Origin of the sequence: Streptomyces sp. NPDC001599 (genome assembly GCF_042893535.1) — a bacterium.
Lineage (GTDB): Bacteria > Actinomycetota > Actinomycetes > Streptomycetales > Streptomycetaceae > Streptomyces.
Genome location: NZ_JBIAVA010000003.1, coordinates 171,732 through 611,997, shown reverse-complemented (window position 1 = coordinate 611,997; position 440,266 = coordinate 171,732). Strand labels below are relative to the sequence as shown.

Below are 440,266 nucleotides of genomic sequence, written 5' to 3'. Positions count from 1 at the left end.
TGCCCGGTACCGGGCGCTGGCCCTGGTCGACCCGGTCGCGCTGGCGCCCTGGGGGTCGCCGTTCTTCCGGCTGGTCCGCGACCACGCCGAGGTTTTCGAGCAGCTGCCCGAGGCGCTGCACCGGGCACTGGTGCGCGAGTACGTCGGTTCCACCGGCGGTCCGGGGCTGCACCCGGCGGTCCTGGACCGGCTGGTCGAGCCCTGGCTGGGCGAAACGGGGCAGCCGGCCTTCTATCGGCAGATCGCCCAGGCGGACCAGCGGTACACGGACGAGATCCAGGACCGGTACACCGGAATCGATGTCCCGACGCTGATCTGCTGGGGCGAGGACGACGCCTGGATCCCCGTGGCCAAGGGGCGCGAACTGGCCGGTCTCGTCCCCGGTTCCCGATGGGAGCCGATCGCCCGCGCGGGCCACCTGGTCCAGGAGGACGCGCCCGCCGAGCTGACGGCCGCCCTGCTCGACTTCTTCCGCCGCGTCCCCTGACGGTCGTCGTCCCGCGGGACGACGTGCCACAGGGCGGGGCCCCGGGAAACGTGTGTTCCCCGCGGCCCCGCCCTGTTCGGCGATCTCCCGATCAGGCGGGGGTGATGTTCTCCGCCTGCGGGCCCTTCTGGCCCTGGGTGATGTCGAAGGTCACGGCCTGGCCTTCCTGCAGCTCGCGGTAGCCCTGAGCGTTGATGTTGGAGTAGTGCGCGAAGACGTCGGGGCCGCCGCCGTCCTGCGCGATGAAGCCGAAGCCCTTTTCAGAGTTGAACCACTTGACAGTTCCGCTGGCCATGCCTTTTGCCTTTCAGCCGTTATCGGATCCGCACCGCGCGAACCCGGAGGTGGTCGTCCTGGTCCTCCGGCATTGCACAGCAAACCGCCCGCACTCCTGGGCGGGCGGTCTGGGCGAACCACGACATCTGCTGCTGACGCTACACGGCATGTCCGAGCCCCACCAGTGAGTAAGGGGTGTGAGCAGGAACCATGTTGTCGCTCCGAGCCCTCGGCCACCGCTGTGCGGGTCCCCGCTGCGCCATCCGGGGGAGACGGCGAGGCGGCCGCACAACCCGGTTCCGGAAGTGGTCTAGCTATGAAGAGTCCACACACGGAGTCGGAGATCGATATGACCGTCAGGAAAGCGCTGGCCCTGGTGATCGGCGCTGTCATGTGCACCGGCGTGCTGGCCGGCTGCGCCCGGGAGCACGCGGGCGCCTCTTCTCAGGACGCGCACGCACCCGGGAGTTCCGCGGCCCCGCGCCCGGCTCCCCCGCGCTCCTTCCCCCGCCCGCTGCCCGGCGTCGGGCCGGTCATGCGGGACCGCCTCCCGGACGGCACCCGGCAGGCCCTCGTGGTCACCGGCGAGACCGAGAGCTCCTCCCAGGCGCAGGTGGTGCTCTACGAGCAGTACCCGGCCCAGGGCTGGCGCGCGGTCGCCGGTCCCTGGCCCGCGCACAACGGCCTGCGCGGCTGGACCGACGACCACGAGGCGGGCGACCTGCACACGCCCATCGGCGTCTTCGGCCTCAGCGACGCCGGCGGCAGGCTGCCCGACCCTGGCACCCTGCTCCCCTACGACGAGGACCCCGAGTTCTCCGTGTCGGGCACCGGATACCTGGGCGAGCCCCTGGAGGGGTCGTTCGACTACGTGGTCGCCATCGACTACAACCGGGTGCCCGGCACCACCCCGCTGGACAGGACCCGCCCCCTGGGCGAGGACAAGGGGGGCGGGGTCTGGATCCACGTGGACCACGACGGGCCGACCAACGCCTGCGTGTCCCTGAGCGAGGAGCACATGCGCGCCTTGCTGACCGCCCTGGACCCGGACAAGGAGCCGGTCGTCGTCATGGGCCCGGAGGAGGTCCTGGCGCGCTAGCGTGTCCCGGACGGCCGGACGGCGCGCGTGCCGTGCTCAGCCGACCGGCGGCATGTCGGTGGGCGCAGAGTCGAGCCCGGGCCTGCGCTCGCGCCAGGCGCCCCGGGTGAAGTCGGGTATCTCGACCGGGCGGCCGCCCCTGGCCAGCGACGTGACGCTGAGCGGGACGGGCGAGCACCAGGCGGCCGAGTCGTAGACGTCGATGTCCGGTACCAGCCCCGCGCGCATCAGCTGCACGGTGCGCCACTGCAGGACGTAGTCCATGCCGCCGTGGCCGCCGTTGTTCGCGGCGTCGTCGCCGACCTTCCGCCACAGCCAGTGGTCGTACTCCTTGCGGTAGCCCTCGAAGTCGCGCCAGGTGTGGCCGCTGTGGTCCGGCTCGACGTAGATGCGGGCTCCGGTCGGGGCGGGACCGGCGTAGTCCTCGACGATGCCGCGGCTGCCCGCGAGGGTGTTGATCCGGCTGTAGGGCCGGGGCGAACTCACGTCGTGCTCCGCCCGGATCGTCCTGCCCTTCGCCGTCTCGATCATGCAGGTGACCAGGTCACCGTTGATGTAGGTCTCCTTCCAGGACGGGTGGTCCCGAGGGACGAAGCGGGCCCGGTAGTCGGCCAGCCCCTTCGGGGCCGTCGTGGTGGCGCGCAGGGTGGTCATGCGGTCGCCGCGGTTGACGTCCATGGCCGCCGCGATGGGGGCCAGGCCGTGCATGGGGTAGAAGGAGGCGGTACTGCGGGTGTGCCACAGCCGTCGCCAGGAGTCGGTGTAGTAGGTGTCGGAGAAGAGGAGTTCACGCAGGTCGTGCAGGTAGCCGCCGTGGCCGTTGGTGAGGTCCCCGAACAGGCCGTCGTGCGCCGCCTTCAGCATGGCCAGTTCGTTGCGGCCGTAGTTGCAGTTCTCGGACAGGAGCAGGTGTCTGCGGGTGCGCTCGGAGGTGTCGACGAGGTCCCACAGCTGGCGCAGTTCGGTCGCGACGGGCAGTTCCACGACGGCGTGCCTGCCGCTGAGCAGCGCGGCCCGGCCGTGCTCGTAGTGGAACTCCCAGGGCGTGGCGACGTACACGAGGTCGATGTCGTCGCGGCGGAGCATCCGGGCGTAGGAGTCGGCGGAGCCGCCGTACTCGGCGGGGCGCGGGTTGCCCTTGCTCTCCAGGCGGTCGGCGGCGCGCTCGGCCCGGTCGGCGCGGATGTCGCAGACGGCGGTCACGGTGCAGCCGGGTACGGCCGACCAGCCGGTGATCATGCCGCCGCCCCGGTTGCCGAGGCCGATGACCGCGACGCGGACGGTTCTGTGGGCGGCGAAGGGCACGCCGATCATCGACTTCTGGCCGGGCCTGCGGCGGGGCGCCTGCCCGGCCGCCGACGCGGGGGCTGCGGCGGCCCCGATCCCGGTCGCGAGGGCGCCGGTGGCGGCGGCCGAGCCCAGGAGCAGTCGGCGTGAGACAGCGGGCGTTTCGGACATGACGGCAACACTCCTCGTGGCGGTTCGCATCACGGTCGGGGCGCGGTCGGGCAACGTCAAGCAACGTCGGGCTGTCGAACACTTTCGGGGCATGACTCTGGGACGTCAGCCGTGACATGTCAATACATGCTCGATACAAAGCACTTCCGAGCACTTGCGAGCACTTCCGCGCCGTTCCGGGCAGTCCCGCGTAGTCCCGCGCACCTGAGGTGCCGTCACATTCCGTCCTGCACCACCCCGCGCGTCGAGAGCGTGACGGGGTCCTTGGTGGCGAAGTCCCCGGGCGGGATGCCCGGATGGTGGCCCTCGCCCGGGGGTGGTGCCTGGTCGCGGGGGCCCAGGGTGAGCCGGGAGACGATCCGGTAGCGGTCACCCCGGTAGAGGGAGTGCACGTACTCCACGGGCCGGCCCCGGGTGTCGGTGGTCAGGCGCTCGAAGAGCAGCGCCGGGGAGAGTTCGGGCACGTCGAGCAGATCGGCCTCCGCGCGGGTGACCACGGTGGGTTCGATGGACTGCACGGCCTCGCTGACCCGGACGTCGTGCCGCTCGCCCAGGTGCTCGTACAGGTCGCCCTGCTCCAGTTCCTCACTGGTCAGGCCCGAGACGAGGTCGGCCGGTACGTGCAGGTACTCGATGGCCATGGGCGAGCCGTCGACCAGCCGAAGACGTGCCACGTAGTGGATCTGCGCCGCCGGCGACATGCGCAGCTTGCGCCCCACCCGGGCGCCCGCGGGCAGGGTGCGGACCTCCAGGAGCCTGCTGGTCCAGGCTCCGGCGGCCTGCGGGAGGCTGAAGGCCCGGCGGTCGGAGACCAGTTCCTGGGTGATCTTCTCGGCGGCGACGAACATGCCCCGGCCGTGCTCGCGCACCAGGAGACCGGCGACCACCAGTTCGTCGACCGCCGCCCGCAACGTCGGGCGGGACACGCCGAGTTCGGCACACAGGGTGCGCTCCGAGGGAATCGCGTCCCCGGGGTGCCGGTCCTCGATGAGTTCCAGGATGGCATCGCGGACGCGCTCCCGCTTGAGCACCGCACCGGAGGCGGCGGCGTCGATCTCCATGCAGTACTCCCGTGACTGGTCTGCTGGTCAGCCGAGCTTACCTGTCCACCTCGGGCCCGAACCAGCCACTCCCCGAGTTCGATCGGCCGAAAACCCGTACATACGTGAGGGGTTGACGCCCTCATTGGTCCATGCCACCTTCGACCAACGCCAACTGGTAAGCCTTGCGCCCCTTACTGGTCAAGTGCGGATGCGTCGTCCCTTCCAGCTCTCCCAGAGGTGAACCGTGAAATACCGTTCGCTCGCCCTGATCTCCACGCTGGTGCTCAGCGCCGGGCTCGCCGCCTGCTCCTCGTCCGGCGACTCCTCCGACGGCGCCGGGGACGGCAGGACCACCCTCGACGTCTGGCTCATGCGTGACAGTGTCTCGGCCCAGTTCCAGAAGGAGTTCGAGACCGGCTTCGAGAAGGCCCACCCCGAGATCGACGTGGAGATCCAGATCCAGGAGTGGGAGGGCATAGGCGAGAAGGTGACCGCCGCCCTGGCCAGCAACGACGCCCCGGACGTCATCGAGGTCGGCAACACCCAGGTCGCCCAGTACGCCCAGAGCGGCGGCCTCACCGACTTCTCGGACCGTGTCGCGGACCTGGGCGGCGGCGACTGGCTGGAGGGGCTCGCGGAGCCCGGGTCGTACGACGGCAAGCAGTACGGCATCCCCTACTACGCGGCCAACCGGGTCGTCATCCACCGCACCGACCTGTTCGAGAAGGCCGGGATCGATCCCGCGCGGATCAGGACCAGGGACCAGTGGATCGCCGCCACCCGCAAGCTGGACACGGGCGGGACCCAGGGCATCTACCTGCCGGGGCAGAACTGGTACGTGCTGTCCGGCTTCGTCTGGGACGAGGGCGGCGACCTGGCCGTGAAGTCCGGCGGCGGGTGGAAAGGCGGCCTCGACAGCCCCGAGGCGTTGCGCGCCATGGACTTCTACCGGCGTCTCCAGGCCCTCGGCAAGGGCCCCAAGGACTCGGACGAGGCCCAGCCGCCGCAGGCGGAGGTGATGGCGAAGGGGCAGGTCGCCCAGATCATCGCCGTGCCGGGCGGGGCCAAGGTCATCGAGGAGAAGAACCCGGAACTCAAGGGCAAGCTCGGCTTCTTCCCGGTCCCCGGCAAGACGGCCGACGGTCCGGGCGCCGTCTTCACCGGCGGTTCCGACCTGGTCGTCCCGGCCGTCGCCGCCCACCAGGAGGAGGCCTTCACCCTCATCCGCGAACTGACCGGTGACGCCTGGCAGAAGAAACTCGCCGTCGCCATGAGCTACGTCCCGAACAAGACCACCCTGGCGGGCGCGGTCGCCGACGACCCGGGCACCGCGGCCATGGCGGCCGGCGCCGCGAACGGACACGCCACGCCCAACACGCCCCAGTGGGCGGCGGTCGAGGCCAAGAACCCGATCAAGGAGTACATGACGGCCGTACTCACCGGCGAGGACGCGAAGTCCGCGGCGGCGGAGGCCTCCCGGACCATCACCGAGACGCTGGGCAGCGACTCCTGACCGCCGCCGTCACCGACACCACGACGACGACCACGACCACGAGACCAGGAGGCGACGTGTCGACCGTCCGTGAGCGGAGCGTGCCGGCCAGCCGGTGGCCGTACCTGCTGGTCGCGCCCGCGGTGCTGGGCATGCTGTACCTGCTGCTCTATCCGCTGGCCCGCGCCGTGCTCATCTCCTTCCAGGACTTCCGGCTGCGTCAGCTCATCCTGGGCGACGCCGACTTCGTCGGACTGCGCAACTACCGGACACTGCTCGGCGATCCGGAGTTCTGGGAGGTGGTGCGCCGCACCTTCGTGTTCATGGCGGTCAACGTCGTCGCGATCATGGTGCTGTCCACCCTGGTCGCGCTGATGACCGAGCGGCTGGGCCGGGCGGCCAGGACCGTGGTGCTCAGCTCCCTGGTCCTGGTCTGGGCGGTACCGGTGGTCGCGGCCACCACCGTCTTCCAGTGGCTGTTCCACTCCGAGTTCGGCATCGTCAACGAGACCCTCACCGGCCTCGGATTCGCGTCGTACGAGGGCTATCCCTGGTTCGCGCACGGCGGGGCCGCGTTCGGCATCGTGGTGGTGCTGATCGTCTGGCAGTCCGTGCCGTTCGCCGCGATCACGCTCTACTCGGCGCTGGTCACGGTGCCCGCAGAACTGTACGAGTCGGCCCGCATGGACGGCGCGGGGGCCGCCCGCGTCTTCCGTTCCGTCACGTTCCCGCTGATCCGGCCGATCTTCATGCTGGTGCTGTCCCTCGAAGTGATCTGGACGTTCAAGGCGTTCGTGCAGATCTGGGTGATGACCCGCGGCGGACCGGGCGAGGCCACCACCATCCTGCCGGTGTACGCCGTGCAGACCGCGCTGGCGGGCCAGCGCTACGACCTGGGCTCCGCCGCCTCGATGCTCACGGTCCTGCTGATGAGCGGCGTCCTGGTCCTCTACTTCCGCCAACTGTTCCGTCAGGAGGGCGAGCAGCCGTGAGCACCCCGCGTTCCCGTCCCCCGGTGCGCCGCGCCCTGCGGCGCCTCCCGCTGAACGCCGCCGCCGCGCTCACCGTGGTGGTCTGCCTCTTCCCGGTGTACTGGATGGTCACGACCGCGTTCAAACCGTCCACGGACATCCAGAGCTACGATCCCCGGCTGGTGCCGAGCGCCTGGACGTTCGAGCACTTCCGCAAGGCGGTCGGCGCCGACGGCTTCGCGCTGTTCTGGCGCAACAGCCTCCTGGTCACCCTGAGCGCCGTCCTGCTCGCCCTGCTGGTCGCCCTGGGTGCCGCCTACGCCGTGGCCCGCATGCGCTGGCGCGGGCGCCGGCAGTTCATGCTGGCGGTGTTCGTCGCGCAGATGGCGCCTTGGGAGTCACTGATCATCCCGATCTACATCATCTCCCGCGACACCGGGATGCTCGACCGGCTGCCGACGCTGACCCTGATCTACTTCATGATCACGCTGCCGTTCACGGTGGTCGTGCTGCGCGGCTTCATCGCGGGCATCCCGCCGGAGCTGGAGGAGGCGGCGCAGGTCGACGGCTGCACCCGGGCCGGGGCGTTCCGCAGGGTGGCGTTCCCGCTGCTCGCCCCCGGTCTCATGGCCACCTCGCTGTTCGGCTTCATCACCGCCTGGAACGAGTTCACCTACGCCAACTTCCTCATCATCAAGCAGCAGGACAGCCGCACGCTGCCGGTGTGGCTCTCCTCGTTCCAGTCGACCTTCGGCACCGACTGGGGAGCCACCATGGCGGCCGCCACCCTCTTCGCGCTCCCCGCGCTGATCATCTTCCTCGCCCTGCAACGGCACGTGACGGCCGGGCTGGCCTCGGGAGGCGTCAAGGGCTGACCGGGACCGCCCTTCCCGCCCCCTGTCCCCGCCTTTCTCGCCCCCTTGTCCCCTTGTCCCCGCCCCGCCCCCTCACCGTCGCGCACCGCCGACCACCGGAGCAGCCCCGTGGATCTGCCACGCCCCGAACTGTCCCTGGTTCCCCGCCCCCGCCGTCTCTCCACCCGTTCCGGCCGCTTCCGGCTCGACGGCACGACCCGGCTGCGGGTCACTCCGGGGGCCGGTCCCGCCGCGGCCCTGCTGCGCACCCTCCTCGCCCCGGCCACCGGACTGCGCCTGGACTCCGCGGCCGACGGAGCCTTCGTACTCGCCCTCGACCCCGCCCTGACCGGCCTCGGCGACGAGGGATACGGCCTGACCGTGAGCCCGCAGGGCGTCCTGCTGCGGGCCGCCCGCCCGGCCGGGCTGCTGCGCGGGGTGCAGACGGTGCGGCAACTCCTGCCCTACGAGGCCCTGTCCGGGCGGCCGGTGCGCGGGGTGCCGTGGGAGCTGCCGGCCGTGGAGATCACCGACGTACCCCGCCATGCCTGGCGCGGTTCCATGCTCGACGTGGCCCGGCACTTCCAGCCGGTGTCCTATCTGCGGCGCTACGTCGACCTGCTGGCCCTGCACAAGCTGAACGTCTTCCACCTCCATCTCACCGACGACCAGGGCTGGCGGATGCCGGTGGCGGCCCACCCCCGGCTGACCGAGGTCGGCGGCCGGCGCGCGGAGTCGATGCTGGGCCCCGCGGGCAGCGACCGGTTCGACGGCGTGCCGCACGGCGGTTCCTACACCCGCGCGGAACTGCGGGACCTGGTCGCGTACGCGGCGGCGCGCGGCGTGAGCGTACTGCCGGAGACCGGCGTGCCGGGGCACGTCCGCGCCGCCCTGGCCGCCCACCCCGAGCTGGGCACCGACCCCACCCGCCGACTGGACGTGTGGACGCACTGGGGCGTGTGCGAGAACGTCCTGGGCACCGGCGACCACGTCCTGGACTTCTTCCGCACCGTCCTGGACGAGGTGATGGACGTCTTCCCCTCGCCGTACGTGCACATCGGCGGGGACGAGGTCCCCACCACGGAGTGGGAGCTGAGCCCGGCGGCGCGGGCCCGTGCCGCCCGTGAGGGGCTGGCGGGGCCCCGCGCACTGCATTCCTGGTTCATCGCGCGGCTGTCCGAACACCTGGTGCGCGCGGGCCGCAGGCCGGTCGTCTGGGCCGAGAGCGGCGTCGCCCTCCCCCTGGACTGCACGGTGATGAGCTGGCGCGAACCGGCGCACGCCCGGGCGGCGGCACTGCGCGGGCACCAGGTCGTGCACGCCGACCACCGCGCGACCTACTTCGACTACCCGCGCGGCACGGATCCCGGCGAACCGCCCGCCCAGCCCGGGGTGGTCGTCGACCTGCGCGCCGTGCACGACGTGGACCTCGCGCCGCCGACTCCGCAGGCGGCGTCCCGGGTGCTGGGCGCCCAGGGGCAGTTGTGGACGGAGTTCGTGCGCACCCCGGAGCACATCGAGTACCTCACCTTCCCCCGGCTGTGCGCGCTCGCCGAGCGGGTCTGGGACGGCACGTCGGGCTGGCGGGACTTCACGGCCCGGCTGTCCGGACACCGTGCCCGCCTGGACGCCCTGGACGTCCCGCACGCCACCCCGCCGCCCGGTCCCCCCGTGTCGTTCCCCCACACCACGCACCACCCACCGACGCTCCCGCGCAGGCGGGAGTCGTGCCGAAAGGATCCCGCATGAGAAACCAACCCGTCGCGGGCCGCGCCCGCCTGGCGCTCGCCCTGTCCGTCCTCCTGGGCGGCGGTGCCCTGACCGCCCTCCCCGCCCAGGCCGCACCCGCCGCCGACGGTCTCACCGTCCAGTACCGCACCAGCGCGAGCGGGGCCACCGCGGACCAGACGGAACCCTGGTTCAAGGTCCGCAACACCGGCTCGTCCACCGTGCAGCTGAGCCAGGTGAAGGTCCGCTACTACTTCAAGGCGGACTCCCCGAACGCCTCCTACCGCTTCGCGTGCTCCTGGGCGGTGCGCGGCTGCGCCGCGGTCACCGGCACGTTCGGCACCCTCAGCAACCCGACCGCGACGGCCGACCGCTACCTGGAGGTCGGCTTCACGGCGGCGGCCGGGACCCTGGCCCCCGGCGCGGACACCGGTGACCTGCAACTGCGTTTCTACCAGAGCAACTGGCAGCCGCTGCGGCAGAGCGACGACTACTCCTTCGACGGCGCCCGGACCGCGTACGCGAACTGGGACAAGGTCACGGCCCAGCTGGCCGGTGCCACCGTCTGGGGCGCGGCTCCCGAGGGCAACGACCCCACCGACCCGACCGACCCGACGGACCCGACCGATCCGCCCGGCGGCGGTCAGACCCTCTTCGACGACTTCGACTACAGCTCGCACACGGATCCCGCCATCTCGGCGCACGGCTGGAGCGTGCGCTCCAACTCCGGCGGGCCCGGCGTCCCCGGAGCCACGTGGGACCCGTCGAAGGTCACCTTCGTCTCCGCCGGAGGCAACTCGGTGATGAACCTGGAGACCTCCACGGCCGGCACCGGCGCGTCCACCACGCAGACCGAGGTCCTGACCAAGTCGACGAAGTTCAAGAACGGCACGTACGCGGCGCGGGTCAAGTTCGCCGACGCGCCCAAGTCCGGGCCCGACGGGGACCATCTGGTGCAGACCTTCTTCACCATCAACGACCTCAAGGCGCCGATGGCCGACGACTACGCCGAGTACGACTTCGAGTACCTGCCGAACGGAGGGTGGGGCGAACCGTCGAACATCCTCTACACGACCTCCTGGGAGACCTACAACCCCGATCCCTGGCAGGCCGTCAACCAGCACTCCGAGCAGCGCAGCAGCTACGCCGGCTGGCACGACCTGGTGGTGACGATCGACGCCGGCGCCATCACCTACTACGTGGACGGGCAGCCGTTCGGCACGCATGACGCGCAGTACCTGCCGGAGCGGCCGATGTCGATCAACTTCAACCAGTGGTTGATCGACCTGAACGGCCAGACGTCGACGACGCCGCGCTCCTACGACCAACAGGTCGACTACGTCCTGCACGTCAAGGACCAGGTGCTCACCCCGGCCGAGGTCGCGGCCAAGGTCGCCGGGTACCGCGCCGCCGGTACCGGGTTCGTGGACGAGGTGCCCGCCGCGTGATCCCCGGCGGGGACGGTCAGAACAGCCGCTCCTGACCGGGCGTGGGCCGTCCCCGCCGGCTGCGCGGCCGGGTGCCGGGTGCCGGTGCCGTCTCGCCGAACAGGGGGGCGGTGCCGTACTCGTCGGGCTCGGCGGGGACGGTGGCGGGGCCGGTACCCACGTTGAGGACCAGGGGGGCGTCCCGGTCGAAGTCACCCGGCGTCATCGCCACCCAGTCACGGTCCTGCCGCTCTCCCACGCACCGACACCTCTCTCGCGCCGCCCGCCGCGACCACGCGACGCTACCAGCCCCGCGGCGGTGCCGTGATCACGGCTCCCGCCCGGCCCGCATCCATCGTTCCCGGGTACCGGGGAACCGACGCCTGATGATTGTTTCTGCACTCTTGGAGCCCCTTTCGATCATCTTCATGCATCGCCTCTCTCGTTTCGAACCCTTGACAGGGCCTATATCCGGTCGATTTACTCCCGATCAACGCCGATGCCGTGTGATCGGCGGCAGAGGTACGCCCAGCCGGTAGCTGGCTTCGCGCCAGGAGCCCGGACTGAGTCGCCAGGACGGCCACGCGCGTCCGAGGCGGGGACGTGCCCACCATCCTCCGGAGCTCGAACCATGAGCCGTACACAGGTGCACGCCCCCAGGAAGCCGGTACTGGCCGGCATAGGTGCCACCGCCGTCCTCGTCACCGCCGCGGCACTCGTCCCGGGCAGCTCCCCGGCCGAGGCGGCCACCTACACCCCGCCGCCCGCCCACGCGGGCTTCGACTACCAGATCGGCGGCGCCTACACCCCGCCGGCCGGTGTGAAGGTGGTCAGCCGCGACCACACGGCCGCCCCCGCGCCGGGCCTGTACAACATCTGCTACGTCAACGCCTTCCAGGCCCAGCCCGGCGCCGAGGAGGACTGGGACGACGACCTGCTGCTGCGCGACGCGAACGGCGACGTCGTCTACGACACCGACTGGGACGAGGCCTTCCTCGACATCCGCACCGCCGACAAGCGCGAGCGCATCGCGGAGAAGGTCGGCACCTGGATCGACGGCTGCGCGGACAAGGGCTTCCAGGCCGTCGAGCCGGACAACTACGACAGCTACACCCGCGCGGGCGACCTGCTGGACGCCGCCGACGCGCAGGGCCTGATCAAGCTGCTGGCGGACCGTGCGCACGCCGACGGGCTGGCGATCGGGCAGAAGAACACGGTCGAACTGGCCCCGAACCGCGAGGCGAACGGGCTGGACTTCGCGGTCGCCGAGGAGTGCGGCGAGTGGGACGAGTGCGGCGACTACACGGCCGCGTTCGGCGACCGGGTGATCGTCATCGAGTACACCGCCAAGGGCCTGTCGAAGGCGTGCGCGGGCTTCGGCGACGAGCTGAGCATCGTCCGGCGCGACCTGGACGTGTCCCCGAAGGGCAGCAGCGGCTACGTCCGTGAGACCTGCTGACACCGCCCGACGGCCAGTGAAGTCCTTGGAGGTACAGATGGATGCGGTCCGACGTGCCGCGCGCCCCTCGCGCAGAGGTGTGCTGCGGGCCGGCGGGGGTGCCGCGCTCGCCGCGGTCGCGGGCACCGCGGTGACCGGCTGCGGGGCCGGTACGGACGACGGCGTCGCGGCCGACGGCACGGTCACCGTCGAGATGTGGCACGGCCAGGCCGACACGGCGAAGAAGGTCCTGGAAGGCCTCGTCGCCGACTTCGAGCGGGCCCACCCGAAGATCAGGGTGAAGCTGGGCGGCGGTGTGCTGTCCGACGTGATGCTGCAGAAGGTGACGGCCGCCCTCGCCGCCGGTTCCTACCCCGACATCGCCTACATCTTCGGGTCGGACCTGGCCCGGGTCGCCCGCAGCCCGCAGGTCGTGGACCTCACCGACATGGTCGGGGCGGGGCCCGTGCCGTGGAAGAACTACTGGGCTGCCTCCAGGGACGCCGTCACGCTCAACGGCAGGGTCAGGGCCGCGCCCGCGGTGCTCGACTCGCTCGCCGTGGTCTGCAACCGGAAGCTGTTCCGCGAGGCCGGTCTGCCCCTGCCGGAGGCCGGCTGGACCTGGCAGGACTTCGTCTCCTCGGCCCGCACGCTCACCGAGTCGGGCCGGGGCCGGTTCGGCACCGGCTGGCCGGGCACCGGCGACGAGGACACCGTGTGGCGGCTGTGGCCGCTGATCTGGGACCTGGGCGGCGACGTCGTCGACGACGGCGGCAAGGGCATCGGCTTCGCCGACACCGGCGCCCGGGCGCTGGCGGTGGTGGCCGACCTGGCCCGGGACAAGAGCGTGTACGTCGATCCCAAGCCCGGCAGCGAGCAGATGTACCAGGTCTTCCAGTCCGGCCGCATGGGCATGGTGGTCACCGGGCCGTGGCAGCTGCCCGACATCGAGACCGCCGGGATCGACTACCACGTCGCTCCCCTGCCCTCCTTCAGCGGGCGCCCGGTCACCATATCGGGGCCGGACACCTGGACGGTGTTCGACAACGGCGAGGCCCGGTCCAAGGCCGCCCGGACCTTCCTGACCTGGCTGGCCCGGCCCGAGCAGGACGTGCGCTGGGACATCGAGGCCGGCAGCCTCCCGCTCAGCCGCCGCACCGAGGCCCTGCCCGCCTGGCAGGACAAGGTCGCCCGCACCGAGGGCCTGAACGTGTTCACCACGGCGTTGGAGACGGCGCGGGTGCGTCCCGTCCACCCGGCGTACCCGGAGGTCTCGCAGGCGCTGGGGCAGGCGATCGTCGCCGTGCTCCTGGGGCGCAGCAGTCCGAAGAAAGCGCTGCGTGCCTGCGCCGACGAAGCCAACGCCGCCCTGCTCATCCCGCGTTGAGGAGCCACACCGCCATGCCGCGCCTCCCCCGCCCCATCACCGTCGAGGGTCCGCCGCCGGACCCACGGCCACTGCGCCGCAAGCGCCGCCGCGAGACCGGCACCGCCTGGGCGTTCGTCTCACCGGCGGTCCTGATCGTCCTCGGCCTGAGCATCGTCCCGGTCGTCTGGTCGCTGCTGCTGTCCTTCCAGGCCAGCGACCTGGTCACGCCCAGCCGCTGGGTGGGCCTGGACAACTACCGCGCCCTCGCCCAGGACCCGAACTTCAGCCAGGCGGTCCGCAACACCCTGCTCTACACGGTCCTGTACGTGCCGCTGAGTCTGCTGTTCGGCCTGGCCCTCGCCCTGGTCCTGAACCGGCGCATCCGCCTCGTGGGCCTCTACCGCACCCTGATCTTCGTGCCGTTCGTGCTGTCGGCGACCGCGCAGGGCGTGCTGTTCTCGTTCATCCTGGACCCGGAGTTCGGCGCCGCCAACTCGGTGCTGCACCGCCTCGGCGTCTCGTCGCAGGGCTTCCTGTCCGACCCTTCCCAGGCACTGCTCGTGCTGGTCGCGATCACCCTGTGGAGCGGCACCGGATTCTGCGTCGTGGTCTACCTCGCCGCCCTCCAGGACGTGCCGCAGTCCCTGATCGAGGCGGCCCGCCTCGACGGCGCCGGACGCCGCCACCTGCTGCGCCACGTCACGCTGCCCACGCTCACCCCGGTCACCGTCTTCCTGGTGCTGTGGCAGGCCATCCAGTCCCTCCAGGTCTTCGACCTCGTGTACGTCACGACCAAGGGCGGCCCGCTCGGCTCGACCACGGTGATCGTCTACTTCATCTGGGAGCAGGCCTTCAAGAACGCCACCGCCGGATACGGGGCCTCGGCCGCCTACGTCCTGGCCGTCGCCCTGGGTCTGGTCGCCGGGGCCGTCCGCATCGTCCGGCGTCGGGGACGCCACCGTCTCGAAGGGGCCCGATCATGACGGCGACCTCCGCCCGGCCCGGCGCCGCCGCCGGGGCCCAGGACATCGTGAAGGCACCCGCCGGCGAACGACGCCGCCCGCGGCTCCCGTTCAGCCCCTGGCACCTGCTGCTGGCGCCGCTCGCCCTCGTCTTCGCCGTGCCGCTGGTCTGGCTGGTGCTCAGCTCCGTGATGAGCAACGCCGAGATCAACCGGTTCCCGCCGGCCCTGTGGCCGTCCGGCATCGACCTCGGCGGCTACCGGTACGTGCTGGGCAACGCGATGTTCCCCCGCTGGTTCGTCAACTCGCTGATCGTCTCCGCCGTCACCGTCGCCGCGAACCTGGTCTTCGGGTCGCTCGCCGGGTACGCCTTCGCCCGGATGCGGTTCGCGGGCTCCCGGGTGCTGATGGGGCTGATGCTGGCCACCATGGCGGTGCCGTTCCAGCTGACCATGATCCCGACGTTCCTGGTGATGAAGAAGCTCGGCCTCATCGACACCCTGGGCGCGCTGATCGTGCCGTCACTGGTCACGCCGTTCGCGGTGTTCCTGCTGCGGCAGTTCTTCCTCTCGCTCCCCAGGGAGCTGGAGGAGGCCGCCTGGATCGACGGCTGTTCCCGGCTGCGGGTGCTGTGGCGGATCGTGCTGCCGCTGTCCCGTCCGGCGCTGGCCACCGTGGCCGTGCTGACCTTCCTCACCACGTGGAACGACCTCACCTGGCCGCTGATCGCCATCAACCACGACACGCAGTACACGCTGCAACTGGGCCTGACGACGTTCCAGGGCCAGCACCACACCCAGTGGGCGGCCGTGATGGCGGGCAACGTCATCACCGTGCTGCCGGTCCTGCTCGCCTTCCTCGGCGCGCAGAAGACCTTCATCCAGTCGATCACCTCCAGCGGACTCAAGGGCTGACCACCCGCCCAGCGTCCGCCGTCACCCGAGGAGGGCCCCGTACCTCCCGGCCGCGCCCAACCCACCTGGGACGAAGCGTTCTCCCAGGTCACCCGTAAACGGAGAGAACCCCGCATGAGCACCGCCCACCCGACCGCACCCAAGATCACCTTCGTCGGAGCCGGCAGCGTCGTCTTCACCCAGGGCCTGCTCGCCGACCTCTTCGCATTCGACGAGCTGAAGTCCGCGCACATCGCGCTGCACGACATCGACGCGGAGCGCCTGGCCACCGCGCGGGCCGCCGCCGAGTACATCGCCGCCGAGCGCGGTGCCCGGCCGCGCGTCACCGCGCACGCCGACCGCCGCGAGGCCCTGGTCGGGGCCGACTTCGTCATCAACATCGTGCAGGTCGGCATGGGCGAGGCGACCCGGACCGACTTCGAGGTCCCGGCACGCCACGGACTGCGCCAGACCATCGGCGACACCCTCGGCGTCGGCGGGATCTTCCGCGCCCTGCGCACCTTCCCGCTGCTCAAGGCGCTCGGCGAGGACATCGCCGAGGTCTGCCCGGACGCCTGGCTGCTCAACTACACCAACCCGATGGCGATGAACGTCCAGTACCTCTCCGAGGCGACCGGCCTGACGCGCGTGGTGGGACTGTGCCACTCCGTCTACTGGACGATCCAGGGCCTGTGCGAGCTGCTGAAGGTCCCCTACGAGGAGGTCACCTACCAGGCGGCGGGCGTCAACCACCAGGCGTGGGTGCTGCGCCTGGAGCACGGGGGCGAGGATCTCCACCCGCGCCTGGACGCCCTGATCGCCGAGGACCCGCAGCTGCGCCGCCGGGTCCGCATGGACATGTACCGGCGCCTGGGCCACTACCCGACGGAGACCAGCGAGCACTCCTCCGAGTACGTCCCCTGGTACCTGCACCACGACAGCGAGATCGAGCGGCTGCGGCTGCCCGTCGGTGCCTACCTCGGCATCGTCGACGAGAACGTGGCCGAGTACGAGCGGACCCGCGACGCGCTGGCGTGCGGGGCGCCGCTCACGGTCGAGGGCACCATGGAGTACGCGCCGCAGATCATCCACAGCATGGTGACCGGCACGCCCCGCACGGTCTACGGCAACGTGCCGAACCACGGTCTGATCGAGAACCTGCCCTCCCGGGGCACCGTGGAGGTGCCGTGCCTGGTCGACTCCGCGGGCCTGCAGCCCACCCGCATCGGCGCGCTGCCCCCGCAGCTGGCGGCCCTCAACCGGGCCTACCTCAGCACCACCGACCTGGTGGTGCGGGCGGCGACGGAGGACGACCCGCGGCACATCCGGCACGCGGCGATGGCCGACCCGGCGACGGCGGCCACGCTGCCGGTCGAGGAGATCTGGCGGTTGTGCGACGACATGGTCCGGGCCCACGGGGACCGGCTGCAGCCGGGGCTGCGGGGCGTACTCGCCCCCTGAGCAGGCGCCGCCCGGCCGTGCTGGTGCGGCCCCGCGTACGGGGGAGAACGCGGGGCCGCACCAGCAAGCTATCGGAGTAATCGGCCGCCTGCCAGACCCGGCGCGTCCCCCGGCCGGTACGAACCTTCCGCACCCGACCGCCACCACGGGCCTCACCCCGGGCTCGCACCGGGTCGCGTCACCCGACCGGCGGACAGGAGCGTCGCCGGGAGCGGGGAGCGTGACGAGGGCGCGCGCTGCGGGGCGGGCCGTGCGGCAACACACTGTGGTCATGGTGTGCCCCGATCCGCCGGCGGCGGTGTCACGGCGTTTCCCCGACGGGCCGGCAAGCGTGGCGGCGGCCCGCCGGTTCGTGGGTGCCGCGCTGGACGGCGCCGCCCGTGACCTGGTGGACACGGCCCGGCTCCTGGTCAGCGAGCTGGTCACCAATGCGCTGCTGCACGCCCGCACCGAGGTCGAGGTGAGCGTGGCGCGCCTGGACGGCCGGGTGCGCGTACGGGTCCGGGACCGGCGGCCGGGCCGTGGTCTCGTACCGCAGCACTGCTCGCCGTACGCCGGTACGGGGCAAGGTCTCGCACTGGTGGAGCAGTTGGCCTCGCGGTTCGGGGCGGACAGCGGGGACGTGGGCAAGACGGTGTGGTTCGAGCTGTGGCACGGCGGTCCGCCGCCGCCGTCGGCCGGGTGGGAGACCCCCGTGCGGCCGCCGCCCGCCGAACGGACCGTGACGCTGGTCGACATGCCGACCGCCCTGGAGTCCGCGTGCCGGCAGCACCGGCACGCGGTGCTGCGCGAGCTGACCCTCGCGGCGTCCGCGGGAGACCTCCTCGGGGTGCCGCCCGAGGACCTCGTCGCGGCCAACGACGTCAACAGCGTGATCAGCGCCGGTGTGTCGGCCGCGCTGGAGGGACCGGCCCCCGAGTCCGGTCTGCGCACCCTGCCCCTGCCGCTGTCGGCCGATGCCCTGCCGGCGGTGCGGGCACTGCGCCGCGTACTCGACCTGGCCGAGGCGCGGGCCCGGGAGGAACGGCTGCTCACGCCTCCGGCCCTGCCCCGCGGCCGCGCCTTCCAGAACTGGCTCTTCGACGAGATCGCCGGGCAGCTGACCGGGGACCGGCCCACCGCGTGGACCGTGGTCCCCAGCGAACCGGAGGTCAGCTCCGCCGAACTCGTCCCGTGGGACGTCGGCCAGGTGCGGGCGAGCAGGATGCCGACCGTCGCCGCCGACGAGGGCAACCGGATCGTCGCGACCAACGGGGCCGCGGCGGACCTGTTGGGCTGGGACCCGGACGACCTCGTGGGACGCCGTCTCACCACCCTCATCCCCGAACACCTGCGCGAGCGACACACGGCGGCGTTCACCTCGATGCTGCTCACCGGCCGCACCCGCATCGTGGGGCGCTCGGTGCCGCTTCCGGCACTGCACCGTGACGGCCGGCTCGTTCCGGTGCGGCTGTACATCCAGACGCAGGAGACTGCCGACGGCCGCACCGTCTTCGTCGCACAGCTCGTCCCGCGGGCGACCACGTTCCTCGACGGGCCGAGGACCTCGGGCAGGATCCGGGAGGCGGCGGTCGGGGAGCCCGACGGGGGCCGGTCGCCCACCGTGCCGCCGACGAGCACCAGGACGGCCGGCACCCGGGGCGGCATGTCGGCGCTGGACCGGCTCACCCTCCTGGCCGAACTGGGGGCGCAGCTCAACAACACGCTGGATCTGGACGAGGGCCTCCAGCGCGTGGGCCGGCTGCTGACGCGGCGGCTGGCCGACTGGTGCGTGGTGGACCTGTTCACCCCCGACGCCCGGGTGGACCGGGCGTGTGTCGTCCACCGCGATCCCCGGACCCTGCGCCCGGGGGCGTACGAGGGCGTGCTCCCCGGGGTCTCCGAGGAGTCGCGCGGCCCGCTGGCCCGGGTGCTGCGCGGAGCGGGGCCCCTCCTGCTCACCGACGCCCCGCAGCCGGGACAGACCGGGGGCGCGCTGGACCGGGCCTATGCCGATCTGTTCCGGGAGTTGGGGGCGGGCAGCGCCGTCGTCGCCCCGCTGCGGGCCCGCCGCAAGATCTTCGGTGCCCTGACCCTCGCCCGCGCGCCCCGCGGGCGGCCGTTCGCGGAAGAGGACCTGACGCTGGTCGACGACCTGGTGCACAGCCTCGCGCTGGGAGTGGACAACGCCCGGTTGTACCAGGACACCCGCTCCATCGCCGAACGGCTCCAGCGCTCGCTGCTGCCGGTGCTGCCGAAGGTCGAGGGGCTGCGTCTGGCCGCCCGGTACGCCGCCTCCTCGACCACCGCGCAGGTCGGCGGGGACTGGTACGACAGCTTCGTCCTGCCCGGCGGGAACACCGCGCTGGTCATCGGCGACGTCACGGGGCACGACCTCGACGCGGCCATCGCGATGAGCCAGTTGCGCAGCATGCTGCGCGGCATCGCCGTGGACCGCGAGGAGCCGCCCGCGGAGGTGCTGCGCCGGCTGGACCTGGCGAACCACAGTCTCCATCGGGAGGCGACCGGCACCTGCGTCTACGGCCTGATCAAGGGGCCCCCGGAGGGCCCCTGGGAGCTGACGCACTCCTCCGCCGGCCATCCGCCGCCGCTGCTCACCACCCGGGAGGGCCGGACCCGCTACCTCGACGGCGGGGCCGGCCTGCTGCTCGGCATGGACCCCGAGGCGTCCCGCGGCACGGCCCGTGACGCGCTGCCGGCCCACTCGACGCTGCTGCTGTACACGGACGGCCTCGTCGAGCGCCGCGACGAAGCCCTCGACGAGGCCCTCGACCGACTGCGCCGGCACGCCGCCGACCTGGCCCGCGAGCCGCTCGACACGTTCTGCGACGAGCTGTTGATCGGCCTGGGGGCGGACAGCGCGGACGACATCGCGGTCCTCGCCGTCCGCCCCTCGCCGCCCTAGGTGTTGTCACGACGGGGCCCGACGGGGGTGCCCGTTCGGGCATCTCCTTCTGCCTCGGCGGCTCCTGACGCCGCGACGGAGGTGGCGATAGCGTCTCCTCGTGAGCAACACGTCCCGGCGAGCGGCCAGATGAACGACGAGCGGCTGACCGTGGCGCCGACGGCCGACGACACGGACGATCCGTCGCAGGAACCGGAGCGGCCGGAAGGCCCCGAGCGCGGCCCCGGCCGAAAGCGCCGCGGGCCGGGCCCCGTCACCCTGTTGCTGCTGCCGGCTCTCGTGACCGTCACCGGTGTGGCCGCCTTCCTCGCGCTGGGCGGGCTGCCGGACCCGTGGCCCGACGACTCGGACGCCAAGGCGTCGACCGCGGCCGACATCGACCCCTCCTACGTCCCGTGGCTGCGCAAGGCCGCCTCGGCCTGCACCGTCCTGGAGCCGTCGGTGCTCGCCGCGCAGATCGACCAGCTCTCGGGCTGGAGCGACGACTCGGACGATCTCTCGGGCCAGAAGGGCATCGCCGCGTTCACCGACAGCGAGTGGCGGACCTGGGGCAAGGACGACGACGGCAACGGGCACGCCTCGCCCCGCGATCCGGCGGACGCCATCATGGCGCTGGGCCGGCGGGACTGTTCCCTGGCCGAGAAGGTGACCGGACTGCGCACCGAGGGCCGGGTCAACGGCGACCTCGTGGAACTGACCCTCGCCGCGTACGCCGTGGGACCGGACGCCGTGACCGGAGCGGGACGCGTCCCCGCGGCGGCGAAGACGTACCTGGCCGAGGTCCAGGCCCTGGTGCCGCGGTACGAGGCGCTGGACCGGGAGGACTCCGGCGGCACGGGCGGACCCGCCGGCGCCCTGCTGACCGCGCCGGTGAGCCCGCTCACCATCACCTCGCCCTTCGGGTCGCGGGAACACCCGCTGACCGGGGTGACCAAGCTGCACACCGGCGTGGACTTCGCCGCACCGCAGGGCGCGCAGGTCGTGGCCGCACGGCGGGGCCGCGTCGTGTTCGCCGCGCTCACCAGTGCGTACGGCAACCGCATCGTGATCGACCACGGGACCATCCAGGGCAAGCGGGTGGAGACGACCTACAGTCACCTCTCCGCCCTGGAGACGTCGGTGGGGCAGACCGTGGAGGCCGGGGCCCCGGTCGGACGGGTCGGCTCCACCGGCCTGTCGACCGGTCCGCACCTGCATTTCGAGGTCATCCTGGACGGGTACTACACCGATCCGCGCCCCTGGGTGGTCCCCGACGGGGTTTGATTCGGCGGATCGTGTCGAAGACCTCAACATGACCCATTCGAAGCACGAGACGGAGCGGAAGTACGAGCCGCCCTCCGGTGGCCTCGCCGGGCTGCCGGACCTCACCGGCGTCGGACCCGTCGCCTCGGTCACCGCGACCGGGCCCGAGGGGCTCGACGCCGTGTACCACGACACGGTGGATCTGCGGCTCGCCGGGTCCTCGGCCACACTGCGCCGCCGTACGGGCGGCCCCGACGCGGGCTGGCACCTGAAACTGCCGCTCGCCGGGGACACCCGGGAAGAGGTCTGGGCCCCGCTGTCGGACGACGTGCCCGAGGCGCTGCTCGAGCTGGTGCTGTCCCGCACGCGGGGCGCGCCGCTGCGTCCGGTGGTGCGGATCCGGTCCACCCGGGCCGTGCGGCAGCTGCGCGACGCCGAGGGCGGGGTGCTGGCCGAGCTGAGCCTCGACGAGGTGCGGGCGGACGCGACGGCGGCGGGCGGCGGGCGCCCCGAGTGGGGCGAGCTGGAGGTCGAACTCGCCGACGGTGTCCATGCCCGGCTGCTCGACGCCGTCGAGAAGAAGCTCCGCAAGAAGGGGGTCGTCCGGGCCGACAGTCCCTCGAAGCTCGCCCGGGCGCTGCGGGACACCGGCGTGGGCGACGTGGGCGTGCCCCTGCCGCCCGCCGGAGTGGTCGCCGGGTCCTCCGGTTCGTATGTGCTCTCCTACCTGCGCGAGCAGGTCGGCGTCCTGGTGAGCCTGGATCCGGCGGTCCGCCGCGACCTGCCCGACGCGGTGCACCAGATGCGTGTCACGTGCCGCCGGCTGCGCAGTTGCCTGCGCTCGTACCGGTCGGTGCTCGACCGGCGGGTCACCGATCCCGTGGCCGCTGAACTCAGGTGGCTGGCGGGCGAGCTGGGGGCCGCGCGGGACCAGGAGGTGCTGCGGGAACGCATCGGCGCCGCGCTGGACGGGCTCCCCGGCGACCTGGTGCTCGGCCCCGTCGCCGCCCGGCTGCGGGTGTGGGACGTGTCCCGGGAGGAGGACGTGCGGTCCCGGACGCGGCAGGCCCTGGGCACCCCGCGCCAGCTGCGCCTCCTGGACGCTCTGGACACGCTGGTCAGGCGTCCGCCGCTGCGTGCCGGGGCCGGGCGGAAGCCGGCCCGGACGATGGCCCGGGCGGTGCTCAAGGAGTACGGCCGTCTCGCCGGGCGCATGGACCTCGCGCTCGCGCGGCCGTCCGGCGGGTCCCGGGAGACGGAGCTGCACGAGGCGCGCAAGGCGGCCAAGAGGCTGCGCTACGCGGCCGAGGTCGCGCGTCCCGCGCTCGGCAAGCCCGTCGCCCGGCTGGGCAAACACGCCAAGGCGGTGCAGCAGTTGCTCGGCGAGCACCAGGACGCCGTGGTCGCTCAGGACACCCTGCGCCGGCTGGCGGTGGCCGCTCACGGGGCGGGCGAATCGGCGTTCACGTGGGGGCTGCTGCACGGCCGGGAACGGGCGGGTGCCGAGGCCCGGCAGCGGGAGCTGCCCGGGGTGTGGCGGGCCGCTTCGGATCCCGCGCTGCGTGCCCCGCTCGAACACTGAACGACGACAACTCCTGTGCGGAGTCTTGCCGGATCGATGCCTCACCACTTAAATCACACCTTGAACTAAGCCGCTGCGCCCAGCGGTTGGTCGGTCCTGTCCGCATCCGCAGAAAGCTCACGCATGAGACTGAGATCCTTGGGTGTCGCGCTCGTCGCCACGGCGGCGCTCGTCACCCTCCCCGCCCCGATGACGGCCACCGCGGCCGACACTCCCCTCTCCCAGGGCCGGACGGCCACGTCGTCGTCGGCCGAGAACGCCGGAACGCCGTCGCACCACGCCGTCGACGGCGACACGGCCACCCGGTGGTCGTCGGCCGCGAGCGACGACCAGTGGCTCCAGGTCGACCTCGGCGCCACCGCCTCCGTCACCCGGGTCGTGCTCGACTGGGAGGCGGCCTACGGCAAGGACTACAAGATCCAGCTCTCCCAGGACGGGAGCACCTGGACCGACGCGAAGACGGTCACCGGCGGGGACGGCGGCACCGACACCCTCGACGTGTCGGGCCAGGGCCGCTACGTCCGCATGCAGGGCGTCCACCGGGCCACCCCCTGGGGCTACTCCCTGTGGGAGTTCCAGGTCTTCGGCACCACCGGCGGCACCGCCCCGGGCGGCTCCTGCGACACCGCCAACGCCGCGCAGGGCAGGCCCGCCGCCGCCTCCTCCGTCGAGAACGCCGGGACACCGGCCGCGGCGGCCTTCGACGGCGACGCCGCAACCCGCTGGTCCAGCCAGGCCTCCGATCCGCAGTGGGTGCGGGTCGACCTCGGAGCCGTACGGGACCTGTGCAAGATCGACCTGAACTGGGAGGCCGCCCACGCCAAGGACTTCAGGATCGAGGCCTCCTCGGACGGGCAGAACTGGCAGACGCTGAAGAGCGTCACGGGCGCGACGGGCGGCAAGGCCTCCTACGACGTCAGCGGTTCGGGCCGCTACGTCCGCGTCCACGGCACGGCACGCGCCACCGGCTACGGCTACTCGCTGTGGGAGGTCGCCGTGCACACCGGCACCACCGGCACTCCCCCGGTCGAGGGCGGCGGCGACCTCGGGCCGAACGTCATCGTCGTGGACCCCGCCACCCCGAACCTCCAGCAGAAGTTCGACCAGGTCTTCGCCCAGCAGGAGTCGAACCAGTTCGGCAGCGGGCGCTACCAGTTCCTGCTGAAGCCGGGCACCTACAACGGGATCAACGCCCAACTGGGCTTCTACACCTCCGTCTCCGGTCTGGGCCTCAACCCGGACGACACGCAGATCAACGGTGACATCACCGTGGACGCGGGCTGGTTCAACGGCAACGCGACCCAGAACTTCTGGCGTTCGGCCGAGAACCTCGCCATCACGCCGTCCAACGGCACCGACCGCTGGGCCGTCGCCCAGGCCGCCCCGTTCCGGCGCATCCACGTCAAGGGTGGCCTCAACCTCGCGCCCAACGGCTACGGCTGGGCCTCCGGCGGCTACATCGCCGACTCCAAGGTCGACGGCACCGTCGGCCCCTACTCCCAGCAGCAGTGGTACACCCGGGACAGCTCGGTCGGCGGCTGGACCAACGGCGTCTGGAACATGACGTTCACGGGCGTCGAGGGCGCGCCGGCGGGCAACTTCGAGACCGGCCCGTACACCACGCTGGACACGACGCCGGTCTCCCGCGAGAAGCCCTTCCTGTACCTGGACGGCGACGAGTACAAGGTGCGCGTGCCCGCCAAGCGGACCAACGCGCGCGGCGTCTCCTGGCCGGCCAACGCCGGTGGCACCTCGCTGCCGCTGAGCCAGTTCTACGTCGTGAAGCCCGGCGCGACCGCGGCGACCATCAACGCCGCGCTCGACCAGGGCCTCAACCTGCTGTTCACGCCGGGCGTCTACCACATCGACCAGACCATCGAGGTCGACCGGGCGAACACCGTCGTGCTGGGCCTCGGTCTGGCCACGATCATTCCGGACGGCGGCGTCGACGCCATGCACGTGGCGGACGTGGACGGTGTACGGCTCGCGGGCTTCCTCATCGACGCGGGTCCGGTGAACTCCGACACGCTGCTGCGGATCGGAACGCCGGACGGGAACGCCGACCACGCCGCCAACCCCACCACCATGCAGGACGTGTTCATCCGCGTGGGCGGCGCGGGACCCGGCAGGGCCACCGACTCCGTCGTGGTCGAGAGCGACGACGTGATCATCGACCACACCTGGATCTGGCGGGCCGACCACGGGGAAGGCGTCGGCTGGGAGACCAACCGCGCCGACTACGGCCTGCGGGTCAACGGCGACGACGTCCTCGCGACGGGACTGTTCGTCGAGCACTTCAACAAGTACGACGTCTACTGGAGCGGTGAGCGCGGCCGGACCATCTTCTTCCAGAACGAGAAGGCCTACGACGCCCCGAACGAGGCCGCCATCACCCACGACGGCATCGTCGGCTACGCGGCCTACAAGGTCGCCGACTCGGTGAACGTGCACGACGCGGTGGCCCTGGGCAGTTACTGCAACTTCACCGCCGACCCGGGCATCGTCCAGCACCACGGGTTCCAGGTGCCGGTCAAGCCGGGGGTCAGGATGCGCAACCTCCAGGTGATCTCACTGGGCGGCATGGGCCAGTACCGCCATGTCGTCAACGACACCGGCGCGGCCACGTCGGGGACGGACACCGTGCCGTCCAAGGTCGTCCAGTTCCCGTGAGGGACGACGCGCCCCGCGTGGTGCGGGGCGCGTCGCCCACCGGGTGGGAAACCCGGGCGTTCAGGCGAGTTGGACGAGGAGATCGCCGCCCTCGACCTGCTGGATGCGGTTGATGGCGAGCCTGGCCACCGTGCCGGACTTCGGGGCGGTGATGGAGGCCTCCATCTTCATCGCCTCGATGGTGGCCACGGTGGCACCGGCCTCCACCGCGTCGCCCTCGGCGACGGCGAGGGTCACCACACCGGCGAACGGCGCCGCGACATGGCCGGGATCCGCCCGGTCGGCCTTCTCCGTCACCGGGACGTCGGAGGCCGCCGACCGGTCGCGGACCTGGATGGGGCGCAGCTGGCCGTTCAGGGAGGACATCACGGTGCGCATGCCACGCTCGTCCGCGTCACCGATCGCCTGCAGCTCGATGAGCAGCCGGACGCCGGGGTCGAGGTCGACGGTGTACTCCTTGCCCGGGCGCAGCCCGTAGAAGAAGTCCTTGCTGTCGAGGACGCTGGTGTCGCCGAACGAGGCGCGGTGGGTGTCGAACTCGCGGGCCGGTCCCGGGAACAGCAGCCGGTTGAGCGTCGCCCGGCGCTCCTTGTCGAGCCCGGTGCGGTCGTCGGCGTCCAGCTCCGCCACCGGCCTGGCCTCCGCACGGCCCCGCAGCGCCTTGCTGCGGAACGGCTCGGGCCAGCCCCCCGGCGGGGTGCCCAGCTCGCCGCGGAGGAAGCCGACGACGGAGTCCGGGATGTCGAACCGGTCCGGCTCCGCCTCGAAGTCCGCCGGGGAGACACCGGCGCCCACGAGGTGCAGGGCCAGGTCGCCGACCACCTTGGAGGACGGGGTGACCTTCACCAGGCGGCCCAGCATCCGGTCGGCGGCGGCGTACATCGCCTCGATGTCCTCGAAGCGGTCGCCGAGGCCGAGCGCGATGGCCTGGGTGCGCAGGTTGGAGAGCTGGCCGCCGGGGATCTCGTGGTGGTAGACCCGTCCGGTCGGGGCGGCGAGGCCCGCCTCGAAGGGGGCGTAGACCTTGCGGACGCTCTCCCAGTACGGCTCCAGGTCGCCGACGGCTTGGAGGTCGAGGCCGGTGGGCCGCTCGGTGTGGTCGGTGGCGGCCACGATCGCCGACAGCGACGGCTGCGAGGTGGTGCCCGCCATGGACGCCACGGCTCCGTCGACGGCGTCCGCGCCCGCCTTGATCGCGGCCAGGTAGGTGGCGAGCTGGCCGCCGGTGGTGTCGTGGGTGTGCAGGTGCACCGGCAGGTCGAACTCCCGGCGCAGCGCGGACACCAGCGTCGCGGCGGCCGGGGCCCGCAGCAGCCCGGCCATGTCCTTGACCGCGAGCACGTGCGCGCCGGCGTTCACGATCTGCTCGGCGAGCCGCAGGTAGTAGTCGAGGGTGTAGAGCCGCTCGGAGGGGTCGGACAGGTCGGCGGTGTAGCAGAGCGCGACCTCGGCGACGGCGGTGCCGGTCTGCCGTACGGCCTCGATGGCGGGCCGCATCTGCTCGACGTCGTTGAGGGCGTCGAAGATGCGGAAGATGTCGATGCCGGTGGCGGCGGCCTCCTGCACGAAGGCGTCGGTCACCTCGGTCGGGTACGGGGTGTAGCCGACGGTGTTGCGGCCGCGCAGCAGCATCTGGAGGCAGAGGTTGGGCACCGCCTCGCGCAGGGCGGCCAGCCGCTCCCAGGGGTCCTCGGCGAGGAAGCGCAGGGCGACGTCGTAGGTGGCGCCGCCCCAGCACTCCAGGGACAGCAGCTGGGGCAGGGTGCGGGCGACGACGGGCGCCACCGCGAGCATGTCCTTGGTGCGCACCCGGGTGGCGAGCAGCGACTGGTGGGCGTCGCGGAAGGTGGTGTCGGTGACGCCGATGGTGGACGACTCGCGCAGCCGGCGGGCGAACCCCTGCGGCCCCAGTTCGGCCAGCAACTGACGGGATCCGGCCGGGGGTTCACCGGCGGGAACCGTCGGCAGCTTGGTCAGCGGGTCGATCAGCTCGGGGCGCTCGCCGTGCGGCTTGTTCACCGTGACGTCGGCGAGGTAGGTCAGCAGCTTGGTGCCGCGGTCGGCGGAGTGCCGGGCGGTCAGCAGGTGCGGGCGCTGCTCGATGAACGAGGTGGTGACCCGGCCGCCCTGGAAGTCCGGGTCGTCCAGGACCGCCTGGAGGAACGGGATGTTGGTGGCGACGCCGCGGATGCGGAACTCGGCGACCGCACGCCGGGCGCGGTTCACCGCGGTGGTGAAGTCCCGTCCCCGGCAGGAGAGCTTGACCAGCATCGAGTCGAAGTGCGCGCTGATCTCCGTACCCGCGTGGGTGGTTCCGCCGTCGAGGCGGATGCCCGAGCCGCCCGGCGAGCGGTAGGCGCTGATCCGGCCGGTGTCCGGGCGGAAGCCGTTGGCCGGGTCCTCGGTGGTGATGCGGCACTGGAGTGCGGCGCCGCGCAGGGTGATGTTCTCCTGGGCGAGTCCGAGGTCGGCCAGCGTCTCACCGGCGGCGATGCGCAGCTGGGACTGGACCAGGTCGACGTCGGTGACCTCCTCGGTGACCGTGTGCTCGACCTGGATGCGCGGGTTCATCTCGATGAAGACGTGGTTGCCGTCCCGGTCGACGAGGAACTCCACGGTGCCCGCGTTGCGGTAGCCGATCTGCCGCGCGAAGTTCACGGCGTCGGCGCAGATCCGCTCGCGCAGGGCCGGGTCGAGGTTGGGCGCGGGCGCCAGCTCGATGACCTTCTGGTGACGGCGCTGCACCGAGCAGTCCCGCTCGAAGAGGTGGATGACGTCGCCCTCGCCGTCGGCGAGGATCTGCACCTCGATGTGGCGGGGTTCGACGACCGCCTTCTCCAGGAAGACGGTGGAGTCGCCGAAGGCGGAGGCGGCCTCGCGGGAGGCGGCCTCGATGGCCTCGCGCAGCTGGGCGGGTTCCTCGACGCGGCGCATGCCGCGCCCGCCGCCGCCCGCGACCGCCTTGACGAACACGGGGAAGCCGACGTCGTCGGCGGCGCGCACGAGTTCGTCCACGTCGGTGGAGGGCGCGGAGGAGCCGAGCACGGGTACTCCGGCCTCGCGGGCGGCGGCCACGGCCCGCGCCTTGTTGCCGGTCAGTTCCAGGATCTGGGCGCTGGGACCGACGAAGGTGATCCCGGCCTCCTCGCAGGCGCGGGCCAGTTCGGGGTTCTCGGACAGGAAGCCGTAGCCCGGGTAGACGGCGTCGGCCCCCGCACGGCGGGCGGCGCGGACGATCTCCTCCACGGAGAGGTACGCGCGGACCGGATGCCCCTGCTCCCCGATCTCGTAGGCCTCGTCGGCCTTGAGCCGGTGCAGCGAGTTGCGGTCCTCGTGCGGGAAGACGGCGACGGTGCGCGCGCCGAGCTCGTAGCCCGCCCGAAACGCACGGATCGCGATCTCACCGCGGTTGGCGACCAGCACCTTGCGGAACATTCTTGATCCCTTCAGCCTGCCGGGTGACGAGACCATGGTGTCGGCGCCGCCCTCGGTACGCCATGTGAGCCGGGCCACTCCCGGCCTCGTCACCGCAGGGCGGCGGTCAGGCGCAGGCGGATGCGGTCGAGGCCGGCCGGTGTGCGGGAGGGGGCGGCGGTGGTGCAGTCGGGCAGGCCGGCCCTGGCCAGGGTGCTCAACAGTGCCCGGGGGCCGCTGTCGAGGTAGGTGGAGAATCCGGCCAGGCGCAGCGCGCGCAGCGTCCGGTGGAATGCGAGCGGCTCGGAGAGGTGGGCGGCCGCCACCGTGCGCAGCTGGGCCGGGGTGCGGGCGGGCCCCGGCGCGGCGGCCGTGTACACGGGGAACGTGGGCGGGGCGACGGGCTGGGCGCGCAGGAGGCGCCGGAAGGCCCGCTGCACCTCGGCGAGCAGGGGGTGGTGGTAGGCGGTGCGGCTGGTCAGCGGCGTGGCACGGCGGCCGAGCGCCCGGGCCGCACTGCGGACGGCGGCCAACTGGTCGTCGGGTCCCGCCAGGACGGTCTGGCCGGGGGCGTTGCGCGCGGCGATCCGCACCTGCGGCAGGCCCTCGGCACGCAGCAGGTCCGCAGCCAGTTCCGCGGTCAGGTCGGTGGCCAGCAGCCCCGCCGCAGGCAGCGCGGCGTCGCGCAGCAGCCGGTCGCGGACGTGCAGCAGCCGCACGCCCTGTTCGAGCGTGATGACCCCGGCCACGGTGAGCGCCGCGAGGTCGCCCACGCTGTGGCCGAGCACCGCGTGGACGGGCGGCGCCGCGAGATCGAGCAGAACGGCGGCGGAGGCGACCACTGCGGCGTACGTGGCCAGGTCGAAGGCGAGGGGGTCGGTGCGCACGAGCAGGTCGGGTCCGGGCGCCGCGCTGTCGGTGAGGAGGCGGCCGACGGGTGTGCGGGTGGAGCCGAGTGCGGTGCTGCGGGCGTCGACCGTCCGCAGCACCCGCGAGACCGACGGGACCTCGCTCAGGTGACGCAGGGCGCCGGGGAGGTAGGCCCCCTGTCCGGGGCACATCAGCACGGTGCGCGGTGTGCCGCCGGTGGGGGCCGGAGGGTCGCCGTCCGTCATGAGGCGTCGGCGAAGGCGAGCGCGACGTTGTGTCCGCCGAAGCCCATGCTCGTGGTGACGGCCGCGAGGGGCCCGGAGGGCAGTGGCGCCGGGTCGCGGCCGACGACGTTCAGGCCGATCTCGGGGTCGACGCGTTCGAGGCTGCACGCCGGCGGGGCCGTTCTGTCCCGCAGGGCGAGGACGGTGAGGACGGCCTCGATGGCTCCGGCGGCACCGAGGGTGTGCCCGAAGGCGCCCTTGGTGGCGCTGACCGCCACGTCCTCCACTCCCTTGGCGAAGACGCTGTGCAGCGCCTGTGCCTCGCCGAGGTCGCCGAGCGGTGTGGAGGTGGCGTGGGCGTTGACGTGCTGGATCTGCTCCGGCACGAGCCGCGCGTCGCGCAGCGCGGCGTCGACGGCCGCCGCACAGCCCGTACCGCCGGGCGCGGGCTGGGCCACGTGGTGGCTGTCGTTGGTGATGCCCGCGCCGGTCAGCCGGCCGTGGACGCGGGCGCCGCGGGCGGCGGCGTGCGCGGCGCTCTCGACGACGAGCATGCCGGCGCCCTCCCCCATCACGAAGCCGTCCCGGTCGGCGTCGAAGGGCCTGGAGGCCCCCTTGGGGTCGTCGTGGCGCCGGGAGAGGGCCTGCAGTCGCGCGAACCCGGCCAGGGCCAGCGGATGCAGCGCGGCCTCGGTGCCGCCCGCGACCACGAGGTCCGCGCGGCCGTCCCGGATCATGCCGAGGGCCTGGGCGAGGGCCTCGGCACCGGAGGCGCAGGCACTGACGGGGGCGTGCACCCCGGCCTTCGCGCCCACCATCAGCCCCACTTCGGCGGCCGGGTGGTTGGGCAGCATGACCGGGATGGTGCGCGGGCTCACCCGCCCCGCACCCTGCGTCTGCAGGCGGTGGTTCTGCTCCAGGATGCTGGTGAGGCCGCCCAGCCCCACCCCGACGACCACGGCCACCCGCGAACCGTCCCCGGCGAGCGCCGACGGGTCGGGGAACCCCGCGTCGCGAACGGCCTCGCGGGCGGCCACGAGGGCGAACTGGGCCGAGCGGTCGCAGTGCGCCGCCTTGGCGGACGACAGGACCGTCCCGGGGTCGACCGCGGCCGGGGCCGCGAGGTACACCTGTGCGGGCCCGGCCGCCCCGCCGAAGTCGACGCGTTCGACGCCGCACCCGCCGTCCAGCAGGGCCCGCCAGGTGGAGGGGACGTCGCCGCCCAGCGAGGTGGTCAGTCCCAGCCCCGTGACGACGGCGGCCCGCTCCTCGGGAGCCGGGTCGGCCGCGTGTCGTGGGCTCACGCGGTGCCGCCCGCGGGGGCGGCCACGGTCCCGGCGAGGTGGGCGGCGATCTGCCGCACCGTCGTGAGCCGGTCCGCCTGCTCCTGAGGGACCTCGATCTGCCAGCGGTCCTCGATCGCGGCGACCAGTTCCAGCCGGGCCAGCGAGTCGACGCCCAGGTCGTCCTGGAGCGAGGAGTCGGGATCGATCTCCTCCACGGTCAGGTCCTCGACCGTGGCGGCCAGCAGGTCACGCAGTTCGTCAAGCAGCTGTCGTTCGTCGGCGGTGGACGGCATGTCCGGTACCTCCTCGGTCGGTGCACGGCGCGCCCGGAGGCGGTGGGCGGGAGGACCCGGTCCTCGGGCGCGCCGGTGGTGTCCGGCGACCTGCCGGTGCACGCCGACAGGCTGTCCGGCCGTCCGGCACGGCAAGCGCCGGGGACGGGGGGACGCCGGAGCATCGGGAGCACGGGACGGGCTCCTGCGAGCACCCGTGTCCCCCCTTCACCTTGAAGCGCCCCGGGACCGACCGAGGGTGGCGGGCGGCGGGCGCGTAAGGGACCGGACGGGACGAAACGGTGTGCCGGACATCCTCAACGGACTTTGGCGGCTCTTTTAAGGCTTTCTGAAGATGACCTTCGAACGGCTGTTTCCACGCCGGTCGCGTCCTAGGCTCTCGAACACCCCCCACAGTCCCGGTGGGCGCGGTCGCGTCCACCGGGTACGGGGACTCCGCCAGCCGACCGACAAGCCGAGGTGTCCTGCGTATGGGTTCCCGCCGAGCCGCTCGCCCGTCCCGCTCCCACGCCCGCCCGCGCGGCGGGCTCAGGAACCGCGGTACCGCGCTGGCACTCGGTGCCGTCACCTTGACCGCGGGCGTCGGAATCACCCTGGCCGTCAGTGACGGCGACGACGGCGGGGCCTCTGACCGGGTCACCGCGAGCGCCGCGGACCAGGCGTCGAACGCCGAGGAAGCGGCGGGCGGTGCGGCACCGCTCGCCTCCGCGTCGGCGAGCCCGAGCGCCACGGCGAGCGGCTCGCCGCGCCCGAGTGCCGAGCCGAAGAGGACCCCGACGAAGACGGCGAGCCCCACGGCCAGTGCCCCCGAGGCTTCCGCGCCGACTTCCAAGGCTCCCGTCAGGGCCACCACGAAGAGCGGCAGCGACCGGTCCGGCGGCAGCGGTTCGGGGTCCTCCAGCGGCTCTGGTTCGGGTTCCGGCTCTGGTTCGGGTTCCGGCTCGGGTTCCGGTACGACGGGCGGTGCCGAGGCGCAGGTTCTCGCGCTGGTCAACGAGGAGCGGGCCGCGGCGGGCTGCTCCCCGGTCACCGCGAACAGCAGGCTGACCCGGGCCGCCGACGACTACAGCGACGTCATGGCGAGCAGCGGTGTGATGTCCCACACGGGTCCCGACGGCTCCACGATGGCGAGCCGGGTCGAGGCCGCCGGCTACCAATGGTCGGCGCTGGGCGAGAACATAGCCCAGGGCCAGGCGGACGCCGCCGCGGTGATGGAAGCCTGGATGAACAGCCCCGGCCACCGCGAGAACATACTCAACTGCTCCTTCAAGGAGCTGGGCGTCGGCGTCCACTCCGGCGACGGCGGCCCCTGGTGGACGCAGGACTTCGGTACCGGCCGCTGACGCCGGTCACCGCCGCCCAGGCGTCACCGGTCAAGCGCCCCCGGCCGCCCGCGCGTCCGCCAGCGCGAACGACACCGCCACCCGCGCGCCACCCAGCGGCGCGCGCGTGATCGTCAGTTCGCCGTCCGCCGTACGGGCCGCCCGGGCCACGATGTCCAGGCCGAGCCCCGTGGAACCGCCCACGCTGACGCCCCGGGTGAGGGCGGCCTCGGGGTCCGCGACGCCCGGCCCGGCGTCGTCGACCGTGAGGCGCACGTGCCGGTCGCGGCGTTCCACGCGCACGACGAAGCGGGTGCCCTGCGGGGTGTGCCGGAAGACGTTGCCGATCAGGGCGTCGACGACGGCGGCGAGGTCGTCCTCGGGGAAGGCCACGGGGGTCGGACGCGGGGTGAGGGAGCGCTCGAACGGCCGCTCCTGCTGGCCGGCGAGGACCGACCAGAAGTCCAGGCGCATGGCGACCACCTCGGCGACGTCGCACGGTTTCGCCGTGCCCGCCCCGGTCCCGGCGAGCTGTGCCGCCGCCAGGGGGGTGCGCGCCGCCGCGATGATCGAGTCCAGCTCGCGCTCCAGTTGCCCGGCGGCTTCCGTGACCCGCCGGGCGCTCGGTGTCGCGCCCATCCGGTCGGCCTCCAGGTACAGGGCGGTGAGCGGGGTGCGCAGCCGGTGCGAGAGGTCGGCGACCAGCTCGCGCTCGACGGCGAGCAGGTCGACGACCCGGTCGGCCATGGTGTTGAACGCCGCTCCGGCCTCCTGGAGCTCGGGCGGGCCGTCCGGTTCCACCCGGACCCGGAGATCGCCGGAGCCGAGGGCGAGCGAGGCGCGCTTGAGGCCCCGGGAGGAGCGGACCACGCGAGCGCCGAGCCGGTCGGCGACCAGTACCGAGCCGCCCACCAGGCCCAGGGCGAGCAGTGCCATGACACCCCAGGAGGCCGTCACCCCCCGCGTGAGGTCGGCGGCGGGCACGTAGGCCTCGACGACCGCGACCCTCTCGCCCCGCAGGACGACGGGCTGCAGGTAGGCCCAGCCGTCCGCGGTGTCCACCGCGAGCGTCTCCCGGCCCCGTACGGCCCGGTCCAGGGCCTCCTCGGGCGCGTGCGGGGTGCCGACGAAGCCGCCGTCGGGCAGCCGTACGACCAGTTGGTCGGCGGAGCCGAGTTCGGCGACGGCCTGCTGGACGTCGGCGCGGCGGGTGGTGAGGGCGAGGACCGGCGAGAGGGCCGCGGCGCGCTGCTCGGCGGCGGTGGTGACCCGGTCCCGGGCCTGTTCGCGTACGAGGAGGGCGAGCGGGATGAGGAACGACAGCGCCACCATGGAGGTGACGGCCAGGGCGATCCCGGCGAGGGCGCGTCTCATGGCGCGCTGACCAGCTTGATGCCGATCCCCCGCACGGTGTGGAGATAGCGCGGCTTTCGCGCCTTCTCGCCCATTTTGCGGCGAAGTGCGGAGAGATGGACGTCCACCGTCTGGTCCTCGACGTACGGCTGTTGCCACACCTCGGTGAGTATCCGCTGCCGCGACATGACCTGGTCGGCGTGGGCGGCGAGGTAGGCGAGCAGGTCGAACTCCCTTCGGGTGAGGGGCAGTTCCCGGCCGGCGAGGTGGGCGGTGCGCGCGGTGGAGTCGATGCGGAGGTCGGCGACCTGGAGGACGGGGGGACGGGCCGCCCGGAGGTCGGCGGGCGCGGAGCGGCGCAGCACGGCGGCGAGCCGGGCCGCGAGCTGGCCGCCGGAGAAGGGCTTGACCATGTAGTCGTCGGCGCCCGCGTTGAGCAGCCGGATGATCTCGGTGTCGTCGTCGCGGGCGGTGGCGACCAGCACCGGGACGCGGGAGATGCCCCGGATCATCCGCAGCACGTCGAGGCCGTCGAGGTCGGGCAGTCCGAGGTCGAGCACGACGATGTCCGGCGGGCTCTGGGTGATGTCGCGCAGCGCCTCGAAACCCTGGTGTGCGGTCTTGACCGCGTAGCCGTGTCCGGTGAGGACCTCGATCAGCGCGGCCCGGATCACAGGGTCGTCCTCGACGACAAGTACGGAGGCCATGGGCAGGCACGTTAGCCGGTCCGTCACTATGGTGTCGTGTCCCGCCTCCTTCGCTACCTGATCATCTGGCTGTCCTGCACGGCGGCCAGTGTCACGGCCGTCATCATCACGATCCACTTCGTGGTGGGGTCGACCCGGCCGACCGCGCCGGTCGCACAGACGGCGCCGAAGGAGCTCCCGGCCCCGCCCCGGCCGACCGTGTCCAAGACCGTGACGGCCACTCCCAGCCCGTCGCCCACGAGCCGCGCGCCCAGCCCGGCCCCGTCCCGCACCAGCACGGAGCCGCCGGAGCCGACTCCGACCCCCACACCGACGCCGAGCCCCCGCACCACGGCCCCGCGGCCGCCCGGGGGCGAGGGTTCCCCGGGCTGCGAGGAGGGCGGGGCAGGGGTGTACACGGTGCCCTCCGAGGGCGGCAAGGCGACCGTGCGGTTCGGCGGTGGCGGGGTGTGCCTGATCTCGGCGGTGCCGAACCAGGGCTTCACGGTGCGTACGGAGCAGGGCGCGCCGCAGACCCTGACGGTGACCTTCGAGGCGAGCCGCCACCGCTCGGAGATCACCGCCACGACGCAGCCGCAGAGCCGGGCCGACGTCCGCGAGGTGTCGTGGTGACGTTCCTCACCCGCGCCCTGCCCCCGGTCACGGTGTGGCGCAGGAGGCCCCGTTCAGGCTGAACGCGGTCGGGGCGCTGTTGGCGGCGCCCTTCTGGGCGGTGAAGCCGAGGGTGACCGTGCCGCCGGCCGGGATGGTGGCGGTGTAGGAGGCCGGGGCGACGCTCACCGCGCCGGCGTCCTGGGTGGCGGTGCCGCCCCACATGTTCGTGACGGTCTGGCCGTCCGCGAAGGCGAAGGCGAGTGTCCAGGGGCCGACGGCGGCGTCCCCGGTGTTGCGGACGGCGATCTCGCCCTGGAAGCCGCCGGGCCACTCGCCCACGACTCGGTAGCCGACGGAGCAGGCGCCGCCGGGGGTGCCGCCGCCCTCGTCGGTGGTGACCTCCACGGTGGCGGAGCGGGCCGACCGGTTGCCCGCCGCGTCGCGGGCGTGGACGGCGAAGGTGTAGGTGGTGGCGGCGGTGAGTCCGGTCACGGTGGCGGTGGTGGTGGTCGAGGAGGCGACCGTGGTCCCGGTGCCGTCGCCGACCAGGACGACGTCGTATCCGGTGACCGCGGTGTCGTCGGTGGCGGCGGCCCAGCCGAGCGTGACGGAGGTGTCGGTGACCGCGGTGGCGCTCGGGGTGCCGGGTGCCGTCGGGGCCTCGGTGTCGTCCGGGGCGCCGTCGCCGTAGACCGTGGCCTCCTCGGAGGTCTGGGCGATGCCGTTGACGCCGTGGAAGATGCGTTCGCCCCAGTCGCTGAGCCTGCCCGGGTCGAAGTCGAGCGCCAGGTCGAGCACCGGGTCCGTGTTGCCGCTCCACGACCAGGCCAGGTAACCGAGGCGGAGCTGCTCGGCGGCGGCCATCATGGTGTCCTCGCCCGGATCGCCGTACTGGTCGGCGGGTCCGCCGAACTCGCCGATGAGGATGGGCAGTTGGGCGTCGACGAACGCGTTCAGGTAGTCGGTGATCTCCTGGGCGGTGTCGAAGACGCTGTACATGTGGATGGAGAAGATCAGGTTGCCGGTGGGGTCGGCGTCGTAGACGGACCGCGCGTTGGCACGCATGACACCCTGCCAGTCCTGGCCCCAGTTGGGGGCGTCCACCATGATCGTGTGCTGGAGCCCGGCGGCGCGCAGCTTCTCGACGGCCGCGACGGTCGGCTCGGTCCAGCCGGCCGGGTCGGTGTTGCCCCAGGGCTCGTTGCCGATGTTGACGATGACGTAGTCCTCCTGGCCGGCCAGGACGTCCTTGAGACCGATCCAGTAGTCGGCCGCGTGGTCGAGCGTGCCGGCCGCCGCGTCCTCGCCGTAGCCGGTGGTGTCGTGCACCTCCAGTACGCAGATGAGCCGGTTGGCCTTGCACTGCTCGATGACGGCGGCGACGTCCGCGGGGCCGTTCTCGCTCCAGCGGTGCCCGTCGGAGAGGACGACCCGGACGCTGTTGGCGCCCAGCGCCTTGACGTCCGCCAGCGACTGCGTCTCGCCGGGGTACCAGGTGTGGGCGTGGTTGACCCCGCGCATGACGAAGTCGTTGCCGTTGCCCTCCAGCAGCCGGCCGTCACCGATGTGCAGGCCGGCCGCCTGCGCGCCGGCCGACGGGACTGCGGCGGGCCGCGCCGCGGGCGACTGGGCGAGGGCCGCGCCCGGACAGAGGGCGCCGACGACGACCAGCCCGATCAGCGCGGCCAGTCCGGTCAGCAGGCGGGCCGGGAGGGTTCTCGGTGTATCGCGTCTTGCTGGGCGCACGGCGACTCCAGGGCTGAGTAGTGCGGACACGGGGGAACGGCGAACACGTGGGAGCGCTCCCACACCGGCCCATGAAACTCACTACGGCGCGTACACGTCAAGACACCGGACAGAAAACGCTTGCTGTCCGGTGTGGGGAGAGCCGCGCTCAGACTCCCGGCGCCCCCGGCCGGTCGACACGAGCGACGATCCCGAGTCGCGCGCGTGGACCGGAAGAGCCGGAACGTGTGACGGGCTTCGGCCGGCCGCCCCCGGGCGTCAGTCCACCGTCACCACCACCGAGTGCCGTCCACTGGCGCCGTCCGGCACGGTGCGGGTGCGCTTGTCCGTCTGCACCTCGCCGGTGCGGTCGGTGGCCCGCACGGTGAGGGTGTGACCACCCTTGGTGGCCCGCCAGGCGTACGACCACTGTCGCCAGGTGTCGCGCGAGTCCTCGGCGGCCAGGACGGCCTCCTGCCAGGGGCCGTCGTCGACGCGGATCTCCACCTTGTCGATGCCGCGGTGCTGGGCCCAGGCGACTCCGGCGACCATCACGGTCCCCGCCTGCGGCCGGGCGAACGGCTTGGGCGTGTCGATCCTGGACTGGGTCTTGATCGGGGCCTCGCGGGCCCAGTCGCGCTTGACCCAGTAGGCGTCGTAGGCGTCGAACGTGGTCAGTTCGATGTCCTCGATCCACTTGCAGGCGGAGACGTAGCCGTACAGGCCGGGCACGAGCATGCGGACGGGGAAGCCGTGGTCGAAGGGCAGGGGCTCGCCGTTCATGCCGACGGCGAGCATCGCGTCGCGGCCGTCCATGACGTCCTCGACGGGGCTGCCGATGGTCATGCCGTCCACGGAGCGGGCCACGAGCTGATCCGCCGGGCCGCCCGCCGACGGCGGCCGGACACCGCACTCCTCGAGCAGGTCGGCGAGCCGGACGCCGATCCACCGGGCGTTGCCGACGTAGGGGCCGCCGACCTCGTTGGACACGCAGGTGAGGGTGACGTCCCGCTCGATCAGCTCCCGCCGCAGCAGGTCGTCGAAGGTCAGGGTCCGCTCCCGGGCGACGCCCTCGCCGTGGATGCGCAACCGCCAGGCGGTGGCGTCCACCTTGGGGACCACCAGGGCGGTGTCGACCCGGTAGAAGTCGCCGGCGGGGGTCACGAAGGGGCTGACACCCTCCACCCGGACCTGTGCTCGCCGGGGCACCGCCGGGGCGGGCGAACCGGGTGGCGGAAGGGTGACGTTCTCGCGGGAGGCGACCGCGTCCCGTCCGCTCACGCCGCTCAGGGCCCGGCCCAGCACACCGGCCCCGGCCGAGGCCGCGGCGGCGGCGGTCGCCGCGATCACGAAGCGGCGCCGGTCCCAGCCCGCCCCCGGCTCCCCCGGCACATCCCGGTGCGGGGCCGGGAGGAGACCCGTGAGGAGGTACAGGAGCACCGCGCCGGCGACCGCCCCCAGGACCGAGGGGAAGGCGTCCGTGACTCCGGTGGCGTCGGGCCTGCCGAGGGCGGCCGCGGCACCGACGGCTCCGAAGACCAGGACTCCGGCGGCTCCGGTGCGCCGCCGGCGGGCCGCGAACGCGCCCACGGCCAGGGCGAACAGGGTCAGCACGGCGAGGATGCCGAGCTGGAGCACCAGTTTGTCGTCGCTGCCGAAGTTGCGGATCGCCCAGTCCTTCACCGCGGTCGGCGTACGGTCGATGGCGGCCGCCCCGACCGCGACGACGGGGCCGGCCTGCGGACGTACCGCCGCCGCCACCAGTTCGGCGACGGCCAGTGCCGCGCCACCCGCCAGCAGACCGCTCAGGGCGCCCAGTCCGATGCGTGTCAAGGTCCTTGCGGTCTGTTTCCGTGGGGTCGTGCCGTGGTCGCTCACGACGGTAATCCGACACCGGGCGGCGGACGGATTGGTGGCGCGCCGCCCTCGGTCACCGCGGGTCCCTCCCGAAGGCGTGATCCAGCACCGTGCGCAGCGCGTGCCGGACCGCCGTACGTGACTCGTCGGTCAAGTCGATGGTCTCGAAACCGTGGTGGCCGTGCGGCACGTCGACCACCTCCACGTCGGTCCCGCAGTCCTTGGCCGCGGTCAGGAACTCCTCGACGGTGGCGGCGATCTCGGGCATCTCCCGTCCCACCCGGGTGAGGACGACGGGCAGGGCACCGGCGTTCGCCACGGCGCGCGCCGGTCGGAAGCGGGATTCGGACAGTCCCCAGTTCGGCAGCGGCGCCAGGACCGGGTAGGTGGCCGCGAGGCAGCGCAGCCACGCCGGCGGCGCGTCCAGCCAGTCGGCGGAGATCAGGCCGCCGCCGGAGAAGAACCACAGGGCGACCCGGTCCCCGTCCACCCGCGGATCGGCCCGCACCGCCTCGACGGCGGCGGCCACGTCCGCGGCGGCCCGCTCGAAGTCGCCGAGGTCGTGCAGGCGGTGGTCGAGGAGTGCGCCCACGGCTCCGTCCCCCGCCACGCACCGCGCGTACCCCGTCAGCCCGGGCCAGTCCCGCGGGGTGGGCCGGGCGTCGGCGGGGACCGGTCCGCCGTGCACGAGCACCACGGCGGGCCGCGGCTCCTCGGCGTCGGGCAGGTAGAGGTCGACGTTCCCGTGCCGCTCCCTCGGGACGTCGGGCACGTCCATCAGGAAGGGCCGCAGGTGGCCGGGCCCCGCGTCGTCGTCGACCGGCTCCAGCCGGTGCCCCTCGCCCGCCGCGGCCCGCAGCAGCACGTCCGTCAGCTCGGCGGGCAGGGACAGCATCGGCCAGTGCCCGGTGGGCAGTTCGAAGAAGCTCACCCGGGGGTCGGTCAGCGGGCGCAGCGCGGGATCGCCGAGGCGCACCAGCATCTGGACCAGCTCGATGCTCGTGCCGTTGCCGGTGCACAGCACGCCGGTGGTGGGCACCGGGCCGACGGCGCCGGTCAGCCGCAGCGGCTGGAGCAGGGTCCCCAGCGGCTGGGGCGCGGCGAGGGCGGTGAGCCGGTCCAGGGCCGCGTCCGGCACGCCCGCGGTGCTGCCCCAGCGCGGCCACTCCTCGTGCGCCGGGGGCGGCAGCACCCCGTCGGCCTCGTCGGCACCTACGGCCCCGGCGAGGTGCTCGCGCAGGGACTGGTCGGGCACGGCGGCCAGGGCGGGGACGCCGTCCCGCGGCAGACCCGAGTCCAGGTGGACGATCCGGTCGATGCGCTCCGCACGCCGGTCGGCGGCGCCGACCGCCGGGTGGATGCCGTAGTCGTGGCCTACCAGCACGATCCGCCGGTCCCCGGCCGCGCCCACCGAGTCGATCACCGCGAGCACGTCCGCGATGTGGGTCTCCAGGTCCACGCCGGGCGCGGTGGCCGCGCGCGGTCCGTCGAGGCCCGTGAGGGCGACCGTGTGCGCCTCGGCGCCCCGGGCGGTCAGGCGCGCGGCCGTGTCCTGCCAGATGTGCGTGCCGGTGAACATGCCCGACACCAGGATGAACGCGGTCATGGTCCTCTCTCCTCCGTCCAGCGCGGCCCGGCCCGATCACCGGCCCGCTGTCGCCGGTACGGTAGGAACTCCCCCTGAGGGAGGTTCAAGTGTTCACCTCGAACGACGGTCTGTGCGGCATCGGCGAGCTGGCCGAGGGCGCGGGTGTCACCGTCAAGACCGTCCGCTTCTACTCGGACCGGGGTCTGCTGCCGGAGGCGTCGCGCAGCGCCGGCGGGCACCGGCGGTACGGTCCGGAGGCACTCGACCGGCTGCGGCTGATCCGCTCGCTGCGCGCCCTGGGCCTGGCCGTTCCCGAGGTGCGCCGGATCCTCGACGAGCGCAATGCGCACGGCGCGGCGGGCGTCGAGGGCGGGGCGCTGGAGGCCGCGGTGGCGGGCCGGCTGCGTGAGGTCGGCTCGGAGTTGAGGGCGTTGCGCTGGCGGGAGGCCGCGCTGCGGCTGGTGCAGGAGGCCCCGCCCGGCGAGCAGGCCGACCGGTTGCGGTTGATCGGTGCGGTGTCCGTCCCGCCGAGCACGGCCCCGCTGGTGCGGTTCTGGCGCGGCTGGCTTCCGGCGAGGATGCCGGCCAGCTCGGCCGGCGCGTTCCTGGACGTGGCGGTCCCGCAGCCGCCCGACGAACCCGCCCCGGCCCAGGTCCTGGCCTTCGCCCGCCTCAACGCCCTCACCCTCGCCCCGTGCCGCCCGGGAACCGTCCAGCCCCAGCCCGAGGCGCACCGGGCCGCCGGGGCACGGGGGGCCGCCCTGCTGTACACGGGGCTCGCGGAGGCGTACGAGCTGGCCGGGGCGCACCTGCGCCGCGGCCGGGAACCGCACCCGGGTGAGGCCCTGGACGCGTTCGTCGCCTCGTACACGAGCGCGTACGGGGTGCGGGACACCCCCGGCTTCCGCCGCCGGCTGGCCGGGCAGCTCGCGGCCGACCCTCGGCTGGACGGGTACTGGGAGCTGGTGGCCGAGGTGACCACCGCTCCCGGCGCGCGACCGGAACCGACGCCCGGGTCCGCGCACGACTGGCTGCTGGCGGCGCTGACCGCCGGGACGGGGGCGGTGCCGGATCAGGGCACGTCGCCCCGCCAGTCGAAGCGGCGCGTGTCGCCCGGCCTCGGCGCGTAGGCGGAGCGGCCGCCCGGGCCGTAGCGGCCTATCTCCGTCGGCAGCGTCACTGCGCGGGCACGCTCCTGTTCCGTGAGGTCCGTGACGTCCAGCAGCAGTCCGTCCAGGGGCCCGCCCACCAGATGCGCGTAGACGCGTCCGGCGCGCGGCCCGGGGTTGTCGTGGTCGGCCCCGTAGACCCTGCCGCGCATGAACTCCACCTCATCCATGACTCGAAGCCTCGCATCCGCCACTGACAACGGCACCTGAGCGCCGGGGACGAGCCTGCGGTCGAGCCCCGCCTGGAACGGCGGTTCGTCCAGCAGCTCGAGGAGGCAGCGTGCGCCCGCCGCGGCCGTCACGGCACCGGTGGTGCCGGACACTGCGGGGAAGAGCCTGCCGTAGGCGGCGGCGCGGTTGAGGGCGCTGAGCCGCCAGGCGAGGCTCACCGCACGCCGCAGCTGCGCTGCCGTACGGCCCTCGCCCGTCCAGGGTTCGAGGTAGGCGTCGCGCAGGCGCGGCAGTACCTGCGGCCCGTAGCGCTCGGCGGCGCGGCGGGCGGGGACGGCGAGGCTGGCGAAGGGCTGGGCGACGACGGCGTCGCCCCAGTCGAAGAAGGTGAACCTGCCGGGCGCGGGGCGGAACAACTGGCCGTCGTGCAGGTCCGCGTGGTCGAGGGAGTCGGGGACGCCCAGGGCCGTGAGTTCCGCGCACCAGTCCAGCAGGCGGGGGCGAAGTTCCAGCAGCGCGGCCCGGTCCCGGGCGGACAGCGGCGCGTCGTCGAACCGGTCCAGGACGTCGGCCGGCGCGCCGGCGGGCACTGCGGGCACGCCCAGGCGTTCGATCTCACTCGCGCGCGAGGTGAGGGCGTGCTGCATGACGGCGTACTGGCGCAGGAGTTCCTCCCAGTCGCGGGGACCGACCGCTTCCCGTGCGAGGACGTCCCGGAAGAGCGGCCCCCCGTCGGGCAGCAGCGACCAGCCCCGGGCGGCCTCCACCGCCAGCGGCTCCAGTACGTGCCCGGGGACCCAGCGGGCCAGCGCGGCGGTCAGCGCGCCCTCGAAGGCGCTGGCCGGCGGGTTCGCCTTGAACCACACCGCCTCGCTTCCCACGACGCCGACCCGCAGGAGGACGGACCACGGCCGCAGCCGGACCCGCCACCGTCCCGTCGGCCGCAGGCCGTGGGCGGCCAGCCGGGCCTCGATCCAGCCGACGGCCTCGGCACGCCAGGCCGGTTCCTCCCAGGGGGTGACGGTGTCCTGGTACCGCCCCCGGTCCACAGACTCCGGCGTGTCACTGAGCATCACGCCATCCCAGCATCGTGCACCGCGCGCTGCCACCGGATTTCGCCCCGCCCGGGCGTCCCGGGCGGGGCGAGTCGGATCAGGCCAGGTCGAAGCGGTCGAGGTTCATGACCTTGACCCAGGCGGCGACGAAGTCGTGCACGAACTTCTCCCCCGCGTCGTCGCTCGCGTAGACCTCGGCGAGCGCCCGCAGCTCGGCGTTGGAGCCGAAGACCAGGTCGGCGCGGCTGCCGGCCCACTTGACCTCGCCGGTGGCCGCGTCACGGCCCTCGAAGGTGGTCCGGTCCTCGGACGTCGACTTCCACGTGGTGCCCAGGTCGAGCAGGTTGACGAAGAAGTCGTTGGTCAGCGAGCCGGGCGTGCGGGTGAAGACGCCGAGCTGGGACTGCTGGTGGCCCGCGCCCAGCACGCGCAGGCCGCCGACCAGGACGGTCATCTCGGGCGCGCTCAGGGTGAGCAGGTTCGCCCGGTCGAGGAGCAGGAACTCGGCGGGCAGCCGGTTTCCCTTGCCCAGGTAGTTGCGGAACCCGTCGGCGGTCGGTTCGAGGGCCTCGAACGACTCGGCGTCGGTGTGCTCCTCCGTCGCGTCCACGCGGCCCGCGGCGAAGGGGACCTCCACCGGGAAGCCGGCTTCCTTGGCGGCCTTCTCGACCGCGGCCGAGCCGCCGAGGACGATCAGGTCGGCCAGGGAGACCTTCTTGGCGCCGGACCCGGAGTTGAACTCCCGCTGGACGCCCTCCAGGACGCGCAGCACCTGCGCCAGCTCGTCGGGCTCGTTGACCTCCCAGCCGCGCTGCGGCTCGAGGCGGATACGGGCGCCGTTGGCACCGCCGCGCTTGTCGCTGCCGCGGAAGGTGGACGCCGATGCCCACGCGGTGGTCACCAGCTGCGACACCGACAGGCCGGACTCGAGGAGCTTGGTCTTGAGGGTCGCGACGTCCTCGGCGTCGATGACCTCGCCCTCGGGCTCGGGCAGCGGGTCCTGCCAGAGCAGGGTCTCCTCGGGGACCTCCGGGCCGAGGTACAGCGACTTGGGGCCCATGTCGCGGTGGGTCAGCTTGAACCAGGCGCGGGCGAAGGCGTCCGCGAACTCCTCCGGGTTCTCGTAGAACCGGCGGGAGATCGGCCCGTAGATCGGGTCGAGGCGCAGCGACAGGTCGGTGGTGAGCATCCGCGGGCGGTGCTTCTTCGCCGGGTCGTGCGCGTCGGGGATGATCTCGGGGGCGTCCTTGGCCACCCACTGGTTGGCGCCGGCCGGGCTCTGCTCCAGCTCGTACTCGAACTCGAAGAGGTTCTTGAAGAAGCCGTTGCCCCACTGGGTCGGTGTGCTGGTCCAGGTGACCTCCAGACCGGAGGTAATGGCGTCGCCGCCCTTGCCCGTGCCGTGGGTGCTCTTCCAGCCGAGGCCCTGCTGCTCCATGGCGGCGGCCTCGGGGTCGTCGCCGACGGCGTCGGCCGGACCGGCGCCGTGGGTCTTGCCGAAGGTGTGTCCGCCGGCGATGAGCGCGACGGTCTCCTCGTCGTTCATCGCCATGCGGCGGAACGTCTCACGGATGTCGCGGGCGGCGGCGATCGGGTCCGGGTTGCCGTTGGGGCCTTCCGGGTTGACGTAGATCAGGCCCATCTGCACGGCGCCGAGCGGGTTCTCCAGCTCGCGGTCGCCGGTGTAGCGCCGGTCGTCGAGCCAGGTGGTCTCGGGGCCCCAGTAGACGTCCTCCTCGGCCTCCCAGACGTCGGCGCGGCCGCCGGCGAAGCCGAAGGTCTCGAAGCCCATCGTCTCCAGGGCGACGTTGCCGGTGAGGACGAGCAGGTCGGCCCAGGAGAGGTTCTGGCCGTACTTCTTCTTGACCGGCCACAGCAGGCGGCGGGCCTTGTCGAGGTTGCCGTTGTCGGGCCAGCTGTTGAGCGGGGCGAAGCGCTGCTGGCCGGCGCCCGCACCGCCGCGGCCGTCGCTGATGCGGTAGGTGCCCGCGCTGTGCCAGGCCATCCGGATCATCAGCGGGCCGTAGTTGCCGAAGTCGGCGGGCCACCAGTCCTGCGAGGTGGTCAGCACCTCGGCGATGTCCCGTTTCACGGCCGCGAGGTCGAGGGCCTCGAAGGCCTCGGCGTAGTCGAACTCCTCACCCAGCGGGTTGGCGACGACGGGGTTCTTGGCGAGGATCTTCAGGTTGAGCCGCTCCGGCCACCACTGACGGTTTCCGCCGCCCTGCGTGGGGTGCGGGGCGCGTCCGTGGGCGACCGGGCAGCCGCCCGTCTCCTCGGTCTTCGCATCGGTCACGATGGCGTCGTGGTTCTCGGACATGGGAGGGAAATCCTTCCGAACGGGGCGGATCAAGGTGCTGGGGAACTGCCGGGGGTGGAGCAGTCGGGGCACAGGCCCCGGTAGATGACCTCGGCCTCGTCTATCACGAAGCCGCGGTCGTCGGAGGCGGTCAGGCAGGGCGCGTCGCCGAGGGCGCAGTCGACGTCGGCGAGGGCGCCGCAGGACCGGCACAGGACGTGGTGGTGGTTGTCACCGACCCGTCCCTCGAACCGCGCCGGGCCGCCGGGCGGTTCGATACGGCGCACGAGCCGTGCCGCGGTGAGGGCGTGCAGGGCGTCGTACACGGCCTGGAGGGAGACGTGCCCGACGCGCCGGCGCACGCCGGAGGTGAGTGCCTCGGCGTCGAGGTGGTCCCCCGCCCGGACGGTCTCGAGCAGCGCGACACGGGCGGCGGTCACCCGTAGTCCCGCCCCGCGCAGTTCCTCGGCGGTGGCCGGATTCCGGGAGTTCCGGGATGCCGTCATGGCGGCGAACCTACTCCCTGAAACACGAACCACTCAAGGAAACGAACAACTCCAGCGTGGTAGACAACGTGCGTGGTGGGCACTGGCATGGGATGCCGCCCCGTACGACGCGACGACAGGAATGAGTGGCCGGTGCTTTGGAAGACGTTCCGCTGGGCCTTCGCCGTCACGGCCCTCGGCCTGGCGGCGGGCGTGCTCTACGACGGCTGGACCGCCCTCGGCATCGTGGCGATCCTGTCCGTCCTGGAGGTCTCGCTGTCCTTCGACAACGCGGTGATCAACGCCGGGATCCTGAAGAAGATGAACGCCTTCTGGCAGAAGATCTTCCTCACCGTCGGCATCGTGATCGCGGTGTTCGGGATGCGGCTGGTCTTCCCGGTGGTGATCGTGGCGATCAGTGCCCGGCTGAGTCCCTGGAACGCGGTGCACCTGGCGCTCACCGACAAGGACCGCTATCAGGAGCTGGTGACGGACGCCCATCCGTCGATCGCGGCCTTCGGCGGCATGTTCCTGATGATGATCTTTCTCGACTTCGTCCTCGAAGACCGGGAGATCAAGTGGCTGGGGTGGCTGGAGCGTCCACTGGCGAAGCTCGGCAGGGTCGACATGCTGTCGGTCTGCATCGCCCTGATCGTGCTGCTGGTCTCCGCGACCACCTTCGGCGCCCACGCCCACCAGCACGGCGGAACGCACGCCGACAAGGCGGAGACGGTCCTGCTCGCGGGCGTCGCCGGTCTGATCACCTACATGGTCGTGGGCGGTCTCTCCGGCTTCTTCGAGCAACGCCTCGAGGACGAGGAGGAGCGCGAACAGGAGGCGGAGAAGCAGGCGGAGAAGGACGCGGAACGGGCTGGGCGGCCCGGATCCCCCGTCAAGCTGGCGGGCAAGGCGGCGTTCTTCATGTTCCTCTACCTGGAGGTCCTGGACGCGTCCTTCTCCTTCGACGGCGTCATCGGCGCCTTCGCCATCACCAACGACATCGTCCTGATGGCCCTCGGCCTGGGCATCGGCGCCATGTACGTCCGTTCGCTCACGGTCTACCTGGTCCGCCAGGGCACCCTCGACGACTACGTCTACCTGGAGCACGGCGCCCACTACGCCATCGGCGCCCTGTCTCTGATCCTCCTGGTCACCATCCAGTACGAGATCAACGAGATCGTCACCGGCCTCGTCGGCGTCGTCCTCATCGGCGCCTCCTTCTGGTCCTCCGTGCGCCGCAACCGCGCGCTGCGGGCCGGCTCCTGAGCGGCGGCCCCGATCGCCCGACGCGGCCCGGCGCCGTCACCGCAGGCGCCTGATGTCACCGCGCACCCGGTAGAAGCCGCCCGACGCGGCGTGCAGCGCGTCGACCACGTAGCGCGCGCCCGGCTCGCGGATCGCCCTCGGGAACTGGACGTTCCACGAACGGTCGTACCCTTCCGTCACCACATGGATCCGGGTACGGCCGTTCTCCTGGACGCATTCGACCACGACGGAGCCCGCGGGCGCCGCGGTCACGGTCGTCACGGCGGTGGCGGTGGTGGCGGGCGCGTACGTCGGCAGGGTGGCGGCGAGCTTCACGTCCCGGGCGACGGGCACCGAGCCCTGCTGCGCCGCCGTAACCGCCGCCTCGCTCGCGTCCACGCACACCAGGGAGCCGTCGGTGGTGACGAGGAACAGCCGCTCGTCGCGGTACTGCATGGACAGGGCGGAGCCGCCGCCCGTGCCCAGCTTCCACAGCCGGGTGCCGTCCCGGTCGAAGCAGTACACGGAGGACGCGGAGTCGCCGGCGAAGACGAACCGGCCGCCGGGAGAGGTGGCGCACGAGTACACCGGGCTGTCGCAGTGGTAGGTCGCCTCGATGCCACCGGTGGCCTTGGACAGCCGCTGGACCGTGTGCCGCGCCGTTCCCGCGTAGACCGCGTCGTCCTCCTGCCAGCCGAAGAGCACCGCTCCCTGGGTGGGCGTGTGCCACAACTCGGTGCCGCCGTCCGGGGAGTGGGCGGTCACGCCGCGGGTGTGCCCGTGGTAGACGGCCCGGTCGTCGGCGCGCACCATCCAGGCGTGCTCACCGCGTCCGCCGCGCGACCACTGGTGTTCGTCCTCGTGGTCGATCACCGTGAGCCGTCCGGCGCGGTCCGCGACGTTCAGCACGCCCTCGTGGATGTCGAGCCAGAAGATGTCCACGTCGGCCGCGATGTCGTAGGCGGCGAAGGGCAGTTTGGACGAGAGGTCGTAGACCCGGCCGTCGTCGCAGCCTGCGTAGATCCAGAAGTCGTCGGCGACCAGGCACTTGACGCCGTCGGGCAGCTGGTAGCGGGCGAGGACCTCGCCGCCGTGGGCGAGGGTGTAGACGTCGCCCGCCTGATTGCCCACCCAGCAGCGGTCCTCGTCGATGTGGATGCCGAAGGCCGCGGAGCCGGTGCGGAACCGCCACAGGACCGGTGCGACCGCGCGGGCGGTGGACGGCGCGGAGGCCACCTGCCGGCGGGTGACCGCGCGCGGCGCGCGCTGTCCCTGCACGGCGGGCTCGTAGCCCTTGCGCACCTTCTCGCCTATCTTCTTGGCGGCCGCGGCCGCTGCCTTCTGGGCGGTGGGGAAGGTCGACGTCTGGGTCTGTCCTGCCGCGCCGATCCGGCCGTAGCGCACCGTCACGACCTGTCCCTGGACGGTGACTTCGTAGAACTTGTGCGCGCTCCCGTCGTCCTGCGACAGCTCCAGGTACGTCCTCGACATGGCAGACCTCTCCCCGGTCGGTCCCGCGGCGTGTTCCGCGGGTTCCACTGATCACACCGTACGAGGTCCCACTGACAGTCGGCCGTGACGGCGGACCGGGGGGCGGCCGCTCAGGAGACGGCCGGGGGCGGCGGGGTCCAGCGGCGGGTGCGGGCGGCGGCGCCGGAGACGCCGTACTCCTTCCTCAGCTGCTCGGGGATGGCGTAGTGCATGACGCGTCCGCGGGTGAGGGAGGACAGTTCGAGGGCCGTGGTGAGGTGGCCGAGCCGGTCCAGGGCCCACGCGCCCAGCGGTGAGCGGTCCTCGATCGTCTCCAGGACGCCGAGGAGGTGCGGGGCGGCCTTGACCAATGTGTCCCAGGTGCTGCGGGGCACGTCCAGCCAGTCGGCGCACGTGTCGCCGACGAGGTGGCGGATCAGCGCGGAGACGACCGGGTCGAAGAGGGTGCCGGGGACGACTTCCTCGTACAGGTCGATCAGTTGCCTCGTCAGGTGGGCGCCCTCCTCGGAGGGGCCCATGTGACGCAGCATGTACAGGTCGAGGAACTGGCGGGCCTCGTCGAGCGTGGCGGGGACGGCCGTCTGGTCGACGCCGAGCATGGCGCCGACGACGCGCCAGGCGTAGTAGTAGGCGTCCGCGCCTTCGGCGGTCATGTGGATGCCGAGTCGGTGCAGGCTGTCCAGGACGAGCAGGGAGAAGAACATCTGCCCGCCGATCATGTCCTCCTGGCAGATGGGGACGCCGAGGGTGCCGGTGTCCCAGCGGTCCTCCCGCTTCAGGTGGTGGCGGATGGCGGCGTGCAGCAGGCGTACCTTCTGGGCGGCCGGGATGAAGCGTCCGCCGGACTCGAAGGCGTCGGGCTGCATGAGGTAGACGGTGAACTGGCCGGTCTCCGCCATCCGTTTGGAGGGGTAGTTCAGGCCGTGGGTGGCCGACAGCAACCGGGCCACGTGCGGGACCAGGTAGCAGGCGGGCATCGACGCGAACGACAGCGCGGTGGAGATGTGCACGTTGTTGTCGATGAAGAACAGGCGGGCCCTCTCCATCTCGTCCCAGTCCACCCAGTCCGGCGGGGTGCCGGTCACCCGCAGGTACTCCCGGGCCACGCCGGGGAGGCCGTCCGGGAGGTCCTGGCCGGTGGTGGAGACGTAGCGCATCAGTGAGTTGAACGTGCCGACCTCACCGCGCTCGAAGAGGGTGGCGACGACCGCGTCGGCCAGTTCGTCACCGCTGCGGCGCAGGGCGTCCATCGACTTCTCGGTGTGGGGCATCGCGGTCTCCTCGTCAGTGCGTGCGGTCGGTGGCCTGTTGGGCGAGTTCACGCAGGGCCCGGCGCGCGTGCGGTGGTGTCCCGGCGGTGTCCAGGGCGCGGGTGGCCCGCTCCACGCGGTCGGCGATCATCCGCTCGATCCGTTGCGGCGCGTTCAGCTCCCGCATGAGCCGGCGCACGTCGTGCAGGTGGCTCGCGTCCAGGTCGCCCCGGCCCAGCAGGCGGCGCAGCCATTCCCGTTGGGACGCGTCGGCGGCCTTCCAGGTCTCGGCCAGCAGTGCGGTGGGCCGGTGGGCGCGCAGGTCGTCCAGGCTCGCCTTCCCGGTGCTTTCCGGGTCCCCGAACAGGCCGAGCAGGTCGTCGCGCAGTTGGAAGGCCTCGCCGAGAGGCAGCGCGTAGGCCCGGTAGGTGTCCCTCAGCGCGGGGGCGGCGCCGGCCAGCAGGCCGCCGATGAGCAGGGGGTGCTCGACGGTGTACTTGGCGGTCTTGTAGCGGACGACCTTCAGGGAGGTCCCGGTGTCCGGAGGTCCACCGGAGTGCAGGATCTCCAGGCACTCGCCGGCGATGAGTTCACGGGCGAGCGCGGCCCACAGGTCGCGGGCGCGGGCGAGATAGGCGGCCGGCAGACCGCTGGTGGTGAACAGGCGGCCCGCGAGGACCATCAGCTGATCGCCCACCAGCATGGCAAGGGACCGCGCCGCCGTACGGGCGTCGGGACGGCCGTCCCGGGCGAGTACGGCTTCCAGGGCGACGTGGGCGGTGGGCAGGCCGTGGCGCAGGCGGCTGTCGTCGATGAGGTCGTCGTGGACGACCGCGGCGGCGTGCACGAGTTCCATGGAGGCCGCGGCGCGTACGAGCGCGTCGCTCTCGGGCTGCCCGGCCGCCCGCCAGCCCCAGTAGCAGAAGGCCGCCCGCAGCCGTTTGCCGTGCCCGGCCGCCGCCCACAGCTGGTCGGCCACGGGCGCGAGGGCCGCGTCGACGGCCGACAGGTGGCCGGCCTCCTCGTCCAGGAAGCTCCGCAGGACGCGGTCGACGCGGGTCTTGAGGCCCGCCTGGTCCCAGCGGTCAGGCATCGGCGTCGTCGGCTGCCCGGCGGGCCTTCACGTGCCGGGCGAGAACCTCCAGGTGGGCGGGCGGCACCTGAGCGCACCGGTCCAGGACGAGCCTGCCCCGGGCCTGGAGGTCCTGTTCCGCCTCCCGTACCAGGTCGGTGGTGTCCGAGCGGCCGAGGAGCCCGCGCAGCCCGCCCACCGCCGAGCCGATCGTGCTCACCGCCAGGTCGGCAAGTCCGGCGACCAGCAGCACGGCCCGGTCGTCCCCGCCCGGTCCGCGTCGTGTCGATTGCGTCATGCTTCTCCCCCAGGGGATGTCGTGGTCGTGGACGCGCCTGGTCGACGGCGCCTCCGGTCGGACCATGACGAGCATGACCGGCCACCCGGGGCAGAAGATCCCGAATACCCCTTTGAGCGATGTGGGGAACAGGTGTCAGGCGGACCGCTCGACGCTCCACCGCGGCAGCAGCTCGAAGAAGGCGACGGCGTCCTCGCGCCACCGCGGACGCCAGCCCGCCGCGACCAGCCGGGCCCGCTCGGCGTACTGCCGCATGTCGGCACGCATCCGGTCGGCGACGCCGGCGCGCTCGCCGATCGCGCGGATCTCGGCGATGGTCTCCGGCGTGCAGGCCGGATCGCCCAGGGCCCGGTTCACGAAGGCTCGCTCGGTGCCGCTCACGGCGGACAGCAGTCGGACGACGGTGTAGGTGTGCCTGCCCTCGCGGATGTCGCCGCCCGTCGGTTTTCCCGTGGTCTTCTCGTCGCCGAACAGGTCCAGCCAGTCGTCGCGCATCTGCCCGCAGATGCCGACCAGCCGCGCGTACCGGCGCAGCTCGTCCTCGTGGGCGCCCGGTTCGACGCCCGCCGCGAGGAGGCCCAGGCGCATCGGTGCGAGGACCGAGTAGCGGGCGGTCTTGTGGTCGGCGACGTCGTCCAGCACCTCCGCGTCGGGGGCCGTGGCGGTGAAGTCCCGTTCCAGGTCGGCGATCTGGCCCACGATGGTGTCGGCCGCCGCCCGGGTCTGGGCCTCGATCATGGCCTGACGCACCTCGATCGGCAGCTCGGCGTCCAGGAGTACCCGCAGGGAGAGGGCGAGGGCGAGGTCGCCCGCGAGCACGGTGAGACCGAGGGCCGCCCGCGGACGCTCGGGGAACCGCTCCCGGTAGGCGTAGTAGGTGGTGGGGCCGCCCCGGCGGGTGGCGCTGTCGTCGATGAGGTCGTCGTGCACCAGGCCGTGGGTCTGGAGCAGTTCGATGCTCAGTGCGGCGGCGTCCAGCCCGTCCACCGGCCCCGCGGTCACCAGGCGCGCCGCCTCGTGCAGCAGCACGACCCGCATCCGTTTGCCGCCGCGCAGCGACAGGTCGCGCAGCAGCCCGACGCAGTCCGGGGTGAAGCGGCTGAAGGACGGGGCGTCCAGTGTCGTGCCCAGGGTGTCGAAGTACTCGGCGAAGAGCGCGTTGAACCGGTGCTCGGTCCGGGCGGCACGGTCCAGCGGCTGCTCGGTCATGACGAAGTCCTCCTGGGGGCTGGGCGGGTGGCGCGCCCAGCAGTGTGTCAGGAGGCCCGGAGTGTCCGGCGACCTGTCCGGCGGCACAGGTCGGGGGAGCCGCAAAACGGGATCAATGGTCGTTCGAGTTGAAGGAGATGTGGATATACCTCCATCATTCCTCCATGTCTCTCGCCTCTGCCGCCTCCGATCTGTCCGACCTGCGCGACTACGCCTTCGAATGGGCGCTGGTCGACGTGGAGACCTCGGGTCTCGTACCGCGCCGTGACCGGGTGCTGTCCGTGGCCGTGGTGACCCTGGGCGCGGACGGCGAGCAGACCGGGGAGTTCTCGACCCTGCTGAACCCCGGCTGTGATCCGGGGCCGGTGCACGTGCACGGGTTGACGGCCGGGCGGCTGTGTGGCGCGCCGGCCTTCGAGCAGGTGGCCGGGCGGATCGGTGCCCTGCTGGAGGGCCGGGTGCTGGTCGCCCACAACGCCCAGTTCGACTACGACTTCCTCGCCCACGAGTTCGCGCGGGCGGGGCTGCGGCTGCCCGTGGCCAGGCGGCTGTGCACCCTGGCGCTGAACCGCCGCGTCGACCCGCCCACCGACGACCTGAAGCTCGGCACGCTCGCCGCGCACTACGGCGTGCCCCAGCTCAAGGCGCACGACGCGCTGGACGACACGCGGGTGCTGGCGGGGGTGCTGCGCGCCTCGCTGCGGGAAGCGGCCCAACTCGATCTGCCGCTGCCCCTGGTGGCGTGCCCGCCGCGGCAGGACCCGCAGTTCGCGCCCAAGCCGCCGAAGACGCCGTGCGCCTTCCGCAACCCCGGGCGGCTCACCGCGGGCGGTCCGCTGGTGCAGGGCATGAAGGTCGCCGTCACCGGGGAGACCCGGACCGCCCGGGCGGACCTGGTGCAGCGGGGCGTCGCGGCGGGACTCAACATGATGGGCTCGGTCAGCAGGCACACCAGCGCCCTGGTCACCAACGACTCGGCCGCGGACTCGGCCAAGGCGCGCCGGGCGCACGCCGAGGGCGTTCCCGTGATCGACGAGTCGGCCTTCCTGCGCCTGCTCGGCGATGTCCGCCCCGGCACCGCACACGAGGCGACCGCCGCCGCCCCGGTACCGGCTCCCGGACCCGCACCGGCCCCGGAGCCCGCCACCGCCCTGCCGGCCGTGCCGACGCCACGCGCACCGGAGCCGGAGCCGGAACGGGGAGAGGCCGCCGGTGCGCAGCCCGGCAGGAAGCGCTCCGCGAAGCCGCGCGGGCCGCTCTCCGGGCGGCGGGTCCTCGTGCTCGGCGGCACCCACCCCGAGGCGGTCGCCGCCCGCACCCGCGTCGTCGAACTCGGCGGCGCCGCGGCCATCAACCTCTCCGCCGGCGTCACCGACGTGGTCGTCCTCGACGGCGGCCGCACCGACCGCCGGCTGCCCAGGATCACCGCGCTGCTGCTGCCGACCCGCGACGCCGCGTGGCTGGTGGCACCGGTGGTCACGGAGGCGCCCGGCACGGCGGACGGGCGGGCGGCCTCCCACGTGCTGCCGCGCGGTGGCGTCGTCGACCTGCCCCTGCCGAAGGGGCGGGGAGCGGAGCACCGCTGGACGGTCACCGCGTCCTGGGCGCAGCAGACGGCGTGCGAGATCGACGTGGTCGCGTTCGTGCTGGACGAGGACGGCCAGGTCTCCTTCGACGAGGACTTCGTCTTCTACGGCGCGCCGGAGAACCCGGGCGGCACGGTCCGGCTGCTGAGCGACGGCCCGACCGAGCAGACCGTGAGCGTGGACCTCGCCACGCTGCCGCCGTCGGCCCGCAAGGTCGTCGTCGCCGCCGCGATCGACGGCTCCCCCGCCTTCGGGGAGGTGGGCGCCCTGCACATCGTCTCCGGCCCCGGCACCAGCGCGGCCCCCCTCGCCCAGGCCACGCTGGACGCCGCCACCACCGAGCGCACGATGCTCCTGGCGGAGATCTACCGGCGTGGGCAGAGCTGGCGGCTGCGGGCCGTCGGCCAGGGATACGACCACGGCCTGGGCGCCCTCGCCCAAAGTTACGGCGTCGACGTGCACGACTGATCCCGGCCGCGGGCACGCGCGGACGCGCCACGGCCCGGCCCCGTGGATCGCGGGGCCGGGCCGGGAAGCGCGCGTGTGCTCAGCCCTGGCGGGCCTTGAAGCGCGGGTCCTTCTTGTTGATCACGTAGGTCACGCCCCGACGGCGCACCACCTGGGCGCCGGGCCTGGCCTTGAGGGCGCGCAGGGAGTTGCGGACCTTCATGACTGCCTCCTCGTTCTCGGCGCCGTTCAGCGTTCCTCGCGGAACGGCACGTGCTCCCCCGCCACCGGGTCGTACTTGCGCAGGACGAGCCGGTCGGGGTCGTTGAGCCGGTTCTTGCGCGTCACATAGGTGACGCCGGTCCCCGCCGTCGACTTCAGCCTGACGACCGGGCGTGCGGTGCTGCGTGCCATGGTGCTCCTTCCGACCGCGGCGCGGGCCGCCGTTCTGTCCCGCGCATGTCAGTCACGCCGCACAACGCCGGCGGCCGCCGGGGCATTCCCGTCGGCCGCGCGGGTCAGCACTCCTGCCAGAGCCGGGTCATCACCCGCACCCCGAACCGCAGTCCCTCCAGCGGCACCCGCTCGTCCACGCCGTGGAAGAGCCGGCCGTAGTCGAGGTCGTGGGGCAGCTTGAGCCCCTTGAAGCCGAAGCAGCGGATGTCCAGCTTGGTGAAGGCCTTGGCGTCGGTGCCGCCCGGGTTGCAGTACGGCACGGGGTGGCCGTCGGGGTCCTCGGCGCGTACGGCGGCGCACATGGCGTCGACGAGCGGTCCGTCGAAGGAGGTCTCCATCGCGATGTCGTGGTTGACCCACTCGCGGGACACCGAGGGCAGGAGCAGGGCGTCGATCGTGTCGATCAGTTCCTGCTCGTGGCCCGGCAGGAAGCGGCCGTCCACGCGGGCGGTGGCCCGGCCCGGGATGACGTTGGTCTGGTATCCGGCGGTGAACATGGTCGGGTTGGCCGAGTTGCGCAGCACGACCTGCATGAAGTCGGCGACGTGCCCGAGCTTGGCCAGTTCGGCGTCCAGGTCCTCGGCGTCGAGGTCGAGGTCGACCCCCTGGAGGCGGGCGGCCTCGGCGAGCAGCGCGCGCACCGGCTCGATCAGCCGGACGGGGAAGGTGTGGCGCCCGATGCGGGTGAGGGACTCGGCGAGGTCGGTGACGGCGTTCTCGTCGTTGGGGGACGAGCCGTGCCCGGCGCGGCCCGACGCCGTCAGCTCCATCCACGCCATGCCGCGCTGGGCGTTCTCGATCGGGTAGAGGCGCCGGGTGTCGTCGAGGGCGTAGCTGAAGCCGCCGCCCTCACCGATCGCCTCGGTGACCCCGGCGAAGAGGTCTGGCCGGTGCTCGACCAGCCAGTGGGCGCCGAACTTGCCGCCGGCCTCCTCGTCGGCGAGGAAGGCGAGGACGATCTCGCGGGCGGGCCGGGTGCCGGTGCGGGCGAAGTGGCGGGCGGTGGCCAGCATGACGGCCACCGTGTCCTTCATGTCGATGGCGCCGCGGCCCCACAGGTAGCCGTCGCGGATCTCCCCGGAGAACGGCGGCACCCGCCACTCGGCGGCGTCGGCCGGTACGACGTCCAGGTGGCCGTGGACCAGCAGGGCGCCGCGGGAGGTGTCGGCGCCGGGGATGCGGGCGACGACGTTGGCGCGGCCCGGGGCGCTCTCCACCAACTCGGAGGCGATACCCGCCTCGGCGAGTCGGGCCACGACCCAGTCGGCGCAGGCCCGCTCGTCGCTGGTGGGGTTGGAGGTGTCGAAGCGGATCAGCTCCGCGCACAGGTCGACGACCTCCCGCTGCGCCTCCTCGGAGGCCGGGACGATTGCGGGTGCGGTGGTGCTCACGGTGCTCCTACGGTGGCCGTGCCGGTGGCGGCCGGGGTCGGTTCGGTGCTGTCGTCCAGGGCCGTGGTGCCGTACGTCCTGATCCAGCCGGCGAGGCCGAGGACGCAGTACAGGACGAAGGCGGTCAGCAGGGAGTTCAGGGCGGGGATGCCGCCGTCGTAGAACTTGCCGACGCAGAAGGCGACGGCCCAGATGACCAGGGACATCGGCACCCAGGTCGGCGAGGTGGCGGGCAGGGTCTCCGCGTCGCGGGTGGCGTCCAGGGGTGCCCGCATGCGGCGCACCACCCAGTACTCGGCGACGATGATGCCGCCCACCGGCGGGATGGCTACGCCCAGCACGGACAGGAAGTCGGTGAAGTGGGTCATGATGCCGACGGCGGAGAGCAGGGTGCCCGCGATGCCGAGGACGATGGTGACCGCGCCGCGGTGCACGCGCTTGCCGAAGACGACCTGGAAGAAGTTGACGACGCCGAGCGAGGAGCCGTACAGGTTCCAGTCGTTGATCTTCGCGGTGGACATCAGGACCACGAGCACGCCGAAGACGCCGGAGGTGGAGAGCACGATCTGGGAGACCTGGCCGCTGCCGACCATGTGACCGAGCAGGACGCCGGTCAGGCCGACGATGTACTCGGAGAGGATCATCGACGAGGCGCTCTGCAGGAAGACGTGGCTGCCCTTGCGGTTGTAGCGGGTCATCTCCGGGGAGACGATCGCGCCGGTCATGAAGCCGCCCGCGATGGCGGTCGCGGCGACGGCGAGCGGGATGGTCTCGCCGGGTGCCGGGGAGTGGATCAGCTCGGAGAACGAGTGGTCGCTCAGCGCGTCGGTGACCGACCAGGCGACCATGGCGAAGAACAGCGGGGTGACGATCTTCGCGAAGACGGCCATGTACTTGAAGCCGAAGATCACCAGCACGGTGATGGCGACACCGGCGGCCGTGCACCACAGCCAGGAGGGGCCGCCGACGAGGGCGGACACGCTGTCGCCGAAGATCGTGTTCTGCACCCCGAACCAGCCGACGAGGCTGACCGAGATGACCAGGCTGACCAGCGCGGAGCCGTTGCGGCCGAAGCCGGCCCAGCGGGTGAGCAGGGGTGTGGCGAGCCCCTCGCGCATGCCCGCCAGGCCGATCGCGAAGATCACGACCTCGAGGATCACCGCGCCGAGGGTGAACGCGAGGAAGGCGTCGCCGAAGGTCATGCCGACGCCGATGGTGGCGCCGAGGGTGAACTGCGAGATGGAGCCGGACTGGGCGAGCCACTGCAGCAGCATGGTCCAGAAGCCGAGCCGCTTGTCGCGCGGGACACGGGACAGCGCGTAGTCGTCGCTGCCCACGGCTCCCGTGGCCGCTTCTGCGGCGGCCCCCTGGGCGGGGTTCTTGTGCGTGGTCATGATCACGACCCCCCGGGTTCGCGGCCGAGGGTCTGCAGCCGGGTCAGCGAGCCGTAGCGGGACACGAGGGCGTCGAACTCCTGGTCGTCGTGGAAGTCGAGCTGTCCGCCGCCGTAGGCCTTCGCGGTCTCGACGGCGAACCGGGCGGCGGCCGCGATGTCGGTCTCGTGGCTGGCGCCCGTCTGGCAGCCGGGCACCGCCGCCGCGGAGGTGATGGCGAGGCCGACCACCGGTGCGGCCGTCGCCGTGGCGGGCTGCAGGATCGAATTGATGTGGTGTACACCGTTACCGTACGGGGTGATGTCCTGGGTGGTCACGGGGTACGTGACCAAGGGCTCACCGGTCACCACGGCGAGCAGCTCACCGAGCCGCTCGCTCACCTTGAGCACCCAGCCCTCCTTGACGGTGGGAGACAGGGCGAGGCCCTTGTGGTTGATGATCCGGTTGCCCTTGGTGGTGTCGACGGAGAGCACGGCCTCCATCTCGCCGGTGACCTCGTGCCGGTTCATGGTCGCGATGTCGACGGGCGAGTCCATGAACGGCACCGGGTCGTGCGGTGCGGTCGGGGCGTTCGGGCAGATGTGCGTGGCCACGATCACGTCGCCGTCGAGCACGTCGCCCCGGCGCCGCATGTCGAGCAGTTTGGCGGCGGTGGCGAGCGCGGCGACGGCGCCGTCCGCGTCGGAGACCAGGCCGACGGCCTCCGGGCGCGCCCCGACGCCGCCGAGCCGCCCCACCACGCCGAGCGTCCGCGCGGAACCGCCCCGGGTACGGCCCGCCCGGCCCGGTATCCGCACCAGCACGAAGTCCGTCGAGCCGCGCTCGCCGGTGACGGTGGTGACCTCGGCGCCGGAACCCTCGGGCCCCGCCACGGAGTCGAGGTGGGCGGCGACGCGCTTGCCGTCGACGTCGGGATCGTCGAGCAGATCCACGAGGTCCAGGACGTACTTCAACATGGGCAGTTCTCCTGATCCGCACCGGGGGCGGTGCTCACAGCAGGTTCCGGATGGACTAGCGTTGTCCGCAACTGTTTCCCGTTATCTGCAATACGGGTCTGCATGGTGAGATGCGATGCGATGGTGGGATGTGACCGAGAGGAGCCGTCATGGCCGGCCGCCCCGTTGAGCCCGTGGACCGCAGGACGCCGGCCGGGGCGCTGCAGACCGTCGACCGCGCCCTGCTGGTGCTGCTGGCGTTCGAGCGCACCCGCCCGGACTGGGGCGTCACCGAGATCGCCGCCGAGTTCGGCTGGGACACCTCGGTCGCCCAGCGGCTGCTGTCCACCCTCGCGGGCCGCGGCTTCCTGGTCTCCGACCCCGCGACCCGCCGCTACCGGATCGGCCCGGCGGCCCTGCGCCTGGGCCGTCTCTGGGAGCGCTCGGGCTCGCTGGAGCTGCTCGCGGAACCGGTCCTCCAGGAGCTGCGGGCGGCGACCGGTGACACGGTGCTCTTCTGCCTGCCCGACAGCTTCCACATGCGGTGTGTCGCGGCCGTCGAGGGCGAGGAGGGGCCGCTGCGCTACTACCCGCTGGTCGGCGAGCTGTACCCGGCGCACGCGGGCGCCACCAGCAAGTCGTTCTACGCCTTCCTGCCCGACGAGCAGCGCCACCGGCTCTTCCGCGGTCGCCCCATGGCGCGCTTCACCGAGCGCACGGTCACCGACCCCGACCAGCTGGAGCGCGAGTTCCGCACCGTCCGCGCGCAGGGCTACGCGTGGACGGTCGGCGAGTACGACGCCGGTATCGGCACGGTCGCCATGCCGGTGTTCCTCGGCTCGGAGCCCTACGGCAGCCTCAGCCTCGGGGCCGCCAAGGAGCGCTTCCCCGAGGGGCCCGAGGACCGCCTCGAGGTGCTGCGCCGCGCCGCCCGGCTGCTGGAGCAGCGCCTGACCCACCCGCCCCAGCACCACCGGCGCCCGCGCGCCCCCCGTACGTCCTGACGCACCACCGATCCACCCCCGTCGACGAGGAAGACCCCGTGAACCTCCTGCTCCTGTCCAACTCCACCCAGCACGGCCGCGGCTACCTGGAACACGCCCTCGGCACCGTGGCCGGCTTCCTGCCCGCCGGGGCCCGGCTGGCCTTCGTCCCGTACGCGCTGGCCGACCACGACACCTACACCGCACGGGTCCGGGGCGCGCTCACCGACGCCGGGATCGACGTGCGGGGCGTGCACGAGGGCGGCGACCCGCTCGCCCGGCTCGACGAGGCGGACGCCGTGTTCGTGGGCGGCGGCAACTCCTTCCGGCTGCTCTCCGCGCTGTACCGGACGGGGCTGCGGGAGGCGCTGATCAAGGCCGTGCGCGGCGGGCTGCCGTACATGGGGGCCAGCGCCGGGACCAACATGGCGGCGCCCTCGCTGCGCACCACCAACGACATGCCCATCGTCGAGCCGCCGTCCTTCGAGACGCTGGGTCTGGTCCCGTTCCAGATCAACCCGCACTACCTCGACCCGGACCCCGGCTCGACGCACAAGGGCGAGACCCGCGAGGAGCGACTGCGGGAGTTCCTGGAGGAGAACGACGTGCCCGTGCTGGGCCTGCGGGAGGGTTCCTGGCTGCGGGTCGAGGGCGAGCGGGCCGTGCTCGGCGGCGAGCGCGACGCCCGGCTGTTCCGGCGGGGTACGTCCCCGCGGGAGCTGGCGGTGGGCTCGGACCTGTCCGAACTGCTCGGCGTGCGGGGCGAGTTCGACACCCGCTCCTGAGCGCAACCGACGACGCCGGAGGCCCGTGCGGGTCTCCGGCGTCGCCCGTAGGGGTGGGTCAGCGCTTGATCTCCTTGATCTTCAGCATGCGCGTGATGACCTTGTCCAGCTCCTCGTCGGCGAAGACCTTCTTCCAGTCCTCGCGCACGATGGACTCACGGCCGTAGTCCATGGCGATCAGGCAGGCGTCCGAGAAGGGGTTGGAGCCCTTCAGGGTGTTGGCGAGGGCGACCTGGGTGTGGCCCAGCAGCATCGCGCGGGCCGCCTTCTCGGGGACGCCGACGGTGTGGACGGTCTCGTGCAGGGCCTCGGTCAGCAGGGCGCCGACCATGCAGGCGATGGTCTCCACGAGGGTCGGCTCGAGGACGGCGAGCTGCTTGACGGTGACCCAGTGGACGTCGACGACCGGGGCGTACATGACGCGGATGACGGAGTCGGCGAGTTCCTGCTTGGCCGGGTCCCCGCCCTCGTAGGCGGCGACGACCTCCTGCGGGGCGGCGATGCCGCCGAAGGTGTCCTGCCACTCCTCCTTGGTGGTGCGCTCCAGGAACACCGACGGGTGGCAGGGGTGGGCGCAGGCGTAGTGGATGTCCTCGCGGGCGAAGAGCAGACCGGCGTAGGCGGCGGCCGGGTCGAGGGTGAGGACGACGGTGCCCGGCTTCATGAGCGGCACGAGTTCCTCGGAGACCTTGCCGAGGACCACGTCGGGCACGGCGAGGATCACGACGTCGGCCTCGGCCGCGGCGGCGGCGGACTCGGTCAGTTCGCGGCCGAGTTCGCGGATCAGCTCCTGCCCCTTGGGCGACGCCTCGCTGAAGAGGACCCGGAAGTCGCTGTCGACCAGGTTGTTGGAGACACGCTGGCCCATCTTGCCGGCGGCCCCGATGACGGCGACGGTCTTGACGTCGGCGCGGGTCTGGATCTCGGTGGCCATTACTTGCTCCTCAGGAGGGTGTTGATGCTGTGCTGCGTCCACTGGTGTTCGAGCCTGGCGGTGGCGTCGTAGCCCTCGTCCTGCCACGGGAGCCAGTGCTCCACGATCTGGTTGATGCCGCGTTCCCCGGGACGTACGGCGGCGATCATGCCGTCGTAGTCGAGGAGGCCCTCGCCGAGCGGGCAGCCGGCGTAGGTGAAGCCGACCCAGCCGTCGCGGCGGGTGAAGGCGAAGTCCTTGACGTGGATGTTGACCACGTACGGCGCGGTGGCGGCCACCACGTCGGCGGGGCGTTCCAGCCGGGCGACGCTGTTGCCGGGGTCGAGGACGATGCCGAGGTGCGGGTCGTCGACGGCGCGTACGACGCTCACCAGGTCGTCGGTGGCGACCTGCTCGTAGGTCTCCAGGCCGAGGGTGACGCCCGCGTCGGCGTAGCGGGGCACGGCCTCCTTCAGGAGGGCCACGGCCTCGGTGGTGTCCGGGCGGTGGTCGGCCGTGTTGAGCATGGAGCGGACCAGTGTCACGCCCAGTTCGCCCGCCAGGTCGAGGTACCTGAGCAGGTGGTCGGGGCGGATGCCGCGGGTGCCGAGTTCGAGGGTCAGGCCGAGGTCGGCGGCGGTGTCGCGGAGGTCGGCGAGCCGCGCGCGGTCGTAGGACTCGACCGGCGCGTAGTCGCAGATCTGGAACACCTGGCCACCCAGCTCCGCCGTGTCGTGGAGCATCTCCGGCAGGCTCATCGGCTCGGGGGCGCGGGCCGAGATGCGCCAGAAGTAGGCGTAGGTGCTGATGCCGTACGCCATCACGCCACCGCCGCCGGGGCCGGGGAGCGGACCTCGTCGAGGATCGCCTCGACGTTCGCCGGGTCGTGGGCGAACCGGCCGAGGAACAGGCCCTCGGCGGTGCCGGCCAGGCGGGTCAGCAGGCCGGGGCCCGCGCTGCCGCCGTAGATGACGGTGGAACCGGCGTGCCGGGGGCGGGAGTCGAGCCAGCCGCGCAGGGCGGTGCAGACGGTGGCGATGTGGTCGGCGGAGGCGGGCTCGGGGGCGCCGATGGCCCACTGCGGCTCGTAGGCCAGGACGACCGGGCCCTCCAGGCCGCCGAGCAGCCGCTCGGCCTCGGCGACCGTGCGGGAGGCGGCGTCGGCCGGGTCGGCCGCGTCGCGTTCGCCGACGCACAGGACGGGGGTGAGGCCGTTGCGCAGGGCGGCGGCGGTCTTGGCGGCGACGACGGTGTCGCCCTCGCCGTACAGACGGCGCCGCTCGGCGTGGCCGACCTCGGCGTAGCGGCAGCCGATCTCCTTGAGGACGGGGCCGCCGACCTCGCCGGTGTACGGGCCGCTGTCCTCGGTGGCGATGTCCTGTGCGCCGAGGGCCACGCCGTAGGGGGCGAGGATGCCGGTGGCGGGGACCAGGGCCGGGAAGGTGGGCAGGACGAAGAGGCGGGCGGCGCCGGAGGTGACGGCGGGGTGCCGTTCGGCGAGCGCGGCGATCCTGCGGGACCAGTTGAGCGTCTGGTGGTGGCCGAAGTACATCTTGAGGCTCACCCCCAGCAGCACGGGTGACGAGGTGGGCGCGGGCATCAGGCGGCCGCCCCGCCGTCGGCCGCGCTCCCGTTCGCGGCACCGGCGCCGTCGGCGGTCTCGTAGTCGCTCATCAGCTGCACCTTGGCGGCCGACGCCGAGCTCTCGTCGAAGCGGTAGGTGAGCCACTCGGCGGCCAGGCGGCGGGCGAGTTCGAGGCCGACGACGCGCTGGCCGAAGGTGAGGACCTGGGCGTTGTTGGAGAGGATCGCCCGCTCGACGGAGAAGGAGTCGTGGGCGGTGACGGCCCGGATGCCCCTGACCTTGTTGGCGGCGATGGCGACCCCGAGGCCCGTCCCGCACACCAGCAGGGCGCGGTCGGCCTCGCCCCGGGCGACCATCTCGGCGGCGGCGATGGCCACCTTCGGGTAGGCGGTGTGGCCGTCGGCGTCGACGCCCACGTCGGTGACCTCGGCGACCAGGGCGCTGCCGCGCAGGTCCTGCTTGAGGGCTTCCTTGTACTGGTGGCCGGCGTCGTCGGAGCCGACGACGATGCGGAGCTTGTCGGTCATGGCGGCTTTCCTCAGTGGTGGTCGAGCAGTGCGCCGTGGACGGCGCGGGTGATCAGGGCGAGGGAGTGGGCGCCCGCGTCGGGCGTGCCGAGGGACTTCTCGGCGTGCGGGCGGGCCCGGCCCCGGCGGGGCAGCAGGTCGGCGGTCCCGGCGGCGGCCGCGGTGGCGGTGGTGGCGGCGCGGTCCCAGGCGTCGGCGAGGGGCAGGCCCTCGGCCGTGGCGGCGGCCAGCGCGTCGGCGAAGGGGACCAGGACGTCGACCATGGTCTTGTCGCCGACCTCGGCGCCGCCCAGCCTTTGCACGGCGGCGGAGGCCTTTGTGACTCCTTCGGCGACGCGGGCCGCGTCGGGGGCGTCCCGGTCGCCGAGGGCCGTGCCGAGCGAGCGCAGGATCGTGCCCCACAGGGCGCCGGAGGTGCCGCCCGCCTTGTCGGCCCAGGCGTCGGCGGCGCGGGTGAGGACGGTTCCGGCGCCCGCGCCGAGCCCGTGGGCGTCGTGGGCGGCCAGGTGTGCCGCGGTGGAGCCGCGCCGCATGCCGATGCCGTGGTCGCCGTCCCCCGCCACGGCGTCGATGCGGCCGAGTTCGTCGGCATGGGCGTCCACGACTCGGGACACCGCGTCCAGCGCGGTCAGGACGGTGGCGGCGGCCCGGCGGGAGGCGTCCGAGGCGGCGGGCACGACGGGAGCCGCGGGTACGGCGGTGTCCTGGTCGGCGGGGGTCACGGGCACCCGGTCCCGGTCCGGCTCCGCCGCGTCGAGGGCGCCCTTGCGGTAGGCGGGCGTGTCGGCCGGGGCCCGCCACAGCTCCTCCAGCCGGTCGTCCAGCCAGGTCAGGGTCAGCGAGATGCCGGCCATGTCGAAGCTGGTGACCAGTTCGCCGACCTCGGGGTCGACGATCTCCACACCGGCGTCGCCAAGGAGGGCCGCGACCTTGCGGTAGACGACGAACAGCTCCTCGTACTTGACCGAGCCGAGGCCGTTGAGGATGACCGCGGCACGCTGTCCCGCCGGATCGGCGACGTCCCCGGGAAGTTCCTTCAGCAGGGTCTCGACCAGCAGCCGGGCCGCCTCGTCGGCGGTGGGCAGGGCCTCCTCGCCGATGCCGGGCTCGCCGTGGATGCCGAGGCCGACGGCCATCCGGGCCTCGGGGACGGTGAACAGGGGGTGGTCGGCGCCGGGCAGGGTGCAGCCGGAGAAGGCGATGCCGAAGGAACGGGTGCGGGCGCCCGCCCGTTCGGCGACGCGCAGCACCTCCGCGAGGGGCAGTCCCTGCTCGGCCGCGGCGGCCGCCGCCTTGAAGACGGGCAGGTCACCGGCGATGCCGCGGCGCTTGGCCGACTCCTCGGGGCCCGCGCTGGAGATGTCGTCGGCGACGGCGAACGTGCGGGTCTCGATGCCGTCGGCGGCCAGTCGCTCGGCGGCCTGTCCGAAGTGCAGGACGTCACCGGCGTAGTTGCCGTACATCAGCAGGACTCCCCCACCCGCGTACGCCTCCGTGGCCACGGAGTGGATCTGCCGGGCCGAGGGTGAGGCGAAGACGTTCCCGACGGCCGCGCCGTGCGCCAGCCCGCGGCCGACCAGGCCGGAGAACGCGGGGTAGTGGCCCGAACCGCCGCCGATCACCACGGCGACCTGGCCGGCCGGGGTGGTGGTGGCCCGGACGACGCCGCCGGTGACCGGCCGGACCCAGCGCCGGTGCGCGGCGGTGAAGCCCTCCAGCGCCTCGTCGGCGAAGGCGGCCGGGTCGTTGAACAGGCGGGTCATCGCAGGGCCTCCTCGGCCTGGGGGTGGGCGGCGGGGGCCGGTTCGTCGGTGCGGCTGCGGGCGGCGAGCAGGATCATCAGCGCGGCGGACAGCAGCATGAAGAAGCCGACGAGGTAGAGCGGAACGTAGTAGGCGCCGCTCCAGTCCTTGAGCCAGCCGGTGATGTAGCTGGAGGCGAACCCGGCGACGTTGCCGGCGGTGTTGATCAGGGCGATGCCGGCCGCGGCGGCGGCTCCGGTCAGGAAGCGCGAGGGCACCGACCAGAAGACGGGCAGCGCGGCGAAGATGGCGCAGGCGGTCACGGTGATCACGGCGACGGTGGCGGTCGGGGAGCCCATGTAGAGGGCGAGGGGGATGGACACGCCGCCGACGACGGCCGGGCCTGCCACGTGCCAGGTGCGGGTGCCGTGGCGGGTGGCGTGCCGGGTCCAGAAGAAGAGGACGACGGCGGCGGGCAGGTACGGGATGGCGGTGATCCAGGCCTTGTCCATGACGCTGAACGTGGTGCCGTACTGGTCCTGGAAGCCGTTGATGATGGTCGGCAGGAAGAAGGCGAGGGCGTAGAGGCCGTAGACGAAGCCGAAGTAGACGGCGGCCAGGGTCCACACGCGTCCGCTGCTGAAGGCCTTCTTGAGGTCGCCCTTGGCGTGCTGGCCCTCGTGGCCGGTCTTCCGCGCGTTCTCGGCGGCGAGTTCCGAGGTCAGCCAGTCGCGCTCGGCGGGGGTGAGCCACTTGGCGTCGGCGGGCTTGTCGATCAGGTAGAACCAGGCGATGACGCCGAGGACGATCGCGGGCAGCGAGACGAACAGGAACATCACCCGCCAGCCCTCCAGACCGAACAGTCCGTGCCGGCCGATCAGCCAGCCCGCCAGCGGGGCACCGAAGACGGTGGTCAGCGGCTGGGCGAGGTAGAACAGGCCGAGAATCTTGGTGCGGTGGCGGGACGGCACCCACTGGCTCAGGAAGAGGATGGCGCCGGGGAAGAAACCCGCCTCGGCGACACCGAGCAGGAAGCGCAGCGTGTAGAGCTGGCCGCTGCTGCTGACCCAGGTGAACAGCAGGGAGACGATGCCCCAAGTCACCATGATCCTGGCCAGCCAGCGGCGGGCCCCGAAGCGGTGCAGGGCCATGTTGCTGGGGACCTCGAGCACGATGTAGCCGAGGAAGAAGATCCCGGACGCGAAGCCGAACTGGGCGGCGGTCAGGGCGAGGTCCTGGCCCATGCCGTTCGGCTCGGCGAACGAGACGGCCGTGCGGTCCAGGTAGTTCACGAAGAACATCAGCGCCACGAACGGCACGAGGCGGACTGAGACCTTCTTGATGGCAGTTCTCTCGACTGCCGTGGATGGCGCTTGGGCACCCATGGGCGACTCCTCGGCTCGCCCGGACAGCTCCGTCCGGGTCGGGTCACTCCGGGTGGACCGCCACGGGGGCGGCCGACCGGTTCGCTTTCACGCTAAGCCTCCGATCCAAATTGGTCACCAATTTACCAGTGTGGTGAGCGCCACAGATCGTCCAACGGCTCAACTCTTGACAAACCTCAGCCGAGAGAGCGATGAACTGCCTGGTCAGCGAGATGAGCGTGGCATCTGGTTGACTGGTGACCGTGACCAGTCAGCCTGATCAGCACAGCTCCGCCGGCGTGCCCGACCTCGCGCAGCTGCTGCGCCCCGTGGTGCGCGAGTCGTCCGTCAGCGAGGTCGCCAAGCGGCTCCTCGACCACCTCTCGGCCGGCGACATCCGGCCCGGCACCCGGCTGCCCGCCGAGCGGCAGCTGGCCGAGGCCCTGGGCGTCGCCCGGTCCAGCGTGCGCGGCGCCCTGTCGGCGCTGGACGTGCTCGGGATCATCGAGATCCGCCCCGGCTCCGGGTCCTACGTGCGCGAGGGCACCTCGGAGTTCCTGCCCCGGGCGATCAACTGGGGCCTGATGCTGGGCCAGCGGCGCACCCAGGACCTGGTCGAGGTCCGCACCTACATGGAGGGCGTCTCGGCCCGGCTCGCCGCGGAGCGCGCCACCGACGCGGACGTGGCCAGGCTGGAGGAGCATCTCCAGCACATGCGCGACGCGGGCGGGGACGTCACGGCGTTCATCGACGCCGACATCGCCTTCCACCTGGAGACGGCCCGGATCGCCCGCAACACCGTGCTCAGCGACATCCTGCACAGCATCCGGGCGCTGCTCCAGGTCTGGATGGAGCGCGTCAGCGACATCGAGGGCACCGTCAGCGGCACGCTGTGCGAGCACGACGCGGTGCTCCAGGCCGTCCGGGCCCGCGACCCGGAGGCCGCGGACCGGGCGATGGCCGAGCACATGCGGATGGCGAGCGCACGACTGCGCGCCTCGGTGGACGGCTCCGGGGACGGCGAGGGCTGAGGGGGCGTTCACCCCGTCGCGCGGTCTGTCGGAGGCGTCGCGTCGTCAATAGCCTGGTGGGACAAGGCCGTTGTCGACCGAGGAGCCCCATGTCCACCGCGCAGCAGGTCCCCGACATCCTCTCCCCCGAGTTCGCGGCGAACCCGTACCCGGCCTACCGGACGATGCGGGACAGCGCTCCCCTCATCCGGCACGAGGCCACCCAGAGCTGGATCGTCTCGCGCTACGAGGACGTGGAACGCGTCTTCAAGGACCGCGCCGGTCAGTTCACGACGGAGAACTACGACTGGCAGATCGAGCCCGTGCACGGCAGGACGATCCTCCAGCTGAGCGGCCGGGAGCACGCGGTCCGGCGTGCCCTGGTCGCCCCGGCCTTCCGCGGGGCCGACCTCCAGGAGCGGTTCCTGCCGGTGATCGAGCGCAACTCCCGTGAGCTGATAGACGCGTTCCGGCACACCGGCCGCGCCGATCTGGTCGCCGACTACGCGACCCGGTTCCCCGTCAACGTCATCGCGGACATGCTGGGCCTGGACAAGGCCGACCACGACCGGTTCCACGGCTGGTACACGTCGGTCATCGCGTTCCTCGGCAACCTCTCCGGCGACCAGGAGGTCGCGGCGGCCGGTGCGCGCACCCGGACGGAGTTCGCCGAGTACATGTTCCCGATCATCCGGGAGCGCCGCGAGAACCCGGGCGACGACCTGCTGTCCACGCTGTGCGCCGCGGAGGTGGACGGGGTCCGGATGAGCGACGAGGACATCAAGGCGTTCTGCAGCCTGCTGCTCGCGGCCGGCGGCGAGACCACCGACAAGGCGATCGCCGGCATCTTCGCCAACCTGCTGGCCCATCCGGAGCAGTTGGCGGCCGTGCGCGAGGACCGGAGCCTGATCCCGCGTGCCTTCGCGGAGACGCTGCGCTACACCCCGCCGGTCCACATGATCATGCGTCAGACGGCGACGGACGTCACGCTCAGTGGCGGCACGATACCCGCCGGTGCCACCGTCACCTGCCTGATAGGGGCGGCCAACCGGGACGAGAGCCGCTACCGCGACCCGGACCGCTTCGACATCATGCGCGACGACCTGACCACGACGACCGCCTTCTCGGCCGCCGCCGACCACCTCGCCTTCGCGCTCGGCCGGCACTTCTGCGTCGGCGCCCTGCTGGCCAAGGCCGAGGTCGAGACCGGCGTCGGACAGCTCCTGGACGCGCTGCCCGGCCTGCGGACGGAGGACGGCTTCGAGGTGGTGGAGCGGGGCGTGTTCACCCGGGGCCCGCAGTCGCTGCCGGTCCGCTTCACACCCGTGGCCTGAGGTGCACGCGCCGGTTCTCAGGCCACGACGGGGGTGAAGAGTGCGGGCAGGGCGGTCAGGCCGCGCATCCAGATGGACGGACGCCAGGTCAACTCCTCGGGCTCGACCGCGAGTACGAGGTCGGGCAGACGCTCCAGCAGGGTCTCGACCGCGGTGCGGGCGACGACGTCGGCGAGCAGGGGTGCCGGGTACGGGCACCGGTGCTCGCCGTTGCTGAAGGACAGGTGCGCGGAGTTCTCGGCGCCGACGTGGGCCTCGGGCCACAGCTGCGGATCGGTGTTGGCGGCGGCGAAGCCGAGCACGAGGCAGTCGCCGGCCCGGATGTGCCGGCCGCCCAGCTGGGTGTCGTTGACGGCCCAGCGTCCGATGAAGTTCTGCGTGGGAGTGTCCAGCCACAGCACCTCGTTGAGGGCCTCCCCCACGCTGAGGCGGCCGCCGGAGACGTTCAGGGCGAAGCGTTCGTCGGTGAGCAGCAGGCGCAGCGTGTTGCCGATCCAGTTGGCGGTGGGCTGCTGGGCGGCGGCGATGACGGAGATGAGGTCCTGGACGATCTCCTCGTCGGCCAGTCCCGCCGGGTGGGTGAGCATGCGGGAGGTGACGTCGGGGCCCGGCCGCTCGCGCTTGTGGCGGACCAGTTGGTGGATGCGCTCCCCCACGCGCGTGTAGGCGGCGACCGGGTCGTCGCCCTCGGCCGCGTCCAGGGAGATGCGCAGGTCCTCGACGAGTTGCTGGGTGTCGGCGCCGGTGTGCGGCATCCCGCACATGCGGACGGCGGCGCGCATCGGCAGGGGGTGCGCGTAGCCGCTCATCAGCTCGGCCCGGCCGCTTCCGGCGAAGGCGGCGATGAGCCGGTCGGCGAGGTGCCTGCAGTCCCGGGCCAGTTCGAACTGGTCGATGCCCGCCAGTGCCTGGGTGATGACGCCGGCCCGCCGCCGGTGCTCCTCGCCCTCGGTGAACAGGACGGACGGCTGGTGCCCGACGTAGGGCAGCAGGGGCCAGTCGGGCGGGATGCTGCCCCACTGGTTCCAGCGGCGCGAGTCCCGGGCGAACAGCTCGTCGTGACTGGTCACATAGCTGACCTCGGGGTAGCCGAGGACCAGCCAGGCCGGGATGCCGCCGTCCAGGAGCACGGGCGCGACGGCGCCGTGTTCGGCCCGCAGGCCTCGGTACAGCTCCGACGGCGTCTGCTGGTACTCCAGTCCGGCGAGCGGCACGGCGTCCGGGTGCACGGGGCACCCCGGTGCGGCGACGGGGTGGGGCGACGGGTCGATGTCGGTCACGATGCGCTCTCCTGGGCCAGGGCCAGTTGGTAGAGGTGGTCCACGAGGGTGACCAGCACGTGCTTGCCCGAGGTCCGCACCCGCGCGTCGCAGTCGATCAGCGGGACGTGGTCGGGCAGCGCGAGGGCCAGCCGGATCTCGTCCAGGGAGTGCCGGGCGGTGTCGTCGTCGAAGCGGTTGACGGCCACCACGAACGGGGTGCGGTGGTGCTCGAGCCGGTCTATCGCGTACCAGGAGTCGTTCATCCGGCGGGTGTCGACCAGGACGACCGCGCCGAGGGTGCCGGAGAACAGCCGGTCCCACAGGAACCAGAAGCGTTCCTGGCCGGGGGCGCCGAACAGGTACAGCACCATGCGGTCGTTGAGGCTGATCCGGCCGAAGTCGAAGGCCACGGTGGTGGTGGTCTTCGACGTGACCCCGCCGGTCTCGTCGACACCGACTCCGGCCTGGGTCATGACCTCTTCGGTGTTGAGCGGCCGGATCTCGCTGACGGAGCGGACGAGGGTGGTCTTGCCGACTCCGAAGCCGCCCACGACGACGATCTTCAGTCCGGTCTCCGCGGCGTCGGTCAGGGGCTTGCGGCCGGAGGTCGTGGTGGAGCCGGAGGCGGTCGGGTCAGAGGTTGCGGAGCCCATGGAGCACCTCCTGGAGAAGGGCGGTATCGGGGTGGGACGCGGCGGTCTGCCCCAGACGCGGGTGGCGCGCGGTGATGCTTCCGGTGGCGAGCAGGTCGCCGAGCAGGATGCGCACCACCGTGATCGGCAGGGCCAGTTCGGCGGCGAGTTCCACCACGGCCGTGGGGTGCCGGCACAGGTCGAGGATGCGGACGTGCTCCGACTGCATGCCGGCCGACGGCCCGCGCTCGGCGACGACCAGGGTGACGAGGTCGAAGGAGTCGTCGGCACGGCTGCGCCCGCCCGTGACCGTGTAGAGCCGGTCGGGTGCGCCGGTGTCCACGGGCCTGCGCGTCACGACGAGCTGCCCCCGGGGACGGCGTGGCGCGGCTCGGCCCTCAGGTGCTCACCGATCTGCTCGACCAGCTCGGTCATCTGGTGGCCGACCACGCCGGGATCGGCGTCCTCCACCGCGACGACGGCCAGGTGCGCGCCTTCGCCCGCCTCCACGATGAACAGCAGCCCGCCGTGGAACTCGGTCATGGAGTGCCGCACCCCGCCGGTGCCGTTGCCGAACTCGACGGAGGCGCCCTGGGCGAGGGCCTGGATGCCCGAGCAGATCGCGGCGAGCTGGTCGGCCCGGTCCAGGGTGAGGTGTTCGGTCCAGCAGAGCTTGAGGCCGTCGCGGGAGAGGACGAGGGCGTGGCGGGTACCGGGGGTGCGGTCCAGGAGGTTCTGCAGGAGCCAGGTGAGGCTGTTGTCGGTGGTCTGCATGATGGGTGCGGGGACGGTGGTTCGTGGTGTTGCGGTCACCGGCCCGTTCCTCCAATCTCACGAGCGACACGAGCGGTGGGGCGAGGGGCACCGGCGCGCGCCGGGGGCGTGCTGCGGGTGCGATGCGGGTGCGATGCGATGGGGGCGCGGTCCTGCCCGCCTCCTAGCCCGGGGCGGGCGGTTCGGTCTCCGACGCGCCGCCGGCCGCCCCGGACCGGCGCCCCCGGTGGAAGGCGCCGAAGCTGGCCCCGGCGTCGCGGGACGCCGACGCCGCCGGGTCGACGGGCGGCCGGTGGTGGTGGTCGCGGCGTTCCCGCTCGGCCTCCGCCTCGGCCATCGTGCGGCCCGGGGAGCGCATGGGCAGCCCGCCGGGCGTGGCGGGCGCGGGGCCGGGGTGTGCCGCCCGTTCGGGCAGGGCGGTCCGCTCCGCCGGCCGGACGTCCGGGACCCGCCGCGAGTACGCCGGGGCCTCGGCCGCCGGGGCGGGACCGGGGACGGTGGAGGCGCCGCCGCCGAAGGTGCGGCCGGTCGGGGCGGGCCCGGGGTCCCGCTGCTGGGCCAGCAGTTGGGGCGGCACCAGGACGACGACGCCGGTGCCGCCGCGCGACGAGGGCCGGTAGCTCACGCCGACGCCGTACTTGGCGGCCAGTCGTCCCACCACGGCGAGGCCGAGGCGGGTGCCCTGCAGCGAGGCCAGGTCGTTCGTCCGCCCCGACACGGCCTGTTCGGCGTGGCGCATGGCGGCATCGGCCATCTTCAGGCCGCTGTCCTCGATGGTGACGACGATTCCGGCGGTACGTTCCTCCACGTAGACGTGGACCTCGTCGATGGGCGGCGAGAAGTTGGCCGCGTTGTCCATGAGTTCGGCCAGCAGGTGCATGACGCCCTCGGCAGCGTAGCCGGAGATGGCGGCGTCGGTGGAGCAGTGCATCCGCACCCGCTGATAGGCGGCGATCCGGCCGACGGCGCCGCGCAGGATGCTCTCCATCACGATGGGTCTGTTCCAGGCCCGGCTGGAGCGCCCGCCCATCAGGAGGGCCAGCCGGTCGGTGATGAGACCGAGCTGCGAGGTGCTGTGGTCCAGGCGCAGCAGATCGCCGAGTACCTCCTCGCCGTGACGATCCTGCATGTCCCTCAGGTCGGCGAGCATGCTGACGGCCTTGGCCTGGACGCGGCTGAGGGACTTGGCGGAGGCCGCCTGCGCGGCGGCGGTACGCCGTTCGCTGTGGGCCAGTTCCCGGACGAACAGCTCGGCGCAGGCGCGCGCCTGTGCTCCGCGTGGCCAGTCCAGTTCGGCGAGGACGATCTCCGCCGAGGTGCCGTCCCGCAGTTTCGCCACGGCGGCGGGCAGGGTGCTGTTGGTCAGGTGTTCCAGCTCGGCGATGCCCCGGCGTGTCTCCCCCTGTGCCTGCTGCCGCCGGGACTCGGCGTCCGCGGCCTGCCGCACCGCGTCCTCCACCAGGACGGAGAAGCTCCGGACGACCTGCCGCAGGTGCGGCCCGGAGGAGGGAGCGGTGTTGGCGACGGCCTCGTCCGCCCCCGTGCCGTCGCGCACTTGCTGCGCGATACCCGGTAACGCGACGTTGACCAGGTGCACCAGTCCGGCGTTCTCCTGCGCGAGCTGGGCCTTGAGGGCGCTGATCTCCGTCCGCCGGGCCGCCGCGGTCCGGCGTGCCCGTCCGACCAGGTGGGAGCCGAGGACGACGGAGACGGCGACGCACAGCCAGGACGTCACGGCGAGGGTCGCGGTCCAGCTCCGGGCGGTCTCGGGAGCGGCCGCCCAGGCGGCACCGGCGGCAGCGGCGGCGGCTGGCAGCACGAGCAGGGGGACGGCTGGGGTGGAGCGGTGAGGTTTCTGCGTCCGGGGCGGGGTGGGGGGTGCAGACACTGACATTCCGCGGTCCCTCGGGTCCTTGAGAGCGGGGAAAAGGCCCGGTCGACCTGGGTCGACCGCGGGCCGGAGCCGAGCCACCGGTGAGTAGTGATCACTCCGGCGGGCTTGCGGCTCATGCTAGTCACCGGGTTGACCGTGCATGCCGGACCGGCGCCAGACCCCACCGAGGAGCGAACTTTCCCGACATCTCGCCAATCGAACTCACCGATGTGGTACAGGCGTTCTGCCTGGGGCAGGTGTTCCGGGCGGACGCTTGGGGCTGGGCCCCGGGTGAGCGGCGGTCAGTCGCCCAGATGGCGGACGAGCGCCCGGGCGACCTCCTGTGCGGCGGGTGCCGTCCAGCGCCTGCGGTGCCGGGCGAGCCGTACCGGCGCGGCGGGGAAGCCGGGCCCCTCGACCCGCACCAGGCGTCCGCGGCTGAGTTCCTCCGTCACCGTGGTGAGCGGCAGCAGCGTCAGTCCCAGCCCCGCCGCGACGCAGTTGCGCGCGGCGTCGACGCTGCCGAACCTGGTCAGCCGGGGCCTGGCGTCCGGCACCTCGAGCAGCCGGCGGGCCAGCGCGTCGCTGTAGGAGCAGCCCTCCTCCAGCAGGAAGAAGCTCTCCTTGGCGAGTTCCGGCCAGTTCGCCGCCCGCTCCCGGCCGGCCAGGGGGTGTCCGGGAGCGGCGAGGAGGGCGAGCGGCTCGCGGCCGACCCGTTCCGAGGTCACGTCGGGGAACTCCGTCTCCTCCTCCAGCAGCAGGGCGAGGTCGAGGCGTCCGGACCGCAGCCCCTCGACGCACTCCCGGGTCCCGGCCGCGTACAGGTGGACGTCCACCTCGGGGTGGCTCGTGAGCAGCGCGGCGACCAGTCCCGGCAGGCGGCTGGCGCACAGGGACTCCGGGCTGCCGATCACCACCCGCCCCGACACGACGCCGGTCTCCGCGCTCCCGGCCCGCAGCCGCGCCACGGCGTCGAGCACCTCTTCGGCCCGTTCCAGGAGGCGGCGGCCGGCGTCGGTGAGCAGCGCTCCGGTGGGCAGGCGGTCGAAGAGCCGCACGCCGAGGTCCCGTTCCAGGGTGCGGATGTGCACGGTGACGGTGGACTGGGCCAGGTGCAGTTCGGCCGCGGCGGCGGTGAAGCCGCCGGTGCGGGCGAGCGCGGTGAAGGTCGTCAGCAGTCGGGTGTCCACGGGGTCAGGGTATGCGGTTCCCCGATGGACTAGATCGTGAACGATCGTTGGACACGATCGGCCGAGGCTGGCAGCGTGTCCGCCATGACGACGGAGATCCTGCGCTACTCGGCCTTCACCCACGACCCGGCCGGCGGCAACCCCGCCGGTGTGGTCCTCGACGCGTCCCGCCTGGACGACACGGAGATGCTCGCGATCGCCGCAGAGGTGGGCTACTCCGAGACCGCGTTCGTCACCGGCGGCGACGCGGAGCGACGGCGGTTTTGGGTCCGCTACTTCAGTCCGCTGGCCGAGGTGGCGTTCTGCGGGCACGCGACGGTGGCGCTGGCCGTCGCCCTCGCCGAGCGGCTGGGCCCCGGAGAGGTCGTCCTGGACACGCCCGCCGGCGAGATCCCGGTGTCCACCGCGGTCGACGGGACCGGAGCGGTGCGGGCCACCCTCACCAGCGTGCCGACGCGTTCGCGCCCGGCGCTGCCCGCCGAACGCGACGCCGCGCTCGGGGCGCTCGGCTGGACGCCCGCCGACCTTGATCCCGCCCTGCCCGCCCACGTGGCGTTCGGGGGCAACGACCACCTGGTGCTCGCCGCCGCGTCCCGGGCCCGGCTTGCCGACCTCGACTACGACTTCGACGCGCTCGCCGAGGTCATGCGGCGCTACGGCTGGACGACGGTGGACCTGGTGTGGCGCGAGTCGGCCGAGCGCTACCACGCCCGCAACCCGTTCCCCGTCGGCGGCGTCGTGGAGGACCCGGCGACGGGTGCGGCGGCCGCGGCGCTCGGCGGGTACCTGCGCGAACTGGGCCTGGTCACCGGCCCGGCCACGATCGCGGTCCGCCAGGGCGAGGACATGGGCCGGACCAGCGAACTGCTGATCGAGGTGGATCCGCGCGACCCGCGCACACGGGTCACCGGACAGGCCGTGCCCGTCTCCGGGGCGTCGGTCTGAGGCATCGGTCCGAGACCACCGGCAACACCGTCTGGGCGACTGTGGGATGCGGTGGGGCCCGACTGCGGTTCGGATGGGTGCCATGCGCAGACCCATAGCCGTGGCTCGACGCCACTCACGCCTGCTCACCTCAGGCGTCATCCTCGCCGCCCAGTCACTTCTCCTGACCCTGGCCGCCGTCCCGGCCACGGCCTCCGCCGACGACACCAGGACGCCCGCTCGCGGCACCGCCCACATGGGCACCGGCGTTCTCGCCCACGAAGGGGTCCAGGGCCGCCCCGTCGGCACCCGCGTCGCCCAGACGGAGGGGGTGGACGTCTCCAGCCACCAGGGCAACGTCGCCTGGCCGACCCTCTGGAAGAGCGGCGTCAAGTGGGCCTATGTGAAGGCCACCGAGGGGACCTCCTACCGGAACCCGTACTTCGCCCAGCAGTACGGCGGTTCGTACGACGCCGGGATGATCCGCGGCGCGTACCACTTCGCGACCCCGGACACCGCGGGCGGCGCCTCCCAGGCCGACTACTTCGTCGATCACGGCGGCGCCTGGTCCAAGGACGGCAGGACGCTGCCGGGTGTCCTCGACATCGAGTACAACCCGTACGGGGCCACCTGCTACGGACGGACGCACAGTCAGATGGTCAGCTGGATCCGGGCCTTCCTCGACCGGTACAAGCAGCGCACCGGCCGCCATGCCGCCATCTACACCTCCACCAACTGGTGGACGCAGTGCACCGGGAACTACAGCGGTTTCGGTGCGAACAACCCGCTGTGGATCGCCCGGTACGCCTCGACCGCGGGCACGCTCCCGGCGGGCTGGGACTTCCACACGATGTGGCAGTACACCTCGTCCGGGCCGACCGTCGGGGACCACGACAAGTTCAACGGCGCACTGGACCGGGTCAAGGCCCTGGCCAACGGCTGACGCGGGCCAACGGAGCGCCGGCCGCCGGTTCAGCGGTCGGCGAGGGGGCCCAGGATGCCGGCGACCCGCTCACGCACCACGTCCCGGGCCCCGGCGGGCAGCGCGCCGATGTCCGTCCGCTCCAGGGCGTCGAGGGTCTCCTCGGCGTCCGTGCCGCATCCGGTGGTCCCGCTGAGCACGTCGTAGCCGTCGCGCACGGCGACGCGCAGCTCCAGCCCGCGCTCACCGTCGGCGTGCACGGCGGTGGCGACCACCAGGGGCGGCGGGCCGCCGGCTTCGGCGGGCTCCTTGCGGTAGCCGCTGGCCAGCGGCGTGCGCCAGCGCAGACCGAGCAGCAGGTGACGTTTCGCCATCACCTCGGCCAGATCGGTCTCGTAGGGGCGGTCCGGGCCCAGCACGGTGGCGCGGGCGTCCAGCACGAGGGCCGCGGGCAGCAGGCAGCGCAGGCTGCTGCCGACGAGGTTGCCGCCGACGGTCGCCGTCCGGCGTACGGCTCCGGTGCCGACCGAGCCCGCCGCCCGGCGCAGCACCTCGGGCACCCGGTCGTCTATGCGGTGCAGCACCACGGCCGCGCCCAGCGACTCGGGTTCGACGGCGGTCGCCTCCGGCAGCCCGCGCAGCGACATGGCCAGTTCGGGGAAGCCGTCGCGTTGCCAGGTGGCCCACACGAGCGTGGCCCCGCCGACGGGCACCGCGCCCTGCGCCATGCACTCCTGCGCTTCGGTCACGGTCGTGGGCTGACGCAAGAGCATGTCGATCGACCTGCTTCCCGGAAGTCGGCGGCCGGACGACACCGCGTCTTCCGCCGGGTGATCACGGTCACTGGGATTGTCCGTACCGCGAAGGGGGCGCGTACAGGGCTCACTCGATTCTCGTGTGCGCCCTCCGCGCGCTGCCGCGCGGGCCAACGCCCGGCGCCGGTTCCGGGCCGCCGAGCAACGCGTCGGCCAGTTCGGCGCTCAGCCGCTCGCCGTCCTTGCGGACCAGTGCGGGAACCTTCGCGTTCCACGCCACCGCGGCACGCTCCAGGGCCTCGGCACCGGCCCGCCGGGCCCGGCGCCCCAGCAGCGCCGTGGCGAGGGGCAGCAGCGGGCGGGCGAAGGAGCGGCCCCGGACCCGTGCCCGCACGGTCACCCGCCAGCGTCCGTCCGGGGCGGGGCGTGGAACGACGGTCACCGAGACGCGGACGAGCGCGTGCGTCAGGGTCCCGCTCAGGGGGGCGCGGGAGGGGTGCCGGCCGTGGCTCGTCGCCTGCCACCACCGACCCAGGTCGAGACGCAGGCGGCCGGTGCCGCCCAGGTACTTCGCCCGCTTGCCGCCGTCCGAGCGCAGCGTCGCCGACAGCCACGCCTTCCCTGGCCGTTCGACGCTCGTGAGCCCGAGGGCACAGACCAGTCGCGCGCGGTGGGCCGGGTCGTCGGCGAGGGTGTCGAGGGTGACGACCTCCAGCGCCGTCTCCCCGCGGCGGTCCCGGGCGAGGACGGTGAGGCACTGGTCCGCGTCCGGTTCCCCGGCCTCCTCGTTCACGGGCCGGTACCGCGCGCCCGGCCCCAGATGCCGCCCCTCGGTCAGTACCAGGCCGGGCAGCGGACGTCCGTCGGGCAGCGTCAGTCGCCCTCCCTCGACGTCCGTGCCCTCCGCCAGGTCGTGCAGCGTGGCGACGCACGACTCGAACCAGCGGCGGGGCACGGGGGCGAGGGTCACGGTGTGCTGGAAACGGGCCATGCGGTGAGGATGGACGCCCGGAGGGTGCCGCGTCACGGGGGCGGCCGGGCAGTGAACGGGCGGCGTCGGCTGCCGGTTCCGGGAGGCCTCTCGGGTGCGGGCGACGTCAGGCCCCCTCCACCTCCGGACGCCGCGCGACGAAGACGAACTCCCGCCCGGCGCGGTCGGGGGCGCCGCGCACCTCCCGTACCACGTACCCCTGTTCGGCCAGGTCCGCGGCGACCTCGTCCCGCTCCCGGAAGCGCAGCGTCGAGTCGGAGGTCAGCACCGCGCCGTCCGCGCCGAAGACGTAGGTCCACCGGAAGGTGACCAGCGGGCCGCTGACGTCCAGCACTCGGCACCAGCTCTCCACGGTGCCCGTACCGGGGACCTCCGCGACCTGGTGCGTGCGCTCGCGGGTCCACTCCTCCCAGGCGCGCCGGGCCGGGTCCCGGGTCTCGAACACCAGGTGCCCGCCGGGTCGCAGGGCCTCGTACGCACCGCGCAGCGTCCCCTGCCAGGCGGGCCGGCCGGTGATCGCCTGGGCGACGTTCGCCGTCATGGTCGCGAGGTCGACGCGCAGCGCGGGAAGCACGGTGGCGTCGCCCTCGATCCAGCGCACCCGGTCGGCGCCCCTGCGGCCGCGCGCCACCTCGAGACTGGCCCCGGCGGGGTCGACACCGACGACCTCGATGCCGCGGTCGGCGAGCAGCAGGGCGAACACCCCGGTTCCGCAGCCGATGTCCAGCACGCTCCGTGCGCCGAACTCGTCGGCCATGCGCAGATACGGGACGAGGTCGCCGCGGTCGCTGTCGAGCACGTCGTAGAGCGCGGCGAGCCGCGGATGCCGGAAGCACTCGTCAGCCATACGGCCGACGATAGCGTCAGGCCTGCCGGGGAACACGGGTAGGCATGCGCGCACTCGTGATCAACTGCACTCTCAAACCCTCCCCCCAGCCGTCGAACACCGAGGCGCTGGCCTCCACGGTCATCGCGGCGCTCAAGGGCCACGGGGCCGAGGTGGACGTCGTACGGGCCGTCGACCTGAACCTGAAACCGGGGGTCGAGACCGACATGGGCGACGGGGACGACTGGCCGGGTGTGCACGAGAAGCTGCTGGCCTCGCAGATCCTGGTCATCGCGTCGCCGACCTGGCTCGGCCGCCCCTCCTCCGTCGCCCAGCGGGTCCTGGAACGCATGGACGCCATGCTCGGTGAGACCGACGACGAGGGCCGCCCGGTCGCCTACAACCGCGTCGCCGGTGTCCTGGTCACCGGGAACGAGGACGGCGCCCACCACGTCATCAGCGAGATCGGCGGCGGGCTCGCGGACATCGGCTACACCATTCCCGGCCAGGCCTGGACCTACTGGCACCTCGGCCCGGGACCCGGTCCGGACTTCCTCGACGACGAGCGCGGCCACGACTGGTCGGTCTCCACCGGCCGGGCCATGGCGTCCAACCTGGTGCACGCGGCGCGCGCGCTCGACGCGATGCCGTTGCCCGCACCGCCGTCCTGATCCGCAGACCGCCCGCGCATGTCTGCCGGAGCCGATTCGGGGCATTCGTGCACGAGCACTGACGTACGAAACGCATGAGGAGCTGAGGTCCGCCATGACGCACGACCTGACCCCGAAGTACACGGTCCCCGGCATCGAGCGCGAGGCCGCCGGACGGCTCATCGGTGTGCTGCGGCTGCGCCTGCACGCCCTCAACGACCTGCACCTGACCCTCAAGCACGTGCACTGGAACGTGGTGGGTCCGCACTTCATCGCGGTCCACGAGATGATCGACCCCCAGGTCGACCAGGTGCGCGACATGGCCGACGACGTCGCGGAGCGCATCGCCGCGCTCGGCGGGGTGGCCCAGGGCACGCCCGGGGCGCTGGTGGCCGAGCGCAAGTGGGACGACTACTCCATCGGCCGTGCGGACGCCATCGCCCATCTCGGCGCGCTCGACGTCGTGTACACCGGCGTGGTCGAGGGCATGCGCGCGGCGGTCGAGGAGGCCGGCAAGATCGACACGGCCACGGAGGACCTGCTGATCGGCCAGCTCAGGGACCTGGAGCAGTTCCAGTGGTTCGTGCGGGCGCATCTGGAGAGCGCCGGCGGCACCCTTGCGACGGGCAGCGCCACGTCCGAGACGGAGGCGGCGGCACGCGGCGCGGAAGTCGCGTAGCCGGACCGCCCCGGCCCGCGTGGGTGGTGCTCGGGCCGCGCGGCCCGAGTACCGCCCACGGGGTTCAGCGGCGGCCGAGGCGGCGTTCGCCGCGGCTGCCGGGCTCGTGGGGCAGGTGGTAGTGGGCGAAGACCGCGCCCTCGTCCTCGGCGGCCAGCTCGCCGTCCGGGTCGATGCCGGGTGCGTCCTTGACCAGGGACTTGTCGTAGGTGACCTTCAGGTAGGACGGTCCGACGGTGGCCTTGTCCACCGGTACGAAGACGAGCCGCCGCCGGGTCGGCAGACCGATCGTCACCGTGGCGAACGCGGGCCGGTCGGTGAGGGTGTCGAAGTAGATGGACTCCAGGGTCCCGATCTTGCGGCCGTCGTAGTCCACGACGTCGAGGCCACGCCAGTCACGAATGTTCTCGGCTTCAAACATGCCCAGTCTTCCCTTCCGACCATCCGACCTTCCGAGGAGCGCTCCCTGTCGTGTTCCCCAATCCGTCCGACTGTCGCCAGTTTGTCCCCTCACCGGCGTACGGCGCCCGATCGGGATAGGCTGCCTGGCCGGAAGAAGTACCCGGGCCGCCGACGGGGCCCGGTGGAGTTCCGAAGGGGATCGAGTGTGGATGGCACAGGCGCCACGAGCGGCCCGGCCCGCACGGGCGGCGGTGCCCTGCTGGACGTGGGCCCGCTGCCCGGCCGTCCGGGCATCCGGGCCAGCGGTGAGATCAACGTGAGCACCCGGCTCTCCTGGGAGAACGCCCTGACCGAGCTGTCCCGGCGGCACACGGACGTGTCCTACGTGGAACTGTCGGGGGTGCGGTTCGTCGACGTGGCCGGGGTGGCGGCACTGGCCGTCACAGCCATGAACCTGCCCGTCGGCCGCGTCGTGGTGGAGCGGCCGCCCCCGCAACTGCCGCGGGTACTGGACCTGTTCTGGCCGTCCCTGCACCGGATCGAGGTGGCGCCACGATGAGCACGGCGACCGCCGACGGGACATTCACCCATCCGGCGCTGTTCTACCGTTCGGAGGCCGAGTACACCGACCGGACGGCGGCGTTCGTGCGGGAGGGGCTGGCCGCGGGCGAGCCGGTGGCGGTGGCCGTGCCGGGCCCCAACCTGGAGCTGATCCGGGCAGAGCTCGGCACGGACGCGCGGGACGTCACCTTCCTGGACATGACCGAGGCCGGACGCAACCCGGGACGGATCATCCCGGGCGTGCTGCGGGCGTTCGCCGACGCGCACGCGCGAGTACGGGTGCGGATCATCGGCGAGCCGGTCTGGGCCGGGCGCAGCGCCGCCGAGTACCCGGCATGCGCCCAGCACGAGGCACTGATCAACGCGGCCTTCGCGGGCCGCCCCGCGACGATCCTGTGCCCGTACGACGAGAGGGGGCTGGCCCCGGACGTCCTCGCCGACGCCCTGGTCACCCACCCGACGGTCATCGCCGAAGGAAACGAGCGAGTCAGTGAGGGGTACGACTGGCGCGCGGTCGTCGCCCGCTACAACGAGCCGCTCGGACGCGCTCGGGACGCGGACGTCCTGGCCTTCGGGTCCGGGGAGCTGCCCGAGGCACGCCGCTTCGCGGTCGGCATGGCCGCCTCGCTCGGACTGTCCGGGCGACGGCTGCAGGACGCGGAACTGGCCGTGGCCGAGCTGACCACCAACAGCGTGGTCCACGGCGGCGGCAACGGGACGGTGGCGGTCTGGGCCGAGGCGGGTCAGGTGGTGTGCGAGGTCCGCGACGCGGGACGGCTCACGGATCCGCTCGCCGGCCGACGGCCCCCGGAGCACGGGCAGATCGGCGGCCGCGGCCTCCTGCTGGTCCACTACGTCGCCGATCTGGTGCGGGTTCACACGACCGAAGAGGGCACCGCCGTCCGCTTCTACCTGGGCGTCTGAGCCACCGGTCCGACCTGGCGCCGAATGTTGCGGCACTCCGCCATGTGTGCGGGGCCTGACCCGGGGTAGGCGATCGGTCGTCGGCCGACAAGGTGACTACGACGACCGATCCACCGGGAGGGCACATCATGACGACGACGACCGCGCAGGCCACCGACCATGCCACGACGGACATGCCGGAGATCGCGGACCCGTCCAAGGTGGCGCCCAGGGACGCGCGGGAGTTGTCGAAGCTGTTCTTCGAGCAGCTCACCGTGCTGGAGGAGGGCACGCCCGAGCACCAGTACGCACGCAACACGCTGATCGAGATGAACATGTCCCTGGTCCGCTTCGCGGCCGGCCGGTTCCGCAGCCGTGGGCCGGAGGAGATGGAGGACATCGTCCAGGTCGGCATGATCGGCCTCATCAAGGCCATCGACCGGTTCGAACTGACCCGAGAGGTGGAGTTCACCTCCTTCGCCGTGCCGTACATCGTCGGGGAGATCAAGCGGTTCTTCCGGGACACCTCCTGGGCCGTGCACGTCCCCCGGCGCCTCCAGGAGGCACGCGTCCAGCTCGCCCGCGCCACCGAGGAACTGCGCAGCCGGCTCGGCCGCACCCCCACCACCCAAGAGCTGTCGGAACTGATGAGCCTGCCCGAGGACGAGGTCGTCGAGGCCCGTCTCGCGGCCAACGGCTACAACTCCGCCTCCCTGGACGCGGCCATCAACGGCAGCGAGGACGGCGAGTCGGCGCTCGCCGACTTCATCGGCGCCGACGACGCCGCGCTGGCCCTGGTCGACGACTTCCACGCCCTGGCCCCGATGATCGCCGAACTGGACGAACGCGACCGGCAGATCATCCACTGGCGGTTCGTCGAGGAACTCACCCAGAAGGACATCGGCGAACGCCTCGGCGTCTCCCAGATGCATGTGTCCCGGCTGATCTCCCGGCTGCTGGCCCGGCTGCGGGAAGGCATGCTCAGCACCGCCTGAGCGGGGCTCGGGCCTCAGGCCGCGGTCGTCTTCTTCTTCCGGCGGCCGCGGCTGCCGCTGCCGCTCCCCCTGCCGCGGTCACGGTCGCGGTCGGTGAGCGCGTCGACGAGTTCCTCGCGGCTCATCTTGGAGCGGCCGGCGATGTCCCGTTCGGTGGCCCGCTGGTACAGCTCGGCCTTGCTCAGCTCCCGCAGCTCGCCGCGCGGGGGCGGGGTCCGGCGAGAAGGAGCGGTGGCCTTCTTCCGCGACGCGGCGGGCCGCTTGCCGCCCTTGCCCTTGCCCTTGCCCTTGCCCGTGCCCTTGCCCGTACCTTTGCCCTTCGCCTGCTCCAGGCTGCCGCGCAGGACTTCCATCAGGTCGACGACGTTGGTGGCCCCGGGCGCCTCCTCGGCGACGGCGACCTCCTCGCCCTCGGCCTTGGCCCGGACCAGCTCGCGGACCTTCTCCTGGTAGGTGTCGCGATAGCGGGCGGGCTCCCAGTCGCCGCTGAGGGCGTCGACGAGACGCAGCGCCATGTCCAGCTCCTTGCCGCGGCCCACCCGGTCGGACGGCAGTTCCGGCAGCTCCTCGACGGGGTCGCGGACCTCGTCGGCCCAGTGCAGCGTCTGGAGCAGCAGGACCCTGTCCTCGGCGCGCAGCGCGGTCAGGTACTGCCGGTTGCGCATGACGAAGGTGGCGACCCCCGCCTTGCCGGTGTCGGCGAGCGCGGTGCGCAGCAGCTCGTAGACCTTCAGGTACTCCTTGCCGCGCGGGGCGAGGTAGTAGGTGCGGCCGAAGAAGACCGGCTCGATCCGGTCCAGGTCCACGAAGTCGGTGATCTCGAGGGTGCGGGAGCGTCCCGGCGCGATCTCGTCGAGTTCCTCGGGCTCCACGACGACGTATTCGCCCTCGCTCACCTCGTAGCCCTTGACGATGTCGTCGGCGTCGACCTCCTCGCCGGTGCGCTCGTTGACCCGCCGGTTGCGGATCCGGTCCGAGGTGCCGCGCTGCAACTGGTGGAAGTGGACCGTGTGGTCCTCGGTCGCCGTGAACAGACCGACGGGCACCGAGACCAGCCCGAAGGTGATCACACCCGTCCAGATCGCCCGCGCCATGGCCTCCGCTCCGTCCGTTCCGTCCGTCCCGCTCGCACCGCCCGGTCCGGCCACGCTGCCATCCGGTCCGCGGCCCCGCGCGCCGGACGGAGCACACGGGTGGCCGGCCGGGCGACAGCGCGCGGATCGGCGTTGGCCGTTGTTCCCTGTGAGGTGTGCGGGCCGGCGCGAACCCGTCGCACCCGCCGCACTCGTCTCACCCGTCTCACCGTCGAACGAAGCGAGCAGAGGGACGCCCCATGAGCTGTCGTCTGAAGCCGATCACCCGCGAGGAGCATCTGCGCTTCGTCGCGGCCCGGCCTTCCGTGAGCCACCTCCAAGTCCCCTCCTGGGGCGACGTGAAGCCGGACTGGCGGGCGGAGAGCCTGGGGTGGTTCGACGAGGGCGGCGAGCTGGTCGGCGCCGGTCTTGTGCTGCTGCGGCCGCTGCCGCGCCTGAAGCGGTACCTGGCGTATCTGCCCGAGGGGCCGGTCATCGACTGGACGGCGGACGGTCTGGAGCGGTGGCTGGAGCCGATGCTCGCGCACCTGAGGCAACGCGGCGCGTTCACGGTGCGGATGGGGCCGCCGGTGGTGGCCCGGCGCTGGAGCGCCGACGCGGTCAAGGCGGCGATCGCCGACCCCGGAGCCCGGCGGCTGGGCGACGTGGCGGCGACCGAGCACGAACCCGAGGCCGACGACCTCGCGGAGCGGCTGCGGCGGATGGGCTGGCGGCGCACCGAGCCGGGCGGCGCGGACGGCTTCGCCGCGGGCCAGCCGCGCCACGTCTGCCAGGTGCCGCTCGCCGGACGGTCCCTGGAGCAACTGCAGAACGGCTTCAACCAGCAGTGGCGGCGGAACATCAAGAAGGCCGACAAGGCCGGTGTCAAGGTCGTCCGGGGTGACCAGGAGGACCTGCCCACCTTCTACGAGCTGTACGTGGAGACCGCGCGTCGGGACCGGTTCGTGCCGCGTCCCCTCGCCTACTTCCAGCGTATGTGGCAGGCGCTGACGGCCGAGGACCCGGACCGCATGCGCCTGTACCTGGCCCATCACGACGGAGAGGTGCTCGCCGCGGCCACGATGCTGACGGTCGGCGAGCACGTCTGGTACTCCTACGGCGCGTCCACCGGCCGGCGGCGCGAGGTGCAGCCCAACAACGCCCTCCAGTGGAGGATGATGTGCGACGCGCGTGAACTGGGCGCCGCCGTCTACGACTTCCGCGGCATCACCGACACCCTGGACGAGGACAACCACCTGCTGGGACTGCTCCGGTTCAAGATCGGTGCGGGCGGACAGGCCGTCGAGTACCTCGGCGAGTGGGAGTATCCACTGAACAGGGTGCTGCACAAGGCCGTGGCCCTGTACCTGGCGCGCCGCTGAGCCGGCGCGACGCCGGGTCCGGACGAGGTGGGGCGGGGTGGGGAGATGGCACGGCTCTTGGTGGTGCAGAACCATCCGGGCGGTGGGGCGGGCCGGTTCGGTGACTGGCTGACCGCGGACGGAGTGTCCCTGGACGTGGTGCACGCGTACGCCGGTGGGGCACTCCCCCGGCGTCCGGAGCACGACGGCGTCATGGTGCTCGGCGGTGGCTACCTGCCCGACGACGACGTGCGCGCCCCCTGGCTCGCGCCCACCCGGGCCCTGGTCGCGGAGGCGGTGGACCGGGGTGCCCCGGTCTTCGGGATCTGCCTCGGCGGGCAGCTCCTCGCCCGGGTCGCCGGAGGCACGGTGCGTGGTGAGCACGGCCGGCCGGAGTTCGGCAGCACCCCGTTGAGGGTGCGCTCCGAGGCCGGTGCCGATCCGCTCTTCGGCGGGCTGCCGGAGCGGGTGACGGCGATCGAGCACCACGTGGACGCCGTCACCGCCCTGCCGCCCGGCGCGGCGTGGCTCGCGTCGAGCGAGGGGTGCCCGTACCAGGCGTTCAGGGTCGGCGAGCGGGCGTGGGGCGTGCAGTTCCACCCCGAGGCGGGGGCGGACCGGGTCAGGTCGTGGGACGCGGACCGGCTCGAGGCCCGGGGCCTGGACCCGGTGGAACTCAGCCGCCGGGCGGAACTCGACGAGCCCGCCGCCGAGGCGGTCTGGCGCGAAGTGGCCCGGCGTTTCGCCGCGGTCGTCGTCGGGTCGTGAGCCCCGGCGCACGAGGACGGGGCCCCGAGGCTCAGTCGCCGAAGGCGCCTCGGTCGGCGAAGGCCAGCTTGGCGAAGCGTTCGCCGATGAGTCGGTGGGTGGCGGCGTCCGGGTGGATGTCGTCCGGCAGGGGCAGGTCCGCCGCGTCGGCCCGTCCGTAGAGTTCGCGGCCGTCGAGGTAGTACAGGTTCTCGTCGTCGGCGGCCCGCTCCGACACGATCCGGGACAGCTCGTCGCGGACGACGTTCAGGGTCAGTTTCCCGCTCGCGCGCTCCGCCGGGTCGCCCGTGGCGACGAACCGGAGGCGGCCCTCGGCGATGCCCGAGAAGTCGGGGGCGAGCGGACCGGGGGTGTCCTCCTGTACGGGGCACAGGATGGGCGAGACGACCAGCAGCGGGGCGGTGGGGTGGCCCTCCCGGAGGGTGTCCAGGAAGCCGTGCACGGCGGGGCCGAAGGCCCGCAGCCGCATGAGGTCGGCGTTGACCACGTTGATGCCGATCTTCACGCTGATCAGGTCGGCGGGGGTGTCGCGCATCGCCCGTGCGGTGAACGGGTCGAGCAGGGCGCTGCCGCCCAGGCCCAGATTGATCAGTTCGACGCCGCCGAGGGAGGCGGCCAGGGCGGGCCAGGTGGTGGTGGGGCTCGCGGCGTCCGAGCCGTGGCTGATCGAGCTGCCGTGGTGCAGCCAGACCCGGCGGCCGGGGTCGGGGGCGGGCTCGACGGGGGCGTCGGTGCGCAGGGCGACGAGTTCGGTGGTCTCGTTGTGCGGCAGCCAGATCTCGATGTCCTTGGTGCCTTCGGGCAGGTCCGCGAAGCGGAGGGTGCCGACGTCACCGGGCTCGACGGCCGCGGTGCCGGTGGTCATGTCGATGGTCAGGGTGTTGCCGCCCACGACACTGCCCCGGCCCGCCGGACGGCCGTCGACGAGCAGGTCGTACACGCCGTCCGGGCGCGGCGGGACGCCGACGTAGACCCGCTTGGTGGGCAGGGTGTCCAGTTCGAGGACGGTGGCGCGGGTGCGCAGGGCCAGGCGTACGCCGGAGGGCTGGGACTCGGCCATGGCCAGTTGGCCGTCGTTGTTCTGCGCGCGGGCCCTGGCGGGAAGCCGGTGGGGCAGCAGGCCGCGCTCGGTGCGCTCCACGTCGAGGGCGCCCCGCAGCAGGTCCCGGGTGAGGGGCGTGGTGATCCAGTCGTCCGTGGTGTGCATGTCGCCTCCGGCGGTGGTGCGTCTCGCTGCGTCGCGTCTTCCTTCGTTGATTATGCATTAACCTAATTGCATTAGGCAAATTGCTTATCACACTGGCCGGCCGGTTCGGCTGCCCGTGGCAGGAGTGACAGCTTCCGACGGGAAAACGCCACACCCGCCGATCACCGGACCGCGAGGAGGTACTTTCCGGCTCATGCACACCGTCGCCGTTCTCGCGCTGGACCGGGTGATCCCGTTCGACCTGTCCACCCCGATCGAGGTCTTCACCCGTACTCGGCTGCCCGACGGCAGCCCCGGCTACCGGATCCGGGTGTGCGCCGAGCACCCCGAGATCGACGCCGGCGCGTTCACGCTGCGGGCCCCCTGGGGGCTGGACGGACTGCGGGACGCGGACACCGTCATCGTGCCCGGTACGGCCGCCGCCGACCCGCTCTCCCCCGCCGTCCGGGAGGCGCTGCGCACGGCGGCCGGGAACGGCACCCGGATCGCCTCCATCTGCTCCGGCACCTTCCCGCTGGCCGCCACCGGGCTGCTCGACGGGCTGCGGGCCACCACCCACTGGACCGCGGCAAAGGCCCTGGCCCGCGCCCATCCGGAGGTCGACGTCGACCCGGACGTCCTCTACGTCGACAACGGCCGGATCCTCACCTCGGCCGGTGCCGCCGCGGGCCTCGACCTGTGCCTGCACATGATCCGGCGGGACTACGGCTCGGCGGTCGCCGCACACGCGGCCCGGCTGTCGGTGATGCCGCTGGAACGCGAAGGCGGCCAGGCCCAGTTCATCGTCCACGACTACCCGCCCGTGCCGCGCGGCTCCGCCTTCGAACCCCTGCTCACCTGGCTGCGGGAGAACCTCGCCCAGGACCTGTCCCTCGCCGACATCGCCGAGCACGCGGGGATGAGCACGCGGACCCTGATCCGCCGCTTCCGGGAGCAGACCGGCAGCACCCCGCTGCAGTGGCTGCACCGTGCCCGGGTCCGCCAGGCGCAGCACCTGCTGGAGACCACGGAGCACTCCGTCGAACGCATCGCCGCCCAGGTCGGCTTCGGCTCGCCGACCGCCTTCCGCGACCGTTTCAAGCGCACCACCGGAGTCAGCCCGCACGCCTACCGGCGCACCTTCGGCTGACGGGGTCACCGGTCCGGCACCGTACCCGGTTGGGATCCGTCCGGGTCGCGGGGCCGCCCGCGTGACCGTAGACAGAAGGCATGGTCAGGTGCGGCGGTGGACAGCCGCGGACCGAGACCGAACGCCGAATCCGAGGGCCGAGAGCAAGGGACGGAGGGTCGAGGCCATGCCACGCAGGGGCGGGCGTCGCCGGGACACCCGTGGACCGGACGCGGGAGGGGTCGAGCAGGTCCTGGACGAGCTCTACGGCATGCCGCCGTCCGTCTTCGTCCCCCACCGTGAGGAACGCGCCGCGGCCGCCAGAACGGCCGGCCGCAAGGAGGACGCCCGTCGCATCCACGCCGCCCGCCGGCCCACGCTCGCGGCCTGGGCGGCCAATCTCCTGACCCGCTCCCGGCCGGAGGAGACCCGGCGCTTCCTGGAACTGGGGCAGGCACTGCGCGAGGCACACCGCACCCTGGACGCCGCCGGGCTCAAGGAACTCTCGGCGCAGCGCCGGCGCATCGTCGCCGCCCTCTCCCGGCAGGCCGCACAGCTCGCCGGTGAGGCCGGGCACCGGCTGTCCCAGGCGGCGCAGCGGGAGGTCGAGTCGACCCTGCGCGCGGTCCTCGCCGACCCGGACGCGGCCGACCAGTGGGCCGGGGGGCGCCTGGAGGTCTCTCTGACCCCGCCCTCGGACTTCCCCTCGGGCACGGCCGGTGCGGCACCGGCCCGGACCGCGGCTCCCGAGCCGGCACCGCGCCCCAAGTCGCCCCGCGCCGCCTCCGGAACCCGGGCCAAGGACGAACTCGCCGAGCGGCGCCGTAAGAGGCAGGAGGAACTGGAGCGGGCCGAGCGGGAGGCGGAGCGGGCCGCGGGACACCTGCGGGACGCACGCGCCGAGCAGACCGGCGCGCAGGACTCGCTCCGACGGGCCGACGACGAGTTGGGCCGGATCCGCGAGACGGTGGCCGCCGCCGAGGAGAGGCTGCGCGAGACCCGCGAGGACCTCGACCGGGCCGAGCGGGAACGGCGGGTGGCGCAGGAGCGGCACCGAACGGCCGACGACGACGTCGCGGGGGCCGAGCGGGAAGCACGGGCGAGCGCACGCCGACTGGACCGACTGGCCGCCCGTGACAGGTCATACGGCTCGTCCGATTGAGTACCCGTACTCATGAGGTGCTTCCCCCCGGCGGGGGACGCTTGCCGCTCCAGTCACCCACAGGGAGTCAACCGTGCGTACCAGCAATCCGGTTCACCGACCGTCGGCCGCGCCCCCCGTCCGCGCGAGGCGGTCCGTCCCCGGTCTCGTCCTGGCCTGTGTCGCCGCCGCGGCCGTGCTGACCGGCTGTTCCATCGAGGAGGCCACCTGCGGCGGCGGTGAGTACCCGGTGCTGTCCATCGGGGGCACCGGCGGCGCATGTGTGCCCAACGGCGAGGAGCCGCCCGAGGGTTACACCCGCTACCCCGAGGGCAAGGTGCCCGAACACGTCGGTGACAAGTGGGACACCTACTGGCAGACACACACCGTCGACGAGCACGGCAAGGTCGTGGAGGTGCCCGAGGGCGGGTGAACGACGCGCTCCGCGGTCCGAACACACACACGGGGTTGCGGCGGCACATACCACGAGGGCGGCCATACGTGGTATACCGACTCGGCAGCGAACAGGGCAACAACCGGGGGCTGCGCGTCAGCCTTCACGGCCGCGAACCAAGGAGAGTCAACACCATGTCCGAGAGCACGATGCAGTCCGCCACGGAACTGGCCTCGCAGTACAGCGTCCAGGTGACCGACGACCTGGAGCGCAACGTCAAGGAGCAGGAACGTGTCAGCACGGAGATCACGGCTCTCCAGCAGCAACTGGCCGCGCTGCAGCACGACCACGCCCTGCTGGTGAACATGCAGCAGGCCCTCGGCATCACCCCGCCGCCGGCCCAGGCCGCACCCGCGCCCGAGTCGGCCTCCTCGACCGGGGCGGCCACCGTGCCGGCGCCGCGCGGCAGTGCCGCCCCGCAGTCGGAGACGGGCAGGCGGACGCGGGGCAGGAAGTCCACCACCGCACCCAAGCGCGCCGCGGCCCCGAAGCCCGGTGCCAAGCCTGCCTCGAAGCCGAAGGCGAAGAAGACCGCGAGGTCCACGGCCACGGCCACCACGAAGGCGGACACGAAGACGGGCACGAAGGCGAGCGCGAAGACGGCGCCCGAGGCGGCCACCACGGCACCGGCCAAGCCCGCCGCCAAGCCCGCCGCCAAGCCCGCCGCGAAGAAGGCGGCGGCACGGGCCACCGCCCAGCCCACCCTGGTGGAGCTGGTGCGCGAGCACCTCGTCGGACAGCGGGAGCCGCGGTCCGCCACCGAGGTCACCACGGCGCTGAGCGAGGCCCACGCCGGACGTACCGTCAAGACCACGGTCGTGCGCACCACGCTCGAGGGACTCGTCGCCAAGAACCAGGCGCAGCGCACCAAGCAGGGCACCTCGGTCTACTACACCGCCACCGAGGCCCCCGCGTCCGAGCGCAAGCAGCAGCCCGCGACCGAGGCTCAGTCCGCGCGGAGCGAGAGCTGAGCGACAGCTGAGCCGCCCCCGCCGTCCCGTCGTGCCGCGGGCGCGCGGCCGGGGGGATTCGGGGTGAGTATCGGTGGATGGGTGTCGTCCTGCCGGTGCTTTTCGCACTCCTCGCCGCGTTCAGCAACGCGCTGGCCACCGTGCTCCAACGGCGCGCCGCGCTGAGCGTGCCGCAGTCCCAGGGGTTCCGCCCCGGGCTCGTCCTCGACCTGTTGCGGCGACCCGTGTGGCTGGGCGGGATGCTGGCCGTCGTGGTGGCCGGCGTGGGGCAGGCGGTGGCCCTGGCGACGGGGCCGCTGTCACTCGTACAGCCCCTTTTCGTGCTGGAACTTCCGCTGGCCCTGCTGCTGGCCTCGCTGCTGACCGGCAACCGGCTGCCGGAGGTCCTGTGGCTCGCCGTGGGCGGGGTGGTCGTGGGGCTGGGTGTCGCGCTCGCCTCGGCCGCGCCGGCGGGCGGCAAGGCCGAAGTGCCCCTGGACCGCTGGGTGCCGGCCCTGGTGGCCTGCGCCGGGGCGGCCGTGCTGCTGGCCGCCGCGGGCCTCAAACGCCCCGTCGGCAAGGCCCGTGCGGGTTGCCTCGGCGCGGCGACGGCGGTGTGCTACGCGCTGACGGCCGGTCTGATGAAGGACTCCATGCGCGTCCTGGACTCCGACGGGGTGGCCGGCTTCTTCACCGCCTGGCAGACCTACGGATTCGCCGTGGCCGGGGTGTGTGCCGTGCTGCTGCTGGAGCACGCCATGCAGGGCGGCCCGCTCGTCGCCTCCCAGCCCGCCCTCACGCTGGGCGACGCGACGGTGAGCCTGCTGCTCGGCGTGGTCCTCTACCGCGAGGACGTGCGCGGCGACTGGTGGGTCGTGCCGCAACTGCTCGGGGTGGCACTGGTCGTCGCGGGTGTCCTCAGTCTGGCCAGGCGCGGCGCTGATCTGCGCACAGCGCAGTGAGCGCGCCGCGGGCCGGGTGGCGAAGTGCGCCGCACTCCCCACGAACCCGCAGGTCAGTCGTTTCCGCAGGTCAATGAGGGTGGCGTAACTTCGGCGAAACATGACTCGGGTTACCGTGAGCGGCATGGACCACCACGGGGGACGACCGCGCGCCGAGCGGGCCCGGGAACTGGCCGACGCGCTGCGACAGCAGATCACGGACGATGCCTTCGCCGACGGTGTGCTGCCCGACGAGCGGGACCTGGGCCGCCGGTTCGGGGCCTCGCGCAACGCGGTGCGGGACGCCCTGGCCCTGTTGCGCGAGGAGGGCCTGATCACCCGGCGGCGCGGGGTCGGGACGACGGTGCTGCTGCCGAAGTACGGGCACGGTCTCGACCGGCTGACCGGGCTGGCCGAGGAGCTGACCGGCCGCGGCACCGTGACCAACGAGGTGCGGGTCGCGGCGGAGGTGCCGGTGCTGCCCGCCGCGATCGCCGCCCGGCTGGAGGTGCCGGTCGGGACGGGCGGTGTGTACGTGGAGCGGCTGCGGTGGCTGGACGGGCTGCCGCTGTCGTTGGACACCAGCTATCTGACCGTCGAGGTCGGGCGGGCCGTGCTCGCCGGCGACCTGCGGGACCGGGATGTGTTCGGCCTGATCGAGGAGGCCGCGGGCGCCCGGCTCGGGCGCGCCGAGGTGGCCGTGCACGCGGTCAACGCGGACCCCGGCACGGCACGGCTGCTGGGGATCGGGCCCGGGGCGGCGGTGTTCGCCCTGGAACGGCTCACCCGGCTGGCGGACGGCCGGCCGGTGGACGCGGAGTCGATCCGGATCCGCGCGGACCGGATGGCCCTGCGCGCCACGCTGTGCCGTGCTGGGCCGCGGACCCCATGAGAGGAGACCGGTGATGGCCGGTGCGAGTGTGCCCGTGCTGGTGGCCCTGGGGCTGCTGGGGCTGGTCGGCGGGGTGGGCATCACCGCCGTCGGGCCGGGCGGTGTGCTGCCCACCATCGGTCTGTTCGCCCTCACCGGCCTGACACCGGCACAAGTGGCCGGGACGGCCATCGTCACCCATGTCGCCACCGGGATCCTCGCGACCGCCGCCTACACCCGCTCCGGGCAGTTGCGCGAGCCCGCGACCAGGCGCACGGCACTGGTTCTCGCGGTGAGCGCGGTCGCCGGGACCCCGCTCGGCGTCCTGGTCAACTCGTATGTGTCCAAGCGGATGTTCGGGCTGGTGCTGGGCGTGTTCGTGGCGGGCGTGGCGGGCCTGGTGTGGTTCCGCGAGCATCGCCGTCCGGCCGCCTCGCGGGCCCACCCGCCGACGGCGGTGGTGGCGGGGCTGGGCTGCGCGGTGGCCGTCGCGGCCGGAGTGGTCGGCATCGGCGGACCGATGCTCACCGTCCCCCTGCTGGTGGCGCTGGGCGTACCCGTGCTGGAGTCCCTCGCCTCGGCGCAGGCGCAGTCCGTCGTCATCGCCGGTGTGGGCACGGTGGGTTACCTGGCCCAGGGGGCCGTCGACTGGCCGCTGGCGGTGCTGGTCGGGGTGCCCGAGCTGGCGGGGGTGCTGCTGGGCTGGCGGATCGCGCACGCGCTGCCGACCCGCCACCTGAAGTACGCCCTGATCACGACGCTGCTCGCGCTCGCCCCGTATCTCGCCCTGCACGGCTGACGGCGACCAAGATGCCTCAAGCCACCACGTGTTGCACAGTGGTCACAATCGATCGGCCATCCGGAGGGACGGCATGTCGCAGGCCGCTGCTTCCGACGTCGACGGTGCGGCCCCGGTCGGTCTCCTCGCCCTGCCGGCCCGCCGGGCGGATCAGCCGGCGGACGTCCTTCCCGTTCCCCTCCCCCGCTCGTACGCATCCCTCCAGGAGGCCGTGTGACCAGCAACGAGAGCGCCGTGAGTCCCGCGCTCGGCGTCCATTCCGAGGTCGGCAGGCTGCGCAAGGTCCTGGTGTGCTCCCCCGGCCTCGCCCACCGGCGGCTGACCCCCACCAACTCCGACGAGCTGCTCTTCGACGACGTCATGTGGGTGGAGAACGCCCAGCGCGACCATGCCGCCTTCGTCGGTGAACTGCGCCGGCGCGGGGTGGAGGTGGTGGAGCTGCACGACCTGCTGGCGCAGATCATGGCGGTCCCGGAGGCCAAGGCGTGGCTCCTGGACCGGAAGATCACCGCCAACCAGGTCGGCATCGGTCTCATCGACGCGACCCGCGCCTACCTGGAGACCCTCTCGCCGAGGGAACTCGCCGAGTACCTGGTCGGCGGGCTCGCCACCGCCGACCTGCCCGAGGACTTCCGCTCCCCGCACCTCGCCCTGGCCCGCGAGTCCACCGGCGCCCGCGAGTACCTGATGCCGCCGCTGCCGAACACCCTGTACACGCGCGACACCACCTGCTGGCTGTACGGCGGTCTCACGCTCAACCCGCTGTACTGGTCCGCGCGGCACGACGAGACGCTGCTGATGAAGGCGATCTACACCTTCCACCCCGACTTCAGCGGCGCGAAGGTGTGGTGGGGCGACCCGGAGCGGGACTGGGGCCAGGCCACCTTCGAGGGCGGCGACATCATGCCGGTGGGCAACGGGGTCGTCCTCATGGGCATGAGCGAGCGCACCTCCCGGCAGGCCGTCACCCAGGTCGCCGCCGCGCTGTTCCGCAACGGCGCCGCCGAGCACGTCGTCGTCGCCGGTATGCCGAAGCTGCGGTCCGCCATGCACCTGGACACGGTCTTCACCTTCGCCGACCGCGACGTGGTCACCCTCTACCCCCGCATCATGGACGCGGTGCACACCTTCTCGCTGCGCCCCGGCGACCGGGCCCCCGGATTCGACGTGGTCGACGAGGGCACCACCCCCTTCGTCGACGTCGTCGCCAAGGCCCTCGGGCTGCCGAAGCTGCGGGCGGTGGAGACGGGCGGCGACGCCTACGCCTCCGAGCGCCAGCAGTGGGACAGCGGCAACAACGCCGTCGCGGTGGAGCCCGGCGTGGTGTTCACCTACGACCGCAACACCCTCACCAACGCGCTGCTGCGCGAGGCCCGGGTGGAGGTCGTCACCATCGCGGGCGCCGAACTGGGCCGGGGGCGCGGCGGGGGGCACTGCATGACGTGTCCGCTGGTGCGTGACCCCGTCGACTTCTGACGCCCGCGACCTCAGCGGCAGAACCCGTAGGCCTGCTCCAGCCACCGGTGCAGTGCCGTGTGCACGCTGCCGGGGAGCACGCTGAGCTGCTCGATGGCGGCCCGGTCCCCGGCGGAGGGCGCGATGCCGGCGGCGGTCAGCAGGGCGAGCAGGTCGAGGCGGCGCAGGTCGACGGGGTCGACGCGGCAGGGGACGCGCCGGGCGGGGTCGGGCGGCTGGAGCAGGAAGTCGCCCGTGTCGCGGGCGCGCGAGCGCGTCGGGGCGGCGGCGGTCGGAGCAGTCGTCGGGTGCATACCGCGGTCCTCCACGTGAGGGGGCGCCCGGTCGGGTCGCCGTTCTTGACGGCATGAGACACCGGGGGGGCGGACGGCGGTTGCGGGCCGGCGCGAGGACCACACGGGGGATGCAATCGGCGTCTTGTCGCACGAACCGGACGGCCGGGCGGACGCCCAGGTCGGCGGCCTCGCGGCCCCGGCCGCTGCTCCGTACGAGTGGTGCGTTCACGGAGCCGGTCGTACGGTCGGAACGGAGAAAAGGGGCAAGCGGAGACAAGCGACCCCGAGACGGCGGGAGCAGACATGGGCAGGAACCCGATGAGGGCAGCGGTCACACTCTGTGCCGCCGCCGCGCTCGCAGTACCCCTGGGCACGGCCTCCGCCGCGCCGTCGGCACAGCCCGCGGCACGCACCCAGCAGACGCAGGATCCGGTGCTGGTGGACTGCTCCGGGCAGCCCGAGATCGGCCCCGAGGCGTACGTGCTCGCCTGCGGGGACGGCAACAGCCGACTGGTCTCCCTGCGCTGGTTCCGCTGGGACCCGCAGGCCGCGGTGGGCCGGGGCACCAACGCCGTCAACGACTGCGACCCCTACTGCGCCGCGGGTGCCTTCCACTCGTACCCGGTGACCGTGCGGCTCGACATGCCGACGGGCGGGGAGCAGGGCACGGGCCAGCGGCACTTCACCCGCATCACCCTGACCTACACCGACGGCAGGCCGGACGGGTCGCCGCGCACGGTGACCTACCCCCTGCCCGGCTGAGCGGCCGACGGGCGAGCCCGGTCCATCCGGTCCATCCGGTCCATCCGGTCCATCCGGTCGGTCCGGTCGGTCCGGTCAGTCCGGCAGCACCAGCCGGCAGGTGTCCCCCGGCTGGAGACGCACCTCGCGGTCCGGCAGCCGGACGTCGATCGGCAGCGGTCCGGCCGCGGGCACGGCGATCTCCAGCCGGCCGTGCTCCAGCCGGAACCGCACGCCCCAGTGGCCCTGGTAGCGCACGGAGAACCCGTACGACGACAGCTCCGGCAGCGGCACCGGATCCAGCCACAGGGCGCCCGCACGGGTCTCCAGGCCGGTCAGACCACGCTGGACGAGGTCGAGGGTGCCGGCCATGGCGCCGAGGTGGATGCCCTCGCCCGTGGTGCCGCCCTGGAGGTCGGCGACGTCGCCCTTGAGCGCCTCCTGGAAGTAGTCCCAGGCCTCGGCGCGGCGGGCGCGGGCCAAGATCCAGCCGTGGACGAGTCCGCTGAGGGTGGACCCGTGGCTGGTGCGGGCCAGGTAGTGGTCGACGGTGCGCTGCCAGGTCCGCTCGTCGAGCGTGTAGCCCAGGCGCCGGAACAGCGACCGCAGTTCGGCCGGGGAGAACAGGTAGCCGAGCATGAGGACGTCGGCCTGTTTGGAGGCCTGGTAGTTGTTGACGCTGTCGTTCTCGGCCTCCAGGAGGCGGTCGAGGCGCCGGATGTCGCCGTACCGGTCGCGGTAGCCCTCCCAGTCGAGTTCGGCGAGGTCGCCGTACCCTTCGAACTGGCTGACGACGCCCTCGTGGAAGGGGACGTGCAGGGTGCGGGAGACGCTGTCCCACTGTTCCAGCTCCGCGTCGTCCAGCGCGGTGCGCTCGCCGAGTTCACGGCGGCGGGGTTCGGGCAGGTCGTCCAGGACGCGCAGGGTGCGGGAGAGGACCCAGGCGGCGGTGACGTTGGTGTAGGCGTTGTCGTCGAGGCCCGGCCGGTCGGCGCCGGGGTAGGCCTCGTGGTACTCGTCGGGGCCGACCACGCCCCGGATGCGGTGCCGCCCGAGGCGTTCGTCCCAGGTGGCGGAGTCGGCCCAGAAGCGCGCGATCTGCAGCAGCATCTCGGCGCCCTTGGTGTGCAGGAACTCGGCGTCGCCGCTGGCCTCGCAGTACTGCCACACGTTGTACGCGATGGCGGAGCCCACGTGGTGCTGGAGGTGGGAGTGGTCGGGGAGCCAGCGGCCCGAGCGCGGGTTGAGGTGCAGCCGCTGGGTCTCCTCGCGGCCGTCGCTGCCGCTCTGCCAGGGGTAGAGCGCACCGCGCCGGCCCATCGCGCGAGCCGCGGCCCTCGCCTTCTCCAGGCGGCGGTGCCGGTAGTGCAGCAGGGCCCGGGACACCTCGGGGAAGTGCAGGTTCAGATAGGACAGGACGAACAGCTCGTCCCAGAAGACGTGGCCGCGGTAGGCCTCGCCGTGCAGTCCGCGCGCCGGTACGCCCACGTCGAGGTCGGCGGTGTGCGGCGAGAGGGTCTGGAGCACGTGGAAGAGGTGCAGGCGCAGGATGCTGCCCGCCTCGCCGGGCACCTCCAGTTCGGCGCGGCGCCACAGCTGGCTCCAGGCGGCGCGGTGCGCCACCAGCAGGTGGTCGAAACCGGGGGCTTCGGCCACCCGCTCGACGGCGGCCTGGAGCGGGTCGCTGATCGCCGGGTCGCGCGAGGTGTGCAGGGCCACGACCTTGTCGACGGTGGCGGTGCGGCCCGGTTCGGCGCGCAGGGCGGCGCGCTGGGTGACGCACAGGTGCTCGCGGGCCGCCGTGACCGGCGCGCCGGCCGTGGTGCGGGCGGCCATGCCGATCCGGATGTCCGAGGTGCGGGTCCGGCAGCGCAGCCACACCGTGTCGTCGTCGGTGCTGCCGGTGTGCACGTGCGTGAGGTGGTGGCCGTCGAGGTCCCGGTAGCGCGGCACCCCGGAGTTGGTGACGCCGCCGTCGAGGGCCGCCTCCACCTCCAGCTCGACGGGGCCGCCCTCTGCGGTGAACTCGGTGCGCAGGGCGGCGAGGTGGGGGTCGGCCATGTGCACCAGCCGCAGTTGGCGTACGGACAGCACGCGCTCCCCGTCGAGTCCGAAGCGGGTGAGCCGTTCCAGGACGCCCGAGTCCAGGTGCACGGTCTGGCGGTGGTCGAGCACTTCGGCGGTGTCGGGCGTGAGCCAGTCCCCTCCGGCGGGCCTGAAGCGCAGCGGCAGCCAGTTGGGGAGGTTGACCATGTCCTCGTTCTCGACCTCGCGCCCCGCGACGGTGGAGGTGAGCCGGTTGTAGCAGCCGGCCACATAGGTGCCCGGGTAGTGCACGTCGTCCCCGGCGCACTCGGGCAGCGCGCCGCGGGTGGCGAAGTAGCCGTTGCCGAGGGTGCACAGGGACTCGCGCAGCCGCTCCTCGGCGGCGTCGTAGTGGTCGTAGTCCCAGGTCGAGGGGGTCGCGGTCACCGCGGGGCCTCCCAGGTCCAGTCGGCGACCTCGGGCAGGTCCACGCCGTGTTCGCGGATCCACTCGTGGTGCCGCTGCCGGGCGTCCTCCATCCGCTGCCGTACGGCCGCCGCGCGGACGGCGAGGCCGGGCACGCGGTCGATGACGTCCATGACGAGGCGGTAGCGGTCCAGGTCGTTGCCGACCACCATGTCGAACGGCGTGGTGGTGGTCCCGATCTCCTTGTAGCCGCGCACGTGCAGGTGGGCGTGGCCGGTGCGCCGGTAGGCGAGCCGGTGGATCAGCCAGGGGTAGCCGTGGTAGGCGAAGATCACCGGCCGGTCGGCGGTGAACAGGCCGTCGTACTCGAAGTCGCTCATGCCGTGCGGGTGTTCCCCGCTGGGCAGCAGGCGGGCGATGTCGACGACGTTGACCACGCGCACGGCGAGTTCCGGCAGGTGATGGCGGATCAGCTGGGCGGCGGCCAGGATCTCCTGGGTCGGTACGTCGCCCGCGCAGGCGAGGACCACGTCGGGTTCGCGGGTGCCGTCCTCGGTGCCGGCCCAGTCCCAGATGCCGGCGCCGCGCGCGCAGTGCGCCTTGGCCTGGTCCAGGGTCAGCCAGTCGAAGCAGGGCTGTTTGCCGGCCACGATCACGTTGACGTAGTCGCGGCTGCGCAGGGCGTGGTCGGCGACGGAGAGCAGGGTGTTGGCGTCCGGCGGCAGGTAGACCCGTACGGCTTCGGGGCTCTTGTTGAGGATGTGGTCGACGAAGCCGGGGTCCTGGTGGGAGAAGCCGTTGTGGTCCTGGCGCCACACGTGTGAGGTGAGCAGGTAGTTGAGGGAGGCGATGGGCGCGCGCCAGGGCAGGCGGCGGGTGACGCGCAGCCATTTGACGTGCTGGTTGACCATCGAGTCGACGATGTGGACGAACGCCTCGTAGCAGGAGAACAGTCCGTGCCGGCCGGTGAGGAGGTAGCCCTCCAGCCAGCCCTGGCAGGTGTGTTCGGACAGGATCTCCATCACGCGGCCGTGCCGGTCCAGGTCCTGGTCGACGGGCAGGGTCCGCTCCTGCCAGGCCTTGCCGCTGGCGGCGTAGACGGCCTGGAGGCGATTGGAGGCGGTCTCGTCGGGGCCGACGAGGCGGAAGTCGCGCCGGTCGGTGGTGGCGTCCATGACGTCCCGGAGCAGGTCGCCGAGGACCCGGGTGGGTTCGTGCATGCTCGCGCCGGGTTCGTCGACGGGCACGGCGTACTTCTCCAGCGGGGGCACGGGCAGCTCGCGCAGCAGGAGGCCGCCGTTGGCGAAGGGGGTGGCGCCGAGGCGGCGGGGCCCCTCGGGGACGGCGGCGAGGACCGCGGGCCGCGGCGCCCCGGAGTCGTCGAACAGCTCCTCGGGGCGGTAGGAGCGCAGCCACTGCTCCAGCTGCGCGAGGTGCTCGGGGTTGGTGCGTACGGCGGACAGGGGCACCTGGTGGGCGCGCCAGGTGTTCTCCACGGGCAGTCCGTCGACCTCGGCCGGGCCGGTCCAGCCCTTGGGGGTGCGCAGGACGATCATGGGCCAGCGGGGGCGGCCGGTGGCCCCCTCCTCTCGGGCGGCCCGCTGGATCGCGGCGATGCGGTCGAGGACGGTGTCCATGGCGCGGGCGGTGGCACGGTGGACGGCGGCCGGGTCGTCGCCGGTGACGTGGACCGGGTCGTGTCCGTAGCCGCGCAGGAGTTCGTCCAGCTCGCCCTCGGGGAGGCGGGCGAGCACCGTCGGGTTGGCGATCTTGTAGCCGTTGAGGTGCAGGATCGGCAGGACGGCGCCGTCGTGCACCGGGTCGAGGAACTTGTTGGAGTGCCAGGACGTCGCCAGCGGGCCGGTCTCCGCCTCGCCGTCGCCGATCACGCAGGCGACCACCAGGTCCGGGTGGTCGAAGGCGGCGCCGTAGGCGTGCGAGAGCGCGTAGCCCAGCTCGCCGCCCTCGTGGATGGAGCCCGGCGTCTCGGGCGCGACGTGGCTCGGTACGCCGCCGGGGAAGGAGAACTGCTTGAACAGCCGGGCCATGCCGGCCGCGTCCCGGGTGATGTCCGGGTAGGTCTCGGTGTACGAGCCCTCCAGCCACGCGTTGGCCAGCACCGCGGGACCGCCGTGACCGGGGCCCCAGACGCACAGGGCGTCGAGGTCGCGGGCCTTGATCACCCGGTTGAGGTGAGTGTGGACCAGGTTGAGGCCGGGTGAGGTGCCCCAGTGGCCGAGCAGACGCGGCTTGACGTGCTCGGGGCGCAGCGATTCGGTCAGCAGGGGGTTGGCCATCAGGTAGATCTGGCCGACGGAGAGGTAGTTCGCGGCGCGCCAGTGGGCGTCCAGGCCGGCGAGCTCCTCGTCTGTCGGCTCGGGGGGCGCCTGCTGCGTGTCGACGGACATCGGTGGTCCTTCCGTGTCGGGACAGCCGGTCGGGGCGCGCGGGCACGGAGTGCCCGTGCACATCCCAACCCTGCGCCGACCGGGCGGGTACCCGAGAGGGCCGTTCGGCTCACGTGGCGTTCCGAACGGGTCACGGAGCACCGGTGCCGCGGGGCCGCGGGAGGAGGTGCGGCGGGCGGCGGTGCGTGAGGGGAACAGCACGGCCGTCACCGGCGCCGACCCCGGTGTCGACCGTGCCGACACACCGGGTACCCCAACTTCGGCGTCGCACACCGGAGTTGCCCGACCCTTGCGGCACGGGTCCGGAAGGGCGCCGCACTCGGCCCGGGAGGGCGTGGGCACGCGGCGGGCCGCCGCTCCGAAAATACCCCCCTGGGTATGTCTGTTACGGTGGAAGGAGAGATACCCCAGGGGGTAATTCCGGAAGGAGAGCGTGCCGTGTTCTTTGTCGACGTCCTGGAGACCGGGTCACTGGGCAACCGCAGCTACCTGGCGGGCGGTCCGGGCTCGGCCGTGGTCGTGGACCCGCCGCGGGACATCGACCGTGTCATCGCCGCGGCCGCCCGGCGCGGGGTGCGGATCGCCGTGGTCGCCGAGACCCACGTCCACAACGACTACGTCACCGGCGGTCTGGAGCTGGCCCGTCTCACCGGCGCGCGCTATCTGGTGCCGGCCGGGGCCGAGGTGGCGTACGTGCGCGTCGCGGTGGCCGACGGCGACATGGAGCCGGTCGACGCGGGTCTTGAGCTGCGCGCGGTGGCCACCCCGGGCCACACCCCGCACCACACTTCGTACGTCCTTGAGGAGGCGGGGCGGGCCGTGGCCGCCTTCACCGGCGGTTCGCTGCTGATCGGCGCCGTGGGCCGGCCCGACCTCGTGGAGCCCCGGCTGACCGAGGAACTGGCACGCGCGCAGCACGCCTCCGCGCACCGTCTCGCGGACCACCTCGAGGACGCGGTGAGCGTGCTGCCCACGCACGGTTTCGGCAGCTTCTGCTCCTCCACCCCCGCCGCAGGCGAGCACAGCACGATCGGCGCCGAGAGGGCCGCGAATCCGGCGCTCGTCCAGGACGTGGAGACCTTCGTCCGCGAGCTGCTGGCCGGGCTGGACGACGTGCCCGCCTACTACGCCCACATGGCGCCGGTGAACAGTGAAGGGCCCGCTCCCCTGGACCTGACCGAGCCCCGCCACGCGGACGCGGACGAGATAGCCCGGCGTCTGGCCGCCGGCGAGTGGGTCGTGGACCTGCGCTCCCGGGTGGTCTTCGCCGCCGGTCATGTCGCCGGGTCGCTCAACTTCGAGGTCGACGGCCGGCTCGCGACCTACCTGGCCTGGCTGGTCCCTTGGGGCAGGCCGGTGACACTGCTCGCGCACGGCGCCGACGATCTGGCCCGTGCCCAGCGCGAGCTGGCCCGGGTGGGCATCGACCGCCCGGCCGCGGCGGCGGTGGGCTCCCCGGCCGACTGGGTCGCGAAGGGCGAGCGGCCGGCCTCGTTCCGGCGCGCCACCTTCGCCGATCTGGCCGCGGCACGGCGGGATGGCGCGGACGACGTGGTGGTCCTCGACGTACGGCGGGCCGCGGAACGCGCCCACGGGTGGGTCCGGGGCAGCGTGCACCTGCCCGTCCACGAGATCCGCCGGCGCCTGGACGAGGTACCGGCGGGCACGGTGTGGGTGCACTGCGCGGGCGGGATGCGCGCGGCGGTCGCCGCGTCCGTACTGGACGCCGCCGGGCGCGAGGTGGTCGCGATCGACGACGGCTTCGCCGCGGCGGCCGAGGCGGGGCTTTCGCTCGTGACGCCGTCGGACGCCACCGCCGCATGACGCCGCTGATCCTCGCCCTGCTCGCCGGTGCCGCGGCCGGCGTGTCCCTGGGCGCACTGGGGGCGGGCGGCAGCATCCTCACCGTGCCCGCGCTCGTCTACCTGCTCGGTTTCACCCCGGCGGCGGCGACCACCGCGAGCCTCGTCGTCGTGATCGTCACGTCGGTCACCGCACTGGTGGCCCACGCCAGGGCCAAAGCCGTGCGGTGGCGGGCCGGACTGCTGTTCGCGGCCGCGGGTGTGCTGCCCGCCGCCGGGTCCGGTGCCCTGTCCTCGCGGGTCCCTGCGACGGTGCTGACACTGCTCTTCGCGGCGCTGGCCGCGCTGGCGGGCCTGCACATGCTGGGCCGGGGCGCGCCGCGCGAGAACGGCGCCGTGTCGGGGACGCGCGCGGCCGGGGCCGGGGCCGGGCTCGGTGCGGTGACCGGGTTCCTCGGGGTCGGCGGCGGCTTCCTCGCGGTACCGGCGCTGGTGACCGTCCTCGCGGCGCCGATGAGCGCGGCGGTGGGCACGAGTCTGCTGGTGGTCGGGGCGAACGCGCTGGTGGCCCTCGCCGCCCGGGCGTACTCCGCCGTGCACCTGGATCTCGCGCTGCTCCTGCCGTTCCTGGCGGCCGCGGTCCTCGGCGCCTGGGACGGAAGGCGGCTGGCCGCGAAGGTCTCCGCCGGGACGCTGCGGCGCGTCTTCGGTGCCGTGCTGCTCGCCGTGGCCGTGGCGATGGGCGTGACGGCGGTACTGTGACCCGCCGACCCACCGACCCACCGATCGCCCGGCGTGTCTGTCGGCGTCAGGCCAGGGAGAGGAAGAGCTTCTCCAGCCGGGCCCGCATCTGTGCCGAGTCGCGCACCTCGGGGTCGTCACTGGTCATGCACTGCTGCAGTCCCGTGGCGATGATCGAGAACCCGGCCCGGTCCAGTGCTCGGGAGACGGCGGCGAGCTGGGTGACCACGTCCTCGCAGTCCCGGCCCTCCTCGATCATCCGGATGACTCCCGCGAGCTGCCCCTGGGCGCGCCGCAGCCGGTTCAGCGCCGACTTCAGTTCGTCGGCCGACATGTCGAGCTCCACGCTTCTCCCTCTCCTCCACCCGATACCTCACCGAACCCCACATACCCCCACGGGTATCCTACCGCGCGGGGGGACGAACAACGAGAAAGGTTTCGCTCCGTGAACACCCCCGCAGCAACCGCCACCGCCCTGACCGCCGGGCAGGCGGCGGCCCGCCTGGCCGAGTTCACCGTCGTCGACGTCCGCTCCCCCGGCGAGTACTCCGGCGGCCACCTGCCCGGCGCCCACAACGTTCCGCTGGAGCGCCTCGACGAGGCCGCCGGCGCCCTGGCGGCCGCCGCCGCGCGCGGGCCGCTGCTGCTCGTGTGCGCCTCCGGGAACCGGTCCGCAAAGGGCTGCGCACAGCTGGCTGCGCGGGGCGTCGCGGCGGCCACGCTCGAGGGCGGCACGAGCGCCTGGGCGGCGGCCGGTCATCCCGTCGAGCGTCCGGCCGGGGCGCGTACGGCGTGGCCCATGGACCGGCAGGTGCGCCTCGCCGCCGGGTCGCTGGTCGCCGCCGGTTTCGTGGCCGGCCGTTTCTGGCGCCCGGCGCACTGGCTGTCCGGCGCGATAGGCGCGGGACTGGTCTTCTCCGGAGTGACCAACACCTGCGGCATGGCCGCGGCACTGGCGCGGCTGCCCCACAACCGGCCCACCGGGGACGTCGCCTCCTTCGAGGAGACGCTGGCCCGACTGGCCGCCTGAGCCGCACCGACGACGGCGGGCGCCGATCCCTTCCGGGGTCGGCGCCCGCCAATTTTGCATGTCGTGCATCTTTGCATACCATGCAACTTATGTCGGAGAAGGGTGCCGCGGGGGGCGGTCTGCGGGAGCGGAAGAAGCGGGCCACACGTGCCGCCCTGGCCGAGGCCGCGGTACGTCTCGCCGCCGAACACGGGGCGGAGAAGGTCACGGTCGAGGCGATCAGCGCCGCGGCCGGGGTGTCCGTGCGTACCTTCTTCAACTACTTCGACAGCCGCGACGACGCCTTCGTGGTCATCGACGCGGACGCGGGCGCCCGCATGCGCCGCGCCGTCCTGGAAGCACCGGCCGAACTCTCCCCGCTGGCAGCCCTGCGCGAGGCCATGTCGGCGGAGCTGGCCGAGGCGGAACAGCAGCACGAGCTGTGGCGGTTGCAGGCCGAGGTCCTGCACGCCTCACCGCACCTCCTGGCGCGCGGCGTCGGGGCCCACATGGCGGCCGAGGCCGACCTGGCCGACGCCATCGCCCTGCGCCTGCGCGGGGACGGAGCCGCGGGAGGGGCCGGGCCGGGGCTCTACCCACGGCTGCTGGCCGCGGTGGCGAGCGCAGCGATACGCACCAGCATGGACCACTGGTCCGCCCACCAGGAGGAAGCCGCCTTCCTCGACGTCTTCCACGAGGTGTTCACCCTCCTCGCCGCCGGCCTCCCGGCACCCTCCGCGTAGCCTCCGCGCCGGGCTCGCGACCCACCAGGACCCACCACACGAAAGAGAAGCCGTGACCGCTACCCAGGCGCCCGCCGACGCGCCTCCCACCTCGATGACCCACCGGCAGATACTCCAGGCCATGTCGGGCCTGATGGCCGGCATGTTCGTCGCGATCCTGGCCGGCACCGTCGTGGCCAACGCGCTGCCCACGATCATCGCCGACCTGGGCGCCAGCCAGTCGTCCTACACCTGGGTCGTCACCTCCGAACTGCTGGCGATGACCGCGACGGTGCCCCTGTGGGGCAAGCTGTCCGACCTCTTCAACAAGAAGCTGCTGCTCCAGCTGTCGCTGAGCATGTTCGTGGTCGGCTCACTGCTGGCCGGCTTCTCGCACGGCGTCGGGCTGCTGATCTTCAGCCGGGTCGTGCAGGGCATCGGCGCGGGCGGCCTCACCGCGCTCGCGCAGGTCGTGATGGCCTCCGTCATCCCGCCCCGCCAGCTGGGCAAGTACGCCGGCATCTTCGGCGCCGTCTTCGCCGTGGGCACCGTGGCCGGACCGCTGGTCGGCGGTGTCCTGGTGGACACCTCGTGGCTGGGCTGGCGCTGGTGCTTCTTCATCGGCGTGCCGTTCGCGCTGCTCGCCATCGCCCTGCTCCAGCGCACCCTGCGCCTGCCCACGGTCAAGCGCGAGGTGCGCATCGACTGGCTCGGCGCCTTCCTGATCGTCGCCGGTGTCTGTGCCCTGCTCATCTGGGTCTCGCTGGCCGGCAACGAGTTCGACTGGGCGTCCTGGCAGACCGGTGTCCTCACGGGCGGCGGCGTACTGCTGCTGGTCGCGGCGGTGTTCGTCGAGGCCCGTACCGCCGAGCCGGTCATCCCGCTGGGCATCTTCAGGAACCGCACGGTCACCCTGACCACCGTCGCCAGCCTCCTGGTCGGTGTCGCCATGTTCGGCGGGACCGTCTTCCTCTCGCAGTACTTCCAGATCTCCCTGGGCAAGTCGCCGACCGTCGCGGGCCTGATGAGCCTGCCGATGATCCTCGGCCTGCTGGTGTCCTCCACCGTGGCCGGACAGGTGATCAGCCGGACCGGCAAGTGGAAGCGGTACCTGGTGGCGGGCGCGTTGATCATGGCCGTCGGCCTCGCGCTGCTGGCCACGATCGACGCGAAGACCCACTTCGGCCTGCTCAGCCTCTACATGGCCGTCCTCGGCGTCGGCGTCGGCATGCTGATGCAGAACCTGGTGCTGGCGGCGCAGAACGACGTGCCCGCCGCCGACCTGGGCGCCGCGACCTCCGTGCTGTCGTTCTTCCGCAGCATGGGCGGCACCATCGGCGTCAGCGTCCTCGGCGCGATCCTCGCCAACCGGGTCGCCACCGAGACGGCCAAGGGACTCAGCGACGCGGGTGTCACCGTCCCCGGCGGCGGCTCGGGCGAGGGCAGCGTCCCGGACATGTCCACGCTGCCGGGCCCGATGCGGACGATCATCGAGCACGCCTACGCCGTCGCCACGGCCGACCTGTTCCTGATCGCCACACCGTTCGCGGTGCTCGCGCTGGTCGCCGTCGTGTTCATCAAGGAGAAGCCGCTGAAGACCACCAGCGGCATGGAGCGCCTGGCCGAGGAGTCCGGCGAGGGCCCCACGGCGCCGTCCGACAAGGACCCGGCGCCGGTCGCCTGAGGCACCCGGCGAGAAGACAGAAGACAGCGGGGCCGCCCGTCCGATCCGGACGCGCGGCCCCGCTGCCGTGTACGGCGGCGTACCGCGGTCAGCCGCGGGCCATCGCTATCGAACCGGCCAGCCGCTCCCCCGCCTCGTAGATCATGTACGGGACGCCGTGGTCGGTGCCGAAGGACGGGGAGGCCGCACGGCCGTTCTCCGGCGCGGAGCCCCGGGAGTCGTAGAAGACGCCGAGGTGCCTGCGGAGCGAGAAGTCGTTGCCGACCTCGGTGATCATCAGGTCGCCGCCGCTCTCCTTGTCCTTGTTGTAGACGACGTACGTGCTGTTGTTCCGGTGCAGCAGGTGCGGGCCGCCGACGTTGACCGCGCCGACGTCGCCGTGGCGGACCAGGGGCTCCTGGGCGAACGTCCAGGTGCGGCCGTCCGCGGACCAGCCCCAGCCGATGTCGCGGTGGTTGGTGGTGTTGTTGACCATGAAGACCATGACGTAGTGCGCGCCGCGCGCGGGCAGTTCGTGCGGGAAGACCCGCGCGTAGGAGGTCTCGGTGGTGCCGGACGGCAGCATCGAGGTGTTCAGCACGACCTTGTCGTAGGTGAAGTGGATGCCGTCGGCGGAACGGGCGAGCCTGGTCGTGGTGTTCTCGCCGTGGAAGTACAGCCACATCTCCTTCCGCCCGGCGTGCCACATCACGTGCGGCGAGGAGACGTGGCTGACGGAGTAGTGCGGCGACCACTGGTTGGAGACGATCGGGTTGTGCGGGTACTCGGTGAAGGGCCCCTCCAGCGAGTCGCCGTAGGCCAGGCAGATGCCGCCGGGGGCGTCGTGCGGGGCGTAGTAGAGGTAGTAGCGGCCCAGCCGGCCGCTCGCGGGCAGCCGGTCGTAGACGCCGCGGACGGTCGGGAAGATGATCTCGCCGGTGGGGTTGTAGGCCAGTTCGGACGGCGTCAGCAGGGTGCGGACGTAGGTGTAGTCGGGGAAGCCGCCGGGTGCGGCGGAGGCGGTGGGCACGGCGGTGGCGCCCAGGGCGAGGGCGGCGCCGGTGACGGCGGTGCCCTTCAGGAACAGACGGCGGTCGAGGTGCGGCTCGTGCATGTCGACTCCTGGGAGAGGGGGGATGTCACAGGTACAGGGCGGCGGTGACGCACATGCCGCCGAGGGCGACCAGCCACACGTAGGGCAGGGTGCGGACCATGACCTGCTGCGGGCTGACGCCCGCGTACTGCGCGGCCCACACGGTCTGCGTGCTGGTGGGGTCGGCGACGCCGAAGACCTGGTTGTACGAGGTGGCCATGCCGAGGACGGCGACGGCCGGGTAGATGCCGGTGGCGATGAGGACGCCCGCGATGCCCGCGCCGAGCCCGAACACGTTGAGCGGGCCGCGGTACAGGCACAGCGGCACCAGCACGGTGAAGACGACGACGAACAGCACCGGGTTCTGCGGGCTGACCGCCTTCATCAGCGGCTCCAGCGCGTCCACCGCGCCGGGGAGTTTGACGGCCGCGAGCAGGATGCCGATCGCCACGAACAGGGCGAGCGGCGGCGCGGCCACCTCGAAGCCGCCGTACAGGGTGCGCAGCAGGCGCTTGTTCATCTCGCCGGGGCGGGTGGTGGTGACGAGCGCGTAGAGCACGCCGGCCAGCATCGAGGGGATGATGGCCACTTCCAGGCCCAGCGCCAGGACCAGAGGGATCACGGGGGCGAGCAGTGCGTACCAGGGTGCGTCCCCGAGCCGTTCGCGGCGCGAGGGCGGGCGGGCGGAGACCGACTTGAGCGACCAGGCGTGCTCGGTGCCGCGCCGCCGGTTCTCGATGACGACGTAGGCGACGGCGGCGACCAGGGCGAACGGGAACAGCTTCACCATGAAGCCGCGGACGGTGTCGACCGGCAGGTCGAGGGCGGTGGAGAAGAACTGCCAGACCGGCAGCTCGAAGGGGACGCCGACCGCGATGCCCATCAGCACCGTGCCCGCGGCGGTCACCTTGGGCACGCCGACGGCGACCATCGCGGGGATGCCGATGATGCCGGCCAGCATCGCGGCCGGCGCGGAGCCGGTGACGGTGCCGACGAGCGCCGAGACGGCCAGGACGCCGAGGGCGACGACGGTGGGCCGGTCCCCGCCGAACTCGACGATCTTGCGGACGAGGGTGCCGGCGATGCCGGTCTCGTCGAGCAGCTTGCCGAGCCAGGAGCCGAGGATGATGGCGACCATCGTCGCCGCGAGCGCCGGGGCGCCCTCCTGGAGCACCGTGTCCAGGACGCTGTTCTTGCCCGTCAGGGGCGCGCCGGAGAGGAAGGCGATGACCACGGCCAGCAGCACCAGCGCGAAGGCGGTGGGCAGCTTGCGGGTGAGCATCGCGGCGACGCCGGCCGCCATGACGAGGAGGATGACGACACCCATGGGTCAGTTCTCTCTTCTTGCGTCACGTGCGGGTGGTGGGGTGGGCGCGCCCTCGGCTTCGGCTGCCAGGGCGGCGGTCAGCAGCAGGGGGCTGCGGCCGAGTCCGCAGACGGTGCGGGCGTAGGCGTGCGCTGCCACCTCCTCGGCCCCGGCGACGTGGCCGGGTACGCGCAGCCGGCCCAGGCGCAGGGCGCTGTGGCCGAGGGCACGCTTCAGGGCGCCCTTCGCGGGGCCGTGGTGGAGGTGGACGTGCACCGCCTCGTGGGCGAGGGCGGCCGCCCGTACGGACCCGGGCGGGTACCAGTCGCGCCAGCCGCGGGCGTCGACGACCCGCTCGGCGAGTTCGATCGCGTCGGTGTACAGCTCGACGGTGGGCGGTCTGGAGGTGTAGCGGGCGAGCAGCCCGAGTTCCAGTCCGCCGTCGCGCTCGACGATCCGGGCCCGGCACTCCACGGGTGCCAGGGCGGCGCCGAACGCGTCGGCCGCCCGCGCCCACCGGTGCAGCAGCTCCAAGTCCCGGTGCTCGTGGGTGGGGGTGGCGGCCAGCAGCCGCACCGCCCACCCGATGTCGTCGATGGCGGCGAGGTCCGCCCGCGCGGGGGCGTTGTCGACGGTCATTCGCGCACCTCCAGTACGGCGACCACCGGTTCGTCGGCGGCGCGGGAGCGCAACTCGCTGCGGGCGAGGGCGAGCAGCGGCTGCGGGTCCAGGACGCCGGAGAGGTCGGCGATGCGGGAGCCGAGCAGCAGCCGTACGGCGGGGGCGCGGACGCCTCCGTCGCCGTAGGAGGTGTTCTCGGTGACGAGCTTGGCGAGCACCTCGGGGGCGGCGGCGACGGTGGTCGCCTCGACCCGGGCGTCGGGGGCGTGGTGGCGTACGACCCCGTCGGCGTCGACGACCCGCACGGGGTGGCGGACGGGCCGGAAACGGCGGTGCACCTCGGTGCCGTACACGGTGTGGGCGGGGGTGCCCGCGAGGACCTGCACCTTGGACGGGTCGGTCTTGAGGCTGGCGGCGGCCAGCCGCAGGCGCTCGGCGTCGTCGGCGCGGTGGGCCCGGTCCTGGGTGCGCAGTTCGGTGGCGCCGGTGGCGATGGCGCGTACGACGTTGGTCTGCGGGTCGACGGTGACCTCGACCTCGACGCCGTCGGCGGCTGCGCCCTGTTCGACGACGGCGCGTTCGGCCTCGGCGCGGACGGCGAGGATCTGTTCCTGGGTGGCTCCCGGCACGATCCGCTCGACCTGCTCGCGGACCAGGGCGAGGGCGACGCCGATGGGGCTGATCACCTCGTTGTGCTGCGCGATGCGGCCGGTCATGTCGGTGCGGGCGGCCAGGTGCGGGGTGACCGAGGCGGCGCCGCCGCCCCCGCCGACCAGGACGGCGGTGTCGGTGTCGAGGCGGTACTCGCGCACCAGGTCGTCCACGACGGACTTCACCTGGTCGGTGCCGGCGTCCAGGAGCCGGGCGGCCGCGGTGTCCACGTCGGTGCCGAGGGCGGCGGCGAGCGGGGCGAGCGCGGCGCGGGCGGTGTCGGGGTCGGCGTGGGCGAAGTCGCCCTCGGGGACCCGGCCGAGCGCGTTGGCGGCGCAGGTCATGGTGAGGGCGAACCGGCCGCCCGCCGCGTCGAGGACGGCGTAGTCGGCGGGGTCGCCGGGCAGCGGGCTGATGGTGGTCAGCTTCGCGTCCCGCAGGTCGGCCGGATCGGCGTAACAGGCGTACGGCAGCCCGGCGATGTGCGCGCTGCGCGGTCCGGTGCCGGTGACCCGGCCGCCGGAGACCCGCACCATGGAGCCGCCGCCGACGCCGACGGTGCGCACGTCCAGGGCGTTGAGGTAGGAGGTCCGGCCGAGCAGCACGGCGTGCCGTACGGCGACCTTGCCGCGCTTGACGACGCTGATGTCGGTCGAGGTGCCGCCGGTCTCCAGGAACACGCCCTCGCTGACGCGTTCCTGCATCAGCGCGCCGGCGACACCGGCGGCCGGGCCGGACAGCACGGTCAGCAGGGGCCTGCGGCGCATCTCGTCCAGGGACATCACTCCCCCGTCGCAGCGCATCACCATCAGCGGCGCGGTGACGCCCGCCTTGGTGATGGAGGCGTCGACGAGGTCGGCGGTGGCCAGCATGCGCGGCAGGATCGCCGCGTTGACGACGGCGGTGCGGGTGCGCTTGCGCAGCCCGTACAGGGAGGTGATCTCGTGCGCGGCGGTGGTCGGCAGCCCGGTGGACCGGGCGGCCTCGGCGACCGCCTCCTCGCCCTCGGGCCGGTCGACGCCGAAGGGCTCGCTGGCGACCAGGGCCTGGGCGCCCGCGGCGGTGAGCTGTTCGACGGCGGCCCGTACGGCGGGGGCGTCCTCCGGGTCGGGCACGTGGGCGTAGTGCAGCGGCAGCCTTTTGCCGGGGGTGAGTTCGAGCTTGTCGAGGGTGGCGAGTCTGCGGGTGAAGTACGTCCCTGCGCCGGTGCCGATGCCGAGCAGGCCGACGGTGGCGACGTCGCCCTCCAGCAGGGCGTTGGTAGCCTGGGTCGTGCCGTGTGCCAGGAAGGCCACCTCGGCGGGTGCGTGTCCGGTCTGCGTCAGCAGCCGGTCGAGTGCCTCGACGATGCCGTGCGCGACACCGTCCTCGTGATGGTGGCTCGTGGGGACCTTCACCTGGCCCACGAGCCGGAGCGTCGTGGCGTCGACCGCCACGGCGTCGGTGAAGGTTCCGCCCACGTCGATGCCGACGCGGATGCGGTGGGTGGTCATGTCCGGGCACCTCCTTGTGCTGGGTCGGTCCGCACGCGGGCGGTCACCGGGCGGGGCAGGTGGTGCTGCCCCGCCCGACTCCCGTCCCGCGCGGGGTCGTTCAGTAGCCCCTGACGTCGGGCCAGTGACGCTGTACGCCGTCGCGGTCGAGCACCCTGGCGAACACCTCGAACCGCTTGTCCTCGGCCTGCACCTGGTGCGGCTCGACGTCCTCGGCGAGGCAGTGGGCGGCGAGGGCTCCGGCGACCTCGCCGACGTTCCACTCCACCGGGTGCAGGCGGTAGCAGCCGTTGGTGATGTGCGTGGTGCCGAGGTTCTTGCCGGCCGGCAGCAGGTTGCGCACCCGGCGCGGGACGAGCGCGCCGAGCGGTATCTCGAAGGGGACGGAACCGATGTCGACGTAGCCGTCGCCGCCGGTGGAGGGGTGCAGGTCGATGCGGTAGTTGCCGACGCCCACGGAGTCGCGGTGCCGGGTGCGGCCGTAGGGTCCGAGCAGGTCGATGGAGACGTCGTGCTCGGTGACGGTGGTGACGGCCTTGATGCGGCGGGACTCGCGGACGTAGGCGGCCTTGGCGAGGCCGTCGGAGGTGCCGGTCACGTCGGGGCGCGGGCGCAGCCCGGGGAAGCCGGTGCCGCCGTCGGTGCGGGGCGCCTCGGTCTGGAGCCAGTACAGCACCGAAAGGGACAACTGCCGTGCCTCGCGCAGGGCTTCTTCCTCCTGGCCGATGTAGGGCTTGAGCCAGTAGTCGTTGAGCGGCCAGTTGGCGAGGGTGATGTCCGAGTCGAAGGCGCCGTCGGTGTGCAGCTTGCGGGCGAGGATGCGGCGGAAGCCCCACAGTTCCTTGTCGCCCGCGTCGGCGCTCTGGTCGGCGCTGACGGCCAGCGGGTCGAGGTCGGGGTTGGGTTCGAAGGTGCGCGGCACCGGTTCCAGGGTGCGCGGGTCGGGGGCCTCGAAGCCGAGTAGCGGTCCCGGCCAGAAGTCGGGCTTGTAGTCGCGCCAGAAGTCGTAGTCGGCGGGGCGGTCGATGGTGTGGTCCTCGCCCTCGTGGTGGGAGACGGCGAAGCAGACGGTGATGCCCTGCTGGTTGCCGGGCTGGGCCCGGTCGGGGGCGTGCGGTTCGTCGAACTCGGCCCGCGACTCGGCGCCGTTGACGTGCTCGACGCCGGCCAGGTGGAGCAGTTCACCGGTCTCGGTGGCGTCCAGGACGTAGCGGGCGGGGACGGTGCGGCGGGTGCCGTCGCGGAGGTCCTCCAGGGTGACGGCCCGTACGACATCGTTGTCGGTCTCGGCGGCCACCGGACGGTGCTCGGTGAGGACGGTGAGGCGTCCGGCGGCCCGGTGCGGGGCGAGCATGCCCTCCAGCACGGCGAGGGCGACGCGCGGCTCGTGGCAGAGCTTGCTGACCCGGCCCGCGCCGGGGTTGAGGTCGGTGAGGGCGGCGGCCTCGGCGCGCAGCGGGTACCACTGGCGGTAGTACTGCCGGATGCCCTCGCGCAGTCGCCGGTAGGTGGCGGTGGTGCCGAACTGTTCGACCCACGGGTGTTCGTCGGGCGGCACGGCCTGGCTGGTGAGCTGGCCGCCGATCCAGTCCGTCTCCTCGGTCAGGACGACACTGCGGCCGGCCCGGCAGGCTGCGAGGGCCGCGGCGACGCCGCCGAGGCCGCCACCGACGACGAGGATGTCGGGTTCCGGTATCACGCTGCTGCTCCTTGGGTGGTGCGGTCGGTTCTGTGGGCGGGGTGGGTTCAGGGGGCGGCCGGCGGGCCGGCGGTCGCGCCCGGTCTGAAGGCGCAGGCGACGAGGGTGCCCTCGGCGGGACCGCCCGCGATGCGGGCGGCGAGCAGCCGTACGGCCTCGGCGCCGAGCGCGGGGCGCGGGATGTCGAAGCCCATCGGCGCCGGTCCGTCGGCGAGGTCGGCGGGCGGGCTGCCGAGCAGCGCGAGGGACACCTGGCCGGGGCAGTCCAGGCCCGCCGCGTCGACGGCGGCGCGCAGCGCCCGCCAGGCGGCGCCGGTGTCGGTCTCCTCGGCGACGAAGGCGGTGACGCCCTCGGCCACCCAGGCGCGGACCCGGTCGGCGGTGAGGTCACGGCGCGGGTCGCCGGATCGGAACACGGCGTCGGAGCCCGCGGGCAGGCCGCTCGCCACGAGCCCGTCGAGGAAGCCGCGTTCACGGTCGGTGGAGGCGGGGGCGTCGTCGTCCTCGCGGACGAGGAGGACGCGCCGGTGACCGAGCCCGGCGAGCGCGGTGACGACCTCGCGGCTGGCGCTGACGTAGTCGGCGCCCACCCAGGCGAGGCCCTCCGGCTCGTCGCGCCGGCCGACGTGGACGACGGGGAAGTCGTCGGCGACCAGGCGGCGCAGCTCGTCCGCGGGGGCGTGGCGGCCCAGGAAGAGGCAGCCGTCCGCCAGCCGTACGCGGTTGAGCGCGCCCGCGCCTCCGGCGCCCGCTCCCCCGGTGCTCGACCCGGTGAACAGCACCAGGTCGTAGCCCTGCGCCGCGGCTTCCTGCTCCACGCCGACGAGGAACGGGTAGTACGAGTGCCGGACGTCGGTCGGGAAGGTCGCGGTGAAGCTGAAGACGCCGAGCAGGTTGTTGCGGGCGGCGGCGAGCCTGCTGGCGGCCGGGTCGGGGACATAGCCGAGGCTGTGGGCGGCGTCCAGGACCTTGGCGCGGGTCTCCGCCGAGATCGGCCGGCCCGTCGCGAGGTCGCGTCCGGACAGCACCAGGGAGACCGTCGCCTGCGAGACACCGGCGAGCCTGGCCACCTCCGCCTGCCTCGGCCGGGCCCGGCGGCCGGCCGGCGCGGGGGTCCTCCCCGGCCTCGCCCGCCCTGCGGCTTCCTTCGCCACCACTGCCCCTCTCCGTCGCGCAACGCTTGTTAATGCGCATTACCTAATGCGCATTAACAAGCAATGTGAAGGACCGCGGTCGTCGGGTCAAGAGGTTGCGCCGAGAAAAAGGCCGCGTGGCGGCAGGAGAGGCTCCCACCGCCACGCGGAGTGTCGGTTCAGATGCCGAACGGCGCGGCGTAGCGGACGGTCCCGGCGGGCAGCGGGTGGGCGGCGTCCAGGGTGAGGGCCATCAGGGCCTCGTCCGGGACGTCGATGCTCAGCCGGATGCCGTGGGCGGAGGCCCTGCCGAAGCCGAAGCGGGGGTAGTACTCCGGGTGCCCGAGGACGACGACATGGTGCTCGCCGAGGCGCCCGGCGGCCGCGAGCGCGGCCCGGACCGCGGCCGCACCGGCGCCGCTGTTCTGGTGCTCGGGCCGGACCGCGACGGGCGCCAGGCACAGGGCAGGACTGTCCCCGATGTGGCAGCGGGTCAGCAGGGCGTGCCCCACCGGCCGGTCGAAGTCGTCCACCGCGACGAGGGACAGGCCCTCGATCCACGCACCGGAGTCGGCGCGCAGCGCGTCGACGAGGGCGGCTTCCTCCGGCGTGGGGAAGGCGGCCCGGACGATGTCACGGATGACGGGGACGTCGGCGCCGGTCTCGGCGCGGGTGTTCCAGGATGAACGGGAAAACGACATGGCGGAATGAGATCCGTTTCTGGGGTTGCGTTCGTGGGAGGCGGGGTCAGGCCGCCGCTCGGGACGCGAGGGAGGCCGCGAGGGACATCCGGGCATCGCGAAGGACGGCGTCGAGCACGGTCATCAACCTCACCTCCCTGTCTTCCCGCTCCTGCGGAGCACGATCGAACGCGAACGCGGTCACTATACCCGTGTCGCCCGTGGGAGGGTGTGCGTCGGACGAGGTCGCCGGGGCTTCGCGGGGCCGGCGACCAATCCGCGGGCCGCGCGGCCCCGGATTACGCGGGGACATCCCCCGCCCGTCGCGCATTCTTTTGGAGCAACCTCGTGAAGGAAGCCGTACACATCGGCAGAAATCCATCGTCCCAGCCCGATCTTCAGCAGCTGATCCGGGAGGTGGCCCTGGGCGATCAGGACTCCTTCGCCGCCGTGTACGACGCGGTGGCGGGGTCCGTGCTCGGGGTCGTCCGGGCGGTGCTGCGCGACCAGGCGCAGTCGGAGGAGGTCGCGCAGGAGGTGCTGGTGGAGGTGTGGCGCACGGCGCCCCGCTACCGTCCGGAGCGCGGCACGGTGATCAACTGGGTCCTGACCCTGGCCCACCGGCGGGCCGTGGACCGGGTGCGGTCGGTGGAGGCCGCCGCGGCCCGCGACCACAAGGCGGCACTGCTCGACCGGACGCCGGAGTACGACGAGGTGACCGAACAGGTGGAGACCCGCCTGGAGCGGGAGCAGGTGCGGCGCTGCCTGCGCACCCTGACCGACATCCAGCGCCAGTCCGTGAACCTCGCCTACTACCGCGGCCTGACCTACCGGCAGGTGGCCGAGGCCCTCGCGCTGCCGCTCGGCACGGTCAAGACGCGGCTGCGCGACGGTCTCATCCGGCTCCGTGACTGCCTGGGGGTGAGCGCGTGATGCGCACCGAGGACCTGCACAGCCTGACGGGCGCCTACGCCCTGCACGCCCTGCCCGACGACGAGCGGGAGGCCTTCGAGCGCCATCTTGCGGGCTGCGCCACCTGCGAGCAGGAGACCAGGGAGTTCACCGCGGCGACGGCCCGGCTGGGGCTGGCCGCGACGGTCGTCCCCGCTCCCGCGCTCAAGGACCGGGTGCTGCACCGCGTCACCACGGTGCGCCAGGTCCCGCCGGGCGGTGGCACTGCAGCGAAGGCGCGCCGCGTCGTGCCCCGGGGCCGCGGCCTGGCCCGGTGGGCGCTGGCGGCCTGCGTGGCAGCCGCGGCGGGGCTCGGGGGCACGGCGGTGTGGCAGTACGAGCGGGCCCAGGACGCCGGGCAGCGGGCCGCGCAGGCCGAGCGGCGGGCCGAGACCCTCGCCGGGGTGCTGGCCGCACCGGACGCCGAGTCCCGTACGGCGCGACTGGCCGACGGGGCGAGCGGGACACTGGTCGTCTCCGACCGGCAGGACCGGGCCGTCTTCCTGGCCTCGGGCATGTCCGAGCCGCCGCAGGGCAAGGTGTACCAGCTGTGGTTCGACGACCACGGCACGATGCGCTCGGCGGGCCTGATGGACCCCGGGAGCACCAGTCAGGCGGTGCTGATGGAGGGGGCCGTCGACGGTGCGGCGGGCGTGGGCATCACGGTCGAGCCGGCCGGCGGGTCGAAGCAGCCGACCTCGGACCCGATCGCGCTGCTGAGCATGCCGGCCTGACGGGGGTGAGGGCGGCGGCCCTCACCCGTTCGGGCCCGGTGCTACGCGGAGCGGCGCGGCGGACGCGGGAAGAAGCCGCTGGTGCGCGCCGCGTACGCGTCCCATCCCGGCCGGTCCGCCATGTGCCGCTCGAGGAGTCGCTTCCCGCTGCCGCCGATCAGCAGGTACGTCATCACCAGCGGGGAGACCACGGACACCGCGGCGGCGGCGAGGCCGGCGTCGCAGGCGATCAGGAACAGGCCCCACCAGACGCAGAAGTCGCCGAAGTAGTTGGGGTGCCGGGTCCAGCTCCACAGCCCGCGGTCCATGAGGCGGCCCCGGTTGGCCGGATCCGCCTTGAACCGGGCCAACTGCGCGTCCCCCACGGCCTCGAAGGCCAGCCCCACCGCCCACACGACCGCCCCGGCCCAGGCCAGGACCGACGGCGCTCCCGGCCCGTACGAGGCGGCCTGCACCGGCAGCGACACCAGCCACACCAACGCGCCCTGGAGCAGGTAGACCATGCGCAGGGCGTAGAGGTTCCGGTTGCCGCGGGCCTTGGCGAGCATCGCGTCGTAGCGGGGGTCCTCGCCGTGGCCCCGGCCGCGTCGGGCGATGTGCGCGGCCAGCCGCACCCCCCACACGACGGTCACGACCGCTGCCAACGTCCGGCGCGCGGCGTCTCCCTCCCCGGCCGCCGCCGCGACCGCGCAGGTCACGACGGCGACGGCGGCGAAGCCGAGACCCCAGGCCACGTCCACGACCCGGTGGACACCCTTGCGGACGGCGACGGCGAAGGTGGCCGACATGACGACGAACGCGGCCCCCGCCGCCCAGCCGAGGCCCACGGCGAACGCGCCCCACGGGAAGCCGCTCACGGCCGGTCCAGCCGCTCGTACCACTCCCCCGGTGTCGCGGGCATGCCGCTGACGCCCTCGGCGGTGGGCCGGACGCCCAGGATCTGGTCGACGCCCATCCGCCGCTGCTCGAAGGCGAGCGCGCCGCCCACCAGGTAGAGCCGCCACACCCGGGCCGTCTCCTTCCCGACCAGCGCGACGAAGTCGTCCCAGCGGTCCTCCAGGGTGCGCTCCCACGCGGCGACCGTGCGGACGTAGTGCTCGCGCAGCGACTCGACGTGGCGCACTTCGAGACCGGCGTCCTCCAGGAGCTGGACCGTCTCGCCGAGGGGGCGCATGTGCATGTCCGGGGCGATGTACGCCTCGATGAAGGCGCCTCCGCCGGGCGTGCCCGGGCCCCGGGACATCTGCTGCACCAGGACCCGTCCCCCGGGGCGGACCATGCGGTGCAGGGCGGCGGTGAAGGCCGGGTACTCGGCGTCCCCGACGTGCTCGCCCATCTCGACGGCGGAGACGGCGTCGTAGTCCCCGCCCGTGATGTCGCGGTAGTCCTGGCAGACGACCTCGACCCGGTCCTCCAGGCCGCGCTCCCGCACCTGTTCGCGGACGTACGCCGCCTGCTCCTTGGCGAGGGTGACCGCGGTGACCTCGGCCTTGTGCCGTTCCGCCGCGTAGAGGGTGAGCGAACCCCAGCCGCAGCCGATGTCGAGCAGGCGGGAGCCCGCGGTGAGGCCGAGCTTGCGGCAGATCAGCTCCAGCTTGGCGCGCTGGGAGCCGGCGGCGTTCGCGTCGGTGTACTCGTCCGCCCACACGCCGCACGAGTAGGCCATGGTCTCGTCGAGGAGGAGGCGGTAGAAGTCGTTGGAGAGGTCGTAGTGGTGGCTGATGGCGGCGCGGTCGCGGGATTTGGTGTGCAGGCCGCCGCGCAGCCGCGCCTGGGTGGCGGGGGCGGCGGGGCGCGGGCCGACGGCGCCGAGGCGGACGGCGGTGCCCGCGGCGCGGGCCCGGTCGGCGAGGGAGAGGCGGGGCGGGTGCAGCCGGCGCTCCCGGGTCGCCGCCCACATCCGGCGCAGGCCGTCGGCGAGGTCGCCGTCGACGTCCAGTTCGCCGGTGACGTAGGCCTGAGCGAGGCCCAGTTCGCCGGGCTGCCACAGCAGGCGGCGCAGGGCGCGCCGGGAGCGGACCACGACCACGGGACCTTCGGCGGGGCCGGTCTCGGTGCCGTCCCAGGCGCGCAGCCGGACCGGGAGCGGACCGCCGAGCGCGTCCTCGGCGAGCGCGGCGAGCCGGTGGGCGGCGCCGGTCCTGGCGGTGCGGACGGTGCTCATCGGGCGGGGCCCTCCTTGGTGAACAGGTACTGCTGGACGTCGAGGTAGGCGGCGCGGAAGCCGGCCTCGGAGTAGGCGAGGTAGAAGGTCCACAGGCGCCGGAAGGTCTCGTCGAAGCCGAGGGCTCCGACCTCGTCGGCGCGTTCGGTGAACCGCTCGCGCCACAGCCGCAGCGTCTCGGCGTAGTGCGCGCCGTAGGCGTCGCGCCGGGCGACGCGCAGGCCGGTGCGGTCGCGGACCGTCGCCTCGATCGCGTCGGTGGAGGGGATCAGGCCGCCGGGGAAGACGTACTTCTGGATCCAGGTGTGGGTGTGGCGGGCGGCGGTCATGCGGTCGTGCGGCATGGTGATGGCCTGGAGGGCGGCCCGGCCGCCGGGAGCGAGGCGCTCGTCGAGGGTGCGGAAGTAGACCGGCCAGAACTCGGCGCCGACGGCCTCGATCATCTCCACGCTGACGACGGCGTCGTAGGTGCCCTGCTCCTCGCGGTAGTCGCGCAGTTCGACCCGGACCCGGTCGGCGAGACCCGCCTCGCGGGCGCGTTCGAGGGCGTGGGCGCACTGTTCGCGGGAAAGGGTGAGGGAGGTGACGTGGGCGCCGCGGGCGGCGGCGCGCAGGGCGAGTTCGCCCCAGCCGGTGCCGATCTCCAGGAGCCGGGTGCCGTCGCCGACCTCGGCGAGGTCGAGCAGCCGGTCGGTCTTGCGCTGCTGGGCGGCGGCGAGGGACTCGCGGCGCGGCGGGAAGCCGAGGAAGACGGCGGAGGAGTAGCTGAGGGTGTCGTCCAGGAAGAGGGCGAACAGGTCGTTGGACAGGTCGTAGTGGCTGCTGATGTTGTCCCGGGCGCCCTCGGGCGTGTTGCGCTGCGCGGCGGGCTGCCGCTGGTGCCACAGGCCGCGCAGCCGCTGGAGCGGGGCGGGGACCAGGTCGGCCGCGTGGGCGGCGAGCACGGTGAGGGCGCCGACCAGGTCCGGGGCGTCCCACTCGCCGGCCATGTAGGACTCGCCGAAGCCGATGAGGCCCTGGGCGCCGATCCGCCCGTGGAAGGCGTCGGGGTCGTGGACCTCCACCAGCGGACCGCCGAGGCCGACGGTGGCGCCGTCGGCGAACCTGACCCGCAGCGGCAGCCGGTGCAGGGCACGGCGTACGACGGCGGCGGCGGTGGCCCGGCGGAACCGGGAGGTCCGGGGCGGCGCGGCGACGTCGGGCCAGCGGTGCGGGTCGACCGGGGTGCCGCGGACTCCCGGTACCTCGGTCGCGGCGGCGGGGCGTGGGTGGGTTGCGGTCATGTCGCTTTCTCCGTGGTGCGGTGACTCGGGCGCGGCTGGACGGGCAGGCCGCGCAGGTAGAGGCGGATGCCGTGCCCGCGGATGCCGGCCGACACCGCGAGGGTCGACAGGGGGTGCCGCAGCGCCAGCCGCAGGAGGGCGACGGGGGTCGCCTCCCGCCGGGTGCCCCGGACGGTCGCGGTGAACGGGCGGGCGCCGGGCCGGTCCAGGCGTACGGTCAGGTCGAGGCGGTCCGCGGGCAGCGGGAGCCGCATGCGGTAGGCGCCGTCGACGGGGAAGAAGGGCGAGACGTAGAAGTCCTTGTCGACGTGTGCGACGCCCGCCTCGTCGGAGTCCAGCAGGTACGCGTGGCGCTCGCCGTAGGTGTTGTGGACCTCGGCGACCACGCAGCGCGGGGCGCCGTCGGGGCCGTGGCACCAGTACAGGGTCAGCGGGTTGAAGACGTACCCGAGGACGCGGGCGTGCGCGAGCATCAGCACCCGGCCGCCCTCCAGGTCGACGCCGCGGGAGGCGAGGAAGCGCTCCAGGCCCGCGCGCAGTGAGGGGGCGTCGCCGGTGAAGTGGTCCCGGGCGCGGAAGCCGGCCAGCGGGCGCAGTGGGCGCGGCAGTACGGGGAGGTGGTCGAGGTCGACGAGCCACAGGTAGGTGCGGTGGCGCAGGGTGTGGCGGATCGGGTCGAGGCGTATGTGGCCGATCTCGCAGGGGTAGATGCCGGGTCGTGCCCTCGGGGCGGGGGTCACCAGGCCACTCCGAGGGCCGCGGCGGCCGCCACCCCCGAGCGGCAGCCGTCCTCGTGGAACCCCCAGCCGTGGTGGGCGCCGGCGTAGGCGGTGACCGGGGTGCGCAGTTCGGGCAGGCGGCGCTGGGCGGCCACCGACTCGGGGGTGTAGACGGGGTGTTCGTAGGTCATGCGGGCCAGTACCCGGCCGGGGTCGACGCGGTCCTCGCCGCCGAGCGTGACGACGTAGGTGTCGGGGGCGGCGAGGCGTTGCAGCCGGTTCATGTCGTAGCTGACGCGGACCCGGTCGGCGCCCGCGTCGCAGGCCGGCATGAGGTAGTTCCAGGAGGCCCTGGCTCCCCGGGAGCGGGGCAGCAGGGCGGTGTCGGTGTGGAGGAGGGTGGCGTTGCGGGAGTACCGGAAGGCGCCGAGGACTTCCTTCTCGTCGGGCGTGGGGTCGGCCAGCAACTCCAGTGCCTGGTCCGGGTGGACGGCGAGGACGAGGTGGTCGTAGGTGTCGGTGGAGCCGTCGGCGGCGGTGACGTCCACGCCGTCCGCGTACCGGGACACGGAGCGGACGGGGGTGGCGGTGCGTACGTCGGGCAGCCGCTCGGCGATCCGGTCGACATAGGAGCGGGAACCGCCGGTGACCGTGCGCCACACCGGGGAACCGCCGACGGCGAGCATGCCGTGGTGGTGCAGGAAGCGGAACAGGTAGGCGGCCGGGTAGCGCAGGGCGGTGGCGGCGTCGCAGGACCAGACGGCGGAGACCACGGGCGTCATGAAGTGGGCGCGGAAGTAGCGGGAGAAGCCTTCGCGGTCCAGGAACTCGCCTAGCGTCAGGGCCTGGTCGGCTCCCTGGCCGGTGAGCAGTCGGCGGGCTGCGCGGTGGAACCGGGGCACCTGGGCGAGCATGCGCAGATAGGGTCCGTGCAGTGCGTTGCGCGGGCGGGCGAGCAGCCCGGCCGGGCCGCGGGCACCGGCGTACTCGAGGCCGCAGCCCTCGCACCGCACCGACATGCTCATCTCCGACTCCTGGGTGGTGACGCCGAGTTCGCCGAAGAGGCGCAACAGGTTCGGGTAGGTGCGGCGGTTGTGCACGATGAACCCGGAGTCGACCCGGTGGACGCGGCCGTCGGACGCCGTCAGGTCGTGGGTGTGGGCGTGCCCGCCGAGGCGGTCGTCGGCCTCGTAGAGGGTGACGCGGTGCTCGCGGCCCAAGACGTACGCGGCGGTCAGACCCGCCACTCCGCTGCCGACGACGGCGGTGCGACGTGCCGTCTCCCCTGACGCTCGCGGCATTTCGCTGCTCCTCCACCCCACTGTGATCAACGCTTGCGTGGGTAATCCGGAGCCGTGGGGCGGGCGGATTGGAGCAGATCGCGGACCGCCCGGACGACCACCAGTCCGGGAGCGGCGCGGCAACGGATCAGCTGAGACGGGCAGGGGCGGGAAGTGAAGAAGAGACGGAAGGGGAAGAGGGACCGACATGAGCGCTGAGGACGATCCGTCGACGGTCGGGGCACTGCGGGTGCGACGCCGGCCGCCCAGGGCACGCGCGGCCGTGCTGGTGCTGCACGGCGGCCGCGCCGAGAGCCGCAGCGCCGCACGCCCCTGGCAGCTCGCGGCGCTGCGGATGCACCCGTTCCTGCGGGCGTTGGAGGCGGCCACCGGCCCCGACGACGTGCTTCTCGGCCAGGTGCGCTACCGCAGCCGCGGCTGGAACGGCCCCGCCGAGGATCCCCTCCGGGACACCCGGCGGGCCCTCGCCGAGCTGCGCGGCACGGCCGGTGACGTCCCGGTCGTCCTGCTGGGTCACTCCATGGGCGGCCGGGCGGCCCTGGGCGCGGCGGGCGCCCCACAGGTGCGCGGTGTGGTGGCCCTCGCCCCCTGGTGTCCGCCCGGCGAACCGGTCGCCCACCTGCGCGACCGCCAGGTGCTCGTCCTGCACGGCAGCCGCGACCGCGTCACCGACCCCGGGGAGTCGGTCGCGTACGTCTCGCGCGCCCGGGCGGCCGGGGCCCGGGCGGGCATGCTGCTGGTGGCGGGCGGCGACCATGCCATGCTGCGCCACCACAGCCGCTGGCACCGTGCCGCGACCGCGGCAGTCACCGACCTCCTCGGCCCGCGGGCGACGCCGCGCGAGGTGTTCGCCCGGGCCTTCGCGGCGGCCGAGCCGCCGGTGCTCCCGCCGGTCGTCTCCGACACGTCCGGCCTCGCGCCGCGACCGGTACGGGAGCCCGGCTGTTAGGCTGGTGGGGACCTGAATCGTGTATCGAGGAGTCGCGGACATGGTGGGTGACGACGACATCTCCGGATGAGACCGGGGTGTGACGGCCGCCGGCGGGCGCACAGGAGCGCCGCCGCAGTGGCCCATTTCGTCGTTCCCTTTTCCCTGTCTGCCCGGGCAGAGGTCTGTCTCCTGCCCCTCACCTCCACGAGGTCCTCTCCATGTCCGACGCCACCGTCCGCTGCTCCAACCTGTCCTTCGCCTGGCCCGACGACACCCCCGTCTTCGAGGACCTGTCGTTCACCGTGGGCACGGGCCGTACGGGCCTGGTCGCCCCCAACGGGGCCGGCAAGTCCACCCTGCTCAAGCTGATCGCCGGTGAGCTGCGGCCCACCGCGGGCTCCGTGACGGTGACCGGCGCGCTCGGCCACCTGCCGCAGGCCCTCCCGCTGACGGGCGGCCTCAGCGTGGCCGAGGTCCTCGGTGTCGAGGCCGTGATCCGGGCCATCGACGCCGTGGAGTCCGGGGACGTGGCCGAGGAGCACTTCACGACGATCGGCGACGACTGGGACATCGAGGAGCGCACCCGCGCCCAGCTCGACCGGCTGGGCCTCGGCACTCTCGCCCTGGACCGGCGGCTGAGCACGCTCAGCGGTGGTCAGATCGTCTCCCTCGGACTCGCCGCCCAACTGCTGAAGCGGCCCGACGTGCTCCTGCTGGACGAGCCCACCAACAACCTCGACGTGGAGGCCCGCGGCAGGCTCCACGACGTACTGATGGACTACAACGGCTGCCTGCTCCTGGTCAGCCACGACCGGGAGCTGCTCGACCGCATGGAGCGCATCGCCGAACTCGGCAGCGGCGAACTGCGCTTCTACGGCGGCAACTTCACGGAGTACGAGGAAGCCGTCCGAGCCGAGCAGGAAGTCGCCGAGAAGAACGTCCGCAACGCCGAGCAGGAGCTGAAGCGGGAGAAGCGGGAGCTGCAGCAGGCCCGCGAACGCGCCGACCGCCGCGCCAGCAACGCCGCCCGCAACCTCAAGAACGCCGGGCTCCCCCGCATCTTCGCGGGCAACATGAAGCGCGGCGCCCAGGAGTCGGCCGGCCGGGCCGGCCAGACCCATGCGAACCGGGTCGGTGAGGCGAAGGCACGGCTGGACGAGGCGGAGCGGTCGCTGCGCGAGGAGCAGCGCCTGGCGCTGGACCTGCCCGAGACCCGGGTCCCGGCCGGCCGCACCCTCTTCCTCGGTGCGGGGCTGCGGGTCCGGCTCGGTGACAGGGACGTCTTCGCGGGCGAGGGCGTCGACCTGACGGTCCGCGGTCCCGAACGGATCGCGCTGACCGGGGCCAACGGCACGGGCAAGAGCACCCTGCTGCGCCTGGTCCAGGGCGACCTGGCCCCGCAGGGCGGTGAGATCAGGCGCGCCGACGGGCGCATCGCCTACCTCTCCCAGCGGCTGGACCTGCTGGACGACGCGCGCACCGTCGCCGAGAACTTCGCCGCCTACGCCCCGGACCGGCCGGAGGCGGAGCGGATGAACCTGCTCGCCCGCTTCCTCTTCCGCGGCGCCCGTGCCCACCTGCCGGTCGGCGTGCTCTCCGGCGGCGAGCGGCTGCGGGCCACCCTGGCATGCGTCCTGTGCGCGGAGCCGGCCCCGCACCTGCTGCTCCTGGACGAGCCGACGAACAACCTCGACCTGGTGGGCGCGGGACAGTTGGAGAGCGCCCTGAACTCCTATCGGGGTGCCTTCGTGGTGGTCAGTCACGACCGGCGGTTCCTGCGCGAGATCGGCGTCGACCGGTGGCTGCGGCTGGCCGGCGGCGAGCTGACGGAGACGGGGGCGCCCGAGGTGTGAGCCGTCGGCGTGCCGACCCGGCCCGTGTCCGAGGCGCACCGCCCCGCGGGCCGTCCACCGACCACGCTGAACGGATCCCCATGCCTTCCCTGTCCCACCCTGCCCTGCTCGCCCACGATCTCGTGCGCACCCTCGGCGACCGCCGGGTCCTCGACGGTGTCTCGCTCACCGCCTCCCCCGGCCACCGCATCGGCCTGATCGGGGAGAACGGGGTCGGCAAGTCGACCCTGCTGCGCCTGCTGGCCGGCGTCGACGAGCCGGACTCGGGGAGCGTCGTCCGCCCGCCCGACCTCGGTTTCCTGCACCAGGAGATGCCGTACGAGGCCGGGTCCACCCTCGCCGACGTGCTCGACGACGCCCTGCGCGAGGCCCGCGAGGACCTCGTCCGGCTGGCGGAGCTGACCGAGCGGCTCGCCGGGACGCCGCAGGACGACCCCGCGTACCCGGAGCTGCTCGACGCGTACGGCATCCGGCTCGAACGGGCCCGGGAGCGGGAGGCCTGGGACGCCGACCGGCGCGCGGCGCTCGTGCTCGACGGGCTCGGCCTCGGCGGGCTCGGGCACGATCGCCGCCTCGGTTCGCTGTCGGGCGGGCAGCGGGGCCGGCTGGCGCTGGCGGCACTGCTGGTGCGCAGGCCGTCCGCCCTGCTGCTGGACGAACCCACCAACCACCTGGACGACGACGCCGTCGCGTTCGTCGAGGAGCAGGTGCGCGCCCTGCCGGGGGTGGTCGTGGTGGCCGGTCACGACCGGGCCTTCCTCGATGCTGTGTGCACCGACCTGATCGACCTCGACCCGGCGGTGGACGGCCCGGTGCGGTACGGCGGCGGCTACAGCTCCTACCTGGCCGCCCAACGTGCCGAACGCGAACGCTGGGAGCGGCGCTGGGCCGAGGAGCAGGAGGAACTGGCGGCGCTGCGCCGGTCGGCCGGGGTCACCGCGCACCGCGTCGCTCCGGACCGGGGGCCGCGCGACAACGAGAAGATGGGTTACGGCCGTCGCGCGGGCCGGGTGCAGCACCAGATCTCCCGTCAGGTCCGCAACGCCACCCGCAGGCTGGCGGAGTTGGAGCGCGCCCAGGTGGCCGAGCCGCCGCGGCCGCTGCGCTTCGCGGGCACCGCACTCGCCGCACCGGCCGCGCCGGGCGAGGAGCCGCTGGTGTCCCTGCGCGGGGCGCGGGTGCCGGGACGGCTGGCGGCGGCCCGGCTGACGGTGTCGGCGACCGAGCGGCTCCTGGTCACCGGGGGCAACGGCACCGGCAAGTCGACCCTGCTGGCCGTCCTCGCGGGGCACCTCGCCGCCGCGGGCGAGGTACGCCGCCGGCCCGGGCTGACGGTGGGGCTGCTCCCCCAGGACACGGTCTTCGAACGGCCGGACCTGACCGTGCGGGAGACCTACGAGGCGGCGCTCGGCACGGAACGCGCGGAGGCGGTGCCCCTGCGCTCGCTGGGCCTGCTGCACGAGGCGGACCTCGGCCGGCGGGTCGGCCGTCTGTCGGCCGGGCAGCGCCGCCGTCTCGCCCTCGCGCTGCTGATGGCGCGCCCGCCCCAGTTGCTGCTGCTCGACGAGCCCACCAACCATCTCTCCCCGCGGCTCTGCGACGAACTGGAGGACGCGCTCGGCGGCGGACCCGGCGCCGTCGTCGTGGCCAGCCACGACCGGTGGCTGCGCGGACGCTGGGAGGGCCGGGAGCTGAGGCTCGGCGGGTGAGCGGTGCGCGCGGGAGGGGGTCGCCCGGGAGCGGTCGTACCGGGCGCGTTCCTTGCCACGCGCGGGTGCCGGGCGGCAGGGTTCGGGCGTGGCTACTTTGCTGATCGTGCATCACACGCCGTCGCCGAACTGCCGGGCGATGCTGGAGTCCGCCGTGTCCGGGGCGACCGCGCCCGAGATCGAGGGGGTGCGGGTGGTCCGGCGGGCGGCGCTCGCGGCCACGGCGGTCGACGTGCTGGAGGCCGACGGTTACCTGCTGGGCACCCCGGCCAACCTGGGCTACATGTCGGGTGCGCTCAAGCACTTCTTCGACCAGGTCTACTACCCGTGCCTGGACGAGACGCGCGGCCGCCCCTTCGGCTACTACGTGCACGGGGGCAGCGACACCACGGGCGCGGTGCGCGCCGTCGAGTCGGTCACCACCGGCCTCGGCTGGCGGCGGGCGGCGCCCGCGGTGAGCGTGGCCGGTGAACCCGGCAAGGCCGACCTGGAGGCCTGCTGGGAGCTGGGGGCCACGCTCGCCGCCGGTCTGGCGGACGCCTGACGTCAGCTCTTGGGCATCAGGACGGAGTCGATGATGTAGACGTTGGCGTTGGCGGTCTTCACGTTGCCGCAGACGACCTTCGCCGCGTCGTTGACCTGGTAGGACTCGTCCGAGCCCGAGGTGGTCAGCTTCGACTTCTGCAGGGTGTCGAAGGAGCCGTCCTCCAGGTCCTTCGGAGCCAGCTTCTGGCCGACCACGTGGTAGGTCAGGATGTCGGTGAGCATCGCCTTGTCGTTCATGACCTTGTCCAGGTCGGCCTTCGGGATCTTGGCGAAGGCGTCGTTGGTCGGCGCGAACACCGTGATGTTCTCGGCGTTGTTGAGGGTGTCGACCAGTCCTGCCTTCTTCACCGCCGAGACCAGCGTGGACAGCGCCGGGTTGTTGGAGGCGGCCGTGGCGACCGGGTCCTTGGCCATGCCGTCGAACGAACCGGCGCCCTCCTTCGGCACCGTGGAGCAGGCGGGACCGAACGGCTCGTCGGAGTCCGCCGTGCCGCCGGAGGTGTCGGACGACTTGTCGTCGGTGGCCGCGGGGGCCGAGGAGGCGGCCTGGGCGGAATCCGAGGAGCCGCTGTCGCCGTCGTCGGAGCACGCGGCCAGGGACAGGGGCAGGACGGCGGCCGCGGCGACGGCAACGACGGTACGACGAATACGGGCGTTCATGAAAAATCTCCCTCAAAACGGGCAGCACGAAGGCTGCGTCGACGCAGAGTCGAGTGCAGAGTTGGCTGCGAAGTTGCGGTGCAGACTTGACGTGATGGCGATCCGGGGTCAGCCGCCGGTTCGCTGTCGGCGTGGTCTCGGTTCTTCCCTCACACGGGGAATCCGGAGCCGCTCCGGCCCCGGATTGGTTGCTCACCCGATCGAGTGAGGAGCCCTCACAGGGGCGTCGCGGCCCGGAGGATGAGGAACATCGTGACGGCGGCGTTCGCGGACGACATCGCCGAGACGGCGGTGCCCGCGGCCGCGACCCACGCGGCCAGGCCCACCGAGGTGAACACCGGGGGCCAGGTGCGGACCGCGGGCGCCGGGCCGAGCAGGGCCGCCACCCGGCGCGGCACCGGACCGGGCGCCGCGAGACCCGCGAGGGTGGCGACGGGTGTGCCGCGGGAGACCAGGGCCGCCTTGCCGATCGCGGTCGCGACCGTCCGCCGGTCGCCGACCGTCCGTGCGGCCGCCTCGTCGGCCCACCGCTCCGCCGTGTAGGTCACGGCGGTGCGCAGCGGGCACAGGAACGGGTTGGCCAGTGCGGCCAGCCGTACGGCGAGCAGGAAGCGGTGGTGCCGGGCGGCGAGATGGGCGCGCTCGTGGGCGAACAGCGCGCGCCGCTCGCCCGGTTCGAGGCAGTCGAGCAGGGCCGTGCTCACCACCACGCGGTCGCGGCGTCGGCCGGGCAGCGCGTACGCGTAGGGCACGTCGTCCGGCAGCACGGCCACCCCGGTGCCCGGCAGTCCGGCCAGTGCGCGATGGGCGGCACGGCGCACCCTGCGGTGCCGCCACAGGGCCCGCGCCGAGGCCGCGACCACGACGCACAGGGCGGGGATCGCCGCCTTGCCGACGACCTCGTCGTAGGGCACCGCCGCCCGCACCTCCGGGTCCGACCAGCCGTCGGGGAGCGGGTTGCCCGGCAGCTGCGCGGTGCCGACCACCATCACCAGGGCCAGGCACAGTGTGCTGCACAGGGCCATCACGGCGGCGACGGCGGTGAGCAGCCTGGTCGCGGTGCGCGGGTGCAGGTGCTGCTCGGCCAGCCTGGCGATCGGCCACGCCGTCAGCGGCAGGACCAGGGGCAGGAAGACGAAGACTCCCATGCGGTGTCAGCCGTCCTCCGCGGCACGCGCGTGCCCCAGCAGTTCGCGCAGCAGCCGTTCGTCGTCGGGGTCCAGGCCGGTGACGAAGCTGGCCAGCACCGCTTCCCGGTCGCTCTCGGCGTCCAGGACCTTGCGCATCTTCCGGGCGGCCAGTCCCGCCTGGTCCGAGGCGGGCGTCCAGGCGAAGGACCGGCCCGCCCGCTCCCGGCTGACGGCACCCTTCTCCAGGAGCCGGGTCAGGATCGTGATCACCGTGGTGTAGGCGAGGTCGCCGCCGAGGCGCTCCTGCACCCAGCCGGCCGTCGCGGGCCCGTCCGCCCCGCGCAGCGCGGACAGCACCAGCGCCTCCAGCTCACCCTGCCCCCGCCGCCGCGGACGCCGGTCATCCGTCACGGCCCGCCTCCTTCCGCCGCCGATCGTCTTCCGGAGCGACATCGTATAGAAAGCTTTCTTCTACAGTGCTGTAGATTGACGGCAGGCACACATGGAACAACACGACGGACGCGACGAAGGAGAACGCAGTGGGAGTTTCCCTGGCCAAGGGCGGCAACGTCTCGCTCAGCAAGGAGGCGCCCGGCCTGACCGCCGTGCTGGTGGGTCTGGGCTGGGACGTGCGCACCACGACCGGCACCGACTACGACCTGGACGCCTCGGCGCTGCTCCTCGACGCGTCGGGCAAGGTGCTCTCGGACCGGCACTTCGTCTTCTACAACAACCTCACCAGCCCGGACGGCTCGGTCGAGCACACCGGCGACAACCTCACCGGTGAGGGCGAGGGCGACGACGAGGCGGTCAAGGTGAACCTCGTCGCGGTCCCGGCCGAGGTGGGCCGGATCGTCTTCCCCGTCTCGATCCACGACGCGGAGAACCGAGGCCAGAGCTTCGGCCAGGTCCGCAACGCCTTCATCCGGGTCGTCAACCAGGCGAACAACCAGGAACTCGCCCGCTACGACCTCTCCGAGGACGCCTCGACCGAGACGGCGATGGTCTTCGGCGAGCTGTACCGGCACGGCGCCGAGTGGAAGTTCCGCGCGGTCGGTCAGGGGTACGCCTCGGGTCTCGCGGGCATCGCGGCGGACTTCGGTGTCAACGTCTGAGTCGGACCCCAGGGGTCAGTGGTCCGTGGCGCAGCAGCCGGTGCCGCCGTCGGCGGCCGGGGCGGCGCGGGCGGTGTCGAGGCGGCAGAAGCAGGACGCCTCGACCGGCACGTCCGCCAGGGCGGTGGCGAACCGCAGCTGCTGTGCCACGATCCGCGCCTCCCCCGCCCGCCCGAGCCGTACGAGGCACTCGTGGAGGCCGTGCAGGGCCCAGACGTTGTTCGGGTGCTGGAGCGGGCGGGGCAGGGTGTCGTCCAGGCCCAGGTCGGCCCGGTAGACCGCCTCCGCCTCGGCGGTCCGGCCCTGCTCCAGGAGCAGGGCGCCGTAGGCGTGCCGGGAGGGCTGCATCCAGCCCCAGGGTTCGTCGTAGGGCAGGTTGTCGTCCAGCTCGATGGAGCGCTCCAGGGCGGCGAAGGCGGCGGTGTGGTCGCCCCTGCGGTACTCCAGCTCGCCGTCGAGCATGGCGGAGGCGATGGCGAGGATGTCGGCGCAGGTGTTGTTGAACAGCGTGCGGGACTCGGGCACCCGGTCGACCGCCGCCCGGAACAGATCGCGTTCGGTCGCCGCCTTGTCGACCCGGCCGGTGGCCGAGAGGGCGACGCCGCGGGCGTAGTGCAGCATCGCGGTCGTCACGCAGTACAGACGCGGGTCCTCCGGCAGCGGCAGGGCGAGGATGTCCGCCCAGCGGCCGAACCTGATCAGGACGTGCACCCGCATGGCAAGGAAGGCCTCCAGCCAGTCGGCCATCGGCGGGCTCTCGACCCGCAGCAGCTCCTCGGGAACGGACGCCTCCAGGCGGGCCGCGGCGTCGAGGGCGACCTCGTACTGGCCCAGGAACATCGCGCCGTAGATCTTGAAGTGGTGGTTGTGCGCGCGGTAGAGGGTGTAGAAGTTCATCGCCCCCGACCGCGCAAGGCACTTCTCGTCGGCGGCGATCGCGGCCTCGTTGTCCGAGACCACGCGGCGGTAGTCGCCGCACAGCACTTCGAGGTGCGAGGGCATGTGCAGCAGGTGCCCCGCGTCCGGGACCAGGCCCCGCAGCCGGTCGGCGATCACGAGGGCCGCCTCGGGGGTGGGCGACATCTCCATCAGGTGGATGTAGAGGTGCACGACGCCGGGGTGGTCGCGGCCCCCCTCCGCGGCCAGGGCACGCTCCAGCACCTCCTTCGCCGCCAGGGTGCGCGCACCCTCCGCGGGCAGCCCGGTGCGCAGGTCCCACAGCTGCCAGGGGGTCAGGTTCATCAGGGCGTCCGCGTAGAGGGTCGCCACGTCGAGGTCGTCGGGGGCCAGTTCGTACACGGCGCGCATGCCGTCGGCGTACGGCGCGTTCCACACCGAGCAGTCCTCGACGGCGCTCGCCTGCGGGTAGCGGGCGCGCAGGGCGCCGATCAGGGCCCGCTCGACCGGCGTGACCCGACCGGCCAGGTCGTGGGCGCGTTCGACGGCGGCGTGGGTGCGGTCGACGGTCCGGGTCAGCTCCTCGGCGTCGAAGGCCTCCCACGGCTTGTTGTAGTTGGGGCCGAGTGCGTGGGCGATGCCCCAGTGGGCCATGGCGCAGTCCGGGTCCGCCGCGACGGCGGCCTCGAAGCAGGCGACCGCCTCCTCGTGGTGGAAGGCGTACGTCCACACCAGCCCACGGTCGAACCACCGCTGGGCCTCGGGCGACGAGGTCGTCACCGGGCGCCCGTGGCCGCCCAGGTCGTAGTAGTCCATGAGGGGACGTATACCGCACCGGGGGCGGTCGCGGAGCGCTTCGGCGGACGGTCACGACCGTGTCCCCGCCGGACGCGGGCGCGACCGGCGGGGGTGGGGGGACGGGAGTGGCTCGGGTCAGCCGAAGTCGACGTCGCTGCACAGGAAGTACGTCTGGTCCATGTGCGAGGCCTGCCAGATCGTGTAGACGACGTGCCGGCCGCTCAGTCCCGAGGTGCTCACCGGGATCTCGTAGTTCTGACTGGGCCCGTAGCTGCCCGTGCGCGCGACCTGCTGGAGGTCTCCCCAGGTCAGGGTCTGGGTGGCGGGGTCGAAGCCCTGCTTGGTGACATAGACCAGGAAGTAGTCGGCGCCGTGGCTGGCCTGGTCGTAGAGCTTGACGGTGAAGTCGTCGGCGATGTCGGTGGTCTGCCACGGACCCACGGCGTCCAGGGAGTTGTAGCGCCCGCTCTCGGTCCGGCCGCCGCTGCAGAGCTGGCCGTCGGGGACGACCGCCTCGAAGTTGCCTGCCGAGCCGTTGCGGTAGAGGCCGTTCCAGTTCCACATGGCGTTGGGGTTGTCCTGCCACGCCTGCCAGCACATGGGGTCCTCGTCGGCCATGGCCGGGTTCTGGAAGTCGTCGCCCCAGCGCTCCCAGCAGCCGTAGTTGCGGGAGGCGGGGTCGACGACCGAGCCGTGGGCGACGGCGGTACCGCTCCAGGGGATCAGGGTGAGCAGGACCGCGGCCACAGCGCCGAGGGCGAGGGTCGTCGCCCGGCGGGTCCTTCCGGCGAGTTTCATTTTGACGGGAGCATGACACTCCATGAAGCATCCTTCTTCCGCGTGGGGGGGAGCGAGGAACAGAAACTCGCGAGCAGGAGTGGGAGCGCTCCCAAGGTCTGTTCGAAGACCAGGCTGCGCCTGGGTGCGGGAATTGGCAACATCCCGAATGAGCCAAACGGCGGGTGGGCGGGAACAGCCCCGCCCACCCGCGCTCATGCGGCTCCGACAGCCGTTACGGCGCGCGCCGCCTGGAACGGAGCAGCAGCACGCATCCCCCGGCGAAGAGCACGCCGCCGACCGCCGCGGGCCACAGCCCGAGTCCGGAACCCGTCTCGGCGAGCCCGCCCTGCGCCTGCGGTGCGGGTGCGGGCACGGTGCCGCCGGTGCCGCTCACGTCGTTCGGGGCGTCGGCGGGTGTCGTGGCGGCCCTGGGCTCGGCGCTCGCGGACGCGTCGGCGTCCCGGCGCTCGGCCGGGGGCGTGGGCTCGTCCCCGACGGTCCGCCCGTCGTTCTGCTGCTCGCTCCGGCCCTCGTTCGGCTGCTCGTTCCGCTGCTCGTTGTGCTGCTCGTTCTGGCCAGGCGCCTTCCCGGCGTCCTTCCCGCCTGTCTGCCCGTCCTGGCCGTCCTGGCCGGTGTCCGCGGGCGCGGAGGCCGTGGCCGTCTGCTCGGCCGGGGGCTCGGCGGTCTGCCCGTCGTCGTTGCCGCCGGGCTGTCCCTCGCCCTGGCCCGGCTCGGAGCCCGGAGGTGTGTCCGGACCGCACTCACGGCCGGAGTTGATGCACTCGACCATCTCGCGCATCAGGTCCTCGTCGAAGACGTTGATGAAGTCGCTGTGATCGGTGACCGGCTTGTGCAGCTGCTCGGGGAAGGAGTCCACGGCGAACAGCGGAACTGTCCTGCCGCCGTCCTCCAGGCTGGGCGCGGCCACGTCGTAGACGACCCGCTGCACCAGTCGCGGAACGGCCCGGAACCCCTCCGGGCAACTGCCGTCGGCGGCGGCGAAGGCCATGTGGGTACGGTGGTTGGCGCTGTCGATGTTGCGGCCGTCCCAGCAGCTCTGGAAGGTGAAGGTGCGCACCACGTCGCTGCCCGACGGGCAGAGCGGGTACTTGTCCTTCAGCTGCCGGTCCTCGAAGCCGGTGCAGCTCCAGGAGGCGTTCGCGTTGGTGTTGCCGTTGACGAACGCCTTGGCGTCGCCGGTGATGATGCGCAGCAGCCGCGGCATCTCCGTGACCTCGCCGCGCTCGTTGCCCTCGAACGTGAGGGTGACCTCGGCCGGTGTGACGATCTCGCCCGCGTTGCCCTCGATGCCACCGCCCGGTGACTGGGCGTCCTGTTCGGCGGTGCCGTTCTGGAGCCGCAGCACGGGCCAGTAGTACGAGGACTTGTCGCCCTGGTCGGCGCAGCTCGTGTCGCCGGCCGCCAGGTCCTCGTCGCTGGCGAAGGCGTCGTTGGCCTGGTTGCCGACGTAGTCGTGGAAGTGGTGGGCGCCGTTGCCGACGCCGGGGGCGGCTATCAGGTTGTCCGAGTTGAACAGGCCCTCGGCGTTGACGCCGCAGCTGGTGGCGAAGGAGCCGGTCGAGGCCTTCTTCTGCCGGGGCGCCCGCACGACGTTGGGCTGGACGGACTCGATGTCGGCGTAGTCCGCCGCCACGGGGCCGTTGCCGGCCTGTCCGCCGTTGCCGGGCTGCTGCTGCCCGTCACCGGGCTCTTGACCCTTGCCGTCCTGCTGCCCCTGCTCCTGTCCCTGACTCTCTTCCTGCTCCTGCCCCTGTCCCTGCTGGGCCGGGCTGCCGCTCCCCGCGTCCGCCGACGCGATCTCGGTGCGGCGCAGGGCGCACTCCGCCAGGGCGTCCAGGCCCTCGGGACGGTCTCCGGCCTTGTCGATGGCGGCGGCGATGCGCTCGATCGTCGCCGCGCGTTCCTTCTTCAGCGGGTCGAGGATCGCGCCCTCGTCGAGAGTGCCGTCGTCCGCGGTGCGGGCGGCTTCCTGAAGCCCGCGGTAGGCGGCGGCGATCTGCTCGTCGAGCTGGGCGAGTTCGGTGTCCACCGCCGGCCTGGCCTGCTCCGGAACGGCCGTGAGCCGCTCGGTCAGGTCGGGGCAGTCGACCGTGGCCGCGACTCCGGAACTGCCCAGCGCGACGGCGGAGTTGCCGGACTCGGTCGCGGAGGCGAAGACGTTCACGGCCACCAGTCCGCTGCCCCCCACTATCAGCGCGACCGCTCCGAAGGTCGCGCGCCGCGCCCCTGTCGGGCGTCTGCGCCTGTTGTGTCCCAAGGCGTGCTCCTGTGTCGTGACGGACTCGGACATGAAATGCCCCCGGCTCCATACGGAACCGGGGGCCGGAGCGTTCAAACGCCGCTGGAATTCTCAGCTTTCCCTCACCTCACGGGCGCAGCACCAGCCGGATCGGGTCGCCCTCCTTCTTCTCCAGCCGGGCGACCGCCGCGGCGGCCTCGGCGAGCGGCAGCACCCCGCTGACGGACCCGGAGAAGTCCAGCCGTCCGCCCTGGATGAGCCGCAGGAGCTGCGGCAGGGCCACGGGCATGTCGGAGCCGTAGTGGCCGAGGATGCGCTGCTGGAGGTAGCTGAACCGGGTCCCGTCCGTGACGGTGAGCGGCTTGTCGGTCAGACCGGCCAGGACCAGTCGCCCCTTGGGCGCGAGGACGGAGACCGCCTGCTCCCGCACCGGCGGCACGCCCGCGAAGTCGAAGGCGGCGGCGAGCCCCGCGCCGCCCGTCGCCGCACGGACCGTCTGCCGCAGCTCCGGGTCGGCGGAGTCCAGGGCCAGGTCGGCGCCCGCGGCCAGGGCCCGTTCGCGGGCGACGGGGTTGGGGTCGACGGCCACGACCGGGCAGGCACCGATCGCCCGGAGCAGTTGCACGGCGTGGACGCCGAGGCCGCCGACGCCCCACACGCCGACCGCCTCGGCGGGCCGGACCTCCCCGGTCTCGGTGATCGCGCCCCACGGGGTGGACACGGCGTCCGGGATGATCGCGCCCTGCTCGAAGGGGATGGCGTCCGGCAGCGGCGTCATGGCGTCGGCGGCGGAGAGGGCGTACTCGGCCCAGCCGCCGTCGTAGTCGACGCCGCGGGTGTAGGTGACACCGTCCCGCCTCTCGCCGGCGTGCAGCACCACCCGCTGCCCCGGCGACCAGGCGGTGACGCCCGCCCCGGTCTCGGCGACGGTGCCGGAGACCTCGTGGCCGAGGGTGACCGTGTCGCCCCGGAGGAGGAGCGGGGTGAGGGTGCCGTCGATGAGGTGCACGTCGGACAGGCAGACGCCGGCCGCCTCCACCTTGACCAGCACCTCCCCCGGGCCCGGCTGCGGGCGGGGCACCTCCTCGAGCCGCAGCGTGCGGCTCGGGACGTGCAGGCGGGCGGCGAGCATCTGCGCCATGACAGGACCTCCTCGGTGCGGCGGCGACCTCTGGACGGTCCCCAGCGGTCCATCGCAGGTCGACTTGCGTTAACCGTACACCCAACGCAAGCCCACTTGCTTTAAGCTGGTCCGATGAGCTCACCGGAATCCCCCGCCCCGCCCCTGCGCCGCCGTGGGGAGCGCATGCGGCAGGCCGTGCTGGCGGCCACGGTGGAGCTGCTGTCGGGTCGGGGCCTGGCGGGCGCGACGGTCGGCGCCGTGGCCCGCGCGGCCGGGGTGCACGAGACCTCCGTGTACCGGCGGTGGGGCACGCGGGAGAACCTGATCCTGGACGCGCTGACGACGGAGCTGGACGCCGCGCTGCCGGTCCCGGACACCGGGCGGGTCCGGGACGACCTGCTGGTGTTCTTCGCCGCCCTGGCCCGCCTGCTGGGCACCCCGCAGGGCCGGGCGCTGCTGCGGCTGAGCGTCGAGCAGGACGACACCCTGGAGGACCGGCGCGGCCCCTACTGGAGCGAGCGTCTCGACCGCGCCGTGGTGATGGTGCGGCGGGGCGTCGAGCGGGGCGAGCTGGCCGCGGACACGGATGCCGGGCTGCTGATCGAGGCGGTCAGCGGTCCGCTGTTCGTGCGGGTGCTGCTCAGCGGTGCGCCGCTGGACGACGTACTCGTGCGGGGGCTGGTGGACCTGGCCCTTGCCGGGGCCCGTCCGCGGTGAGCGGTACACCCCCGTGATGAACCGTGCGGGTGCGACGGCCCGGATCGGGGCACCCGGTGGTCGTCAGGGGCGCGGGTGCGCCGAGGACGGAGGAACCATGGACGGCAGCAGGCCGCTCGCCCTGGTCACCGGGGCGTCCGGCGGAATCGGGTACGAGCTGGCCGCCTTGTTCGCGGAGCACGGCTACGACCTTGTGGTCAACGCCGAGGACGAACGGCTGGAGCACGCCGCCGGGCGCCTGCGGGAGACGGGCGTCGAGGTGCGGGCCGTACGCGCGGACCTCAGGGACCCCGACGGAGTGGACCACCTGATCGCCGCCCTGACCGGGCTCGCGGTGGACGTGGCGGCCCTCAACGCCGGGGTGGGGCAGGGCGGCGCCTTCGTCGACACCGACCTCGCGGACGACCAGTCCGTCATCGACCTCGACGTGACCTCCACCGTGCGGCTCACCAAGCCCCTGCTGCGGGACATGGTGGCGCGCGGGGTGGGGCGGCTCATGTTCACGTCCTCGGTCGCGGCGACGATGCCGGGCTCCTTCCAGTCGGTCTACAACGCGTCGAAGTCGTTCGTGCAGTCCTTCGCGCAGGCCCTTCAGGAGGAGGTCGCGGACACCGGGGTCACGGTCACCTCCTTCATGCCGGGGCCGACCGAGACCGACTTCTTCCGGCGGGCCGGCATGACGGACACCAAGGTCGGCACCATGCCCAAGGACGACCCGGCGCAGGTCGCCCGGCAGGCGTTCGACGCCGTCATGAAGGGCCGCGGCAAGCTGGTCACCGGCTCGGCGAAGACCAAGGCCCAGGGGATGGCGGACAAGGTGCTGCCGGACCGCGTCAAGGCCGCCGTACACCGCCGGATGGCCGAGCCGGGGACGGCGCGGGACGGGGACGGCTAGCACCTCCCGCGGGAGCGCGTCGCCCGGAGGGCCCCTTGTCGGCGGCTCGCTCCCGGTGGAACGATGCCGGGGGCACCGGTTCACCGCACCGAAGGGACCGACCGTCGTGACCGACGACCAGGAACGCCCGCGGGCGGCCGCCGCGTTCGACGCGCTGGGTGTCGAGTACGAGAAGGCGTTCGGCGCGTCGAAGACGCACCGCCGCTCGCTGGAGTGGCTGCTGGCCCGGCTCGAGCCGGGCAGCCGGGTGCTGGACGTGGGCAGCGGCACGGGGCGGCCCACCGCCGAGACCCTCGCGGGCGCCGGACACGAGGTGCTGGGCGTCGACGTCTCCCCCGTCATGGTGGAGCTGGCCGCACGGCAGGTGCCCGCCGCCACGTTCCGGTGCGCCGACATCCGTGACGTACCGCTGGCGGACGACTCGTTCGACGCCGTCTGCGTGTACTTCTCGCTGCTCCAGCTCGACCGGGCGGAACAGAAGGACCTCGTCCGGCATCTGGTGCGGTTGCTGAGGCCCGGGGGACACCTGGTCCTGGCCACCGTGCCGCTGGACGTGGAGGGTGTCGACGCCACCTTCATGGGTCAGCCGGTGCGCGTGACCAGCTTCCCCGCACAGGACCTGATCGCCCTGGCCGAGGAGGCCGGGCTGGAGGTGCTGGCGCAGGAGGCGTCGATGTTCACCCCGTCCCACCCCGAGGCCCGGCCGGAGCCGCACCTCTTCCTGCACTGCCGGCGCACGGGGCAGCCCCGGATGGGGTAACCGGGCACGCCAGGACCGGGGTCCCACGGTCACAGTGGGCACATGACAGAACCTGGCGAGCGACGGCGCCGCACCACTTCCACCACCACGCGCGAGCGTGGCGTGCGCGACGCCCGGGACGCCGCCCGGCACGCCGCGGACGCCCTGTCCGAGCTGATCCGGCACCACCTGGAAGGGGTCTCCGCGGTGCGCCGGAGCGAGGACGGCGGCTGGATCGTCGGCGTGGACGTGCTGGAGGTGGCGCGCATCCCCGACACCACCAGTCTGCTCGCCACCTACGAGGTCGAGCTGGACCCGGCGGGCGACCTGCTCCAGTACCGCAGGATCGCGCGCTACCGGCGCGGGGCCCAGGACCAGTGAGCGGACCGCGAGGCCCGTACCCGGAAGGACCACCGCATGATCACCTACGACGACGAGGTCGTCTGCGCGCCCCGCGCCGGAACCCTCTACGACGTCCTCGAACTCATCCTCGACCGCGGCATGGTGATCGACGTCTTCGTGCGCGTCTCCCTCGTCGGCATCGAGATCCTCAAGGTGGACGCACGCATCGTGGTCGCGAGCGTCGACACCTATCTCCGGTTCGCCGAGGCCTGCAACCGGCTGGACCTGGAGCACGACGTGCGCTCCAAGACCGTGCCCGAGATGTTCGGCAGCCCGGTGGCCAGGACCGTGGGCCGGGCCGGTGCCAGGCGGACGGCACGCTCCCTGACCGACAAGGTGCGTGACGTCCTCGCGCCCGAGCACGAGCACGACGAGGAGACGGAGGAGACGGAGGACCGTCCCCGCGCGGGCGCCGAGCGCGGCAGGAGCACGCGGCGGCCCCGCAGCAGGCCCGCCGTACGCCCCCGCGACGAGGACGACCGCCCCCGTTCCCGCCCCCGCCGGCGCACCGAGGAGGAGGACCGATGACCGCGCCCGCCACCACCACGGCCCCGGGATCCGCTCCCGAGGCGGCCCCCGTACCGAAGGCCCTGTACGTCTACGGCATCACCCCGGCCGGAGTCCGCACCCCCCGCTCCGCGGGCGTCGACGGCGCCCCGGTACGGCTGCTGACGGAGTCCGGGCTGTGCGCCGCGGTGTCGGCCGCGCCCCCGCGACTGCGGCCCCGGCGCCGTGACCTGCTGGCCCACCAGGCCGTCCTGGACGAACTGGCGGCGCAGGGACCGGTGCTGCCCATGCGGTTCGCGGTCCTCAGCCCGCGGACCGACGCCCTGCTCTCCCAACTGCGCTCCGACGCCGCCCACCTGACGGCGCAGCTCGACGGCGTACGGGGGTGCGTGGAACTCAACGTCAAGGGCACGGTGGTCCCCGGCCACTTCGCCGACCTGGTGCGCCGGGACGACAAGCTGCGGACCCTGGCCCTGCGGACCCGGCGCCGGCCGGACTACGAGGCCAACGTCCGGCTGGGCGAGGCGATCGCCCTGGGTGTGCGCCGCGAGGCGCGGCGCGCGGCCCGGGAGGTCGTCGACCGGCTGGCCCCGCTCGCCGTCCGTACCGTCCAGGGCACGACGGACGACGAGCAGGTGCTCAGCGCGTCGTTCCTGCTGCGCTCGGCCGACGAACCGCGGTTCAGGGAGGCGGTGGCCGCACAGGCCCGGGACTGCGGCGACCGGCTGGCCCTCAGCGTGACCGGTCCCCTGCCCTGCTACAGCTTCGTCGACCCGCGCCCCGCGTCACCGGCCGGCCGGTGACGGCGTGGGCATCGTGAGCGGTCTCCTCCTGCTGCCCCTCGCTCCGGTGCGCGGCACGGCGTGGATCGCCGACCACCTGCTCCAGGAGGCCAGGCGCCAGGCCCACGACCCACGCGTCGTACAGGCGCGGCTGGCCGCACTCAACCGGGCCCTGGACGAGGGCGCCATCGACGAGGCGGCCTTCGAACGGGAGGAGGAGCGCCTCCTCACCCTCCTCGAACGCCCGGCCAGGTCCACCGGCCCTGCGACCACCACGAATCAAGCGCGGAGACGACACCTATGAACGACAGCAGGACGGCCATGGCGGCTGCCGTGGCGGGCGGCTATCTCCTGGGGCGCACCAAGAAGGCCAAACTCGCCTTCGCGGTCGGCTCCTACCTGGTGGGCCGACGTGTCGGCCTCTCCCCCGGCCAGGTGCTCGGCCAGGGGCTGGGCAGTCTGCAACGGGCGCCGCAGTTCCAGGAGTTGACCGACCAGGTCCGGGGCGAGCTGCTGAGCGCCGGACGCGCGGCCGTCACCGCCGCGGCGAACCGCCGACTCACCACCCTCGCGGACACGCTCCGCGACCGTACCGACGCGCTCACCGGCGAGGGCCTGGGGGACGGCGACGACGACACCCGGGACGAGGACGCCTACTTCGACGAGGAGGACCGGGCGGAGGACCGGCGGCCCGCGCCGGCACCGCCCCGGAAGACCGCCAAGAAGGCCGCCCCGCGCAAGGCAGCGCCTCCCGCGAAGAAGGCCGCGAAGAAGACGGCCGTAAAGAAGACGGCGCCGGCGAAGCGGACGGCCGGTCCGGGCGTCCGGCGCGGGAGTGGGCGCGCATGACCCCCGACCGGAAGGGCGACGGCGGGCCGTCCCCCCTGGGCGACCTCAAGGACGCCCTGGGCGGCTACCTGTCCGCCGCGGGGCACGGACTCGTCGGCAGGGCGGGCGACCGGATCGGCTCCCTGACCGACCGCCTGACCGAGTCGGCCGACGGCGGTGGCGCCAAGGGCGGATCCGGTGGTTCCAAGGGCGGATCCGGTGGTTCCAAGGGCGGCGGCAGCGTCAAGGCGACGCACATCATGGAGACCGTCGACATCGGCGTCCCCCTGCGCACCGTCTACGACCAGTGGACGCAGCTACAGGACTTCAGCGACTTCACCAAGGGCGTGCAGAGCGTCAGCCCCCACGACGAGGTGACCTCGGACTGGACCGCCAAGATCGCCTTCTCTACCCGCAGTTGGAAGGCGACCGTCCAGGAGCAGATCCCCGACCAGCGGATCGTCTGGACCTCCGAGGGCGCCAAGGGCAGTACCAACGGAGTCGTCACCTTCCACGAGCTGGCGCCCCGGCTGACCCGGCTCGTCGTGGTCGTCGAGTACTACCCGGCGGGCTTCTTCGAGAAGACCGGCAACCTCTGGCGCGCCCAGGGCCGCCGCCTGCGGCTGGACCTGAAGCACTTCGCGCGGCACGTGACCATGACGGACGACGAGGAGATCGAGGGCTGGCGCGGCGAGATCCGCGACGGCGAGGTCGTCAAGAGCCACGAGGAAGCGCTGGAGGAGGACGAGGACGCGGCGGACGAGTACGCGGACGACGAGGAAGGTGAGTACGACGAAGGTGAGGACGACGAGGAGGAGGAGCCGTATGCGGAGGAGGACGACGACGCATACGACGACGCATACGAGGAGGACGAACGTGCCCGCCCGCGTCGCTGACGACGCCGCCGCGGGGAGTACGCGGTGACGGATCTCGACCACAGGTACCCGGGCCAGGAGACCGAGCCCTACGGGCCGCCCTCCGGCAGCCTCGCCGACCTCCTCGAACGCGTCCTCGACAAGGGCATCGTCATTGCCGGCGACATCAAGATCGACCTGCTCGACATCGAACTGCTGACGATCAGGCTGCGGTTGTTCATCGCCTCCGTGGACACCGCGAAGAAGGCGGGCATCGACTGGTGGGAGACCGACCCCGCGCTGTCGTCCCGGGCCGCGCGGGACGCGCTCGCCGAGGAGAACGCGCGGCTGCGGGAGCGCCTGGACGCCCTGGAAGGGGCCGCCGGGGAGACGACGGGAGCGGTGCGATGAGCGCGTCCGCCGCCGGACCGGCGGCCCCCGGACTGGTGTGCGCGTTCGCCGTCACCCGGACCCCGCCGGACCCCGCCGGGCTGGCGGCGGCGAGGGGTCACGAGGAGGGCGGTGCGCTGCGCGTGCTGCGCGTGGGCGAGCTGTGCCTGGTCGTGCAGGACGTCCCCGCCGCCCTGTTCGGCGAGGAGGCGCTGACCGAGCGTCTCAACCGGCCCGAGGACCTGGAGCGCTGCGCCCGCGCCCATCACCGGGGCGTCGAGGCCGCGGCCGGGCGGGGCCCCGTGGTGCCGCTGCCGATGGCGACCCTGTACCGCGGCGACCGGACCGCGGAGCGGGCGGTGGCCGCCCGGCGGCCGGTGCTGGACACGCTGCTCGACCGTCTCCGGGACCGTACGGAGTGGGCGGTGAAGGTGCACGCCGCCGAGGCCGCCCCCGGGGCCCCCACGGACACCGGCGCCCCCGCGGGGCCGGGCAGCGGTGGCCGTGCCTACCTCAGCCGGGCCAGCGCGCGGCGGCGGGAGCGGCAGGGTGCCCACGGCAGGGCGCTGGCCGAGGCGGAGGCCGTCGACGCGGCGCTGCGGTCCCATGCGGTCGCCGCGACACGGCACCGCCCGCAGAGCGAGCGGCTGACGGGCCGCCGCGCCCCGCAACTGCTCAACGTCGCCTACCTGGTGGAGGACGCGCGGCGCGCCGAGTTCACCGCCGCCCTGGCGCGGTTCACCGCCGACGGGCCGCACCCGGCCGTGCGGGTGGAGGCCTCGGGCCCGTGGATCCCGTACTCCTTCGCCCGCTGGGACGAGGACCCGCGGTCCGGCCCGGACCAGGAGGCCCCTTCATGACCGTCCCGGACGCCCGTACGCCGGGCCCCGCTCCCGTGCCCTGGGGCGGACCGGAGTCCTGCGCACCGGTCGGTGTGCCCCTGGTCGACCTGCTGGACCGGGTGCTGGCGACCGGGGTCGTGGTCAGCGGCGATCTGGTCCTGGCCGTCGCGGACGTGCCGCTGGTGCGGATCTCCCTGCACGCGCTGCTGTCGTCCGTGAACGAGCGGGTGCCCGCTCCCTGGCCGGACAGCGGGCCGCTGTGACCGCGCCCCGGGACCGTGCCGCCCATGCCCTCGACCTGGATCCGGAGCGGGTGACGAACGACCTGGCCGCGCTGGTCCTCACCGTGGTGGAACTGCTGCGCCAGCTCATGGAACGCCAGGCCGTGCGCCGCTTCGACGAGGGGACGCTGAGCGCGGAGCAGGAGGACCGGCTCGGCACGGCGCTCATGCTGCTCGACGAGCGCATGGACGACCTGTGCGCCCAGCACGGCCTGAGCCGCTCCGACCTGAACCTCGACCTGGGCCCGCTCGGCCCCCTCCTCGCCGACCCGGAACCGTAGGGACTCGGGCGCCCGGCGCGAGCGATCGTTATGATGACGCGGAATCGCTCAAACGAACATTCTCGGGTGGGGAGACCTGATGCGGGAGCCGGTCGATCTCAGGCGCCAGCGGATACTGGCGGCGGTCCAGGCGCGCGGCACCGCGCGGGTGCGTGATCTCGCCGACGAGTTGCAGGTCTCGGTGGTCACCGTGCGCCGGGACGTCGAGGAGCTGACGCGCGAGGGCAGACTGAGCCGCGGGCACGGGGTCGTGCGGTCGACGCTGGCGGCCAGGGAGAGCGCCCCCGAGGCGGTCCCGGCGGCCGGGGACCGGGTGGCCGTGGTGGTGCCCGTGCGGCACTCGTACCTCACGGAGACTCTGCACGGGGCCCGGACGGTCCTGGAGCGGGCGGGGGTGCGCATGGCCCTGCACCTCGCGCCGCAGGCGTCCGGTGCCGAACGCCCGCTGGTGGAGCGGGCCCTGGCGGACGGAGCGGACGGGCTGCTGATCGCACCGCGGTGGCGCGGCCGGGCCGACGAGGAGGCCGACCACGAGTGGCTGGCCGGGACCGGGGTGCCCACGGTGCTGATGGAGCGCCGACCGTGGCGCGGCAGCGCGCTGCACGCCCTGGACTCGGTCTGCTCGGACCACTGGTACGGCGCGCACCTGGCGGTGGAGCACCTGGTGGGGCTCGGGCACCGGCGGATCGTGTTCGCCACCCGGCACGACAGCCCCACCGCCCGTTCGCTGCGTGCCGCCTTCACGGAGATCGCCGGGGCGCATCCCCTGGTGGAGCGGTGGGCGTGGACGCTGGTCGCGCCGGAGGCCGGGGCCGACGGGCCGTACTCGGCGGACGAGACGGCCGAGCCGCCGGCGCTGATGCGCAAGGTGGGCGCGACCGCGATGGTGCTGCACGGTGACGTGGACGCGCTGATGGTCGTCCAGCGGCTCGCGGAGGAGGGGGTACGGGTGCCGGAGGACTGCTCGGTGGTCGCGTACGACGACGTCGTGGCCGGTCTTGCCGCGCCCCCGCTGACGGCCGTGTCGCCGCCGAAGTCCGAGGTCGGGCACGCGGCGGCGGAGCTGCTGCTCCAGCGGCTGTCCGAAGGGCCCGGGAGCCGGGTGCCGGGCCGGCGCGTGGAGCTGCTGCCGCGGCTGAAGGTGCGTGGCTCGACGGACCCTTTGCTCGAACCGCTTGATGAATGAGCGTTTGAGCGTTTCATTTTCTTCTGATCGATCTATTGACCGTTTGAGGTAGGGCGTTCAGGATTCCGGTGTCTCGAAGAGTCGTGTCCGCACCCGCGCGGACCCGCAGGAGCCGCGGAGGCGCCATGCCCGGACGACCCAGCCGTCGCTCCGTGCTCGCCGCGATGACCGCCCTACCCCTTGCAGGAGCCGCGAGCGACTGCAGCGGGGGGAGCGGCGCATCGTCGGCCCGCACGGGCACCACCACCCGCATCACCTTCTGGTCCGCCCTGCGCGGCAGCCAGGAGGTGGTCGACGCGTTCAACCGCACCCACCGCACCGTCCAGGTGGAGTTCCAGCAGATCCCCTCCGGCGGGCAGGGCGGCTACGCCAAGCTCAGCAACGCCGCCCGGGCGGGGAACGCGCCCGATGTCGCCACCCTGGAGTATCCGCAGGTCCCGGGGTTCGCCATCGACGGCGTCGCCCGCGACATCACCGATCTGATGAGCGACGGCCTGCGCCGCAAGCTGCTGCCGCAGGCGCTCGGCCTGACCACCTTCGAACGCCGGGTGTTCGCCGTGCCGCTGGACGTCGAACCCATGGTGATGCACTACCGCGCCGACCTGTTCGACCGCTACGGGATCGAAGTCGCCCGCACCTGGGACGAGTTCGCCGAGCAGGCCGCGACGGTGCACCGCAAGGCGCCCGACCGCCGGCTGGTGCTCTTCCCGACCGACGGGATGACGCAGTTCGCGTGCTACGCGTGGCAGGCGGGCGCCCAGTGGTTCGACACCTCGAAGGGCGCCTGGAACGTCTCGCTCGCCGACGCGCCCTCCCGGCGGGTCGCGGAGTACTGGCAGGGGCTGATCGACCGGGACGACGTCTTCATGAACGCCGTCGAGAGCAGGCAGTCCGACGCGCAGATCGGCAACGGGCTGGTTCTCACCCGGCTCACCGGTGCCTGGGACGCCGGGGCCCAGATGAACGCGCGGCCCGGGCAGAAGGGCCAGTGGCGGATCGCGCCGATGCCGCAGTGGGACACCGGCAGCCCCTCGACCGGCACGCACGGCGGGTCGACCTTCGCGATCACCGAGGACAGCAGGCACCCGGAGGCCGCGATGGAGTTCATCGAGTGGCAGGTCTCCCACCCCGACGCGCTGCGCGCCCGGCTCTCCAGCGGCACCAGCAGCCAGTACCCGGCCGCCCCCGGCCTGGTCGCGGTGGGCCGCGAGGCCTTCGACCGCTCGTACTACGGCGGTCAGGACATCTACACCCTCTTCGAGCGGGAGGCCGAGAAGATCGGCGACCAGTGGCTCTGGGGCCCGCGGATGAGCGCCACCCAGAAGGTCATGCAGGACTCCTTCGCCCGCGTCGGCGGCGGCCAGGGCAGCCTCGTCGAGTCGCTGCGCACCGCGCAGGAGGGCACCATGCCCGACCTCAAGGCCCTCGGCCTGTCCACCACCCAGCACAGCACCTGAGCCGACGAAAGGCAGGTGACACACCCATGACCACGACCACCCACTCACGGGTGCCGGCCGGCGCCGCCCGCGCCGCCTCCCCGGCACCCTCCGACTCGGGCCTGCGGGCCCGCAGAGCGGCCAAGCGCCGTCAACTGACCGCCGCCGGCGTCCTCATGACGCCGTTCTTCGCCCTGCTGGTCACCGTCTTCCTGATCCCCGTCGGCACCGCCGTCTACCTCAGCTTCTTCAGCGACGACCAGCCGGGGCTCGGCTTCGGCCCGGAGCGCCAGGTCTTCGTCGGGCTGCGCTCCTACGCGGCCGTGCTCACCGACCCCACCTTCCTCGGCGGGCTCGGCACGGTCGCCCTGTACTGCCTGATCTACATCCCCCTGATGGTCGTCGGCGCGCTCGCCCTCGCCCTGCTCCTCGACTCGGGCGTGGTCCGGCTGCGCGGCTTCGCCCAGCTCGGCCTCTTCCTGCCGCACGCGGTGCCCGGCATCATCGCGGCGCTGATCTGGCTGTACCTGTACACGCCCGGCATCAGCCCCGTGATCGAGCTGTTCGCCAAGGGCGACATCACGATCGACTTCCTGGGCGTGCACACGGTGGTCCCGTCCATCGTGAACATCGCCCTGTGGAGCAACCTCGGCTACAACATGGTGGTCTTCTACGCCGCCCTCCAGGCCGTGCCGCGCGAGGTGATCGAGGCGTCCGTCGTCGACGGCGCCGGGCCGGTGCGCACGGCGCTCCAGGTCAAGACGCCGCTGGTGCGGGCCTCCATCGTGATGGTCTCGATCTTCACCCTGATCTGGGCGCTCCAGTTGTTCACCGAGCCGATGCTGCTCAGCCAGTCCTCCCCGATGATCAACTCGCGCTTCTCGCCCAGCATGTACATCTACGACGCGGCCTTCACCCGCAACAACTACAGCCTCGCCGCGGCCGCCTCGGTGGTCCTGCTGGTGTGCACCATCGCCCTGTCGTACGGCGTCACCCGCTTCACCAGCCGCGCCGACTCCGAGGAGGCCCGATGAGCGCCGCCGACAGCTCCCTGCTCCGCCCCAGGCTGCTGGGCCGGGCGACCGTCAACGTGGTCGTCGCCGTCTCCGTCCTCTACACCCTGCTGCCGGTGCTGTGGCTGGTGCTGGCCTCGGCCAAGAACCGCGATGCGCTGTTCAGCAGCGATCTGCTGTCCCTGAGCGACTTCTCCTTCCTGCAGAACCTCAAGGACGTCTTCGCCATGGACGGCGGGCTGTACGGCCGCTGGTACGTCAACAGCCTGCTGTACGCGGTGATCGGCGCCGCCGTCGGCGCGCTGGTGAGCGTGGCCTGCGGCTACGCCTTCGACAAGTACCGCTTCCGGCACAAGGAGAAGCTGTTCGGCCTGGTGCTGGCCGCGGTGATGGTGCCGCAGACGGTGCTCGCGCTGCCGCTGTACCTGATGGCGTCGGAGGCCGGCCTGGTCAACACCTTCTGGGCGGTGTTCATCCCGGTGCTGTTCAATCCGTTCGGCGTCTACCTCGGCCGGATCTTCGCGCGGGGCTATGTGCCCGACGAGGTCCTGGAAGCCGCGCGCGTGGACGGGGCCGGGGAGCTGACCACGTACGCCCGGGTGGCGTTCAGGATGCTCGGGCCCGGTCTGATCACCGTCTTCCTCTTCCAGCTCACCGCGATCTGGAACAACTTCTTCCTGCCCATGGTGATGCTGTCCGACCAGGACCTTTATCCCGTCAGTCTCGGCCTGTACCAGTGGAACAGTTCGGCGTCCGTGTCGCCCGAGTACTACCCCGTGGTGATCATGGGCTCGCTGCTCGCCGTACTGCCGCTCATCCTCGCCTTCGTGCTGCTCCAGCGTTTCTGGCGCAGCGGCCTGACCGCCGGAGCCGTCAAGTGACCGTGCACGCCCCCGGACCCGGCCACCGGCCCCGTGCCGCCGTGGCCATGTCCCCGGACGCCGCCTCGGCCGTCCTCGACCCCCAGTCCCTCGCCGCCTTCCGCCGGGTCTGCGACCTCGCGCCGCTCCCGGTGCTCGACGACCTGACCACGGCACGGGCGAGATCCGTACTGGCGGACGTGGAACTGCTGCTCACCGGGTGGGGCTGTCCGCCGCTGGACGCGGAGGTGCTGCGGTCGGCGCCCCGGCTGCGGGCCGTGGTGCACACGGCGGGCAGCGTCCGCGGGCACGTCACCGACGCGTGCTGGGAGCGGGGCGTCGAGGTCTCCTCGGCCGCGGCGGCCAACGCGCTGCCGGTGGCCGAGTACACCCTCGGCATGATCCTGCTGAGCGGCAAGCGGGTCCTGGAGCGGGCCCGCGACTACCGGGCCTCCCGGGTGCGCGGGAACTGGCTGCGCACCTCGCGCGGCGTCGGCAACTACCGGCGCACGGTGGGCATCCTGTCCGCCTCGCTGATCGGACGCCGGGTCGTGGAGCTGCTGCGGCCGCACGACGTCGAGGTCCTGCTGCACGACCCGTACATGAGCGACGCGGAGGCCGTCGAGCTGGGCGTCGGGAACGTGGGGCTGCGGGAGCTGTTCGAGCGCTGCGACACCGTCAGCGTGCACACCCCGCTGCTGCCCACGACGCGCGGTCTGGTGAGCCGTTCGCTGATCGACGCGATGCCCGCCGACGCGGTGCTGATCAACACCTCCCGCGGGGCGGTGATCGACCAGGACGCGCTCACCGACGCCGCGCTGGCGGGCCGCATCCGGGCCGTCCTGGACGTCACCGACCCCGAGGCGCTGCCGCCGGACCACCCGCTGTGGGACTGCGAGCACGCCCTGATCACCCCGCACCTCGCCGGTTCCGAGGGCAACGAGTGGCGCCGTCTGGCCGATCTCGCCCTCGCCGAGACGACCCGCTGGGCGTCCGGTTCCGGCTTCCTCCACCCCGTACGACGCGAAAGGCTGGCGTTCCTGGCATGAGCATCCCGTTCGAACTGCCCACCGAGGACCGTGCGTCGAGCCCGTACACCGGTTACACCCGGGCCCACTGGGAGGCCGTCGCGGACGGGCTGCTGTGGGCCGCGTGGCGCTGGAGCACCCCGGGCCGCGCCCTGCTCGACCTGCCGGGGCGGCCCTCGCGCTCGGGTGTGCGCTCCGACGGTCTTGAGGGCTTCGCGCGGACCTTCCTCGCGGCGGGCTTCCGCGTCGCGGGGGCGGACGGCGCGGACCCGCACGGCTGGCTGGACCGCTACGCCGAGGGCCTCGCGTCGGGCACCCGCAGCCCCGGCCGTGACGACACCGAGTCGTGGCCGCTGATCCTCGACCACGACGTGCAGGGCCAGCCCATGGTGGAGTCCGCCTCGGTGGCACTCGGACTGCGGCTGACCGCGCCGTGGCTGTGGAAGCACCTCGACTCCGGCGTCCAGGACCGGGTGGAGGAGTGGCTGCGCGGGGCGCTGCGGCACGTCCCGGCGCCCAACAACTGGTACCTGTTCCCGTACACGGTCGCCGGGTTCCTGGAGTCGGTCGGCCGCGGCGACGCCGAGACGGCCGCGGCCCGGCACCGGGCGCTGGAGCTGATGGAGGGCTGGTACCGGGGCGAGGGCTGGTACGCCGACGGCGACGGACGCGCCTTCGACCACTACAACGGCTGGGCGCTGCACCTCTACCCGGTGCTCGACGCCCACCTCGGCGGCGACACCGACGCCCTCGCCCGGTACGGCGAGCGGTTGCGCGCCCATCTCGACGGCTTCGCCCTCATGTTCGGCTCGGACGGGGCACCCCTGCACTTCGGCCGCTCCCTCACCTACCGTTTCGCCGCCTCGGCGGCCGTGGGCCTGGGCGCGCTGACCGGGCACACCCCGCTGACGCCGGGTGCCTCGCGGCGGCTGGCGAGCGGCAGCCTGCGGTACTTCGTGGACCGCGGGGCGCTCACCGACGAGGGGTTGCTGAGCCTCGGCTGGTACGGCCCGCACGAGGCGACCCTGCAACCGTACTCGGGTCCGGCCTCCCCGTACTGGGCGTCGAAGGCGTTCGTCTCGCTGCTCGCTCCCGCGGACCACCCGCTGTGGACGGCGCCCGAGGAACCTGCGCCGGTGGAGGAGGCCGACCGCGTCCTGGCCCTGTCCGCGCCGGGACTGCTGGTGCAGGCGACCCGCGCCGACGGGATCGTACGGCTGCACAATCACGGCAGCGACCACGTCCGCCCCCACGAGGGCGAGTCGGCGGCCGAGGACGACCCGTACTACGGCCGGCAGGCCTACTCGACCCGGACGGGTCCCACGGCGCGGGAGAACGTCGCGGACAACCACCTGTCGGTCGAGGTGAACGGCGTCTCGAGTGTGCGGCGCCGCGTCCGTCCGCTGGGAGCGGGAGGCGGCGACGGCTGGGGCTGGGCGGCGTCCTGGCACCGGCCCGTCTTCGTGTCCGGGCCGCCGATGGTGCCGGGACTGCGGGTGGAGAGCGTCACGGTGGCCCGGGGGCCGTACGAACTGCGGGTGCACCGGGTGGTCGGGGCGCCGGCCGGGGCCCGGGTCACCCACACCGGGTGGGCCACCGGTCCCGAGGAGCCCCTGACCTCCACGCTGCACGGCCTGCACGGCTGGGAGCCCGAGGCGGAGACCGTGCGCGCCCCGCAGGGCACGGCGTACGTGCCGTGGGCGGAGCTGCCCCGGCTGTCCGGCCCGGCGGGCGGCACCTCCGTGCACGTCGGGCTGGCCGCGCTGACCGGTGGACCGGTGAGCGTCCCGGCCGGTGAGGCCGTCGCCGAGGTGGTGCCAGGTGAGAACGGCGTGGAGGTCGTCTGGGCGGCCGACGGCGCCCGCACCAGGGTGTCGTTCGAGCCGGTGGCGGTGACGCACACGGAGGGTTAGGGCCTGTCGGGTGCTTCGAGGGCTCCGGTCCGCGGTCGCGGCCGGGGCCCTCCGCCGTGCGCGCTCCCCCGTGCGCGCGCCCCCGGTGGCGTGCCGCGGCCGGGCCGGTGACGCTGGGACGGCACCGGTGAGAAGGAGCCGTCCCCATGCGCAGATCGTCGTGCACCGTCGTCGCGGCCCTGGCCCTGTCGGTCCTGGGCGCCACCGGAGCGGAGGCCTCGGTGCCGCGCGCCCCGGGCGTGGCGAGCGACGTGACGGCGACCGAGTGCCTCCAGGGCGGCGGAGGGATCGTCATCACCGCCGACGGGACCGGGACCGGCTCCTTGACGGCGGTCTGCCGGGGCGGCACCCACGACGGACAGACCATCACCTGAGCCAACCCCCTCCGTTTACCGCGCCCATGCCTTGAGTCCCCAAGGCTGGGTACGCGGTCACGGCCCACCACGGCAGTCGGTACTCGAACACGACCGGGCGCGTGCAGCGGCCCGCCCAGAAACGGAGAAAGGCCGATGAGCGAGGCCAATCCCCTCAAGCGAGTAGCCCGCAAGGTGACCGAGGGCCTGCACGGCGAGGCCGGCGGGCCGCCGGACGGGATCCCCGGCAGGCCCGGCCCCGAGTCGCCCGCCGTCGCCGAGCCCACCGAGCCCCGGGAGCCGCTGCCGCCGAAGCCGGACCAGACCGGCCCGGACACCGTGTCCCCGACGGGTCAGCCCACGGGGGCCGACCAGGCCCGGGTGGCGCAGTCCGGCAGCTATCTGACGAACGCCCAGGGGACTCGGCTGTACGACACCGACCACTCGCTGAAGGCGGGGCCGCGCGGCCCCGTACTGCTCCAGGACCACCACCTGCGCGAGAAGGTCATGCACTTCGACCACGAGCGCATCCCGGAGCGCGTGGTGCACGCGCGGGGCGCGGGCGCGCACGGGGTGTTCCAGAGCTACGGCACGGCGGCCTCGGTGACCAAGGCCGGTTTCCTGGCCGCGGACGTGGAGACGCCGGTGTTCACCCGGTTCTCCACGGTGGTCGGCTCGCGCGGTTCGTCGGACACCGTGCGGGACACCCGCGGGTTCGCGACGAAGTTCTACACCAGTGAGGGCGTCTTCGACCTGGTCGGCAACAACATCCCGGTCTTCTTCATCCAGGACGCCATCAAGTTCCCGGACGTCGTGCACGCCGCGAAGCCGCACCCCGACCGGGAGATCCCGCAGGCGCAGAGCGCCCACGACACCTTCTGGGACTTCGTCTCGCTGCACACCGAGGCGACCCACCACACCATCTTCTTCATGGGCGACCGGGGGATCCCGCGTTCCTACCGGATGATGGAGGGCTTCGGCGTCCACACCTTCCGGCTGGTGAACGCCGAGGGCGCCACGACGCTGGTGAAGTTCCACTGGAAGCCCAAGCTGGGCGTGCACTCGCTGGTGTGGGACGAGGCGCAGCTCATCAACGGCGTCGACCCGGACTTCCACCGCCGGGACCTCGCCGACGCCATCGAGGCGGGCGCGTACCCGCAGTGGGAACTGGGGATCCAGACCTTCCCCGACAACCCGGAGCAGACCTTCGAGGGCATCGACCTGCTGGACCCGACCAACCTCGTGCCGGAGGAACTGGCGCCGGTGCAGCCGGTCGGGCTGCTGACCCTGAACCGCAACCCGTCCAACTTCTTCGCCGAGACCGAGCAGGTCGCCTTCCACGTCGGTCACCTGGTGCCCGGTATCGACGTCACCGACGACCCGCTGCTCGCGGGGCGGCTGTTCTCGTACCTGGACACGCAGATCACGCGTCTGGGCGGCCCCAACTTCCCGCAGCTGCCGATCAACCGGCCGCAGGCGCCGGTCAACGACATGCTGCGTGACGGCATGCACCAGAGCGCCGTGCACCGGGGCGTGGCGCCCTACCGGCCCAACTCCCTGGACGGCGGCTGCCCGTTCACCGCGGGCGCGGACACCGGCGCGTTCGTCGAGGCACCGGTGCGGGTGCCGGAGGGGAACAAGGTCCGTGAGGCCCCGGCGTCGTTCGCGGACCACTTCAGCCAGCCGCGCCGCTTCTGGCTGAGCATGAGCCCGGTGGAGCGCGAGCACATCATCGGCGCCTACACCTTCGAGCTGGGCAAGTGCTACGAGCAGGCCATCCGGGAGCGGACGCTCCAGGTCCTGGCCAACATCGACCCCGAGCTGTGCGCGGGCGTCGCCGAGGGACTCGGCCTGCCCGCCCCGGAGCCGACCGTGCCACTGGCCGACGTCGCGCCGAGCCCGGCGCTGTCCCAGGTGGGCGGCGTGTGGCCGCTGGACGGCAGGGTGATCGGCATCGTCACCGGCGGGGCCGACCTGGAGGGCGTGGGCGCGGTACGGGAGGCGGTGCTGAACGCCGGGATGGTGCCGCTGGTGGTGGCACCGACCGGCGGCACCCTCGGCTCCGGCGACGCCGCGCTGACCGTGCAGCGCAGCTATGTCACCGCGCGGTCGGTCGAGTTCGACGCGGTGCTGGTCGCGGGGACGCCCGACATGGGCGGCGACGCGTACACGCCGCGCGACTACAAGGCCGGGCCGGCGCCCGCGGGGCCGGGGACGGTCGACCCGCGGGTGAGCCTGCTGCTGTCGGAGGCGTTCCGGCACGGCAAGGCGATCGGGGTCTGGGCGGGCGGTGAGCCGGCGCTGGAGGCGTCGGGTGTGCCCGCCGACGCTCCGGGTGTGATCGTCGCCGACTCCGGCACCGCGGCCCTGGAACGGATCACCGGGCTGATGGGCTCGCACCGGGTGTGGGAACGCTTCACCACGCCGCGGGGCTGAACCGACGGGCCGTGGGGCCGGGCGCCGTTGCGGGCGTGAGGCCCCGCGGTGTCGTCAGCACAGGACGCGCAGTGCGCCGGGCAGCACCCGGGCGGTGACGGGCACGACGGCCTCGACCTCGCCGTCGGCGCCGTAGGGTATCGCGCGGTCCGCCTCGATGCGGACCTCCCGGCCGCGCAGGACGCGTACTTGGGGCCGGTGGACGTGGGCGCCCGTCGAGAGTTCGTTCATCAGGGCGAAGAACAGCCGCCGCGGGGCGTCGTGGATCATCACCACGTCCAGCAGGCCGTCGTCCACCCGGGCGGACGGGGCGACGAGGCGGTTGAAGCCGTAGTAGCCGGAGTTGGCCGCCACCACCGTGTAGCCGCTGAAGGTGTGCTCCTCGCCGTCGACCGTGACCCGGTAGCCCGCCGCACGCCAGCCCGCCACGGCCCGCACCGCCCCCGCGTAGTAGGAGGCGGCGCCGCGCAGCAGCCGCGCGTGGTTGGCGTGCCGGTTGGCGAGCGCGTCGACTCCGGCGTAGACGCTGCCGAGGACGACGGTGCGGTCGTGGACGGCGGAGGTGACCTCGACGGTGTCGACGGGGCGGGGTTCGGCGTGCAGCAGCGCCTCGGCCAGTGCGGCCGGGGCGGTGGGCAGCTGAAGGGCACGCGCGAAGTCGTTGCCGCGCCCGGCCGGGACCAGCCCGAGCACGGTGCCGGTGCCGCTGAGGGCGCCGCCGATCCCGCCCGCCATGCCGTCGCCGCCGACGGCGAGCACCACCCGGCCCCGCTCCCCCGCCCGCCGGGCGAGTTCGCGGGCGTGGGCGAGGCTGTGGCTGTACTCGGTCTCCAGCCCGGCACCCGCCTCCCGCAGCAGACGGGCCACCCCGAGGAGCGCGGCGGCCGAGGTGGCGCCGCCCGCGGTGGGGTTGACGACGGCGGTGAACTGTCGCATCGAGGTGCCTCCGGGCTGACGGGTGGTGCCGGACTGTTGTCTCACGGGGTGGGAGCGTGCCGTTCGGCGGGGTCAGTCCGCGGGCAGCAGGACGCCCGGGCTGAGCAGTCCGGCGGGGTCCAGGCTCCGCTTGACGGCGCGCAGGGCCTCGACGCCGAGGGGGCCCGCCTCCCGGACGTACCAGTCGCGGTGGTCGGTGCCCACGGCGTGGTGGTGGGTGATGGTGCCGCCCGCGGCGAGGATCGCGTCGTTGGCGGCGTGCTTGGCCCGGGTCCAGTGCGCCACGGCGTCCTCGCCCTGGGCGGAGACGACCGTGAAGTACAGCGAGGCGCCGTTCTCGTAGACGTGCGAGATGTGGCACATGACCAGGGGCGGGGTACCGGACTCGGTGAGGGTGGCGGTGAGTGCCTCGCGGACGGCGGCGTACAGGGCGGGGAGGCGGGACCAGAGGGCCGCCGTCTCCAGGGTCTCGGCGAGCGCACCGGCGTCGAGCAGGGAGTCGCGCAGGTACGGCGCCGAGTAGCGGCCGCGGGCCCAGCGCTCCCCCGGCTCCTGCCCGGCGGGGGTGCCGCCGTTCGCGCGCAGTACGGCGGCGGCGCCCTCGCGGCGGTGCGCGGTGTCCTCCTCGGTGCCCTCGAAGCCCACGACCGCGAGGCAGCCGGCGTCCTGGCTCTCCAGGGAGGCGCCGATGGCGTCGGGCTGGGCGAGGCCGACCAGGGTCTCGGTCTCGTCGGACAGCCGCAGCACCGTGGGGCGCGGCCCGTCCTGGGCGAGCCGGCGCAGGGCGGCGGTGCCCGCGTCGAAGGAGGCGAAGCGCCAGCCCTCGTAGCGACGGACCTCCGGCACGGGCCGCACGCGAACGGTGACGGAGGTGATGACGCCGAACGCGCCCTCCGAGCCCAGGACGAGCTGGCGCAGGTCGGGTCCGGCCGCCGAGCGCGGGGCGCGGCCGGTGTCGAGGGTGCCCTCGGGGGTGGCGAGGGTGAGGCCGAGGACCATCTCGTCGAAGCGGCCGTACCCGGCGGAGGCCTGGCCGCTGGAGCGGGTCGCGGCGAAGCCGCCGATGGTGGCCCACTCGTAGGACTGGGGGAAGTGGCCGAGGGTGTATCCGTGCTCGGCGAGCAGCGCCTCGGCCTCGGGGGCGCGCAGGCCGGGCTGGAGGGTGGCGGTGCGGGAGACCTCGTCGAAGTCGAGCAGGCAGTTCATGCGGCGCAGGTCGAGGGCGACGAACGCGCCCTCGTCTCCGGGGGCGAGGCCGCCGACGACCGAGGTGCCGCCGCCGAAGGGGACGAGGGCCAGGCGGTGCTCCGCGCAGGCGGCCAGCACGGCGAGTACCTCGTCGTGATCGTCCGGGAGGACGACGGCGGCCGGGGTGCCGGTGACGTCGCCGGTGCGCATCCGGAGCAGGTCGGGGGTGGACTTGCCGCGGGTGTGCCGGATGCGGCTCTCCGCGTCGGTGCGCACGTCGTGCGCGCGCTGTCCGACGGCGGCCTCAAGCGCGCGGCGGGCGTCCGGGCCCAGCGGCGAGACGGGTACGTCGATCTCCTCCAGCGGGAGGGGCGCGGCCTCGCGGGGTGCGACGCCGAGCAGCTCGCGCAGCAGCCCGGTCACCGTGTCGGGCAGCGGTGTCGCCCTGGCCGGGTCGCCCCAGCCGTTCCACAGCATGTCCATTGACTGTCGTCCTCACGGTCGCTTCCGAGGGATGCCGTACGCACCGCCCCCTGGGCGTTACACTGTTACACATGACGCCCAATCGTCACAACCACTCGAGCAGGCAGACCCCCTCGGACAACGACACGGTGCTGGACGCCGTGCGCGACTGCGTGCTGGCCGTCGGGGTGCGGCGCACGACGATGACCGACGTCGCCCGCCGCGCCGGCGTCTCCCGGATGACGCTCTACCGGCGCTGGCCGGACGTGCGGTCCCTGGTCGGCGACCTGATGACCCGGGAGTGGATCGCGGTGGCCACCGGCGCCATCCCCGGCCCGGCACCGGACACCGGCACCCGTTCGCGCATCGTCGAGGGCCTGGTGGCGGGGGTGGAGGCGTTCCGCGCCCACCCCCTCTTCCGCAAGATCGTCGACGTCGACCCGGAGCTGCTCCTGCCCTATGTCCTCGACCGGCGCGGGGCCAGCCAGGAGGCACTGCTGGAACTGCTGGCCGAGGCGCTGGAGGAGGGCCACGCCGACGGGTCGGTCCGCCGGTCGCACACCGGGCGGCAGGCACGGTCGGTGCTGCTGGTGGTGCAGTCCTTCGCCCTGTCGCTGCGGACCATGGCCGACGAGGACGACACCGACCTGGCCCCCGCCGCCCTCCTCGCGGAGCTGCGCCACATCCTGGAGAGGACCCTCGCACCATGAGCCCCACCAGCCGCCCCGCCGCCGGGGCCTCCCTGTCCGCCGCACGGCGCTCGCGCGAGGTGGCCGACACCGTCGGCGGACCCGTGGTGGACGTCCTGGTCGTCGGTCTCGGCGCGACCGGTGCCGGTGCCGCGCTGGACGCGGCGGCCCGGGGACTGAGCGTCGTCGCCGTGGACGCCCACGACCTGGCCTTCGGCACCTCCCGCTGGAGCTCCAAGCTCATCCACGGCGGTCTGCGCTACCTCGCCTCCGGCCAGCTCGACGTCGCCCACGAGAGCGCGGTGGAACGCGGGGTACTGATGGAGCGCACGGCGCCCCACCTGGTGCGCGCCCAGCCGTTCGTCCTGCCGCTCACCCCGCTGGTCTCCCGCGGCCAGGGCGCGCTGGCGTGGGCCGGGTTCCGGGCCGGGGACACCCTGCGTCTCGCGGCGCGCACCGCACGGGCCACCCTGCCCGCGCCGCGCCGGCTGTCCGCGGTGGAGACCCGTCACCTCGCCCCGGCGCTGCGCTCCGACCGGCTGCGCGGCGGACTGCTCTCCTGGGACGGCCGCCTCACCGACGACGCCCGGCTGGTGACCGCGCTCGCCCGGACCGCGGCGGCCCGCGGCGCGCGGATCCTGACCCGGGTCAGGGCGCTGGAGCTGACCGGGTCCGGCGCCCGGGTACGCGACGAGACGACCGGAGAGGAGGGGGTGATCCGCGCCCGCGCGGTGGTCAACGCCTCCGGGGTGTGGGCCGGTGACCTCGTGGACGGCATCCGGATCCGCCCCTCCCGCGGCACCCACCTCGTCCTGCGCTCCGACCACCTCGGCCCCCTCCCGGCCGGCCTGCACGTGCCGATCCCCGGCGAGACCAACCGCTTCGTCCTCGTCCTGCCCCAGGGCGACGGCCGCGTCTACGTCGGCCTCACCGACGAGCCGGTGGACGGGGACGTCCCGGACGTGCCGGAGGTGCCGGAGACCGACGTCGGCTTCCTGCTCGACGTGCTCGGTTCGGTGCTCGACGTGCCGGTCCACCGCGAGGACGTGGTGGGCGCCTTCGCGGGCCTGCGCCCCCTGCTCGACACCGTCCCGTCGGACCGGCCCGGCGCCGCGCCCCGTACGGCGGACGTCTCCCGGCGGCACGCGGTGCTGACCTCGTCCGAGGGCGTGATCACCGTGGTCGGCGGCAAGCTCACCACGTACCGGCGGATGGCGGAGGACGCCGTGGACGCCGCCGTCGCCGCCCGGGGCCTCGCCGCAGGCCCGTCCCCCACCGCCGCGCTGCCCCTGGTCGGCGCCGCCGCCCCGCACGCCCTGGGCGGGGTCCGGGCGCCGCGCCGCCTGGTGCGGCACTACGGCACCGAGGCGCCCGCGGTCCGGGCCCTCGCCTCCCGGGAGCCCCGCCTCGCCGAGCGCGTCATACCGGGCCACCCCGTCACCGGCGCGGAACTGGTGTGGGCCCTGCGTCACGAAGGCGCCCTCGACGAGGCCGACCTGCTGGACCGGCGCACCCGCATCGGCCTGGTACCCGAGGACCGCGCGGCGGCCCTGAACGCCGTGCGGGACCTCGTCGGCGAGGTCATGACGGACCTGCGCTGAGACCCGACCCCGGCAGCCGACCGAGAGCCGACCGGTACCACCGGCGATCCCAGCACCGGGCCAGGCACCGGGCCGGGCACCGGGCCGGGCACCGGGCCGGGCACCGGGCCGGGCACCGGGCCGGGCACCGGGCCGGGCACCGGGCCGGGCAGAGCCGGCCCGGTGGCTCAGGCGGCCCGAGGGCCCGAGGGCCCGTGGGTCAGGTGTTGCGGTCGTCGTCCTGGACGGCCTTGCGGAGCTTCGCCTCGATCTTGTGCCGGGACTGGCCTCCCTCCTTGACGTACTCCGCCATCGCGGTCCGCGCGTCCCGGTCCAGGTCGCGCCAGGCCCGAACGGCGGTCTCGTACGTGTCCGACTGCCTCGGGGTCCACTGATGCTGTGTGGGAGGCCCGTACGAGTCGCGCAGCTCCTCGACCCGGTGCTGTGCCAGGTCCGCCGCGCGGCGCTTGTGCACGAGCTCCTCGAATGTGTGTGCCACCACACCTCCGACCGTAGTCAGAGGAGCGCCGTCGCGCGCGCCGAGCCCCGCGCGACCGGGTCCGGCCGGCGTGTTCCGGTCCGCACGAGTGGGCCACGCGGGCCGCGAAGGGCCTTAACATCAAGCCACCGACGCCGGCCGGGCATATGCGGCGCACGCGAGAAGTGAGGGCAGTGTGGCGGAGATCGAGGGAGCGGCGGTACCGGAGCGGCTGCTGATCACCCGTACCAGTACGGGCGACGGCGTCAGCCTCGTGATCCTCGCCGGAGAGGTCGATCTCGACGGCAGCAGCCAGCTGCGCGAGGTCCTGCTGTCGTCGGTGGAGTCCGCGCCGGGCACGGTGGTGGACTTCGGCGAGGTGGGGTTCCTGGACTCCAGCGGCATCAACGTCCTCATCTCCGCGCACCGGGCCGCCGAGTCCCGCGGCGTCTTCTTCCGGCTGGCCGCACCGCGCGACGCCGTCGAACGCGTGCTGCGGCTGGTGGGTGTCGACGGGCTCATCCCCTGCTACCCGAGTGTGGAACAGGCCCTGACCGCCTGAGGGACGGGTCAGACCAGCGGCAGGCGCGCGTACACCGTCTTGCCGGCCGCGTGCGGCTTGGTGATGACCTCGCCGCACAGCCGCGTCACGGTCTCCAGCCCGTGCCGGCCGACCCGCACGGGGTCACGGGGCAGGAAGGTGGGGAAGGCCTCCGCCGTGTCCGACACCGCGATCTCCACCCGGTCGTCCACCAGGGTCAGCTCCAGCCGGCAGGGGCCGGGCGCGTGCCGCAGCGCGTTCGTCACGAGCTCGCTCGCGACCAGACGGGCGGCGTCCAGGAAGGCGTCCGTCAGGTCCAGGCCCCGCTCGGACAGTCGCGCGACGAAGCCGTGCACGACATCCCCGGAAGCGGGGATCATCGCCGGTCCGCCCCTGAACTCCACCACCGCGGACACGACGGAGGCGTCCGCGGTGTCGGGTCCGTGCGCCGGAGTCATACCGAGCCTCACCGTCCGGTCCGGGGCCGAGTGGCGGGAGCGGGGGCCCCGGCTCTCACGATACGCATCAGGACACTCCCCACGATCCCTTTGCCCCAACTTCCGCCGGACGCGCCGCTTTTTGCACGGATCCGGCCGACCGCGCCCCTGTCCGGCCGAAGGCCGGGAGCGAGGCCGGGCGGACGCCCGGGTCAGGAAGCGGTGCAGGTGCCGACCGTGGGCGCGGCGTCGCTGCTGTTCTTGGCCGCGGTGAACCCGAAACTGGTGGACGCGCCGGCCGCCAGGGTGCCGTTCCAGCTCGGCCGCACCGTCATGACGTTGCCGCTCCAGGTGGGCGTGCCGTTCCAGAGCGAGGAGACGGACTGCTGGGCGGGCAGGGTGACCGTCGCGGTCCAGGAGCCGATCGGCTCGCTGCCCGCGGTGATGGTGACCTGGCCGTTGTAGCCGCTGCTCCAGTCCGCGGTCCTGGTGTACGTGGCCGTGCAGCTCGCACCGTCGCCCGGTTCGCCCGGGTCGCCCGGGCCTCCCGGATCGCCCGAGCCGCCGAGGGCGGACAGGACGGCGTCGTAGGCCGGCTTCTCGTTGTAGTCGCCGTCGAACAGCAGCGGGGTGCCGCCGCTGCGCCACGAGTACTTGTCGGTGACGCCCCACACGGTCATGCCGGTGCAGCGGCTCACCGCGAGGCAGGCCTCGACCACCTTGGTGTAGTCGGCGGCCTGGGCGGAGCCGGAGCCCTCGATGTCCAGCTCGGTGATCTGCACGTCCACGCCGAGGTCGGCGAAGCGCTGGAGGTTCTGCCGGTAGTCGGACGGGACGGGCGAGTTGCTGTTGAAGTGCGACTGGAAGCCGACGCAGTCGATGGGCACGCCGCGGGACTTGAAGTCCTTGACCATGTTGTAGACGGCGTTGCTCTTCGCGTTGACACCGTCGGTGTTGTAGTCGTTGTAGCAGAGCTTGGCGGCCGGGTCGGCGGCGCGGGCGGTGCGGAACGCCTCCTCGATGAAGCCGTCGCCCAGCTTGTCCTGGAAGGGCGAGCTGCGCCGGGCGCCGCTGCCGCGGTCCTGGAACGCCTCGTTGACGACGTCCCAGCTGTGGATCTCCCCCTTGTAGTGGCCCATCAGGCCGTTGATGTGGGCGTTCATCGCGGTACGCAGGTCGGAGGCGCCCAGCGGGCTCACCCAGGAGGGCAGTTGGGAGTGCCAGACCAGGGTGTGGCCGCGCACGTCCATGCCCCGGCTCTGCGCGTGGTCGACGATCCGGTCGGCGGAGGTGAAGGTGAAGCTGCCGCGGCTGGGCTCGGTGGCGTCCCACTTCATCTCGTTCTCGGGCGTCACCGAGCTGAACTCCCGGTCCAGCGTGGCGGCGTAGTCGCTCTCGCCGAGGTGGTTCGCCGCGACGGCGGTGCCGAAGTAGCGGCCCTGAGCTGCGGCCGCGGACCCGAGCGTGTCGGCGGCTTCGGCGGAGTGGGCCGCGGCCGTCAGCGCGGCGGCGGCCACGAGACCGGCGGTGGCCGCTCTCGACAGGCGTCTGACGAGCATGCTCATGTCATTCCGTTCCTTGAATCGGTGTGCGGAGGCCGTTCGGAAGAGCGGAAGCCGCCGAACTTCGCCCGGGAGAGGTCGAAAGTTTCGGATCGATTTCCGAATGTCGCGGAGGAGATTACGGACTCCCGTCCGCGAGGTCAACGCCCCGTCACCGCCCAGTCACGGTCACCCGTGCGGCCCGACCGGGTGCGCGACCCCGGGGCGGGGCGCATTCTTGCTGTGTCGCCCGCGCGGCGGCGCACGGACGAGGTGGGGCCGATGAGTACGGGCGCCGAGAACACCGAGAACACCGCCCGGATGCCGGGACGGCTGACGGCGCTGCTGATCGACGCGTCCACCCGGGCGATCGGCGCGGCCGGCGGCCGGGTGGGCGGTGTGTACCTGCGCTCTCCCACACCCGGCCTGCTGCGGCTGGCCGTCCTCGCCGGACTGCCCGGTTCGCTTTTTCGTCCCTGGTGGCGCCTGCACGCCGACAGTCCCTTCCCGGTCGCCGACGCCTACCGGCTGGGCGTGCGCGTGGTGCTGCCCAACGCCGCGGAGACGATGCGCCGCTACCCGCAGTTCGCCGCCGGTCTCCCCTTCGCCTTCGGGTCCCTGTACGTGCCCGTCGCCGGGGCGAGCCGGACCTACGGCGTGCTGACCGTCCTGCGCCTGCCCGCCCCGGACGCCGCCGACGTGCTGGAGGGCGCGGACCTCGTGGCCGGGGTGGCCCAGGACCTGGGCGCGGCCCTGGAGCGGCTGGACGCCGACCCTGCCGCGCCGCCGGTCGCCTGGGAGGGGGAACCGCTGTGCGTGCGGCCGCCCGCCGCGGGACGGCACCCGCAGCACGCCGGAAGTTTCGGCTGGGACCCGGACACCGGCGCCGTCACCCTCGACGAGCCCCTGTGCGTCCTGCTCGGCCTCCCGGCGCGTGCGGCCGGGACCCCGGCGGCCCTCGGGACGCTCACCGGGGTGCTGGCCCCGGACGACGGCCACCGGATCGCCGCGGCGCTGCGGGACACGGCCGCCGGCCGGCCGCCCCGGCTGCCCCTGTACGTGCGCACGGCGGAGGGCTCGCTGCGCCTGGTGGAGCTGTGGCTGCCGCGGTCCGCACCGCCCGTCGGCGGGCCGGTGCGCGGCGCGGTGCGCGATCCCTTCGCCCCCGCCGCGGCCGACGCCGCGGCCGACCTGCTGCCGGAGGGCGTCTTCTGCGTGGACCGCCTGGGCACCGTCGTCTACGCCAACCCCCGCGCCGCCCGGCTGCTGGGCAGGCCACGGGCAAGGCTCCTCGGCCGGTCCCTGTGGGAGGCCGTCCCCTGGCTGGACCAGGCCGCCTACGAGGACCACCTGCGCGGCGCCCTGCTCTCCCCGGAGCCGGTCGGCTTCCACGTCCGGCGACCGCCCGACGCGAGCCGCCGCGCGGCACCCCGGCCCTACGAGGGCGACTGGCTCGCCGTCGGCGTGTATCCGGGGCCGGACTTCCTCACGGTCACGCTCCGCCCGGCCAACCGGGTGGCCGACGCGTCCGCCGGTCTCACGCCCGAGCACGGCGTGGCCGAGGGCGCCCCCGGGCCCGAGGCCGGCGACCCGGCCCCGCCGGTCACCACGACGGCACCGGAGTACCGTCCCATCGTCCTGGCCGTGGCCCTGACCGAGGCGGTCACCGCCCGGCAGGTGTCCGAGGTGGTCGTACGCGAGCTGCTGTCGGCGTTCGGCGGCCGCCGGCTCGCCATCTACCTGCTCCAGGACCGTCATCTGCACCTGGCGTGGGAGACGGGGTTCCCGCCCGGTTTCCTCGCGCCCTTCGAAGGGGTGCCGCTGGACGCCCGGCTGCCCGGGGTCGAGACGCTGACCAGCGGCCGGCCGCTGTTCTTCGACTCGATGCGGGCGCTGGCCTCCGCGTACCCGGGCATCCCGCTGGACGCCACGGAGGGTGCCCGCGCCTTCCTGCCGCTGATCGCCTCCGGCCGCCCGGTCGGCTCCTGCATCCTCGGCTTCGAACGTTCCCGGGACTTCAGCACCGAGGAGCGCACGGTGCTCACCGCCCTCGCCGGACTCATCGCGCACGCCATGGAGAAGGCCCGGCGCTACGAGTCCGAGACCGCGCTCGCCCGCGGTCTCCAGGAGGCGCTGCTGCCCCGGCGGCTGCCCGCGCACCCGCTGCTGGAGACCGCGGGCCGCTATCTGCCCGGCACCCAGGGCCTGGACGTGGGCGGGGACTGGTACGACGTGGTCGCCTCCGGCGACGGCATGGCCCTGGTCATCGGGGACGTGCAGGGGCACGGCGTGCAGGCCGCGGCCACCATGGGGCAACTGCGCAGCGCCGTGCGCGCCTTCGCCCTCGGCGGCCGGCCGCCCGACGAGGTGATGAGCGGCGTCAACCACCTGCTCGCCGATCTGGACCCGGGCCTGTTCGCGAGCTGCTGCTACATCCGGCTCGACCCGGCCACCGGACGGGCCTGCGCGGCCCGCGCGGGGCACCCGCCGCCGTTGCTGCGCCACCCGGACGGACGCACCGAGACGCTCGACCTGCCGGGCGGGGTGGTGCTCGGGGTGGACCCGGGCGCGCCCTATCCGCTGACCGATTTCACCGTCGAGCCCGGCGCCGTCCTCGCCCTGTACACGGACGGCCTCGTGGAGCGGCCCGGCACCGACATCGACGAGGGGATCACCGCGCTGCGCCTGGCGCTGGCCAGGGCCGGTGCGCCCGCCGCGCGGCCGGGGAGCCGGTCGCTCGCGGGCGTCGCGGACCGGATCGTCGTGTCCGCCCGCCACACCGCGGACCGTCCCGACGACATCGCCCTGCTGCTCGCCACCCGCCGCGCCCGCCCCGGGAGCCCGCGGTGAGGACGGCCGTGCGCGACCTGGAAGCCTCCGGCCCGAACGCCCCTGGTGCCCGTCCGGCGGGCTCCCGCGCCACGGGGGGGGGTGCCCCTCGCCTCTCCGGGCCCGGCAGTGTAGACATGGGCACATGGTCCGACTGATGGGTCGATCGGGAGAACGGTCACCCCGTCGTCCCGGCGGCCCGCACGCCCGACACCGGCAGGACGCGGACCGGTCACGGCGGGGAGGGGACGCGAGGCGGCCTGCCTCGGCACTGCGCTCGGCGCTGTCCGGACGCAGTGTGGCCGGCCAGGTCTTCGTGATGAACGTGGTCATCGTGCTGCTGCTGGTGGTGGCCGGGGCCGTCGCGCTGGTCCTCCAGGTGCGGCACGACAGCACGGTGGAGGCCCGCAACCGCTCCCTCTCGGTGGCCGAGACCTTCGCCAACTCCCCCGGCATCCTCCAGGCGCTGCGCAGCCCCGACCCCACGGCGGTGCTCCAGCCCCGCGCCGAGGCGGTGCGCAAGGCGACGGACGTGGACTTCGTGGTGGTCACCAACCCCGAGGGGATCCGCTACACCCATCCCAAACCGGACCGCATCGGCAAGAAGTTCGTCGGGAACATCGCCCCCGCGCTGGCGGGCAGGACGGTGACCGAGGAGATCGAGGGGACGATCGGCCCGCTGGTGCAGGCCGTCGTGCCCGTCGAGGACCCCGACGGCAGGGTCGTGGGTCTGGTCTCGGCGGGCATCACGACCGAGAACGTGGGCGGGGTGGCCGACCGCCAGCTGCCCCTGGTGCTGAGCGCTGCGGCCGTCGGACTGGCCCTGGCGACGGGGGGCACGGCCCTGGTGAGCCGCCGGCTGCTGCGGCAGACGCACGGCCTGGGGCCGCACGAGATGACCCGGATGTACGAACACCACGACGCCGTCCTGCACAGCGTCCGCGAGGGCGTGGTCATCGTCGGCGGCGAGGGCAGGCTGCTGCTCGCCAACGACGAGGCGCGTCGGCTGCTCGCCCTGCCCCCCGACGCCGAGGGCCGCCACGTCGGCGCGCTCGGGCTGCCGTCCGACCTGGCGGAGCTGCTGGCCTCGGGCCAGGCCGCCACCGACGAGGTGCACCTGGTCAAGGACCGGCTGCTGGCCATCAACCAGCGCCCCACGGACGTACGGGGCGGCCCGGCCGGAAGCGTGGCGACGCTGCGCGACTCCACCGAGCTGCGGGCCCTGTCCGGCCGGGCCGAGACCGCCCGGGAACGCCTGGACATCCTCTACGCGGCCGGTGTGGGCATCGGCACCAGCCTGGACGTCACCCGCACCGCCGAGGAACTGGGCGAGCTGGCCGTGCCCCGGTTCGCGGACTACGTCACCGTCGACCTCTTCGACACCGTGCTGGCCGGCGGTCAGCCGGGCGGCGTCACGCCGCTGCGCCGCGCCGCGCTGAGCGGCATCACCGGGGAGGTCCCGCTCTATCCGGTGGGCCGGCAGATCCGCTACGTGGACTCGTCGCCGCAGGGCCGCACGCTGGAGACCGGACGGGCCGTCCTGGAGCCCCGGCTCGGCGAGGCCCCGGGCTGGCAGGCACAGGACTTCGAGCGTTCCGCGCAGGTGGTGGAGTACGGGGTCCACTCGCTGATCACCGTCCCGCTGCGGGCGGGGACCCTGGTGCTCGGGGTGGTGAGTTTCTGGCGTTCGGTCAAGCCCGAGCCGTTCGACGAGGACGAGCTGGCGCTCGGCGAGGAACTGGTCGCGCGGGCCGCGGTCTCCATCGACAACGCCCGTCGCTACACCCGTGAGCACAGCATGGCGGTGACCCTCCAGCGCAGTCTGCTGCCGCGCAGGCTGCCCGAGCAGAACGCGCTGGACGTCGCCTACCGCTACCTGCCCGCGCAGGCGGGGGTCGGCGGTGACTGGTTCGACGTGCTGCCGCTGTCCGGTGCCCGGGTCGCGCTCGTGGTTGGCGACGTCGTCGGGCACGGACTGCACGCCGCCGCCACCATGGGCCGGCTGCGCACGGCGGTGCACAACTTCACCGCCCTCGACCTGCCGCCCGACGAGCTGCTCGGGCTGCTGGACGAGCTGGTCGGGCGGATCGACCAGGACGAGGCGGCCGACGACGGCAGTGCCCCGGTCACCGGGGCCACCTGCCTCTACGCGATCTACGACCCGGTCGCGGGTTCCTGCGTGATCGCCCGGGCGGGCCACCCGCCGCCGGCCCTGATCCGGCCGGACGGCACCGTGGAATTCCCGGAGGTGCCCGCCGGACCCCCGCTGGGCCTGGGGGGCCTCCCGTTCGAGACGACGGAACTGCGGCTGGCGGAGGGCAGCCGGCTGGTGCTGTACACCGACGGGCTGGTCGAGGACCGCGTGCACGACATCGACGTCGGTCTGGAGCAGCTGCGCCGGGCGCTGGAGACGGCGGGCGAGACGCCCGAGGAGACCTGCCGGACCGTCCTGGACGCCCGGCTCCCGGACCGGCCCGGCGACGACATCGCCCTGCTGGTGGCCCGGACCCGGGTGCTGGGCCCGGACCAGGTGGCCGAGTGGGACGTCCCGAACGATCCGGCGGCGGTCGCCGAGGTCCGCTCCCAGGTCACCCGGCGGCTGGACGAGTGGGGGCTGGACGAGCTGGCGTTCACCACCGAGCTGATCCTGAGCGAGCTGGTCACCAACGCGATCCGGTACGGCGGCGAGACCGTCCACGTCCGGGTGGTGCGCGACCGCAGCCTGATCTGCGAGGTGTTCGACAGCAGCAGCACGTCCCCGCACCTGCGCTACGCGGCGATGACGGACGAGGGCGGGCGCGGGCTGTTCCTGGTCGCGCAGCTCGCCGAGCGCTGGGGCACCCGCTACACGCCGGCCGGCAAGGTCATCTGGGCGGAGCAGCCGGTGCCCTGACGGACGCGGCCCCGGTCCCCCGCTCCGTACCAGTTTCGTGCACGACGGGTGCCCGGCACGCCCCTCTTCTGGTAGGAAACTTTCCTATCAGTGCCCGGCACTCCCATCCCCCACTCCCCCACACCTGGAGATTCCGTGAGGCACCCCTTCCGCGACCCGGCGCGCCCCGCAGGCCCCTCGCGCCGTACCGTGCTCGCCATGGCATGCGCGTCCCTGGCGACAGTCCCCCTGCTCACCCCCTCGCGCGCCGCGGCGGCGTCCGCGCGCGCGACGGGACTCGACGACCCGGCGAAGAAGGAGATCGCCATGCAACTGGTGTCGAGCGCGGAGAACTCCTCGCTCGACTGGAAGGCCCAGTACCGGTACATCGAGGACATCGGTGACGGCCGCGGCTACACCGCGGGCATCATCGGCTTCTGCTCCGGCACCGGCGACATGCTCGACCTGGTGGAGCTGTACGGCGAGCGCAGCCCCGGGAACGTGCTCGCGCCCTATCTGCCCGCGCTGCGCCGGGTGGACGGCTCCGACTCGCACGAGGGCCTCGACCCCGGCTTCCCGGACGACTGGCGCCGGGCCGCCGACCAGGACCCGGAGTTCCGCCGGGCCCAGGACGACGAGCGGGACCGCGTGTACTTCGACCCGGCCGTACGGCGCGGCAAGGAGGACGGGCTGCGGACGCTGGGGCAGTTCGCGTACTACGACGCGATGGTGATGCACGGCGACGGCGGCGGCCTCGGCTTCTCCAGCATCCGCGAGCGCGCCCTCGGCCGGGCCCGCCCGCCGGCCCAGGGCGGTGACGAGGTCGCCTACCTGCACGCCTTCCTCGACGAGCGGGTGTGGGCCATGAAACAGGAGGAGGCGCACAGCGACACCAGCCGGGTCGACACGGCGCAGCGCGTCTTCCTGAACGAGGGCAACCTGGACCTCGAGCCGCCGCTGGACTGGCACGTGTACGGGGACGCCTACCACATCGGCTGACCCGCGCCCCGGCCTGCGCCCCCCGGGGTGTCCGGGCAGGACGCGGGCCGCGGAACCGGCCGTACGCCGGGTTCCGCGGCCCGTGTGCCGCCGGTGGACGCGTTCCGTGTCAGTGGCGGAACGCGTCCTTGCCCTTCTCCTTGGCCTGCCGGGCGTCGCCCTTGGACTGCGCGGCACGGCCCTCGGCCGTCATCCGCTCGTTGCCCACGGCCCGGCCGGCCGCTTCCTTGGCCTTCCCCTTGGCCTGCTCCATCCTGGCCCTGGACTTCTCGTTGCCGGCCACAGTGCTTCACCTCTCGGCGTTCGCTTGCGATGTCCTGAACGGCGGGTGGCCCGGTGCGGGACGCCCAAACGTGCGAACGCCCGGCAGGGGTGTCCGGCGGGGCCCTGGGTACGAGCACGGCAGGGCAGAACATCACGTCGTCGACTCGGAGGAACGTCATGGCCGGAGTACTGGACCGGATCAAGCGGTTCGCACGCAGCCCGCAGGGCCGGCGGGCGGCCGAACAGGTGCGCCGGGCCGCCTCGGACCCGCGCCGCCGCGCGCAGGCCCAGGAGATGCTGCGCAGGTTCGGCAAACGCCGCTGAGCGGCACCGAGCGGTGCTGCGCGGCTCCGTGCGAGGAGTCGGCGCAAACGGTCAGTTCTGACCGGCGTGGGTGTGGCTGTGGGAGGTCTCCGGCGGACATCGCCGGTCCTCGCCGGGGCGGTCCCGCTGCCAGTCGCGGACGGCGACGGTCAGCGCGCACAGCATGGCGGCGACACCGGTGCCCACCGACAGGGCCACCGCCTCGTGGTAGTCGTCGTGGTTGGCGTTGAGCGTCAGGTAGAAGAGCCCCGGCAGCGCGGCGGTGCCCACGGCGCCGCCCAGCCGCTGGCCCGTCTGGAGGGCGCCCCCGGCCGCACCCGCCATCCGCACCGGCACGTCGCGGAGCGTCATGGTGATGTTCGGCGAGATCACGCAGCCGCTGCCGAGTCCGCCGATCAGCAGGGCCGGGGCGGCGAGCCAGGCGGCCAGGTGGGAGGGTGCGAGCCAGAGCAGCAGCGCGGTCGTGCCCAGTCCCGCCATGACGGCGACCAGCCCCCCGGCGGTCAGCAGCCGGCCCAGCCGTTCCACCAGCCGGCCCGCCACGGCGGCGGCGACGGCCGACCCGACGGCGAACGGGGTCACCGCCAGGCCCGACATGAGCGGGGAGTAGCCCAGCCCGTTCTGGAAGAAGAGCGCGAAGACGAGCCACACCCCGCTGAACCCGACGAAGTACAGGGCGGCCAGGCCCGCGCCGGTGGCGTAGCCGCGGGTCTGGGTGAGCAGTCCGGGTTCCAGGAGCGGCTGACCGCCCCGCCGGGCGATCCGCCGTTCCCACCGTGCGAAGGCGAGCAGGACCAGCGCCCCCGCCGGGAACAGCCACCACACCTTGGTCAGGCCGCCGCCCTCGGCGAGGACCAGCGGCAGCATCAGCGCCAGGATGCCCGCGCCGAGCAGCGCCACGCCCACGGGGTCGAGGTGTCCCCGGCCGCCGGGCGCCACCCGGGGCAGCAGGCGGAAACCGAGGAACAGGGCGAGCAGGCCGACCGGCACGTTCACGTAGAAGATCCACCGCCAGCCCTCGGGCCCCGCCAGCGCCAGGATCAGGCCGCCGACGACGGGTCCCACGGCGCTGGAGACCCCCACGGTGGCGCCGAACAGCCCGAACGCGCGGCCGCGTTCCGCGCCCCGGAACAGCTGCTGGATCAGTGCCGAGTTCTGCGGCGCGATGCTGCCCGCGGCGACTCCCTGGGCGAGCCGGGCGGCGACCAGCAGTTCGATGCCGGGCGCGGCCCCCGCCGCGGCGCTGCAGAGCACGAAGGAGGCCAGGGCGGCGAGGAAGACGCGGCGTCTGCCGAACGCGTCGCCGATCCGGCCCGCGGTCACCAGGGTCAGGGCGAACGCGAGCGCGTATCCGGAGACGACCCACTGCACGGACGCCGGCGAGGTGTGCAGCCCCTCCTGCATGGAGGGCAGGGCGACGGCGACGATCGTCACGTCCAGCAGGGTCATGAAACCGGCGACCAGGGTCACCCACAGGGCCCGCCAGCGGTTGGGGTCCAGGCTGTCGTCGTCCGGGCGCTGCACACGGGCTCCTCTCGTGAGGCGGCACGGGGACGCACGGCTCCGTCCCCACGCCTGCGTCACCCGTGACCAGGGCTTCAAACCCCCGGCCGGCCGGTGCGCCCGCCCCGAGCCCCAAACCCGAGCCATGAGATCCCATAAGACGTCCTTATGACCTCATAGACCGGACCCGCGTACCGACTTAGGCTTGCCTTAGCTTAGGCTTCCCGGAGAGTCGATCTGTCACCGCTCGAAGGGAACCTGAACATGCCCCGCCCTCTGCGGGTAGCCATCGTCGGATCCGGCCCGGCCGGGATCTACGCCGCTGACGCCCTGCTCAAGTCCGACGTGGCCGCCGACCCCGGTGTTTCCATCGACATCTTCGAGCGCATGCCCGCCCCGTTCGGACTCATCCGTTACGGCGTCGCGCCCGACCACCCGCGGATCAAGGGCATCATCACGGCCCTCCACCAGGTGCTCGACAAGCCGCAGATCCGCCTCTTCGGCAACGTGAACTACCCCACCGACGTCAGCCTGGACGATCTGCGCGCCTTCTACGACGGTGTGATCTTCGCCACCGGTGCCACGGCGGACCGGGCCCTGTCCGTCCCCGGCGCCGACCTCGACGGCTCCTACGGCGCGGCCGACTTCGTCGCCTGGTACGACGGCCACCCCGACTTCCCGCGCACCTGGCCGCTGGAGGCGGAGAAGGTCGCCGTCCTCGGTGTCGGCAACGTCGCCCTGGACATCGCGCGCGTCCTCGCCAAGACGGCCGACGAGCTGCTGCCGACCGAGATCCCGCCGAACGTCTACGAGGGCCTCAAGGCCAACAAGGCGCTGGAGGTCCACGTCTTCGGCCGCCGCGGTCCGGCGCAGGCGAAGTTCAGCCCGATGGAGCTGCGGGAGCTGGACCACTCCCCCAACATCGAGGTGATCGTCGACCCCGAGGACATCGACTACGACGAGGGCTCGATCGCGACCCGGCGCGGCAACAAGCAGGCCGACATGGTCGCCAAGACGCTGGAGAACTGGGCGATCCGCGACGTCGGCGACCGGCCGCACAAGCTCTTCCTGCACTTCTTCGAGTCGCCCTCGGAGATCCTCGGCGAGGACGGCAGGGTGACCGGCCTGCGCACCGAGCGCACGGAGCTGGACGGCACGGGCAACGTCAAGGGCACCGGCGAGTTCAAGGACTGGGACGTCCAGGCGGTCTACCGGGCCGTCGGCTACCTCTCCGACCAGCTGCCCAAGCTGCCCTGGGACCTCGAGACGGGCACGGTCCCGGACGCGGGCGGCCGGGTCCTCCAGGAGTCCGGCGAGCACCTCCAGTCGACGTACGTCACCGGATGGATCCGGCGCGGCCCGGTCGGCCTGATCGGCCACACCAAGGGCGACGCCAACGAGACGGTGTCCAACCTGCTGGACGACTACGCGAACGGCCGTCTGCAAACGCCCTCCGCGCCGGCTCCCGAGGCCGTGGACGCCTTCCTCGCCGAGCGGAACGTCCGCTTCACCACCTGGGACGGCTGGTACAGGCTCGACGCCGCGGAGAAGGCGCAGGGCGAGCCGCAGGGACGTGAGCGCGTGAAGTACGTCGAGCGCGAGGACATGCTCCGCGAGAGCGGGGCCTGAGCCACCGCGTCCGGCGCCGGTGACCTCCTCGCGGAGGGGCCGGCGCCGGTCGTGTGTCCGCCGGACCCGCGGCGGGTGGACGGGCGTGAACGGGTGGCCGGGATCAGACCTCCAGTTCGTTCTCGATCCGGCGCAGCTGGTGGCGGGCCATGGCCAGGTTGGCGCGGCTCGAGTCCAGCACCAGGTAGAGGAACAGACCGTTGCCGCCGCGGCCCTTGAGCAGGCGGATCATGTGGTACTGGCTGCTCAGGGTGATCAGGATGTCCTCGATCTCGTCCTTGATCCCGAGGTGCTCCATCGTGCGCAGTTTGGACCGCACGACGTCGGTGTTGCCCGCGGCGGCGACCTCCAGGTTGAAGTCCTTGCCGCCGCCCAGGGTGCCGAGCGCCATCCCGCTGGTGTAGTCGACGAGCGCGACGGCGGTCGCTCCGTCGATGGAGCTGAGGCATTCCTTGAGCGAGGTCTCCAGGTTGGCCATGGTGGTTTCCTTTCCGGACGTGATCTGTACGCGATCGGTGGGTCAGGTCGGCCGGTGGGCACCGCCGGCCTGGGGGGTGGGCTGGTGGGCGGGCCGCTGCGGGGTGCGCACCGGCAGGGTGCCGATGGGGCGGGGCGGCTGGGCGGGGAGCGTCGCACCGGGTCCGGCGGCGGGGGCGCGACCGCGTTCGGCCCCGATCCCGGCGGCGACCAGCTCCCCGATCCGCGCGCCGCTGCGCCGGCCCTCCAGATGGAGGCGGCCCACGTTGACCCGGCCGTCGGCGAGCAGGGTGAGCACGGCGGCCGGACCGGCGGCGTACGTGGCGACGTAGCCGTCGGCCCCGCGCAGCAGCAGCTCGCGGAAGCCGCCGCGCGCGGTGGCCTCGGCCATGCGGTGCGCGACGCCGAGGGCGGCCGCGGTGAGCGCGGCAAGGCCCTCGGGTTCGGTGCCCGGCGCGTCGTGGGCCAGGACGAGCCCGTCCACGGTGGCCGCGAGCGACCCGGTGAGCTGGGGCACGCGGTTGCGCAGTCGGCGCAGTTCGTCCAGGACGTCGCTCTCGACGGCCATGAGCAGTCTCCTTTCGTCGCGCCGGCGGCGCGCGCGGATCACAGGGCCTCCAAGGCGTCTCGAAGCCGTCGCAGCAGGGCCGTGTCGGGGTCGTCCCACACGACCGCCCGCGGTTGCGGGCCGGGGACGAGGGGCGGCGCGGCGGGTGGCGCGGCACGGACGAGTCCGTCGGCGGCGAGGCGGCGCAGTTCGACCAGGGTGTGATAGGTGCGGCAGGCGAGCGCCGACGCGATCTCCGCGGCGGTGCGCACGCCGTCCACGTGGGTCAGGGCGCGGCCGCGCCGCACGGGCAGCTCGGCGGTGTCCGTGCCCGGCACCCGGGCCAGGGGGAGGGTGTCGATGGCGGGGTCGGGCCAGATCCGGTCCAGCAGGGCGCGCCGGCGCCCGGACTCGCGGACGACGGCGTCCACCGGGACGGAGCGGACCGCGCCGAGCCAGTGCGCCGCGCCGGGCCGGAAGCGCTGTGCGCGCGTGTCGTGGGCCAGGACGAAGTACGCGGCGTCGAACAGTGCGCCCAGGTGGCAGACCTCCAGCGCGCCCGCGGTGAGCCGGCCGCTGTCCACGAGCCGGTGGCCGACCCGGTGCTGGGCGCCGCCCCGGTCGACCGCGTCCCACCAGCCGTCCGGCGGGACCGCGCCGCTGCGGGTGAGCAGTGCGCCGAGGTCGGGGGTGAAGGCCGACTCCACGTGCACGACGCGGCCCGCCGAGAGGTACACGATGCCCCGCTCGCCCGACAGCGCCCCGGTCGCTCCTTCGGCCGCGAGGGCCCCGAGCGCCTCCGACGTCGTCTCGTGCGTGGCCCAGGTGGTCGTCACCCGGGTCATCCGAGCACCAGCCGGTCCGCCATCTCGGCCAGCCGGATGCGGGCCAGGGCGAGGTTCCCGTCGTTGCGGTCCAGCCACAGGTGGAGGAAGACGGTGCTGTCGAACGGGGTGCTGACGAACCTGAGCAGGTGGTAGGCGCCGCCGGTGGTGGCGATCAGGTCCTCCACCGGGGGTTCCGTCCCGGGCTGCGGGGTGCCGCCCGCCGTACCGGCCGCCGCCAGGGAGCCGCTCTCCGCGACGTGCCGGCCCAGCTCCGCCGTCTCCGCGGCCGTCGCCTCCCAGTCGCCGCCCGGCGCCTCGCCGACGGCGCCGAGAGCGAGCCCGCTGATCCAGTCGACCAGGGACGCTCCGCGCGCGCCGGGCAGTCGCATGGCTTCCAGCAGACTCTCGTCGATTCCGGGCACGCCGGATCCCCTCCCCTGCACGGCTGTACCGCGAACGTGACGACGACACTACGGAAAGTGCACGCATCCGGTGAGCGCTTTGGCATTTTCCAGAGGAACGTGCGCGCGGGCGGGCATACTGCGCTGTTCGGCCCGTTCCGGGGGCCGGCGGACGAGCGTGCGCACGCCGAGACGGGCAACCCGGGGTGCATGGCCCGACTCCACTTCCCCCGCAGCGGGAAGCACCCGAAGGACGCGACGGCGGACGTACCGACCGGCGAGAGCACCGGCGAGACGACCGGCGAGGACTACGGTCCGGACGCCGCCACCGAGCACGCCGCCCCCGACTCCCCGGCCGAACTGCCCGGCCGTTCCTGGTCCGCGCTGTTGCGGCGGGTGCTCGCCGAGTTCAAGGACGACGAACTGACCGACCGGGCCGCCGCCCTGACCTACTACGGGATCCTGTCGCTGTTCCCGGCCCTGCTGGTGCTGGTCTCACTGCTCGGCATCGCCGGGGAGTCCGCCACCCAGGAGGTCCTGGACAACGTGAAGAAGCTCGCGCCCGGCTCCGCGCGGGACGTGCTCACGAACGCCGTGGAGCAGTTGCAGGCCAAGGCCGGGCTGGGCTCCGTACTGGCGGTCGTCGGTCTGGTGGGTGCCGTCTGGTCGGCGTCCGGATACGTGGCGGCGTTCATCCGCTCCGCCAACGCGGTCTACGACGTGCCCGAGGGACGCCCGGTGTGGAAGGTGCTGCCGCTGCGCGTCGCCCTGACCGTGGTGCTGCTCGTGCTCGCGGTGGTCAGCGCGCTCATCGTGGTGTTCACCGGAAGCCTGGCCCGGCAGGCCGGCACCGCGCTCGGTGTCGGCGACACCGCGCTGACCGTGTGGTCGATCGCCAAGTGGCCGGTGCTGGTCCTGCTCGTCACCTTCATGATCGCGATCCTGTACTGGGCCGCGCCCAACGCCCGGGTCAAGGGCTTCAAATGGGTCTCGCCGGGCAGCCTGGTCGCGCTGCTGATCTGGCTGCTGGCCTCCGCGGGCTTCGCCTTCTACGTGGCCAACTTCGGCTCCTACAACAAGACCTACGGCACCCTCGCCGGTGTCATCGTCTTCCTGGTGTGGCTGTGGGTGACGAACCTGGCCATTCTGCTCGGCCTGGAGTTCGACGCAGAACTGGCCCGGCAGCGGGTCATCGCCGGCGGCCACCCGCCCGAGGAGGAGCCGTACGTCGAACCGCGCGACACCCGGGCCTGGAACGAGGCGGACCGGCGGCGCGCGGCCTCGGACGAGTGACGCCGGGGACGCCGGGGACGCCGGGGACGCTACGGCAGGATCGAGTCGACGTATCCGCCGTCGACCCGGACGGCCGCGCCGGTGGTGGCGGAGGCGAGCGGGGAGCTGAGGTACACCACCAGGTTGGCGATCTCCTCCGGCTCGATCAGCCGCTGGAGCAGGGACTGCGGGCGGTGTTCGCGCATGAAGACGCGCTGTGCCTCGTCCCAGGGCAGGTCGCGGTCGACCAGTTGGTACACGAAGTCCTCGACGCCCTCGGTGTGGGTGGGCCCGGCGATGACGCAGTTCACCGTGACGCCGCTGCCCGCGGCCTCCTTGGCGAAGCCGCGGCCGACGCCGAGCAGGGCCGTCTTGGAGACTCCGTAGTGGATCATCTCGGCCGGGATCACGACGGCCGAGTCACTCGCGATGTACAGCACCCGGCCCCAGCCGCGGTCCCTCATCCGGGGGAGATGGGCGCGCGTCAGCCTGACGCCCGCGAGGACGTTGATCTCGAAGTAGCGGCGCCACTCGGCGTCGCTGATCTCCAGTGCGGGCGCGGCGCCGAAGACGCCGAGGTTGTTCACGAGGATGTCCACGTCGGGCAGCGTCTCCAGGGCCCGCCCGGCACCCTCTTCGGTACCGAGGTCGGCCGCGACCGGCACGAACGTGCCGTCCGGCACCTCGCCCCGCAGCTTGTCGACGCTCTCCGCCAGGCGGCCGGCGTCGCGCCCGTTGACGCCCACGGTGGCACCGGCCCGCGCCAGTCCGGCGGCGATCGCCGCCCCGATGCCCTGCGAGGAGCCGGTCACCAGCGCGGTGCGTCCGCCGAGGTCGAGATTCATCAGGTCGCTCCTTGTCCTGCCGTACGGTCGGTCGGGTTGCTCCTGCCCACCCTCGCTCACGACGCACCCGCGACCCGGCCGCCCGCACCGCACGCCCGCACCGGCACGCCCGGTCGGCGGACCCCCCGGTGCTCTCGGTTGACCTGCGGCGACGATACTTGCTACGTCCGTGCCCCTGCTGCCAGATGGACCCATGCCGACCTCTCCCACCGCCCGCCCCACGCATCCGCCCACGCTGTGGGCCGCTCGCGGCCGCCATGTCGGCTCCGCGGCCGAGGACACCGTCCGGCACCGGCTCCAGCGGCTCAAGGACGACCACGTCGTCGACGACTTCCTGGAACCGCCCGACGAGCCGATGGCCGAGCCCCCGGCCGCCGGGGCACCCGGCCCCCGCATCCTCGAGGCGCGCTGGAAGGCCCCCGGGGCCGTCACCGTGCGGGCCAGACTGATCCTCGAGCCCGCGTCGGCGGGCGGGCAGGAGTGGACGCTGCTCGCGGAGGCCGAGGAGGCCTGGGACCTCGCCTGGCCCTCCCCCGCCACCGTGTTCTGGCCGGACGACCCGGACGTCACCTGGGACCGGGACGCCGCCACGGGGCTGCGCCTGCGGGGCATCAACACCCTGCCCGACGACGACAAGGCCGTGCGCCGGCTGCTCAAGGAGGCGGGGCGCAGCCCGTGGAACATCCACGTGGTGGTGCACGAGGCGATGACCCCGGACCACCGCGGCCGGGTGCCGCTGGCGCAGCGGCTGCCGCCCGGTCTTCGGCACCGGGTGGTCGAGCACCGCGCCGCGCCGCAGCAGTTGCGGGTGGTGAACTGGGCCCTGGAGGACTTCGGGGTCCAGGTGCCGCGCGGCGGCGCCGTGGTGCTGCCCGGCACACCGGCCCCGGCCGACTACGCCGCCGGTGACTTCTCCGTGCGCACCGTGTTCCTCGACGGCTCCGAGCCCACCGCGCTGATCGCGGCGGTGACGTCCTTCGCCGCGCTGCCCAGGCCGCTGCCCGACGACGCGGTGGCGGCCCTCGCCTCGCTGCGTGAGGACTGGCGGCTGCTGACGCTGGAGGAGGAGCTGGAGCGGGAGCGCAAGCTGGTGAGGATGTACGCCGAGGCGCTGGAGGCCATGACCCAGTCCCGCGACCTGTACCGGGAGGCGGCGGAACGCGCGGCCGAGGCCCTCGCCGTGTACCGGGAGTCCGCCGCGGCGGCGGCACCGGCCGGACCGGCACGGTCACAGACGCCGTCGGCCTCTCCCCTGCGGGGTCTGACCCGCACGCTGGAGCGGTTCAGGGGCTCCGCCCGGACCGCCCGCCCGGACGCCGCCGACCGCGGCACCACGGAGCCTCCCGGGAGCCCGGCGACCGACGACTGACGACTGGCGGCCGGCTGCCCACGACCAGCGGCCGGCTGCTCACGACCGGCTGCCCACGACTGGCCACCGCCGGGGTGAGGGCACCCTCACGTGTCATCCGGCGGGAGGTGGATACGCGGACGGCACAGGAGCACGGCCCGTCCCGGAAGGTCACCGACGCCATGGACAGCCAGCACGACAGCGCCCCCGCTTCCCGCCCACCGGAGTCCTCCCGTTCCCAGACCACGCTCCGGGTCAACGGCAAACCGCACACCCTCACCGTCGACCACCGCCGCGTCCTGCTGGACCTCCTGCGGGAGGACCTCGAACTGGCCGGCGCCAAGAAGGGCTGCGACCACGGCCAGTGCGGCGCCTGCACCGTCCTGGTCGACGGGCGGCGCGTCAACAGCTGCCTGCTGTTCGCGGTCGCCCTGGACGGCTGCGAGATCACCACCGTCGAGGGTCTCGCCGGGGACGGCGAGGAGCTGCACCCGCTCCAGCGCGCCTTCCTGGACCGCGACGCCTTCCAGTGCGGCTACTGCACGCCGGGCCAGATCTGCTCCGCGGTCGGCACGCTCGCCGAGGCCGCGGCCGGGCATCCCTCGCACGTCACCGACCCGGCGGCGCCCTCCGGGGAGCCGGTCGTGCTGAGCCGGGACGAGATCCGCGAGCGGCTGAGCGGCAACCTGTGCCGCTGCGGCGCCTATCCGCGCATCGCCGACGCCGTCGAGGACGTGATCCCGTGAAGCCCTTCGCCTACGTACGCGCGGGCAGCGTCGAGGAGGCCACCGAGGCCTTCGCGGCCCACCCCGGCGCCCGCTACCTGGGCGGCGGAACCAACCTCGTCGATCTGATGAAGCTCGGCGTGGAGACCCCCGCCGCGCTGGTCGACGTGACCCGGCTGCCGCTGGGCACCGTGGAGGAGCTGCCCGACGGCTCGCTGCGGGCCGGGGCGACGGTCCGCAACAGCGACCTCGCGGCCCACCCCGCCGTCCGCGACCGCTACCCCGCGCTGTCCCAGGCGCTGCTGGCCGGCGCCTCCGGGCAGTTGCGCAACGCCGCCACCACCGGCGGCAACCTGTTGCAGCGCACCCGCTGCCCCTACTTCCAGGACCTGTCGAAACCCTGCAACAAGCGGGAGCCCGGCACCGGCTGCGGCGCCCTGGAGGGTGTGCACCGGGACCACGCGGTCCTCGGCCACTCCGACCAGTGCATCGCCACCCACCCCTCGGACATGGCGGTGGCGCTGGCCGCCCTCGACGCGCGCGTCGAGCTGCACGGACCCGAGGGCACCCGCAGCGTGCCCGCCGCCGACTTCCACCGGCTCCCCGGGCTGCATCCGGAGCGGGACACGGAGATCCACCCCGGCGAGCTGATCACCGGCGTGGTCCTGCCCGCGGGCACGGCCGGGCTGCCCTCGGCGTACCGCAAGGCACGCGACCGGGCGTCGTACGCCTTCGCGCTGGCCTCCGTCGCCGTCGTGCTGCACCTCGCGGACGGGGTGGTGGAGCGGGCCGGGATCGCCTTCGGGGCGCTGGCGCACCGGCCCTGGCGGGCCCGGCGGGCCGAGGACGCGCTGCTGGGCGCGGCCCCCACGACGGCGGCGTTCGAGCACGCCCTCGACCTGGAGCTGGCCGCGGCCGAGCCGCTGCGGGACAACGCCTACAAGGTGCCGCTGGCCCGGCGGCTGGCCCTGGACGTACTGGGCCGGCTCGCCCCGCCCGCCACGACCTGACGACCGAGGAGGACTCCATGACCGCCACCGATGCCGTCCTGGGCGCTCCGGTCGAGCGCCGGGAGGGGCGGGAGAAGGTCACCGGCACCGCCCGGTACGCCGCCGAGTACCCGCAGCCGGGCCGCGCCCAGGCCTGGCCGGTACCCGCGACGGTCGTACGGGGCCGGGTGACCGGCGTCGACACCGCGGCCGCGCTCGCGCTGCCCGGCGTACTCGCCGTGCTCACGCACGAGAACGCGCCCCGGCTCGGCGCTCCCGACGACCCGACGCTGGCCGTGCTGCAGGGTCCGCACGTCCCGCACCGGGGCTGGTTCGTGGGCCTGGTGGTGGCCGAGTCGTTGGAGGCGGCCCGGGCCGGTGCCGCCGCCGTCCGGATCACCTACGAGACCGAGCCCCACGACGTGACCCTCACCGCCTCCCACTCCGGGGCCTACGTCCCGGACTCCGCCAACGGCGGCTTCCCGGCCGTCACCGAGCACGGCGACCCGGACGGTGCCTTCGCCTCCTCGGCGACCCGGGTGGACGTCGCGTACACGGTGCCGCCGCTGCACAACCACCCCATGGAGCCGCACACCAGTACGGCGCACTGGGAGGGCGAGCGGCTGACCGTGCACTCCTCCAGCCAGGGCACCTCGGCGGTGCGGGCGGAGCTGGCGCGCCTGTTCGCCCTGCCCGAGGACCGGATCACGGTGCGCGCGGAGCACGTGGGCGGCGGTTTCGGCTCGAAGGGCACGCCGCGGCCCGAGGTGGTGCTGGCCGCGATGGCGGCGCGGGAGACCGGGCGGCCGGTCACCGTCGCGCTGCCGCGCCGCTGTCTGCCCGCCGTCGTGGGACACCGGGCGCCGACCCTGCACCGGCTGCGCCTGGGCGCGGACGCCGACGGCCGGCTCACCTCGCTGGTGCACGAGGTGACGACGCACACCTCCCGGGTGAAGGAGTTCGTGGAGCAGGCCGCGGTCCCGGCCCGCGTCATGTACGGCACGCCCGCCCTGCGCACGTCCCACCGCGTGGCGGCGCTGGACGTTCCCACACCGTCCTGGATGCGCGCCCCCGGCGAGTGCCCCGGCATGTACGCCCTCGAGTCCGCCATGGACGAACTCGCCACCGAGCTGGGCGTCGACCCGGTGGAGCTGAGGATCCGCAACGAACCGGAGAACGAGCCGGACAGCGGAAAGCCGTTCAGCAGCAGGCATCTGGTGGAGTGTCTGCGCGAGGGCGCCCGGCGCTTCGGCTGGGAGGGGCGCGATCCCCGGCCCCGGTCCCGCGCGGCGGGGCCCCTGCTGATCGGCAGCGGCGTGGCCTCGGCCACCTATCCGGTGCTGGTCTCCCCGTGCGTCGCCTCGGCGCGTGCCCTGCCCGACGGCGGTTTCCTGGTGCGGGTCAACGCCACCGACATCGGCACGGGTGCCCGGACGGTGCTCGCGCAGATCGCGGCCGACGCCCTCGGCACCGCGCTGGACCGGGTCCGGCTCGACGTCGCCGACAGCGGCATCGGGTTCGCCCCGATGGCCGGTGGTTCCTCGGGCACCGCGTCCTGGGGGTCGGCCGTCCACGAGGCGTGCGTCCGGCTCAACGGCCGGCTGGCGGAGCACTCGGGGCGGCTGCCGGACGAGGGGGTCGCGGCCGAGGCCGACACCTCGGGGACGGCGGACGCCGAAAGTCCCTTCGCCCGGCACGCGTTCGGCGCCCATTTCGCCGAGGTGGGCGTGGACACCGTCTCCGGTGAGGTCCGCGTGACACGGCTGCTGGGTGTGTTCGCCGCGGGGCGCATCCTCAACGCGCGCACGGCCCGTTCCCAGTTCATCGGGGGCATGACGATGGGCCTGGGCATGGCGCTGACCGAGGACAGCACGATGGACCCGGTCTTCGGCGACTTCGTGCAGCGTGACCTGGCGGCGTACCACGTGCCCGCGCACGCCGACGTCACCGACCTCGAGGCGCACTGGGTCGAGGAGCGGGACGACCACCTCAACCCCATGGGCAGCAAGGGGATCGGCGAGATCGGGATCGTGGGCTCGGCGGCGGCCGTCGGCAACGCCGTCCACCACGCCACCGGCATCCGCTTCCGGGAACTGCCGCTCACTCCGGACCGGGTGCTCACCGCGCTGCTCGCACACGAGCACCCCGCGGGCATGCTGGGGGTCTGACGACGCACGCGGTCCGCGCCGGTTCACCGTCCGGCGCGGACCACGCGGTGCAGAGGCGGGGCGGTGGCGGTCAGTCCGCGGCGGTGCGGCTGGACACGGCCACGGGGCGGGCCGCCCGGCGGCGGGCGGAGTCCTGAGAGGCCACGGCCACCCGCACGCACAGCGCCGTGAGCGCGACGAGCGAGGCCGCCACGGCCGCGGCGACCGCGACCCAGACCGGTGCCAGCGTGAGGTCCGTGACCGGGGTCACCCGCGCCGAGGGGGTGGCGCTGCCGTAGAGCTTGGCCGCGGCCAGTGCCGCCGGTGCCACCACCGCGGCGGCGAGCACCGGCACGGCCGGCCGCACGGTCAGCAGCAGGGCGAGCACCAGGCAGAGCGCCGACAGGCCGAGCGCCACCCCGTAGGCCGGTGCGGAGGCGTCACCGCGGTGCAGCGGGAAGTAGGCGACGCCGCACCCGGCCAGGACCGCGACGGTGAGCCAGGACGGCCAGGCCGGACCGCGGGCGGCCCGCCGTGCCGCGCGGTCGCGCACCGCCCGGGCCTTGTCGCGGTCGCGCGCGGCACGGGTACTCTCACGGTCGCGCGCGGCACGGGCACGGTCGCGGTCGCGCGCGGCACGGGTACTGTCGCCGTCGCGCGCGGCGCGGGTCTCGCCACGGTCACGTCCCCGGCGGAACGGGCGTGGGCGCCTGCGGAGTTCGCGGCCGCGGCGGTCCGCTCCGGAGGGAGTGCCGCCGGGCCCCGCCGACCGGGGTGCGGGCGCGCGTCCGTCGTCCTCGTCGGCCGCGTCCCGGTCCGCGCGCAGCCGCCGGGCGTCGGGCCGCTCCGGGCGCATGTGGCCGCTCTCGGCGAGCCGGCCGATCAGTTCGACCAGTTCCTCCACGGGCCGGCCGGTGGCGGCGGCACGCACGGCCGCCTGACCGCAGTGCGGTTCCAGGGGCGTGCGGTGCAGCAGCGCCATCAGCCGGGTCACGTCCTCCACAGAGCGGCACTCCGCCGCGGCCCGGATCGCCTCGTCCGCACTGTCGGACTGGCGCGGCGGCCGGGTCAGCAGGCCGACCAGCCGGGTCACGTCCTCGACGGACCGGTTCACGCCGACCGCGCGGAGCGCGTCGATCGTGGCCTGTGCGTACTGGGGTGACCGCTCCAGCGTCGTGATCAGGTCGACGACCTCGTCCAGCGGCCGGTCGGCCACGGCGGCGCGCACGAGGTCGCCGACGGGATCGCCGTACCCGTGCGCCGCACCGGCGTCGGCTTCGGCGTCCGGGCCGGCGGCAGGGGCCGTGCCGGCGTCGGCATCGAGTGCGCGGGGGCCGGGTTCGTCGGGAGCGGGAAGGTCGGGGTCGGGCTCCAGTTCGGGGAGGTCGGCATCGTCGAAGTCGTCCCAGACGTCGCTCTCCTGCTCGGGCGCGGACCGGCCGGAAGAGGTCCGTGCCTCGGGTTCCGCGCCCGGCGGTCGCGCCGTGCCGGTGGTCGTGGCCGTCTCCCCGGTGGGCAGGTCCAGGGCGGATATGGCGTATTCGGGCGAGCGGGGTGATGAAGAGCCGGTGGTCATGATCTCTCCGTGTGGTGGGGGTGCGGCCGCCCTGCGTCCCCGACATGCGACCCGCGCTGTGTGCTGCCATTACTAGGCACGTCCACCGCGCCGTGCCACTCCGGGCGGGCCACAGGGATGAGAGAACCCGTCCCGCGGTCTTGCCACCGCCGCCGGCGGGCATCCGGGTAGGGAGGCGCGCACCGCGCGCCGGAGGAGGGGCCCGTGGATACGACCACAGTGATCGTCGTGGCGGTGCTGCTCGCCGCGCTCGTCCTCGCGGCGGCGGTCGCCGTCCTGGTGCGCCTGGTCCGCACCCGCCGGGACCTCAGGCGGGCCGGGCTTCCGACGGGTCCCCGCTGGGTGTTCTGGGGAGCGGTCCTCTACTTGGTCCTCCCGGCCGACCTGGTGCCCGATCCGGTCTACCTGGACGACATCGGTGTACTGCTCCTCGCCCTGCGGTCCACGCGCGGCGCGTTCGGCGGGCGGAACGGCCCCGCGGAGCGGCGGCGGGCCACCCGCCCGCCCGGTGATTACGCAGCGTAAGGAAACCAATCACCCGTTCGATTCGTATAAGTCTCTGGAAGCCGAAGGAAGTCGGCGGACCAGATGACGGCGCAAAGGGCCGTCCTCTGATCGGCGCAGCACCGACTAGGGAGAGACGATGCAACCGTTCGCGCTCAACTACGCACGGCCCGCAGTGGAGTTGGAAGCCACCACTCCGTACGTCTACGACTCCGGGCTGCAGTTGAACGTGCTCCTCGACGGGCGGGTGGCCGCCTGCGACCACGCGCTGCTGAGAGAACTGGGGACCACGACCTCCACCGCGGGGTCGAAGACTCACTTCGACGACTGAACACGGGTCGTCGAGAATGACCGTGTTGATCCTGACCAGTGAAGAGGACGTCACCGCCGACATGGTGGTGGTGCACCTGAACGCGTCGGGGGTACCGGTGGTCCGGCTGGACCCCGCCGACCTCACCGACTCCGTCGCGCTCTCCGGCGAGTTCGTGCACGGCTCCTTCCGGGGCCATCTGTCCTCGGGGGGCCGTTTGGTGAGCATCGGGGGGCTGCGGTCCGTCTGGGTGCGCAGGCCGGGGGGTGCGGCCACGCGGGCCGCCGAGCCGTCCGCGTGGCTGACCGAGGAGGCCGGTCAGGCGCTGTACGGCATGCTCCGCGGCTCGGGAGCACGCTGGATGAACCAGCCGGACGCCGCGCACCGGGCCAGGTACAAGCCCTGGCAGCTGCGTCTCGCCCAGCGGTGCGGGCTGCCCGTGCCGGCGACGCTGATCACGACGTTTCCGCGGGCGGCGCGCGAGTTCGCCGAGCGCTACCCGGATCTGGTGGTCAAGCCCGTCTCGGGCGCCCACCCGCAGGATCCGCCGCTCGCGGTGCCGACCAGCCGGGTTCCGCCCGAGGCCGACTTCTCCGCCGTCGCGCACGGCCCGACACTGCTGCAACGCCGGGTCGCCAAGCGGGCCGACATCCGGCTGACCGTCGTCGGCGAGGAGCTGCTGGCCGCCCGCAAGACGGCACTCGCCAGCCTGGACCCCGACGAGGTGGACGTCCGTTTCGCCGCGTCGGGCGAGCAGTGGCGGCCGGCCGAGGTGCCCCCACGTGTCGCCGAGGGGGTCCGCGCCTATCTCCGGGCGGCCGGACTGGCCTATGGCGCCCTCGACTTCGCCGAGGACGGCGACGGCACCTGGTGGTTCCTGGAGTGCAACCAGTCCGGACAGTTCGGCTTCGTCGAGGTGGACACCGGCCAGCCGATCGCGCGCACCATAGCCGACTGGCTGGCCCGGCCCGGCGCCGCGGACGCGGCGGACCCGGACGGTCCCGACGCGGCGGCGGCCGGGTGAGACGGGGTGCGGCCGTCAGTGCGGGCGCGGGCCGGGCAGCAGGGCGGTGCGCTGCCAGCCGGCGCCGGGGGACGGCTGGCGCTCGGCGCCGGGCAGGTGCCCGGGGGCGCGCAGCGGACGCATGACCACCTCCAGTTCCCTGCTCACACGCTCGGCGTCCCGCCGCACCTGCTCGGGGACGTCACCGCGTTCGGCGACGAGTCGGTCGTAGATGGGGGAATCCTGGAACACCCGTCAACGTGCCTTTCGTGTCGTCCGCCCCCGCACGGAGGCGCGACTGAGCAGTCTAGGCGCCCGTTCACGTGGTGGTGCGCATTCCGCCAGGATGTGAACGGCCGCTCAGGCACCGGTCGTGGAGCCGGGCCGCACGATCATGAGGATGGTCACGGTCGCCCACAGCAGGTTGAACACGCCGGTGAACATCGCGAGCCGGGCCGTACGGGCCCGTTCGACCGGCCGCCCGTCGGCCAGCTCCTCCAGCAGCTCCTCCTGGCGCGGCAGGACGAAGGCGGCCAGGAGTCCCGCGGCGACGGCCGTGAGGGTGATGGACGCGACGAGCCAGGCGTCCGACAGCACGCCCATCGCGGCGGCGGTGGCGAAGCCGAGGACCGGCACCGCGATGCCCAGACCGGCGTAGACCCGGCAGATGCGGTGCAGCAACCGGACGGTGCCGACGCCCCCGGCGTCCCCGGCTCCCGCCCCGTCCGCTCCCCCGACGGCCGCGGCCACCGGCACCCGCCGGGCAGCGGCCGGGAACATGCTGGCCGCGACGGTGACGGGTCCGACGGCGACGATGGCCGCCAGGACGTGGAGGGACAGCAGGATCTTGGTCATGGGGCGGGCTCCGGGGGCGGGATCGGGCGATGCGGTGATCGAGAACCACGGTAGGAAGCCGCCGAGCGGTCGCCCAGAGGCTGAAACGACAGCTTCCGACGGGATCTCGCCAGTGCCTCCACCAGGGGATGGCGCGCGGCACCCGGATTCCACCTGGGCTTCTGCGGTCGGCGGGAACCCGCCTAAGGTGGTCCGCATGCACTCGGTCGCGATCCTCGTCCTCGACGACGTGGTGCCGTTCGACATGGCGGCGCCCATGCAGGCGTTCGACTGGACACGGCTGCCGGACGGCCGCAGTCCCTACCGGGTGAGCCTGTGCGCGGAGTCGCCCGAGGTGCGCACCGAGGGACTCACCCTCCGGATCGAGCGGGGTCTGGAAGCGCTGGAGACCGCGGACACGATCATCGTGCCGGGGCGCTCCGAGGAGTCCGGTCCGCCGTCCGACCGCGTCCTCGACGCGCTGCGCCGGGCGGCCGGCGCGGGGACGCGGATCGCGTCGGTGTGCGTGGGCGCCTTCGTGCTCGCCCGGGCCGGGCTGCTGGACGGACTGCGGGCCACCACCCACTGGATGGCGGCCGCGGAACTGGCCCGCCGTCACCCGAGGGTGGACGTACGTCCGGACGTCCTCTACGTCGACAACGGGCAGATCCTCACCTCGGCGGGCGCGGCCGCCGGTCTGGACATGTGCCTGCACATGATCCGCCGGGACCTGGGGTCGGCCGTGGCCGCGCACGCCGCCCGCATGTGTGTCGTGCCACTCGAACGGGAGGGCGGGCAGGCCCAGTTCATCGTGCACGAGCATCCGCCGGTGCCAAGGGGTTCGGAGCTGGAGCCGGTGCTCCGGTGGATCGAGGACAATCTGGCCGGGGAGGTCACCCTGGGGGCGATGGCGGCGCGTTCGGGCATGAGCGAGCGCACCTTCAGCCGCCGGTTCCGCGAGCAGACGGGCACCACTCCGCTGCAGTGGCTGCTGCGGGCCCGGGTGCGGCGCGCCCAGTACCTGCTGGAGAACGGGGACCAGTCGGTCGAACGGATCGCCCGGCAGGCGGGTTTCGGCTCCCCCACGGCCTTCCGCGAGCGGTTCCGCCGGGTGGTGGGGACCACGCCCTACGCCTATCGCGCCGCCTTCCGGGCGAAGACCTCCGCGTCGCCGGACGGCTCCGAGGTCCCGCTCGGGGTGTCACACGGCCAGTGACAGGCCGCTCTCCCCGTCGACGTCCGCCGGGCACGCCTCCGGTGCCGCGCGTCCCTTGGCGAGCAGCAGCGCGTCCGCCTTCGCCACCGCGTCGTGGACACTGGTCGTCGCCAGCATCACGCACAGTGTGTAACTGACGTCCGTCAGTTCGCGCGTGACCGCGGGCCGCGGCCTCTCCGCCTGAGCGATCCGCAGCGTTGCGTACCGCGTCAGCAACTCCCTGACGACCTTCGGGTCCGGTTCGAGCACGAAGCGCCCCTCTCTCGACTTTCGCTGCGTATGCCCGGCCCCCGCCGTCACAATCGCACCGCGTCCGTCCCCGCCCGCAATTGACCGGATCCGGGTGTTCAACGCCCGGCCCGCTCCCTTTCCACCACCTCCCGAAAGGCGCGCGGCGGGCGGCCGGTGACGCGTTCGACGGTGTCGGTGGTGCGGTCCTCGGCCCCTTGGGCGATCGCCCGGTCCAGGTCGGCGAGGAGCGCGGCGAAGTCCGGCGGCACCACGCTCGCAAGGCGGGCGCGCAATCCCTCGTGGGTCAGGCCACGGTGGACGACCGGCCTGCCGCCGGCCCGGGTGAGGACGGCGGCGACCTCGTCGTGGTCGAGGGCCTCGGGACCGGTGAGGACGAGATCGGTGTTGGGGGCGCGGTCGTCCGTGAGAGCGTGCGCGGCGACGGCGGCGATGTCGTCGGCGTCGACGAAGCCCACCCGGCCGCTCCCGGCGGCGGTCCAGAAGGTGCCGTGCCGGCGGATGCCGACCGCGTGGGGATGGTCGCCGGTGAAGTTCTGCATGAACCAGGAGGGCCGGAGCACGGCCCACTGGTCGAACAGGCCGGGCAGTTCACGATGCACCGCGCCGACCGCGGGGCCGCCCTCGGGAACGGCGGAGGAGCTGAGCAGCACGGCGCGGCGCACGCCGGCCGCGCGGGCGCGGCGCAGGAAGGGCAGCATGACCGCGGCGGGGTCCGTGTCGCCCACCGGCGGAACGAGGTAGACCCGGTCCGTTCCGTCGAGGGCCGCTTCGTGTGTGGTGGCGTCGTACCAGTCGAAGCGGACCGGATCCGCGCCCGGGACCGGGGCCGCGCGCCGTCCGGCGGCCTTCACCCGGTGACCGGCGCCGGCCAGCCGCGCGGTGGTGCGGCTCCCGGTCGTGCCGGTGGCGCCGACGACCAGTGTCGTGCCGATGCCGGTCATCGGGCGCTTGCGGCGAAGTCGGCGCCGGGTTCCATGACTGCCAGGGGGTTCCAGTAGTCACGGTAGGACGTGAACCGCCCGTCCTCGACGGTCACTACGACGATGTACGTCATGTCGAAGGGGGCGTCCGTCCGCACCAGCCGGCCGACGCCGCGCATCTCCACCACGACGGTGCGTGCGTCGGTCGTCTCGTGGATCCGCAGTTCGGGGAAGTCGTGCAGATCGATGTGGTCGGGGTAGTGCCGCATGTAGGCGGCGACCGCCTCCCGCCCTTCGAGTCGCCGCGGCCGGCCGTCGGGGGCGAAGGGGAACTCCGCCACGCCGTCGTCGGCCCACAGGCCGACCCAGGCGTCGATGTCCTTGTCCAGCAGCAGGCGCAGCCCGTGCCGGAACAGGTCCGACGCGCTGGCGGGCGCCCCGGAGGGGTGAGGGACGGGGGTGGACATGGGTGTGCTCCTCTGCATCGCGCCTTTCCGGCGCCCTCGTCGCATAGAATGCGGACCGGCGGTCCGCTTCACACAATACGGACCGCTGGTCCGCTTTGCAATACGCCCCCACCCTTCGACGGAGGAGACCCGTGACCGAGCGCAAGCCCCGCAAGGACGCGGCCCGCAACCGGGCCGCCGTCCTCGCCGCCGCCGACGACCTCTTCGTGCGCTGCGAGAGCCCCGACGACGTCACCATGGCCGACGTCGCGACGGCGGCCGGCGTCGGCAAGGGGACCCTCTTCCGGGCCTTCGGCGACCGGGTCGGGCTGGTCGCGGCGCTGTACGCGGCGCGGCTCGAACCGGTCGAGGAGGCCGTCGAGACGGGTCCGGCGCCGCTGGGCCCCGGCACCCCGGCGCGGGAGCGGGTCGCCGCCCTGCTCGACGCGATCCTGTGCTTCAAGCTCGACAACCGGGGCCTGGCGCTGGCGCTGGAGGCCGCGGGGCGCGACAGTCCCTACGGCGCCGGACACTACGAGCGCTGGCACAGCCTGCTCCGTGCGGTGCTGGAGGAGGTGCCCGGCCTCGCCGACGGGGAGTTCGCCGCCCACGCGCTCCTCGCCGCCGTCCGCGCCGACCTCGTCGAGCACCTGGCCGGCCGGCAGGGCGTGTCCCGCGAGCGGATGCGCGCCCAGCTCGCCGACTACACGGCCCGGGTCCTCGGCAGCCCCGCCGTACGGGCCTGAGGAAAGACCCGGACCGGCTCAGGCGACCTGACCGCTGTGGAGTGCGGTGTACGCCCCTCCCCCGGCCAGCAGTTCCTCGTGCGTGCCGATCTCCTGGATGCGGCCCTCGCCCATCACCACGATCCGGTCCGCGCCCCGCACGGTGGACAGCCGGTGCGCCACGACGAAGGTGGTGCGCCCGCGCAGCAGCCGGGCCAGCGCCTGCTGGACGAGCGCCTCCGAACGGGTGTCCAGCGCCGAGGTGGCCTCGTCGAGGATCAGCACCCGGGGGTCCCTGATCAGGGCGCGGGCGATGGCCAGCCGCTGGCGCTGCCCGCCGGACAGCCGCGCCCCGTGTTCCCCGACCAGGGTGTCCAGGCCCCGCGGCAACCGGTCGACGAACTCCAGGGCGTTGGCGTCGCGCAGGGCACCGCGCACCGTCTCCTCGTCGGCGTCGTCCATGCCGTAGGCAACGTTCTCCCGGACGGTGCCGTCGAACAGGATGGACTCCTGCGGCACCACCGAGACGAAGCGCCGGTATGTGCGCAGGTCGAGGGTGTTCATGTCGGTGCCGTCGAGCAGCAGCCGGCCCGAGGTCGGCCGCAGGAAGCCGATCACCAGGTTGAGGACGGTGGACTTGCCGGCGCCGGACGCGCCGACCAGGGCGATGGTCTCGCCGGGTTCGACGGTGAGGGTGAAGTCGCTGACGGCGGGCCGTCCGTCGCTGTCGTAGAGGTGCCCGACGCCCTCGAAGGCGACGGCGCCGCGCAGTGCGGTCAGCTCCTTCTTGCCCTCGTTGTCCTCCAGTTCGGGGGCCTGGAGCACCTCGCCGACCGAGCGGACGGACTCCAGGCCCTTGGTGATGACGGGGGCGAGGCCCGCCAGCGTCGTCGTGGAGTTGGTGAGGGTGGTCAGGAAGGCGCTGAGCATCACGACGTCCCCGGCGGTGACGCCCCAGACGTCGTAGTACGAGACCAGCGCGGCGCCCGCCAGCACCAGGACGCCGACCACGTTGAGCACGACCCAGGACAGCGAGCCGAAGCGGCCGTTGACCAGGTCCAGTCGCATCCCGGAGGTCAGCAGCCGGTCCAGGGTGCCGTCCATGCGGCGCAGCGCCTTGCCCTCCAGGCCGTGGGCCCGGGTGACCGGGATGAGCCGGGTCATCTCCGTGACCCGTGAGGACAGGGTCTCCACCTCGTGGCGGAAGCGTTCGTTGTGGGTGCGCAGCCGGGCGCGGAGGCGGGCCACGAGGAGGGAGGCCGCGGGGACCACGACGAGGAAGACGGGCAGGAACTCCGGGGTGCGCACGGCGATGATGACCAGGCCGCCGGTGAGCACGGTGAACGCGCCGAGCCCGGTCTCGGCGGTCTGCTGCACCATCTGTTCCACCGTCTCCACGTCCCGGACCACCTTGGCCTGCAGCACGCCCGCGCTCACCCGCGAGTGGTAGCCGATGGAGAGCTGCTGCATGCGCGTGCACAGCGCGGAGCGCAGGGCGGTGCCCATGCGGCGCACGCTGCCGTACAGGAGCCGGACGTAGAGCAGGTGCAGCGGGTAGTTGACCACCAGGATGAACATGATGAGCCCGGTGCTGGTCCACAGGTCGGTGATCGGACCGTGCTGGACCACGGTGTCGATGATGGCGGCGGTGACGAGGGGCAGCAGCCAGATCGGGCTGTGCTTGACGGTGAAGACGGCGACCGCGCCGGCCAGTCGGCGGCGGTCGGCGCGGAACAGGTAGACGAGCGTGCGTATCGGGTGTTCGCCCCGGTAGCGGTGATCGAGCGGCTTTTCCATCGACGACGCCATCGGCGTGGTCCTCCTGGTGACCGAGTGGGGCAAGCGCTTGCTACCGCGCTTTCCTACCCCGTCGGCGGGGAGTACGCCACACCGTTCCGCGCCTTGGAAGGGACCCGCGCCTTCTCCCCCGTGGAGGGCGCGGGTCCCGGTCTGCGAAGGTGCGCGGGGCTCAGTCCCCGAGGGTGCGGGCGAGTTCGCTGGTGGCGCGGGTGATCTCGGTGTCGTCCTCGGCCAGCAGCCGCTCCAGTCCGTCCCGCCGGGCGCGCACGGCCTGCCGCGCCGCGCGCTCCCAGGCCACCGGGTTCTCACGGTGGTTGAGCAGCTTGGGGTAGGCGGCGGCGGTGGTCTCCCACTGCCGGGCGTCGGCGATGTTCTTGAGCAGCTGGATGATCTGCGCCCGGCAGCTCACCTGGGGCCGCTGCGCCAGCTCCCACAGGAAGGGCACGGTCGCGGCGGTCGCCTGCTCGACGACGAAGCCGTACTGGCAGATGCGCCTGCGCAGGTCGCCGAGGGCGGCGCGGGCGGTTTCGGCATCGCCCCGGGCGACCTTGCGCAGCAGCCGGGGAATGGCCGCCGCCGAGCCGGTGGAGTCCTGGATGTCGCTCCAGGGCACGCCGTCCAGGCCTGCGAGCAGACTGGTGGTGCGGGGGGAGCCGGGCGGCGTCTGACGGTCGGTGCGCCGGGTGCTCGGCTCGGGTGTCGGAGCGCTGCGCATGGTGTGGGGCCCTTCCGCGGCAGTCGGGTCAGGTGAGGGGGCGGGTCGACAACGTGGCCCAGACCGTCTTGCCCGCCGACGGGCGCGGGGTCCAGCCCCACTCCTCGGCGAGGGCGTCGACGATGCACAGGCCGCGTCCGTGCTCCCGGAGTGCGGAGCCGTCGCACGGGTTGAACCGGGGCGCGTTGTCCCCGGGATCGGAGACGGTCAGCGTCAGCCGGCCGGGGCCCAGGGCGAGTCCGAGCCTGATCTCCGGCGAGCCGGCCGCCGACGACGGCACCGCGTGCGTCAGTGCGTTGGAGACGAGTTCGGTGATCACGAGGACCGCGTCGTCGCCGAGGTGGTCGAGCGACCACCCGCGCAGGGTGTCCCGCGTGAAGACCCGGGCCCGGGCGAACCCCTCCCCGCCGCACGCGACGCGCAGTACGGCGGCGGCCGGGCGGCCGGCGGCGGCCCGCACCGGGTACGGGAGCCCTCCGGAGCGGGGCGTGGCGCCTGCCTCCGACACGGGTTCGCCGGGCGACCGGAGCGTTGGATGCGCAGGTGACGGCACAGCATCTCCCTGATGCGACGTCAGAACGGGGCGTCGACCGAGGGGTTGACGCCACGGCTATTATCCACGCTTAGAGCGCTCGCGTGCAATTGCACGAGAAATTGCGCGAAAAAAGTCGGATGGGGGCGCTCGGGGACCGGCACGGCTCGGTCCGCTCCCCCGAACAGCAAGGAGACCGCGGTGCCACCAGTGCGCAACGGAGTGCAGGCCAGCCTGTTGGACGCCTGCTGGAAGAAGAGTCGGCACAGCAACGCCGAGGGCAACTGCGTCGAGGTCGCCCTCGTCGACGGAGGCATCGCGATGCGCAACTCCCGTGATCCCGACGGCCCCGCGCTCGTCTACACACCGGCCGAGGTGGCGGCGTTCCTGGCGGGGGCGAAGGAGGGCGAGTTCGACCACCTGGTGTAGGGCGCGGCGGCGCGGCGGGACGGGACGCGGAGCCCAACTACCCGATTTCCGCGGGTGGATGCGGCGGACCCCGAGGGGATGAGATAGTCTTTCCTTCAAGTCTGCCGGTCTGCTGGGAGTCAGGATGTCCGCCGCGTCGCATCGCATCTCCCGTCTCGAACCCTATCTGGATCGGGCCGAGCCGGCTCCGACCCTGCTGAAGATGCTCGTCGGCGTGCAGCTGGCGGGATTCCGCGAGGATGCCGGCCTCTCCCAGGACCAGGCCGCACGCGCGCTCGGCTTCAGTGCCGCGAAGCTCTCGCGCATCGAGTCGGGCAAGGGCCGCAGGCCTCCCACGGAGACCGACGTCCGGGCGCTGCTCGAGCAGTACGGCACCGATCCGTACGAGGCCTCGGTGCTGCTCAAGCTGTTGCAACGGGCGGGCGAACCGGGCTGGTGGCAGCGGTACGACAAGCGTCTGATGCCCGAGTGGTTCGACCGCCTGGTCGGCCTCCAGGAGGCCGCGGCGACCATCCGTACCTTCGAGATCCAGTACGTCCCCGGCCTGCTGCAGACCGAGGCCTACACCGAGGCCGTGGTCAGGCGCGGCCTGCCGAACGCACCCGCGAGCGAGGTCGGACGCCGGGTCGAACTGCGCAAGCGCCGGGCCCAGTTGCTGGACCGGGTCGACGCGCCGCAGCTGTGGGCGATCATCGACGAGTCCGTGCTGCTGCGTGTGCTGGGCAGCCGTGAGGTCATGCGCGAGCAGCTCGCCCACCTGGCCGCGATGGCGAAGCTGCCCCATGTGACGCTGCAGATCGTGCCGCTGGACGTGACGAACGCGTCGGCGCCCGCGATCCCCGTCACCTATCTTCGTTTCGGCGGCACCGACCTGCCGGACGTGGTCTACCTGGAGCACATCAGAAGCGCCAACTTCCTCGAGGACCAGGACGAGACCGAGGAGTACCGGGTGGCGCTGGACCGGCTGGCCGACGAGGCGCTGACTCCGCGGGAGTCGCTGGAGCGGCTGCGCGAGACGACGGCGACGCGCTACTGCGACAAGTAGCGGCACGGCACGGACGACGGAGGAGGGGGCACGCGCACCGCGCGTGCCCCCTCCTCCGTCATGTCCGTCGTGTCTCGTGCGGGCGACCGGCCCGCCCGCCGCAGTCAGCGCAGACGTCCCAGTCCGCCGAACTCGATCCACTCGTCGGTGAGCTGACGTGGCGCCACCTCGGTGTCCGGGCGCCAGGTGGAGACCTCCACGAGCCCCGGTTCCAGGATGTCCATGCCCTCGAAGAGCGCCTCGACGTCCTTGGGCTCACGCACCCGGCCCCAGTGGCCCTGCGTCGCCTGGTCCATGAACTCCGTGACGAACTTCCGCACCTCGGCGTCCTCGCTGACCAGCTGGCACATCACCGCGAAGCTGCCGGGCGCGAGCCGCTCGGTCACCCGGCGGACCACCGCCCGGGGGCCGTCGGTGTCACTGTCCGGGATGCAGTGGAACACCGAGTTGAACAGCACGGCGACCGGCTGCGAGAAGTCGATCAGGCGCTGGGTGTCCGGGTGGGAGAAGATCTCCTCCGTCGCCCGCATGTCGGCGTGGATGACGGCGGTCTGGTCGTTCTGGTCGAGCAGCGCCCGGCCGTGGACCAGCACCATCGGGTCGTTGTCGACGTAGACGACACGGGACTCGGGGGCGACGCGCTGGGCGACCTGGTGCACGTTGTCCTGCGTGGGCAGGCCGGAGCCGTGGTCGAGGAACTGGCGGATGCCGTAGTCCTCGGCGAGGACGCGGACGACCCGCTGGAGGAAGCGCCGGTTGTTCAGCGCCAGCCGCCGCGTGCTGGGGACGACCTTGTCGAGTTCGCCGACGGCGGCCCGGTCGGCCGCGTAGTTGTCCTTGCCGCCCAGGTAGAAGTCGTACATCCGTGCCGCTGTCGGCACGCCGGCGTCGATCTCCGTGGACAGCTGCTTGTCGGCTTGCATCGTTCCCCCAGCTCCGTACCGGCGCCAACTGGACTGGCATGACAGACAGTACATCCTAAAGACTTAGTGGTCAGCCAAACCAGAGGCGGGATCAAGTGGCCGTCAAACCCGTTGCCGCCCAATCCAGTTGACGGCCACTCGATCGGGTCAGCCGCGGCCGGCCAGGTACGCGTCCACTCCGGGCGCCTTGTGGGCCTCCTCCACTCCGACCAGGCCGCCCAGCGCCTTGGCGTCGGGCTTCAGCACGTACGTCGACCGGCTGGCCGGCGCGGTGACGTAGGTGAAGTTCTGCGGGGTGCCGAGGCCGGTGTCGGCGTTCTTCTGCGAGCGGTGCGCCTTGACCACGTCCTGCCGGGCGAGGCTGCCGCCCTCACAGGCCTTCTTCAGGTCGGCGCCGGTCAGTTGGGCGGCGTTGTACCCGGAGAGCACACCGGAGTCGACCGGCTCGCCCGGGTACGCCTTCTGGTAGGAGGCGACCATCTTCTTGACGCCCGGCAGGTCGGAGCTGACCGCCGGTGCGGCGCTGACGACGTGGACCATGGCTTCCAGCGCCGGCGCCGCGGGCGTCTTCAGCAGCTGCGGCGCGTATCCGGGCGCACTGCTGACGATCGGCACCTTCAGGCCGCGGGCGGCGGCCACGCCCGCGAGGGAGGCGGTCTGGGCGGGGCCCGCGCTGATCAGGATCGCCTTCACCCCGGCCTTGCTCAGCGCGGACACCTGCGCGGTCAGGTCGGTGTCCGTGGCCTTGATCTTCTGCCCGGCGACCTTCATGCCCGCCTGCTCGGCGGCCCACTCGGAGCCCTCCAGCGCGTTGGCGCCGTAGTCGCCCTCGAAGTAGACGTGACCGATCGTGTCGCCCTTCGCGATCTTCTTGGTGCGGGTGAGGAAGTCGACGGCGGCGATCATGTCGAGGTCGTAGGTGGTGCCGAGGACCTGGACGGAGTCCCGGCCGAGCAGGCTGGCCGCCCAGGCCTGCGGGAAGGTCAGCATGTGGTCGCGCTCGATGTCGTCGAGCAGGGCGGCGACCACCGGGGAGCCGATGACCTGGGGAAGGGCGACGACGTCCGGTGCGATGTCGGCGTAGGCGGTGACCGCCTTCTGCACGTCGTAGCCGTGGTCCTTGACGACGATCTCCACCTGGCGCCCGCAGATGCCGCCCGCGGCGTTGGTCTCGTCTGCCCACATCTGCTGGGCCTGCACGATGCTCTTGCCGAGGGTGGCGTAGGGGCCGGTGAGGTCGGTCAGCGCGCCGAGTCTGATGGTCTTGTCGCTGACTCCGGGGCCGGACTTGACGCCGTCGGCGGCGTCGTCGGTGCTCCCGCCGTCCGCCTTGGAGCTGCAGGCGGTGCCCGCGAGCAGCACGGCGGCCAGTGCCGCGGCCAGGGCGGCGGTCCGGGTGGTGCGGGGCCTGGGGTGCTTGACGTTCACGGGGTGTGCTCCTTGGCTCGTGCGGAGGTGTCGGTGGCGGTGGCAGCGGGGCCGGTCCCGGTGGGTCCCGGCGAGGGACCGCCCCCCGGCGGGCCGGTGACCGGTGGGCGGCGGCGCAGGCGGGCGCGGATGCGGCGGGCCAGTCCGTGCAGGCCGTCGGGGGCGTAGAGGAGGATCACGACGACGGCCGCGCCGTAGAGGTAGCGGGACGCCTCGGTCGGGCCGATCGAGCCGCCGCCGGAACCGGGTGCCGCGACCAGGGGCAGCTGGTCGGCGTAGCGGGTCATCAGCAGGGGCAGCGCGGTGACGAAGACGGCTCCCGCGGTGGCTCCGGCCACCGAGCCGAGGCCGCCTATGACGATCATGGCGAGGTAGTCGACGGAGAGGGCCAGGGAGAAGTAGTCGGGCACCACGCGGCGGAAGGAGAGCGCGAGCAGGACGCCGGCGAGGCCCGCGTACATCGACGAGACGACGAACGCGGCCGAGCGGTACCGGGCCACGTGCACGCCCATCACGGCCGCCGCGGTCTCGCTGTCGCGCACCGCCGCCAGAGCGCGTCCGGGCCGGCCGCGCAGCAGTCCGCGCGCGGTGAACCAGGTGACCGCGAACAGGGCCAGGCCCAGGTACCAGAGCCGTTCCTCGGCGCCGAACGGCACGCCCAGGACGGTGAGTTCGGGACCGGACTCGGCGAAGGCGAAGCCGCCCAGTTCCAGCGGCGGCACCGAGCGGCCGTTGAAGCCGCCGGTGACGGAGTCCGCGGTGAGCAGGACGTGGTGGCCGAGGAAGACCAGGGCGAGGGTGGCGACGCCGAGGTAGATGCCCTTCACGCGTCCGGCGACGGGGCTGAACAGCCCGCCCGCCGCCCCGGCGAGCAGGACGGCGAGGACGGCGGCGACGGCGGGCGGCAGCCCGGGCCCCGGCTCGCCCGCCAGCCAGACGTAGCCGTAGGCGCCGACGGCCAGGAAGAAGGCGTGTCCGAGGGAGAGCTGCCCGGCGGTGCCGCTGAGCAGGCCGAGGCCGACGGCGCCGATGGCCGCGGCCATGGAGAACAGGCCGATGCGCAGCCAGAAGGCGTCCAGGTAGAAGGGCAGGGCGCACAGGAGAAGGGCGGTCAGCAGCAGCGGGCCGCGCTTGAGGAGGAGGGCTCGCGGGTCAGACACGGGCCGCTCCCTTCGCCGCGAAGAGCCCGGCGGGGCGCACCAGCAGGACGAGCACCATCACGGCGTACGGGGCGACGTCGCCGAAGCCCTCGCCGAGGACGTGCAGATCGGACTGGTAGCCGGCGACGAACGCCTCGGTGAGGCCGATCAGCATGCTGCCGACCAGGGCACCGACCGGGGAGGTCATGCCGCCGAGGATGGCGGCGGGGAAGGCCTTCAGCGCGATCTGGCCCGTGGTGCGCTCGAGGCCGGGCGCCGGGAAGGCGACCAGGAAGACGGCGGCGAGGGCGGCGAGGGCGCCGGCCAGGCACCAGGCGGCGGTGCGGACCCGGGTGAGCCGTACGCCCATGAGGGCGGCGGCCTCCCGGTCCTCGGCCGCCGCGCGCAGCGACAGGCCCCAGGGGGTGTACCGGAAGAGTGCGAAGGCGCCGCCGATGGCGACGGCGGACACCAGGATCGCGGCGATGCGGCTGTCGGCCACGGTCACCGGACCGAGGTCGGTCACGGCGGAGCCCCAGGGGTCGCCGAGCGGCAGCAGGTCGCCGCCGATGCGCCGGGCGAGGTCGGTGACCAGGACGATGTCGATGCCGATGGTGACGATGGTCTGGACGTGGGCGGCGTGCGGGTCGGTGCCGCCGACGCGTTGCAGTACCAGCCGGTCCAGCGCCCCGGCCACGGCCGCCGTCACGAGGACCGCGACGGCGAGTGCCCCGGCGAAGCCGATGTCGTCGTTGAGGACGGCGACGAGGTAGCCGCCGAGCAGCAGCAGTGAGCCATGGGCGAAGCTCAGGACGCCGGAGGCCTTGAAGATGGTGACGAAGCCGAGGGCGATCAGGGCGTACACGGAGCCCAGGGCGAGGCCGCCCAGCAGACTGTCCAGGAAGCCGGTCATGCCGCGGCCTCCCCCGTGCCCGCGGTGCCGAGGTAGGCGCGGAGCACCTCGGGGTCGCGGCGGACCTCGTCGGGGGTGCCGTGGGCGACGGCCCGGCCGAAGTCGAGGACGGTCACCTCGTCGGCGAGCCGCATGACCAGGCCCATGTCGTGCTCGACCAGCACGACGGACAGGCCGAGTTCAGCGCGGATCTCCCGGACGACCTCGGCCATGCGGGTGCGTTCGGCGGCGTTCATGCCGGCCACGGGTTCGTCGAGCAGCAGGACACGGGGCTCCAGACAGAGGGCGCGGGCGAGTTCTACGCGTTTGCGGTCGCCGTACGACAGCAGCGCGACGGGTGAGTCGAAGTGGGCGCCGAGGCCGGTGAGTTCGGCGATCTCGCGGGCCTTGGCGAGGTGGGCGCGCTGTTCGCGCCGGGCGCGCGGCAGGCGCAGGGCGCTGGCGGTGAAACCGGCGCGGGACAGGGCGTGCCGGCCGAGCATCAGGTTGTCGGCGACGGTGCCCTGGGTGGTGACGATGTTCTGGAAGGTGCGGGCGACGCCGAGGGCGGCGATCCGGTGCGGGGCGAGCCGGGTCAGTTCGGCGGCGCCGAGCCGTACGGTGCCGGCGGTGGGGCGGTACAGGCCGGACAGGACGTTGAAGCAGGTGGACTTGCCGGCGCCGTTGGGGCCGATGACGGCGTGCACGGTGCCGGGGGCGACGGTGAAGGAGACGTCGTCCAGGGCGAGGAGACCGGCGAAGCGCACGGTCACGCCCCGCACGTCGAGTGCGGGCGGTGCGGCGGCGGGGGCGGTCACGCGGCCCCCTTCCCGTCGGCGTCGTCGGTGCTCTCGCCCAGGTAGAGGCGGCGTACGGCGTCCGTCCGCGCGAGGTCGGCGGCGGCGCCGGACAGCCGGATCTCGCCGACCTCCAGGACGTGGGCGTGCTCGGCGAGCGACAGGGCCATGCCGGCGTTCTGTTCGACGAGGAGGACGGCGGTGCCCTGGGCGTTGATGTCGCGGACGACCTCGGCGATGCGGTCGACCATCATCGGGGCGAGTCCGAGCGAGGGCTCGTCGAGCAGGAGCAGGCGGGGCGCGGCCATCAGGGCGCGGCCGATGGCCAGCATCTGCTGTTCCCCGCCGGACAGCAGACCCGCGGCCTGGCGGGTGCGCTCGGCGAGCCTGGGAAACAGGGTGAAGACGCGCTCCCTGGCCTCGCGGACCTGGGCGGGGGCGCGACGGTTGAGGCCGAGGCCGCCGGCCCGCAGGTTCTCGTCGACGGTGAGTCCGGCGAAGACCCGCCTGCCCTCGGGCACCTGGACGACTCCGGCGCGCACGGCGGCGACCGGGTCCCGGCCGTCCAGGACCGTGTCGCCGTAGCGGACCCGGCCGGCCGTGATCGCGCCGCGGTGCAGGCGCAGGGTGCCCGAGACGGCCCGCAGCAGCGTCGTCTTGCCGGCGCCGTTGGCTCCGAGCAGCGCGACGACGGCGCCGTGCGGGACGGTCAGGGACACGGAGCGGAGGGCGGACAGTGCGCGCCCGTACGTCACGTCGAGGCTCTCGACGTGCAGCGCGGGCGCGCCGTCCGGTGGTGCTGCGGGCATCGCGGCTCCTTGGGACCGGGCCGGAACGGCACGGTGACGGGTGAAGGGGGGAACTCACGACAGCACGGGCCCCGGGGGCCGTACAGGGTGGTCCGGCAGGGTCGCTGCGGGGTCCCAGTCCGCGGGCGGTGAGTCTGTGCGGATGCCCAGCAGCAGGCCTCGCGGGCCCCCGGCGCCCCACCGACGGGGCGGGACGGGACACCTCGGTCGTCGCCCCCGTGCGGCGCACCGGCCGAGACGGCCGACGGTCGGGGCGGCCCCGAACGGCCGGGGACAGCGCCACCCGGCTGCGGCACTGGAGCCCGGGGCGGTGCGGGAACGCCGGGAGACCGTCTGCCGCGGCAACGGCTCCCCGTCCTGTGCGCGGTGCTCGGCTTCCCCGGGGCGGTACCCGAGTCGGGCGGTGGCTACGGTCGGTTCGGGCGTCGGGCGTCGGGCGTCAGGCGTCGGGCGTCGGGCGTCGGGCGTTGGGCGTCTCAGTCGTGCAGGACGCGCCGCGCGGTCAGGGCCAGGGTGAACTCGACGAGGTCGGCCGGGCGGGCCAGGGAGCGGCCGGTGAGCTGTTCGCAGCGGCGGAGGCGGTTGAGGACCGTGTTGCGGTGGCAGTAGAGGCGTTCGCCGGCGCGCTGGGCCGAACCGTCGCAGTCGAGCCAGGTGGTGAGGGTGTCGAGGAGCACCTCGCGGTCGGCGGACTCCAGGCGGAGCAGGGGACCGAGCACCTTCTCGGCGAGGGCCCGGCCCAGCTCGGGGCTGGAGACGACCAGGGCGGCGGGGAGCTGGTCGGCCAGTCGTACGGTGCCCCCGGCCGGGGGGCAGATGGCCAGGGCGGTGTCCGCGAGTCGGCGGGCGTCCCCGACGGCGGCGAGTCCGTCGACCGGGCTGCCGACTCCGACCCGGAGGCCGGGGACGGGGACGCGGGGCACGGCCTCCGGCTGGTGCGGGTCCGGGAGTTCGTCGTGGTCGTCGGCCAGGACGATGCCGTAGTCGGCGTCCGCTCCGGCGTGCCAGTGGACCCGGCTGCCGGGCGGTACGGCGGCGCGGGCGGCGTCGGGCCGGGCCGGTGGCCCGCCGGTGACGGCGACGACTACGTACCGGCCGTGCTCCGGGAGGCCGAGGGCCCGGGCGGCCTCGGGCAGGTCGGCGATGCGACCGGTGCCGTCGAGCAGACCGGCGGCCAGCTGCCGGACCCGGTTCTCGCGGCGCCGGCCGATCTGCCACTCGGTCTGCCGGTAGGCGTCTGCGACGAGGGTGCAGTGCTCGTCGACGAAGTTCCACACGTCCGCGGCCACGTGCACCAGGAGCCGCACGTCCTCCGGGGCGGCCCTGGAGGTCTCCTCGATCAGCCGCTGCCACACCAGCGAGCCGCCCAGACGGAAGGCGTGCAGCAGGGCGTCCAGCGGGAGTCCCTGCTCGGCGCGGGCGGCGCCGATCCGCCAGGAGCAGCGGCGGGCCGCGTCCCGGGCGCCGCGCGGGTCGAGCAGCGAGGCCACGCTGTGCCGCAGCGAGCGGTGGGCCTCCTGCCAGGTGGCGGTGGGGTCCTTGGCGAGGGCGGCCCGGTAGGCGGGCTCCTGCTCGCGCAGCAGCACCATCAGCCGGTCGGTCAGGTCGGGCAGGTCGTCGAGCAGGGCGCGGGCGGCCCGGTGCAGGACACGCAGGGCGTCGGCGTCGATCAACGACGTGACGCCGGGTGTCCGCGGGCGTGGAACGGGCGTCAGCCCGGTGCGGATCGCTGCTCGTGACCGTACGGCGTGCTGCATCGCGGTCCTCCCCGGGGCAGGGCTTGCGGAGGCGCCTTCCCGCGACGGGCCGTCCCGCCGCGCCGGGCCTGCCCCCTGACTCGTCCTGCCCCGAAGGATGGCATACCGTCCGGTCGGTCCCTAGGGTTGTGCACCGGTCTTTTCCTGGTGTCCGGCTCGACGCGCGTCCTGGGCCGCCTGAGCCTCCTGGGCCCGTTCGGCCTGCCCGACCATGCGGGCCAGCTCCAGGCGGGACCGTACGGCGAGGGCGGCGAAGACCTTGCGGAGGTGGTAGTCGACGGTGCGGGTGCTCACCCCGAGGGCCAGCGCGACCTCGCGGTTGGTGGCGCCCTCGGCGACCTGCCGCGCGATGCGCAGTTGCTGCGGGGTCAGGCGGCCGAGGCGGGCCGGTGTTCCGGCTCCGGTGCCGGTGCCGGGGCCCCGCGGGGCCGCTCCTAGGGCCCGGAGTTCGTCGCGTGCCTGCGCGGCCCAGACGCCGGCGCCGCAGCGCTCGAAGCCGGCCAGCGCGGCGCCGAGACGGCCCCGGGCCTCACGGGGTCTGCGGCGCCGGCGCAGCCATTTGCCGTACAGCAGCGCGGTGCGGGCCCGCTCGAAGTCGCCGCCCGACTCGTCGTGCCGGTCCAGGGCACGGCGGTAGAGGGCGTCGGCGTGCTCCCCGGGGGCGAGGAGGGCCTGGCAGCGGGCGAGTTGGGCAGCTGCCTGCGGGTCGGCGCCGAACGCCGCCCAGTCGGCGAAGTCCGTGAGCACCTCGCGGGCGTCCTCGTGGCGTCCGGCGAGCACGGCGGCCTCCACGAAGCAGGGCACGGCCAGCCGCCACACCGCGAAGTGCCCCCGCCCCGGTCCGGGCAGGACCAGGAGTCCGAGCCGGTCGGCCGCGTCGAAGGGGCGCCCCCGGCCGAGGTCGGCGCGGGCCGCCGCCCACTGGCAGAGGGTGACAGCCTGGGCGAGCCCGTGCCGCCGGGCCGTGTCCAGCGCGGCCGTGACGTGCCGGGTGACGACGTCCGGCTCCTCCTCGATCGACGCGGCGAGCGCCAGCACCGCCCGGTGGTGGGCCGCCGTGTTGCGCTGCCCGGCCCGCAGCGCGGTGCGCAGCCCCTCCTCCGCGTGGGTACGGGCCTGCGGGTGCCGGCCGGCGCGCAGTTCGGCGTAGGCGAGGTACTCCAGTGCCTTCGGGACCAGAGCGTCCGATCCGAGATGGCGGGCAGCGGCCAGGGCCCGGGCCCCGCCGCTGCGGGCGGCGTCCACGTCCCCGAGCAGCAGCGCTGCCGCCGCCGACCGCAGCAGCGTCTCCGGCCGGTCCTCGGTCCTGCCCCGCCGGACCACCTGCCCGAGCGGCGCCCCGGCCCGGTCGAGGCGTCCCTCGAGCAGCGCCCGCATCCCGACGCGGTGGTCGCGCACGACGACGGCCGTGCGGGCCACGGGGTCACGGGCCGCGGCGGGCCCGTCGGACCCGTGGGACGGGTGCCCGGCGCGGGGAGGAGGCTGGGGCTGGGGCTGGGGGGCGAGCGTGGCCAGGCACGCCGGCAGGTCGCCCGCCGCCCAGGCCGCGTCGGCGGCGGCCAGTGCGGCCGTCGCGGCCTCGGCCGGATCGTCCGCGGCGAGCAGGGACGCGGCCAGCAGCAGGGACTGGTGGGCGTCACCGACCGGACCGTCCCGCAGTTCCGTCATACCGCGCAACAGCTCGGCCCGCCCCCGTACGGCGGCGGGGGCGGCGCGGTCCAGGGCCGCGGCGAGCAGGGGGCGCGCCCGTTCGGGTCGCCCGGCGAGCAGGGCCTGCTCGGCCGCGGCGGTGTAGCGTTCCGCCCGCCGCGCCCCGTCGGCCGTCAGCTCGGCGGCACGGGCGTACGCGGTCGCGCGCAGCCGGTGCGAGGCGGGGACCGCGCCGTCGGCCGCCGTCGCCGCCAGCAGGTCCGCCGACGCGGGTGCGGGCGCGGGCCCGCCCAGGGACCAGGAGCGGTGCAACAGCGCCGTGAGCCGGTGGCCGCCGCCGTCCAGCGCGTCGGCCAGCGCGCGGTGCACGGCGCGACGCCGGTCCGCGTCAGCGGTGGCGTGCACCGTTCGGCGGACCAGCGGGCTGCGGAAGCGGAGCCCTTCACCGGCCAGGACGAGCTGCTCGGGCAGCGGTTCCGCATCGGTATCGGGACCGGGGCCGGGCTCCGGCGCCGGCCGCAGGCGCCGCAGCGCGTCGCGGACCAGACCGGCGTCGGCGTCCGCCCCGTCCGAGGCCTCTCCGGCCGCCGCCACCGTCAGCAGCAGGTCCCGCGCATGGGCGGACGGTCCGGTCGGCGCACCGCCCGCGGTCTCGGCGAGGGCCGCCGCGTCGGCCAGCGGGCGGGGCAGCGGCCGGTGTCCGCGCAGCTCGGCGGGTGACAGGCGGCGCACGAGGGCGACGAGCAGGGCCGGGTTTCCCTCCGCCTCGGCCAGGAGCTGCTCGCGGACCGCCGGTGCGGCGACGCCGTCGGTCACGTCGTCGAGCAGGGCGGCGGCCCTCGCCGGTGCCAGCGGGTCCAGGTGCACGACGGGCAGCCGGGCGAACTCCGGGTCGAGGGCGCGGTCCGAGGCGACGGAGAGCAGCAGGCCGACCCGGTCGGCGGTGGACAGGCGCCGCGCCGCACGGCCCAGCGCGGTCCGGGCCGGCGCGTCCCACCGGTGGACGTCGTCGACACACACGAGTACGGGTGCCGCGACGGCCGCCGCCCGCAGGGTGTCGAGCAGTTGTCCGGCGGTGCTGTGCGGGTTCGCTTCGGGGCCGGGACGGAGGTGGAGTACGGGACCGGCCCGGAAGGAGCCGGCGGCCCATTGGAGCAGAGTGGTCCGCCCGAGTCCCGGCTCGCCGGCCAGGAGGAGCCGGCCGCCGTGGGTGGGCAGCGCGTCCAGCATCGCGCGCAGCGCCCCGCGTTGCGCGCTCCGGCCGTGGACCCGCACAGCCGTACGTACGGTCGTCTGTCCGGTCATTCCCGGGAGGTTACGCGCGCGTAACCCGGCGCGGAAGGCGTCGATCCACCCCCACCCGCCCGGCCATCGACACTGTCACCTGCGGTTGCGCACCCGGGCGGGCGGCACGCGCACTGTGCCGACGCCCAACCGGCTCCGAGCCCGGTCGTGCGCCGGCACAGCGGTCCGGGGTCAGGAACCGTGCGGGCAGTTGCCCCGGTACTCCTCGATCGTCAGACTCGGCCGCGGCAGCGGGCACAGGAACTGCTCGTAGCGGGTGTCGTTGTCGATGAACCGCTTGAGCCAGGAGACGCTGTACTTCGCGATCGTCGTGTTGGACGAGTTGGGCGAGAAGTGGGTCGCGTTGTTCAGCTCCAGATAGGCCCGGTCGGTCGCGGAGGGCAGGCCGGAGTAGAACGGCTCGGCGTGCGAGGCCACGGGGGCGATCGTGTCGCCGTCGGCCCCGACGACCAGCGTCGGAGTGCTGACCTCGGGCCAGCTCTTGTCCAGGTTCCAGGGGGTGAGGGGGATCGCCGCCTGGAGCGACGGCCGGGACTTGGCGGCCTCCAGGGTGCCGCCGCCGCCCATGGAGTGGCCCATGACGCCGAGTCGGCCGCTGTCGATGCGGCCGCGGACGGAGCTGCGCTCGGTGAGGTAGTCCAGGGCGGCCAGCAGTTGGCGGCCGCGGGAGTCGGGCTGGTCCAGCGTGGTGTTGGTGTCGATGGTGAAGACCACGAAGCCCTGGGAGGCCAGCCGCGGACCGAGCCAGGCCATGGAGGACTGGTACGCGGTGAAGCCGGGCGCGACCGCCACGGCGCCGAACGTGCCGTCGCTGGTGCTGGTCGGGTAGTAGATGGTGCCGCCGCCGAATCCGGTGACCGCGAGCGAGGAGACCCTGGTGTCGGCCACGGAGTAGGGGCCGCGCAGCGCCTCGATGCTGGACTCGGTGGGCGCCGGGCCGCGCTCGTACGGGTTGTCCGCGGCCTGGGCGCCCGGGCCGGTGAGGGTGCCGAGCACGAGGACCGCGGCCACGGCCGCCGTCACGCCGGCCAGCCGCCGCCGGACGCCCCGGAAGACGGGGCGCGCGGCCCCGGGGGCCGCGTGGGTGTGGGGGTTCTGCTGCACGAGGGGGTGTCCTCTCGGTCGTGGCGAGCGGCCCGTCCGGCGACGCACACGGCCCGGAACGCGTGGGGTCGCGTCCGTGCCGTCCGCCGGGCGGGCCTCGCCGATGGGTTGGCGTTGCCACTGTCGAGGGGCGGAACGGGCCGCGGGATCGGCAATTTCACCGGTCTCGTTCGACGCGGGCGGTACGGCCCGGGCGCGGACGCCGGGACCGGGACCGTGGGGGTGCGCGGACGCCGGGACCGGGACCGTGGGGGTGCGCGGGCGCGGGGGCCGCGGGACTCGGCGGACGGCGACAGCCCGTCGGATCATGCCGCCGACGCGGGCCGGCACCCGTGAGGTGCGGCGTTCCGCCGTCGACGGTCCGCCGGACAGGCTCGGCTCCGGCTCGGACGCTGCTCTGCGCGGCACGGCTCCGCCGTTCCCTCGGCGCCCTCCGCACTGTCCGCACGCCCCGTCGATGTGACACGCTCGGCGTCGGCCGGGCTGCCGCACGCCGGTCGTCATGGAAGGATCGTCGGCCGCCCCGTCATCGGGTCGGCACCGTGGAGAGGCGACGGGATGCGCATCGGACTGCTCGGCACCGGCCCCTGGGCGGACATGGCGCACGCCCCCGCTCTGGCCGGGCACGACGACCTGGACTTCGTGGGGGTGTGGGGCCGCCGCCCGGACGCCGCCGAGGAGCTGGCGGATCGGCACGGCACACGGGCCTACACCGACGTCGACGCCCTGCTGGCCGACGTGGAGGCCGTGGCCGTCGCGCTGCCCCCGGCCGTACAGGCCGGACTGGCGGTGCGGGCGGCGCGGGCCGGGTGCCATCTGCTGCTCGACAAGCCGCTCGCGGCGACGGTGGAGCAGGGGCGGGCGGTGGTGGAGGCGGTACGGACTGCGGACGTCGCCTCGGTGGTCTTCTTCACCACCCGGTTCCAGCCCGAGACCGAGGTGTGGATCACCGAACAGGCGGCCGGGGACGGCTGGTTCACGGCACGGGCTCAGTGGCTGGGCGCCGTGTTCAGCGGCGGGGACAGTCCGTTCGCCGACTCGCCGTGGCGGCGGGAGAAGGGCGCCCTGTGGGACGTGGGCCCGCACGCCCTGTCCGTGCTGCTGCCGGTGCTCGGTGACGCACGGCGCGTGGCGGCGGCCGCACCGGGTCCCGGCGACACCGTCCAGCTGGTCCTCGACCACACGGGCGGGGCGTCCAGCACGCTCACGCTCAGCCTCACGGCGCCGCCCGCCGCGGCGGGCGCCACGGTGGAGCTGCGCGGCCGGGCCGGGGTGACGCTGCTCCCGGAGACCACGGAGGGTCCGGTGCCTGCTCTGCGGCGGGCCGCGGACGCGCTGCTGGCAGCCGCCGGTGGCGGGCGCCCGCATCCGTGCGACGCCGCGTTCGGACTGCGGGTGACCGAGATCCTCGCCGAGGCCGAGGGCCTGCTGACCGGCCGGGAATGAGCGCCGTCAGCCCTCGGTCCCATCCGGCCCGAGGGGTTCGTCGCTCCACCGGAACCAGGCCCGGTCACCCTTGATGTGCAGCAGGAACCCGGCGACCGGCCCGTCGGGCGACACCAGCCGCACCCGCCGTTCGATCTCGTCGTAGAGCGCCTCCCAGCGCGTCCAGTGCTCCGCGTCGTCCGCTTCCGCGAGGGCGAGTTCGCGGACGAACAGATCGCGGACGGCACCGTAGGCCGGACCGGCGCGGAACCGGCCCGACAGCCAGGGAAAGTCGGCCTCGTCGATCCGGATCTCCCCGATGTCGCCGGACTCCGCGTCGGCCGCCCGGCCCGCGTCCGGAGCCCGGCGCACGTTCCAGACCTCGCCCTCGAATCCCATGCCGCCTCCGCCGCACCCGCGTCGCCCGTAGCCGTGGGGGCCAGCATGTCATCCGGCACCGGCGACCGGCCGTCACCGCCTCGCGCCGCCGGTTGGCTGATTAAGCGCGCCTTAAACGCCGGTTAAGCGTTCCCCGCTCCACGCCACACACCCCAAGTCCCAGCTGGGCCAACGGGTTTGGAGCGGGAGACGGACGGTTGGCCGGGCCTGCCGTGCTGCGTACCATCGCCGCACCGCGTGAGAGCGCTCTCAGGCTCTGTCAGGCCCCGATCACTGGAGACCCCCCACATGACTCCTCGTCACCAGCGTCCGCTCGCCCGCCGCAAGCTGCTCGTCGCCCTCGGCGGGGCGGTCGTGGCCGCACCGGTCGCCGCCGCCGTCGCCCCGCACGCCCTCGCGGGCGTCGGCTCGGACGACTCGGCCCCCGAGGCCTCCGGCGCCCTGCCGCTGACGATCGCCAACGACACCGGCTCCTTCGGCAACGCCGACGTGCACGTCTACATCGTCGGCAACGTGGACGGCCGCCAGGTGCGGGTCACCCCCGACGGCACCGTCGCCCCCGTGGCCCTCTCCGACAACGGCGCCGACGGCTACACCGACTACGCGATCGGCCTCGCCGGCAGCGGCGAGACCGAGCTGAACCTGCCCCACCTCTCCGGCCGGATCTACGTGTCCCTCGGCGAGAAGCTGAAGTTCAAGGTCGTCGCGGACGGCGCGGGGAACGCCGCGCTCCAGTACCCGGCGGGCTGGGTCGAGTCCGACCCCAACTACGGGGTGCTGCACGACTGCGCGGAGTTCACGTACAACGCCGCCGGGATGTTCTGCAACACCACCATGGTCGACATGTTCAGCGTGCCGCTCGCCATCCGGCTGACCGGCGCCGGCGACCAGACCACCGGCACCGTACGTCCGGGTGGCCGGGCGGCCGTGTTCGAGGCGGTGCGGAAGGTGGCGGAGTTCGCGCCGCTGGTCGTGGACGACACCCGGGTGATCGCTCCCGGCCACGGTCTTGACGCCGGTCTGTTCCCCAAGGACTACCTCGCCCCGTACATCGACGAGGTGTGGAGCACCTACACCGGCAAGGACCTCAGGATCACCACCAACGCCGGGACCTTCACCGGCCGCGTGCGCGGGGACCGGCTGACCTTCGACGGGCCCGCCCAGGTGTCCTTCGCCAAGCCGTCCACCCGGGACGTGCTCTTCTGCGACGGCAACCTCGCCGCCCCCAACGACGGCACCACCGGTCCCGTCGCCGCGGTCCTCGGTGCCGGCTTCAACCGCTCCACGCTGGTCTCCTCGGCCGACCAGCCCACGACCGACCCGGCGACGTTCTACGGAACCGCGCTGACCAACCACTACGCGAAGGCGGTGCACGCGGCCACCGAGGACGGCCGGGCGTACGGCTTCGCCTTCGACGACGTGGCCGACTTCGCCTCCTACATCCAGGACACGGCGCCCACCGGCCTCCGGCTGACGCTCGGCGCCTTCTAGGAGCCGTGCGACCACGTCCGCCCGACGTCTCTCCACGTGCGGGCGGCGCGGCGGCGTAGGAGCGTGGGGGTGTGCGAAAGGTGTCCGCCCCGCCGCGCGGGGGCGAGGACCGGCGGAGCTGGCTGAGCGGGGCGCCGCCGCCCCGCTGGGTGCGGTTGCTGCCGCCGGCCCTCGTCGCGGCGATCTGCGCGGCGACGCTGCTCAGCGACGAGCCGCTGGAGATCGGGTTCCTGCTGGGCGCCATCCCGCCGCTGGCCGTGCTGTCCTACGGCCCGCTGGCGACCGCCGTGCTGGGCGGTGTGGTGATCGCACTGCTGCACATCCCGGCCCTCCAGCTCGACCGGCCGGGCGACGCGGACCTGCTGACCATCGTCTTCGTCGCCGTGCTCAGCGTCTTCGTGTCCTTCGTGCGCAGTCGCCGCGACGCCCAGCTGGGCCTGGAGCGCACGGTCGCCGAGGCCGCTCAGCACGCCGTCGCGCCGCCGCTGCCCGAGCGGGTGGGGGCGGTGCGCTGCACGGGGCTGTACCGGGCGGCGCAGCGCGGGACTCTGGTCGGTGGCGACTTCTTCGACGTGCGGGACGGCCCCTTCGGCGTACGGGCGGTGATGGGTGACGTGCAGGGGCACGGCCTGTCGGCGGTGTCCACCGTCGCCTCGCTGCTGGGTGCGTTCCGGGAGGCGGTGCTCGACCAGCCGGACCTGGCGTCGGTGGCCGGACGGCTGGACCGCAGGCTGCTGGTGGACTCGGCGGACGCACGGCACGCCGAGCTGTTCGCGACGGCCGCGCTGCTGGAGTTCTCCGCCGACGCGCTCGAGGTGCGGGTCGTCGTGTGCGGCAACCCGCCGCCCCTGCTGCTGCGCGGTGCGGACGCCGCGGAACTGGAGGTCTCGCCGTGGACACCGCTCGGGCTGGGGCTCGCGGACGCCGGGGCGATCGAGGCGTGCACGGTGTCGCTGCGCCCCGGCGACCGGCTCTTCCTCGCCTCGGACGGGGTGGTCGAGGCGAGGGACGGCAGCGGTGCCTTCTACCCGCTGGCGCAGCGGTTGAGCGGCCTCGCGGGGGAGGATTCCGCCGCCCTCCCCGACCTGGTCTGGGCGGACCTCGCACGCTTCAGCCCGGACGTGCAGGACGACGTGACGATGCTGGTGCTCACTCCTTCGCCGCCGCCACTGCGGATGCGCGGGCCGGTTCCGCATTGAATGGTGATATCGGGATATTCGGGACCGACAACAGCACGGCACCGAAGCAGCGATCCGGACTCGAGGAGCACTGATCATGTCGACGTCACAGCCCGACGCCTCCCGGCCCTCCGAAGCCCGCGCGGGCGACGACCGCGCCACTCCGGACGACCTGCTCCACGCCCGCACCGGCACGGACGTGTCCCCGGAGGACCTGGTCCTGGCGGCCGGCCGGGACGTCACCCCGCAGAACCTGGAGTGGGCCAGGCGCAAGCTGGCCGACGAGGGCCCCTCTGCCCTCGACAAGCTGCTGCCCTGACCGCCGGGAGCCCCGGACGGACGGCCTCGTCCGTCCGGGGCTCCCGGCGTTTCGCGGTCTCAGGACTCCGGCAGCTCCGTCTCGTCCTCCACCACGTGCACGGCGGCCTCCTCGGCACCCGCGGCTCCGCCGTCGATGCCGACGTCCTCGGCGACGGTCTCCTTGGTGGTGTCGGTACGTACGCCCTCGTCGGGGGCGACCAGACGGCCCGCGCGGTCGGTACCCGCCTCCGGGTCGACCGGTTCGCCCTCCCCGCCGGGCTCGTCGCCCACGCCGTCGCCGTCGGGCGCGGTCACGTCGGGGACCTCTTCGGCCAGCCGTTCGTCGAGGGTCTCGCCGTCGTGCTGCTCGGCGGCCGTGGTGCCGTGCTTGGTCACGCCCAGGGGCTTCTCCGGCGGGGAGTAGCCCTCGTCGAGCGTGTCGTCGTAGGTCCGCTCGTCGAGGGCGTCCTGGGGGTCGAGGGGCGCGGCGTCCTCCTGCTCCTCGTTGCCGCCGGTGGGCTGGTAGGCGTCGTCGGCCATGGGGTCCGTGCCCATCGCTGCCTCCCTCTCGCGCTCGCGTCGGCTGGTGCTCTCGCTGTCCGGTTCGCGTTTCCCGATACGCGATCTTTAACCCGGGGGTGCGACGCGGATCTCCAGGTCGGTGATGCGGTGCGGGGTCCAGTCGCGGGCGTAGCCGGGCGGGGTGCCGCCGGGTCCGGTGATCGCGGCGACCGGGATCCGCCGGGCGGCGTCCACGATCTCGGCGGCGGTGGTGTTCTCGTTGTTGCCGCTGGTGGAGCCGGAGGAGCAGCCCGTGTAGTAGCCGACCGGGATGGACTCGTGCCCGGTGAGCAGGCAGGGCGGCCGGACCCCGAGCCGGTGCAGTTCGCCGGCCACGCGGGCCCAGTCCTCGCGGCTCTCGACGTTGCGGTCCACGGTGCCCGCGAGCACCGAGAACTGGACCGCCAGGTGACCGGCGACCGCGAGCGCGACCAGCGTCGCGGCCACCGGCCGCCACCGGTCCCGCCCGGCCTTGACCAGGTGCCACAGCGCGTCGGCAACCGGCACGGCGAGCAGGGCGTAGGCGGGCTGGAGGAAGCGGGGCGCCGCGTAACCGATCATGAACAGGTACGGCACCGCGGCCGTCACGGCGCAGGCGAAGGGGACCAGGGTCGCGGTGGCGCGGCGGGCCCGGACCGCGACGGCCACACCGAGGACGGCGACGAGCGGGAGCAGCAGCCACCACAGGGTGACGACCGGGTGCGGCATCGCTCCGGTGCACGGCCGGCACAGTCCCCGGCCGCCCAGGCTGCGCATCTGGTCGTCGACGGCGATGTTCCAGCCGAGCCCGCCCTGGATCTCGGAGGCCCGGGACAGTCGCTCCCCGAGGCCGCCGTACCAGGCGTACGCCTCGATCACCCACTCCACTCCCCCGGCCGCCAGGCCGCCCGCCAGGGCGAGCAGCAGCGGCCAGTGGCGGCGCACGAGGACGAGGGCGAGCAGGGGCAGGGTCACCCAGACGGCGTCGGTGGGCCGCATCAGCGCCATCAGCACGGCCCCGGCCGCCACCCCCCACAGCGCACCTCGGCCGGGGCGTCCCCGCCCGGCTCCCAGGGCGCGCAGGGAGCAGCCCACGGTGATCAGGGCGCCGATCGCGACCCAGTAGTTGGGCATGGCCTGCGGACCGTAGAAGAGGGTCACCCACAGGGTGGCGAAGAACGCGCCGGCCGTGGCGAGGACCCGGGCCGGAAAGAGGCCCTTCCAGGCGCGCAGGGCGAGGTACAGGCCCAGTCCCGACAGGAGGGCGAGGTAGACGCGCAGGAGTTCGGTGGACGCCGACCAGGAGGCGACGGGTGCCGCCAGCAGGGAGACGCCGCGGGAGCGGGGGGCGCTGAAGAAGGCGGCGGGGTGGTGGGTGGTGACCTGGCTGACGTACACGATCTCGTCCCAGCCGAGGCCCATCGTCGGGTGGACGAAGAGCAGTTGGGCCAGGGTGAAGACGGCGGCCACCGCCGCGACCGGGGCGGCGCCGCGCAGCCGTCGGGGGGCACCAGAAGCCCCCGCGTCCTCGCCCCCGCGTGCGCGTCTGCCGACGAGGGTTGCGTTCGCGCCGTCGGCCATGGTGCACCCCTCGTCACCCCCGCTCGTCGCGGGGTCGCTCGTCGCTCACCTCCTGCCGTCAGTGGCTGGAGCCCGGAACCCGCGGGAGCGCGCAGTCCCGGAAAACATGGTCAAACTAACCCGCGGGCCACCGATACGCAGGACGGAACTCGGCCAGTCGCGCGGACTCATCCGTCGCTCGGGACCGGCCGCTCGGTGACGCCCGGGCGGCGGTGCGGGGGCTGTTCGGGCGTGGGCCGCCACTTGGGCGCGGAGATGCCGAGAGTGACGGGCTCGGCCCCGTCCACGTGGACCTCACTCCCGTGGTGATGGATCGTCAGGGGCGGTCCGCCCAGCAGCGAGTACGACGCCCGGTCGGGCCCGATCTCCACCTGCAGGCACCGGCCGCGGAACTGGAGCCGGAAGGCGAGGCGGCTGAACTTCTCGGGCAGCCGGGGTGTGAAGCGCAGGCTGTCGCCCTCCCGGCGGGTGCCGCCGAATCCGGCGACCAGCGCCATCCACGTACCGGCCAGGGAGGCGATGTGCAGGCCGTCGCGGGTGTTGTGCTCCAGGTCCGCGAGGTCCATCAGGGCGGCCTCGGTGGCGTAGTCGTAGGCCAGGCGCAGGTGGCCGGTCTGCGCGGCGACGACGGCCTGGCAGCAGGCGGACAGGGAGGAGTCCCGCACGGTCAGCGGCTCGTAGTAGGCGAAGTTCGCGGCCATCTGGTCCTCGTCGCAGTGGGCGTCGAACCAGCTGCCGCAGGTGTACATGGCCAGCACCAGGTCGGACTGCTTGACGACCTGTTTGCGGTAGACGTCGAAGTACGGGAAGTGCAGCATCAGCGGGTACTGGTCGGCGCCGGTGTTCGCGAAGTCCCAACGCTGGTGGCGGGTGAAGCCGGCGTGCTGCTCGTGCACGCCGATCTCCTCGTTGTACGGGATGTGCACGGCCTCGGCGGCGTCCCGCCAGGCGGCGCTCTCCTCCTCGTCGACGCCGAGCCGGGTCGCCTCCTCCGGGTGGCGTTCGGCCGCGTCGGCCGCGGCGAGCAGGTTGGAGCGCGCCATGAGGTTGGTGTACGTGTTGTCGTCGACGACGGCGCTGTACTCGTCCGGGCCGGTGACGCCGTCGATGTGGAAGACGCCGTGGGGGTCGTGGTGACCCAGCGAGCGCCACAGCCGGGCCGTCTCCACCAGGAGTTCCAGGGCGGTCTCGCGTTCGAAGTCGGTGTCGCCGGTCGCCGCCGTGTAGCGCACCGCGGCGTGCGCGATGTCGGCGGCCACGTGGAAGGCGGCCGTGCCGGCCGGCCAGTACGCGGAGCCCTCCGAGCCGTCGATGGTCCGCCACGGGAAGGCGGCGCCGCGCAGCCCGAGCTGGGTGGCGCGGTCGCGGGCGGCGGGCAGGGTGGCCTGCCGCCAGCGCAGCGCCTCGGCGACCGCCTTGGGCGCGGTGTAGGTGAGGAGGGGCAGCACGAACATCTCGGTGTCCCAGAAGGCGTGGCCGTCGTATCCGGAACCGGTCAGTCCCTTGGCCGGAATCGCTCGCTGCTCGGCGCGGGCGCCGGCCTGAAGCACGTGGAACAGGGCGAAGCGGACGGCCTGCTGGATCTCCTCGTCGCCGTGCACCTCGACGTCCGCGCGGGCCCAGAAGTCGTCGAGGTAGTCCCGCTGTTCGGCCACCAGGCCGTCCCAGCCGCCGTGCGCGGCGGCGGCCAGCGCTGCCTCGACCTGGTCGCTCATCGCGGGCCGGGAGCGGGCGCCCGACCAGCCGTGGGCGACGGTCTTCTGCACCCGCAGCCGCTGTCCCGGGTCCAGGACGGAGGTGATGGTCAGGCGGGACACGTCCGTGTTGCTCTCGCTGGTGGTGGTGATCTCCCCGGGGGCGTCGACGACGTGGTCGGCGGCCACGGCGACCCTGAGCCCGCTGCGCCGGGTGCGGTGGACCAGCCGCAGCCGGGAGCCGATGGCGAGGTCCTCCTCCGGTTCCAGCGGGGACTGCAGCGCCTGGGCCGCCCTCGGGTCGCCGTCGGAGGAGGGCAGGCTCTCGTTGGCGACCAGTTCGGACTGGATGACGATCCGGGTGCGGCTGTCGACGGGCTCGACCTCGTACTCCACCGCGGCGATGGCGCGCTGGGTGAGGGAGACCAGGCGCGTGGAGCGCACCCGGACGGTCGTACCGGCCGGGGAGGTCCATTCGCAGCTGCGCTCCAGCACGCCGCGCCTGAGGTCCAGGGTGCGTTCGTGCTTGCCGAGCCGTCCGTAGCGCAGGTCGAAGGGCTCGTCGTCGACCAGCAGCCGCAGCAGCTTGCCGTTGGTGACGTTGATGACGGTCTGGCCGGACTCCGGGTAGCCGTAGCCCGCCTCGGCGTAAGGCAGCGGGTGGAGTTCGTAGACGCCGTTGAGGTAGCTGCCGGGCAGGCCGTGCGGTTCGCCCTCGTCGAGGTTGCCGCGCCAGCCGACGTGGCCGTTGGACAGGGCGAAGACGGACTCGCTCTGCGCGAGGAGGTCGAGGTTGAGGGCGGTCTCGCGCACCCTCCAGGGCTCCACGGTGTACGTCCGGTTGGTGATCACGCGTGGCCTCCGAGCTCGGCGAGGTCCTTGACGACGCGGTCGGCGCCGTGGGCGTACAGGGCGTCGGTCTGGCCGACGCGGTCGACGCCGACGACGTAGCCGAAGTGTCCGGAGCGTCCCGCGTCCATGCCGGCCAGCGCGTCCTCGAAGACGGCGGCGCGGGAGGCCTCGACGCCGAGGTCGCGGGCGGCGGCGAGGAAGGTGTCGGGGTGTGGTTTGCCGGGCAGTTTCCGTTCCCTGGCCACCACGCCGTCGATCCGTACGTCGAACAGCCGCTCGGCGTCGATGGAGTGCAGTACGTCCCGGGTGTTGGCGCTGGAGGAGACGATCGCGGTGGCGAGGCCCGCGGCGCGGACCGCGTCGATGTAGCGCAGCGTGCCCTCGTAGGGCTGCACGCCGTCGGTGCGGATCTTCTCCAGGAGGAGTTCGTTCTTGCGGTTGCCGACGCCGTTCACGGTCCGCGCGTCCGGAGGGTCGTCCGGGGCGCCCTCGGGCAGTTCGATGCCGCGGGAGGCGAGGAAGGAGCGGACGCCGTCGGCGCGTGGGCGGCCGTCGACGTACTGGTCGTAGTCGGAGTCGGTGAACGGCCGGAAGCCCGCGCCGTCCCGCTCGCGCAGGAAGGCGTCGAAGGTCGCCTTCCAGGCGGCGGCGTGCACCACCGCCGTCCGGGTGACGACCCCGTCGAGGTCGAAGAGACAGGCCTGGATGTCGTCGGGAAGTCCGAGCTGCGTCGTCATACCCCCACAGTTCCCCGTCGGGACGGGTCCGATCAGGTGACACACTGTGGGGTGTGCCGCTGACGTTCGACGATCTGCTCGCCCGTGCCCGCCGGCTGCCCCGGGACGGGCGGCGGGCGATCCTGGGTGTCGCGGGCAGCCCCGGCGCCGGGAAGTCGACGCTCGCCGCGCGTCTGGTGCGGGCGCTGAACGGCGACGGCGAGCCGTGGGTGGCGCACGTGCCGATGGACGGCTTCCACCTCGCCGACGCCGAACTGGACCGGCTGGGCCGCCGGGACCGCAAGGGGGCACCGGACACCTTCGACGCGGCCGGGTACGCGGCGCTGCTGGACCGGCTGCGCGCGGAGCCGGACGGCGAGACCGTGTACGCGCCGGGCTTCGAGCGGGTGCTGGAGCAGCCCGTCGCCGGGGCCGTACCGGTGCCGCCTTCCGCCCGGCTGGTCGTAACGGAGGGCAACTACCTGCTGCTGGAGACCGGGGCCTGGTCGCGGGTGCGGGCCGGGCTCGACGAGGTGTGGTTCTGCGCGCTGGAGGAGAGCGAGCGCGTGCGGCGGCTCGTGGCGCGGCACGAGCGCTTCGGCAAGTCCCCCGCGGAGGCGGCCGCGTGGGCACTCGGCCCCGATCAGCGCAACGCCGACCTGGTCGCCGCCACCCGGCACCGGGCCGACCTGGTGGTACCGGAAGGCGTGGTCACGGGCCCGCCGCCGGGCGCTCGGGGACCCGCGCCCTCAACGCCTGCGTGACCCGGTTACTCCTCGTCGAAGTCGTCGGGGCGGACGTGCGCCTCCTCGAGGGCCTCGCGCAGGGTACGGCCGGTACCGCCCGGCGGGCGGGGTCCGTCCTCCTCGCGCTCGCGCCGGCGCCGACCGAGAACGTCGTCGGTGGTGTCGGTCTTCGGCCGGTTCTCTTCCGGGACGGTCATGACGTCGGCTCCTCGTACGTGTCTGCGGGTCCTTCCGTGACGGCGGGTTCCCGGGCGACGCGGTGCTATCCCCGTCCGGGGGCCGCGGTGCCGTCCCCGGCCGGGGCGGAGTCGTGCCGTCGTCGTGTGGTGGCCCGGTCGTGGGGCGGCGGGGGTGGGCTATGTTGACCTCCGTGGGAGACATGGGAGACGAAGGAGGCGCACCCGTGCCATCGCCGCAGCAGGCACGTGCCCAGGCGTCGGCGATCACCTCGGGACGTGCGGCCCCCGACTCGGAGATCTCCCCCACCTCCCGGCTCAGGACGCTCTTCGACCGGCCCCGCCTCTCCCCGGGACAGCGCCGCATCGCGCAGTACCTCATCGAGCACCTCACCGAGGCGGCGTTCCTGTCGATCACCGACCTGGCCGACCGGGTGGGCGTGAGCCAGCCGTCCGTGACGCGGTTCGCCTCGGCGGTCGGTTTCAGCGGTTACCCGGCGTTGCGGGAGCAACTCCAGGCGATCGCGCTGGGCGGCCGGGGCGGGTCCGCGGCCGAGGAGTACCGGGGCAACGAACTGCAGGCGGCCGTGGACGCCGAGATCGAGAACCTGGAGAACCTGCGGCGGGACTTCGCCGACGCGGACCGGGTGATCGAGGTCGGCCGCAAGCTGGCCGCCTCGGCGCCGCTGACCGTCCTCGGGCTGCGCATCTCCGTCTCGCTCGCCGAGTACTTCGCCTACGCGGCCCGCCGGGTCCATCCCGACGTGCGCCTGGTCACCCGGGGCGGCACCGTCGCCTACGACGCCCTGCTCCAGTCCCGGGAGGCGGGCGGCACCTGGGTGCTGGCCTTCTCCATGCCCCGGCACGCCCACGAGACCCTGGGCGCCGTGCGCGTGGCACGCGGTGCCGGGCTGAAGGTGGCGCTCATCACCGACCTGGCGCTCGGCCCCGTCGTGGACGAGGCCGACGTCACCTTCGCCACCGGCACGGGGTCCCGCCTGGTCTTCGACTCCTACGCCGCGCCGGGCGTGATGTGCGCGGCGCTGCTCCAGGCCATGACCGACGCCGATCCGGAGCGGACGCAGGCGCGGCTGGAGGAGTACGAGCAGGTCGCGGACCAGCACCAGTTCTTCCTGCGGGACTGAGCCGGGACGGTCTCGCCCGGCGACTGGTCGGCGCAGACGGGGCCATCCCCGTCAAAGCAGGCATGAATGTTTTCATACGTCTTGCAAAGCGGTTGGCATATATAAATACTGCTCACGGATCGCGACCCGGCCGCCCCGGAGCGCGTCCGCACCTGCCGCGAACACCTCGGCCGCCGACTCCTACCCGCTCCGGCGCACCGGGTGTTCCGGTCGGGCATCGCCTGCGCGAGCGCCCGCGGCGGTCCCGGTCGTCCCCTGGACCGGGACCGCCCCCATCCGTCGCCCACCCCGTCGACGCCGCACACCCGGAAGCGATGATCATGCCCCTGACGACCACGCGCATCAGCCCGGACTGGCCCTGCCAGGTCAAGACCCCCGGCAGCTACGACTGGGAACGCTCGGCCACCAGGTGGCTGCGCGAGCTGGTCCCGGCGCGCTACGCCGGCTATCCGGCCCTGATGCGGCACCCGGTGCTGCTCGCCCGCCATGCGCAGATCCAGGTCCAGCACGAGATCCGAGTGGCTCGCACCGCGCTGCAGACCGCCCGGGCGGACCTGCCGCGGCTCGGCCTGCACGAGGCGGCCATCGAGCACACCATCAAGCTGTACGCGGCGGAGGTCCTCCAGTTGCAGCACATCGCGCGCAGCGTGCGGGCCGTCACCGAGGCGCTGGCCGAGCGGGCCACCACCCGCTGACCCGCGCCGGCAGCGTGGCGCGTCAGTCCACGGGGTGCCCGGGCCGGACGGTGCGGGCGTCGGCGAGCCGCAGCAGCGGTCCGGCGGAGGTCTTCCCACGCCCGCCCCACTCGACCGGCTCGAGGACGAATCCGACGTGGTCGCCCCCCGACGTCCGCTCCACGACCCGCCCGACGAACCACGCCTCGGCGTCCTCCAGCACGGCGGCCCCTCCGTACGCCTCCCGCCAGCGGACCCTGCCGAACTTGTCGACGTCGTCGCCGGTCAGCCCGCCGAAGAGCTCGGCGGTCTCGCGTTGGTCGCGGGCCAGCAGGTGGACCGCCAGGACGTCGGCGGACCGTGCGACGCGGAAGGTCCGGTTGACGTCGGAGATCTACACGACGTACCGCACGGGCTTCAGCGAGCACTGCGAGGAGAAGGCGACCAGGCAGCCGGCCCGTTCGCCGTCCGCGGCGGCCGTGACGACGCACATGTCCGGGTCGAGCCGGTCCAGGAACACGTCCATGGCCGCCATGCTAGGGGGTGTCCTTTGGACCAGGCCGGCTCCAGGCCCCGCGACCCTCGGCAAGATCCCAACGACACCCCCAGGTTCCGCTGTGGGCCCGCCGGGGCGGCTCAGCCGGCGAGCAGACGCCGCAGGGCCGTGCGCAGGGCGCTGACGAACGCGTCGCGGGCCGGTTCGTCGAGGGCGTCCAGGGACAGGTAGGGGTTGAGGTCCTCCAGCTCGACCAGCAGCAGCTCCCCGCCGGGCGCGCGGCAGGCGTCGACGCGCTGGATTCCGTGGTCGACACCGTTCCACTCGATGAACCGCCGCGCGAAGTCGAGGTCGGCCACGGTGGCGTCGTACGGCTCCAGCTGCCAGCGGCGGTCGGGGTGCGGGGCGTGGAGGGCGTACTGGTAGTCGTGGTCGACGAAGTAGAAGGAGACCTCGTAGGCGAAGTCGACGCGCGGCTGGACGAGGAGGTCCCCGGCGCCGTCCAGCGCCTCGGCCACCCGGCCCGCGGGGACGATCCTGAGGCCCGCCGAGTCCGCGCCGAGCCTCGGCTTGACGACGTACTCGTCCGCGACGGGCAGCCGGTGCAGGTCCTCGGCACGGTCCACGGTGGGGATGACGGGGTACCCCGCGGCGGTGAGGTCGAGCAGGTACTGCTTGCCGACCATGTCCGCCCGGCCGGTGAGCTGGTTGTAGACGCGCGTCCCGCGCTCGGTGGCGCGCTCGCGGAACGCCGTGTGGGCGGCCTCGTACCCCTGTACCGGACCGCTGTTGCGGACGACGACGGCGTCGAAGCCGTCCAGCAGCGCGGCGGCGTCCCGGGGATGGCACAGGGCCAGGTCGAACTCCTCGCGCAGCCGCGAGGTCAGGTAGATGTCCTCGTCGCAGTAGCGCCGCCCGCGCGCCTGGTAGGCCAGGTCGGTGACGTACAGGATGCGGGAGCGGGTGAACGGCATGCGGGACTCCTCCGGGGATGATCGGAAGTGATCGTATGCGACCACGACCGCGGGACCGCGGGTGCACTCAGTTCCCCCCGACGACTGCACTGAGTGCCATGCTCCTCGTCGGGCTGCTACGTTCCCCTTCATGAGCACCAGCAGTGCGGCGCCCCGCCGCGTGGACGGGACGGACGCGGCGGAGGTCCGTCCGCCGATGCGGGAGGCGCTGGTCGCGGCGGCGTTCCGGCTGTTCCTGGAGCGGGGGTACGACCAGACCACCGTGGACGACATCGTTGCCCTCGCCGGCGTGGGACGGCGCTCCTTCTTCCGGTACTTCCCGTCCAAGGAGGACGTGGTCTTCCCGGACCACGAACGGTGCCTGGCCGACATGCAGGCGTTCCTGGCCCGCTCGCCCGAGGACGCCGACCCGGTGCGGCGGGTCTGCGACGCGGCCCGGCTGGTGCTGGGCATGTACGCCGAGAACCCGGCGTTCTCCGTGCAGCGCTACCGCCTCACCAAGAAGGTCCCCGGTCTGCGCGCCTACGAGTTGTCGGTGGTGTGGCGCTACGAGCGGGCCCTCGCCGAGTACCTGCGCGGGCGGCTGGGCGGACGCCCGGACGGGAGCCTGCGCGCCGACGTGATCGCGGCCGCGGTGGTCGCGGCGCACAACAACGCCCTGCGGTCCTGGCTGCGTTCGGACGGGCGCGACGACGCGGGCGCCGCGGTGGACCACGCACTGGCGTACGCGCAGTCCGCGTTCGGCGACGTTCCGGTGCCGCCCCGCGGCACCTCGCCCGAGGACGTGGTGGTCGTGGCCGCGCGTCGCGGGACACCGCTGTGGCAGGTGCTGCGGGAGATCGAGACGGCGTTCGCGCACGACTGACGGCCGGACACGACGGACCCGCTCGCTCATCCACGTCGCTCGCCCACGTCGCTCATCCACCCGGAATCAAGGGTACCGAGTGCCTTTACGCGTGACACTCAGTGCCATACCCTGTGGTGCGTGCACGGCGGCACGGTGAGCCGCGCACACGCGTGCCCGGTGACCGCGCACGCGGGATTCCGGCCCGAGTGCAGGGAGTTGACCAGCGTGTACCACTCAGGAAACGTCGCTCAGCAGGCGGCCGGCCCCGCGACGGGCCTGCTCGACCCGAGTGCCGAGGACCGGGGCCCGGACACCGAGGCCGTCTTCTACCAGCGCTGCACCTGGTGCGGCACCGCCATGTACCACCGGGTGCTGTGCCCGGTCTGTCGCGGCAGCGAGCTGCGGACGGAGCGGAGCGAGGGCACGGGGACGGTGCGCCACGCCACGGTGGTGCACCGCAACACCCCGGCCGCACGCAATGTCTCCCTCATCGAGATGGCCGAGGGTTTCGTGCTGCGCGGCCGGGTCATGGGTCCGCTGATCGGTATCCACAGCGGGGACCGGGTGCGGCTGTCCACGGCCAAGGACCCGGTGCGCGGCGAGCCGGTCTTCCAGCTGGTCGACGAGCCGTACCGGGCCTGGACCTGAGGGCGGGTCAGTTCCCGGCCGGTGGTACGGACGTGAGCGTGACGCGGATTCCCAGGGTGCCGTCGAGCCCACGGCGCAGCCTGCTGCCGAGCAGGGTGAGCCGCCCGACGACGCCGTACTTGCGGGCGAGGAGTTGCCGGTAGCGGGCGGTGGTGGCCGCGTCGCAGATCTCCGCCGTCCCCGGGACCTGCTCGCCGGTCGGCCTGCCGCGCACGTCGCAGGGGCCGACCAGGACGTCGGCGCGGTTGCGCACGCGTTTGACCTTCCAGGAGTCGGCCACGGTCCAGACGCCGAGCGCGGCCCCGTCCAGCACGACCCACACCGGGGTGGCGACCGGCGTGCCGTTCTTCCGGTAGGTGGTGACCAGCAGGTACTTGCCGGCGCCGAGCCGGGCCAGTGACGCGTCGTCGTTCATGCTCCGGAAGTCTAAGACCTGTCCCGTAACTGGTCAGAGTGAACCAACAGCCCCATGGCAACGGGGCCGACTCAGGTTTCGCGGCGTCCCAGTCACATGGCTGATCACCGAACGGTTTCCCGCCACTCGGCCATTACATCGTGGGACTCATCCATGGCGGGATCGCGGGCGAAGAACTCTTCGGGCAGGTGGGTGCGTTCGAGCAGTGGCTTGCGCACCGCATCGGCCAAGTGCCGTGCGCGGTGCGCTTCCGGCACGTCGGCCGCGTTCTCGAGATCCATCAGCCGCGCCACCTCGGTGGCGCATGACAGGAAGGAGCGTACAGCGGGCTTGTTGTGCTCTTCCTCGGCCATGGCGGCATTCTGGACCGGCTCAGGCCGAGAAGGTACGAGACGTTGGTTGCTTCCCCCCGAGTGAAACGATCACGCTGTGGCTGGTGTGATCACGGCGTCGGTGCGGTCCTGGACAGAGCCCTTCACCGGGCTGAACTCGCGCTGCTTCGGCAAGTTGGTTGCCTCGGTGCGACGCGAGCAAGCCTCGGATCAGCAGCGCGGCCGGCCCTGGAGCCTGCCGTTGGAGGACCGTGTCCTGCTGGTGACGGCGTACTGGCGCACGAACTTGACGATGCGACAGCTTGCTCCGCAAGGACACCGTGCTCATCGTCGACGGCACCCTGGTGCCCACCCGCGACCACTCGGTGGCCGAGCCGTCGAAGAACTACCGCTATTCCACTGCCCACCAGGTCGTCATAGACGCTGACACACGGCTGGTCGTCGTGGTCGGTCGGCCCTCGCCGGGGAACCGGCACGACTCCCGCGGCTGGGAGGAGTCCGGGCCAAGGCTGCCGTCGGCCCCACAACGACTATCGCTGATGGCGGCTACCAGGGCACCGGTCTGGTCGTCCCGCACCCCCGCCGTAAGGGCCAGGAACTGCCGGCATCGAACCCAGTTATCAACCCATCACCAACACCTCAACTCCCCCCCCCGCCTCAGCGACAGTCGCGTTCCGCGGTGGATGGTGGTGTCAGGTCGCGCCGAGGCCGTTCAGGAGGGTGGCGGCGACGAGGTCGGCGGCCTGTGGGGGTTCGAGGTCGGGGAATCGGTGGGCGGCGGTGTCGACGAGTTCGTCCAGGATCGTCCGTGCCCAGGTTGCGTCGACGCCTGCTCGTAGGTAGCCCTCGTCCAGTGCGCGGCGGATGAAGGCGTCGAGGCGCGCGCTCTGCTCCTCCCGGCGGGTCCAGGCGGCGGGGTCTTTCTGCATCATCAGACGCATGTCGACCGGCCATTCGCGGCTGACGGGGATGATCCCCTCCAGGTAACGGTGGAGGGCGACCGGCAAGGGGGACTCGAGCAGGCGGGCTTCGTCCAGGACGCGTTCGGCGGAGTCGAGCTTGGCCTGGAAAACGGCGCTGAGCAGGGCTTCACGGTTTGCGAAGCGGCGGTGGACGGTTGTGCGGTCCACTCCGGCGGCGGTGGCGATGGCCGTCATGGAGGCGCCGGGGTCCTCTGCCAGGAGTCGAGCTCCGGCGTGGAGGACGGCAGTCAGGTTACGCGCGGCGTCAGCTCTCATGATGCCGAGATTCTACGCCCGTGCCTTAGTTAACTGAATAACATCACCATGTGAGATGCAACACTAACATTTACTGCATCATTGATGTTGCAGATAGGCCGATTTTGTCTACAGTTAAGTTGCTGTCCCATTCGGGCGGCGAAGCAGATGACGAAACGAGGCACGCGTCATGGCACGAACCTGGCTGATCACGGGGGGCTCGCAGGGCCTCGGCAGGGCCCTGGTGCTCGCGGCCCTGGGGGCCGGCGACAACGTCGTGGTGACTTCCCGCAAGCCGGAGGCGCTGGCTTCCCTGAGGGCCGAGCACCCGGACCAGTTGGAGGCGGTGGCGCTGGACGTCACCTCCGCGGTCCAGTCCCGGGACGTGGTGGCCGCGGCGATGGAACGGTTCGGATCGGTTGACGTCGTCGTCAACAACGCCGGCTACGCCACCAGCGGCTCGATCGAGGACTTTCCCGAAGACGAGTTCCGCGCGCAGGTCGATACCAACTTGTACGGCGTGGTCAACATGACCCGGGCGGTCCTTCCGGCCATGCGCCGCCAGCGGTCCGGGCACATCGTACAGATCTCCTCAATCGGCGGACGTGTGGGTGGTACGCCGGGTCTGAGCGCCTACCAGACTGCGAAGTTCGCCGTCGAGGGGTTCTCCGAGGCATTGGCCAACGAGGTGGCACCGTTCGGTGTCAAGGTCACCATCGTCGAGCCGGGCGGCATCCGCACCGGCTGGGCCGCGGGTGCCGCGGAGCCTTCCGGTCCCGTGACCCCCGACTACGAGGAGACCGTGGGCCTGTGGCTGGCCCGGTTCGCGGACTACGCCGGCAAGGAGCCCGGTGACCCGGACCGCATGGCCCGCGCAATCATCGGCGCCGTGGACGCCGAGGAGCCCCCGCGCCGGCTACTGCTCGGCAGCGACGCCCTGGAGATCGCGATCAGCTCGGAGGAAGGCCGTCTGGCCGAGGCCCGCAAGTGGGCCGAGGTCAGCCGTTCCGCGGACTACCCCACCACCTGACGGCACTGTGCGGGCGCGGCAGCGGGCCGGTCGAAGCACCGGATCGCCGGGCCGCCCGCGCCGGCCCGCCCCGCCGGCCCTGCTCCTCATACGGCGTCGTCATCGTCGTCGTAGGCGCCGAATCGCCAACAACTCCCAGTACGGCCTGTCCGGCGGTACCTGGACCTCTGATCCCGACCGCGCCCTGGACACTGCCGGCGCCGGCTGCGCACCGGCACCGTCACGCTGAACGGATCGCCGATCAGCTTCGGCGGCTACAAGGCCAGCGGCCCCAGCTGTGAGTACGGTAAGGCCGGTCCGACCGGCTACGTCGAGCACAAGTCGATCACCCGCACCCGATAGTCCCCCCAGCGGGACGGACGGCCGGAGAGCGAAGGGCCTGTCCCGCACGGCTCCCCGATCCGCCCACGGCCCAGGGGCCCGCCCCTCCGGCCCACGCGTCGCCCCCGCCTCACTCCAGGGCCGCCGCCATCCTCCGCACCGCCTCCGTGAGCACCTCCGGCGAGGTCGCCAGGTTGAGCCGCACATGCCCCGCCCCGCCGCTGCCGAAGGGAACGCCGGAGCTGAGGGCCACCCGGCCGCGGTCGAGGAAGACGTCCGCCGGTTCGTCACCGAGGCCGAGGGCGCGGCAGTCGAGCCAGGCGAGGTAGGTCGCCTCCCCGGTGCGGTGCACGACGCCGGGCAGCCGCTCGGCGAGCAGGCCGGTGAGCAGCCGCCGGTTCTCGTCGAGCCCGGCCAGCACGGCGTCCAGCCAGGCGGTTCCGTCGCGCAGGGCGGCGGTGTGGGCGAGGACGCCGATGTGGCTCGGCCCGTGACCGACCTCCTCGGGCATCCGCGCCAGGTCGGCGGCGGCCCCGGGGCCCGCGACGGCGAGGGCCGCCTTGAGTCCGGCGAGGTTCCAGCCCTTGGACGCCGACATCAGGGAGAGGCCGCGCTCGGCGCCGGGCACGCTCAGATAGGGCACGAACCGCGCGTCGGGGGCGGTGACGACCGGAGCGTGGATCTCGTCGGCGACGACCCGGACGCCGTACCGCTCCGCCAGGGCGGCGACGGCCGCCAGTTCGCCGGCGGTGTGCACGGTGCCGGTGGGGTTGTGCGGGCTGCACAGCAGGAAGGCCGCCCGGCCGCCGCCCGCGGCGGCTCGCCGGAAGGCCTCCTCCAGCACGCCGAGGTCGATCCGCAGGTCCGGACCGAGGGGCGCCTCGACCACGCGCCGGTCCATATGGGTGACGAACTGGTAGAACGGCGGGTACACCGGCGGGTTGACGATCACCGGGTCGCCGGGCCCGGTGACCAGCTTGAGCATCTCGACGACGCCCAGCATCACGTCGGGCACGATCGCCGTGCGTTCCACGGCCGGGCCGTCCCAGCCCCACCGCTTGCCGGCGAAGGCGGCGAGCGCCTCGGCGTAGGCGGTGCCGACGGGGTAGCCGGTGTCGCCGAGTTCCATGGCGTCGGTGACGGCACGCACGACGGGCCGGGCGAGCGGCACGTCCATCTCGGCCACCCACAGCGGCAGTACGTCCGCCGGGTGGGTGCGCCACTTCATGCTGGTGCGTCGGCGCAGCTGGTCCGGCGTGAGTGCGCGCAGCGGGTTCGGTTCACCGGCCTGGTCCCACGGGTTGCTGGTCATGGGGCCAAGATAGGACGCGGTGACGGGACGGGGGAACAAGACTCCGGCCCGGTGAACACCGAGGTTCCCGCCGCCGTATGGGAGGAGGGTGCTCGACGTCCGGAGGCCCCCGCGGCGGCGACGCCGCGCGGTCGGGTTCGGGAGCGCAGGCATGAGGCACGCACGACGACGCATCGTCCGGCGGGTGGCACGGCTGGCGGCCGTCGGCGGTCTGCTGCTCGGGGGGACGATGGTCACCCGGGCCGTGGCGAGTGAGCCCCCCGACGCGTCCGCCGCGCCGCACACCTTCGCGCAGACCCCGTCCGGCGCCGGTGCCGGCCTCGTGTCCCGGCTGGGCACGGATCGTACGGCGGGTCACTGGGTCGGCTCCGACGGGCGGCCGGTGGTGGCGGTCACGGACGAGCGCGCGGCCGAGGCGGTGCGGCGGGCCGGTGCGACGGCGAAGCGGGTGCGGCACAGCATGTCCGAGCTGCGGTCGGCGGCCTCGACGCTGCGGTCGGCGCCCCGGGTGACCGGTACGGCGTGGGCGCTGGACTACCGCTCGAACGAGGTGGTGGTCCGGGGCGACCGCACGGTGTCCGGGTCCGACTGGTCGCGGCTGACCGGCGTCGCGGAGGACATCGGCGGGTTCGTCCGCATGGAGCGTACGGAGGGCACGTTCACCACCCGTCTGAACGGGGCGGAGCCGATCCTGTCCACGGCGGGCCGCTGCTCGGCGGGATTCAACGTGACCGACGGCACGAGCGACTTCATCCTCACCGCCGGTCACTGCGGCCCGACGGGATCCGTCTGGTTCGGCGACGGCACGGGTGACCGGCAGGTCGGCAGGACGGTCGCCGGGAGCTTCCCCGGGGACGACTTCTCCCTGGTGAGGTACGAGAACGGCAAGGCGGGCGACGGCGCCGGCGTGGTGGCGGTCGGCGACGGCAAGGGGGTGCGGATCACGGGGGCGGGCGAACCGGCGGTCGGGCAGCGGGTGTTCCGCAGCGGGAGCACCAGCGGGCTGCGCGACGGCCGGGTGACGGCGCTGGACGCGACGGTCAACTACCCGGAGGGCACGGTCACCGGTCTGATCGAGACCGACGTGTGCGCCGAACCCGGTGACAGCGGTGGGCCGATGTTCTCCGAGGGCGTCGCGCTCGGGGTGACGTCGGGTGGCAGTGGCGACTGCGCCAAGGGCGGCACCACGTTCTTCCAGCCACTGCCGGAGGCGATGGAGTCGCTCGGGGTCCGGCTGATCGTCTCGGGGCGGGAGGGTGCCGCGGCGGGCACCTCCGCACCGGCCGGCCAGGCACCGGGTGCCCGGGCACCGGGCACCTCCGGGGCGGGGGCGCCGGCCCCTGCGACGGGCGTCGACGGCTCGACCCTGCTCGCCCGGCTCACCGACCGCCGGAACATTGGACCGGGCCTGCTGGTCGTCGCGGGCAGCCTGGTGGCGCTGGTGGCCACGCGGTGGATTCGCGAGGAGCAGGACCGCAAGGCCTATCGGCGGCGGTACTCGGCGACGTGGGGCTGACCGGGCCGGTACGAGGCTCCGCCCTCGGGGCTGCCGGAGGGCCGGGACGGCGAGGAGTCCTGGGCGGTGCCGGTCAGGCGGCCGTCACGGACTCCGGGGCCGCGTTGGCCCACTCCATGACGAGCCGCTGGTACTCCGCGCGCTGCTCGACGCTCAGTGTCCCGCCCGACCGGAGCCACAGGGCCCGGATCTCCTCGTTGACCTCGGCAGCCGATCGCTCGGAGGAGGGTTCAACAGTGGTGGACATGCTGTGAAGCATACGGCGCCCCGCGTGAAGACGATGTGAGTAATCGCGAGCCAAGCGGACATATCGGACCGTGTTACTGATCACGTCCATGCTCTCATCTGTCAAGACCTACCGGCGAGTTCGTTCCCACCACATGTGTTCTGCCGCACACGGCCCACCCGTTCACCCCACCCGCTCACCCCGCCCGCTCACCCCGCCCGCTCACACCGGCGCGGCCCCCAGCACCAGCACCTGGATCGCCGGCACGGCCGCGCCCCGGGCCCAGTCGTGGAAGTCGGACACCCGGGTCTCCAGACCGACCGGCGCGGCCCGCGGGTGCCGGTTGTCCCGGACGGCCTCCGCCACCACGTCGCCCGCCACCTCCATCAGCCCGACCCCCTCCCCCGCGAGCAGGATCTTCTGCGGCATCACGAAGTTGGCGATCTGCGCCACCAGGGTGCCCAGCGCCCGCCCTGCCTCCGCCACGACCCGCGCGGCCACGGGCTCCCCGGCGGCGGCGGACGCGAGGATCTCCTCATAGGTCCGGTCGCGGCCGGTGGCGGCCCGCACCTGGTAGCGCATGTGGGGGATGGTCAGCAGCGAGACGGCGCTGCCGCGCCTCCCGTCGGGGGTGAGCGGGCCGTGGGGGTCGAGGATCCAGTGCCGCCCGAAGCCGCGGTCCTCGTCCCCGGCATACGGCACCCGCCGGCCGCCCAGCACCAGCCCGTACCCGATGCCGGCGCCGATGGTGAGGACGACGAACCGGTCCAGTCCGCGCCCCGCCCCGAACCAGGTCTCGGCCTCCACGAAGGCGGCGGTGTCGTTCTCGACGACGACGGGCAGCCCGGTGCGCTCCTCCACCAGCGCGGCCAGCGGCACCCCGCGCCAGCCCAGGAAGGGTGACTCGCCGACGACGGCCCGGTCCTCGACGAGCCCGCCCACGCCGATGCCGACCCCGGCGACCCCGGGCCGGCCGCGGGACAGTTCGGCCGTCATGCCGGCCAGCAGGTCGACGACCTCGGCGGGGTCGTGGGTGGCGAGCGCACGGTCGTGGCGGGCGACGATCTCGCTCCTGAGGGTGGTGACGACGCCGTACACCATGTCCTCGGTGACCTTGAAGCCGAGGAAGTACCGGGAGTCCGCGACCACGTCGAGCGGCTGGGACGGGCGCCCCTGCCGCACTCCGGCCGGGCCGCCGCCCGCCTCCGGGACCTCGACCAGCAGCCGCGACTCGATGAGCGGTTTGGTCAGCCGGGTCAGGCTGCCGGGCGAGAGGCCGAGCCGCCGGGCGATCTCACTGCGGGAGAGCGGGCCGTGCACGAGGACCTCGATCGCCACGGAGCGTTCCCCGGGGCTCAGGGGCGGCCAGCTTTCGGGGCGTGTGGGCATGGGCTCGCGCTCCAGTTTCTTCCACATCGGAAATAACAAGGTCACTTTACGCCCGTGCGATCTTTCGGAGAAGGGAAACAGAGAGGTGCGTACGCCCCCTTGACGACATGATTGTTCTGCCTCAAAAGTAAATGAGTCCGGGCCGCCGCATACGAGAGGAGTCTCCCGATGGCCGTCGCCTCCAGCAGCCCTGCCGGGAACCGGGGTGACGGACGTCTCGCCGCGTCGTTCGTCGCGCCGGCGCTCCTCGGCTTACGTGCGGATGGTTCACGACCCCGTCTTCTGGGACTCGCTGCGGTCACGGTCGTCTACGTGGTCGTCAACATCGGGGTGCAGACGGTGTCGGCGCCGGCCGTCGCGGTGCTGCTCCAGCGGCTCACCCAACCCGCGGTGCTGCGCGGGATCGTGCTCACGCCGTATCTGATGTCCAACGTCGTGGCCGGCATCGTCTGGCTGTGGATCCTGGACACCCGGCTCGCTCGACCAGTGACGCGACCAGTCACACGACCAGTCGCACGACCAGTGAAGGGCACCCCACCCATGACGTTCTCCCTCGGCATCGTCGGTGCCGGCCAGTTCTCCGGGCAGTTCGCCAGGCTGTTCCGGGCACACCCGGGCGTACGTGACGTGTACGTCACCGACCTGCTGCCGGAGCGGGCCGAGCGGCTCGCCGCCGCCGAAGGCCTGGCCGGCACCTTCCCGAGCTACGAGGCGATGCTGGAGTCCCCGGCGGTCGACGCCGTCGCGATCTTCACCCAGCGCTGGACCCACGGCCCGCTCGTGCTCCAGGGGCTGGGCGCGGGCAAGCACGTCTACTCGGCGGTCCCCATGGCGATCAGCGCGCAGGAGATCGCGGACATCATCGACGCGGTCAAGGCGACCGGCCTGACGTACATGATGGGTGAGACCAGCCAGTACAACCCGGCGACCGTGCACGCCCGCAACAAGATCGCCGAGGGCGCCTTCGGCAGGCTCTTCCACGCCGAGGGCGACTACGTCCACGACATGGACCTCGGCTTCTACGACGCGTACCGGTACAGCGGCGGCGAGGACTGGAAGGCCACCGCGAGCTATCCGCCGCTGCTGTACCCCACGCACTCGGTGGGCGGGGTGCTGGGCGCCTGGCGGACGCACGCGGTCAGCGTCTCGGCGATCGGCGTGGTGGACGAGCGCGGGGACGGGGTCTTCGACCGGTCGGTCAGCCGGTTCGACAACGACGTGTCCAACGCGACCGCGCTGTTCGAGGTGGCCGGCGGCGGTTCGTTCCGCACAAACGAGTTCCGGCGGGTCGGTTACCCCTCGCACATCAGGGAGTCACGCTTCCGGTTCTTCGGCACGGAGGCGAGCATGGAGCAGCTGGCCACGGTGGCGCTGTGGCAGGACAAGACCGGGGTGGAGGACATCAGCGAGCTGCTGGAGCCCAAGCCCACCACGTCCCCCGACGACCCGTCGCTCCGGCACATAGCGCCGGAGCTGCGGGCCGCCTTCACCTCGGGTTCGGCGCCGGTGCACGACCGGGCGCGGCTGCCGCGGGTGTTCGACCGGATGCACAACGGGCACGAGGGCAGCCACCACTTCCTGGTGGACGACTTCGTGACCGCGGTCAACTCCCGGACGCTGCCCTCCGTGAACGCGTGGGTCGCCGCCCGCTACACCCTGCCGGGCATCGTCGCGCACGACTCCGCACGGCAGGGCGGGATCCGGCTGGAGATACCGGACTTCGGGGACGCCCCCGAGCTGTGAGGCGCCACGGCGCGAGCCGGGCGCCCGTGCCCGTCAGGTGCCCGGCTTGCGGCCGTACACGTAGACGTCGTCGCCCTTCTTCAGCAGCGACCAGTACTTCTTTGCGGCGGTCCTGGTCATGTTGACGCAGCCGTGGGAGCCCGGCGGGTTCCACATGCTGACGCCGACGGAGTGGAAGGCCTGGCCGCCGTCGAAGAACTGGCTGTAGGGCATCGGCACGTGGTAGATGGTCGAGACGTGGTCGATGTTGCGCCAGTAGACCTTCTTCAGACCGGTGCGGGTCTCGTAGCCGTTGCGCCCGGTGCGGACCGGCACCGGCCCGTACACCAGCTTCTTGCCGTCCTGGATCCAGCTCAGCTGGAGGCTGAGGTTCACGCAGGCGATGCGGCCCTTGTTGGTGGGGCACTTGCCGGCTTTGTTCGGATTCTTTCCGACGGCCTTCTGCTTCGTCATCAGGTCCATCACTCCCCAGGTGATGGGCCCCGCGTAGCCGGCGTTGGGCTGGATGCCGTGTTTGGTCTGGAAGGCGCGGATCGCCTTGCAGTCGGCGGTGGACTGCTTGCCGTCGGCCTTGCGGCCGAGGAACTTCTCCACCTTCTTCTGGTACGGACCCGCCTTCGCGGTGCAGCTCGCGGCCTGGGCCGGTGCCGCAGTGAGCGCGAGTGTGAGCGGTGCCACCAGTGCGGTGACCCCGAGTGCGACGGCTCCCCGTCTGCGTATGTCCCCCATGGCCGGTCATGCCTTTCGCGTCGAGGCGGTGCGCCGGGCGGAAGGTCGCCTTGGTGCGATCCCGGCATGCTAGACCGCCGCCCGTCGGCTTTGGTTGCGTGCCGCCTGCCGCCGCGACGCAACCGTGACAAACACCACCGGACCGCACCGGAACCGCACCGGACTGCCGCGCTGCGTCAGTCCGAGCCCCCCGCCCCCGCGATCGCCCGTCGGAAGCCGGTGTTGACCGCGGTCAGGCCGCCGTCGACCGCCAGGGTGGTCCCGGTGATCCAGGCGGCGTCGCGCGAGGCGAGGAAGGCGACGGCCGCCGCGACGTCCTCGGGCTCGCCGACCCGGCCCAGCGGGTACAGGCCCCGCACTGCCGCCAGTTCCTCGTCGCGGCCCTCCCACGCCGTGGTGCGCACCGTGCCCGGCGTGACGAGGTTGACGCGGACGCCGCGCGGGCCCGCGTGTCCGGCGAGGGTGCGGGTCAGCGAGGCGAGACCCGCCTTGGCCGCGCTGTAGGCGTGGTTGCCGAAGTCCTGGACCCCGTTGACCGAGCCGATGTTCACGATCGCGCCGCGCCCGGAGGCCGCGAGGTGGGGCAGCGCGGCCCGGCAGCAGCGGTGGGCGCCGGTGAGGGTGACGTCGAGGTCGCGGGCCCAGACCTCGTCCGGCTCGTCCTCGAAGAGCGGGGCGTCCGGGGTGCAGGCGAAGGCGTTGTTGACCAGCACGTCCAGTCCGCCGAAGGTCTCCACGGCGTGGGCGACGGCCGTCTCGACGGACACCCGGTCGCGCACGTCGCAGGCGAACGCGGTCACGCCGAGCCCCTCGCCCGCCAGTTCCGCCGCCGTCCGCCGCGCTGCGACCTGGTCCACGTCGGTCAGCAGGACCCGGGCCCCCTCCGTGGCGAGCCGGCGTGCGGTGGCCGCGCCGATGCCCCGGGCCGCGCCCGTCACGAGTGCCGCGTGGTCGGTGAAACGCCTGGTGTCCGTCATGGGCCAGACGGTAGTACCGCGGCGATCACAGGGGCAGATAGCGTGCGGCCATGTCCGCTTTCTTGCAGCAACTCCCCGCGCTCATAGGCGTCGTCATCGGGGCGCTCGGTTCCTATCTCGCCGTGGTCCGCGGCGACCGGGCCCGGTTCCGGCGGGAGCGGGAGGCCCACTGGCAGGAGCGGCGGTTCACGGCGTACGCGGACTACGCGCGGGCGGTGAAGACGTCCGTCACCCTCACCTACCGGGGGGCGTCCGCGCTCGGTCTGGACCCGCACCCTCATCCGCTGCCGCCCCGGGAGGCCGACGCGTCGATGGCCGAGGCCACGGCGGCCCGTGACCCCTACTGGGAGGCGCTGCTCCTGCTGGGCAGCCCCGAGGTGGTGGAGAAGGCGCGGGCCTGGGTCGTCGTCCTCATGGACATGGAGCGGCTGGTCCGCGACGAGAGCCGCGACCGTACGGCGTGGCGGGACCTGCTCGAACGGCAGCGCGTCGCGCGGGCGGACTACTACGCCGCCGTACGGGCCGACCTGGGCCTGCCCACCGGTCATTCCGCCCGCCTGCCTCTGCCGACGCTCAGCGATACCCCGTGACGTCCGCGGGCTTGTCCGCGTCCTGCACCTCCACGAGATAGCGCCAGGCGTCCGGGCGGCTGCCGTCGAGGTCGGTGAAGCCGTACTCCTGGGCGAGCGAGCCGCTGGAGAAGGACCGCCCGTTGTAGCGCGCCACACCGGGGTCGGCGGCGAGGGCGGCGACGGCGCGGCCGACGTAGCGGGGGGTCTCGGAGATGGCGAAGTGCGGGACGCGGTCGAGGGCGTCGCGCCAGTTCTCCTCGCGCACGCCGAAGTGGTCGAGCATGATCTCCGAGCGCAGCCAGCCGGGGGTCAGCGCGACGGCGGTGGCGCCGCGCGGTCCCACCTCGTGCCCGAGGGAGAAGGCCATGCGCAGGACGGACGTCTTGGCGAGGTCGTAGAAGAACGAGTTGCGGTAGTGGTCGCGGTTGTAGGCGTCGGTGCCGTCGGTGACCTCGACGACCAGTCCGCCGGGGCGGCGCAGCAGCAGCGGCAGGGCGTGGTGGCTGGTGATGGCGTGGGTCTCGACGGCGAGCCGCAGCAGCCTGAGCCCCTTGTCGAGGTCGTGCTCCCAGACCGGGCTGTCCCACTCGAAGAGGGTCTCGCCGCCCCAGATGTCGTTGACGAGGATGTCGAGGCGGGCCTGTTCGCTGGCGATCCGGTCGACGACGGCGGCGACCTGAGCCGGGTCCAGATGGTCGGCGGGTACGGCGACGCCGTGACCGCCCGCCTCGGTGACCAGGTCGGCGGTGTCCTCGATGGTCTCGGGGCGGTCGTACTCCGAGCGCCGGGCGCGGGTGCTGCGGCCGGTGACGTAGACGGTGGCGCCGGCCGCGCCCAGTTCGACGGCGATGCCCCGGCCGGCGCCGCGGGTCGCCCCGGCGACCAGTGCGACCCTGCCCGTCAGCGGACCTTTCGATGACCCTGTCATGTCCGGCTCCCGTTCCTCTCCCACACGTCCCACACGTCCCGCACGAGCGATGTCGTGTTCGAGAGTGCCCGGGAAACCGGACATCTTCTGTCACCTTTACCGCGTGTCCCCGCGTTCACGCGTTTACGCGTTTGCCGGGGCGGTCTCGGAGGCGACCGCCCGGTCAGTGCCCGCGCTTGATCCACTCGTCCAGGTGCGGGGCCTCGGCGCCGATGGTCGTGGAGTCGCCGTGACCGGTGCGGACCTCCGTCTCGGGCGGGAGGACCAGCAGCTTGTCCCGGATCGAGTCGATGATCGTCGGGAAGTGGGAGTAGGACCGGCCGGTCGCGCCGGGACCGCCCTGGAAGAGGGTGTCGCCGGTGAACACGGTCCCGAGACTGGGGTCGTAGAGGCAGACCGCGCCGGGTGCGTGGCCCGGGGTGTGCAGGACGGTCAGGTCGGCGCCGGCGGCCTCGATGACGAGGCCGTCGGTCAGCCACGCGTCGGGGTCGCGGTCGGGGTGGGTCTGCTGCCACAGGGGCAGGTCGTCGCGGTGCAGCCAGATGGTGGCGCCGGTGCGCTCGGCGAGCGCGGGCGCGGCGCCCACGTGGTCGTTGTGGGCGTGGGTGCACACGATGGCGGTGAGCCGCCGGTCCCCGACGGCCTCGGCGATCGCGTCGGCGTCGTGGGCGGCGTCGACGACCACCACCTCGTGGTCGTCGCCGACCAGCCAGACGTTGTTGTCGACGTCCCAGGTGCCGCCATCGAGGCTGAACTGCCCGGAGGTGACGAGGCGTTCGATGCGGGGAGCCATCAGAGCACCACCACCGAACGCAGCACGTCACCGGCGTGCATCCGGTCGAAGGCCTGCTCCACCTCGTCGAGCCGGATGGTCTCGGTGACGAACTTGCCGAGGTCCAGGCGGCCCTGGAGGTGGAGGTCGATCAGCATCGGGAAGTCGCGGGAGGGCAGGCAGTCGCCGTACCAGGAGGACTTGAGCGAGCCGCCGCGGCCGAACACGTCGAGCAGCGGCAGCTCCAGCTTCATCTCGGGCGTGGGCACGCCGACCAGGACGACGGTGCCGGCCAGGTCGCGGGCGTAGAAGGCCTGCCGGTAGGTCTCCGGGCGGCCGACGGCCTCGATGACGACGTCGGCGCCGAAGCCGCCGGTCAGCTCGCGGATCGCCTCGACGGGGTCGGTCTCCCGGGAGTTGACGGTGTGGGTAGCGCCCATGCCCCGGGCTGTCTCCAGCTTGCGGTCGTCGATGTCCACGGCGATCACCTTCGACGCGCCCGCCAGGTACGACCCGGCGATCGCCGCGTCGCCGACGCCGCCGCAGCCGATGACGGCGACGGTGTCGCCGCGGCCGACGTTGCCGGTGTTGATGGCGGCGCCGATGCCGGCCATCACGCCGCAGCCGAGCAGCCCGGCCACCTCGGCGGAGACGGCCGGGTCGACCTTGGTGCACTGCCCGGCGGCGACCAGGGTCTTCTCGGCGAAGGCGCCGATGCCGAGGGCCGGGGAGAGTTCCTGGCCGGTCGAGGCCAGGGTCATCTTCTGCTCGGCGTTGTGGGTGTCGAAGCAGTACCAGGGGCGCCCGCGCCGACAGGCCCGGCACTTCCCGCACACGGCACGCCAGTTGAGGATCACGAAGTCGCCGGGGGCGACGTCGGTGACACCGGCGCCGACCGACTCGACCACGCCCGCGGCCTCGTGCCCGAGCAGGAAGGGGAACTCGTCGTTGATGCCGCCCTGCTTGTAGTGCAGGTCGGTGTGGCACACCCCGCAGGCCTGGATCTTGACCACGGCCTCGCCCGGGCCGGGGTCCGGCACGACGATCGTCTCGATCCGTACCGGCTCGTCCTTGCCCGGCGCGATCACGCCGCGTACTTCCTGCGCCATGGTCCTGACCCCTTCCTCGGCCGTTCAGCGTTCCCCCAGACCCTACGCGCAAGTGATCGGAAAGGGGCAGGTGACGGGGCGGTTCCCGGAGGACGGGTGCTCTCGCGCGGACCGGCGCGTCGTGGTGTCCGGCGCCGACGTAGCCTGGGTGCCCCGTCCGTGTGCCGAAGGAGCGACGTGACCACCGCACAGCCTCAGACCGGTACGCCCGCCTGGCGGCTGCTTCTGTCCTACGTACGCCCGCACCGCACGGCCCTGTTCGCGGGCGCGCTGCTCTCCCTGGTCACGGGCGCCACCGGGCTGCTGCTGCCGCTGGTGGCGCGGGAACTGATCGACGACCTGGCGCACGACCGGGCCATCACCGGGGCGCTGCTGGCCATGTCGGGGCTCGTGGTCGCCAACACGGCGCTGGGCGCGCTGGGTTCGTACGTACTGCGGCGCACCGCGGAGTCGGTGGTGCTCGGGGCGCGGCGCACCCTGTCGTCGTATCTGCTGCGGCTGCGGATCGCGGCGGTGGACCGCACCGAGCCCGGTGACCTGATGGCCCGGATCACCTCCGACACGACGCTGCTGCGCGAGGTGACCACCGACTCCCTCATCGGCCTCGGCACCGGCGGGCTGACGCTGGTGGCGACGCTGGTGATGATGGGTGTCGTCGATCCCGTGCTCCTCGGGGTGACGCTGGCGGTGGTGCTGGGCGCGGGCACGGTGCTGGGGCTGATCGTGCCGCGCATCAACCGGGCGAGCCGGCAGGCGCAGGACGCGGTGGGCGTGATGGGCGCCGCGCTGGAGCGGATCCTCGGCGCGCTGCGCACGGTGAAGGCGTCGGGCGCCGAGCCCCGGGAGGAGCGGGTGCTGCACGAGGCCGCCGAGGAGTCCTGGCGGCAGAGTGTGCGCGCCGCCAAGTGGTCGGCCGCCGCGGGCAACACGGCGGGGCTCGCGATGCAGATCGCCTTCATCACGGTGCTCGCGGTGGGCGGGGCGCGGGTGGCGACGGGAGCGATCGACGTGGGCACGCTGGTCGCGTTCCTGCTGTTCGTCTTCTATCTGATGTCCCCGATCCAGCAGGTCGTCGGCGCGATCACGCAGTACCAGACGGGCCGGGCGGCGCTGGGCCGGATCCAGGACGCGCTGCTCCTGCCCGCGGAGCCGCAGGCCCGGCCGGTCCCACTGCCGTCGCCGGGCGCGCCACCGGCGTCCGTAGCCTTCCGCGAGGTCCGCTTCCGCTACGCCGACGATCTTCCGTACGTCCACCACGGGGTGAGCTTCGAGGTGCCGGCCCGCGGGATGACGGCGTTCGTCGGTCCGTCCGGTGCGGGCAAGACCACCGTCTTCTCCCTCGTCGAGCGCTTCTACGACCCGGACTCCGGGGAGATCACGCTGGACGGCCGCAGCCTCGCCGACTGGGAACTGTCCTCGCTGCGGGCCTCGATCGGCTATGTGGAGCAGGACGCCCCGGTGCTGTCCGGTTCGCTGCGGGACAACCTGCTGCTGGGCAATCCGGAGGGGGACGAGGCGACCCTCGCCGCCGTACTGAAGACGACCCGCCTGGACGGTCTGGTCGAACGGCTGCCGAACGGGCTGGAGACGCTCGTCGGGCATCGGGGCACCAAGCTGTCCGGGGGTGAGCGCCAGCGGGTGGCCATCGCCCGTGCGCTGTTGCGCCGGCCGCGTCTGCTGCTGCTCGACGAGGCCACCTCGCAGCTGGACGCGGTCAACGAGGCGGCGCTGCGCGACACCGTGGCGGACGTGGCCCGGACCACCACGGTGCTGGTGGTCGCACACCGGCTGTCCACGGTGACGACGGCGGACCGGATCGTGGTGATGGACGCGGGGCGCGTGCGTGCGGTCGGCACGCACCGGGAGCTGGTGACCGCCGATCCGCTGTACGCGGAGCTGGCGGCCACCCAGTTCCTGGCGACCGGTGGCTGACGCGGGCGTCAGCCAAGGGCGGGGACCACGCCGAAGACGGGCGAGACCAGGCCGGTGACCTGCTGGAGCTGCTGGAGGTCCTGGAGCCGGTGCAGCTGCTGGGACGGGAGGGGCATCCGCGCCCGGTCCTCGGCGGGCATGTCACCGACCGCGAGCGAGTCGAGGGTGTTGGTCACGCTGAGCTTCTCCGTGCCCAGCGGACCCCCGCCGGCCGCGCTCGCCATCGGAGCGGCGAGGCCGGTGACACCGGCGGCGAGCCCGACGACGGCGACGATACGTCGTGTTGAGATCATGTGCTGAGCAACGCGGGCGGGCACGGCGTGGACACGGGCGGGCGGCGCCGCTCACCCGTGAGGACCAGTGTCACGGTCACCGTTGCCGTGGCAGCCGGGACGGAGGAAGCTCGAAGGGAGAGGGCCGAGGCGGCCCGTTCGAGCTCCGGGTCGCGGGCCCTCGACGTCCGAAGGAGGTCGTCATGGGTACCACGGCAGGCCCCGGCTTCGACACCGAAGCGCTGCGCCGGGGCATCGAAGGAGAGACGGCGGCGCCCCTGTTGTCGCTGTACGCGCCGGACGCGGAGGTCCGCATCGTCGACCGGTACGACCAGCCCAGCCGTCCCAAGGTCCTGCACGGCCGGGACGAGATCGCCGAGATGCTCGACGACGTCTACAGCCGCGACATGACCCACCGGATGGCACGCTGTGTGGTCCAGGGTGACCAGGTCGCGTTCTCCGAGGAGTGCACCTATCCGGACGGCGTGCGGGTGCTCGCGGAGTCGATGCTGTCGCTGCGCGACGGTGAGATCGTCGAGCAGACCATGATCCAGGCCTGGGACGAGTAGCCGGCGGTCTGCCGAGGGCGGGCCGGTCAGCCCTCCGGAGGCGGGCCGGGCGGGCGCAGGACGGCCAGGAGCTGGTGGACCAGTTCGTCGACGACCTCGTCGAGGGTCGCGTCCACCCAGCCCGCGCTGTAGTCGTGCAGCAGGCCGTTGACGCCGCCGATGAACGCGGTGGCAGCGAGCCGGTAGTCACGGGCCGCCGCCTCCCCGCGTACGGCGGCCGACCGGGCCTCGGCGCAGATGAGGTCGACCCAGCGGGCCCGGCGGGCCAGCCGCTGTTCCTCCAGGCGCGGGCTGACGCCGACGATCTCCACGAAGGTGATGCGGACGCGGCGCGGATCGGCGGTGACGTTGGCGGCGTAGGCGCGGAAGATCACGGCGGCGCGGTCGGGGAGGGGCAGGCCGCGGGCGCCCGCGGCCGCGGTGCGGACGGCCTCCTCGGCCCAGGCGTTGACCTGGAGGTGGAGCGCGGCGAGCACGTCCTCCAGGGTGCGGAACTCCTCGTAGAACTGGCGGGTGGACAGACCTGCGGCGTCGCTGAGGGCCGCGACGGTCGTGGCGCGGTAGCCGGGGCTGTCGCCGAACAGCTGGAGTGCGGCGTCGAGGAAGCGCCGGCGGCGCTCGGCCTGCCGCTGCGCGGCCGACTTGCCGCCGTAGCGGCCCGTCGGTGCCCTGAGCCTGCCCGCCACCCGCTGCCTCCTCCCACGCGCCGACTCCTCGCTCTCCGGCCGATTTTGTCGTGTCCGCGACCTTGTGGAGAAGGGCACTCCTTCCTTACTTTGCAGTAAGTTCACTCTGAAAGCGGCTGTGTTCAGATTGCGCGCTCCCGCGCGCCAGCACCCCGTGCTCCAGCACCCCCACACCACGCCCCCTGCCGGAGGAGAGCACCATGCCCGCCTTCTCGACCAGGCACCTCGGCGCCGTAGCCGCCGCCCTCGCCCTCACCGTCGCCGCCCCCGCCGCCACGGCCTCGGCCGTTCCGGACGCCCCCGCCGCCCTGCGCGAGGTGATGTTCGTCGGCAACAACTGGGACGGCACCGCGGACGTCATCCGGTCCACCGGTGACTTCGCGAGGATCGGCCGGATCGACGTCGTCCCGGACAAGGCGGAGCGGATGGCGGAGATCAACGCCGATCCGATCAAGTGGATCTACTTCCAGGCCATCCGCAACGGCGTCGGCGAGGGACACGACCAGCTCGTCGACGACATGTACTCGACCCCGGACGGCGCCTCGGTGGTCGTCTCCCGGCCGAGCTTCGCCGACGTGGTCTCCGTCGACCTCGCCACCGGCGACATCAACTGGCGCTTCCCCGTCTCGGGCTACCGCTCCGACCACATGGCGGTCTCCCCCGACGGCACCCGGGTCGCCGTCTCGGCGTCGACCTCGAACACCGTGCACGTCCTGGACATCGAGACGGGTGAGCAGGTCGGCTCGTTCGGCACCGGCGACAAGCCCCACGAGAACATCTTCAGCAGCGACGGCAGGTACATCTGGAACATGTCCATCGGCGAGGTGAACACCGCGCTCGACGCCCCCTGGCTCGACTGGACGAAGGGCGACCGGCGCATCACGGTCGTGGACGCGAGGACGTACGAGCGGGTCAGGGTCATCGACATGCGCGAGCGGCTCGACGCGATCGGCCTCGGCGACCACTCGGACGCGGTGCGGCCCGCCGTCTTCTCGCCCGACGAGTCGAAGCTGTACTTCCAGGTCTCGTTCTTCAACGGCTTCTTCGAGTACGACGTCGCCGGGGACCGGATCACCCGGACGAAGACCCTGCCGAAGAACCCCGCCACCAGCGAGGACCGCACGAAGTGGGTCAACGACTCGCGCCACCACGGCCTCTCGATGAGCCCGGACGGCGCCCGGATCTGCGTCGCGGGCACGATGGACGACTATGCGACGGTCGTGGACCGCGACACCCTCCAGGAGGGACCGCTCGTGCCCGCGGCCAAGCCCTACTGGGCCACGGTCAGCGGCGACGGCACGCACTGCGTGGTCTCCGAGAGCGGCGCCGACCAGGTGACGGCCATCGACTTCGCCACCGGCGAGAAGTCGGTCTCCGTGCCCGTCGGCGATCACCCGCAGCGGGTCCGCATCGGCCATGTGGCGGCGGACTGGACGGGGCCGTCGGCCGGCTGAGGCGCCACGCGGTCCGGGCCGGGCGGATCGTCCCCGCACACATGTGTGAGGCGGCCCGGCACGGGTAGTCGCCCGGAAACGGACGAGGCATGCATGCCCTCGACACCACTGCCCCGGAAGGAGGTCCGTGACAGCGCACTCCAGAAGAAGCGCCCGGGCCGCTTCCTCCGACACGGAGCGGCCCGGTCCGCACCGGGCGGCGCCCTCACGGGTGCCGCCCGTCCCGCTGCGGGCCGCTGCTCACCGCTGCGGCAGCCGGTGCAGCTCGACGTCCCGCAGTCGCCCGTCGGCGACCGTGGCGGTCATGTAGGTGCGGTACGGCTGACGGCGCCGGTCCGTCGGCGAACCGGGGTTGAGCAGTCGCAGGCCGGTGGCGGTGGTGGTGTCCCACGGAATGTGGCTGTGCCCGAAGACGAGGACGTCCAGGTCGGGGAAGCGGGCGGCGCAGCGGGCCTCCCGCCCCTGTGCGGCGCCCGTCTCGTGGACGACGCCGAAGCGCAGGCCGCCGAGGTCCGCGCAGGCCACCTCGGGCAGCCGGGCACGCAGCGCGGGTCCGTCGTTGTTGCCGTGGACGCCGACGAGTCTGCGGCTGCGGCTCTCCAGCAGGTCGAGGGTGGCCGTGTCGACCCAGTCCCCCGCGTGCAGGACGACGTCCGCGCGCGGAAGCTCCGCCAGCAACGGCGCCGGCAGTTCTTTCGCGCGCTTGGGCAGGTGGGTGTCGGACGTGATCAGCAGACGCACGCGGTCCAGCTTAATCGACAGGTAAAACTGTGCAGGCTTGGCTGGACAGTTTTACCTGTCGAAATTACCGTGGGTTCGACCGCGGCCGAACCGCGTGAGAACCATCCGAAAGGCACCGCCTCATGACCGTCACCGCCCTGGACCCCCGTACCGCCCTCGTCGTGATCGACCTCCAGGCCGGGATCGTCGCCGCGCCCACCGAGCCGTACACCGGCGCCGAGGTCGTGGCCCGGAGTGCCGAACTGGCCGAAGCCTTCCGGGCCCGCGACCTGCCCGTGGTGCTGGTCCGGGTCTCCTTCGCCGCCGACGGGGCGGACGCCGTGCCCGGTCGCACGGAGGCGGGCGGCGCCGGCGGGCCGCGGCCCGAGGGCTGGGACGTCGTCGTCGACGAACTGGCCGGGCACCCCGGCGACCTCACCGTCACCAAGCGCAACTGGGGCGCGTTCCACGGCACCGGTCTCGATGTCCAGCTGCGCCGCCGCGGCGTCACCCAGATCGTGCTGACCGGCATCGCCACCAGCATCGGTGTGGAGTCCACCGCCCGCGCCGCCCACGAGCACGGCTATCACGTCACGCTGGCGACGGACGCCATGAGCGACATGAGTGCCGAGGCGCACCGGGGCAGCGTCGAGCGGATCTTCCCGCGCCTGGGCGAGACGGGCACGACGCGGGACATCCTGGACCTGCTGGCCAAGACGCACGGCTGACCCGTCCGGACCAGGCCCGTCACCCCGCGTCGGCGCGCCGCTCGAGCGGCTCCCACCAGGCCCGGTTGTCCCGGTACCAGGCGACGGTCTCGGCCAGCCCGGTCGCGAAGTCGCGATGGGGGCGGTAGCCCAGTTCCTCGCGGGCCTTGCTCCAGTCGACCGAGTAGCGCAGGTCGTGGCCCTTGCGGTCCTCGACGTGCACGACCCGGTCGGGCCCCGCGCCGCAGGCGTCGAGGAGCAGGCCCGTGAGGTCGCGGTTGCTCAGCTCGGTGCCGCCGCCGATGTTGTAGACCTCGCCGGCCCGGCCGCGGGTGCGGACCATGTCGACGCCCCGGCAGTGGTCGTCGACGTGCAGCCAGTCGCGGACGTTGCGGCCGTCCCCGTACAGCGGGACCCGGTGGCCGTCCAGGAGACGGGTGACGAACAGCGGCACGAGCTTCTCGGGGAACTGGCGCGGGCCGTAGTTGTTGGAGCACCGGGTCACCCGTACGTCGAGGCCGTGGGTGCGGTGGTAGGAGAGGGCCAGCAGGTCGCCCGACGCCTTCGAGGCGGAGTACGGGGAACTCGGCCGCAGGGGGTGCTCCTCGGTCGCCGATCCGGAGCCGACGGAGCCGTAGACCTCGTCGGTGGAGACGTGCACGAAGGGGCCCACCCCGTGGCGCAGGGCGGCGTCGAGCAGGTTCTGGGTGCCGACGACGTTGGTGAGGACGAAGTCGGAGGCGGCGTGGATGGAGCGGTCCACGTGGGACTCGGCGGCGAAGTGCACCACCTGGTCGGCCCCGGCGGTCAGCTTGTCCACGAGCGCCGCGTCGCGGATGTCGCCGTGCACGAACTCCAGCCGGGGGTGGCCGAGTTCGAGGTTGGCGGTGGTTCCGGCGTAGGTGAGGGCGTCCAGCACGGTGATCCGCGGTGCGCCGGGCGCGTCGGAGGCGAGCAGCCCGCGGACGTACCGGGAGCCGATGAATCCGGCGGCGCCGGTGACCAGGATGTTCATGAGCGGATCCGTGCCATGTCGCGGGCTCCGTGCCCTCTTGCGGGTACTGCGGGACGCCTGTGACGGTACCGGCGTGCCCCTCGCGGTCCGCGACCGCCCCGGAACGCGCACCGCGCCGGCACGAAGGCCGGCGCGCTGGGCGGTGTCACCACCCTCGGGGCTCGGTCAGTCCTCGCCCCGGACGATGTTCGACTCCTGGCCCGGTTGCGGTGCGTGGACGGTGCTGCCGTCCTCCACGGCGGGTACACAGGTGCGCATCACGCCCCTGCTCCGCAGGCGACGGGCCTTCGACCAGCCTGTCTCCAGCCGACGGACGGCGGGTTTGCCGCCGGTGTCCGTGGTCACGGGGCATCATCTTCCTTCTGGTTCCGCTTCTGGTGTGTTCGCCCGTCCGGGTCCCCGCGCGGCGACCCGTGAAACCCGGGGGGCGCGCGGCCCGCGAGGCTCAGCCGCCGCCCACCGGTATCTCGCTCCACACCTGCTTGCCCCCGCTGACCGGCAGCGTCCCCCAGGTGGCCGACATCGCCTCGACGAGGAGGATGCCGCGTCCGCCCGTGGCCTCCCAGCCGATGCTGGTCGGCTTGACGGGCGTGCGCGGCGAGGCGTCGGCGACGGCCACGCGCAGCCGTCCGCCGATCAGCGTGAGGTCGAGCCGTACCCTGCCGTCGGTGTGCACGAGCGCGTTGGTGACCAGCTCGGAGACGATCAGGAGCACTCCGTCGATGTCGTCGTCCGGTACTCCCCAGGTGCGCAGGGTGCGCCGGGTGAAGCGGCGGGCGTGCCGCACGGCCTCGGGCAGCCGCCACACCGACCAGCTCTCGCGCAGCGGGCGCAGTGCCATTCCGTCGTAGCGCACCAGCAGCAGGGCCACGTCGTCGTTGCGGCGCGCGTTGCCGAGCAGGGCGTCGGCGACGAGTCCGAGGTGCCCGGGGGCGGAGACGGCCAGCGCGTGCGCGAACCGGTCCATGCCCTCGTCGATGTCGGACTCCGGCGTCTCCACGAGGCCGTCCGTGGTGAGGGCGATCAGCGTGCCGGGACGCAGCCGCAGCGGGCTCATCGGGAAGTCGGCCTGGGTCACCACGCCGAGCGGCGGGCCGCCCTCCACCTCCGCGATCTCGGTGCTGCCGTCGGGGTGGCGCAGCACCGGTGGCAGGTGGCCCGCGCGCACGCACCAGGCGGAGCCCTCCTCCATGTCGAGGTCGACGTAGACGCAGGTGGCGAAGAGGTCGGTCTCCATGCCGGTCAGCAGCCGGTTGGCGTGGGAGACGACGACGTCCGGCGGGTGGCCCTCGACGGCGTAGGCGCGCAGGGCGGTGCGCATCTGGCCCATGAGGGTGGCCGCACCGGCGCTGTGGCCCTGGACGTCGCCGATGACGAGGGCGACGTGATGATCGGGCAGCGGGATCACGTCGTACCAGTCGCCGCCCAGCTCCAGGCCCGCCGTGCTGGGCAGGTAGCGGGCGACGGCGACCGCGCCGGGCAGTTTGGGCAGGCGGCGCGGCAGCAGCTGGCGCTGGAGCATGCCGACCAGCTCGTGCTCGGCGTCGAAGGCGTGGGCGCGCATCAGGGCCTGTCCGGCCAGGCCCGCGGAGGCGGTGAGCAGGGCGCGCTCGTCGGGGCCGAAGTCGTGCGGGGTGTCCCAGCCGATCAGGCAGGCACCGGCCATGCGTCCGCCGGCGGGCAGCGGCAGTACGGCGAGGCCGCCGGGGCCGACGTCTGCGAGGGCGGGTTCCAGGTCGCCGGTGCCGGCGGGCCAGATACGGGCGCGGCCCTCGCGCAGCGCGGCGGCCAGGGTGGGCATGGCCCGTACCGGTGCGTCCGGCCACTCGGTGCGCCATTCCAGGCGCCACAGTTCGGGCCAGGACTCGGGGTCGGGCGGGTCGAGGACGGTGACGACGAGCCGGTCGTTCTCCAGCTCGGCCAGCGCGATGCGGTCGGCCCTGAGCGGTCTGCGCAGGGCGGCGACGACGGCCTGGCTGACGTCGCGGACGGTCCCGGCGGTGGCGAGCGCGGCGGCGAGCCGCTGGACGCGGGCGACGTCGGTCACGTCCGGACGCAGAGTGGAGGCGTCGGCCACGGTGCCGACCAGGAGGGCCGGCCGGCCGTCGCCGCCGGGCAGCAGGCGCCCGCTGAGCCGCAGCCACTTCGGCGGGCCGGTGGGCTGCAGCACCCGGAACTCCAGCTCGCGCTCACCGATCGTCATGTGGTCGGACTCGGTCACCGACATCAGCGAGGGCAGGTCCTCCGGCACGGTGAGGCCGAGCAGTGTCTCGACCTTGCCGTCGAACTCCCCGGGGGCGAGTCCGAACAGCCGCAGGATGTCGTCGCCGACCTCCGCCCGGCCGGTGTCCATGGCCAGGGTGAAGGCGTCCGGCTGGAGGTCACCGGCCTCGGCGCGCTCGGCGGTCCCGGCCGGGGCGGGGCAGGTCATCGCCTCGGCGATCACCTCCAGGCACGTGCGGTCGTCGGTGTCGAACCCGTCCGGGCGCTCGGTCAGGGCGAGGAGGCAGCCGCCGCCGCCCCCGCGTACGGGCAGGACGGCGAGCGAGAAGCCGCTGGACGGCACATGCCGTGACTCCGCCGATCCGGCGAACTCCTCCGGCCCGATCCACACCGCCTGGCCGGCGCGGTGGGCGTCGGCGACCGGGGAGCCGCCGGACGCGGGGTAGCTGTCGCGTACGCCGTACAGGGTGCGGGGCACTCCGGCCGACTCGACCAGGCAGAGCAACTCGCGGTCGTCGCCCGGTGTGTACAGCGCGGCGAAGGAGGCGCCCGCGAAGACCAGCGCCTGTTCGAGGATCCCGCGCAGCCGCTCGTGCGGCACCGGTCCGGCCACGATCGCGTTCAGGGCGCCCTCGGCACGCAGCGTCCTCGGTCCGCGTTCCGCAGCGTCCTCTCCGGCCACCTGGCCATTACAGCGCTTATGGGTCATCTGCGCAGCCCCTGGGGACCGGGGACCGGCGACCAGGAGCACTCCGGGGCTCGCGGACAGGCACTTCGCGCCCGCGCCGCTGCGCGGAGGAACACGAACCGGTGCGTCAGGCGGCGCGGCCCGGGGGGGCAGACCGGCCGCGCCGAGCCATCCGCGCCCCGCGCCCCCGTCACGAGGGCGCGCGGGCCACGGACACCCGTCCCCGGCTGCCGCCCGCAGCCGGACGGCAGGTGCGTCAGGCAGCGCGCCCGGGGACAGACCGGCCGCGCCGAGCCGTCCGCGGCCCGCGCCTCCGTCGCACGGGCGCGCGGGGCACGGACACCTGCTGCCGGCTGCGGCCGCCAGGTCGGCGCGTCCACCGGTCACCCGGACCGGACCGAGCTGCCGCCCGGCCCCGGCGAGGGTCGGGCGGCAGCCCGGGCCGGGACAACGTGGCGTCAGCCCGTCAGCCCCGAACCGTCCGCACCGCCGACGGCCGCACCGTCACCCGCGTCCGCCGTACCGGCACCACCGTCGCCCGCACCCCCCGCATCGCCCGCGTCACCCGCGCCGGCACCGCCGTCACCGGCGTCCCCCGCACCGCCGTCGCCCGCGTCTCCGGCGCCCGCACCGCCGTCCCCGCCCCCAAGGGTCGCGCCGACCGCCTCCAGGGCCGTGGTGACCGGCTGGAAGAAGGTCTCGCCGCCGACCGTGCAGTCACCGCTGCCGCCGGAGGTCAGGCCGATCGCGAGGCCGTCGCGCGTGAAGAGGGAGCCGCCGCTGTCGCCTGGCTCGGCGCAGACGTCGGTCTGTATGAGGCCGGTGACCGTGCCCTCGGGGTAGTTGACGGTGGCGTCCAGGCCGAGCACCTGCCCGTCGGCCAGCCCGGTCGTACTGCCCATGCGGAAGACCTCCTGGCCGACCGCCGCCTCGGCGGCCCCGCTGATCGGGAGGGTCTGGTCGCCGAGGTTGACCTCGCTCGGCGCCTGGGTCGCCGGGTCGTCGTACCTGACGAGCGCGAAGTCGCCCTCGCCGGGGAAGACCGCCTGGTCGACGGTGGCGATCGGCTGGCCGCCCTGTGCGTCGGACCACTGGTCGGCCGCGACCCCGCAGTGACCGGCCGTCAGGAAGGCGGGCGAGCCGTCGCCCGCGGTGACGTTGAAGCCGAGGGAGCAGCGCGCTCCGCCGCCGAAGATCGCGTCGCCGCCCGACGCGAAGGTCTTGAAGGTGCCCGCGGACTTCCTGACCGTCGCCATGCCGGAGCCGAGGCCGTCGACGGTGGACTCCAGCCGGTCCCACCGGTCGCCGGTGACGGTGCTGTCGGCGGTCACCAGGATCTTGTTGGTGCGCGGGTCGATCGCCCACGAGGTCCCGGGGATGCTCGCCTCGGCCTTCAGGGTCTGCGCGCCGCTGCGCAGCTCGCCCATGCTGTTGTCGACCTCGCGCACCTCCGCGCCCGCCTTCTCGGCCTGCGCGACCACCTGGTCGTCGTCGCCGGGGACGACGTTGACGACGAGTTGCTGCGCGCCGGAGTCGTAGTAGGAACCGGCGAAGGTGTCGCCGAGCAGGCCGGCCAGCCGTGCGGCGAGATCCGACGCGTCCGCCGCCTTGAGGGTCCTGGGTGCCGCGGCGGCATCGTCCGAGGAGCCGCCGTCCTGCGAGGCGTTGGCGTTCGGCAGCAGGATCGCGGCCGCGCCGAGCGCCACCACACCGCCCGCCGCCATCGCGGCCCTGCGCTTCGGGATTCGCTTGTGACTCAACCTTCTCGACCTCCTGGGACCGGGGTTGGCACCCGCCGGTCCGGCAGCTGTTGGGGGCGCCTGGACGGCTGTTGGTACGCACGGGCCGGGCGGCGTGTTCAGACGGTCCGTCGGCTCGCACCGCAGGCACGCCGATCCGCGCGCCACTCCGGCACCCTCCGCGTTCGCCCGACGACACACCGTCGCGATCACGGAGCGGAATGACTGCTTCAGCGAATCTGCACATCGAATGCCCAACCCGGTCACTCCCGTTGGAGCATCTGCACAAGCCCGCGGCGGCCCGTACGCCTTTGGGGCCGGAGTGTCCCAATCACCTCGGCAGGGGCAAGGGATCGCACGAGCCGATCTCGCGCACCGTGTGAAGAAGTCGCCGCGAAGGCGTGCGCACCCCTGCACGCTTGGGCGCGCGGGCCTCGCAAGTGTGCTGGTGAGAGGGGTGTTTGATTGGAAGCCCGGACCGGCCGCGTGCTTTGATCCATCGCACCGCGGGGGCCGCGGAGGGCTCCGGAAAAGGGCGCCCGGCGCCCGCGGTCGCGGCCGTCATCTGTCCCCAGAGGGGGCCGCTCCCCCCTTGTGAAATAGCTATACGAAGGGAAGTTCCATCATGAACTCCACCCCCCAGGTTGAGACCGTCGAGATCTCCGACGCCGACCTCGACAACGTCTCCGGCGGCCTGAACGTCAACGCCGTCGGCACCGTCACCGGCCTGGTGGACGGCATCGCCCCGGTCTCCGGCCTGCTCGACACGGTCGTCGGCACGGTCGAGGGTGCCACCGGCCTGAACACGGCCCCGGTCCAGGGCCTGGTCGCCGGTCTCTGATCGCGCCCTTGCGTCGCTGAGTCCCGGAGCCGTCCAGGCTCCGGGACTTTTCGGCCGTTCTCCCCCTTCGGCCGTTCTCACCGAGCCCTGGATACGTCAGCCGTGCAGTTCCGCCAACAGGCCCTCGCAAAACTCCAGTCACCGGAGGAGCTCGATCTCCCGGTGCGTTTCGCCCGCCCCCAGGGCTGGCTGGTGCTGTCCGTGACGGTGATCGCCATGGCCGCCGCGTCCGTGTGGGCGGTGGGCGGCTCGGTGACCTCCACCGTGTCCGCGCCCGCCATCCTCACCCACGGCCAGGGCAGTTACCTCCTGCAAAGTCCCGTCTCCGGGCAGGTCACCGCGGTCCTCGCCCGTCCGGGTCAGCGGCTGGCCGCCGACGCCCCGGTGCTGAAGGTCCGCACCGCGAAGGGCGAGACGGTGGTCCGCACGGTCGACGCCGGCCGGGTCAGCGCACTCGCGGCCACCGTCGGGCAGATCATCGGTACCGGCGCGAACGTCGCGTCCGTCGAGAAGGTCGCCCACGCCGACGACCCCCTCTACGCCACCGTGTACGTCCCCGCCGAGAAGGCCGCCGCCATCCCCGCGCACGCCTTTGTCGACCTGACCGTCCAGTCGGTGCCGACCCAGCAGTACGGCGTCCTGCACGGGGAGGTGAAGTCCGTGGACCGCTCGGCCCAGTCGGCGCAGACGATCGGCGCGTTCCTCGGGGACAGCGCGCTCGGCGAGCAGTTCACCGAGGACGGCAGGCCGGTCGCCGTGACGGTGCGGCTGGACACCTCCAAGTCCACGAAGAGCGGCTACGAGTGGTCCTCGGCCGACGGACCGCCCTTCGGACTGACCTCCATGACCCTGGCCTCGGGCTCGATCCGGCTGGCCGACCAGCGTCCCGTCGATTGGCTGCTGCCGTGAGCACCGCACAGGAGACCCGGGGCAGACGCCGCGCCGCCCCGCCGAGGCGCAGCGTGCCGAAGAGCCGCGCGAAGACCGTCCGCACGCCCACCGTGCTCCAGATGGAGGCCGTGGAGTGCGGTGCCGCTTCCCTCGCCATGGTGCTGGGGCACTACGGCCGCCATGTCCCGCTGGAGGAGCTGCGGATCGCCTGCGGCGTCTCCCGCGACGGGTCCCGGGCGAGCAATCTGCTGAAGGCGGCGCGCAGTTACGGGTTCACCGCCAAGGGCATGCAGATGGACCTGGCCGCCCTGGCGGAGGTGACGGCACCGGCCATCCTCTTCTGGGAGTTCAACCACTACGTCGTCTACGACGGCATGGGCCGCCGGTTCGGGCGGCGCGGCGTGTTCATCAACGACCCGGGCAAGGGCCGCCGTTTCGTGTCCCTGGAGGACTTCGACGGCTCCTTCACCGGTGTGGTGCTGACCATGGAGCCCGGTGACGGCTTCGCCCGCGGCGGCCGCAAGCCCGGTGTGCTCGGCGCGATGCCCGCCCGGCTGCGCGGAACCGCGGGCACGCTGCCCGCCGCCGTGCTGGCCAGCCTGCTCCTGGTGGCGGTCGGCGCGGCGGTGCCCGCGCTCAGCCGCACCTACATCGACATGTTCCTCATCGGGGGGCAGACCTCGCTGCTCGGCGTGCTGTTCGCGTCGATGGGGGCCTGCGTCCTGCTCACGGTGGTGCTGACCTGGCTCCAGCAGGCCAACCTGCTGCACGGCCGCATCATCTCCTCCACCCTCTCCAGCGCCCGCTTCCTGCGGCACCTGCTGCGGCTGCCGGTGACCTTCTTCTCCCAGCGCAGCCCCGCCGACCTGGTGCAGCGCCTTCAGTCCAACGACGCCGTCGCCGAAACGCTGGCCCGCGACCTCGCCGCGGCGGGCGTGGACGCGATCGTGGTCGTCCTGTACGCCGTGCTGCTGTACACGTACGACCCGCAGCTCACCTTCGTCGGCATCGGTGTGGCGCTGCTCAACATCCTCGCGATGCGGGTCGTCATCCGGCTGCGCGCGACCCGTACGGCCAAGCTGCGGGCGGACACGGCGCGGCTGACCAACACCGCGTACACCGGCCTCCAGCTGATCGAGACGATGAAGGCGACCGGCGGCGAGGACGGCTACTTCCGCAAGTGGGCCGGCCAGCACGCCACCACGCTGGAGGAGCAGCAGCGGCTCGGGGTGCCGAGTGCCTGGCTGGGCGTGGTCGCGCCGACGCTGGCGACGCTGAACAGCGGGCTGATCCTGTGGATCGGCGGCATGCGCGCGGTCGAGGGGCACATCTCGGTGGGGCTGCTGGTCGCCTTCCAGGCGCTGGTGGTCCGCTTCACCGCGCCGCTGACCCGGCTGAACGGTGTCGCGGGCCGCATCCAGGACTTCGCGGCCGACGTGGCCCGGCTGAAGGACGTGGAGAACTTCCGGGCGGATCCGCTCTACGACCGCCCCGGTGGCGGCGACTCCACCCGCCGGCTGCGCGGGCACGTGGAGCTGCAGAACGTCTCCTTCGGCTACAACCCGCTCGACAAGCCGCTGCTGACCGGCTTCGACCTGACCGTGGGGCCGGGGCAGCAGGTGGCCCTGGTCGGCGGTTCGGGCAGCGGCAAGTCGACCGTGTCGCGGCTGATCTCGGGCCTGTACGCGCCCTGGGACGGCGTGATCCGCATCGACGGGCAGCGGCTCGACGACATCCCGCGCGGGGCGCTGGCGTCCTCCGTCTCCTTCGTCGACCAGGACGTGTTCCTGTTCGAGGGCTCGGTGCGCGACAACGTGGCGCTGTGGGACCCGTCGATCCCCGACGACGCCGTGGTGGAGGCGCTGAAGGACGCCGCGCTGTACGACGTGGTGACGCGCAGGCCGGGCGGCCTGCACAGCCCGGTGGAGCAGGACGGCCGCAACTTCTCCGGCGGGCAGCGCCAGCGCCTGGAGATCGCGCGGGCCCTGGTGCGCCGGCCCAGCATCCTCGTCCTGGACGAGGTGACCAGCGCGCTGGACGCGGAGACCGAGCTGGTGGTGATGGACAACCTGCGCCGGCGCGGTTGCGCGTGCGTGGTGATCGCGCACCGGCTGAGCACGGTGCGGGACAGCGACGAGATCGTCGTCCTCGACCACGGCACGGTCGTGGAGCGCGGGCGGCACGAGGAGCTGCTGGCGCGCGGTGGCGCGTACGCGGCGCTGGTCAGGGAGCGGTGAGATGACAACCGTGCACGAGGGGCAGGGTGACCTGGTCCTGGGAGCGCTCGGCTCGCTGGGCACGCGCGTCGACTGCGCCGGGTTCAACCGCCTCGACCTGGAGGGGCCGCAGGTGCTGTGGCTCGTGGTGTCCGGCGCGGTGGACCTGTTCGCGGTGGACGCCGGGGAGCAGGGCCACTGGCACCACCTGGGGCGCCTGGCGGCTGGCTCGGTGCTGCTGGGACCGGTCAACGGGCCGCAGCACACGCTGGTGGCGCGTCCGCTGCGGGACTGCGTGGTGCACCGCATCGCGCTGCGCGAGCTGTACCAGCCGGCGCAGACGCAGACCTGGTCGTACGACGCGTACGGCAACCCCCAGTACGTCCCGCCGACGACGAGTCCGCTGGAGTACGCCCTCGCCCTCGGCGTGGGCCGCGGCCTGACCGTCCTGTTCCAGGCGCCGATGGCCACGGAGCGGGCCGCCGCACCCACCGACGACGACGTGTTCTGGATGCAGGTCCCGCCGGGCAGCGTGCAGTACGGGGCGGTGTACGGCGAGGAGGCGGCCGCCGACCTGCTGATGGACCCGGCGCTGTGGCAGAGCATGGTCGACCAGCAGTACCGGCTGCTGACCACCCTGGACCGGTGGATCGAGCAGCTGGAGCGCACCCACGAGACCCGGACGGCGGCCGGTATCAAGGCCGGTGAGGCGGTGCGCGCGCAGGCCGACCGGACGCTGCTGGCCTCCATCGGCAAGCGGTCGGCGCAGCGCACCACGGCCGCCGACGCCGACGCCACGTACGCGGCCTGCAAGCTGGTCGCCCGCGCCGCCGGAATCCCGCTCGCCGAACCGGCTTCGGGCGGCACCGAGAGCGACCGGCTCGACCCGGTGGAGCGGATCGCGCTCGCCTCGCGGGTGCGGACCAGGTCGGTGCGGCTGGAGGACCGCTGGTGGCGGGACGACGTGGGGCCGCTGGTCGGGCACCGCACCCTGTCGGGGGCGCCGGTGGCACTGCTGTGGCGCCGCGGGGGCTATGTGGCCGTGCATCCGGCGACCGGTCGTGAGACGCCGGTGGAGCGGGCGAACGCCGGGGAGTTCGAGCCGCGCGCGGTGATGTTCTACCGGCCGCTGCCGGAGCGGCGGCTCAGTCCGCTGCGACTGCTGCGGTTCTGTCTGGCGGGCACGCGCCGGGACCTGACGTCCCTGCTGCTCGCGGGTCTGGTGACGGTGGCGCTCGGCGCGCTGGTGCCGATCGCGACGGGCCGGGTGCTCGGCGAGTTCGTGCCGAAGGCGCAGACCGGTCTGATCGTGCAGGTGTGTCTCGCGGTGATGCTGAGCAGTGTCGTCGCGGCGGCCTTCATGCTGTTGCAGAACCTGACCATCCTGCGCCTGGAGGGCCGGATCGAGGCGACGCTCCAGCCCGCCGTGTGGGACCGCCTGCTGCGGCTGCCGACGAGGTTCTTCACCGAACGCTCCACCGGCGAACTGGCGAGCGCGGCCATGGGGATCAGCGCGATCCGCAGACTGCTCGCGGGCGTCGGTCCGACGGTGGCCCAGTCGGTGACCGTCGGGGCGATGAACCTGGGTCTGCTGCTCTGGTACAGCGTGCCGATGGCGTTCGCGGCGATCGGCATGCTGGTGGTCGTCGCCGGGGTGTTCCTCGGGCTCGGGCTGTGGCAGGTGCGCTGGCAGCGGCGGCTGGTCAAACTCACCAACAAGCTGAACAACCAGGCGTTCCAGACGCTGCGCGGGCTGCCGAAGCTGCGGGTGGCGGCGGCCGAGAACTACGCCTACGCGGCGTGGGCGGAGCGCTTCGCGCACAGCCGGGAGCTCCAGCAGCGGGCGGGCCGGATCAAGAACCTGAACGCGGTGCTCGGCGCGGTGTACCTGCCGTTGTGCACCCTGTTGATGTTCATGCTGCTGGCCGGCCCGGCGCGGGGCTCGATGTCGGCAGCGGAGTTCCTCACCTTCAACGCCTCGGTGACGATGCTGCTGACCTCGGTCACCCAGCTGACCGGTGCCTTCGTGTCGGGAGTGGCGGCGCTGCCGCTGTTCGAGGAGATCCGGCCGGTCCTGGACGCCACGCCCGAGGTACGGACGGCGAGCACCCGGCCGGGGCCGCTGTCGGGGGCGATCGAGGCGCGCCGGCTGTCGTTCCGGTACACCGACGACGGGCCGCTGGTCCTGGACGACGTGTCCTTCGAGGTGCGGCCGGGCGAGTTCGTGGCGGTCGTCGGCCCCAGCGGCTGCGGCAAGTCGACCCTGCTGCGGCTACTGATCGGCTTCGACCGGCCGCTGTCGGGCAGCGTCCTGTACGACGGCCAGGACCTGGCCGCGCTGGACCAGTCGGCGGTGCGCAGACAGTGCGGGGTGGTGCTCCAGCACGCCCAGCCCTTCACCGGCTCGATCCTGGACGTCATCTGCGGCACCGAGCCGTACACGCCCGAGGAGGCGATGGCGGCGGCCGGGATGGCGGGGCTCGCGGAGGACATCGAACGCATGCCGATGGGGCTGCACACCATCGTGTCGGGCAGCGGGGCGGTCTCCGGGGGCCAGCGGCAGCGGCTGATGATCGCGCAGGCGCTGATCCGCCGGCCGCGCATCCTCTTCTTCGACGAGGCCACCAGCGCCCTGGACAACGAGACGCAGCGCACCGTGATCGAGTCCACCAAGGCGCTCAACGCCACCCGGATCGTGATCGCGCACCGCCTGTCCACGGTCCTGGACGCCGACCGCGTGATCGTGATGGAGGACGGCAAGGTCGCCCAGCAGGGCCCGCCCGCCCGGCTGCTGGCGGACACCGGCGGCCGGCTGCACGAGCTGGTGCGGCGGCAGCTGGCCTGATCGGCGCTCAAATGGGTACCTGTTGCCCTCATGCGTACGAGCGTGGTGGATGTGGGGTCGAACACGGTCCGGCTCATGGTGGCGGACGCCGAGGGCGGCGTCCCGCTGCCGGTGCACACCGCGAAGTGGCGGCTGCGTCTGTCGGAGCAGGTCAGGCCGGGCGGCCCGGTCCCGGAGGAGGCCGTGGAGCGGCTCGTCGGGGCGGTCGCCGAAGCGAGCAGGACCGCGGACCGGTGGGGGGCGTCGGGACCGCTGGCCTTCGCGACCGCGGTGGTGCGCGCCGCGCCGAACCGGCGTGAGGTGCTGCGCACCGTCCACGCCCGCACCGGCGTGCCGCTGTGCACCCTGCCGGGGGAGGTGGAGGCGGAGCTGACGTTCCTCGCGGCCCGGCGCTGGATGGGCTGGCGGTCCGGTCCGCTCGCCCTGCTCGACATAGGCGGCGGCTCGCTGGAGGTGGCGTTCGGGCGTGGCCGGCTGCCCGGCTTCGTGGCCTCGCTGCCGCTGGGGGCCGCCCGGCTGACCCACGAGTTCCTGGCGGGCGGCCGGGACCCGGCCTCGCCGGAGCAGGTCAAGGCGCTGCGGCGCAAGGTCCGCCACCAGCTGCGGGACGCGGCGGCGCGGATCCGCTGGGAGGGGCCGCGGACCGCCGTGGCCACCTCGCGGACGTTCCAGCAGCTGGGGCGGCTGTGCGGCGCCCCGCCGGGCCGGCACGGGCCCTTCACGGAGCGGCGGATGCGTTGCTCGGACCTGGGGGACGCGGTGGAGCGGCTGGCCGCCCTGTCCGCCGCGGAGCGGGCCCGGCTGCCCGGCATCTCGGCGCCGCGCGCGGCCCAGAGCCTGGCGGGCGCCGTAGTGGGTCACACCGCGATGAAGCTGACCGGTCTGGAGTCGGTGGCGCTCTGCCCCTGGGCCATCCGCGAGGGCGTCCTGCTGCGCCACATCGAGGACGGTCCTGCCTGGTGGGCCGAGGTCGTGCGCCGCAGCGAGGAGGCCGCTCCCCCGGCGCCGGTGCCCCTGCGCCTGGCGTCCACGTCGAACTGAACGACCGGAAGCGGGAGCGGTACGACGACAAGCGAGGACGACAAGCGAGAAGGAGGACCCCGTGTCCCAGAACGGCGAGCACGACCACAAGCAGCCCGAGACCGCGGTCGAGGAGGTCCTGCGCGAGATCGAGGAGGCCAGGCCCCGCGAGGCGGAGTCCGACGAGGGCGAGCACCGGGGCGAGGCGGGGGACGCCACCTCCCCGAACACCGGCGCCCAGGAGGATGTCGAGGGCGAGTGAGGTGCCGCTGAGCGCGGCCGGGGGTGCCAAGGCGGTGTCCGGGTACTCGCGTCGCATGGAGTACGACCGCGAAGGACCACAGCTGCCGACGGCCCGGGGACCGGTCTCCGAGGCCGTCGGCGCACATCTGCTGGGCACGGGCCCGCTGCCCTCCCCCGAGGCCGTCGCCGCCGCGCCCGTGTACGGCGACGACCTCCAGCTCGCCCTGTACGAGTGCTACGAGCTGCACTACCGGGGCTTCGCGGGTGTCTCCCCCGACCTGGAGTGGGACCCCGCCCTGCTCGGCGTCCGGGCCGCGCTGGAGCGGCGCTTCGGGTCCGCCCTGCGGGCCGACACCCCGGTCCACGACAGCGTCGCGGACGCGGTCGGGGCGCTGCTCGTCGAACCCGTCCACGGCGAGGGGGTCAGCCACTTCCTGCGGGACGAGGGCGAATTGTGGCAGCTGCGGGAGTACGCGGCCCAGCGCTCGCTGTACCACCTCAAGGAGGCCGATCCGCACGCCTGGGTGCTGCCGCGCCTGTGGGGCCGTTCGAAGGCGGCGATGGCCGCGGTGGAGTTCGACGAGTACGGGGGCGGCCGCGCCGACCGGGTGCACGCCCGCCTGTTCGCCGACCTGATGGCGGACCTGGACCTGGACACGACGTACGGGGCCCATCTGGACGCGGCTTCGGCCGAGTGCCTGGCCACGGTGAACATGATGTCCCTGTTCGGCCTGCACCGGTCGCTGCGCGGGGCGCTGGTGGGGCACTTCGCGGCGGTGGAGATCACCTCGTCACCCGGTTCCCGGCGGCTCGCCGAGGCGATGCGCCGCACGGGCGCCGGTCCGGCGGCCGAGCACTTCTACGACGAGCACGTCGAGGCCGACGCGGTGCACGAGCAGATCGTGCGGCACGAGGTGATCAACGGCCTGCTGGAGCAGGAGCCGCATCTCGCGGCGGACGTCGCCTTCGGCATCGACGCCACCGGCTGCCTCGAAGAGCGCCTCGGCGCCCGGCTGCTCGCCGACTGGCGCGCGGGGCGGTCGTCCCTGCGTACGCCGCTGCCCGCCACTCGCCGTACTCACGGGGAAATTTCTCATATTTCATGACGACCGGGGTACGTGGGATCCGTGAATTTCATGGTGCTACCGGGCGTCTACGCCCCTCAGGAGGACACCGCCCTGCTGGCCGGGGCGCTGTCCGACGAGTCACTCCCGCCGGGCGCGGCCGTGCTCGACGTGGGAACCGGCACGGGTGCCCTCGCCCTGGCGGCGGCGCTGCGGGGCGGCCGGGTGACCGCGGTGGACGTGTCGTGGCGCGCGGTGTGCGCCGCGCGGCTCAACGCGGCCCGGGCCGGGCTGCGGATCCGCGTCCGGCACGGCAACCTCTTCACACCCGTGCGCGGTGAGTCGTTCGACCTGGTGCTGGCCAATCCGCCGTATGTGCCGGCGCCCGCCTCCGGACGCCGGCCGCGTGGTGCCGCGCGGGCCTGGGACGCGGGTCACGACGGTCGCACGGTCCTGGACCGGATCTGCCGGGAGGTGCCCGGGCTGCTGCGTCCCGGCGGGGTGCTGCTGCTCGTGCAGTCGGCGCTCAGTGACCCGGGGCGGACTGTCGGGCTGCTGCGCGAGGCCGGCCTGAAGGCGGCGGTGATCCGGCGGCGGCGGATCGCGTTCGGTCCCGTGGTGCGCGGCCGGGAGCGCTGGCTGCGCCAGCGCGGGCTGCTGTCCCTGGCGGACTACGAGGAGGAGTTGGTGGTCGTCCGTGCCGAACTCCCCGTCTGACACCCCGCGCCCGCCTAACGCCCCGCGCCGGATCAAGGTCCAGCGCCGGGGGCCGCTGCTGGTGGAAGGGCCGGTGGAGGTGGAGCTGGAGGACGGGACGACGGTGTCCTCCGACCGCTTCCGGGTGGCACTGTGCACGTGCCGGCGCAGTCGGCGCTATCCGTGGTGCGACACCAGCCACCGCGCCCGGCCCTCCCAGGCCGCGGACGGCCCGGCCGTGAACGAGTGACCACGCCCGTGAACCGGGAGAACGGCGGACGGCCCCACTCCGTCCGCCGTCCCCGGTGCGGGCCCGCGGGACCCGTACGGCGGCGCTCGCACTCCCCAGTAGCGAGCAGCCGATCACGCCGCACGGTCCCATCGGTCCCGGTCCCTCAGAACGTGAAGACGCTCGCGCTGCCCGCGTTCTTCACGCACTCGTTGGCGAAGGTGCGTTCGTAGGAGAGGCGCCGGCCCTGCCACACGCCGTCGACGGTGACGACCACGGGGGCGTACTCCCGGGTGCACATCACCGAGTCCTCGGCGGCCAGGGCGCCCGGGTCGCCGTGCGCGGCGCGCAGTTCGGCGCAGGCCGCGTCGGCCGCCGGGTGGGTGCCGGAGGCGGTCGGGGCGCAGGTCAGGGTGACCGCGCGCAGGGGTGCGGCGGTGGCAGCGCTCTCTCCGTGCCCCACGGTCAGCACCAGGGCCGAGGGGGCGTAGAGCGACGCGGGGGCGTTGGCCGGGGAGGCGAGGGAGGCCCCGGCGAGGGGCCCGCAGACGGCGGTGGCCGTCAGGCCCAGAGTCGCTGCCCAGCGCGCGGTGTTCCGCATTGTGTGCATCCTTCCGCTCGTTTCGAGGGTGGTGCCGGCCCGGCCCGGTCGGTGCCGGAGCGGCGAGCGCGAGTCTGCCGAGTCCGGCACCGAAACACATCTCGACCCCATGGGTTTCGGTAACATTGCGTATTGAATCAGTGGCGCGAAGTCACAGAATTAGAACGTTCCAAGTCCGGAACTGGGCCTTTCTTGATCGATTATTGAGAACAGAACTGGCCGAATGGCGTGATCCGCACCTTTGCCAATAGGCCTGAAACACCCCCGGAACAGGGTCCGTCGACCCTGACCGCCACCCCCGGCATACCCGCGGGTATGGTGCCGGCAGCGCGAGCTCGACGACGAGAGGCGGACCTGGGATGCCGAAGCACTGGGCGGATTTCCAGTACGAGATCTATCTGAACGGCATGACGGGCGCGGTCCCGCGCCTGCCCACCGACCTGACCCGGCTCGAGGAGCTCACCGAGCGGCGCCTGGGGCCCGGCCCCTTCGGATACGTCGCGGGCAGCGCGGGCGACGGCAGCACCGCCCGCGCCAACCGGGCCGCGCTGGCCAGGCGCCGGATCGTTCCGCGCATGCTGCGGGACGTGCACGAACGCGACCTGCGCGTCGAGGTGCTGGGCCGCGCCCTGTCCGCCCCGCTGGCGCTCGCGCCGGTCGGCGTGCTGTCGATCATGCATCCCGACGCGGAGCCCGCCGCCGCCCGGGCCGCCGCGGCCCAGGGCGTGCCGTACATCCTCTCCTCCGCCTCCAGCACGCCCATGGAGGAGGTCGCCGAGGCGATGGGCGACGCCGAGCGCTGGTTCCAGCTGTACTGGCCGCGGGACCGCGAAGTGGCGCGCAGCTTCCTGGACCGGGCCCGGGCGGCCGGGTACACGGCGCTGTTCGTCACGCTGGACACGCCGCTGCTGTCCTGGCGCCCGCGCGACCTCGACCAGGCGTACCTGCCGTTCCTGCACGGAGTCGGCACCGCCAACTACTTCTCGGACCCGGCCTTCCGGGCCGGGCTGGCCAAGCCGGTGCACGAGGACCCGAACGCGGCGGTGATGCATTTCGTCGGCATGTTCTCCGATCCGGCCAAGTCCTGGCCCGACCTGGCGTTCCTGCGGGAGAACTGGGACGGTCCGATCGTCCTCAAGGGCGTCCTGCATCCGGACGACGCCCGGCTCGCCGCCGACGCCGGGATGGACGGCGTGGTCGTCTCCAACCACGGGGGCCGCCAGGTGGCCGGTTCGGTCGCGGCGGCCGATGCCCTGCCGCGCGTGGTGGAGGCGGTCGGCGACCGGCTGACCGTGCTGTTCGACAGCGGTGTCCGCACCGGCGACGACGTCTTCAAGGCACTCGCGCTCGGGGCCCGTGCGGTGCTCCTGGGCCGTCCCTACGTCTACGGTCTCGGCCTGGACGGCCAGGCCGGTGTCGAACACGTGATCCGCTGCCTGCTCGCCGAACTGGATCTCACCCTGGCCCTGTCCGGGCACGCCTCACCGGCCACCCCGGGGCCCGCGGACCTGGTGGAGGACCCGGTGTGAGGGACGGCGGCACCGCCCCTCCACTCCGCTGACGATGCCATCGGCGCACACCGGGGCGCACCGTCCTCCTCAGCCGCCGGACAGGTCCACGGACCGCGCCCCCGGGGCGTCGGTACGGGCGATAGACAGGGAGCCCTCCGCCGTCGGCACCGGGTCGGTGCGCCAGCGCTGGTCGTCGGAGCCGTCGTGCACCTTGACGACGATGTCGGCGTCCGGGGCGCGGGTGGTCGTGGCAAGCGCGAGCAGTTTCTGTCCGCGCGGCACCAGCTCGCCCCGGCCGGTCAGCTCGTAGCGCACGTCCTCGCCGCGCTCGGTTCCCTCGTCGGCGCAGGTACCGAGAATGACGACTCCGGCGTCCGCCCGCGAGTCCAGGCACAGCCCCGGGTCGGCGACGCTGCGCAGCAGTCCGTCGTCCTCGTAGGTCCACTGCTGGGTCCCGGCCTCGGAGCACTCCGCCAGCCGGGCACCCGCTCCGGCCTTCGGCTCGCCCTGGACGTCGAGGCACAGGTTCGCGGCGACGTTGCGCAGCCGCGTGCGGTCCGCCGACGTGGGCATCCCGGCCGCGTCGGGCGGTTTCGGACGGCTCGTCGCGGACGTCTCGCCGTCGCCGTCGACCGCGCTGGTGGAGGCGGCCGGATCGGCGCCGCCACCGTCGTAGGACCACACGCTCACCACGAGCACGATGGCCAGCACCCCGGCGGAGGCGGCGCCGAACTGCCGGAGCACCGACCGGCCGGAGCGCGGGCGGCCCGGCACCCGGAGCACGGGCACGGGGATCCGGGCCAGCAGCCCGGTGCGTGAGCCGCGATGCCGGGCGGCGCCCTTGGCCAGCACGCCCAGCGTCGCGCGCGCCGGGCGGGAGTCGAGATAGCGCCGGGCGCCCCAGCCCAGCACGGCCTCGGCGATCAGCGTGCCCAACTCCCGCTCGAAGTGACCGAGTTGATCGGCCGCGTGCCGGCAGTGACGGCAGTCCGCCAGATGCTTGCGGACGTCCGGCAGCAGGGCACCGCCCCGGCGAATCGGGACGTCGAGCAGTCGGCTGTGGAAGCGGCACTCCTGGCTCGGCGCGAGCTGCCGGTGGGCCTGCAGACATCCCTCGCGGAATTTCTCACGCGCCTGTTCGAGAGTGGCCGACGCGGTGTCGGTGTCCATGCCCAGCAGACCGGCCGGGACGCTTATGGACTCTCCTTCGACCTCCGTGTGCCACAGCAAACAACGGGCAGGTCCGGGAAGAGAAGCGAATGCCCGGGCCGCCAGCGTGCGGTTTTCCGGAGTCAGGGACTTCGCCGCCCGCATACCCCGTCCCCCTGCGGGTTTGAGCAACTGCGGCAGAGCACCGGATATCGCGTCGTCGCCGGACCACTGGCGGACCGTGTCGCGCACGGCCACCAGCAGCCGGGGGCGCAGCGCGGTGGCCGGCTCGCCCTCGGCGAGACGGGCCAGCACCCGGTGCCAGGCCGCGGCGGTGACCATGCCGGTGACCTGGGCCGAGGTGGCCAGGCAGATGGTCGCGTAGTCGTGGGCCGGCTGCCAGTGCCGGGCCATCAGCAGCGCGGCGATCCGGGCGGCCTCGTTCTCCGGGCCGTCCCGGAGCCGCGCGGCCAGCAACTCGTCGGACTCCCCGGGATCCCCGCCGGAGGGCGGGTGGGCGGGCCGAGGGGGGTGGGGGGTGGGCACTGAGATGTTTCCTTCCCACGCGCAGGTGACTCAGAAGTTCCGATCGCCGAAAAAGACCCACGGATTGGTGTGTACCTCTTGGGCGGAGCGCGGGAGGCGTGAATTCGCCATGGCGAAATCGGACCCGGCCCGTCAAAGCGCGTGCGAGACCCGGCCTTTACCCCCCGCACGGGTGCTTCACTCTCGCACAAACCACTCATGGTCAACAAGGCGACCGGGCAACATCGGCCGCCTTTGAAAGAAGGTCAGAATCCCAGGCATGCCATGATCCCCAGCATGCCGAGAGGGCCGCACCGGCTTTCCGCATTCTTCCGCGGAAGCGGCGCGGCCCTCGGGCGCGATGCGCAGGGGTCAGCCGGTCATCCCTGGTCCGCCACGAAGGAGGCCATCCGGGCCAGCGCGGCGTTCCAGTTGATCGTGTGCTCGTTGGTCGACCAGGACTGGATGTCGTCGATGAAGCAGAACTGGCCGATGCAGCCCTGGAGTTTGCTCTGCGCGTAGGGGTCCTGGATGCTCGAGTTCGGACCGCCGGACAGGGTGCCGTCGGGCGGCGCGGGCAGGGCGGGGTCGAGCTGGTGGGCGTACCAGCGGCTGTGCTGGTTGTGCGCGTTGACCTCGCCGTATCCGGTGACGTACGACATGTTCAGGGCGTTGCGGCCCAGGATGTAGTCCATGCTCTGGACGGCGCCGTCGCGGTACTTGGCACCGCCGGTGATGTCGTAGGCGGTGGCGATGACGACCGCGTTGTTCAGGATCTGGTGGCTGGAGCCCCAGTCGTACACGTTGCCGGCGGGCGCGTAGGGCATGCCGTACGGATGGGCCTTCAGCGTGGCCAGGTAGCCGTCGGCGCCCCGGACTACGGAGCGGCGGACGTGGTCGCGGCCGGGGAGCCGGCTGGGGACGGTCGCCAGGTCGAGGCGGGCGGCCGCCGCGGTGCTCGCCCAGTCGAAGCTGATCGGCCCGAAGATGTCGGCGGTGTGCACCGGGGACTTCAGCACGTGGTCCTTGAAGTCCCGCTCCCCCGTCGTCAGGTACAGCTCGGCCGCGGCCCAGTAGAAGTCGTCGGCGACCTTGGCATCGGGGTAGGCGCCGCCGCCGATGCCGTCGCTCTCGTCGGCGAGCAGGTCCGGGTGGGCGAGCGCGGCCTTCCAGGCGGTGCGGGCCGCGTCGAGCGCCTTCGCGGCGAACTCCCGGTCGTAGGGGCGGTACAGGCGGGCGGCCTGCGCGGCCGTCGCCGCCAGGTTGAGGGTCGCCGCGGTGGTCGGCGGGTGCAGCTCGCGCTTCTGCGGGTCGTCGCTGGGCAGCAGCGGCAGCCCGGTCCACTGCTCGTCATGGACCTTGTGGTGCGCCATCCCGGCCAGTGGCTCTCCCTGCGGCACCTGCATCTTCAGCAGGAAGTCCAGCTCCCAGCGTGCCTCGTCGAGGATGTCCGGCACCCGGTTGCCGCTCTCGGGGATGTCGAGTGAACCGTCGCCGAGCTTGCGGGGCTCCCCGGTGCGGGCGTGCAGCGAGCGCTCGTAGGTGCTGAGCAGCTCCCAGGTGGAGATGCCGCCGTTGACGACGTACTTGCCGTGGTCGCCGGCGTCGTACCAGCCGCCGGAGACGTCGAGGGTGTAGTCGCACACGCCGGGTTGGCAGGGCACCTCGGTGTCGCCCTGGTTGGGCGCCGTGCCCACGTGTCCGGCGGGACGTCCGTAGCCGGGGCGGAGTTCGTCGCTGATCGCGGTGCCGCTGCGCTGCGTGTAGTAGTACTTCGCCGAGTCCAGGCGCAGCCGCTCGTATGCGGCCGTGCCGATGTCGAAGGGGCGGCTGGTCTCGCCGTCGGCGACCAGGGTGTAGCCCTCGCCGCGCTTCTTGTAGCGGCCGAAGTCGATCGAGTGGACGTTCTGCCCGGAGGAGGCGTCGACGCCGCGCGGCTTGCTCCAGCCGTGCGAGACGACCCGCCCGGCGTCGTCCTTCAGCTGCCAGGGCAGGCGGGTGGTCGCGTCGGTGACCAGCGTGGCGTTCTTCGGCCCCGACGGCAGGTAGGCGACCTGGTTCACCCGCACCCGCGGCCCGGTGTCCGGCACGTACGGCTCGGGCGCCACACCGCCCAGCAGGGACACGTCGTCCACGCAGAACCGCCAGGCGTCGGGCGTGCCGCCGAGCTGGAAGCCGACCTGGCCCTGAGCGGTGTCGACGGGCGAGGTGAAGGTGTACGAGTAGGTGTTGCCCGAGACGCTCAGCTGCGGGCTGACCTCGAAGTAGGTGTCGTACGGGGACACCGACAGGCCGACGATCGCCCGGACCACATGGTCGGCGGGCGTACCGGTGGCGGTGAAGGAGAACTTGTACGACTCCCCCGCGACCAGGGTGACGTCGTTCTGGCCGAGGGCGGCGTCCCAGCGGTTGGTGGTGCCGCCGGGGGCGTCGGCGCACAGCCGGCCGTCGGTCACGGCGGCGGTGACGTTGCTGCTCGTCCACCAGGAGTCCGTGCCGTTGTCGAAGGTGCCGTTCCTGACCTGCTCGGTCTCCTCGGCGCCGGCCGGGGCTGCGGGCAGCGCGGTGACGGCCGCCGCCAGCAGGGCCGTCAGGGAGACGAGCGCGGTTCTGCGTCTTTTCACGTCCGGGCTCCTCGGGGGAGGTGGCGCTCGCCATGAATGGGAGCGCTCCCAAATGCGGTCGCAGGACATGCTTGTGGCAGACATGACACGCCGTCAACGGTCCGGACGGGACCGGTTTTCCGACCGGTTCCCGCCCGGACCGTGGTACGCGGCTCAGGCGGCGGGTGCCTCCAGGCGGCTGACGCGGACCGCTCCCCGCGCCTCACCGGGGTGACGGCTGGTCAGCGTGAGACGGATCCGGGTCCCGCGCAGCGGACGGAAGCCGATGACCGTGGGCGTGTCGGAGGCGGTGGCCCAGTCGGTCCGCACCTCCTCGGCCGCACGCCAGGCACGGCCGTCCCAGACGTCCACTCCGACGGCCGCGGGCAGGCTGTGCCCGTCGTCCACGGTGAACGAGACCTCGACCCGGTCGTAGGTGCGCGTGCGCCCGTGGTCGACCGAGATCCAGTCCTCGGCGCGGGCTCCGTCGAAGGCGGGCAGCAGGGCGGTGGCCGCCTTGTGGAAGCCGTTGGACCAGCCGGTGGCCGGGTCGCCGTCGAGCACGGCGGCGGGGAGGGTGTCGGTCCGGCCCGAGTAGCTCGCGTCCGCGTACGGGTGCTCCACGGGCGCCGGATGCCCGGGGCGGAACTCCGCGGCCGGTGTGGTCGACCGGTCCTCGGCCCGCCGGGCGCGCACCGCCGCGGTGGCCGTGCGCAGACCGTCCGCACGCGCCGTCACCCGGAGCGTGCCCGGCCGGGTGCCGGCCCGGACGATGGCCAGTGCCTTGCCGTGAAAGGCGGTGCGGGTGCTCGCCTGGTAGCGCTCCGCGCTCTCCTGGCGGCCGTTGTCCAGTCCGGCGAGCGAGCCGCCCGCGACGTCGAAGGAGATCAGGTGCTCGGCGCCCGGCACCACCACGCCGTGCCGGTCGACCACCTCGGCGGTCACGAAGACCAGGGAGCGGCCGTCCGCGTCGACGGACTCGCGGTCCGGGGTGAGGCGCAGGGCGTGCGGCGCCTCGGCGGTGCGCAGGACGTCGGTGGCCACCGTCCTGCCGCCGCGCCGGGCGACGGCCTTCAGCTCGCCCGCCTCGAAGGGCACCTGCCAGGTCAGGTGGAGCTTGCCCGCGCTGCCGTTCGGGCTGGTGTAGCTGCCGGGGTAGGGGCCGCCGGTGAAGGTCTTGTCGTCGCCGGTGGCCTCGGTGGTCTCCAGGTAGGTCCGGCCGTCGACGGTCTTCTTGGTGTCGAAACGGCGGGTGCCGAGGGACTTGCCGTTCAGGTACAGCTCGACGGTGTCGACGTTGGTGTAGGCCCAGACCTCGACGGTGTCGCCCACGCGGTGGTTCCACGTCGTCGGCAGCAGGTGGACCATCGGCTCGTCCGTCCACTGGCTGCGGAACAGGTGGTACATGTCCTTCGGGAACCCTGCCGTGTCGACCGCGCCGAAGAAGGACGCCTTCACCGGGAAGACGTCGTAGGGGGTGGGCTCCCCGATGTAGTCGATGCCGGACCACAGGAACTGCCCGGCGAACCACTTGCGGTCCCGGTCCTTCTTGTGGCCGTACTCGCCGCTCATCGTCCAGGAGGCGAGGTTGTTGTCGTAGGACGAGGTGGCCCGCCTGCCCGGCGTGTGGTTCTCGCCGGTGTTCAGGTGCTCGGGCTCCTGGTAGGTGCCGCGGGTGGAGGTCTCGGAGGACGACTCGGACTCGAAGAGGAACAGGTGCGGATAGGCCGCGTGCAGGTCGTCCACCGACTTGGCGGTGTTGTAGTTGAGGCCGAGCCCGTCGAGCTTGGCGAGCATCAGGTCGGCGGCGGAGCCCTTGGCGGGCATCCGGCGGTATTTGTCCGAGCCGATGATCAGCGGACGGGTGTCGTCGGCGGCGCGGATCGCCTCGATGATCCGGTCGGCCATGGCGAGTCCGGCGGTGGCGGTGGAGTCGGGGACCTCGTTGCCGATGGACCACATGACGACGGCGGGCGAGTTGCGGGCCGCGAGCACCATCTCGGTGGCGTCCCGCTCGCACCACTCGTCGAAGAACCGGCCGTAGTCGTAGCGGTTCTTGCCGGTGCGCCAGCAGTCGAAGGCCTCCACCAGCATGATGATGCCCATCTCCTCGCAGACCTCGATCATCTCGGGCGAGGGCGGGTTGTGCGAGGTGCGGAAGGCGTTGACGCCCATCGACTTCATGAGGGTCATCTGGCGGCGGATCGCGTCGATGCTGACGGCGGCGCCGAGCGCGCCGAGGTCGTGGTGCAGATCGACGCCCTTGATCTTGGCGTACCTGCCGTTGAGGTGGAAGCCCTCCTCCGGATCGACGTGGAAGGTGCGGATGCCGAACGGGGTGCGGTACGTGTCGACGGTCCGGCCGCCCACGCGCAGTTCGGTGTGCAGGGTGTAGCGGTGCGGGCTCGCGAAGTCCCACAGCCGCGGGCGTGCGACGGTGAGTTCGTGGGTCGCGGACGCCGCGTCGGTGACGTCCACCGTGGAGGCGGTGCGGGCCACGGTGCGGCCGTCCGCGTCCTTCACCGCCGACCGGATCTCGACCTCGCGCGCGGTGCCCGCGGCGTTCACCACCGACGTCCGGACCCGGACGAGGGCGCTGTCCTCGCCCACCCGCGGCGTGGTGACGTACGTGCCCCAGCGGCGTACGTGCACCGGCTCGGTGACGACCAGCCGGGCCTCGCGGTAGATGCCGCTGCCGGAGTACCAGCGGCTGCTCGGCAGTTGGTTGCGCACCCGCACCGCGAGGACGTTCTCGGTGCGGCCGTCGGTGTGCAGCAGATCGGTGAGGTCGAGGGCGAAGCCGGTGTAGCCGTAGGGGTGGTGGCCGACCTCCCGGCCGTTGCAGTGGACGCGGGAGTCCATGTACACGCCGTCGAACTCGACCGAGATCCGCTTACCGGCGAGGGCGGGCGGCAGCGTGAAGGCGAGGCGGTACCAGCCGAGACCGCCCGGCAGGAAGCCGGTGCCGCTGGTGGTGCCGTGCTCGGTGGTGGGCGCCTGCTCGATGCTCCAGTCGTGCGGGACGGCGACCTCGCGCCACCGCGAGTCGTCGTGGGCGGGATCGGCGGCGTCCGTGACGTCCTCGGCCGCGCCGTCGGGGTCGATCAGCCAAAAGCGCCAGCCGTCCCGCAGGGAGACGGTGCTGCGGCCCGCCGAGCCGCCGGTCGCGTCCGCGGCCCACGCCGACGGGGCGGCGAGCGCCATCCCCGCCGCGGGCGTGGCGGCGGAGGCGATCAGAACCGATCTGCGCGTGACCGTCATGACGGATCTCCCTCATCAGAACTCATCGAGGCTCATCAGCACTCAGAAGTACTCACAAGCGATCGCGAACAAACAGATTCTGACGTCGAGCCATACGCACCCGTCAAGGCCGCGGAAAGCACTTTCTACCCTGCGTCGCCCGACCGGTCCGGTGATACGCGGGGCGGTCGGGCACCCTGCGCCCGGTGAGTACGGATCCGCACGGCGCCCGAACCCACTAGGCTGGAAACAAGGTGACGCGCTGATCACCGTGAGTGTGCGCAATGGAGTGGCGACGATGAGTCCGGTCAACCCGTTCGACGATGCCGCCACGGCCCGCGCCGTCGTCGACGGCTCCGGCACCTTGCGGGAGTGGAACGAGGGCGCCCGCCTGCTGCTCGGCCACCCGGCGGCCGAGGTGGTCGGGCACCCCGCCGCCGACCTGCTCGCGGACGACCACGACGGCACACCGCCGGGACACGACGACGACCAGTGGAGCGGCACCCTGGCCCTGCGGCACCGCGACGGACACACCGTGTCGGTGTGGGTGCTCGCGCACCGCAGACCGGCTGCGGACGGCGCCCCGCCCACGTGGCTCGCGGCCACCCCACTGCGATCCGGTCCGGAACCGGAGGACGACCCGCTGGTCAGGGCAGCCCTCACCCAGTCCCCCTGCGCCATGATGATCTTCGACGAGCGGCTCCTGCTGCGCGGGGTCAACGACGCCATGGCGCGGCTGCTGGGGCTCCCGCCCGACCGCGTGCGCGGACTGCGGGCCACCGACTTCAGCGCCCGGCCGCAGAACGCGGAGCTGGAACGGCAGATGCGGCGCGTGCTGACCACCGGCCGCCGGCACGACCTGCAGACCCGCCTCAGGGCCGTCGGCGAGAGCCGCGCCCACGCGTGGAACGCCCGTATCGCGCCACTCACCGACGCCGACGGTCAGGTGCTCGGCGTGTGTGTCAGCGCCCACGACTTCACGGAGCAGCACCGCGCCCGGGAGCGGCTGCAACTGGTCAACGAGGCCAGCGTGCGCATCGGCACCACCCTCGACGTCACGCGTACGGCCGAGGAGCTGGCGGACGTGTGCGTTCCCCCGCTGGCCGACTTCGTCAGCGTCGACCTGCTGGATCCGCACGAGCACGGCGGCGAGCCCGCCACCCTGGTCGAACCGCCGGTCGCTCTGCGCCGCACCGCGCACCGGTCGATCACCGAGGGCGGCCCACAGGCGGTGGCGGAGATTGGTCGGCTGGACGTCTACCCGGCCGGCTCTCCCCAGGCCGAGTGCCTGCTCTCGGGGCAGGTGATCGTGGCCTCGGAGGCCTACGGCGACCTGGAACGCTGGCTCCAGTGGGACCCCGCCCGCCTGCGGCGGGTGAAGGAGTACGGCATCCACTCCACGATGTCGGTGCCGCTCCAGGCCCGCGGCACCACCCTCGGCGTCGCGGTCTTCACCCGGTTCCGGCGTCCCGACCCGTTCACCCACGACGACGTGCTGCTGGCCGAGGAGGTCAGCGCCCGCGCCGCCGTCTGCATCGACAACGCCCGCCGCTACTCCCGCGAGCGCGAGGCCACGCTGACCCTGCAGCGCAGTCTGCTGCCCCGGTGGCTGCCGCCCACCGCCGCGGTGCAGGCGGCCTCCCGCTACCTTCCCGCGGCCCGCTCGGGCGTCGGCGGCGACTGGTTCGACGTCATCCCCCTGTCCGGAATGCGGGTCGCCATGGTCGTCGGGGACGTCGTCGGCCACGGCATCCCGGCCTCGGCCACGATGGGCCGGCTGCGCACCGCCGTCCGCACCCTCGCCGACATCGACCTGACGCCCGAGGAGTTGCTCACCCATCTGGACGACCTGGTCGTCCGGCTGTCCGAGGAGTCCGGCGACGACCGGGCGGGCGAGGTCGGCGCGACGTGTCTGTACGTGGTGTACGACCCGGTGTCGCGGCACTGCTCCATGGCGCGGGCCGGGCACCCGGCGCCCGTCCTGGTCCCGCCGGACGGTCCGCCGGAGCAGGTCGAGCTGCCCTCCGGGCCCCCGCTGGGCGTGGGCGGACTGCCCTTCGAGTCGGCCGAGCTGGAGCTGCGCGAGGGCAGCGTGCTGGCGCTGTACACCGACGGACTGGTCGAGAGCCGGGACCGGGACACCGACGCCGGCCAGGCGCTGCTGCGCGAGGCACTGGCCGCCCCCGCCGACTCCCTGGACACCGCCTGCGACCGGGTGCTGCACCGCCTCCTCCCGTCGGGCAGCGCCGCCGACGACGTGGCGCTGCTGCTGGCCCGGACCCGGGGGCTGCCGGCCGGACAGGTCGCCACCTGGGACATCCCCGCCGACCCCGCGCTGGTCGCCCCGGTACGCAAGCAGGTCCTCGACCAGCTTTCCGACTGGAACCTGCTGGAGGCGACCTTCACCGCCGAGCTGGTCGTGAGCGAACTGGTCACCAACGCGATCCGGTACGGCTCCCCGCCGATCCGGCTCCGGCTGATCCACGACACGGCCACCCTGATCTGCGAGGTCTCCGACACCAGCCACACCGCGCCGCACCTGCGCCGGGCCAGGACCTGGGACGAGGGCGGGCGCGGGCTGCTGCTGGTGGCTCAGCTCACCCAGCGCTGGGGCAGCCGGCACACGGCCGAGGGCAAGACGATCTGGGCGGAGCTGGGGCTGCTCGACGACGAGGCGTGAGCCACCCGCCCCGATGCGGAGTGCGCCCCTCGTTTCCCGGGCCGTGCCGCGGGACACTCGCAGTACGGGGGTGTGCGATGCCGGTCGCGCCGGGACCGCACGCGAGTTTGACGGGAGTGTGGAGGAGCGATGGCGAACACGTCCCAGCCGCTGCGCCGGACGGCCCTGCTCGCGAGCGGGGCCGCGCTGCTCGGGCTGCTGACCGCCTGCGGCAGCGAGAGCGCCGCATCGAGCGGCACTCCGCAGCCGAGCCAGGCCGCCCGCACGGCCGGCACGGCCCCGGACAGCGGCAGCGCGACGCCCGGCGACAGCGCGCCGGCGGTCGACGCCACGCCCACCGACACCGCGGGCTCGGCCTCCGCGTCGGCCCGCACCGACGGCCGCTGCCACACCTCGGAACTGCGGGCCACCGTCGGCCGCGTGGACCCGGGGGCAGGGCAGCGCAACTTCCCCGTCGTGCTGACCAACACCTCCGACCGCACCTGCACGGTGTACGGCTATCCGGGCGCCGCCTTCGTGGACGCGTCCGGCAAGCAGCTGGGCCCGGACCCCGAGCGCGCGCCGGGCTCCCCCGAGACGCTCACGCTGACGCCGGGCAAGAGCGCGTGGGCCGGGCTGTCGTTCTCCAGTCCGCAGATCAGCGGCGCCCGCACGGCCACCCCGGCGGCGCTGCTCGTCACCCCGCCGGACGAGCGGGAGCCCCTCAAGGTGAAGTGGACGGCCGGCGAGGTCCCGGTCGGCGGCAACGAGTCGTCGGTGTCCGTCACCGCCCTGGACGCGGGCACCGGCCCCTGAGGCACCGGTGCCCGACGGTGCCGCTTGCCCGCTCAGTGACCGGCGATCGGGTGCGGCGCGTAGGGCCGCTCCAGCTCCTCGATCTCCTTCTCGCTCAGCGTGAGTTCGACCGCCGCCACGGCGTCCTCGAGGTGACCCGGCCTGGAGGCGCCGACGATCGGCGCGGTCACCGTGTCCTGGTGCAGCAGCCAGGCCAGGGCCACCTGGGCGCGCGGGACGCCGCGCTCACCGGCGATGCGGGTGACGGCCTCCACCACGGCGCGGTCGCCCTCCTGGTAGAGGGTGCTGCCGAAGTTGTCGGTGGCGCTGCGCCCGGTGGCGGTGTCCCAGTCGCGGGTGAGGCGGCCGCGGGCGAGCGGGCTCCAGGGCAGCACGCCGACGCCCCGGTCCGCGCAGAGCGGCAGCATCTCGCGCTCCTCCTCGCGGTAGACCAGGTTGTAGTGGTTCTGCATGGACACGAACGGGGTCCAGCCGTGCCGCTCGGCGGTGTACTGCATCTTGGAGAACTGCCAGGCGTACATCGAACTCGCCCCGATGTAGCGCACCTTGCCCGCCTTCACCAGGTCGTGCAGCGCCTCCATCGTCTCCTCGACCGGGGTGTGCGGGTCGAAGCGGTGGATCTGGTAGAGGTCGACGTAGTCGGTGCCCAGGCGCCGCAGGCTGTGGTCGATCTCGGTCATGATCGCCTTGCGGGAGAGTCCGGCGCCGTTCGGCCCGGGGCGCATCCGGCCGTTCACCTTGGTCGCGAGCACGATGTCGTCGCGGCGCGCGAAGTCGGCCAGCGCCTTGCCGACGATCTCCTCGCTGGTGCCGTCGGAGTACACGTTGGCGGTGTCGAAGAAGGTGACGCCGGCCTCCAGCGCCTGCCGGATCAGTGGACGCGAGGCCGCCTCGTCGAGGGTCCACTCGTGCGTGCCGCGGTCGGGCACGCCGTAGGTCATGCACCCCAGGCAGATCCGCGAGACGTCCAGACCCGTCGAACCGAGCTTCACGTACTGCACCTTGCTGCTCCCGTCGTCGCCGATCATCTGTACCAGGGCGAGCGTACGACTTCGCGCGGGCTCGGGCCCCGGCCGGGTCAGCGCCGTTGGACCAGGTCGAGGGCCCGTTCCCAGCCGAACTCCGGGCGGCCGCCCTCCTCCCCCGCGTCCCCGGCGTACGGGTCGCCGAAGCGCACGCCCATCGCGCGCAGCCGGGCCAGGCTCTCCCGGTAGGCGGGGTGCGAGGCCAGCGCCTCGCCCACGCACGGCAGGACGGCGACGGGGACCCCGAGGCCGCTCGCCTCGCACAGGGTGGCCACGGCGAGGGTGTCGGCCAGGCCCGCGGCCCACTTGTTGATCGTGTTGAAGGTGGCGGGAGCGACCACGACGGCGTCGGGCGCCGGAAAGGGCCGCGGATCGCCGGGCGTGCGCCAGGCCGAGCGGATCGGACGGCCGGTCCGCGCCTCGACGGCGTCCGCGTCGAAGAAGCCGCCCATGGCGACCGGTGTCGCGATGACCCCGACCTCCCAGCCGCGTCCCCGCGCCGCGTCGATCAGCCCGCCCACGCCTTCGGCCACGCCCGCGGCGCAGACGACGACGTAGAGGAAGGGTCGTGCGGTCCTGCCGCTTCCAGCCCGGTCGCTCATCCAGAAACCCTACTGGGCGGGCCTCGGACCGAGGATGCGCCGGTCCTCCTCCTCGATGGGCACATCGTTGATGCTCGCCTCGCGCCGGGTCATCAGCCCGTGCTCGTCGAACTCCCACAACTCGTTGCCGTAGGAGCGCCACCACTGGCCGTCCGCGTCCTGGGACTCGTACTGGAAGCGGACGGCGATGCGGTTGCCGTCGAAGGCCCACAGGTCCTTGCGCAGCGCGTACTGCCGCTCGCGCTGCCACTTGGCGGTCAGGAACTCGACGATGGCGGCGCGGCCGGTGAGGAAGGCGTCGCGATTGCGCCAGACCGAGTCCTCGGAGTAGGCGAGGGCGACCTGGTGCGGGTCGCGGGTGTTCCAGGCATCCTCGGCGGCCCGCACCTTGCGTTCGGCGGTCTCCCGGGTGAACGGCGGCAGGGGCGGCCGGTCGGTCGTCGTCATGGCTGAACCTCCAGGGGCAGCAGTGGAGAACGAGCGTTCTCCACTGGACTGCTACCGTAGGAGAACGCACGTTCTCCGGTCAAGGAAGAGGTCCCCATGGACAGCGAGGTCGCTCGGGAGCGGGCGCTGGACGCGGCGGAGCGGCTCTTCTACGCGCGGGGCGTGCGGGCGGTGGGCATGGACGAGGTCCGCGGCGCCTCCGGCGTGTCGCTCAAACGCCTCTACCAGCTCTTCCCGGCCAAGGAACAGCTCGTCGTGGCCGCTCTGGACCGGCGCGACGTGCGCTGGCGGGGGCGGCTCGCCGAGTACGTCGGCCGGCACGAGGAGCCCGGCGAGCGCGTCCTGGCCGTGTTCGACTGGCTCGGCGTGTGGTTCGCGGAGCCCGGTTTCCGCGGCTGCGCCTGGATCAACGCCTACGGCGAACTCGGCCCCGCCTCACCCGCCGTGGCGGAGCGGGTGCGGGCGCACAAGGCGGCGTTCCGCGCCTTCCTCGACGCTCTGGCGGCCGGCGCGGGGCTGCCCGCCGCGCTGGGCGGGCAGCTCTTCCTGCTGGCGGAGGGCGCCATGGTGACGGCGGGCGTTGCGGGCGGTACCGAGCCCGCGCGCCAGGCACGGGAGGCGGCACGGGTGCTGCTGGGCGCGGCCGGGGTCAGCCGACCCGCTCCGAGACGGTGATCGCGCCGACGGGGCAGGCGCGGGCCGCCTCCCGGACCAGCGCGCTGCCGCCGCCGTCCTCCCGGCCGGGCCTGAGCGTGCTGTAGCCGTCGTCGTCCTGGGTGAAGACACCGGGGGCGGTCAGGGCGCACTGGCCCGCGCCGATGCAGGTGTCCTTGTCGATGCCGATACGCATGCCGGGAGCCTCCTACCAGGCCACGGGGAGTTCCAGCATCCCCTGGATCGTGTCGCCGGGTTTGAAGGGGATCTCGTCCGCCGGGGCGGCCAGGCGCAGCGTGGGCAGCCGGTCGAAGAGGGTGTGCAGGGCGATCTCCAGTTCTGCGCGGGCCAGGTTCTGGCCCAGGCACTGGTGGATGCCGAAACCGAAGGCGACGTGGTGGCGGGCCGGGCGGTGCCAGTCGAGGGCGTCCGGTTCGGGGTAGACGCTCTCGTCGCGGTTGATGACGGAGGTGGCGAAGACGACCCCGTCGCCGGCCCGGATGGTCTGCCCGTCCACGTCGATGTCCTCGGTGGCCATCCGCAGCAGCCCGTCGGCGATCGACAGGACGCGCATCAGCTCCTCCACGGCGTCGGGCAGCAGCGCGGGGTCCGCACGCAGGTCGGCCAGCCGCCCGGGGTTGGTCAGGAGCGTGTAGGTGCCCAGCGAGATCATGTTGGCGGTGGTCTCGTGACCCGCGACCAGCAGGATCACCGCGAAGGCGATCAGCTGTTCGCGGTCGGTCGCGCCCTCGCTCTCCTGTCGCCGGACCAGGTCGTCCAGCAGGCCCTCGCCGGGCGCCCGCCGCTTGCGGTCGACCAACTCCCCCAGGTACGCCTCCAGTCGGTCGCGGGCGTTCCTGGTGTCGGCGGGCAGGGGGCCGCGCAGCAGCCGGCGGGACTGTTCCTCGAAGAACTCGTGGTCGGCGTAGGGGACGCCGAGCAGCGCGCAGATCACCATCGAGGGCACGGGCAGCGCGAAGGCCGTCACCAGGTCGGCGGGCGGACCCTGCGCGATCATCGCGTCGAGCCGTTCGCCGACGATCCGCCGGATGCTCGGGCGCAGTGCGGCGGCGCGTTTGAGGGTGAACTCCGGGAGCACCATCCTGCGCTGGACGCGGTGCTCGGGGTCGTCCACGCCGAGCAGGGCGGTCCTGCGCTCGCGCACGGCGGCCAGGCGCGCCGAGGTGGCGGGGAAGCCGTCGCGGGTGCGGTCGGTCGACAGGCGCTGGTCGGCCAGCAGCCGGCGCGCGGCGGCGTGCCCGGTCACCAGCCAGGCCGGGCGGCCGTCGAAGAGCGTGATCCGGGCCAGTGGACGGGCGGCGCGCAGCGGGTCGTACGCGGCGGGCGGGTGGTAGGGACAGGTCCGGTCCTGCGGGAAGGCGACGGCGGGTGCCGGGTGGGTGTGCGTCGTCGTGTCGGTGTCCGTCATGGAAGACCTCGCAGACGAGGAGGGCGTCGGATCGATCTTCATTAGATGCCTGGGGCACCTATGGGGCGACGGCAAGTTCGGCCAGATCGGTGGCGGAGGCAGACTGGCCGGGGAACACCGCTCCAGGGGTGGTAGGACCCTTGCGTGCCGGTCTCCGCCGCGACGCGCATGGCGTGATCGCGGCCTCCCGCGGCCCCGATCGCGCCCCGTGACTGGCCGAGCGGCACGGGGTTCGGGGGACGGGATGCGGTAAGGATGGGAAGGGGCCGGTCCGCCGGCCCCATGTCACGACGAACACGGACGGACGCACATGCCTCTTGACGGCGAGTACGAACCCAGCCCGACGCAGTGGGTGCGTGAACAGGTCGAGTTGTACGAGAGCTCGGGCGGCACCCGGGGCACGACCCTGAGGGACACGGGGCTGCCGGTGATCGTGCTGACCACCCGGGGCGCGCGCAGCGGCAAGCTGCGCAAGACGCCGCTGATGCGCGTCGAGCACGACGGGCGCTACGCGGCGGTCGCCTCGCTGGGCGGGGCTCCCCAACACCCGGTGTGGTACTTCAACGTGACCGCCGACCCCCGGGTGGAGCTCCAGGACGGGCCGAGGAAGCAGGACATGACGGCGCGTGAGGTCACCGGCGCGGAGAAGGCTCAGTGGTGGGAGCGCGCGGTCGCGGCGTTTCCGTCGTACGCCGACTACCAGAAGAAGACCGACCGGGAGATCCCCGTCTTCGTCCTGGAGCCGTCCCACGCGGGCTGAACCGGGCGTGCGGGAGTTTCCCGGATCTGCGTGCATGGGCCGGCGGGTTGTGGGAACACGTCGTTCAGGCCCCGCCGCGTTCCCCCGTCGCGGCGGGGCTTTGCGCCGCCTCCCGCGCGGGCCGGTCCGTGACGTCGAGGAAGACCTGGTCCGCCTCGGGGACGGTGCGCGCGATCGACCTCTTGATGCGCACGGCGACCTCCTCCACCCGTTCGCTGTCCAGGCCCGGCACGAGATCGACGCGGGCGGCCACCAGGGCCGAGTCCAGGCCGGTCTTCATGGTGAACAGCGCCTCGACACTGTCGATCTCCGGCTGGGCGCGCAGCAGTGCCCGGATCCGGCCGCTGGCCTCCGGGTCGGCGGCCTCGCCGATCAACTGGTCGCGGGCCTCTCGGCCCAGCCGGTAGGCCACGTAGACCAGCAGTGCGCCGATGGCGAGCGAGGCGCAAGCCTCCCACACCACCTGGCCGGTGACCATGTGCAGGACCATGCCGGTCATGGCGAGGCAGACGCCGAGCACCGCGGTGCCGTCCTCGGCGACGACCGTGCGCAGCGCCGGGTCCCGCATCCCGTCGGCGAGCCCGCCCTGGCCCCGCACCTGGTGCAGGGCCCGCAGCAGGGAGCCGCCCTCCGCGAGCAGGGCAAGGCCCAGCACGATCAGTCCGGCCACGTAGCCGCCGAGGTTCTCGTCGGCGCCGGTGCGCAGGGCCTCGACACCCTGGAAGAAGGAGAAGCAGCCGCCCATGACGAAGATGCCGACGGCCGCGAGGAGCGACCAGAAGAAGCGTTCCTTGCCGTAGCCGAAGGGGTGCCTTCGGTCGGCGGGGCGGCGGCTGCGGCGCAGTGCGGCGAGGAGGAAGATCTCGTTCATGCTGTCCGCGACGGAGTGTGCCGCCTCCGACAGCAGCGCGGGCGATCCCGCGACGAACCCGCCGACCGCCTTGGCGACGGCGATCACCAGATTGGCCGCCAGGGCCACGAGTACGGTGACGCGTGTCCTGCGGTCGGCCTTCCGGCCCGGCTTCTCTTCCCCGGCTGTCCCACTCACGAAGCCCCGACTGCCCCGGCCGGCGCGCCTCACACCCCGCCCTGCGGGTGGCCGCCAGTGCCGACCGGCGAAAACGGGGAACGCCTCTACAAGGGGCCGGTGCAAGGGCGCACGGCCGGTCGAGGACACGGACGCACGGAACCACCGACGCACACGACCACCGACGCAGGGACTCGGACGGCGGAAGGAAGGCAGGGGCATGAGCGGTGACGACGGGACGCCCGGGAACAGCGGCTACGGGAAGAAGGCGTTCAAACGGTCCCGGAGCCACTTCGCGGACCGGATCACGGCGGACGGCCGGGACGGCTGGCCCGTGGAGGCCGGCCGCTACCGCCTGGTGGTGAGCCGCGCCTGTCCGTGGGCGAGCCGGGCCCTGGTCTCCCGGCGGCTGCTGGGCCTGGAGGAGGCCCTGTCCCTGGCGGTCGCCGACCCGATCCAGGACGACCGCAGCTGGCGGTTCACGCTGGACCCGGACGGCCGCGACCCGGTCCTCGGCATCCGCTACCTCAGCGAGGCCTACGACCGGCGGGAGACCGGCTACCCGGGCGGGGTGAGCGTGCCCGCGGTCGTGGACGTGCCCAGCGGGGCGCTCGTCACCAACGACTACCAGCAGATCACCCTCGACCTCGCGACCGAGTGGACCGCGCTGCACCGGCCGGGCGCGCCCGACCTGTACCCGCGGGCCCTGCGCGACGAGATCGACGAGGTGATGGCGGGCGTCTACGAGGACGTCAACAACGGGGTGTACCGGGCGGGCTTCGCCACCGGCCAGGAGGAGTACGAGGCCGCGTGCGCGGGTGTGTTCCGGCGGCTGGAGCAGTTGACGCCCCGGCTGGAACGGCAGCGCTACCTGGTCGGGGACACGATCACGGAGGCGGACATCCGGCTGTTCACCACGCTGGTCCGTTTCGACGCCGTGTACCACGGCCACTTCAAGTGCAACCGCTGGAAGCTGACGGAGAACCCGGTGCTGTGGGCGTACGTCCGCGATCTCTTCCAGACGCCCGGATTCGGGGACACCGTCGACTTCGACCACATCAAGCGCCACTACTACCAGGTGCACACCGGCGTCAACCCGACCGGCATCGTGCCCCTGGGCCCGGACCTGGCCGGCTGGCTCACCCCCCACCACCGGCAGGAGCTGGGCGGGCGTCCGTTCGGCGATGGCACCCCGCCGGGGCCGGCCCGGGCCGAGGAGGAGGTGCCGGCGCGGGGCAGGCCCTGACCCGGGATCCGTACGACCATTCAGCGCACACCAGGCAAGGAGATTCCCATGGCGAAGACGGCGAAGAAAAAGAAGAAGAAGCTCCCCCTCGCCTACAAGCCCGTCGGGTTCGCGCTCGGCTGGCTGGGCGGCACGCTGGCCGGAATGACGTTCCAGAAGACCTGGAAGGTGATCCGGCACGAGGACGACGCGCCCGACGCCCTCGACCCGGACCGCGGCTGGGGCGAGATCCTGCTGGCCGCGGCGATCCAGGGCGCCATCTTCGCCGCGGTGCGCAGCGCCGTGGACCGTACGGGCGCCAAGGCCATCGAACGCTCGACCGGTTCCTGGCCGGTCCCCGCGAAGGGCCGGGACTGAGCCGCGCCGCCCGGCAGCGTCCAGGGGGTGTCGTTCGGATCAGGCCGGCTCCGACCCCGGCAAGATCCAAACGACACCCCCTAGCCCTGCTTGGGTGCCGTCGGGGCGAGGGTGCGGCGGAGGGTGAAGGAGTGGCCGGCCGGGTCGGAGAAGCCGCGCTCCTCGTGCGGGCCGGCCGGGTCCTTCGCCTCCACCGGACGTCCGCCCAGCCCCACGATCGCGCGCTCCGCCTCGTCCAGGTCCGCCACCACGAAGTCCAGGTGGACCTGGAGGGAGTTCTCCGGGCGCGGCCAGCTCGGCGGGGTGGCGTTCACGTCCCGCCGGAAGGCCATGCGGAAGCCGCGGGGGCCCTCGATCTCGATCCGGTTGGCGCTCACGTCGCTCTCCTCGGCGCCCAGCAGCCCCTTGTAGAACTCGGCGAGCCGCTCGGGTTCGGCGCAGTCGAGCACCACGACGCCCGCGTTGACCAGTGCCATGTCTCCTCCGAAGGATTCCGGGCGACGGGCCGTCGTGCCCCCGCCCTGTACCTTGCGGATGTCCCGGCCCGGCGGAAACAGTCGGCGGGCAGCCACCCGGCCGGCACGGTTGCAGAGCCTGCCGCCCGTCCCCTCCCTTCCCCTCCCCCAGTTGCGAGGTCTCGATGAACACCATGCGCGCCATCGGCCAGGACGTCCTCGGCGGTCCCGAGGTCCTGAAGGAGGTACGGCCCGAACGCCCCGAGCCGCGCCCGAACGAGGTACTGGTCCGGGTGCGTGCCGCCGGGGTGAACCCGACCGACTGGAAGCACCGGGCGACCGGCGGCTTCCTCGGCGAGCCGCCCTTCGTACTGGGCTGGGACGTGTCGGGGGTGGTGGAGTCGGTGGGGATCGGCGTCGCCGCGTTCCGTCCCGGTGACGAGGTCTTCGGCATGCTGTCCTACCCCTTCGGCCACGGTTCCCACGCCGAGTACGTCACCGCCCCGGCGCGCACCTTCACGCCCAAGCCGTCCGGGATCGACCACGTCCAGGCGGGTGCCCTGCCCCTGGTGTCGCTGACGGCGTGGCAGGCCCTGGTGGAGCGCGCGGAGGTGCAGCCGGGGCAGCGGGTGCTCGTCCACGCGGCGGCCGGTGGTGTGGGCCATGTGGCGGTGCAGATCGCCAAGGCACGGGGTGCCCGTGTGATCGGCACGGCGAGCGCCGGCAAGCACGAGTTCCTGCGCTCCCTCGGGGCGGACGAGACCGTGGACTACCGGGAGACGGACTTCGCCGAGACGGTGAAGGACGTCGACGTCGTCCTGGACACGATCGGCGGCGACACGTCACTGCGGTCCCTCAGGGTGCTGCGGCCGGGCGGAGTGGTGGTCTCGATCCTGCCGGTCGGGTCGGACGACTTCTACGAGGAGGCCGACCGGCTGGGTGTGCGGGCGGTGCGGATGCTGGTCGACGCCGACCGGGCCGGTATGGAGGAGATCGCCCGCCTGGTCGAGTCGGGACGCTTGCGCGCCACGATCGCACAGACGTTCCCGCTGGCCGAGGCGGCGCGGGCGCACGCACTGGGCGAGACCGGCCGCACCACGGGCAAGCTCGTCCTCGAGATCGACTGAGCGGTCGACCGGGCGTGGTCATCCCCCTGATCGGCGGGCGGTCGGACATGGCTCTGAGATTTCGATGACATATGTCAATCGAACATGCTCAAACTCGCTCGATCGGGGTAACTTTCCGAGCGGACTGGGTAGTTGAGCCCCCGGAAGCAGGCCGGAGCGGCCGCGACAGGCTGGAGGCAAGGTTCGTGCGGCAGGAATCCGCGTCGCCCACCCGGCACCTACGTGTGCGCCACCACCGGGGACACACGGTGCTGGAGTTCCGGGGCGAGATCGACATCGCCTCGGCGGCGGAGATCGCTCCGTACCTGGACCGGGAGACGGGCCGTCCCGGCGCCCGGGTCGTCCTGGACCTCGGCGGCATCGAGTTCTTCGACTGCTCCGGGCTGCGCCTGCTGTACCGGGCCCGGAGCCAGGTGCTCGACGGGGGCGGGCAGGTGCACCTGGTGTGCACCCACGCGCTGACCCTGCGCATGCTGCGGATCACCGGCCTGGCGCGGCTGCTGCCGCCGTGGCCGACCCTGGACGAGGCCCTCGGCGTCAGCCGGCCGGCCGGGCGTCGAACAGGGCACTGACCGACTCGCCGTTGTGGATGCGGCGCACCGCCTCGGCGAGCGCCGGGGCGATGGACAGGATCCGCAGCTTGTCCGTGTGGTCGCCCACCGGCACCGGCACGGTGTTGGTGCACACGATCTCCAGCACGTCCGGCTGCTCGCTCAGGCGCCCGAGCGCACCGGCCGCGAACAGCCCGTGCGTGCAGGCGAGGCGGATGGTGCGCGGGCCCGACTCCCGGAGCCGGTCGAGGAGTTCGAGAACCGTGCTGCCCTTGGCGATCTCGTCGTCGAGCACGATGACATCCCGTCCCGCGACGTCCCCGATCACCGAGCTGATGCTGACCCGGTCGTCGGCGTACCGCTGCTTCGCGCCGGCCGCCACCTGGGCGCCGAGCATCCGGGCGAACGCCGCGGCCTCCTTGGCGTTGCCCAGGTCCGGTGAGACGACGGTCGCGCGGGAGAGGTCGTACTGCCGGAAGTGCGCGGCCAGTTCCCGCAGCGCGTGCAGGTGGTCGACCGGGACGGAGAAGAAGCCGTGCACCTGGGGAGAGTGCAGGGTCATGGCGAGGACCCGGCTCGCCCCCGCGGCCACCAGCAGGTCGGCGACCAGGCGCCCGCCCAGCGAGATGCGCGGGGCGTCCTTCTTGTCGGAGCGGGCGTAGGAGTAGTGCGGCATGACCACGGTGATGCGGCCCGCCGACGCGCCGCGCGCCGCGTCGCACATCATCAGCAGCTCGACGAGATGTTCCTGGACCGGTGCGACCAGCGGCTGGACGAGGAACACGTCCCGCTCGCGGCAGTTGGCCATCAGCTGCACCTCGAGGCAGTCGTTGGCGAACCGGCTGACCCGGGTGGGGCTGAGCGGCACGCCCAGCTGGGCGCAGACCTCCTCGGCCAGCTCGGGGTGGGCACTACCGCTGAACACGGCGATGTCTCGCACGGACCGCTCCTCGCGTGATCCCCTCCGGCCGGGATCCCCAGCTTACGGAAATCCTGTTGCGTCGCGCCCGGGGCCCCGCGCCATGATGGCGCCGTCCGTCCGCACACGGGCTCGTCCAGCCTCCTCACGTCAGGATCCCTCGCATGCGCCGACTCCTCGGATTCCCCCAGCGCCCCTTCCGGCTCACGGCTCCCGAGGACTCCTCCACTCATGCGCACCCTGAACATCGGCATCCTGGCCCACGTCGACGCAGGTAAGACCAGCCTCACCGAACGGCTGCTGTTCGACCACGGCGCCGTCGACCGGCTCGGCAGCGTCGACACCGGCGACACCGTCACCGACGACGGCGGTATCGAGCGCCGCCGCGGCATCACCATCCGCTCCGCCGTCGCCGCCTTCACCGTCGGCGACACGCGCGTCAACCTGATCGACACGCCGGGACACTCCGACTTCGTCGCGGAGGTCGAGCGGGCCCTGGAGGTGCTCGACGGGGCGGTGCTGCTGCTGTCCGCCGTCGAGGGCGTCCAGGCGCGGACCCGCGTCCTGATGCGCGCCCTGCGGCGGCTGCGGCTGCCCACGCTCGTGTTCGTCAACAAGATCGACCGGACCGGCGCGCGCACGGACACGCTGCTCGGCGACGTCCGGCGCCTGCTGACGCCGCACGTAGCGCCGCTGACCGAGGTGACGGACGCCGGTACCCCACGCGCCCGGGTCACCCGCCGCCCGCCCGACGGGCGGACGGCGGAGGCGCTCGCCGAGGTCGACCCCGAGATCCTGGCCGCGCTGGTCGACGGCCCCGAGCCGACGGAGGCGGGACTCGCCGCCGCCCTCGCCGCCCGTACCGCCGACGGCTCGTTCCATCCCCTGTACCACGGCTCCGCGCTCGGCGGCCAGGGCGTCGCGGAGCTGGTCGAGGGACTGGTCGGCCTGGTCCCGGCCGCCACGCCGGGCACGTCCGGCGGCACGGAACCGCGCGGCACGGTCTTCGCCGTGCGGCCCGGACCCGCCGGCGAGCGCACCGCGTACCTCAGGCTGTACGGCGGCGAGGTGCACCCGCGCATGCGGCTCACCTTCCTGCGGCGCGAGTCCGACGGGCGGACCACCGAGGTCTCCGGCCGGGTGACCCGCCTCGACGTCGTCGGCGGCGACGCCACGCTCACCGCCGGGAACATCGCCGCGCTCACCGTCCCCGGGGGTCTGCGCGTCGGCGACCGGCTCGGCGAACCGACCGGTCGCGCACCGCAGTTCGCGCCACCGACCTTGCAGACCCTGGTCCGGGCCCGGCACCCGGAGCAGGCGGCGCCGCTGCGCTCCGCCCTGCTGGCGCTGGCCGACCAGGATCCGCTGCTGCACGCCGGCCCGGCGGCGTCCGGCGCCACCGCCCTGCTCCTGTACGGCGAGGTCCAGATGGAGGTGCTCGCGGCGACACTGGCCGAGGACTTCGGCATCGAGGCGGAGTTCACGCCGGGCCGCGTCCGGTTCCTGGAGCGCCCGGCGGGCACGGGCGAGGCCGCGGAGGAGATGCCGTGGCTGGACCGCACCCGGTACTTCGCGACGATCGGGCTGCGCGTCGAACCGGGTCCGCGCGGCTCCGGCGGCGCCTTCGGGTACGAGACGGAACTCGGCGCGCTCCCCCGGGCCTTCCACCAGGCCGTCGAGGAGACCGTCCACGCCACGCTGCGGACCGGGCTGACCGGTGCCGCGGTCACCGACTACCGGGTCACGCTGGTCCGTTCCGGCTTCGACTCGGTGCTCAGCACGGCCGCCGACTTCCGCGGGCTGACACCGCTCGTGCTGCGCCGTGCCCTCGCGCGGGCGGGAACCGTGCTCCACGAGCCGTACCAGGCCTTCGAGGCGGAGGTCCCGGCGGACACGCTGGCCGCAGTGACGGCCCTGCTGGCCTCGCTGGGCGCGGACTTCACCGGAACGACGGGGGGCGACCCGGCCTGGATCGTCACCGGCGAGCTGCCGGCCCGGCGGGTGCGGGAGGCCGAGCTGCGGCTGCCGGGACTGACGCGCGGGGAGGCCCTCTGGTCCTCGCACCCCTGCGCGGACCGTCCGCTGAATCCCGGAAACTCCGGGTCTGGCAAGGGAGTTGGGGGGCATCCGGGTGAGTAGGAAGGAGGGCCGTCGCCATGACGACTCCCGTCAGGAAGCCCACGAGCCCCGCCGAGACGCCCGCGCGACGCATGCCCGGCTGGGCGAAGGCGCTGACCGCGCTGGTGCTGGTGCTCGTCGTGCTGTTCGCGGGGCTGCGCCTGAGTGTCGTACCGGGGCTGAAGGACCTGTTCGGCTCCGAGACCCAGGACCGTTCGGGTCCCGCTCTGCTGAAGTCCGTCCAGGACATCAGCCGTTACGACGCCGCATCCGGCAATTTCCAGGTCGTCGTGGACCTGGAGAAGGACGCCAAATTCCTGCCCGACGCGATCCGCGGCTCCCGCACCCTGTACGTCGGGGCCGGCACCGTCGACGCCTTCGTCGACCTGGGGAAGGTGGACGAGGACGACGTGACGGTCGACGACGCGCGGACCTCGGCCACGCTCCGGCTGCCGCACGCCGCGCTGGGCGAACCGGCGCTCGACCCCGACCGTTCCTACGCGGTCTCCAAGCAGCGGGGGCTGCTCGACCGGCTCGGCGACCTGTTCTCGGACAACCCGAACGGCGAACAGGCCGTCCAGAAGCTCGCGGCCCGGCACATCGGTGACGCCGCGAAGGACAGTGAGCTGAAGGCGCGTGCGGAGAGCAACACCACCGCCATGCTCCGGGGACTGCTGACCTCACTCGGCTTCGAGGAGGTACGGGTGACGTACGGGACCTAGGGGGTGTCGTTTGGATCAGGCCGGCCGCAGCCTCCGTTGCCTTGTGGCCGACCCGAGCGGGGTCTGGTGCGTGGAGCTGCAAGGCGGAGGAGGGCGACAGGGCGGAGCCCTGGCAACCGACGACAACGCCGCAGATGCGCGTGCCAGACCCCGCGACCCCGGCAAGATCCAAACGACACCCCCTAGGCCGGTCGGCCGTGGGTGCCGCTCGGCTCACCCGGACAGGACGCCGGGGAGGGCCAGCGCCCCCAGCAGGGCGGTGCCGACCAGCAGCCAGGCCACGTAGTCGCCGACGTGCCCGGACTGCAGCCGCCGCAGGGGCAGCGCCCAGTCCGGTACGGCGAGCAGCCCGGGGCGGCCGACGGCGACGGCGGCCAGCGCCACGGCCAGGACGGTCGACAGGAGTCCCAGGCCGACGCCCAGGGGCGTCCAGTGCACGGAGGTGTGGACCAGACCGGCCGAGGTGGCCTCGCTCATGGCGTGGGCCACCGCGTCGCCGAAGCCGGGGACCGCACCGGCCGCGAGGGCCCCGGCGAGCAGGAGGGCGGGAACGGCCGTCATGGTGTCGGGCACCCGGCCGAGCTGCTGCCGGGTCTCCGGCTCCTCCCCCGCGCCGGTCGTCTCGTAGGCGTCGGCGGCGCCCCCTTGGCCGGCGTCCTCGGGTGCGGGGCCCAGGCCCCAGAACACCCGGGCCGCGACCCGCAGTACGGCTGCCGCGGTGACCGCGCTCGCCAGGACGTAGAGCACGGTGAGCGGGCCGCCCACCGCCTCCTCGGTGACGGACTTGCCGAGCGCCGTGCCGAACGGCGGCAGTCCCGCGAGGCCCAGCGCGCCTACGACGACCATCGCGCCGACGCCGCGCAGCGGACGGGCGCGGCCGTGCAGGACGCGTTCGTCGACGCTGCCGTACCGGTCGAGGAGGATCCCCGCGCAGGCGAACAGCGCGGCCTTCACCCCGGCGTGCCCGACGACGTACAGCGCGACTCCGTCGTCGCCCTCGGGCGTGAGGGTGCCGACCCCCAGCAGGAACAGACCGGTGTGCGCGATCGTCGAGTACGCGAGGAGCCGTTTGATGTGCCGCTGGTGCCAGCACATCACCGCGCCGAGCGCCGCCGTCAGCGCGCCCAGCACCGTGAGCACCCGCTCCACGTCGGTGGCGGGCAGTCCGCCGGGGCCCGAGAACACGGTGTCGTAGACCCGCCAGACGCCGAAGACGCCCAGCTCGACCATGACGCCGGACAGCAGCATGCACACCGGCGTGGGGGCGACCGCGTGTGCGTCCGGCAGCCAGAAGTGGAAGGGGACGGCCGCCGCCTTGACCAGCAGGCCGGTCAGCACGAGGACGAAGCCGGTCAGCACCAGTGCGTCGGGCGGGCCGTGGGCGTCCAGCGCGTCGCCGATCCGGGCCAGGGCGAGTTCGCCGGTCCGGGCGTAGAGCAGCGCGATGCCCATGAGGAGGGCGTAGGCGCCCAGGGAGTTGACCACGGCGAAGGTCAGCGCGCCCTGCACGGCCCTGGCCTCCTCGACCCGGTGGCCGGTCAGGGCGTAGGCGACGACACTCATCAGCTCGAACCAGACGAACGCGTTGAACAGGTCGCCCGCGATCACGAAGCCGCACATGCCGGCCTGGAAGACCAGCACGAGCGCCGGAAACGCCCCGGCGTGGCCGTGCGGCGGCTCGTCGAAGGAGCGCCAGGAGTAGGCGAGGGCGGCGAGGGTCAGCACGGACACCAGCGCGGCCGTGCCGAGTCCGGGGCCGTCACCCGTCAGGACGATGCCGACGCTGTGGCCCGCCACGGGCTCCCAGCCGCCCACCCACTCGGTCAGCGGCGGCGAGGACCGCGTCAGCAGGAGGACCGCGAGTGCCGCGGTACCGGCCGCGACGGCGCAGGCCACGCCTTCCGCGACGGGGCGGGGCACCAGCCGGCCGCAGGCGGCGAGCAGGGCGGCGCCGAGCAGCGGGAGGGCGACGAGGAGGGGCAGCAGGTGGTGCATCAGCCGCGCAGCTCGCTCAGTTCGTCGGGGTCGACGGTGCCGTGCCGCTTGGCGACCTGGACGACCAGGGCCAGCAGGAGGGCGGTGACGGTGGCTCCGACGACGACGTCCGTGAGGGCGAGGGCCTGGACCACGGGGTCGACCACCGGCCGGGCGCCGGGCGCGAGGTCGGAGAAGACCGGTGCGGTGGCGCCGTCGCGGTAGCCGACGGCCAGCAGCAGGACGTAGGTGGCGGCCTGGCACACGGACAGGCAGCCCACCGCGTGGACCAGGTCGCGGCTGGTGGCCAGGCCGTAGCAGCCGGCCAGGAAGACCCAGGCGGCCACCAGGTAGGGCAGCACGTGCGTCAGCTCGGACATGGGGCTCTCACTTCCCGCGCCGGTCGGCGTCGTCGTGTCCCTCGGCGTTCTCGCCCTCGTCCGCGATCTCCACGGCCTGGTCCAGGAACCCGGCGAGCAGGACGACGACCGCGCAGGCGACCTCCATGCCGATCGCGGCGTTCAGCAGCGGGACGGTGCCGGCGGAGGCGAGCGTGTTGAACGTGCCGTACGGGAGCAGCGTGTTGGCGAGGAAGGCGGAGCCGCCGAGCAGGGCGGCCAGGCCGGTGACGAGGTAGGCGGAGGCGGCGAGCGCGTCCCCCGTCTCGTAGGGGACGAGGGGCCGTACGCGTTCGAGGGCGCGGTAGTCGGCGCCGAGGTAGAGCAGGTGCAGGGCGGTGGCGGCGACGACGCCGCCCTGGAAGCCGCCGCCGGGGCTGACCTGACCGTGGGCGACGACGTAGAGGCCGGTCAGCAGGGCGAGAGGCAGCACGAGCAGGGCGTAGCGGCGCACGGGCCGAGAGACGGCGGCCGGTTCGGGGCGGGCCCGGTGCTCGTCGCGGGTCTGGCGCAGCAGGACCACGCAGCCGAGGACCGCCGCGAACAGGATGCTCATCTCGCCGAGCGTGTCGAAGGCCCGCTGGTCGAAGGTGACGGAGGCTACGGTGTTGGCGGTGTGCCGGCTCAGGGACGCCTCGACGGCCCGGTCGCCGTAGGGGTGCCGGTCGCCGCCGAAGCGGGGCAGGTCCAGGCAGGCGGCCAGGAGGAGCGCGGCGAGTCCGGCGCCGCCCACGGCCACCAGCCACAGCCGCGCGCGGGGGCTCACCGGCCGCTCTCCCTTCCGCGCCGCTCGGCGGGGCCGCCGTGCCCGCCGTCGCCGCGCTGCCCGCGTCGGCGCACCTTGCGGACCGTCAGCATCAGCAGGAGGGGGGTCAGCGCGGAGCCCACCGCCAGCTGCGACAGGGCGACGTCGGGTGCCTGGAGCACGGTGAACAGCACGGCGAGGACGACGCCGAGGACGGCCAGGACCAGTGACTGGCGCACCGGGTCGCGGACCGCCACCGCCGCCGTGGCGGACACGGCGACCAGCAGCAGCGCGAGGACGATCACGGCCTCAGTCACGGCGGCCCTCCTGCATCCCGCCCGCGAGCGCCCGGGAGGCGACCAGGTTGCCGCCGACCAGCAGCGCCCCGACGACCAGCAGCTTGACCAGGGCCCGGCCCGGACCGGTGGCCACGCCCACCGCCACCACGACCGCGGCGCCGAGGGCCGCCGCCGTGAGGGTCGGGCCCCGGGCGTGCGGCGGGTCGTCGGCCAGTTCGTCGGCGAGCAGCCGGGCGAAGACCAGCGTGCCCACCGGCCCGAGGACGGCGAGCACGAGGGCGAGGTCGACGTAGGCGGGCCGTTCGTAGCCCTGGGCCAGCAGCAGGAAGGCGGGGCAGGCCAGCGCGGTGGACAGGTTCTGAGCGGCGGCGCGGCGGCGCAGGGGTCCGGTCACCACGCCCCACAGGGTGGCTCCGACACCCGCGGCGAGCACCACGGCCGCGGCGAGGATCCAGCCGTTCACGGGCCGCTCACCGCCCGCCGCGCGGCCCGGGCGACGAGCGCCGTCACGGCCGAGGCACCCGCACCCACGGCCAGTTCCAGGGGGCCGACGGTGCTGACGAGGACCAGCCAGAGCGCGGTGAGCGGGGCCCACCAGGCGGCCACCTCGACCGCGGCGAGGAGTGTCCTACGACTCTTCACACGCCACCCTTTTGTCGCTGTTGTTCCGGCTTCGCCGCCATCCAAGCACCGTGCGAGGGGCGGCCGACGGCGGCGCGCGGCGACTCCCCCGGCCGGGGTGCCCCGTCCCGTGGAGGGGAAACCGGACAGCTGTGCGCAGCGGGCGTGCGGTTCGCCGGGCATCCTCGGCGGTTCGGCGGGTAACCGCGCTACCACGCGGGGAAGTTGACGACTGGAGGACCGACATGGCTCGTGCCGTCTCACGACCACGTTCGCGGCCGCACCCCCGCGCCGGCAAGCCGCGGGGCGGCGACCGTCCCGAACGGCACACGCTCGCCCTGCCGTTGCGACTGCTGGCGACGGCGTGCGCGTTCGTCTTCATGGTGGCGTTCGCGGTGGTGCTGGCGCGGCTGACCCTGCACCCCTCCCCCGCGTCCGAGGCCCTGACGCACACCAACCTGCACCCCGGACGCTCGCTGAAGGCCTATCTGGACCAGCCCGCCCTGCGCGACGCGGTCAAACAGATCGGCGGGAACATCCTGCTCGGCGTACCGTTCGGCGTCCTGGTCCCGGTCGTCGCCCCGCGCACGCGCGGGGTGCTGCGCGTGCTGCTGCTGACGGCCGTCGTGATGCTGCTGGTGGAGTCCGCCCAGGGCGTCCTGGTCACCGGCCGGGCCTTCGACGTCGACGACGTCATCCTCAACACCGGTGGGGCGCTGATCGGTTACCTGGTCCTCGGCCGGCGCATGAGCCGCACGGTGCACGCGCGCGGGGGACGTACCTGAGACCGGACCATCTGGTCCGTACCAAGGTATTGACCGCCCCTTATCTCACTACTTGAATAAAGAGGCGTCATCCCCAACCCCCCACCTCGGTCGGTGCCTTCGCGCGAGGCGCCGTACGGAAGGGAGAGCCGTGGCCCGCCCACGCCTGCTCCGCAGATGCCTCCTCGCCGCCGCCCTGTCCGCCGGGCTGGCCGCGTCCCTCGTGACCGGCCCCGCCCAGGCGGACCCGGAAACCCCCCCGGCCGCCGGGTCCGCCGGGGCCTCGTCCTCCGCGGCCGCCGCCGTGGTCTTCTCCGACACCTTCGACGGCCCGGCCGGCGCGGCCGTCGACTCCTCGAAGTGGCAGATCGAGACCGGCGACAACGTCAACAACCACGAGCGGCAGTACTACACCTCCGGCAACCGGAACGCGGCCCTGGACGGCCAGGGCCACCTGGTCGTCACCGCCCGCAAGGAGAACCCGGCCAACTACCAGTGCTGGTACGGCACCTGCCAGTACACCTCCGCCCGGCTCAACACCTCGGGGAAGTTCACGGCGCAGTACGGCCACGTCGAAGCACGGATGAAGGTGCCGCGCGGCCAGGGCATGTGGCCCGCGTTCTGGATGCTGGGCACCCCGGTGAACTGGCCGGACTCCGGCGAGATCGACATCATGGAGAACGTCGGCTTCGAGCCCTCCACCGTGCACGGCACCATTCACGGCCCCGGCTACTCCGGTGCGGGCGGCATCGGCGCCGGATACACCCTGCCCGGCGGGCAGGCCTTCGCGGACGCCTTCCACACCTTCGCCGTCGACTGGGCGCCCGACTCCATCACCTGGTCGGTGGACGGCACCGTCTACCAGCGGCGCACCCCGGCCGACCTGGGCGGGAAGCAGTGGGTGTTCAACAGGCCGTACTTCCTGATCCTGAACCTGGCGGTCGGCGGATACTGGCCCGGCGACCCGGACGGCTCCACGGTCTTCCCGCAGACCCTCGTCGTCGACCACGTGTCGGTGACGACGGGCGAGACTCCCACCGGCGGCGCGATCCGGGGCCTGGCCGGCAAGTGCGTGGACGTCGCCGCCGCGAACACCGCCAACGGCACGCCCGTACAGCTCTACGACTGCAACGGCACGGCGGCCCAGCGGTGGACGGTGGGCTCCGACGGCACGATCCGGGCGCTGGGCAAGTGCCTGGACGTCGACGCGGGCGGCACGGCGGACGGCACGCTCGTCCAGCTGTGGGACTGCAACGGCAGCGCAGCCCAGCGATGGGTCGTCACGGCCGCGCGCGACATCGTCAATCCGCAGGCCGACAAGTGCCTCGACGTCACCGGCAACAACTCGGCCAACGGCACCCGGCTGCAGATCTGGACCTGCACGGGCGGCGCCAACCAGAAGTGGACGGTCGGCTGAGGCACGGGGCGGGGGCGGGGCTCCGCCTAGCGCGGCGTCCAGGTGAACTTGTCCCCGCCCACCCAGCGGACCACGTCCGGGTCGTCCAGGTCGTGGACCGTGATGCCGAACGCGGCGGCGGCCTCCAGGACGTCGGTGACGGCCTTGGCCTCACCGACCACCTGGCCGTCGATCTCCACGATCCGGAACGGGGGCGGGCCCGCCTGCACCCCGAGCACGAGGATCCGCGGACTGCCGATGTGCGGGCTGTCGATCTCGGTCATGCCTAGAGGGTAGGCCGCAACCCGGGCGAGCGAGGACCCGGCGCCCGGCCGCGGCGCACGGAGCGGCCCCGCTCGTGGTGCGGGCCCAGGCGCTCTGGGGAACCCTGGACGTGCGGGCACAGGCGCGCGAGGAGGTGGCCATGGACCCCGTCGAGGCGCTGGAGCGGATCGCGTTCCTCCTGGAGCGGGCCCAGTCCCCGACGTACCGTGTCCGGGCCTTCCGTACCGCGGCGGGAGTGCTCGGTGGGCTGTCGTCCGCCGAGCTGCGCGAGCGGGCGGGTTCCCTGGAGTCCCTGAAGGGGGTCGGGCCCAAGACGGCGCAGGTGGCGCGCGAGGCGCTGGACGGCCAGGTGCCCGGCTATCTCGCGAAGCTGGAGGACGAGGCGGACTCTCCGCTCGCCCGGGGCGGTGAACGGCTGCGGGAGCGGCTGCGCGGCGACTGCCATCTGCACTCGGACTGGTCCGACGGCGGCAGCCCGATCGAGGAGATGGGCCGGACCGCGGCGGCGCTCGGGCACGAGTGGGCGGCCCTGACCGACCACTCGCCGCGGCTGACGGTGGCCCGCGGGCTCTCCCCCGCGCGGCTGCGCGAGCAGCTGGACGTGGTGGCGGAGCTGAACGCCGCCTGGGCGCCGTTCCGGCTGCTGACCGGGATCGAGTGCGACATCCTCGACGACGGCTCGCTCGACCAGGAGCCGGAGCTGCTGGAGCGGCTCGACGTGGTCGTCGTGTCCGTGCACTCCAAGCTGCGGATGGACGCCCGCTCGATGACCCGCCGGATGGTGAGGGCCGTCCGCGATCCGCACGCGGACGTGCTCGGGCACTGCACCGGCCGGCTGCTGACCGGCCGGGGGCGCCCGGAGTCGGCGTTCGACGCGGACGAGGTGTTCGCCGCGTGCGCGGAGTCCGGCACGGCCGTGGAGATCAACAGCCGTCCGGAGCGGCTCGACCCGCCGCGACGGCTGCTGCGCCGTGCGGTGGCGGCCGGCGTGCTGTTCTCGATCGACACGGACGCGCACGCGCCCGGTCAGCTGGACTGGCAGATCCACGGGTGTGCCCGGGCCGAGGAGTGCGGGGTGCCCCCGGAGCGCGTGGTCACGACCTGGTCCCTGGACGAGCTGCTGGCCTGGACCCGTGAGGGCCGTACACCGGCCGGAGTGGCGAGCCGCTGACGTGGTACCCGCCCGCCGATCAACGGGCCGGGAAGGGACCAGGAGGGAACAGCGCATGGAACGGGCGGCCGTGTTCGACGTCGACGGGACCCTCGTCGACACCAATCACCTGCACGTGACCACCTGGTGGGAGGCGTTCCGGCAGGCGGGACACCGGGTGCCGATGCACGCGGTCCACCGGGCCGTGGGCCTGGCCTCGGGCGACCTCGTCGCCCGGCTGCTCGGCGAGGACCGGGACAAGGAGCAGGACGCGGAGCTGAGCGCCGCGCACAAGGCGCTGTACGGACAGTACTTCGACCGGCTGCCCGCGCTGCCGGGCGCCGGGGACCTGCTGCGCCGCCTGGCCTCGGACGGCTGGAAGGTGGTGCTCGCCACCTCGGCGGGCGGGCCGGAGCTGGGCGCCCTGCGGCGCGCGATCGACGCGGACGACGCGATCGACGCCACCGCGAGCGCCGACGACGTGGACGCGGGCAAGCCCGCCCCGGAACCGGTCGAGCACGCCCTGGAGCTGGCCCGGGTACCGGCGGAGCGGGCCGTCTTCGTCGGGGACACCGTGTGGGACATGCGTGCGGGCAGCCGCGCCGGGGTGCGGTGCGTGGGCGTGCTGTGCGGCGGTCTCCCCCGCGCCGACCTGGAGGAGGCGGGAGCGGAGGCGGTCTACGCCGACCCGGCCGACCTGCTGGCCTCGCTGCGCGGGAGCCCGCTGGCATGAGGCGCCGGTCCCTGCCCCGTAGGCCGCGGTCCCCTCGCCCGCCCCACCTGCCGCGCCCGCCGCTCATCGGGACGGGTCCGCGGGCCACGCGGACGTCCGGCACCGCATGAGCGCTGTGGTACACACGCTCCGGGAGGCACTCCGGGGACGGCGGCCCGCGGCCGCGGTGTGGTGGGAGGCGTGTGCCGTCGGACGGGCCGTCCGCGCCGCCTGGCGGGGGCCGGGGCGGGAACGCGACCTGGTCGTGCAGTCGCTGAAGGCCGCGGGCGCGGCGCTGATCGCCTGGACCGTGGCGGGCGTGTGGCTGGGCGACCCGATGGCGCTGATGGCCCCCTGGGTGGCGCTGGTCCTGGTGCAGGCCACCGTCTACAGCTCGGTGCGGCAGGCCGGGCAGCAGTTCGCGGCGATCTGCGCCGGCGCGTTGGGGGCGTCGGCGGCGCAGGCGATCACGGACGACAACACGGGGGCGCTGGTGCTGTCGCTGCCGGTGCTGATGCTGGTGGCGAACTGGTCGCGCTTCGGCGGGCAGGGCATCTACGCGGCCACCACTGCGGTGTTCGTCCTGGCCTCCGGCACAAGCGTCTCGGCCGCCGCGGTCGGTCACCGGGTGGGGCAGGCGGCGCTCGGGGCGCTCATCGGCGTGGCGGTCAACGCCCTGGTGCTGCCGCCCATCCACCTGCGGGACGTGCGGGAGAACCTCGCGGCGCTGGCCCGGGAGGCGGGCGACCTCCTGCACTCCGTCGCCGCCGACCTGCGGGAGACCCAGTGGGACGCGCAGAGCGCGGCGGGCTGGACCAGTGACGCGGCACGGCTCGAGCGGCGGCTGGAGGCGCTGTACTCCGCCCGGTCGTGGAGCCGGGAGAGCCTGCGGCTGACCTCGGGGCCACTGCGGCGGCTGCACCGCGGGCCCACCGTCGTCCCGCCGGAGGACGAGGACCGGCGGTGGAGCCGGGTCACCGGGAACCTCGGCGCGCTGACCCGGACCCTGGCGGTGGCGGCCGACGAGCACCGGACGCCTGCACCGCCCGAGGGTCCGGTCCTCGACCTGTACGCGCGCCTGCTGCGGCTGATCGGCGACGCCTGTCACGCCGAGGCGGACCGGTGGGCGGGCGAGCGGTCCGAGGCCGATCCGGCGGCGGCCACCGAGGAGACGATGGAGGAGCTGCACCTGCGGCTGCAGGAGGGGCTGCGGGAGCAGGCCGGGCAGGGCGCGGCCCGGACCGCGGTGCTCGGCACGCTGCTGTTGCAGGCGGAGAACCTGTGGGCCGAGATCGTGCCCGAGCCCCGTGAGTCCACCGAGCAGTGACGCACATCACCCCAAACCACGACAGACGGTGGAACACCGGCCGGTCGTTCGCCGTTGAACAGACCGTGGGTACGGACGGGACAGTGTCCCCGGGCCTCACCTATTGCCCACAGGGACGATCGTTCGGCTGAAGCCCTGTGGAGCCTTTCGCCGAGAGGCGACCGCCGTCCGTATCCACCTCGTACCGCCCCGATCGTGATTCCCCCGTCGCGGTCGGGGCTTCTCCTTGCGTGCCCTTCCCGGGCGGCGGGTACCCGGTGCTCTCCGCACGGGCAAGCGGCCGAGAGGAGCACAGGGTGAGCAGCGCAACCGGCAGCAGGATCGTGGTCACGGGTGCCACGGGCAACGTGGGCACCAGCGTGGTGCGGCTTCTCTCCGAGGATCCGGAGGTGGGCTCCGTACTGGGGCTGGCCCGGCGGATCCCCGGCTGGTCGCCGGCGAAGACGGAGTGGGCCGCGGTCGACCTGGCCTCGGAGCAGAGCGACCTGACGGGTCACTTCGCGGGCGCCGACGCGGTGGTCCATCTGGCCTGGGCGTTCCAGCCGACGCACGACCCTGCGACGACCTGGCGCACGAACGTGCTCGGCTCCATCCGGGTGTTCGAGGCGGTGGCCGCGGCCGGGGTGCCGGCGCTGGTGCACGCCTCGTCGGTCGGCGCGTACTCGCCGGGGCCGAAGAACCACGCGGTGGACGAGTCCTGGCCGACGCACGGCTGGCCGGACGCCGCGTACTGCCGGGAGAAGGCCTATCTGGAACGGGCCCTGGACACCTTCGAACGCGATCACCCGGGGATCCGGGTGGTGCGGATGAGGCCGGCCTTCCTCTTCAAGCGGGAGTCGGCCAGCGAGCAGCGCCGGATCTTCGGCGGCCGGTTCCTGCCGGGTCCGGCGGCGCGTCCGGAACTGCTCCCGTTCCTGCCGGACGTCCCCGGTCTGCGGGTGCAGGCCCTGCACACGGACGACGCGGCCCAGGCCTACCGGCTGGCGGTGCGGTCCGCGGACGCCCGGGGTGCGTTCAATCTCGCGGCCGAGCCGCCGGTGGACGCCGAGTTGCTGGGCGAGCTGCTCGGGGTGCGCCCGGTGCGTCTGCCGCGCACCGCGGCCCGCTCGGCGATCGCGGCCGCCTGGGGGATGCGGCTGCTGCCCGCCTCACCGCACCTGTTCGACGCGGTGCTGCGACTGCCGGTCATGGACTGCACACGGGCGCGGGTGGAGCTGGGCTGGCGCGCGACGCGCACCGCCACCGAGGTGCTGGAGGAGTTCCTGCGGGGGCTGCGACAGGGCGCGGGGGCGGACACGGAGCCGATGCGCGGACGCAAGGTGGGCTGAGCCGCGCGGGCCGGCCTCAGCCGGAGGACTCGTCGGGCACCGGGTGTTCGGGGTGTACGGCAGCCGAGTGCGGTGCACCCTGGCGGCCCGTGCCCGCCTCGTCGGTGTCGGGTACGTCGGGCACGGGCCCCGTCTCCGCGTCGCCGGCGCTCTCCGCGTCGTCCTCGGGCCGTTCACCGTCCGGGCCCTGCCGGTGCTCGCTCTGCTCGCGGGTGGGCGAGGCGGCCTCCCACGGGTCGTCGTGGTCGCCGGCCTGCTGGTCGGGCATGTCGCGCGGGACGGGGGCACCGTTCTCACCCGGTCCTTCGTGGCGGTGGTCGGACACGGCGCGCTCCTTCCCGTGGGTCTTGGAGCGACGTCGGGTACCTCATCGGCGACCGGCGAAACCTCAGTGCGGCGCCCGCTCCTCGAGCGCCGTGCGCCAGGCCGGGACCGGGTACTCGGGGGCCGGTTCCGGGCGTCTGCCGCCGCGCGCGAAGAAGTCGGCCAGGGGCAGGATCGCGGCGCCGACGGTGACCGCGTCCGGACCGAGCCGCCCCAGGTCGACGGTCACCTTCCGGGCCGGGTGGCGCAGCGCGTACGACACGGCGTGGCGCCGTACGGCGGGCAGGAAGCGGGCGCCGAGCTGGAGGCCGGCCCAGCCGCCGATGAGGATGCGCTCCGGCTGGAAGAGGTTGATCAGGTCGGACAGGCCGGCGCCCAGGTACTCGGCGGTCTCCTCCAGGACGGCGAGCGCCACCGGGTCGGCCGCCGCGCCGTCGGCCGGGTAGGCGGCGGCGAGCATCGCGGTGAGGGCGGTCTCCTCGTCGGTGCCCTCGGGCACCCGGCCGCCCTCCTCCCGCCAGCGGGCCAGCAGCGACTCCGCACCGGCGTACGCCTCCAGGCAGCCGAGTGCTCCGCAGCGGCAACGGCGGCCCCTGACCCGGACCGTCAGGTGCCCCCACTCGACCGCCCGGCCCTGCTCGGCCTCGGGGGTGACGAGGCTGGCGCCGACACCCGAGCCGAAGAGGACCACGACCGCGTTGCGGGCACCGCGCCCCGCGCCGAACCACATCTCGGCCTGGCCGAGGGTCTTGGCGCCGTTGTCGATGAGCCAGGGGACGGTGTCGGGCAGTGGTGAGCCGGCGCGGAGCAGGGCCTCCAGCGGGACCGCGTCCCAGCCGATGGTCTGGCCGTGCACCACGGCACCGCGGTCGGCGGTGTGCTCGACGATGCCGGGGACGCCGATCCCGGCACCGAGCAGCCGCTCGGGCGGGAGTCCGGCCGTGGCCAGCACCTCGGCGATGCCGTCGCGGACGTGTCCGACGATGACGTCGACGTCGTGCCGCTGCGGGGCCAGCGGGCGTTCGGCGCGGGCGAGTTCGGTGAGCGTGAGGTCGAACAGTTCGACCCGCACCCGGGTCTCGCCGACGTCCACGCCGATCATGTGCCCGCTGGCGGGGGCCACGCGCAGCAGGGTGCGGGGCCTGCCGCCGTCGGAGTCGACGCTGCCGGCCTCCTCCACCAGTCCGTCGGCGACCAGGTCGGCGACCACGTTGCTGACGGAACCCGAACTGAGGCCGGTCGCCGGGCCCAGCTCGAAGCGGCTGAGCGGTCCGTCGAAGTAGAGCCGTTGCAGCACGGCCGTACGGTTGGCCCGCCTGAGGTCGCGCACCGTGCGCCCGTTCCGCCCCGCCATGTGGCTCCTCCCGTGCCGTGCCCGGTCTGCAAGATACCTCCGCCGGAGGGCCGTACGCGACTTCCCTTTGCACTTAATTCATGCTATGAACTCGCCTCCTCGAAATCCGGTGGCGACTCCGCTCGTAGGCTATCTACGCTAGGCGGAAACCTAGAGATCCTAGGTTCCTTTGACCAAGGGGAGGCTCCCATGAGAGCACTCGACGAGCAGGACGTCCGCACCTCCTTCATCAACTGCTCGAAGGGCGAGGCCAAGCGCCTGACCGTCCCCCGAGACCTGGACGAGCGCCCCTGGGACGATCTCGACTTCCTCGGCTGGCGTGACCCCGGGGCGCCCGACCGCAGCTACCTGGTCGCCGACCTCGACGGGCGCCTCACCGGTGTGGCGCTGCGCTTCCAGCCGGCCCGGAGCGGCTACTTCCAGCGCAGCATGTGCGCGCTGTGCCTGACCACCCACCCCCGGGGCGGCGTGGCCCTGATGACGGCGCGCAAGGCCGGAGCGGCCGGCCGGGAGGGCAACTCGGTCGGCCTGTACATGTGCACCGATCTCGCCTGTTCCCTGTACCTGCGGGGCAAGAAGGTGTCGCAGAGCGGCGCCCGCTTCGAGGAGAGCCTCACCCTGGAGGAGCAGGTCGCCCGGACGCTGGGCAATCTGTCCGCGTTCGTCGCCAAGGTGACCGGCTGACCCGTCCGGCGGCGCCCGGCGCGTGAGAGGGGCCCTGCCGCCCGCGTCCGGCTACCGTCCTGATCGGACACGTTCGAGGCGCCTGCGGAAGGGAACAGCCCGAGGATGCGGGATGTGCTTGAGGCCGCGAGGACGGCTCTGCGGCGGGTGAAGTGGCTGCGGGACCCCATGGTCGTGCAGGCCCTGCGCTCCGCCGCCGCGGCTTCGATCGCCTATGTCATCGCGGTGCGGCTGACCCCCGACAAGTCGGCGGCGCCGCTCACCGCGCCCCTGACCGCGCTGCTGGTCGTCCAGGTCACCCTGTACGCCACGCTGAAGATGAGCTTCCGCCGGGTGAACGCCGTGGTCGCGGGCGTCCTGGTCGCCATCGCCTTCAGCCAGCTGGTCGGGCTGAGCTGGTGGAGCCTGGCCCTGATCATCGTGGCGGCGCTGGGTGTCGGGCACCTGGTGCGCGCCGAGGAGTTCACCGCCGAGGTGGCGATCAGCGCGATGCTGGTGCTCGGCGTGACCTCGCACGGGAGCCTCGCCTGGGCCCGGGTGGTGGAGACCCTGATCGGAGCGATCGTCGGTCTCGTCTTCAACCTGATCCTCGCGCCTCCGGTGTGGGTGGAGCAGGCCGGGGAGTCCGTCGTGGGGCTGGCCCGGCAGGTGCGGCAACTGCTGCTGCGCATGGGCGAGGAGGCCGCCGGCAGCACGCCGTTCCACGAGGCGGCGGCCCGGCTGCACGAGGCACGCCGGCTCGACCACGACATCGGCGAGGTGGACGAGGACCTCCGCCAGGCCGAGGACAGTCTGCGCTTCAACCCCCGGGTGCGCGAGGGGCTGCTGCACCGGGTCGTGCTGCGCACCGGCCTGGACACTCTGGAGATCTGCACGGTGGTCATGCGGGTCCTCGCGCGCAGCTTCACCGACCTGGCCAAGGAGCGGGAGCCGGAGCCCCTGTTCGCGCCGGAGACGGGAGTCGCCGTCCAGCAGCTGCTGTCCGAGATCGCGGACGCCGTGGTGAGCTTCTCGGTACTGGTCACCAGCAGCGTGAGTGAGAACGCCGAGTCCGCGGAGGAGCGGCTGACCGCCGAGTTGCGCCAGGCCGCGGCGACCCGGGACAGGCTGGCCGACCTGCTGCTGGAGGAGGTCCGGCGCGACGCGACACAGTGGCAGCTGCGGGGCGCGGTGCTGGCCGAGGTGAACCGGATCATCGACGAGATGGACACCGAGCACCGCTCCCGCCGGCTCCTGGAGGAGCTGGACCGCCACACGCGCGAGCAGCGTGAGCGCATGCCGCGGCTGACCCGGCTGCGGGACCGGGTGCGGGCCGCGCTGCGCAGGCGGAACCGCGGCACCGCCGCCCGGCGTTCCCCTTGAGGGACGACGGAACGACGCGCGGCCGACGACGGCGCGTGAACGGCACGATGAGGGGGCGTTCGGATGACCGACACCAGTGTGCGGATCGACGGCAACCGGCTGACACTGCCCGGTGGCGCGACGGTCCGCTTCATACGCACCCTGCGGCTGCCCGAGACGGGCACGCACCCGCTGCCGCCCGGGCTCGGCGAGTTCCCGGTCCGCCGGGTCTGCGACTACGCCGACAGCGTGCCCGAGGCGTGGCGGGCACGGGGCGGCGTGATGCTGCCGGTGTACCTGCGCGAGGCCATGTGGCTGAGTTTCGCGGGCACTCGGGAGCCCGCCGCGCTCCAGGTGGGGGTGGGCAAGGTGTGCGCGGTCTCGGGCAGGCCCTGGAGCGACCGGCTGTCCCGGGATCCGCAGAACTACGTGGTCCTTCCCCGCCAGCCCTGGCTGGACGGCATCAACTCCGGGACCGGCACGGTCCGTCAGTTCGTGGCGGTGCCCCTCGGCATGGGGGCGACCGTCGAGGGCCAGGTCACCGGTGAGGAGGTCTGGGGCGGCGTCCAGTTGCAGGCGTTCACCCTGGGCGACGCGGAGCTGGCCCGCTGGCGCGAGGAGGAGCGGCGGCGTGCGGAGACGGCCCGCAGGGCGGCCCGTTCGGGCGGGGCCCTCGGCGCTCCGGCACCGATGTCGGCCCCGGCCGCCCCGGGCGCGGCCCCGGGCTACGGCGCTGCTCCCCGGGCCCGGTCGGCGCCCGCCATGGGGCTCGGTGTCGGCGGCTCCATGCGCCAGGAGGTGTACCGCGACCAACGGCCGCTCACGGACTGGGCCGAGCGGCCGGCGGGCCGGGTCTTCGTGCACCTGGTGACGCCACCCGAGTGGCGCCGCATCACCGGCGAGGCGCCGCCGCCTTCTCCCGTGGACCGGGCCGCGTACACCCGGGCCGGCCTGCCCTGGTACGACTACTACGACCAGGACGCCCACGACCTCGCACCCACCGGGCCGCTCCAGGACGTGCAGCCGGTCGGGGACTGGATCGGCGACGACCACGAGCCGTGGCAGCCGCCCGCGCCCCACCAGGTCCACCCGCTGGGGGACGCACCGGGCAAGCCCGTGCAGGACGGGGACTGGTAGGGCGCGAGGAGCGGAACGGGTACGGGAGGGCGGCATGGACGGCTACGGCTGGAGCAGGCGGCGCTTCGTCCGGCTCCTCGCCCGGACCGCCACCGCGGCGGCGGCTCTGCCCGCGGCGGCGTGCGGCGGCCCGGCGGGGACGCGGACGCCGGCCGCGACGCCCACCGCAGCCCGCGCGAGCGAGGGCGCGTCCGGCAGGGAGCGGGCGGACTCGGGCCCGCGCCCGCTGCTCCTCGGCACCTACACCTCCGCCGAGGGCGGCGGCAAGGGCATCGGGCTCGCCGCGTACGAACCCGGCACCGGCCGGATCACCGGCCACGGCCTCCTCGCCGAGGTCGACGACCCCTCGTACCTGGCGGTGCATCCCGACGGCCGGACCCTGTACGCGGTCGGCGAGCGCGAGGAGGGGGCGGTGACCGCCGTCCGGCTTGCGGACCACAGGGTGCTGGGCAGCCGGAGCACCGGCGGCGCGGCACCCTGCCACCTGTCGGTGCACCCCGGCGGGCGCTGGCTGTTCAGCGCCAACTACGGCTCGGGAAGCGTCGCCGTACACCCGGTCGACGCCTCGGGCGCGCTGGGCGAGCGCACCCACCTGGTCACGCACTCCACTCCCGCGCCGGGCCCGGGACAGCGAGGCCCGCACGCCCACCAGGTCGTCACCGCCCCGGACGGGGGCCACGTCCTCGCCGTCGACCTCGGCACGGACACCGTCTACACCTACCGCCTGAACGAGGGCGCGGGGACCCTCACGGAGGTCGCGCGGGCAGGGACCCGGCCGGGCGCCGGGCCCCGGCACCTCACCTTCCACCCCGGCGGACGCCACGCCTATATCGCCAACGAGCTCGACGACACGGTCGCGGTCTGCGCGTACGACCCGGGGACGGGACGCCTGACCGTCGGCGAGGCACAGTCCACCGGGGCGGGACCGGGCACCAACCACCCGGCGCAGCTCCTGGTCACGGCCGACGGCGCGTACGCCTTCCTGGCCAACCGGGGGCACGACAGCCTCGCCCGGTACGCGGTGGAGGCGCAGGGCGCCCGCCTCCGGCTGCTCGGGACCGTACCGGTGGGCGGCGGCTTCCCCCGGCACATCGCCTTCTCCCCGGACGGCGGGCTGCTGTTCGCGGCCAACCAGCGGTCCGGCACCGTCGCCGTGTTCCGCGTCGGCGCGGACGGCGAACTGCGCCCCGCGGGCGAGCCGTTCGCCTCACCCGGCGCCGTCTGTGCGCTGCCGCTGTAGGGCCCGGGGGCAGGAGGCCGCGCCCGCCTGGGCGAGCAGCACGTGGACCCGCTCCGTGAGCTGTGCGATCTCGTCGGCGGGCGCGTGGAACGGCAGGCGTACGTCGCCGTGGTCACGGACGCGTTCGACGCGCAGGGTCAGTCCGTGCCGGTCGACGGCGAGCGGCCGCACCCGGACCGCTCCGTGCAGGCTGTCCGGGTCGACGAGCCGGGTCAGCCGCTGCACGGCGTCGTCGTGGCAGTCGGCGAGATGGGTCAGCAGCCGCGCCTCGGCCAGGGCCAGCGGATCGGGCTTCGCGGCGCCGAACTCGTCGACGTCGACCACCACGGCGCCGGACGGCCGCCGCAGCACCACACGGGTGGGCCGGAAGGCCAGGTGCCCGTCCGTCACCGCGAACCAGCCGGCGAGCCAGAGCCTGGCCCTGATCCGGCCCCGCACCGGGACGGGCGCGACGTCGGCGAACTCCAGCACGGCGGACGGCTCTCCGCGCGGCGCGCACACCGCGGCGGCGAGCAGCGCGCTGTCCTCCGGCACGTGCAGGAGCACCCGGCCGTCCTCGGCCACGGTGTGCGCGCCGACGAACTCCTCGCGGCCGCCCTCCGCGGTCACCGCGCAGGACCAGGCGGCGGCGAGCACGGAACGGGCCTGTTCCGCCGCGCCGGGTGCGGCCGTCCAGGTGTGGCTGTCACCCATCCCAACCTCCGTTCACAGTTCATTAGGTAAGGCTCACCTAACTTAGCGGAGATCGGGGCGTGCGCCAACCACGACACGGCCGGACCCGCGATCCGAAACCTGGGACCTGGGACCCGCGACCGGAACCTGGGACCTCAGGGCGCGATGGCGCCCAGCAGCGCCCGTGCGCACAGGTCCCGCACCTGCTCGCGGGCGGGCTCCGGATCCCGCAGCCACTCCAGGCACACCGCGGTGGTGAAGGCCAGCCAGCCGCGCACCGCGAGCCGTACGCCGCCGCGCTCCTCGAAGGCCGGGCCGAACTCCGGGTCGGCGGCCAGGGCGGCGAGGATCTGCCGCTCCTGCGCGGCGAGCGCCTTCTGGTAGACGCGGCGCACCGCCCGGTCGCCGGCCGCGTCGGCGCGGTGGAAGGCGCGGTAGCCGTGGGCGTGGGCCCGCACGTACTCCAGGTAGGCGTCCAGGCCGGCGGTGAGCTGCTCACGGACCGGGACGCCGGGCACGGCCGCCGTCATCCGCAGCATGCGCTCGCTCTCGCGCTCGACGACCGCCGCGAAGAAGTCCCGCTTGTTCGGGAAGTAGTGGTACAGCAGCCCGCGGGAGACCCCGGCGATCTCGGCGACCTGCTCGATCCAGACCTCGTCGTAGGGGCTCTCCGAGAACAGCCGCGCGCCCACCGAGAGCAACTGCTCCCGGCGCTCGCCCGTGCTGAGCCGGCGGCGGATGCGCTCGCCCTGGTTCGCGGCCATGCCCCGCACCTTACTTGACGCGGGTTCAACAACGGGTCGAGACTGGGGCGCGTTATTGAATCCATGTACAACACGCTCGCCTCGGCTCGTGCAACACGCCGCTGCGTCAAGGGAGATCGCGTCATGGCCCAGACAGCGAGGGAACCGGCCCGGGACGGACTGCCGAAGGGCTTCCGCAGCGCCGAGCTGGGCTGGCCCGAACTGCACCGCATCCCGCACCCCCCGTACCGGCTGCCCCTGCTCGGAGACGTCGTGGGAGCGAGCAGGCGCACCCCGATGCAGGACTCGCTGCAGTACGCGCGGCGGCTGGGGCCGATATTCCGGCGGCGGGCCTTCGGCAAGGAGTTCGTGTTCGTGTGGGGCGGGGCCCTCGCCGCCGACCTGGCGGACGAGACGCGGTTCGCCAAGCACGTGGGCCTGGGAGTGGCCAACCTGCGGCCGGTCGCCGGGGACGGGCTGTTCACGGCGTACAACCACGAGCCCAACTGGCAGCTCGCGCACGACGTGCTGGCGCCCGGCTTCAGCCGCGAGGCCATGGCCGGGTACCACGTGATGATGCTGGACGTGGCCGCGCGGCTCACCGGCCACTGGGACCTGGCGGAGTCGTCGGGCCGGGCGGTGGACGTGCCCGGCGACATGACCAAGCTGACGCTGGAGACCATCGCGCGCACCGGTTTCGGCCACGACTTCGGCTCTTTCGAACGCTCCCGCCTCCATCCCTTCGTCACCGCCATGGTGGGCACGCTCGGCTACGCGCAGCGCCTCAACACGGTGCCCGCGCCGCTCGCCCCCTGGCTGCTGCGCGACGCGAGCCGCCGCAACGCCGCCGACATCGCCTACCTCAACCGCACGGTCGACGACCTCGTCCGCGAACGCCGGGCGAGCGGCGGCGGTGGCGGCGACGGCGACCTGCTCGACCGGATGCTGGAGACGGCCCATCCGGAGACCGGTGAGCGGCTGTCGCCCGAGAACGTCCGCCGGCAGGTCATCACCTTCCTCGTCGCCGGTCACGAGACCACCTCGGGCGCGCTCTCCTTCGCCCTGCACTACCTCGCCCAGCACCCCGAGGTCGCGGCCCGGGCCCGCGCCGAGGTGGACCGGGTGTGGGGCGACACCGAGGCACCCGGTTACGAGCAGGTGGCCAAGTTGCGTCATGTGCGCCGGGTCCTCGACGAGTCGCTGCGGCTGTGGCCGACCGCGCCGGGCTTCGCGCGCGAGGCACGGGAGGACACGGTGCTCGGCGGCGCGCACCCGATGCGGCGCGGGGCCTGGGCGCTGGTGCTCACGGGCATGCTGCACCGCGACCCCGAGGTGTGGGGTGCGGACGCCGAGCGGTTCGACCCGGACCGCTTCGACGCGAAGGCCGTACGGTCCCGCGCCCCGCACACGTTCAAGCCGTTCGGCACGGGGGCGCGGGCGTGCATCGGGCGGCAGTTCGCGCTGCACGAGGCCACGCTGGTCCTCGGGCTGCTGCTGCGCCGCTACGAGCTGCGGCCGGAGGCCGGCTACCGGCTGCGGGTGACCGAGCGGCTGACGCTGATGCCTCAGGGGCTGCGCCTGCACCTGGTCCGGCGGACCGCGGCCGCGCCCGTGCCCGGTCGCCGCACGGCCGACACGGGCGGCGGAGCAGGGGCGGCCGACAATGCCGGGGACTCCGTCTCAGCGCCCGGCTGTCCAGTGCACCGGGCGGGTGACTGAGTCCGGCAGCCTGGTGCCGGGGCCGCCCCTGGCCGCGTTGACCTGCGGCTGGGTCAGGAAGAAGGCGCCCCTCAGGTCCGCGTCGGTGAGGTCCGCGTCGCGCAGGTCCGCGCCGATCAGGTCGGCGCCCCGCAGGTCGGCGCCGGTGAGGTCGGCGGCGATGAGGCAGGCCCCGCGCAGATCGGCACCGGCGAGGTCGGCGCCCTTGAGACGGGCGCCCATCAGGTCGGCGTTGCGGCGGTTCTTCTTCCGGCCGCGGGTGCCGGCCCGCACCAGCTCGCTGGTGCGCAGCAGGAGCACGTTGACCCGCTGCCGGTGCGCGGCCACGTCGAGGGCGGCCAGCTCCTCGGGGGTCCCCTCGGCGAGGCGTTCGGTGTCGCCGAGGGCACCGCGCAGGTCGGCGTGGACCGGGCGGGCGGCGGGCAGGGTCAGCGTCTCGGTCAGGTACCGGAGCAGCTCGTGCAGTTGGCGGACGACGGGGAACACGTCGAACATGCGGCGGGTCCGCTCCGGCGGGCCCGCGCGCCAGTCCCGGCCGCCGAAGGTGATCTGCGAGACCCGCTGCCCGGCGCCGAAGCAGTCGTAGACCGTGCAGCCGGTGAAGCCGCGCTCCCGCAGCGTCGTGTGGATGCCGCAGCGGTGGTCGGTGCGGAGGTTCGGGCAGGGCGTTCCGGCGTCCTTGTCGATCGCGAAGTCCGCGGAGCGGGCGAACGGCAGGGCCGCGCAGCACAGGCCGAAGCAGCTCGCGCAGTCGCCGCGCAGTTCCGCCCGGGCCGGGGCATCCGTCCGGTCCGGCGTGTGTTCTCGCATGTCCTCGAGGATACGGGCCGGTCAGGCCGCCAGCGCGGACAGGTCCAGCCGGGCCAGCCGCTCCGGGTCCGACAGGATGTACAGACCCGTGATGAGGCCGTCGGCGACGGTGACGTAGGTGACCGACACCGGCCGCCCGTCGGACACGGCGACGGTGCCGACCGCGTCGTTGACCAGGACGACGTGGGCGAGTCCGGCGAGGTGGCGGAAGTGGAACGCACCGGTGGCGACCGTCCGCGCTCCCCGCGCCACCTTGGACGCCGCGATGCCCCGGGCCAGCGCGCCCGCGTCGGCCCGCAGCACCACGTCCGGGTGGAGGACGGACACCAGCGCCTCGAAGTCACCGGCGCGGCTGGCGGCGAGGAACGCCTCCACCACCCGGCGCTGACGGCCGAGGTCCGGTTCGGCGGCGGGGGTCGCGTCGCGCACCCGACGCCGGGCCCGGCTGGCGAGCTGCCTGGTGGCGGCCGGGGTGCGCTCGACGACCGGCGCGATGTCGTCGAAGGGCACGCCGAACATGTCGTGCAGGACGAACGCCAGCCGCTCGGCCGGCTCCAGCCTCTCCAGCACCACCAGCAGGGCGATGCCCACCGAGTCGGTGTGCAGCGCCTCCGCCTCCGGGTCCGCCCGGGGCAGGGCCCGCAGCACGGGGTCGGGCACGAAGGAGTCGAAGCCCTCGGCCATCGGCTCCTCGCGGCGCGCGGTGCGGGAACGCAGCAGGTCCAGGCAGATCCGGCCGGTCACGGTGGTCAGCCAGGCGCCCAGGTTGTCGATGCCCTCCGCACCGGAGCGGTCGAGCCGCAGCCAGGCCTCCTGCACGGCGTCCTCCGCCTCGGCCAGGGAGCCGAGCATGCGGTAGGCCACCCCCTTGAGCTGCCCGCGGTGCTCCTCGAAGCGCTCAGCGAGTCGCTGCTGTCCCCGCACGTCCCGTTCTCCCCCCATGTCCCTCTCTCCCCGCGTGCCCTGCTCCCCCGTCATGCCGCTACCGCGCGAAGACTTCGAAGGTCACCGCCGGCTTTCCGCCGAACCGCTCCCCCGCCGCCTGGGCGAAGCCGGTGAGGAATCCGCGCACGTACGTCTCCGGGTCCTGATCGGTCAGTACCTCGATGTACGTGCGGTGTTCGAGCAGCGAGCGCACCGCGCGCTCCAGACCCGGGGTGGCGTCCACGGCGTGGGTGGGCGAGGAGGAACCGGCGACCGCGACCCAGCGCACGCCGTTCCAGGGGTCCAGGCCCTGGTCGGTCAGCTCCGGGAAGATCCACCGGTTGCCCGCGTCGGCCGCCGCGTCGAGCGTGGCGCGGCCGACGGCGACGTGGTCCGGGGTGTTCCAGGCGACGCCGCCCCAGGTGTCCCGGTGGTTCATGGTGATGACCAGTTCGGGCCGGTGCCGCCGGATCGCGGCGGCGATGTCGCGGCGCAGTGCGGTGCCGTACTCGACGACGCCGTCCCGGTGGTCGAGGAACTCCACCTCGCTCACCCCGACGACCGCGGCGCTCGCCCGCTGCTCCCGCTCACGCAGCGGGGCGCACTCGGCGGGCGCCAGCGTGTCGATGCCCGCCTCGCCCCTGGTCGCGAGCACGTAGGCGACCTCGCGGCCCTCGTCGGTCCAGGCCGCGATCGCCGCGGAGCAGCCGTACTCCAGGTCGTCCGGGTGGGCCACGACGGCGAGGGCGCGGCGCCAGTCGCCGGGCATGGGCTCCAGTTGCGTGATCGTCGGCTCCGTCATGCCCGCACACTAACCCGCGCCACCGACATCGCACCCGAAGATCCCGCCCGGACGTCGCGCCCGGCCTCGTTCAGGCCTCGTTCAGGCCTCGTCGCGGGCGAGCGCGAGCAGCCGGTCCAGGACGCGGGGGCCGCCGGCCCGAACGCCGTCGTGCTCGAACTCGTCGGTGACCCAGGTGCGCAGGCCCCGGATCGTCCGGGCGGTGCTCAGCGCGTGGGCGGTGTCGACGTACATGTCGTCGTGGTAGACGGCCGCGGCGGCCGGCACCTCGTTGGCGGCGAGGCGGGCGGGGTCGTACAGCGGGGCCCAGTCGGTGCGGGCGGCGAGCAGTTCGGCCGTCTCGCGCAGCGGACGCAGCGCCGGGTCGCAGTCGAACATCCAGGGGTGGATCGACTCGCCGGTGAACAGCAGGGGTTCGTCGCCCGCGAGGGCCTTCGCGGCGTCGAAGCGCGGGAACTCGGCGCGGACCCGCTCGGCGGACCAGGCGGTGGGCCGGGCGTCCTGGCCGTAGATGACCTCGTGGATGAGGGCGTACAGCGGGTTGGCCGCGAAGGACAGCAGGCCCTGCGCCTGCTCCTGGAAGGCGTCGGAGAGTTCGTGCCCGTTCGGGGTGCGGACGAAGGCGTCCTCCAGCAGGAAGTGCAGCCGGTGGCTGCCCTCGCTGCCGCCCAGCATGATGCCGAGCGACTGGAAGGCCTCCACGGTGAGGCGGTAGCCGCCCGGGAGGACCACGTCGTGGGTGAGGAGGTGGTCGGCGATGCGGCGGGCGCGCTCGACGTCCTGCGGGTAGCGGGCGTAGTGCGCGGCGACCTTGCGCTCGATGCGCGGGTAGGCGGCCCGGTAGACGTCGTCCGCATGGGCGTCCAGGGAGGGCAGACCGCCGGTGATCAGGGCGGTGCTGAGGCCCTCGGGGGCCAGCGAGAGGTAGGCGACGGTGCAGAAGCCGCCGAAGCTCTGGCCGAGGACGGCCCAGGGGGCGCCGCCGGTGACCTGGGGGCGGATGGCCTCGCAGTCGCGGACGATGGCGTCGGCGCGGAAGTGGGCGAGGTAGTCGGCCTGCTCGGCGGGGCCGCCCCGCAGCGGGAGCGTCTGGCGGTTGGCCGGGGTGGAGGCGCCGGTCCCGCGCTGGTCCAGGAGCAGGACGCGGTACTCCTTCAGGGCGCGGCCGAACCAGGCGGGACGGCCGATGAAACGGTTCGCCCCGAAGCCGGGACCGCCCTGGAGGTAGACCAGCCAGGGCAGGTCCTTGTCGGCCTTGTCGCTCGCGACGGCCTCGCGGGCGTACAGCTCGATCGTCTCCCCGGTGGGGTCGGCGTGGTCGAGGGGCACGGTGAAACGGCGGTCGGTGAGGACGACGCCTGGCTGGCGGTAGCTGACGCTCAAGGGGTCTCCCGGGGCGGACGGATCTGGCGGCCGATTCTTTCGGCCGTGTCCCAGTTCAGCACACCGCCCTGCGGCCGCCGACCCCCGGGATCATGAAATCGTACTGAAGGATCTACTGAACGGCCGGTCAGCGCGCGGCGAGGCTGGAGCGCCGCACCACCAACTCCGGCTGGAGGACGACCCGCCGGTGCGGGTGGGTCCGGTCGGTGCCCTCCAGCTCGGTCTCCTCCAGGAGCAGCTCGGCGGCCATGGCGCCCATGGTGACGGCGGGCTGGCGCACCGAGGTGAGCGGGACGGCCGCGGCGGCGGCGAACTCGATGTCGTCGTAGCCCACGATCGCGAGGTCGTCGGGGACGCCGACCCCGGCGGCGTACATGGCCTGCAGGACGCCGAGGGCGAGCAGGTCGTTGGCGCAGAAGACGGCGGTCGGCCGCTCGGCGAGGCCCAGCAGGCGGGCGCCGGCGTCGCGGCCCGCGGCGACGTCGAGGCGCTCCGTGGGCAGTTCGCGCAGCGCGTCGGGGCCGAGCCCGGCCTCGGCCAGCGCGGCGAGGGCGCCGGTGCGGCGGTCGCGGACCTGGTTGAGGCCGGGCGGGCCGCTGACGTAGGCGATGGAGCGGTGTCCGGCGTCCACGAGGTGGCGTACGGCCAGCGCGCCGCCCGCGACGTCGTCGACGGAGACCGAGCACTCGGTGGTGCCCTCGGCGACGCGGTCGACGAGGACGAAGGGGATGTTGTGGCGCCGGAAGCCCTCGATGTTGCGGCCGGTGGCGTCGGCGGGGGTGAGCAGGACGCCCCGGACCCGCTGCTCGGCGAAGAGCGAAAGGTACTCGGCCTCCTCGCCGGGGTTCTGCGCGCTGTTGCAGACCATCACGCCGAGCCCGGCGTCGCGGGCGGCCCGCTCGGCACCGCGGGCGACGTCGACGAAGAACGGGTTGCCCATGTCCAGGACGAGCAGCCCCATGATGCGGCTGCGGCCGGCGCGCAGCTGGCGTGCGGACTCGCTGCGGACGTAGCCCAGCCGGTCGATCGCGGACAGCACCCGCGCCCGGGTCTCGGTCGCGACGGTGTCGGGGCGGTTGATGACGTTGGAGACCGTGCCCACGGAAACTCCGGCGGCGCGGGCGACGTCCTTGATACCCACGGAATGGGCCATCGGGCAGGGACCTCCGAGGTCGGGGTGGGTGTGGGGGCGGCCGCGGGACCTTCACACAGTACCCGGGCCACCCCGATACGGCGCCCGTCAGGCGAGGTGGAACACCTCGGTGAGGGGCTTCATCGCCTCGTCGGGGCGGGCCCCGTCGAGGGACTCGAACAGCGGGCCCATCTCCGCCTGCCAGCGGGCGTTGACGTCGGTGGCCTCCATGCCGGCCCGGGCGGCGGCGAAGTCCTCGGTCTCCAGGTAGCCGACGAGCAGGCCGTCGTCACGCAGGAAGAGCGAGTAGTTGTGCCAGCCGGTGGCGGAGAGTGCCTCGCACATCTCGGGCCACACGGCGGCGTGGCGTTCGCGGTACTCCGCGATGCGGTCCCGGCGGACCTTGAGCAGGAAACAGACGCGCTGCATGAAGTACCGCTCCCGTGACGAGTACTGAGGGCCGCGGCTAGAAGTTGAACTGGTCGACGTTGTCGGCGGTGAACACGGTCGGCTTGCCGAGGTTGATCACACCGTCCTTGCCGATGGTGTACGCGCCCATGGCGCCGGCCTTGAAGGTCTCGCCCTCCTTGCCGGTGATCTGCCCGGAGGACAGGGCGACGGCGGTGCGCGCGGCCAGCTCGCCGAGCTTGGCCGGGTCCCACAGCTCGAACGCCTCGACGGTGCCGTTCTTGACGTACTTGCGCATGTCGTTGGGGGTGCCGAGGCCGGTCAGCTTGACCTTGCCCTTGTACTTGGAGCCGGACAGGTACTGGGCGGCGGCCTTGATGCCGACGGTGGTCGGGGAGATGATCCCCTTCAGGTTCGGGTGCTCCTGGAGCAGACCCTGGGTCTGCTGGAAGGACTTCTGGGCGTCGTCGTCGCCGTAGGCGACCTTGACCAGCTTGACGTCCTTGTACTTCGGGTCCTTCAGCTCGTCCTTCATGATCTCGATCCAGGCGTTCTGGTTCGTCGCGGTCTGCGCGGCGGACAGGATCGCGATCTCGCCCTTGTTGCCGATCTGCTCGGCCATCTGCTGCACCTGGGTGCGGCCGATGTCGTCGGCGGACGCCTGGGAGATGAAGGCGTTGCGGCACTCGGGGTTGGTGTCCGAGTCGTAGGTGACGATCTTGATGTCGTTCTTCATGGCCTGCTTGAGCGCGGTGCACAGGGCGCCCGGGTCCTGCGCGGAGACGGCGATGGCGTCGACCTGCTGCTGGGTGAGCGTGTTGACGTAGGAGACCTGGCCGGCGGTGTCGGTGCCGCTGGAGGTGCCGACCTCCTTGTAGCTGGAGCCCAGCTCCTTGAGGGCCTTCTCGCCGCCCTTGTCGGCGACGGTGAAGTAGGGGTTGTTGACCTGCTTGGGCAGGAAGCCGACGGTCAGCCCCTTCTTCGTCGCGGCGTTCGGGTCTGCCTTGCCCGCGGTGGCGGCCTTGCCGCCCTCGTCCTTGACGTCCTCCTTCGTGGTGCCGCCGCAGGCGGTGGCCGCCAGGGCGAGGGAGGTGACGGCGGCGAGGGCCGCGCAGGTGCGGCGGATGGACGACTTGCGCATGGTGGGTTCCTTACGAGGGTGGACGGAGCCGGGGACGGCGTTACGGAGTGGGGGCGGGCGCCTTGGGCGGGGGCGTCGGTGCCGCCCTGCGTCCGGCCCTCGCGAGGGAGAGCTGCCGTGCGACGCGCGGGCCGAGCACGGAGAGGACGAGCAGGACGCCGGTGACGACGATCTGCGACTGCGCGGAGACGTCCTGGAGGCTCATGACGTTCTGCAGCGCGCCGAGCAGGAAGACACCGGCGACGGCGCCGACCAGCGTGCCCTTGCCGCCGTCGAAGTCGATGCCGCCCAGGAGCACGGCGGCGACGACGGACAGTTCGAGGCCGGTGGCGTTGTCGTAGCGCGCGCTGGCGTAGTGCAGGGCCCAGAAGACGCCGGTGAGGGAGGACATCAGGCCGGTCAGGGTGAACAGGATCAGCTTCTGCCGCTTGACCCGGATGCCGGCGAACCGGGCGGCCTCCTCGCTGGCCCCGACGGCGAACAGCGACCGGCCGAACGGCATGGCGTGCAGGGCGACGACGGCGACGGCCAGCAGCACGAGGAACGGCAGGAAGGCGTACGGGACGAAGGTGCCGTCGATGCGTCCGGCCGCGAAGTCCAGGTACTGCGAGGGGAAGTCGGTCACCGCGTCGGAGCCGAGCACGATCTGCGCGATGCCCCGGTAGGCGGCCATGGTGCCGATGGTGACGGCGAGGGAGGGCAGTCCGAGGCGGGTGACCAGCAGGCCGTTGACCAGACCGCAGACCACGCCGAGCAGCAGGCAGATCGGGATGATCGTCTCGATGGTCATGCCCTGGTTCCACAGGGCGCCCATGACCGCGCCGGACAGGCCCGCGGTGGAGGCGACCGACAGGTCGATCTCGCCGGAGACGACCAGCAGCGTCATCGGCAGGGCGATGAGCGCGATCGGCAGGGTGTTGCCGATCAGGAAGGACAGGTTGAGGGCGTTGCCGAAGCCGTCGACGAAGCCGAAGGAGAGCAGCAGGACGACCACGAGCAGGGCGCCCACCACGGTGTCCCAGCGGACGGCGCGCGTCAGGGAGCTGTCAGCCATGGCGGGCGTTCCTCTTCTTCAGGGCGTTGGCCACGCGCAGCGCGACGATCCGGTCGACGGCGATGGCGAGGATGAGCAGGATGCCGTTGATGGCCAGCACCCACACGGAGCTGACGCCGAGGGCGGGCAGCACGCTGTTGATCGAGGTCAGCAGCAGCGCGCCGAGGGCCGCGCCGTAGACGCTGCCGGAGCCGCCGGTGAAGACGACGCCGCCGACCACCACGGCGCTGACGACGGTCAGTTCGTAGCCGTTGCCGGTGCCGGAGTCGACGTTGCCGAAGCGGGCCAGGTAGAGGGCGCCGGCGAGTCCGGCGAGGGCCCCGCAGAAGGTGTAGGCGGCCAGGATCCGCTTGCGGACCGGGATGCCGGCCAGCCGGGCGGCCTCGGGGTTGGAGCCGAGGGCGTACAGCTCGCGTCCGCTGCCGAAGTGCTTGAGGTAGTAGGCCGTGGCGACGAGCACCGCGAGGGCGATCATGGCCAGCCAGGGCACGGCGGAGATGCCGCCGGAGCCGAAGTCGACGAAGCCGCCGGGCAGGTCGGCCGCGGTGATCTGCCGGGAGCCGACCCAGATGGAGTCGATGCCGCGGATGATGTAGAGGGTGCCGAGGGTGACGACCAGGGCGGGCACCTGGCCGAGGCTGACCAGCGCGCCGTTGAGCAGGCCGAAACCGACGCCCGTCAGCACGGCGAGCAGCACGGCCACGACGGGGTTGCCGCCGCCCTGGAGGTAGGTGCCGGCGGCGAAGGCGCTGATGCCGAGGGTGGAGCCGACGGACAGGTCGACGTTGCGGGTGATGACGACCAGGGACTGCCCGGTGGCGACCAGGACCAGGATGGTGGCGTTCAGCAGGAGGTCCTTGATGCCCTGCTCGGACAGGAACTCGCTGTTGCCGGCCTGGGTGATGCCGATCATCACCAGGAAGACGAGCAGGATGGCCAGTTCGCGCATCTTGAAGATGCGGTCCACCAGCCGGGTGGCGCCCGCCTTGGGCACATCGGCCGCGGAGGCCTTCTCGGGTGCGGTGACCGTCATGCGGCGGCCCTCCCCGTGGCTGCGGCCATCACGGTCTCCTCGGTGGCGTCGGAGCGGGATATCTCGGCGGTCAGCCGGCCCTCGTGCATCACCAGGACGCGGTCGGCCATGCCGAGCACCTCGGGCAGGTCCGAGGAGATCATCAGAACGGCCACGCCGTCGGCGGCGAGCTGCGAGAGAAGCCGGTGCACCTCCGCCTTGGTGCCGACGTCGATGCCGCGGGTGGGCTCGTCCACGATCAGCACCTTGGGGCCGGTGGCCAGCCACTTGGCGAGGACGACCTTCTGCTGGTTGCCGCCGGACAGGGTGGCGACGGTGTCGGCGATGCGGGCGTACTTGACCTGGAGCTTGACCGCCCAGTCCAGGGAGCGGCTGCGTTCGGCGCCGCGGTCCACGAGGCCGGCCCTCACGGTGGTCCGCAGGCCGGTGAGGCCGATGTTGCGCTCGATGGACATGTCCATCACCAGCCCCTGGGCGCGGCGGTCCTCCGGCACGAGCGCGAGACCGGCGGCCATCGCGGTGGACGGCGCGCCATTGACGAGCGGCTTCCCGTCGACCTCCACTTCGCCCGCGTCCCAGCGGTCGACGCCGAAGACGGCGCGGGCGACCTCGGTGCGTCCGGCGCCGACCAGCCCGGCCAGGGCGACGATCTCACCGCGCCGCACCTCGAAGGAGACGTCGGTGAAGACGCCCTCCCGGGTCAGCCTGCGCACGCTGAGCACCCTCTCGCCGGGGGTGACCTCCTGCTTGGGGTACAGCTCGTCGAGGTCGCGGCCGACCATGCGGCGCACCAGGTCGTCCTCGGTCATGCCCTCCAGGGGCTCGCTGGCGATCCAGGCGCCGTCGCGCAGGGTGGTGACCCGCCGGCAGATGCGGAAGATCTCCTCCAGGCGGTGGGAGATGAACAGCACCGCGGCGCCCTGGTCGCGCAGGGTGCGCACCACGCCGAAGAGCCGGGCCACCTCGCTGCCGGTGAGGGCGGCGGTCGGCTCGTCCATGATCAGGACGCGGGCGTCGAAGGAGAGCGCCTTGGCGATCTCCACGATCTGCTGGTCCGCGATGGACAGGCCGCGCGCGGGCCGGTCGGGGTCGAGCTCCACGCCGAGGCGCCGCATGAGTGCGGCGGTGGCGTCGTGGGTCGCCCTGTGGTCGATGCGGCCGAGGGCGCGCCGCGGCTGGCGGCCCATGAAGATGTTCTCGGCGATCGACAGGTCGGGGAAGAGGGTGGGCTCCTGGTAGATCACGGCGATGCCGGCGTCGCGGGCGTCGCGGGGACCGTGGAACACGACCGGTGCGCCGTCGAGCAGCACGTGGCCGGCGTCCGGCCGGTGCACTCCGGCCAGCGTCTTGATGAGGGTCGACTTTCCGGCGCCGTTCTCACCGGCGAGGGCGTGCACCTCGCCGGGGAACAGCTCCAGGGAGACGTCCCGCAGCGCACGGACCGCGCCGAAGGACTTGGAGACGTCCCTGAGCGCCAGAACCGGGGCCGAACCCGTGTCGGACGGGTGGGTCATTGGGGGCTCCTCGACGACGCCGGCGGGACGGCCCTCACGGCGTCGTGAAAGGTTTCAACTCGGTTGCCGGGGACGTTAGGCAGCGAGGGTATGTCACGTCAATGGTTCCGGGTCCAAAAACTTTCGATAGCCGAAGGTCACGACCGAGTCACGAACAGTCGGAGCGGCCGGAAGGGTTGACACCCCTTCGAGCGGCTCATAGCTTCGCGTTCTGAATCGTTTCACCCATGGTCGTACTCACAGCAGGCCACGACCCGATGCCACAGGAGCGCCGAAGTGACCGAGCTCGCCGCGGTGAAAGCCGCGCTCAAGACCCAGGCCGTCGAGACGCCGTCGTGGGCGTACGGCAACTCGGGCACCCGCTTCAAGGTGTTCGCCCAGGCCGGTGTCCCGCGTGACCCCTTCGAGAAGCTGGACGACGCGGCGAAGGTGCACGAGTTCACCGGCGCGGCCCCGACCGTCGCCCTGCACATCCCGTGGGACAGGGTCGAGGACTACGCCGCGCTGGCCGGGCACGCCGAGAAGCGGGGCGTACGGATCGGCGCGATCAACTCCAACACCTTCCAGGACGACGACTACAAGCTGGGCAGCATCTGCCACCCCGAGGCGGCGGTGCGCAGGAAGGCCGTCGACCACCTGCTGGAATGCGTCGACATCATGGACGCCACCGGGTCGCGCGACCTGAAGCTGTGGTTCGCCGACGGCACGAACTACCCGGGACAGGACGACATCCGCTCCCGGCAGGACCGGCTGGCCGAGGGCCTGGCCGAGGTGTACGAGCGGCTCGGCGAGGGGCAGCGGATGCTGCTGGAGTACAAGCTCTTCGAGCCGGCGTTCTACACGACGGACGTGCCGGACTGGGGCACGGCGTACGCGCACTGTCTCAAGCTGGGCGAGAAGGCCCAGGTCGTGGTCGACACGGGGCACCACGCGCCGGGCACGAACATCGAGTTCATCGTGGCGACGCTGCTGCGGGAGGGGAAGCTCGGCGGGTTCGACTTCAACTCGCGGTTCTACGCCGACGACGACCTGATGGTGGGCGCGGCCGACCCGTTCCAGCTGTTCCGGATCATGTACGAGGTGGTGCGCGGGGGCGGGTTCACCTCCGACGTCGCGTTCATGCTCGATCAGTGCCACAACATCGAGGCGAAGATCCCGGCCATCATCCGGTCGGTGATGAACGTGCAGGAGGCCACGGCGAAGGCGCTGCTGGTCGACGGTTCGGCGCTGGCTGCTGCGCAGGGCTCGGGGGACGTGCTGGAGGCCAACGCGGTACTGATGGACGCGTACAACACGGACGTGCGTCCGCTGCTGCGAGAGGTGCGGGAGGAGTCGGGGTTGGACCCCGAGCCGATGAAGGCGTACCGGGCGTCCGGTTGGGGCGAGAAGGTCGTCGCCGAGCGGGTTGGCGGGCAGCAGGCGGGGTGGGGGGCCTAGTCCGTAAGCGTCTGCCGGGTTTGTGTTGTTCGCGGACTGCGGGCCGTATGTGGCTGGTCGCGCAGTTCCCCGCGCCCCTGAAGGGCGCGTCTCCTCCCCTCGATCGAAAAGGCACTGTCATGGCATCTCACCCTGAAGCCGCCGCCCTCCTCGCCCGTTCCCATCGGCTCGGTGCCGATCCGCGCAACACCAACTACGCCGGTGGCAACACCTCCGCCAAGGGCACCGGAACCGATCCCGTCACCGGGGGTGAGGTGGAGCTGATGTGGGTCAAGGGGTCCGGCGGGGATCTCGGGACGCTCACCGGGGCCGGGCTCGCCGTGCTGCGGCTGGACCGGATGCGGGCGCTCAAGGACGTCTACCCGGGCGTCGAGCGCGAGGACGAGATGGTCGCCGCCTTCGACTACTGCCTGCACGGCAAGGGCGGCGCCGCACCCTCGATCGACACGGCGATGCACGGGCTCGTCGAGGCCGCGCACGTCGACCACCTCCACCCCGACTCCGGGATCGCGCTGGCCTGCGCGGCGGACGGGGAGAAGCTGACCGCCGAGTGCTTCGGCGACACCGTGGTGTGGGTGCCGTGGCGGCGGCCCGGCTTCCAGCTCGGGCTGGACATCGCGGCCGTCAAGGAGGCCAACCCGCAGGCCATCGGCTGTGTGCTCGGCGGGCACGGCATCACCGCCTGGGGCGACACCTCCGAGGAGTGCGAGCGCAACTCGCTGCACATCATCCGCACCGCCGAGGCCTTCCTGGCCGAGCGCGGCAAGGCCGAGCCGTTCGGCGCGGTGGTCGAGGGGTACGAGGCGCTGCCCGAGGCCGAGCGGCGGGAGCGGGCGGCGGCGCTGGCGCCGTACGTGCGGGGGCTGGCCTCGCAGGACCGGCCGCAGGTCGGGCACTTCACCGACGCGGACGTGGTCCTGGACTTCCTCGCGCGGGCCGAGCACCCGCGGCTCGCCGCGCTCGGCACCTCCTGCCCGGACCACTTCCTGCGGACGAAGGTGCGGCCGCTGGTCCTGGACGTGGCGCCGGCCGCGCCGCTGGCGGAGGCGGTGGCCCGGCTCAAGGAGCTGCACGCGGCCTACCGCGAGGAGTACGCCGCCTACTACGAGCGGCACGCGGAGCCGGACTCCCCCGCCATGCGCGGCGCGGACCCGGCGATCGTGCTGGTGCCGGGTGTGGGCATGTTCAGCTTCGGCAAGGACAAGCAGACCGCCCGGGTGGCCGGCGAGTTCTACGTCAACGCGGTCAACGTGATGCGCGGGGCCGAGGCGGTGTCGACGTACGCGCCGATCGAGGAGTCGGAGAAGTTCCGCATCGAGTACTGGGCGCTGGAGGAGGCCAAGCTCCGGCGGATGCCCAGGCCGAAGCCGCTGGCCACCCGTGTCGCGTTGGTGACCGGCGCGGGCAGCGGGATCGGGAAGGCGATCGCGCGGCGGCTGGTGGACGAGGGTGCCTGTGTGGTCGTGGCCGACCTGAACGCCGAGAACGCGGCGGCGGTCGCAAAGGAGCTGGGCGGAGACGACAAGGCCGTCGCCGTGACCGTCGACGTCACCTCCGAGGAGCAGATCGCCGACGCCTTCCGGGCGGCCGTGCTCGCCTTCGGCGGGGTCGACCTGGTGGTCAACAACGCGGGGATCTCCATCTCCAAGCCGCTCCTCGAGACCACGGCCAAGGACTGGGACCTCCAGCACGACATCATGGCCCGCGGCTCCTTCCTCGTCTCGCGCGAGGCGGCCCGGGTGATGACCGCGCAGGAGCTGGGCGGCGACATCGTCTACATCGCGTCGAAGAACGCCGTGTTCGCCGGCCCCAACAACATCGCCTACTCCGCCACCAAGGCCGACCAGGCCCACCAGGTGCGCCTGCTCGCCGCCGAGCTGGGCGAGCACGGCATCCGGGTCAACGGCGTCAATCCCGACGGCGTGGTGCGCGGTTCCGGGATCTTCGCGGGCGGCTGGGGTGCCAAGCGGGCGGCGGTGTACGGCGTGCCGGAGGAGAAGCTGGGCGAGTTCTACGCGCAGCGGACCCTGCTCAAGCGCGAGGTGCTGCCCGAGCACGTCGCGAACGCCGTGTTCGCGCTGACCGGCGGCGACCTGACGCACACCACCGGTCTGCACGTCCCGGTCGACGCCGGTGTCGCCGCCGCGTTCCTGCGATGAGCACCGCCAACGACGCCAAGGCGTTCGCCGCGGTCGACCTCGGCGCGTCCAGCGGGCGCGTCATGGTCGGCCGCGTCGGCGCCGACCGGCTGGAGCTGACCGAGGCGCACCGCTTCCCCAACCGGCCGGTCCGCACGCCCGACGGGCTGCGCTGGGACGTCCTCGCGCTGTACGCCGGTGTGCTGGACGGCCTGCGGGCGGCGGGTCCGGTGGACTCGGTCGGCGTGGACAGCTGGGCCGTCGACCACGGTCTGCTGGACGCGGACGGCGCGCTGCTCGGCAACCCCGTGCACTACCGGGACGCCCGCACGGAGGGTGTCCCGGAGAAGGTGTGGGCCTCGCTGCCCGCCGGTGAGCTGTACGCGGCGACGGGGTTGCAGTACGCGCCCTTCAACACCCTGTACCAGCTCGTCGCCGCCCGGGGCACGGCCCAGTTCACGGCGGCCCGGCGGCTGTTGCTCATCCCCGACCTGCTGACCTACTGGCTGACCGGTGAGCAGGGCACGGAGCTGACCAACGCCTCCACCACCCAGCTGATCGACCCCCGCACCCGGGACTGGTCGCGGGAGGTCGCGGACCGGCTGGGGATCGACCTCGGCCTGTTCGCGCCGCTGCGCCGGCCCGGGGACGCGGCGGGGCTGCTGCGGCCCGAGGTGCTGGAGGAGACGGGGCTGGCGGGACCGGTGCCGGTGACGGCGGTCGGTTCGCACGACACCGCCTCCGCGGTCGCCGCCGTACCGGCCTCGGGCGAACGGTTCGCCTACATCTGCACCGGCACCTGGTCACTGGCCGGTCTCGAACTGACCGCTCCCGTGCTGACGGAGGAGAGCCGGGCCGCCAACTTCACCAACGAACTGGGGCTGGACGGCACGGTCCGCTACCTGCGCAACATCATGGGGCTGTGGCTGCTCCAGGAGTGCGTGCGGGCCTGGGGCGATCCCGATCTGGGCGGGCTGCTGCTGGAGGCGGCGCGGGTGCCGGCGCTGCGCTCGGTGGTCGACGCCGGTGACGCGGCGTTCCTGGCGCCGGGGAGGATGCCGGAGCGGATCGCCGAGGCGTGCCGCGCCTCGGGCCAGCCGGTGCCCGAGACGCCCGCCGAGGTGACCCGGTGCATCCTCGACTCGCTGGCGCTGGCCCACCGCGCGGCCGTCGAGGAGGCGCAGCGGCTCGCCGGGCATCCGGTCGACGTCGTGCACGTGGTCGGCGGCGGCACCCGCAACGCGCTGCTGTGCCAGCTGACCGCCGACGCCTGCGGGCTGCCGGTGGTGGCGGGGCCGACGGAGGCCGCCGCACTCGGCAACGTCCTGGTGCAGGCCCGCGCCCACGGGCTGGTCGGCGACCTGGCGGGGATGCGCCGGCTGCTGGCGCGCACCCAGTCGCTGACCCGGTACGAACCGCGCGGCGACCCGGCGCGCTGGCGGGCGGCCGCGGCCCGACTCGCCGACCGGTGAGCCGGGGGTCCCCAGCGCCGGATCGGCCGACTAGTCTGCACTCATCATTCATCCGATGATCGAACACGAGGAGCCGCGATGCGTGTCGCCCTGTTCCTGACCTGCGTCAACGACACGCTCTATCCGGACACCGGCCGTGCCGTGGTGAGGCTGCTGACCAGACTCGGTGTCGAGGTCGACTTCCCGATGGCCCAGACGTGTTGCGGGCAGGCGCACTACAACACCGGCTACCGGCACGAGGCCGAGCCGCTGGCCCGGCACTTCGCCGACGTGTTCGCGGACTACGACGCGATCGTGACGCCCTCGGGCTCCTGCGGCGCGATGGTGCGGGAGCTGTATCCGCGGATGGGCGAGCGGGCGCGGGCGGAGGGGCGCGGGGACACGCTATCGGCCGTGCTGGCGCCGGTGGTGCCGAAGACGTACGAGCTGACGGAGTTCCTGGTGGACGTGCTCGGGGTGACCGACGTGGGGGCGTACTACCCGCACACGGTGACGTACCACCCGACCTGCCACGGCCTGCGGAGCCTCGGCCTGGGCGACCGGCCGCGGCGGCTGCTGGAGGCGGTGAAGGGGCTGGAACTCGTGGACCTGCCGGGCGCCGAGGAGTGCTGCGGGTTCGGCGGCACCTTCGCCGTGAAGAACTCCGACGTGTCGGCTGCGATGGGCGCGGACAAGGTGCGCAACGCGGAGTCCTCCGGCGCGGACGTGCTGTGCGCGGCCGACAACTCCTGTCTGATGCACATCGGCGGCACCATGGCGCGGCTGCGCACGGGCATGCGGCCGGTACACATCGCGGAGATCCTGGCGAGCACTCGGGAGGCGGCCGTATGAGCGGGACGTTCGTGGGAATGCCGGCCTTTCCCGTCGCGGCCCGGGAGGCCGTGGGCAACGAGACGCTGCGCGGCAATCTGCGCCACGCCACCCACACCATCCGGGACAAGCGGGCCCGCGCGGTGGCGGAGCTGGACGACTGGGCGGCACTGCGCGAGGCCGGGAAGCAGATCAAGGACCACACGCTGCGCCACCTCGACCGGTATCTGGTGCAGGTGGAGGAGGCGGTCACGGCCGCCGGCGGCACGGTGCACTGGGCCGCCGACGCGGACGAGGCCAACGAGATCGTCGCCCGCCTCGTCGAGGCGACCGGCGAGTCGGAGGTCGTCAAGGTCAAGTCGATGGCGACGCAGGAGATCGCCCTCAACGAGGCCCTGGAGGCCCGCGGCATCCACGCCTACGAGACCGATCTCGCCGAGCTGATCGTGCAGTTGGGCAAGGACCGGCCCTCGCACATCCTGGTGCCCGCCATCCACCGCAACCGCGGCGAGATCCGGGACATCTTCCGCTCCGAGATGAGCGAGTGGGGCCGCCCCGCGCCCGAGAACCTGACGGACACTCCCGCGGAACTCGCGGACGCGGCCCGGCTGCACCTGCGGGAGAAGTTCCTGCGGGCGAAGGTCGGCATCTCCGGGGCCAACTTCGTGGTGGCCGAGACCGGGACGCTGGTGGTCGTGGAGTCGGAGGGCAACGGGCGGATGTGCCTGACCCTGCCCGAGACGCTGATCTCGGTCGTCGGCATCGAGAAGATCGTGCCGAGGTGGCAGGACCTGGAGGTCTTCCTGCAGACCCTCCCCCGCTCCTCGACGGCCGAGCGCATGAACCCGTACACGTCCATGTGGACCGGCACCACCGACGAGGACGGTCCGCGCACCTTCCACCTGGTCCTGCTGGACAACGGCCGCACCGACACGCTCGCCGACGAGGTCGGCCGCCAGGCGCTGCGCTGCATCCGCTGCTCGGCCTGCCTGAACGTGTGCCCGGTGTACGAGCGGGCGGGCGGCCACGCCTACGGCTCGGTGTACCCGGGCCCGATCGGTGCCATCCTCAGCCCGCAACTGCGGGGCACCGGAAGCGAGATCGACGCCTCACTGCCGTACGCGTCCTCGCTGTGCGGCGCCTGTTACGAGGTGTGCCCGGTCGCCATCGACATCCCCGAGGTGCTGGTGCACCTGCGGGAGCGGGTGGTGCAGGGCGGGCCGGCCGTCCGGGGCGGCAACCGGGTGGTGCTGAAGCCGGCCAAGGGGCACGCCGCCGAGCGGGCGGCGATGCGGGCGGCGCAGTGGGCGCTCACGCGCCCGGCCGCGCTGCGGACCGGGCAGCGCATGGCCTCGCGCACCCGCCGTCTGCATCCGCGCACGCTGCCCGGTCCCGGCCGGGCGTGGAGCGGCACCCGGGACCTGCCGGCGGTGCCCGCGGAGCCGTTCCGGGACTGGTGGCAGCGCACGCACGGCGGGAAGGACGGAGCGAAGTGAACAGCAGGGAACGCATTCTGGGCCGGGTGCGACGGGCCCTGGCGGACGTGCCGGACGACGCGAGGCCCTACGAGGAGGCCGTCGCCCGGGACTATCTGCGCGAGCACGGGCGCCGGTCGGTGCCGGAGACGGTGGACCTCCTCGCCGAGAACCTGGCGGACTACCGGGCGATCGTCCACCGGTGCGCGGAGGGGGAGTTGCCCGAGCTGCTGACGCGGCTCCTGGCGGCGCACGGCTCGCGGAGCGTCGTGGTCCCGCCGGAACTGCCCCCGGGGTGGCTGGAGACGGTCGGCGCGACCCGTGTCCAGGACCGGGCGGCAAGCACCCCGCACGAACTCGACGAGGTCGACAGCGTGGTCACCGGCTGCGCCGTGGCCGTCGCCGAGACCGGCACGATCGTCCTGGACGGCTCCCCCGACCAGGGGCGGCGGCGCATCACGCTCGTCCCCGACCACCACATCTGCGTCGTGCGGGTACCCGACCAGGTCGTGTCCTCGGTGCCCGAGGCGCTCGGACGCCTCGATCCGAAACGGCCGTTGACGTGGATCTCCGGGCCCTCCGCGACCAGTGACATCGAGTTGGACCGCGTCGAGGGGGTGCACGGCCCGCGCACCCTGGAAGTGGTGCTGGTGGGCGGCTCGTAGCGCGGCGGGGTGTCGCTGAGTACACCCCCCGATACGGGTTCTGCACCCAGTGTGGCCCGGCCCCACTCTCCGTAGCGTCTTCCACGAGGCACCGCACAGGGCGTGCCACACGGAAGGTGATCACGATGTTTCGCTCCGGCGCACGAGGCAACCACGGCCCCGGCCCCGCCCCCGAGGCACTCCGGCTGGTCAAGGTGACCCGGACGTACGGCTCGGCGGAGAACGCCGTGACCGCTCTGGACGGTGTGACGCTGAGCCTGGGACGCGGCACGTTCACCGCGGTGATGGGACCGTCCGGCTCGGGCAAGTCCACGCTGTTGCAGTGCGCGGCGGGCCTCGACCGGCCGGACAGCGGCATCGTGTGCGTGGACGGCAAGGAGCTGACGGGTGGCGGCGAGGCGGAGCTGACCAGGTTCCGGCGTGGCCGGGTCGGGTTCGTCTTCCAGCAGTACAACCTGCTGGAGACGCTGACCGTCGCGCAGAACACGGTGCTGCCGCTCAAGCTGGCCGGACAGCGCGTCGACCGCGGGCGCGCCCGCGAGGTGCTGACCTCGGTCGGCCTCGGCGACCGGCTCGGTCACCGACCCGACCAGCTCTCCGGCGGTCAGCGGCAGCGGGTGGCGATCGCGCGGGCGCTGGTCACCGAACCGCGGGTGATCTTCGCGGACGAGCCGACGGGCGCGCTGGACACGCGCAGCGCCCGGCAGGTGCTGCTGCTCCTCCAGGAGGCGGTGCGGGTGCACGGGCGGACCGTGGTGATGGTGACGCACGACCCCCTGGCCGCCTCGTACGCGGACTCGGTGGTCTTCCTCGCCGACGGCCGGCTGGCGGGGCGGATGGACGCGCCCACCCCCAACGCGGTCGCGGAGCGGCTGGCGCACCTGGGCGACGACATGCCGGCGGGGGTGTGAGCGATGTTCGTACTGGCTCTCAGGTCGATCCGGCAACGCCCCGGGCGGTTCCTCGCGACGCTGCTGTCCGCCTTTCTGGGGGCGGCGATCATCATGACGTTCAACTCGATGCACGACACGTCCGGGCAGGGCGGCGTCGACCCGGTCAGCGCGGAGACCCTGGGCACGTCGGCGGGCGTCGTCGGTGGTTACGGGACCCTGCTGGTGTTCTTCGCGGTGGCCTCGACGCTGACGGTCAACGTGCGCCAGCGCACCGCCGAGCTGGAGCTGCTGCGCTGCTCGGGGGCGACCCCGGCGCAGATCAAGCGGATGGTCGTGGGTGAGGCGGTGGCCGTGGCGCTGGTGGGCGCGGCCCTCGCGATCGGCCCGGCGATGCTCGGGGGACGGGCGCTGCTGGGCATGTTCCACGACAGCGGCCAGGTGGCGCGGTCCGTGGACTACTCCTTCGGGCCCGTCGCGCTGTCGAGCGGTGTGTCCATCACCCTGCTGGCGTCCGCCGGCGCCGCGTTCCTGGCGGTACGGCGCCTGACGCGCCGCGGCCGGGAGCGGGCCGGCGCGAAGCGGTTCCTGGCCGGTGCGGCGCTGGTCACCGGCGCTTCGGCGGCCGGTGCCACCTTCCTGTTCTCCGCGACGGACGAGATGCTGATGGCGGCTCCGGCCTACGGGGCGATCCTGCTGTCGGTCGGTTTCGCCCTGCTGTCGCCGCGACTGCTGAAGGGCGTGCTCGACCGGCTGCCGCTGAGCGGTGCGAGCGGCTGGCTGGCCGTGCGCAACCTGCGTGAGCGGGCGAGTCACATGGCCGGGATCCTGGTCTCGCTGATCCTGTTCACCGCGGTGTCCACGGCGACGATCACGATGCAGTCGGTGGAGAGCGACGCGGTGAAGGCCTCGGGTCTGGTCAAGTCGGTCGACGCCAAGAACCTGGAGACGCTGAACCTCACGGTGGTCGGCATCATCGCGGTGTTCGTGTGCGTGATGCTGATCAACTCGCTGTACGCGGCGACGACGTACCGTTCGCGCGAGTTCGGTCAGCAGCGGCTGGCGGGGGCGACTCCGGGGCAGGTGCTGGGCGTGGTCGGCGCCGAGGGTGTGATCCTCACGGTCACGGGGGTGTTCTTCGGCACGGTGGCCGCGCTGGCCGGTGTGGTGCCGTTCACGGTGGTCCGCACCGACGCGGTGCTGCCGGACCAGTTCCTGGGTGTGTGGCTCGCGATGGTGGCGCTGGCGGCGACGGTGACGCTGGGGACGAGCCTGGGCACGGCCCGGCGGGTGCTGCGGACACCGGCGGTGGGGGCGGTGACGCTGGCCGCGTGAGCGGCAAGGAGAAGAGGGGACGAGGGGAAGGGGCGACCGGTCGCCCCTTCCCCTTGCCGGCCGGCGCGTCAGTCGGCCTTGGCGTACTCCTTCGCCATGCTGCCCGCGAAGTCGTACACGACGCACTGTCCGTCGCCCACGACCCAGGCGTCGTGGCCAGGCGAGCAGACGAAGACGTCGCCGGGACCCACCTCGCTCTCGGTGCCGTCGTCCATGCGGACGTGCATGCGTCCCTCGACCACGTAGCAGTTGTGGTGGATCATGCAGCTGTCGGTGCCCGCGATCGGTGCCACGGACTCCGACCAGCGCCAGCCCGGTTCGAAGGTGGCGACGGCGAAGTCGAGCCCTTCCATGTGCACGGCCTCGATGTGCCCACGGGGGAAATCACGCCGCTCGTCCGGCTTGTCGAGCGTCTTTGCCTCCAGCATGACGCTCCTCCTTTCCCTGTCCCCACCACTCCATCGTCCGCCTGTCAACTCGGCGGCGCCATCCGGGGGACGCGCGCGGCTCAGCGGGGCGCGCCGCAGAGTTCGGCGAACCGGGCGGCGTCCACGTTGCCGCCGGAGAGGATCACGCCGACGCGGCGCGGCAGGGCGTCGATCCGGCCGTTCATGAGGGCGGCCAGCGGAGTGGCCCCGCTGGGTTCGAGGACGGTCTTCAGCCGTTCGAAGGCGAACCGCATCGCGTCCCGGATCTCGTCGTCGGACACCAGCGCGATCCCGTCGAGCAGGCGCCGGTTGAGGGAGAACGTCAGCTCGCCGGGGGTGGGCAGGGCCTGGCCGTCGGCGATGGTGCGCGGTACCGGCACGGTGATCCGCCGGCCCGCGGCCAGGGAGCGTCTGGTGTCGTCCCCGGCCTCCGGCTCCACACCGATCACCCGGGTGCCGGGGTGCAGGGCCTTGATGGCGGTGGCGCTCCCGGCGATCAGCCCGCCGCCGCCGACCGGGGCGACCAGCGCGTCCAGCTCCCCCGTCTCCTCGACCAGTTCGAGGGCGGCGGTGCCCTGGCCCGCGATGACGTGCGGGTGCTCGTAGGGCGGGATCAGGGTCAGTCCGCGGTCGGCGGCCAGCGCTTCGGCGACGGCCACGCGGTCGCCGGTGTAGCGGTCGTAGGTGACGATCTCGGCGCCGTAGCCCGTGGTGGCGTCCCGCTTGGAGGGCGGCGCGTCCTCGGGCATGACGATCACCGCGGTCGTGCCCAGTTCCCGGGCGGCCAGGGCGACCGCCTGGGCGTGGTTGCCCGAGGAGTAGGCGGCGACACCCCTGGAGAGCTGCTCCGGGGTGAGGCGGGAGGCCGCGTTGTAGGCGCCGCGGAACTTGAAGGCGCCGACCCGCTGGTGGTTCTCGCACTTGAGGAAGACCTCGGCGCCGACGAGGGCGTCGAGGGTGCGCGAGCGCAGCACCGGCGTGCGGTGCGCGACGCCCTTGATCCGGGCCGCGGCGGAACGGACGTCGTCGAGGGTGACCGGCGGTGTGGTGGTCGTCACGTATGTCCTCACGGGGTGTCGGCGGCCGGGCCGGTGTCGGCGCGGGCCTGGGAGAGGTAGTGGTAGGCGGAGGCGCGGGAGATGCCGAGCCGGGTGGCGACGTGCTCGACCGAGCGGCGTACGGCGAACACTCCGCGCCCGTCGAGGTCGCGGAACAGCTGGAGCCGCCGCTCCCGGTCCAGCGCCGCCCAACTGGTGTCGCGGCGCAGTGGGTGGGCGTCCACGATGGCGTCGACCACGGCGTCGATGTCGTCGCCGAAGGTGGTCGCCGGTACGTGCGCGGGGGTGCGGGCGGTCCCGGCGAGGGCGCCGAGGAGGGCGTGGGCCCGGTCGACGGCGGTGACGTCCAGGTTGACGCACAGGGCACCGAAGACGGCGCCCGTGGAGTCGCGCAACACCATGGTGGAGGACTTGAGCAGGGTGCCGTCGGCCGTGCGGGTGACGTAGTTCAGCTCGTCGTGCGCCTCGTCGCCGCGGGCCAGCACGCGCATGCCGATCTCGCTCATCGCGCCGCCCACCGTCCGCCCGGTCACCGACCCCGCGACGGCCACGACCGAGCGCTCGGGGCGCCGGTAGTCGTGCAGCACGGCCTCGCAGACCGGTCCGAACGTCGCGGCGATCCCGTCGACGACGGGGCGCAGCGCGGCGAGGACGGCGTCGCGTTCGGCGTCCAGTGCGGGTTCGTCCATACGGCTCAGACTACACGTCCAGCTGCTGGACGGAGAGTCCATGGAGGGCACCGTCCGGTTCCGCCGCACCGGTGCGTCGGCGACGGGCGGCAGCCCGAGGAGCCGACGGGCGACAAGTGGTCCACCGGGCACGGCCTTGATCACCGGTTACGGCCGCCGGGACCCGTGCCGGAGTGCGCCTTCCCCTCCGGGCGGGGACCGCGGGAGTGCATGACCCGGCACGGGTATGTCTCCCGCTACCACGAGGCCAATCCGGTCCCACGGTCCGAGTTCCAGTCCGAGTTCCAGTCCAAGCTCCAGTCCGAGTTCCAGTCCGAGTCCCTCGTACGGAGGTCGTTCCCCCCATGCCCAAGGACGCCAAGTCCCGGAAGAAGCTGCGCAGCAACCGTGCCGCGCTCACGCACAAGGTCGGGTACGCGCTGCGCCACCCCGAGCGCGTCGGCCCCTACGTCCGCCGGGCCGGCCGGGACGCGTGGCTGCGGGTCAAGCACCCCGACCACGTCGGCTACTACCGGGCGGTGATGGCCTCCGACACCCGGCGCAGCCCGGAGGCCGCGGTGGGCAGCCAGACCCACGACCGCTGGCTGGCGCTCGGGCAGATGCAGTTCGACTACCTGGTCGAGCACGGGCTGCGCCCCGGGCACCGCATGCTCGACATCGGCTGCGGCAACCTGCGCGGCGGCTGGCGGTTCATCGACCACCTGGACACCGGCCACTACTACGGCGTCGACATCTCGCCGGACATCCTCATCGCCGCCAAGAAGACCCTGACCGAGCGCGGACTCCAGGCCAAGCTGCCCCACCTGACCATCACCGGGGACCTCCGGCTGAAGTTCCTGCCCGACGACCACTTCGACGTCGTCCACGCCCACAGCGTCTTCTCGCACTCGCCGCTGAACGTCATCGACGAGTGCCTGGCGCACGTCGGACGTGTCCTGACGGACACCGGGTTCTTCGACTTCACCTTCGACCGGACGGAGGGGACCGAGCACCAAGTGCTCCGCGAGGACTTCTACTACCGCACGGACACGCTGCTCACCCTGGCCGCCCAGCACAACCTGCACGCGCGGTTCATGGAGGACTGGGAGAAGCGTCCGCACGGCCAGTCCAAGATCCGGGTGAGCCGCTCACCGCTGCCGTCGTAGGCGGCCGATCGCGTGACCCAGGGGCCGGACGGTTCGTCCGGCCCCTACGGGCGCGGGTCGACGCGCCGCCAGGCGGGCCGGGAGTCCGCGCCCCGGCGGCCGGCCGCGGCGGCGCAGCGCGGGCAGACCCGGCGGACGGCGTCGGCGGCGCCCCCGGACTCCGGCAGCACGTCGGTCCAGGTGACCGCGGAGAACCGGGAGAGCCGAGAGCGGTGGAGGGACAGGCCGCACACGGTCTCGTTCCTGCCCGGCTCCCGGGCGTGCACCTCACCGGCCGGCAGCCAGCGGCCGTCGTCCTCGTCCCACCAGCGGCCGGAGGCCGCCACCTCGTAGCGCCGTGTCCTGGCCATGGCTCCCGGGTGCCCCGGAGGGACCGCGCCCACACGCGCGTACCTCCTCCTGTGTGATCACTCCGCAAGCCCTGCCCGTTTAGGGCGTTTTGTCTGCTTAACATGCGGGGTCCGCGCATCGCCCCGTTGTACGAGAGGACACCAGATGGCGCCCACGGGCCGACCCAGCGCACTGGCCGAGCACGCCTTCTCCCCCCACGACGCCGTGCTGGGCGCCGCCGCCCGGCACCTCGGCCGAAGGCGCTTCCTGACCGTGACCGCGGCCGCCGCCGCGCTCGCCTTCTCCACCAACCTGCCGGCCCGCGGCGCGGTCGCCGCGCCCGAACGCACCGCCCGGATCAGCAAGGACCCCTTCACCCTCGGTGTCGCCTCCGGCGACCCGCTGCCGGACTCGGTGCTGCTGTGGACCAGGCTGGCCCCCGAGCCGTTCCTGGAGGACGGCGGGATGGGCACGGAGCGGGTCACCGTCGAGTGGGAGGTGGCCCTGGACGAGTACTTCGCGGCCGTCCTGTCCCGGGGCACCGCCGACGCCCACGCCGAGTACAACCACAGCGTCCACGTCGACGTGAAGGGCCTGACACCGGGGACCGTCTACTACTACCGCTTCCGCGCCGGGGCGTGGCTCAGCCCTGCGGGCCGCACCCGCACCGCCCCCGCGGCAGGCAGCGTCACGCCGTCGCTGAAGCTCGCCGCGGTCGCCTGCCAGGCCTACCAGGACGGCTACTACACCGTGCTCCGCCACGTCTCCGAGGACGACGTCGACGTGGTGTTCCACCTCGGCGACTACCTGTACGAGTACGCGGTGAACTCCGAGGGCGGCGAGCGCCGCTACACGGACATCACGCTGCCCGACGTGTTCAACCGCGAGACGATGACCCTCGCGGACTACCGGCTGCGCTACTCGCTCTACAAGAGCGACGAGGACCTGCGGGCCGCACACGCGGCGCACCCGTTCGTCGTCGCCTGGGACGACCACGAGACCGAGAACAACTACGCGGGCAGCATCCCCGAGAACGACATCCCGCCGTCCGAGTTCCTGCTGCGCCGCGCCGCCGCGTACCGGGCGTACTGGGAGAACCAGCCGCTGCGTGCCGCCCAGCTGCCGCAGGGTCCCGACGCCCGGCTGTACCGCCGGCTGCACTGGGGCACGCTCGCCCAGTTCGACATCCTGGACACCCGCCAGTACCGCTCCGACCAGGCCTACGACGACCGGCCGCACGCCCCCGGCGCCGAGTCGGACGATCCGGCGCGCACCATCACCGGTACCGCGCAGGAGCAGTGGCTGCTCGACGGCTGGAAGGGCTCGACTGCGCTGTGGAACGTGATGCCCCAGCAGGTGTGCTTCTCCCAGCGCAAGTTCGACGTGACCGCCGACGCCGCGCTCTCCATGGACGCCTGGGACGGCTACCGCGCCTCGCGCGACCGGGTGGTCGCCGGGGCGAAGGCCGCCGGGGTCGAGAACTGGCTGATCCTCACGGGTGACGTGCACGTGGGTTACGCCCTCGACGTCAAGGAGGACTTCGACGACCCGGCCTCCGCCACCGTCGGCACCGAGGTCACCTGCACCTCGGTGGCCAGCGGCCGGGACGGCGTGGAGCAGCCCGCCAACTGGGACCTGTATCTCAAGGCCAACCCGCACATGAAGTTCTACAACGGCAAGCGCGGCTACGTCCGGGCCGAACTCGGCCGTCAGGCCACCCACCTCGACTTCAGGACGGTCTCCGCCATCAGCACGCCCGGCGCCGCCGTGACCACGGCCGCGTCCTTCGTCACCGAGGCGGGCGAACCGGGGCTGAAGCCCGCCTGACCCGGGTCCGCCCGGCGGGAGGACGTCCGCGTACTGCACATGGCACCCACGGCGTACCCCATAGCGCGAAACAGTCCGGGGTGGGGCATCGCCCGGGAACTTTGCGGCAAGGCCTGTGACTTCGTCGCGGGCGCGCCGTGACCCACGGTCGCCCACCGAACACCGCTGTCTCGCACAGCGTCCGAAGGAGGCACATCGCATGGTCGGCAGACATGCCGCGCGCAGCCGCCGCGCAGCCCTCACCGCGCTCGGCGCCCTGGTTCTGACCGCACTACCCTCGGCCGCCTCGGCGGCGCCGCCGCCCGTTCCCGGACCGCGGCCCGCCGTGGCCCGCACGCCCGACGCCGCCACCGCGCCGGCGCGCATGCTGAGCGCGATGGAGCGCGACCTGAAGCTGGCGCCCGGACAGGCGGCGGCCCGGCTGGTCAACGAGGCGGAGGCGGGCACCCGCGCGGGCATGCTGCGCAACACGCTGGGCGACCGCTTCGCCGGTGCCTGGGTGAGTGGGGCGACCTCCGCCGAGCTGACCGTCGCCACCACCGACGCCGCGGACACCGCGGCCATCGAGGCGCAGGGCGCCAAGGCCGCCGTCGTGGGCCGGAACCTCGCCGAGCTGCGCGCGGTCAAGGAGAAGCTGGACGCCGCCGCGGTCCGCACCCGGACCCGGCAGACGCCGGTCTGGTACGTCGACGTGAAGACCAACCGGGTCACGGTCCAGGCGACCGGCGCGTCGGCCGCGGCCGCCTTCGTCGAGGCCGCCGGTGTGCCGGCCGGGGACGTGGGCGTCCGCGTCTCGCCGGACCAGCCACGGGTGCTGGAGGACCTGGTCGGCGGCGACGCCTACTACATCAACGACCAGGCCCGCTGCTCCATCGGCTTCTCCGTCACCAAGGACGACCAGGAGGGCTTCGCCACCGCCGGGCACTGCGGCGACCCGGGCGCCACCACCACCGGGTTCAACGAGGCCGACCAGGGCACCTTCCAGGCCTCCACCTTCCCCGGCAAGGACATGGCCTGGGTGGGCGTCAACTCCGACTGGACCGCCACGCCGGACGTGAAGGCCGAGGGCGGCGAGAAGATCCAGCTCGCCGGGTCGGTGGAGGCTCTCGTGGGTGCCTCGGTGTGCCGTTCCGGTTCGACCACGGGGTGGCACTGCGGCACGATCCAGCAGCACGACACGAGTGTCACCTACCCGGAGGGCACCGTCGACGGGCTGACCGAGACCACGGTGTGCGCCGAACCCGGCGACTCCGGCGGCCCCTTCGTGTCCGGCATCCAGGCGCAGGGCACCACGTCGGGCGGCTCCGGCGACTGCACCAACGGCGGGACCACCTTCTACCAGCCGATCAATCCGCTGCTCAGCGACTTCGGCCTCACTCTGAAGACCACCTCCGCCGCGACCGGGACACCCGCGCCGCAGGACAACGCGGCGGCGGACGCGTGGACCGCGGGCCGGGTCTACGAGGTCGGCACCACCGTCTCCTACGACGGCGTGCGCTACCGCTGCCTCCAGGGCCACCAGGCCCAGGGCGCCGGGTCACCGGCGAGCGCCCCGGCCCTGTGGCAGCGGGTCTGACGGACAGCCGTCCGGCGCGGGGCCGCCCGAAGGGGCCCCGCGCCGGCCCGTGTCCCGGCGGGCTATCCCTCTGCCAGGAGCGCGTAGGCGGTGGCGATGAACGGGTCCCGGGCGCGGAACCTCCGGCTGCACACCGCGGCCAGGGCCGTGTCCGTGTCGGGCCGGAAGCCCAGGAACGCCTGCTGGCCCAGGGTGGCGCCGCTGTGGAAGTACATCGGCCCGCCGTCCGTGGGGTGCCGGAACCACCCCACCGTGTGCACGTGTCGGTGTCCCAGTCCCCGCCGGAGCACCGGCACCCGCACCGCCCGCAGCGCGCCGGCGGCCGGTGAGCGGTCCGGGTCGAGGTGCGCCTCCAGGAAGGTGAGCAGGTCGTTGGGGGTGGACCGGACGGCTCCGGCGGCCTGGAAGCCGCCCGCGTCGAAGGGCGGGACGGGGGTGCGGCCGTCCTTGCGGTGGCCCACGGCGTCGGTCTCGGGGCCCTGTGCCCGCAGGGCGGTGCCGCTGAGGCCGAGGGCGCGCAGCACCTGTCCGGTGATCAGGTCCTCCCAGGCGGTGCCGGTGGTCGCGGCGAGGGCGTGGCCGAGGACGGAGACGCCGTAGTTGGAGTAGTGCCAGCGGGTGCCGGGACGGTGCTTCGGCTCGTGGCGCAGGAAGGTCTCGGTCAGCCGCTCGGCCGGGTAGCGGGCGTAGGGGTTGGTGTGCCAGGCGGGCAGGCCCCGGCGCAGGAAGCCGGCCGGCAGGGCGGGCAGTCCCGACGTGTGGGTGATCAGGTGCGCGAGCGTCACGGGGTGCGGGCCGGGCGCCCTCCCGGGGTCCAGGCAGCCGGCGGCAGGCTCTCCGCCGGTGAGCACGCCGCGCCGGATCAGGCGCGTCAGCAGCAGCGCGGCGAACGTCTTGGACGCCGACCCGATCTCGTAGCGCAGGTCCTCGCGGGGGACGGCGGGCGGCGGGGCGGTGCCGCCCGCGCACAGGGTGCGGCGGCCGCGCCGGGACACGGCGAGGACGACGTCGGGCGCGTCGCAGGCGTGCACGGCCTCGGTCAGCCGCTCGCGCAGCGCCGTGTCGTCGTTCGGTGCCCGCTGCGGCGGGGCGGACTCCTCGGTGGCGGGGACGCCCGGCCAGGGCGTGCGAGGGCCCGTCACGACGCGGAGTGCGCCAGCTCGGTGAGGGCGCGGGAGGTGGCCAGCTGGGAGGCGAAGGCGGCGACGAGCGTCGGGTGGTAGACGATGTCGAACACCTCGTCGGGGTCGCCCTCGGGCATGTCGCGGATCGCGGGCATGGCGCCGTCGGGCTGCTGGGCGGCGGCGAACGCCTCCCAGGCCCGTTCGTCGAGGACGGGTTCGGGCAGACAGGCGTCGACGACGAGGAGTTCGCCGAGCAGGTCCCAGCGTTCCAGGTCCGTCCAGTCGTCGATCCAGCTCGGCAGCCAGGCCGTGAGGTAGTCGGCGACGTGCGGCGGCAGGCCGGTGGGGTTCTCGCCCCAGTCGGTGAGGTGGAAGACGGCGTGGGTGATGTCGTAGGCGATGTGGCCCTCGACCGTCCAGGGTTCGGGGGTGCGGGCCAGCCAGGTGTCGCTCAGTGCCTCGGCCTCGGACGGGTGGGGGCTCAGGCCGAAGCGGCGCTGGAACGCGGCCAGGCCCAGTCTTCGGGTGGGGGTCCGCTCGAAGGACGCCCAGCTGTCCAGCCGGTGGTTGAGGACGGCGGCCCGTTCCAGCTCGGGCTGACTGTGGCCCAGTTCCCTGAAGGGCAGGTACACCTCGAAGGGGATGGACGAGATCGGTTCCGTGCGCTGGCCGCGCACCAGCATGCGGCCGCCGTCCAGGCTCTCGCGCCAGGCGTGGTCGAGGAGCCGTCGGGCCAGTTCGGTCTGCCGGGAGCCGGCCACGCCCTCGCGGAAGAGCACCTTGCAGATCAGGGCCAGTTCGCCGATCGGCTTGAAGCGCTGGAGGAAACCCACCTCGGGGTCCGCGTCGGGCTCCAGCCGGAAGCCGTCCCGGTGGGCCCACAGCCATTCCAGGGCGCGGGCCCCGACGGTGTGCATCAGGCGCGTGGCGGTCATCCGAGCGCTCCTTGTCCGCCGAGGTGTACATGGGTGAGGGTCGCCGCGAACGCGGCCATCAGGGTCGAGTGGTAGCAGTGGGTGAAGTCGTCGGCGGGGGCCGCGGCCACCTCGGGCAGGGCGCCCGACGGGTGCCGGGCCGCCGCGAGGCGCTGCCACCCCTCCTGGAGTGCGGGCGGGTCGAGGGAGCCGGGCACGCTCGCCGCCACGGCGAGCAGTTCGCAGCTCAGGTCCCACAGGCCGGCGTCCAGGCAGGTGTCGAGCCAGGGCGGCAGCCACTGCGTCAGATACTGCGCGAGACGGGCCGGGACGCCGGCCGGACCGGCCCGGCCCCAGTCGGTGAGGTGGAAGACGACATGGGTGAGGGCGTATCCGGCGGACCGTTCGAAGGTCCACGGTTCGGGCAGGCCGCCCAGCCAGGTGCCGTCCCGTACGGCGTCGGGGTCTCCGGGCCGGGTGATGCCGCTGTGCCGTTCGGCCGCCAGGACGCCCAGCCGGCGGGTCGGGTCCTGCTCGGTGAGCCGCCAGCCCCGGGTACGGGCCACCGCGGCGGCGGCCCTCTCGTACTCGCGGTGGCGCAGCCCGGCCGCGGCGAAGGCGGCATAGACCTCCAGCGGGTACGTCGCGAAGGGCTCCTGGTGTTGCAGGGCGGGCAGGAGCGCGCCCCGGCCGGTCTGCTCCCAGGCGTGGGCCAGCAGGTCGCGGGCGCGGGTGTGCAGGGGGTCGGCGGGGCCGGTGAGCGCGGTCACGGTGGCGCACACCTGGGCGAGTTCGCCCAGCGGTTTCCAGGTGCGGTCGACCTCGGCGTGCGCGGCGAGGGCGTCGTCGCCCAGGGTGAACGCGTCGCGGTGCGCGTCCGCCCAGGCCAGTGCCGTCTCCGCCACGTCCCGTACGCTGCGGACCGCCTCCTGGACGGTCACGGCGGTCACACGAGTGCTCCGGCCCGCAGCAGCCGGGCCGCCCGTACCTGGAGGCCCACCTGCGGGTCGTCGTCGGCCATGAGTTCCACGAAGTCCAGCCCGGACTCGAGGCCGAGGGTCTGCGGGACGCCGTCCAGCAGGGTCAGCCAGCGGCCGGCGCCGGCCGCCTGGAGCCAGTCCCGGCGGCGGACCGCGCGGACGAAGCCGCGGGCCAGGTCGAGGGGGCGCTGCCGGGCCACGCGGGCCACGGCGCATTCCTCGCCGGGCAGGGCGAGCGGGGCCAGGACGGCGAGTTGGTGGCTCAGCGTCCGCCAGTCGGCGACGTCGAGCCAGCCGGCGGCCGGTTCGGGGCCGGTCGGGGCGGGCCCCGCCAGCCGGTGCAGGGTCCGGGTCATCGCCCAGTGGCTCCACACCACGGTGGGCGCGGCGTCGGCACGCGGCGGGTAGCTCTCCACGGCCTGGCGGAAGAGGGCGAGTTCGGCCTCGCCCGGGCGGGTGCCGAAGAGAAGGTGCGGCAGCAGGAAGTCGGCTCCCAGGACCCGGACGGCGGCCGGTGCGAAGCCGTCGGCGCCGGTGGCCGGCGACAGGTCCCCGGACACCGGGCCGTGGCCCCCGCTGCTGAGAGCGGAGGCCACGCCGGTTGCCAACTCCCGCACCGCGTCCTTCAGGAAGGACGAAGTGCTTGGCTGGTGCATTCACTGCTCCTGTCGGTCGGTCAGCCCTTCTTCGGGCGCGGGGTCGGCGGCGACAGCAGCAGGCCGTAGTCACCGCCCGCCAGGGCCAGTGCCGCGCACTCGCGGCTGTCGCGGAAGACGCCTTCCGCCTCTGCCGGGTCGAGCGCCGCGTCGATGTCGATGTTCGGGGTGCGGGTGATCTCTTCGGTCACCGTCTCCTTGGAAGGCATGTCACCATCTCCCTCTGGTCGGCCAATAGCCTTCACACCACAGGTGTCCCCGTACTCACAAAACCATGCCTATCTCTCAGAAAACTCATGAGATAACTTTTTCAACAAATCGGTCGAAGCGGGCATCACCGGCTTCGCCGCAACCGCCACACATGGTCCTCGCGGTGGCCTTCGGCGCCGTCGGGCGAGGCGCTGGCGCGGCGGACGGTCTCGCAGGTCTCGACGGTCCATCCGTCGTCCGGCAGACCGAGGTCGACCAGCACGCCGTCCAGGGTGGGGAACTCTGCATCGAACGGGGGTTCGGTCTGCCAGGACGGCCAGCCGGCGTGCAGGACGAGCAGGAGGGTGCCGCCGGGTGCGACGGCGGCCGCCGCGCGGCGCAGGACCCCCCGCTGGTCGAGGGCGACCGGCGACTGCAGGTAGTGCGCGCTCACCAGGTCGAAGGTGCCCTCGGGGAACGACTCGCCCAACTCGTGCCGCTGCCAGGCGACACGGTCCCCGACGCCCGCCTCGGCGGCGTGCACGGCAGCGCGTTCGAGGGCCGTGGCGGCGATGTCCACGCCGGTGACCCGCCAGCCCTGGGCGGCCAGCCACACGGCGTCGCCGCCCTCGCCGCAGCCGAGGTCCAGGGCGGTGCCGGGCGTCAGGGCGGCCGCCTCGCGCACCAGCAGTTCGTTGGGGCGTCCGCTCCACACGCGGCCGGAGTCGCGGTAGCGGGCCTCCCAGAATTCCGCGGCGGGTGCCGGCGCGGGGATGTCGGTCATGGTGCCTCCTGGGGCCGGGGTCGACTGCTCGGGGGGAGGCGCGAGAGCCGCGCTCCGTGTGCAGACTGCCCCGGCCGGCCAGGCGGCGCCAAAGCTCTTTGCCGGTCCGGCAAATCCGGCGTCGGCGGAGCGGTCCGTCAGCGCGTGAGCGCCTCAGCGTCGCCGCCGGTGCCGCCCGTGCTGTCGGTACCGCCCGTGCTGTCGGTGCGCACCCACACCGCCCGGCGCGGGAAGGGGATCTCGACGCCCGCCTCGTCCAGCGCCTCCTTGACCCGGCGGCGCAGCTCACGGGTGACGCCCCACTGCTGGAGCGGCACGGTCTTGACGGCGAGGCGCACCAGCATCCCGTCGGCGTCCAGGGACTGCACGCCCCACACCGCGGGATCCTCCAGCAGGACGTCCGCGAAGTCCGGCTCCTCGCGCAGCGCGCGACCGGTGTCCTCGAGGACGCGGTAGACGGTGTCGAGGTTCGCGTCGTGGGACACGGCGACGTCCAGGACGGCGCGGGCCCACTCCTGGCTGTCGTTGCGGACCCGCAGGATCTCGCCGTTGCGGATGTGCCACAGGCCGCCGTTGAGGTCGCGGACGTGGGTGAGGCGCAGTCCGACGTGCTCCACCTCGCCGACGGCCTCGCCCAGGTCGACCGAGTCGCCGACGCCGTACTGGTCCTCGACCATGATGAGCAGCCCGGACAGGTAGTCCGCGACCAGGCTCTGGGCGCCGAAACCGATGGCCAGGCCGACCACCCCGGCGCTGGCCAGCAGCGGGCCGAGGGCGATGCCGACCTGGTCGAGCACCATGGCCACGCCGACCATGAACAGCACGATGGTGACGGCGCTGCTGAGCACCGAGCCGATGGTGCGGGCCCGCTGTTCCCGGCGCTGCCGTGCCCGGGACCGGTCGCGGTGCAGGACGGCGGCGCCGCGGGACGGCCTGCGGGTGCGGCTGCTTTCGGCCTCGCCCGCCGACGGCTCCAGGACCCGCTGGACGACCCGGGTGATGGCCCGCTTGGCCACCGCGCGCAGCACGAGCAGGATCACCACGATGAGCGCGATGCGCAGCGGTATCCCGATCAGTGCCGTGGTGTGGTCGCCGATCCAGTCCGACCACGAGCCCGCCAGTTGCGGGTGGGTGGCCGGTTCGGCGGACGGGGAGGTGTGCGACATCGGCTCGGCTGCTCCGTTCCTCGGGGGCGACGTGTCCGTCGTCGGAGCCGCCTACCCGAGCACCGCCCGAACATGACGGCTTTCAACGGCGCCCGTCCGGGCACCCGCGTGGCGTCGTCCCTCGGCGGAAGGGGTCCCCGGCGTGGTCACCGTTGCCGTCCTGCTGCTGCCCGCACTGGGTCTGCTGTTGTTCACCATGACGTATCTGGAGGACCGGCTGTTCGGTGATCCGGCGCCGCCCCGGCACGCCCGGCGCCGTCACCTGCGTCTCCTCCCGGGCGGCGGGAGCGGCGCGGACCAAGGGACCGGCGCGGGCCGGGTGTCCGACCGCGACGCCGCCTGACGCCGCACGCACCCCGCCGAGCGGCCGGACGGCCCGCCGGGCGATGCTGGTGCACACGGGACACACGTGGCACGGCCGAGGAGAGCGGATGGACACCGGGGAACAGCACGACGCGGACGGCGAGTTCGTCCGGTTCTGGCAGGAGCGCCGGGTGTGCTTCCTGTCGACGCCGCGGGCCGACGGAACGCCGCACCTGGTTCCGGTCGGGGTGACGTACGACCACGCCACCCGCACGGCGCGGGTGATCACGAGCCGGGACACCGCGAAGGCGCGCAACGTCCGGCGGGCCGCCGGGGCGGTCGTCGCCGTGGGCCAGGTGGACGGCCGGCGCTGGTCCACGCTGGAGGGCGTGGCCTCCGTGCGCGACGACGCCGGGGCGGTCCGCGACGCGGAGACCCGCTACGCGGCCCGCTACCGGCAGCCCCGGGCGAACCCGGAGCGGGTCGTCATCGAGATCGACGTACGGCGCTTTCTCGGCACCGTGCGCCCGTCGGAGCGGCGTTCGGAGGCGTGACAGTCAGGGCGTGACGGCCGGGGCGGGGCGGCTCATCCCCGCCCTGCCCGGGTCCGGTGTCCGAGCCGCCCGGGCCACCAGGCGACGGCGCCGATGTCGCGGGCGAGCGCCGGGACCAGCAGGGAGCGCACCACCAGTGTGTCCAGCAGGACGCCGAAGGCCACGATGAAGGCGATCTGCAGCAGGAAGGCCAGGGGAATCACCCCGAGCGCCGCGAAGGTGGCGGCGAGGACGACGCCGGCCGAGGTGATCACTCCGCCGGTGGCGGTCAGCCCGCGCAGGATGCCCTCGCGCACGCCGTGGCGCAGCGCTTCCTCCCGTACCCGGGACATGAGGAAGATGTTGTAGTCCACGCCGAGGGCGACCAGGAAGACGAATCCGTACAGCGGGACGGAGGCGTCGGTGCCGCTGAAGCCGAACACATGGGTGAAGACGAGCGCCGAGATGCCCAGGGTGGCCAGGAAGTTCAGCGCCACCGTCGCCACCAGCAGGACGGGCATCAGCAGGGAGCGCAGCAGCAGGACCAGGACGACGAGGATGATGGCGAGGACCACGGGCACGATGAGCGTGCGGTCCTCGCCCGCGGTCTCCTGGGTGTCGTACTGCTGGGCGGTGTAGCCGCCCACGAGGGCGTCCGCCCCGGAGACCTCGTGGACGGCGGCCCGCAGCCGGACCACCGTGCTCTTGGCGGCGTCGCTGTCGGCGGGCGCCTTGAGCGTCGCGTCGACGCGTACGCGTCCGTCGACCACCAGGGGCGTACCGGCGCCGGGGCGGCCGGAGTCGGTCACCGGGTCGGCCGAGGCGACGCCGCGGGTGTCGCGGGCGGCTTGGAGGACCGGGTCGAGGCGGTCGGCCTCGGCGATGACGACGGCGGGGTTGCCGGAACCGCCGGGGAAGTGCTCGGCGAGGGTCTGCTGGGCGGCGACGGAGGGAGCGTCGTTCACGAAGATCTCGTCGAGCGGGACGCCCTTGGAGCTCAGGGTCGGCGCGAAGGCGGCGCAGGCGAGCAGCGCGGCCAGCGAGACGGCCCAGATGCGGCGCGGAGCGCGGTCCACGAGCGCGGCGACACGGTGCCACAGCCGGTGTCCGGCCTCGGGGTCGCCGGTCCGCACCGGCTTGGCCGGCCAGTAGGCGACCCGGCCGAGCAGCACCAGGACGGCGGGCAGGAAGGTGAGCGTGCTCAGCACCGAGCAGACGATGCCGATGGCACCGACGGGCCCGAGCGCGCGGTTGTTGGTCAGGTCGCTGAGCAGCAGGGCCAGCAGGCCGAGCGCGACGGTGGCCGCGCTGGCGACGACGGCGCCCCAGGAGTCGCGCAGTGCGGCACGCACGGCGCCGAAGCGGTCCGGGTGGCGGGCGAGTTCCTCACGGAACCGGGCGGTGAGCAGCAGCGCGTAGTCGGTGGCGGCGCCGATGACCAGGATGGAGAGGATCCCCTGGACCTGTCCGTCGACGCGTACGACGTCGTGGTCGGCCAGCGCGTAGACGATGGCGCACGCCAGGGCCAGTGCGAAGACCGCGCTCAGGATGATGACCAGGGGCAGCAGGACGCTGCGGTAGACGAGCAGCAGGATCACCAGGACCGTGATCAGCGCGACGGCGAGCAGCAGTCCGTCGATGCCCGCGAAGGCGTCGGAGAGGTCGGCCTGGGAGGCCGCGGGACCGGCGAGCTGGGCCTGGGTGCCGGGGACCTGTCCGGCGGCCTCGCCGATGTCCGCCAGCACCTCCGGGAGCCGTTCGCCGAGGTCCGGCTCGACCTGGACGACGGCCTGGAGTGCCCGGCCGTCGTCCGAGGGCAGCGCGGGGCTCGCGGATCCGACGATCCCCGGGTCGCCTTCGAGAGCCGCGACCGAGCGGGTGGCGGCCTGCTGGTGTGCGGTGACCGCCGCGTCGCCGTCACCGTCGGCGGTCCAGACGACGATCACGGGGAGCGTCTCGTCCTGCTGGAAGGCCTGCTGCGCGTCGACGACCCGCGTGGACTCCGCGCTTCGCGGCAGGAAGGAGGCCTGGTCGTTGGTGGCGACCTCGCCGAGCTTGCCGGCGTACGGACCGAGCGCTCCGCCGACGACGAGCCAGACCAGGAGGAGCAGGACCGGGACGAGCCATCGGGCGCGCCGGGGGCTTCGGGACGGTCGGGAGGGGGTGGACATCGGTGTCGGGTCTCCAAATCTCGGGGGGCGCTGGCACCAAATGCAGCTCGATCATAAACAATCTCAATTATCGAGTTACTTTCGGCTGTCACCGGACCGCCTGACGCCGCGCCCCGGCGCCGTCCGCCGGGGCGCGGCGGCTCAGCGATCGTCCGACACCACGTGGCTCAGCTCCTCGTTCAACGCCGCCAGGAAGCGGGCCACGACGGCCAGTTCGCCGTCGTCGAAGTGTGCCCGGGCGGCGACGGCGGCGTCGGCCAGCGGACGGAAGTACCGTCGGGCCGCCTCACGGGCCTCGGGCACGTAGTGCAGGTGGACCACCCGGCGGTCGGCGCTCTCCCGGACCCGGCGCACGTGTCCGGCACGCTCGAGCCGGTCCACGCAGGCCGTCACCGCGCCCGAGGTCAGCCCGAGGTGCCGGCGCAGCCGTCCCGGCGTCATGGGCTCGGGCGCGTCCAGGATCGCCGCGAGGGCCTGGATGTCGGTGGCGTGCAGCGTGTGGGCACCGGCGAAACCGTGCACGACGCGGTTGATCTCGCCGTTCATCCGCCTCAGCTGGACGGCGAGGACGTACAGGTCGCTCGCCTCGGGGCCGGGTCCGGTCCCCCGCTCGTGCGCGTGCTGTCCGCGCTGGTTCGCTGTCGCCACGTGATCAGCGTATAGAAGGGTCGATCTGGGCCCGGACGCGTCGACCGCGTCCCGTTCGGGGGAAGGGATCACGGTGACGACTGTCCCGCGAGCGACGGAGCCACATGAGCCAGGCAGCCGAAGGACCCGGGAGGACGAGCGGCGGGGGCGCCGGGGCGGGCCTCGACTGCCTGGTCACCGGCGCGACGGGATACGTCGGGGGCCGTCTCGTGCCCGAACTGCTCGACGCCGGACACCGGGTGCGGTGCCTGGCCCGCTCCCCGCACAGGCTGCGCGACCATCCGTGGGCCGGGAGGGCCGAGGTGGTGCGGGGCGACGTGACCGACGCCGATTCGGTGGCGCGGGCGATGGAGGGCGTCGACGTGGCCTATTACCTGGTGCACGCGCTGGGCACCGGCGACGACTTCGAGGCGACCGACCGGCGGGCGGCGCGCACCTTCGCCGAGCGGGCCGCGGCGGCGGGCGTGCGGCGCATCGTCTACCTGGGCGGCCTGACCCCGTCCGGAGTGCCGGAGGGCGAGTTGTCACCGCATCTGCGCTCGCGGGCCGAGGTCGGACGCATTCTGCTGGCCTCCGGTGTGCCCACGACGGTGCTGCGCGCGGCGGTCGTGATCGGCTCCGGGTCGGCGTCCTTCGAGATGCTGCGCTACCTCACCGAGCGGCTGCCGGTGATGGTCACGCCCAGCTGGGTCCACACCCGCATCCAGCCGGTCGCGGTGCGGGACGTGCTGCGCGCCCTGGTGGGCGGCGCGACCATGCCGGCGGAGGTCTCCCGGACCTTCGACGTCGGCGGCCCGGACATCCTGACCTACCGGGAGATGATGGAGCGCTACGCCCGGGTGGCCGAGCTGCCCAGGCGGCTGATCCTGCCGGTGCCGATGCTGTCCCCCGGGCTGTCCAGCCACTGGGTCGGGCTGGTCACGCCGGTCCCGGCGGCCATCGCGCGCCCGCTCACCGAGTCGCTGCGGCACGAGGTGGTGTGCGGCGAGAACGACATCGTGCGGTACGTCCCGCCGCCACCGGGATACCCCCTCGGCTTCGACGACGCGCTGCGGCTGGCCCTGCAACGGGTGCGGGAGGCCCGGGTCACCACCCGCTGGTCGTCCGCGTCCGTGCCGGGGGCACCCAGCGACCCGCTGCCCACCGACCCCGACTGGGCCGGCGGCAGCCTCTACACCGACGACCGCGCCCTGACCGTCGACGCGCCGCCGGACGCGCTGTGGCGGGTCGTGGAGGGCATCGGCGGCGACAACGGCTGGTACTCCTTTCCCCTGGCGTGGGCGGTACGGGGCTGGCTCGACCGGCTGGTGGGCGGGGTGGGCCTGCGCCGGGGACGCCGGGACGCCGCCCGGCTGCGGGTCGGCGACTCGCTGGACTTCTGGCGGGTGGAGGAGATCGTCCCCGGCAAGCTGCTGCGGCTGCGCGCCGAGATGCGGCTGCCGGGGCTGGCCTGGCTGGAGATGTACGCCGAAACCGACGACGCCGGGCGGACGCGCTACCGCCAGCGGGCGCTGTTCCATCCGCACGGGCTGGCGGGCCAGGCCTACTGGTGGAGCGTGTGGCCCTTCCACGCCGTGGTCTTCGGCGGCATGGCCCGCAACATCGCCCGCGCCGCCGCCCGCGCCGCCGGACCGCCTGGTCCGGCCCGCGACGGCGCCGAATCCTGAGCCCCACGCGGTCGCCCCGCCCCGCACCGGGGCCGGGGGCCAACACCCACGGCCCCGAGCCGCCCGGCGATCAAGACTTTCCTGCCTCCTGCCTCCTGCCTCGCACATCGCGTGCTCCGACGCCGGCCAGGTGACCGAACACCCCAGGCCCGACGATGCCCGACACGCCGCACGAGGCCGAGGGCCAACACCTGGGGACCCGGCCCGCGCGGCTCCCCAGGCCCCATCGCCGCATCGCCCGGGCGTGCGCCCGAGCCCCCGGGACCCGATCGTCGGCCTCTCCGAGGGCCTGGGCCGCTTCAGGCGGGCCCGCGGACGCGACGGAGCCCCGGGCGCGGGCGACCGTCAGGCGCGGGGGCCGTCCGGACGGGATGTGTGGTCCGGGTGGTTCCGGGTCCGCCGGACCTCCTTCAGCTCCGCCTCGTACAGGTGGCGGCGGCCCGCGGCGAGACGCGCCACCGCATCCCGCTCCAGGTCCCGGAACGGCTGGTAGTACGTCCGGTCGTAGGCGTCGACGATCTGGAACGTCCAGTGGCCGGGGATGACGTTGCGGCCGAGGATCTCGGTGCGCACCCGCTCCGCCAGCTCCGGGTGCCCCGCGGCGCGCAGCAGCTCGACGGCGCGGTCGAGTTCGAAGTCCGCCGAGCCGGTGTGCTGGTGGAAGGCGAACAGGTGGCCGCGGGCGCACTCGGTCGTCTCCAGGGCCTTGGACAGGGACCCGAGGGCCTCGACGGTCTCGTCGCTGACGCCCTCGGGGCGCCGGTGCGGGTCGTCGTCATCCATGGCGGGCCAGGGGGTCGTGGCCCCAGTTCATGAGCGAGTACCGCCACCGGGTGTCCTCGACGTCGCCCGACGGGCGCTGGGCCAGGTGGCGTCGGACGTAGCCGACGACCTTGCGCATGTGCTCGTAGTCGTCGTCGGAGAGGTCGCCCTTGTTCTTGCGCAGGATCTCGACGATCCGGCGGCCGGACGCGTGCCCGACGGACTCGCCCCCGTCCTGGTGGTGCCCGGCGTCCCGCGACTCGTCGGTGTCGAGCCACCGGTCCAGTCCGGCCGGTGTCATGTTCACCAGTTCGTGGAAGTCGTCCCGGGTCCGGTCCTGCTCGTCGCCGTCCATGGCTCCTCACTTCCTCTTCAGCGCGGACGGCTTGTGCACCGCCGACCGGCCCGACCGGTCGCTGCGGACCTGGTACTGCGGGTCGTCGGCGGAGGCGTCCACGGTGCGGCCGGCCGCTTCGGTGCGCTTGGTGATCTTCTTCTCCACCTCCCCCTCGGTGCGGGAGCCGTGGCTGCTCCAGGTGACCTTGTCGCCCTTCTTCAGGCTCTCGCGGTCGTCGCGCTTCTTCGCCATCGTGGTGCTCCTTCGCCTGCGCGCCCCGCCTTCGGCATTCGGGCCGTCTGGGTTCCCAGCCGGGGGCGCATCACTCGGTCGGGGCGGTGATTCGCCGCCGAACTATCCTGGTCGCGGCCCCGCCGTCGTCCCAGGAGCAGCCCGTTGAACACCAGCACAGCGACCCCGGACAGCTACTACGAGCGGATCGACGAGCACCGCTACAAGCCCACTCCGCACGCGGGCGGCGCGTGGAGCTCGGACGAGCAGCACTTCAGTCCGCTCGGGGGGCTGATCGTCCACGCCGTGGACCGCCATCTGGCGGGTCGTGCCGGTGCGAGCATGTCACTGAGCCGGATCAGCTTCGACATCCTGGGCCGCCCGGCGCTCGACGAGTGCGAGATACGGGTGGAGACCGTCCGGCCGGGACGCACCATCGAGCTGGTCGAGGCGACCGTGCTGATAGCGGACCGGTCGGTGGCACGGGCCAGGGCGTGGCTGCTGGCCGACGGGGACACGAGCGCCGTCGCCGGTGGCGGTGCCGACCGGCTCGCCTCGCCGGACACGCTGTCCCGCTGGCCGATGGACACCGAGTGGCCCGGCGGGTACATCGCCTCCCTGGACGTACGCCCGCTCGCCCCGCCCCGGCCGGGTCGCACCACCGCCTGGATCTCCACCGGCCTCGACCTCGTCGCCGGGGAGAGCGCGAGTCCGCTGGCCTCCTACGTCACGCTGGTCGACACGGCCAACGGCATCGCGGTGCGGCAGTCGCCGCGGGAGTGGATGTTCCCGAACGTCGATCTGACCCTGCACCTGCACCGCGCGCCGCGGGGGCGCTGGACCGGCTTGGACACCACCGTCGTCTTCGGGCCCACCGGCCAGGGCATCACCAGCACCGTGCTGCACGATCTGGACGGTCCCGTGGGTCACGCCCAGCAGATGCTGACCGTCCGCCCGCAGCCCTGAGAGGCCCTGCCGGACCCGCCGGCAGGGGTCAGCCCCGGCCCGCGGGCGGATCGGCGAGGATGCCCTCCAGCAGCCCGGTGGCCTGGCCGACCTCGATCAGGTACCCGTCGGGGTCGCGCAGGTAGCACCGCAGCTCGGCCTTCCGGTCGATCGGCGGGGTGAGGAACTCGGCGCCGAGCGCGCTCCACTCCCGGTGGCAGCGCTCGATGTCGGCCACCCGGATGTTGAGGAAGCTCGTGGCCGTCCCGGGGTCCTCCGGCGGGCGCAGGGTGACGTCGGGCTTGTCCGGCGTCGGTCCGCCGCCCGGGTTCATGATGATCCAGCTGTTCGCGAGCTTGACGATGCACGGGTTCTCCGCGAGCACGACCTCGCCGCCGAGCACCTCGGAGTAGAAGGCGCGCGAGCGCGGCACGTCGGCCACGGTGAGGAAGTGGGTGAGCAGCAGTCCCGACTCCGGTGCCGGCAGGTCTTCACGGCGCATTCCTGGACCCCCACGCTCTTGTCACGGGTTTCGCATTCCGGGTTTTCTCCGACATGCCCATCATGGACCGCGCCCGGCCGGCCGGAAAGACGATCAAGAGGGCCTGAGGACCAGACGCCCCCGCACCTCGCCGGCCTCCAGCCTGCGGTGGGCCTCGGCCGTCATCGACAGCGGCAGCCGGTCGGCGATGCGCGGGCGCCACGGGGTGTCCGCGAGGACGCCCACGACGCCCCGCGCCGCCTCGGCGAGGTCGGCGGTCGTCGCGTTGCTGATGGCGAACCCGACGATGCTCGCGTCCTTCGTGTAGAGCCCGCCCACGGACAGTGCGGACGGCCCGGTGCCCAGTCCCACCATCGCGACCAGCCGCCCGCCCCGCGCCAGCGAGTCCACGGCGTCGGCGAGCACCCCCTGGCCGGACGTGTCCAGGTGCACGTCGTAGCCGTCGGGGGCGGCCCCGCGCACGCGCGCTTCGAGGTCGGGCGCGTGGTGGTCGAGGACCTCGGCGGCGCCCAGCTCACGCACCGCCCCGGCGTCCTCCGCACGCGCCGTGGCGACCACGCGGGCCCCGGCCCGGGCGGCCAGGGCTACGGCGGCGCCGCCCACGTTCCCCGCGCCGCCTCCGACGTACACGGTCTCCCCCGCCCGCAGCCGGCCGTGCCGGAACAGGGCGAGCCAGGCGGAGGCCGCCGGGTGGGCGGCCGCCACGAGGTGCTCCGCGTCGATGCCGGACGGCGCCGGGTAGAGGCGTTCGGCGGCGACCGTCGCGTACTGGGCGAAGGAACCCTGCCGGCCCGCGTGCCCGAGGCTGTTGCACCACACCCGCTGCCCGACGGTGAGGCCCGCGGCACCGGGTCCGGCCACGGCGACCTCGCCCACCAGGTCGCGGCCGACGACGAAGGGCAGCGGCAGCGGTGTGGCGTACGCACCGGACCGTACGAAGGTGTCCACGGGGTTGGCGGCTACGGCCGCCACCCGAACCAGTGCGTCCGTGGGCCCGGTCGGTGGTACGGGGAGTTCTCCGTACCGGATGGCATCGGCGGGTCCGACGGCGTCGATGTACGCCGCCCGCATCGTGTCCGGAACTGAGCCGCTCATGGGCTCATACTAAGAACCACCGGTTGGTGACGGCGTTGTACATGCCCATGCAGCGCTCGTCGAAGACGCCGGTGATCGCCTTCTCCGCGCGCAACTGCCGGGCGAGGGCCGTGCCGAGGAAGACCTCGATGCCGGCGCGCTGACTGTCGATGAATCCGTGGCCCTTGGCCTCGTCGACCGGGTAGCCGCGGCGCACGCTGCGGCCCAGGGAGGTGAGGGCGGCCGCTAGGTCCTTCTCCAGCTTCTCCTGGGTGGGCCGGCCCCTGTGCCCGAGCGGGTGAGCGGCGGGCGGACGCCCGCAGGACGCTCGCGCAGCCGGCGGCCGCGCCGGGTGAGTCCCCAGGGCTTGAGGAGCGACAGCACCGTCATGAACACGTAGGCGGACAGGGAGACCACCGGCCCGAAGAGCACGTCTCCCGCGTCGGGCAGCGGCTCGCCGGCGGCCACGGCGGCGACCGCCGCGTCCACCCCGGGGCGCAGCGCGAAGAGCGTGGCGACGGTCGTGCCGAGGGTCAGCCAGAACTTCGTGTACACCCACCGGTGCCGGGCGAGGCCCCACCGCGTGCCCAGGGCCAGCACCAGACCGCTCACCAGGGTGAGCAGGGCGAGGGGGAGCAGCAGCCAGTCGGCGAACAGCTTCATGCAGCGGACGGCGGCCTCCACCGCGACCGGGGAGGCGTCGGCAGCCGCGGTGACGCCGAGCGCTAGCAGCCCGAGGGTGAGCCCGAGCCAGGCGGCGGAGGCGAGGACATGGACGACGAGGGAGGCCCTGCGTGCGGGGCGGCCGAGTTTCACGCCACCCACGCTGCCGGTCGGCGGCCCCCGAGGCGTCCCGCGGCGGGAGTATCCGCCCGTACTGGCCCGGGCGTACGCGACGGGGGCGCCGTGACCCGATCGGCGCAGGCCTCGGACGCCCGCACTGCGCCGGGCACACGGGCGGCCTAGCCTGGGCGTGTCTTCGAGGAAACGCCGCTAGGAGTTCCCATGCGTCTGCCCATCGAGCTCAGGCACGTCGCCCCACGACTCGCCACCGGGGCCTTCATTCTCAATTCCGGTCTGGCCAAGCGGGGGGCCGACGAGCAGACCGCCGCGATGATGCACGGGATGGCGAAGAACACCTATCCGTTCCTCGGCAGACTGCGGCCCGCGACCTTCCTCCGCCTACTCTCCGCCGGTGAGATCACGCTCGGTGCGGCGCTGCTCCTGCCGGTCGTGCCGACGGCTGTCGCCGGCATCGGCCTGACCGCCTTCTCGGCCGGGCTGGTGGGTCTGTACCTGCGCACGCCGGGGATGCGCGAGGAGGGCAGCCTGCGCCCGACGCAGGACGGGACGGCCCTGGCGAAGGACACCTGGATGCTCGGCATCGGGATCGGCTTCGTCGTGGACGGGGCCACGAGCAGGGCGTGCTGACCCCTACGACACCGGCGCCCGACGCCAGTCCTGTTCGGTGAGGGACAGCATGGCCCCGACGGTGTCCTCGTCGGGCAGGGGCCCGTGGTCCCCCACGACCTTCAGCGCGGAGGCCGCGGTGATGTGGCCCAGGCGCAGGGCCCGGGTGAGGTCCGTTCCGCGCCAGAGTCCGGCGAGGAATCCGGCGGCGAACGCGTCGCCCGCACCCACCGGCTCCACGACCTCGGTGGTCAGCGCGGGCACGGTGCACTCCCCCTGCCCGGTGAACGCGGTGGCACTCCGCCCGCCGTCCTTGACGACGAGGACGCGCGGGCCGCTCAGCAACCGGCGGACGTCGGTCGCGGCCAGGTCCGCGCCCCACAGGTCCTGGGCCTCGTCCAGGCCGACGAAGGCGATGTCGGCACGGTCGGCCAGGTCCCGGAGCACCGTGGCGGCCGTGTCCGGCGGCCACAGCGCGGGGCGGTGGTTGACGTCGAAGCTGACGGCGTGGGTGCGCCGCGCCGGCGCAGTGCGCAGCGCCCGTTCCACCAGGGCCCGGCAGGACGGGGACAGCGCCGGGGTCACCCCGGTCAGGTGGAGGAGGGCGGCCCCGCCGAACCGTTCGTCGTCCAGCACGTCGGGGCCGAGCGCCGAAGCCGCCGAACCCCGGCGGTAGTAGTGCACGCGGGTCCCGGCGGCGCCCGGGTCCTTCAGGAGCAGGCCGGTCGGCCGTGCCGGATCGGTGCGCACGCCGGAGACGTCCACGCCCGCCCGCGCGACGGCCGCCCGGACCCGGCGGCCGAGCGCGTCGTCACCGACCGCCGAGAGCCAGGAGACGGGCAGGCCCAGGTCCGCGAGGTACATGGCCACGTTCGATTCGGCGCCCGCCACCGACAGGCGCAGGGACTCGGTGTCGTCCAGCGAGTCCACCGGGGCCGGGGCCAGGGCCGCCATGGTCTCCCCCAGACACACCACCGGTCCCCGCGGCGGCCGCCAGGGGCCCGTGGCCGGAACGGCCGCGTCGCTTTGAGGGCTGCGTACGGGGGTGTCGTCGTGCTCCTCGGGCTCGGGCCGTGCGCCGGTCACGGCCGGGCCTCCCGCACGGCGGCGCGGAAGGCGCGGGCACGGGTGCGGAGGTCGTCGAGGCTGCCTCCGTCCGCGGCGTCGCCGATCAGCGGGGAACCGACCCCGACCGCGGTGGCACCCGCCGCCAGATGGGCACGGGCCGCCGCCTCGTCGATACCGCCGACGGGCACGAGGATCTCGTGCGGGAAGGGGCCGCGCAACGCCTTCACGTACGCGGGTCCCCCCGCCTGGGCCGCCGGGAAGATCTTCAGCGCGGTGGCGCCGAGGGTGCGCGCGGCGATGACGTCGGTGGGCGTCATGACACCGGCCAGGACGGGCATGCCCCGTTCACGGGCCGCCGTGACCCCCTCTCCCAGACCCGGCGTGACCGCGAAGTCGGCGCCGGCCCGGTGGGCGGCCACCGCGTCGTCCGCGGTGAGGACGGTCCCGGCACCCAGGGGCCGGTCGGGGCCGAGGGCGGCTCTGGCGCGTTCTACGACCCGGAGGGCGTCCTTGCCGGTCAACGACACCTCGATGAGTTCCACGCCCTCCTCCGCCAGCGTCAGCACGGTGCGCAGCGCGGCGTCGGCGTCGTCTCCGCGCACGATGGCGACGAGGCGGTGCGCGGCCAGGGCAGCTCGCAGATCCACAGACTGGTCTCCTACTCCGGGGCATCGGGGGCCACAGGCCGGCCGGCTCGCAGCGGCACTCGAGGCACTCGAGGCACTCGACGGCCAGGGTAGAACGCCGCCGCACCCGGCCCGGAGGCAGGGCGGTACCGGGGGCGCGACGTTATGCCCCGTGTTGTGCGTTTTGCACCATTCCTCATGGTGACCCGGGTGGAGGACATCCACGTGCGACGAGGTGAGAAATATGCTGGTGCTGGGACTCCTGCTCATGGCGGGCGCCGCCGCCTTCGCGGGCCTGCTGATCGCGTACAACCTGTCCGGCGGTCCGGACTACACCGTGACCCTGCTGGGGAGCGAGCCATTCACGATCAGTACGCTCGGGGCGTTTCTCGGTGGCATCGCCCTGACCCTGATCTTCGGCCTGGGCATGTGGATGCTTCTGGCCGGGACCGTCCTGGCACGCCACCGCGGCAAGAAGCGCCGCAGGGATCGTGAGACCGCCAAGCAGGCCGCCGCCGAGCGCGACGCGATGGCCGGCCGGCTGGAAGGCGGGGGCAGCACGAACGACGCGGCCGAGCCGGGCGGACACCGGCGCCCCGCCGCCCACCGACCGCAGTGGCTGCGGCCGCACGGTCACCACTGACCGCCCATGGAACAGGGACCGGCCGGTCCCGCTCATCCGCCGGACCGGCCGGTCCCTGTTCCATGGGCGGCCCGCGGCGGGCCGGTGCATACGTTGGCGATGAGGCGAGCCTGGATGGGATGGACTCCGGCTCTTCCTGCACTGGACGGAACCGCAGGGCAATCGCACCGACCTGGACCTGTCGGTCGCGTTCTTCGACGCCGAATGGACGTTCACCGGCCGGTGCGACTGCACGAACCTGGCGCACGGCCGGGACGCGGCGGTCCACTCCGGCGACCTCGCCGAACTGCCGGACGCGTTCGCGGGTTTCACAGGTGGCGGTGGTGTCCCGGGGACCGGAGCCCGCCCTGCTCGGCTACCGGCGGCGCCCCGACGAGACCGCGGCCGCGTTCGCCGTGAGAGTGTCGTCGCCGAAGACGCCGAGGAGCATCACGAGCACGTCGACCCGCCGGGCGCGACGGGCACGGCCTACCGGCTCTTCCCTGGCACTGGCGATGGGCCGCAGTCCTTGACCCGTGGACCACGGGAGACCTGGTCGCCGACCTGGCGTGAGCCCGTACGGGCGCACCGCGTCATTCCGAAGCGACGCGGAACTCGAACTCGGGACGGTCCCAGGGCACGGCGGGCGGATTCGCGAGCGCGGTCCCGGTCCGCACCGCACCGGCGCGGTGGTAGAAGCCCTCGGCGGGGAGATGCGACACGACCCTGACGCGGTCGAGCCCGGCGGCACGGGCCTCCGACCCCATGTGCGCGACGAGCAGCCGTCCAATACCCCGCCCTTGCGCCTCGTCGGCCACGAAGAGCAGGTCGAGCTCCGGTGGAGCGAGGACGAGGGAGTAGAACCCGAGGACCCGTCCTCCCTGGTCGTCGGCGCCGACGGCCACGAAGACGCGGTGGGCCTCGATGTAATCGGGCCCGACCCGGTAGCCGGCGACCGCGGCCGCGTACTGGCCCGCGTAGGCACCTGACCCACGCACGAGCCGCGTGAGCCGTTTGGCATCCCGCGCGACGGCCCGCCGTATCGTGATCGGCGGGCTGACCGGGGAAGTGCGAGACCTCATCGGAAGAGTATTTCCCACCGGGGCGCGCCGCGCCCATTCGCACAGGTCGACGGGCCCTTCCGCGCGACGAGGAGTGCGCCGCGCCCTGGAAGGCCGGCGCCGGGCCGACTGACATCATCACGGCGCAGCGAGACGGTGCCCGAGGTCACCTACCCGGCGCATGCATGGCCTCCTCGTAGTCGCAGACTCCGCCCGGCCCCCATGCTCCGCTGCTCTCCACGGAGTGGATCCTCCCGGGCCGGCGCCCACCTCGGGAACCCGCCGATTGCCGGTGATCGACGCACGCGTCGACTTCGCCGCCACCGGACCACGAGCAATCGGCCGGGCTCGACTCTCGCCGCTTGCCGTGCACGAACTCGGGGTGACGGTCAGGCTGCCCGGGTGGCGAAGGTCGTGGCGAGGGCGCTGGCCTGGTCGTGGGCGGCCGTCATGGACGCCTCGTGCAGGGGAAGGAGCGCGGTGAGGGCCGGGACGTGGGGGGCCATGGTCAGCTCGGGCGTCACGGTGGTGACGTCCAGGCCGAGGAGGTCCTCGTGGCCCAGGACGGTTTCCAGCGTGGGCACCAGGTAGTCCAGGCCCTCCCTCGGAGCGCCGGGGGCATAGCTGCCGCCGCGGGCGGAGATCAGCAGGGCGGGGCGGCCCGCGGCCGGGGAGGCGCCGCTGTGGGTGAAGGTACGGTCCGTGACGAGGATCTGGTCCAGCCACGCCTTGAACGCCGAGGGCATGGACAGGTTGTACAACGGCACCGTGAACAGGTACGCGCCGGCGCCGAGGAACTCCTCGATCAGCTCATCCTGCAGTGCCTGGGCCTTGGCCTGCTCGGGGGTGTGCCGGGCCGGGTCGGTGTTGCGGGCGGTGACGCCCGCCGCCGTCAGGTGCGGCACCGGAGAGGCAGCGAGGTCGCGGTGGACGACCGGCCCCTGCCACTGGTCGCGGAAGGACCGGGCGACCTGGCGGGAGACGGAGGCCTCGCCGAGCGAGGAGGAGTCGATGTGCAGCAGGTACGACATGGTGGTTGCGCCTTTCGAGGAGATGGGGGCGGAGTGACGGGTCAGGGTCGGGCGGGGACGGCGCAGCCGGCGGGGCCGCAGCTCGGGGCGTCGCCCGCGGGCGTGAGGGTGACGGGGTGGGCTTCGTCCCAGGCGGTACGGAGCAGGGCGAGCAGGGCGTCGCTGCTCTGGGCGCCGGGGACGCCGTAACGGCCGTCGACGACGATGAACGGGGCGCCGGTGGCGCCCAGACGCTGCGCGCGGCGGGCGTCTTCCCGGACCTGGGCGCGGTACCTGCGCTCGGTGAGTGCCCGGCGCGTCGGGTCACGGTCCAGGCCCAGCTCGTCGGAGAGCCGAAGCAGGTCGTCGAGGGTGAAGACGGGTTCTGCCTTGCCGAAGTAGGCGTGGAAGATCGCGTCCCAGGCCTCGCGGTTCTTGCCGTGCGCGGTGGCGTGGGCCAGGAACTCGTGTGCCAGGTCGGTGTTGCCGACGTCGTTGTTCAGCACCCGGTAGGGGCTCAGCCCCTCGGCGGCGGCCAGCGTCTCGATCCGCCCGGTCGCCGCCTCCGCCTGCGTGCCGCTCATGCCGTACTTGCGCAGCAGGATCTCGCGGACGCCGATCGTGCGGTCCATGGGGAGGCCGCCGCCCAGCGGGAAGGAGTGGTGGACCGTCTCGACCTCGTCGCTGTGCTCGAACCGCTCCACGGCCCGGTCCACCCGGTGGCTGCCGAGCCCGCACCAGGGGCAGGTGACCTCGGCCCAGATTTCTACCTTCATGGCCTGACCTCCAATTCCTACGTTTTGTTCGTAGCGCCATGATGCGCCAGTATGGAAGTCGTTACAAAAGGCACACGCGTGTGCGCGACGGAGAGGAATGGGCGCCATGCCGGACAGCACCGATACGGAGATGGCGGCCGCGACCGGGCCGTGTGCGAGCATCCCCGCCGAGCACATGCCTTTCATCCGGCAGGTGCTGGACCGGGTCGGCGACAAGTGGAGCATGCTGATCGTCGTCGTCCTGGACGACGGCCCGCTGCGCTACACCGACCTGCAGCGCCGGATCCCCGGCATCTCCCAGCGCATGCTCACCCACACGCTGCGCCAGCTTGTCGAGGACGGTTTGATCACGCGCACCGCCTACGCCGAGGTGCCGCCCCGGGTGGAGTACGCCCTCGCCCCGCTCGGCCGCGGCCTGCACGAGATCGCCATGCGGCTGATCGCCTGGGCCGCGGACCACCACACGGAGATCCGCGCCCACCGCTCCCGGGGCGACGCCGTCACCGCCTAGAAGCTGTCCGGGCGACCAGGTCGAGGAACCCGCGCAGGGCGGGAGGCGGCAGGATCCGCTGCACCGAACCGGCCGGCGCACGGGAAGCGGACTGCCGTGTCTGCGCCGTCTGTCGACTCTCCCGATCGCCTCGCGCGTTCGTACGGCTTCCACTGGACCGAGCCGCACCGGTACAGGAGTCGGGGGCGCCGGCGCTCGAGTTCCCCGGCGCGGGTGTGACGCCTGTCACCGGGTGGAACAGAGGGGCCGTGGTGCGGACGCTGCCCGGTCGCTCCCTACGCGAACAGGGCGAACATCACCGCCATGCCCAGTGCCATCAGCGCGTGGCAGGCCGGGTCGAGTGCGGCGGTGGTGTCGGCGCCGGCCGGTGCCGGACCGCCCGCGGGCAGCGGCACCCGCACCCGGGCGAGGTCGAAGGCCCGGGCGAGCCAGACCAGGCCGATCGCGGTCAGGGCCACGGCGAGCAGGGCGGACGCCACGCTCGGTCCCGTGCCGGTGAGGCTCATGGAGGCGAGAGACACGCCGGCCGCCGCGTGCCCCTCGTGTCCGTCGTTCCCCGTGCCGCCGCCGTGACCCGCCATCGCACCCGAAGTTCCCATGGCCGCCGCCATCCAGGCCATGGCTCCCATCATGAGGACGTGCGGCCAGGCGGCCTTCACCGCTCCGGTCCTGGAGCGCTCACCGGGCCAGAGCAAGGAGGCCGCCACGAACCACAGCGCACCCGCCGTGAACAGGACGACCTGCGGTGCCACCGCCAGGTCCGTCCCCCACGGCCAGGTCATCGCGATCATGAGCACTCCCATCGCGGCGTGCAGCACGTGGCCCACCCGCCCGGTCGGGCCCGTCGTGGGCAGGACCAGCCGCCACAGCCCGTACAGGACGGGTGCGGCGAACATCAGCGTCAGGATCCAGCGCAGTCCGTTCGCGGCGATCATGCGACGCCTCCCGCCCTGCGTCGCCGCACCGCGCCCACTGTCACGTCCACGACGAGGAACACCAGCAACGGCAGCCCGAACAAGGGCAGGTAGTAGCCGACGACGGCGGCGAGCACCACGGCAGGGGCCAGGACGCGTCCCGGCAGACGCCGCCAGGCGCCGCGCGCGGGCGCACGGCCGAGTGCGAGGCCCTCGCTCCGGGTCGGGCGGCGCAGCCACCACATGCGGTACCCCCACAGGATCATCGCGATCAGCCCGATCGCGAGCAGCGCCAGGACGATCTGGTTGACCAGGCCGAAGAGGAGGCCCATGTGAGCGTTGATGCCCCAGCTCGTCAGCTTGGCCAGTACGGGGAAGTCGTCGAAACGCAGGGTCTGGGTGACCTCGCCGGTGGCCGGGGCGACCGCCACCGAGTCCTGCCGCACGGGCCAGGAGCGGGTGTTCTCCTTCACGACGTACGCGGTCGCGGCCTCGGCGGGCGGGGTGACGACCAGTACGCCGCGCAGGCCGGCGTCGCGCGCGGAGGCCACCGCGGCGTCGATGCCGAGGTCGTGCGTCGTTCCCTCGCCGCCTCCCTTTCCGCCGGCGGCGGGGAGCGCGGTGGAGACCGCGGGTGTGGAGCCGCCCAGGGCCTCCTGGACCTCTCCGATACTCGCTCCCGCGTGACCGGACCAGGTCAGGCCGGTCGCCGACAGGCCGAGCAGACCGATCGAGGCCCACAACCCCACCGCACCGTGCCACGACATCGTGCGTCGCCGCCCCTTGGCGCCGCCGTCCGGCACCGCCATGCGCCGCAACCGCCGCCGGTTGCGCGGAGTTCCGGCCCACAGGGCGAGTCCGCCCACCACCTCCACCCACAGCCAGCTGGCGGCGAGTTCGCTGTAGTTGCGGCCGAACTCGCCCAGGTGCAGGTTCCGGTGGAGGTCGTCGAGCCAGGCCCGCGCCGGCAGCCACTGGCCGAACGTCTCCAGCGTGCCCAGTACCTCGTGGTCGTACGGGTCGACGAACGCGGTCAGCGTGTAGCCCTCGGCCAGCCCGTCCTTGCTGAAGGTGACGCGGGTGGAGTCCGTGGGGCCGGCTCCCTTGGTCACCGACAGCAACGTGCCGTCCGGGACGGCGCGTTCGGCCGCGGCCACCTGCACGGAGAGCGGTTCCGCCGGGCCCCGCGGCGTCACCTTCAACTCGTGCTCGTAGAGGATCGACTCGATCTGCGGCGTGGCCGTGTAGGCGAGCCCGGTCACCGCGGCGACGAGGAGGAACGGACCGATGACCACACCGGCGTAGAAGTGCAGGCGCAGCAGCAGGGGACGCGGACTTCCCCAGGCCGTCCCGCCGCCGCCACCGGTCGTCGCCGCAGGCTTGGCGGCGCCGTCCGACCGGGGTGGCGGAACGTCGGCCGCTGGACTCGCCGGTGGCGTCACCGGCGAGTCCGGCAGCGGTGGGCTCTCGGACATGTGCGTCTCTCTTCTCTCCCCCGGTGTCGACCGGCCGACGTGGTGCTCGCAGGAGGAGTCGGGGGGAGGTCACCGCGAGTTCCCCGAGGTGAATGTGAGGCACGTCACGCAACTGCCGGGTTCCGGCCGGGAGTTCCGGCCGATGCCTGTCGCTTCGAGGGCGGCGGACATCGACCGGAAAGCCCTGGCGGATCGTCAGGCCGCGGTCCGCTCCACCGGGTGTCGGGTTACGGACTCGTCCGCGGCCCACTCGGCCAGGGCGGTCCGGGCACGGGACACCCGGGAGCGCACCGTGCCGACCGGGCACCGGCTCATTTCGGCGGCCTCGGCGTACGGCAGCCCCAGGAGCTGGGTCAGGACGAATGCCTCACGGCGCTCACCGGGCAGGGAATCGACCAGCTCCCACAGCGCGATGCCCTCGTCGAAGCCGGGAAGCCCCGTCGGCTGGGTGTGTTCGGCGGCGGCCTGCCAGTCGTCGGTGCATGCCGCCCGGGGCCGGCACGCGGCGCGGCGCAGACTGTCGACGACGGCCCGGCGGGCGATCGACAGCAGCCACACGCGCGCGGAGGAACGCCCCTCGAACCGGGGCAGTGCCGTGAGGGCGCGCACGAACGTGTCCTGGGTCAGATCGTCCGCCGCCTGCACGTCGCCGGCGAGGTACGCCACGTAGCGGCGCACATCGCGTTGCAGCGCCCGGACGAAGCGGTCGACCGCCTCGCTGTCGCCCGCGGCGGCGGCCAGGGCCCAGGCGGTGACCGTCTCGTCGGTCACGGTGGGCAGGGCAGGGGTCATGGTCCTGTGGGTCCTTCCTGAGCCCCGCGCACACCGACCGGGCACGGCGCAGTGACCGTCGGCGGAGGCACGGGTGAGGGGGAGATCCCGCCCGCGCGGGGCGCGGACAGGAGACCGCCGCCGCGCGGAGGGCGGTGGCGGTGTTCCGGCTGTCAGACGACAGCGGTCTCCCCTGGAGGACCCCGGGTGGTGAGGACGTGGACGAGCAGGAGCTGCCGCAGCCGCCACCTCGGCCGCGGAGCAGGCCGGACGGAGGGCGGAGCAGGGGGCGGGCAGAGCACCGCCAGGACCAGCCGCAACGGCACGAACGCGCGGTCCGCGCAGGCGCGGACCGTCTTGAAGAGCGCGCTCTCGCCCTGGGCCAGCCAGAGTCCGCACAGCACGGCGGCCAGCAGGTGGGCGGCCGCCATGCCCCAGGAGGACATGCCGGCCATGTGCGTCATGTCATGCATGCCGCCCATACCCATACCGGCCATGGATTCCATGCCGTGGCCCATCGGCGCCGTGCTGTCGGCACCGTGGGAGCCCAGGTGCTCCGGGTGGTGCAACCCCGCGGCGGCCGCGATGTCATGGGCCCGGGCGGCCTGCGCGGGCGTCGGGGCCGGGCCGCCGAGAAACCGGTCGGCCCACTGCCCCAGGGAGGGCATACCGTCCGGTGCCGGTGCCGGTGCCGGTGCCGGTGCCGGTGCCGGTGCCGGTGCCGGTGCCGGTGCCGGTGCCGGCCGACCGCCGGACTGCGCGAGCGTGAAGGCGAGGTGCAGGCAGGTCTGCACGGCGACCGTCAGACCTGCCACCGTACGGCGGCGCCGTTCGTGGGCCCCGAAGGCCCAGCCGACGGCCCCGACGGCCCCGGTGCCGGAGAGGAGCACCCACCAGGGCAGCCCCTTCCCCGACATCAGCACGTGTCCGAGGGCGGCGAGCAGCACGCAGACGGCCGCGAACACCGCGGCTCTCGTCGTGCGGAGACACCACCCAGCACTCATGGCGGCTCATCCTTGCAGTCTCGGCGCCCCGTCATGGGGAGTACGGGAAGTTCCCCGACTCGCGACTCAACCCGCTCGCGGTGATTCATGTCACGTCAACGCCACGGGAACTTCGGACGAGTTGCGGCCGACTGCCTCCTCAGAGAGGTGCGTCTGTGACGGCGGGACAGACAGAACGGACCGGGCGGGACGGGCCGCGCCGGGGCCGGCGACCGGGGACGCTCGCGCCGACCTGCGCGCCGGGCGGATCGACACGGCAGGGCGGCCCGCTCCCAGACACAGGTCGCCCGCGCCTGGCCCGAGACCCGGGCCTCGCTCGAACACCTGGTGGCCGCCGCCCTCGCGATCCGCGACGAGCTGTCCCGCTCCCGACCCGCACGGAAGCGCCTGCCGGTGTCCAGCGGCGCGGTCAGAAGGCCGTACGCCGTCGTGGCGGCGTGATGGTGTACAGGTCGAGGATGTCCGGTCGGGGCGCCACGCCCGGTCCGCCCGCGCGTGCCCAGGCGGCGATGTCCTCGGTGGCGTCCGGGTCGTTGACCAGCCCCAGCCAGACGGGCCGGGCGCCGGCGGCGCGGCCCTCGGCGGAGGGCTGGACGACGATGACGTTGGCGTGGTCGCAGGCGTCGAGGCAGTCGGAGACGCGTACCGGTACCGCGGCGCGCAGGCGTTCGGTCTGGGCGGCGTGGTCGACGCCGGTCACTTTGGGGCTGCCGCAGCAGCAGTCGCGGCACACGACGACGCGGCACGGCAAGGGGGCGGCCACCGCCCCGGTCCTCGCGTCGTCGGTCGTTCGTCCGGTCGGCGTTGCGGGCATGCGATGCCGTCCCTCTCTCCGGGGAGATCCGCCCCGGTGGTCCGTCGAGGAGGCGACCGCGTGAGTCTCCTGGCTCTCGGGTCGATGCGCGTCCCGGCCTTCCCACCCGCTGCGGGGCAGTGGCCTGTCGGGACGCGCTCGCCGATCACAGTGGCGGGACCGCGCCGGATTCTCACCGGCTTCCTCGTTCCGCCGTCGCCTTGTCGCCGGCCATCATCCCATCCCGGGATGCCGTGCCGCCCGACCGGTGCCGCCGTCAGTCCGTTTCCTGGGAGTGCGGGGCCGTGGCGGGCGGATGGGTCGGACGGTCCCGTCCGCCGTCACGACCGGACGTCACCACGACGACCAGCCCGACAACGACGGCTCCGGCGGCGACGCGTCCGGCCGCGCGCCCCCACCAGGCCGGACGGGCCGTGCCCGCGCCTCGCCTCGGCGGCCCCAGCCGTTCGGCCCGGCGGGCAGGTCGCAGCAGACGGGCCAGCAGCAGTGCGGCGACGGGCAGTTGCAGCAGCCACAGGACGGTGCGCGGCCACTCCCCGAACCAGACGTTGGTTCCGTAGAGCAGGGTGTGCCACACGCTCAGCACGTAGACGACGATCACGAAGCGGTGCAGCCGTCGCCAGGTGTTCGCACCGATGCGGTGCCGTACGTAGAACAGCAGCCCGAGCGGGATTGCCAGGTACAGGGCGGCCTGTCCCAGCGGGATGGCGATCCGGCCGGTGCCGGAGTCGTACCAGCCAGGCACGAAGGTGTCGGCGAATCCCACCCACAATCGCTCGGCCCAGTCCACCTTGGTCTCGTAGCGGACGAGTTCCGCCGCGAACATCAGCGCGTGCGCGGACATCAGCGCCATCGTCGTCAGGCTCGTGGTGCGGTGCCAGCGCTCCAGCACCTGCCGGGAGACCGGCAGCCGGGTGGGGCGCGGCCCCGACAGCAGCAGGCCCAACATGACCGTGCCCCAGGCCCACAGCAGCCCCGACCAGCCGAATGCCTGGCTGAGCAAGTACATCCAGTAGGTGCCCGCATCGTCCATGAACGGCATGACCGCGACGGTGTCCGAAGCACCCGACTCCATGCGCGCCCACAGGAGGGCGAACACGAGCGCCGTGACCACCACCGCCGCAGAGGCGTCGGGCAGGGCCGAGCGCAGATCGCCGCGCAGCGCGACGCGGTCCCCGGGCGGCCGTTGACTTCCGGGCGGGGCTACCGCGCCGTCCTCGTCCGGCCTCGTGCCTGACGTCATGAAAGGGCCTCCCGGGCACGGGCCACCGCGGCAGCGGTGCGCATGTGTCGTGAGGCAACAAGTCTGGCCGAGGAGGCGGTGATCCCTGAGGCGTTATCCGGCCAGAGCCGTCGAGGCGGTGGCCGGCCGTACCCCGCTCGTCCTCAACCTCGCCGGTGGCTCCGGCAGCAGCAGCGCACTCTTCCCAGGTCGGCTCGGGGTCGTACGCGAGGTCGGCGGCGATCCGGGCGCCCGATTTGCCGCCCCCGACGACGATCACTCTCCCCCGCCCTCCGGCCCGGCCCCCCAGCCCCGCGAAGTCCTGCGGTCTGCGGTCTGCGGTCTGCGGTCTGCGATAGGAGGCGGTGTGCAGTTGACGGCCCTCGAAGTCTCCGCGGCCCGGGACGGCGGGGAGGAAGGGGCGCCACCAGGTGCCGGTCTCGCTGATCACCGCGCGGGCGCGTCGGACGCGGTGAACTTCGTGCGCCAGGCCAGGGACACGTAGACGAGGCCGATCAGGACGGGCACCTCGATGAGCGGTCCCACGACGCCGGACAGGGCCTGGCCGGAGGTGACGCCGAAGGTGGCGATGGCGACGGCGATGGCCAGCTCGAAGTTGTTGCCGGCGGCGGTGAAGGCAAGGGTGGCCGTGCGGTCGTAGGCGAGGCCGATCGCCTTGCCCAGCAGGAAGGTCCCGGCCCACATCACGGCGAAGTACACCAGCAGCGGCAGCGCGATGCGGGCGACGTCGAGCGGCTGCGAGGTGATGGTCTTCCCTTGCAGGGCGAAGAGGATGACGATCGTGAAGAGCAGGCCGTAGAGCGCCCACGGGCCGATCCTCGGCAGGAAGTTGGACTCGTACCTCTCGCGGCCGAGCTTCTTCTCGCCGATGCGGCGGGTGAGGAAGCCGGCCAGCAGTGGGACGCCGAGGAAGATGACCACGTTCAGGGCGATCCTCCACATGGAGATGTCCAGGTGCTCGCCGTCGCCGAGGCCGAGCCAGCCGGGCAGCAGGTCGAGGTAGAACCAGCCGAGCAGGCCGAACGCCAGGACCTGGAAGACCGAGTTCAGCGCGACGAGGACGGCCGCTGCCTCCCGGTCTCCGCAGGCGAGGTCGTTCCAGATGATGACCATGGCGATGCAGCGGGCCAGGCCGACGATGATCAGGCCGGTGCGGTACTCGGGCAGGTCGGGCAGGAAGATCCATGCGAGCGCGAACATCACCGCCGGGCCGACGATCCAGTTGATCACCAGGGACGAGGCCATGAGCCTGCGGTCGCCGGTGACGGCGTCGAGCTTGTCGTAGCGGACCTTGGCCAGGACCGGATACATCATGATCAGCAGGCCGAGGGCGATGGGCAGGGAGACGCCGCCGATCTCGACCTTGGCGAGGGCGTCGTTCAGGCCCGGGACGGCTCGGCCCAGGCCGAGGCCGACCGCCATGGCGATGAGGATCCAGACGGCGAGGAAGCGGTCGAGCGTCGACAGCTTCGCGACGACGGAGGACTCCTCGGTGGTCCCGGTGGTCCCGGTGGTCGTCGCGGGCGCCTCGGTGCGGGTCACGGGCAGGCCCTCTTGTTCTCGGCGGCGGTACGGGCGGACTCGGCCAGGCCGGCGAACTGGCCGGCGAGCGAGGCGATGACGTCCGGGCGGAGCTTGTAGTACGTGTATCGGCCGCACGGTTCGGTCTCGACGACCCCGGCCTCGCGCAGCACTCTCAGGTGGTTGGAGAGGTTGGTCTGCCGGGCACCGGTCTCCTCCACGAGGTGGGTGGTGCACAGGGTCTCTCGGGCGAGCAGGGTCACGATCCGCAGCCTGAGCGGGTCCGCCAGAACCCGGATCAGGTCAGCGTCGACTGACGTCATCATGCACTGATACTGTCACATCAGTGGTGACTGACACCACCGGGCGCTGACGTCACGCACGTCTGATGCCGCCGCTGGACAAGAGAGATCTCCTGATGCCCGACAAGCCTTCCGTGCTCTTCGTCTGTGTCCACAACGCCGGCCGCTCGCAGATGGCCGCCGCGTGGCTGACCCACCTGGCGGGGGATCGCGTCGAGGTCCGTTCCGCCGGCTCGAACCCGGGCGAGAACGTCAACCCCGCCGCCGTCGAGGCGATGCGCGAGGTCGGCATCGACATCTCCGCCGAGGTGCCGAAGATGCTGACCGTGGACGCGGTCAAGGAATCCGACGTCTGCATCACCATGGGCTGCGGCGACACCTGCCCGGTCTTCCCCGGCAAGCGGTACCTGGACTGGCAGTTGGAGGACCCGGCCGGCCAGAGCGTCGAGGCCGTCCGCCCGATCCGCGACGAGATCAAGGCGCTGGTCGAGGGCCTGGTCAAGGAGATCGCCCCGAAGCCGCGGCCATGAGCACCACCACGGACATGCGCGACGTCATCATCATCGGCTCGGGCCCGGCCGGCTGCACCGCCACGCTCCACACCGCCCGCGCCGGCCTCCACCCCCTCGCCTTCGGCGGTGCGACCTTCGTCGGCGGCTCGCTCACGACCACGACCGAGGCGGACAACTTCCCCGGCTTCCCCGACGGTGTCCAAGGCCCCTAGCACAGGGAGAACAGGGAGAACACGCGGACCCAGGCCGAAAGGTTCGGGCTCCGCCGTCTTCACCATGTCGGCCGCGCTCAGCAGGTGGTCGGCGACAGCAGCCCCGCCATGGCCGACAAGACGCCGGGCGCGACTCGGTAGAACACCCAGCTGGCGCGGCGCTCCGACTCGAGGAGTCCGGCCTCTCGCAGCTTGCGCAGGTGGTGGCTGACCGTGGGCTGAGAGACTCCGACATCCTGAATGTCACAGACACAGGCCTCGCCGCCCGGCCGAGCAGCGATCTTCGAGAACAGCCGCAGCCGGACGGGATCGGACAGCGCCTTGAACATCACGGCGATCTTTTCCGAGTCCGCAGCGGACAGCTCTTCCCTGCCCAGCGGCTGGCAGCACCAGGACGCGGTGGCGTTCACGTTGGTGGAGTCCAGAGCCAGATTCGACATCTCTCTATGTTGACAGGCATCGAATCATTTTGCCAAGCGGCAAGCGGAACCCCCCGGGCCGGAACGGGCACAGCTTAGATGAACTTCTATGTTGACGAACGTCGATCCCGGATGCATCCTGGCCACATCGACAAACATCGAAGCCGAGGAGTCGCCGTGAGTGCGCCCGCCGTCCCCACCCCGCCCGTAGTCGTCATCGGCGCCGGACCCATCGGGCTGGCTGCCGCAGCTCATCTGCTGGAACGGGGCCTGCCCCCGCTCGTACTGGAAGCAGGCCCCACCGCCGGCAGGGCCGTCAGCGAGTGGGCCCACGTCCGCCTGTTCTCCACATGGGGCGAGGTCGTGGACCCCACCGCCGAAAAGCTCCTCTCCCGCACCGGGTGGAGCAGGCCCGACAGCAGCACCTACCCCAGCGGCGGCGATTGGGTGCAGCACTATCTGCAGCCCCTTGCCGACACCCTCGGCGACCGGGTCCGCTACGGAGCCCGAGTCACCGGCGTCTCGAAGGCCGGCCGGGACCGCGTCGTGGACGCCGACCGCGACGCACAGCCGTACGTCGTCCAGGTGCAGCACGCGGACGGCCGGGAAGAGAGGATCACCGCCTCCGCAGTGATCGATGCCTCCGGCACCTGGTCCCTGCCCTCCCCCGCCGGCAGCACCGGTCTGCCCGCCCTCGGCGAGCACATGGCCTCCGACCATGTCACCTACCGCGTCCCCGACCTCACGGACCCGGCGGTGCGCGCACGCTACGCGGGGAGGCGCACCGCGGTCATCGGCTCGGGCGCCTCGGCATTCACCGCGCTCGCCTCACTGGCCGAACTCGCGCGATCCCACAACAGCGCGACGACAAAGACGGTATGGGTACTGCGCCGCGGCCTCTCGGGCTCCACCTACGGCGGCGGCGAAGCGGACCAGCTGCCCGCACGCGGTGCCCTCGGTCTGGCTGCCAAGGCCGCCGTCGACGAGGGCCACGCGGAGGCGGTCACGGGCTTTCGCACCGAGGCCGTGGAACGCGGTGCCGAGGGCCGTCTGATCCTCGTCGCGGAAGACGGTCGGCGGCTCCAGGCAGTGGACGAGGTCATCGTCCTGACCGGTTTCCGCCCCGACCTGTCCTTCCTCTCCGAGGTCCGCCTGCGCCTGGACGAGCGCCTGGAGGCACCGGTCGAGCTCGCTCCGCTGATCGACCCCAACCAGCACTCGTGCGGCACCGTCTACCCGCACGGCCATCGGGAACTGTCCCACCCGGACTCCGGTGTCTACCTGGTCGGCATGAAGAGCTACGGACGCGCTCCCACGTTCCTGGCGATGACCGGCTACGAGCAGGTCCGCTCCATCGCGGCCGCCCTGGCGGGCGAAACCGAAGCGGCCGACCGCGTCGAACTGGTCCTGCCGGAAACCGGCGTCTGCGGAGGCTCGGGACTCTTCGACACGGACGACGCCGCCGAGCCCGACACGCAAGGCTGCTGCTCTCCCTCGGCTCCCCAGTTGGTCCAGTTGTCCACCATCTCCCCCGGACCTGCCACCACACCCGGCAGCAGCAGCAACGCCTGATCGTCCCGGCCCGCAGCCGTTGCGGACGCGGGGAGCGCGCAGCATGAAACGGGAGGTGGAAGGTCCCCACGTCCCGGATACGACTCGCCCAGCGAGTACCCGACGTGCGGGGAGAACGACACCGCCTGCTGCTGTGCCCCGCAGGAAAGGGTGTGGGTCCGCGGCCCCGGTCAGGAGGCATGGGAGGTGTACGTCGTGGAGGCATGGGAGGTGTACGTCGTGAAGGGGAACGCCGACACCCTGGCCAGGCGCCCCGGCAGCACGTGTTGCACGCCCACCGGCGCCGTCCAGCCCGGGAGTGCTGCTGCCGATGTTTCGGCTCGCAGCCCGGCGAGAGCAGCCAGCGGTAGCGGGGCGCTCGGGGCCAGGCGGAGGTCCACGACCGCCGAAGTGGAAGTGGAGCAACGGCTTGTCGGGGTCGGCGCCCTCGATGACGGCCCGCGGGGCGGGGACGCCGCCCGCGTAGACCTCGGCGTAGCTGACGCCTCCGATTGCCATGGTGGTGCCGCTTGGCTGGACCGGGTGGAGGCCGGCTGATCGGCCGGCCACCGGGGTCAGAGGTTGATCATGTGGCCGGTGAGGCCGTGGAACGCTTCCTGGAGTGCTTCGCCGAGGGTGGGGTGGGTGTGGACGTTGCGGGCCAGTTCGGTGGCCGTCAGGTCCCACTTCTGCGCGAGGGTGAGTTCGGGAAGAAGTTCCGCGACGTCCGCGCCGACCATGTGTCCACCGAGGAGTTCGCCGTGCGCGGCGTCGGCCAGGAGCTTCACGAAGCCGCCCGGTTCGCCCAGACCGTGGGCCTTGCCGTTGGCGGTGAAGGGGAACTTGGCGACCAGTACGTCGTGGCCTTCGTCGCGGGCCTGCTGCTCGGTGAGCCCGAACGAGGCGACCTGCGGCTGGCTGAAGGTCGCACGCGGCATCATCCGGTAGTCGCCCAGCGGCATCGTCTCGGCTCCGGCGAGGGTTTCGGCGGCGACGACGCCCTGCGCCTCGGCGACGTGGGCGAGCTGGAGCTTGGCGGTGACGTCGCCGATCGCGTACAGGTGCGGCGTTGAGGTCCGCATGTGCTCGTCGATCGCGATGGCGCCGCGTTCGGTGAGGGCGACGCCGGTGTTCTCCAGGCCGTAGCCGGTGGTGCGCGGTGCGAAGCCGACGGACATGAGGACCTTGTCGGTACGGATCTCCGACCGCTTGCCGTCGGCCGTGGTGTAGGTGACGGTGACGGAGGTCCCCTCGTCCTCGACGGTCTCGACCTTGGTGGAGGTCAGGAGGGTGACGCCTAGCTTCTTGTACTGGCGGGTGATCTCCTTGGACACCTCGGCGTCCTCGTTGGGCAGGGCGCGGTCGAGGAATTCGAGGATCGTGACCTCGACGCCGTAGTTGCGCAGTACGTAGGCGAACTCCATGCCGATCGCTCCGGCGCCGACGATGACGATGGAGGCGGGCAGCTCGCGCTGGAGGATCTGGGTCTCGTAGGTGACGACGTTCTCGCTGAGCTCGACGCCGGGCAGCAGCTTCACTGTGGAGCCGGTGGCGATGACGGCGTCGTCGAAGGTGACGCTCTGCGTGCCGCCGGCGGTGAGGGCGACGTCGATGGTGCGGGCGTCGGTGAAGGTGCCGTGGCCGTCGATCTCGGTGATGGCGTTCTTCTTCATGAGGAAGTGCACACCTTTGACCCGGCCGTCGGCGACCTGGCGGCTGCGGTCGTAGGCGGCACCGTAGTCGAAGCTCACCTCGCCCGAGATGCCGAACTCCTTGGCCTGGTGGTGGAAGGTGTGGGCGAGTTCGGCGTTGCGCAACAGCGCCTTGGAGGGGATGCAGCCGACGTTCAGGCAGACGCCTCCCCAGTACTGCTTCTCGATGACGGCGACACTCTTGCCCAACTGGGCCGCGCGGATCGCGGCGACGTACCCGCCGGGTCCCGCGCCGAGGACGACGACGTCGAAGTGCGTGCTGCTCACGGAGAAGCCTCCCTGCTCCGGCTGTCTGACTTGTGGCGGCCGGTGTCCTTCCCCAACGCCTCCGCCGGCCACGGACGCCTGGGCACCCAGGTGTGCATCCGACGTATACCCGCACCGCGCCCTTGATCAGCCTGCTTCGGTCAGGGCCGCGTGGGCGGCGGCGAGGATTTCTTCGGAGAGCGGGGAGCCGTTGGTGGCCCTGGACAGAACCAGCGCTCCGAACAGGGTGCAGAGGCGGACGATGCCGTCCTGGTCGTCGGTCGCGAGGAAATCGGCGAAGTCGGCCACTCCCTCGGCGTAGACGCGACGGGCCTCACGTCCCCCGCCTTCGCGCGCGATGTCGGAGGCGAGGGCTGCGACCGGACAGCCGTCCGCCGGGCCGTCGCGGTGCTCGACGGAGAGGTAGGTGTCGATCAGCACCTGCTGGGCGGCGTCGCGCCGCCCTCCATATCGCTCAAGTCCCTCGGTGTAGCGCCCGGCGAGCTCGGCGAAGGCGTGGGCGGTCGCCTCGTCGACGAGCGCCTCCTTGGAGGCGAACTGCTTGTAGAACGCGCCGTGGGTCAGACCGGCCGCCTTCATCAGGTCGGCGACGCTGACCTGCGTGCCCTGCTCCCGGAACAGCCGGGAGGCGGTGTCCACCACCCGCCTGCGGTTCTCCTCCGCCTGTGCATGCGATACGCGACCCATGACCACCTCCCGTTTGGATGTCGACTGGCATCTATTGTAGGCCCGTGTTTAGATTGTAGTCATAATCTAATTTGCCGCGGGTGCCGACAGCGCCCGCCAGGACCAGGAGTGGGCATGGAACTGAAGAACGCGGTCGCGGTCGTCACCGGAGCCAACCGGGGGCTCGGGCGACACCTGGCAGCCCAGCTCGTCGAGCGCGGCGCGAAGGTCTACGCGGCGGCCCGGCGCCCCGAGACGGTCGATGTGCCGGGCGTCGTCCCGCTGCGGCTGGACATCACGGACGAGGCGTCGATACGGGAGGCCGCCCGCGTGGCGTCCGACGCGACACTGCTGATCAACAACGCGGGCATCTCCACCGGCGCGACGCTCGTCGGAGGCGGCCTGGACGAGGTACGTCGCGAGATGGAGACCAACTTCTACGGCCCGCTCGCCGCCACCCGCGCCTTCGCCCCCGTCATCGAGGGCAACGGCGGCGGCGCCGTACTCAACGTCCTGTCCGCCCTGTCCTGGTTCCACCCGGCCGGTCTCGGCTCCTACGCGGCCTCCAAGGCGGCCGCCTGGGCGCTGAGCGACGCGACCCGAGAGGAGCTGGCGCCGCGCGGGATCACCGTCTCGGCGCTGCACGTCGGTTACATGGACACCGACATGGCCGCCGCCGTGCCCGCCGACCAGAAGGTCGCCGCCGCCGACGTCGCGGCCCAGGCCCTGGACGGGATCGAGACCGGCCTGCCCGAGATCCTCGCCGACGAGACCAGCCGGTACGTCAAGCAGAGCCTGTCCGCGGCACCCCAGCCGACCGCGGGCTGACGCTCACCCTTCCACCCCGACGCACTCGGCACCGCCGACTTCGGCACCGGCTGGGGCGCCGGAGCCGAGCCGGACGGGGCCCGCCGGATCTTCGACCGGTTCACCGAGGCCGGCGGCACCTTCCGCGACAGCGCGGACGGCCACCGGTTCGGCGGATCGGAGGCACTGCTGGGCGCGGAACGACGAGGTCGCGGTCGGCGCGAACGGCGCGGGCTCCACAGCGGTCACCACCGCGGCGGACGCCCGGGTCCTAACGCAGGGCTGCGGCGACCAGGCCTTCGAGGGCATCGCGCGGTACTTCGCCGCCGCTCACCAGCCGGTCGAAGACCAGCCCGTCGATGCAGGTCAGCAGGGTGTGACTGCGATTTTCGACGTCCGTCACGCCGTGCGCGGCGAGGAACAGCCGGACGGCATCGCGGCCGGCGTTCTCGCGGGGTACGAGGATCTCGCGCAGCTCACGGTCACGCACGCTCTCGACGGCGCAGGCGTAGCGAGCGAGCGAGCGGCGGCGCCCCTCGCCGGTGAGTCGCTGTCGGGCCAGCAGCACCATGCCGTCCACCAGTTCCTCGGCGGTGCGAAAGGGTGGAAGCTCTTCGGCCATCGTTTGCAGTTCCGCCTGGTCGAGTTGGACCAGGCGGGTGACCAGTCCGGTGAGCAGCGCGGCCCGGGTGCGGAAGTAGGCCGACGTGGTGCCGGCCGGCATGGCCGCTTTGCGGTCGACTGCACGGTGGGTCAGGCCGCGGACCCCTTCGTCGGCAAGTACGTCGAGAGCCGCGTCCGCGAGGAGAGTGCGCCGATGCGAAGCCATGACTCCTTTCTACACCTGTAGAGCCTCATATAGAGTCACCCTTCTACAGATGTAGAAGGTGGAGGGCTTCGGCATGGGCAACACGGCAGTGGTGGTCGGAGGGGGCATCGGCGGGCTGGCCGCCGCGATCGGGCTGCGCCGCATCGGATGGGAAGTAACGGTCGTCGAGCGCGCCTCCGTGCCTGAGGACGCGGGGGCGGGCATCTCACTGGCCGCCAACGGCCTGCGGGCACTGGACGAACTCGGCGTCGGCGACGTGGTACGGGATGCCTCGCGAGGCCAGTACACCGGCGGCACTCGCACACCACAGGGCGGCTGGCTGGCCCGGATGGACGGCTCGGCACTGGAGAAGGCGGTGGGCACACCGATCATGGGCATCCCCCGCTCCACCTTGCACCGACTGCTTCGTGACTCCCTGCCCGCCGAGGCACTGCTGATCGGCTCCGAGGCGGACTCGGTCGAGCAGCCCGGCCCCGGGACGGTTCGAGTCGGCTGCGGCGAGACCTTCCTGGACGCCGATCTCGTAGTGGCGGCCGACGGCATCGGCAGCAAAGTGCGCAGGCATCTCTTCCCAGCCCACCCCGGTCCGGTCCACAGCGGCTCGACGGTGTTGCGCGCCATCACCGAGCAGGCGGTCGACCTGCGCACCGACTTCGAGCTGACCTGGGGGCACGGCGCCGAGTTCGGCCACATCGCCTTGCACGACGGGCGGGCCGAGTGGCACGCCGTCCTCACGCTGCCCGCCGGGACGCGGTTCGCCGACCCACTGGACGAACTGCGCAGACGATTCCATACCTGGCACGAGCCGATCCCCGCCCTGCTCGACGCGACCCGACCCGCCGCCGTACTGCACCACGACGTCAGCGAACTGCGCACACCGCTCCCCGCGTACACGGTCGGCCGGACCGCGCTGCTCGGCGACGCGGCACACGCGATGACGCCCAACCTCGGACAGGGCGCCTGCCAGGCGCTGGAGGACGCAGTCACCCTGGCCGCCGCGCTGGCCACCGAGGCCACCGTGAAGGCCGCGCTCGCTCGCTACGACGCCGAGCGCCGACCGCGCAGCCAGGCCGTCGCGCGGGCCGCGCGGCAGGCCGGGCGGATGGGCCAGCAGCTCTCCCACCCCCTGGCCGTCGCCCTGCGGAACACGGCGATGCGACTGACCCCCTCCCGCGTCGCGACGCACATGATCCTTCGGCACCACGCCTGGGTCCCACCACAACTGAGCTGATGAGCGGCTGCGGCATGCGCAACGGCGGAAGCGCCAAGAAGGCCGGCCAGATCGACATCCCCGACTGCGGATTCTGACGTTTCCGCAGGAGCCAGTGCCAACGAACTCACGGAACCTGCAATAGAATGCGCCCTTGGCAATCTACGCAGAAGAGGAACTGTGAAGAAGGCGCGCATATGTCTCGTATTCACGTGCATTCTCCTGGCCTCCGCATGCGGGGGAAGCGACTCGCCCGTTGACACGTCCGCCTTGTCGGACCACGAGAAGGAGTGGGTCGAGTATTCCTACGCGCATGAGAAGAGCGACGAGACCAAACGGGCATGGGAAGAACTGTCCGCCGAAGGCGTGAAGTCCTACGTTGAGCGGCAGCGTCCCACCCTGTGCTTGGACACTGCCTCACTCATGAAGAGCCTCAAGGAAGCCGGCTACGAGGCGGGCGAAGCCCAGGACTACAAGGAGAAGGCCGAAGACCTCCTCTGCTTGCCCTAGGCCACCGCACCCCCGAGGATCCTCAGGGAGTACTTGTCGTACGCTCGGTGCTCGGTCTCCTTCTTCGCCTGCTTCAGCCACGAAGACGCCTTGTCGTCGCCGGCTCCCGTCACGTCGAGTCCGGTACAGGCGGTGAGAAAGCGGAATTCGTCATGTTCTCGCTGTCGACATATCCGGCCGAAATCGTCACCCGTTCCCGCCGCTCCCGTTGACATACGTCCCCTTCTTTCATGGTGCCCGCCGAAGGTGGGCCGTTGTCGCCGGTCACCGCGTGTTTCGGCAGACCGATGACGAGGCGTGGCCCGATCCGCTCCTCGCCGGGTGCGAAGAACATGCGGGGTTCAGCGCACCCTTCCCCGCGGTTTCAACGGCATCGCCGGCAGCGCCGGGGCGGGCAGTGGCGCCCCGTCGTACCCCTTCACCTCGCCGAACCGTGTCCCTTCCATCCAGTCCCGGCGGGCCTGTGCGATCTCCTCCTGGGAGCGCCCGATCCAGTTCCAGAACATGATCAGCTCCTCCTCGAACGGCTCGCCGCCCAGCAGCATCAGGCCCGCGTCCGAGTCCGCCCGCAACGGCAGTTCGGCGCGGCCGCAGCCGAGGTAGAGCATCGAGCCCGGCACCAGGGGCACGCCGTCGACGTGGGCCTCGCCGCTCATGGCCAGTACGGCGTACTCGAAGTCCCGTTCCAGCGGCAGGCGTACGTCCGTACCGCCGGCGAGGGTCAGGTCGGCGCCGACGAGGGGGGTGTACGTCGTGCCGGGCGAGGTGGCCGTGTCGAGGGTGCCCATGAGGACGGTGGCCGTCAGCCCCGGGGCCGTGACACGGGGCGGCTCGGCGTGGAACTCGAAGTGCGGGTCGGTGTGGCGGTGGGTGTCCGGGAGGGCCACCCACAGTTGCGCGCCGTGCAGGAGGGGCGCGTGCGGGCGCGGGCTCTCCTCCGAGTGGCTGATCGCGCGGCCGGAGGTCATCAGGCCCAGCTGGCGCGGGCGGATGGTCTGCAGGCTGCCGGTGGAGTCGCGGTGCAGTACCTCGCCCTCGTGCAGCCAGCTCACCGTCTGCAGCCCCATGTGCGGATGCGGCGGCACCTGCATGCCGGGCTCGTCGGCGATGTCGTCGGGGCCGTAGTGGTCGACGAAGCACCAGGCGCCGACCATGCGCCGGCCCAGGTTGGGCAGCAGTCGGCGGACCTCGGTGGACTCGCCGAGCTTGACGTTGCGAGGGCTGAGAAGTTCCCGTACGGGCTCCGCCACCACGAAGCCGCGGCCGCCGCAGAGACTGGGTACGGCCTCGCGATCAAGGTTGCTCATGCCGCCCAACCTAGACCCGGCGGGGCCTTCGCGTCAGACGGACCGCGGGCCGTCACCGTGGCGGGCGACGGCGTCCGCACGAATACCTCCCCGCGTGCCTCCATCAGTAGTGGAATGTTCAACCGTGTGGCGTGGTTACAGGGGCCGAAGGAGGTCTCAGTGGACATGACGTACTACGACCACGGAACGCCGGCGGAGCGCTGGGAGCGCGCGCGGATGTTCTTCGACGCCAAGGACTACGCCGCCGCGGCGCGCGTCCTGGACGGACTGGTCGCGCAGGTGCCCGAGCAGACCGGTCCGCGGCTGCTGCTGGCACGCTCCTACTACCACTCGGCCCAGCTGCGGCGGGCGGAGGCCGAGCTGCGGGTCCTCCTCGAGCGCGATCCCGTCGAGCAGTACGCCCGGCTGATGCTGGGCCGCACCCTCGAACGGCAGGGGCGGCAGGAGGAGGCCGACGCGCAGTTGCGGATCGCCTCGGCCCTCGCGGGCGACTTCGCCGAACTCTGAGCGCGGACGCGGAGCGTGGCCCCGGAGCGCAGACTCGGGGCGCGGACCCGGAGCGTGGCATCCTGGCGCGATGGGAACTCCGAGTGAACGTGCTCCGCTTGCCGAGCGGGTCGAGGAACTGCTCGCCGTCGGCGGCCCGTTGCCCGTCGTCGCGGCCGGTGATCCGGTGCTGCGGCGCGCGGCGGAGCCGTTCGACGGGCAGTTGGCCCCCGCGCTCCTCGCGAGGTTCGTCGAGGCACTGCGGCTGACCATGCACGCGGCGCCGGGTGTCGGACTGGCCGCGCCGCAGGTCGGGGTGGGGCTGAGGATCGCGGTGATCGAGGATCCGGCGCCGGTGCCGGAGGAGGTACGGGTGGCGCGGGGGCGGGTGCCGCAGCCCTTCCGGGTGCTGGTCAATCCCTCGTACGAACCGGCCGGCGCCGGACGGGCCGCGTTCTTCGAGGGCTGTCTGAGCGTGCCGGGCTGGCAGGCGGTGGTGGCGCGCCACGCCGAGGTGCGGCTGCGGGCGCGGGACGAGCACGGACGGGCGGTGGACGAGGTGTTCGCGGGCTGGCCGGCCCGGATCGTGCAGCACGAGACGGACCACCTCGACGGCACGCTGTACCTGGACCGGGCCGAGCTGCGCTCGCTGGCCTCGAACGCGGCGATGACGCAGCTCTGGTCCCAGCCGACGCCGCAGCACGCGGCGTCGGCCCTGGGCTTCGAACTGCCCGGCCCGACGGCCTGACCGCCCGCCCGCACGGGCTTGCGGCGCCGCCCGCCGGGTCCGGGCCGGCCCGGCCGGGCCGTCAGTTGTCCCGGTACGTCTCCAGGAGCCGCAGCCACACCTCGCTGATCGTCGGGTACGACGGGACCGCGTGCCACAGGCGGCTGATCGGTACCTGGCCGGCGACGGCGATCGTCGCGGAGTGGATCATCTCGCCGACGCCCGGGCCGACGAAGGTGACGCCGCGGACGATCTCGTCCTCCAGGTCGACCACCATGCGGGCGCGGCCCTTGTAGCCGTCGCCGTACAGGCTCGACCCCGCCACCGCGATGGGGACGTCGACGGCGCGCACACGGTGTCCCGCCTGCTCGGCCTCGGCCAGGGTCAGGCCGACGGACGCCGCTTCGGGGTCGGTGAACACCACCTGGGGAACGGCGCCGTGGTCGGCGGTCGCGGCGTGCGCGCCCCAGGGGTCGGACTCCAGGATCGGCACCCCGGAGGCGCGGGCGGCGATGGCGGCACCGGCGATGCGGGCCTGGTACTTGCCCTGGTGGGTGAGGAGGGCGCGGTGGTTGACGTCGCCGACGGCGTAGAGCCAGTCGTGACCCTCCACCCGGAGGCTGTCGTCGACCGGCAGCCAGGAGCCCGGCTTCAGTCCGACCGTCTCGAGGCCGATGTCGCCGGTGCGGGGTGTCCGGCCGGTGGCGAAGAGGATCTCGTCGGCCTCCAGGCGGTCGCCGGTGTCGGTGACGGCGAGGACGGTGCCGTTCTCGCGGGTGACGGACTCGACGGAGACGCCGGTGCGGATGTCCACGCCGGCCTCGGTGAGCGCCTCGGCGACCAGTTCCCCGGCGAACGGCTCCATGCGGGCGAGCAGGCCGCCCTCGCCGCGCACCAGCATCGTCACCCGGGAGCCGAGGGCCTGCCAGGCGGTGGCCATCTCGACGGCGACGACTCCGCCGCCGACGACGATCAGCCGGCCGGGCGGGCTCTTGGCGCTGGTGGCCTCTCGGCTGGTCCAGGGGCGTACCTCGGCGAGTCCGGGCAGCGGGGGCAGGGCGGCGGCGCTGCCGGTGCACACGGCGACGGCCTGCCGGGCGGTCAGGGTCCGGCGGGTGCCGTCGGGACCGGCCACCTCCACCGTGCGCGGTCCGGCGAGCCGTCCCTGTCCGCGGTACAGGTCGGCGCCGATGCCCTCGACCCACTGGACCTGGCCGTCGTCCTTCCAGTGCGAGGTGAACTCGTCCCGGCGGGAGAGGACGTGCCGCGGGTCGAGGGGTTCCTGGAGCGTCTGGGCGAGGCCGGGCAGGCGGCGGGCGTCCGCACGGGCGAGGACCGGACGCAGCAAGGCCTTGCTGGGCATGCACGCCCAGTAGGAGCATTCGCCGCCGACCAGTTCGCTCTCCACGATCGCGGTGGACAGCCCGGCCGCGCGGGTGCGGTCGGCGACGTTCTCTCCGACGGGGCCCGCGCCGATCACCACGACGTCGTACGTGAGGGAATCCGATTGCGTCATGGGGTCAGTCTGGTGGGTGGTGTGCGCCGTGGCCACATGGGTACGTGCGCGGAATACCCACCAGGTCGGCAGTGTTGTGCCGACGGATTCTCCCCCGAAACCAGGAAGAGGGATCACCTCATGACCAGCACCGTGGAACTCACCAAGGAGAACTTCGACCAGACGGTCACGGACAACGAGTTCGTGCTGATCGACTTCTGGGCGGAGTGGTGCGGTCCGTGCAAGCAGTTCGGGCCGGTCTACGAGAAGGCGGCGGAGGCCAACCCGGACCTGGTGTTCGGCAAGGTGGACACCGAGGCGCAGCCGGAGCTGGCGCAGGCCTTCGGCATCCAGTCGATTCCGACGCTGATGATCGTGCGGGACCAGGTGGCCGTGTTCGCGCAGCCCGGCGCGCTGCCGGAGGCGGCCCTCACCGACGTGATCGGCCAGGCCCGGAAGCTGGACATGGACGAGGTCCGCAAGGCGGTCGCCGAGCAGCAGGCGCAGGCCGGTCAGAACGGCCAGGACGGCCAGTAAGGCGCCCGTAAGGCCGGCAGGCCCCGTAGCGGGCGGTTCGGCCGCCGGTCAGCTCGACTCCCGGTGCACCACCGTCGCGCCCAGCACCTTGTGGCGTTCGGGCGCGGCGCCGGGGTCGTGCACCGCCCGGTCGACGAGTGCGGCCAGGTCGCGGCCGGCGGGCAGTTCCAGGTGGACGGTGCTCAGCCGGGGCCGCAGCAGCCGGCCCAGCATCAGGTCGTCGGCGCCGATCACGGCGGCGTCGCCGGGGATGTCGAGGTCCTCGTCCTGAAGGGCCCGCATCAGCAGCATCGCGTACTCGTCGTTGTACGCGAACACCGCGTCGAGCCCCAGGGGGCGCCAGCGTGCCGCAAGGCGGGCGGCGTCCCCTTCGTCGTAGGCGAGGGGCAGCTCGGTGACGGTGGCGTCGGTGCCGGACACGGCCTCGCGGGCGCCGGCGAGGCGGGGCGCCGAGAAGACGTCCAGGCCGCCTTCCGCGGGCACGACGACGCCGATTCTGCGGCGTCCGCGGTCGTACAGGTGGCGGGTGGCGCCGCGGCCGACGCCCACCTGGTCGGTGAGCAGCGCGTGCGCTCCGTCGACGGCCTCGGGGCCGAGGGTGACGACCGCCCGTGCGCCGGAGCGTTTGAGGACCTCCACGCCCTGCGGGCCGAGGTCGGAACCGGGTGCGAGGACGGCGACCGGGCGGAGTTCGGCCCAGGCGCGGGCGGCCTCGTCGCCGCGCAGGCCGACGGAACCGTACTGCACGACGGTGTAGTCGAGGCGGCCTAGCGCCCACTGGAGTTCGCTGAGGAACCGGCTGTAGAGCGGGCCGGCGGGGAAGGACGGCGCCGGCATCAGGACCATGCGGCTGTGCCCGGCGCGCAGGGAGCGGGCCGCGGCGTGCGGGACGTAGCCCAGCTCCCGGGCGGCCTCGCGGACGCGGCGGCGGGTGGGCTCGCTGATCCGTACGGTGCCGGTGTTGTTGAGGACGTAGGAGACGGTCGCGCGCGACACGCCCGCCAGGCGGGCCACATCGGCGCTCGTGGGCACGGAGCGCGGTGCGGAGGGATCGGAGGGCCGGGGATTCGGTATCTGCACCATGACGTACGGCATCCTGGCAGAAGCCGGACGCGGGGCGGCGGGCGGGGCAACGCCGTCCGCCGCGTACGGAGTTCAGGCCGACGGCGCGACGGCTGGGACCTCGGGGGCCGGGGCCTCGGCCTCGGGGGCCCGGGTGTCGGCGCCGGGGGCCGGGGTGTCGGTGCGGGTGAGTCGCGCGACCAGGTCGAGCCAGCCCGCCCGCACGCGTTCGGCGGGCAGCCCGCACTGCTGGGTGAGGTGGTGGATCAGGGCGGCGTCGAGGTAGGCCATGAGGGTGTGCGAGAGCAGTTCGCTGTCGGCGTCCGGCACGGCCTCGCGCAGCAGCAGGGCCACATGGTGGCGCAGGAAACGGCGCGGCGGGAAGGTGTGGCGGCGTTCGGCGCTGGGTTCCCCGGCCAGGAGGAGGTCCAGTTCGTCGATGGAGCGGCGCAGCAGCGCGCAGCCGAAGGCCCGCAGCCGCTCGACCGGAGGTGCGCCCGGGCCCAGGGGCGGCGGACCGCTCAGCAGCGCGGCCTGGAACTTGCGCTCCGAGTGGTCGAGCAGTGCCGCGAGGAGCCCGGTGCGGTCGCCGAAGCGGCGGAAGACCGTGCCCTTGCCCACATGGGCCGCGGCGGCCACCGCCTCCATGGTGAGGGCGCCCGCGCCGTGCTCGGCCACCAGCCGCTCGGCGGCCTCTAGGAGCCGGGCGCGGTTGCGCGCGGCGTCGGCGCGCAGGCAGGGCTCGTCCTCGTCGATCCCGGTGCCGAGTTGCAGCAGCTCGGGCGGACCGGCGTTCTCCTGGGGCTGCGGGAAGGGCGGCGGGGCGGCGGACATGAAGCCAGCGTAAAGCATCGGGAAGAGAACTGGACCGCGGTCCGTTTGAGATGTTAGAAATTAAACGGACCTCGGTCCGGATCGTTACCGCAGTGTTTCGGCACGCCCGCCGACACGTGTTCCAGCAGTGGGAGTACTCATGTCTGTCCGCATCCTTGCGCTCGTCGGCAGCCTTCGCGCCGGTTCGCACAACCGTCAGCTCGCCGAGGCGGCCGTCAGGTTCGCGCCGGAGGGCGCCGAGGTGCAGCTGTTCGAAGGGCTCGCCGACGTCCCCTTCTACAACGAGGACATCGACGTCGAGGGCAGCGTCCCGGCCGCCGCCGCGAAGCTGCGCGAGGCCGCCCAGGGCGCGCAGGCCTTCCTGCTCTTCTCGCCCGAGTACAACGGCACCATCCCGGCCGTCCTGAAGAACGCCATCGACTGGCTGTCCCGCCCGTACGGCGCCGGCGCCTTCACCGGCAAGCCCGTCGCCGTGGTCGGCACCGCCTTCGGCCAGTACGGCGGCGTGTGGGCGCAGGACGAGGCCCGCAAGGCCGTGGGCATCGCCGGCGGCAAGGTGATCGAGGACCTCAAGCTGTCCATCCCCGGCTCGCTCACCCGCTTCGCGGAGACCCACCCGGCCGACGACGCCGAGGTGGCCGCCCAGCTGACCGAGGTCGTGGCCCGGCTGCACGGCCACGCGGACGAGGCCATCGCCGCCTGACCGGCGCGAGAGCACGTCGTACGGGACCGGAGCTCGGCCGAGCTCCGGTCCCGCCGTGTGTCAGGCCACCGCCGCGGCGGCCAGGGTGCGCAGCTCCTCCAGCGCCGCCGCGACCGCCGCGCGACGGTGGCCACCGCTGCGCGTGCAGGTCAGCAGTTTGCGGTGCGGCCGGCCTGCGCAGGGCACGCGCACGATCGGCAGCTCGGGGGTGAGCCGGGCGAGCCGGGGCACCAGCGCGACGCCGAGCCCGTGGGCGACCAGGTGGGCCGTGACGTTCCAGTCCACCGCGAGATGGACCACGTCGGGGGTGAACCCGGCGGCGCCGCAGGCCGCCACCATGTGCGTCCGGCAGGGGCTCTGCGGCAGCGGCGCGATCCATGCCTCGTGGGCCACGTCGGCGAGGTCGGCCTCCTCCCGTCCGGCCAGCGGATGGTCCACGGGGACGACCAGGTCGAACGGCTCGTCCAGGAGCGGCCGCTGCTCGAAGCGCGTGTCGGCCGAGGGCGGACTGACCGGAGTCGCCTCCACCACCGCCAGATCGCTCTCCCCCTCGAAGAGCAGGTCGAAGCTCTCCGCCACCTCGACCTCCCGGATCCGCACCGACAGCCGGGGGTGCCGCTCACGCAGCCGCGCCGCCATCGGGGCCAGCAGGACGGCGACGGCCACCGGGAACCCCGTCACCCGCAGCGGTCCGGCCGGAGCCCCCTCCCCCGCCCGCAGATCCTGTTCGGCCTCGTCCCAGCGCGCCTCGATCGCATCGGCGTGTGCCAGCAGGCTCTCCGCTGCGGCGGTGAGCCGCACTCCGCGCCCCTGCGGCTCCAGCAGGTCGACGCCCAGGTCCCGGGCGAGCTGCCGGATCTGCTGGGAGGCGGCCGAGGTGGTGAAATGCAGGGCGCGGGCCGCAGCGGTGACCGTGCCGTAGTGGGAGACGGCCCGGAGCACGTGCAGCCTGCGCAGATCAATCATGAAGTGCACGCTTCACGGTGGAGTCCGTAAAGTCAACCTGGACGTGAACGGATCCGTGGCCGCACCCTGTCAGTGGCGCCACGGTGGGACCGACCTCCCACACCAGCATCCCGACGTACCACTGACGCCCACTGACGCACGAGGAGTCGCCATGCCCAGCACGACCGGTCTCGTCTGCCCGCACTGCGGGTGGCCCGACGGTGCCGAGCCCTTCCAGGTGCTGTCCGCCCACCCCACCGGGGCGGGCGGCACGCTGTGGACCCGGTGCGCCTGCGGTTCGCTCCAGGCCCGTGTCGTCGACGGCCACGGCACCCGCGTGGTCTCGCGCGGCAGGCCCACACCCGCGGGCTGCTGAGCGGCTCCGGCAACTGCGGCGAATGCGGCGGCTACCAGGGCAGCGGGCCCGCCGCGTCGAAGAAGCCCCCGGTGGGTCCGTCCGGGCCCAGCCGGGCCATCCGGACGATCACCTCGGCGCCCTGGGCCACGGTCTGCGTACCGGTGTTCCCGTTCAGGTCGGTCGCGGTGAAGCCGGGCTCGACCGCGTTGATCCGCATCCCGGGGAACGCCTTCGCGTACTGCACGGTCAGCGCGTTGACCGCGGTCTTGGACGCCGGGTAGGCGAGGCCCGGGTAGCCGTACCCGGGGCTTTGGGGTGAGGCGAGTCCCGTCAGGGAGGCCAGGCCGCTGCTCACGTTGACCACGACGGGCGCGGCGGAGCGGCGCAGCAGCGGCAGGAACGCATGGGTGACACGCACCACACCGAAGACGTTGGTCTCGAAGACGGTGCGCAGCAGGTCCGCGGTCGTGCCGTCGGCCCCGGTCACGGAGTTGTGCTCGCCGCGCTGCTCGATGCCGGCGTTGTTGACCAGGACGTCGAGGCCGCCGTCGGCCGTCACGGTCCGCACGGCGGCGGCGACGGAGGCGTCGTCGGTGACGTCGAGGACGAGGGGCCGCGCGCCCAGTTCCTCGGCGGCGCGGCGACCGCGCTCGGCGTCGCGGGCGGCAGCGTAGACGGTGTGGCCCGCGGCGAGGAGGCGGCGGGCCGTCTCGAAGCCGAGGCCCTTGTTGGCTCCGGTGATCAGTGTGGTCGTCATGGGGAAAGCCTGCGGCGCGCCGGGGCGGGCAGCCAGGCGTCCGGTCTTCCTGGGACCACGGGTACCAGGAAGACCGGACGCCCGCGGTGTTCACTGGGGGCATGACGGCTACGGAGTTCGGGCGGGCGCTGCGGCTGCGCAGGGACCGGGTCTCCCCCGAGGCGGTGGGGCTGCCCGCGGGCGGGCACCGGCGGGCGGCGGGGCTGCGGCGCGAGGAGCTGGCCCTGCTGGCCGGCATCTCCGTCGACTACGTCACCCGCCTCGAACAGGGCCGGGCGGCCAACCCGTCGGCCCAGGTCGTCGAGGCCCTCGTACGGGCACTGCGGCTGCCGGCCGAGGAGCGCGCACATCTGTTCCGGCTCGCCGGGCTGGCGCCGCCGGGTCCCGAGACCGTTCCCGCGTACATCCCGCCGAGCGTCCACCGGCTCCTGGACCGGCTGGCCGGCACCCCGGTGGCCGTGTACGACGCGATGTGGACGCTGCTGCTGGCCAACCCGCCCTACGCGGCGCTGATGGGTGATCCGTCCCAGTGGCACGGCCCGGAACGCAACGGCGTGTGGCGCAACTTCGTCGGGCCGGGCAGCCGGGCCCGGTACACGCCCGGGGAACGCCGGTCCCTCGAGTCGGCGCTCGTCGCGGACCTGCGGGCCACCGCCGCCCGCTACCCCGCCGACCGGCGCCTCGGCCGGCTGGTCGCGGAGCTGCGCGCCCGCAGCGAGCGGTTCGCCGAGCTGTGGCGGGCGGACGCGGTCGGCCGGCACGAGGCGGCGCGCAAGACCGTCGACCATCCGCGGGTGGGACCGGTCGTCCTGGACTGCGACGTGCTCGGTGTGGCGGGCAGCGATCTGCGGATCATGGTCTACACGGCCGAACCGGACACCGCCGACGCGGAGCGGCTCGCCCTGCTCACGGTCCTGGGCACCCAGGAGCTGGTGGAGTAGCCCGCTTCAGCGGCCGCCGTCATGCCCGCTCCTGCCGCGTGGCCCACAGGCTGGTCGCCGTGGTCACCGCGAGGACCAGCACGATGAACCCGAGCGAGAAGGGGATGCCGATCTCGGGCACGTGGACGCCGGACTCGTGCAGGGCGTGCAGCACCAGCTTGACGCCGATGAAGCCGAGGATGACCGACAGGCCGTAGGAGAGGTGCACCAGCTTCTTCAGCAGACCGCCGATGAGGAAGTACAGCTGCCGGAGGCCCATCAGGGCGAACGCGTTGGCCGTGAACACGATGTACGGGTCCTGGGTCAGCCCGTAGATGGCGGGGATGGAGTCCAGGGCGAAGAGGATGTCGGTGAACCCGATGGCGAGCATCACGACCAGCATCGGGGTCATGACCCGCCTGCCGTTCTCCTCCGCCCACAGCCGGGTGCCGTGGTAGCGGTCGGCGACGCCGAAGCGGCGCTCGATCGACTTCAGCAGCTTGTTCTCCTCGTACTCCTCCTGCTCGTGCCCGCCCTTGCGGGCGTCCTGGATGAGCTTCCAGGCGGTCCAGATCAGGAAGGCGCCGAAGAGGTAGAAGACCCAGGAGAACGCGGTGATGATCGCCGCGCCGGCCGCGATGAACGCGGCACGCAGCACCAGCGCCACCAGGACGCCGACCATCAGCACCCGCTGCTGGTACTGCGAGGGCACCGAGAACTTCGCCATGATCAGGACGAAGACGAAGAGGTTGTCGACGCTCAGCGACTTCTCGGTGAGGTAACCGGCGAAGAACTCCCCGCCCGGCCCGCCGCCGCCGAACACGAGCAGCCCCACGCCGAACAGGCAGGCCAGGACCACCCAGACGGCCGTCCAGATCCCGGCCTCCCTCAGGGACACGTCGTGCGGCTTGCGTCCGACGAAGAAGTCGGCGGCGACGAGGACGCACAGGCCCGCGACGGTCAGCAGCCAGACGCTGAGGGTGACGTTCACCGGTGCTCCTCGTGCGGTACGGGTCGCGTACGGACGGTCCTTGATCAGGGTGTTTCCGGGATGCGGCGCAGGCAACCCGGCAGGGTGCGCGGCTCCACGCGCCGAAAACGGCGCGCGCCGGCCGATTCCGACGTGACGGGAGCCCCGGATGACCCTTCGGCCCTCGCCTCCCCGCCCCGACCGCCGGGGCCCGCGCATCGGCGTGCTGGGTTCCTACGGCGGCTTCAACACCGGCGACGAGGCGATCCTGACCTGCGTGCTGGGCTGCCTGCGCGTGCGGCGGCCGGACGCGCACCTCGTCGTGCTGAGCCGGAACGCGGAGCACACCCACGCCCATCACCCCGACGCCGACGAGGTGGTGCCCTGGGAGGGGGTGAGCCGCAACCACGTCCTCGACGTGCTGCCCGGCCTGGGCCTGCTGGTGCTGGGCGGCGGCGGCATCCTCTACGACGGCGAGGCGCGGCGCTATCTGCGGCTGGTGCGGGCCGCGCAGACCCGGCACGTGCCCACGTTCGCCTACGCCGTCGGCGCCGGGCCGCTCACGGACCCCGAGGACCGGGACGCGGTGCGCACGGTGCTGGCGGAGATGGACGACGTCGTGGTGCGGGACGAGGAGTCGCGGCTGGTGCTGGAGGAGGTCGGCCTGGAGCGGGAGGTCGCGGTGACCGCCGACCCGGCGCTCCTGCTGTCCCCGGAGCCGTTCACCGAGGCGATGATGCGCGACGAGGGCATCCCGACCGGCACCCGGCTGGTGGGGATGTCGGTGCGCGAGCCGGGGCGGGCCGCCGAGAAGCTCGACGAGGGCGACTACCACGCGCTGCTCGCCGACGTCGCGGACTTCCTGGTCCGCCGGCTGGACGCGCGCGTGGTGTTCCTCCCGATGGAACGGCACGACGTACGGCACGCACATGCCGTGCTGTCCCACTTGACCGCCCCCGACCAGGGCCGCATCCTGCACGGCGACTACAGCCCGGGGCAGGTCCTCGGCTTCATGCGCCATCTCGACGTGGCCGTGGGCATGCGCCTGCACTTCGTGATCTTCGCCGCGCTCACCGGCGTACCGGTGCTGCCGCTGCCGTACTCCGGCAAGGTCTTCGACTTCGCGCGCCGACTGGGTGCCCCGGCGCTGGTGGGGGTGGCGCGGGAGCAGGCCGGGCTGCTGCTGGCGGAGGTGGACCGGCTGTGGGACGAGTACCCGCGGCGCCGGGACGACCTGCGGGACCGGATGGGCGAGCTGTCCGCGTCGGCGCGGGAGACCTGCGCGCGGTGCGGGTCCCTGCTCGACGAGATCGGTGCCGCACGCGGGTCGGGCGGCGCCCCCGTGGCGGGTGAGGGGCCCCACCACGCAGAGCCGCGGCCGCTGAACGCCTGACCGGAGGGTGCGCGATGCCGATCCTGGAAGAGCCCCACGAGTCCCGCACCGTCACCCTGCCGCCCCGGCATGCCCGGCACGGGGGCCGCTGCGACGTCCTGGTGGTGGGCGGCGGCCCCGCCGGGTTCGCGGCCGCGGTCGGCGCGGCCGACGCCGGGGCCGACGTCGTGCTGGTGGAGCGGTACGGCTTCCTCGGCGGCAACGCGACCGTGGCGCTGGTGATGCCGCTGATGTCGTTCCACAACGAGCACAAGCAGGCCGCTTTCACCGAGGCCGGGGACACCTCGCGGCTGCTGCCCACCGACCACGGCGAGGGCGAGCCGGTGGTCGCGGGCGTCCTGTGGCAGTTGCTCGACCGGCTGACGGGCCGCGGCGGCTGTCTGCCGCCCTCCCCGAAGACCGGGTACACGGTCCCCTTCGATCCGGAGCTGTTCAAGTTCTCGCTGCTCGAGATGGCGGACGAGTCGGGGGTGCGGATGCTGTTCCACTCCTTCGCCTCCGGCGCGCTGCCGCTGGACGACGGCTCGGGCTGGCGGGTGGTGTTCGAGACCAAGTCGGGACCGGTGGTGATCGACGCCGGGGTGGTCGTGGACGGCACGGGCGACGGCGACGTGGCGACGGCCTGCGGGGCGCCGTACGAGATCGGGCGCCCCGAGGACGGGCTGGTGCAGCCCATGACGCTGATGTTCCGCGTCGCCGACTTCGCCCGGCCGGACTTCGCCGCGTACGTGCGCGAGCACCCCGACCAGTGGCGGGGTGTGCACGGACTGTGGGACCTGATCGAGGAGGCGAGGAAGAACGGCGAACTGCGGCTGCCGCGCGAGGACATCCTCTTCTTCGCGACCCCGCACCCGCACGAGGTCGCCGTCAACAGCACGCGGGTGAACCGGGTCCTCGGCACCAGCGTCTGGGACCTCACCCGCGCCGAGTACACGGCCCGGCACCAACTGGCGGAGATCGACCGCTTCCTGCGCACCCGCGTGCCGGGCTTCGAGGAGTCGTACGTGGTGCAGAGCGGCACGCACATCGGTGTGCGGGAGAGCCGGCGGGTGGTCGGCGACTACCGGCTGACCGGCCACGACATCCTGGCGGCGCGCACCTTCCCGGACGTGATCGCGCACGGCGCCTATCCGGTCGACATCCACAACCCGCGCGGCTCCGGCACCGTCCTCAAGCGGGTGCCGCGGGGCAGTTTCTACGACATCCCGCTGCGCTGCCTGCTGCCCCGGGACACCGACCGGCTGCTGGTGGCGGGCCGCTGCATCTCCGGGACGCACGTCGCGCACTCGTCGTACCGGGTGATGCCCATCGCCATGGCGACCGGGCACGCGGCCGGGGTGTGCGCGGCGCTGACCGTACGGCACGGGAGCGGACCGCGTGGGCTGCCCTACCGGCTGGTCCAGCGGGAACTGCTGCGCCAGGGGGCCCGGCTGCGGACGGAGCCGGCCTGATCCGAACGACACCCCCCGGCGCCGGGCCGGGTCAGCTCGCCCAGTCCAGCAGGCGCTCCCGGTGCTCGGGGGCGCGCAGGTGGGCCAGGGACTCCTTCTCCAGCTGGCGGACGCGCTCGCGGGTGAGGCCCACGTGCTGGGCGACCTGTTGCAGGGTGCGGGGGCGGCCGTCGTGCAGGCCGTAGCGCAGGCTGAGGATCAGGGACTCGCGGGGCGCGAGGGTACCGACGGCCTCCCGCAGTTCCGCCGCGAGCGCCTGGAACTCGGCGACCTCCGGGGCGCGCAGCACCTCGGTGTCGGGGATGAGGTCACCGACGACGGTGTCGCCGGTCTCGTCCACGGGGGTGTCCAGGCTGACCGCGTCCCGGCCCACCCTGCGCAGCCAGACGACCTTGTCCGCGTCGATGCCGCTCCCGGCGGCGACCTCCTCGGTGGTGGGCTCGCGGTCGAGGCCCGCGCGGAGCTTGCGTTCGACCTTGGCGAGCTTCTGGAGCTGCTCCACGACGTGGACCGGCAGCCGTACCGTGCGGGCGTGCGTGGCCAGGCCCCGTTCGATGGCCTGGCGGATCCACCAGGTGGCGTACGTGGAGAACTTGAAGCCCTTGGTGTGGTCGAACTTCTCCACGGCCCGGATCAGTCCGAGGTTGCCCTCCTGGATGACGTCGAGGAGCGGCAGTCCGCGGTGGGCATGGCGCTTGGCCATCGACACCACGAGCCGGAGATTGGCCCGCACCATGTGGTCCTTGGCCTCCTGGCCGTCGTGAACGGTCTCCTCCAGCGTGCGGCGCCGCCCGGGCGTGGGGGCGGGCTCGCCGGTGTCGGCCGCCTCCAGTTCCTCCCTGGCCCGCACTCCCGCCTCGATACGGGTGGCGAGCCGTACCTCGTCCTCGGCGGTCAGCAGGGGGGTGGCCCCGATCTGGGTCAGGTACTGGCCGAGCAGGTCGGGTTCCTCGTCGGGTTCGGGGATCCGGGTGCGCAGCCGCGCGGTGCGGGTGGTGGCGCGGCGGTCCTCCCGGGTGCGTGCCGTCGGTGTGCGTGCCGTGGGCGCCATGTCGTTTCCTCCGTCCCCTTCCGGATCACCGGCCTGCGGGCCCGTGTCCGTTTCTCAGCCGGCGGGCCACCACCAGCAGGTCGGCGGCCGCCAGCAGGGTGAGCGCCGCACACACCACGGCGACGACCACGAGCATGCCGCGGCCGGGGCTGTCGCCGGGAGCGGTGTCCGCGGCCCACACGCCGAAGAACACGGCCCCCGCGAGGAACAGCGGCAGGAAGACCGCCGACAGCAGCAGTCTCAGCCGCAGGGCGCTCCGTGCGTGGACCGGTTCGCTCATGACGGCCTTGTGTCAGTGGCCGGGTGCGGCCCGGCTGATGTCCGCGAGCGCGGAGTGCGGGTCGTCGGTGGCGGCTAGGTCGCCCAGGGTGACCACACCGACCGGGACGCCGCCGTGTTCGACGACCGGGAGCCGGCGCACGGCGTGGCGGGCCATCAGCTCGGCGGCGCGGTCGGTGGTGTCGTCGGGTTCGAGGGTGACGACCGGCGGCGGCGTGCACACCGCGCCGACCGTGGTGGCGTCGGGGTCCCGTCCGTCGGCGACGCTGCGCAGCACGATGTCGCGGTCGGTGAGGACGCCGAACAGGTCGCAGTCGTAGGTCACCAGGACGTCGCCGACGTCCTCCTCGCGCATCAGCCGGGCCGCCCGGGCCACCGTCGTCATGGGCTCGACGGCCACCGCGGCCGGTGACATCACGTCTCGGATGCGCCGTGTCATCTCGCGCCTCCCGGGTTCGGTATGTGTCGGTACGGGACTGCCTGCGGGCCGCGTAGCCCGCACCCGGGCCGGTAAACCGTTCCGCGACGCCGGGCTCAGCCGGGGTCGATCAGGGCCAGGCCGATGTCGGGACGGTGGGTCTTGGCCAGCTCCGCCGGGCTGTCCCGGACGACGACCTCCAGCGTCGGCCAGACCCGGCCGGACAGCAGGTGGCCGCCGCGGGTGGTGCCGTCGGACAGGCCCAGTACGGCGTGCAGGTGCGGGGTGGGTCCGTCGTCGGCGACGGCGACGTCCCCGATGAGGGACAGCACCTCGCACTGCTCCCGCACCGGGATGTGCCGGTAGTCCTTGGCCTGCCGGTCGAACCAGCCGACGACCGCCTCGGAGAAGGCGCCCACGGCGGTCACCTGGGAGGCGCCCAGGGACCGGTCGCGGGCGAAGGCGGTCAGCTCGCCGACCGCGTCCTCGCCCTGGTCGAGCACCACCACGTACACGGCGGACGGACCCTCCTGCACCTGCTGCCACTTCATGACCCGGCGGGTACCCGGCACGGGCCGGGGCATCCCCCTGATGTGGCGCGACCGCTGGTGACGGACGCACCTGGAGGTGCCCCTCGTGCCCCTCACGCCTCCAGGGCCCGGCGGATCGCGTCGAGCCAGCCGTCGACCGGCCCGAAGGTGAGCAGCCCGCTGCCCGCGCCCGCGAGTTCACCGGACGCGGGCAGCAGCCTGTCGTGGGCCCGCCGCAGGGCCGGGCGGTCGCCGAGGGCGAGGGCGAGCGCGGCCTCGGCGCAGCACAGCGCCTCGTAGAGCAGGTCGGGCGGCGGTTCGGTCAGGGCCCGCAGGGCGCTTCGGGCCTCGGTGCCGCGGCCCTCGGCCAGCAGGGCGAAGGGCTCGGCCCAGGGCCGGTACGGTCCCCAGTCCGCGCGCGGATCCACCTCCGCGGGCCGGCCGTGGGCCAGGCGCAGGCCGAGCAGGGCGAGCGGCAGGAGTCCGCGTTCCAGGCCGGGCATCCCCGCGCCGTCGAGTCGCGAGGCGGCCGACCGGTAGGCGGCCTCGGCGCTGTCGTGGGAGCCGGCGGACGGGCCGCCGGTGGCGGCCTGTCGCAGGGCCCGGTACCAGGCGGTGAAGACGGCCACGAGGGGCCGTTCGTGCCGTTCGGCGAGGCGGTCCACGGCGCTCGCGTGCTCGTCGGCGGCCGTGAAGTCGGCGCGGGCCGCGCGGGCCTGGAGCCGGATCAGACGGCCGAGCACCTCGTAGTTCACCAGGCCGTGCCGGGTGCCGAGGGCGACGAGTTCGGCGCCGATCGCGTCCCGGCGCGGCGCCAGTCCGGCGCGGGTGCAGGACTGCATGAAGACGCCGTTGAGGGCGAACGCGAGCAGGGCGGGGTCGTCCAGGCGGCGGGCGATGTCCTCGGCCTCGGCGGCGGCCCGCGGCCCGCGCGGGGAGCGCACGCCCCTTGACTCCAGGGCGACGGTGGCCAGCAGACGGCAGCGTGCCGCCTCGGTGGCGGGGACCTCGGGCAGGACGCCGAGGGTGCGCTCGGCGGCGTCGACGAGGCGCCGCGCCAGTGCGGGGTCGTCGCTGCGGGTCCAGTTGGCGGGGACGTCGTAGGCGCCGATCACCCGGGCGGTCAGTTCCGCGTCGCCCGTCTCCTCCGCCGCCTGGACCGCCGTCATCCGGTGCTCCCGGGCGGCCTCCAGACCACCGCCGCCGGTGACGGCGAGGCTCCGCAGCAGTCCGACGGTGGATTCCAGACGGGCCCGGGAACCGGCGGCGACCGTGCGGTCGTACGCCTCGGTCGCGCGGGCCCACAGCCGGGCCGCCGCGTCGGCCGGTTCGCCGGGCGGGTCCAGGTCCGGGTCCTGGGCGAGGATGCCGGCCTCCAGGCGGCGCAGCCGCGGGCCGGGGTCGATGCCGAGCCGCCCGGCCAGCAGGGCGCGGGCCCTGCGCAGCACGGCGAGGGCGTCCGCCTGCCGTCCGGTCCGGTACAGGGCGAGCGCCAGCAGGCGCCAGGACTCCTCGCGCCAGGGGTGCTCGGTGACGTGCGCGTCCAGGTCGGGGACCGCCTCGGCGGCGCGCCCGAGTTCCACGAGCAGCTCCGCGCGCCGTTCGACGGCGCGCAGCCGCAGCTCGGTGAGCCGGGAGCGTTCGCCGCGCGCCCAGTCCGCCGCGCCGAACTCGGCGTAGGCGGGTCCCCGCCACTCCCCCAGGGCCGCCCGCAGCCGCTCGGGGGCCCGAGCGGCCGGCAGCCGGTCCGCCTCGGCGACGGCGGCCTCGAAGCGCCACGCGTCCACGGTGTCCGGCGCCGCGTGCAGGGCGTATCCCGGTCCCTCGGTGACCAGCAGCCGGGCGGGGGCGCGCGGCGGGCGGTCGGGTTCCAGGGCGCGCCGCAGGTCCCCGACGAAGGTGCGCACCGCGCCGAGGGCCCGCGGCGGCGGGGCGTCCCACAGGTCCTCGACCAGGCGGGCGACGGGGACGACCCGCCGCCGGGCCAGGATCAGCCGGGCGAGCACGGCCCGGTGCCGGGGGCCCCTGAGGGCGAGGGGGTGGGGGCCGCGTTGGGCGGTGACCGCTCCGAGCACACCGAACGTGACCGCTTCCATGTTCCGTGTTCCGTCCGCTCCGATCGCCACCGCGCGTGCGATCACCACAGTACGCGTGCGGACCGGTCGCCGGTCGGTTGCCGGTCGGCTGTCGATCGGTGCCGGTCGGCCGCTGATCGGTTGCTGATTCGGGCGCGGCAGCCTCGAAGGCGTCACCAGGACGGGTGACACGAGCAGGAACAGAGAGGCGCTGACCACCATGACCACCCTGACCACCGCGGAACCGGCCATTCCCGGCTTCACCCACGAACGCGTGACGGTCGCCGACGGCGTCGGCCTGCACGTGGCCGTCGGCGGCACGGGCAGCCCGGTCGTGCTGCTGCACGGCTTTCCCCAGACCCACCTGATGTGGCGGCACGTCGCCGCCGACCTGGCGGCCGACCACACGGTCATCTGCCCCGACCTGCGCGGCTACGGTGCCAGCGACAAGCCCGCCGACCCGGACGGCACCGCGTACGCCAAGCGGGCCATGGCCGCCGACGTGGTCGCCCTGGCCCGGGAGCTGGGGCACGAGCGGTTCGCGCTGGCCGGTCACGACCGGGGCGCGCTGGTCGCGGTGCGCGCCGGGCTCGACCACCCCGACGCGGTGACGCACCTGGCCGCGCTGGACGTGCTGCCGACGCTGGACATGTGGGACGTCCTGCACGGCACGACGGCGGCGGTGGGCTTCCACCTGTATCTGATGGCGCAGCCACCGGGGCTGCCGGAGCAAATGATCGGCGCCGCGCCGGACGCGTTCTTCGGTCACTTCCTCGACGTCTGGACCCGGGACCCGGATGCCCTGCCCGCCGACGTCCGCGCCGCCTACCTCAAGGCGTCCCGCGAGGCGGTGCCCTCCATCGTGGCCGACTACCGGGCCTCGGCCGGCGTCGACGTCGACCACGACCGGGCGGACCGGGAGAACGGCAACCGGCTGCGGATGCCGGTGACCGTGCTCCAGCAGGACTGGGGCGCCGCTCTCGGGTACGACGCCGTCGCGCTGTGGCGGGCGTGGGCCCCGGACCTGCGGCACGAGACCGTCGGCTGCGGGCACTTCATGGCGGAGGAGGCGCCGGCCGAGGTCGCCGGGGCGTTGCGCGAACTGCTCACCCGGTAGCGCCCGCCTCGGGAGGTGCGCACAACGATCGGTTGTACGTGCCGCCCGGCCGGTTGTTTGATCCGCGCGGCCCCGGCTCGCTTGGATGTCGGGCGTGACGGAGTCGGGTGTGGTCGAGTCGGACGTGGTGGGCGGCGGATCGTTGGGGCGGGGGTTCGGGTGGCTGTGGGGTGCGTACGCGGTCAGCACGTTCGGCACGCGGCTCGCCTTCGACGCCTTTCCGTTGATCGCGGTCATGGTGCTCGACGCCGGTCCGGCACGGGTGGCGGCGCTCTCGGCGGTCGGCCTCGCGGTGGGCGCGGTGGTGGCCGTGCCGCTCGGGCCGTGGGTGGAGTTCCGGCGCAAGCGGCCGGTGATGATCGCGACGGACCTGCTGCGGTGCGCGGTGCTGCTGAGCGTGCCGCTCGCGTACGCCCTCGGCCGGCTCGGCTTCGCCCAGTTGCTGGTCGTGTCGGTCGTCGTCGCCGCGGCCGACATCACGTTCCGGGCCGCCGCCGGTTCCTGTCTCAAGGCGCTGGTGCCGGGGCCGGACCTGCTGCGGGCCAACGGCCGGTTCGAGGCGACGACCTGGACCGCGGCCATGCTCGGGCCCCCGGTCGGCGGGGCCGCGATCGGGCTCTTCGGCCCGGTGGTGACGGTGGCGGCCGACGCGGTCAGCTACCTCCTCTCGGCGCTGGGCATCCGCGCGATCGGGGGCGGGGAGCCGCACCCGCGGCGCGCGGCAGCGAACCGGTTGCGCGCCGGTGATGTGCTGGACGGCTGGCGATACGTGCTCGCCTCACCGGCTCTGCGGCCGCTGTTCCTCAACACGGTCCTGGTCAACGGGCTGATCATGGCGACGGCACCGCTGCTGGCCGTGCTCATGCTGGGCGACCTGGGCTTCGCGCCCTGGCAGTACTCGCTCGCCTTCGCCGTGCCGTGTGTCGGCGGGCTGGTCGGCTCGCGGCTGGCCGGACCGCTCGTGGCACGCTACGGAGAGCACCGGGTGCTGGTGACCAGCGGTGTGCTGCGCGTGTGCTGGCCCATCGGGCTGGCCTTCGTCGGCCCGGGGGCCGGGGGGCTGGTGCTGGTGATGGCCGTCGAGTTCGGACTGATCACGTCCGTGGGCGTGTACAACCCGGTGTACGCCACCCGGCGGCTGGAGTTGACGCCCGCGGACCGGGTGGCGCGCACCCTGTCGGCCTGGACGGTCAGCGGGAAGCTGACGACCGCGGCGCTGACCGCGCTGTGGGGGCTGCTGGCCGGCCTGACCGGGACGCGTACGGCGGTCGCGCTCGCGGGCGTGCTGCTCCTGGCGACCCCGCTGCTGCTGCCGCGCCGGTCCCACACGTTGGCTCCCTCCCCGGCCCGGCCCACCGCTGACGGCTGAGGCCCCACGGTCCCGCCCAGGACACCGCACTCCGAGGCAGGTCGCCCAAGCCCGGTCGGACCTGGCGAACCGAACCCGACGGCCCGGGCGCCACGCCCGACCCCGTCCCGGCACCCCAGGCGCCACCCGCCGCCCCGGCCCCGCACCCGCCCGGTCCCGGACCAGCAGGCCGGCCATGCAAGGCCATCGGGCCCCCTCACACCGCCGGAGACACGCCCCGCCCCTCACCCCCGCGCCGACGCGTCCGGGCCCAGGTCGGGGAAGTGCCGGCGGGCCTCGGCGAACAGGGCCGGGTAGTCGGTGCCGTGGGTGACCGCGGCGGCGAAGAGGGCGCCGAGCGCGGCACGCAGGGGGTCCGGGTCGGCGGCGGCTCGGAGGGCGGGCAGGGCGAGGGCGCGGCACAGCGGGGCGCCCTGGCCGGCGCCGGGCGGGCCGGGCGCGGTGAGGGCGGTGCGGGCGTCGGTGAAGAAGCGGTCCCAGGCCCGCCGGGGATCGTCGAACGGGGCCGGCAGGGGCTCGCCCCGGTCCAGCGCACTCAGTGCGGGCGCGATCCAGTCGACGCCGTCCAGTCCGGCAGCGGTCAGGGCCCGGCGGGCGGCCCAGCGGGCGAGGCCGCGCTGGGTGGCCGGGCACGCCGCGTCGACGGCGTCGAGCAGCTCCCGGTCCAGCGGTACGAGCCCGCGTGCGTCGGCACCGGCCTCCCGCACCCGCCGGCTGGGCAGCCGGCCGCCCCAGGACCGGATCTCGGCGCGCTCCCGCTCGGTGCGCGCCCCGGAAACGGGCGGCTCCAGGGCGCGCGCGTAGCGGTGCCGGTGTGCGGCGCTGCGCGAGGTCTGCCGGACGACGCGGTCCGCGGTGGGCGGGGCCGGCCAGAACTGCAGCAGGTACTGGCCGTCCGGTCCCGCGTCCCGGGCCGCGGCGGACCCGGCCCCCGCACCGCCGTCCATGCCGCGTCCGCAGTAGCGCACCCGGTGGTCGGCGGGCGGCAGGGCCCATTCGCACAGTGCGCCGCGGCCGCAGGGCAGGACTGCGGTCGAGGCGGTCAGCGGGCGGAAGGACGCCTCCACCACGTCCTCCCAGCGGTCCTCGACGGGCGGCGCGGTGCCGTGCACCTCGACGGTCAGGGCGACTATCCCGCTGCTCAGGCCCGTGCACAGGAAGAGGCAGCCCGGGACGGCCGCGCCGCACAGCCCGTTGGCCTGCCCGGCGCAGGCCTCCGACGGCACCGGCGCCCACGGCTCGCGACGGCTGTCCACGTGGAACCGCCCGTGGACGACCGGTAGTTCACCCCTGTACACCGTCCGCATCCGCACGGCCAGTCCCCCTCGCATCCGGCACTTCGAGGCCACCAGTATGCGGAGGGGGTCTGACAACGGCCCCGGCCATTGGCCGGGTGACGGCCTCGGGGACGCCGGTCAGCAGGCCCCGGGCACGTCCTCGGTGACGCCGTTCAGCGGCGAGGCCGGGTCGCTGCCGTAGGGGCGGGTGAAGGCCTCCATGCCGTGCCCGGACGGGTCGGTGAAGTACACGCCCCGGCCGCCGTCGTTGCGGTTGATCCGGCCCGGGTGCCGGCCGGGCGGGTCGGCCTGGATGGGGATCCTGCCCTCGACGAGCCGGGCGAGGACGGCGTCGAACTCGTCCTCGGAGACGAGGAACGCGTAGTGCTGCACGGGGATGTCGATGTCGACGGTGGCGAAATCGAGGGTGACGCCGTTGGCGGTCCTCACGGGCAGGAACATTCCGGCCGTTCGCCGACCTCGAGACCGAGGATCTCGGCGAGGAAGCGGGCGGACTTCTCCCGGTCCCGGGAGAGAACGATGGTGTGGTTGAACTCGACTGACACGGGGCAATGCCTCCACGGGCATCTCCGCGGCGCCTCCATGCCTCACCCGGACGGTGACCGACACGCGATGCCGCGTGATGATCATACGCCCCGGGCCCGCCTCCGCGTCCGCCCCCGATCTGCCCCTGCCTCCACCCCGACCCGCCCCTGACCCGCCCCTGATCCGTCCCTGATCCGTCCCTGAGATGTGTCAGAAATCTTTGACAGGTACCTCCGGCCCCTGTCAGCGTTTCCTGACAGGTACCACGGAAAGGGGTGCGATGCCCGAGGCCCCACCTCCGGCACCGACCGGTGACGAGTTGCTCAAGGTGCTCTCCGCGCTCGGCAACCCGCACCGCATGCGGATCGTCGCGGCGCTCCTGGAGAGCCGGAACTACGTCAGCGCACTGGCCCGCCTGATCGGCATGGGCCGTCCGCTGCTGCACATGCACCTGCAGCGACTGGAGGCCGCGGGCCTGGTCGCCGGCACGCTCGAGGTCGCGGAGGACGGCAAGACGGTGAAGTACTACGACGTCACCCCGTTCTTCTACGAGCTCACCCCGCGGGTCGTCGCGCAGGCGGCCGCGACGATCACCGACACCACCGAGACCGACCGGACCGCCGGCCGGAGTGCGAAAGAGGAAGCGAAGTGAACGAGGACGTGGTGACTCTCGCCGCAGGGGCCGAGGAGCTGGGGGTCCTGGTCGGCGCCGTGGGCGCGGCCGGGTTCTTCGGCCTCATGATCGTGATCGTCTGGCAGGTCGCCGCCACCTGGCGGGCCCGGATGCTGGCGGCGCGCGAGGAGCAGTACAAGGAGCTGGCCACGCGGTACGCACGACTCCTGGAGGACACGGTGGAGTTGCAGCGCCGCACGGTGGAGGAGCAGCGGCAGACCCTCGACGAGCTGACCCAGACCCGGCTCGCGGTCGGCTCGATGGAGAAGATGATGCGCGAGATCGAATAGACACCGCCACCGGACACCTCCGCACACGTACGGCCGGGAGCGGCAACTCCCGGCCGTACCGCGGCGGAACACACCCGACATCGCCAGATGTCACACCCCAGACACACATCCGTCCCGTACACCGCGGCAGGTCGCACACCTGAGCGCCGCGGTGCGGGCCCCGTGCGCCCTCGTGCCGGTCGACGACCGGCGGGCGCGTTCCCCATGAAGGAGATTACTCATGCGTGCGCTGTTGCGGCGTGTGGCCCGTGCGCCCGGTGGGCGGCGCGGCAAGTGGTACGTCCTGGCGGCCTGGCTGGTCGTGGCCGTCGCGCTCGGTCCGCTGGCGGGCCGCCTGGGCGACGTCGAGGACACGAGCGCCAACGCCTTCCTGCCGCGCGGTGCGGAGTCCGCGCGGGTCAACACGGAGCTGGAGAGGTTCCGCACGGACACGCTGATGCCCGCCGTCGTCGTGCACACCGGTGCGGGGGCGAAGGAGCAGGCGGCCGCCGACCGGCCCGTGCTCGCCCGGTACGCCGCCGCGGGCGAGGAGGTGTCGCCGCCGATCCCGTCCGAGGACGGAGAGGCGCTGATGACGGTGGTTCCGCTGGACAGCGAGGACGACGTCACCGCGACGATCGACGAACTGCGGGCCTCCGTGGGCGCCAACGCGCCGCCCGGCGTGGACGTCGTCGTCGGCGGACCGGCCGGTTCGCTCACCGACCAGGTCGCCGTCTTCGACAGCCTGGACACCACCCTGATGCTCGCCACCGGGCTGGTCGTGGCGCTGCTGCTGCTGATCACCTACCGCAGCCCCGTGCTGTGGCTGCTGCCGCTGCTGTCCGTGGGCTTCGCGGCCGTCCTCACCCAGGTCGGCACCTATCTCCTGGCCCGGTACGCCGGGCTGCCGGTGGACCCGCAGAGTTCGGGCGTGCTGATGGTGCTCGTCTTCGGTGTCGGCACCGACTACGCGCTGCTCCTCATCGCCCGTTACCGCGAGGAGTTGCACCGCCGCGCCGACCGGCACGAGGCGATGCGGATCGCGCTGGTCCGCTCGGGCCCGGCGGTCCTGGCGTCGGCCGGCACCGTCGCGGCGGGCCTGGCCTGTCTGGGCTTCGCCGACATCAACTCCTCGCGCTCGCTGGGGCTGGTGGGCGCGGTGGGCGTGGTCTGCGCCTTCCTCGCGATGGTCACCGTGCTCCCGGCCCTCCTCGTCCTCACCGGCCGCTGGGTGTTCTGGCCCTTCGTGCCGAGGGCCGGTACGCCCGCCCGGGCGTCGCGCACGGTGTGGTCCCGCGTCGGGTCCGCGGTCGCCCGGCGGCCCCGCTGGTCGTGGCTGATGTCGGTGGCGGTCACCGGTGTCCTCGCGCTCAGCACGGCCGGCCTGTCCATGGGGCTGACCCAGGAGGAGATGTTCCAGGACGAGCCGGAGTCGGTCGTCGCCCAGGAGCGGATCTCGGCCCACTACCCGTCGGGCGCCTCCGATCCGGTGAAGATCGTCACCGCCACGGCGCACGCCGACGCGGTGCGGCGGGCCGCGGCGCACGTCGGGGGCGTGGCCCGGGTGGAGGCCGGGGGCGACCGCACGCCCGACGGCGGCCGCACCCAGCTGTCGGTCGTCCTGGCGGACACCCCGGACAGCGAGCGTGCCAAGGACACGGTCGGCGACCTCCGGGACGCCGTGCACCGGGTGGCCGGTGCCGAGGCGCTGGTGGGCGGCACCACCGCGCAGTACCTGGACACCCAGCGGGCCGCGGGGCGCGACCTGACCACGGTGGTTCCGGTCGTGCTCCTGGTGGTCCTGGCCGTGCTGGTCGGGCTGCTGCGCGCCCTGGTCGCCCCGCTGCTGCTCCTGGCCACCGTGGTGCTGTCGTACCTGGCGGCGCTGGGCGCCTCGAACCTGCTCTTCGAGCACGTGCTGGGCTTCGCGGGTGTCGACTGGTCGATTCCGCTGATGGGCTTCGTGTTCCTGGTCGCCCTGGGCATCGACTACAACATCTTCCTCATGCACCGGGTGCGCGAGGAGACCGCCCGGCTCGGGCACGCCCGCGGTGTGCTGGAGGGCCTGACCAGTACGGGCGGTGTGATCACCTCCGCCGGAGTCGTGCTCGCCGCGACCTTCGCCGTCTTCGCGGGGCTGCCGCTGGTGACCATGGCGCAGCTGGGCGTCCTGGTCGGGATCGGCGTGCTGCTCGACACCTTCCTGGTGCGTACGGTGCTGGTGCCCGCCCTCGCGCTCGACCTGGGCCGCCGGTTCTGGTGGCCGGGCGCGCTGTTCCGGCGCCCGGCGCGGCAGGAGGCGCCGTCCGTCAGCCCGACTGGGAGCTGTCCTTCAGCGCCCCCCAGCCGTGCCAGCGCTCCACCTCGATCCAGGCGCTGACCCGGGGACGCTCCCGGTTCGGATACGGGTTGCCCGTGTAGTGCCGGGAGAGGCGGTCGATGCCGGAGAGGTCCTCGTCGTCGCGCATCTCGGCGACCCGGCCGATGAGGGTGACGTGGGTGTACCAGTCGTCGCCCGAGAGGACGGTGAGGGTGATGCGCGGGTCGCGGCGCAGGTGTCCCAGGCGCACGCGGCCCGCGTCCAGGTTGATCAGCACCCGGCCGTCGTCGTCCCAGACGTACCAGGTGGGCGTGGAGACGGGGGCGCCGTCCTGGCGGAGGGTGGCCATGACGCACGGGTTGGGGCGGCGCAGCAGTTCGACGGCCTCGGGCGGCAGCGGCGGCTTCGACATGCGGTCTCTCCTCGCGGTGTGGTGTGGTCCGGCACCGGGTCCGGACGCCGGTGTCGGTGTCGGTGCGGGTGCCGGGGTGTCTCGTGCACCCGGTACCCAGGGTGGGCTCAGTCGGTCGCCTTCTCCTCGAAACTGGCGAAGTAGGCCGCCGCCATGTCCTCGTCGCCGTGTCCCTGGGCGGCGGCCCGGGCGAAGCGTTTCGCACCGGCCGCGGCGAGGTCCAGCCGAACGCCGTTCGCCTCGCCGGCCTCGACGATCAGGCGGGCGTCCTTCTCGGCGGTGGCGACGGCGAACTGGGCCGGCGTCAGGGCGCCGTCGCGGATCAGCCCGGCCTTGGCCCGCAGATAGCCCATGTCGAGCGGACCACCGGCGATGGCGTCGAAGAAGGTGTCCGGGTCGACGCCCAGGGCCTTGGCGAGCGAGAGGGTCTCGCCACCGGCGTTGGTGACGGCGAGGACCCAGCTGTTGGCCACCAGTTTCAGCCGGGTGGCGCTGCCGGCCGCGCCGTCCTCGCCGGTCCACACGGTGCGCGAGCCGACGGCGTCGAACACGGGGGCCACGGTGTCCCTCGCCTCGCTCGGACCCGCCGCCAGCACCAGCAGTTGACCGGCCTCCGCGGGCTGCCGGGTGCCGAGGACGGGAGCGTCGAAGAAGACGAGGCCCTGCTCTTGGGCGTAGGCGGCCAGGTCGGCGACCGCGTCGACGCCCGCGGTGGTGGACTGCGCCCACACGGTGCCGGGGCGCAGGCCGGGCTCGGCCCGCCGCATGACGTCGAGGGCGGCCGGGCCGTCGTACAGCATCGTGAGGACGACGTCGGCGCCGCGTACGGCCTCCTCCGGGCTGTCCGCGACGTGCGCGCCGTCGGCGGTTAGCGGCTCGGCCTTGTCCCGGCTGCGGTTCCAGACGCGGACGGTGTGTCCGGCGCGGGCGAGGTTGCGGGCCATCGCGGCACCCATGATGCCGGTGCCCAGGACGCTCACGGTGAGCTGGTCGGTCATGACGTCGCCTTCTGACTCGTACTGTCTCGTGTCGCCGGTGGCCGGGCTCCTGCGAGCCGGGCCCGGGGGCCAGCCTGCCACCGGACGCGGGTCCCCGCGCGTCCGCGCGGACCCGTCCCGTACGGTACGGCCGTGAACGCCTTCACCGACGACATCGACAGCAACGGCGAGAGCGCCCCGGGCCGTTACGGACCCTCCGCCACCACCGAGGCCGACCCGCGGGAGGTGGGCCGGGTGCGGACCGAGTACTCCCCCGCGCACGACGGCGATCCCGATCCCGGCGAGATCGTCTGGACGTGGGTGCCCTTTGAGGAGGCGGACGGCCGCGGCAAGGACCGGCCCGTGCTCGTGGTGGCCCGGGAGGCGGCCGGGACGGTGCTGGCCGTGCAGCTGTCCAGCAGGCGGCACGACGGGGACCGGGAGTGGGTGCCGATCGGCAGCGGGCCGTGGGACCGCTCCGGGCGGGACTCCTGGGTCGACGTGGACCGGGTGCTGCGGCTGCACGACGCGGGTATGCGCCGCGAGGCGTGTGCCCTGGACCGGATGCGTTTCGACCTCGTGCGGCAGCGGCTGCGGGAGCGCTACGGCTGGAGCTGACCGGGACGGCCGGTGCCCTCCGGGAAGGCGCGCTCGAAGGCCGCCCGGACGGTGGCGCCCGGGGTGCGGTCCAGGATGCCGAACGCCACCCTCTCGAAGGCACCGGCGAACCGCCCGCCGGGCCCGAGCAGTGTCCGGAACGCGCCCGCCACCTGGGCGGGGTCGTTGCGGAACACGCCGCAGCCCCAGGCCCCCAGGACCAGCCGCCGGTACCCGTGGACCGCGGCCGTCTCCAGCACCCGCTCGGCGCGCCGGGTGAGGGCGGCGGGCAGGTCGGCGGCGCGCTCCGGGGCCGTGCGCAGCACCACGCCCGCGTTGGGCGCGGCGGAGGTGAGGAACCCGGCCGTGAACGGCTCGTCCAGCAGGCGGCCCCGGTCGTCGCGGAAGACGGGTACGCCGGGCGAGTGGACGACGCGGTCCGTGTAGAACGGGTCGCGGTGGGCGCGGTGGTGGTCGTAGAACTCGCGCGCCCGCAGCAGGCAGGTGTACAGCGCGGAGGCCCGGCACAGGGCCTCCTCCTGGGCCTGGGCACCGTTGAGGTAGCCGCCGCCCGGGTTGCGCGCGGAGGCGAAGTTGAGCACGGCGACGTCGCCGCCGAGCCGCCGGGCGGCCTCCAGGCTGCTCTCGCCGGTGACCTCGAAGTCCGTGCGCGCACCGGCCGGAACGGACACCTCGACCGGCCCCGGCCCGTACATCCGCGTACCGTCCCGGGCCGCCCCGACCGCCGGCGCGAGGGGCACCTCACGCCCGTCGGACGTGCGGTAGGACCCGGCCGCGACGATCTGCTCCGTCTGCTGTGCGATGCCCCGCAGGCGCGCGCTCACGGCGCCACCCCCGTGGACGCCGTGACCGCGCGCGGCGCGGTCTCCCCCGTCGTGCTCATGCGGGAATCCTGGGTGATGCTGAGGATGCGGTGCAACGGAGTTTCCCGACCGGCGAACGACGTGGAAAGCCCCCGGAAACGGGCGGATCACGGAGATTACCGAGCGGGAACGTCACGAAATGCATCCTTGTGCGGAGCGGCACGAGGGTCTTGGGTGGGACGAGTGTGCCGGCCCGGCCCACCGCAGAGGGGCCGGCGGCATGGTGGAATCTTCAGGAGGATCCCGACATGTCCGATTCGGTTGGTGGCTGTATCCGGCCACGTACCGCCGTCAGTGAGGCCGAGGTCGAGGCGCTGGTCCGCGGCATCTGCTTCAAGACCGGTCCGCCCAGGCTCCTCGGCGTCGAGGTGGAATGGCTCGTCCACGAGCTGCGCGCGCCGCGGCTCCCCGTGTCACCCGAACGGCTCCACGCGGTGTACACCGCGCTGCGGGCCGTGCCCCTGAGGTCGGCGCTGACCGTCGAACCCGGCGGCCAGCTGGAGCTGAGTTCGCTCCCCGCCGCCTCGCTGACGGAGTGCGTCCGCTCCGTCTCCGCCGATCTCGACGCCGTCCGTGCCGTGCTGCGCGAGGACGGTCTCGCCCTGGTCGGCCTCGGCCACGATCCCTGGCACCCGCCGCGCCGCTACCTGCGGCAGCCGCGCTACGACGCCATGGAGTCCTGTCTCGACCGCACCGGCCCCGGTGGCCGCTTCATGATGTGTGCCTCCGCTTCGGTGCAGGTGTGCGTGGACGCCGGGCACGAGGAGCCGGGGCCGCTGGGTCACGTGCGCCGGTGGTGGCTGGCCCATCATCTGGGCGCGGTCCTGCTGGCGGCGTTCGCCAACTCCCCGCTGTCCGGCGGGCGCCCCACCGGCTGGCGGTCCACCCGGCAGCTGCGGTGGACGCAGATCGGCGCCGGACGCGCGGGCGGTCCCCCGCTGGACAGCGACCCGCGCGGCACCTGGGCGCGGCACGTGCTGGACGCCCCGGTGATGTGCGTGCGCCGAGACGGCGGCCCCTGGGACGTTCCGGAGGGCCTGACGCTGCGGGAGTGGACCCGCGAGCTGGTGCCCCGGCCGCCGACCCGGGAGGACCTCGACTACCACCTCACCACGCTCTTCCCGCCGGTGCGTCCCCGCGGCCACCTGGAGCTGCGGATGATCGACGCGCAGCCCGGGGACGACGGCTGGATCGTGCCGCTGGCGGTGACCGCCGCGCTGTTCGACGACCCCGAGGCCACCGAGACCGCCTACCGGGCCGTCAAGCCCCTGGCCGAGCGCACCCTCGGCCTGCCCGCGCCGCACAACCCGCTGTACGAGGACGCGGCCCGCGACGCCCTCAGCGATCCCGAGCTGTGCGAGGCCGCCGTCACGTGTTTCACCGCGGCACTCGCCGCGCTGCCCCGGCTCGGCGCGAGCACCGAGGTGACGGACGCCGTCGCCGCGTACCGGGAGCGCTACGTCCTGAGGGGGCGCTGCCCCGCCGACGATCTGCTGGACATGCCGGGCGGCGCGGACCGTGGCCCGCACGGGAGGGAGACCCGCTCATGACCGACCCCACTGACGCGACCACGACCACAACGCCGGAGGCCCTGCGCGAGCGGGCCCTGACCACGCTGGTCACCGCCCGCGAGCGCACCACGCTGCTCACCAGCTGTGTGGAGGGTCCCGACCTGACCGCCCAGGTGTCGCCGCTGATGTCCCCGCTGGTGTGGGACCTGGCGCACATCGGCAACCAGGAGGAGCAGTGGCTGCTGCGCGCGGTCGCCGGGCAGGAGGCGATACGCCCGGAGATCGACAGCCTGTACGACGCCTTCGAGCATCCGCGCTCCGAGCGGCCGAGCCTGCCCCTGCTGTCGCCCGCCGAGGCCCGCCGGTACGCGGCGGACGTGCGAGGGCGGGCGCTGGACGTGCTGGAGGCCACCGCGTTCGACGGGACGCGGCTGACGGAGGCGGGCTTCGCCTTCGGGATGATCGCCCAGCACGAGCAGCAGCACGACGAGACCATGCTGATCACGCACCAGCTGCGCAAGGGCCCGCAGGCCCTGACCGCGCCCGACCCGGGCCCCGTCCCGCTGTTCACCGGACCGGCCGAAGTCCTGGTGCCGGGCGGCCCGTTCGCCATGGGCACCTCGACCGAGCCGTGGGCTTTGGACAACGAACGCCCCGCGCACCGGCGCGAAGTGGCGCCGTACTTCATCGACACCGTCCCGGTGACCAACGGCGCCTACCGGGCGTTCATCGACGACGGCGGCTACGACGACCCGCGCTGGTGGACCCCCGAGGGCTGGGACCACATTCGCCGGCACGCCGTCACCGCCCCGCTGTTCTGGCGCCGGGACGGCGGGCAGTGGCTGCGGCGCCGCTTCGGGGTGACCGAGACGGTCCCGGCCGACGAGCCGGTGCTCCACGTGTGCTGGTACGAGGCCGACGCGTACGCCCGCTGGGCCGGGCGCCGGCTGCCCACCGAGGCCGAGTGGGAGAAGGCCGCCCGGTACGACCCGGCCGGGGACCGCGCCATGCGCTATCCCTGGGGCGACGCCGACCCGGGCCCGGAGCACGCCAACCTCGGGCAGCGGCACCTGCGTCCGGCGCCCGCGGGCAGCTACCCGGCCGGTGAGTCGCCGCTCGGTGTACGGCAGTTGATCGGCGACGTCTGGGAGTGGACGTCGAGCGACTTCGCCCCGTACCCGGGCTTCAGGGCGTTCCCGTACAAGGAGTACTCGGAGGTGTTCTTCGGCCCCGAGTACAAGGTGCTGCGCGGCGGTTCCTTCGCCGTGGACGCGGTGGCCTGCCGAGGCACGTTCCGCAACTGGGACTATCCGGTCCGGCGGCAGATCTTCTCCGGGTTCCGCACCGCCCGGTCGGCGTCGGGGGAGGCCGCCTGATGTGCCGGCACCTGGCCTACGTGGGCCCCGGGGAGCCGCTGGGCAGGCTCCTCGTCAGTCCGCCGCACGGTCTGTACCGCCAGTCGTGGGCGCCGCGGCACCAGCGGTACGGCACGGTCAACGCCGACGGGTTCGGCGTCGGCTGGTACGCCGAGGGCGACCCGGTGCCCGCCCGGTACCGGCGGGCCGGCCCGATCTGGGCGGACCAGTCCTTCGCCGACCTCGCCCGGGTGGTGCGGACCGGCGCGCTGCTCGCGGCCGTACGGGACGCGACGCTGTCCGGCGCCGACGCGGAGGCGGCCGCGGCCCCGTTCGCCGCGGGGGCCTGGCTGTTCAGCCACAACGGCGCGGTGGCGGGCTGGCCCGCTTCGCTGGCTCCGGTGGCCGCGACGCTGCCGCCCGGCGAGCTGCTGTCGCTGGAGGCGCGCAACGACTCGGCGCTCGTGTGGGCGTTGGTCCTGGCCCGGCTGCGGGCCGGGGACGACGAGGGCCGGGCGCTGGCCGAGACGGTGCTCGAGGTCGCCGCGGCGGCCCCGGCCTCCCGGCTCAACCTGCTCCTCACCAACGGCTCCACCGTCACCGCCACCACCTGGGGCGACACCCTGTGGTACCTGTCCCGCCCGGGCGGCGGCACGGTCGTCGCCTCCGAGCCGTACGACGACGACCCCCACTGGCAGGAGGTCCCCGACCGGACCCTGCTCACGGCGGGCCGCACGGACGTGCGGCTCACCCCGCTCAAGGCGCCGGGCGGGACCGCCGCCCCCGCCCTCGGCACGACCGACGCTTTCGTCTCTGCGAAGGAGCCCCGCACGTGAGCCAGTTCCGTCTGACCCGGACGCTGCCCGAGGACGCCACGGACGCCGCCCTGCGCGCCGACGTCCGGGCGGGCCTGACGGGCACGCCCAAGTGGCTGCCGCCGAAGTGGTTCTACGACGCGCGGGGCAGCGAGCTGTTCGAGGCGATCACCGCGCTGCCCGAGTACTACCCGACCCGGGCCGAGCGGGAGATCCTCGTCGACCGGGCGGGGGAGATCGCGGCGGCGACCGGCGCCCGCACCCTGGTGGAGCTGGGCTCCGGCTCCTCGGAGAAGACGCGGGTGCTGCTCGACGCGCTCACCGAGCGCAACGGGCTGCGCGGCTACGTGCCGGTCGACGTGAGCGAGAGCGCCCTCACCCAGGCCGGACAGGCGCTCGTCGCCGAGCGTCCCGGCCTCCAGGTGCACGCGCTGATCGCCGACTTCACGGGCGGGCTGACGCTGCCCGACACGCCGGGCCCCCGGCTGGTGGCGTTCCTCGGCGGCACCATCGGCAACCTGCTGCCCGGGGAACGCGCCGAGTTCCTGGCCTCCGTGCGCTCCCTGCTCTCCCCGGGCGACACCCTGTTGCTGGGCACGGACCTGGTCAAGGACGAAGGGGTGCTGGTCCGCGCCTACGACGACGCGGCCGGGGTGACGGCCGAGTTCAACAAGAACGTGCTGCTGGTGGTGAACCGCGAGCTGGAGGCCGACTTCGCACCCGCGGCCTTCGATCACGTGGCGCTGTGGAACGCCGAACGGGAGTGGATCGAGATGCGGCTGCGCTCGCGCGCCGCGCAGACCGTGAAGATCCAGGCGCTCGACCTGGCCGTGGACTTCGCGGACGGGGAGGAGTTGCGCACCGAGGTGTCCGCGAAGTTCCGGCGGGAGGGTGTGCGGGCCGAGCTGGCGGCGGCCGGGCTCGACCTGGCCCACTGGTGGACGGACGGCGAGGGCCGTTTCGCCCTGTCGCTGAGCGTGGCGCGCTGAGTCCGGGGCGCCGGGACCCGCCCCCCGGCGCCCGTCGGTCAGCGCGTGTTGACGTCCAGCAGTTCGGTGATGCGGTCGGAGGCCTTGCGGGCCTCCGACTTCGCTTTCGCCCCCTTGAGCACGTTCGTCATGTACTCCTTGATCGGGTTGTCCGCCTCGACCGCGCCCCACCGGGGCGTACCGGGGGTCGCCCGGCCCTGTGCGGCACCGGTCGCCATGGCCTCGATCCCCTCCTCGCCGGAGACGTCCTCGGCGAGCGACTTCTTGTTGGGGACGTAGTTCATGGTGCGGGCCAGGTCGGTGTTCCACTTGGTGCTCACGAGCGCCTCGACCACGGCACGGGCGCCGTCCTCCTGGTCGGTGTTCTTCGGGACGACGAGGTCGGACCCGCCGGTGAAGACCGCGCCGGGCTTGTCGGCGCTCTTGCCGGGCACGGGGAAGAAGCCGATCCTGCCCTTGAGTTCGGGGTTCTCGCGCAGGATGGACTGGGCCTGGCCGGGCACCGCGATGATCTGCGCGACCTGTCCCTTCGCGAAGACCCCGGCCTGCGGGGGGTGTTCCTCGTCGGCGTCGACCGGGCCGTCGCCCAGGGCCTGCAGTTCGCGGTAGAAGTCCATGCCGCGCAGGGCCGCCGCGGAGTCCAGGGCGCCCGTCCAGACGCCGCCCTCGCCGTCCTGGGTGGCGAGTTCGCCGCCCTCGTCCCAGATGAATCCGGAGAGCGTGTACCAGTCCTGGCCGGCCAGGTAGATGCCCTGGTCGCCGTTCTTGTCGAGCTTCTCCGTGGCGGTGAGCCACTCCTCGCGGGTGCGGGGCGGCTCGTTGATGCCGGCCTGCTCGAAGAGGTCCTTGCGGTAGATGACGACGCGGTTGGCGGCGTACCAGGGGATGCCGAACTGCTGGGACATCCACTGCCCCGGTTCGGCGAGGCCCGGCAGCCAGTCGCGGATGCCCCAGTCGCGCATCGACTCCAGGGTCAGATCCTGCAGCCGGCCGCCCTCCGCGTACTGCGGGACCTGGGTGTTGCCGACCTCGACGACGTCGGGGCCGTCCGTGCCGTCGGCCTTCAGCGCGGCCTGCACCTTGTCTCCGATCCCGGTCCACTCCTGGATGCGGATGTCCAGGTCGAGGTCGGGGTGGTCGGCCTCGAAGCCCTCGGTGAACCGCTTCAGGAAGTCCTGCGAGGCGCTGTCCTTCATCAGCCACACGGTGACGGTGTGCCGCTCGTTCCCGCCGTCCTGCGAGATCAGGCCGCAGCCGCTGAGCACGGTGGCGGACACACAGACAAGGGCGAGCAGGCGACGTCTCACGAGGGGTCCTTCTGACTGACGAACAGAGGGCGCGGGCAGGTGTGTCCTGCACACGCGAAGGGAGACCCGACGTGGGGGACGAGCCCGAGGCTCGAACGGGTGTCTGGGATTTTGGTATGGACCATTACAAAGGTCAAGGGGAGGTACCGGGGGTATCCACCCCGAACGCCGATGCCTCGCGCTCCGTCCCGTCTTGGGGCACGGTGGAGTGACGCAGGGCACACCGCTGCCCCGTGGAAGGGAGTACCGCATGTCGAACCACACCTACCGGGTCACCGAGGTCGTCGGCACCTCGCCCGACGGCGTCGACCAGGCCGTCCGCAACGCCATCACGCGCGCCTCGCAGACCCTGCGCAAGCTGGACTGGTTCGAGGTGACGCAGGTGCGCGGCCAGATCGAGGACGGGCAGGTCGCGCACTGGCAGGTCGGCCTCAAGCTCGGCTTCCGCCTGGAGGAGTCCGACTGACGGCCCCGAAGCCCCCTTCGGCGGCCACGTCCCTCAGGTGCGGCCCTCGCGCTCCTGCGCCACGCGCAGCTCGGCCGACCGGGCCGCCCAGCGCGCCCGGAGCACGGGGAATCCGGCCCGCTCGGCGTCGTCGCAGACCAACTCGTCGTCGTCCACCAGGACCCGGACCTCACGGGTCCGCGCGAGCCGCCGCAGGATCTCCAGCTTGGTGCGCCGGGCGGGCCTGCGGTCGGCGTTGCCCCGCATGTGCACGGCGCCGTCCGGCAACCCGTGCGCGGCCAGCCAGTCGAGCGTGTCGCGCCGGCAGCGCTCGGGCCGTCCGGTGAGGTAGACGATCTCGCACTCCTTCGCGCTCTCCCGCACCAGCGCGATGCCCTCCGTGAGCGGCGGATCGTGCGGCGCGGCGGCGAAGAAGGCGTCCCAGTCACGGGGCCTGCGCTCCAGGAACCGCTGCCGGTGCGCGGTGTCGGCGAGGGTGTTGTCCAGGTCGAACACGGCCACCGGGGGTCTGCTGCTGTCGCTCACCCGCCCACCCTAGAGCGCGCCGCGGGGGCGGGACCGGGAATCTGTGCGGCCTGCGGGCGTTGAACAGGATGTGACCCCTGTACTCGCCGCCACCCGCTTCTCCGTCCTCGACCGCTCCCGCATCCGGGCGGGCCGCAGTGCCGGGGAGGCACTGCGCGACACCGTGCGGCTGGCCCGGGAGGCGGAGCGGCTCGGCTACCACCGGTTCTGGGTGGCGGAGCACCACGGCGTGCCCGGAGTGGCCGGATCGGCACCGACCGTGCTCGCGTCCGCCGTGGCCGGGGCCACGAGCCGTATCCGCGTCGGCACCGGGGGCGTGATGCTGCCCAACCACCGGCCGCTGGTGGTCGCCGAGCAGTTCGGCGTGCTGGAGTCGCTCTTCCCCGGCCGGATCGACATGGGGCTGGGCCGCTCGGTGGGCTTCACCGACGGCGTCCGCAGGGCGCTGGGCCGGGAGAAGGACGACGCCGAGGACTTCGAGGCGCAACTGGCCGAACTGCTCGGCTGGTTCCGCGGGACCTCGCCCACCGGCGTGCACGCGCGCCCCGCGGAGGGGCTGACCGTACCGCCGTTCGTGCTCGCCATGGGCGAGGGCGCGGCCGTCGCCGCCCGTGCGGGCCTGCCGATGGTCATCGGGGACCTGCGCGACCGGGACCGGATGCGCCGCGGCATCGACCGCTACCGCGCCGCGTTCCGCCCCTCCGAGTGGAGCCAGGAGCCGTACGTCGTCGTCTCCGGCACCGTCGCGGTGGCCGCCACGCCCGAGGCGGCCCGGCGGCTCCTGGTCCCGGAGGCGTGGTCCATGGCCGAGGCCCGCACGCGCGGCTCCTTCCCGGCGCTGCCGACGGCCGAGGAGGTCGAGGCCCGGTCCATGACCGGCAAGGAGCGCGACCTGTACGAGGCGGGCCTCGCCGGCCACATCACCGGCACCGAGGAGCAGGTCGCCGACGAGCTGGAGACGCTGGTGAAAGAGACGGGCGCGCAGGAGGTGCTGGTCACCACCAGCACGTACGACCGTGCCGCGCTGCTCGACTCCTACCGGCGGCTCGCCCGTGTCACCGGTACGGGGCCGCTCGGCGCCCCGGCGTAGAATCGCGGGGTTTGTCCCACCCACCGTACGGAGCCACCCGCGATGCACAGCCCCCACGACCCGTACGTGCGCGTGCGCGACGCCCGCGAGCACAACCTCAAGGGCGTCGACGTGGACGTCCCCCGCGACGTGGTGGCGGTGTTCACGGGCGTCTCCGGATCGGGGAAGTCGTCGCTGGCCTTCGGGACGGTCTACGCGGAGGCGCAGCGCCGCTACTTCGAGTCGGTCGCGCCCTACGCCCGGCGGTTGATCCACCAGGTCGGCGCACCCAAGGTCGGCGGGATCACCGGGCTGCCGCCCGCCGTGTCGCTCCAGCAGCGGCGGGCGACGCCGACCTCCCGCTCCTCGGTGGGGACGGTCACCAACCTCTCCAACTCCCTGCGGATGCTCTTCTCCCGCGCCGGCGCGTACCCGCCGGGCGCCGAGCGGCTGGACTCCGACGCGTTCTCGCCGAACACGGCGGCCGGGGCCTGCCCGGAGTGCCACGGACTCGGCCGGGTGCACCGCACGACCGAGGAGCTGCTGGTCCCGGATCCGTCGCTGTCCGTCCGGGACGGGGCGATCGCCGCGTGGCCGGGCGCGTGGCAGGGCAAGAACCTTCGGGACGTGCTCGACGCGCTCGGGTACGACGTGGACCGGCCCTGGCGGGAGCTGTCCGCCGAAGCGCGGGAGTGGATCCTGTTCACCGACGAGCAGCCGGTGGTCACGGTCCACCCGGTGCGGGACGCGGGACGCATCCAGCGGCCGTACCAGGGCACGTACATGAGCGCCCGGCGCTACGTGCTGAAGACGTTCGCGGACTCGAAGAGCGCCACGCTGCGGGCCAAGGCGGAGCGCTTCCTGACCAGCGCGCCCTGCCCGGTGTGCGGCGGCGGCAGGCTGCGGGCCGAGGCGCTCGCGGTGACCGTCGGCGGCCGCAGCGTCGCCGAGCTGGCCGCGCTGCCGCTCGCCGAGCTGCCCGGCCTGCTGCCGACGGAGGGCGAGACGGCCAGGGTGCTGACCGAGGACCTCACGTCCCGGATCGCGCCCGTCGTGGAGCTGGGGCTCGGCTATCTGAGTCTGGATCGGCCCACCCCCACTCTGTCGGCGGGCGAGTTGCAGCGGCTGCGCCTGGCGACCCAGCTGCGCTCCGGGCTGTTCGGCGTCGTGTACGTCCTCGACGAGCCCTCCGCGGGTCTGCACCCGGCCGACACGGAGGCGCTCCTGACGGTGCTTGAACGGCTGAAGGCGGCCGGCAACTCGGTGTTCGTGGTGGAGCACCACCTCGGTGTGATGCGGGGCGCCGACTGGATCGTGGACGTCGGTCCGCTGGCCGGGGAGCACGGCGGGCAGGTGCTGTACAGCGGCCCGGTCGACGGGCTCGCCGAGGTCGCCGGGTCCGCCACCGCCCGTCACCTGTTCGACCGCTCCCCCGCACCGGCCCGCGAGCCGCGCACCCCGCGCGGCACGGTCACGGTGGGTCCGGTGACCCGGCACAACCTGCGCGGGGTGACCGCGCGGTTCCCGCTCGGGGTGCTGACCGCGGTGACGGGTGTGTCCGGCTCGGGGAAGTCGACGCTGGTCGGCGAGGTCACGGAGGACCTCGCGGGGGTGGACCGGCTGGTCTCGGTCGACCAGCGGCCGATCGGCCGCACCCCGCGCTCCAACCTGGCCACCTACACGGGCCTGTTCGACGTCGTGCGCAAGGTCTTCGCCGCCACCGACCGCGCGCGGGAGCGTGGTTACGGCGTGGGCCGGTTCTCCTTCAACGTGCCGGGCGGGCGCTGCGAGACCTGCCAGGGCGAGGGTTTCGTCAGCGTCGAGCTGCTGTTCCTGCCGAGCACGTACGCGCCGTGCCCGGACTGCGGCGGGGCCCGCTACAACCCGGAGACCCTCGAAGTGGCCCACCGGGGGCGGAACATCGCCGAGGTGCTGGACCTGACGGTGGAGGGCGCGGCGGAGTTCTTCGCGGACACGCCGGTGGTGGCCCGCGCCCTGGCCGCCCTGCTGGACGTCGGTCTGGGCTACCTGCGGCTCGGCCAGCCCGCGACCGAACTGTCCGGCGGCGAGGCGCAGCGCATCAAGCTCGCCGGTGAGCTTCAGCGGGGCCGCCGTGGCCACACCCTGTACCTGCTCGACGAGCCCACGACCGGTCTGCACCCGGCCGACGTCGAGGTGCTGATGCGCCAGCTGCACGGTCTGGTGGACGCCGGGCACACGGTGGTCGTGGTCGAGCACGACATGAGCGTGGTGGCAGGGGCCGACCACGTGATCGACCTGGGGCCGGGCGGCGGGGACGCGGGCGGCCGGATCGTCGCCGCGGGGTCGCCGGCCGAGGTGGCGCACGCCCGGGAGAGTGCCACCGCGCCCTATCTGGCGCGGGCCCTGGACGGCGGGAAGCGCCGGTGAAGTCCGTTCACCGGCGCACGGTCCCGCGCTGACGACGGGGGACGGTCACTCGCGGCCCCGCCGCTTGCCGCCCCGGCCCGTCTCGTCCTCCGTGAAGGACTCGGTCTCGGCCTCGATGCGCTCCTTGCGGACCTGGCCGCGCACCGTCTCGTTCTCCGTGTGCTCCTCCGTGGTCATCCGGACCCGCTCCACCGGCACCGTCTCCGTCTCCACGACGGGGCGTTCCGCGTGCAGCGTGACCTCGTGCTCGGCCTCGCTGATCTCCGGCCCGGCCAGGGCCTCGCCACGGTTGGCGTCCGTGATGGGCTCGCGCACCACGCGCACTTCCTCGTGGGTCACCGGAACGGTCTGCTGGACCTCTTCCGTGACCACGTACTTGCGCAGCCTGGCCCGGCCCGACTCGTGCCGTTCGACACCGACGTGCATCTGCTCCTCGGAGCGGGTCATGGCCTCGTCGCCGCGCATGCCCTCGCGTTCCTTGGCGCCCTTGCGGCCGGTCATGCCGCCCGCGGTCCCGGCGGTGCCGCGCATGTCCTTCCCGCCGGCCTCGCCGGTCCGGCCTGCCATGCCCGCGGCACCCGCCGCTCCGGCGGCTCCCGCGGCTCCGGCAGCGCCCGCCGTGCCCGGTCCCGCGGCGAAGCGGCCGTCGTCGGTGCGCTCGGCCTCGGACAGCACGCTGTCCCAGTTGATGCCGTAGTAGTCGTAGAGCCGGTGCTCCTCGGTCTCCGACAGATGGCCGCCCGCGTCGACGTCGACAGAGGGCGCGCCCTTGACCTGGTCCTTGCCGTAGGGAACCTCGAGGTGGTCCTGCACCAGTGCGGCGTCCCGGATGGGCACGAAGGACTCGGTGGAGCCGAACATGCCCGTCTTGACGCTCACCCACTCGGGGCGCCCGGTCATGTCGTCGAAGAAGACATGCTTCGCGTCGCCGATCTTGTTGCCGTCACCGTCGTAGACCGGTTGGTCCAGGACGTTGGCGATCTCTTCACGGGTGATCATCTGCCATCACCCTCCTTTCGAGTGCCTGCCTTCCGGTTGTCCGCATCCGGCGGTATGGAAACGGCACAAACCTCACAAAGCACACATACTTTTCGAAGGTGCTTTCCCCTGGTCACCGTGGACCGCGTGCTCGGTGGCCCGGGCCAGGGCGCGGCGGTCACGGTGGCGGCCGGGTGGTACGAGCGGCCTCACCTCCACCTCGGCGGTCAGTCCGCGCGCCGACGCCACCCGCCACAGGGAGGCGAGCAGCGTGTCCACGCCGACGAACGCGGGCGTCGTGCTCACCGCTCCCTCCCCGGCCCGGTAGCGGATCCGGACCGGCTGGACCGGCACCCCGGCGTCCAGGGCGGCCTGGAAGACCGCCCGGCGGAAGGTTCCGTGGGCCCGTCCGCACCAGGTGCTGCCCTCGGGGAAGGCGGCCACCGCGGCGCCCCCGCGCAGGGCCCGCGCGATCGCGTCGACCGTGCCCGGCAGGGCCCGCGGCCGGTCCCGTTCGATGAACAGCACTCCGGCGCGCGCCGTCGGCCCGCCCACCACCGGCCAGCGCCGGATGTCGCTCTTGGCCAGCATCCTCGCGGGGCGTACGGCGGCCAGCAGCGGGATGTCGAGCCAGGAGACGTGGTTGGCGACGAGGAGCAGCCCGCCGCCGGGGACGGCGGCCCCCGTGACGCGGACTTGGACGCCCGCGGCCCGCACCACCCACCGGCACCAGCGCCGCACCAGGACCGCGGGCAGCCTGCGCCGCAGGCCGGAGGGGGCCAGCACGACGGCGATCCCGGCGAGGAGCAGCACGGCGACCGCGGTGAGGCGCAGCACGGCGCGCGGTACGGCCGCCGCGGCCCGGGACCGTTCCACGCACGCGGCGGGGGTGCAGGGTGCGAGGGGCAGCCAGCCGCTCATCAGGCCGGGGCCAGCGAGAGGAAGTGCCGCAGGTAGCGCGGGTCGACCCGGTTCATCGGCAGCAGCACGTACAGGTCCGCGACGCCGAAGTCCACGTCGTGCGCGGGTTCCCCGCAGACCCAGGCGCCCAGCCGGAGGTAGCCGCGCAGCAGTGCCGGCAGCTCGGGGCGGGCGGCGGGCGCCGCCGGGCGCGGGACCCACGGCAGCAGCGGCCGTACCCGGTACTCCTCGGGCGCCAGGTGCTTGGTCCGCACCCGGTCCCAGGCACCGGCGGCGAGGGCCCCGCCGTCGGCGAGGGGGAGCGAGCAGCAACCGGCCAGCCACGCGTGGCCGCGGTCGGTCATGTAGCGGGCTATGCCTGCCCAGACGAGTCCGATGACGGCGCCGTCCCGGTGGTCGGGGTGCACACAGGACCGGCCGACCTCGACCAGGGAGGGCCGGATCGCGTCCAGGGACGTGAGGTCGAACTCGCTCTCCGCGTACAGCCGTCCGGCGACCGCCGCGCGCTCCGGCGGCAGCAGCCGGTAGGTTCCGACGACCTGCCCGGTCGTCTCCTCGCGCACGAGCAGGTGGTCGCAGTAGGCGTCGAAGGGGTCGACGTCGTACCCGGGCTGCGGGCTCGCCAGCAGCGCGCCCATCTCCCCGGCGAACACGTCGTGCCGCAGCCGCTGCGCGGCCCGCACGTCGTCCTCGTCGCGGGCGAGGGCGACGGTGTAGCGGCGGGGAGCGGCGGGCTTCGGGGGACGGTCAGCGGTCAGTACGCCGGTCATGGGTGCTCTCCTGGTCGTGAGAACGGGGTCGTGGGGACGGCTCGTCCCAGTTCTTCCGACGCCGGCTGTACTGCACATGACGACTGCCGGGAGCGCGGATGTGCGCTTCCTGAATGCCGGGAGCGCATGCGAGACGGGGCCGGGAGGAGCACCTCTCCCGGCCCCGCCCGTCCGCACCTGACGGCGAACGTCCTGAGGGCTACTTCTTGGCCACCTTGCGCGTGGCCCGCAGCCACTCCTTGTTCATGCTGGTGATGGACACCAGGGGAATGCCCTTCGGGCACGCCGTCGCGCACTCGCCGGTGAGCGTGCAGCCGCCGAAGCCCTCCGCGTCCATCTGCCCGACCATGTCCAGCACCCGCGTCTCCCGCTCGGGCGCGCCCTGCGGCAGGACGTTCAGGTGGTTCACCTTCGCGGAGGTGAACAGCATCGCCGCGCCGTTCGGGCACGCGGCGACGCACGCGCCGCAGCCGATGCACTCCGCGTGCTCGAAGGCGAGGTCGGCGTCCGGCTTCGGCACCGGCGTGGCGTGCGCCTCCGGCGCGGCACCGGTGGGCGCGGTGATGTAGCCGCCGGCCTGGATGATCCGGTCGAAGGCCGAGCGGTCGACGACCAGGTCCTTGACGACCGGGAAGGCGGAGGCCCGCCACGGCTCGATGTCGATGGTGTCGCCGTCCTGGAAGGACCGCATGTGCAGTTGGCAGGTGGTGGTGCGCTCGGGGCCGTGGGCGTCGCCGTTGATGACCAGTGAGCAGGCGCCGCAGATGCCCTCGCGGCAGTCGTGGTCGAAGGCGACCGGGTCCTCGCCCTTGAGGATGAGCTCCTCGTTGAGGGTGTCGAGCATCTCCAGGAAGGACATGTCGCTGGAGATTCCGTCCACCTGGTACGTGGACATGGCGCCGTCGGCGTCGGCGTTCTTCTGCCGCCAGACGCGCAGGGTGAGCTTCATGCGTAGCTCCGCTGGGTGGGGTGGACGTACTCGAAGACCAGGTCTTCCTTGTGCAGGGTGGGGGCGTCGCCGGTGCCGGTGAACTCCCAGGCGGCGGCGTAGCCGAACTCGTCGTCCCTGCGGGCCGCCTCGCCGTCGGGGGTCTGGGACTCCTCGCGGAAGTGGCCGCCGCAGGACTCGGCGCGGTGCAGTGCGTCGAGGCACATCAGCTCGGCGAGTTCCAGGTAGTCGACGATGCGGTTGGCCTTCTCCAGCGACTGGTTGAACTCCTCGCCGGTGCCGGGCACCTTGATGCGCCGCCAGAACTCCTCGCGGATCTGCGGGATGCGCTCCAGGGCCTTGCGCAGGCCGGAGTCGGTGCGGGCCATGCCGCAGAACTCCCACATCAGCTCGCCCAGTTCCCGGTGGAAGGAGTCCGGGGTGCGGTCGCCGTCCACGGACAGCAGCAGGTTGAGCCGGTCCTCGGTCTCGGCCAGCACCTCCTGCACCACCGGGTGGTCGTCGTCCACATCGTCCTTGTGGGGGGTGCGGGCGAGGTAGTCGTTGATGGTGGCCGGCAGCACGAAGTAGCCGTCGGCCAGGCCCTGCATCAGCGCGGAGGCGCCGAGCCGGTTGGCGCCGTGGTCGGAGAAGTTGGCCTCGCCGATCGCGAACAGGCCGGGGACGGTGGTCTGGAGGTCGTAGTCGACCCACAGTCCGCCCATCGTGTAGTGCACGGCGGGGTAGATCCGCATGGGCACCCGGTACGGGTCCTCGTCGGTGATCCGCTGGTACATGTCGAAGAGGTTGCCGTACTTGGCCTCGACGGCCTTGCGCCCCATGCGCTTGATCGCGTCGGCGAAGTCCAGGTAGACGCCCTGGCCGCCGGGGCCCACTCCCCTGCCCTCGTCGCAGACGTTCTTCGCGGCGCGGGAGGCGATGTCACGCGGGACCAGGTTGCCGAAGGACGGGTAGATGCGCTCCAGGTAGTAGTCGCGCTCGTCCTCGGGGATCTTGTTGGCGGGACGGTCGTCGCCCTTGGCCTTCGGCACCCAGATCCGGCCGTCGTTGCGCAGCGACTCGCTCATCAGGGTCAGCTTGGACTGGTGGTCGCCGGTGCGCGGGATGCAGGTCGGGTGGATCTGCGTGAAGCAGGGGTTGGCGAAGTAGGCACCGCGCCGGTGCGCCCGCCAGATCGCGGTCGCGTTGGAGTTCATGGCGTTGGTGGAGAGGTAGAAAACGTTGCCGTAGCCGCCGCTGGCCAGGACGACGGCGTCCGCGTAGTAGGTGTCGATCTTCCCGGTGATCAGGTCCCGGGCGACGATGCCGCGGGCCCGGCCGTCCACCACGATCAGGTCGAGCATCTCGGTGCGGGCGTGCATCTCGATGTTCCCGGCCGCGATCTGCCGGCTGAGCGCCTGGTAGGCGCCGAGCAGCAGCTGCTGGCCCGTCTGCCCGCGGGCGTAGAAGGTGCGGGAGACCTGCACACCGCCGAAGGAGCGGGTGTCGAGCAGACCGCCGTACTCGCGGGCGAAGGGCACACCCTGCGCCACGCACTGGTCGATGATCTCGATCGAGATCTGCGCCAGCCGGTGCACGTTGGACTCGCGGGACCGGAAGTCGCCGCCCTTGACGGTGTCGTAGAACAGGCGGTGGATCGAGTCGCCGTCGTTGCGGTAGTTCTTCGCCGCGTTGATGCCGCCCTGCGCGGCGATGGAGTGGGCCCGGCGCGGGGAGTCCTGGTAGCAGAACTGGACGACGTGGTAGCCCTGTTCGGCCAGCGTCGCGCCCGCGGAGCCGCCCGCGAGGCCGGTGCCGACGACGATGACGGTCTTGCCGCGCCGGTTGGCGGGGTTGACCAGCTTCGCCTCGAAACGGCGCGTGTCCCAGCGCTCGTTGACGGGTCCGGCGGGGGCCTTGGTGTCGGCGACCGGCGCTCCGGTCGTGTAGTCGGCGTAGGTTGTCATGTCAGCTCACCACTCCGGTCATGACGCCCACGGGTACGGCGATGAAACCGATCGTGAGCAGCAGCGCGAGGACGTTCGCGGTCGTCTTCAGGGCGCGGTCGCGGGTGCGGCTGCCGGCGCCGAGGGTCTGGGCGGCGCTCCAGAAGCCGTGCCGGATGTGCAGTCCGAGGGCGAGCATCGCGACGATGTAGATGACGTTGCCGTACCAGGTGGAGAAGGTGTCCACGACGTTCTGGTAGGGCTTGCCGGTCTCGAAGCCGCCCGAGTGCACGGTGCCGGTGGTCAGGTCGAGGATGTGCCAGACGATGAACAGGCCGAGGATGATCCCGCCCCAGCGCATGGTGCGCGTCGCGTAGCTGGAACGGGCCTTCTTGTGCACGTACTTGCTGGGCCGCGCCCTGATGTCGCGGCGGCTGAGCTGGTACGCGGAGACGGCGTGGGCGACGACGGCGACCACCAGCACGACGCGGATCAGCCAGAGCGTCCACTCGTAGTGCATGAACGGCTCGCCGACCGTGCGCAGCCAGTGGGCGTAGTGGTTGAACTCCTCGACCCCGAAGTAGATCTTCAGGTTCCCGATCATGTGGGCGACCAGGTAGAGCAGCATGACGAGACCGCTGACCGCCATCACTGTCTTCTTGCCGACGGTCGAGTCCCACACGGTGCGCGCCATGGACGGCCGTCGGTCCGTCCGCGTTGCCAGAGCCATGTCACAGGACGTTACGGGGCCGGTACCTCATCGGTCCAAGACATGGAACGCCTGGTTTCCATAGGGCTTGCCTATCGAGGCCGTATGCTCAGGATATGCAGTTGCAACAGCTCCAGTACTTCGTGGCGGTCGCCGAGACCCGGCATTTCACCCGGGCCGCCGAGGTGGTCCACGTGGCGCAGCCCTCGCTGTCGCAGCAGATCAAGGCGCTGGAGCGGGAGCTGGGCGCCGACCTGTTCCTGCGGGCCCGCGGGAACATCACCCTCACCGACGCCGGGGAGGCGCTGCTGCCGCTGGCCCGGCGCATCCTGGCCGACGCGGACACCGCCCGGCACGAGGTGCTGGAGCTGGCGCAGCTGCGCCGGGGCCGGGTCAGGCTGGGCGCCACCCCGAGCCTGTGCACCGGCCTGCTCCCGGACGTGCTGCGCGCCTTCCACGACCGCTATCCCGGCATCCAGCTCCTGATCGAGGAGGGCGGCTCGCACGACCTGGTGCGGGAGCTGGCGCGCGGCGCGCTGGACCTCGCCCTGGTCGTGCTGCCGCTGCCCACCGCCTCACCGGCGCTGACCACGGTGGAGCTGCTGCGCGAGGACCTGGTGGTGGTGTCCTCCCCGGAGTCGCCCCGGCCGGGCGGCGGGCGCCGTGCCGTGCGCATCACCGACCTGGAGGGCGAGCGCCTGGTGATGTTCCGGCACGGCTACGACCTGCGGGAGCTGACCGTGGCCGCGTGCCGCTCGGCCGGGTTCGAGCCGGACTTCGCCGTGGAGGGCGGGGAGATGGACGCGGTGCTGGGCTTCGTGCGGGCCGGGCTCGGCATGGCGGTCGTCCCGCGGATGGTGGCCGCCCGCTCCGGGCGCGGACTGCGGGTGACCCCGCTGGCCCGGCCCGGTCTGCACCGGACCATCGCCCTGGCCCACCGCAGCGACGTGGCTCCGCCGCGGGCGGCGCGGGAGCTGCAGCGGATGCTGCTGGAGCGATGACGGTCCCGGACCGTCCCGAACCGTCCTGAACCGTCCTGGACCGTCCTGGACCGTCAGGCGAGCGTGGCCGGCCTGAGGACCTCCTCGCACCAGCGGCGGAAGCTCGTGGGCGCGGTGTCCGGGGTGCTGGGCTCGGCCGCGCCGTAGAAGCCCTGGGCGTCCATCGCCGAGGCCATGTCGGCCAGGCCCTGCGCCCCGCCCTCGCTCGCCCCGAACCTCAGGGCGGAGGCCTTGTACGCCTCCGGGGTGGTCTCCCGTACCCGTACCGGACGACCCAGCACGTCGGACAGCACCTCGGCCATGCCCTCCGGGGTGAGGTCGTCGGGGCCGACGAGCGGGACGTCGGCGCGGCCGGTCCAGGAGTCGTCGAGGAGCAGGCGGGCGGCCGTGGCGGCGATGTCGGCGGTGGCGCAGGTGCGCAGGACGCGGTCGGCGGCGTACGCCATGCGGAACTCGCCCGTGTCGCGCAGCGCGGCCGCCTGCCCGAGCAGGTTCTCCATCAGGAAGGGCGGGCACAGCGCCCGGTAGTGCACGCCGGTGGCCGCGATCCGGTCGTCCATGGCGAGCGAGGCGGAGATCGGTCCAGCGTCCTTGGCCACGCCGCGTCCCAGGCTGGAGACGGCGACGACCCGTGCGAGGCCCTGCCGCGCGACCGCCTCGCACAGCGGCAGCGTGAACTCGCGGAAGTGGCCCTCGACGCTGTCGGCGCCGGGCGCGGGCGGCACCAGCCAGAACACCTGGTCGGCACCGTCGCAGGCCGCGCCCAGGACCTCGGGGTCGGCGTGCGAGCCCCGGAAAACCTGGGCGCGCTCCCGGGCCCGTGCGGTGAGCCGGCCGGGATCGCGGGCGATGACGCGCAGGGCGGTCCCGTCGTCCCGGGCGTCGAGGCCGTCCAGGACGTTGTCGAGGACCTGTCGGCCGATGCCGCCGGTCGGGGTGGTGATGACGATCACGAGCACAACTCCGGTTCGGGGAGGGAGAAGAGAGGGGTGCGCGCGGGGCGGGGAGGCCTGCTGCCGTTCGCTCTCCGGCGCTTTCCCATCCTGTTCGCGGGGCGGCCGGAACTGAAGGACCGATCGGGTCCCGCTTGTTACCCTGAGGGCAATACCGGGCGGCATCGGAGGAGGTGGGCATGGAGTCGCGTCCCCTGCGCTACTTCGTGGCGGTCGCCGAGGAGCTCAACTTCGCGCGCGCCGCCGAGCGGCTGGGCATCTCTCCGCCGCCCCTGTCCCGGGCGATCCGCCGCCTGGAGACGGAGCTGGGCGTCACCCTGTTCGTGCGGACCACCCACAGTGTCACCCGGACCCCGGCCGGGGACGTGCTGCTCGCCGAGGCGCGCGTCGCGCTGGACGCCCTGGAGGCCGCCGGGCGGCGGGCCATACGGGCGGCCGAGGGGCCGAAGCTGGTGCTGGCCGTGAAGGCCGACGGGGACGCGGGCCTGCTGGAGCCGATCCTCGCCCGCTACACGTCGGAGCCGGGGTCCGTGCCGGTCGCCGTCCGGCTGTGCGGGTGGCAGGAGCAGCCGCGGCTGCTGCGCGCCGGCGAGGCGGACGTCGCCCTGGTCCACGCGCCGTTCGACGGGACCGGCCTCGACACCGAGACACTGGCCGCCGAACCGCGCGTCGCCGTCCTCGCCGCGGACCACCCGCTCGCCGCCCGCGACCGGCTGGAGCTGGCCGACCTGGGTCTCGACGCGGGCAGCGTGGAACGGCACATCGACGAGGCGCGGCGCGGCCACGACGACCTGGCCCAGGTACTCACGGCCGTCTCCCTCGGCAAGGTCGTCACCCTGCTTCCCGCGTCGGTGACCGACCGCTACCCACGCCCGGGCGTCGCCTACCGTCCGGTCCTGGACGCCCCGCCGGTCGTCCTGTCCCTCGCCTGGCCCCGGCAGTCGCGCTCGACGGCGACCGCGGCCCTGGTCCGCGTGGCCACGGAGATCGCCGAGACGGCCCGTGACGGAGCCTGAGCCGAGCCGCCCGTCACAGGCCGTGAGCCGGGCAGTGGCCCCGCTCAGCCCGTCGCGTCGACCAGGGCCAGTTCGTGCAGCCGTTCCGGTGGGCCCGGGCGGGCGTAGTACCAGCCCTGGGCCGTGTCGCAGCCCAGTATGCGCAGTTGCTCGGCCTGGGCGCCGGTCTCCACACCCTCCACGGTGACCGCGAGGTCCAGGCTGTGGGCCAGGGCGACGATCCCCTCGACGATCTTCAGGTCGACGGGGTCGGCCGGGAACTGCTGCATGCTCTGCGTGAACGAGCGGTCCAGCTTGAGGACGCTCACCGGCAGCCGGCGCAGGTTGGCGAGGTTGGAGTAGCCGGTGCCGAAGTCGTCCAGGGCGATGTCGACGCCCATCTCGGCCAGTCGGCGCAGCGGTTTCAGCAGGTCGTCGTCCGCGCCGATCAGCGCCGACTCGGTGACCTCCAGGCACAGCGCGTCGGGCGCGACGCCGGTCCGCTCCAGGATCTCCACGGTGTCCTGGACCAGGCCGGGATGGGTGAGCTGGCAGGGCGAGAGGTTGACGTTGATGCGCAGCGGGCCCGCGGCGCCGCCCTCGCCGTACCGCTCCCGCCAGAGGCGAGCCTGTCGCACGGACTGCTCCAGGACCCAGCGGCCCAGCGGCACGATCAGCCCGGTGTGCTCCGCGAGCGGGATGAACCGGTCCGGGCCGAGCACCCCGTGCTGCGGGTGCAACCAGCGCACCAGCGCCTCGGCGCCGCGCACACTGCCGTCGCCGAGGTGGACCAGCGGCTGGTACTCGATGAAGAACTCGCCCCGCTCCAGGGCCGCGGGCAGCGCCGTGGTCAGCCCGTGCCGGGTGATGACGCGGGCGTCGGCCTCCGGGTCGGCCAGCTCGAAGCGGTTGCCGCCCGCCGACTTGGCCCGGTACATGGTGATGTCGGCGCTGCGCAGCACCTCGGCCGGGCTGCGCTCCCCCGCCGGGCCCTCGACGATGCCGATACTCCCGCGCACGGTCAGTTCCCGGCCGTCGACGCTGACCGGGGCGAGCAGCGCGTTCATGATGCGGCCGGCCAGCTCGTCGACCTCGCGGCGGGTGTCCGGACCGGTGGTCAGCGCCACGAACTCGTCGCCGCCCAGCCGGGCCACCATCTCGCCGGGCGCGGTGGCGCAGGCCTGGAGGCGGTCGGCGACCTCCACGAGCAGCCGGTCGCCGGCCGCGTGGCCGAGGCTGTCGTTGACGGTCTTGAAGCCGTCGAGGTCGAGGTAGCACAGGCCGAAGCGCTGGCCCGGACCGGCGTTCAGGGCCTTCTCCAGGCGTTCGAAGAAGAAGCTGCGGTTGGGCAGGCCGGTGAGCGCGTCGTGCGTGGCCTCGTAGCGCAGCCGGAGGTTGAGCAGCCGCCGCTCGGTGGTGTCCTCCATCAGCGCGAGCTGGTACTGCGGGGTGCCGTCGGCGTCGCGCAGCAGGGAGACCGTGAGGTTGGTCCACAGGACCGTCCCGTCGGGCCGGTAGAAGGCCTTCTCCACGTGGTAGTGCTCGCGCTCGCCGCGCACCAGCTCGTCGTAGAGCCGCCAGGTCTGCGGCGCGTCGTCGGGGTGCGTCCACTCGGTGGCCCGGCGGCCGCCCAGCGTGGGGTCGGCGATGCCGAACATGCGCATCAACGCCTCGTTGACCTGGAGGACGTTGCCGTCCAGGTCGGCGATGCCGATGCCTATGGCGGCGCCCTCGAAGACCGCGCGGAAGCGGGCCTCGCTGGCGTGCAGGGCCTCGGCCACCACGCCCTGCGCCTTCAGGGCGGCCTGCGCGATGGCCTCCTGCTCGGCGAGGGTACGAGCCCGCAGCGCCCCGGCGAACCCGGCCGCCATCGCGTGCTGGAGCCGCGCCGAACGGGCCCGCAGGTCCTCCGGGTCGCCGTCCTCGCCGCAGTAGAGCACCAAGTAGGCGTCGACGCAGTCCAGCGTCCGGGAGAGCGCCTCCGGGTCGGTGCAGTGGGAGTCGACGAGGGCGGCGCCGACCGCCCTGGCCTCCTCCGCGTCGAAGCTCCGGGCGCGCAGCACGTCGCTCAGCCGGCGGGCCAGCGGCAGCAGTTCCGCCTCGAACTCGGGCCGGGTGGACGACGTCGAGGTCACCGGGAACACGGCCCGGCTCCAGATCGTCGCGAACCGCCGCAGCCTGTCCTCCGGCCCGTCCGGCTCGGCGCTCACGCCGTACGCCCCACGCCGGCGAACCCGGAGAACGCGTACGGGTCCTCTTCCTCCGGCTCCCCCTCCGGCCTCCAGCGCGGCATCGGAACCAGTCCGGGTTCCACCATGTCGTACCCCTCGAAGAACCGCGCGATGTCGTCGCGCGAACGCATGATCAGCGGATTGCGGATGTCCTTGTACACGTCCACCGCGCCCCCGGCCCGCTCGGCGGGCAGCGGGACGCCCTCGTACGAGGCGTGCGTGAGGACGAGCAGGCTGCCGGGCGCGAGCGCGTCGCTCAGCTCGGCCACCGCAGCGTACGGGTCGTCCTCGTCTTCCACGAAGTGCAGTATGGCAACCAGCAGCAGGGCGACCGGCCGATTCAGGTCGATCAGCCGCTCCACCTGGGGACTGGCCAGGATCTCCCGCGGCTTGAGCAGGTCCCCGGCCACGACGTCCGCGTCGTCGTGGTCCGCCAGGACGGCCTCGCTGTGCGCGACCGCCACCGGGTCGTGGTCCACGTACACCACACGGGAGCCGGGGCGGCTGCGTCCGGCCACCTCGTGGACGTTGCCGAAGGTGGGGATGCCGGAGCCGATGTCGAGGAACTGGTCGATGCCCTGGCCGGCCGCGAAGCGCACGGCGCGGCGCATGAACGCCCGGTTCGCCTGCATGATCTTGGGGAGCCCCGGCATGAACTCCATGGCCCTGCGGGCCGCTTCGCGGTCCACCTCGAAGTTGTGCGAACCGCCCAGGTAGAAGTCGTAGATCCGGGACACGCTGGGCACCGAGATGTCGATGCTGCGAGGGGCCCAGGCGGGACGCTCCATCTAGCTCTCCAAGGCATAGGCGGTCCGGTGTTCGAGCTGAGGCTACTGATCGCCCGCCAAAGGGGCGAGCCCAAACGGAAATTGACCGTCCGTTCCCGGTCACTGCCCGGGGCACGTGCCGTGGGCGAAGGCATGCCAAAGCACACGAACGGGACCGTCCCCTCCGCTGGGCACGGAGGAGACGGTCCACTGGTCGGACGCCGAAGGGCGGCGGGCGGGAGGTCGCTACTTCTTCGGCGCGCCGACCGGCTTTCCGTCGGGCTTGACGGCGTACCAGGTGCCGCCCACGCCCTGACCGTTGGTGTCCCCGGCCTTCTTGTCGCCGGCGAAGGTGTAGATGGGCCAGCAGTCGATCGTCTGCTGGGCGGCGCCGTCGGGCCGGGTGAAGCTCATCAGCCCCTTCTTCTCGACGCCCTCGGTGTCGTTCGCCTCGACGGGCGCCACGACCGGCCACTTCTCCAGGCAGACGCCGGTGCAGGCCGACACCGGCTTCGGCCAGGCCTCGTCCTTCATGAAGCGGTAGACGGTCATGCCGTTCTTGTCGACGACGATCTCGCCGAGCTTCGGGTCCTCGCGGGTGGACAGCCCGGCGGCCGGCTCGGCCTTGGCCTTCTTGCCGTCGGCTGCCAGCGCGTACCACTTCTTGCCGACGCCCTGGCCCTTGACGTCTCCGGCGGCGGTGTCCTTGGCGTAGCGGTACGCGGGCCAGCCGCCGATCGTCAGCTGCTTGGTGCCGTCGGGGCGGGTGACCTCGCCGAGCAGGTCCTTGTCGATGCCCTCGCCGGCGAGGGCATCGTCCGCGGCGACCGGCGGCCAGGTGGTGGCGCAGTCGTTCTCGCAGGTGGTCTTGGGCGGTTCGGCGGTGTCGGCGTCGAAGCGGTAGAGGGTACGGCCCGCTCCGTCGGTCACCAGATCGCCGATCTCAGCGTTCGCCGCGACGGACAGCTTGCCCGCCGGCTCCGGCACGCTCGCCGAGGTCGGCCCGGCGCCCGCGCCGGTACCGAGTCCGTCACCGGCGCCGGTGCCGAGGTCGCCGACGTCGCCGGGCGCGGCCGTGGCGCCCACGTTCTGACTGCCGGTGGCACCGCCGCCGCCGTCCTGGCCGCACGCCGTCGTCAGCGCCAGCAGCGCCGCGGCGCCCGCCACGAGTGAGGCGCTCCGCCAGGAGGTCTTCATCGTCAATCCCCGATCGTCACGAAGGTGTTGGGGCGCCCTGGTGGGCCGCCGCACGACACTGGGTACGCACGGGGGAGCCCGTTGTGTTCAACCGGTCGCGGGTTTTCTTCCCGTCCGCCACCGGCGCGCGGTGCCTCGTACAGGTTTCCGGGCCCCGGCACGGGCGGGTCCGCCGCCGTCAAACCCCTGGTGGGGCCATGTCCCTCCTTCGGGGCAATCGCCGGGCACTCGGGTGTGGGGCGGTGCGCCAGGCTTCATGATCTGCGTCGTGCATGGACCCGAACCGACCCGATCCGCCGCTGCCGGACGGGTGTTGGCCCTGGTGACGTTGACGTTCACCCTCGTCGGCATACCGGCCGGCGCGGCCCGGGCCGACGCGTGTGCGTACGCGTCGACCGGACCGGACGGCACCGACGCGGTGGCGGTCGCCGGGAGCGCCTCCTGGCCCACCTTTCCGCCCTGCCCCAAGCCGACACCGACACCGACACCGACGCCCCCACCGGACCCCGAACCGACGCCTCCCCCGCCCGAGCCCACTCCTCCGCCCGCTCCCAAGCCTCCCGCTCCCAAGCCGCCCCCGCCGAAGCCGCCGGCGCCGGAGCCCGAACCGCCGCCGCCTCCCGCCCCGCGGCCGGCGCCGCCGCAACCCGCCCCTGAGCCGAGCCCGACGCCGACGCCCGCTCCCACGCCGCCGGTCCGTTCCGCGGCGCCCGCCCCCGCGCCGTCGGCCACGCCCACGCCCCGTCCCTCGCTCAGCCCGGTGCACTATCCGCGCCACCGCGCCGCCCGTGCGCCGCAGCGTTCCTCGCGCGGTACCACGTCGCCGCTCGTCTTCGTCCTGCTCATCACGGTGCCCGCGGTGGTCGCCGTCGCCGCGCTCCGTGCGCGCTGATCCCTGGAGGCCTCTCTTGCCGGAATGGCTTGTTCTCACCCTCGCGATGCTGGCCGCCTGCGTCGTGGTGGTCATCATCACCCTCCTACGGCACCGCACCGCGTCCGACGACGAGGACATCACCGAGACCCCGGACGTCATCGAGTACATGACGATGTGGATCGGCGTGGTGTACGCCATCGTCCTGGGCCTGGCCATCGCCGGTGTCTGGGAGGCACGCAGCGCCGCCGAGGCGGACGTGCAGACCGAGGCCGTCGCACTGCACGAGGTCTCGGAACGGGCCCGGGTCTACCCGGCCGACGTCCGTGACCGCATCCGGGCGGATGTCAACGCCTATGTCGGACACGTCGTCACCACCGAGTGGAAGGCCATGGCCGACCACGGAGAGGTGACCGAGCGCGGCACCGAGCTGCTCGACCGGGTACGCGCGGACGTCACGGACTACGAACCGAGGTCGGACTTCGAGGCGCAGGCGTACCAGCCCCTCGTGGACCAGGTGGCCCTCGCGGACCAGGCCCGCAACGCCCGTGCGCAGTCGACCGGGGCGACCATGCCGGGGGTGGTGTGGTTCGGGCTGATCGCCGGCGCCGTCATCACCATCGGGATGGTCTTCGCCCTGCAGATCCGGCGCACGACCCGCGAACTGGTCCTCGCGGGCCTGTTCTCCGCGCTGATCGCCTTCCTGCTCTTCCTGATCTGGGACTTCGACGCCCCCTTCAGCAGGGGCGTCTCGGCGTCGACCGACCCGTTCCTGAGCCTGTTCCCCGGCGCCGGGGACTGACACGACACCGGGGACGGTGACGGCCGACACGCCGTCACCGTCCCCTGAGCGGCCCACACTCTTGCCCCATTCGCGCGACTGCGATCGCGGTGACGTGCACGGCTTCCTAGCGTTTCGGACATCGAGGTGCATTCCTGGCGCGAGCGGAACAGGTCCGCCGCTGCTCCTCGGGGACCCGGAGGATTCACCATGCGCGCGATACCCGTCGCCTCGGTCGCACTGCTGGGCGGCGCCGCCCTCTCCGCCTGTGTACCGGCCGGGGCCGTGGGCTCGAACACGTTCGGCTTCACCGTCAGCCCCGCCACCGTGGCACCCGGCGGCCAGGTCACGCTGGGGGTGGGCCGTACCGAGGCGGGCTGCCGGGGGCGGGTCACGGTGACCTCGCCGGTGTTCGACACGGTCACCATCCCGCGGGACGAGTCGTCCGCCACGGCGCGGGTCGACCGGGACGCCCGGCGCGGGGCGGTGTACCGGGTGACGTTCGCCTGCCGGGACAAGACCGGCACGGTGGACCTGACGATCGCGGGCGGCGGCTCGCACCGCCCGACCGACGAGCCCTGGCACGACAAGGGCGTGCACGCCGGTCAGGGCGGCAGCGTCGCGGGGTTCGACCTGAAGCAGATCGGGCTCGGCGTGGCGCTCATCGCGGGCGCGGTGGGCACCGCTCACCACCTCTCGCGCCGCCGTTCCGGCGAGGGCCGGGCCTGACCCGCCCGCATCGCGCACGGCACTTCGCCCCGGATCCCACCGGATCCGGGGCGAAGTGCCGCTGCCGTCCTCCGCCCTGCGCTCAGATCCGCCGCTCGGACCGGCGGCGCATCCAGAACAGTCCGCCCCCGGCCACGGCCGCGGCGACGAGCCCGCCGCCGATCGCGATGTCGGTCGAGGTCGCCCCGCTGGAGCTGCTGCCGCCGAGGCCGCCGCGGACACCGCCGATGACGGTGAAGGCGGCCGGCCGGGTCAGCCGGCGGCCCGAGCAGTTGACGGTGATGTCGTACGAGCCCGGCCTGGCGTCCTGCTTGATGGTGGCGGTGCCCTTGGACGTCTCGTTGGCTCCCCTGACCGGGGTCAGGTGGGTGGTCCGGAAGGCGTCCGAGGTCATGGTGCCGCCCTGGGGGCAGCCGTCGACCGTGACGGTCATCTGGCCGCCGCGGGCGATCACGCTGGGCAGTGCGACGATGTTGCTCGGCTGGTTGTGGTCTCCGCCCGCGGTGGCCGCGGGGGCGGCCAGTCCGAGGACAGCGACGGCGGCGCCGGCTGCCGCGAGGGCACGAGTGTTGCGCATGTGATCCTCCGCGGAAGACGCCCCGGGTCCCGTCCCCGGTCGATCGGCGAGAAAGCGCCTCCCAGAAAGACCCTCAGTTGCCCTGCCCGCAGCCGCATTTCGGGAATGGTCCGTCCTGGTGAGCGGGTTGCCGGGCCGGAACCGCGCGAGTGGATATCGCCGCAGGTCACGCCCCGTCAGAAAATCTTGCCGGTCGCCTCCCGGATGGCGCACGGCAGGACGCGGGCACCACCCGTTCGCCGCCGCCCCGTCGCCGGTCCCCCGCAAGGCCCTTAGCGTGCTGGTATGCGCGGATGATCCGGCGACGGCCGGGTCGAGAGGGGATGGCGAATGTACGACTCCGAGTTGGCCGAAGAGGAGGAGCGGCGGAGGAAGCGCGCTCCCTGGGGCGTGATAGCGCTTGTTCTGCTGACCGGTCTCGCGCTCATCCGCAACGGCTCCGGGGAATTCGACGTGGGCCCCCCGCAGCCCGCGTCGGCCGCCGCGTCGGACACCCGCTCGGCGGCCGGCGACGGTGCCGCGGCCGGCGTGAGCCCGCTGCCGTACTCGGTGCCCGACCAGGTCTCCATCCCCGCCATCCAGGTCGACGCGCCGGTCATGGGGGTCGGACTCGACGCGGACGGCTGGGTCGACGCGCCGCCGCCCGAGGACCCGAACCTGGCCGGCTGGTTCACCGGCGCGGTCTCCCCGGGGGAAAAGGGCACCGCGGTCGTGGTCGGCCATGTCGACAACCAGCAGGGCCCCGCCGTCTTCTACGGGCTCGGGGCCCTGAAAAAGGGAAACAAGGTGGAAGTGCACCGCCAGGACGGGAAGACGGCGGTCTTCGAGATCTACGGCATCGAAGTGTTCGAGAAGAACAATTTCCCCGGCGACCGGGTCTACGGCTCGAAAGGCAGCCCCGAACTGCGGGTCATCACCTGCGGCGGCGGTTTCACCAAGCAGAACGGCTACGACGGGAACGTCGTCGCCTTCGCCCGCCTGGTCGAGGTCCGCTGAGCGTGCCCCGGCCGGGCGGGCCCGGCGGCGGTCAGATCAGGCGCCGCCGGGGGACGGTGAGGTGGTAGCCGGAGTCGAGCAGTTCGGGCAGATAGCGGCGCAGGGCGCGGACACTCTGCGAACGGTCGCCCCCGGCGTCGTGCGAGAGCACCACGACACCGGGGGCCGCGCCTTCCTCGACCCGGTCGACGATGGTGCCGGTGCCGGGTGTCGTCCAGTCCAGGGTGTCCACGGTCCAGGCGAGCGGCTCCATGCCGAGTTCCGCGCCGAGCTGGAAGGCGGCCCGGTTCCACGCGCCGTACGGGGCCCGGAACCAGCGGGGCGCCTCGCCGTAGGCCTGCTCGACGACCTCGCTGGTGCGCTCCATCTCGGAGCGGATGCGGCGCCGGGAGAGTTTCGTCAGCAGCGGGTGGGACCAGGTGTGGTTGCCGACCACGTGCCCCTCGTCGGCCATCCGGGTCAGCAGGTCCCGGTTGTAGTCCGCCATCTCCCCGCACACGAAGAACGTCGCCCGCACCTCGTACTTCGCCAGGGTGTCCAGGATCTTCGGGGTGTACTCGGGGTGGGGTCCGTCGTCGAAGGTGAGCAGCATGGTGCGGCCCCGGCCCGTCATGCGCAGGATCGGCTCGCTGCGCACCGCGGGCCGGCCGGGCACGGCACGCGGTGCGCCGTATCCGGTCAGGGGCTGGAGCCGGTAGGCCGAGGGTTTGAGCGGGCTGCGCTGCGGGGGGCCCGGGGCGGGTACGGGGGCGGGCGGCCGGGACGGCCCGTGTCCCAGGCCCGCCGCGAGTGCGCCGCCGGCGCCGGCCGCGCCCAGGGCCGCGACGCCGGTGAGCAGGGTGCGGCGGGTGAGCAACTGGTCCTTCTTCATGACTCATCAGTCGCCCGGTCACGGTGCGCCGCACCTGAGCAACACCGGTGCGGCGGCATGAAACCACCCGCCCGGCTCAAGATCACCGGGGACTCCGATAACCTCGCCGCGTGACGGAACAGCACTCCCATCAGTTCGAACGCGGCACGGACGGACCGAAGGTCATCGTCGTCGGTGTGGACGGCTCCGACTCCTCGCTGCGGGCCGCGGCCTACGCCGGGGGGATGGCCAGGCGGCAGGGCGCCCTGCTCGCCGTGGTGTACGTGCAGCCGGTGCTGGCGGGTGGTGCGGCGCTCGGGGCGTCGGTGGCGGAGACGACCGACGAGATCGCCGAGGAACTGATGGCCCAGATCCGGGAGGCGACCGAGCGGGTGAAGGGGATATTCGACGTCCGCTGGGAGTTCCACACGTTCCGCGGCGACCCGTACAGCGGTCTGAAGCAGACGGCCGACGAGCTGAAGGCGGACGCGGTGGTGGTCGGCGCCTCCGAGCAGGCCGGTCACCGGTTCGTCGGCTCGGTGGCGGTGCGGCTGGTGAAGGCGGGACGCTGGCCGGTGACGGTGGTGCCGTAGCACCGGCCGGGCCGGTGTGTGCGTCTTGGGACCTTCGTGCGTCGTGACTTCCGTCACGGACGTGCGTGCGCCATCATGATCCACCGTCAGCCGTTTGCCGTTCACGAAGAGGTGAGGCGCATGGCCCGGTTCCGCATGGGCGAGGGTGTTCTCCGCCGCAAACCCATCGAACACATCGAGGAGACGGAGAGCGGCGGGGGCCTGGTGCGCTCGCTGGGGCTGTGGCAGCTCACCGCGATCGGTGTCGGTGGCATCATCGGGGCCGGCATCTTCACGCTGGCCGGCACGGTCGCCAACGGCACGGCGGGGCCGGCGGTCCTGATCTCCTTCCTCATCGCCGGTGTCGCGAGCGCGGCGGCCGCCCTGTCGTACGCCGAGTTCGCCGGGCTGATCCCGAAGGCCGGTTCCGCCTACACCTACGGCTACGCGGTCCTGGGCGAACTGGTGGGCTGGTTCATCGGGTGGGACCTGCTCCTGGAGTACACGGCGATCGTGGCGGTGGTCGCGATCGGCATCTCGGGCTACTTCAGCTTCCTGGTCGGCGAGATGGGTGCCGACCTGCCGAACTGGATGCTGGGGGCGCCGGGCACCGGGGACGGGCACAAGGTCGACCTGTTCGCGGCCGTGCTGTGCCTGCTGATCGCGTACCTGCTGACGCTGGGCATCAGGAACGCCGCCCGCTTCGAGATGGTCGTGGTGGTGCTGAAGGTGCTGGTGGTGCTGCTGGTGATCGGGGTCGGCGTCTTCCACATCAACAGCTCGAACTACCACCCGTTCTTCCCGTTCGGCGTCGGCGGGGCGTTCACCGGTGCGGCGACGGTGTTCTTCGCGGTCTTCGGCTACGACGCCATGTCGACGGCGGCCGAGGAGTCGAAGGACGCCCAGCGGCACATGCCGAAGGCGATCATCTACTCGCTGATCATCTCGATGGTGCTGTACGTGGCGGCCTGTCTGGTGCTGACGGGTATGCAGAACTACAAGGAGATCGACCCGGAGAGCGGCTTCTCGACGGCGTTCAAGTCGGTGGGGCTCAGCTCGCTGGCCGACATCATCGCGGTGGGCGCCATCATCGGCATCCTCACGGTGATGTTCACGTTCATGCTGGGCGTGACCCGTGTGTGGTTCTCCATGTCGCGCGACGGGCTGCTGCCCAAGTGGTTCGCCAAGACGCACCCGACGCGGCACGTGCCGACCCGGGTCACCTGGATCGTGGGGTGCGCGTCCGCCGTGATCGCCGGATTCCTGCCGATCGGCGAGGCGGCGGAGCTGACCAACATCGGCATCCTGCTGGCGTTCGTGGTGGTGTGCGCGGCGGTGATCGTGCTGCGCTACCGGCAGCCGGAACTGCCGCGCACCTTCCGCACCCCGTGGATGCCCTTCGTGCCGGCGCTGGGCATCGTCTTCTCGATCTGGCTGATCACTTTCCTGCAGTGGCAGACCTGGGTGCGGTTCGCCGTGTGGTTCGTGATCGGCCTGGTCATCTACTTCGCGTACTCGTACCGGAAGTCGGAGCTGGCACGCCGTTAGAGGGTGCGCAGGAACCCGGTGACGGTCTCCTCGAAGGCGTCCGGCTTCTCCATGTTGGGGTAGTGCGCGACGCCGTCGATCGTGGCGGAACGGCCGCTTCGGACCGTACGGGCGAGCCGTTCCGCCTCGGCGACCAGCTCGGGCGCGTCCAGGGCGCCGTTGACGGTGAGGACCGGGACGTCGATCTTCGGGACGCGGGGCCAGGTGTCGGTCAGGGGCACGTGGTGGTTCTCCTCGTCCGGGCTGTGCTTGGAGAGGGTGCCGAGGGCCATCTCGCGCACCCGGCGCAGCACGTCCGGGTCGACGTCGTCGAGGCTGCGGTGCTCCCCCGGCACGAAGCGCAGGAACGCCGTGAGCCAGCCCTCGACGTCCCCGGCGCCCAGTGCGGCGGCCTGCTCCGCCTGCACTTCTCGCACCCAGGGGTTGGTGTACTCGAACTCGCTCGTGGACGCCCCGCAGGCGACCACGGCACGGACCAGCTCCGGGTATTCGAGGACCGTGTCGATGGCGATGGCCCCGCCCATCGACACACCGACGAGTACCGCGGGTCCGGCGTCGAGGTGGCGCAGCAGCGCGGCAAGGTCGTCCGCCCAGCGGAACGGCCTGCTCGCGTTGGCCGAGGCGCCGTGTCCGCGTACGTCGGGGGCGATCACGCGGTACTCGCGGGCCAGGACCGGGATCTGGGCGTCGAACACCCGGTGGTCGGTGAACCCGGAGTGCAGCAGGACGACCGGGTCTCCCGCGCCGGTGTCGCGGTAGGCGAGGTCGCCGTCGGCGGAGGTGAAGAAACGGAGGTCCGAAACAACAGTCATGACAACCAAGGTGTCATGTGAGGTCGACTTTGGCAACCTGGGTGTCATGATGGCGGGGTGAACGACATCGACGCACCCCTCCCCCCGGACGCGCTCGCCCGGCGCCTCACCGAGGTCTACGACCTGGTCGGCCCCCTCTACCGGCGCGCTCAGCGCGGCGTCGAGCAGGGCCTGGCCTCCGACGGCCTGTCCGTGGGCGTCCGCGCCGTGCTGACCATGCTGCGGCGCGGCGGTCCGACGACCGTGCCGCAGATGGGCCGGGCCCAGGCGATCAGCCGTCAGTTCGTCCAGCGGATGGTCAACGAGGCCGCGGCCCTGGACCTGGTGGAGAGCATCCCGAACCCGGCGCACCGCCGGTCGTCCCTGATCCGGCTGACCGACCGGGGCCGGGCCGCGATCGACGGCGTCCTCGACCGGGAACACCGACTGCTGCGCGAGGTCGGCTCGGACCTCACGGACGCCGACGTCACCGCCTGTCTGCGCGTGCTCGGGGCCATGCTGACGGCCCTGGACCACGTGGCGGACGCGTGACCTACTCGCCCATCACCAGCCCGTCGGCGGCGGCGCCCCGGCTGAGCACCACGTCGCGGATGCGGTCGCGCACGCCCCGCAGCTCGGCGCCGTTCTCCAGCGCCCGGTTGAGGTTCACCACCCGGCCCGCGTCCACGTCGAACAACTGCGGGACGAACTCGGCCTTCGTCACCTTCCAGCGTTCGCCGGCCCGGTCGGGCGGGGCGAAGGTGAAGCGGCCGACGGCCGACTGGTTGCCGCGCGGATCGCGGACGCCCTCGTTGTTGACCATCTCGCCCGCGATCTGGTCCCCCATGCCGTACACCACCCAGGTGCCGTTGACCTTCTCGTAGGCCTGCGGGACATGGGCGTGGGTGCCGAGGATCAGGTCGATGTCGGGGCGGTCGCCGGTGCGGGACGCGGTCAGGGTCCGGGCGAGGGCCAACTGGTCCTGGTCGGGCTCGTCCTGCCATTCGGTGCCCCAGTGCATCGACACGACGACGACGTCGGCGCCGGCCTTCCGGGCGGCCCGCGCGTCCTCGACGATGCGCGCCTCGTCGATGAGACCGACCGCCCAGGGCTGGTCGGCGGGCAGCGGGTGGCCGTTGGTGTGGAGGGTGTAGGCGAGGTGGGCCACCTGGGCCCGGCCCGCGCGCAGCACCGTCGCGATGTCGGCCTCGGCCTCGGTGCGCGCCGTCCCGGCGTGCCGTACGCCCGCCCGGTCGAGGGCGTCCAGGGTGCGGCGGATGCCGTCCGCACCGTCGTCGACGCTGTGGTTGGAGGCGGTGGAGCAGCCGTCGTAGCCGGTGGCGGCCAGCGCCTTGGCCACCTCGGGCGGGGACTTGAAGAGCGGGTAGCCGCTGTAGTCGCCGTTCGCGCCGTAGACGGTCTCCATGTGGCACAGCGCGAGGTCGGCCCGCGCGACGACGGGCCGGGCGCCGGCGAGCATGGGGCGGAAGTCGTAGCCGGTGCCGCCGGCGTCGAAGCGGGCCCGCTCGATGATCGAGTCGTGCGGGAGCACGTCTCCGGAGGCGACCAGGGTGAAGGCACCGGTGTCCGCGGCGGGCGGGGCCGGGGCCGGCGGCTTCGGCGGTTCGTGGTCGCGGGCCTGGCAGGCCGCGCCCGCGGTGAGGAGGGCGGTCAGGGCCAGGGCCACCTGCCGGCTGCGTGTGATCATCAGTTCGCTCCGCTGGGTCGCACACACCAATGAAAAGTCACATTTACTTACAAACAGGTAAAGAGGCTCGGTTCGTCACACGCGGCTCCGACACGCCCATTAGCCCGTCCGGCGTGCGCGAACGGGGTGCCCGGACCACACGCCCACGGCACGCCCACCGCACGCCGACCGTTCGTCGAACCGTTCGTCGACGCGATCGACCGTCCGCCGCTCGCCCGTGCGCACGCCCTGTCCCCGCACGGTCCCCTGCGGTGCCATACGGCCATGACGGCCGGAATCACCCTGACGGACACAGTGAACGGGACGACCGCCGAGCACGAGCTCGCCGCACTGCAACGCGAGCACGGCCGGCCGCTGTTCGCGCTGCTGCTGCGGCTCAGCGACGGCGACCGGCAGCGCGCCGAGGATCTGGTGCAGGAGACCCTGGTCCGCGCCTGGCAGCATCCCGAGGCCCTGCGCGCCGACGACTTCGACTCCGTACGGCCGTGGCTGCTCACCGTGGCCCGGCGGCTCGCGATCGACGCCCGCCGCGCCCGCCAGGCGCGCCCTGCGGAGGTCGGCGACGCCGTACTGGAGAACTCGCGCGTCTGCGCGGATCACGCCGAACGGGCCGCCGCCGCCCTCGATGTGCGCGAGGCTGTGAAGACACTCACTCCGGAGCACCGTGAAGTCCTGGTGCTGGTGTACTTCCAGGGGGCGAGTGTGGCGGAAGCCGCGGCCGCCCTCGGCATCCCACCCGGTACCGTGAAGTCCCGCGCGTACTACGCGCTGCGCGCCATGCGCAGGGTGCTACCGGGGTACGCCGCCGACCTGCGGTGAAACCGACCTTTTGGTCAAGCCTCCGTAAAGCGCCTTGCCCAGGACCCCGGTTGAGCAGTCGGCTGTCCTCATCCGTGTTCCGGACGGGGGTCCATGACCCGGTCGGGCGACGCGCACGCACCGGAGGAAGGCAGGAAGGGATGCTGCACAGAGGTCAAGAGAGCACGGACGGCACCGGTGGGGGCGAACTGAGCGTTCCCATGGCCTGGTTGTACGCCGAGTACATCGCCGACGAGCTGCTGCGGACCGGCGATCTGATGCCGCCGACGTCCTTCGAGTTCCGCGCCGGACGCGACGCGCTGGCGCTCACCGTCTTCCTGTCCGACACGGAGAACGAACTGAGCGGCATCCGGGTCGTCACCCACCTGGAGACCTGGCTGTCCCTGACGGCGTACGACCAGCCCTGGCACGAGTGGGTGCACGGGCGGCTGGCCGAGGTCACGGCCGAGGCCGTCGCCGCCGGACGCCACTCGCCGGACCTGGAGCTGGCCCGGGCGGCCTGGCGCTGGCTCCAGGACACCGAACTGCTCGCCCCGGACCTGAACGCGGTGCCCGGCGGTGCGCCGGTGTCCGGAGAGGACGAGGGGCCGAAGGTGTGGACGCCCGCCTGGCAGCTCGGGCTGCCGCTGGGGCACCTGGCCATCCACCTGTTCTAGCCGCCCCGGGCGGCCTCTTCCGACCTCCCCGGGCGGTCTCTTCCAGCCTCCCCGGGCGGCCTCACGAACTTTCCCGCGGGACGGACCAATCCACGCCGCGGGCCGCTCCGAACACCTTGGTTGCGATTCCGGGGTGGCTTGAGTGATTCGGCTGTCGGGTGCGTACGGGTGGGAGCAAGGAGTAACCCCACCCGCACCCAACGGTACGAGGATTCGGCATGAGGTCCCTGGAAAGGCATCGTGACGTCGGCGCCTACGCGCTCGGCGTACTGGACGAAGCGGAGGCCTTCCGCTTCGAGGACCACCTCATGGAATGCCCCCGGTGCGCGGCCCAGGTGACCGAATTCGGTCCCGCCACCCGTCAGTTGATGCTGTACCGGCAGGCGACACCCCGTATCGTCCACCCCCTGACCAGGCCGGGACCGCGACTGCTCGACCGGTTGCTGTCCGAGGTGACCACGCGCCGGCGGGCCGGCCGGCGGCGGGTGCTGTACGCCGTGGCCGCCGCCCTCGTGTGCGCCGTGGCCGGGCCCGGCGCCGTGCTGTACGCGAGCCAGGGCGATTCGGCGGCGCCGGTCACCGCGACCGATGCCCGGTCCGGGGTGTGGGCGCGGATCACGGCCGAGGACGAGACCTGGGGCACGGACGTGCGGCTCGAGGTCAAGGACGGGGGCGGCCCGCGCTCCTGCCGGCTCGTCGCCGTGGGCCGCGACGGGTCCGAACAGACGATCACCAGCTGGATGGTCCCCGGGCACGGCACCCGGCCGCACACCATGCGCGGCGGAGCCGCCCTGCATCCCGGCCAGATCGAACGCTACGAGGTGCGGACTGCGGACGGCGAGCACCTGGTGACGCTGCCGGCCGGATGACCGTCGCCCGGCGACCGCCGTCACCGGGTCCGGGTGGGCACCGCTACTTGAGCAGCCGCGACATCCTGCGGTCCGCCAGCGGTTTGCCGCCGGTCTGGCAGGTCGGGCAGTACTGGAGCGAGGAGTCGCTGAAGGAGACCTCGCGGATGGTGTCGCCGCACACCGGACAGGGCTCTCCGGTGCGGCCGTGGACCCGCAGCCCGCTCTTCTTCTCGGCCTTCAGGCGGCCGGCGGCGATGCCCCGGGAGCGTTCCACGGCCTCGGTGAGCGTGTCGCGCAGGGCCGCGTACAGCCGGGCGGTCTCCTCGTCGGTGAGGGAGGCGGCCAGTTTGAACGGGGACATCTTGGCGGCATGCAGGATCTCGTCGCTGTACGCGTTGCCCACGCCCGCGATCAGGCTCTGGTCGCGCAGGGCGCCCTTGAGCTGCCGCCGCTCGCCGTCGAGGAGGGCGGCGAAGCGTGCCTCGTCGAAGTCGTCGGCGAGCGGATCGGGACCGAGCCGGGCCACGCCCGGCACCTGCCGGGGGTCGGCCACGACGTAGACCGCGAGCCGCTTCTGCGTGCCCGCCTCCGTCAGGTCGAAGCCCGCGCCGGTCTCCAGGGCGACCCGCAGCGCGAGCGGGCCCTTTCCGGGCTTGGGCAGACCGCTGGGGAGGCTGTCCCTCCAGTGCAGCCAGCCGGCCCGGGCCAGATGGGTCACCAGGTGCGGGCCGCCGGCCGTCTCCACGTCGAGGAACTTGCCGTGGCGGTGCACGGCCGCCACGCGGTGACCCCCCAACGCCGTGAGCGGGGGGTCGTACGTCTTCAGGACGCTGATCGCCACGGGCAGGACCCGGACGATCTCGCGGCCGGTGAGGTGTTCGGTCAGGAAGTCGCGGAGCGCCTCGACCTCGGGCAGTTCTGGCATACGTCCAGAGTGCCACCGGCCCCCGGCGGCGCCAGCGGGTTCAGCCCGCCCTGTGCGCCACCACGAACTCCGCCCAGACGACCTTGCCGCCGCCGCGCGCCTCCACGCCCCACTCGTCGGCGAGCGTGTCGACCAGGAGCAGCCCCCGTCCGGACACCCCGTCGTCCCCTGCCTCCCGGCGGCGCGGCAGCGCGCTGGAGGAGTCCTCGACCTCGACCCGCAGCCGCCGGTCGGTTCCGGTGAGCAGCCGCAGGGTGACGACGGCGGAGCCCTCGGTGTGCATGAGGGCGTTGGTCATCAGCTCGTCGGCGACCAGTTCGATCTCGTCGCTCTGGCCGCGGGCGCCCCAGGACCGGACCGCGGTACGGATCATGTGCCGGGCCTCGGTGAGGCCCTCGGGGTCGCCCGGGGAGACGTGCTGCTGGACCCGGCCGAAGGTCCGCGGGGCGCCCAGGCCGTGCCGGCGCAGCACCAGCAGCGCGACGTCGTCGTCGCCGCGCCGCTCGTCGACCACGTCGATCAGCCGGTCGGCCAGGTCCCGCACGTCCTGCGGTCCGGAGGTGATCAGCGCCGTGAGGACGTCCATGCCCTCGTCGAGGTCGGCGCCGGGCTGCTCGACCAGGCCGTCGGTGCACAGCAGCAGGGTGTTGCCCGGGTCCAGCTCCAGGGTGGCGACCGGGTAGGCGAGGCGCCCGAACTCGGCGGACAGGCCGAGCGGCAGCCCGCCCTCGACGCGCACCAGGCGGCAGGTGCCGTCGCCGAAGCGCAGCAGCGGGTCGATGTGGCCGGCGCGGACCACCTGGACCACTCCGGTGCCCAGGTCGGCCTCCGCGTACAGGCAGGTCGCGAAGCGGTCGGTGTCCAGCTCGTGCAGGAAGACGGAGGCCCGTGCCATCACCGTGGCCGGGGGGTGGCCCTCGGCGGCGTAGGCGCGCAGCACGATGCGCAGCTGGCCCATGACGGCGGCGGCGTGCGTGTCGTGGCCCTGGACGTCGCCGATGACGGCGCCGACGCGCCCGCCGGGCAGCGGGATCAGGTCGTACCAGTCGCCGCCGATGTCCCGGCCGAGCGCGCCGCCGATGGAGGCCGCGCGGTAGCGGACGGCGACGTCGCAGCCGGGCACGCTGGGGATGGTGCGCGGCAGCATGGCCTGCTGGAGGCCCTCGGCGAGGTCCATCTCCTGCTCGTAGAGCATGGCCCGCTGGAGGCTCTGCGCGATGCCGCTGCCGAGCGCGACCAGGACGTTGCGGTCCTCCGGGGAGAAGCCGTGCCGGTCGCTGTAGAGCAGCCCGATGGCACCGATGGGCCGGGCCTGGGCGATCAGGGGCAGATAGGCGGCCGCGGTGATGTCGAGGTGGGTGATGTCCTTCCACAGCCCCGGGTAGCGCTCCGCGAACTCCTCCGGCGACTCGATGAAGCGGGGACTGAGCGTCCGTACGGCCTCGCTCATCGGATACGGCTCGTCGATCCGGGTGATCCGGGTGCCGGGGATGAAGCTGTTCTCGGGGCCGTCGGCGACCAGCCGGATGCGGCCGGCCTCGACCAGGCCCATCACCAGGCTGGTGGCGCCCAGCCGGGTGAGTCCGTGGGTGTCGCGCAGCACGTCGATGACGTCGTCCACGGTGCGGGCGTGCGCGAGGGCGGCCGTGGCGAGCTGGACGACGTTGGTGAGCCGGCGGCGCGCCTCGTCCTGCGCCGCCTGCTCCCGGTTGGCCGCGATGTCGGCCACCTCCTGGGTGGCGTCGCGGACGATGCCGATGATCCGGCGGGGGCGGCCGGTCTCGTCCCGGCGGATGTAGCCCTGGGTGTGGGTCCAGCGCAGGGTGCCGTCGCGGCGGCGCAGCCGGAAGTAGGTGCCGTAGTTCTCGCTGCCGTCCTTCATGGCCCGCGCGACGATGGTGTCCATGCGGCGGCTCTCCGCCGTGGGCACCCGCAGCGAAAGCGACTCGGGGCGCCCGTCGTACTCGTCCGGGCGCAGGTCGAACACCTCGTGGGCCTGGGCGTCCATGTGGAACAGTCCGGCGTCCAGGTCCCAGTCGAAGCTGCCCATGCGGTTGAGCGCCAGGATCGGGTCCGGGTGGGCGGGCCAGTCGTCCGGGAGTGACGGGGCGCTCGCTCCCCGATCAGACATGGACCCCACCTTGCCAGGATTTGTCGGAATCTTCGACTCCTGGTTCACCGGGCCGCGCCGAAGAGGGTCCGGGAGCCGGGCGGGGTACACGGAGCGGGTACGAGAGGAGCCCGGCCGTGGAGTGGTTCACCGCACCCGACTACTGGCTGGCTCGGCTGGTCTTCCAGCGGGCCCTGGCCGCCGTGTACCTGGTCGCGTTTCTGACGGCGGCCCTCCAGTTCCGGGCGCTGCTCGGCGAGCGCGGTCTGACACCGGTACCCCGCTTCGTCGAGCGGGTGCCGTTCCGGCGGGCGCCGAGCCTGTTCCAGTGGCGCTACTCGGACCGGCTCTTCGCGGGCTGCGCCTGGGCGGGCTGCGCGGTGTCGGCGGCGCTGGTGGCCGGGCTGGACTCGCTGCTGCCGCTGTGGGGCGCGATGCTGCTGTGGCTGGTGCCGTGGGCGCTGTACCTCTCGATCGTCAACGTCGGACAGACCTGGTACTCCTTCGGCTGGGAGTCGCTGCTGCTGGAGACCGGCTTCGTCGCCGTGTTCCTGGGCAACGAGGAGGTGGCGCCGCCGGTCGTGGTGCTGTTCCTGCTGCGCTGGCTGCTGTTCCGGGTGGAGTTCGGGGCGGGGCTGATCAAGATGCGCGGCGACGAGTGCTGGCGGAAGCTGACCTGCCTGCACCACCACCACGAGACCCAGCCGATGCCGGGCCCGCTGAGCTGGTTCTTCCACCACCTCCCTGGGCCCCTGCACCGGGTCGAGGTCGCCGCGAACCACGTCACGCAGCTGGTGGTGCCCTTCCTCCTGTTCGCCCCGCACCCCGTGTCGACGGCCGCCGCGGCGCTGATGATCGCGACCCAGCTGTGGCTGGTGCTCTCGGGCAACTTCTCCTGGCTCAACTGGGTCACCATCGTG

General features: G+C 73.2%; 429 protein-coding genes, 7 pseudogenes and 1 riboswitch (2 of these 437 only partly in view). Of the genes and pseudogenes, 204 read left to right on the top strand and 232 right to left on the bottom strand.

Annotation, left to right across the window (positions count from 1 at the left end; translation table 11 throughout):
- Positions 1–487, top strand: partial view of an alpha/beta fold hydrolase gene (locus ACFYZ3_RS11690; protein ID WP_388515623.1) — the 3' portion only. It extends 347 nt beyond the left edge of the window; only the last 487 of its 834 coding nucleotides appear in the window; the start codon falls outside the window, past its left edge; the stop codon is at positions 485–487.
- Positions 488–578: 91 nt separating this feature from the next.
- On the opposite strand, the gene ACFYZ3_RS11685 is transcribed toward ACFYZ3_RS11690, so the two are convergent.
- Positions 579–782: a cold-shock protein gene (locus ACFYZ3_RS11685; RefSeq protein WP_003978336.1), complete on the bottom strand. Its 204-nt coding sequence runs from the start codon at positions 780–782 to the stop codon at positions 579–581.
- A 330-nt stretch (positions 783–1,112) separates the two neighbouring features.
- Between ACFYZ3_RS11685 and ACFYZ3_RS11680 the strand changes: the two genes are divergently transcribed.
- Positions 1,113–1,862 carry a hypothetical protein gene (locus tag ACFYZ3_RS11680; RefSeq protein WP_388515621.1) on the top strand — a complete coding sequence of 250 codons (750 nt, stop codon included), beginning with the start codon at positions 1,113–1,115 and terminating at the stop codon, positions 1,860–1,862.
- A gap of 36 nt (positions 1,863–1,898) precedes the next feature.
- Here ACFYZ3_RS11680 and ACFYZ3_RS11675 read toward each other — a convergent pair whose 3' ends face one another.
- Positions 1,899–3,320 (bottom strand): Gfo/Idh/MocA family protein, encoded by a 1,422-nt coding sequence (locus ACFYZ3_RS11675; protein WP_388515619.1) that lies wholly within the window; start codon positions 3,318–3,320, stop codon positions 1,899–1,901.
- 215 nt (positions 3,321–3,535) lie between these two features.
- Positions 3,536–4,381, bottom strand: a complete 846-nt coding sequence (locus ACFYZ3_RS11670; protein ID WP_388515617.1) for a GntR family transcriptional regulator — start codon at positions 4,379–4,381, stop codon at positions 3,536–3,538.
- A gap of 226 nt (positions 4,382–4,607) precedes the next feature.
- Here ACFYZ3_RS11670 and ACFYZ3_RS11665 point away from each other — a divergent pair, with 226 nt between their 5' ends.
- The 5 genes from ACFYZ3_RS11665 (at position 4,608) to ACFYZ3_RS11645 (ending at position 10,856) form a co-directional block, all read left to right on the top strand.
- The gene (locus ACFYZ3_RS11665) at positions 4,608–5,876 is read left to right on the top strand and encodes an extracellular solute-binding protein (RefSeq protein ID WP_388515615.1); all 1,269 of its coding nucleotides are present in this window, start codon (positions 4,608–4,610) and stop codon (positions 5,874–5,876) included.
- Between the two features lie 56 nt (positions 5,877–5,932).
- Positions 5,933–6,847, top strand: coding sequence for a carbohydrate ABC transporter permease (locus ACFYZ3_RS11660; RefSeq protein WP_388515613.1), 915 nt, complete (start codon positions 5,933–5,935; stop codon positions 6,845–6,847).
- Complete coding sequence (locus ACFYZ3_RS11655; protein WP_388515611.1) at positions 6,844–7,701, top strand: carbohydrate ABC transporter permease; 858 nt, start codon at positions 6,844–6,846, stop codon at positions 7,699–7,701. The genes ACFYZ3_RS11660 and ACFYZ3_RS11655 overlap by 4 nt, the downstream gene beginning before the upstream one ends.
- A gap of 108 nt (positions 7,702–7,809) precedes the next feature.
- A complete protein-coding gene (locus tag ACFYZ3_RS11650; RefSeq protein ID WP_388515609.1) occupies positions 7,810–9,429 on the top strand; it encodes a beta-N-acetylhexosaminidase in 1,620 nt (539 codons plus the stop codon).
- Positions 9,426–10,856, top strand: a complete 1,431-nt coding sequence (locus tag ACFYZ3_RS11645; RefSeq protein ID WP_388515607.1) for a cellulose binding domain-containing protein — start codon at positions 9,426–9,428, stop codon at positions 10,854–10,856. Before ACFYZ3_RS11650 ends, ACFYZ3_RS11645 begins: the two co-directional genes overlap by 4 nt.
- A 16-nt stretch (positions 10,857–10,872) precedes the next feature.
- Here the strand turns inward: ACFYZ3_RS11645 and ACFYZ3_RS11640 are convergent, their stop codons facing one another.
- On the bottom strand, positions 10,873–11,094 hold the full coding sequence (locus ACFYZ3_RS11640; RefSeq protein ID WP_388515605.1) for a hypothetical protein: 222 nt from the start codon (positions 11,092–11,094) through the stop codon (positions 10,873–10,875).
- A 372-nt stretch (positions 11,095–11,466) separates the two neighbouring features.
- On the opposite strand from ACFYZ3_RS11640, the gene ACFYZ3_RS11635 reads away from it, so the two are divergent.
- The 9 genes from ACFYZ3_RS11635 (at position 11,467) to ACFYZ3_RS11595 (ending at position 25,357) form a co-directional block, all read left to right on the top strand.
- Entirely contained in the window at positions 11,467–12,294 is an 828-nt protein-coding gene (locus ACFYZ3_RS11635; RefSeq protein WP_388515603.1) for an endo alpha-1,4 polygalactosaminidase, read from the top strand.
- A gap of 37 nt (positions 12,295–12,331) precedes the next feature.
- A complete protein-coding gene (locus ACFYZ3_RS11630) occupies positions 12,332–13,660 on the top strand; it encodes an ABC transporter substrate-binding protein (protein WP_388515601.1) in 1,329 nt (442 codons plus the stop codon).
- Between the two features lie 14 nt (positions 13,661–13,674).
- Positions 13,675–14,625 carry a carbohydrate ABC transporter permease gene (locus ACFYZ3_RS11625; protein ID WP_388515599.1) on the top strand — a complete coding sequence of 317 codons (951 nt, stop codon included), beginning with the start codon at positions 13,675–13,677 and terminating at the stop codon, positions 14,623–14,625.
- Positions 14,622–15,518 carry a carbohydrate ABC transporter permease gene (locus tag ACFYZ3_RS11620; protein ID WP_361002040.1) on the top strand — a complete coding sequence of 299 codons (897 nt, stop codon included), beginning with the start codon at positions 14,622–14,624 and terminating at the stop codon, positions 15,516–15,518. Before ACFYZ3_RS11625 ends, ACFYZ3_RS11620 begins: the two co-directional genes overlap by 4 nt.
- A 114-nt stretch (positions 15,519–15,632) precedes the next feature.
- Positions 15,633–16,958: an alpha-glucosidase/alpha-galactosidase gene (locus tag ACFYZ3_RS11615; protein WP_388515597.1), complete on the top strand. Its 1,326-nt coding sequence runs from the start codon at positions 15,633–15,635 to the stop codon at positions 16,956–16,958.
- Positions 16,959–17,229: 271 nt separating this feature from the next.
- Complete coding sequence (locus tag ACFYZ3_RS11610; protein ID WP_388515595.1) at positions 17,230–19,863, top strand: SpoIIE family protein phosphatase; 2,634 nt, start codon at positions 17,230–17,232, stop codon at positions 19,861–19,863.
- A 129-nt stretch (positions 19,864–19,992) separates the two neighbouring features.
- Positions 19,993–21,126, top strand: coding sequence for a M23 family metallopeptidase (locus tag ACFYZ3_RS11605; RefSeq protein ID WP_388515593.1), 1,134 nt, complete (start codon positions 19,993–19,995; stop codon positions 21,124–21,126).
- A gap of 28 nt (positions 21,127–21,154) precedes the next feature.
- Positions 21,155–22,687 (top strand): CHAD domain-containing protein, encoded by a 1,533-nt coding sequence (locus tag ACFYZ3_RS11600; protein WP_388515591.1) that lies wholly within the window; start codon positions 21,155–21,157, stop codon positions 22,685–22,687.
- A gap of 123 nt (positions 22,688–22,810) precedes the next feature.
- On the top strand, positions 22,811–25,357 hold the full coding sequence (locus tag ACFYZ3_RS11595; RefSeq protein ID WP_388515589.1) for a discoidin domain-containing protein: 2,547 nt from the start codon (positions 22,811–22,813) through the stop codon (positions 25,355–25,357).
- A gap of 60 nt (positions 25,358–25,417) precedes the next feature.
- Here ACFYZ3_RS11595 and ACFYZ3_RS11590 read toward each other — a convergent pair whose 3' ends face one another.
- The 4 genes from ACFYZ3_RS11590 to ACFYZ3_RS11575 form a co-directional block, all read right to left on the bottom strand.
- Entirely contained in the window at positions 25,418–28,792 is a 3,375-nt protein-coding gene (locus ACFYZ3_RS11590; protein ID WP_388515981.1) for a pyruvate carboxylase, read from the bottom strand.
- An 89-nt stretch (positions 28,793–28,881) separates the two neighbouring features.
- Positions 28,882–29,886, bottom strand: a complete 1,005-nt coding sequence (locus tag ACFYZ3_RS11585; RefSeq protein ID WP_388515587.1) for an ACP S-malonyltransferase — start codon at positions 29,884–29,886, stop codon at positions 28,882–28,884.
- Positions 29,883–31,169 carry a beta-ketoacyl-[acyl-carrier-protein] synthase family protein gene (locus tag ACFYZ3_RS11580; protein WP_388515585.1) on the bottom strand — a complete coding sequence of 429 codons (1,287 nt, stop codon included), beginning with the start codon at positions 31,167–31,169 and terminating at the stop codon, positions 29,883–29,885. Before ACFYZ3_RS11580 ends, ACFYZ3_RS11585 begins: the two co-directional genes overlap by 4 nt.
- Positions 31,166–31,444 carry an acyl carrier protein gene (locus tag ACFYZ3_RS11575; RefSeq protein ID WP_388515583.1) on the bottom strand — a complete coding sequence of 93 codons (279 nt, stop codon included), beginning with the start codon at positions 31,442–31,444 and terminating at the stop codon, positions 31,166–31,168. The genes ACFYZ3_RS11580 and ACFYZ3_RS11575 overlap by 4 nt, the downstream gene beginning before the upstream one ends.
- Before the next feature lie 470 nt (positions 31,445–31,914).
- Between ACFYZ3_RS11575 and ACFYZ3_RS11570 the strand changes: the two genes are divergently transcribed.
- Complete coding sequence (locus tag ACFYZ3_RS11570) at positions 31,915–32,787, top strand: CAP domain-containing protein (protein WP_388515581.1); 873 nt, start codon at positions 31,915–31,917, stop codon at positions 32,785–32,787.
- A gap of 30 nt (positions 32,788–32,817) precedes the next feature.
- On the opposite strand, the gene ACFYZ3_RS11565 is transcribed toward ACFYZ3_RS11570, so the two are convergent.
- Genes ACFYZ3_RS11565 through ACFYZ3_RS11555 form a run of 3 tightly spaced genes read right to left on the bottom strand, consistent with a single transcriptional unit; the run spans position 32,818 to position 35,224 of the window.
- Positions 32,818–34,140, bottom strand: coding sequence for an ATP-binding protein (locus ACFYZ3_RS11565; protein ID WP_388515579.1), 1,323 nt, complete (start codon positions 34,138–34,140; stop codon positions 32,818–32,820).
- Positions 34,137–34,826, bottom strand: coding sequence for a response regulator transcription factor (locus ACFYZ3_RS11560; RefSeq protein WP_388515577.1), 690 nt, complete (start codon positions 34,824–34,826; stop codon positions 34,137–34,139). The genes ACFYZ3_RS11565 and ACFYZ3_RS11560 overlap by 4 nt, the downstream gene beginning before the upstream one ends.
- Positions 34,827–34,879: 53 nt before the next feature.
- The gene (locus tag ACFYZ3_RS11555) at positions 34,880–35,224 is read right to left on the bottom strand and encodes a hypothetical protein (RefSeq protein ID WP_388515575.1); all 345 of its coding nucleotides are present in this window, start codon (positions 35,222–35,224) and stop codon (positions 34,880–34,882) included.
- On the opposite strand from ACFYZ3_RS11555, the gene ACFYZ3_RS11550 reads away from it, so the two are divergent.
- On the top strand, positions 35,217–35,438 hold the full coding sequence (locus ACFYZ3_RS11550) for a hypothetical protein (protein ID WP_388515573.1): 222 nt from the start codon (positions 35,217–35,219) through the stop codon (positions 35,436–35,438). The two genes, ACFYZ3_RS11555 and ACFYZ3_RS11550, sit on opposite strands and share 8 nt — an antisense overlap.
- Before the next feature lie 27 nt (positions 35,439–35,465).
- Here the strand turns inward: ACFYZ3_RS11550 and ACFYZ3_RS11545 are convergent, their stop codons facing one another.
- From ACFYZ3_RS11545 to ACFYZ3_RS11535, 3 genes are all read right to left on the bottom strand, one after another.
- Entirely contained in the window at positions 35,466–37,166 is a 1,701-nt protein-coding gene (locus ACFYZ3_RS11545; protein ID WP_388515571.1) for a cellulase family glycosylhydrolase, read from the bottom strand.
- A 258-nt stretch (positions 37,167–37,424) separates the two neighbouring features.
- A complete protein-coding gene (locus tag ACFYZ3_RS11540; protein ID WP_388515569.1) occupies positions 37,425–39,023 on the bottom strand; it encodes a sulfite oxidase in 1,599 nt (532 codons plus the stop codon).
- Between the two features lie 52 nt (positions 39,024–39,075).
- On the bottom strand, positions 39,076–40,608 hold the full coding sequence (locus ACFYZ3_RS11535) for an alpha/beta hydrolase (RefSeq protein ID WP_388515567.1): 1,533 nt from the start codon (positions 40,606–40,608) through the stop codon (positions 39,076–39,078).
- Positions 40,609–40,697: 89 nt separating this feature from the next.
- Here ACFYZ3_RS11535 and ACFYZ3_RS11530 point away from each other — a divergent pair, with 89 nt between their 5' ends.
- Positions 40,698–41,720: a MerR family transcriptional regulator gene (locus tag ACFYZ3_RS11530; protein WP_388515565.1), complete on the top strand. Its 1,023-nt coding sequence runs from the start codon at positions 40,698–40,700 to the stop codon at positions 41,718–41,720.
- Here ACFYZ3_RS11530 and ACFYZ3_RS11525 read toward each other — a convergent pair.
- From ACFYZ3_RS11525 to ACFYZ3_RS11510, 4 genes and pseudogenes are all read right to left on the bottom strand, one after another.
- Entirely contained in the window at positions 41,663–41,929 is a 267-nt protein-coding gene (locus tag ACFYZ3_RS11525) for a hypothetical protein (RefSeq protein ID WP_361002096.1), read from the bottom strand. The two genes, ACFYZ3_RS11530 and ACFYZ3_RS11525, sit on opposite strands and share 58 nt — an antisense overlap.
- Before the next feature lie 78 nt (positions 41,930–42,007).
- Positions 42,008–43,003 (bottom strand): annotated as a pseudogene (locus tag ACFYZ3_RS11520) (aminoglycoside phosphotransferase family protein); the annotation flags it as partial.
- 79 nt (positions 43,004–43,082) lie between these two features.
- On the bottom strand, positions 43,083–45,305 hold the full coding sequence (katG, locus tag ACFYZ3_RS11515) for a catalase/peroxidase HPI (RefSeq protein WP_388515563.1): 2,223 nt from the start codon (positions 45,303–45,305) through the stop codon (positions 43,083–43,085).
- A 29-nt stretch (positions 45,306–45,334) separates the two neighbouring features.
- Positions 45,335–45,790, bottom strand: a complete 456-nt coding sequence (locus tag ACFYZ3_RS11510; RefSeq protein WP_388515561.1) for a Fur family transcriptional regulator — start codon at positions 45,788–45,790, stop codon at positions 45,335–45,337.
- Between the two features lie 132 nt (positions 45,791–45,922).
- Between ACFYZ3_RS11510 and ACFYZ3_RS11505 the strand changes: the two genes are divergently transcribed.
- On the top strand, positions 45,923–47,035 hold the full coding sequence (locus tag ACFYZ3_RS11505; protein WP_388515559.1) for a DUF475 domain-containing protein: 1,113 nt from the start codon (positions 45,923–45,925) through the stop codon (positions 47,033–47,035).
- 36 nt (positions 47,036–47,071) lie between these two features.
- On the opposite strand, the gene ACFYZ3_RS11500 is transcribed toward ACFYZ3_RS11505, so the two are convergent.
- From ACFYZ3_RS11500 to ACFYZ3_RS11480, 5 genes are all read right to left on the bottom strand, one after another.
- Positions 47,072–48,505: a WGR domain-containing protein gene (locus ACFYZ3_RS11500; RefSeq protein ID WP_388515557.1), complete on the bottom strand. Its 1,434-nt coding sequence runs from the start codon at positions 48,503–48,505 to the stop codon at positions 47,072–47,074.
- A gap of 110 nt (positions 48,506–48,615) precedes the next feature.
- Positions 48,616–49,776, bottom strand: coding sequence for an oxygenase MpaB family protein (locus ACFYZ3_RS11495; RefSeq protein ID WP_388515555.1), 1,161 nt, complete (start codon positions 49,774–49,776; stop codon positions 48,616–48,618).
- Positions 49,777–49,789: 13 nt separating this feature from the next.
- Positions 49,790–50,848, bottom strand: coding sequence for a polyprenyl synthetase family protein (locus ACFYZ3_RS11490; protein WP_388515553.1), 1,059 nt, complete (start codon positions 50,846–50,848; stop codon positions 49,790–49,792).
- Entirely contained in the window at positions 50,841–51,125 is a 285-nt protein-coding gene (locus tag ACFYZ3_RS11485) for a polyprenyl synthetase (RefSeq protein WP_388515551.1), read from the bottom strand. The genes ACFYZ3_RS11490 and ACFYZ3_RS11485 overlap by 8 nt, the downstream gene beginning before the upstream one ends.
- Before the next feature lie 135 nt (positions 51,126–51,260).
- Positions 51,261–52,334: a polyprenyl synthetase family protein gene (locus ACFYZ3_RS11480; RefSeq protein ID WP_388515549.1), complete on the bottom strand. Its 1,074-nt coding sequence runs from the start codon at positions 52,332–52,334 to the stop codon at positions 51,261–51,263.
- Between the two features lie 164 nt (positions 52,335–52,498).
- Between ACFYZ3_RS11480 and ACFYZ3_RS11475 the strand changes: the two genes are divergently transcribed.
- Entirely contained in the window at positions 52,499–54,388 is a 1,890-nt protein-coding gene (locus ACFYZ3_RS11475) for a DEDDh family exonuclease (protein ID WP_388515547.1), read from the top strand.
- A 79-nt stretch (positions 54,389–54,467) separates the two neighbouring features.
- Here ACFYZ3_RS11475 and ykgO read toward each other — a convergent pair whose 3' ends face one another.
- The 5 genes from ykgO to ACFYZ3_RS11450 form a co-directional block, all read right to left on the bottom strand.
- Positions 54,468–54,590, bottom strand: coding sequence for a type B 50S ribosomal protein L36 (gene ykgO / locus ACFYZ3_RS11470; RefSeq protein ID WP_003978293.1), 123 nt, complete (start codon positions 54,588–54,590; stop codon positions 54,468–54,470).
- A gap of 26 nt (positions 54,591–54,616) precedes the next feature.
- Entirely contained in the window at positions 54,617–54,781 is a 165-nt protein-coding gene (rpmG, locus tag ACFYZ3_RS11465) for a 50S ribosomal protein L33 (RefSeq protein WP_019330754.1), read from the bottom strand.
- Between the two features lie 104 nt (positions 54,782–54,885).
- Positions 54,886–56,214 carry a M20/M25/M40 family metallo-hydrolase gene (locus tag ACFYZ3_RS11460; protein ID WP_388515545.1) on the bottom strand — a complete coding sequence of 443 codons (1,329 nt, stop codon included), beginning with the start codon at positions 56,212–56,214 and terminating at the stop codon, positions 54,886–54,888.
- A complete protein-coding gene (locus ACFYZ3_RS11455) occupies positions 56,211–57,608 on the bottom strand; it encodes a cytosine permease (RefSeq protein WP_388515543.1) in 1,398 nt (465 codons plus the stop codon). The genes ACFYZ3_RS11460 and ACFYZ3_RS11455 overlap by 4 nt, the downstream gene beginning before the upstream one ends.
- 2 nt (positions 57,609–57,610) lie before the next feature.
- Positions 57,611–58,564 (bottom strand): DUF1177 domain-containing protein, encoded by a 954-nt coding sequence (locus tag ACFYZ3_RS11450; protein ID WP_087804582.1) that lies wholly within the window; start codon positions 58,562–58,564, stop codon positions 57,611–57,613.
- A 149-nt stretch (positions 58,565–58,713) separates the two neighbouring features.
- Here ACFYZ3_RS11450 and ACFYZ3_RS11445 point away from each other — a divergent pair, with 149 nt between their 5' ends.
- Together ACFYZ3_RS11445 and pepE are read left to right on the top strand one after the other, a co-directional pair.
- A complete protein-coding gene (locus ACFYZ3_RS11445) occupies positions 58,714–59,547 on the top strand; it encodes an IclR family transcriptional regulator (RefSeq protein WP_003978288.1) in 834 nt (277 codons plus the stop codon).
- 38 nt (positions 59,548–59,585) lie between these two features.
- Positions 59,586–60,311: a dipeptidase PepE gene (gene pepE, locus ACFYZ3_RS11440; RefSeq protein ID WP_388515540.1), complete on the top strand. Its 726-nt coding sequence runs from the start codon at positions 59,586–59,588 to the stop codon at positions 60,309–60,311.
- Between the two features lie 58 nt (positions 60,312–60,369).
- Here pepE and ACFYZ3_RS11435 read toward each other — a convergent pair whose 3' ends face one another.
- The 6 genes from ACFYZ3_RS11435 to ACFYZ3_RS11410 are packed head-to-tail and all read right to left on the bottom strand — an operon-like array spanning position 60,370 to position 66,463.
- A complete protein-coding gene (locus ACFYZ3_RS11435; RefSeq protein ID WP_388515538.1) occupies positions 60,370–61,245 on the bottom strand; it encodes a phosphogluconate dehydrogenase C-terminal domain-containing protein in 876 nt (291 codons plus the stop codon).
- Positions 61,245–62,045 carry a sugar phosphate isomerase/epimerase family protein gene (locus tag ACFYZ3_RS11430; protein ID WP_388515537.1) on the bottom strand — a complete coding sequence of 267 codons (801 nt, stop codon included), beginning with the start codon at positions 62,043–62,045 and terminating at the stop codon, positions 61,245–61,247. Before ACFYZ3_RS11430 ends, ACFYZ3_RS11435 begins: the two co-directional genes overlap by 1 nt.
- Positions 62,045–62,824: a triose-phosphate isomerase family protein gene (locus tag ACFYZ3_RS11425; RefSeq protein ID WP_388515535.1), complete on the bottom strand. Its 780-nt coding sequence runs from the start codon at positions 62,822–62,824 to the stop codon at positions 62,045–62,047. The genes ACFYZ3_RS11430 and ACFYZ3_RS11425 overlap by 1 nt, the downstream gene beginning before the upstream one ends.
- Positions 62,824–63,336: a ribose-5-phosphate isomerase gene (locus ACFYZ3_RS11420; protein WP_388515533.1), complete on the bottom strand. Its 513-nt coding sequence runs from the start codon at positions 63,334–63,336 to the stop codon at positions 62,824–62,826. The genes ACFYZ3_RS11425 and ACFYZ3_RS11420 overlap by 1 nt, the downstream gene beginning before the upstream one ends.
- Positions 63,337–63,347: 11 nt before the next feature.
- Positions 63,348–65,099 carry a dihydroxyacetone kinase family protein gene (locus ACFYZ3_RS11415; RefSeq protein WP_388515531.1) on the bottom strand — a complete coding sequence of 584 codons (1,752 nt, stop codon included), beginning with the start codon at positions 65,097–65,099 and terminating at the stop codon, positions 63,348–63,350.
- The gene (locus ACFYZ3_RS11410) at positions 65,096–66,463 is read right to left on the bottom strand and encodes an MFS transporter (RefSeq protein WP_388515529.1); all 1,368 of its coding nucleotides are present in this window, start codon (positions 66,461–66,463) and stop codon (positions 65,096–65,098) included. The genes ACFYZ3_RS11415 and ACFYZ3_RS11410 overlap by 4 nt, the downstream gene beginning before the upstream one ends.
- 236 nt (positions 66,464–66,699) lie before the next feature.
- On the opposite strand from ACFYZ3_RS11410, the gene ACFYZ3_RS11405 reads away from it, so the two are divergent.
- Together ACFYZ3_RS11405 and ACFYZ3_RS11400 are read left to right on the top strand one after the other, a co-directional pair.
- Complete coding sequence (locus tag ACFYZ3_RS11405) at positions 66,700–67,473, top strand: FadR/GntR family transcriptional regulator (protein ID WP_388515527.1); 774 nt, start codon at positions 66,700–66,702, stop codon at positions 67,471–67,473.
- Positions 67,474–67,562: 89 nt separating this feature from the next.
- Complete coding sequence (locus tag ACFYZ3_RS11400) at positions 67,563–68,786, top strand: cytochrome P450 (RefSeq protein ID WP_388515525.1); 1,224 nt, start codon at positions 67,563–67,565, stop codon at positions 68,784–68,786.
- Positions 68,787–68,803: 17 nt separating this feature from the next.
- Here the strand turns inward: ACFYZ3_RS11400 and ACFYZ3_RS11395 are convergent, their stop codons facing one another.
- From ACFYZ3_RS11395 to ACFYZ3_RS11370, 6 genes are all read right to left on the bottom strand, one after another.
- On the bottom strand, positions 68,804–70,066 hold the full coding sequence (locus tag ACFYZ3_RS11395) for a cytochrome P450 (RefSeq protein WP_388515523.1): 1,263 nt from the start codon (positions 70,064–70,066) through the stop codon (positions 68,804–68,806).
- Positions 70,063–70,701, bottom strand: a complete 639-nt coding sequence (locus ACFYZ3_RS11390) for an ATP/GTP-binding protein (protein WP_388515521.1) — start codon at positions 70,699–70,701, stop codon at positions 70,063–70,065. Before ACFYZ3_RS11390 ends, ACFYZ3_RS11395 begins: the two co-directional genes overlap by 4 nt.
- Positions 70,682–71,038 carry a DUF742 domain-containing protein gene (locus ACFYZ3_RS11385; RefSeq protein ID WP_388515519.1) on the bottom strand — a complete coding sequence of 119 codons (357 nt, stop codon included), beginning with the start codon at positions 71,036–71,038 and terminating at the stop codon, positions 70,682–70,684. The genes ACFYZ3_RS11390 and ACFYZ3_RS11385 overlap by 20 nt, the downstream gene beginning before the upstream one ends.
- Positions 71,035–71,454, bottom strand: a complete 420-nt coding sequence (locus tag ACFYZ3_RS11380; RefSeq protein WP_179235923.1) for a roadblock/LC7 domain-containing protein — start codon at positions 71,452–71,454, stop codon at positions 71,035–71,037. The genes ACFYZ3_RS11385 and ACFYZ3_RS11380 overlap by 4 nt, the downstream gene beginning before the upstream one ends.
- A gap of 163 nt (positions 71,455–71,617) precedes the next feature.
- The gene (locus ACFYZ3_RS11375; RefSeq protein WP_388515517.1) at positions 71,618–73,348 is read right to left on the bottom strand and encodes a sensor histidine kinase; all 1,731 of its coding nucleotides are present in this window, start codon (positions 73,346–73,348) and stop codon (positions 71,618–71,620) included.
- Between the two features lie 281 nt (positions 73,349–73,629).
- Positions 73,630–74,517, bottom strand: coding sequence for a LysR family transcriptional regulator (locus tag ACFYZ3_RS11370; RefSeq protein ID WP_388515515.1), 888 nt, complete (start codon positions 74,515–74,517; stop codon positions 73,630–73,632).
- A gap of 84 nt (positions 74,518–74,601) precedes the next feature.
- Here ACFYZ3_RS11370 and ACFYZ3_RS11365 point away from each other — a divergent pair, with 84 nt between their 5' ends.
- Positions 74,602–75,462, top strand: coding sequence for a PhzF family phenazine biosynthesis isomerase (locus ACFYZ3_RS11365; protein WP_388515513.1), 861 nt, complete (start codon positions 74,602–74,604; stop codon positions 75,460–75,462).
- Between the two features lie 82 nt (positions 75,463–75,544).
- Positions 75,545–76,384 carry a lysozyme gene (locus tag ACFYZ3_RS11360; RefSeq protein ID WP_388515511.1) on the top strand — a complete coding sequence of 280 codons (840 nt, stop codon included), beginning with the start codon at positions 75,545–75,547 and terminating at the stop codon, positions 76,382–76,384.
- A gap of 29 nt (positions 76,385–76,413) precedes the next feature.
- On the opposite strand, the gene ACFYZ3_RS11355 is transcribed toward ACFYZ3_RS11360, so the two are convergent.
- The 3 genes from ACFYZ3_RS11355 to ACFYZ3_RS11345 all read right to left on the bottom strand — a co-directional run bounded on the left by ACFYZ3_RS11355 (position 76,414) and on the right by ACFYZ3_RS11345 (position 78,956).
- Positions 76,414–77,136 carry an FAD binding domain-containing protein gene (locus ACFYZ3_RS11355; RefSeq protein WP_388515509.1) on the bottom strand — a complete coding sequence of 241 codons (723 nt, stop codon included), beginning with the start codon at positions 77,134–77,136 and terminating at the stop codon, positions 76,414–76,416.
- 109 nt (positions 77,137–77,245) lie between these two features.
- Positions 77,246–78,109 (bottom strand): hypothetical protein, encoded by an 864-nt coding sequence (locus ACFYZ3_RS11350; protein ID WP_388515507.1) that lies wholly within the window; start codon positions 78,107–78,109, stop codon positions 77,246–77,248.
- A 106-nt stretch (positions 78,110–78,215) separates the two neighbouring features.
- The gene (locus tag ACFYZ3_RS11345; protein WP_388515505.1) at positions 78,216–78,956 is read right to left on the bottom strand and encodes a class I SAM-dependent methyltransferase; all 741 of its coding nucleotides are present in this window, start codon (positions 78,954–78,956) and stop codon (positions 78,216–78,218) included.
- Positions 78,957–79,000: 44 nt separating this feature from the next.
- Between ACFYZ3_RS11345 and ACFYZ3_RS11340 the strand changes: the two genes are divergently transcribed.
- On the top strand, positions 79,001–79,606 hold the full coding sequence (locus tag ACFYZ3_RS11340) for a flavodoxin family protein (RefSeq protein ID WP_388515503.1): 606 nt from the start codon (positions 79,001–79,003) through the stop codon (positions 79,604–79,606).
- A gap of 94 nt (positions 79,607–79,700) precedes the next feature.
- Positions 79,701–80,264: a Dps family protein gene (locus ACFYZ3_RS11335; RefSeq protein ID WP_159323769.1), complete on the top strand. Its 564-nt coding sequence runs from the start codon at positions 79,701–79,703 to the stop codon at positions 80,262–80,264.
- A gap of 64 nt (positions 80,265–80,328) precedes the next feature.
- Here the strand turns inward: ACFYZ3_RS11335 and ACFYZ3_RS11330 are convergent, their stop codons facing one another.
- The gene (locus tag ACFYZ3_RS11330; protein ID WP_003978264.1) at positions 80,329–80,685 is read right to left on the bottom strand and encodes a PRC-barrel domain-containing protein; all 357 of its coding nucleotides are present in this window, start codon (positions 80,683–80,685) and stop codon (positions 80,329–80,331) included.
- A gap of 186 nt (positions 80,686–80,871) precedes the next feature.
- Between ACFYZ3_RS11330 and ACFYZ3_RS11325 the strand changes: the two genes are divergently transcribed.
- The 3 genes from ACFYZ3_RS11325 (at position 80,872) to ACFYZ3_RS11315 (ending at position 83,125) form a co-directional block, all read left to right on the top strand.
- Positions 80,872–81,225 carry an STAS domain-containing protein gene (locus tag ACFYZ3_RS11325; protein WP_361002184.1) on the top strand — a complete coding sequence of 118 codons (354 nt, stop codon included), beginning with the start codon at positions 80,872–80,874 and terminating at the stop codon, positions 81,223–81,225.
- On the top strand, positions 81,222–82,151 hold the full coding sequence (locus ACFYZ3_RS11320) for an anti-sigma factor RsbA family regulatory protein (protein WP_388515500.1): 930 nt from the start codon (positions 81,222–81,224) through the stop codon (positions 82,149–82,151). Before ACFYZ3_RS11325 ends, ACFYZ3_RS11320 begins: the two co-directional genes overlap by 4 nt.
- 128 nt (positions 82,152–82,279) lie before the next feature.
- A complete protein-coding gene (locus ACFYZ3_RS11315) occupies positions 82,280–83,125 on the top strand; it encodes an RNA polymerase sigma factor SigF (protein WP_388515498.1) in 846 nt (281 codons plus the stop codon).
- Between the two features lie 14 nt (positions 83,126–83,139).
- Here ACFYZ3_RS11315 and ACFYZ3_RS11310 read toward each other — a convergent pair whose 3' ends face one another.
- On the bottom strand, positions 83,140–84,219 hold the full coding sequence (locus ACFYZ3_RS11310) for a Ku protein (RefSeq protein WP_388515496.1): 1,080 nt from the start codon (positions 84,217–84,219) through the stop codon (positions 83,140–83,142).
- A 239-nt stretch (positions 84,220–84,458) separates the two neighbouring features.
- Here ACFYZ3_RS11310 and femY point away from each other — a divergent pair, with 239 nt between their 5' ends.
- Positions 84,459–85,580: a peptidoglycan bridge formation glycyltransferase FemY gene (gene femY / locus ACFYZ3_RS11305; protein ID WP_388515494.1), complete on the top strand. Its 1,122-nt coding sequence runs from the start codon at positions 84,459–84,461 to the stop codon at positions 85,578–85,580.
- 45 nt (positions 85,581–85,625) lie between these two features.
- On the top strand, positions 85,626–86,327 hold the full coding sequence (locus ACFYZ3_RS11300; protein WP_388515492.1) for a type 1 glutamine amidotransferase: 702 nt from the start codon (positions 85,626–85,628) through the stop codon (positions 86,325–86,327).
- A 31-nt stretch (positions 86,328–86,358) separates the two neighbouring features.
- Here the strand turns inward: ACFYZ3_RS11300 and ACFYZ3_RS11295 are convergent, their stop codons facing one another.
- Positions 86,359–87,534, bottom strand: coding sequence for a GDSL-type esterase/lipase family protein (locus ACFYZ3_RS11295; protein WP_388515490.1), 1,176 nt, complete (start codon positions 87,532–87,534; stop codon positions 86,359–86,361).
- Between the two features lie 193 nt (positions 87,535–87,727).
- Between ACFYZ3_RS11295 and ACFYZ3_RS11290 the strand changes: the two genes are divergently transcribed.
- From ACFYZ3_RS11290 to ACFYZ3_RS11255, 8 genes are all read left to right on the top strand, one after another.
- Positions 87,728–88,663: a GlxA family transcriptional regulator gene (locus tag ACFYZ3_RS11290; protein ID WP_388515488.1), complete on the top strand. Its 936-nt coding sequence runs from the start codon at positions 87,728–87,730 to the stop codon at positions 88,661–88,663.
- Between the two features lie 166 nt (positions 88,664–88,829).
- A complete protein-coding gene (locus ACFYZ3_RS11285) occupies positions 88,830–89,804 on the top strand; it encodes a hypothetical protein (RefSeq protein ID WP_388515486.1) in 975 nt (324 codons plus the stop codon).
- Between the two features lie 73 nt (positions 89,805–89,877).
- Entirely contained in the window at positions 89,878–90,216 is a 339-nt protein-coding gene (locus ACFYZ3_RS11280) for an SCO0607 family lipoprotein (RefSeq protein ID WP_388515484.1), read from the top strand.
- 155 nt (positions 90,217–90,371) lie between these two features.
- Positions 90,372–91,208, top strand: a complete 837-nt coding sequence (locus ACFYZ3_RS11275) for a hypothetical protein (RefSeq protein ID WP_388515482.1) — start codon at positions 90,372–90,374, stop codon at positions 91,206–91,208.
- Between the two features lie 77 nt (positions 91,209–91,285).
- Positions 91,286–92,149, top strand: coding sequence for a DMT family transporter (locus ACFYZ3_RS11270; protein WP_388515480.1), 864 nt, complete (start codon positions 91,286–91,288; stop codon positions 92,147–92,149).
- Positions 92,150–92,249: 100 nt separating this feature from the next.
- Positions 92,250–93,020, top strand: coding sequence for a GntR family transcriptional regulator (locus tag ACFYZ3_RS11265; RefSeq protein WP_388515478.1), 771 nt, complete (start codon positions 92,250–92,252; stop codon positions 93,018–93,020).
- A 13-nt stretch (positions 93,021–93,033) separates the two neighbouring features.
- Positions 93,034–93,798, top strand: coding sequence for a sulfite exporter TauE/SafE family protein (locus ACFYZ3_RS11260; protein WP_388515476.1), 765 nt, complete (start codon positions 93,034–93,036; stop codon positions 93,796–93,798).
- Between the two features lie 213 nt (positions 93,799–94,011).
- Positions 94,012–95,274 carry an arginine deiminase gene (locus ACFYZ3_RS11255; protein ID WP_388515474.1) on the top strand — a complete coding sequence of 421 codons (1,263 nt, stop codon included), beginning with the start codon at positions 94,012–94,014 and terminating at the stop codon, positions 95,272–95,274.
- A gap of 11 nt (positions 95,275–95,285) precedes the next feature.
- On the opposite strand, the gene ACFYZ3_RS11250 is transcribed toward ACFYZ3_RS11255, so the two are convergent.
- Complete coding sequence (locus ACFYZ3_RS11250) at positions 95,286–95,567, bottom strand: hypothetical protein (protein WP_388515473.1); 282 nt, start codon at positions 95,565–95,567, stop codon at positions 95,286–95,288.
- Positions 95,568–95,852: 285 nt separating this feature from the next.
- On the opposite strand from ACFYZ3_RS11250, the gene ACFYZ3_RS11245 reads away from it, so the two are divergent.
- Positions 95,853–96,311 carry a hypothetical protein gene (locus ACFYZ3_RS11245; RefSeq protein WP_388515471.1) on the top strand — a complete coding sequence of 153 codons (459 nt, stop codon included), beginning with the start codon at positions 95,853–95,855 and terminating at the stop codon, positions 96,309–96,311.
- A gap of 75 nt (positions 96,312–96,386) precedes the next feature.
- On the opposite strand, the gene ACFYZ3_RS11240 is transcribed toward ACFYZ3_RS11245, so the two are convergent.
- The gene (locus tag ACFYZ3_RS11240) at positions 96,387–98,762 is read right to left on the bottom strand and encodes a glycoside hydrolase family 65 protein (protein WP_388515469.1); all 2,376 of its coding nucleotides are present in this window, start codon (positions 98,760–98,762) and stop codon (positions 96,387–96,389) included.
- Positions 98,759–101,149, bottom strand: coding sequence for a phosphoketolase (locus tag ACFYZ3_RS11235; protein WP_388515467.1), 2,391 nt, complete (start codon positions 101,147–101,149; stop codon positions 98,759–98,761). Before ACFYZ3_RS11235 ends, ACFYZ3_RS11240 begins: the two co-directional genes overlap by 4 nt.
- 438 nt (positions 101,150–101,587) lie before the next feature.
- Between ACFYZ3_RS11235 and ACFYZ3_RS11230 the strand changes: the two genes are divergently transcribed.
- Together ACFYZ3_RS11230 and ACFYZ3_RS11225 are read left to right on the top strand one after the other, a co-directional pair.
- Complete coding sequence (locus tag ACFYZ3_RS11230; protein WP_388515465.1) at positions 101,588–102,973, top strand: rhodanese-like domain-containing protein; 1,386 nt, start codon at positions 101,588–101,590, stop codon at positions 102,971–102,973.
- Entirely contained in the window at positions 102,970–103,713 is a 744-nt protein-coding gene (locus ACFYZ3_RS11225; protein WP_388515463.1) for a sulfite exporter TauE/SafE family protein, read from the top strand. The genes ACFYZ3_RS11230 and ACFYZ3_RS11225 overlap by 4 nt, the downstream gene beginning before the upstream one ends.
- 46 nt (positions 103,714–103,759) lie before the next feature.
- Here the strand turns inward: ACFYZ3_RS11225 and ACFYZ3_RS11220 are convergent, their stop codons facing one another.
- Positions 103,760–104,038, bottom strand: a complete 279-nt coding sequence (locus ACFYZ3_RS11220; protein WP_003978241.1) for a metal-sensitive transcriptional regulator — start codon at positions 104,036–104,038, stop codon at positions 103,760–103,762.
- Positions 104,039–104,137: 99 nt separating this feature from the next.
- On the opposite strand from ACFYZ3_RS11220, the gene ACFYZ3_RS11215 reads away from it, so the two are divergent.
- The 3 genes from ACFYZ3_RS11215 (at position 104,138) to ACFYZ3_RS11205 (ending at position 107,107) form a co-directional block, all read left to right on the top strand.
- Complete coding sequence (locus ACFYZ3_RS11215; protein WP_388515461.1) at positions 104,138–104,722, top strand: rhodanese-like domain-containing protein; 585 nt, start codon at positions 104,138–104,140, stop codon at positions 104,720–104,722.
- Positions 104,723–104,802: 80 nt separating this feature from the next.
- Entirely contained in the window at positions 104,803–105,444 is a 642-nt protein-coding gene (locus tag ACFYZ3_RS11210) for a TetR/AcrR family transcriptional regulator (RefSeq protein ID WP_388515460.1), read from the top strand.
- A gap of 52 nt (positions 105,445–105,496) precedes the next feature.
- Positions 105,497–107,107, top strand: coding sequence for an MDR family MFS transporter (locus ACFYZ3_RS11205; protein ID WP_388515458.1), 1,611 nt, complete (start codon positions 105,497–105,499; stop codon positions 107,105–107,107).
- Between the two features lie 88 nt (positions 107,108–107,195).
- Here ACFYZ3_RS11205 and ACFYZ3_RS11200 read toward each other — a convergent pair whose 3' ends face one another.
- The 7 genes from ACFYZ3_RS11200 to ACFYZ3_RS11170 all read right to left on the bottom strand — a co-directional run bounded on the left by ACFYZ3_RS11200 (position 107,196) and on the right by ACFYZ3_RS11170 (position 115,783).
- Positions 107,196–108,200 (bottom strand): twin-arginine translocation signal domain-containing protein, encoded by a 1,005-nt coding sequence (locus ACFYZ3_RS11200; RefSeq protein WP_388515456.1) that lies wholly within the window; start codon positions 108,198–108,200, stop codon positions 107,196–107,198.
- A 25-nt stretch (positions 108,201–108,225) separates the two neighbouring features.
- Positions 108,226–109,506: a TRAP transporter large permease subunit gene (locus ACFYZ3_RS11195; protein WP_385930495.1), complete on the bottom strand. Its 1,281-nt coding sequence runs from the start codon at positions 109,504–109,506 to the stop codon at positions 108,226–108,228.
- A 3-nt stretch (positions 109,507–109,509) separates the two neighbouring features.
- On the bottom strand, positions 109,510–110,124 hold the full coding sequence (locus ACFYZ3_RS11190) for a hypothetical protein (protein WP_388515454.1): 615 nt from the start codon (positions 110,122–110,124) through the stop codon (positions 109,510–109,512).
- Positions 110,121–112,250, bottom strand: a complete 2,130-nt coding sequence (locus ACFYZ3_RS11185) for a hydantoinase/oxoprolinase family protein (RefSeq protein ID WP_388515452.1) — start codon at positions 112,248–112,250, stop codon at positions 110,121–110,123. Before ACFYZ3_RS11185 ends, ACFYZ3_RS11190 begins: the two co-directional genes overlap by 4 nt.
- 100 nt (positions 112,251–112,350) lie before the next feature.
- Complete coding sequence (locus tag ACFYZ3_RS11180) at positions 112,351–113,949, bottom strand: FAD-dependent oxidoreductase (RefSeq protein WP_388515450.1); 1,599 nt, start codon at positions 113,947–113,949, stop codon at positions 112,351–112,353.
- Positions 113,950–113,996: 47 nt separating this feature from the next.
- Positions 113,997–115,106, bottom strand: a complete 1,110-nt coding sequence (locus ACFYZ3_RS11175; RefSeq protein WP_388515448.1) for a LacI family DNA-binding transcriptional regulator — start codon at positions 115,104–115,106, stop codon at positions 113,997–113,999.
- Between the two features lie 155 nt (positions 115,107–115,261).
- Complete coding sequence (locus ACFYZ3_RS11170; protein ID WP_388515447.1) at positions 115,262–115,783, bottom strand: GNAT family N-acetyltransferase; 522 nt, start codon at positions 115,781–115,783, stop codon at positions 115,262–115,264.
- 327 nt (positions 115,784–116,110) lie between these two features.
- Between ACFYZ3_RS11170 and ACFYZ3_RS11165 the strand changes: the two genes are divergently transcribed.
- Both ACFYZ3_RS11165 and ACFYZ3_RS11160 read left to right on the top strand, forming a co-directional pair.
- Positions 116,111–116,695, top strand: a complete 585-nt coding sequence (locus tag ACFYZ3_RS11165) for a sigma-70 family RNA polymerase sigma factor (RefSeq protein WP_388515445.1) — start codon at positions 116,111–116,113, stop codon at positions 116,693–116,695.
- The gene (locus ACFYZ3_RS11160; RefSeq protein WP_388515443.1) at positions 116,695–117,447 is read left to right on the top strand and encodes an anti-sigma factor domain-containing protein; all 753 of its coding nucleotides are present in this window, start codon (positions 116,695–116,697) and stop codon (positions 117,445–117,447) included. The genes ACFYZ3_RS11165 and ACFYZ3_RS11160 overlap by 1 nt, the downstream gene beginning before the upstream one ends.
- A gap of 41 nt (positions 117,448–117,488) precedes the next feature.
- On the opposite strand, the gene ACFYZ3_RS11155 is transcribed toward ACFYZ3_RS11160, so the two are convergent.
- From ACFYZ3_RS11155 to ACFYZ3_RS11135, 5 genes are read right to left on the bottom strand one after another with little or no spacing between them, the layout of a single operon-like run.
- A complete protein-coding gene (locus ACFYZ3_RS11155; protein WP_388515441.1) occupies positions 117,489–118,304 on the bottom strand; it encodes a DUF1295 domain-containing protein in 816 nt (271 codons plus the stop codon).
- Complete coding sequence (locus ACFYZ3_RS11150; protein WP_388515440.1) at positions 118,301–119,611, bottom strand: class I SAM-dependent methyltransferase; 1,311 nt, start codon at positions 119,609–119,611, stop codon at positions 118,301–118,303. The genes ACFYZ3_RS11155 and ACFYZ3_RS11150 overlap by 4 nt, the downstream gene beginning before the upstream one ends.
- Complete coding sequence (locus ACFYZ3_RS11145) at positions 119,608–120,894, bottom strand: class I SAM-dependent methyltransferase (protein WP_388515438.1); 1,287 nt, start codon at positions 120,892–120,894, stop codon at positions 119,608–119,610. The genes ACFYZ3_RS11150 and ACFYZ3_RS11145 overlap by 4 nt, the downstream gene beginning before the upstream one ends.
- Entirely contained in the window at positions 120,891–121,634 is a 744-nt protein-coding gene (locus ACFYZ3_RS11140; RefSeq protein ID WP_388515436.1) for a DUF1365 domain-containing protein, read from the bottom strand. Before ACFYZ3_RS11140 ends, ACFYZ3_RS11145 begins: the two co-directional genes overlap by 4 nt.
- The gene (locus ACFYZ3_RS11135; protein WP_388515434.1) at positions 121,631–122,914 is read right to left on the bottom strand and encodes an NAD(P)/FAD-dependent oxidoreductase; all 1,284 of its coding nucleotides are present in this window, start codon (positions 122,912–122,914) and stop codon (positions 121,631–121,633) included. The genes ACFYZ3_RS11140 and ACFYZ3_RS11135 overlap by 4 nt, the downstream gene beginning before the upstream one ends.
- 187 nt (positions 122,915–123,101) lie before the next feature.
- Here ACFYZ3_RS11135 and ACFYZ3_RS11130 point away from each other — a divergent pair, with 187 nt between their 5' ends.
- The 4 genes from ACFYZ3_RS11130 to ACFYZ3_RS11115 all read left to right on the top strand — a co-directional run bounded on the left by ACFYZ3_RS11130 (position 123,102) and on the right by ACFYZ3_RS11115 (position 127,951).
- Positions 123,102–123,863, top strand: coding sequence for an alpha/beta family hydrolase (locus tag ACFYZ3_RS11130; protein WP_388515432.1), 762 nt, complete (start codon positions 123,102–123,104; stop codon positions 123,861–123,863).
- A gap of 200 nt (positions 123,864–124,063) precedes the next feature.
- The gene (gene abc-f / locus ACFYZ3_RS11125) at positions 124,064–125,698 is read left to right on the top strand and encodes a ribosomal protection-like ABC-F family protein (RefSeq protein ID WP_388515430.1); all 1,635 of its coding nucleotides are present in this window, start codon (positions 124,064–124,066) and stop codon (positions 125,696–125,698) included.
- A gap of 80 nt (positions 125,699–125,778) precedes the next feature.
- Positions 125,779–127,407, top strand: a complete 1,629-nt coding sequence (locus ACFYZ3_RS11120; RefSeq protein WP_388515428.1) for an ABC-F family ATP-binding cassette domain-containing protein — start codon at positions 125,779–125,781, stop codon at positions 127,405–127,407.
- Between the two features lie 88 nt (positions 127,408–127,495).
- On the top strand, positions 127,496–127,951 hold the full coding sequence (locus ACFYZ3_RS11115) for a flavodoxin family protein (protein WP_388515427.1): 456 nt from the start codon (positions 127,496–127,498) through the stop codon (positions 127,949–127,951).
- Between the two features lie 2 nt (positions 127,952–127,953).
- Here ACFYZ3_RS11115 and ACFYZ3_RS11110 read toward each other — a convergent pair whose 3' ends face one another.
- From ACFYZ3_RS11110 to ACFYZ3_RS11100, 3 genes are all read right to left on the bottom strand, one after another.
- The gene (locus ACFYZ3_RS11110; protein WP_388515425.1) at positions 127,954–128,613 is read right to left on the bottom strand and encodes a fasciclin domain-containing protein; all 660 of its coding nucleotides are present in this window, start codon (positions 128,611–128,613) and stop codon (positions 127,954–127,956) included.
- Positions 128,614–128,828: 215 nt separating this feature from the next.
- Positions 128,829–129,761: a M56 family metallopeptidase gene (locus ACFYZ3_RS11105; protein WP_388515423.1), complete on the bottom strand. Its 933-nt coding sequence runs from the start codon at positions 129,759–129,761 to the stop codon at positions 128,829–128,831.
- Positions 129,762–129,767: 6 nt separating this feature from the next.
- Positions 129,768–130,196: a BlaI/MecI/CopY family transcriptional regulator gene (locus ACFYZ3_RS11100; RefSeq protein ID WP_388515421.1), complete on the bottom strand. Its 429-nt coding sequence runs from the start codon at positions 130,194–130,196 to the stop codon at positions 129,768–129,770.
- A gap of 86 nt (positions 130,197–130,282) precedes the next feature.
- Here ACFYZ3_RS11100 and ACFYZ3_RS11095 point away from each other — a divergent pair, with 86 nt between their 5' ends.
- Positions 130,283–130,858 carry a TerD family protein gene (locus tag ACFYZ3_RS11095; RefSeq protein WP_356855889.1) on the top strand — a complete coding sequence of 192 codons (576 nt, stop codon included), beginning with the start codon at positions 130,283–130,285 and terminating at the stop codon, positions 130,856–130,858.
- A 15-nt stretch (positions 130,859–130,873) separates the two neighbouring features.
- On the opposite strand, the gene ACFYZ3_RS11090 is transcribed toward ACFYZ3_RS11095, so the two are convergent.
- The 4 genes from ACFYZ3_RS11090 to ACFYZ3_RS11075 form a co-directional block, all read right to left on the bottom strand.
- The gene (locus ACFYZ3_RS11090) at positions 130,874–132,571 is read right to left on the bottom strand and encodes a hypothetical protein (protein ID WP_388515419.1); all 1,698 of its coding nucleotides are present in this window, start codon (positions 132,569–132,571) and stop codon (positions 130,874–130,876) included.
- 117 nt (positions 132,572–132,688) lie between these two features.
- Positions 132,689–133,351, bottom strand: coding sequence for a lytic polysaccharide monooxygenase (locus ACFYZ3_RS11085; RefSeq protein WP_388515417.1), 663 nt, complete (start codon positions 133,349–133,351; stop codon positions 132,689–132,691).
- Between the two features lie 214 nt (positions 133,352–133,565).
- Positions 133,566–135,644, bottom strand: coding sequence for a DUF1996 domain-containing protein (locus tag ACFYZ3_RS11080; RefSeq protein WP_388515415.1), 2,079 nt, complete (start codon positions 135,642–135,644; stop codon positions 133,566–133,568).
- A 76-nt stretch (positions 135,645–135,720) separates the two neighbouring features.
- Positions 135,721–136,734 (bottom strand): zinc-binding dehydrogenase, encoded by a 1,014-nt coding sequence (locus ACFYZ3_RS11075; RefSeq protein ID WP_388515413.1) that lies wholly within the window; start codon positions 136,732–136,734, stop codon positions 135,721–135,723.
- A 114-nt stretch (positions 136,735–136,848) separates the two neighbouring features.
- Here ACFYZ3_RS11075 and ACFYZ3_RS11070 point away from each other — a divergent pair, with 114 nt between their 5' ends.
- The 21 genes from ACFYZ3_RS11070 (at position 136,849) to catB (ending at position 154,459) form a co-directional block, all read left to right on the top strand.
- On the top strand, positions 136,849–137,433 hold the full coding sequence (locus tag ACFYZ3_RS11070) for a TetR/AcrR family transcriptional regulator (protein ID WP_388515411.1): 585 nt from the start codon (positions 136,849–136,851) through the stop codon (positions 137,431–137,433).
- A 97-nt stretch (positions 137,434–137,530) separates the two neighbouring features.
- Positions 137,531–138,328 carry an SDR family NAD(P)-dependent oxidoreductase gene (locus tag ACFYZ3_RS11065; RefSeq protein ID WP_388515409.1) on the top strand — a complete coding sequence of 266 codons (798 nt, stop codon included), beginning with the start codon at positions 137,531–137,533 and terminating at the stop codon, positions 138,326–138,328.
- Between the two features lie 106 nt (positions 138,329–138,434).
- Positions 138,435–139,088 (top strand): class I SAM-dependent methyltransferase, encoded by a 654-nt coding sequence (locus ACFYZ3_RS11060; RefSeq protein WP_388515408.1) that lies wholly within the window; start codon positions 138,435–138,437, stop codon positions 139,086–139,088.
- A gap of 42 nt (positions 139,089–139,130) precedes the next feature.
- Positions 139,131–139,448 (top strand): gas vesicle protein, encoded by a 318-nt coding sequence (locus tag ACFYZ3_RS11055; protein ID WP_388515406.1) that lies wholly within the window; start codon positions 139,131–139,133, stop codon positions 139,446–139,448.
- Between the two features lie 36 nt (positions 139,449–139,484).
- The gene (locus ACFYZ3_RS11050; RefSeq protein WP_388515404.1) at positions 139,485–139,997 is read left to right on the top strand and encodes a gas vesicle structural protein GvpA; all 513 of its coding nucleotides are present in this window, start codon (positions 139,485–139,487) and stop codon (positions 139,995–139,997) included.
- Entirely contained in the window at positions 139,994–140,779 is a 786-nt protein-coding gene (locus ACFYZ3_RS11045) for a GvpL/GvpF family gas vesicle protein (protein WP_388515403.1), read from the top strand. The genes ACFYZ3_RS11050 and ACFYZ3_RS11045 overlap by 4 nt, the downstream gene beginning before the upstream one ends.
- Before the next feature lie 4 nt (positions 140,780–140,783).
- Positions 140,784–141,062: a gas vesicle protein GvpG gene (locus ACFYZ3_RS11040; protein ID WP_388515401.1), complete on the top strand. Its 279-nt coding sequence runs from the start codon at positions 140,784–140,786 to the stop codon at positions 141,060–141,062.
- Complete coding sequence (locus ACFYZ3_RS11035) at positions 141,059–141,607, top strand: hypothetical protein (protein ID WP_388515399.1); 549 nt, start codon at positions 141,059–141,061, stop codon at positions 141,605–141,607. The genes ACFYZ3_RS11040 and ACFYZ3_RS11035 overlap by 4 nt, the downstream gene beginning before the upstream one ends.
- On the top strand, positions 141,604–142,482 hold the full coding sequence (locus tag ACFYZ3_RS11030) for an SRPBCC family protein (RefSeq protein WP_388515398.1): 879 nt from the start codon (positions 141,604–141,606) through the stop codon (positions 142,480–142,482). Before ACFYZ3_RS11035 ends, ACFYZ3_RS11030 begins: the two co-directional genes overlap by 4 nt.
- Before the next feature lie 24 nt (positions 142,483–142,506).
- Positions 142,507–142,851: a gas vesicle protein gene (locus ACFYZ3_RS11025; protein ID WP_109030822.1), complete on the top strand. Its 345-nt coding sequence runs from the start codon at positions 142,507–142,509 to the stop codon at positions 142,849–142,851.
- Positions 142,848–143,690 (top strand): GvpL/GvpF family gas vesicle protein, encoded by an 843-nt coding sequence (locus tag ACFYZ3_RS11020; protein ID WP_388515396.1) that lies wholly within the window; start codon positions 142,848–142,850, stop codon positions 143,688–143,690. Before ACFYZ3_RS11025 ends, ACFYZ3_RS11020 begins: the two co-directional genes overlap by 4 nt.
- A complete protein-coding gene (locus ACFYZ3_RS11015; RefSeq protein ID WP_388515394.1) occupies positions 143,687–143,935 on the top strand; it encodes a gas vesicle protein in 249 nt (82 codons plus the stop codon). The genes ACFYZ3_RS11020 and ACFYZ3_RS11015 overlap by 4 nt, the downstream gene beginning before the upstream one ends.
- Positions 143,932–144,234 carry a gas vesicle protein K gene (locus tag ACFYZ3_RS11010; protein WP_030185284.1) on the top strand — a complete coding sequence of 101 codons (303 nt, stop codon included), beginning with the start codon at positions 143,932–143,934 and terminating at the stop codon, positions 144,232–144,234. The genes ACFYZ3_RS11015 and ACFYZ3_RS11010 overlap by 4 nt, the downstream gene beginning before the upstream one ends.
- Positions 144,235–144,313: 79 nt before the next feature.
- The gene (locus ACFYZ3_RS11005; protein WP_388515392.1) at positions 144,314–145,420 is read left to right on the top strand and encodes a substrate-binding domain-containing protein; all 1,107 of its coding nucleotides are present in this window, start codon (positions 144,314–144,316) and stop codon (positions 145,418–145,420) included.
- A 125-nt stretch (positions 145,421–145,545) separates the two neighbouring features.
- On the top strand, positions 145,546–146,877 hold the full coding sequence (locus tag ACFYZ3_RS11000; protein WP_388515390.1) for an ABC transporter substrate-binding protein: 1,332 nt from the start codon (positions 145,546–145,548) through the stop codon (positions 146,875–146,877).
- Positions 146,878–146,903: 26 nt separating this feature from the next.
- A complete protein-coding gene (locus tag ACFYZ3_RS10995) occupies positions 146,904–147,890 on the top strand; it encodes a carbohydrate ABC transporter permease (RefSeq protein ID WP_388515388.1) in 987 nt (328 codons plus the stop codon).
- Complete coding sequence (locus ACFYZ3_RS10990; protein ID WP_388515386.1) at positions 147,887–148,750, top strand: carbohydrate ABC transporter permease; 864 nt, start codon at positions 147,887–147,889, stop codon at positions 148,748–148,750. Before ACFYZ3_RS10995 ends, ACFYZ3_RS10990 begins: the two co-directional genes overlap by 4 nt.
- The gene (locus tag ACFYZ3_RS10985; RefSeq protein ID WP_388515385.1) at positions 148,747–149,778 is read left to right on the top strand and encodes a hydroxyacid dehydrogenase; all 1,032 of its coding nucleotides are present in this window, start codon (positions 148,747–148,749) and stop codon (positions 149,776–149,778) included. Before ACFYZ3_RS10990 ends, ACFYZ3_RS10985 begins: the two co-directional genes overlap by 4 nt.
- A complete protein-coding gene (locus ACFYZ3_RS10980; protein WP_388515383.1) occupies positions 149,775–151,670 on the top strand; it encodes a DUF2264 domain-containing protein in 1,896 nt (631 codons plus the stop codon). The genes ACFYZ3_RS10985 and ACFYZ3_RS10980 overlap by 4 nt, the downstream gene beginning before the upstream one ends.
- A gap of 146 nt (positions 151,671–151,816) precedes the next feature.
- Positions 151,817–152,044, top strand: coding sequence for a hypothetical protein (locus tag ACFYZ3_RS10975; protein ID WP_388515381.1), 228 nt, complete (start codon positions 151,817–151,819; stop codon positions 152,042–152,044).
- A gap of 135 nt (positions 152,045–152,179) precedes the next feature.
- Positions 152,180–154,459, top strand: coding sequence for a catalase CatB (gene catB, locus ACFYZ3_RS10970; protein ID WP_388515380.1), 2,280 nt, complete (start codon positions 152,180–152,182; stop codon positions 154,457–154,459).
- 54 nt (positions 154,460–154,513) lie between these two features.
- Here catB and ACFYZ3_RS10965 read toward each other — a convergent pair whose 3' ends face one another.
- Positions 154,514–155,395, bottom strand: a complete 882-nt coding sequence (locus ACFYZ3_RS10965; protein WP_388515378.1) for a diacylglycerol kinase family protein — start codon at positions 155,393–155,395, stop codon at positions 154,514–154,516.
- Positions 155,396–155,467: 72 nt separating this feature from the next.
- Positions 155,468–157,066 carry an FAD-binding oxidoreductase gene (locus ACFYZ3_RS10960; RefSeq protein ID WP_388515376.1) on the bottom strand — a complete coding sequence of 533 codons (1,599 nt, stop codon included), beginning with the start codon at positions 157,064–157,066 and terminating at the stop codon, positions 155,468–155,470.
- 71 nt (positions 157,067–157,137) lie between these two features.
- Between ACFYZ3_RS10960 and ACFYZ3_RS10955 the strand changes: the two genes are divergently transcribed.
- Positions 157,138–157,755, top strand: a complete 618-nt coding sequence (locus ACFYZ3_RS10955; protein ID WP_388515374.1) for a TetR/AcrR family transcriptional regulator — start codon at positions 157,138–157,140, stop codon at positions 157,753–157,755.
- A complete protein-coding gene (locus ACFYZ3_RS10950; RefSeq protein WP_388515372.1) occupies positions 157,752–159,335 on the top strand; it encodes a glycerol-3-phosphate dehydrogenase/oxidase in 1,584 nt (527 codons plus the stop codon). Before ACFYZ3_RS10955 ends, ACFYZ3_RS10950 begins: the two co-directional genes overlap by 4 nt.
- A 199-nt stretch (positions 159,336–159,534) precedes the next feature.
- Here the strand turns inward: ACFYZ3_RS10950 and ACFYZ3_RS10945 are convergent, their stop codons facing one another.
- Positions 159,535–159,813 (bottom strand): hypothetical protein, encoded by a 279-nt coding sequence (locus ACFYZ3_RS10945; protein ID WP_361003014.1) that lies wholly within the window; start codon positions 159,811–159,813, stop codon positions 159,535–159,537.
- Between the two features lie 175 nt (positions 159,814–159,988).
- On the opposite strand from ACFYZ3_RS10945, the gene ACFYZ3_RS10940 reads away from it, so the two are divergent.
- The gene (locus ACFYZ3_RS10940) at positions 159,989–160,354 is read left to right on the top strand and encodes an STAS domain-containing protein (protein WP_388515370.1); all 366 of its coding nucleotides are present in this window, start codon (positions 159,989–159,991) and stop codon (positions 160,352–160,354) included.
- A gap of 8 nt (positions 160,355–160,362) precedes the next feature.
- Here ACFYZ3_RS10940 and ACFYZ3_RS10935 read toward each other — a convergent pair whose 3' ends face one another.
- Together ACFYZ3_RS10935 and ACFYZ3_RS10930 are read right to left on the bottom strand one after the other, a co-directional pair.
- Positions 160,363–160,791: an ATP-binding protein gene (locus ACFYZ3_RS10935; protein ID WP_388515368.1), complete on the bottom strand. Its 429-nt coding sequence runs from the start codon at positions 160,789–160,791 to the stop codon at positions 160,363–160,365.
- A 191-nt stretch (positions 160,792–160,982) separates the two neighbouring features.
- Complete coding sequence (locus ACFYZ3_RS10930; protein WP_388515366.1) at positions 160,983–162,335, bottom strand: endo-1,4-beta-xylanase; 1,353 nt, start codon at positions 162,333–162,335, stop codon at positions 160,983–160,985.
- A gap of 258 nt (positions 162,336–162,593) precedes the next feature.
- Here ACFYZ3_RS10930 and ACFYZ3_RS10925 point away from each other — a divergent pair, with 258 nt between their 5' ends.
- From ACFYZ3_RS10925 to csnA, 3 genes are all read left to right on the top strand, one after another.
- The gene (locus ACFYZ3_RS10925; protein ID WP_388515364.1) at positions 162,594–165,161 is read left to right on the top strand and encodes a SpoIIE family protein phosphatase; all 2,568 of its coding nucleotides are present in this window, start codon (positions 162,594–162,596) and stop codon (positions 165,159–165,161) included.
- Between the two features lie 124 nt (positions 165,162–165,285).
- Positions 165,286–168,033 carry a SpoIIE family protein phosphatase gene (locus ACFYZ3_RS10920; RefSeq protein WP_388515363.1) on the top strand — a complete coding sequence of 916 codons (2,748 nt, stop codon included), beginning with the start codon at positions 165,286–165,288 and terminating at the stop codon, positions 168,031–168,033.
- A 135-nt stretch (positions 168,034–168,168) separates the two neighbouring features.
- Entirely contained in the window at positions 168,169–169,011 is an 843-nt protein-coding gene (gene csnA, locus ACFYZ3_RS10915; protein WP_388515361.1) for a chitosanase CsnA, read from the top strand.
- Between the two features lie 109 nt (positions 169,012–169,120).
- On the opposite strand, the gene ACFYZ3_RS10910 is transcribed toward csnA, so the two are convergent.
- Positions 169,121–169,294 (bottom strand): CsbD family protein, encoded by a 174-nt coding sequence (locus tag ACFYZ3_RS10910; RefSeq protein WP_356855959.1) that lies wholly within the window; start codon positions 169,292–169,294, stop codon positions 169,121–169,123.
- Between the two features lie 158 nt (positions 169,295–169,452).
- On the opposite strand from ACFYZ3_RS10910, the gene ACFYZ3_RS10905 reads away from it, so the two are divergent.
- On the top strand, positions 169,453–169,599 hold the full coding sequence (locus tag ACFYZ3_RS10905) for a hypothetical protein (RefSeq protein WP_167469388.1): 147 nt from the start codon (positions 169,453–169,455) through the stop codon (positions 169,597–169,599).
- 51 nt (positions 169,600–169,650) lie between these two features.
- On the opposite strand, the gene ACFYZ3_RS10900 is transcribed toward ACFYZ3_RS10905, so the two are convergent.
- Positions 169,651–171,123: an MFS transporter gene (locus tag ACFYZ3_RS10900; RefSeq protein ID WP_388515359.1), complete on the bottom strand. Its 1,473-nt coding sequence runs from the start codon at positions 171,121–171,123 to the stop codon at positions 169,651–169,653.
- 243 nt (positions 171,124–171,366) lie between these two features.
- Here ACFYZ3_RS10900 and ACFYZ3_RS10895 point away from each other — a divergent pair, with 243 nt between their 5' ends.
- Positions 171,367–172,731: an FAD-dependent oxidoreductase gene (locus ACFYZ3_RS10895; RefSeq protein WP_388515357.1), complete on the top strand. Its 1,365-nt coding sequence runs from the start codon at positions 171,367–171,369 to the stop codon at positions 172,729–172,731.
- 103 nt (positions 172,732–172,834) lie between these two features.
- On the opposite strand, the gene ACFYZ3_RS10890 is transcribed toward ACFYZ3_RS10895, so the two are convergent.
- The 4 genes from ACFYZ3_RS10890 to ACFYZ3_RS10875 are packed head-to-tail and all read right to left on the bottom strand — an operon-like array spanning position 172,835 to position 175,004.
- Positions 172,835–173,209: a hypothetical protein gene (locus ACFYZ3_RS10890; RefSeq protein ID WP_388515355.1), complete on the bottom strand. Its 375-nt coding sequence runs from the start codon at positions 173,207–173,209 to the stop codon at positions 172,835–172,837.
- Between the two features lie 42 nt (positions 173,210–173,251).
- The gene (locus tag ACFYZ3_RS10885; RefSeq protein ID WP_388515354.1) at positions 173,252–173,776 is read right to left on the bottom strand and encodes a roadblock/LC7 domain-containing protein; all 525 of its coding nucleotides are present in this window, start codon (positions 173,774–173,776) and stop codon (positions 173,252–173,254) included.
- A 38-nt stretch (positions 173,777–173,814) separates the two neighbouring features.
- The gene (locus ACFYZ3_RS10880; RefSeq protein ID WP_388515352.1) at positions 173,815–174,600 is read right to left on the bottom strand and encodes a hypothetical protein; all 786 of its coding nucleotides are present in this window, start codon (positions 174,598–174,600) and stop codon (positions 173,815–173,817) included.
- Positions 174,597–175,004 (bottom strand): hypothetical protein, encoded by a 408-nt coding sequence (locus tag ACFYZ3_RS10875; RefSeq protein ID WP_388515350.1) that lies wholly within the window; start codon positions 175,002–175,004, stop codon positions 174,597–174,599. The genes ACFYZ3_RS10880 and ACFYZ3_RS10875 overlap by 4 nt, the downstream gene beginning before the upstream one ends.
- 189 nt (positions 175,005–175,193) lie before the next feature.
- Here ACFYZ3_RS10875 and ACFYZ3_RS10870 point away from each other — a divergent pair, with 189 nt between their 5' ends.
- On the top strand, positions 175,194–176,276 hold the full coding sequence (locus tag ACFYZ3_RS10870) for a YihY/virulence factor BrkB family protein (RefSeq protein WP_388515348.1): 1,083 nt from the start codon (positions 175,194–175,196) through the stop codon (positions 176,274–176,276).
- A gap of 29 nt (positions 176,277–176,305) precedes the next feature.
- On the opposite strand, the gene ACFYZ3_RS10865 is transcribed toward ACFYZ3_RS10870, so the two are convergent.
- Entirely contained in the window at positions 176,306–177,100 is a 795-nt protein-coding gene (locus ACFYZ3_RS10865; protein WP_388515346.1) for an SDR family NAD(P)-dependent oxidoreductase, read from the bottom strand.
- 193 nt (positions 177,101–177,293) lie between these two features.
- Here ACFYZ3_RS10865 and ACFYZ3_RS10860 point away from each other — a divergent pair, with 193 nt between their 5' ends.
- From ACFYZ3_RS10860 to ACFYZ3_RS10845, 4 genes are all read left to right on the top strand, one after another.
- Positions 177,294–178,469 carry a hypothetical protein gene (locus tag ACFYZ3_RS10860; RefSeq protein WP_388515344.1) on the top strand — a complete coding sequence of 392 codons (1,176 nt, stop codon included), beginning with the start codon at positions 177,294–177,296 and terminating at the stop codon, positions 178,467–178,469.
- Positions 178,470–178,630: 161 nt separating this feature from the next.
- Positions 178,631–179,194, top strand: a complete 564-nt coding sequence (locus tag ACFYZ3_RS10855) for a 2Fe-2S iron-sulfur cluster-binding protein (protein WP_388515342.1) — start codon at positions 178,631–178,633, stop codon at positions 179,192–179,194.
- Positions 179,191–180,183, top strand: coding sequence for an FAD binding domain-containing protein (locus ACFYZ3_RS10850; protein WP_388515341.1), 993 nt, complete (start codon positions 179,191–179,193; stop codon positions 180,181–180,183). The genes ACFYZ3_RS10855 and ACFYZ3_RS10850 overlap by 4 nt, the downstream gene beginning before the upstream one ends.
- A gap of 17 nt (positions 180,184–180,200) precedes the next feature.
- Positions 180,201–182,330: a xanthine dehydrogenase family protein molybdopterin-binding subunit gene (locus ACFYZ3_RS10845; RefSeq protein ID WP_388515339.1), complete on the top strand. Its 2,130-nt coding sequence runs from the start codon at positions 180,201–180,203 to the stop codon at positions 182,328–182,330.
- A 70-nt stretch (positions 182,331–182,400) separates the two neighbouring features.
- Here ACFYZ3_RS10845 and ACFYZ3_RS10840 read toward each other — a convergent pair whose 3' ends face one another.
- The gene (locus tag ACFYZ3_RS10840) at positions 182,401–183,885 is read right to left on the bottom strand and encodes a hypothetical protein (protein ID WP_388515337.1); all 1,485 of its coding nucleotides are present in this window, start codon (positions 183,883–183,885) and stop codon (positions 182,401–182,403) included.
- A gap of 204 nt (positions 183,886–184,089) precedes the next feature.
- On the opposite strand from ACFYZ3_RS10840, the gene ACFYZ3_RS10835 reads away from it, so the two are divergent.
- The 3 genes from ACFYZ3_RS10835 to tgmB all read left to right on the top strand — a co-directional run bounded on the left by ACFYZ3_RS10835 (position 184,090) and on the right by tgmB (position 185,723).
- Positions 184,090–184,410, top strand: coding sequence for a YkvA family protein (locus ACFYZ3_RS10835; RefSeq protein ID WP_361002486.1), 321 nt, complete (start codon positions 184,090–184,092; stop codon positions 184,408–184,410).
- 118 nt (positions 184,411–184,528) lie between these two features.
- Positions 184,529–184,720 carry a putative ATP-grasp-modified RiPP gene (tgmA, locus tag ACFYZ3_RS10830; RefSeq protein WP_003978169.1) on the top strand — a complete coding sequence of 64 codons (192 nt, stop codon included), beginning with the start codon at positions 184,529–184,531 and terminating at the stop codon, positions 184,718–184,720.
- A gap of 16 nt (positions 184,721–184,736) precedes the next feature.
- Positions 184,737–185,723 (top strand): ATP-grasp ribosomal peptide maturase, encoded by a 987-nt coding sequence (gene tgmB / locus ACFYZ3_RS10825; protein ID WP_388515335.1) that lies wholly within the window; start codon positions 184,737–184,739, stop codon positions 185,721–185,723.
- 15 nt (positions 185,724–185,738) lie between these two features.
- On the opposite strand, the gene ACFYZ3_RS10820 is transcribed toward tgmB, so the two are convergent.
- Both ACFYZ3_RS10820 and ACFYZ3_RS10815 read right to left on the bottom strand, forming a co-directional pair.
- Complete coding sequence (locus ACFYZ3_RS10820; protein WP_003978167.1) at positions 185,739–185,954, bottom strand: hypothetical protein; 216 nt, start codon at positions 185,952–185,954, stop codon at positions 185,739–185,741.
- 108 nt (positions 185,955–186,062) lie between these two features.
- On the bottom strand, positions 186,063–186,557 hold the full coding sequence (locus ACFYZ3_RS10815) for a hypothetical protein (protein ID WP_388515333.1): 495 nt from the start codon (positions 186,555–186,557) through the stop codon (positions 186,063–186,065).
- A gap of 196 nt (positions 186,558–186,753) precedes the next feature.
- Between ACFYZ3_RS10815 and ACFYZ3_RS10810 the strand changes: the two genes are divergently transcribed.
- Positions 186,754–187,752 (top strand): GlxA family transcriptional regulator, encoded by a 999-nt coding sequence (locus tag ACFYZ3_RS10810; protein WP_388515331.1) that lies wholly within the window; start codon positions 186,754–186,756, stop codon positions 187,750–187,752.
- Here the strand turns inward: ACFYZ3_RS10810 and ACFYZ3_RS10805 are convergent.
- The 3 genes from ACFYZ3_RS10805 to ACFYZ3_RS10795 form a co-directional block, all read right to left on the bottom strand.
- Positions 187,738–188,001, bottom strand: coding sequence for a DUF5133 domain-containing protein (locus tag ACFYZ3_RS10805; RefSeq protein WP_388515330.1), 264 nt, complete (start codon positions 187,999–188,001; stop codon positions 187,738–187,740). The genes ACFYZ3_RS10810 and ACFYZ3_RS10805 overlap by 15 nt on opposite strands.
- Positions 188,002–188,099: 98 nt before the next feature.
- A complete protein-coding gene (locus tag ACFYZ3_RS10800) occupies positions 188,100–188,945 on the bottom strand; it encodes an NAD(P)H-binding protein (RefSeq protein ID WP_388515328.1) in 846 nt (281 codons plus the stop codon).
- Complete coding sequence (locus tag ACFYZ3_RS10795) at positions 188,942–189,391, bottom strand: nuclear transport factor 2 family protein (protein WP_388515326.1); 450 nt, start codon at positions 189,389–189,391, stop codon at positions 188,942–188,944. The genes ACFYZ3_RS10800 and ACFYZ3_RS10795 overlap by 4 nt, the downstream gene beginning before the upstream one ends.
- A 131-nt stretch (positions 189,392–189,522) precedes the next feature.
- Between ACFYZ3_RS10795 and ACFYZ3_RS10790 the strand changes: the two genes are divergently transcribed.
- Entirely contained in the window at positions 189,523–190,116 is a 594-nt protein-coding gene (locus tag ACFYZ3_RS10790) for a TetR/AcrR family transcriptional regulator (RefSeq protein ID WP_388515324.1), read from the top strand.
- Between the two features lie 18 nt (positions 190,117–190,134).
- Here the strand turns inward: ACFYZ3_RS10790 and ACFYZ3_RS10785 are convergent, their stop codons facing one another.
- The 3 genes from ACFYZ3_RS10785 to ACFYZ3_RS10775 all read right to left on the bottom strand — a co-directional run bounded on the left by ACFYZ3_RS10785 (position 190,135) and on the right by ACFYZ3_RS10775 (position 193,163).
- Entirely contained in the window at positions 190,135–191,904 is a 1,770-nt protein-coding gene (locus ACFYZ3_RS10785) for an ABC transporter ATP-binding protein (RefSeq protein WP_388515322.1), read from the bottom strand.
- A 160-nt stretch (positions 191,905–192,064) separates the two neighbouring features.
- Complete coding sequence (locus tag ACFYZ3_RS10780; RefSeq protein WP_388515320.1) at positions 192,065–192,610, bottom strand: hypothetical protein; 546 nt, start codon at positions 192,608–192,610, stop codon at positions 192,065–192,067.
- A 28-nt stretch (positions 192,611–192,638) separates the two neighbouring features.
- The gene (locus ACFYZ3_RS10775; RefSeq protein ID WP_388515318.1) at positions 192,639–193,163 is read right to left on the bottom strand and encodes an ATP-binding protein; all 525 of its coding nucleotides are present in this window, start codon (positions 193,161–193,163) and stop codon (positions 192,639–192,641) included.
- 180 nt (positions 193,164–193,343) lie between these two features.
- Here ACFYZ3_RS10775 and ACFYZ3_RS10770 point away from each other — a divergent pair, with 180 nt between their 5' ends.
- The gene (locus tag ACFYZ3_RS10770) at positions 193,344–193,571 is read left to right on the top strand and encodes a DUF397 domain-containing protein (protein WP_356856013.1); all 228 of its coding nucleotides are present in this window, start codon (positions 193,344–193,346) and stop codon (positions 193,569–193,571) included.
- A 124-nt stretch (positions 193,572–193,695) separates the two neighbouring features.
- Positions 193,696–194,616, top strand: a complete 921-nt coding sequence (locus ACFYZ3_RS10765) for a helix-turn-helix domain-containing protein (RefSeq protein ID WP_388515316.1) — start codon at positions 193,696–193,698, stop codon at positions 194,614–194,616.
- Between the two features lie 104 nt (positions 194,617–194,720).
- Here the strand turns inward: ACFYZ3_RS10765 and ACFYZ3_RS10760 are convergent, their stop codons facing one another.
- The 9 genes from ACFYZ3_RS10760 to ACFYZ3_RS10720 all read right to left on the bottom strand — a co-directional run bounded on the left by ACFYZ3_RS10760 (position 194,721) and on the right by ACFYZ3_RS10720 (position 206,420).
- On the bottom strand, positions 194,721–195,539 hold the full coding sequence (locus ACFYZ3_RS10760) for an SAM-dependent methyltransferase (protein WP_388515314.1): 819 nt from the start codon (positions 195,537–195,539) through the stop codon (positions 194,721–194,723).
- A 147-nt stretch (positions 195,540–195,686) separates the two neighbouring features.
- A complete protein-coding gene (locus ACFYZ3_RS10755; RefSeq protein ID WP_388515313.1) occupies positions 195,687–196,967 on the bottom strand; it encodes an ABC transporter substrate-binding protein in 1,281 nt (426 codons plus the stop codon).
- A complete protein-coding gene (locus ACFYZ3_RS10750) occupies positions 196,964–198,127 on the bottom strand; it encodes a branched-chain amino acid ABC transporter permease (RefSeq protein ID WP_388515311.1) in 1,164 nt (387 codons plus the stop codon). Before ACFYZ3_RS10750 ends, ACFYZ3_RS10755 begins: the two co-directional genes overlap by 4 nt.
- Positions 198,120–199,019, bottom strand: coding sequence for a branched-chain amino acid ABC transporter permease (locus ACFYZ3_RS10745; RefSeq protein WP_388515309.1), 900 nt, complete (start codon positions 199,017–199,019; stop codon positions 198,120–198,122). Before ACFYZ3_RS10745 ends, ACFYZ3_RS10750 begins: the two co-directional genes overlap by 8 nt.
- Positions 199,016–199,816 carry an ABC transporter ATP-binding protein gene (locus ACFYZ3_RS10740; RefSeq protein WP_388515308.1) on the bottom strand — a complete coding sequence of 267 codons (801 nt, stop codon included), beginning with the start codon at positions 199,814–199,816 and terminating at the stop codon, positions 199,016–199,018. The genes ACFYZ3_RS10745 and ACFYZ3_RS10740 overlap by 4 nt, the downstream gene beginning before the upstream one ends.
- Positions 199,813–200,604 (bottom strand): ABC transporter ATP-binding protein, encoded by a 792-nt coding sequence (locus ACFYZ3_RS10735; RefSeq protein ID WP_388515306.1) that lies wholly within the window; start codon positions 200,602–200,604, stop codon positions 199,813–199,815. Before ACFYZ3_RS10735 ends, ACFYZ3_RS10740 begins: the two co-directional genes overlap by 4 nt.
- A gap of 476 nt (positions 200,605–201,080) precedes the next feature.
- The gene (locus ACFYZ3_RS10730) at positions 201,081–202,361 is read right to left on the bottom strand and encodes a PucR family transcriptional regulator (RefSeq protein WP_388515304.1); all 1,281 of its coding nucleotides are present in this window, start codon (positions 202,359–202,361) and stop codon (positions 201,081–201,083) included.
- A gap of 120 nt (positions 202,362–202,481) precedes the next feature.
- A complete protein-coding gene (locus ACFYZ3_RS10725) occupies positions 202,482–205,316 on the bottom strand; it encodes a LuxR C-terminal-related transcriptional regulator (protein ID WP_388515302.1) in 2,835 nt (944 codons plus the stop codon).
- 171 nt (positions 205,317–205,487) lie between these two features.
- Positions 205,488–206,420 carry an alpha/beta hydrolase family protein gene (locus ACFYZ3_RS10720; RefSeq protein WP_388515300.1) on the bottom strand — a complete coding sequence of 311 codons (933 nt, stop codon included), beginning with the start codon at positions 206,418–206,420 and terminating at the stop codon, positions 205,488–205,490.
- Positions 206,421–206,978: 558 nt separating this feature from the next.
- Between ACFYZ3_RS10720 and ACFYZ3_RS10715 the strand changes: the two genes are divergently transcribed.
- Positions 206,979–207,866 (top strand): Gfo/Idh/MocA family protein, encoded by an 888-nt coding sequence (locus ACFYZ3_RS10715; RefSeq protein ID WP_388515298.1) that lies wholly within the window; start codon positions 206,979–206,981, stop codon positions 207,864–207,866.
- 6 nt (positions 207,867–207,872) lie between these two features.
- On the opposite strand, the gene ACFYZ3_RS10710 is transcribed toward ACFYZ3_RS10715, so the two are convergent.
- The gene (locus ACFYZ3_RS10710; RefSeq protein WP_388515296.1) at positions 207,873–208,244 is read right to left on the bottom strand and encodes a hypothetical protein; all 372 of its coding nucleotides are present in this window, start codon (positions 208,242–208,244) and stop codon (positions 207,873–207,875) included.
- Between the two features lie 288 nt (positions 208,245–208,532).
- Here ACFYZ3_RS10710 and ACFYZ3_RS10705 point away from each other — a divergent pair, with 288 nt between their 5' ends.
- The 3 genes from ACFYZ3_RS10705 to ACFYZ3_RS10695 all read left to right on the top strand — a co-directional run bounded on the left by ACFYZ3_RS10705 (position 208,533) and on the right by ACFYZ3_RS10695 (position 211,232).
- Complete coding sequence (locus ACFYZ3_RS10705; RefSeq protein WP_388515294.1) at positions 208,533–209,735, top strand: glycoside hydrolase family 64 protein; 1,203 nt, start codon at positions 208,533–208,535, stop codon at positions 209,733–209,735.
- Between the two features lie 71 nt (positions 209,736–209,806).
- Positions 209,807–210,934 (top strand): PP2C family protein-serine/threonine phosphatase, encoded by a 1,128-nt coding sequence (locus ACFYZ3_RS10700; RefSeq protein WP_388515292.1) that lies wholly within the window; start codon positions 209,807–209,809, stop codon positions 210,932–210,934.
- 76 nt (positions 210,935–211,010) lie between these two features.
- A complete protein-coding gene (locus tag ACFYZ3_RS10695) occupies positions 211,011–211,232 on the top strand; it encodes a hypothetical protein (RefSeq protein ID WP_356856043.1) in 222 nt (73 codons plus the stop codon).
- 59 nt (positions 211,233–211,291) lie between these two features.
- Here the strand turns inward: ACFYZ3_RS10695 and ACFYZ3_RS10690 are convergent, their stop codons facing one another.
- The 4 genes from ACFYZ3_RS10690 to ACFYZ3_RS10675 form a co-directional block, all read right to left on the bottom strand.
- Positions 211,292–211,768: a DUF5709 domain-containing protein gene (locus ACFYZ3_RS10690; RefSeq protein WP_388515290.1), complete on the bottom strand. Its 477-nt coding sequence runs from the start codon at positions 211,766–211,768 to the stop codon at positions 211,292–211,294.
- 72 nt (positions 211,769–211,840) lie between these two features.
- Positions 211,841–213,334, bottom strand: a complete 1,494-nt coding sequence (locus ACFYZ3_RS10685) for a hypothetical protein (RefSeq protein WP_388515288.1) — start codon at positions 213,332–213,334, stop codon at positions 211,841–211,843.
- Positions 213,335–213,501: 167 nt separating this feature from the next.
- Complete coding sequence (locus ACFYZ3_RS10680) at positions 213,502–215,880, bottom strand: glycoside hydrolase family 65 protein (RefSeq protein ID WP_388515286.1); 2,379 nt, start codon at positions 215,878–215,880, stop codon at positions 213,502–213,504.
- Positions 215,877–216,617 (bottom strand): beta-phosphoglucomutase family hydrolase, encoded by a 741-nt coding sequence (locus ACFYZ3_RS10675; RefSeq protein WP_388515285.1) that lies wholly within the window; start codon positions 216,615–216,617, stop codon positions 215,877–215,879. The genes ACFYZ3_RS10680 and ACFYZ3_RS10675 overlap by 4 nt, the downstream gene beginning before the upstream one ends.
- Before the next feature lie 53 nt (positions 216,618–216,670).
- Here ACFYZ3_RS10675 and ACFYZ3_RS10670 point away from each other — a divergent pair, with 53 nt between their 5' ends.
- A complete protein-coding gene (locus ACFYZ3_RS10670) occupies positions 216,671–217,360 on the top strand; it encodes a nucleoside/nucleotide kinase family protein (protein WP_388515283.1) in 690 nt (229 codons plus the stop codon).
- A gap of 5 nt (positions 217,361–217,365) precedes the next feature.
- Here the strand turns inward: ACFYZ3_RS10670 and ACFYZ3_RS10665 are convergent, their stop codons facing one another.
- Positions 217,366–217,539 (bottom strand): hypothetical protein, encoded by a 174-nt coding sequence (locus tag ACFYZ3_RS10665; RefSeq protein ID WP_166680897.1) that lies wholly within the window; start codon positions 217,537–217,539, stop codon positions 217,366–217,368.
- A gap of 206 nt (positions 217,540–217,745) precedes the next feature.
- On the opposite strand from ACFYZ3_RS10665, the gene ACFYZ3_RS10660 reads away from it, so the two are divergent.
- Entirely contained in the window at positions 217,746–218,663 is a 918-nt protein-coding gene (locus ACFYZ3_RS10660; RefSeq protein WP_388515281.1) for a MurR/RpiR family transcriptional regulator, read from the top strand.
- Between the two features lie 314 nt (positions 218,664–218,977).
- On the top strand, positions 218,978–219,358 hold the full coding sequence (locus tag ACFYZ3_RS10655) for a hypothetical protein (protein WP_388515279.1): 381 nt from the start codon (positions 218,978–218,980) through the stop codon (positions 219,356–219,358).
- Between the two features lie 22 nt (positions 219,359–219,380).
- On the opposite strand, the pseudogene ACFYZ3_RS10650 reads toward ACFYZ3_RS10655, so the two are convergent.
- A pseudogene (locus ACFYZ3_RS10650) lies at positions 219,381–219,872 on the bottom strand (flavin reductase family protein).
- Between the two features lie 101 nt (positions 219,873–219,973).
- The gene (locus ACFYZ3_RS10645) at positions 219,974–220,807 is read right to left on the bottom strand and encodes a hypothetical protein (RefSeq protein WP_388515278.1); all 834 of its coding nucleotides are present in this window, start codon (positions 220,805–220,807) and stop codon (positions 219,974–219,976) included.
- A 130-nt stretch (positions 220,808–220,937) separates the two neighbouring features.
- Between ACFYZ3_RS10645 and ACFYZ3_RS10640 the strand changes: the two genes are divergently transcribed.
- Positions 220,938–221,672 (top strand): TetR family transcriptional regulator, encoded by a 735-nt coding sequence (locus ACFYZ3_RS10640; protein WP_388515276.1) that lies wholly within the window; start codon positions 220,938–220,940, stop codon positions 221,670–221,672.
- Between the two features lie 207 nt (positions 221,673–221,879).
- Positions 221,880–222,302, top strand: coding sequence for a Zn-ribbon domain-containing OB-fold protein (locus tag ACFYZ3_RS10635; RefSeq protein ID WP_388515275.1), 423 nt, complete (start codon positions 221,880–221,882; stop codon positions 222,300–222,302).
- Positions 222,303–222,309: 7 nt separating this feature from the next.
- On the opposite strand, the gene ACFYZ3_RS10630 is transcribed toward ACFYZ3_RS10635, so the two are convergent.
- Together ACFYZ3_RS10630 and ACFYZ3_RS10625 are read right to left on the bottom strand one after the other, a co-directional pair.
- Positions 222,310–222,717: a PPOX class F420-dependent oxidoreductase gene (locus ACFYZ3_RS10630; protein ID WP_388515273.1), complete on the bottom strand. Its 408-nt coding sequence runs from the start codon at positions 222,715–222,717 to the stop codon at positions 222,310–222,312.
- 104 nt (positions 222,718–222,821) lie between these two features.
- The gene (locus ACFYZ3_RS10625; RefSeq protein WP_388515272.1) at positions 222,822–223,070 is read right to left on the bottom strand and encodes a hypothetical protein; all 249 of its coding nucleotides are present in this window, start codon (positions 223,068–223,070) and stop codon (positions 222,822–222,824) included.
- 76 nt (positions 223,071–223,146) lie between these two features.
- Here ACFYZ3_RS10625 and ACFYZ3_RS10620 point away from each other — a divergent pair.
- A pseudogene (locus ACFYZ3_RS10620) lies at positions 223,147–223,653 on the top strand (transposase); the annotation flags it as partial.
- Positions 223,654–223,741: 88 nt separating this feature from the next.
- On the opposite strand, the gene ACFYZ3_RS10615 reads toward ACFYZ3_RS10620, so the two are convergent.
- A complete protein-coding gene (locus tag ACFYZ3_RS10615) occupies positions 223,742–224,287 on the bottom strand; it encodes a TetR/AcrR family transcriptional regulator (protein WP_388515270.1) in 546 nt (181 codons plus the stop codon).
- Between the two features lie 169 nt (positions 224,288–224,456).
- Between ACFYZ3_RS10615 and ACFYZ3_RS10610 the strand changes: the two genes are divergently transcribed.
- Entirely contained in the window at positions 224,457–225,296 is an 840-nt protein-coding gene (locus ACFYZ3_RS10610) for an oxidoreductase (RefSeq protein WP_388515269.1), read from the top strand.
- A 451-nt stretch (positions 225,297–225,747) separates the two neighbouring features.
- Here ACFYZ3_RS10610 and ACFYZ3_RS10605 read toward each other — a convergent pair whose 3' ends face one another.
- Positions 225,748–226,929 carry a MalY/PatB family protein gene (locus ACFYZ3_RS10605; RefSeq protein ID WP_388515267.1) on the bottom strand — a complete coding sequence of 394 codons (1,182 nt, stop codon included), beginning with the start codon at positions 226,927–226,929 and terminating at the stop codon, positions 225,748–225,750.
- 151 nt (positions 226,930–227,080) lie between these two features.
- Here ACFYZ3_RS10605 and ACFYZ3_RS10600 point away from each other — a divergent pair, with 151 nt between their 5' ends.
- A complete protein-coding gene (locus ACFYZ3_RS10600) occupies positions 227,081–228,445 on the top strand; it encodes a S1 family peptidase (protein ID WP_388515265.1) in 1,365 nt (454 codons plus the stop codon).
- Between the two features lie 73 nt (positions 228,446–228,518).
- Here ACFYZ3_RS10600 and ACFYZ3_RS10595 read toward each other — a convergent pair whose 3' ends face one another.
- Both ACFYZ3_RS10595 and ACFYZ3_RS10590 read right to left on the bottom strand, forming a co-directional pair.
- Positions 228,519–228,704: a hypothetical protein gene (locus ACFYZ3_RS10595; protein WP_361002592.1), complete on the bottom strand. Its 186-nt coding sequence runs from the start codon at positions 228,702–228,704 to the stop codon at positions 228,519–228,521.
- Between the two features lie 189 nt (positions 228,705–228,893).
- Positions 228,894–230,060, bottom strand: a complete 1,167-nt coding sequence (locus ACFYZ3_RS10590) for an ROK family protein (RefSeq protein WP_388515264.1) — start codon at positions 230,058–230,060, stop codon at positions 228,894–228,896.
- Between the two features lie 168 nt (positions 230,061–230,228).
- Between ACFYZ3_RS10590 and ACFYZ3_RS10585 the strand changes: the two are divergent.
- Both ACFYZ3_RS10585 and ACFYZ3_RS10580 read left to right on the top strand, forming a co-directional pair.
- A pseudogene (locus ACFYZ3_RS10585) lies at positions 230,229–230,537 on the top strand (sugar ABC transporter permease); the annotation flags it as partial.
- Positions 230,538–230,600: 63 nt separating this feature from the next.
- Positions 230,601–231,803: a Gfo/Idh/MocA family protein gene (locus tag ACFYZ3_RS10580; RefSeq protein WP_388515978.1), complete on the top strand. Its 1,203-nt coding sequence runs from the start codon at positions 230,601–230,603 to the stop codon at positions 231,801–231,803.
- A 33-nt stretch (positions 231,804–231,836) separates the two neighbouring features.
- Here the strand turns inward: ACFYZ3_RS10580 and ACFYZ3_RS10575 are convergent, their stop codons facing one another.
- Together ACFYZ3_RS10575 and ACFYZ3_RS10570 are read right to left on the bottom strand one after the other, a co-directional pair.
- On the bottom strand, positions 231,837–232,532 hold the full coding sequence (locus ACFYZ3_RS10575) for a L,D-transpeptidase family protein (RefSeq protein ID WP_388515262.1): 696 nt from the start codon (positions 232,530–232,532) through the stop codon (positions 231,837–231,839).
- Positions 232,533–232,708: 176 nt separating this feature from the next.
- On the bottom strand, positions 232,709–233,509 hold the full coding sequence (locus ACFYZ3_RS10570) for an SDR family NAD(P)-dependent oxidoreductase (RefSeq protein WP_388515260.1): 801 nt from the start codon (positions 233,507–233,509) through the stop codon (positions 232,709–232,711).
- 50 nt (positions 233,510–233,559) lie between these two features.
- Here ACFYZ3_RS10570 and ACFYZ3_RS10565 point away from each other — a divergent pair, with 50 nt between their 5' ends.
- Positions 233,560–234,099, top strand: a complete 540-nt coding sequence (locus ACFYZ3_RS10565) for a hypothetical protein (RefSeq protein WP_388515258.1) — start codon at positions 233,560–233,562, stop codon at positions 234,097–234,099.
- Here the strand turns inward: ACFYZ3_RS10565 and ACFYZ3_RS10560 are convergent.
- The 3 genes from ACFYZ3_RS10560 to ACFYZ3_RS10550 form a co-directional block, all read right to left on the bottom strand.
- Positions 234,083–235,009 carry an SDR family oxidoreductase gene (locus ACFYZ3_RS10560; protein ID WP_388515256.1) on the bottom strand — a complete coding sequence of 309 codons (927 nt, stop codon included), beginning with the start codon at positions 235,007–235,009 and terminating at the stop codon, positions 234,083–234,085. The two genes, ACFYZ3_RS10565 and ACFYZ3_RS10560, sit on opposite strands and share 17 nt — an antisense overlap.
- 163 nt (positions 235,010–235,172) lie before the next feature.
- Complete coding sequence (locus tag ACFYZ3_RS10555) at positions 235,173–235,802, bottom strand: MBL fold metallo-hydrolase (RefSeq protein ID WP_388515254.1); 630 nt, start codon at positions 235,800–235,802, stop codon at positions 235,173–235,175.
- Positions 235,802–236,890, bottom strand: a complete 1,089-nt coding sequence (locus ACFYZ3_RS10550) for an S-(hydroxymethyl)mycothiol dehydrogenase (RefSeq protein ID WP_388515252.1) — start codon at positions 236,888–236,890, stop codon at positions 235,802–235,804. Before ACFYZ3_RS10550 ends, ACFYZ3_RS10555 begins: the two co-directional genes overlap by 1 nt.
- Before the next feature lie 177 nt (positions 236,891–237,067).
- On the opposite strand from ACFYZ3_RS10550, the gene ACFYZ3_RS10545 reads away from it, so the two are divergent.
- Positions 237,068–238,822, top strand: coding sequence for an ABC transporter ATP-binding protein (locus tag ACFYZ3_RS10545; RefSeq protein WP_388515250.1), 1,755 nt, complete (start codon positions 237,068–237,070; stop codon positions 238,820–238,822).
- 8 nt (positions 238,823–238,830) lie between these two features.
- Here the strand turns inward: ACFYZ3_RS10545 and ACFYZ3_RS10540 are convergent, their stop codons facing one another.
- Positions 238,831–239,115, bottom strand: coding sequence for a hypothetical protein (locus ACFYZ3_RS10540; protein ID WP_109030747.1), 285 nt, complete (start codon positions 239,113–239,115; stop codon positions 238,831–238,833).
- Between the two features lie 182 nt (positions 239,116–239,297).
- On the opposite strand from ACFYZ3_RS10540, the gene ACFYZ3_RS10535 reads away from it, so the two are divergent.
- Positions 239,298–239,663 (top strand): nuclear transport factor 2 family protein, encoded by a 366-nt coding sequence (locus ACFYZ3_RS10535; protein WP_388515248.1) that lies wholly within the window; start codon positions 239,298–239,300, stop codon positions 239,661–239,663.
- Between the two features lie 26 nt (positions 239,664–239,689).
- On the opposite strand, the gene ACFYZ3_RS10530 is transcribed toward ACFYZ3_RS10535, so the two are convergent.
- Positions 239,690–240,349 carry a TetR/AcrR family transcriptional regulator gene (locus ACFYZ3_RS10530; protein ID WP_388515246.1) on the bottom strand — a complete coding sequence of 220 codons (660 nt, stop codon included), beginning with the start codon at positions 240,347–240,349 and terminating at the stop codon, positions 239,690–239,692.
- Between the two features lie 200 nt (positions 240,350–240,549).
- On the opposite strand from ACFYZ3_RS10530, the gene ACFYZ3_RS10525 reads away from it, so the two are divergent.
- Positions 240,550–241,803, top strand: a complete 1,254-nt coding sequence (locus ACFYZ3_RS10525; RefSeq protein ID WP_388515244.1) for a YncE family protein — start codon at positions 240,550–240,552, stop codon at positions 241,801–241,803.
- A gap of 240 nt (positions 241,804–242,043) precedes the next feature.
- Here the strand turns inward: ACFYZ3_RS10525 and ACFYZ3_RS10520 are convergent, their stop codons facing one another.
- A complete protein-coding gene (locus tag ACFYZ3_RS10520) occupies positions 242,044–242,544 on the bottom strand; it encodes a metallophosphoesterase family protein (RefSeq protein ID WP_388515242.1) in 501 nt (166 codons plus the stop codon).
- Positions 242,545–242,666: 122 nt separating this feature from the next.
- Between ACFYZ3_RS10520 and ACFYZ3_RS10515 the strand changes: the two genes are divergently transcribed.
- Positions 242,667–243,251, top strand: a complete 585-nt coding sequence (locus ACFYZ3_RS10515; protein WP_388515241.1) for a hydrolase — start codon at positions 242,667–242,669, stop codon at positions 243,249–243,251.
- Positions 243,252–243,270: 19 nt separating this feature from the next.
- On the opposite strand, the gene rfbB is transcribed toward ACFYZ3_RS10515, so the two are convergent.
- From rfbB to ACFYZ3_RS10495, 4 genes are all read right to left on the bottom strand, one after another.
- Positions 243,271–244,245 carry a dTDP-glucose 4,6-dehydratase gene (gene rfbB / locus ACFYZ3_RS10510; RefSeq protein ID WP_388515238.1) on the bottom strand — a complete coding sequence of 325 codons (975 nt, stop codon included), beginning with the start codon at positions 244,243–244,245 and terminating at the stop codon, positions 243,271–243,273.
- A gap of 165 nt (positions 244,246–244,410) precedes the next feature.
- On the bottom strand, positions 244,411–244,590 hold the full coding sequence (locus tag ACFYZ3_RS10505) for a hypothetical protein (RefSeq protein ID WP_388515236.1): 180 nt from the start codon (positions 244,588–244,590) through the stop codon (positions 244,411–244,413).
- Positions 244,591–244,690: 100 nt separating this feature from the next.
- Positions 244,691–247,177: a SpoIIE family protein phosphatase gene (locus tag ACFYZ3_RS10500; protein ID WP_388515235.1), complete on the bottom strand. Its 2,487-nt coding sequence runs from the start codon at positions 247,175–247,177 to the stop codon at positions 244,691–244,693.
- Between the two features lie 437 nt (positions 247,178–247,614).
- Positions 247,615–248,916, bottom strand: coding sequence for a S1 family peptidase (locus ACFYZ3_RS10495; protein ID WP_388515233.1), 1,302 nt, complete (start codon positions 248,914–248,916; stop codon positions 247,615–247,617).
- Between the two features lie 604 nt (positions 248,917–249,520).
- Here ACFYZ3_RS10495 and ACFYZ3_RS10490 point away from each other — a divergent pair.
- From ACFYZ3_RS10490 to ACFYZ3_RS10450, 9 genes are all read left to right on the top strand, one after another.
- Entirely contained in the window at positions 249,521–249,736 is a 216-nt protein-coding gene (locus ACFYZ3_RS10490; RefSeq protein ID WP_356856127.1) for a type A2 lantipeptide, read from the top strand.
- A 102-nt stretch (positions 249,737–249,838) separates the two neighbouring features.
- Positions 249,839–250,645, top strand: a complete 807-nt coding sequence (locus ACFYZ3_RS10485) for an HlyD family efflux transporter periplasmic adaptor subunit (protein ID WP_388515231.1) — start codon at positions 249,839–249,841, stop codon at positions 250,643–250,645.
- Positions 250,642–252,864, top strand: coding sequence for an NHLP family bacteriocin export ABC transporter peptidase/permease/ATPase subunit (locus tag ACFYZ3_RS10480; RefSeq protein WP_388515229.1), 2,223 nt, complete (start codon positions 250,642–250,644; stop codon positions 252,862–252,864). The genes ACFYZ3_RS10485 and ACFYZ3_RS10480 overlap by 4 nt, the downstream gene beginning before the upstream one ends.
- A 1-nt stretch (position 252,865) precedes the next feature.
- Positions 252,866–255,688: an NHLP bacteriocin export ABC transporter permease/ATPase subunit gene (locus ACFYZ3_RS10475; RefSeq protein WP_388515227.1), complete on the top strand. Its 2,823-nt coding sequence runs from the start codon at positions 252,866–252,868 to the stop codon at positions 255,686–255,688.
- Positions 255,689–255,718: 30 nt separating this feature from the next.
- A complete protein-coding gene (locus tag ACFYZ3_RS10470) occupies positions 255,719–256,729 on the top strand; it encodes a Ppx/GppA family phosphatase (RefSeq protein WP_388515225.1) in 1,011 nt (336 codons plus the stop codon).
- Positions 256,730–256,790: 61 nt separating this feature from the next.
- Positions 256,791–256,970, top strand: a complete 180-nt coding sequence (locus tag ACFYZ3_RS10465) for a hypothetical protein (protein WP_388515223.1) — start codon at positions 256,791–256,793, stop codon at positions 256,968–256,970.
- A gap of 55 nt (positions 256,971–257,025) precedes the next feature.
- A complete protein-coding gene (locus ACFYZ3_RS10460) occupies positions 257,026–258,057 on the top strand; it encodes an iron-containing redox enzyme family protein (RefSeq protein WP_388515977.1) in 1,032 nt (343 codons plus the stop codon).
- 30 nt (positions 258,058–258,087) lie between these two features.
- On the top strand, positions 258,088–258,732 hold the full coding sequence (locus tag ACFYZ3_RS10455) for a HemK2/MTQ2 family protein methyltransferase (protein ID WP_388515221.1): 645 nt from the start codon (positions 258,088–258,090) through the stop codon (positions 258,730–258,732).
- Positions 258,713–258,961 carry a CDGSH iron-sulfur domain-containing protein gene (locus ACFYZ3_RS10450; protein WP_388515219.1) on the top strand — a complete coding sequence of 83 codons (249 nt, stop codon included), beginning with the start codon at positions 258,713–258,715 and terminating at the stop codon, positions 258,959–258,961. The genes ACFYZ3_RS10455 and ACFYZ3_RS10450 overlap by 20 nt, the downstream gene beginning before the upstream one ends.
- Before the next feature lie 145 nt (positions 258,962–259,106).
- On the opposite strand, the gene ACFYZ3_RS10445 is transcribed toward ACFYZ3_RS10450, so the two are convergent.
- Positions 259,107–259,541, bottom strand: a complete 435-nt coding sequence (locus ACFYZ3_RS10445; RefSeq protein WP_388515217.1) for a protease inhibitor — start codon at positions 259,539–259,541, stop codon at positions 259,107–259,109.
- 359 nt (positions 259,542–259,900) lie between these two features.
- Between ACFYZ3_RS10445 and ACFYZ3_RS10440 the strand changes: the two genes are divergently transcribed.
- The gene (locus tag ACFYZ3_RS10440; protein ID WP_388515215.1) at positions 259,901–261,070 is read left to right on the top strand and encodes a lactate 2-monooxygenase; all 1,170 of its coding nucleotides are present in this window, start codon (positions 259,901–259,903) and stop codon (positions 261,068–261,070) included.
- 69 nt (positions 261,071–261,139) lie between these two features.
- Here ACFYZ3_RS10440 and ACFYZ3_RS10435 read toward each other — a convergent pair whose 3' ends face one another.
- The 3 genes from ACFYZ3_RS10435 to ACFYZ3_RS10425 all read right to left on the bottom strand — a co-directional run bounded on the left by ACFYZ3_RS10435 (position 261,140) and on the right by ACFYZ3_RS10425 (position 268,590).
- A complete protein-coding gene (locus tag ACFYZ3_RS10435; RefSeq protein WP_388515213.1) occupies positions 261,140–262,747 on the bottom strand; it encodes an RICIN domain-containing protein in 1,608 nt (535 codons plus the stop codon).
- Between the two features lie 359 nt (positions 262,748–263,106).
- Positions 263,107–265,350 carry a cellulase gene (locus ACFYZ3_RS10430; protein ID WP_388515211.1) on the bottom strand — a complete coding sequence of 748 codons (2,244 nt, stop codon included), beginning with the start codon at positions 265,348–265,350 and terminating at the stop codon, positions 263,107–263,109.
- Positions 265,351–265,503: 153 nt separating this feature from the next.
- The gene (locus tag ACFYZ3_RS10425; protein ID WP_388515209.1) at positions 265,504–268,590 is read right to left on the bottom strand and encodes a glycoside hydrolase family 2 TIM barrel-domain containing protein; all 3,087 of its coding nucleotides are present in this window, start codon (positions 268,588–268,590) and stop codon (positions 265,504–265,506) included.
- 277 nt (positions 268,591–268,867) lie between these two features.
- On the opposite strand from ACFYZ3_RS10425, the gene ACFYZ3_RS10420 reads away from it, so the two are divergent.
- Positions 268,868–271,249 carry a SpoIIE family protein phosphatase gene (locus ACFYZ3_RS10420; RefSeq protein ID WP_388515207.1) on the top strand — a complete coding sequence of 794 codons (2,382 nt, stop codon included), beginning with the start codon at positions 268,868–268,870 and terminating at the stop codon, positions 271,247–271,249.
- A 129-nt stretch (positions 271,250–271,378) separates the two neighbouring features.
- The gene (locus ACFYZ3_RS10415; protein WP_388515205.1) at positions 271,379–272,044 is read left to right on the top strand and encodes a DUF4232 domain-containing protein; all 666 of its coding nucleotides are present in this window, start codon (positions 271,379–271,381) and stop codon (positions 272,042–272,044) included.
- 32 nt (positions 272,045–272,076) lie between these two features.
- Here ACFYZ3_RS10415 and ACFYZ3_RS10410 read toward each other — a convergent pair whose 3' ends face one another.
- The 3 genes from ACFYZ3_RS10410 to ACFYZ3_RS10400 all read right to left on the bottom strand — a co-directional run bounded on the left by ACFYZ3_RS10410 (position 272,077) and on the right by ACFYZ3_RS10400 (position 274,118).
- The gene (locus ACFYZ3_RS10410; RefSeq protein WP_388515975.1) at positions 272,077–273,045 is read right to left on the bottom strand and encodes an aldo/keto reductase; all 969 of its coding nucleotides are present in this window, start codon (positions 273,043–273,045) and stop codon (positions 272,077–272,079) included.
- Positions 273,046–273,122: 77 nt separating this feature from the next.
- On the bottom strand, positions 273,123–273,671 hold the full coding sequence (locus tag ACFYZ3_RS10405; RefSeq protein WP_388515203.1) for a flavoprotein: 549 nt from the start codon (positions 273,669–273,671) through the stop codon (positions 273,123–273,125).
- 9 nt (positions 273,672–273,680) lie between these two features.
- Positions 273,681–274,118 (bottom strand): nuclear transport factor 2 family protein, encoded by a 438-nt coding sequence (locus ACFYZ3_RS10400; RefSeq protein WP_388515201.1) that lies wholly within the window; start codon positions 274,116–274,118, stop codon positions 273,681–273,683.
- 96 nt (positions 274,119–274,214) lie between these two features.
- Here ACFYZ3_RS10400 and ACFYZ3_RS10395 point away from each other — a divergent pair, with 96 nt between their 5' ends.
- Positions 274,215–274,793, top strand: a complete 579-nt coding sequence (locus ACFYZ3_RS10395; protein WP_388515199.1) for a TetR/AcrR family transcriptional regulator — start codon at positions 274,215–274,217, stop codon at positions 274,791–274,793.
- On the opposite strand, the gene ACFYZ3_RS10390 is transcribed toward ACFYZ3_RS10395, so the two are convergent.
- Entirely contained in the window at positions 274,768–274,968 is a 201-nt protein-coding gene (locus ACFYZ3_RS10390; RefSeq protein WP_115740476.1) for a ferredoxin, read from the bottom strand. The genes ACFYZ3_RS10395 and ACFYZ3_RS10390 overlap by 26 nt on opposite strands.
- Before the next feature lie 12 nt (positions 274,969–274,980).
- Positions 274,981–276,201, bottom strand: a complete 1,221-nt coding sequence (locus ACFYZ3_RS10385) for a cytochrome P450 (protein ID WP_388515197.1) — start codon at positions 276,199–276,201, stop codon at positions 274,981–274,983.
- Positions 276,202–276,511: 310 nt separating this feature from the next.
- Between ACFYZ3_RS10385 and ACFYZ3_RS10380 the strand changes: the two genes are divergently transcribed.
- The gene (locus tag ACFYZ3_RS10380; RefSeq protein WP_388515195.1) at positions 276,512–276,961 is read left to right on the top strand and encodes a nitroreductase family deazaflavin-dependent oxidoreductase; all 450 of its coding nucleotides are present in this window, start codon (positions 276,512–276,514) and stop codon (positions 276,959–276,961) included.
- A 64-nt stretch (positions 276,962–277,025) separates the two neighbouring features.
- Here the strand turns inward: ACFYZ3_RS10380 and ACFYZ3_RS10375 are convergent, their stop codons facing one another.
- Positions 277,026–278,042, bottom strand: a complete 1,017-nt coding sequence (locus tag ACFYZ3_RS10375; RefSeq protein ID WP_388515193.1) for a cation diffusion facilitator family transporter — start codon at positions 278,040–278,042, stop codon at positions 277,026–277,028.
- Positions 278,043–278,208: 166 nt separating this feature from the next.
- Between ACFYZ3_RS10375 and ACFYZ3_RS10370 the strand changes: the two genes are divergently transcribed.
- Together ACFYZ3_RS10370 and ACFYZ3_RS10365 are read left to right on the top strand one after the other, a co-directional pair.
- On the top strand, positions 278,209–279,234 hold the full coding sequence (locus tag ACFYZ3_RS10370; protein ID WP_388515191.1) for a glutathione S-transferase family protein: 1,026 nt from the start codon (positions 278,209–278,211) through the stop codon (positions 279,232–279,234).
- A 48-nt stretch (positions 279,235–279,282) separates the two neighbouring features.
- A complete protein-coding gene (locus tag ACFYZ3_RS10365; protein ID WP_003978083.1) occupies positions 279,283–279,591 on the top strand; it encodes a DUF4235 domain-containing protein in 309 nt (102 codons plus the stop codon).
- Positions 279,592–279,671: 80 nt separating this feature from the next.
- Here ACFYZ3_RS10365 and ACFYZ3_RS10360 read toward each other — a convergent pair whose 3' ends face one another.
- Complete coding sequence (locus ACFYZ3_RS10360; RefSeq protein WP_003978082.1) at positions 279,672–280,067, bottom strand: VOC family protein; 396 nt, start codon at positions 280,065–280,067, stop codon at positions 279,672–279,674.
- A gap of 164 nt (positions 280,068–280,231) precedes the next feature.
- Between ACFYZ3_RS10360 and ACFYZ3_RS10355 the strand changes: the two genes are divergently transcribed.
- Positions 280,232–281,173, top strand: coding sequence for an NADP-dependent oxidoreductase (locus ACFYZ3_RS10355; RefSeq protein ID WP_388515189.1), 942 nt, complete (start codon positions 280,232–280,234; stop codon positions 281,171–281,173).
- A gap of 185 nt (positions 281,174–281,358) precedes the next feature.
- Positions 281,359–281,745, top strand: a complete 387-nt coding sequence (locus ACFYZ3_RS10350) for an anti-sigma factor antagonist (RefSeq protein WP_388515188.1) — start codon at positions 281,359–281,361, stop codon at positions 281,743–281,745.
- On the opposite strand, the gene ACFYZ3_RS10345 is transcribed toward ACFYZ3_RS10350, so the two are convergent.
- Positions 281,711–282,664, bottom strand: coding sequence for a ribose-phosphate diphosphokinase (locus ACFYZ3_RS10345; RefSeq protein WP_388515187.1), 954 nt, complete (start codon positions 282,662–282,664; stop codon positions 281,711–281,713). The genes ACFYZ3_RS10350 and ACFYZ3_RS10345 overlap by 35 nt on opposite strands.
- 210 nt (positions 282,665–282,874) lie before the next feature.
- On the opposite strand from ACFYZ3_RS10345, the gene otr(A) reads away from it, so the two are divergent.
- The gene (gene otr(A) / locus ACFYZ3_RS10340; protein ID WP_388515186.1) at positions 282,875–284,782 is read left to right on the top strand and encodes a tetracycline resistance ribosomal protection protein Otr(A); all 1,908 of its coding nucleotides are present in this window, start codon (positions 282,875–282,877) and stop codon (positions 284,780–284,782) included.
- A gap of 17 nt (positions 284,783–284,799) precedes the next feature.
- The gene (locus ACFYZ3_RS10335) at positions 284,800–285,483 is read left to right on the top strand and encodes a DUF4230 domain-containing protein (protein ID WP_388515185.1); all 684 of its coding nucleotides are present in this window, start codon (positions 284,800–284,802) and stop codon (positions 285,481–285,483) included.
- A gap of 213 nt (positions 285,484–285,696) precedes the next feature.
- Here ACFYZ3_RS10335 and ACFYZ3_RS10330 read toward each other — a convergent pair whose 3' ends face one another.
- The 6 genes from ACFYZ3_RS10330 to ACFYZ3_RS10305 are packed head-to-tail and all read right to left on the bottom strand — an operon-like array spanning position 285,697 to position 289,541.
- Complete coding sequence (locus ACFYZ3_RS10330; protein WP_388515184.1) at positions 285,697–287,478, bottom strand: complex I subunit 5 family protein; 1,782 nt, start codon at positions 287,476–287,478, stop codon at positions 285,697–285,699.
- Complete coding sequence (locus tag ACFYZ3_RS10325; RefSeq protein WP_388515182.1) at positions 287,478–287,837, bottom strand: sodium:proton antiporter; 360 nt, start codon at positions 287,835–287,837, stop codon at positions 287,478–287,480. The genes ACFYZ3_RS10330 and ACFYZ3_RS10325 overlap by 1 nt, the downstream gene beginning before the upstream one ends.
- 7 nt (positions 287,838–287,844) lie before the next feature.
- Entirely contained in the window at positions 287,845–288,621 is a 777-nt protein-coding gene (locus ACFYZ3_RS10320; protein ID WP_388515180.1) for an MnhB domain-containing protein, read from the bottom strand.
- Positions 288,618–288,917 carry a hydrogenase subunit MbhD domain-containing protein gene (locus tag ACFYZ3_RS10315; protein ID WP_361002734.1) on the bottom strand — a complete coding sequence of 100 codons (300 nt, stop codon included), beginning with the start codon at positions 288,915–288,917 and terminating at the stop codon, positions 288,618–288,620. The genes ACFYZ3_RS10320 and ACFYZ3_RS10315 overlap by 4 nt, the downstream gene beginning before the upstream one ends.
- Positions 288,910–289,362: an MrpF/PhaF family protein gene (locus tag ACFYZ3_RS10310; RefSeq protein WP_388515178.1), complete on the bottom strand. Its 453-nt coding sequence runs from the start codon at positions 289,360–289,362 to the stop codon at positions 288,910–288,912. Before ACFYZ3_RS10310 ends, ACFYZ3_RS10315 begins: the two co-directional genes overlap by 8 nt.
- Positions 289,359–289,541 carry a hypothetical protein gene (locus tag ACFYZ3_RS10305; RefSeq protein ID WP_388515176.1) on the bottom strand — a complete coding sequence of 61 codons (183 nt, stop codon included), beginning with the start codon at positions 289,539–289,541 and terminating at the stop codon, positions 289,359–289,361. The genes ACFYZ3_RS10310 and ACFYZ3_RS10305 overlap by 4 nt, the downstream gene beginning before the upstream one ends.
- Positions 289,542–289,765: 224 nt before the next feature.
- On the opposite strand from ACFYZ3_RS10305, the gene ACFYZ3_RS10300 reads away from it, so the two are divergent.
- Together ACFYZ3_RS10300 and ACFYZ3_RS10295 are read left to right on the top strand one after the other, a co-directional pair.
- The gene (locus tag ACFYZ3_RS10300) at positions 289,766–290,305 is read left to right on the top strand and encodes a VanZ family protein (RefSeq protein ID WP_361002742.1); all 540 of its coding nucleotides are present in this window, start codon (positions 289,766–289,768) and stop codon (positions 290,303–290,305) included.
- Positions 290,306–290,435: 130 nt separating this feature from the next.
- The gene (locus ACFYZ3_RS10295; RefSeq protein ID WP_388515174.1) at positions 290,436–291,701 is read left to right on the top strand and encodes a lectin; all 1,266 of its coding nucleotides are present in this window, start codon (positions 290,436–290,438) and stop codon (positions 291,699–291,701) included.
- Between the two features lie 26 nt (positions 291,702–291,727).
- Here the strand turns inward: ACFYZ3_RS10295 and ACFYZ3_RS10290 are convergent, their stop codons facing one another.
- Entirely contained in the window at positions 291,728–291,964 is a 237-nt protein-coding gene (locus ACFYZ3_RS10290; protein WP_115740496.1) for a hypothetical protein, read from the bottom strand.
- Between the two features lie 140 nt (positions 291,965–292,104).
- Between ACFYZ3_RS10290 and ACFYZ3_RS10285 the strand changes: the two genes are divergently transcribed.
- From ACFYZ3_RS10285 to ACFYZ3_RS10270, 4 genes are all read left to right on the top strand, one after another.
- Positions 292,105–293,136: a PHP domain-containing protein gene (locus tag ACFYZ3_RS10285; protein WP_388515973.1), complete on the top strand. Its 1,032-nt coding sequence runs from the start codon at positions 292,105–292,107 to the stop codon at positions 293,134–293,136.
- Positions 293,137–293,191: 55 nt separating this feature from the next.
- Positions 293,192–293,848, top strand: a complete 657-nt coding sequence (locus ACFYZ3_RS10280; RefSeq protein ID WP_388515172.1) for an HAD family hydrolase — start codon at positions 293,192–293,194, stop codon at positions 293,846–293,848.
- 106 nt (positions 293,849–293,954) lie between these two features.
- Positions 293,955–295,154, top strand: a complete 1,200-nt coding sequence (locus ACFYZ3_RS10275; protein WP_388515170.1) for an aromatic acid exporter family protein — start codon at positions 293,955–293,957, stop codon at positions 295,152–295,154.
- Positions 295,155–295,450: 296 nt separating this feature from the next.
- Positions 295,451–296,482, top strand: a complete 1,032-nt coding sequence (locus ACFYZ3_RS10270; protein ID WP_388515169.1) for an SDR family oxidoreductase — start codon at positions 295,451–295,453, stop codon at positions 296,480–296,482.
- Positions 296,483–296,498: 16 nt separating this feature from the next.
- Here the strand turns inward: ACFYZ3_RS10270 and ACFYZ3_RS10265 are convergent, their stop codons facing one another.
- Together ACFYZ3_RS10265 and ACFYZ3_RS10260 are read right to left on the bottom strand one after the other, a co-directional pair.
- Positions 296,499–296,807, bottom strand: a complete 309-nt coding sequence (locus ACFYZ3_RS10265) for a hypothetical protein (RefSeq protein ID WP_003978067.1) — start codon at positions 296,805–296,807, stop codon at positions 296,499–296,501.
- A 63-nt stretch (positions 296,808–296,870) separates the two neighbouring features.
- Positions 296,871–298,160, bottom strand: a complete 1,290-nt coding sequence (locus tag ACFYZ3_RS10260) for an ROK family transcriptional regulator (protein WP_003978066.1) — start codon at positions 298,158–298,160, stop codon at positions 296,871–296,873.
- 189 nt (positions 298,161–298,349) lie between these two features.
- Between ACFYZ3_RS10260 and ACFYZ3_RS10255 the strand changes: the two genes are divergently transcribed.
- The 4 genes from ACFYZ3_RS10255 to ACFYZ3_RS10240 all read left to right on the top strand — a co-directional run bounded on the left by ACFYZ3_RS10255 (position 298,350) and on the right by ACFYZ3_RS10240 (position 302,562).
- Positions 298,350–298,844 (top strand): FBP domain-containing protein, encoded by a 495-nt coding sequence (locus ACFYZ3_RS10255; RefSeq protein WP_388515167.1) that lies wholly within the window; start codon positions 298,350–298,352, stop codon positions 298,842–298,844.
- Positions 298,845–298,949: 105 nt separating this feature from the next.
- The gene (locus tag ACFYZ3_RS10250) at positions 298,950–300,206 is read left to right on the top strand and encodes an aromatic acid exporter family protein (RefSeq protein ID WP_388515165.1); all 1,257 of its coding nucleotides are present in this window, start codon (positions 298,950–298,952) and stop codon (positions 300,204–300,206) included.
- 63 nt (positions 300,207–300,269) lie between these two features.
- Positions 300,270–301,322, top strand: a complete 1,053-nt coding sequence (locus tag ACFYZ3_RS10245) for a hypothetical protein (RefSeq protein WP_388515163.1) — start codon at positions 300,270–300,272, stop codon at positions 301,320–301,322.
- A gap of 34 nt (positions 301,323–301,356) precedes the next feature.
- A complete protein-coding gene (locus ACFYZ3_RS10240) occupies positions 301,357–302,562 on the top strand; it encodes a lactonase family protein (protein WP_388515161.1) in 1,206 nt (401 codons plus the stop codon).
- On the opposite strand, the gene ACFYZ3_RS10235 is transcribed toward ACFYZ3_RS10240, so the two are convergent.
- Complete coding sequence (locus tag ACFYZ3_RS10235; protein WP_388515160.1) at positions 302,530–303,255, bottom strand: DUF2470 domain-containing protein; 726 nt, start codon at positions 303,253–303,255, stop codon at positions 302,530–302,532. The two genes, ACFYZ3_RS10240 and ACFYZ3_RS10235, sit on opposite strands and share 33 nt — an antisense overlap.
- Positions 303,256–303,389: 134 nt before the next feature.
- Positions 303,390–303,998 (bottom strand): TetR/AcrR family transcriptional regulator, encoded by a 609-nt coding sequence (locus tag ACFYZ3_RS10230; protein WP_388515158.1) that lies wholly within the window; start codon positions 303,996–303,998, stop codon positions 303,390–303,392.
- Positions 303,999–304,121: 123 nt separating this feature from the next.
- Here ACFYZ3_RS10230 and ACFYZ3_RS10225 point away from each other — a divergent pair, with 123 nt between their 5' ends.
- Entirely contained in the window at positions 304,122–305,696 is a 1,575-nt protein-coding gene (locus ACFYZ3_RS10225) for a cytochrome P450 (protein ID WP_388515156.1), read from the top strand.
- Here the strand turns inward: ACFYZ3_RS10225 and ACFYZ3_RS10220 are convergent.
- The 10 genes from ACFYZ3_RS10220 to ACFYZ3_RS10175 all read right to left on the bottom strand — a co-directional run bounded on the left by ACFYZ3_RS10220 (position 305,658) and on the right by ACFYZ3_RS10175 (position 315,897).
- Positions 305,658–306,506 (bottom strand): pentapeptide repeat-containing protein, encoded by an 849-nt coding sequence (locus tag ACFYZ3_RS10220; protein WP_388515155.1) that lies wholly within the window; start codon positions 306,504–306,506, stop codon positions 305,658–305,660. The two genes, ACFYZ3_RS10225 and ACFYZ3_RS10220, sit on opposite strands and share 39 nt — an antisense overlap.
- A gap of 21 nt (positions 306,507–306,527) precedes the next feature.
- The gene (locus ACFYZ3_RS10215; RefSeq protein ID WP_388515153.1) at positions 306,528–307,448 is read right to left on the bottom strand and encodes a sigma-70 family RNA polymerase sigma factor; all 921 of its coding nucleotides are present in this window, start codon (positions 307,446–307,448) and stop codon (positions 306,528–306,530) included.
- A 40-nt stretch (positions 307,449–307,488) separates the two neighbouring features.
- Complete coding sequence (locus ACFYZ3_RS10210; RefSeq protein WP_388515151.1) at positions 307,489–308,232, bottom strand: PIG-L deacetylase family protein; 744 nt, start codon at positions 308,230–308,232, stop codon at positions 307,489–307,491.
- An 81-nt stretch (positions 308,233–308,313) separates the two neighbouring features.
- Positions 308,314–309,615 carry an alpha/beta fold hydrolase gene (locus tag ACFYZ3_RS10205; protein WP_388515149.1) on the bottom strand — a complete coding sequence of 434 codons (1,302 nt, stop codon included), beginning with the start codon at positions 309,613–309,615 and terminating at the stop codon, positions 308,314–308,316.
- A 127-nt stretch (positions 309,616–309,742) separates the two neighbouring features.
- Positions 309,743–310,768, bottom strand: a complete 1,026-nt coding sequence (locus ACFYZ3_RS10200) for a LacI family DNA-binding transcriptional regulator (protein WP_361002788.1) — start codon at positions 310,766–310,768, stop codon at positions 309,743–309,745.
- A gap of 87 nt (positions 310,769–310,855) precedes the next feature.
- Positions 310,856–311,176: an L-rhamnose mutarotase gene (locus ACFYZ3_RS10195; RefSeq protein WP_361002791.1), complete on the bottom strand. Its 321-nt coding sequence runs from the start codon at positions 311,174–311,176 to the stop codon at positions 310,856–310,858.
- Between the two features lie 37 nt (positions 311,177–311,213).
- Positions 311,214–312,296, bottom strand: coding sequence for a rhamnose ABC transporter substrate-binding protein (gene rhaS, locus ACFYZ3_RS10190; RefSeq protein WP_388515147.1), 1,083 nt, complete (start codon positions 312,294–312,296; stop codon positions 311,214–311,216).
- A gap of 40 nt (positions 312,297–312,336) precedes the next feature.
- Entirely contained in the window at positions 312,337–313,350 is a 1,014-nt protein-coding gene (locus ACFYZ3_RS10185) for an ABC transporter permease (RefSeq protein ID WP_388515146.1), read from the bottom strand.
- Positions 313,343–314,383: an ABC transporter permease gene (locus ACFYZ3_RS10180; protein ID WP_388515145.1), complete on the bottom strand. Its 1,041-nt coding sequence runs from the start codon at positions 314,381–314,383 to the stop codon at positions 313,343–313,345. The genes ACFYZ3_RS10185 and ACFYZ3_RS10180 overlap by 8 nt, the downstream gene beginning before the upstream one ends.
- Positions 314,380–315,897, bottom strand: a complete 1,518-nt coding sequence (locus tag ACFYZ3_RS10175) for a sugar ABC transporter ATP-binding protein (protein WP_388515144.1) — start codon at positions 315,895–315,897, stop codon at positions 314,380–314,382. The genes ACFYZ3_RS10180 and ACFYZ3_RS10175 overlap by 4 nt, the downstream gene beginning before the upstream one ends.
- A 276-nt stretch (positions 315,898–316,173) precedes the next feature.
- On the opposite strand from ACFYZ3_RS10175, the gene rhaI reads away from it, so the two are divergent.
- The 8 genes from rhaI to ACFYZ3_RS10135 all read left to right on the top strand — a co-directional run bounded on the left by rhaI (position 316,174) and on the right by ACFYZ3_RS10135 (position 326,119).
- On the top strand, positions 316,174–317,334 hold the full coding sequence (rhaI, locus tag ACFYZ3_RS10170) for an L-rhamnose isomerase (RefSeq protein ID WP_388515143.1): 1,161 nt from the start codon (positions 316,174–316,176) through the stop codon (positions 317,332–317,334).
- A gap of 119 nt (positions 317,335–317,453) precedes the next feature.
- A complete protein-coding gene (locus tag ACFYZ3_RS10165) occupies positions 317,454–319,493 on the top strand; it encodes a bifunctional aldolase/short-chain dehydrogenase (RefSeq protein ID WP_388515142.1) in 2,040 nt (679 codons plus the stop codon).
- Positions 319,490–320,944, top strand: a complete 1,455-nt coding sequence (locus ACFYZ3_RS10160) for a rhamnulokinase family protein (RefSeq protein ID WP_388515141.1) — start codon at positions 319,490–319,492, stop codon at positions 320,942–320,944. The genes ACFYZ3_RS10165 and ACFYZ3_RS10160 overlap by 4 nt, the downstream gene beginning before the upstream one ends.
- 78 nt (positions 320,945–321,022) lie before the next feature.
- Positions 321,023–321,775 (top strand): (Fe-S)-binding protein, encoded by a 753-nt coding sequence (locus tag ACFYZ3_RS10155; RefSeq protein ID WP_388515140.1) that lies wholly within the window; start codon positions 321,023–321,025, stop codon positions 321,773–321,775.
- Positions 321,772–323,250: a LutB/LldF family L-lactate oxidation iron-sulfur protein gene (locus ACFYZ3_RS10150; RefSeq protein ID WP_388515139.1), complete on the top strand. Its 1,479-nt coding sequence runs from the start codon at positions 321,772–321,774 to the stop codon at positions 323,248–323,250. Before ACFYZ3_RS10155 ends, ACFYZ3_RS10150 begins: the two co-directional genes overlap by 4 nt.
- Positions 323,247–323,894 (top strand): lactate utilization protein C, encoded by a 648-nt coding sequence (locus tag ACFYZ3_RS10145; protein ID WP_388515138.1) that lies wholly within the window; start codon positions 323,247–323,249, stop codon positions 323,892–323,894. The genes ACFYZ3_RS10150 and ACFYZ3_RS10145 overlap by 4 nt, the downstream gene beginning before the upstream one ends.
- 125 nt (positions 323,895–324,019) lie before the next feature.
- Positions 324,020–324,805 (top strand): ABC transporter ATP-binding protein, encoded by a 786-nt coding sequence (locus ACFYZ3_RS10140; RefSeq protein ID WP_388515137.1) that lies wholly within the window; start codon positions 324,020–324,022, stop codon positions 324,803–324,805.
- A gap of 3 nt (positions 324,806–324,808) precedes the next feature.
- A complete protein-coding gene (locus ACFYZ3_RS10135; protein WP_388515136.1) occupies positions 324,809–326,119 on the top strand; it encodes an FtsX-like permease family protein in 1,311 nt (436 codons plus the stop codon).
- Positions 326,120–326,187: 68 nt separating this feature from the next.
- Here the strand turns inward: ACFYZ3_RS10135 and ACFYZ3_RS10130 are convergent, their stop codons facing one another.
- The 3 genes from ACFYZ3_RS10130 to ACFYZ3_RS10120 all read right to left on the bottom strand — a co-directional run bounded on the left by ACFYZ3_RS10130 (position 326,188) and on the right by ACFYZ3_RS10120 (position 328,294).
- Positions 326,188–326,547, bottom strand: coding sequence for a cupin domain-containing protein (locus ACFYZ3_RS10130; RefSeq protein WP_007389344.1), 360 nt, complete (start codon positions 326,545–326,547; stop codon positions 326,188–326,190).
- A gap of 80 nt (positions 326,548–326,627) precedes the next feature.
- Entirely contained in the window at positions 326,628–327,605 is a 978-nt protein-coding gene (locus tag ACFYZ3_RS10125; RefSeq protein WP_388515135.1) for a pyridoxal-phosphate dependent enzyme, read from the bottom strand.
- A gap of 8 nt (positions 327,606–327,613) precedes the next feature.
- Positions 327,614–328,294 carry a transcriptional regulator gene (locus ACFYZ3_RS10120; RefSeq protein WP_388515134.1) on the bottom strand — a complete coding sequence of 227 codons (681 nt, stop codon included), beginning with the start codon at positions 328,292–328,294 and terminating at the stop codon, positions 327,614–327,616.
- A gap of 344 nt (positions 328,295–328,638) precedes the next feature.
- Between ACFYZ3_RS10120 and ACFYZ3_RS10115 the strand changes: the two genes are divergently transcribed.
- Positions 328,639–329,439 carry a class I SAM-dependent methyltransferase gene (locus ACFYZ3_RS10115; RefSeq protein WP_388515133.1) on the top strand — a complete coding sequence of 267 codons (801 nt, stop codon included), beginning with the start codon at positions 328,639–328,641 and terminating at the stop codon, positions 329,437–329,439.
- 44 nt (positions 329,440–329,483) lie between these two features.
- On the opposite strand, the gene ACFYZ3_RS10110 is transcribed toward ACFYZ3_RS10115, so the two are convergent.
- The gene (locus ACFYZ3_RS10110) at positions 329,484–329,789 is read right to left on the bottom strand and encodes a hypothetical protein (protein WP_388515132.1); all 306 of its coding nucleotides are present in this window, start codon (positions 329,787–329,789) and stop codon (positions 329,484–329,486) included.
- Positions 329,790–329,934: 145 nt separating this feature from the next.
- On the opposite strand from ACFYZ3_RS10110, the gene ACFYZ3_RS10105 reads away from it, so the two are divergent.
- Entirely contained in the window at positions 329,935–331,596 is a 1,662-nt protein-coding gene (locus ACFYZ3_RS10105) for an alkaline phosphatase D family protein (RefSeq protein WP_388515131.1), read from the top strand.
- A 199-nt stretch (positions 331,597–331,795) separates the two neighbouring features.
- Entirely contained in the window at positions 331,796–333,172 is a 1,377-nt protein-coding gene (locus tag ACFYZ3_RS10100) for an alpha-lytic protease prodomain-containing protein (RefSeq protein WP_388515130.1), read from the top strand.
- Between the two features lie 62 nt (positions 333,173–333,234).
- Here ACFYZ3_RS10100 and ACFYZ3_RS10095 read toward each other — a convergent pair whose 3' ends face one another.
- From ACFYZ3_RS10095 to ACFYZ3_RS10065, 7 genes are all read right to left on the bottom strand, one after another.
- Positions 333,235–334,314: a serine hydrolase domain-containing protein gene (locus ACFYZ3_RS10095; protein ID WP_388515129.1), complete on the bottom strand. Its 1,080-nt coding sequence runs from the start codon at positions 334,312–334,314 to the stop codon at positions 333,235–333,237.
- A complete protein-coding gene (locus ACFYZ3_RS10090) occupies positions 334,311–335,231 on the bottom strand; it encodes a DUF6895 family protein (RefSeq protein ID WP_388515128.1) in 921 nt (306 codons plus the stop codon). The genes ACFYZ3_RS10095 and ACFYZ3_RS10090 overlap by 4 nt, the downstream gene beginning before the upstream one ends.
- Positions 335,228–336,160, bottom strand: a complete 933-nt coding sequence (locus ACFYZ3_RS10085; protein WP_388515127.1) for a DUF6895 family protein — start codon at positions 336,158–336,160, stop codon at positions 335,228–335,230. The genes ACFYZ3_RS10090 and ACFYZ3_RS10085 overlap by 4 nt, the downstream gene beginning before the upstream one ends.
- Positions 336,157–336,846: a hypothetical protein gene (locus ACFYZ3_RS10080; protein WP_388515126.1), complete on the bottom strand. Its 690-nt coding sequence runs from the start codon at positions 336,844–336,846 to the stop codon at positions 336,157–336,159. Before ACFYZ3_RS10080 ends, ACFYZ3_RS10085 begins: the two co-directional genes overlap by 4 nt.
- A 20-nt stretch (positions 336,847–336,866) precedes the next feature.
- The gene (locus ACFYZ3_RS10075; protein WP_115740535.1) at positions 336,867–337,055 is read right to left on the bottom strand and encodes a hypothetical protein; all 189 of its coding nucleotides are present in this window, start codon (positions 337,053–337,055) and stop codon (positions 336,867–336,869) included.
- Positions 337,056–337,180: 125 nt separating this feature from the next.
- Positions 337,181–337,819 (bottom strand): class I SAM-dependent methyltransferase, encoded by a 639-nt coding sequence (locus ACFYZ3_RS10070; protein WP_388515125.1) that lies wholly within the window; start codon positions 337,817–337,819, stop codon positions 337,181–337,183.
- Positions 337,820–337,956: 137 nt separating this feature from the next.
- The gene (locus ACFYZ3_RS10065) at positions 337,957–338,985 is read right to left on the bottom strand and encodes a mechanosensitive ion channel family protein (protein ID WP_388515124.1); all 1,029 of its coding nucleotides are present in this window, start codon (positions 338,983–338,985) and stop codon (positions 337,957–337,959) included.
- A 142-nt stretch (positions 338,986–339,127) separates the two neighbouring features.
- Between ACFYZ3_RS10065 and ACFYZ3_RS10060 the strand changes: the two genes are divergently transcribed.
- Together ACFYZ3_RS10060 and ACFYZ3_RS10055 are read left to right on the top strand one after the other, a co-directional pair.
- Positions 339,128–339,328, top strand: a complete 201-nt coding sequence (locus tag ACFYZ3_RS10060) for a hypothetical protein (RefSeq protein ID WP_388515123.1) — start codon at positions 339,128–339,130, stop codon at positions 339,326–339,328.
- Between the two features lie 88 nt (positions 339,329–339,416).
- Positions 339,417–339,842, top strand: coding sequence for a PPOX class F420-dependent oxidoreductase (locus ACFYZ3_RS10055; protein WP_388515122.1), 426 nt, complete (start codon positions 339,417–339,419; stop codon positions 339,840–339,842).
- A gap of 32 nt (positions 339,843–339,874) precedes the next feature.
- On the opposite strand, the gene ACFYZ3_RS10050 is transcribed toward ACFYZ3_RS10055, so the two are convergent.
- Positions 339,875–341,992: an MMPL family transporter gene (locus tag ACFYZ3_RS10050; RefSeq protein ID WP_388515121.1), complete on the bottom strand. Its 2,118-nt coding sequence runs from the start codon at positions 341,990–341,992 to the stop codon at positions 339,875–339,877.
- A 141-nt stretch (positions 341,993–342,133) separates the two neighbouring features.
- Positions 342,134–342,640 (bottom strand): MarR family winged helix-turn-helix transcriptional regulator, encoded by a 507-nt coding sequence (locus ACFYZ3_RS10045; protein WP_388515120.1) that lies wholly within the window; start codon positions 342,638–342,640, stop codon positions 342,134–342,136.
- A 104-nt stretch (positions 342,641–342,744) separates the two neighbouring features.
- On the opposite strand from ACFYZ3_RS10045, the gene ACFYZ3_RS10040 reads away from it, so the two are divergent.
- A complete protein-coding gene (locus ACFYZ3_RS10040) occupies positions 342,745–344,307 on the top strand; it encodes an SDR family oxidoreductase (RefSeq protein ID WP_388515119.1) in 1,563 nt (520 codons plus the stop codon).
- 345 nt (positions 344,308–344,652) lie between these two features.
- On the opposite strand, the gene ACFYZ3_RS10035 is transcribed toward ACFYZ3_RS10040, so the two are convergent.
- From ACFYZ3_RS10035 to ACFYZ3_RS10025, 3 genes are read right to left on the bottom strand one after another with little or no spacing between them, the layout of a single operon-like run.
- Complete coding sequence (locus ACFYZ3_RS10035) at positions 344,653–345,090, bottom strand: hypothetical protein (protein WP_388515118.1); 438 nt, start codon at positions 345,088–345,090, stop codon at positions 344,653–344,655.
- Positions 345,083–345,424: a DUF3140 domain-containing protein gene (locus ACFYZ3_RS10030; RefSeq protein ID WP_388515117.1), complete on the bottom strand. Its 342-nt coding sequence runs from the start codon at positions 345,422–345,424 to the stop codon at positions 345,083–345,085. The genes ACFYZ3_RS10035 and ACFYZ3_RS10030 overlap by 8 nt, the downstream gene beginning before the upstream one ends.
- A gap of 6 nt (positions 345,425–345,430) precedes the next feature.
- Positions 345,431–345,658, bottom strand: a complete 228-nt coding sequence (locus ACFYZ3_RS10025) for a DUF2945 domain-containing protein (protein ID WP_388515116.1) — start codon at positions 345,656–345,658, stop codon at positions 345,431–345,433.
- A gap of 144 nt (positions 345,659–345,802) precedes the next feature.
- Here ACFYZ3_RS10025 and ACFYZ3_RS10020 point away from each other — a divergent pair, with 144 nt between their 5' ends.
- Positions 345,803–346,603: a thioesterase family protein gene (locus ACFYZ3_RS10020; RefSeq protein ID WP_388515115.1), complete on the top strand. Its 801-nt coding sequence runs from the start codon at positions 345,803–345,805 to the stop codon at positions 346,601–346,603.
- 28 nt (positions 346,604–346,631) lie between these two features.
- On the opposite strand, the gene ACFYZ3_RS10015 is transcribed toward ACFYZ3_RS10020, so the two are convergent.
- The 4 genes from ACFYZ3_RS10015 to ACFYZ3_RS10000 form a co-directional block, all read right to left on the bottom strand.
- The gene (locus ACFYZ3_RS10015) at positions 346,632–347,084 is read right to left on the bottom strand and encodes a VOC family protein (protein WP_388515114.1); all 453 of its coding nucleotides are present in this window, start codon (positions 347,082–347,084) and stop codon (positions 346,632–346,634) included.
- A gap of 93 nt (positions 347,085–347,177) precedes the next feature.
- The gene (locus ACFYZ3_RS10010; RefSeq protein WP_388515113.1) at positions 347,178–348,179 is read right to left on the bottom strand and encodes an NADPH:quinone reductase; all 1,002 of its coding nucleotides are present in this window, start codon (positions 348,177–348,179) and stop codon (positions 347,178–347,180) included.
- 4 nt (positions 348,180–348,183) lie between these two features.
- Entirely contained in the window at positions 348,184–348,375 is a 192-nt protein-coding gene (locus ACFYZ3_RS10005; protein WP_388515112.1) for a hypothetical protein, read from the bottom strand.
- Positions 348,376–348,404: 29 nt separating this feature from the next.
- Positions 348,405–348,974, bottom strand: coding sequence for a DUF2269 family protein (locus ACFYZ3_RS10000; RefSeq protein WP_388515111.1), 570 nt, complete (start codon positions 348,972–348,974; stop codon positions 348,405–348,407).
- A gap of 189 nt (positions 348,975–349,163) precedes the next feature.
- Here ACFYZ3_RS10000 and ACFYZ3_RS09995 point away from each other — a divergent pair, with 189 nt between their 5' ends.
- Positions 349,164–349,589, top strand: coding sequence for a hypothetical protein (locus ACFYZ3_RS09995; RefSeq protein WP_361002908.1), 426 nt, complete (start codon positions 349,164–349,166; stop codon positions 349,587–349,589).
- Between the two features lie 3 nt (positions 349,590–349,592).
- Here the strand turns inward: ACFYZ3_RS09995 and ACFYZ3_RS09990 are convergent, their stop codons facing one another.
- Both ACFYZ3_RS09990 and ACFYZ3_RS09985 read right to left on the bottom strand, forming a co-directional pair.
- Positions 349,593–350,654 carry a sugar kinase gene (locus tag ACFYZ3_RS09990; protein ID WP_388515110.1) on the bottom strand — a complete coding sequence of 354 codons (1,062 nt, stop codon included), beginning with the start codon at positions 350,652–350,654 and terminating at the stop codon, positions 349,593–349,595.
- Positions 350,651–351,283 carry a bifunctional 4-hydroxy-2-oxoglutarate aldolase/2-dehydro-3-deoxy-phosphogluconate aldolase gene (locus ACFYZ3_RS09985; protein ID WP_388515109.1) on the bottom strand — a complete coding sequence of 211 codons (633 nt, stop codon included), beginning with the start codon at positions 351,281–351,283 and terminating at the stop codon, positions 350,651–350,653. The genes ACFYZ3_RS09990 and ACFYZ3_RS09985 overlap by 4 nt, the downstream gene beginning before the upstream one ends.
- Positions 351,284–351,506: 223 nt before the next feature.
- On the opposite strand from ACFYZ3_RS09985, the gene ACFYZ3_RS09980 reads away from it, so the two are divergent.
- A complete protein-coding gene (locus tag ACFYZ3_RS09980; RefSeq protein WP_361002916.1) occupies positions 351,507–351,905 on the top strand; it encodes a hypothetical protein in 399 nt (132 codons plus the stop codon).
- Positions 351,906–352,477: 572 nt separating this feature from the next.
- Here the strand turns inward: ACFYZ3_RS09980 and ACFYZ3_RS09975 are convergent.
- The 3 genes from ACFYZ3_RS09975 to ACFYZ3_RS09965 form a co-directional block, all read right to left on the bottom strand.
- On the bottom strand, positions 352,478–352,966 hold the full coding sequence (locus ACFYZ3_RS09975; protein ID WP_388515108.1) for a GNAT family N-acetyltransferase: 489 nt from the start codon (positions 352,964–352,966) through the stop codon (positions 352,478–352,480).
- Between the two features lie 368 nt (positions 352,967–353,334).
- The gene (locus ACFYZ3_RS09970) at positions 353,335–353,976 is read right to left on the bottom strand and encodes an FMN-dependent NADH-azoreductase (protein ID WP_388515107.1); all 642 of its coding nucleotides are present in this window, start codon (positions 353,974–353,976) and stop codon (positions 353,335–353,337) included.
- Between the two features lie 41 nt (positions 353,977–354,017).
- Positions 354,018–354,731 (bottom strand): DsbA family protein, encoded by a 714-nt coding sequence (locus ACFYZ3_RS09965; protein WP_388515106.1) that lies wholly within the window; start codon positions 354,729–354,731, stop codon positions 354,018–354,020.
- 97 nt (positions 354,732–354,828) lie between these two features.
- Between ACFYZ3_RS09965 and ACFYZ3_RS09960 the strand changes: the two genes are divergently transcribed.
- Positions 354,829–355,242, top strand: coding sequence for a winged helix-turn-helix transcriptional regulator (locus ACFYZ3_RS09960; RefSeq protein ID WP_388515105.1), 414 nt, complete (start codon positions 354,829–354,831; stop codon positions 355,240–355,242).
- 275 nt (positions 355,243–355,517) lie between these two features.
- Here ACFYZ3_RS09960 and ACFYZ3_RS09955 read toward each other — a convergent pair whose 3' ends face one another.
- The 9 genes and pseudogenes from ACFYZ3_RS09955 to ACFYZ3_RS09915 form a co-directional block, all read right to left on the bottom strand.
- Positions 355,518–356,177, bottom strand: coding sequence for a DUF5134 domain-containing protein (locus ACFYZ3_RS09955; protein WP_388515104.1), 660 nt, complete (start codon positions 356,175–356,177; stop codon positions 355,518–355,520).
- Positions 356,174–357,631 carry a PepSY-associated TM helix domain-containing protein gene (locus ACFYZ3_RS09950; protein ID WP_388515103.1) on the bottom strand — a complete coding sequence of 486 codons (1,458 nt, stop codon included), beginning with the start codon at positions 357,629–357,631 and terminating at the stop codon, positions 356,174–356,176. Before ACFYZ3_RS09950 ends, ACFYZ3_RS09955 begins: the two co-directional genes overlap by 4 nt.
- A 195-nt stretch (positions 357,632–357,826) precedes the next feature.
- Positions 357,827–358,423: a sigma-70 family RNA polymerase sigma factor gene (locus tag ACFYZ3_RS09945; protein ID WP_388515102.1), complete on the bottom strand. Its 597-nt coding sequence runs from the start codon at positions 358,421–358,423 to the stop codon at positions 357,827–357,829.
- Between the two features lie 152 nt (positions 358,424–358,575).
- Positions 358,576–359,406, bottom strand: a complete 831-nt coding sequence (locus ACFYZ3_RS09940; protein WP_388515101.1) for a hypothetical protein — start codon at positions 359,404–359,406, stop codon at positions 358,576–358,578.
- Between the two features lie 409 nt (positions 359,407–359,815).
- Positions 359,816–360,220, bottom strand: coding sequence for a (2Fe-2S) ferredoxin domain-containing protein (locus tag ACFYZ3_RS09935; protein ID WP_388515100.1), 405 nt, complete (start codon positions 360,218–360,220; stop codon positions 359,816–359,818).
- A gap of 62 nt (positions 360,221–360,282) precedes the next feature.
- Positions 360,283–360,409, bottom strand: a riboswitch (cobalamin riboswitch).
- A gap of 67 nt (positions 360,410–360,476) precedes the next feature.
- Positions 360,477–361,463, bottom strand: a complete 987-nt coding sequence (locus ACFYZ3_RS09930; RefSeq protein WP_388515099.1) for a ferric reductase-like transmembrane domain-containing protein — start codon at positions 361,461–361,463, stop codon at positions 360,477–360,479.
- A 184-nt stretch (positions 361,464–361,647) separates the two neighbouring features.
- Positions 361,648–361,902, bottom strand: a pseudogene (locus ACFYZ3_RS09925) (hypothetical protein); the annotation flags it as partial.
- On the bottom strand, positions 361,890–363,005 hold the full coding sequence (gene arsB, locus ACFYZ3_RS09920) for an ACR3 family arsenite efflux transporter (RefSeq protein WP_388515098.1): 1,116 nt from the start codon (positions 363,003–363,005) through the stop codon (positions 361,890–361,892). The pseudogene ACFYZ3_RS09925 and the gene arsB, both read right to left, overlap by 13 nt.
- Positions 363,002–363,310 carry an ArsR/SmtB family transcription factor gene (locus tag ACFYZ3_RS09915; RefSeq protein ID WP_388515097.1) on the bottom strand — a complete coding sequence of 103 codons (309 nt, stop codon included), beginning with the start codon at positions 363,308–363,310 and terminating at the stop codon, positions 363,002–363,004. Before ACFYZ3_RS09915 ends, arsB begins: the two co-directional genes overlap by 4 nt.
- 92 nt (positions 363,311–363,402) lie before the next feature.
- Between ACFYZ3_RS09915 and ACFYZ3_RS09910 the strand changes: the two genes are divergently transcribed.
- The gene (locus ACFYZ3_RS09910) at positions 363,403–363,816 is read left to right on the top strand and encodes an arsenate reductase ArsC (protein WP_388515096.1); all 414 of its coding nucleotides are present in this window, start codon (positions 363,403–363,405) and stop codon (positions 363,814–363,816) included.
- Positions 363,813–364,007 (top strand): annotated as a pseudogene (locus ACFYZ3_RS09905) (FAD-binding protein); the annotation flags it as partial. The gene ACFYZ3_RS09910 and the pseudogene ACFYZ3_RS09905, both read left to right, overlap by 4 nt.
- Positions 364,008–364,087: 80 nt before the next feature.
- On the opposite strand, the gene ACFYZ3_RS09900 reads toward ACFYZ3_RS09905, so the two are convergent.
- The gene (locus ACFYZ3_RS09900) at positions 364,088–364,450 is read right to left on the bottom strand and encodes an ArsR/SmtB family transcription factor (RefSeq protein WP_388515095.1); all 363 of its coding nucleotides are present in this window, start codon (positions 364,448–364,450) and stop codon (positions 364,088–364,090) included.
- A 156-nt stretch (positions 364,451–364,606) separates the two neighbouring features.
- On the opposite strand from ACFYZ3_RS09900, the gene ACFYZ3_RS09895 reads away from it, so the two are divergent.
- On the top strand, positions 364,607–366,001 hold the full coding sequence (locus tag ACFYZ3_RS09895) for an NAD(P)-binding domain-containing protein (protein ID WP_388515094.1): 1,395 nt from the start codon (positions 364,607–364,609) through the stop codon (positions 365,999–366,001).
- A gap of 554 nt (positions 366,002–366,555) precedes the next feature.
- Here ACFYZ3_RS09895 and lpdA read toward each other — a convergent pair.
- Together lpdA and ACFYZ3_RS09885 are read right to left on the bottom strand one after the other, a co-directional pair.
- Complete coding sequence (gene lpdA, locus ACFYZ3_RS09890; RefSeq protein ID WP_388515093.1) at positions 366,556–367,959, bottom strand: dihydrolipoyl dehydrogenase; 1,404 nt, start codon at positions 367,957–367,959, stop codon at positions 366,556–366,558.
- A gap of 126 nt (positions 367,960–368,085) precedes the next feature.
- Positions 368,086–368,646, bottom strand: a complete 561-nt coding sequence (locus ACFYZ3_RS09885; protein ID WP_388515092.1) for a TetR/AcrR family transcriptional regulator — start codon at positions 368,644–368,646, stop codon at positions 368,086–368,088.
- Between the two features lie 114 nt (positions 368,647–368,760).
- On the opposite strand from ACFYZ3_RS09885, the gene ACFYZ3_RS09880 reads away from it, so the two are divergent.
- Entirely contained in the window at positions 368,761–369,453 is a 693-nt protein-coding gene (locus ACFYZ3_RS09880; RefSeq protein WP_388515091.1) for an SDR family oxidoreductase, read from the top strand.
- 250 nt (positions 369,454–369,703) lie between these two features.
- Here ACFYZ3_RS09880 and ACFYZ3_RS09875 read toward each other — a convergent pair whose 3' ends face one another.
- Positions 369,704–370,261: a TetR/AcrR family transcriptional regulator gene (locus ACFYZ3_RS09875; RefSeq protein WP_388515090.1), complete on the bottom strand. Its 558-nt coding sequence runs from the start codon at positions 370,259–370,261 to the stop codon at positions 369,704–369,706.
- Positions 370,262–370,334: 73 nt separating this feature from the next.
- Here ACFYZ3_RS09875 and ACFYZ3_RS09870 point away from each other — a divergent pair, with 73 nt between their 5' ends.
- Both ACFYZ3_RS09870 and ACFYZ3_RS09865 read left to right on the top strand, forming a co-directional pair.
- Positions 370,335–371,492: an FAD-dependent monooxygenase gene (locus ACFYZ3_RS09870; RefSeq protein WP_388515089.1), complete on the top strand. Its 1,158-nt coding sequence runs from the start codon at positions 370,335–370,337 to the stop codon at positions 371,490–371,492.
- Between the two features lie 159 nt (positions 371,493–371,651).
- Entirely contained in the window at positions 371,652–371,981 is a 330-nt protein-coding gene (locus ACFYZ3_RS09865; RefSeq protein WP_388515088.1) for a hypothetical protein, read from the top strand.
- A 109-nt stretch (positions 371,982–372,090) separates the two neighbouring features.
- On the opposite strand, the gene ACFYZ3_RS09860 is transcribed toward ACFYZ3_RS09865, so the two are convergent.
- Together ACFYZ3_RS09860 and ACFYZ3_RS09855 are read right to left on the bottom strand one after the other, a co-directional pair.
- Positions 372,091–372,315, bottom strand: coding sequence for a hypothetical protein (locus tag ACFYZ3_RS09860; protein ID WP_388515087.1), 225 nt, complete (start codon positions 372,313–372,315; stop codon positions 372,091–372,093).
- Between the two features lie 7 nt (positions 372,316–372,322).
- The gene (locus ACFYZ3_RS09855) at positions 372,323–373,288 is read right to left on the bottom strand and encodes a pirin family protein (protein WP_388515086.1); all 966 of its coding nucleotides are present in this window, start codon (positions 373,286–373,288) and stop codon (positions 372,323–372,325) included.
- Positions 373,289–373,447: 159 nt separating this feature from the next.
- Here ACFYZ3_RS09855 and ACFYZ3_RS09850 point away from each other — a divergent pair, with 159 nt between their 5' ends.
- Positions 373,448–373,795 (top strand): tetratricopeptide repeat protein, encoded by a 348-nt coding sequence (locus tag ACFYZ3_RS09850; RefSeq protein WP_388515085.1) that lies wholly within the window; start codon positions 373,448–373,450, stop codon positions 373,793–373,795.
- A gap of 70 nt (positions 373,796–373,865) precedes the next feature.
- Positions 373,866–374,522: a peptide deformylase gene (locus tag ACFYZ3_RS09845; protein ID WP_388515084.1), complete on the top strand. Its 657-nt coding sequence runs from the start codon at positions 373,866–373,868 to the stop codon at positions 374,520–374,522.
- Positions 374,523–374,583: 61 nt separating this feature from the next.
- Here ACFYZ3_RS09845 and ACFYZ3_RS09840 read toward each other — a convergent pair whose 3' ends face one another.
- Positions 374,584–376,017 carry a dihydrolipoyl dehydrogenase family protein gene (locus ACFYZ3_RS09840; RefSeq protein WP_388515083.1) on the bottom strand — a complete coding sequence of 478 codons (1,434 nt, stop codon included), beginning with the start codon at positions 376,015–376,017 and terminating at the stop codon, positions 374,584–374,586.
- Between the two features lie 120 nt (positions 376,018–376,137).
- On the opposite strand from ACFYZ3_RS09840, the gene trxA reads away from it, so the two are divergent.
- Positions 376,138–376,533 carry a thioredoxin gene (trxA, locus tag ACFYZ3_RS09835; protein WP_388515082.1) on the top strand — a complete coding sequence of 132 codons (396 nt, stop codon included), beginning with the start codon at positions 376,138–376,140 and terminating at the stop codon, positions 376,531–376,533.
- A 48-nt stretch (positions 376,534–376,581) separates the two neighbouring features.
- Here trxA and ACFYZ3_RS09830 read toward each other — a convergent pair whose 3' ends face one another.
- Positions 376,582–377,616, bottom strand: a complete 1,035-nt coding sequence (locus tag ACFYZ3_RS09830; protein WP_388515081.1) for a LacI family DNA-binding transcriptional regulator — start codon at positions 377,614–377,616, stop codon at positions 376,582–376,584.
- Positions 377,617–377,688: 72 nt separating this feature from the next.
- Entirely contained in the window at positions 377,689–378,429 is a 741-nt protein-coding gene (locus tag ACFYZ3_RS09825) for a TetR/AcrR family transcriptional regulator (protein WP_388515080.1), read from the bottom strand.
- Between the two features lie 139 nt (positions 378,430–378,568).
- Here ACFYZ3_RS09825 and ACFYZ3_RS09820 point away from each other — a divergent pair, with 139 nt between their 5' ends.
- The gene (locus ACFYZ3_RS09820; protein ID WP_388515079.1) at positions 378,569–379,132 is read left to right on the top strand and encodes an NAD(P)H-dependent oxidoreductase; all 564 of its coding nucleotides are present in this window, start codon (positions 378,569–378,571) and stop codon (positions 379,130–379,132) included.
- Positions 379,133–379,192: 60 nt separating this feature from the next.
- Here the strand turns inward: ACFYZ3_RS09820 and ACFYZ3_RS09815 are convergent, their stop codons facing one another.
- Positions 379,193–380,098 (bottom strand): LysR family transcriptional regulator, encoded by a 906-nt coding sequence (locus ACFYZ3_RS09815; protein WP_388515078.1) that lies wholly within the window; start codon positions 380,096–380,098, stop codon positions 379,193–379,195.
- Positions 380,099–380,249: 151 nt separating this feature from the next.
- Here ACFYZ3_RS09815 and ACFYZ3_RS09810 point away from each other — a divergent pair, with 151 nt between their 5' ends.
- On the top strand, positions 380,250–380,453 hold the full coding sequence (locus ACFYZ3_RS09810; RefSeq protein ID WP_016325524.1) for a hypothetical protein: 204 nt from the start codon (positions 380,250–380,252) through the stop codon (positions 380,451–380,453).
- 31 nt (positions 380,454–380,484) lie between these two features.
- Here the strand turns inward: ACFYZ3_RS09810 and ACFYZ3_RS09805 are convergent, their stop codons facing one another.
- Entirely contained in the window at positions 380,485–381,192 is a 708-nt protein-coding gene (locus ACFYZ3_RS09805) for an SDR family NAD(P)-dependent oxidoreductase (RefSeq protein ID WP_388515077.1), read from the bottom strand.
- 101 nt (positions 381,193–381,293) lie between these two features.
- Between ACFYZ3_RS09805 and ACFYZ3_RS09800 the strand changes: the two genes are divergently transcribed.
- The gene (locus ACFYZ3_RS09800) at positions 381,294–382,133 is read left to right on the top strand and encodes a helix-turn-helix transcriptional regulator (protein WP_388515076.1); all 840 of its coding nucleotides are present in this window, start codon (positions 381,294–381,296) and stop codon (positions 382,131–382,133) included.
- A gap of 19 nt (positions 382,134–382,152) precedes the next feature.
- Here the strand turns inward: ACFYZ3_RS09800 and ACFYZ3_RS09795 are convergent, their stop codons facing one another.
- On the bottom strand, positions 382,153–383,103 hold the full coding sequence (locus tag ACFYZ3_RS09795) for a TerC/Alx family metal homeostasis membrane protein (protein WP_388515075.1): 951 nt from the start codon (positions 383,101–383,103) through the stop codon (positions 382,153–382,155).
- 148 nt (positions 383,104–383,251) lie between these two features.
- Between ACFYZ3_RS09795 and ACFYZ3_RS09790 the strand changes: the two genes are divergently transcribed.
- Together ACFYZ3_RS09790 and ACFYZ3_RS09785 are read left to right on the top strand one after the other, a co-directional pair.
- Positions 383,252–384,475 (top strand): polysaccharide pyruvyl transferase family protein, encoded by a 1,224-nt coding sequence (locus tag ACFYZ3_RS09790; RefSeq protein ID WP_388515074.1) that lies wholly within the window; start codon positions 383,252–383,254, stop codon positions 384,473–384,475.
- Between the two features lie 14 nt (positions 384,476–384,489).
- The gene (locus ACFYZ3_RS09785; protein ID WP_388515073.1) at positions 384,490–385,926 is read left to right on the top strand and encodes an FAD-dependent oxidoreductase; all 1,437 of its coding nucleotides are present in this window, start codon (positions 384,490–384,492) and stop codon (positions 385,924–385,926) included.
- Between the two features lie 31 nt (positions 385,927–385,957).
- On the opposite strand, the gene ACFYZ3_RS09780 is transcribed toward ACFYZ3_RS09785, so the two are convergent.
- From ACFYZ3_RS09780 to ACFYZ3_RS09760, 5 genes are all read right to left on the bottom strand, one after another.
- The gene (locus ACFYZ3_RS09780) at positions 385,958–386,977 is read right to left on the bottom strand and encodes an RNA polymerase sigma factor RpoD/SigA (protein ID WP_388515072.1); all 1,020 of its coding nucleotides are present in this window, start codon (positions 386,975–386,977) and stop codon (positions 385,958–385,960) included.
- A 25-nt stretch (positions 386,978–387,002) separates the two neighbouring features.
- Positions 387,003–387,257 carry a DUF6343 family protein gene (locus tag ACFYZ3_RS09775; protein WP_388515071.1) on the bottom strand — a complete coding sequence of 85 codons (255 nt, stop codon included), beginning with the start codon at positions 387,255–387,257 and terminating at the stop codon, positions 387,003–387,005.
- Between the two features lie 12 nt (positions 387,258–387,269).
- Positions 387,270–387,695 (bottom strand): CBS domain-containing protein, encoded by a 426-nt coding sequence (locus ACFYZ3_RS09770; protein ID WP_109030621.1) that lies wholly within the window; start codon positions 387,693–387,695, stop codon positions 387,270–387,272.
- Between the two features lie 95 nt (positions 387,696–387,790).
- Positions 387,791–388,225 (bottom strand): PPC domain-containing DNA-binding protein, encoded by a 435-nt coding sequence (locus ACFYZ3_RS09765; RefSeq protein WP_388515070.1) that lies wholly within the window; start codon positions 388,223–388,225, stop codon positions 387,791–387,793.
- Positions 388,226–388,317: 92 nt separating this feature from the next.
- Entirely contained in the window at positions 388,318–390,300 is a 1,983-nt protein-coding gene (locus tag ACFYZ3_RS09760; protein WP_388515069.1) for a BTAD domain-containing putative transcriptional regulator, read from the bottom strand.
- A 199-nt stretch (positions 390,301–390,499) separates the two neighbouring features.
- On the opposite strand from ACFYZ3_RS09760, the gene ACFYZ3_RS09755 reads away from it, so the two are divergent.
- Entirely contained in the window at positions 390,500–391,396 is an 897-nt protein-coding gene (locus tag ACFYZ3_RS09755) for an alpha/beta fold hydrolase (protein WP_388515068.1), read from the top strand.
- Between the two features lie 85 nt (positions 391,397–391,481).
- On the top strand, positions 391,482–392,765 hold the full coding sequence (locus ACFYZ3_RS09750) for an MFS transporter (protein WP_388515067.1): 1,284 nt from the start codon (positions 391,482–391,484) through the stop codon (positions 392,763–392,765).
- A 224-nt stretch (positions 392,766–392,989) separates the two neighbouring features.
- On the opposite strand, the gene ACFYZ3_RS09745 is transcribed toward ACFYZ3_RS09750, so the two are convergent.
- Positions 392,990–394,021, bottom strand: a complete 1,032-nt coding sequence (locus ACFYZ3_RS09745) for a hypothetical protein (RefSeq protein WP_388515066.1) — start codon at positions 394,019–394,021, stop codon at positions 392,990–392,992.
- 159 nt (positions 394,022–394,180) lie between these two features.
- Positions 394,181–394,608 (bottom strand): annotated as a pseudogene (locus ACFYZ3_RS09740) (VOC family protein).
- Positions 394,609–394,868: 260 nt separating this feature from the next.
- Here ACFYZ3_RS09740 and ACFYZ3_RS09735 point away from each other — a divergent pair.
- From ACFYZ3_RS09735 to ACFYZ3_RS09725, 3 genes are all read left to right on the top strand, one after another.
- Entirely contained in the window at positions 394,869–395,240 is a 372-nt protein-coding gene (locus ACFYZ3_RS09735; protein WP_388515065.1) for an ArsR/SmtB family transcription factor, read from the top strand.
- Positions 395,237–395,551 (top strand): hypothetical protein, encoded by a 315-nt coding sequence (locus ACFYZ3_RS09730; protein WP_162832962.1) that lies wholly within the window; start codon positions 395,237–395,239, stop codon positions 395,549–395,551. The genes ACFYZ3_RS09735 and ACFYZ3_RS09730 overlap by 4 nt, the downstream gene beginning before the upstream one ends.
- A gap of 220 nt (positions 395,552–395,771) precedes the next feature.
- On the top strand, positions 395,772–397,910 hold the full coding sequence (locus ACFYZ3_RS09725; protein WP_388515064.1) for an MMPL family transporter: 2,139 nt from the start codon (positions 395,772–395,774) through the stop codon (positions 397,908–397,910).
- On the opposite strand, the gene ACFYZ3_RS09720 is transcribed toward ACFYZ3_RS09725, so the two are convergent.
- Both ACFYZ3_RS09720 and ACFYZ3_RS09715 read right to left on the bottom strand, forming a co-directional pair.
- Positions 397,840–398,262 carry a PPOX class F420-dependent oxidoreductase gene (locus ACFYZ3_RS09720; RefSeq protein ID WP_388515063.1) on the bottom strand — a complete coding sequence of 141 codons (423 nt, stop codon included), beginning with the start codon at positions 398,260–398,262 and terminating at the stop codon, positions 397,840–397,842. The two genes, ACFYZ3_RS09725 and ACFYZ3_RS09720, sit on opposite strands and share 71 nt — an antisense overlap.
- Before the next feature lie 107 nt (positions 398,263–398,369).
- Entirely contained in the window at positions 398,370–399,260 is an 891-nt protein-coding gene (locus ACFYZ3_RS09715) for an NAD(P)-dependent oxidoreductase (RefSeq protein ID WP_388515062.1), read from the bottom strand.
- A gap of 132 nt (positions 399,261–399,392) precedes the next feature.
- On the opposite strand from ACFYZ3_RS09715, the gene ACFYZ3_RS09710 reads away from it, so the two are divergent.
- Positions 399,393–399,857 carry a type II toxin-antitoxin system PemK/MazF family toxin gene (locus ACFYZ3_RS09710; protein WP_388515061.1) on the top strand — a complete coding sequence of 155 codons (465 nt, stop codon included), beginning with the start codon at positions 399,393–399,395 and terminating at the stop codon, positions 399,855–399,857.
- Here the strand turns inward: ACFYZ3_RS09710 and ACFYZ3_RS09705 are convergent.
- Complete coding sequence (locus tag ACFYZ3_RS09705) at positions 399,842–400,681, bottom strand: TIGR02452 family protein (RefSeq protein WP_388515060.1); 840 nt, start codon at positions 400,679–400,681, stop codon at positions 399,842–399,844. The genes ACFYZ3_RS09710 and ACFYZ3_RS09705 overlap by 16 nt on opposite strands.
- A gap of 287 nt (positions 400,682–400,968) precedes the next feature.
- On the opposite strand from ACFYZ3_RS09705, the gene egtA reads away from it, so the two are divergent.
- The 4 genes from egtA to egtD are packed head-to-tail and all read left to right on the top strand — an operon-like array spanning position 400,969 to position 405,390.
- Positions 400,969–402,270, top strand: coding sequence for an ergothioneine biosynthesis glutamate--cysteine ligase EgtA (gene egtA / locus ACFYZ3_RS09700; protein ID WP_388515059.1), 1,302 nt, complete (start codon positions 400,969–400,971; stop codon positions 402,268–402,270).
- Positions 402,267–403,607, top strand: coding sequence for an ergothioneine biosynthesis protein EgtB (gene egtB, locus ACFYZ3_RS09695; RefSeq protein ID WP_388515058.1), 1,341 nt, complete (start codon positions 402,267–402,269; stop codon positions 403,605–403,607). Before egtA ends, egtB begins: the two co-directional genes overlap by 4 nt.
- The gene (gene egtC, locus ACFYZ3_RS09690) at positions 403,607–404,422 is read left to right on the top strand and encodes an ergothioneine biosynthesis protein EgtC (RefSeq protein WP_388515057.1); all 816 of its coding nucleotides are present in this window, start codon (positions 403,607–403,609) and stop codon (positions 404,420–404,422) included. The genes egtB and egtC overlap by 1 nt, the downstream gene beginning before the upstream one ends.
- Positions 404,419–405,390 carry an L-histidine N(alpha)-methyltransferase gene (gene egtD, locus ACFYZ3_RS09685; protein ID WP_388515056.1) on the top strand — a complete coding sequence of 324 codons (972 nt, stop codon included), beginning with the start codon at positions 404,419–404,421 and terminating at the stop codon, positions 405,388–405,390. Before egtC ends, egtD begins: the two co-directional genes overlap by 4 nt.
- A 38-nt stretch (positions 405,391–405,428) precedes the next feature.
- Here the strand turns inward: egtD and ACFYZ3_RS09680 are convergent, their stop codons facing one another.
- Complete coding sequence (locus tag ACFYZ3_RS09680) at positions 405,429–406,697, bottom strand: extracellular solute-binding protein (RefSeq protein ID WP_388515055.1); 1,269 nt, start codon at positions 406,695–406,697, stop codon at positions 405,429–405,431.
- 250 nt (positions 406,698–406,947) lie between these two features.
- On the opposite strand from ACFYZ3_RS09680, the gene ACFYZ3_RS09675 reads away from it, so the two are divergent.
- Entirely contained in the window at positions 406,948–407,163 is a 216-nt protein-coding gene (locus tag ACFYZ3_RS09675; RefSeq protein WP_030399431.1) for a dodecin, read from the top strand.
- A 33-nt stretch (positions 407,164–407,196) separates the two neighbouring features.
- On the opposite strand, the gene ACFYZ3_RS09670 is transcribed toward ACFYZ3_RS09675, so the two are convergent.
- Positions 407,197–407,688, bottom strand: coding sequence for a hypothetical protein (locus ACFYZ3_RS09670; protein WP_388515054.1), 492 nt, complete (start codon positions 407,686–407,688; stop codon positions 407,197–407,199).
- A 70-nt stretch (positions 407,689–407,758) separates the two neighbouring features.
- Between ACFYZ3_RS09670 and ACFYZ3_RS09665 the strand changes: the two genes are divergently transcribed.
- Both ACFYZ3_RS09665 and ACFYZ3_RS09660 read left to right on the top strand, forming a co-directional pair.
- Entirely contained in the window at positions 407,759–408,778 is a 1,020-nt protein-coding gene (locus ACFYZ3_RS09665; RefSeq protein WP_388515053.1) for an LLM class flavin-dependent oxidoreductase, read from the top strand.
- Positions 408,779–408,820: 42 nt separating this feature from the next.
- Positions 408,821–411,166, top strand: coding sequence for an ATP-binding cassette domain-containing protein (locus ACFYZ3_RS09660; RefSeq protein WP_388515052.1), 2,346 nt, complete (start codon positions 408,821–408,823; stop codon positions 411,164–411,166).
- Between the two features lie 45 nt (positions 411,167–411,211).
- On the opposite strand, the gene ACFYZ3_RS09655 is transcribed toward ACFYZ3_RS09660, so the two are convergent.
- The 6 genes from ACFYZ3_RS09655 to ACFYZ3_RS09630 all read right to left on the bottom strand — a co-directional run bounded on the left by ACFYZ3_RS09655 (position 411,212) and on the right by ACFYZ3_RS09630 (position 417,403).
- The gene (locus ACFYZ3_RS09655) at positions 411,212–412,165 is read right to left on the bottom strand and encodes a DUF2382 domain-containing protein (RefSeq protein ID WP_388515051.1); all 954 of its coding nucleotides are present in this window, start codon (positions 412,163–412,165) and stop codon (positions 411,212–411,214) included.
- A 72-nt stretch (positions 412,166–412,237) separates the two neighbouring features.
- Complete coding sequence (locus ACFYZ3_RS09650; RefSeq protein WP_388515050.1) at positions 412,238–413,065, bottom strand: lysophospholipid acyltransferase family protein; 828 nt, start codon at positions 413,063–413,065, stop codon at positions 412,238–412,240.
- Positions 413,065–413,835 (bottom strand): GNAT family N-acetyltransferase, encoded by a 771-nt coding sequence (locus ACFYZ3_RS09645; RefSeq protein WP_388515049.1) that lies wholly within the window; start codon positions 413,833–413,835, stop codon positions 413,065–413,067. Before ACFYZ3_RS09645 ends, ACFYZ3_RS09650 begins: the two co-directional genes overlap by 1 nt.
- A gap of 199 nt (positions 413,836–414,034) precedes the next feature.
- Complete coding sequence (locus tag ACFYZ3_RS09640; RefSeq protein WP_189748290.1) at positions 414,035–414,784, bottom strand: succinate dehydrogenase/fumarate reductase iron-sulfur subunit; 750 nt, start codon at positions 414,782–414,784, stop codon at positions 414,035–414,037.
- A complete protein-coding gene (locus tag ACFYZ3_RS09635) occupies positions 414,781–416,730 on the bottom strand; it encodes a fumarate reductase/succinate dehydrogenase flavoprotein subunit (protein ID WP_388515048.1) in 1,950 nt (649 codons plus the stop codon). The genes ACFYZ3_RS09640 and ACFYZ3_RS09635 overlap by 4 nt, the downstream gene beginning before the upstream one ends.
- Position 416,731: 1 nt before the next feature.
- Positions 416,732–417,403, bottom strand: a complete 672-nt coding sequence (locus ACFYZ3_RS09630; protein ID WP_361015328.1) for a succinate dehydrogenase — start codon at positions 417,401–417,403, stop codon at positions 416,732–416,734.
- 131 nt (positions 417,404–417,534) lie between these two features.
- Between ACFYZ3_RS09630 and ACFYZ3_RS09625 the strand changes: the two genes are divergently transcribed.
- Complete coding sequence (locus ACFYZ3_RS09625; RefSeq protein WP_052842528.1) at positions 417,535–418,419, top strand: LysR family transcriptional regulator; 885 nt, start codon at positions 417,535–417,537, stop codon at positions 418,417–418,419.
- Positions 418,420–418,472: 53 nt separating this feature from the next.
- Here ACFYZ3_RS09625 and ACFYZ3_RS09620 read toward each other — a convergent pair whose 3' ends face one another.
- Positions 418,473–419,372 carry an NAD(P)H-binding protein gene (locus ACFYZ3_RS09620; protein WP_388515047.1) on the bottom strand — a complete coding sequence of 300 codons (900 nt, stop codon included), beginning with the start codon at positions 419,370–419,372 and terminating at the stop codon, positions 418,473–418,475.
- A 179-nt stretch (positions 419,373–419,551) separates the two neighbouring features.
- On the opposite strand from ACFYZ3_RS09620, the gene ACFYZ3_RS09615 reads away from it, so the two are divergent.
- The gene (locus tag ACFYZ3_RS09615) at positions 419,552–420,388 is read left to right on the top strand and encodes a LysR family transcriptional regulator (RefSeq protein ID WP_388515046.1); all 837 of its coding nucleotides are present in this window, start codon (positions 419,552–419,554) and stop codon (positions 420,386–420,388) included.
- A gap of 44 nt (positions 420,389–420,432) precedes the next feature.
- Here the strand turns inward: ACFYZ3_RS09615 and rmdA are convergent, their stop codons facing one another.
- From rmdA to ACFYZ3_RS09600, 3 genes are all read right to left on the bottom strand, one after another.
- Positions 420,433–422,577, bottom strand: a complete 2,145-nt coding sequence (gene rmdA, locus ACFYZ3_RS09610; RefSeq protein WP_388515045.1) for a cyclic Di-GMP phosphodiesterase RmdA — start codon at positions 422,575–422,577, stop codon at positions 420,433–420,435.
- Positions 422,574–423,386 (bottom strand): SAM-dependent methyltransferase, encoded by an 813-nt coding sequence (locus ACFYZ3_RS09605; protein ID WP_388515044.1) that lies wholly within the window; start codon positions 423,384–423,386, stop codon positions 422,574–422,576. The genes rmdA and ACFYZ3_RS09605 overlap by 4 nt, the downstream gene beginning before the upstream one ends.
- 225 nt (positions 423,387–423,611) lie before the next feature.
- Positions 423,612–424,562, bottom strand: a complete 951-nt coding sequence (locus tag ACFYZ3_RS09600) for an SCO0930 family lipoprotein (RefSeq protein WP_388515971.1) — start codon at positions 424,560–424,562, stop codon at positions 423,612–423,614.
- A 760-nt stretch (positions 424,563–425,322) separates the two neighbouring features.
- Between ACFYZ3_RS09600 and ACFYZ3_RS09595 the strand changes: the two genes are divergently transcribed.
- The 3 genes from ACFYZ3_RS09595 to ACFYZ3_RS09585 all read left to right on the top strand — a co-directional run bounded on the left by ACFYZ3_RS09595 (position 425,323) and on the right by ACFYZ3_RS09585 (position 426,943).
- Positions 425,323–425,454: a hypothetical protein gene (locus ACFYZ3_RS09595; protein WP_016325543.1), complete on the top strand. Its 132-nt coding sequence runs from the start codon at positions 425,323–425,325 to the stop codon at positions 425,452–425,454.
- A 16-nt stretch (positions 425,455–425,470) separates the two neighbouring features.
- Entirely contained in the window at positions 425,471–426,235 is a 765-nt protein-coding gene (locus ACFYZ3_RS09590; protein ID WP_388515043.1) for a hypothetical protein, read from the top strand.
- Positions 426,236–426,424: 189 nt separating this feature from the next.
- Positions 426,425–426,943, top strand: coding sequence for a hypothetical protein (locus ACFYZ3_RS09585; RefSeq protein ID WP_388515042.1), 519 nt, complete (start codon positions 426,425–426,427; stop codon positions 426,941–426,943).
- Between the two features lie 82 nt (positions 426,944–427,025).
- Here the strand turns inward: ACFYZ3_RS09585 and ACFYZ3_RS09580 are convergent, their stop codons facing one another.
- Complete coding sequence (locus tag ACFYZ3_RS09580) at positions 427,026–427,520, bottom strand: hypothetical protein (RefSeq protein WP_385350387.1); 495 nt, start codon at positions 427,518–427,520, stop codon at positions 427,026–427,028.
- A gap of 330 nt (positions 427,521–427,850) precedes the next feature.
- Between ACFYZ3_RS09580 and ACFYZ3_RS09575 the strand changes: the two genes are divergently transcribed.
- A complete protein-coding gene (locus ACFYZ3_RS09575; protein ID WP_388515040.1) occupies positions 427,851–428,516 on the top strand; it encodes a class F sortase in 666 nt (221 codons plus the stop codon).
- A 31-nt stretch (positions 428,517–428,547) separates the two neighbouring features.
- Here ACFYZ3_RS09575 and ACFYZ3_RS09570 read toward each other — a convergent pair whose 3' ends face one another.
- Positions 428,548–429,387, bottom strand: a complete 840-nt coding sequence (locus ACFYZ3_RS09570; RefSeq protein WP_388515038.1) for a polysaccharide deacetylase family protein — start codon at positions 429,385–429,387, stop codon at positions 428,548–428,550.
- Positions 429,388–429,497: 110 nt separating this feature from the next.
- On the opposite strand from ACFYZ3_RS09570, the gene ACFYZ3_RS09565 reads away from it, so the two are divergent.
- Positions 429,498–429,959: a universal stress protein gene (locus tag ACFYZ3_RS09565; RefSeq protein WP_388515036.1), complete on the top strand. Its 462-nt coding sequence runs from the start codon at positions 429,498–429,500 to the stop codon at positions 429,957–429,959.
- Between the two features lie 120 nt (positions 429,960–430,079).
- Positions 430,080–431,486 (top strand): amino acid permease, encoded by a 1,407-nt coding sequence (locus ACFYZ3_RS09560; RefSeq protein ID WP_388515034.1) that lies wholly within the window; start codon positions 430,080–430,082, stop codon positions 431,484–431,486.
- Here the strand turns inward: ACFYZ3_RS09560 and ACFYZ3_RS09555 are convergent.
- Positions 431,483–432,298: an alpha/beta fold hydrolase gene (locus ACFYZ3_RS09555; protein ID WP_388515033.1), complete on the bottom strand. Its 816-nt coding sequence runs from the start codon at positions 432,296–432,298 to the stop codon at positions 431,483–431,485. The genes ACFYZ3_RS09560 and ACFYZ3_RS09555 overlap by 4 nt on opposite strands.
- 57 nt (positions 432,299–432,355) lie before the next feature.
- Between ACFYZ3_RS09555 and ACFYZ3_RS09550 the strand changes: the two genes are divergently transcribed.
- On the top strand, positions 432,356–432,829 hold the full coding sequence (locus ACFYZ3_RS09550; protein WP_388515031.1) for a MarR family winged helix-turn-helix transcriptional regulator: 474 nt from the start codon (positions 432,356–432,358) through the stop codon (positions 432,827–432,829).
- A 1-nt stretch (position 432,830) separates the two neighbouring features.
- Here ACFYZ3_RS09550 and ACFYZ3_RS09545 read toward each other — a convergent pair whose 3' ends face one another.
- Positions 432,831–433,985 (bottom strand): CapA family protein, encoded by a 1,155-nt coding sequence (locus tag ACFYZ3_RS09545; protein ID WP_388515030.1) that lies wholly within the window; start codon positions 433,983–433,985, stop codon positions 432,831–432,833.
- A gap of 264 nt (positions 433,986–434,249) precedes the next feature.
- Here ACFYZ3_RS09545 and ACFYZ3_RS09540 point away from each other — a divergent pair, with 264 nt between their 5' ends.
- The 3 genes from ACFYZ3_RS09540 to ACFYZ3_RS09530 all read left to right on the top strand — a co-directional run bounded on the left by ACFYZ3_RS09540 (position 434,250) and on the right by ACFYZ3_RS09530 (position 436,329).
- Entirely contained in the window at positions 434,250–434,804 is a 555-nt protein-coding gene (locus ACFYZ3_RS09540; RefSeq protein ID WP_388515028.1) for a sigma-70 family RNA polymerase sigma factor, read from the top strand.
- Between the two features lie 140 nt (positions 434,805–434,944).
- Complete coding sequence (locus tag ACFYZ3_RS09535) at positions 434,945–435,460, top strand: hypothetical protein (RefSeq protein ID WP_388515027.1); 516 nt, start codon at positions 434,945–434,947, stop codon at positions 435,458–435,460.
- 218 nt (positions 435,461–435,678) lie between these two features.
- Positions 435,679–436,329 carry a zf-HC2 domain-containing protein gene (locus tag ACFYZ3_RS09530; protein WP_388515026.1) on the top strand — a complete coding sequence of 217 codons (651 nt, stop codon included), beginning with the start codon at positions 435,679–435,681 and terminating at the stop codon, positions 436,327–436,329.
- 43 nt (positions 436,330–436,372) lie between these two features.
- Here the strand turns inward: ACFYZ3_RS09530 and ACFYZ3_RS09525 are convergent, their stop codons facing one another.
- Together ACFYZ3_RS09525 and ACFYZ3_RS09520 are read right to left on the bottom strand one after the other, a co-directional pair.
- Positions 436,373–437,236 carry an Fpg/Nei family DNA glycosylase gene (locus tag ACFYZ3_RS09525; protein ID WP_388515024.1) on the bottom strand — a complete coding sequence of 288 codons (864 nt, stop codon included), beginning with the start codon at positions 437,234–437,236 and terminating at the stop codon, positions 436,373–436,375.
- Positions 437,237–437,276: 40 nt separating this feature from the next.
- Positions 437,277–439,367, bottom strand: coding sequence for a SpoIIE family protein phosphatase (locus ACFYZ3_RS09520; protein WP_388515023.1), 2,091 nt, complete (start codon positions 439,365–439,367; stop codon positions 437,277–437,279).
- 116 nt (positions 439,368–439,483) lie between these two features.
- On the opposite strand from ACFYZ3_RS09520, the gene ACFYZ3_RS09515 reads away from it, so the two are divergent.
- A protein-coding gene (locus ACFYZ3_RS09515) for a lipase maturation factor family protein (RefSeq protein ID WP_388515022.1) crosses the window boundary here: on the top strand, positions 439,484–440,266 show its 5' portion. The gene runs 630 nt beyond the window's last position; 783 of the gene's 1,413 nt are visible here — the first part of the coding sequence; its start codon is at positions 439,484–439,486; the stop codon falls past the right edge of the window.

What these genes read in the sequence shown, in the direction of transcription:
- ACFYZ3_RS10760 (WP_388515314.1), bottom strand. Translation starts at nt 195,539, where the DNA reads ATGCAAGCCGACAAGCAGCTGTCCACGGAGATCGACGCCGGCGTGCCG.
- ACFYZ3_RS10160 (WP_388515141.1), top strand. Translation starts at nt 319,490, where the DNA reads ATGAGCACCGCCAACGACGCCAAGGCGTTCGCCGCGGTCGACCTCGGC.
- ACFYZ3_RS10360 (WP_003978082.1), bottom strand. Translation starts at nt 280,067, where the DNA reads ATGGCACTGGTCAACGCGGGCGTCGTGGTGCTCGACTGCGCCGAACCC.
- ACFYZ3_RS09965 (WP_388515106.1), bottom strand. Translation starts at nt 354,731, where the DNA reads ATGAAGGTAGAAATCTGGGCCGAGGTCACCTGCCCCTGGTGCGGGCTC.
- ACFYZ3_RS10580 (WP_388515978.1), top strand. Translation starts at nt 230,601, where the DNA reads ATGACGTTCTCCCTCGGCATCGTCGGTGCCGGCCAGTTCTCCGGGCAG.
- ACFYZ3_RS10090 (WP_388515128.1), bottom strand. Translation starts at nt 335,231, where the DNA reads ATGACCGCCACGCGCCTGATGCACACCGTCGGGGCCCGCGCCCTGGAA.
- ACFYZ3_RS10930 (WP_388515366.1), bottom strand. Translation starts at nt 162,335, where the DNA reads ATGAGCATGCTCGTCAGACGCCTGTCGAGAGCGGCCACCGCCGGTCTC.
- ACFYZ3_RS10500 (WP_388515235.1), bottom strand. Translation starts at nt 247,177, where the DNA reads ATGACCCATAAGCGCTGTAATGGCCAGGTGGCCGGAGAGGACGCTGCG.
- ACFYZ3_RS10245 (WP_388515163.1), top strand. Translation starts at nt 300,270, where the DNA reads ATGACCGACACCAGTGTGCGGATCGACGGCAACCGGCTGACACTGCCC.
- ACFYZ3_RS10040 (WP_388515119.1), top strand. Translation starts at nt 342,745, where the DNA reads ATGAGCCAGGCAGCCGAAGGACCCGGGAGGACGAGCGGCGGGGGCGCC.
- ACFYZ3_RS11210 (WP_388515460.1), top strand. Translation starts at nt 104,803, where the DNA reads ATGCAACTTATGTCGGAGAAGGGTGCCGCGGGGGGCGGTCTGCGGGAG.
- ACFYZ3_RS10405 (WP_388515203.1), bottom strand. Translation starts at nt 273,671, where the DNA reads ATGAGCGACCGGGCTGGAAGCGGCAGGACCGCACGACCCTTCCTCTAC.
- ACFYZ3_RS09810 (WP_016325524.1), top strand. Translation starts at nt 380,250, where the DNA reads ATGCCCAGCACGACCGGTCTCGTCTGCCCGCACTGCGGGTGGCCCGAC.
- ACFYZ3_RS11050 (WP_388515404.1), top strand. Translation starts at nt 139,485, where the DNA reads ATGATCACCTACGACGACGAGGTCGTCTGCGCGCCCCGCGCCGGAACC.
- ACFYZ3_RS11455 (WP_388515543.1), bottom strand. Translation starts at nt 57,608, where the DNA reads ATGACCACGCACAAGAACCCCGCCCAGGGGGCCGCCGCAGAAGCGGCC.
- ACFYZ3_RS11490 (WP_388515553.1), bottom strand. Translation starts at nt 50,848, where the DNA reads ATGCCTGACCGCTGGGACCAGGCGGGCCTCAAGACCCGCGTCGACCGC.
- ACFYZ3_RS11610 (WP_388515595.1), top strand. Translation starts at nt 17,230, where the DNA reads ATGGTGTGCCCCGATCCGCCGGCGGCGGTGTCACGGCGTTTCCCCGAC.
- ACFYZ3_RS11410 (WP_388515529.1), bottom strand. Translation starts at nt 66,463, where the DNA reads ATGGGTGCCCAAGCGCCATCCACGGCAGTCGAGAGAACTGCCATCAAG.
- ACFYZ3_RS10230 (WP_388515158.1), bottom strand. Translation starts at nt 303,998, where the DNA reads ATGGCCGCGAACCAGGGCGAGCGCATCCGCCGCCGGCTCAGCACGGGC.
- ACFYZ3_RS11485 (WP_388515551.1), bottom strand. Translation starts at nt 51,125, where the DNA reads ATGACGCAATCGACACGACGCGGACCGGGCGGGGACGACCGGGCCGTG.
- ACFYZ3_RS11605 (WP_388515593.1), top strand. Translation starts at nt 19,993, where the DNA reads ATGAACGACGAGCGGCTGACCGTGGCGCCGACGGCCGACGACACGGAC.
- ACFYZ3_RS11250 (WP_388515473.1), bottom strand. Translation starts at nt 95,567, where the DNA reads ATGCACCCGACGACTGCTCCGACCGCCGCCGCCCCGACGCGCTCGCGC.
- ACFYZ3_RS10140 (WP_388515137.1), top strand. Translation starts at nt 324,020, where the DNA reads ATGTTTCGCTCCGGCGCACGAGGCAACCACGGCCCCGGCCCCGCCCCC.
- ACFYZ3_RS10785 (WP_388515322.1), bottom strand. Translation starts at nt 191,904, where the DNA reads ATGGCGTCGTCGATGGAAAAGCCGCTCGATCACCGCTACCGGGGCGAA.
- ACFYZ3_RS11620 (WP_361002040.1), top strand. Translation starts at nt 14,622, where the DNA reads ATGACGGCGACCTCCGCCCGGCCCGGCGCCGCCGCCGGGGCCCAGGAC.
- ACFYZ3_RS09815 (WP_388515078.1), bottom strand. Translation starts at nt 380,098, where the DNA reads ATGATTGATCTGCGCAGGCTGCACGTGCTCCGGGCCGTCTCCCACTAC.
- ACFYZ3_RS10965 (WP_388515378.1), bottom strand. Translation starts at nt 155,395, where the DNA reads ATGCGACAGTTCACCGCCGTCGTCAACCCCACCGCGGGCGGCGCCACC.
- ACFYZ3_RS10440 (WP_388515215.1), top strand. Translation starts at nt 259,901, where the DNA reads ATGCCGAAGCACTGGGCGGATTTCCAGTACGAGATCTATCTGAACGGC.
- ACFYZ3_RS09775 (WP_388515071.1), bottom strand. Translation starts at nt 387,257, where the DNA reads ATGAGCGAACCGGTCCACGCACGGAGCGCCCTGCGGCTGAGACTGCTG.
- ACFYZ3_RS10475 (WP_388515227.1), top strand. Translation starts at nt 252,866, where the DNA reads ATGACAACCGTGCACGAGGGGCAGGGTGACCTGGTCCTGGGAGCGCTC.
- ykgO (WP_003978293.1), bottom strand. Translation starts at nt 54,590, where the DNA reads ATGAAGGTCCGCAACTCCCTGCGCGCCCTCAAGGCCAGGCCCGGCGCC.
- ACFYZ3_RS10810 (WP_388515331.1), top strand. Translation starts at nt 186,754, where the DNA reads ATGCACTCGGTCGCGATCCTCGTCCTCGACGACGTGGTGCCGTTCGAC.
- katG (WP_388515563.1), bottom strand. Translation starts at nt 45,305, where the DNA reads ATGTCCGAGAACCACGACGCCATCGTGACCGATGCGAAGACCGAGGAG.
- ACFYZ3_RS09540 (WP_388515028.1), top strand. Translation starts at nt 434,250, where the DNA reads ATGACGGCCGGAATCACCCTGACGGACACAGTGAACGGGACGACCGCC.
- ACFYZ3_RS11615 (WP_388515597.1), top strand. Translation starts at nt 15,633, where the DNA reads ATGAGCACCGCCCACCCGACCGCACCCAAGATCACCTTCGTCGGAGCC.
- ACFYZ3_RS11045 (WP_388515403.1), top strand. Translation starts at nt 139,994, where the DNA reads ATGACCGCGCCCGCCACCACCACGGCCCCGGGATCCGCTCCCGAGGCG.
- ACFYZ3_RS11295 (WP_388515490.1), bottom strand. Translation starts at nt 87,534, where the DNA reads ATGCACACCACGGACGACTGGATCACCACGCCCCTCACCCGGGACCTG.
- ACFYZ3_RS11525 (WP_361002096.1), bottom strand. Translation starts at nt 41,929, where the DNA reads ATGGATGAGGTGGAGTTCATGCGCGGCAGGGTCTACGGGGCCGACCAC.
- ACFYZ3_RS11390 (WP_388515521.1), bottom strand. Translation starts at nt 70,701, where the DNA reads ATGGGCTCCGCAACCTCTGACCCGACCGCCTCCGGCTCCACCACGACC.
- ACFYZ3_RS10200 (WP_361002788.1), bottom strand. Translation starts at nt 310,768, where the DNA reads ATGGCCCATTCCGTGGGTATCAAGGACGTCGCCCGCGCCGCCGGAGTT.
- ACFYZ3_RS09640 (WP_189748290.1), bottom strand. Translation starts at nt 414,784, where the DNA reads ATGAAGCTCACCCTGCGCGTCTGGCGGCAGAAGAACGCCGACGCCGAC.
- ACFYZ3_RS09930 (WP_388515099.1), bottom strand. Translation starts at nt 361,463, where the DNA reads ATGACGTCAGGCACGAGGCCGGACGAGGACGGCGCGGTAGCCCCGCCC.
- ACFYZ3_RS10365 (WP_003978083.1), top strand. Translation starts at nt 279,283, where the DNA reads ATGGCGAAGACGGCGAAGAAAAAGAAGAAGAAGCTCCCCCTCGCCTAC.
- ACFYZ3_RS10390 (WP_115740476.1), bottom strand. Translation starts at nt 274,968, where the DNA reads ATGCGTATCGGCATCGACAAGGACACCTGCATCGGCGCGGGCCAGTGC.
- ACFYZ3_RS10655 (WP_388515279.1), top strand. Translation starts at nt 218,978, where the DNA reads ATGATCATGCCCCTGACGACCACGCGCATCAGCCCGGACTGGCCCTGC.
- ACFYZ3_RS10515 (WP_388515241.1), top strand. Translation starts at nt 242,667, where the DNA reads ATGACCGTCACCGCCCTGGACCCCCGTACCGCCCTCGTCGTGATCGAC.
- ACFYZ3_RS11225 (WP_388515463.1), top strand. Translation starts at nt 102,970, where the DNA reads ATGACGCCGCTGATCCTCGCCCTGCTCGCCGGTGCCGCGGCCGGCGTG.
- ACFYZ3_RS11510 (WP_388515561.1), bottom strand. Translation starts at nt 45,790, where the DNA reads ATGACGGCATCCCGGAACTCCCGGAATCCGGCCACCGCCGAGGAACTG.
- ACFYZ3_RS10165 (WP_388515142.1), top strand. Translation starts at nt 317,454, where the DNA reads ATGGCATCTCACCCTGAAGCCGCCGCCCTCCTCGCCCGTTCCCATCGG.
- ACFYZ3_RS09545 (WP_388515030.1), bottom strand. Translation starts at nt 433,985, where the DNA reads ATGATCACACGCAGCCGGCAGGTGGCCCTGGCCCTGACCGCCCTCCTC.
- ACFYZ3_RS10855 (WP_388515342.1), top strand. Translation starts at nt 178,631, where the DNA reads ATGGACAGCCAGCACGACAGCGCCCCCGCTTCCCGCCCACCGGAGTCC.
- ACFYZ3_RS10180 (WP_388515145.1), bottom strand. Translation starts at nt 314,383, where the DNA reads ATGACGGTCACCGCACCCGAGAAGGCCTCCGCGGCCGATGTGCCCAAG.
- ACFYZ3_RS10075 (WP_115740535.1), bottom strand. Translation starts at nt 337,055, where the DNA reads ATGCCTTCCAAGGAGACGGTGACCGAAGAGATCACCCGCACCCCGAAC.
- ACFYZ3_RS10235 (WP_388515160.1), bottom strand. Translation starts at nt 303,255, where the DNA reads ATGGGTGACAGCCACACCTGGACGGCCGCACCCGGCGCGGCGGAACAG.
- ACFYZ3_RS11270 (WP_388515480.1), top strand. Translation starts at nt 91,286, where the DNA reads ATGGGTGTCGTCCTGCCGGTGCTTTTCGCACTCCTCGCCGCGTTCAGC.
- ACFYZ3_RS09955 (WP_388515104.1), bottom strand. Translation starts at nt 356,177, where the DNA reads ATGATCGCCGCGAACGGACTGCGCTGGATCCTGACGCTGATGTTCGCC.
- ACFYZ3_RS11290 (WP_388515488.1), top strand. Translation starts at nt 87,728, where the DNA reads ATGCACACCGTCGCCGTTCTCGCGCTGGACCGGGTGATCCCGTTCGAC.
- ACFYZ3_RS10175 (WP_388515144.1), bottom strand. Translation starts at nt 315,897, where the DNA reads ATGACCCACCCGTCCGACACGGGTTCGGCCCCGGTTCTGGCGCTCAGG.
- ACFYZ3_RS09995 (WP_361002908.1), top strand. Translation starts at nt 349,164, where the DNA reads ATGCGTCTGCCCATCGAGCTCAGGCACGTCGCCCCACGACTCGCCACC.
- ACFYZ3_RS11150 (WP_388515440.1), bottom strand. Translation starts at nt 119,611, where the DNA reads ATGAGCACCGTCCGCACCGCCAGGACCGGCGCCGCCCACCGGCTCGCC.
- ACFYZ3_RS10550 (WP_388515252.1), bottom strand. Translation starts at nt 236,890, where the DNA reads ATGGCGCAGGAAGTACGCGGCGTGATCGCGCCGGGCAAGGACGAGCCG.
- ACFYZ3_RS11185 (WP_388515452.1), bottom strand. Translation starts at nt 112,250, where the DNA reads ATGACCACCCACCGCATCCGCGTCGGCATCGACGTGGGCGGAACCTTC.
- ACFYZ3_RS10110 (WP_388515132.1), bottom strand. Translation starts at nt 329,789, where the DNA reads ATGGCCAGGACACGGCGCTACGAGGTGGCGGCCTCCGGCCGCTGGTGG.
- ACFYZ3_RS09875 (WP_388515090.1), bottom strand. Translation starts at nt 370,261, where the DNA reads ATGGCTTCGCATCGGCGCACTCTCCTCGCGGACGCGGCTCTCGACGTA.
- ACFYZ3_RS10845 (WP_388515339.1), top strand. Translation starts at nt 180,201, where the DNA reads ATGACCGCCACCGATGCCGTCCTGGGCGCTCCGGTCGAGCGCCGGGAG.
- ACFYZ3_RS09655 (WP_388515051.1), bottom strand. Translation starts at nt 412,165, where the DNA reads ATGATCACCCGTGAAGAGATCGCCAACGTCCTGGACCAACCGGTCTAC.
- ACFYZ3_RS10195 (WP_361002791.1), bottom strand. Translation starts at nt 311,176, where the DNA reads ATGCAGCGCGTCTGTTTCCTGCTCAAGGTCCGCCGGGACCGCATCGCG.
- ACFYZ3_RS10070 (WP_388515125.1), bottom strand. Translation starts at nt 337,819, where the DNA reads ATGACCGACATCCCCGCGCCGGCACCCGCCGCGGAATTCTGGGAGGCC.
- ACFYZ3_RS11480 (WP_388515549.1), bottom strand. Translation starts at nt 52,334, where the DNA reads ATGACCGAGCAGCCGCTGGACCGTGCCGCCCGGACCGAGCACCGGTTC.
- ACFYZ3_RS09900 (WP_388515095.1), bottom strand. Translation starts at nt 364,450, where the DNA reads ATGTCGAATCTGGCTCTGGACTCCACCAACGTGAACGCCACCGCGTCC.
- ACFYZ3_RS10565 (WP_388515258.1), top strand. Translation starts at nt 233,560, where the DNA reads ATGTCCGCTTTCTTGCAGCAACTCCCCGCGCTCATAGGCGTCGTCATC.
- ACFYZ3_RS09825 (WP_388515080.1), bottom strand. Translation starts at nt 378,429, where the DNA reads ATGTCCGCCGCCCCGCCGCCCTTCCCGCAGCCCCAGGAGAACGCCGGT.
- ACFYZ3_RS10540 (WP_109030747.1), bottom strand. Translation starts at nt 239,115, where the DNA reads ATGATCTCAACACGACGTATCGTCGCCGTCGTCGGGCTCGCCGCCGGT.
- rpmG (WP_019330754.1), bottom strand. Translation starts at nt 54,781, where the DNA reads ATGGCACGCAGCACCGCACGCCCGGTCGTCAGGCTGAAGTCGACGGCG.
- ACFYZ3_RS11235 (WP_388515467.1), bottom strand. Translation starts at nt 101,149, where the DNA reads ATGTCCGTCGACACGCAGCAGGCGCCCCCCGAGCCGACAGACGAGGAG.
- ACFYZ3_RS10240 (WP_388515161.1), top strand. Translation starts at nt 301,357, where the DNA reads ATGGACGGCTACGGCTGGAGCAGGCGGCGCTTCGTCCGGCTCCTCGCC.
- ACFYZ3_RS10645 (WP_388515278.1), bottom strand. Translation starts at nt 220,807, where the DNA reads ATGCCGTTCACCCGCTCCCGCATCCTGTACGTCACCGACCTGGCCTAC.
- tgmB (WP_388515335.1), top strand. Translation starts at nt 184,737, where the DNA reads ATGACCGTGTTGATCCTGACCAGTGAAGAGGACGTCACCGCCGACATG.
- ACFYZ3_RS11450 (WP_087804582.1), bottom strand. Translation starts at nt 58,564, where the DNA reads ATGTTGAAGTACGTCCTGGACCTCGTGGATCTGCTCGACGATCCCGAC.
- ACFYZ3_RS10395 (WP_388515199.1), top strand. Translation starts at nt 274,215, where the DNA reads ATGGACAGCGAGGTCGCTCGGGAGCGGGCGCTGGACGCGGCGGAGCGG.
- ACFYZ3_RS09715 (WP_388515062.1), bottom strand. Translation starts at nt 399,260, where the DNA reads ATGACCGACCAGCTCACCGTGAGCGTCCTGGGCACCGGCATCATGGGT.
- ACFYZ3_RS10630 (WP_388515273.1), bottom strand. Translation starts at nt 222,717, where the DNA reads ATGAACGACGACGCGTCACTGGCCCGGCTCGGCGCCGGCAAGTACCTG.
- ACFYZ3_RS09525 (WP_388515024.1), bottom strand. Translation starts at nt 437,236, where the DNA reads ATGCCAGAACTGCCCGAGGTCGAGGCGCTCCGCGACTTCCTGACCGAA.
- ACFYZ3_RS10895 (WP_388515357.1), top strand. Translation starts at nt 171,367, where the DNA reads ATGCCCCGCCCTCTGCGGGTAGCCATCGTCGGATCCGGCCCGGCCGGG.
- ACFYZ3_RS10795 (WP_388515326.1), bottom strand. Translation starts at nt 189,391, where the DNA reads ATGTCCACCCCCGTCCCTCACCCCTCCGGGGCGCCCGCCAGCGCGTCG.
- ACFYZ3_RS10065 (WP_388515124.1), bottom strand. Translation starts at nt 338,985, where the DNA reads ATGTCGCACACCTCCCCGTCCGCCGAACCGGCCACCCACCCGCAACTG.
- tgmA (WP_003978169.1), top strand. Translation starts at nt 184,529, where the DNA reads ATGCAACCGTTCGCGCTCAACTACGCACGGCCCGCAGTGGAGTTGGAA.
- ACFYZ3_RS09960 (WP_388515105.1), top strand. Translation starts at nt 354,829, where the DNA reads ATGGGCGCCATGCCGGACAGCACCGATACGGAGATGGCGGCCGCGACC.
- ACFYZ3_RS11300 (WP_388515492.1), top strand. Translation starts at nt 85,626, where the DNA reads ATGGCACGGCTCTTGGTGGTGCAGAACCATCCGGGCGGTGGGGCGGGC.
- ACFYZ3_RS09870 (WP_388515089.1), top strand. Translation starts at nt 370,335, where the DNA reads ATGGGCAACACGGCAGTGGTGGTCGGAGGGGGCATCGGCGGGCTGGCC.
- ACFYZ3_RS11590 (WP_388515981.1), bottom strand. Translation starts at nt 28,792, where the DNA reads ATGTTCCGCAAGGTGCTGGTCGCCAACCGCGGTGAGATCGCGATCCGT.
- ACFYZ3_RS10115 (WP_388515133.1), top strand. Translation starts at nt 328,639, where the DNA reads ATGCCCAAGGACGCCAAGTCCCGGAAGAAGCTGCGCAGCAACCGTGCC.
- ACFYZ3_RS09720 (WP_388515063.1), bottom strand. Translation starts at nt 398,262, where the DNA reads ATGTCGAAGCCGCCGCTGCCGCCCGAGGCCGTCGAACTGCTGCGCCGC.
- ACFYZ3_RS09555 (WP_388515033.1), bottom strand. Translation starts at nt 432,298, where the DNA reads ATGACTGTTGTTTCGGACCTCCGTTTCTTCACCTCCGCCGACGGCGAC.
- ACFYZ3_RS10595 (WP_361002592.1), bottom strand. Translation starts at nt 228,704, where the DNA reads ATGCTTCACAGCATGTCCACCACTGTTGAACCCTCCTCCGAGCGATCG.
- ACFYZ3_RS10275 (WP_388515170.1), top strand. Translation starts at nt 293,955, where the DNA reads ATGAGCGCTGTGGTACACACGCTCCGGGAGGCACTCCGGGGACGGCGG.
- ACFYZ3_RS09650 (WP_388515050.1), bottom strand. Translation starts at nt 413,065, where the DNA reads ATGAGCGGCTGGCTGCCCCTCGCACCCTGCACCCCCGCCGCGTGCGTG.
- ACFYZ3_RS11130 (WP_388515432.1), top strand. Translation starts at nt 123,102, where the DNA reads ATGAGCGCTGAGGACGATCCGTCGACGGTCGGGGCACTGCGGGTGCGA.
- ACFYZ3_RS10980 (WP_388515383.1), top strand. Translation starts at nt 149,775, where the DNA reads ATGAGCATCCCGTTCGAACTGCCCACCGAGGACCGTGCGTCGAGCCCG.
- ACFYZ3_RS09625 (WP_052842528.1), top strand. Translation starts at nt 417,535, where the DNA reads ATGCAGTTGCAACAGCTCCAGTACTTCGTGGCGGTCGCCGAGACCCGG.
- ACFYZ3_RS11625 (WP_388515599.1), top strand. Translation starts at nt 13,675, where the DNA reads ATGCCGCGCCTCCCCCGCCCCATCACCGTCGAGGGTCCGCCGCCGGAC.
- ACFYZ3_RS11110 (WP_388515425.1), bottom strand. Translation starts at nt 128,613, where the DNA reads ATGAACGCCCGTATTCGTCGTACCGTCGTTGCCGTCGCCGCGGCCGCC.
- ACFYZ3_RS10220 (WP_388515155.1), bottom strand. Translation starts at nt 306,506, where the DNA reads ATGCGAGAACACACGCCGGACCGGACGGATGCCCCGGCCCGGGCGGAA.
- ACFYZ3_RS09915 (WP_388515097.1), bottom strand. Translation starts at nt 363,310, where the DNA reads ATGATGACGTCAGTCGACGCTGACCTGATCCGGGTTCTGGCGGACCCG.
- ACFYZ3_RS11070 (WP_388515411.1), top strand. Translation starts at nt 136,849, where the DNA reads ATGAGCTCACCGGAATCCCCCGCCCCGCCCCTGCGCCGCCGTGGGGAG.
- ACFYZ3_RS10730 (WP_388515304.1), bottom strand. Translation starts at nt 202,361, where the DNA reads ATGCAGCACGCCGTACGGTCACGAGCAGCGATCCGCACCGGGCTGACG.
- ACFYZ3_RS09630 (WP_361015328.1), bottom strand. Translation starts at nt 417,403, where the DNA reads ATGGCGCGCACCGTGTGGGACTCGACCGTCGGCAAGAAGACAGTGATG.
- ACFYZ3_RS09885 (WP_388515092.1), bottom strand. Translation starts at nt 368,646, where the DNA reads ATGGGTCGCGTATCGCATGCACAGGCGGAGGAGAACCGCAGGCGGGTG.
- ACFYZ3_RS11630 (WP_388515601.1), top strand. Translation starts at nt 12,332, where the DNA reads ATGGATGCGGTCCGACGTGCCGCGCGCCCCTCGCGCAGAGGTGTGCTG.
- ACFYZ3_RS09580 (WP_385350387.1), bottom strand. Translation starts at nt 427,520, where the DNA reads ATGCGCAACACTCGTGCCCTCGCGGCAGCCGGCGCCGCCGTCGCTGTC.
- ACFYZ3_RS10745 (WP_388515309.1), bottom strand. Translation starts at nt 199,019, where the DNA reads ATGACCGGCTTCCTGGACAGTCTGCTGGGCGGCCTCGCCCTGGGCTCC.
- ACFYZ3_RS10300 (WP_361002742.1), top strand. Translation starts at nt 289,766, where the DNA reads ATGGCTCGTGCCGTCTCACGACCACGTTCGCGGCCGCACCCCCGCGCC.
- ACFYZ3_RS10870 (WP_388515348.1), top strand. Translation starts at nt 175,194, where the DNA reads ATGGCCCGACTCCACTTCCCCCGCAGCGGGAAGCACCCGAAGGACGCG.
- ACFYZ3_RS10080 (WP_388515126.1), bottom strand. Translation starts at nt 336,846, where the DNA reads ATGCACCAGCCAAGCACTTCGTCCTTCCTGAAGGACGCGGTGCGGGAG.
- ACFYZ3_RS10525 (WP_388515244.1), top strand. Translation starts at nt 240,550, where the DNA reads ATGCCCGCCTTCTCGACCAGGCACCTCGGCGCCGTAGCCGCCGCCCTC.
- ACFYZ3_RS11425 (WP_388515535.1), bottom strand. Translation starts at nt 62,824, where the DNA reads ATGCCCGCGCCCACCTCGTCACCCGTGCTGCTGGGGGTGAGCCTCAAG.
- ACFYZ3_RS11005 (WP_388515392.1), top strand. Translation starts at nt 144,314, where the DNA reads ATGCGGGAGCCGGTCGATCTCAGGCGCCAGCGGATACTGGCGGCGGTC.
- ACFYZ3_RS09735 (WP_388515065.1), top strand. Translation starts at nt 394,869, where the DNA reads ATGCCCGAGGCCCCACCTCCGGCACCGACCGGTGACGAGTTGCTCAAG.
- ACFYZ3_RS09575 (WP_388515040.1), top strand. Translation starts at nt 427,851, where the DNA reads ATGTACGACTCCGAGTTGGCCGAAGAGGAGGAGCGGCGGAGGAAGCGC.
- ACFYZ3_RS10865 (WP_388515346.1), bottom strand. Translation starts at nt 177,100, where the DNA reads ATGAATCTCGACCTCGGCGGACGCACCGCGCTGGTGACCGGCTCCTCG.
- ACFYZ3_RS11675 (WP_388515619.1), bottom strand. Translation starts at nt 3,320, where the DNA reads ATGTCCGAAACGCCCGCTGTCTCACGCCGACTGCTCCTGGGCTCGGCC.
- ACFYZ3_RS09805 (WP_388515077.1), bottom strand. Translation starts at nt 381,192, where the DNA reads ATGACGACCACACTGATCACCGGAGCCAACAAGGGCCTCGGCTTCGAG.
- egtB (WP_388515058.1), top strand. Translation starts at nt 402,267, where the DNA reads ATGACCGACCCCACTGACGCGACCACGACCACAACGCCGGAGGCCCTG.
- ACFYZ3_RS09755 (WP_388515068.1), top strand. Translation starts at nt 390,500, where the DNA reads ATGACCACCCTGACCACCGCGGAACCGGCCATTCCCGGCTTCACCCAC.
- ACFYZ3_RS10215 (WP_388515153.1), bottom strand. Translation starts at nt 307,448, where the DNA reads ATGGGGGGAGAACGGGACGTGCGGGGACAGCAGCGACTCGCTGAGCGC.
- ACFYZ3_RS09585 (WP_388515042.1), top strand. Translation starts at nt 426,425, where the DNA reads ATGCGCGCGATACCCGTCGCCTCGGTCGCACTGCTGGGCGGCGCCGCC.
- ACFYZ3_RS11375 (WP_388515517.1), bottom strand. Translation starts at nt 73,348, where the DNA reads ATGTCAGTGTCTGCACCCCCCACCCCGCCCCGGACGCAGAAACCTCAC.
- ACFYZ3_RS11035 (WP_388515399.1), top strand. Translation starts at nt 141,059, where the DNA reads ATGAACGACAGCAGGACGGCCATGGCGGCTGCCGTGGCGGGCGGCTAT.
- ACFYZ3_RS10260 (WP_003978066.1), bottom strand. Translation starts at nt 298,160, where the DNA reads ATGGCGGGGCGGAACGGGCGCACGGTGCGCGACCTCAGGCGGGCCAAC.
- ACFYZ3_RS11135 (WP_388515434.1), bottom strand. Translation starts at nt 122,914, where the DNA reads ATGCCGCGAGCGTCAGGGGAGACGGCACGTCGCACCGCCGTCGTCGGC.
- ACFYZ3_RS11200 (WP_388515456.1), bottom strand. Translation starts at nt 108,200, where the DNA reads ATGCACGAGCCGCACCTCGACCGCCGTCTGTTCCTGAAGGGCACCGCC.
- ACFYZ3_RS09910 (WP_388515096.1), top strand. Translation starts at nt 363,403, where the DNA reads ATGCCCGACAAGCCTTCCGTGCTCTTCGTCTGTGTCCACAACGCCGGC.
- ACFYZ3_RS10880 (WP_388515352.1), bottom strand. Translation starts at nt 174,600, where the DNA reads ATGACCCGGGTGACGACCACCTGGGCCACGCACGAGACGACGTCGGAG.
- ACFYZ3_RS10385 (WP_388515197.1), bottom strand. Translation starts at nt 276,201, where the DNA reads ATGACGGACACCGACACGACGACGCACACCCACCCGGCACCCGCCGTC.
- ACFYZ3_RS11260 (WP_388515476.1), top strand. Translation starts at nt 93,034, where the DNA reads ATGGCCGGTGCGAGTGTGCCCGTGCTGGTGGCCCTGGGGCTGCTGGGG.
- ACFYZ3_RS10615 (WP_388515270.1), bottom strand. Translation starts at nt 224,287, where the DNA reads ATGAGAGCTGACGCCGCGCGTAACCTGACTGCCGTCCTCCACGCCGGA.
- ACFYZ3_RS10815 (WP_388515333.1), bottom strand. Translation starts at nt 186,557, where the DNA reads ATGACCAAGATCCTGCTGTCCCTCCACGTCCTGGCGGCCATCGTCGCC.
- ACFYZ3_RS11500 (WP_388515557.1), bottom strand. Translation starts at nt 48,505, where the DNA reads ATGTCGAGGACGTACCTGGAGCTGTCGCAGGACGACGGGAGCGCGCAC.
- ACFYZ3_RS09780 (WP_388515072.1), bottom strand. Translation starts at nt 386,977, where the DNA reads ATGGCGCCCACGGCACGCACACCGACGGCACGCACCCGGGAGGACCGC.
- ACFYZ3_RS11360 (WP_388515511.1), top strand. Translation starts at nt 75,545, where the DNA reads ATGCGCAGACCCATAGCCGTGGCTCGACGCCACTCACGCCTGCTCACC.
- ACFYZ3_RS10610 (WP_388515269.1), top strand. Translation starts at nt 224,457, where the DNA reads ATGGCACGAACCTGGCTGATCACGGGGGGCTCGCAGGGCCTCGGCAGG.
- ACFYZ3_RS10210 (WP_388515151.1), bottom strand. Translation starts at nt 308,232, where the DNA reads ATGACGGAGCCGACGATCACGCAACTGGAGCCCATGCCCGGCGACTGG.
- ACFYZ3_RS10290 (WP_115740496.1), bottom strand. Translation starts at nt 291,964, where the DNA reads ATGACCGAGATCGACAGCCCGCACATCGGCAGTCCGCGGATCCTCGTG.
- ACFYZ3_RS10415 (WP_388515205.1), top strand. Translation starts at nt 271,379, where the DNA reads ATGGCGAACACGTCCCAGCCGCTGCGCCGGACGGCCCTGCTCGCGAGC.
- ACFYZ3_RS09600 (WP_388515971.1), bottom strand. Translation starts at nt 424,562, where the DNA reads ATGAAGACCTCCTGGCGGAGCGCCTCACTCGTGGCGGGCGCCGCGGCG.
- ACFYZ3_RS09980 (WP_361002916.1), top strand. Translation starts at nt 351,507, where the DNA reads ATGCTGGTGCTGGGACTCCTGCTCATGGCGGGCGCCGCCGCCTTCGCG.
- ACFYZ3_RS09760 (WP_388515069.1), bottom strand. Translation starts at nt 390,300, where the DNA reads ATGGAAGCGGTCACGTTCGGTGTGCTCGGAGCGGTCACCGCCCAACGC.
- ACFYZ3_RS11670 (WP_388515617.1), bottom strand. Translation starts at nt 4,381, where the DNA reads ATGGAGATCGACGCCGCCGCCTCCGGTGCGGTGCTCAAGCGGGAGCGC.
- ACFYZ3_RS10840 (WP_388515337.1), bottom strand. Translation starts at nt 183,885, where the DNA reads ATGACCACCGGCTCTTCATCACCCCGCTCGCCCGAATACGCCATATCC.
- ACFYZ3_RS10765 (WP_388515316.1), top strand. Translation starts at nt 193,696, where the DNA reads ATGTCCGCCGCGTCGCATCGCATCTCCCGTCTCGAACCCTATCTGGAT.
- ACFYZ3_RS09645 (WP_388515049.1), bottom strand. Translation starts at nt 413,835, where the DNA reads ATGACCGGCGTACTGACCGCTGACCGTCCCCCGAAGCCCGCCGCTCCC.
- ACFYZ3_RS10780 (WP_388515320.1), bottom strand. Translation starts at nt 192,610, where the DNA reads ATGCGCAGCGCTCCGACACCCGAGCCGAGCACCCGGCGCACCGACCGT.
- rhaS (WP_388515147.1), bottom strand. Translation starts at nt 312,296, where the DNA reads ATGCGCAAGTCGTCCATCCGCCGCACCTGCGCGGCCCTCGCCGCCGTC.
- ACFYZ3_RS10130 (WP_007389344.1), bottom strand. Translation starts at nt 326,547, where the DNA reads ATGCTGGAGGCAAAGACGCTCGACAAGCCGGACGAGCGGCGTGATTTC.
- ACFYZ3_RS11365 (WP_388515513.1), top strand. Translation starts at nt 74,602, where the DNA reads ATGACGACGGAGATCCTGCGCTACTCGGCCTTCACCCACGACCCGGCC.
- ACFYZ3_RS10050 (WP_388515121.1), bottom strand. Translation starts at nt 341,992, where the DNA reads ATGTCCACCCCCTCCCGACCGTCCCGAAGCCCCCGGCGCGCCCGATGG.
- ACFYZ3_RS09880 (WP_388515091.1), top strand. Translation starts at nt 368,761, where the DNA reads ATGGAACTGAAGAACGCGGTCGCGGTCGTCACCGGAGCCAACCGGGGG.
- ACFYZ3_RS11020 (WP_388515396.1), top strand. Translation starts at nt 142,848, where the DNA reads ATGAGCGCGTCCGCCGCCGGACCGGCGGCCCCCGGACTGGTGTGCGCG.
- ACFYZ3_RS10685 (WP_388515288.1), bottom strand. Translation starts at nt 213,334, where the DNA reads ATGGCCGACGGCGCGAACGCAACCCTCGTCGGCAGACGCGCACGCGGG.
- ACFYZ3_RS10605 (WP_388515267.1), bottom strand. Translation starts at nt 226,929, where the DNA reads ATGACCAGCAACCCGTGGGACCAGGCCGGTGAACCGAACCCGCTGCGC.
- trxA (WP_388515082.1), top strand. Translation starts at nt 376,138, where the DNA reads ATGACCAGCACCGTGGAACTCACCAAGGAGAACTTCGACCAGACGGTC.
- ACFYZ3_RS09935 (WP_388515100.1), bottom strand. Translation starts at nt 360,220, where the DNA reads ATGCCCGCAACGCCGACCGGACGAACGACCGACGACGCGAGGACCGGG.
- ACFYZ3_RS09770 (WP_109030621.1), bottom strand. Translation starts at nt 387,695, where the DNA reads ATGACACGGCGCATCCGAGACGTGATGTCACCGGCCGCGGTGGCCGTC.
- ACFYZ3_RS09975 (WP_388515108.1), bottom strand. Translation starts at nt 352,966, where the DNA reads ATGAGGTCTCGCACTTCCCCGGTCAGCCCGCCGATCACGATACGGCGG.
- ACFYZ3_RS11635 (WP_388515603.1), top strand. Translation starts at nt 11,467, where the DNA reads ATGAGCCGTACACAGGTGCACGCCCCCAGGAAGCCGGTACTGGCCGGC.
- ACFYZ3_RS10035 (WP_388515118.1), bottom strand. Translation starts at nt 345,090, where the DNA reads ATGGATGACGACGACCCGCACCGGCGCCCCGAGGGCGTCAGCGACGAG.
- ACFYZ3_RS11330 (WP_003978264.1), bottom strand. Translation starts at nt 80,685, where the DNA reads ATGTTTGAAGCCGAGAACATTCGTGACTGGCGTGGCCTCGACGTCGTG.
- ACFYZ3_RS10400 (WP_388515201.1), bottom strand. Translation starts at nt 274,118, where the DNA reads ATGACGACGACCGACCGGCCGCCCCTGCCGCCGTTCACCCGGGAGACC.
- ACFYZ3_RS11080 (WP_388515415.1), bottom strand. Translation starts at nt 135,644, where the DNA reads ATGTCCGAGTCCGTCACGACACAGGAGCACGCCTTGGGACACAACAGG.
- ACFYZ3_RS10460 (WP_388515977.1), top strand. Translation starts at nt 257,026, where the DNA reads ATGGAGTACGACCGCGAAGGACCACAGCTGCCGACGGCCCGGGGACCG.
- abc-f (WP_388515430.1), top strand. Translation starts at nt 124,064, where the DNA reads ATGTCCGACGCCACCGTCCGCTGCTCCAACCTGTCCTTCGCCTGGCCC.
- ACFYZ3_RS11680 (WP_388515621.1), top strand. Translation starts at nt 1,113, where the DNA reads ATGACCGTCAGGAAAGCGCTGGCCCTGGTGATCGGCGCTGTCATGTGC.
- ACFYZ3_RS11495 (WP_388515555.1), bottom strand. Translation starts at nt 49,776, where the DNA reads ATGCCCCACACCGAGAAGTCGATGGACGCCCTGCGCCGCAGCGGTGAC.
- ACFYZ3_RS11430 (WP_388515537.1), bottom strand. Translation starts at nt 62,045, where the DNA reads ATGGCGTACGGCATCAGCACCTACGCCTACTTCTGGCGCATCTCGGCC.
- ACFYZ3_RS09820 (WP_388515079.1), top strand. Translation starts at nt 378,569, where the DNA reads ATGTCTGTCCGCATCCTTGCGCTCGTCGGCAGCCTTCGCGCCGGTTCG.
- ACFYZ3_RS10355 (WP_388515189.1), top strand. Translation starts at nt 280,232, where the DNA reads ATGAACACCATGCGCGCCATCGGCCAGGACGTCCTCGGCGGTCCCGAG.
- ACFYZ3_RS09635 (WP_388515048.1), bottom strand. Translation starts at nt 416,730, where the DNA reads ATGACAACCTACGCCGACTACACGACCGGAGCGCCGGTCGCCGACACC.
- ACFYZ3_RS11335 (WP_159323769.1), top strand. Translation starts at nt 79,701, where the DNA reads ATGACGCACGACCTGACCCCGAAGTACACGGTCCCCGGCATCGAGCGC.
- ACFYZ3_RS11320 (WP_388515500.1), top strand. Translation starts at nt 81,222, where the DNA reads ATGAGCACGGCGACCGCCGACGGGACATTCACCCATCCGGCGCTGTTC.
- ACFYZ3_RS10665 (WP_166680897.1), bottom strand. Translation starts at nt 217,539, where the DNA reads ATGACCGTCCCGGAAGAGAACCGGCCGAAGACCGACACCACCGACGAC.
- ACFYZ3_RS10555 (WP_388515254.1), bottom strand. Translation starts at nt 235,802, where the DNA reads ATGGCTCCCCGCATCGAACGCCTCGTCACCTCCGGGCAGTTCAGCCTC.
- ACFYZ3_RS10675 (WP_388515285.1), bottom strand. Translation starts at nt 216,617, where the DNA reads ATGACGACGCAGCTCGGACTTCCCGACGACATCCAGGCCTGTCTCTTC.
- ACFYZ3_RS10325 (WP_388515182.1), bottom strand. Translation starts at nt 287,837, where the DNA reads ATGTCCGAGCTGACGCACGTGCTGCCCTACCTGGTGGCCGCCTGGGTC.
- ACFYZ3_RS10370 (WP_388515191.1), top strand. Translation starts at nt 278,209, where the DNA reads ATGAGCGGTGACGACGGGACGCCCGGGAACAGCGGCTACGGGAAGAAG.
- catB (WP_388515380.1), top strand. Translation starts at nt 152,180, where the DNA reads ATGAGCGAGGCCAATCCCCTCAAGCGAGTAGCCCGCAAGGTGACCGAG.
- ACFYZ3_RS09560 (WP_388515034.1), top strand. Translation starts at nt 430,080, where the DNA reads ATGGCCCGGTTCCGCATGGGCGAGGGTGTTCTCCGCCGCAAACCCATC.
- ACFYZ3_RS10025 (WP_388515116.1), bottom strand. Translation starts at nt 345,658, where the DNA reads ATGGCGAAGAAGCGCGACGACCGCGAGAGCCTGAAGAAGGGCGACAAG.
- ACFYZ3_RS10150 (WP_388515139.1), top strand. Translation starts at nt 321,772, where the DNA reads ATGAGCGGGACGTTCGTGGGAATGCCGGCCTTTCCCGTCGCGGCCCGG.
- ACFYZ3_RS10955 (WP_388515374.1), top strand. Translation starts at nt 157,138, where the DNA reads ATGACGCCCAATCGTCACAACCACTCGAGCAGGCAGACCCCCTCGGAC.
- ACFYZ3_RS11100 (WP_388515421.1), bottom strand. Translation starts at nt 130,196, where the DNA reads ATGTCGCTCCGGAAGACGATCGGCGGCGGAAGGAGGCGGGCCGTGACG.
- ACFYZ3_RS10120 (WP_388515134.1), bottom strand. Translation starts at nt 328,294, where the DNA reads ATGGACGAACCCGCACTGGACGCCGAACGCGACGCCGTCCTCGCCGCG.
- ACFYZ3_RS11160 (WP_388515443.1), top strand. Translation starts at nt 116,695, where the DNA reads ATGCGCACCGAGGACCTGCACAGCCTGACGGGCGCCTACGCCCTGCAC.
- ACFYZ3_RS10250 (WP_388515165.1), top strand. Translation starts at nt 298,950, where the DNA reads ATGCGGGATGTGCTTGAGGCCGCGAGGACGGCTCTGCGGCGGGTGAAG.
- ACFYZ3_RS10735 (WP_388515306.1), bottom strand. Translation starts at nt 200,604, where the DNA reads ATGCCCGCAGCACCACCGGACGGCGCGCCCGCGCTGCACGTCGAGAGC.
- ACFYZ3_RS09570 (WP_388515038.1), bottom strand. Translation starts at nt 429,387, where the DNA reads ATGAAGAAGGACCAGTTGCTCACCCGCCGCACCCTGCTCACCGGCGTC.
- ACFYZ3_RS11600 (WP_388515591.1), top strand. Translation starts at nt 21,155, where the DNA reads ATGACCCATTCGAAGCACGAGACGGAGCGGAAGTACGAGCCGCCCTCC.
- egtA (WP_388515059.1), top strand. Translation starts at nt 400,969, where the DNA reads ATGTCCGATTCGGTTGGTGGCTGTATCCGGCCACGTACCGCCGTCAGT.
- ACFYZ3_RS10640 (WP_388515276.1), top strand. Translation starts at nt 220,938, where the DNA reads ATGAGCACCAGCAGTGCGGCGCCCCGCCGCGTGGACGGGACGGACGCG.
- ACFYZ3_RS11085 (WP_388515417.1), bottom strand. Translation starts at nt 133,351, where the DNA reads ATGAAACTCGCCGGAAGGACCCGCCGGGCGACGACCCTCGCCCTCGGC.
- ACFYZ3_RS11145 (WP_388515438.1), bottom strand. Translation starts at nt 120,894, where the DNA reads ATGACCGCAACCCACCCACGCCCCGCCGCCGCGACCGAGGTACCGGGA.
- ACFYZ3_RS11380 (WP_179235923.1), bottom strand. Translation starts at nt 71,454, where the DNA reads ATGCAGACCACCGACAACAGCCTCACCTGGCTCCTGCAGAACCTCCTG.
- ACFYZ3_RS10490 (WP_356856127.1), top strand. Translation starts at nt 249,521, where the DNA reads ATGAACTCCACCCCCCAGGTTGAGACCGTCGAGATCTCCGACGCCGAC.
- ACFYZ3_RS10995 (WP_388515388.1), top strand. Translation starts at nt 146,904, where the DNA reads ATGACCACGACCACCCACTCACGGGTGCCGGCCGGCGCCGCCCGCGCC.
- ACFYZ3_RS10725 (WP_388515302.1), bottom strand. Translation starts at nt 205,316, where the DNA reads ATGACCGGACAGACGACCGTACGTACGGCTGTGCGGGTCCACGGCCGG.
- ACFYZ3_RS11595 (WP_388515589.1), top strand. Translation starts at nt 22,811, where the DNA reads ATGAGACTGAGATCCTTGGGTGTCGCGCTCGTCGCCACGGCGGCGCTC.
- ACFYZ3_RS10225 (WP_388515156.1), top strand. Translation starts at nt 304,122, where the DNA reads ATGGCCCAGACAGCGAGGGAACCGGCCCGGGACGGACTGCCGAAGGGC.
- ACFYZ3_RS10920 (WP_388515363.1), top strand. Translation starts at nt 165,286, where the DNA reads ATGGTCCGACTGATGGGTCGATCGGGAGAACGGTCACCCCGTCGTCCC.
- ACFYZ3_RS10590 (WP_388515264.1), bottom strand. Translation starts at nt 230,060, where the DNA reads ATGCCCACACGCCCCGAAAGCTGGCCGCCCCTGAGCCCCGGGGAACGC.
- ACFYZ3_RS09945 (WP_388515102.1), bottom strand. Translation starts at nt 358,423, where the DNA reads ATGACCCCTGCCCTGCCCACCGTGACCGACGAGACGGTCACCGCCTGG.
- ACFYZ3_RS11415 (WP_388515531.1), bottom strand. Translation starts at nt 65,099, where the DNA reads ATGACCCGCCTGTTCAACGACCCGGCCGCCTTCGCCGACGAGGCGCTG.
- ACFYZ3_RS10030 (WP_388515117.1), bottom strand. Translation starts at nt 345,424, where the DNA reads ATGGACGGCGACGAGCAGGACCGGACCCGGGACGACTTCCACGAACTG.
- ACFYZ3_RS10860 (WP_388515344.1), top strand. Translation starts at nt 177,294, where the DNA reads ATGCCGACCTCTCCCACCGCCCGCCCCACGCATCCGCCCACGCTGTGG.
- ACFYZ3_RS11350 (WP_388515507.1), bottom strand. Translation starts at nt 78,109, where the DNA reads ATGGCCCGTTTCCAGCACACCGTGACCCTCGCCCCCGTGCCCCGCCGC.
- ACFYZ3_RS11195 (WP_385930495.1), bottom strand. Translation starts at nt 109,506, where the DNA reads ATGGGTGTCGTCATCCTCCTCGTCATGGCGGCCGGCGTCGCCGCGATG.
- ACFYZ3_RS11585 (WP_388515587.1), bottom strand. Translation starts at nt 29,886, where the DNA reads ATGACGGACGGCGACCCTCCGGCCCCCACCGGCGGCACACCGCGCACC.
- ACFYZ3_RS09725 (WP_388515064.1), top strand. Translation starts at nt 395,772, where the DNA reads ATGCGTGCGCTGTTGCGGCGTGTGGCCCGTGCGCCCGGTGGGCGGCGC.
- ACFYZ3_RS11055 (WP_388515406.1), top strand. Translation starts at nt 139,131, where the DNA reads ATGACAGAACCTGGCGAGCGACGGCGCCGCACCACTTCCACCACCACG.
- ACFYZ3_RS10560 (WP_388515256.1), bottom strand. Translation starts at nt 235,009, where the DNA reads ATGACAGGGTCATCGAAAGGTCCGCTGACGGGCAGGGTCGCACTGGTC.
- ACFYZ3_RS10455 (WP_388515221.1), top strand. Translation starts at nt 258,088, where the DNA reads ATGGTGCTACCGGGCGTCTACGCCCCTCAGGAGGACACCGCCCTGCTG.
- ACFYZ3_RS09765 (WP_388515070.1), bottom strand. Translation starts at nt 388,225, where the DNA reads ATGAAGTGGCAGCAGGTGCAGGAGGGTCCGTCCGCCGTGTACGTGGTG.
- ACFYZ3_RS11275 (WP_388515482.1), top strand. Translation starts at nt 90,372, where the DNA reads ATGTCCGAGAGCACGATGCAGTCCGCCACGGAACTGGCCTCGCAGTAC.
- ACFYZ3_RS09840 (WP_388515083.1), bottom strand. Translation starts at nt 376,017, where the DNA reads ATGACGCAATCGGATTCCCTCACGTACGACGTCGTGGTGATCGGCGCG.
- ACFYZ3_RS11565 (WP_388515579.1), bottom strand. Translation starts at nt 34,140, where the DNA reads ATGAGACGCGCCCTCGCCGGGATCGCCCTGGCCGTCACCTCCATGGTG.
- ACFYZ3_RS09785 (WP_388515073.1), top strand. Translation starts at nt 384,490, where the DNA reads ATGCCGATCCTGGAAGAGCCCCACGAGTCCCGCACCGTCACCCTGCCG.
- ACFYZ3_RS11345 (WP_388515505.1), bottom strand. Translation starts at nt 78,956, where the DNA reads ATGGCTGACGAGTGCTTCCGGCATCCGCGGCTCGCCGCGCTCTACGAC.
- ACFYZ3_RS11645 (WP_388515607.1), top strand. Translation starts at nt 9,426, where the DNA reads ATGAGAAACCAACCCGTCGCGGGCCGCGCCCGCCTGGCGCTCGCCCTG.
- ACFYZ3_RS09940 (WP_388515101.1), bottom strand. Translation starts at nt 359,406, where the DNA reads ATGAGTGCTGGGTGGTGTCTCCGCACGACGAGAGCCGCGGTGTTCGCG.
- ACFYZ3_RS11575 (WP_388515583.1), bottom strand. Translation starts at nt 31,444, where the DNA reads ATGCCGTCCACCGCCGACGAACGACAGCTGCTTGACGAACTGCGTGAC.
- ACFYZ3_RS11445 (WP_003978288.1), top strand. Translation starts at nt 58,714, where the DNA reads ATGGCCGGCCGCCCCGTTGAGCCCGTGGACCGCAGGACGCCGGCCGGG.
- ACFYZ3_RS11000 (WP_388515390.1), top strand. Translation starts at nt 145,546, where the DNA reads ATGCCCGGACGACCCAGCCGTCGCTCCGTGCTCGCCGCGATGACCGCC.
- ACFYZ3_RS10380 (WP_388515195.1), top strand. Translation starts at nt 276,512, where the DNA reads ATGCCTCTTGACGGCGAGTACGAACCCAGCCCGACGCAGTGGGTGCGT.
- ACFYZ3_RS11030 (WP_388515398.1), top strand. Translation starts at nt 141,604, where the DNA reads ATGACCCCCGACCGGAAGGGCGACGGCGGGCCGTCCCCCCTGGGCGAC.
- ACFYZ3_RS09950 (WP_388515103.1), bottom strand. Translation starts at nt 357,631, where the DNA reads ATGTCCGAGAGCCCACCGCTGCCGGACTCGCCGGTGACGCCACCGGCG.
- ACFYZ3_RS11570 (WP_388515581.1), top strand. Translation starts at nt 31,915, where the DNA reads ATGGGTTCCCGCCGAGCCGCTCGCCCGTCCCGCTCCCACGCCCGCCCG.
- ACFYZ3_RS10280 (WP_388515172.1), top strand. Translation starts at nt 293,192, where the DNA reads ATGGAACGGGCGGCCGTGTTCGACGTCGACGGGACCCTCGTCGACACC.
- ACFYZ3_RS09675 (WP_030399431.1), top strand. Translation starts at nt 406,948, where the DNA reads ATGTCGAACCACACCTACCGGGTCACCGAGGTCGTCGGCACCTCGCCC.
- ACFYZ3_RS10185 (WP_388515146.1), bottom strand. Translation starts at nt 313,350, where the DNA reads ATGGCTGACAGCTCCCTGACGCGCGCCGTCCGCTGGGACACCGTGGTG.
- ACFYZ3_RS11105 (WP_388515423.1), bottom strand. Translation starts at nt 129,761, where the DNA reads ATGGGAGTCTTCGTCTTCCTGCCCCTGGTCCTGCCGCTGACGGCGTGG.
- ACFYZ3_RS10420 (WP_388515207.1), top strand. Translation starts at nt 268,868, where the DNA reads ATGAGTCCGGTCAACCCGTTCGACGATGCCGCCACGGCCCGCGCCGTC.
- ACFYZ3_RS10710 (WP_388515296.1), bottom strand. Translation starts at nt 208,244, where the DNA reads ATGGGATTCGAGGGCGAGGTCTGGAACGTGCGCCGGGCTCCGGACGCG.
- ACFYZ3_RS11340 (WP_388515503.1), top strand. Translation starts at nt 79,001, where the DNA reads ATGCGCGCACTCGTGATCAACTGCACTCTCAAACCCTCCCCCCAGCCG.
- ACFYZ3_RS10010 (WP_388515113.1), bottom strand. Translation starts at nt 348,179, where the DNA reads ATGAGCGGCTCAGTTCCGGACACGATGCGGGCGGCGTACATCGACGCC.
- ACFYZ3_RS10905 (WP_167469388.1), top strand. Translation starts at nt 169,453, where the DNA reads ATGGCCGGAGTACTGGACCGGATCAAGCGGTTCGCACGCAGCCCGCAG.
- ACFYZ3_RS10800 (WP_388515328.1), bottom strand. Translation starts at nt 188,945, where the DNA reads ATGACCGGCATCGGCACGACACTGGTCGTCGGCGCCACCGGCACGACC.
- ACFYZ3_RS09660 (WP_388515052.1), top strand. Translation starts at nt 408,821, where the DNA reads ATGCACAGCCCCCACGACCCGTACGTGCGCGTGCGCGACGCCCGCGAG.
- ACFYZ3_RS11435 (WP_388515538.1), bottom strand. Translation starts at nt 61,245, where the DNA reads ATGGCCACCGAGATCCAGACCCGCGCCGACGTCAAGACCGTCGCCGTC.
- ACFYZ3_RS10690 (WP_388515290.1), bottom strand. Translation starts at nt 211,768, where the DNA reads ATGGGCACGGACCCCATGGCCGACGACGCCTACCAGCCCACCGGCGGC.
- ACFYZ3_RS10935 (WP_388515368.1), bottom strand. Translation starts at nt 160,791, where the DNA reads ATGACTCCGGCGCACGGACCCGACACCGCGGACGCCTCCGTCGTGTCC.
- ACFYZ3_RS10055 (WP_388515122.1), top strand. Translation starts at nt 339,417, where the DNA reads ATGGACACCGGGGAACAGCACGACGCGGACGGCGAGTTCGTCCGGTTC.
- ACFYZ3_RS11065 (WP_388515409.1), top strand. Translation starts at nt 137,531, where the DNA reads ATGGACGGCAGCAGGCCGCTCGCCCTGGTCACCGGGGCGTCCGGCGGA.
- ACFYZ3_RS10335 (WP_388515185.1), top strand. Translation starts at nt 284,800, where the DNA reads ATGACGACTCCCGTCAGGAAGCCCACGAGCCCCGCCGAGACGCCCGCG.
- ACFYZ3_RS11265 (WP_388515478.1), top strand. Translation starts at nt 92,250, where the DNA reads ATGACTCGGGTTACCGTGAGCGGCATGGACCACCACGGGGGACGACCG.
- ACFYZ3_RS11560 (WP_388515577.1), bottom strand. Translation starts at nt 34,826, where the DNA reads ATGGCCTCCGTACTTGTCGTCGAGGACGACCCTGTGATCCGGGCCGCG.
- ACFYZ3_RS10135 (WP_388515136.1), top strand. Translation starts at nt 324,809, where the DNA reads ATGTTCGTACTGGCTCTCAGGTCGATCCGGCAACGCCCCGGGCGGTTC.
- ACFYZ3_RS11190 (WP_388515454.1), bottom strand. Translation starts at nt 110,124, where the DNA reads ATGACCGTCGACAACGCCCCCGCGCGGGCGGACCTCGCCGCCATCGAC.
- ACFYZ3_RS09845 (WP_388515084.1), top strand. Translation starts at nt 373,866, where the DNA reads ATGGGAACTCCGAGTGAACGTGCTCCGCTTGCCGAGCGGGTCGAGGAA.
- ACFYZ3_RS11075 (WP_388515413.1), bottom strand. Translation starts at nt 136,734, where the DNA reads ATGGCGCAGATGCTCGCCGCCCGCCTGCACGTCCCGAGCCGCACGCTG.
- ACFYZ3_RS10425 (WP_388515209.1), bottom strand. Translation starts at nt 268,590, where the DNA reads ATGACGGTCACGCGCAGATCGGTTCTGATCGCCTCCGCCGCCACGCCC.
- ACFYZ3_RS11245 (WP_388515471.1), top strand. Translation starts at nt 95,853, where the DNA reads ATGGGCAGGAACCCGATGAGGGCAGCGGTCACACTCTGTGCCGCCGCC.
- ACFYZ3_RS10990 (WP_388515386.1), top strand. Translation starts at nt 147,887, where the DNA reads ATGAGCGCCGCCGACAGCTCCCTGCTCCGCCCCAGGCTGCTGGGCCGG.
- ACFYZ3_RS11015 (WP_388515394.1), top strand. Translation starts at nt 143,687, where the DNA reads ATGACCGTCCCGGACGCCCGTACGCCGGGCCCCGCTCCCGTGCCCTGG.
- ACFYZ3_RS09970 (WP_388515107.1), bottom strand. Translation starts at nt 353,976, where the DNA reads ATGTCGTACCTGCTGCACATCGACTCCTCCTCGCTCGGCGAGGCCTCC.
- ACFYZ3_RS09830 (WP_388515081.1), bottom strand. Translation starts at nt 377,616, where the DNA reads ATGGTGCAGATACCGAATCCCCGGCCCTCCGATCCCTCCGCACCGCGC.
- ACFYZ3_RS09615 (WP_388515046.1), top strand. Translation starts at nt 419,552, where the DNA reads ATGGAGTCGCGTCCCCTGCGCTACTTCGTGGCGGTCGCCGAGGAGCTC.
- ACFYZ3_RS10625 (WP_388515272.1), bottom strand. Translation starts at nt 223,070, where the DNA reads ATGGCCGAGGAAGAGCACAACAAGCCCGCTGTACGCTCCTTCCTGTCA.
- ACFYZ3_RS09535 (WP_388515027.1), top strand. Translation starts at nt 434,945, where the DNA reads ATGCTGCACAGAGGTCAAGAGAGCACGGACGGCACCGGTGGGGGCGAA.
- ACFYZ3_RS11285 (WP_388515486.1), top strand. Translation starts at nt 88,830, where the DNA reads ATGCCACGCAGGGGCGGGCGTCGCCGGGACACCCGTGGACCGGACGCG.
- ACFYZ3_RS11090 (WP_388515419.1), bottom strand. Translation starts at nt 132,571, where the DNA reads ATGGACTACTACGACCTGGGCGGCCACGGGCGCCCGGTGACGACCTCG.
- ACFYZ3_RS10695 (WP_356856043.1), top strand. Translation starts at nt 211,011, where the DNA reads ATGTCGACGTCACAGCCCGACGCCTCCCGGCCCTCCGAAGCCCGCGCG.
- ACFYZ3_RS09750 (WP_388515067.1), top strand. Translation starts at nt 391,482, where the DNA reads ATGTCGGGCGTGACGGAGTCGGGTGTGGTCGAGTCGGACGTGGTGGGC.
- ACFYZ3_RS11120 (WP_388515428.1), top strand. Translation starts at nt 125,779, where the DNA reads ATGCCTTCCCTGTCCCACCCTGCCCTGCTCGCCCACGATCTCGTGCGC.
- ACFYZ3_RS09800 (WP_388515076.1), top strand. Translation starts at nt 381,294, where the DNA reads ATGACGGCTACGGAGTTCGGGCGGGCGCTGCGGCTGCGCAGGGACCGG.
- rfbB (WP_388515238.1), bottom strand. Translation starts at nt 244,245, where the DNA reads ATGAACATCCTGGTCACCGGCGCCGCCGGATTCATCGGCTCCCGGTAC.
- ACFYZ3_RS10330 (WP_388515184.1), bottom strand. Translation starts at nt 287,478, where the DNA reads ATGCACCACCTGCTGCCCCTCCTCGTCGCCCTCCCGCTGCTCGGCGCC.
- ACFYZ3_RS10925 (WP_388515364.1), top strand. Translation starts at nt 162,594, where the DNA reads ATGAGTACGGGCGCCGAGAACACCGAGAACACCGCCCGGATGCCGGGA.
- ACFYZ3_RS10570 (WP_388515260.1), bottom strand. Translation starts at nt 233,509, where the DNA reads ATGACGGACACCAGGCGTTTCACCGACCACGCGGCACTCGTGACGGGC.
- ACFYZ3_RS10575 (WP_388515262.1), bottom strand. Translation starts at nt 232,532, where the DNA reads ATGGGGGACATACGCAGACGGGGAGCCGTCGCACTCGGGGTCACCGCA.
- ACFYZ3_RS10535 (WP_388515248.1), top strand. Translation starts at nt 239,298, where the DNA reads ATGGGTACCACGGCAGGCCCCGGCTTCGACACCGAAGCGCTGCGCCGG.
- ACFYZ3_RS10015 (WP_388515114.1), bottom strand. Translation starts at nt 347,084, where the DNA reads ATGCGCCGTGAAGACCTGCCGGCACCGGAGTCGGGACTGCTGCTCACC.
- ACFYZ3_RS09605 (WP_388515044.1), bottom strand. Translation starts at nt 423,386, where the DNA reads ATGGAGCGTCCCGCCTGGGCCCCTCGCAGCATCGACATCTCGGTGCCC.
- ACFYZ3_RS09520 (WP_388515023.1), bottom strand. Translation starts at nt 439,367, where the DNA reads ATGTCTGATCGGGGAGCGAGCGCCCCGTCACTCCCGGACGACTGGCCC.
- ACFYZ3_RS10100 (WP_388515130.1), top strand. Translation starts at nt 331,796, where the DNA reads ATGGTCGGCAGACATGCCGCGCGCAGCCGCCGCGCAGCCCTCACCGCG.
- ACFYZ3_RS10285 (WP_388515973.1), top strand. Translation starts at nt 292,105, where the DNA reads ATGGACCCCGTCGAGGCGCTGGAGCGGATCGCGTTCCTCCTGGAGCGG.
- ACFYZ3_RS10950 (WP_388515372.1), top strand. Translation starts at nt 157,752, where the DNA reads ATGAGCCCCACCAGCCGCCCCGCCGCCGGGGCCTCCCTGTCCGCCGCA.
- ACFYZ3_RS11315 (WP_388515498.1), top strand. Translation starts at nt 82,280, where the DNA reads ATGACGACGACGACCGCGCAGGCCACCGACCATGCCACGACGGACATG.
- ACFYZ3_RS10705 (WP_388515294.1), top strand. Translation starts at nt 208,533, where the DNA reads ATGACTCCTCGTCACCAGCGTCCGCTCGCCCGCCGCAAGCTGCTCGTC.
- ACFYZ3_RS11170 (WP_388515447.1), bottom strand. Translation starts at nt 115,783, where the DNA reads ATGTCGTTTTCCCGTTCATCCTGGAACACCCGCGCCGAGACCGGCGCC.
- ACFYZ3_RS10445 (WP_388515217.1), bottom strand. Translation starts at nt 259,541, where the DNA reads ATGCGGAACACCGCGCGCTGGGCAGCGACTCTGGGCCTGACGGCCACC.
- ACFYZ3_RS10975 (WP_388515381.1), top strand. Translation starts at nt 151,817, where the DNA reads ATGCGCAGATCGTCGTGCACCGTCGTCGCGGCCCTGGCCCTGTCGGTC.
- ACFYZ3_RS11400 (WP_388515525.1), top strand. Translation starts at nt 67,563, where the DNA reads ATGTCCACCGCGCAGCAGGTCCCCGACATCCTCTCCCCCGAGTTCGCG.
- ACFYZ3_RS11355 (WP_388515509.1), bottom strand. Translation starts at nt 77,136, where the DNA reads ATGCTCTTGCGTCAGCCCACGACCGTGACCGAAGCGCAGGAGTGCATG.
- femY (WP_388515494.1), top strand. Translation starts at nt 84,459, where the DNA reads ATGAGCTGTCGTCTGAAGCCGATCACCCGCGAGGAGCATCTGCGCTTC.
- ACFYZ3_RS10470 (WP_388515225.1), top strand. Translation starts at nt 255,719, where the DNA reads ATGCGTACGAGCGTGGTGGATGTGGGGTCGAACACGGTCCGGCTCATG.
- ACFYZ3_RS11310 (WP_388515496.1), bottom strand. Translation starts at nt 84,219, where the DNA reads ATGGCGCGGGCGATCTGGACGGGTGTGATCACCTTCGGGCTGGTCTCG.
- ACFYZ3_RS09855 (WP_388515086.1), bottom strand. Translation starts at nt 373,288, where the DNA reads ATGAGCAACCTTGATCGCGAGGCCGTACCCAGTCTCTGCGGCGGCCGC.
- ACFYZ3_RS10255 (WP_388515167.1), top strand. Translation starts at nt 298,350, where the DNA reads ATGAGAGCACTCGACGAGCAGGACGTCCGCACCTCCTTCATCAACTGC.
- ACFYZ3_RS10885 (WP_388515354.1), bottom strand. Translation starts at nt 173,776, where the DNA reads ATGGCCGTCGAGAGCGACGTCCTGGACGAACTGCGCCGACTGCGCAAC.
- ACFYZ3_RS09530 (WP_388515026.1), top strand. Translation starts at nt 435,679, where the DNA reads ATGAGGTCCCTGGAAAGGCATCGTGACGTCGGCGCCTACGCGCTCGGC.
- ACFYZ3_RS11535 (WP_388515567.1), bottom strand. Translation starts at nt 40,608, where the DNA reads ATGACCGCGTTCATCCTGGTGTCGGGCATGTTCACCGGCACGCACATC.
- egtC (WP_388515057.1), top strand. Translation starts at nt 403,607, where the DNA reads ATGTGCCGGCACCTGGCCTACGTGGGCCCCGGGGAGCCGCTGGGCAGG.
- ACFYZ3_RS10715 (WP_388515298.1), top strand. Translation starts at nt 206,979, where the DNA reads ATGCGCATCGGACTGCTCGGCACCGGCCCCTGGGCGGACATGGCGCAC.
- ACFYZ3_RS10890 (WP_388515355.1), bottom strand. Translation starts at nt 173,209, where the DNA reads ATGGCCAACCTGGAGACCTCGCTCAAGGAATGCCTCAGCTCCATCGAC.
- ACFYZ3_RS11475 (WP_388515547.1), top strand. Translation starts at nt 52,499, where the DNA reads ATGTCTCTCGCCTCTGCCGCCTCCGATCTGTCCGACCTGCGCGACTAC.
- ACFYZ3_RS10600 (WP_388515265.1), top strand. Translation starts at nt 227,081, where the DNA reads ATGAGGCACGCACGACGACGCATCGTCCGGCGGGTGGCACGGCTGGCG.
- ACFYZ3_RS11420 (WP_388515533.1), bottom strand. Translation starts at nt 63,336, where the DNA reads ATGACCGACAAGCTCCGCATCGTCGTCGGCTCCGACGACGCCGGCCAC.
- ACFYZ3_RS10960 (WP_388515376.1), bottom strand. Translation starts at nt 157,066, where the DNA reads ATGGACATGCTGTGGAACGGCTGGGGCGACCCGGCCAGGGCGACACCG.
- ACFYZ3_RS09790 (WP_388515074.1), top strand. Translation starts at nt 383,252, where the DNA reads ATGACCCTTCGGCCCTCGCCTCCCCGCCCCGACCGCCGGGGCCCGCGC.
- ACFYZ3_RS10105 (WP_388515131.1), top strand. Translation starts at nt 329,935, where the DNA reads ATGGCGCCCACGGGCCGACCCAGCGCACTGGCCGAGCACGCCTTCTCC.
- ACFYZ3_RS09860 (WP_388515087.1), bottom strand. Translation starts at nt 372,315, where the DNA reads ATGTTCTTCGCACCCGGCGAGGAGCGGATCGGGCCACGCCTCGTCATC.
- ACFYZ3_RS10155 (WP_388515140.1), top strand. Translation starts at nt 321,023, where the DNA reads ATGCGTGTCGCCCTGTTCCTGACCTGCGTCAACGACACGCTCTATCCG.
- ACFYZ3_RS11685 (WP_003978336.1), bottom strand. Translation starts at nt 782, where the DNA reads ATGGCCAGCGGAACTGTCAAGTGGTTCAACTCTGAAAAGGGCTTCGGC.